Annotated in this window: 390 protein-coding genes, 1 tRNA gene, 3 rRNA genes, 1 other RNA gene and 5 pseudogenes (1 of these 400 running past the window's edge); 256 read left to right on the plus strand and 144 right to left on the minus strand. The window is 60.0% G+C overall.

Annotation, left to right across the window (positions count from 1 at the left end; all coding sequences use genetic code 11):
• The first annotated feature begins 171 nt into the window (after nt 1-171).
• Together SHEL_RS00440 and SHEL_RS14080 are read left to right on the plus strand one after the other, a co-directional pair.
• Nucleotides 172-687: a hypothetical protein gene (locus SHEL_RS00440; RefSeq protein ID WP_041422428.1), complete on the plus strand. Its 516-nt coding sequence runs from the start codon at nt 172-174 to the stop codon at nt 685-687.
• 630 nt (nt 688-1,317) lie between these two features.
• The gene (locus SHEL_RS14080; protein ID WP_012797273.1) at nt 1,318-2,754 is read left to right on the plus strand and encodes an N-acetylmuramoyl-L-alanine amidase family protein; all 1,437 of its coding nucleotides are present in this window, start codon (nt 1,318-1,320) and stop codon (nt 2,752-2,754) included.
• A gap of 230 nt (nt 2,755-2,984) precedes the next feature.
• Here SHEL_RS14080 and SHEL_RS00450 read toward each other — a convergent pair whose 3' ends face one another.
• The 3 genes from SHEL_RS00450 to SHEL_RS00460 form a co-directional block, all read right to left on the minus strand.
• On the minus strand, nt 2,985-3,890 hold the full coding sequence (locus SHEL_RS00450) for a CPBP family intramembrane glutamic endopeptidase (protein WP_012797274.1): 906 nt from the start codon (nt 3,888-3,890) through the stop codon (nt 2,985-2,987).
• Nucleotides 3,887-4,996 (minus strand): helix-turn-helix domain-containing protein, encoded by a 1,110-nt coding sequence (locus SHEL_RS00455; RefSeq protein WP_012797275.1) that lies wholly within the window; start codon nt 4,994-4,996, stop codon nt 3,887-3,889. The genes SHEL_RS00450 and SHEL_RS00455 overlap by 4 nt, the downstream gene beginning before the upstream one ends.
• A gap of 251 nt (nt 4,997-5,247) precedes the next feature.
• Nucleotides 5,248-5,700 carry a MerR family transcriptional regulator gene (locus SHEL_RS00460; protein WP_012797276.1) on the minus strand — a complete coding sequence of 151 codons (453 nt, stop codon included), beginning with the start codon at nt 5,698-5,700 and terminating at the stop codon, nt 5,248-5,250.
• Nucleotides 5,701-5,809: 109 nt separating this feature from the next.
• Here SHEL_RS00460 and SHEL_RS00465 point away from each other — a divergent pair, with 109 nt between their 5' ends.
• Together SHEL_RS00465 and SHEL_RS00470 are read left to right on the plus strand one after the other, a co-directional pair.
• Entirely contained in the window at nt 5,810-6,811 is a 1,002-nt protein-coding gene (locus SHEL_RS00465; protein WP_012797277.1) for an alpha/beta hydrolase, read from the plus strand.
• 72 nt (nt 6,812-6,883) lie between these two features.
• Nucleotides 6,884-7,405 (plus strand): flavodoxin family protein, encoded by a 522-nt coding sequence (locus SHEL_RS00470; RefSeq protein WP_012797278.1) that lies wholly within the window; start codon nt 6,884-6,886, stop codon nt 7,403-7,405.
• Between the two features lie 107 nt (nt 7,406-7,512).
• Here the strand turns inward: SHEL_RS00470 and SHEL_RS14085 are convergent, their stop codons facing one another.
• Nucleotides 7,513-8,055: a TetR/AcrR family transcriptional regulator gene (locus SHEL_RS14085; RefSeq protein ID WP_012797279.1), complete on the minus strand. Its 543-nt coding sequence runs from the start codon at nt 8,053-8,055 to the stop codon at nt 7,513-7,515.
• A gap of 151 nt (nt 8,056-8,206) precedes the next feature.
• On the opposite strand from SHEL_RS14085, the gene SHEL_RS00480 reads away from it, so the two are divergent.
• Nucleotides 8,207-9,172, plus strand: coding sequence for an SIR2 family NAD-dependent protein deacylase (locus tag SHEL_RS00480; protein WP_012797280.1), 966 nt, complete (start codon nt 8,207-8,209; stop codon nt 9,170-9,172).
• A 1-nt stretch (nt 9,173) separates the two neighbouring features.
• A complete protein-coding gene (locus tag SHEL_RS00485) occupies nt 9,174-10,016 on the plus strand; it encodes an SIR2 family NAD-dependent protein deacylase (RefSeq protein WP_012797281.1) in 843 nt (280 codons plus the stop codon).
• Nucleotides 10,017-10,095: 79 nt separating this feature from the next.
• Here the strand turns inward: SHEL_RS00485 and SHEL_RS00490 are convergent, their stop codons facing one another.
• Nucleotides 10,096-11,067, minus strand: a complete 972-nt coding sequence (locus SHEL_RS00490; RefSeq protein WP_012797282.1) for a zinc-binding dehydrogenase — start codon at nt 11,065-11,067, stop codon at nt 10,096-10,098.
• 380 nt (nt 11,068-11,447) lie between these two features.
• Here SHEL_RS00490 and SHEL_RS00495 point away from each other — a divergent pair, with 380 nt between their 5' ends.
• Entirely contained in the window at nt 11,448-12,827 is a 1,380-nt protein-coding gene (locus SHEL_RS00495; RefSeq protein ID WP_012797283.1) for a helix-turn-helix domain-containing protein, read from the plus strand.
• A 229-nt stretch (nt 12,828-13,056) separates the two neighbouring features.
• A complete protein-coding gene (locus tag SHEL_RS00500) occupies nt 13,057-14,862 on the plus strand; it encodes a hypothetical protein (RefSeq protein WP_012797284.1) in 1,806 nt (601 codons plus the stop codon).
• On the opposite strand, the gene SHEL_RS00505 is transcribed toward SHEL_RS00500, so the two are convergent.
• Nucleotides 14,859-15,644 (minus strand): PhzF family phenazine biosynthesis protein, encoded by a 786-nt coding sequence (locus tag SHEL_RS00505; protein WP_012797285.1) that lies wholly within the window; start codon nt 15,642-15,644, stop codon nt 14,859-14,861. The genes SHEL_RS00500 and SHEL_RS00505 overlap by 4 nt on opposite strands.
• A gap of 963 nt (nt 15,645-16,607) precedes the next feature.
• On the opposite strand from SHEL_RS00505, the gene SHEL_RS00510 reads away from it, so the two are divergent.
• Nucleotides 16,608-17,582 (plus strand): NAD(P)H-hydrate dehydratase, encoded by a 975-nt coding sequence (locus SHEL_RS00510; RefSeq protein WP_012797286.1) that lies wholly within the window; start codon nt 16,608-16,610, stop codon nt 17,580-17,582.
• A 120-nt stretch (nt 17,583-17,702) separates the two neighbouring features.
• Here SHEL_RS00510 and SHEL_RS00515 read toward each other — a convergent pair whose 3' ends face one another.
• Complete coding sequence (locus tag SHEL_RS00515; protein ID WP_012797287.1) at nt 17,703-18,029, minus strand: carboxymuconolactone decarboxylase family protein; 327 nt, start codon at nt 18,027-18,029, stop codon at nt 17,703-17,705.
• 244 nt (nt 18,030-18,273) lie between these two features.
• Between SHEL_RS00515 and htpG the strand changes: the two genes are divergently transcribed.
• The 19 genes from htpG (at nt 18,274) to SHEL_RS00610 (ending at nt 39,958) form a co-directional block, all read left to right on the plus strand.
• Nucleotides 18,274-20,199, plus strand: coding sequence for a molecular chaperone HtpG (gene htpG / locus SHEL_RS00520; RefSeq protein ID WP_012797288.1), 1,926 nt, complete (start codon nt 18,274-18,276; stop codon nt 20,197-20,199).
• A gap of 267 nt (nt 20,200-20,466) precedes the next feature.
• Nucleotides 20,467-20,691, plus strand: coding sequence for an acyl carrier protein (locus SHEL_RS00525; protein ID WP_012797289.1), 225 nt, complete (start codon nt 20,467-20,469; stop codon nt 20,689-20,691).
• A gap of 4 nt (nt 20,692-20,695) precedes the next feature.
• The gene (locus SHEL_RS00530; RefSeq protein ID WP_012797290.1) at nt 20,696-21,640 is read left to right on the plus strand and encodes a nitronate monooxygenase; all 945 of its coding nucleotides are present in this window, start codon (nt 20,696-20,698) and stop codon (nt 21,638-21,640) included.
• The gene (locus SHEL_RS00535; RefSeq protein WP_012797291.1) at nt 21,628-22,524 is read left to right on the plus strand and encodes an ACP S-malonyltransferase; all 897 of its coding nucleotides are present in this window, start codon (nt 21,628-21,630) and stop codon (nt 22,522-22,524) included. Before SHEL_RS00530 ends, SHEL_RS00535 begins: the two co-directional genes overlap by 13 nt.
• A gap of 44 nt (nt 22,525-22,568) precedes the next feature.
• Complete coding sequence (gene fabG / locus SHEL_RS00540; protein WP_012797292.1) at nt 22,569-23,285, plus strand: 3-oxoacyl-ACP reductase FabG; 717 nt, start codon at nt 22,569-22,571, stop codon at nt 23,283-23,285.
• 102 nt (nt 23,286-23,387) lie between these two features.
• Nucleotides 23,388-24,626 carry a beta-ketoacyl-ACP synthase II gene (gene fabF, locus SHEL_RS00545; RefSeq protein WP_012797293.1) on the plus strand — a complete coding sequence of 413 codons (1,239 nt, stop codon included), beginning with the start codon at nt 23,388-23,390 and terminating at the stop codon, nt 24,624-24,626.
• A gap of 3 nt (nt 24,627-24,629) precedes the next feature.
• Nucleotides 24,630-25,064 (plus strand): acetyl-CoA carboxylase biotin carboxyl carrier protein, encoded by a 435-nt coding sequence (gene accB, locus SHEL_RS00550; protein WP_012797294.1) that lies wholly within the window; start codon nt 24,630-24,632, stop codon nt 25,062-25,064.
• A 3-nt stretch (nt 25,065-25,067) separates the two neighbouring features.
• Nucleotides 25,068-25,484 carry a 3-hydroxyacyl-ACP dehydratase FabZ gene (gene fabZ / locus SHEL_RS00555; RefSeq protein ID WP_012797295.1) on the plus strand — a complete coding sequence of 139 codons (417 nt, stop codon included), beginning with the start codon at nt 25,068-25,070 and terminating at the stop codon, nt 25,482-25,484.
• 2 nt (nt 25,485-25,486) lie between these two features.
• Nucleotides 25,487-26,794: an acetyl-CoA carboxylase biotin carboxylase subunit gene (locus tag SHEL_RS00560; protein WP_012797296.1), complete on the plus strand. Its 1,308-nt coding sequence runs from the start codon at nt 25,487-25,489 to the stop codon at nt 26,792-26,794.
• A gap of 5 nt (nt 26,795-26,799) precedes the next feature.
• Nucleotides 26,800-27,651, plus strand: coding sequence for an acetyl-CoA carboxylase carboxyltransferase subunit beta (locus SHEL_RS15520; RefSeq protein ID WP_012797297.1), 852 nt, complete (start codon nt 26,800-26,802; stop codon nt 27,649-27,651).
• 2 nt (nt 27,652-27,653) lie between these two features.
• A complete protein-coding gene (accA, locus tag SHEL_RS15525; RefSeq protein ID WP_012797298.1) occupies nt 27,654-28,442 on the plus strand; it encodes an acetyl-CoA carboxylase carboxyl transferase subunit alpha in 789 nt (262 codons plus the stop codon).
• Nucleotides 28,442-30,094, plus strand: coding sequence for an AMP-binding protein (locus tag SHEL_RS00575; protein ID WP_012797299.1), 1,653 nt, complete (start codon nt 28,442-28,444; stop codon nt 30,092-30,094). The genes accA and SHEL_RS00575 overlap by 1 nt, the downstream gene beginning before the upstream one ends.
• Before the next feature lie 79 nt (nt 30,095-30,173).
• Nucleotides 30,174-31,748 carry a PAS domain-containing protein gene (locus SHEL_RS00580; protein WP_012797300.1) on the plus strand — a complete coding sequence of 525 codons (1,575 nt, stop codon included), beginning with the start codon at nt 30,174-30,176 and terminating at the stop codon, nt 31,746-31,748.
• A 409-nt stretch (nt 31,749-32,157) separates the two neighbouring features.
• A complete protein-coding gene (gene dnaK, locus SHEL_RS00585) occupies nt 32,158-34,068 on the plus strand; it encodes a molecular chaperone DnaK (RefSeq protein WP_012797301.1) in 1,911 nt (636 codons plus the stop codon).
• Nucleotides 34,069-34,070: 2 nt separating this feature from the next.
• Entirely contained in the window at nt 34,071-34,802 is a 732-nt protein-coding gene (locus SHEL_RS00590) for a nucleotide exchange factor GrpE (protein ID WP_012797302.1), read from the plus strand.
• A 54-nt stretch (nt 34,803-34,856) separates the two neighbouring features.
• Nucleotides 34,857-35,867, plus strand: a complete 1,011-nt coding sequence (locus SHEL_RS00595; protein ID WP_012797303.1) for a DnaJ C-terminal domain-containing protein — start codon at nt 34,857-34,859, stop codon at nt 35,865-35,867.
• 23 nt (nt 35,868-35,890) lie between these two features.
• On the plus strand, nt 35,891-36,271 hold the full coding sequence (locus tag SHEL_RS00600; RefSeq protein ID WP_012797304.1) for a heat shock protein transcriptional repressor HspR: 381 nt from the start codon (nt 35,891-35,893) through the stop codon (nt 36,269-36,271).
• Nucleotides 36,272-36,371: 100 nt separating this feature from the next.
• Nucleotides 36,372-39,047 carry an ATP-dependent chaperone ClpB gene (gene clpB / locus SHEL_RS00605; protein ID WP_012797305.1) on the plus strand — a complete coding sequence of 892 codons (2,676 nt, stop codon included), beginning with the start codon at nt 36,372-36,374 and terminating at the stop codon, nt 39,045-39,047.
• A 173-nt stretch (nt 39,048-39,220) separates the two neighbouring features.
• Nucleotides 39,221-39,958, plus strand: a complete 738-nt coding sequence (locus SHEL_RS00610) for a transposase (RefSeq protein WP_012797306.1) — start codon at nt 39,221-39,223, stop codon at nt 39,956-39,958.
• A gap of 129 nt (nt 39,959-40,087) precedes the next feature.
• Here SHEL_RS00610 and SHEL_RS00615 read toward each other — a convergent pair whose 3' ends face one another.
• Nucleotides 40,088-41,386 (minus strand): zinc-ribbon domain-containing protein, encoded by a 1,299-nt coding sequence (locus SHEL_RS00615; RefSeq protein ID WP_012797307.1) that lies wholly within the window; start codon nt 41,384-41,386, stop codon nt 40,088-40,090.
• Nucleotides 41,387-41,568: 182 nt separating this feature from the next.
• Here SHEL_RS00615 and SHEL_RS00620 point away from each other — a divergent pair, with 182 nt between their 5' ends.
• A complete protein-coding gene (locus SHEL_RS00620; RefSeq protein ID WP_012797308.1) occupies nt 41,569-42,876 on the plus strand; it encodes an MFS transporter in 1,308 nt (435 codons plus the stop codon).
• A gap of 118 nt (nt 42,877-42,994) precedes the next feature.
• Here SHEL_RS00620 and SHEL_RS00625 read toward each other — a convergent pair whose 3' ends face one another.
• Nucleotides 42,995-43,429: a universal stress protein gene (locus SHEL_RS00625; protein WP_012797309.1), complete on the minus strand. Its 435-nt coding sequence runs from the start codon at nt 43,427-43,429 to the stop codon at nt 42,995-42,997.
• A 259-nt stretch (nt 43,430-43,688) separates the two neighbouring features.
• Between SHEL_RS00625 and SHEL_RS00630 the strand changes: the two genes are divergently transcribed.
• The 4 genes from SHEL_RS00630 (at nt 43,689) to SHEL_RS00645 (ending at nt 47,422) form a co-directional block, all read left to right on the plus strand.
• Nucleotides 43,689-44,033, plus strand: coding sequence for a metal-sensing transcriptional repressor (locus SHEL_RS00630; RefSeq protein ID WP_012797310.1), 345 nt, complete (start codon nt 43,689-43,691; stop codon nt 44,031-44,033).
• A gap of 84 nt (nt 44,034-44,117) precedes the next feature.
• Nucleotides 44,118-46,835, plus strand: a complete 2,718-nt coding sequence (locus SHEL_RS00635) for a heavy metal translocating P-type ATPase (protein WP_012797311.1) — start codon at nt 44,118-44,120, stop codon at nt 46,833-46,835.
• A 14-nt stretch (nt 46,836-46,849) separates the two neighbouring features.
• The gene (locus SHEL_RS00640) at nt 46,850-47,056 is read left to right on the plus strand and encodes a heavy-metal-associated domain-containing protein (protein ID WP_012797312.1); all 207 of its coding nucleotides are present in this window, start codon (nt 46,850-46,852) and stop codon (nt 47,054-47,056) included.
• Nucleotides 47,057-47,146: 90 nt separating this feature from the next.
• Complete coding sequence (locus tag SHEL_RS00645) at nt 47,147-47,422, plus strand: TIGR03905 family TSCPD domain-containing protein (RefSeq protein ID WP_012797313.1); 276 nt, start codon at nt 47,147-47,149, stop codon at nt 47,420-47,422.
• Nucleotides 47,423-47,655: 233 nt separating this feature from the next.
• On the opposite strand, the gene SHEL_RS14090 is transcribed toward SHEL_RS00645, so the two are convergent.
• A complete protein-coding gene (locus SHEL_RS14090) occupies nt 47,656-49,167 on the minus strand; it encodes a CapA family protein (RefSeq protein ID WP_012797315.1) in 1,512 nt (503 codons plus the stop codon).
• Nucleotides 49,168-49,732: 565 nt separating this feature from the next.
• On the opposite strand from SHEL_RS14090, the gene SHEL_RS00655 reads away from it, so the two are divergent.
• On the plus strand, nt 49,733-50,488 hold the full coding sequence (locus SHEL_RS00655; protein ID WP_012797316.1) for a cyclase family protein: 756 nt from the start codon (nt 49,733-49,735) through the stop codon (nt 50,486-50,488).
• Nucleotides 50,489-50,580: 92 nt separating this feature from the next.
• Here SHEL_RS00655 and SHEL_RS00660 read toward each other — a convergent pair whose 3' ends face one another.
• Nucleotides 50,581-51,240, minus strand: a complete 660-nt coding sequence (locus SHEL_RS00660) for an HAD family hydrolase (protein WP_012797317.1) — start codon at nt 51,238-51,240, stop codon at nt 50,581-50,583.
• Entirely contained in the window at nt 51,241-52,818 is a 1,578-nt protein-coding gene (locus SHEL_RS00665; RefSeq protein WP_012797318.1) for a sodium:solute symporter family protein, read from the minus strand.
• Nucleotides 52,819-53,348: 530 nt separating this feature from the next.
• Here SHEL_RS00665 and SHEL_RS00670 point away from each other — a divergent pair.
• From SHEL_RS00670 to SHEL_RS00715, 12 genes and pseudogenes are all read left to right on the plus strand, one after another.
• On the plus strand, nt 53,349-53,930 hold the full coding sequence (locus SHEL_RS00670; RefSeq protein ID WP_012797320.1) for a YtxH domain-containing protein: 582 nt from the start codon (nt 53,349-53,351) through the stop codon (nt 53,928-53,930).
• A gap of 81 nt (nt 53,931-54,011) precedes the next feature.
• A complete protein-coding gene (locus tag SHEL_RS00675) occupies nt 54,012-55,157 on the plus strand; it encodes a PRC-barrel domain-containing protein (RefSeq protein WP_012797321.1) in 1,146 nt (381 codons plus the stop codon).
• Nucleotides 55,150-55,983, plus strand: a complete 834-nt coding sequence (locus SHEL_RS00680) for a TVP38/TMEM64 family protein (RefSeq protein WP_012797322.1) — start codon at nt 55,150-55,152, stop codon at nt 55,981-55,983. The genes SHEL_RS00675 and SHEL_RS00680 overlap by 8 nt, the downstream gene beginning before the upstream one ends.
• Before the next feature lie 36 nt (nt 55,984-56,019).
• Nucleotides 56,020-56,304: pseudogene (locus tag SHEL_RS15865) on the plus strand (endonuclease/exonuclease/phosphatase family protein); the annotation flags it as partial.
• 17 nt (nt 56,305-56,321) lie between these two features.
• A complete protein-coding gene (locus SHEL_RS15870; protein ID WP_302050491.1) occupies nt 56,322-56,813 on the plus strand; it encodes an exodeoxyribonuclease III in 492 nt (163 codons plus the stop codon).
• Between the two features lie 61 nt (nt 56,814-56,874).
• Nucleotides 56,875-57,009 (plus strand): hypothetical protein, encoded by a 135-nt coding sequence (locus SHEL_RS15725; protein WP_302050492.1) that lies wholly within the window; start codon nt 56,875-56,877, stop codon nt 57,007-57,009.
• Between the two features lie 2 nt (nt 57,010-57,011).
• Nucleotides 57,012-58,538, plus strand: a complete 1,527-nt coding sequence (locus SHEL_RS00690) for a TrkH family potassium uptake protein (protein ID WP_012797324.1) — start codon at nt 57,012-57,014, stop codon at nt 58,536-58,538.
• Nucleotides 58,528-59,382 (plus strand): hypothetical protein, encoded by an 855-nt coding sequence (locus SHEL_RS14095; protein ID WP_126513703.1) that lies wholly within the window; start codon nt 58,528-58,530, stop codon nt 59,380-59,382. The genes SHEL_RS00690 and SHEL_RS14095 overlap by 11 nt, the downstream gene beginning before the upstream one ends.
• Nucleotides 59,382-60,356 carry a ribosome small subunit-dependent GTPase A gene (gene rsgA / locus SHEL_RS00700; protein WP_012797326.1) on the plus strand — a complete coding sequence of 325 codons (975 nt, stop codon included), beginning with the start codon at nt 59,382-59,384 and terminating at the stop codon, nt 60,354-60,356. The genes SHEL_RS14095 and rsgA overlap by 1 nt, the downstream gene beginning before the upstream one ends.
• Nucleotides 60,357-60,478: 122 nt before the next feature.
• Complete coding sequence (locus SHEL_RS00705; RefSeq protein ID WP_012797327.1) at nt 60,479-61,123, plus strand: zinc ribbon domain-containing protein; 645 nt, start codon at nt 60,479-60,481, stop codon at nt 61,121-61,123.
• Nucleotides 61,120-61,806: a hypothetical protein gene (locus SHEL_RS00710; RefSeq protein ID WP_012797328.1), complete on the plus strand. Its 687-nt coding sequence runs from the start codon at nt 61,120-61,122 to the stop codon at nt 61,804-61,806. Before SHEL_RS00705 ends, SHEL_RS00710 begins: the two co-directional genes overlap by 4 nt.
• 8 nt (nt 61,807-61,814) lie before the next feature.
• The gene (locus SHEL_RS00715) at nt 61,815-64,037 is read left to right on the plus strand and encodes a VWA domain-containing protein (protein ID WP_169304477.1); all 2,223 of its coding nucleotides are present in this window, start codon (nt 61,815-61,817) and stop codon (nt 64,035-64,037) included.
• Between the two features lie 468 nt (nt 64,038-64,505).
• Here SHEL_RS00715 and SHEL_RS00720 read toward each other — a convergent pair whose 3' ends face one another.
• Nucleotides 64,506-65,108 (minus strand): HD domain-containing protein, encoded by a 603-nt coding sequence (locus SHEL_RS00720; protein WP_012797330.1) that lies wholly within the window; start codon nt 65,106-65,108, stop codon nt 64,506-64,508.
• Between the two features lie 164 nt (nt 65,109-65,272).
• Nucleotides 65,273-66,220 carry a hypothetical protein gene (locus SHEL_RS00725; protein WP_012797331.1) on the minus strand — a complete coding sequence of 316 codons (948 nt, stop codon included), beginning with the start codon at nt 66,218-66,220 and terminating at the stop codon, nt 65,273-65,275.
• A gap of 76 nt (nt 66,221-66,296) precedes the next feature.
• Between SHEL_RS00725 and SHEL_RS00730 the strand changes: the two genes are divergently transcribed.
• From SHEL_RS00730 to fusA, 4 genes are all read left to right on the plus strand, one after another.
• Nucleotides 66,297-66,902 carry a DUF6652 family protein gene (locus tag SHEL_RS00730; RefSeq protein WP_012797332.1) on the plus strand — a complete coding sequence of 202 codons (606 nt, stop codon included), beginning with the start codon at nt 66,297-66,299 and terminating at the stop codon, nt 66,900-66,902.
• A 63-nt stretch (nt 66,903-66,965) separates the two neighbouring features.
• Nucleotides 66,966-68,192 (plus strand): MFS transporter, encoded by a 1,227-nt coding sequence (locus SHEL_RS00735; RefSeq protein ID WP_012797333.1) that lies wholly within the window; start codon nt 66,966-66,968, stop codon nt 68,190-68,192.
• Between the two features lie 136 nt (nt 68,193-68,328).
• Complete coding sequence (locus SHEL_RS14665; RefSeq protein WP_012797334.1) at nt 68,329-69,126, plus strand: TM2 domain-containing protein; 798 nt, start codon at nt 68,329-68,331, stop codon at nt 69,124-69,126.
• Nucleotides 69,127-69,521: 395 nt separating this feature from the next.
• Nucleotides 69,522-71,585, plus strand: coding sequence for an elongation factor G (gene fusA / locus SHEL_RS00745; RefSeq protein ID WP_012797335.1), 2,064 nt, complete (start codon nt 69,522-69,524; stop codon nt 71,583-71,585).
• A gap of 216 nt (nt 71,586-71,801) precedes the next feature.
• Here the strand turns inward: fusA and SHEL_RS00750 are convergent, their stop codons facing one another.
• Nucleotides 71,802-72,554 (minus strand): class I SAM-dependent methyltransferase, encoded by a 753-nt coding sequence (locus tag SHEL_RS00750; protein WP_012797336.1) that lies wholly within the window; start codon nt 72,552-72,554, stop codon nt 71,802-71,804.
• Between the two features lie 112 nt (nt 72,555-72,666).
• Here SHEL_RS00750 and SHEL_RS00755 point away from each other — a divergent pair, with 112 nt between their 5' ends.
• The 7 genes from SHEL_RS00755 (at nt 72,667) to mobB (ending at nt 81,547) form a co-directional block, all read left to right on the plus strand.
• Nucleotides 72,667-74,025 (plus strand): amidohydrolase family protein, encoded by a 1,359-nt coding sequence (locus SHEL_RS00755; protein ID WP_012797337.1) that lies wholly within the window; start codon nt 72,667-72,669, stop codon nt 74,023-74,025.
• Between the two features lie 4 nt (nt 74,026-74,029).
• Nucleotides 74,030-74,224: a hypothetical protein gene (locus SHEL_RS00760; RefSeq protein WP_012797338.1), complete on the plus strand. Its 195-nt coding sequence runs from the start codon at nt 74,030-74,032 to the stop codon at nt 74,222-74,224.
• A gap of 466 nt (nt 74,225-74,690) precedes the next feature.
• Nucleotides 74,691-76,203: ribosomal RNA gene (locus tag SHEL_RS00765) — 16S ribosomal RNA — on the plus strand.
• 347 nt (nt 76,204-76,550) lie between these two features.
• Nucleotides 76,551-79,528, plus strand: a 23S ribosomal RNA gene (locus SHEL_RS00770).
• Nucleotides 79,529-79,635: 107 nt separating this feature from the next.
• A 5S ribosomal RNA gene (gene rrf, locus SHEL_RS00775) occupies nt 79,636-79,750 on the plus strand.
• Together the 16S, 23S and 5S rRNA genes form the textbook arrangement of a ribosomal RNA operon.
• 170 nt (nt 79,751-79,920) lie before the next feature.
• Nucleotides 79,921-80,238 (plus strand): YerC/YecD family TrpR-related protein, encoded by a 318-nt coding sequence (locus SHEL_RS00780; protein WP_012797339.1) that lies wholly within the window; start codon nt 79,921-79,923, stop codon nt 80,236-80,238.
• A 127-nt stretch (nt 80,239-80,365) separates the two neighbouring features.
• Complete coding sequence (mobB, locus tag SHEL_RS00785; protein WP_050749493.1) at nt 80,366-81,547, plus strand: molybdopterin-guanine dinucleotide biosynthesis protein B; 1,182 nt, start codon at nt 80,366-80,368, stop codon at nt 81,545-81,547.
• Nucleotides 81,548-81,597: 50 nt separating this feature from the next.
• Here mobB and SHEL_RS00790 read toward each other — a convergent pair whose 3' ends face one another.
• Complete coding sequence (locus SHEL_RS00790) at nt 81,598-81,963, minus strand: winged helix-turn-helix domain-containing protein (RefSeq protein WP_254303248.1); 366 nt, start codon at nt 81,961-81,963, stop codon at nt 81,598-81,600.
• Nucleotides 81,964-82,198: 235 nt separating this feature from the next.
• On the opposite strand from SHEL_RS00790, the gene modA reads away from it, so the two are divergent.
• From modA to SHEL_RS00825, 7 genes are all read left to right on the plus strand, one after another.
• Entirely contained in the window at nt 82,199-83,131 is a 933-nt protein-coding gene (modA, locus tag SHEL_RS00795; protein WP_012797342.1) for a molybdate ABC transporter substrate-binding protein, read from the plus strand.
• A 124-nt stretch (nt 83,132-83,255) separates the two neighbouring features.
• Complete coding sequence (gene modB / locus SHEL_RS00800; RefSeq protein WP_041422430.1) at nt 83,256-84,677, plus strand: molybdate ABC transporter permease subunit; 1,422 nt, start codon at nt 83,256-83,258, stop codon at nt 84,675-84,677.
• Nucleotides 84,661-85,776 (plus strand): sulfate/molybdate ABC transporter ATP-binding protein, encoded by a 1,116-nt coding sequence (locus SHEL_RS00805; protein ID WP_012797344.1) that lies wholly within the window; start codon nt 84,661-84,663, stop codon nt 85,774-85,776. Before modB ends, SHEL_RS00805 begins: the two co-directional genes overlap by 17 nt.
• A 97-nt stretch (nt 85,777-85,873) precedes the next feature.
• Nucleotides 85,874-86,875 (plus strand): GTP 3',8-cyclase MoaA, encoded by a 1,002-nt coding sequence (gene moaA / locus SHEL_RS00810; RefSeq protein ID WP_012797345.1) that lies wholly within the window; start codon nt 85,874-85,876, stop codon nt 86,873-86,875.
• A 1-nt stretch (nt 86,876) separates the two neighbouring features.
• Nucleotides 86,877-87,377 carry a cyclic pyranopterin monophosphate synthase MoaC gene (gene moaC, locus SHEL_RS00815; RefSeq protein ID WP_012797346.1) on the plus strand — a complete coding sequence of 167 codons (501 nt, stop codon included), beginning with the start codon at nt 86,877-86,879 and terminating at the stop codon, nt 87,375-87,377.
• Between the two features lie 274 nt (nt 87,378-87,651).
• Nucleotides 87,652-88,155, plus strand: a complete 504-nt coding sequence (locus SHEL_RS00820; RefSeq protein ID WP_012797347.1) for a helix-turn-helix domain-containing protein — start codon at nt 87,652-87,654, stop codon at nt 88,153-88,155.
• Nucleotides 88,152-89,009, plus strand: coding sequence for an IS3 family transposase (locus tag SHEL_RS00825; protein ID WP_012797348.1), 858 nt, complete (start codon nt 88,152-88,154; stop codon nt 89,007-89,009). The genes SHEL_RS00820 and SHEL_RS00825 overlap by 4 nt, the downstream gene beginning before the upstream one ends.
• A gap of 84 nt (nt 89,010-89,093) precedes the next feature.
• Here SHEL_RS00825 and SHEL_RS00830 read toward each other — a convergent pair whose 3' ends face one another.
• Genes SHEL_RS00830 through SHEL_RS00840 form a run of 3 tightly spaced genes read right to left on the minus strand, consistent with a single transcriptional unit; the run spans nt 89,094 to nt 91,773 of the window.
• On the minus strand, nt 89,094-89,600 hold the full coding sequence (locus SHEL_RS00830) for a MogA/MoaB family molybdenum cofactor biosynthesis protein (RefSeq protein ID WP_012797349.1): 507 nt from the start codon (nt 89,598-89,600) through the stop codon (nt 89,094-89,096).
• A complete protein-coding gene (locus tag SHEL_RS00835) occupies nt 89,600-90,865 on the minus strand; it encodes a molybdopterin molybdotransferase MoeA (RefSeq protein ID WP_012797350.1) in 1,266 nt (421 codons plus the stop codon). Before SHEL_RS00835 ends, SHEL_RS00830 begins: the two co-directional genes overlap by 1 nt.
• Nucleotides 90,866-90,897: 32 nt before the next feature.
• Nucleotides 90,898-91,773 carry a class I SAM-dependent methyltransferase gene (locus tag SHEL_RS00840; protein ID WP_012797351.1) on the minus strand — a complete coding sequence of 292 codons (876 nt, stop codon included), beginning with the start codon at nt 91,771-91,773 and terminating at the stop codon, nt 90,898-90,900.
• Between the two features lie 167 nt (nt 91,774-91,940).
• Here SHEL_RS00840 and SHEL_RS15800 point away from each other — a divergent pair, with 167 nt between their 5' ends.
• Nucleotides 91,941-92,021, plus strand: a complete 81-nt coding sequence (locus SHEL_RS15800) for a DUF6219 family protein (RefSeq protein WP_350454845.1) — start codon at nt 91,941-91,943, stop codon at nt 92,019-92,021.
• A gap of 305 nt (nt 92,022-92,326) precedes the next feature.
• Nucleotides 92,327-94,078: an arginine--tRNA ligase gene (gene argS / locus SHEL_RS00845; protein WP_012797352.1), complete on the plus strand. Its 1,752-nt coding sequence runs from the start codon at nt 92,327-92,329 to the stop codon at nt 94,076-94,078.
• A gap of 196 nt (nt 94,079-94,274) precedes the next feature.
• On the opposite strand, the gene ppk1 is transcribed toward argS, so the two are convergent.
• Nucleotides 94,275-97,574, minus strand: coding sequence for a polyphosphate kinase 1 (ppk1, locus tag SHEL_RS00850; RefSeq protein ID WP_012797353.1), 3,300 nt, complete (start codon nt 97,572-97,574; stop codon nt 94,275-94,277).
• Between the two features lie 291 nt (nt 97,575-97,865).
• On the opposite strand from ppk1, the gene SHEL_RS00855 reads away from it, so the two are divergent.
• From SHEL_RS00855 to SHEL_RS00880, 6 genes are all read left to right on the plus strand, one after another.
• The gene (locus SHEL_RS00855) at nt 97,866-99,515 is read left to right on the plus strand and encodes a polyphosphate--AMP phosphotransferase (protein WP_012797354.1); all 1,650 of its coding nucleotides are present in this window, start codon (nt 97,866-97,868) and stop codon (nt 99,513-99,515) included.
• A 412-nt stretch (nt 99,516-99,927) separates the two neighbouring features.
• A complete protein-coding gene (locus SHEL_RS00860) occupies nt 99,928-101,025 on the plus strand; it encodes a class B sortase (protein ID WP_169304478.1) in 1,098 nt (365 codons plus the stop codon).
• A gap of 24 nt (nt 101,026-101,049) precedes the next feature.
• Nucleotides 101,050-102,498, plus strand: coding sequence for an amidophosphoribosyltransferase (gene purF / locus SHEL_RS00865; protein ID WP_012797357.1), 1,449 nt, complete (start codon nt 101,050-101,052; stop codon nt 102,496-102,498).
• Between the two features lie 7 nt (nt 102,499-102,505).
• Nucleotides 102,506-103,561, plus strand: coding sequence for a phosphoribosylformylglycinamidine cyclo-ligase (gene purM / locus SHEL_RS00870; RefSeq protein ID WP_012797358.1), 1,056 nt, complete (start codon nt 102,506-102,508; stop codon nt 103,559-103,561).
• Between the two features lie 2 nt (nt 103,562-103,563).
• Entirely contained in the window at nt 103,564-104,169 is a 606-nt protein-coding gene (gene purN, locus SHEL_RS00875) for a phosphoribosylglycinamide formyltransferase (RefSeq protein ID WP_012797359.1), read from the plus strand.
• Nucleotides 104,170-104,280: 111 nt separating this feature from the next.
• Entirely contained in the window at nt 104,281-105,264 is a 984-nt protein-coding gene (locus SHEL_RS00880; RefSeq protein ID WP_012797360.1) for an XdhC family protein, read from the plus strand.
• 75 nt (nt 105,265-105,339) lie between these two features.
• Here the strand turns inward: SHEL_RS00880 and SHEL_RS00885 are convergent, their stop codons facing one another.
• The gene (locus SHEL_RS00885; protein ID WP_012797361.1) at nt 105,340-105,780 is read right to left on the minus strand and encodes a hypothetical protein; all 441 of its coding nucleotides are present in this window, start codon (nt 105,778-105,780) and stop codon (nt 105,340-105,342) included.
• A 429-nt stretch (nt 105,781-106,209) separates the two neighbouring features.
• On the opposite strand from SHEL_RS00885, the gene SHEL_RS00890 reads away from it, so the two are divergent.
• From SHEL_RS00890 to SHEL_RS00905, 4 genes are all read left to right on the plus strand, one after another.
• Nucleotides 106,210-106,548 carry an HIRAN domain-containing protein gene (locus SHEL_RS00890; protein WP_012797362.1) on the plus strand — a complete coding sequence of 113 codons (339 nt, stop codon included), beginning with the start codon at nt 106,210-106,212 and terminating at the stop codon, nt 106,546-106,548.
• Nucleotides 106,549-106,785: 237 nt separating this feature from the next.
• Nucleotides 106,786-107,496 (plus strand): ABC transporter ATP-binding protein, encoded by a 711-nt coding sequence (locus tag SHEL_RS00895; RefSeq protein ID WP_012797363.1) that lies wholly within the window; start codon nt 106,786-106,788, stop codon nt 107,494-107,496.
• A gap of 6 nt (nt 107,497-107,502) precedes the next feature.
• Entirely contained in the window at nt 107,503-109,938 is a 2,436-nt protein-coding gene (locus SHEL_RS00900; protein ID WP_012797364.1) for an ABC transporter permease, read from the plus strand.
• A 377-nt stretch (nt 109,939-110,315) separates the two neighbouring features.
• A complete protein-coding gene (locus SHEL_RS00905; RefSeq protein WP_012797365.1) occupies nt 110,316-110,849 on the plus strand; it encodes an MOSC domain-containing protein in 534 nt (177 codons plus the stop codon).
• Between the two features lie 72 nt (nt 110,850-110,921).
• Here SHEL_RS00905 and SHEL_RS00910 read toward each other — a convergent pair whose 3' ends face one another.
• The 4 genes from SHEL_RS00910 to SHEL_RS00925 form a co-directional block, all read right to left on the minus strand.
• Entirely contained in the window at nt 110,922-111,353 is a 432-nt protein-coding gene (locus SHEL_RS00910) for a C-GCAxxG-C-C family protein (RefSeq protein WP_012797366.1), read from the minus strand.
• A gap of 116 nt (nt 111,354-111,469) precedes the next feature.
• On the minus strand, nt 111,470-112,657 hold the full coding sequence (locus SHEL_RS00915) for a pyridoxal phosphate-dependent aminotransferase (protein ID WP_012797367.1): 1,188 nt from the start codon (nt 112,655-112,657) through the stop codon (nt 111,470-111,472).
• A gap of 277 nt (nt 112,658-112,934) precedes the next feature.
• Entirely contained in the window at nt 112,935-114,062 is a 1,128-nt protein-coding gene (locus tag SHEL_RS00920; protein ID WP_012797368.1) for a uroporphyrinogen decarboxylase family protein, read from the minus strand.
• 102 nt (nt 114,063-114,164) lie between these two features.
• The gene (locus SHEL_RS00925) at nt 114,165-115,541 is read right to left on the minus strand and encodes a Na+/H+ antiporter NhaC family protein (protein WP_012797369.1); all 1,377 of its coding nucleotides are present in this window, start codon (nt 115,539-115,541) and stop codon (nt 114,165-114,167) included.
• A 365-nt stretch (nt 115,542-115,906) separates the two neighbouring features.
• On the opposite strand from SHEL_RS00925, the gene SHEL_RS00930 reads away from it, so the two are divergent.
• Nucleotides 115,907-116,422 carry a ferritin gene (locus SHEL_RS00930; RefSeq protein WP_012797370.1) on the plus strand — a complete coding sequence of 172 codons (516 nt, stop codon included), beginning with the start codon at nt 115,907-115,909 and terminating at the stop codon, nt 116,420-116,422.
• A gap of 278 nt (nt 116,423-116,700) precedes the next feature.
• On the opposite strand, the gene SHEL_RS15530 is transcribed toward SHEL_RS00930, so the two are convergent.
• A complete protein-coding gene (locus SHEL_RS15530; protein ID WP_331852455.1) occupies nt 116,701-116,976 on the minus strand; it encodes a ZIP family metal transporter in 276 nt (91 codons plus the stop codon).
• A 182-nt stretch (nt 116,977-117,158) separates the two neighbouring features.
• On the opposite strand from SHEL_RS15530, the gene SHEL_RS15535 reads away from it, so the two are divergent.
• The 4 genes from SHEL_RS15535 to SHEL_RS00950 all read left to right on the plus strand — a co-directional run bounded on the left by SHEL_RS15535 (nt 117,159) and on the right by SHEL_RS00950 (nt 123,158).
• Entirely contained in the window at nt 117,159-117,482 is a 324-nt protein-coding gene (locus tag SHEL_RS15535) for a hypothetical protein (RefSeq protein ID WP_254303249.1), read from the plus strand.
• Between the two features lie 268 nt (nt 117,483-117,750).
• The gene (locus tag SHEL_RS00940) at nt 117,751-118,644 is read left to right on the plus strand and encodes a DUF2797 domain-containing protein (protein WP_012797372.1); all 894 of its coding nucleotides are present in this window, start codon (nt 117,751-117,753) and stop codon (nt 118,642-118,644) included.
• Nucleotides 118,645-118,748: 104 nt separating this feature from the next.
• Nucleotides 118,749-119,450, plus strand: coding sequence for an ABC transporter ATP-binding protein (locus SHEL_RS00945; RefSeq protein ID WP_012797373.1), 702 nt, complete (start codon nt 118,749-118,751; stop codon nt 119,448-119,450).
• A 9-nt stretch (nt 119,451-119,459) separates the two neighbouring features.
• Nucleotides 119,460-123,158: an FtsX-like permease family protein gene (locus SHEL_RS00950; protein WP_012797374.1), complete on the plus strand. Its 3,699-nt coding sequence runs from the start codon at nt 119,460-119,462 to the stop codon at nt 123,156-123,158.
• 489 nt (nt 123,159-123,647) lie between these two features.
• On the opposite strand, the gene SHEL_RS00955 is transcribed toward SHEL_RS00950, so the two are convergent.
• Nucleotides 123,648-125,363, minus strand: coding sequence for a polysaccharide deacetylase family protein (locus SHEL_RS00955; RefSeq protein ID WP_012797375.1), 1,716 nt, complete (start codon nt 125,361-125,363; stop codon nt 123,648-123,650).
• A 284-nt stretch (nt 125,364-125,647) separates the two neighbouring features.
• Here SHEL_RS00955 and SHEL_RS00960 point away from each other — a divergent pair, with 284 nt between their 5' ends.
• The 4 genes from SHEL_RS00960 to ilvN all read left to right on the plus strand — a co-directional run bounded on the left by SHEL_RS00960 (nt 125,648) and on the right by ilvN (nt 132,118).
• Nucleotides 125,648-127,360, plus strand: coding sequence for an LCP family protein (locus SHEL_RS00960; protein WP_012797376.1), 1,713 nt, complete (start codon nt 125,648-125,650; stop codon nt 127,358-127,360).
• Between the two features lie 259 nt (nt 127,361-127,619).
• Entirely contained in the window at nt 127,620-129,092 is a 1,473-nt protein-coding gene (locus SHEL_RS00965) for an LCP family protein (RefSeq protein ID WP_012797377.1), read from the plus strand.
• A 668-nt stretch (nt 129,093-129,760) separates the two neighbouring features.
• Nucleotides 129,761-131,629, plus strand: a complete 1,869-nt coding sequence (gene ilvB / locus SHEL_RS00970) for a biosynthetic-type acetolactate synthase large subunit (protein ID WP_012797378.1) — start codon at nt 129,761-129,763, stop codon at nt 131,627-131,629.
• A 3-nt stretch (nt 131,630-131,632) separates the two neighbouring features.
• On the plus strand, nt 131,633-132,118 hold the full coding sequence (ilvN, locus tag SHEL_RS00975; RefSeq protein ID WP_012797379.1) for an acetolactate synthase small subunit: 486 nt from the start codon (nt 131,633-131,635) through the stop codon (nt 132,116-132,118).
• Between the two features lie 32 nt (nt 132,119-132,150).
• On the opposite strand, the gene SHEL_RS00980 is transcribed toward ilvN, so the two are convergent.
• Nucleotides 132,151-133,098, minus strand: coding sequence for a helix-turn-helix transcriptional regulator (locus SHEL_RS00980; protein ID WP_012797380.1), 948 nt, complete (start codon nt 133,096-133,098; stop codon nt 132,151-132,153).
• A gap of 241 nt (nt 133,099-133,339) precedes the next feature.
• Here SHEL_RS00980 and SHEL_RS00985 point away from each other — a divergent pair, with 241 nt between their 5' ends.
• From SHEL_RS00985 to folP, 5 genes are all read left to right on the plus strand, one after another.
• A complete protein-coding gene (locus SHEL_RS00985) occupies nt 133,340-133,759 on the plus strand; it encodes a TOBE domain-containing protein (RefSeq protein ID WP_012797381.1) in 420 nt (139 codons plus the stop codon).
• Nucleotides 133,760-134,018: 259 nt separating this feature from the next.
• Complete coding sequence (locus tag SHEL_RS14105; protein WP_012797382.1) at nt 134,019-134,546, plus strand: hypothetical protein; 528 nt, start codon at nt 134,019-134,021, stop codon at nt 134,544-134,546.
• A 100-nt stretch (nt 134,547-134,646) separates the two neighbouring features.
• A complete protein-coding gene (gene hpt, locus SHEL_RS00995; protein ID WP_012797383.1) occupies nt 134,647-135,246 on the plus strand; it encodes a hypoxanthine phosphoribosyltransferase in 600 nt (199 codons plus the stop codon).
• Between the two features lie 3 nt (nt 135,247-135,249).
• Nucleotides 135,250-137,601: an ATP-dependent zinc metalloprotease FtsH gene (gene ftsH, locus SHEL_RS01000; RefSeq protein WP_012797384.1), complete on the plus strand. Its 2,352-nt coding sequence runs from the start codon at nt 135,250-135,252 to the stop codon at nt 137,599-137,601.
• Nucleotides 137,602-137,673: 72 nt separating this feature from the next.
• Nucleotides 137,674-138,987, plus strand: a complete 1,314-nt coding sequence (gene folP / locus SHEL_RS01005) for a dihydropteroate synthase (RefSeq protein ID WP_012797385.1) — start codon at nt 137,674-137,676, stop codon at nt 138,985-138,987.
• Between the two features lie 70 nt (nt 138,988-139,057).
• On the opposite strand, the gene SHEL_RS01010 is transcribed toward folP, so the two are convergent.
• On the minus strand, nt 139,058-139,378 hold the full coding sequence (locus tag SHEL_RS01010; protein WP_012797386.1) for a DUF167 domain-containing protein: 321 nt from the start codon (nt 139,376-139,378) through the stop codon (nt 139,058-139,060).
• An 84-nt stretch (nt 139,379-139,462) separates the two neighbouring features.
• On the opposite strand from SHEL_RS01010, the gene SHEL_RS01015 reads away from it, so the two are divergent.
• The 10 genes from SHEL_RS01015 to SHEL_RS01060 all read left to right on the plus strand — a co-directional run bounded on the left by SHEL_RS01015 (nt 139,463) and on the right by SHEL_RS01060 (nt 150,724).
• Nucleotides 139,463-140,032: a biotin--[acetyl-CoA-carboxylase] ligase gene (locus tag SHEL_RS01015; RefSeq protein ID WP_012797387.1), complete on the plus strand. Its 570-nt coding sequence runs from the start codon at nt 139,463-139,465 to the stop codon at nt 140,030-140,032.
• Between the two features lie 230 nt (nt 140,033-140,262).
• Nucleotides 140,263-141,753: an MATE family efflux transporter gene (locus tag SHEL_RS01020; protein ID WP_012797388.1), complete on the plus strand. Its 1,491-nt coding sequence runs from the start codon at nt 140,263-140,265 to the stop codon at nt 141,751-141,753.
• Nucleotides 141,754-141,982: 229 nt separating this feature from the next.
• The gene (gene nrfD, locus SHEL_RS01025; protein WP_012797389.1) at nt 141,983-142,924 is read left to right on the plus strand and encodes an NrfD/PsrC family molybdoenzyme membrane anchor subunit; all 942 of its coding nucleotides are present in this window, start codon (nt 141,983-141,985) and stop codon (nt 142,922-142,924) included.
• Nucleotides 142,924-143,415, plus strand: coding sequence for a GntR family transcriptional regulator (locus SHEL_RS01030; RefSeq protein WP_232001612.1), 492 nt, complete (start codon nt 142,924-142,926; stop codon nt 143,413-143,415). Before nrfD (SHEL_RS01025) ends, SHEL_RS01030 begins: the two co-directional genes overlap by 1 nt.
• Before the next feature lie 3 nt (nt 143,416-143,418).
• Nucleotides 143,419-144,411: a slipin family protein gene (locus SHEL_RS01035; protein WP_012797391.1), complete on the plus strand. Its 993-nt coding sequence runs from the start codon at nt 143,419-143,421 to the stop codon at nt 144,409-144,411.
• A 292-nt stretch (nt 144,412-144,703) separates the two neighbouring features.
• On the plus strand, nt 144,704-147,124 hold the full coding sequence (locus SHEL_RS01040; protein WP_012797392.1) for a molybdopterin-dependent oxidoreductase: 2,421 nt from the start codon (nt 144,704-144,706) through the stop codon (nt 147,122-147,124).
• Between the two features lie 13 nt (nt 147,125-147,137).
• The gene (locus SHEL_RS01045; RefSeq protein ID WP_012797393.1) at nt 147,138-147,755 is read left to right on the plus strand and encodes a 4Fe-4S dicluster domain-containing protein; all 618 of its coding nucleotides are present in this window, start codon (nt 147,138-147,140) and stop codon (nt 147,753-147,755) included.
• Nucleotides 147,756-147,765: 10 nt separating this feature from the next.
• Entirely contained in the window at nt 147,766-148,935 is a 1,170-nt protein-coding gene (nrfD, locus tag SHEL_RS01050) for an NrfD/PsrC family molybdoenzyme membrane anchor subunit (protein ID WP_012797394.1), read from the plus strand.
• Between the two features lie 243 nt (nt 148,936-149,178).
• Nucleotides 149,179-149,997 (plus strand): ABC transporter ATP-binding protein, encoded by an 819-nt coding sequence (locus SHEL_RS01055; protein ID WP_012797395.1) that lies wholly within the window; start codon nt 149,179-149,181, stop codon nt 149,995-149,997.
• Nucleotides 149,990-150,724: an ABC transporter permease gene (locus tag SHEL_RS01060; protein ID WP_012797396.1), complete on the plus strand. Its 735-nt coding sequence runs from the start codon at nt 149,990-149,992 to the stop codon at nt 150,722-150,724. The genes SHEL_RS01055 and SHEL_RS01060 overlap by 8 nt, the downstream gene beginning before the upstream one ends.
• Nucleotides 150,725-151,268: 544 nt before the next feature.
• Here the strand turns inward: SHEL_RS01060 and SHEL_RS01065 are convergent.
• The 6 genes from SHEL_RS01065 to SHEL_RS01090 all read right to left on the minus strand — a co-directional run bounded on the left by SHEL_RS01065 (nt 151,269) and on the right by SHEL_RS01090 (nt 157,303).
• Nucleotides 151,269-152,087: a zinc ribbon domain-containing protein gene (locus SHEL_RS01065; protein ID WP_012797397.1), complete on the minus strand. Its 819-nt coding sequence runs from the start codon at nt 152,085-152,087 to the stop codon at nt 151,269-151,271.
• A gap of 311 nt (nt 152,088-152,398) precedes the next feature.
• Entirely contained in the window at nt 152,399-153,211 is an 813-nt protein-coding gene (locus tag SHEL_RS01070) for a zinc ribbon domain-containing protein (RefSeq protein WP_012797398.1), read from the minus strand.
• Nucleotides 153,212-153,308: 97 nt separating this feature from the next.
• Nucleotides 153,309-153,917, minus strand: a complete 609-nt coding sequence (locus SHEL_RS01075) for a DUF3267 domain-containing protein (protein WP_012797399.1) — start codon at nt 153,915-153,917, stop codon at nt 153,309-153,311.
• 21 nt (nt 153,918-153,938) lie between these two features.
• Nucleotides 153,939-154,961, minus strand: a complete 1,023-nt coding sequence (locus tag SHEL_RS01080) for a sensor histidine kinase (protein WP_012797400.1) — start codon at nt 154,959-154,961, stop codon at nt 153,939-153,941.
• Between the two features lie 9 nt (nt 154,962-154,970).
• Complete coding sequence (locus SHEL_RS01085) at nt 154,971-155,666, minus strand: response regulator transcription factor (RefSeq protein ID WP_012797401.1); 696 nt, start codon at nt 155,664-155,666, stop codon at nt 154,971-154,973.
• A gap of 182 nt (nt 155,667-155,848) precedes the next feature.
• Nucleotides 155,849-157,303: a Sapep family Mn(2+)-dependent dipeptidase gene (locus SHEL_RS01090; protein WP_012797402.1), complete on the minus strand. Its 1,455-nt coding sequence runs from the start codon at nt 157,301-157,303 to the stop codon at nt 155,849-155,851.
• A 259-nt stretch (nt 157,304-157,562) separates the two neighbouring features.
• Here SHEL_RS01090 and SHEL_RS01095 point away from each other — a divergent pair.
• From SHEL_RS01095 to tsaD, 3 genes are all read left to right on the plus strand, one after another.
• Nucleotides 157,563-157,647, plus strand: a tRNA-Leu gene (locus SHEL_RS01095).
• Between the two features lie 73 nt (nt 157,648-157,720).
• A complete protein-coding gene (locus tag SHEL_RS01100) occupies nt 157,721-158,287 on the plus strand; it encodes a biotin transporter BioY (protein WP_012797403.1) in 567 nt (188 codons plus the stop codon).
• Between the two features lie 126 nt (nt 158,288-158,413).
• Nucleotides 158,414-160,759 carry a tRNA (adenosine(37)-N6)-threonylcarbamoyltransferase complex transferase subunit TsaD gene (gene tsaD / locus SHEL_RS01105; protein ID WP_012797404.1) on the plus strand — a complete coding sequence of 782 codons (2,346 nt, stop codon included), beginning with the start codon at nt 158,414-158,416 and terminating at the stop codon, nt 160,757-160,759.
• A gap of 375 nt (nt 160,760-161,134) precedes the next feature.
• On the opposite strand, the gene SHEL_RS01110 is transcribed toward tsaD, so the two are convergent.
• A complete protein-coding gene (locus SHEL_RS01110) occupies nt 161,135-161,467 on the minus strand; it encodes a winged helix-turn-helix transcriptional regulator (protein ID WP_012797405.1) in 333 nt (110 codons plus the stop codon).
• A 119-nt stretch (nt 161,468-161,586) separates the two neighbouring features.
• Here SHEL_RS01110 and SHEL_RS01115 point away from each other — a divergent pair, with 119 nt between their 5' ends.
• Together SHEL_RS01115 and SHEL_RS01120 are read left to right on the plus strand one after the other, a co-directional pair.
• A complete protein-coding gene (locus tag SHEL_RS01115; RefSeq protein WP_012797406.1) occupies nt 161,587-162,468 on the plus strand; it encodes a radical SAM protein in 882 nt (293 codons plus the stop codon).
• A 60-nt stretch (nt 162,469-162,528) separates the two neighbouring features.
• Nucleotides 162,529-163,035, plus strand: a complete 507-nt coding sequence (locus tag SHEL_RS01120; RefSeq protein WP_012797407.1) for a flavin reductase family protein — start codon at nt 162,529-162,531, stop codon at nt 163,033-163,035.
• Between the two features lie 125 nt (nt 163,036-163,160).
• On the opposite strand, the gene SHEL_RS15010 is transcribed toward SHEL_RS01120, so the two are convergent.
• Nucleotides 163,161-163,382, minus strand: coding sequence for a hypothetical protein (locus SHEL_RS15010; protein WP_012797408.1), 222 nt, complete (start codon nt 163,380-163,382; stop codon nt 163,161-163,163).
• A complete protein-coding gene (locus SHEL_RS01125) occupies nt 163,375-164,652 on the minus strand; it encodes a Y-family DNA polymerase (protein WP_012797409.1) in 1,278 nt (425 codons plus the stop codon). The genes SHEL_RS15010 and SHEL_RS01125 overlap by 8 nt, the downstream gene beginning before the upstream one ends.
• 115 nt (nt 164,653-164,767) lie before the next feature.
• Here SHEL_RS01125 and SHEL_RS01130 point away from each other — a divergent pair, with 115 nt between their 5' ends.
• The 9 genes from SHEL_RS01130 to arcC all read left to right on the plus strand — a co-directional run bounded on the left by SHEL_RS01130 (nt 164,768) and on the right by arcC (nt 174,663).
• Nucleotides 164,768-165,310, plus strand: a complete 543-nt coding sequence (locus SHEL_RS01130) for an LOG family protein (RefSeq protein WP_012797410.1) — start codon at nt 164,768-164,770, stop codon at nt 165,308-165,310.
• Between the two features lie 193 nt (nt 165,311-165,503).
• Nucleotides 165,504-165,599, plus strand: an RNA gene (gene ffs / locus SHEL_RS14670) — signal recognition particle sRNA small type.
• Between the two features lie 59 nt (nt 165,600-165,658).
• A complete protein-coding gene (locus SHEL_RS01135) occupies nt 165,659-166,312 on the plus strand; it encodes a VTT domain-containing protein (protein ID WP_012797411.1) in 654 nt (217 codons plus the stop codon).
• Nucleotides 166,313-166,805: 493 nt separating this feature from the next.
• The gene (gene dnaX / locus SHEL_RS01140; RefSeq protein WP_012797412.1) at nt 166,806-169,229 is read left to right on the plus strand and encodes a DNA polymerase III subunit gamma/tau; all 2,424 of its coding nucleotides are present in this window, start codon (nt 166,806-166,808) and stop codon (nt 169,227-169,229) included.
• 114 nt (nt 169,230-169,343) lie between these two features.
• The gene (locus SHEL_RS01145) at nt 169,344-169,652 is read left to right on the plus strand and encodes a YbaB/EbfC family nucleoid-associated protein (protein ID WP_012797413.1); all 309 of its coding nucleotides are present in this window, start codon (nt 169,344-169,346) and stop codon (nt 169,650-169,652) included.
• Nucleotides 169,653-169,658: 6 nt separating this feature from the next.
• On the plus strand, nt 169,659-170,255 hold the full coding sequence (gene recR / locus SHEL_RS01150) for a recombination mediator RecR (RefSeq protein ID WP_012797414.1): 597 nt from the start codon (nt 169,659-169,661) through the stop codon (nt 170,253-170,255).
• A 1,006-nt stretch (nt 170,256-171,261) separates the two neighbouring features.
• Nucleotides 171,262-172,515, plus strand: coding sequence for an arginine deiminase (locus tag SHEL_RS01155; RefSeq protein WP_012797415.1), 1,254 nt, complete (start codon nt 171,262-171,264; stop codon nt 172,513-172,515).
• A 119-nt stretch (nt 172,516-172,634) separates the two neighbouring features.
• On the plus strand, nt 172,635-173,630 hold the full coding sequence (gene argF, locus SHEL_RS01160; RefSeq protein WP_012797269.1) for an ornithine carbamoyltransferase: 996 nt from the start codon (nt 172,635-172,637) through the stop codon (nt 173,628-173,630).
• Nucleotides 173,631-173,709: 79 nt separating this feature from the next.
• A complete protein-coding gene (gene arcC, locus SHEL_RS01165; protein ID WP_012797416.1) occupies nt 173,710-174,663 on the plus strand; it encodes a carbamate kinase in 954 nt (317 codons plus the stop codon).
• 436 nt (nt 174,664-175,099) lie between these two features.
• Here arcC and SHEL_RS01170 read toward each other — a convergent pair whose 3' ends face one another.
• The 4 genes from SHEL_RS01170 to SHEL_RS01185 all read right to left on the minus strand — a co-directional run bounded on the left by SHEL_RS01170 (nt 175,100) and on the right by SHEL_RS01185 (nt 180,068).
• Nucleotides 175,100-175,756 (minus strand): TorD/DmsD family molecular chaperone, encoded by a 657-nt coding sequence (locus SHEL_RS01170; RefSeq protein ID WP_012797417.1) that lies wholly within the window; start codon nt 175,754-175,756, stop codon nt 175,100-175,102.
• 61 nt (nt 175,757-175,817) lie between these two features.
• Nucleotides 175,818-176,954 (minus strand): NrfD/PsrC family molybdoenzyme membrane anchor subunit, encoded by a 1,137-nt coding sequence (gene nrfD / locus SHEL_RS01175; RefSeq protein WP_012797418.1) that lies wholly within the window; start codon nt 176,952-176,954, stop codon nt 175,818-175,820.
• 9 nt (nt 176,955-176,963) lie between these two features.
• Nucleotides 176,964-177,590, minus strand: coding sequence for a 4Fe-4S dicluster domain-containing protein (locus tag SHEL_RS01180; RefSeq protein WP_012797419.1), 627 nt, complete (start codon nt 177,588-177,590; stop codon nt 176,964-176,966).
• A gap of 3 nt (nt 177,591-177,593) precedes the next feature.
• Nucleotides 177,594-180,068, minus strand: coding sequence for a molybdopterin-containing oxidoreductase family protein (locus SHEL_RS01185; protein ID WP_012797420.1), 2,475 nt, complete (start codon nt 180,066-180,068; stop codon nt 177,594-177,596).
• Between the two features lie 134 nt (nt 180,069-180,202).
• Here SHEL_RS01185 and pdxR point away from each other — a divergent pair, with 134 nt between their 5' ends.
• Complete coding sequence (pdxR, locus tag SHEL_RS01190) at nt 180,203-181,639, plus strand: MocR-like pyridoxine biosynthesis transcription factor PdxR (RefSeq protein ID WP_012797421.1); 1,437 nt, start codon at nt 180,203-180,205, stop codon at nt 181,637-181,639.
• 360 nt (nt 181,640-181,999) lie between these two features.
• Nucleotides 182,000-183,073, plus strand: a complete 1,074-nt coding sequence (locus tag SHEL_RS01195) for a PTS sugar transporter subunit IIC (protein ID WP_012797422.1) — start codon at nt 182,000-182,002, stop codon at nt 183,071-183,073.
• A gap of 225 nt (nt 183,074-183,298) precedes the next feature.
• Here the strand turns inward: SHEL_RS01195 and SHEL_RS01200 are convergent, their stop codons facing one another.
• A complete protein-coding gene (locus SHEL_RS01200) occupies nt 183,299-184,474 on the minus strand; it encodes a hypothetical protein (RefSeq protein WP_041422432.1) in 1,176 nt (391 codons plus the stop codon).
• Nucleotides 184,475-184,913: 439 nt separating this feature from the next.
• On the opposite strand from SHEL_RS01200, the gene SHEL_RS01210 reads away from it, so the two are divergent.
• Nucleotides 184,914-185,729 carry a cell wall-binding protein gene (locus tag SHEL_RS01210; RefSeq protein WP_012797425.1) on the plus strand — a complete coding sequence of 272 codons (816 nt, stop codon included), beginning with the start codon at nt 184,914-184,916 and terminating at the stop codon, nt 185,727-185,729.
• A gap of 158 nt (nt 185,730-185,887) precedes the next feature.
• Here the strand turns inward: SHEL_RS01210 and SHEL_RS01215 are convergent, their stop codons facing one another.
• Nucleotides 185,888-186,328, minus strand: a complete 441-nt coding sequence (locus SHEL_RS01215; protein WP_012797426.1) for a hypothetical protein — start codon at nt 186,326-186,328, stop codon at nt 185,888-185,890.
• A gap of 350 nt (nt 186,329-186,678) precedes the next feature.
• Between SHEL_RS01215 and SHEL_RS01220 the strand changes: the two genes are divergently transcribed.
• Nucleotides 186,679-187,419, plus strand: a complete 741-nt coding sequence (locus SHEL_RS01220) for a hypothetical protein (protein WP_041422433.1) — start codon at nt 186,679-186,681, stop codon at nt 187,417-187,419.
• Nucleotides 187,420-187,671: 252 nt separating this feature from the next.
• Here the strand turns inward: SHEL_RS01220 and SHEL_RS01225 are convergent, their stop codons facing one another.
• Nucleotides 187,672-188,097 (minus strand): DODA-type extradiol aromatic ring-opening family dioxygenase, encoded by a 426-nt coding sequence (locus SHEL_RS01225; protein WP_012797428.1) that lies wholly within the window; start codon nt 188,095-188,097, stop codon nt 187,672-187,674.
• Nucleotides 188,098-188,282: 185 nt separating this feature from the next.
• Between SHEL_RS01225 and SHEL_RS01230 the strand changes: the two genes are divergently transcribed.
• The 5 genes from SHEL_RS01230 to SHEL_RS01250 all read left to right on the plus strand — a co-directional run bounded on the left by SHEL_RS01230 (nt 188,283) and on the right by SHEL_RS01250 (nt 195,107).
• Nucleotides 188,283-189,212 carry a MarR family winged helix-turn-helix transcriptional regulator gene (locus SHEL_RS01230; protein WP_012797429.1) on the plus strand — a complete coding sequence of 310 codons (930 nt, stop codon included), beginning with the start codon at nt 188,283-188,285 and terminating at the stop codon, nt 189,210-189,212.
• Between the two features lie 146 nt (nt 189,213-189,358).
• The gene (locus SHEL_RS01235) at nt 189,359-190,942 is read left to right on the plus strand and encodes an FAD-dependent oxidoreductase (protein WP_012797430.1); all 1,584 of its coding nucleotides are present in this window, start codon (nt 189,359-189,361) and stop codon (nt 190,940-190,942) included.
• An 876-nt stretch (nt 190,943-191,818) separates the two neighbouring features.
• Complete coding sequence (locus tag SHEL_RS14110) at nt 191,819-192,952, plus strand: PspC-like choline-binding domain-containing protein (RefSeq protein ID WP_012797431.1); 1,134 nt, start codon at nt 191,819-191,821, stop codon at nt 192,950-192,952.
• A 242-nt stretch (nt 192,953-193,194) separates the two neighbouring features.
• Entirely contained in the window at nt 193,195-193,395 is a 201-nt protein-coding gene (locus tag SHEL_RS01245) for a hypothetical protein (protein WP_012797432.1), read from the plus strand.
• A gap of 452 nt (nt 193,396-193,847) precedes the next feature.
• Nucleotides 193,848-195,107 (plus strand): IS256 family transposase, encoded by a 1,260-nt coding sequence (locus SHEL_RS01250; protein WP_012797433.1) that lies wholly within the window; start codon nt 193,848-193,850, stop codon nt 195,105-195,107.
• A gap of 214 nt (nt 195,108-195,321) precedes the next feature.
• Here SHEL_RS01250 and pckA read toward each other — a convergent pair whose 3' ends face one another.
• Together pckA and SHEL_RS01260 are read right to left on the minus strand one after the other, a co-directional pair.
• Nucleotides 195,322-196,938, minus strand: coding sequence for a phosphoenolpyruvate carboxykinase (ATP) (pckA, locus tag SHEL_RS01255; protein ID WP_012797434.1), 1,617 nt, complete (start codon nt 196,936-196,938; stop codon nt 195,322-195,324).
• A gap of 180 nt (nt 196,939-197,118) precedes the next feature.
• Entirely contained in the window at nt 197,119-198,339 is a 1,221-nt protein-coding gene (locus tag SHEL_RS01260; protein ID WP_012797435.1) for a putative ABC transporter permease, read from the minus strand.
• 367 nt (nt 198,340-198,706) lie between these two features.
• Here SHEL_RS01260 and SHEL_RS01265 point away from each other — a divergent pair, with 367 nt between their 5' ends.
• A complete protein-coding gene (locus tag SHEL_RS01265; protein WP_012797436.1) occupies nt 198,707-200,125 on the plus strand; it encodes an alanine/glycine:cation symporter family protein in 1,419 nt (472 codons plus the stop codon).
• 508 nt (nt 200,126-200,633) lie between these two features.
• Here SHEL_RS01265 and SHEL_RS01270 read toward each other — a convergent pair.
• From SHEL_RS01270 to SHEL_RS01285, 3 genes are all read right to left on the minus strand, one after another.
• A complete protein-coding gene (locus SHEL_RS01270; RefSeq protein WP_012797437.1) occupies nt 200,634-201,800 on the minus strand; it encodes an AAA family ATPase in 1,167 nt (388 codons plus the stop codon).
• A gap of 61 nt (nt 201,801-201,861) precedes the next feature.
• The gene (locus SHEL_RS14115; protein WP_012797438.1) at nt 201,862-202,335 is read right to left on the minus strand and encodes a hypothetical protein; all 474 of its coding nucleotides are present in this window, start codon (nt 202,333-202,335) and stop codon (nt 201,862-201,864) included.
• A gap of 36 nt (nt 202,336-202,371) precedes the next feature.
• Nucleotides 202,372-202,833 carry a hypothetical protein gene (locus tag SHEL_RS01285; protein ID WP_012797439.1) on the minus strand — a complete coding sequence of 154 codons (462 nt, stop codon included), beginning with the start codon at nt 202,831-202,833 and terminating at the stop codon, nt 202,372-202,374.
• Between the two features lie 935 nt (nt 202,834-203,768).
• Between SHEL_RS01285 and SHEL_RS01290 the strand changes: the two genes are divergently transcribed.
• Nucleotides 203,769-203,942 carry an indolepyruvate ferredoxin oxidoreductase subunit alpha gene (locus SHEL_RS01290; RefSeq protein WP_012797441.1) on the plus strand — a complete coding sequence of 58 codons (174 nt, stop codon included), beginning with the start codon at nt 203,769-203,771 and terminating at the stop codon, nt 203,940-203,942.
• Nucleotides 203,943-204,315: 373 nt separating this feature from the next.
• On the opposite strand, the gene SHEL_RS01295 is transcribed toward SHEL_RS01290, so the two are convergent.
• Nucleotides 204,316-205,263, minus strand: coding sequence for a 3-hydroxyacyl-CoA dehydrogenase (locus SHEL_RS01295; RefSeq protein WP_012797442.1), 948 nt, complete (start codon nt 205,261-205,263; stop codon nt 204,316-204,318).
• Nucleotides 205,264-205,444: 181 nt separating this feature from the next.
• Nucleotides 205,445-206,962: a helix-turn-helix transcriptional regulator gene (locus SHEL_RS01300; RefSeq protein WP_012797443.1), complete on the minus strand. Its 1,518-nt coding sequence runs from the start codon at nt 206,960-206,962 to the stop codon at nt 205,445-205,447.
• 362 nt (nt 206,963-207,324) lie between these two features.
• Between SHEL_RS01300 and SHEL_RS01305 the strand changes: the two genes are divergently transcribed.
• The 5 genes from SHEL_RS01305 to SHEL_RS01325 all read left to right on the plus strand — a co-directional run bounded on the left by SHEL_RS01305 (nt 207,325) and on the right by SHEL_RS01325 (nt 211,805).
• Nucleotides 207,325-208,485 carry an acyl-CoA dehydrogenase family protein gene (locus SHEL_RS01305; RefSeq protein WP_012797444.1) on the plus strand — a complete coding sequence of 387 codons (1,161 nt, stop codon included), beginning with the start codon at nt 207,325-207,327 and terminating at the stop codon, nt 208,483-208,485.
• Nucleotides 208,486-208,521: 36 nt separating this feature from the next.
• Complete coding sequence (locus tag SHEL_RS01310) at nt 208,522-209,292, plus strand: electron transfer flavoprotein subunit beta/FixA family protein (RefSeq protein WP_012797445.1); 771 nt, start codon at nt 208,522-208,524, stop codon at nt 209,290-209,292.
• A complete protein-coding gene (locus SHEL_RS01315) occupies nt 209,289-210,197 on the plus strand; it encodes an electron transfer flavoprotein subunit alpha/FixB family protein (RefSeq protein WP_012797446.1) in 909 nt (302 codons plus the stop codon). Before SHEL_RS01310 ends, SHEL_RS01315 begins: the two co-directional genes overlap by 4 nt.
• 252 nt (nt 210,198-210,449) lie before the next feature.
• On the plus strand, nt 210,450-211,280 hold the full coding sequence (locus SHEL_RS01320) for an acetoacetate decarboxylase family protein (RefSeq protein ID WP_012797447.1): 831 nt from the start codon (nt 210,450-210,452) through the stop codon (nt 211,278-211,280).
• 15 nt (nt 211,281-211,295) lie between these two features.
• Nucleotides 211,296-211,805, plus strand: a complete 510-nt coding sequence (locus tag SHEL_RS01325; protein WP_012797448.1) for a hypothetical protein — start codon at nt 211,296-211,298, stop codon at nt 211,803-211,805.
• A 424-nt stretch (nt 211,806-212,229) separates the two neighbouring features.
• Here the strand turns inward: SHEL_RS01325 and SHEL_RS01330 are convergent, their stop codons facing one another.
• Both SHEL_RS01330 and SHEL_RS01335 read right to left on the minus strand, forming a co-directional pair.
• Nucleotides 212,230-212,964 carry a nucleotidyl transferase AbiEii/AbiGii toxin family protein gene (locus tag SHEL_RS01330; protein ID WP_232001614.1) on the minus strand — a complete coding sequence of 245 codons (735 nt, stop codon included), beginning with the start codon at nt 212,962-212,964 and terminating at the stop codon, nt 212,230-212,232.
• A 91-nt stretch (nt 212,965-213,055) separates the two neighbouring features.
• The gene (locus SHEL_RS01335) at nt 213,056-213,634 is read right to left on the minus strand and encodes a type IV toxin-antitoxin system AbiEi family antitoxin domain-containing protein (RefSeq protein ID WP_232001615.1); all 579 of its coding nucleotides are present in this window, start codon (nt 213,632-213,634) and stop codon (nt 213,056-213,058) included.
• 208 nt (nt 213,635-213,842) lie between these two features.
• Between SHEL_RS01335 and SHEL_RS01340 the strand changes: the two genes are divergently transcribed.
• Both SHEL_RS01340 and SHEL_RS01345 read left to right on the plus strand, forming a co-directional pair.
• Nucleotides 213,843-214,340: a nucleotidyltransferase domain-containing protein gene (locus SHEL_RS01340; protein ID WP_012797451.1), complete on the plus strand. Its 498-nt coding sequence runs from the start codon at nt 213,843-213,845 to the stop codon at nt 214,338-214,340.
• A gap of 348 nt (nt 214,341-214,688) precedes the next feature.
• Complete coding sequence (locus tag SHEL_RS01345; RefSeq protein WP_269471198.1) at nt 214,689-216,107, plus strand: AAA family ATPase; 1,419 nt, start codon at nt 214,689-214,691, stop codon at nt 216,105-216,107.
• A 552-nt stretch (nt 216,108-216,659) separates the two neighbouring features.
• On the opposite strand, the gene SHEL_RS01350 is transcribed toward SHEL_RS01345, so the two are convergent.
• Both SHEL_RS01350 and SHEL_RS15020 read right to left on the minus strand, forming a co-directional pair.
• Nucleotides 216,660-217,307 carry a helix-turn-helix domain-containing protein gene (locus SHEL_RS01350; protein WP_012797453.1) on the minus strand — a complete coding sequence of 216 codons (648 nt, stop codon included), beginning with the start codon at nt 217,305-217,307 and terminating at the stop codon, nt 216,660-216,662.
• Nucleotides 217,288-217,500 carry a DUF3990 domain-containing protein gene (locus SHEL_RS15020; protein WP_012797454.1) on the minus strand — a complete coding sequence of 71 codons (213 nt, stop codon included), beginning with the start codon at nt 217,498-217,500 and terminating at the stop codon, nt 217,288-217,290. Before SHEL_RS15020 ends, SHEL_RS01350 begins: the two co-directional genes overlap by 20 nt.
• A 197-nt stretch (nt 217,501-217,697) precedes the next feature.
• On the opposite strand from SHEL_RS15020, the gene SHEL_RS01360 reads away from it, so the two are divergent.
• From SHEL_RS01360 to SHEL_RS01380, 5 genes are all read left to right on the plus strand, one after another.
• On the plus strand, nt 217,698-218,792 hold the full coding sequence (locus tag SHEL_RS01360) for an AAA family ATPase (protein WP_012797455.1): 1,095 nt from the start codon (nt 217,698-217,700) through the stop codon (nt 218,790-218,792).
• Between the two features lie 161 nt (nt 218,793-218,953).
• Nucleotides 218,954-219,409 (plus strand): DUF6998 domain-containing protein, encoded by a 456-nt coding sequence (locus SHEL_RS01365; protein WP_012797456.1) that lies wholly within the window; start codon nt 218,954-218,956, stop codon nt 219,407-219,409.
• An 806-nt stretch (nt 219,410-220,215) separates the two neighbouring features.
• Entirely contained in the window at nt 220,216-221,265 is a 1,050-nt protein-coding gene (locus SHEL_RS01370) for a hypothetical protein (protein ID WP_012797457.1), read from the plus strand.
• 71 nt (nt 221,266-221,336) lie between these two features.
• Nucleotides 221,337-222,596: an IS256 family transposase gene (locus tag SHEL_RS01375; RefSeq protein WP_012797433.1), complete on the plus strand. Its 1,260-nt coding sequence runs from the start codon at nt 221,337-221,339 to the stop codon at nt 222,594-222,596.
• A gap of 138 nt (nt 222,597-222,734) precedes the next feature.
• Complete coding sequence (locus tag SHEL_RS01380; protein WP_012797458.1) at nt 222,735-224,273, plus strand: DUF6273 domain-containing protein; 1,539 nt, start codon at nt 222,735-222,737, stop codon at nt 224,271-224,273.
• Between the two features lie 562 nt (nt 224,274-224,835).
• Here SHEL_RS01380 and SHEL_RS01385 read toward each other — a convergent pair.
• Nucleotides 224,836-225,867 (minus strand): hypothetical protein, encoded by a 1,032-nt coding sequence (locus SHEL_RS01385; protein WP_126513712.1) that lies wholly within the window; start codon nt 225,865-225,867, stop codon nt 224,836-224,838.
• Nucleotides 225,868-225,944: 77 nt separating this feature from the next.
• Nucleotides 225,945-226,445 (minus strand): hypothetical protein, encoded by a 501-nt coding sequence (locus tag SHEL_RS14120; protein WP_012797460.1) that lies wholly within the window; start codon nt 226,443-226,445, stop codon nt 225,945-225,947.
• A gap of 207 nt (nt 226,446-226,652) precedes the next feature.
• Between SHEL_RS14120 and SHEL_RS01395 the strand changes: the two genes are divergently transcribed.
• Both SHEL_RS01395 and SHEL_RS01400 read left to right on the plus strand, forming a co-directional pair.
• A complete protein-coding gene (locus tag SHEL_RS01395; protein ID WP_012797461.1) occupies nt 226,653-227,852 on the plus strand; it encodes an SAP domain-containing protein in 1,200 nt (399 codons plus the stop codon).
• Nucleotides 227,853-228,311: 459 nt separating this feature from the next.
• Nucleotides 228,312-228,830 carry a hypothetical protein gene (locus tag SHEL_RS01400; RefSeq protein ID WP_012797462.1) on the plus strand — a complete coding sequence of 173 codons (519 nt, stop codon included), beginning with the start codon at nt 228,312-228,314 and terminating at the stop codon, nt 228,828-228,830.
• Nucleotides 228,831-228,897: 67 nt separating this feature from the next.
• Here the strand turns inward: SHEL_RS01400 and SHEL_RS15805 are convergent, their stop codons facing one another.
• Nucleotides 228,898-229,173, minus strand: a complete 276-nt coding sequence (locus SHEL_RS15805; protein WP_169304480.1) for an Imm70 family immunity protein — start codon at nt 229,171-229,173, stop codon at nt 228,898-228,900.
• Between the two features lie 302 nt (nt 229,174-229,475).
• Nucleotides 229,476-230,279 (minus strand): hypothetical protein, encoded by an 804-nt coding sequence (locus tag SHEL_RS01405; RefSeq protein WP_012797463.1) that lies wholly within the window; start codon nt 230,277-230,279, stop codon nt 229,476-229,478.
• A gap of 175 nt (nt 230,280-230,454) precedes the next feature.
• Between SHEL_RS01405 and SHEL_RS01410 the strand changes: the two genes are divergently transcribed.
• Nucleotides 230,455-232,266 (plus strand): GmrSD restriction endonuclease domain-containing protein, encoded by a 1,812-nt coding sequence (locus SHEL_RS01410; RefSeq protein ID WP_012797464.1) that lies wholly within the window; start codon nt 230,455-230,457, stop codon nt 232,264-232,266.
• 564 nt (nt 232,267-232,830) lie between these two features.
• Here SHEL_RS01410 and SHEL_RS01415 read toward each other — a convergent pair.
• The 15 genes from SHEL_RS01415 to SHEL_RS01485 all read right to left on the minus strand — a co-directional run bounded on the left by SHEL_RS01415 (nt 232,831) and on the right by SHEL_RS01485 (nt 256,583).
• Nucleotides 232,831-233,391, minus strand: coding sequence for an SLATT domain-containing protein (locus SHEL_RS01415; protein WP_012797466.1), 561 nt, complete (start codon nt 233,389-233,391; stop codon nt 232,831-232,833).
• Complete coding sequence (locus SHEL_RS01420; RefSeq protein WP_012797467.1) at nt 233,366-234,256, minus strand: SMODS domain-containing nucleotidyltransferase; 891 nt, start codon at nt 234,254-234,256, stop codon at nt 233,366-233,368. Before SHEL_RS01420 ends, SHEL_RS01415 begins: the two co-directional genes overlap by 26 nt.
• Before the next feature lie 9 nt (nt 234,257-234,265).
• A complete protein-coding gene (gene brxL / locus SHEL_RS01425) occupies nt 234,266-236,350 on the minus strand; it encodes a BREX system Lon protease-like protein BrxL (protein ID WP_012797468.1) in 2,085 nt (694 codons plus the stop codon).
• A gap of 14 nt (nt 236,351-236,364) precedes the next feature.
• Entirely contained in the window at nt 236,365-236,688 is a 324-nt protein-coding gene (locus tag SHEL_RS01430) for a DUF4160 domain-containing protein (RefSeq protein ID WP_012797469.1), read from the minus strand.
• Between the two features lie 4 nt (nt 236,689-236,692).
• Nucleotides 236,693-240,088, minus strand: a complete 3,396-nt coding sequence (gene pglX / locus SHEL_RS01435) for a BREX-1 system adenine-specific DNA-methyltransferase PglX (RefSeq protein WP_012797470.1) — start codon at nt 240,086-240,088, stop codon at nt 236,693-236,695.
• A gap of 5 nt (nt 240,089-240,093) precedes the next feature.
• On the minus strand, nt 240,094-243,516 hold the full coding sequence (gene pglX, locus SHEL_RS01440) for a BREX-1 system adenine-specific DNA-methyltransferase PglX (protein WP_012797471.1): 3,423 nt from the start codon (nt 243,514-243,516) through the stop codon (nt 240,094-240,096).
• Nucleotides 243,517-243,528: 12 nt separating this feature from the next.
• Nucleotides 243,529-246,099 (minus strand): BREX-1 system phosphatase PglZ type A, encoded by a 2,571-nt coding sequence (gene pglZ / locus SHEL_RS01445; protein ID WP_012797472.1) that lies wholly within the window; start codon nt 246,097-246,099, stop codon nt 243,529-243,531.
• Nucleotides 246,100-246,106: 7 nt separating this feature from the next.
• Complete coding sequence (brxC, locus tag SHEL_RS01450) at nt 246,107-249,649, minus strand: BREX system P-loop protein BrxC (protein WP_012797473.1); 3,543 nt, start codon at nt 249,647-249,649, stop codon at nt 246,107-246,109.
• Nucleotides 249,650-249,660: 11 nt separating this feature from the next.
• Complete coding sequence (locus SHEL_RS01455) at nt 249,661-250,263, minus strand: DUF1788 domain-containing protein (RefSeq protein ID WP_012797474.1); 603 nt, start codon at nt 250,261-250,263, stop codon at nt 249,661-249,663.
• A complete protein-coding gene (locus SHEL_RS01460; RefSeq protein WP_012797475.1) occupies nt 250,263-250,853 on the minus strand; it encodes a DUF1819 family protein in 591 nt (196 codons plus the stop codon). The genes SHEL_RS01455 and SHEL_RS01460 overlap by 1 nt, the downstream gene beginning before the upstream one ends.
• Before the next feature lies 1 nt (nt 250,854).
• Nucleotides 250,855-251,055, minus strand: coding sequence for a hypothetical protein (locus SHEL_RS01465; protein WP_012797476.1), 201 nt, complete (start codon nt 251,053-251,055; stop codon nt 250,855-250,857).
• Nucleotides 251,056-251,524: 469 nt separating this feature from the next.
• The gene (locus SHEL_RS01470; protein WP_050749497.1) at nt 251,525-252,871 is read right to left on the minus strand and encodes a hypothetical protein; all 1,347 of its coding nucleotides are present in this window, start codon (nt 252,869-252,871) and stop codon (nt 251,525-251,527) included.
• A 3-nt stretch (nt 252,872-252,874) separates the two neighbouring features.
• On the minus strand, nt 252,875-253,882 hold the full coding sequence (locus tag SHEL_RS01475; RefSeq protein WP_012797478.1) for a hypothetical protein: 1,008 nt from the start codon (nt 253,880-253,882) through the stop codon (nt 252,875-252,877).
• Between the two features lie 294 nt (nt 253,883-254,176).
• Nucleotides 254,177-254,443, minus strand: coding sequence for a hypothetical protein (locus SHEL_RS01480; protein WP_012797479.1), 267 nt, complete (start codon nt 254,441-254,443; stop codon nt 254,177-254,179).
• Between the two features lie 67 nt (nt 254,444-254,510).
• Nucleotides 254,511-256,583 carry a DUF262 domain-containing protein gene (locus SHEL_RS01485; protein ID WP_012797480.1) on the minus strand — a complete coding sequence of 691 codons (2,073 nt, stop codon included), beginning with the start codon at nt 256,581-256,583 and terminating at the stop codon, nt 254,511-254,513.
• A 551-nt stretch (nt 256,584-257,134) separates the two neighbouring features.
• Here SHEL_RS01485 and SHEL_RS01490 point away from each other — a divergent pair.
• The 9 genes from SHEL_RS01490 (at nt 257,135) to SHEL_RS01530 (ending at nt 265,618) form a co-directional block, all read left to right on the plus strand.
• On the plus strand, nt 257,135-257,722 hold the full coding sequence (locus SHEL_RS01490; RefSeq protein WP_041422645.1) for a class I SAM-dependent methyltransferase: 588 nt from the start codon (nt 257,135-257,137) through the stop codon (nt 257,720-257,722).
• On the plus strand, nt 257,689-258,882 hold the full coding sequence (locus SHEL_RS01495; RefSeq protein WP_012797482.1) for an HNH endonuclease domain-containing protein: 1,194 nt from the start codon (nt 257,689-257,691) through the stop codon (nt 258,880-258,882). Before SHEL_RS01490 ends, SHEL_RS01495 begins: the two co-directional genes overlap by 34 nt.
• A gap of 409 nt (nt 258,883-259,291) precedes the next feature.
• Nucleotides 259,292-259,732 carry a GntR family transcriptional regulator gene (locus tag SHEL_RS01500; RefSeq protein ID WP_012797483.1) on the plus strand — a complete coding sequence of 147 codons (441 nt, stop codon included), beginning with the start codon at nt 259,292-259,294 and terminating at the stop codon, nt 259,730-259,732.
• On the plus strand, nt 259,729-260,670 hold the full coding sequence (locus tag SHEL_RS01505) for a slipin family protein (RefSeq protein ID WP_012797484.1): 942 nt from the start codon (nt 259,729-259,731) through the stop codon (nt 260,668-260,670). The genes SHEL_RS01500 and SHEL_RS01505 overlap by 4 nt, the downstream gene beginning before the upstream one ends.
• 495 nt (nt 260,671-261,165) lie before the next feature.
• Complete coding sequence (locus SHEL_RS01510) at nt 261,166-262,629, plus strand: molybdopterin-dependent oxidoreductase (RefSeq protein ID WP_169304482.1); 1,464 nt, start codon at nt 261,166-261,168, stop codon at nt 262,627-262,629.
• A gap of 75 nt (nt 262,630-262,704) precedes the next feature.
• Nucleotides 262,705-263,523: a molybdopterin-dependent oxidoreductase gene (locus tag SHEL_RS01515; RefSeq protein WP_012797486.1), complete on the plus strand. Its 819-nt coding sequence runs from the start codon at nt 262,705-262,707 to the stop codon at nt 263,521-263,523.
• An 86-nt stretch (nt 263,524-263,609) separates the two neighbouring features.
• Nucleotides 263,610-264,266 (plus strand): 4Fe-4S dicluster domain-containing protein, encoded by a 657-nt coding sequence (locus tag SHEL_RS14680; protein ID WP_083762172.1) that lies wholly within the window; start codon nt 263,610-263,612, stop codon nt 264,264-264,266.
• Nucleotides 264,267-264,269: 3 nt separating this feature from the next.
• Nucleotides 264,270-265,232, plus strand: a complete 963-nt coding sequence (gene nrfD / locus SHEL_RS01525; RefSeq protein ID WP_012797488.1) for an NrfD/PsrC family molybdoenzyme membrane anchor subunit — start codon at nt 264,270-264,272, stop codon at nt 265,230-265,232.
• A gap of 107 nt (nt 265,233-265,339) precedes the next feature.
• Nucleotides 265,340-265,618, plus strand: a complete 279-nt coding sequence (locus tag SHEL_RS01530) for a molybdopterin-binding protein (protein WP_050749498.1) — start codon at nt 265,340-265,342, stop codon at nt 265,616-265,618.
• Nucleotides 265,619-266,031: 413 nt separating this feature from the next.
• Here the strand turns inward: SHEL_RS01530 and SHEL_RS01535 are convergent, their stop codons facing one another.
• A complete protein-coding gene (locus tag SHEL_RS01535) occupies nt 266,032-267,000 on the minus strand; it encodes a LysR family transcriptional regulator (RefSeq protein ID WP_012797489.1) in 969 nt (322 codons plus the stop codon).
• Between the two features lie 236 nt (nt 267,001-267,236).
• On the opposite strand from SHEL_RS01535, the gene SHEL_RS01540 reads away from it, so the two are divergent.
• The 4 genes from SHEL_RS01540 to SHEL_RS01555 all read left to right on the plus strand — a co-directional run bounded on the left by SHEL_RS01540 (nt 267,237) and on the right by SHEL_RS01555 (nt 271,871).
• Nucleotides 267,237-269,087 carry an FAD-dependent oxidoreductase gene (locus tag SHEL_RS01540; RefSeq protein ID WP_169304483.1) on the plus strand — a complete coding sequence of 617 codons (1,851 nt, stop codon included), beginning with the start codon at nt 267,237-267,239 and terminating at the stop codon, nt 269,085-269,087.
• A gap of 38 nt (nt 269,088-269,125) precedes the next feature.
• Entirely contained in the window at nt 269,126-269,686 is a 561-nt protein-coding gene (locus tag SHEL_RS01545) for a cytochrome c3 family protein (protein WP_012797491.1), read from the plus strand.
• A 428-nt stretch (nt 269,687-270,114) separates the two neighbouring features.
• Nucleotides 270,115-270,642: a TetR/AcrR family transcriptional regulator gene (locus SHEL_RS01550; protein ID WP_012797492.1), complete on the plus strand. Its 528-nt coding sequence runs from the start codon at nt 270,115-270,117 to the stop codon at nt 270,640-270,642.
• Between the two features lie 230 nt (nt 270,643-270,872).
• Nucleotides 270,873-271,871: an IS1595 family transposase gene (locus SHEL_RS01555; protein ID WP_012797493.1), complete on the plus strand. Its 999-nt coding sequence runs from the start codon at nt 270,873-270,875 to the stop codon at nt 271,869-271,871.
• Nucleotides 271,872-271,935: 64 nt separating this feature from the next.
• Here SHEL_RS01555 and SHEL_RS01560 read toward each other — a convergent pair whose 3' ends face one another.
• Nucleotides 271,936-273,999 carry an oxidoreductase gene (locus tag SHEL_RS01560; protein ID WP_012797494.1) on the minus strand — a complete coding sequence of 688 codons (2,064 nt, stop codon included), beginning with the start codon at nt 273,997-273,999 and terminating at the stop codon, nt 271,936-271,938.
• A gap of 42 nt (nt 274,000-274,041) precedes the next feature.
• Entirely contained in the window at nt 274,042-274,809 is a 768-nt protein-coding gene (locus SHEL_RS01565; protein ID WP_012797495.1) for an SDR family NAD(P)-dependent oxidoreductase, read from the minus strand.
• A gap of 547 nt (nt 274,810-275,356) precedes the next feature.
• On the opposite strand from SHEL_RS01565, the gene SHEL_RS01575 reads away from it, so the two are divergent.
• A complete protein-coding gene (locus tag SHEL_RS01575; RefSeq protein ID WP_012797497.1) occupies nt 275,357-275,542 on the plus strand; it encodes a hypothetical protein in 186 nt (61 codons plus the stop codon).
• Nucleotides 275,543-275,819: 277 nt separating this feature from the next.
• Here the strand turns inward: SHEL_RS01575 and SHEL_RS01580 are convergent, their stop codons facing one another.
• Nucleotides 275,820-276,581, minus strand: coding sequence for an SHOCT domain-containing protein (locus tag SHEL_RS01580; RefSeq protein ID WP_012797498.1), 762 nt, complete (start codon nt 276,579-276,581; stop codon nt 275,820-275,822).
• 787 nt (nt 276,582-277,368) lie between these two features.
• On the opposite strand from SHEL_RS01580, the gene SHEL_RS01585 reads away from it, so the two are divergent.
• From SHEL_RS01585 to SHEL_RS01595, 3 genes are all read left to right on the plus strand, one after another.
• On the plus strand, nt 277,369-278,019 hold the full coding sequence (locus SHEL_RS01585) for an IS3 family transposase (protein ID WP_269471199.1): 651 nt from the start codon (nt 277,369-277,371) through the stop codon (nt 278,017-278,019).
• 92 nt (nt 278,020-278,111) lie between these two features.
• The gene (locus tag SHEL_RS01590; RefSeq protein ID WP_041422445.1) at nt 278,112-278,627 is read left to right on the plus strand and encodes a helix-turn-helix domain-containing protein; all 516 of its coding nucleotides are present in this window, start codon (nt 278,112-278,114) and stop codon (nt 278,625-278,627) included.
• Nucleotides 278,624-279,484, plus strand: a complete 861-nt coding sequence (locus SHEL_RS01595) for an IS3 family transposase (protein ID WP_012797501.1) — start codon at nt 278,624-278,626, stop codon at nt 279,482-279,484. The genes SHEL_RS01590 and SHEL_RS01595 overlap by 4 nt, the downstream gene beginning before the upstream one ends.
• Nucleotides 279,485-279,537: 53 nt before the next feature.
• On the opposite strand, the gene SHEL_RS01600 is transcribed toward SHEL_RS01595, so the two are convergent.
• A complete protein-coding gene (locus tag SHEL_RS01600; protein WP_012797502.1) occupies nt 279,538-279,792 on the minus strand; it encodes a hypothetical protein in 255 nt (84 codons plus the stop codon).
• Nucleotides 279,793-280,045: 253 nt separating this feature from the next.
• On the opposite strand from SHEL_RS01600, the gene SHEL_RS15190 reads away from it, so the two are divergent.
• The gene (locus tag SHEL_RS15190) at nt 280,046-280,183 is read left to right on the plus strand and encodes a hypothetical protein (RefSeq protein ID WP_169304484.1); all 138 of its coding nucleotides are present in this window, start codon (nt 280,046-280,048) and stop codon (nt 280,181-280,183) included.
• Nucleotides 280,184-280,190: 7 nt separating this feature from the next.
• On the opposite strand, the gene SHEL_RS01605 is transcribed toward SHEL_RS15190, so the two are convergent.
• Nucleotides 280,191-283,859 (minus strand): tetratricopeptide repeat-containing protein kinase family protein, encoded by a 3,669-nt coding sequence (locus tag SHEL_RS01605; RefSeq protein ID WP_012797503.1) that lies wholly within the window; start codon nt 283,857-283,859, stop codon nt 280,191-280,193.
• 272 nt (nt 283,860-284,131) lie between these two features.
• Here SHEL_RS01605 and SHEL_RS01610 point away from each other — a divergent pair, with 272 nt between their 5' ends.
• Both SHEL_RS01610 and SHEL_RS01615 read left to right on the plus strand, forming a co-directional pair.
• Nucleotides 284,132-284,857: a PP2C family protein-serine/threonine phosphatase gene (locus SHEL_RS01610; protein WP_012797504.1), complete on the plus strand. Its 726-nt coding sequence runs from the start codon at nt 284,132-284,134 to the stop codon at nt 284,855-284,857.
• Nucleotides 284,858-284,971: 114 nt separating this feature from the next.
• Nucleotides 284,972-286,807 carry a plasmid recombination protein gene (locus tag SHEL_RS01615; RefSeq protein ID WP_012797505.1) on the plus strand — a complete coding sequence of 612 codons (1,836 nt, stop codon included), beginning with the start codon at nt 284,972-284,974 and terminating at the stop codon, nt 286,805-286,807.
• Nucleotides 286,808-287,175: 368 nt separating this feature from the next.
• Here SHEL_RS01615 and SHEL_RS01620 read toward each other — a convergent pair whose 3' ends face one another.
• The 3 genes from SHEL_RS01620 to SHEL_RS01630 all read right to left on the minus strand — a co-directional run bounded on the left by SHEL_RS01620 (nt 287,176) and on the right by SHEL_RS01630 (nt 289,417).
• Entirely contained in the window at nt 287,176-287,634 is a 459-nt protein-coding gene (locus SHEL_RS01620; protein WP_012797506.1) for a hypothetical protein, read from the minus strand.
• A gap of 30 nt (nt 287,635-287,664) precedes the next feature.
• Nucleotides 287,665-288,120: a hypothetical protein gene (locus SHEL_RS01625; protein WP_012797507.1), complete on the minus strand. Its 456-nt coding sequence runs from the start codon at nt 288,118-288,120 to the stop codon at nt 287,665-287,667.
• A 112-nt stretch (nt 288,121-288,232) separates the two neighbouring features.
• Nucleotides 288,233-289,417: an ATP-binding protein gene (locus SHEL_RS01630; protein WP_012797508.1), complete on the minus strand. Its 1,185-nt coding sequence runs from the start codon at nt 289,415-289,417 to the stop codon at nt 288,233-288,235.
• A gap of 319 nt (nt 289,418-289,736) precedes the next feature.
• On the opposite strand from SHEL_RS01630, the gene SHEL_RS01635 reads away from it, so the two are divergent.
• The 5 genes and pseudogenes from SHEL_RS01635 to SHEL_RS01655 all read left to right on the plus strand — a co-directional run bounded on the left by SHEL_RS01635 (nt 289,737) and on the right by SHEL_RS01655 (nt 293,547).
• The gene (locus tag SHEL_RS01635; protein WP_169304485.1) at nt 289,737-290,729 is read left to right on the plus strand and encodes a protein kinase domain-containing protein; all 993 of its coding nucleotides are present in this window, start codon (nt 289,737-289,739) and stop codon (nt 290,727-290,729) included.
• A 243-nt stretch (nt 290,730-290,972) separates the two neighbouring features.
• On the plus strand, nt 290,973-291,527 hold the full coding sequence (locus SHEL_RS01640; protein WP_041422446.1) for a hypothetical protein: 555 nt from the start codon (nt 290,973-290,975) through the stop codon (nt 291,525-291,527).
• 280 nt (nt 291,528-291,807) lie between these two features.
• The gene (locus tag SHEL_RS15025) at nt 291,808-292,026 is read left to right on the plus strand and encodes a hypothetical protein (protein WP_126513715.1); all 219 of its coding nucleotides are present in this window, start codon (nt 291,808-291,810) and stop codon (nt 292,024-292,026) included.
• A 108-nt stretch (nt 292,027-292,134) separates the two neighbouring features.
• A pseudogene (locus tag SHEL_RS01650) lies at nt 292,135-292,496 on the plus strand (hypothetical protein); the annotation flags it as partial.
• Between the two features lie 409 nt (nt 292,497-292,905).
• A complete protein-coding gene (locus SHEL_RS01655; RefSeq protein WP_012797511.1) occupies nt 292,906-293,547 on the plus strand; it encodes a leucine-rich repeat protein in 642 nt (213 codons plus the stop codon).
• Between the two features lie 801 nt (nt 293,548-294,348).
• Here the strand turns inward: SHEL_RS01655 and istB (SHEL_RS01665) are convergent.
• The 6 genes and pseudogenes from istB (SHEL_RS01665) to SHEL_RS01685 form a co-directional block, all read right to left on the minus strand.
• A complete protein-coding gene (gene istB / locus SHEL_RS01665; RefSeq protein WP_012797513.1) occupies nt 294,349-295,113 on the minus strand; it encodes an IS21-like element helper ATPase IstB in 765 nt (254 codons plus the stop codon).
• Entirely contained in the window at nt 295,097-296,572 is a 1,476-nt protein-coding gene (istA, locus tag SHEL_RS01670) for an IS21 family transposase (RefSeq protein WP_083762405.1), read from the minus strand. The genes istB (SHEL_RS01665) and istA (SHEL_RS01670) overlap by 17 nt, the downstream gene beginning before the upstream one ends.
• A gap of 168 nt (nt 296,573-296,740) precedes the next feature.
• Nucleotides 296,741-296,878: pseudogene (locus SHEL_RS14685) on the minus strand (transposase); the annotation flags it as partial.
• 102 nt (nt 296,879-296,980) lie between these two features.
• Complete coding sequence (gene istB / locus SHEL_RS01675) at nt 296,981-297,754, minus strand: IS21-like element helper ATPase IstB (RefSeq protein WP_012797515.1); 774 nt, start codon at nt 297,752-297,754, stop codon at nt 296,981-296,983.
• Nucleotide 297,755: 1 nt separating this feature from the next.
• Nucleotides 297,756-298,973: an IS21 family transposase gene (gene istA, locus SHEL_RS01680; RefSeq protein ID WP_012797516.1), complete on the minus strand. Its 1,218-nt coding sequence runs from the start codon at nt 298,971-298,973 to the stop codon at nt 297,756-297,758.
• A gap of 135 nt (nt 298,974-299,108) precedes the next feature.
• Entirely contained in the window at nt 299,109-299,894 is a 786-nt protein-coding gene (locus tag SHEL_RS01685; protein WP_012797517.1) for an IS110 family transposase, read from the minus strand.
• A gap of 663 nt (nt 299,895-300,557) precedes the next feature.
• Here SHEL_RS01685 and SHEL_RS14690 point away from each other — a divergent pair.
• On the plus strand, nt 300,558-300,905 hold the full coding sequence (locus SHEL_RS14690) for a transposase (RefSeq protein WP_126513717.1): 348 nt from the start codon (nt 300,558-300,560) through the stop codon (nt 300,903-300,905).
• Here the strand turns inward: SHEL_RS14690 and SHEL_RS01695 are convergent.
• Both SHEL_RS01695 and SHEL_RS01700 read right to left on the minus strand, forming a co-directional pair.
• Nucleotides 300,863-302,572, minus strand: a complete 1,710-nt coding sequence (locus tag SHEL_RS01695; RefSeq protein WP_012797519.1) for a hypothetical protein — start codon at nt 302,570-302,572, stop codon at nt 300,863-300,865. The genes SHEL_RS14690 and SHEL_RS01695 overlap by 43 nt on opposite strands.
• Before the next feature lie 424 nt (nt 302,573-302,996).
• Entirely contained in the window at nt 302,997-303,995 is a 999-nt protein-coding gene (locus SHEL_RS01700) for an IS1595 family transposase (RefSeq protein WP_012797493.1), read from the minus strand.
• A 146-nt stretch (nt 303,996-304,141) separates the two neighbouring features.
• On the opposite strand from SHEL_RS01700, the gene SHEL_RS01705 reads away from it, so the two are divergent.
• Entirely contained in the window at nt 304,142-304,519 is a 378-nt protein-coding gene (locus SHEL_RS01705; protein ID WP_012797520.1) for a hypothetical protein, read from the plus strand.
• 48 nt (nt 304,520-304,567) lie between these two features.
• Here the strand turns inward: SHEL_RS01705 and SHEL_RS15035 are convergent, their stop codons facing one another.
• From SHEL_RS15035 to SHEL_RS15195, 10 genes and pseudogenes are all read right to left on the minus strand, one after another.
• Nucleotides 304,568-304,741 (minus strand): hypothetical protein, encoded by a 174-nt coding sequence (locus SHEL_RS15035; RefSeq protein WP_197720370.1) that lies wholly within the window; start codon nt 304,739-304,741, stop codon nt 304,568-304,570.
• A gap of 93 nt (nt 304,742-304,834) precedes the next feature.
• Nucleotides 304,835-305,617 (minus strand): PP2C family protein-serine/threonine phosphatase, encoded by a 783-nt coding sequence (locus SHEL_RS01710; RefSeq protein ID WP_012797521.1) that lies wholly within the window; start codon nt 305,615-305,617, stop codon nt 304,835-304,837.
• Between the two features lie 6 nt (nt 305,618-305,623).
• The gene (locus tag SHEL_RS15810) at nt 305,624-306,178 is read right to left on the minus strand and encodes an FHA domain-containing protein (protein WP_083762177.1); all 555 of its coding nucleotides are present in this window, start codon (nt 306,176-306,178) and stop codon (nt 305,624-305,626) included.
• Nucleotides 306,175-306,813, minus strand: a complete 639-nt coding sequence (locus tag SHEL_RS14135; RefSeq protein WP_012797523.1) for a 4Fe-4S cluster-binding domain-containing protein — start codon at nt 306,811-306,813, stop codon at nt 306,175-306,177. Before SHEL_RS14135 ends, SHEL_RS15810 begins: the two co-directional genes overlap by 4 nt.
• The gene (locus SHEL_RS14140; protein WP_169304486.1) at nt 306,810-308,777 is read right to left on the minus strand and encodes an AAA family ATPase; all 1,968 of its coding nucleotides are present in this window, start codon (nt 308,775-308,777) and stop codon (nt 306,810-306,812) included. Before SHEL_RS14140 ends, SHEL_RS14135 begins: the two co-directional genes overlap by 4 nt.
• A 56-nt stretch (nt 308,778-308,833) precedes the next feature.
• On the minus strand, nt 308,834-310,249 hold the full coding sequence (locus tag SHEL_RS01730) for a hypothetical protein (protein ID WP_012797525.1): 1,416 nt from the start codon (nt 310,247-310,249) through the stop codon (nt 308,834-308,836).
• Nucleotides 310,250-310,405: 156 nt separating this feature from the next.
• Nucleotides 310,406-312,286, minus strand: a complete 1,881-nt coding sequence (locus SHEL_RS01735; protein WP_126513719.1) for an AAA family ATPase — start codon at nt 312,284-312,286, stop codon at nt 310,406-310,408.
• Between the two features lie 170 nt (nt 312,287-312,456).
• The gene (locus tag SHEL_RS15540; RefSeq protein WP_012797493.1) at nt 312,457-313,455 is read right to left on the minus strand and encodes an IS1595 family transposase; all 999 of its coding nucleotides are present in this window, start codon (nt 313,453-313,455) and stop codon (nt 312,457-312,459) included.
• Between the two features lie 1,334 nt (nt 313,456-314,789).
• Nucleotides 314,790-315,749 (minus strand): annotated as a pseudogene (locus SHEL_RS15815) (protein kinase domain-containing protein); the annotation flags it as partial.
• A complete protein-coding gene (locus SHEL_RS15195) occupies nt 315,685-316,497 on the minus strand; it encodes a hypothetical protein (protein ID WP_012797528.1) in 813 nt (270 codons plus the stop codon). The gene SHEL_RS15195 and the pseudogene SHEL_RS15815, both read right to left, overlap by 65 nt.
• A 633-nt stretch (nt 316,498-317,130) precedes the next feature.
• Between SHEL_RS15195 and SHEL_RS01755 the strand changes: the two genes are divergently transcribed.
• The 7 genes from SHEL_RS01755 (at nt 317,131) to SHEL_RS01785 (ending at nt 323,311) form a co-directional block, all read left to right on the plus strand.
• Nucleotides 317,131-318,147 carry a cupin domain-containing protein gene (locus SHEL_RS01755; protein ID WP_012797529.1) on the plus strand — a complete coding sequence of 339 codons (1,017 nt, stop codon included), beginning with the start codon at nt 317,131-317,133 and terminating at the stop codon, nt 318,145-318,147.
• An 18-nt stretch (nt 318,148-318,165) separates the two neighbouring features.
• Nucleotides 318,166-318,987, plus strand: coding sequence for a transporter substrate-binding domain-containing protein (locus SHEL_RS14145; RefSeq protein WP_012797530.1), 822 nt, complete (start codon nt 318,166-318,168; stop codon nt 318,985-318,987).
• A gap of 4 nt (nt 318,988-318,991) precedes the next feature.
• A complete protein-coding gene (locus SHEL_RS01765; RefSeq protein ID WP_012797531.1) occupies nt 318,992-319,684 on the plus strand; it encodes an amino acid ABC transporter permease in 693 nt (230 codons plus the stop codon).
• Between the two features lie 9 nt (nt 319,685-319,693).
• On the plus strand, nt 319,694-320,401 hold the full coding sequence (locus tag SHEL_RS01770; protein ID WP_012797532.1) for an amino acid ABC transporter permease: 708 nt from the start codon (nt 319,694-319,696) through the stop codon (nt 320,399-320,401).
• Nucleotides 320,398-321,135, plus strand: a complete 738-nt coding sequence (locus SHEL_RS01775; RefSeq protein ID WP_012797533.1) for an amino acid ABC transporter ATP-binding protein — start codon at nt 320,398-320,400, stop codon at nt 321,133-321,135. Before SHEL_RS01770 ends, SHEL_RS01775 begins: the two co-directional genes overlap by 4 nt.
• A gap of 350 nt (nt 321,136-321,485) precedes the next feature.
• Nucleotides 321,486-322,970 carry a PucR family transcriptional regulator gene (locus SHEL_RS01780; RefSeq protein ID WP_169304488.1) on the plus strand — a complete coding sequence of 495 codons (1,485 nt, stop codon included), beginning with the start codon at nt 321,486-321,488 and terminating at the stop codon, nt 322,968-322,970.
• A gap of 116 nt (nt 322,971-323,086) precedes the next feature.
• Complete coding sequence (locus SHEL_RS01785) at nt 323,087-323,311, plus strand: hypothetical protein (RefSeq protein ID WP_012797535.1); 225 nt, start codon at nt 323,087-323,089, stop codon at nt 323,309-323,311.
• A 68-nt stretch (nt 323,312-323,379) separates the two neighbouring features.
• Here SHEL_RS01785 and SHEL_RS01790 read toward each other — a convergent pair whose 3' ends face one another.
• On the minus strand, nt 323,380-324,138 hold the full coding sequence (locus SHEL_RS01790) for a hypothetical protein (protein ID WP_012797536.1): 759 nt from the start codon (nt 324,136-324,138) through the stop codon (nt 323,380-323,382).
• Between the two features lie 166 nt (nt 324,139-324,304).
• Between SHEL_RS01790 and SHEL_RS01795 the strand changes: the two genes are divergently transcribed.
• Nucleotides 324,305-324,955, plus strand: a complete 651-nt coding sequence (locus tag SHEL_RS01795; RefSeq protein ID WP_012797537.1) for a TetR/AcrR family transcriptional regulator — start codon at nt 324,305-324,307, stop codon at nt 324,953-324,955.
• Nucleotides 324,956-325,437: 482 nt separating this feature from the next.
• On the opposite strand, the gene SHEL_RS01800 is transcribed toward SHEL_RS01795, so the two are convergent.
• Nucleotides 325,438-326,769, minus strand: coding sequence for an ATP-binding protein (locus SHEL_RS01800; protein ID WP_012797538.1), 1,332 nt, complete (start codon nt 326,767-326,769; stop codon nt 325,438-325,440).
• Between the two features lie 270 nt (nt 326,770-327,039).
• On the opposite strand from SHEL_RS01800, the gene SHEL_RS01805 reads away from it, so the two are divergent.
• Nucleotides 327,040-327,342, plus strand: a complete 303-nt coding sequence (locus SHEL_RS01805) for a hypothetical protein (RefSeq protein ID WP_012797539.1) — start codon at nt 327,040-327,042, stop codon at nt 327,340-327,342.
• Between the two features lie 150 nt (nt 327,343-327,492).
• Here SHEL_RS01805 and SHEL_RS01810 read toward each other — a convergent pair whose 3' ends face one another.
• From SHEL_RS01810 to SHEL_RS14150, 7 genes are all read right to left on the minus strand, one after another.
• Nucleotides 327,493-327,969, minus strand: a complete 477-nt coding sequence (locus SHEL_RS01810; protein ID WP_012797540.1) for a hypothetical protein — start codon at nt 327,967-327,969, stop codon at nt 327,493-327,495.
• 82 nt (nt 327,970-328,051) lie between these two features.
• Nucleotides 328,052-329,728, minus strand: a complete 1,677-nt coding sequence (locus SHEL_RS01815; RefSeq protein WP_012797541.1) for an FAD-dependent oxidoreductase — start codon at nt 329,726-329,728, stop codon at nt 328,052-328,054.
• Nucleotides 329,729-329,880: 152 nt separating this feature from the next.
• Nucleotides 329,881-331,398: a helix-turn-helix transcriptional regulator gene (locus SHEL_RS01820; RefSeq protein ID WP_169304489.1), complete on the minus strand. Its 1,518-nt coding sequence runs from the start codon at nt 331,396-331,398 to the stop codon at nt 329,881-329,883.
• 116 nt (nt 331,399-331,514) lie between these two features.
• The gene (locus SHEL_RS15820; protein ID WP_420542164.1) at nt 331,515-331,781 is read right to left on the minus strand and encodes an ATP-binding protein; all 267 of its coding nucleotides are present in this window, start codon (nt 331,779-331,781) and stop codon (nt 331,515-331,517) included.
• On the minus strand, nt 331,667-331,984 hold the full coding sequence (locus tag SHEL_RS15545; protein WP_041422453.1) for a hypothetical protein: 318 nt from the start codon (nt 331,982-331,984) through the stop codon (nt 331,667-331,669). Before SHEL_RS15545 ends, SHEL_RS15820 begins: the two co-directional genes overlap by 115 nt.
• The gene (locus tag SHEL_RS01830; protein WP_012797543.1) at nt 331,981-332,694 is read right to left on the minus strand and encodes a lantibiotic protection ABC transporter ATP-binding protein; all 714 of its coding nucleotides are present in this window, start codon (nt 332,692-332,694) and stop codon (nt 331,981-331,983) included. The genes SHEL_RS15545 and SHEL_RS01830 overlap by 4 nt, the downstream gene beginning before the upstream one ends.
• A 674-nt stretch (nt 332,695-333,368) precedes the next feature.
• A complete protein-coding gene (locus SHEL_RS14150; protein ID WP_012797544.1) occupies nt 333,369-334,178 on the minus strand; it encodes a sigma-70 family RNA polymerase sigma factor in 810 nt (269 codons plus the stop codon).
• A gap of 240 nt (nt 334,179-334,418) precedes the next feature.
• On the opposite strand from SHEL_RS14150, the gene SHEL_RS01840 reads away from it, so the two are divergent.
• On the plus strand, nt 334,419-335,396 hold the full coding sequence (locus SHEL_RS01840; RefSeq protein ID WP_012797545.1) for a metallophosphoesterase: 978 nt from the start codon (nt 334,419-334,421) through the stop codon (nt 335,394-335,396).
• A gap of 48 nt (nt 335,397-335,444) precedes the next feature.
• The gene (locus SHEL_RS01845; protein ID WP_012797546.1) at nt 335,445-336,722 is read left to right on the plus strand and encodes a zinc ribbon domain-containing protein; all 1,278 of its coding nucleotides are present in this window, start codon (nt 335,445-335,447) and stop codon (nt 336,720-336,722) included.
• Between the two features lie 186 nt (nt 336,723-336,908).
• Here the strand turns inward: SHEL_RS01845 and SHEL_RS01850 are convergent, their stop codons facing one another.
• Nucleotides 336,909-337,208, minus strand: coding sequence for a hypothetical protein (locus SHEL_RS01850; protein WP_012797547.1), 300 nt, complete (start codon nt 337,206-337,208; stop codon nt 336,909-336,911).
• A gap of 572 nt (nt 337,209-337,780) precedes the next feature.
• On the opposite strand from SHEL_RS01850, the gene SHEL_RS01860 reads away from it, so the two are divergent.
• The 3 genes from SHEL_RS01860 (at nt 337,781) to SHEL_RS01870 (ending at nt 339,206) form a co-directional block, all read left to right on the plus strand.
• Nucleotides 337,781-338,179 carry a secondary thiamine-phosphate synthase enzyme YjbQ gene (locus tag SHEL_RS01860; RefSeq protein ID WP_012797548.1) on the plus strand — a complete coding sequence of 133 codons (399 nt, stop codon included), beginning with the start codon at nt 337,781-337,783 and terminating at the stop codon, nt 338,177-338,179.
• A gap of 462 nt (nt 338,180-338,641) precedes the next feature.
• The gene (locus SHEL_RS01865; RefSeq protein WP_012797549.1) at nt 338,642-338,908 is read left to right on the plus strand and encodes a type II toxin-antitoxin system Phd/YefM family antitoxin; all 267 of its coding nucleotides are present in this window, start codon (nt 338,642-338,644) and stop codon (nt 338,906-338,908) included.
• On the plus strand, nt 338,892-339,206 hold the full coding sequence (locus tag SHEL_RS01870; protein ID WP_012797550.1) for a type II toxin-antitoxin system RelE/ParE family toxin: 315 nt from the start codon (nt 338,892-338,894) through the stop codon (nt 339,204-339,206). The genes SHEL_RS01865 and SHEL_RS01870 overlap by 17 nt, the downstream gene beginning before the upstream one ends.
• Before the next feature lie 479 nt (nt 339,207-339,685).
• On the opposite strand, the gene SHEL_RS14155 is transcribed toward SHEL_RS01870, so the two are convergent.
• Entirely contained in the window at nt 339,686-340,267 is a 582-nt protein-coding gene (locus tag SHEL_RS14155) for a TetR/AcrR family transcriptional regulator (RefSeq protein ID WP_012797551.1), read from the minus strand.
• Nucleotides 340,268-340,416: 149 nt separating this feature from the next.
• Here SHEL_RS14155 and SHEL_RS15550 point away from each other — a divergent pair, with 149 nt between their 5' ends.
• From SHEL_RS15550 to SHEL_RS01925, 11 genes are all read left to right on the plus strand, one after another.
• Nucleotides 340,417-340,734 (plus strand): MBL fold metallo-hydrolase, encoded by a 318-nt coding sequence (locus SHEL_RS15550; RefSeq protein WP_012797552.1) that lies wholly within the window; start codon nt 340,417-340,419, stop codon nt 340,732-340,734.
• Between the two features lie 46 nt (nt 340,735-340,780).
• Nucleotides 340,781-341,269 (plus strand): ferritin-like domain-containing protein, encoded by a 489-nt coding sequence (locus tag SHEL_RS01885; RefSeq protein WP_012797553.1) that lies wholly within the window; start codon nt 340,781-340,783, stop codon nt 341,267-341,269.
• A gap of 223 nt (nt 341,270-341,492) precedes the next feature.
• Nucleotides 341,493-342,056: a hypothetical protein gene (locus SHEL_RS01890; protein WP_012797554.1), complete on the plus strand. Its 564-nt coding sequence runs from the start codon at nt 341,493-341,495 to the stop codon at nt 342,054-342,056.
• A gap of 6 nt (nt 342,057-342,062) precedes the next feature.
• Nucleotides 342,063-343,697 (plus strand): FAD-dependent oxidoreductase, encoded by a 1,635-nt coding sequence (locus tag SHEL_RS01895; RefSeq protein ID WP_012797555.1) that lies wholly within the window; start codon nt 342,063-342,065, stop codon nt 343,695-343,697.
• Nucleotides 343,687-344,379, plus strand: a complete 693-nt coding sequence (locus tag SHEL_RS01900; protein ID WP_012797556.1) for a succinate dehydrogenase/fumarate reductase iron-sulfur subunit — start codon at nt 343,687-343,689, stop codon at nt 344,377-344,379. Before SHEL_RS01895 ends, SHEL_RS01900 begins: the two co-directional genes overlap by 11 nt.
• Nucleotides 344,380-344,764: 385 nt before the next feature.
• Entirely contained in the window at nt 344,765-344,938 is a 174-nt protein-coding gene (locus SHEL_RS15205) for a hypothetical protein (RefSeq protein WP_012797557.1), read from the plus strand.
• A gap of 1,069 nt (nt 344,939-346,007) precedes the next feature.
• Nucleotides 346,008-349,004: a TOTE conflict system archaeo-eukaryotic primase domain-containing protein gene (locus tag SHEL_RS01905; protein ID WP_012797558.1), complete on the plus strand. Its 2,997-nt coding sequence runs from the start codon at nt 346,008-346,010 to the stop codon at nt 349,002-349,004.
• 422 nt (nt 349,005-349,426) lie between these two features.
• The gene (locus SHEL_RS01910; RefSeq protein ID WP_197720371.1) at nt 349,427-350,194 is read left to right on the plus strand and encodes a nucleotidyltransferase domain-containing protein; all 768 of its coding nucleotides are present in this window, start codon (nt 349,427-349,429) and stop codon (nt 350,192-350,194) included.
• Nucleotides 350,195-350,365: 171 nt separating this feature from the next.
• The gene (locus SHEL_RS01915; protein WP_012797560.1) at nt 350,366-351,316 is read left to right on the plus strand and encodes an NAD(P)H-dependent flavin oxidoreductase; all 951 of its coding nucleotides are present in this window, start codon (nt 350,366-350,368) and stop codon (nt 351,314-351,316) included.
• Nucleotides 351,317-352,415: 1,099 nt separating this feature from the next.
• A complete protein-coding gene (locus tag SHEL_RS01920; RefSeq protein ID WP_012797561.1) occupies nt 352,416-352,772 on the plus strand; it encodes a hypothetical protein in 357 nt (118 codons plus the stop codon).
• Between the two features lie 140 nt (nt 352,773-352,912).
• On the plus strand, nt 352,913-353,953 hold the full coding sequence (locus SHEL_RS01925) for a transglutaminase domain-containing protein (RefSeq protein ID WP_012797562.1): 1,041 nt from the start codon (nt 352,913-352,915) through the stop codon (nt 353,951-353,953).
• A 247-nt stretch (nt 353,954-354,200) separates the two neighbouring features.
• Here the strand turns inward: SHEL_RS01925 and SHEL_RS14160 are convergent, their stop codons facing one another.
• The gene (locus tag SHEL_RS14160) at nt 354,201-355,469 is read right to left on the minus strand and encodes a transporter substrate-binding domain-containing protein (RefSeq protein WP_050749504.1); all 1,269 of its coding nucleotides are present in this window, start codon (nt 355,467-355,469) and stop codon (nt 354,201-354,203) included.
• A 334-nt stretch (nt 355,470-355,803) separates the two neighbouring features.
• Here SHEL_RS14160 and SHEL_RS01935 point away from each other — a divergent pair, with 334 nt between their 5' ends.
• From SHEL_RS01935 to SHEL_RS01985, 11 genes are all read left to right on the plus strand, one after another.
• A complete protein-coding gene (locus SHEL_RS01935; RefSeq protein WP_012797564.1) occupies nt 355,804-359,229 on the plus strand; it encodes an FtsK/SpoIIIE domain-containing protein in 3,426 nt (1,141 codons plus the stop codon).
• 1 nt (nt 359,230) lies between these two features.
• Complete coding sequence (locus SHEL_RS01940) at nt 359,231-360,196, plus strand: hypothetical protein (protein WP_012797565.1); 966 nt, start codon at nt 359,231-359,233, stop codon at nt 360,194-360,196.
• A gap of 98 nt (nt 360,197-360,294) precedes the next feature.
• The gene (locus SHEL_RS01945) at nt 360,295-360,696 is read left to right on the plus strand and encodes a hypothetical protein (protein ID WP_012797566.1); all 402 of its coding nucleotides are present in this window, start codon (nt 360,295-360,297) and stop codon (nt 360,694-360,696) included.
• Nucleotides 360,697-360,725: 29 nt separating this feature from the next.
• Nucleotides 360,726-360,995, plus strand: a complete 270-nt coding sequence (locus tag SHEL_RS01950; protein WP_012797567.1) for a hypothetical protein — start codon at nt 360,726-360,728, stop codon at nt 360,993-360,995.
• A gap of 12 nt (nt 360,996-361,007) precedes the next feature.
• Nucleotides 361,008-361,277, plus strand: a complete 270-nt coding sequence (locus SHEL_RS01955; RefSeq protein ID WP_012797568.1) for a hypothetical protein — start codon at nt 361,008-361,010, stop codon at nt 361,275-361,277.
• A 12-nt stretch (nt 361,278-361,289) separates the two neighbouring features.
• Nucleotides 361,290-362,120 (plus strand): DUF456 domain-containing protein, encoded by an 831-nt coding sequence (locus SHEL_RS01960; RefSeq protein WP_012797569.1) that lies wholly within the window; start codon nt 361,290-361,292, stop codon nt 362,118-362,120.
• 77 nt (nt 362,121-362,197) lie between these two features.
• Complete coding sequence (locus tag SHEL_RS01965; protein ID WP_012797570.1) at nt 362,198-363,493, plus strand: serine/threonine protein kinase; 1,296 nt, start codon at nt 362,198-362,200, stop codon at nt 363,491-363,493.
• A 53-nt stretch (nt 363,494-363,546) separates the two neighbouring features.
• Nucleotides 363,547-364,353 (plus strand): vWA domain-containing protein, encoded by an 807-nt coding sequence (locus tag SHEL_RS01970; protein ID WP_012797571.1) that lies wholly within the window; start codon nt 363,547-363,549, stop codon nt 364,351-364,353.
• Between the two features lie 170 nt (nt 364,354-364,523).
• A complete protein-coding gene (locus SHEL_RS01975; protein WP_012797572.1) occupies nt 364,524-366,209 on the plus strand; it encodes a protein phosphatase 2C domain-containing protein in 1,686 nt (561 codons plus the stop codon).
• 93 nt (nt 366,210-366,302) lie between these two features.
• Entirely contained in the window at nt 366,303-366,965 is a 663-nt protein-coding gene (locus tag SHEL_RS01980; RefSeq protein WP_012797573.1) for a hypothetical protein, read from the plus strand.
• Nucleotides 366,966-367,329: 364 nt separating this feature from the next.
• A complete protein-coding gene (locus SHEL_RS01985; RefSeq protein ID WP_012797574.1) occupies nt 367,330-368,148 on the plus strand; it encodes a vWA domain-containing protein in 819 nt (272 codons plus the stop codon).
• A gap of 54 nt (nt 368,149-368,202) precedes the next feature.
• Here the strand turns inward: SHEL_RS01985 and SHEL_RS15055 are convergent, their stop codons facing one another.
• The gene (locus SHEL_RS15055; RefSeq protein WP_012797575.1) at nt 368,203-371,301 is read right to left on the minus strand and encodes an SEL1-like repeat protein; all 3,099 of its coding nucleotides are present in this window, start codon (nt 371,299-371,301) and stop codon (nt 368,203-368,205) included.
• Nucleotides 371,302-371,434: 133 nt separating this feature from the next.
• Nucleotides 371,435-372,445, minus strand: coding sequence for a tetratricopeptide repeat protein (locus tag SHEL_RS01995; protein WP_012797576.1), 1,011 nt, complete (start codon nt 372,443-372,445; stop codon nt 371,435-371,437).
• A 588-nt stretch (nt 372,446-373,033) separates the two neighbouring features.
• Here SHEL_RS01995 and SHEL_RS02000 point away from each other — a divergent pair.
• Nucleotides 373,034-373,576 (plus strand): hypothetical protein, encoded by a 543-nt coding sequence (locus tag SHEL_RS02000; RefSeq protein WP_012797577.1) that lies wholly within the window; start codon nt 373,034-373,036, stop codon nt 373,574-373,576.
• Here SHEL_RS02000 and SHEL_RS02005 read toward each other — a convergent pair.
• The gene (locus tag SHEL_RS02005; RefSeq protein WP_012797578.1) at nt 373,564-374,022 is read right to left on the minus strand and encodes an NAD-binding protein; all 459 of its coding nucleotides are present in this window, start codon (nt 374,020-374,022) and stop codon (nt 373,564-373,566) included. The two genes, SHEL_RS02000 and SHEL_RS02005, sit on opposite strands and share 13 nt — an antisense overlap.
• A gap of 182 nt (nt 374,023-374,204) precedes the next feature.
• Nucleotides 374,205-375,203, minus strand: coding sequence for an IS1595 family transposase (locus SHEL_RS02010; protein ID WP_012797493.1), 999 nt, complete (start codon nt 375,201-375,203; stop codon nt 374,205-374,207).
• 281 nt (nt 375,204-375,484) lie between these two features.
• Here SHEL_RS02010 and SHEL_RS02015 point away from each other — a divergent pair, with 281 nt between their 5' ends.
• Nucleotides 375,485-376,072 carry a TetR/AcrR family transcriptional regulator gene (locus tag SHEL_RS02015; protein WP_012797579.1) on the plus strand — a complete coding sequence of 196 codons (588 nt, stop codon included), beginning with the start codon at nt 375,485-375,487 and terminating at the stop codon, nt 376,070-376,072.
• Nucleotides 376,073-376,245: 173 nt separating this feature from the next.
• Here SHEL_RS02015 and SHEL_RS02020 read toward each other — a convergent pair whose 3' ends face one another.
• Genes SHEL_RS02020 through SHEL_RS02030 form a run of 3 tightly spaced genes read right to left on the minus strand, consistent with a single transcriptional unit; the run spans nt 376,246 to nt 379,580 of the window.
• Nucleotides 376,246-377,796, minus strand: a complete 1,551-nt coding sequence (locus SHEL_RS02020; protein WP_083762183.1) for an AMP-binding protein — start codon at nt 377,794-377,796, stop codon at nt 376,246-376,248.
• Nucleotides 377,796-378,635 (minus strand): 1,4-dihydroxy-2-naphthoyl-CoA synthase, encoded by an 840-nt coding sequence (menB, locus tag SHEL_RS02025; RefSeq protein ID WP_012797581.1) that lies wholly within the window; start codon nt 378,633-378,635, stop codon nt 377,796-377,798. The genes SHEL_RS02020 and menB overlap by 1 nt, the downstream gene beginning before the upstream one ends.
• A 27-nt stretch (nt 378,636-378,662) precedes the next feature.
• On the minus strand, nt 378,663-379,580 hold the full coding sequence (locus tag SHEL_RS02030; protein WP_012797582.1) for an alpha/beta hydrolase: 918 nt from the start codon (nt 379,578-379,580) through the stop codon (nt 378,663-378,665).
• A 362-nt stretch (nt 379,581-379,942) separates the two neighbouring features.
• On the opposite strand from SHEL_RS02030, the gene SHEL_RS02035 reads away from it, so the two are divergent.
• The 3 genes from SHEL_RS02035 to SHEL_RS02045 all read left to right on the plus strand — a co-directional run bounded on the left by SHEL_RS02035 (nt 379,943) and on the right by SHEL_RS02045 (nt 382,724).
• The gene (locus SHEL_RS02035; RefSeq protein WP_012797583.1) at nt 379,943-380,794 is read left to right on the plus strand and encodes an alpha/beta fold hydrolase; all 852 of its coding nucleotides are present in this window, start codon (nt 379,943-379,945) and stop codon (nt 380,792-380,794) included.
• A gap of 24 nt (nt 380,795-380,818) precedes the next feature.
• On the plus strand, nt 380,819-381,700 hold the full coding sequence (locus tag SHEL_RS02040; protein WP_012797584.1) for a radical SAM protein: 882 nt from the start codon (nt 380,819-380,821) through the stop codon (nt 381,698-381,700).
• A gap of 73 nt (nt 381,701-381,773) precedes the next feature.
• The gene (locus tag SHEL_RS02045) at nt 381,774-382,724 is read left to right on the plus strand and encodes an NAD(P)H-dependent flavin oxidoreductase (protein ID WP_012797585.1); all 951 of its coding nucleotides are present in this window, start codon (nt 381,774-381,776) and stop codon (nt 382,722-382,724) included.
• Nucleotides 382,725-382,936: 212 nt separating this feature from the next.
• Here SHEL_RS02045 and SHEL_RS02050 read toward each other — a convergent pair whose 3' ends face one another.
• Nucleotides 382,937-383,491: a TetR/AcrR family transcriptional regulator gene (locus tag SHEL_RS02050; protein ID WP_012797586.1), complete on the minus strand. Its 555-nt coding sequence runs from the start codon at nt 383,489-383,491 to the stop codon at nt 382,937-382,939.
• A gap of 279 nt (nt 383,492-383,770) precedes the next feature.
• Here SHEL_RS02050 and SHEL_RS02055 point away from each other — a divergent pair, with 279 nt between their 5' ends.
• The 7 genes from SHEL_RS02055 to SHEL_RS02085 all read left to right on the plus strand — a co-directional run bounded on the left by SHEL_RS02055 (nt 383,771) and on the right by SHEL_RS02085 (nt 394,230).
• Complete coding sequence (locus tag SHEL_RS02055) at nt 383,771-385,201, plus strand: FAD-dependent oxidoreductase (protein ID WP_169304491.1); 1,431 nt, start codon at nt 383,771-383,773, stop codon at nt 385,199-385,201.
• Nucleotides 385,202-385,507: 306 nt separating this feature from the next.
• Nucleotides 385,508-387,091, plus strand: coding sequence for a phytoene desaturase family protein (locus SHEL_RS02060; RefSeq protein ID WP_012797588.1), 1,584 nt, complete (start codon nt 385,508-385,510; stop codon nt 387,089-387,091).
• A 140-nt stretch (nt 387,092-387,231) separates the two neighbouring features.
• The gene (locus tag SHEL_RS02065; RefSeq protein WP_126513726.1) at nt 387,232-387,831 is read left to right on the plus strand and encodes an SPW repeat domain-containing protein; all 600 of its coding nucleotides are present in this window, start codon (nt 387,232-387,234) and stop codon (nt 387,829-387,831) included.
• Nucleotides 387,832-388,291: 460 nt separating this feature from the next.
• Nucleotides 388,292-389,500, plus strand: a complete 1,209-nt coding sequence (locus SHEL_RS02070; RefSeq protein ID WP_012797590.1) for an IS110 family RNA-guided transposase — start codon at nt 388,292-388,294, stop codon at nt 389,498-389,500.
• A 312-nt stretch (nt 389,501-389,812) separates the two neighbouring features.
• Nucleotides 389,813-391,546, plus strand: a complete 1,734-nt coding sequence (locus SHEL_RS02075; protein ID WP_012797591.1) for an SWIM zinc finger family protein — start codon at nt 389,813-389,815, stop codon at nt 391,544-391,546.
• A 130-nt stretch (nt 391,547-391,676) separates the two neighbouring features.
• Nucleotides 391,677-392,216: a hypothetical protein gene (locus SHEL_RS02080; protein WP_012797592.1), complete on the plus strand. Its 540-nt coding sequence runs from the start codon at nt 391,677-391,679 to the stop codon at nt 392,214-392,216.
• A 616-nt stretch (nt 392,217-392,832) separates the two neighbouring features.
• Complete coding sequence (locus SHEL_RS02085) at nt 392,833-394,230, plus strand: N-acetylmuramoyl-L-alanine amidase family protein (protein WP_012797593.1); 1,398 nt, start codon at nt 392,833-392,835, stop codon at nt 394,228-394,230.
• A 283-nt stretch (nt 394,231-394,513) separates the two neighbouring features.
• On the opposite strand, the gene SHEL_RS02090 is transcribed toward SHEL_RS02085, so the two are convergent.
• Both SHEL_RS02090 and SHEL_RS02095 read right to left on the minus strand, forming a co-directional pair.
• Complete coding sequence (locus SHEL_RS02090) at nt 394,514-395,062, minus strand: cytochrome c3 family protein (protein WP_012797594.1); 549 nt, start codon at nt 395,060-395,062, stop codon at nt 394,514-394,516.
• Nucleotides 395,063-395,065: 3 nt separating this feature from the next.
• Nucleotides 395,066-396,820: an FAD-dependent oxidoreductase gene (locus tag SHEL_RS02095; protein WP_012797595.1), complete on the minus strand. Its 1,755-nt coding sequence runs from the start codon at nt 396,818-396,820 to the stop codon at nt 395,066-395,068.
• 161 nt (nt 396,821-396,981) lie between these two features.
• Between SHEL_RS02095 and SHEL_RS14165 the strand changes: the two genes are divergently transcribed.
• From SHEL_RS14165 to SHEL_RS02150, 11 genes are all read left to right on the plus strand, one after another.
• Entirely contained in the window at nt 396,982-397,674 is a 693-nt protein-coding gene (locus tag SHEL_RS14165; RefSeq protein WP_012797596.1) for a TetR/AcrR family transcriptional regulator, read from the plus strand.
• A 240-nt stretch (nt 397,675-397,914) separates the two neighbouring features.
• Nucleotides 397,915-398,619: a ferric reductase-like transmembrane domain-containing protein gene (locus SHEL_RS02105; RefSeq protein ID WP_012797597.1), complete on the plus strand. Its 705-nt coding sequence runs from the start codon at nt 397,915-397,917 to the stop codon at nt 398,617-398,619.
• Nucleotides 398,620-399,418: 799 nt separating this feature from the next.
• Nucleotides 399,419-401,842, plus strand: coding sequence for a DMSO/selenate family reductase complex A subunit (locus SHEL_RS02110; RefSeq protein WP_012797598.1), 2,424 nt, complete (start codon nt 399,419-399,421; stop codon nt 401,840-401,842).
• Nucleotides 401,843-402,469, plus strand: a complete 627-nt coding sequence (locus SHEL_RS02115; RefSeq protein ID WP_012797599.1) for a 4Fe-4S dicluster domain-containing protein — start codon at nt 401,843-401,845, stop codon at nt 402,467-402,469.
• A 2-nt stretch (nt 402,470-402,471) separates the two neighbouring features.
• Complete coding sequence (dmsD, locus tag SHEL_RS02120; RefSeq protein WP_012797600.1) at nt 402,472-403,107, plus strand: Tat proofreading chaperone DmsD; 636 nt, start codon at nt 402,472-402,474, stop codon at nt 403,105-403,107.
• 109 nt (nt 403,108-403,216) lie between these two features.
• On the plus strand, nt 403,217-404,413 hold the full coding sequence (locus SHEL_RS02125) for a transglutaminase-like domain-containing protein (RefSeq protein ID WP_050749505.1): 1,197 nt from the start codon (nt 403,217-403,219) through the stop codon (nt 404,411-404,413).
• A gap of 162 nt (nt 404,414-404,575) precedes the next feature.
• Entirely contained in the window at nt 404,576-405,643 is a 1,068-nt protein-coding gene (locus SHEL_RS02130) for a YeeE/YedE family protein (RefSeq protein WP_012797602.1), read from the plus strand.
• A 57-nt stretch (nt 405,644-405,700) separates the two neighbouring features.
• Nucleotides 405,701-405,922: a sulfurtransferase TusA family protein gene (locus SHEL_RS02135; RefSeq protein WP_012797603.1), complete on the plus strand. Its 222-nt coding sequence runs from the start codon at nt 405,701-405,703 to the stop codon at nt 405,920-405,922.
• Nucleotides 405,923-405,958: 36 nt separating this feature from the next.
• Nucleotides 405,959-406,432 carry a rhodanese-like domain-containing protein gene (locus SHEL_RS02140; protein ID WP_169304492.1) on the plus strand — a complete coding sequence of 158 codons (474 nt, stop codon included), beginning with the start codon at nt 405,959-405,961 and terminating at the stop codon, nt 406,430-406,432.
• 82 nt (nt 406,433-406,514) lie between these two features.
• Nucleotides 406,515-407,705: a cytochrome c biogenesis protein CcdA gene (locus tag SHEL_RS02145; RefSeq protein WP_012797605.1), complete on the plus strand. Its 1,191-nt coding sequence runs from the start codon at nt 406,515-406,517 to the stop codon at nt 407,703-407,705.
• A gap of 157 nt (nt 407,706-407,862) precedes the next feature.
• Nucleotides 407,863-409,362 (plus strand): hypothetical protein, encoded by a 1,500-nt coding sequence (locus SHEL_RS02150; protein WP_012797606.1) that lies wholly within the window; start codon nt 407,863-407,865, stop codon nt 409,360-409,362.
• A 162-nt stretch (nt 409,363-409,524) separates the two neighbouring features.
• Here SHEL_RS02150 and SHEL_RS02155 read toward each other — a convergent pair whose 3' ends face one another.
• The 3 genes from SHEL_RS02155 to SHEL_RS02165 form a co-directional block, all read right to left on the minus strand.
• Entirely contained in the window at nt 409,525-410,337 is an 813-nt protein-coding gene (locus tag SHEL_RS02155) for a carbon-nitrogen hydrolase family protein (RefSeq protein ID WP_012797607.1), read from the minus strand.
• Between the two features lie 88 nt (nt 410,338-410,425).
• Nucleotides 410,426-410,959 carry a GNAT family N-acetyltransferase gene (locus SHEL_RS02160; RefSeq protein WP_012797608.1) on the minus strand — a complete coding sequence of 178 codons (534 nt, stop codon included), beginning with the start codon at nt 410,957-410,959 and terminating at the stop codon, nt 410,426-410,428.
• Nucleotides 410,960-411,359: 400 nt separating this feature from the next.
• Nucleotides 411,360-411,923, minus strand: a complete 564-nt coding sequence (locus SHEL_RS02165) for a TetR/AcrR family transcriptional regulator C-terminal domain-containing protein (RefSeq protein WP_012797609.1) — start codon at nt 411,921-411,923, stop codon at nt 411,360-411,362.
• Between the two features lie 127 nt (nt 411,924-412,050).
• Between SHEL_RS02165 and SHEL_RS02170 the strand changes: the two genes are divergently transcribed.
• From SHEL_RS02170 to SHEL_RS02185, 4 genes are all read left to right on the plus strand, one after another.
• Nucleotides 412,051-412,863 carry a hypothetical protein gene (locus SHEL_RS02170; RefSeq protein WP_041422461.1) on the plus strand — a complete coding sequence of 271 codons (813 nt, stop codon included), beginning with the start codon at nt 412,051-412,053 and terminating at the stop codon, nt 412,861-412,863.
• 78 nt (nt 412,864-412,941) lie between these two features.
• The gene (locus SHEL_RS02175) at nt 412,942-413,238 is read left to right on the plus strand and encodes an alpha/beta hydrolase (RefSeq protein WP_050749507.1); all 297 of its coding nucleotides are present in this window, start codon (nt 412,942-412,944) and stop codon (nt 413,236-413,238) included.
• 124 nt (nt 413,239-413,362) lie between these two features.
• On the plus strand, nt 413,363-415,231 hold the full coding sequence (locus SHEL_RS02180) for an aldehyde ferredoxin oxidoreductase family protein (RefSeq protein WP_012797611.1): 1,869 nt from the start codon (nt 413,363-413,365) through the stop codon (nt 415,229-415,231).
• A 4-nt stretch (nt 415,232-415,235) separates the two neighbouring features.
• On the plus strand, nt 415,236-415,535 hold the full coding sequence (locus SHEL_RS02185) for a MoaD/ThiS family protein (protein ID WP_012797612.1): 300 nt from the start codon (nt 415,236-415,238) through the stop codon (nt 415,533-415,535).
• Between the two features lie 11 nt (nt 415,536-415,546).
• Here the strand turns inward: SHEL_RS02185 and SHEL_RS02190 are convergent, their stop codons facing one another.
• Nucleotides 415,547-416,116, minus strand: a complete 570-nt coding sequence (locus SHEL_RS02190; RefSeq protein WP_012797613.1) for a TetR/AcrR family transcriptional regulator C-terminal domain-containing protein — start codon at nt 416,114-416,116, stop codon at nt 415,547-415,549.
• A 263-nt stretch (nt 416,117-416,379) separates the two neighbouring features.
• Here SHEL_RS02190 and SHEL_RS02195 point away from each other — a divergent pair, with 263 nt between their 5' ends.
• The 4 genes from SHEL_RS02195 to SHEL_RS02210 all read left to right on the plus strand — a co-directional run bounded on the left by SHEL_RS02195 (nt 416,380) and on the right by SHEL_RS02210 (nt 420,417).
• Nucleotides 416,380-418,341: a CocE/NonD family hydrolase gene (locus SHEL_RS02195; protein WP_012797614.1), complete on the plus strand. Its 1,962-nt coding sequence runs from the start codon at nt 416,380-416,382 to the stop codon at nt 418,339-418,341.
• A 107-nt stretch (nt 418,342-418,448) separates the two neighbouring features.
• Nucleotides 418,449-419,258 (plus strand): hypothetical protein, encoded by an 810-nt coding sequence (locus tag SHEL_RS02200; RefSeq protein ID WP_012797615.1) that lies wholly within the window; start codon nt 418,449-418,451, stop codon nt 419,256-419,258.
• Between the two features lie 423 nt (nt 419,259-419,681).
• A complete protein-coding gene (locus SHEL_RS02205) occupies nt 419,682-419,873 on the plus strand; it encodes a hypothetical protein (protein ID WP_012797616.1) in 192 nt (63 codons plus the stop codon).
• Between the two features lies 1 nt (nt 419,874).
• Nucleotides 419,875-420,417, plus strand: a complete 543-nt coding sequence (locus tag SHEL_RS02210; RefSeq protein WP_012797617.1) for an RNA 2'-phosphotransferase — start codon at nt 419,875-419,877, stop codon at nt 420,415-420,417.
• A gap of 8 nt (nt 420,418-420,425) precedes the next feature.
• On the opposite strand, the gene SHEL_RS15210 is transcribed toward SHEL_RS02210, so the two are convergent.
• The 7 genes from SHEL_RS15210 to asnS all read right to left on the minus strand — a co-directional run bounded on the left by SHEL_RS15210 (nt 420,426) and on the right by asnS (nt 427,824).
• A complete protein-coding gene (locus SHEL_RS15210) occupies nt 420,426-420,569 on the minus strand; it encodes a hypothetical protein (protein ID WP_012797618.1) in 144 nt (47 codons plus the stop codon).
• Nucleotides 420,570-421,289 (minus strand): DUF4230 domain-containing protein, encoded by a 720-nt coding sequence (locus tag SHEL_RS02215; RefSeq protein ID WP_012797619.1) that lies wholly within the window; start codon nt 421,287-421,289, stop codon nt 420,570-420,572.
• A 31-nt stretch (nt 421,290-421,320) separates the two neighbouring features.
• A complete protein-coding gene (locus SHEL_RS02220) occupies nt 421,321-422,139 on the minus strand; it encodes an SPOR domain-containing protein (protein WP_012797620.1) in 819 nt (272 codons plus the stop codon).
• 174 nt (nt 422,140-422,313) lie between these two features.
• Nucleotides 422,314-422,775, minus strand: a complete 462-nt coding sequence (locus SHEL_RS02225; protein WP_012797621.1) for a DUF3662 domain-containing protein — start codon at nt 422,773-422,775, stop codon at nt 422,314-422,316.
• Nucleotides 422,775-423,626: a BspA family leucine-rich repeat surface protein gene (locus SHEL_RS02230; protein WP_012797622.1), complete on the minus strand. Its 852-nt coding sequence runs from the start codon at nt 423,624-423,626 to the stop codon at nt 422,775-422,777. Before SHEL_RS02230 ends, SHEL_RS02225 begins: the two co-directional genes overlap by 1 nt.
• Before the next feature lie 186 nt (nt 423,627-423,812).
• Entirely contained in the window at nt 423,813-425,900 is a 2,088-nt protein-coding gene (locus SHEL_RS14170; protein WP_012797623.1) for an LTA synthase family protein, read from the minus strand.
• Nucleotides 425,901-426,420: 520 nt separating this feature from the next.
• On the minus strand, nt 426,421-427,824 hold the full coding sequence (gene asnS, locus SHEL_RS02240; protein WP_012797624.1) for an asparagine--tRNA ligase: 1,404 nt from the start codon (nt 427,822-427,824) through the stop codon (nt 426,421-426,423).
• Between the two features lie 249 nt (nt 427,825-428,073).
• On the opposite strand from asnS, the gene SHEL_RS02245 reads away from it, so the two are divergent.
• Nucleotides 428,074-429,366, plus strand: coding sequence for a trigger factor (locus SHEL_RS02245; protein ID WP_012797625.1), 1,293 nt, complete (start codon nt 428,074-428,076; stop codon nt 429,364-429,366).
• A 122-nt stretch (nt 429,367-429,488) separates the two neighbouring features.
• Here the strand turns inward: SHEL_RS02245 and SHEL_RS02250 are convergent, their stop codons facing one another.
• Nucleotides 429,489-430,892: a uracil-xanthine permease family protein gene (locus tag SHEL_RS02250; RefSeq protein ID WP_012797626.1), complete on the minus strand. Its 1,404-nt coding sequence runs from the start codon at nt 430,890-430,892 to the stop codon at nt 429,489-429,491.
• A gap of 107 nt (nt 430,893-430,999) precedes the next feature.
• Between SHEL_RS02250 and upp the strand changes: the two genes are divergently transcribed.
• A complete protein-coding gene (gene upp / locus SHEL_RS02255; RefSeq protein ID WP_012797627.1) occupies nt 431,000-431,629 on the plus strand; it encodes a uracil phosphoribosyltransferase in 630 nt (209 codons plus the stop codon).
• An 84-nt stretch (nt 431,630-431,713) separates the two neighbouring features.
• On the opposite strand, the gene yaaA is transcribed toward upp, so the two are convergent.
• Both yaaA and SHEL_RS02265 read right to left on the minus strand, forming a co-directional pair.
• Nucleotides 431,714-432,496 carry a peroxide stress protein YaaA gene (yaaA, locus tag SHEL_RS02260; protein ID WP_012797628.1) on the minus strand — a complete coding sequence of 261 codons (783 nt, stop codon included), beginning with the start codon at nt 432,494-432,496 and terminating at the stop codon, nt 431,714-431,716.
• An 8-nt stretch (nt 432,497-432,504) separates the two neighbouring features.
• Nucleotides 432,505-434,094: a hypothetical protein gene (locus tag SHEL_RS02265; RefSeq protein ID WP_041422463.1), complete on the minus strand. Its 1,590-nt coding sequence runs from the start codon at nt 434,092-434,094 to the stop codon at nt 432,505-432,507.
• A gap of 273 nt (nt 434,095-434,367) precedes the next feature.
• On the opposite strand from SHEL_RS02265, the gene SHEL_RS02270 reads away from it, so the two are divergent.
• The 6 genes from SHEL_RS02270 to pheT all read left to right on the plus strand — a co-directional run bounded on the left by SHEL_RS02270 (nt 434,368) and on the right by pheT (nt 441,444).
• A complete protein-coding gene (locus tag SHEL_RS02270; protein WP_012797630.1) occupies nt 434,368-434,649 on the plus strand; it encodes a YhdT family protein in 282 nt (93 codons plus the stop codon).
• Nucleotides 434,639-436,129 (plus strand): sodium/pantothenate symporter, encoded by a 1,491-nt coding sequence (gene panF, locus SHEL_RS02275; RefSeq protein WP_012797631.1) that lies wholly within the window; start codon nt 434,639-434,641, stop codon nt 436,127-436,129. The genes SHEL_RS02270 and panF overlap by 11 nt, the downstream gene beginning before the upstream one ends.
• A gap of 216 nt (nt 436,130-436,345) precedes the next feature.
• On the plus strand, nt 436,346-436,780 hold the full coding sequence (gene rpmE, locus SHEL_RS02280; RefSeq protein ID WP_012797632.1) for a 50S ribosomal protein L31: 435 nt from the start codon (nt 436,346-436,348) through the stop codon (nt 436,778-436,780).
• A gap of 319 nt (nt 436,781-437,099) precedes the next feature.
• Nucleotides 437,100-437,432 carry a hypothetical protein gene (locus tag SHEL_RS02285; RefSeq protein ID WP_012797633.1) on the plus strand — a complete coding sequence of 111 codons (333 nt, stop codon included), beginning with the start codon at nt 437,100-437,102 and terminating at the stop codon, nt 437,430-437,432.
• A 478-nt stretch (nt 437,433-437,910) separates the two neighbouring features.
• A complete protein-coding gene (gene pheS, locus SHEL_RS02290) occupies nt 437,911-438,993 on the plus strand; it encodes a phenylalanine--tRNA ligase subunit alpha (protein ID WP_012797634.1) in 1,083 nt (360 codons plus the stop codon).
• A gap of 15 nt (nt 438,994-439,008) precedes the next feature.
• Complete coding sequence (gene pheT, locus SHEL_RS02295) at nt 439,009-441,444, plus strand: phenylalanine--tRNA ligase subunit beta (RefSeq protein WP_012797635.1); 2,436 nt, start codon at nt 439,009-439,011, stop codon at nt 441,442-441,444.
• A gap of 877 nt (nt 441,445-442,321) precedes the next feature.
• On the opposite strand, the gene SHEL_RS02300 is transcribed toward pheT, so the two are convergent.
• Nucleotides 442,322-443,599, minus strand: coding sequence for a glutamate-cysteine ligase family protein (locus SHEL_RS02300; RefSeq protein WP_012797638.1), 1,278 nt, complete (start codon nt 443,597-443,599; stop codon nt 442,322-442,324).
• A 359-nt stretch (nt 443,600-443,958) separates the two neighbouring features.
• Between SHEL_RS02300 and SHEL_RS02305 the strand changes: the two genes are divergently transcribed.
• The 6 genes from SHEL_RS02305 (at nt 443,959) to SHEL_RS02330 (ending at nt 450,157) form a co-directional block, all read left to right on the plus strand.
• Nucleotides 443,959-444,957, plus strand: coding sequence for an IS1595 family transposase (locus tag SHEL_RS02305; RefSeq protein ID WP_012797493.1), 999 nt, complete (start codon nt 443,959-443,961; stop codon nt 444,955-444,957).
• Between the two features lie 120 nt (nt 444,958-445,077).
• Nucleotides 445,078-445,512, plus strand: coding sequence for an arginine repressor (locus tag SHEL_RS02310; RefSeq protein ID WP_012797639.1), 435 nt, complete (start codon nt 445,078-445,080; stop codon nt 445,510-445,512).
• 175 nt (nt 445,513-445,687) lie between these two features.
• Entirely contained in the window at nt 445,688-446,266 is a 579-nt protein-coding gene (locus SHEL_RS02315) for a hypothetical protein (protein ID WP_012797640.1), read from the plus strand.
• Nucleotides 446,267-446,652: 386 nt separating this feature from the next.
• Entirely contained in the window at nt 446,653-448,866 is a 2,214-nt protein-coding gene (gene nrdD / locus SHEL_RS02320; protein ID WP_012797641.1) for an anaerobic ribonucleoside-triphosphate reductase, read from the plus strand.
• Between the two features lie 45 nt (nt 448,867-448,911).
• Nucleotides 448,912-449,451, plus strand: a complete 540-nt coding sequence (nrdG, locus tag SHEL_RS02325; protein WP_012797642.1) for an anaerobic ribonucleoside-triphosphate reductase activating protein — start codon at nt 448,912-448,914, stop codon at nt 449,449-449,451.
• Between the two features lie 307 nt (nt 449,452-449,758).
• Nucleotides 449,759-450,157 (plus strand): MerR family transcriptional regulator, encoded by a 399-nt coding sequence (locus SHEL_RS02330; protein WP_232001623.1) that lies wholly within the window; start codon nt 449,759-449,761, stop codon nt 450,155-450,157.
• Nucleotides 450,158-450,213: 56 nt separating this feature from the next.
• On the opposite strand, the gene SHEL_RS02335 is transcribed toward SHEL_RS02330, so the two are convergent.
• Nucleotides 450,214-450,624: an RrF2 family transcriptional regulator gene (locus tag SHEL_RS02335; RefSeq protein ID WP_012797644.1), complete on the minus strand. Its 411-nt coding sequence runs from the start codon at nt 450,622-450,624 to the stop codon at nt 450,214-450,216.
• 208 nt (nt 450,625-450,832) lie between these two features.
• On the opposite strand from SHEL_RS02335, the gene cysK reads away from it, so the two are divergent.
• From cysK to mnmA, 3 genes are read left to right on the plus strand one after another with little or no spacing between them, the layout of a single operon-like run.
• Complete coding sequence (gene cysK, locus SHEL_RS02340) at nt 450,833-451,762, plus strand: cysteine synthase A (RefSeq protein WP_012797645.1); 930 nt, start codon at nt 450,833-450,835, stop codon at nt 451,760-451,762.
• 24 nt (nt 451,763-451,786) lie between these two features.
• A complete protein-coding gene (locus tag SHEL_RS02345) occupies nt 451,787-452,626 on the plus strand; it encodes a gamma-glutamyl-gamma-aminobutyrate hydrolase family protein (protein WP_012797646.1) in 840 nt (279 codons plus the stop codon).
• Nucleotides 452,627-452,666: 40 nt separating this feature from the next.
• Nucleotides 452,667-453,728 carry a tRNA 2-thiouridine(34) synthase MnmA gene (gene mnmA, locus SHEL_RS02350; protein WP_012797647.1) on the plus strand — a complete coding sequence of 354 codons (1,062 nt, stop codon included), beginning with the start codon at nt 452,667-452,669 and terminating at the stop codon, nt 453,726-453,728.
• 64 nt (nt 453,729-453,792) lie between these two features.
• On the opposite strand, the gene SHEL_RS15215 is transcribed toward mnmA, so the two are convergent.
• From SHEL_RS15215 to SHEL_RS02360, 3 genes and pseudogenes are all read right to left on the minus strand, one after another.
• A complete protein-coding gene (locus SHEL_RS15215) occupies nt 453,793-454,995 on the minus strand; it encodes an IS3 family transposase (protein ID WP_331852458.1) in 1,203 nt (400 codons plus the stop codon).
• Nucleotides 454,996-455,055: 60 nt separating this feature from the next.
• Nucleotides 455,056-455,157, minus strand: a pseudogene (locus tag SHEL_RS15775) (helix-turn-helix domain-containing protein); the annotation flags it as partial.
• A gap of 111 nt (nt 455,158-455,268) precedes the next feature.
• Complete coding sequence (locus SHEL_RS02360; protein WP_012797650.1) at nt 455,269-456,561, minus strand: O-acetylhomoserine aminocarboxypropyltransferase/cysteine synthase family protein; 1,293 nt, start codon at nt 456,559-456,561, stop codon at nt 455,269-455,271.
• A 435-nt stretch (nt 456,562-456,996) separates the two neighbouring features.
• Here SHEL_RS02360 and SHEL_RS02365 point away from each other — a divergent pair, with 435 nt between their 5' ends.
• Complete coding sequence (locus SHEL_RS02365) at nt 456,997-457,530, plus strand: adenine phosphoribosyltransferase (RefSeq protein WP_012797651.1); 534 nt, start codon at nt 456,997-456,999, stop codon at nt 457,528-457,530.
• Nucleotides 457,531-457,649: 119 nt separating this feature from the next.
• Here SHEL_RS02365 and SHEL_RS02370 read toward each other — a convergent pair whose 3' ends face one another.
• Nucleotides 457,650-458,081, minus strand: a complete 432-nt coding sequence (locus SHEL_RS02370) for a hypothetical protein (RefSeq protein ID WP_012797652.1) — start codon at nt 458,079-458,081, stop codon at nt 457,650-457,652.
• Nucleotides 458,082-458,156: 75 nt separating this feature from the next.
• Here SHEL_RS02370 and SHEL_RS02375 point away from each other — a divergent pair, with 75 nt between their 5' ends.
• From SHEL_RS02375 to SHEL_RS15420, 4 genes are all read left to right on the plus strand, one after another.
• Nucleotides 458,157-458,819: an SOS response-associated peptidase gene (locus SHEL_RS02375; protein ID WP_012797653.1), complete on the plus strand. Its 663-nt coding sequence runs from the start codon at nt 458,157-458,159 to the stop codon at nt 458,817-458,819.
• 33 nt (nt 458,820-458,852) lie between these two features.
• Complete coding sequence (gene larE, locus SHEL_RS02380; protein ID WP_012797654.1) at nt 458,853-459,671, plus strand: ATP-dependent sacrificial sulfur transferase LarE; 819 nt, start codon at nt 458,853-458,855, stop codon at nt 459,669-459,671.
• Nucleotides 459,672-459,865: 194 nt separating this feature from the next.
• Nucleotides 459,866-461,071, plus strand: a complete 1,206-nt coding sequence (locus SHEL_RS02385) for a DUF4013 domain-containing protein (protein ID WP_012797655.1) — start codon at nt 459,866-459,868, stop codon at nt 461,069-461,071.
• 3 nt (nt 461,072-461,074) lie between these two features.
• Nucleotides 461,075-461,373: the 5' end (the start) of a methyltransferase domain-containing protein gene (locus SHEL_RS15420; protein ID WP_012797656.1), read on the plus strand. 919 nt of this gene lie beyond the right edge of the window; the window shows 299 of its 1,218 coding nt (coding positions 1-299); the start codon lies at nt 461,075-461,077; the stop codon falls past the right edge of the window.

The raw sequence follows: 461,373 nt of genomic DNA on the forward strand, positions 1-461,373 counted from the left end.
CGCTTCGGCGTTTGTGACATTATAGGCAACCCGCATGCGAATGGTGCGTTCGGAAACTGTCCATATGAAAATGCGGCGGTCTGTACCTGTGACCGTGACGACCTGCGGCGTAGGATGCGTCTTGGTTTTTCGATCGGCGTGCCGTGCGGTGCGCCGCAGCCAGGAGGTTGTATGGCTATGCAGTTCAACAAGCGGACCGCGCTGCGTGTGGCGGCGCTGTTCGCGATTCTGTTTCTGATCGGGTTTACCATGCGGATTCCCGCCATTTGGCTGAGCGGGTTCTATGGCATGCACGGTGTGCTGAGCGCGCCGTTTTTCGGGGCGCTTGCCATGTGGCATTACCGTCACGGCGGCGCAGGGTGGCAGCTGGTGGCGGCCACGCTTCTGCTTGCGGCGCTGCTCGGGATGATGAGCCCGGTCATGGGCGTCGCCTTCGCCGCGATGGCCGCAATCGCTGGTGTCGTGCGCGCGGTCGTTGGCGGACGCGGGCACGGCGACCTGGTGTCTGCGGCTGTTTTCGGTGCGGTCAGCTACCCGTGCACCTTGGCCGCAGGCATTGCCCTAGGTTCCTATTTCCCCACGTCATCTTCTGTTTTGACCATTGTTGTCATGACCGTTTTGGGCGTTGCGCTCAGTGTGCTCGGCGCCCTCCTCGTCCCCTCCAAGAACGGGACAATGGGGACGTAGCACTTTGTCCCGCGTGGAGGTGGACAACGGGGACGGAGCCTTTTGTCTAACGAGACAACGGGGCGGACAACGGGGACGTAGCCCTTTGTCCCGCGTGGAGGTGGACAACGGGGGCGGAGCCTTTTGTCCAACGAGACAACAGGGCGGACAACGGGGACGTAGCCCTTTGTCCAATTGGACCTCCCCGTCATTCCGGCCTGCTCCTCCAGCCCGAAATGCGCTTCTGCGCCAAGAAAATCAACTAGTGCAGGACCGTTCTGTTCCGATCTTCTTTCGAAAACATACACCCGCGCAGAGCCCCAGGTCAGACGCGTGGCGATATGACACGCGCGACCCGTGTCTACGTGAAGTCGTGCATTACTTGTTTTTCTTGGCACAAATCGAGGTTTTCGAGCCGAGGAGCAGGGCGCGACGGACTCGTGTGCCCGCTCCGCTTTCTGTCCCGCGTGCGGATGTGTCCCCATTGACTCGAAAATGCGCCAATTGGAAACGTCCCTACTGACACACCCCGGGCTGACCTCATTGTTCTGCTCCGTTGTGGTAGCGGCAGGCACGGCGAATGGGCCATGTGGCCGGGCGTCCAGCTGGCATAATGAATGTGTCCACGGGCGTTCGACCAGGGAGGTTGCCATGACTGTTGCAGCAAAGCGGTTCGCGTATGTGGTTGGGGCATGTCTTGCGTGTCTGGTTGCGATTGCCGCAGCGCCGGCGCAGGCGCACGCGGTCGTTCACCCCTCGGCCGACGACATCGTCCTCGGCGGGGTCGTGTATTCCGCATCGCATCCGGAAACGGTGTCGTATGACGAAAGCTCCGGCGTGCTGACGCTGGAATACTACGACGGCGGAGGCATCCAGGTATTCGGGCAATCCGATGTTGAAAGCCAGCTGACGATCGATCTGGTCGGGTACAACCAGATTTCGTGCACGGGCGAGCCCGACATCGACCCGGGCATCCGTATGACGGGCGGCAAAGGGAGCATCGAGATCACGAGCAGCGACCGGGCATACCTCGAGCTCGTCGCGAATTACACCTATTCCGGAATCTACCCCAACCTCTGCGGCGTGATGGTGGATGAGAACCTCACCGTATCGGGAAACGCCGACGTATGGGTGTGGACTGCCAGTTCGTCGAGCGACCACGTCCGCGGGTCGGGCATCTGTTGCCAGGATGGCGGCGTAATCGTGAAAGACCACGCCAGGCTGAAGGTGTGGGTCACGTTGGATTGGTCGAACGGCTGCTACGGAATCGAGAGCCATTCAATAAGCACGCCCGCCCTTGTCGCGACAACGGACGACGAGGTGTCTTTCGAGTGCACGACCGGACACGGCGCCAACACGTTCGCTGTGTACCAGCCGGGCGCGTCCGTCCCGTTGGGGCTTTACGGCGTGCCGTACGTCGAGGTGGCTGCGGTGTATGTGGCAACCAATAACGGCATGGACGGTTTCAACTTCGGCCTGCCGAGCTATTCGTTTTCAGCCACCGGGCCGAACGCGTATGTCTACAAGCTGGAGACCGGGTGGCTGAAAGTGGGTTCGAAATGGCGCTACTACCTGGGTGATGGCGAATTCGTGACAAACGACTTCCGCAGCGACAAGAACAAGACCTACTACTTCGACGCCGACGGATTCATGGTCACGGGGTGGAAGAAGGTTGCCGGTGCGTGGTATTTCTTCAGCAGGAACGGCGGCGCCATGCAGTTCGGTTGGGTGAAAGACGGCGGCAAGTGGTACTACCTCAGTTCCGGCGGCACCATGGCCACGGGTTGGCAGAAACTTGGATCCACGTGGTACTACTTTGACGTGAACAGCGGCGCCATGAAGACCGGTTGGCAGAAGATCAGCGGGAAATGGTACTGGTTTGAAAGCTCCGGCGCCATGAAAACCGGCTGGTTGCGAAGCGGCGGCAAGTGGTACTACCTGCAGAGTTCCGGCGCTATGGCCACAGGCTGGCTGAAGGTGGGCTCTACCTGGTACTACTTCGACAGCTCGGGGGCCATGGCCACGGGCACCAGGACCATCAACGGCAAGACCTATCGGTTCAGCTCGAGCGGCGCGTGGATTGCCTAAACGGGGATGCGGGGTGGACAGTGGGGACGTAGCTCATTGTCCCGCGTGCATGTGTCAGTGAACATCGGGTGGACATCGGGGACGTGGACATCGGGGACGTGGCCCATTGTCCCGCCTTCTGCCCCGCGCGCGGATGTGTCCCCATTGACTCGAAAATGTGCCAAAAGGAAACGTCCCTACTGACACATTCGGGACAAAGGGGATTGCCCTTTGTCCCGCTCCTTGTCCCACTAGGGCTGAGGTTTGGCGGGGGAGAGCTGCAGCCAGCAGACGACGCCGAGCGCCATCATCGGGATGCCCGCGACCAGTCCCAACGGGGACGGTCCCAGCGGGCCGGGGCCGACGGTGCAGAACGCAACCCCGGTGGACGCAATCGCGTTGATGGCTCCGTGGGCCAGCGCGCAAGGCCACATGCTTCCGGTATTCAGGCGCAGGTAACCCAACGCACATCCGATGGCTGTGCAGGCAACGATCATAACCAGGATCCCTACCAGGGGAAACCCTGCGTAGTCCATACCATAGTTGTGCCCCATGGCAATGACCGGCGCATGCCACAGACCCCATATCACGCCCGAAACCAGCACGGCTCCGCGTTCGGACAGGCGCTCGCACAGCGTCGGGAGCAGCAAGCCGCGCCAGCCGATTTCCTCGCCCGCTGCAGGAATCGCGTTGATGAACGGGGCGATGGTCAGCGCCGCAAAAAGGGAACTCGTGAGAAGAACGGGGGCCGGCGGCATCTGGGCGGCCAGCTGGTCGGAGGATGCGCCCGCCGCCGCTGCGTCGGCGGCCAGAAACGACTCCATGGACGGATCGAACAGGCTGGGGTTCAGGACGAAGAACACGACGCACCCGAGCAGCGTGAACACGGCTGGGGCGAACCACGCTGCCAGATAGAGCCGTAGGTTGCCTTCGAGCCGCAGCTTAAGGCCCAGGTCGATGCGGCCTTCGCTTCCGCTGGCGGCGTTGGCGGCAAGCGCTCCCACCAGGGGAAAGAACATGCTCGCGGCGATGAGAACGACCATGACCAGGGAGGAAGACTCGCCGTGTTCGAAGGTGCCCAGGGCGATTCCCGCAGGAATCAGCAAGCCCCAGGTAAGGCCGAAGGTTACGGCAAGATAGACGGCAAGTCGCTTCATCGGGCAATCTCCTTCAGGTTCGTCACGATACGTTGGAAGCGCGGCATCTGGGCCAGGCTCGCGAAAGCTGGGTTGGCTGACACGCTTTCCACCAGGCTTTTCTTGATGATAACCTCATCCCGCGGCGCGCTTGTGCCTATGATGTTGACCCGCTCGACCCAGGCCTCGGTCCTATCGAAAAACGCGTCGCCGTGCAGCTCGATGGGGAATTCCAGCTTACGGCACGCCCGCTCGTAATCCTCGAGGCAATCCAGGGCGCGATTGACGTTGCCGCCCATGAGGTGCGCGGTGGCGAATGACAAATGGATGGCCGCCGTGTTCACGTACACGTTTTCAAGATCGAAGGCGTCGATCAGGGCAAGCGCTCGTGCGTGAGCCACGTCGAGCTTCTGGGGCCTGTCGGCGTAGAGCGTCGCGAGCTGGGCCAGGCGGTTCAAGGCCAGCACCAGTGATTGGAAGAGCGTGCCCTGGAGCGTTTCGTCGGCCTCGTCGGCGCGTCCCAAAGCCTGGTAGGCGCTGGCCAGAAGCAGGTCGGTACCCAAATCGATGTCGGTCGACTTTTCGAGCGCCTCGGAGGCTGCCTGCGGGTTTCCGGTCACCAACAGCACACTTGCATCGATGGCTTCCGCAAGCTTGATGTCGGCGGATGACTCGGAATTGCGCTTGACGCGGTGGCACAGCTCGACGATCTCGTCGGCAAACGCGGCGCGTGCGTTGCCTTCCACCAGGTTGATGTGGTTCAAATACAGCGCCGCGATTTGCGCCAGCAGGGGGTAGCAGGAATAATAGTCGCCCACGAGCTGCTGGCATTGCCGATGGGCCTGGTCAAAGGGCTCATTTGCGAAGGCCGCGCGCAATCGGGCGCATTCCCGCGCGATGCCTACCCGGGACATCTGGGGCTCGTAGCCGATAAGCTGGTCGATGGTGATGTCGAAGTAGGCGGCAATCTTCGGCAGCAGCTCGATGTCCGGGTAGCTCTGTCCGTTTTCCCACTTCGAGACGGATGCCTTGGTGACGCCGAGATGCATTGCTAGGCCGTCTTGGGTCAGGCGGGCCTCTTTCCGCAGGCGGTAGATGGTGGTTCCGATGGAAATCGCGGGTGTCATGCGGCTCCTCCTTCCGACATCTCAAGGGTATGCCGCAGGACCGCTGGCCGCAAGCGATAATGGGTTGATTCTGGTAAAGAAAGTCAACTATCGGTTGATTTGCGAAACTGTGCGCGGGTGGGGGACGACGGGGGGAGGGACGGCGGTGGACGACGGGGACGGAGGGTATTGTCCCTTCGTTGACGCGCGTCAACGAAGGGACAATACCCTCCGTCCCCGTCGTCCCCCGCCACCGCAGCTCGTCGCCTGGTCTACCGGACCGAGGCGCTGTTGCCGTTGTCGTAGAGTTCCTGGATGCCCTCGGGAAGGTTGTCAGGCAGCATGGCAAGTATGCGGTCCTCGCTGCCGTCGGCAATGGCCGTGTCGTAATACCAGCACTTGTATTTCAGCATGTCGCGCATGCGGCTGAGCTGGGCAATCTCCTCCTCAATGGCCGCAAGGCGCGTTTCGAACAGCTCTTTGCGCTGGGGGTACGTGTCGGGGCCTTGCGTGCACCAATCCATGAACCGCTTGATATCGCGAATCTCCAGCCCCGAGCCCTTCAAACACTCTATAACGTTCAGCGCGTCGATTTCGGTGTCGGTAAACTTTCGGATGCCTGACGTGCGTTCCAAGTAAGGGAAGAGGCCTTCTTTGTCGTAGTAACGCAGGGTGGATATGGGCAGACCGAACATCTCCGAGATTTGTCCGATGGTGTACGTCATGTTGCTCTCCTCAAAATACACACTTGACCTAAAGTCAGGTTTAGCCTCTATCGTCACATCATATCCGAAACCGAAAGCAATGCAAGCACTCTTTCAGGAGGTTCACATCATGATGAAAACCGAAGAACTCGAGCTCACTCAGGAGTGGGACAAGACGTTCCCGAAAAGCGACAAGGTCGACCACAGCAAGGCGACCTTCGTCAACCGCTACGGCATCACGCTGGCGGCGGACCTGTACGTACCCCAGGGCGCGCAGGGCCAGCTGCCCGCCATCGCCGTATGCGGACCCTTCGGCGCCGTAAAGGAGCAGTGCTCCGGTTTGCACGCCCAGGAGCTGGCCGAACGTGGCTTCGTGACCATGGCCTTCGACCCGTCTTTCACCGGTGAAAGCGGCGGCGCGCACCGCTACATGGCCTCGCCCGACATCAACACCGAGGACTTCATGGCTGCCGTGGACTTCCTGTCGCTGCATGAGCTGGTGGACGCGGACCGCATCGGCATCTTGGGCATCTGCGGCTGGGGCGGCATGGCCCTGAACGCAGCGGCGCTGGACACCCGCGTGAAGGCGACCGTGGCTTCCACCATGTACGACATGACCCGCGTCAACGCCAACGGATACTTCGATTCCGAAAACACCGAAGAGGCACGCTACGCCAAGCGTGCCGCCATGTGCGCCCAGCGCCTGGTGGATTACAAAGCCGGCGAATACGCCCTGGGCGGCGGCGTGGTGGACCCGCTTCCCGAGGATGCGCCCAAGTTCGTTGCCGACTACTACGACTACTACAAGACGCCCCGCGGCTATCATCCGCGCTCGCTGAATTCCAACGGCGGATGGAATGTAATCGGTTGCGAATCCTTCATGAACCAGCCCATCCTGCATTACAGCAACGAGATCCGCTCCGCTGTGCTCGTGATGCATGGCGACGCGGCCCATTCCTTCTATTTCGGCAAGGACGCTTTCGCGAACATGGTGGAGGGCAACGCCTACGCCGACAACAAGGAGCTGCTGGTCATTCCTGGCGCATCCCACACCGATCTGTATGACGGCGGCAAGAACCAGGCGATTCCCTTCGACAAACTGGAGGCGTTCTATCGCGAATACCTGCGATAATCCAATATGACGCTGCGCGGCCGACGTGTTGTACAAACGTCGGCCGCGCTTTCATGTAAGGGGGAAAGCAACGTGGAAATACTGGTTTTGAACGGAAGCCCGCGTCCGCGCGGCAATACGGCCCAGATGGTGGCGGCGTTTCGAGAAGGTGCTGAATCTGCAGGGCATGCGGTGCACGTCGTCGATGTGTGCCGAAAACAGATCAAAGGGTGCCTGGCCTGCGAATACTGCCATGGCAAGGGGCGCGGCGAGTGCGTCCAGAAGGACGATATGCAAGAAGTGTACGACCTGCTCAAGACCGCCAATATGCTGGTAATCGCTTCGCCCATCTACTACCACGGGCTGACCGGGCAGGTCAAATGCGTTATCGACCGTTTCTATTCGGCTCTGTATCCGAAGGCGCCCGCCAGCTTGCAGAAAGTCGCTATGTTCCTGAGCTCGGGGGATGCGAACCAATACGTAGGTGCCTGGTTCTCCTTCGACGGAGATTTCCTCGGCTACTTGGGGCTCGAAAACGCCGGGTTTTACGCCGCGCCGGGCAGCGTAGATGCGGGTACGCTTGAGGAGATCCGCCGCATGGGAGCGGAACTGTAACAACACGCCAGGCGGGACGACGGGGACGGAGGGTATTGTCCCTTCGTTGACGCGCGTCAACGAAGGGACAATACCCTCCGTCCCCGTCGTCCCGCCAAGGGCCTGATCTATGCGCGGTTTCTGAGGGCCGCCATGCCGCCGCTCGAATACAGGTTCAGCAGCGTTTGCGCACGGTCGAACTCGGGGCCGCGCTTCCAACCCAGCAGACGGTTCACGGCCAGGTTGCCGTAGGCGTTGTGCACGAACAGCAGGTAGGCGTCCTGTTCGGACAGTCCGGTCCTTTCCATAATGGAGGGCACGGTCTGCTGGGCACCCTGTTCGATCACCCGGGCGGCGATGCGCGAGAACACTTCGTCGTCGGCGTACAGCATCAGGTACTCGTCGTTGGCGGGGGCCCGCTGGCACAAGCTGGCCTGGGCGTTTCCCTCCAGCGGCGGGGCGGCCTCGAGCGCCTCGTCGATCAGCGCGTCCAGCAGGGCGAACTTATCCTCGTAGTGCAGATAGAAGGTGCCGCGGTTGATGTCGGCGCGCCGGCAGATGTCGGCCACGGTCATCTTGTTGAACCCGACTTCGCGGAACAGCTCGAAGAACGCCTCGCGGATCACCATGACGGTGTAGCGGGTGCGTCGGTCGAGGGTCGGTTCTTGCATGGTCGTGCCTTTCTATCCGAATCCGCCATCAATATCGTGCATCCGTACGTTCCTGAACACATCCGGGCATCTGTCGATTGTCTTCGTTCAAATCAACACAGATACTGTTTATGAACACATGTTGATTATATCGAAACGAACGGAGAAATCCATGACCCCTTACGAGCAATTGGTCGTCCAACTGACCAACCAGTCCTTCAGGTACCAGCATGTCTACCGCCAGGGCGGCACGCCCTACAGGCTGACCGAGAAGGAGCCGCTGCCTTACGAAGAGCAAATCAAGGCGTTCGCCCACATGGTCGAGCAGGCCGACTGCATCCTGGTGGGTGCGGCATCGGGACTTTCCGCGGCCGGCGGCGGCGACTTCTATTACGAAGACAACGAGTCGTACCGCGCCTATTTCGGCAAGTTCGCCGAGAAATACGGGTTCCAAGGCGCTTTCGCCGGCATGATGCACCCGTGGGAAACCGCCGAGGAGCGCTGGGGGTATCTGGCCACGTTTTTGAACACGACGCTCAGCGTGCCCGTGCGTCAGCCCTATGTGGACTTGGACGCCGTAATCCGCGACAAGGAATTCTTCATCCTGACCACGAACCAGGATACCCAGTTCATGAAGCTGTACCCCTGGGACAAGGTGGCAGAAATCCAGGGCGATCACCGGTTCTTCCAGTGCCAGCACTGCTGCACCGACGAGGTGTGGGATGCCACCGAACCCGTGGCGAAGATGATCGAGGGCATGGGCGAGGGCCTGGCGGTGCCCGCCGACCTGGTGCCGCGTTGCCCCCATTGCGGCGGCGAGGCGTTCCCTTGGGTGCGCGGCTACGGCAACTTCCTGCAGGGCGAGCTGTATGACGAGCAGTACCGGAAGGTGTCCGACTGGCTTAGCGAACATGCCCAGGAGAAGGTGCTGTTCATCGAGCTGGGTGTGGGCCGCATGACGCCCGCGTTCATCCAGGAGCCGTTCTGGGCGCTGGTTTCGCAGCTGCCGCAGGCGAGCTATGTGGGCATCAACAACGTGACGCAGTTTCTGCCGGAGGTCATCGAGGACCGTGGCATCGCCATCCGCGGCGACATCGCCGAGGTGCTGACGGACGTTCGCGCCGAGATGGGACGATAACATGCGGGTCGATGATTTGAGGCGCATCCGCCAGGCGCTTGACACCGCCGACCTGGTGCTTATCGGTGCCAGCAACGGGTTGGACATGGCCGAAGGACTGAACATCTTCGCGCCGGACGCGCATTTTGCCGAAGCTTACGGCGACCTGGCGCAGGCCTGCGGCGCCCGTTCCGTTTTGGAGGGCATGTACCGCAGCCGCGGCAATCTGGCGCAGGCTTGGGCGTGGCAGGCCCGATTCGCCTGCCGCGAGTGGCTGGACTACAATCCGGGCGCCGTTATGGAGCCGCTGCGCAAGCTGGTGGGCCAAACGGATCACTTCGTGCTGACCTGCAACACGGATGCCCGTTTCATGCGGGCCGGTTTCGACGAGGCCTTTGTCATGCAGACCGAAGGCACCGTGGCACGCATGGTGTGTTCCGCCAGTTGCTGCGACGAGCGCCATGCATCCGCCGAGGCTGTGCGTGCGCTGGATGCGTCCATTGCGGAAGGCGCTGTGGACCTGCGGCTCATTCCTGCGTGCCCGCACTGCGGCGCGCCTTTGACCCTGGCCGTCGACGAGATGCGTCTGCAGCATCCCGATTCCGAAATCGCAGGTCAGATGGATGTGCTTAGGGACCTTCTCGCGCGTCGTCGTGGCGGCAACATCGTGGTGCTGGAGCTGGGTGTGGGCCTGCGCAACGGCGTTATCAAGCAGCTGCTGGCCCGGACGGCGGCGGGCGAGCCGAACCTCACCTACGCCATTTTCAACTACAACCAGGTTGTCTTCCCCCAAGGACTGGAGGCGCGCTGCGTCGGCGTCGACGGCGACATGGCGCAGGCCTTCGAAACGATGGCGCGCCTGTAACTCGTAAGTGCGCCCGATAGCGAAATGGCCCGACCGGCAGGTGCCGTGTCGGGCCGTTGCGGTTGCGGGGCGTGAGCTTCTACTCGAAGTCGGAGTCCTGGGTGCGCATGACCAGGCGGCCGGGAACGCCAGCGCCGTCCAGCAGGTCAAGGCCTTCGGGAACCTTGTCCAGAGTGGTTTCGATGGCATTAATGGTGAGGTCACCGGTGGCCATAAGGGCGATGACGTTCTCGATGCTTTCCTTCGTGCCTCCCACGGAGCCGCGCAGCTCAGTCTGCATGTTGATCAGCGCGTTCGTGTTGACGGTGGTCTCCAGCTTGGTCATGCCGACAACGACGACGCGGCCGCCGGGCTTTACGGCCAGCAGAGCGTCGGAGGTGGTCGTTCCGGCGCCGGCGAAGTCGACTACCACGTCGAGCTGGTCGTCCTTGAAGTCGAGGATGCTGTCGGCCGTCTTGTAGGCGCCCAAAGACATGGCGTCGTCCTTGGCCTGCTGCTTGCGGGTGGCGCAGTAGACCTGGGCGCCCTGCAGCACGGCGATGCGGGTGGCGACGCGGCCAAGACCGCCGACGCCGATGATGCCGACCTTCGTGCCTTCACGTACTTCGGCACGGTCCACGACGGCATGATAGGAAGTCATGCCTGCATCGGTGGATGCCGCCGCCTGCACGATGTCCACCGAATCCGGGACTTTGATGAGCACGTCTTCGGGAGCTGCGGTGTAGTTGGCGTAGCCTCCGTCACGGGTGTAGCCCTGGGCGGTGCCGTCGATGCCGGAATACATGGGCCAGATGCAGACGCGGTCGCCGACCTTGAAGTTCTTCACATCGTCAGCGATCTCGATGATTTCGCCGGCAGTCTCATGGCCCAGGATGCGCGGCGTGCTGATAAGGTTCAACCAACCTGGATCATGCAGTGCGGAAGTGTCGCTGTGGCACAGGCCGCATGCAAGCACTTTGATCAGGCAGTAACCCGACTTCAGCTCGGGCATGGGCTTCTCGACGAAAACGAGGGGCTCGTCAGTGCCGGTGAATTGCCAACCTTTAAGCATGGTATCCTCCTCTGGACGTGATTAATTATTACCATGATTAAAGAATACGCTCGAATAAGTTCGCTTTGGTTAGCTATCTCTCTTCATGGGTAGGCATTGTTGGGTAAACGGCAAGCGCGCAGGGCAGGAAGCAAAGTTTGGGACACGTGGCCATGCCGTTTGCGGCATGAAGGGATTGGGTGCAAACGTCGAACGCGCGCTCTCGGCGAGAATCGGCGTTGCCGAACAGTTAACTTGCCTACTCGGCGTTTTCCCAGGTAGAATGGACGCAACCAATAGTTGCGGGAATTGCGCACTAGAATTGCTGGCGAAACGGAGGGGCTGCCGCTTAGACTTCATGGGGGTCGACCATTGAAACCCAAGCCGAGGAGGAGACGTTCATGAATTACGAGGTTGCCGAGCGCTTGGCAGAATTACGGCGCGCCAAAGGATTGAGCCAGGAGGAGCTTGCCCATGAACTCGGTTTGTCGCGGCAGGCCGTTTCGAAATGGGAGCGGGCCGAAAGTTCGCCCGACACCGACAACCTGATTGCTCTTGCGAAGCTCTACGGGATGACGCTTGACGAGCTGGTCCATGGCCCGGCCGAGGCAGTTGGCCATGCCGATTCAGGTGACGATGCGGATGCTCCCGATGGTGCTGATGAGTCCCTCGCGGAAGCGTCCGAAACGACGGCTTCGCCAAACGAATCCCTTCTTAACCAGGCCTCTGGCAGCGGTTCGGCAAACGGAGGTTCCGCCTATGCCCATGCGTCTTCGGCTGGCGATGCTACGGGTCCGCTTCCGTATTCGCCCACGCCGCCGGTGGGTTCGGCGACGTATGCGGAGACGGAGGCGCACGTGGCACGCAAGGTCGCAATCGCCGTCGTAGCCACGTTGGCGGTGCTCGGGTTGCTTGTGGCGCTTGTCACGATGTTGGCGAATCGATCCTCGAGTGTGGCGGATGTTCCGTCGGCCGAAGTGTCCGAGGCGCCCGCAGGCGAACCAACTCGTGTCGAAACTCCTGATCAAGAGACGGGCGGAGGATTCGTTGCGGCAAACGAGGTGACCAGTCTGTCCATCCGCTGGGTATCGGGCGGTGCGGACATCGTGGTCGTCAGAGATGAGGAGACGGGCGGCAACATCGAGTTCGACGAAGTTGTCGAGTCGGGAGACAATGCCGAGGCCATGACGTACACGCTTCAAAATGGAAGGCTGACGCTGTTGTACGGTCAGCCTGGCGCAGCCTACAACATGTGCAACACCAGCTGCGCACCCAAACAGCTGACCGTGAAGATACCCGAGAGCTGTGCATCCCAGCTCGGCGTCTTCGAGCTTGAAGCAGGAAGCGGACACTACGTAGTTGGGGAAGGCATCGTGTGCAGGGAACTAGACGTGGACGTAGCATCCGGCTCGGTAAGGATCGGCTCCATCGACGCGGATGACGTGGAGCTGGAAGCCGCAAGCGGCGACCTGTCGGTCGGCGGCATGTTCGGGCTTCTGGATGTGGACGTGGCCAGCGGAAGCGTCGCCGTTTCGTGCGTCAACGAAGTGCCTTCCCATGTAGACGCCGATATTGCCAGCGGACGGTTTGAACTGCTGCTTCCCGCGGACCGCGGGTTCACCGCGCGTGTCGAGGTGGGCTCGGGGAACGTGAGTTCGGAGTTTCCTGGCACCACGTCCAGCGGCGGGCGTCATGAGTCTGTGTATGCAGGTGGTGACGGCAGCGTCAAGGTGGATGCCGAAGTCGCCAGCGGAGAGTTGGTTTTCGGGACCAGCGATTAAATAGAACGTTTCACATCCGATAAACGAAGCGCGTCGGCGGCTGCGGCTGTCGGCGCGCTTTTCTTTCGGGACGCCGATCCTTGTTTGAGCCGCGTTTCCCCGTGTGACCCACGCTCATCACGGGATGCAAAATGGTGTCGATGCGGGCAGGTGCATGGTCAAGCCGCATATGCTGCGCGATAATGGAGCGTAGTCCAAGTTCGCGATGATTTCGAAAGGGTATGCAGCCATGTCCAAAGAGACGGAAGCCTTCGATGGCGCCGAAGAAACCCGTGCCGACCAGATGCCGTACCGGTTCGACGTCAGCCGATGGGCGCCCTATGTTGTGAAGGCCGCCATCGCGCTAGGCGTCATTTACCTGGTGGCCAAGGCCGTGCCGAAGGCGACGCCGCTGGCCGCCGGCCTGTGCTGGGCTGTCCTGAGCGCCGTGGTCGCCATCGGCATCGCGTATCCTTACGTCATTCGGAAGCTCATCAACCGTCACGAGTACGAGCCGGGCGGACGGCTGTCCCAGCTGAACGACGGCAGAATCGTTCGCCTGACCATCAGCTTTGTCGCCGCTGCGGTTTTGGTCGCTGGGCTTCTGTTCGAAATCACCAAGTGGGGTGCGGCCGAATGGGCGATCTCCGTGTTGGCTATTCCGGTGTTTCTCGGCTGTTACCTGCTGGTTTGGCGCATCCTGAAGAAAGAGATCCGCGAGCAGTTCCGTATAGCACGCGCCATCCAGGTGGCCCGCATTGCGACTGCCGCCTTACTGTGCATCCTCTATATCGCGGTACTCGCGCTTGCTCCGGCCGATACGTTCGCCAACGCCACCGAGGCGTTTCTGGCATCGGCCAACCCCTTCGAAGGCTCGCCATCCACGCTGCTCTGCGAAGGCGGCAAACTGGCCGCGCTCGTCAATGGGGTGTTCGCCTACATGATGTCGGCGGTCGCCCAGGCGTCGTTTAAGGCTTACATCGTGTGGAAGGTGCTGATTGCGGCATCCACGTTCTACAGCATCAGCGCGGTCATGGGGCTGTGCGCTCTCGAGGCCTCGGAAGTCCGGAGCGAATTCACTTCCATCGATCGGATTACCGACAAGAATGCGCCTCTGGTCAAGCGTTTCGTGGGCGTGGCGCTGCTGCTGCCGCTGTGCCTGACGGCTCTGTTCGTGGCGGCGGACGGCAAGGCCGCCCAAGTCGCGCAAACCCAGGAATACACTGCGGTTGACCAGTACATCCGCAACCAGGTGGGCCTGACCGTGTGCGTGATCGACGGCAAGACCTACGATTACGATGCCGTTCAGGACTTTCTCAAACGGCTGGACGCTGATTCGCTCAGCCTGAGCGAAGAGGCCGCCGCCGAGCTGACGCCGCTCATCAACGAGGCCTTCGACCAGCGCATCGACAACGTGGACGTCTATCTGGACTGGTACTACAGCCTGGAGGCGGATTACGAATGCCTTGGGCATCTCGTGGACAGCACTGTCGAGGACTTCATGGCCGACCAGCTGGAAGCTTCCCTGAGCGAAGGGGTGGACGACACGCTGCTCAACGAGCGGGTGGCGTATTGGGCCGAGCAGGCTGAAGCGCTTGAAGCAGCGGCTCATGAGGAGCTTGCCGCCTACGAGGTTGACGTGCCTGAATGGCTCATCCAGACAAAGCAGGACATCGACATGGAGGCGTTCAACACGTCCTTCAACAGAACCGAGCGCCTTGAGGACATGGGTGTGCGCCTTACGGCCGCTGGCGTTTCGGCGGTGGTCATAAACCACGTGGTTGCCAAGAAGCTTGTCAGCAAGTTGTCTAAAAAACTCGCTGCTAAGCTGGGCATTTCCTCAGCTGAGAGAATCGCGTCGCTAGGGTTTACCGCCGCGGGTCCTTTGGGCGTGGTTGTGAAGATCGGCGCCGACGTTGCGACGACCGTCGTTTTGGACAGCGTGTTCCTGACGCTTGATGAGAAGCTGCATCGCGACGAGTATAAGCAGGAGATTATTGCTGGCATCGAAGACCAACGTGCAGAGATGTTGGCCCTGGTGGGCGGCACGGCTTAAGGCAGCGGCGCCACGATTTCCGACACGGCGACCAAGGAGGCTTCGCCGCCGATTTCGACGCGGCCTTCGCCCAACGGCCGACAACGCAGATACCCGCCGCGTTCGGAGGCCTGATAGGCGAGGACTTCGGACTTGCCCAGCTCACGGCACCAGAAGTCTGCAATCTGACAATGGGCCGATCCGCAAACCGGGTCCTCGGGAATGGCAAGTTTCGAACAGAAGCTCCGCGAGACGCAATCCACGTCCGTGCCGCGGGCCGTGGCGTTCTGGATGCGCCCAGGAATCGTCATGAGCAGCGTCTGATCGGGGCGCATGGCGCGCACGGTCTCTTCGTCGTCGAACACGCAGATCAAGTCCAGACCCAACACGGCGCGGCTGGGACGTGCGCCGAATGCGGTGGTCATTTCGTGGGTCACGGGAATCTCGCGCAGCTCATATGTAGGTAGGTCCATCAAGAAGGCGTCGCCGTCGCGGCGGATGACGAGTTCGCCGCCCAAGGTGTCGAAACGCACCTCGTCAAGGCCGGGTTCGATCTGCTCCATGACGGTATAAGCTGAGGCCAAGGTGGCATGCCCGCACAGTTCCACCTCGCAGCCGGGCGTGAACCAGCGCAGGTGGTAGCGTCCGTTGCCGCCCACGATGAAGGCCGTTTCCGAGAGATTGTTCTCCCGGGCGAGCAGCATCATGGACTTTTCGGTGGGCCACGCATCCATCACGCACACGGCAGCGGGGTTGCCGGTAAAAGGCCGGGGCGCAAATGCGTCGACTACGTACTGCTTCATAGGTCCGCCGTTTCCTCGTCTCGGGTTGTCGCCCCGGTATTATACCGTTTAGATGTCGGTCGGCATATATCCGATGTCACATCGGCCTCCGCGCGTTGCATTTGGCGTGCGCGGCGGGGTTCAAGAGTGGCTTTCGAAGGCTTCGTGCAACGAGAATCTGAATTTCTGTGCACTTAGAGGGATAATCTGTAAACGCGACGCTCTCTTCGAGGCTTTCGGGGCTGACAGATGAAAAAATAAGAAACACATAATGCGAATCTGTGGCATAAAATTGTCCATCGCAGCGATAGATGCCTCCACATGCGGGCTCGTCGTGCAGATTATCCCCCTAAGTGCACAGCGACGGCGTTTTTCGTTGCACGACACTCCGTTCGCGACATTGAAGCCACCCCGCGTGCCTTCGCGATCTCCCGCTGCCCACTCCTTTCGTCGAAATGGGCCTTAGCCGCCAAAAAAACAAGTAATGCACGACTTGGGAAGCGAACGTGTCGGTCCCGAAATATGCAGGTGTCTCTGACCTGATGCTTTAGTAAAGCATTTCCGACGGCATTCCAGTGGTTAGTCTTGAGCGCACTCCAAGTCGTACACTACTTGTTTTTTCTGGCAGAAAACGGGGTTTTGGCCTGAAGGAGGCGACCGGGTGGGGATGCGGAGAGGCGCACCTCTGTCAAATTATTTCGACACAGAACCGAGCGAAGGCGCTCTAACGCAACTTTTCTGTCGTTAGAGCGTCGCGAAGGATTCTAACGACACTTTAAGCCCGAAAAGTGTCGTTAGAGCATCGAAGCGATGCCTAATGCAAGAAAAGTGTTGTTAGACGGTCGGGCGTGCGCTGCGGTCTTTCGGCTTGGGTTGTGCCGATGCGCGGAGCCTCGCGATGCGTACGAAGCGAGCAAGCATATATCATGGTGTGGTATAACGGGGAACGAACGTTACGTGGGTTTGAGTATGAAAGGAACGTTCATGGTATTGGAGAAGCAGTTCGGAGAGGCCGACGCCCGAGCGGCCCTTCCACATCTGAAATTCGACGATAACAAATTTACCCGCGGCATGTGCGAGCTCATCGTGGGCGGCCCCGAGTTCCCAGGTGCAGGCGTGCTGGCCTCGCTGGCTGCTAACAGCCTTGCGGCGGGCTACGTCACCACCTACACCTGGAAAGATGCGGCTCGGGCCATCCGCGCGAAGCAGCCCTCTATCGTGGTCCGCAAGCCGAAAGAATTCCTGACTCGCGACCATACGGCAGCGCCGGGCAAGCCGAAGGCAGTGGTCATCGGCTGCGGCCTGTCTCCTGATGATGAAGCCGCCGAGCTGGTGTTGGCGGCGCTGCAGGTTGAAGTGCCTTTGGTTATGGACGGGGGAGCGCTGGCGTTCATGAATCGGGCCGACGTCAAGGAAGCCCTGGTCACCCGTGCCAAGAACAAGTTCCCCACGGTGCTCACGCCGCATGCGGGCGAGGCGGCCCGTCTGCTGAAGGCCGAGGCCGAGCGCTGCGCCGAGCAGGAATCCCTTTTCGACACCTCCGACCCCTCGTGGCAGTGGGTCCACGAGCGTGGCGAACAGTACGCGGCCGCAGACCCGAAGGCCGATCCGGCGCAGGCCGCGGCGCTGATCGCCAACGCCTACGGCGCGGTCTGCGTGCTGAAGGGGCCGGACACCTACATCTCGGTTCCCGGCTTCGTGCAAGAATCCGACGAGCACACCGTTCTGGTGGTGACGGAAGGCACCCCGGCGTTGGCGAAGGCCGGCACGGGTGACGTGCTTGCTGGTACCATCGGGTCCTTTGTCGCATCGGGCATGGCACTCGAAGCCGCCTGTTCGCTGGGCGTGTTCCTGCATGCGCGGGCAGGCCGGCTGGCAGGGGAGGCCTTAGGCGAGCTCTGCGTGACGGCCGAGCGAGTGCTGCACTACATTCCGAAGGCGGTGTGCAGCCTGGCATAGCGCCAGGTCATACGCCTTCGACCCGGATATGCCTCAGATATGCCGCCGCATCTTCCCTTATATATAGGTAAGGTGCGGCGGCTTTTCCATGTCGCGTGGCGACGGCGCTTCCGAAAACGCCTAGTCGTCCCACACCTCTTTGGCCAGGCGGAACACAGCCCAGCCCTTCGGCCATCCCACATACATGGTGGCGTGGGTGATGATCGCGGCGATTTCCTCCTTGGTCACCCCGTGGGCCTTCGCGTTCTGCAGGTGGTAGGTCAGGGACGAATCGGTGATGCCCGACGCCATGAGTGAAACCACCGTGACGATGCACTTGGTTTTGACGTCGATGGCGTCTTCGTTCCACACTTCTCCGAACAGGACGTCGTCGTTAAGGTGCGCGAACATCGGCGCGAATTCGCCGAGCTGCTCGCGGCCTGCGGTTTGTACGATCTTTTCAGCCATGTTGTCCGCCTTTCTGCGATGTTCGAACTGCTGCAAACCTCAATCGGTCACAACCATTATCAACCTAAACCGCACTTTAAGGGCAAGGGTTGCACGAACTTCGCGGCGCGGGTTACAGCGCGTCAACATATTACGGTTTCTGACGTTGCTTCGGGTTGACACCGCACGCTGGAGAACTAGAATCACGATTGGCACTCGAACAACGCGAGTGCCAACTTATGTGCACATATGAAAGGTCGCCGCCATGCGTAAATTCAAAACAGAGAGCAAGAAGCTCCTCGACTTGATGATTAATTCCATCTACACCAACCGCGAAATCTTCCTGCGCGAGCTCATCTCCAACGCGTCGGACGCTGTGGACAAGCTGTACTTCCGCAGCCTGACCGACTCCGACGTGCAGCTGTCCGCCGACGAGCTGGCCATCGACGTGGCCTTCGACAAGGATGCCCGCACCATCACCGTGTCCGACTCGGGCATCGGCATGAACAAGGACGAGTTGGAGAAGAACCTGGGCACCATCGCCCATTCCGGCAGCTTGGATTTCAAGACCGAAAACGCCGAAGGCGAGCAGGCCAGCGCCGTGGACATCATCGGCCAGTTCGGCGTGGGCTTCTACTCCGCGTTCATGGTGGCCAAAAAGGTGGTCGTGGTTTCGAAGCGCTACGGTGAGGACGAGGCCTGCAGCTGGACTTCCGACGGCGTGGAGGGCTACACCATCGCCGACGCCGAGCGTGAGAACCACGGCACCGACGTGATCCTGTACCTGAAGGACGATGCAGACGAAGATTCCTATTCCGAGTTCCTGAGCGAATGGAAGCTTAGGGAGCTCATCAAGAAGTACAGCAACTACGTGCGCTACCCCATCCGCATGGAGGTGTCCAAGACCCGCACGCTGCCCAAGCCCGAAGACGCCGGCGACGACTACACGCCGCAGCACGAGCATTACACCGAAATCGAAACCATCAACTCCATGGTGCCTATCTGGAAGCGCAAGAAATCCGAGGTCACCGACGAGGAGTACAACGAGTTCTACAAGTCCGACTTCCACGATTTCGTCGACCCCTTGCGCACCATGTCGGTGCACGCCGAGGGCATGCTGACCTACGACGCGCTGCTGTTCATCCCTGGCCGCCAGCCCTACGATTTGTTCTCGCCCGACTACAAGAAGGGTCTGGCACTGTACAGCTCCAACGTGCTCATCATGGAGAAGTGCGAAGACCTGCTGCCCGATTACTTCGGCTTCGTCCGCGGCGTGGTGGCCAGCGAGGATCTGACCCTGAACATCTCCCGCGAAACGCTGCAGCACAACACCCAGCTGCGCGCCATCGCCAAAAAGGTGGAGAAGAAGATCAAGAGCGAACTGGCTGACATGCGCGATAAGGACCGCGACGCCTACGAGGGCTTCTTCAAGAATTTCGGTCGCAATTTGAAGTTCGGCATCTACTCCACCTACGGACAGGCCGCATCCACCCTGTCCGACCTGCTGCTGTTTTACTCCGCCAAGCAGGAGAAGCTGGTCACGCTGGACGAATACGTGGACGCCATGCTGGCCGACCAGGAGGCAATCTACTACGCGGCGGGCAACTCCGTGGAGCGTCTGGCCAAGCTGCCCGTGGTCCAGAGCGTGCTCGACCGCGGATTCGACGTGCTGCTGTGCGCCGAGGACGTGGACGAGCTGTGCCTGCAGTCCATGTTCCAATATAAGGAGAAGGAGTTCAAGAACGTGTCCGGCGGCAACCTGGGTCTGGAGACCGAGGATGAGAAGGCCGCTGCGGAAGCTGCCGCCAAGGACAACGAAGCCCTGTTCGCAGCCATGAAGGACGCCCTGGGCGAAAAGGTGACGAAGGTGTCCGTGTCCACGCGCCTGACCACTGCTGAGGCCGCGCCGGCCTGCATTACCGCCGAAGGCCCCGTGTCCCTGGAGATGGAGAAGCTCTTCGCCGGCATGCCGGTGCCCGAGGGTGGGGAAGCGCCCCGCGCGTCCCGCGTGCTGGAAGTGAACGCAGCCAACCCCGTGTTCGAGGTGCTCAAGGCCGCCCAGGAGGCGGAAGACGCCGACAAGGTGAAGCTTTACGCCGACGTGCTGTACAACCAGGCGTTGCTGGTAGAGGGCATGCCGCTGGAAGACCCGGTGGCCTTCGCCAACGAGATTGCCCAGCTCATGAAGTAGGCTTTCTCTCCATATTTCGACTCGTGGCATGCGGGGCGTCGGGAATGCATTCCGGCGCCCCGCTTTTCGCGTGCTCGGAAAACGTCGTGCGGGCATGTGCCCTGAAGGTCACATGCCCGCAAACAACGGCGCATTCGCAAGGGGCGTCTCCATAAAAAACCTTCGAAGTGGAACGCGACAGGAACCCTAATGGACCTGCTGAGGAACAGTGGAAGTGAATAATCGAACAACGTAAGCATTTCCAATCAGAAGAGCAAGGAGACCCCAATGTCTTACGTTGAAGCAATCGCCCAGGTCGTTTCGGAGCGCACGGGATACAAGGCCGAGGACATCACCGCCGACCACACGTTCGCAGAACTCGGCATCGACTCCCTCGACACAGTTGAGCTCATGATGGCGCTGGAAGATGTTCTCGGTTTCGAAATCGAGCTGGACCAGGCGGTTCGTACCGTAGGCGAGCTGGACGCCTTCCTGCAGGGCATGCAGGGGTAGGCGCATGATCGCCTCACCTATCTGCGAGTTGCTGGGCATCACCTACCCGGTCTTCCAAGGCGGAATGGCCTGGATCGCCGACGGAACCCTTGCCGCTGCCGTGTCGAACGGCGGCGGGCTGGGCATCATAGCCGCAGGCAGCTCATCGGGCGAACACGTGCGCGCGCAGATCCATATAGCCCGATCCATCACATCGCGCCCCATCGGCGTGAACATCATGCTCATGAGCCCGCATGCAGAAGAGGTCGCGAAGGTCGTGGCCGAGGAGCGCATCGACGTCGTGACCACCGGGGCGGGCAATCCCTCCAAGTTCATGGGTGCATGGCACGAGGCGGGCATCAAGGTGGTGCCTGTGGTCGCGTCGGTGGCCATGGCTAAACTCATGACGCGCCAGGGCGCAACGGCCCTTATTGCCGAAGGCGGCGAGAGCGGCGGGCATGTGGGCGAGCTCACGACCATGGTGCTGGTCCCCCAAGTGTGCGACGCCACCGACCTGCCGGTCATCGCGGCGGGCGGCATCGCCGACGGCCGCGGGGTGGCGGCGGCGTTCATGCTGGGCGCATGCGGCGTCCAGATGGGAACCCGCTTCCTGAGCGCCGAAGAATGCAGAATCCACCCGCGCTACAAGGAGCTCATCCTGAAGGCGACCGACCTGTGCACCATGGTGACGGGCAAGCGCCTGGGGCATCCGGTGCGCAGCCTGCGCACGCCTTTCGCGCGAAACTACGCTGCAACGGAATTCAGCGGCGCTGCGGATGAAGACCTGGAAGGGCTGGCGACGGGTAAATTCCGACTGGCGGTCCAAGAAGGCGACTTCGACGAGGGCTGCTTCTTGTCTGGCCAGGTAGCGGCCATGGTCAAGAAGGAACAGCCTGCGGCCGACATCGTGAAAGAAGTTATGGAAGAGGCCGAAGGCGTCCTGAAAGGGGCTTCGTCATGGCTGGCCTAGCGTTCGTGTTCTCCGGCCAGGGCGACCAGCGCCCGGGCATGGGCAAGGACCTTTACGACCAAGGTGGAGCGGCGGCGCGCGTTTTCGACACGTGCGAACGGCTGCGCCCCGGCACCATCGACCAGTGCTTTGGCGCGTCGTTGGACGAGCTGAGCCGGACGGAAAACGCGCAGCCATGCCTGTTCGCGATGGAGCTCGCCATGGCGGAAAGCCTTCGCGAGCAGGGCATAAGCCCTCAGGCGGTAGCAGGCTTCTCGCTCGGCGAGATGGTCGCGGCCACGTTTGCGGGCGTGTTCACGCCGGAGGACGGGTTCGGTCTCGTATGCACGCGCGGGCGGCTCATGCAGCAGGCTGCACAGCGCTTCGACACGTTCATGGCTGCTGTGGTTAAACTGGATGCATCCCAGGTCAGAAGTCTGTGCGAGCAGATGCCCGATGTGTATCCGGTCAATTTCAACTGCCCGGGGCAAACCACGGTGGCGGGGTCTTCTCTTCAGCAGGCCGCGTTCATCGAGTCGGTGCGCCAGGCGGGCGGCCGCGCGATTCCGCTTAACGTGTCGGGCGCGTTCCATTCGCCGTATATGGAAGAGGCCGCAGGCGCATTTGCGAAGGAGCTCAGGCTCAAGCAGGCCCATCCTGCGAACATCGCGATGTATTCGAACGTGACGGGCGGCCCGTACGGAACGATCGATCCGGTCGATCTGCTGTGGCGCCAGGTGGCAAGCCCGGTGCTGTGGGAAACCGAGGTGGGTCGCATGATTGACGACGGAATAGACACCTTCGTCGAGATAGGTCCTGGCCACACGCTGACCAACATGATCCGGCGGATTTCCTCGGAGGTCCGCGCGGTAAGCGCCGCCGAGTGCAACGTCGCGGAGCTCTAACGCCCCGACGCGGCGCATTCCAACAACAAAGAACGGAGACAGGCATGCTAACTGGGAAAACCGCCCTCGTTACCGGCGGGTCGCGAGGCATAGGGGCCGCAATCGCGCAGCGCCTGGCGTCGCTGGGCGCCAACGTGGCGGTGGTCTACGCAGGAAACCGCGAGGCCGCCGAAAAGGTTTGTGACCTATGCGGCACACATGCGCGGGCCTACCGATGCGACGTCTCGAACTGGGACGAAGCGAAGGCGACCGTGAAGGCCATCAAAGACGACTTCGGCACGGTCGACATCCTCGTGAACAACGCGGGCGTGACGCGCGACGGGCTGATCGCCACCATGCGTGAGGAAGATTACGACGCCGTGCTGGACGTGAACCTGAAAGGCGCGTTCAACATGATTCGCCATTGCACGGGCCTGTTTATCAGGAACCGCGGAGGCAGCATCGTCAACGTGAGCTCCGTGTCGGGCCTTATGGGCAACGCCGGCCAGAGCAATTACGCAGCCTCCAAGGCGGGGCTCGTCGGCCTGACGAAGTCCGTCGCCAAGGAGCTTGCGCCCAAGGGCATCCGCTGCAATGCGGTGGCCCCTGGGTTCATCCAGACCGACATGACCTCTGACCAGGAATCCAACGCGCTGCTCGACGCCATTCCCCTTGGTCGCATGGGGACGCCGGCCGACGTTGCGGACGCCGTGGCGTATCTGGTCTGCGCGCCGTACGTGACGGGCACGGTGCTGCGCGTCGACGGCGGAATTGCCATGTAGGTCTTTTCCAGATTACGGATGCATTTTCAACAAAGCGGCCGGCCGGAATGTCGTTTCGGCAGATGAGGCCGCCGATCACTATTCAGTCGCAAGGAGCGTGACATGAAAGAACCAAGAAGGGTCGTGGTAACGGGCTTGGGCGTCGTGAGCCCGCTCGGAAGCGACATGGATACGTTTTGGAAGAACGTGACGGACGGGGTGTGCGGCATCGGACCCATCACCCGTTTCGACACGTCGCAATACAAGGCCAAGGTGGCGGCCGAGGTGAAGGATTTCGACCCCGCGCAATACCTGAGCACGAACGAGCTGCTGCGCACCGACCTGTACGCGCAGTATGCCATCGGCGCCGCGGAGCAGGCCGTTAGCGAAAGCGGCATTGTGGGCACGCTGCCTCCCGACCGCTTGGGCGTGTACTTCGGGTCGGGCATCGGCGGTTTGGAAACCGTCTGCTCAGGAGTCGCCAAGCTCAACGAGCAGGGTCCCCGCCGAGTGTCCTCGCTGATCATCCCCATGATGATTGCGAACATGGCCGCAGGTCTCATCGCCATCCGCTACGACTGCCAGAATGGCGCCATGCCGGCGGTCACGGCGTGCGCGACCGGGTCGAACGCCATCGGCGAGGCCGTGCGCACCATCCGCCACGGCTACGCGGACGCCGTCATCGCGGGCGGCTCAGAGGCATCCATCGTTCCTTTGGGCGTCGCCGGGTTCGTGAACATGCGCGCCCTGTCCACGGCGGACGACCCGATGGCCGCATCCCTTCCCTTCGATGCGCGCCGTGCCGGATTCGTCATGGGCGAAGGCGCCGGTGCGCTGGTGCTGGAAGAGCTGGAGCATGCGCGCGCCCGTGGAGCGCACATCTACGGCGAGATCAGCGGATACGGCTCCACCTGCGACGCCTACCACATGACCGCTTCGCACCCCGAAGGCGACGGCGGCAGGCGGGCCATCGCGCAGGCGCTCGAAGAGTCCGGATACACGGGCGACGAGCGTCTGTACATCAACGCGCACGGGACGGGTACGCCCATCAACGACGCATGCGAAACGCTGGCCATCAAGGGCGCGCTCGGTCAGGAAAAGGGCCGCGAGGCGCTGGTCAGCTCCACAAAGTCGATGACCGGGCACATGCTGGGCGCAGCGGGCGCCGTTGAGGCGATCGTGTGCCTGAAGGTGCTGCAGACGGGCATTGTTCCGCCCACCATCAACCTGCTCGAGCCCGATCCGGAATGCGATTTGAACCACGTTGCGCAGACGGCTGTGCAGGCGGAAATCGACCTGTGCCTTTCGAACTCCCTCGGATTCGGCGGGCACAATGCAACCTTGGCGTTCAGGAAGGTGTAGACGATGCATGACGAGAAGATCCGCGCGTATGCGGAAATCATGGACGAAATGGGACTTACCGGGCTGGAAGTTGAAGAAGGCGGCGCGAAAATCCGCCTCGAACGCGGCGTCCCCCAAGCCGCGGCTCCCGTCGTCATAACCCAGCAGGGGCTTGCCGGCGACGGTGCGGCAGATGCGGAGTCCGCCACCCCGAAGGGCGAACTGTACTCGGTTCGCTCGCCTCTCGTGGGCGTGTTCTACGTGGCCCCGGCCGAAAACGCCGAACCGTTCGTCATGCCCGGCGATCGCGTGAAGAAGGGTCAGACGCTCTGCATCGTCGAGGCCATGAAGCTCATGAACGAAATCACCGCCGAAGAACCCGGCGTTGTCGAGAAGGTTTGCGTGACCAACGGCCAGATGGTCGAATACGGCGCCGAGCTGTTCCAGATAAGAAGGTAACCCATGGATAGGGAAGAAATTCAGCGCATCCTGCCGCATCGCCCGCCGATGCTGCTGCTAGACGACGTGTCGGAGCGCGATGGCGTGGCGTTGGGCCATTACCACGTGCGCGGCGACGAGTTCTTCTTGCAGGGGCATTTCCCCGGCAACCCCATGGTCCCGGGCGTCATCCTGTGCGAGATCATGGCGCAGTCCGCCTGCGCTTTGCTGGAAGACCGCATGTCCGAGGGCGCGCTGTTCGTGTATGCGGGCATCGACAAGGCGAAGTTCAAGAAGAGCGTCCTGCCGGGCGACACCGTGGAGGTGACCTGCAGCCTGAAGCGGGTCATCCACCCGTTCTTCATCGTGGATGCAGAGGCATCCGTCGACGGGAATCTGTGCGCGAGCGCCACGCTGACCCTGGCCTTGACGGAGGTCTAGCCATGTTCTCGAAAATCCTGGTTGCGAACAGGGGCGAAATCGCGGTGCGAATCATCCGCGCCTGCAAGGAGATGGGCATCGCCACCGTGGCGGTGTACTCGGAGGCCGACCGCAACGCGCTGCACGTGTCGCTTGCGGATCAGAGCTGGTGCATCGGCGGTCCCGAGGCGTCGAACAGCTATCTTGACGAGAAGCAGATTGTCAGCACGGCGCTTCTGGCGGGTGCCCAGGCCATTCATCCCGGCTACGGGTTCCTGTCCGAAAACGCGCATTTCGCCAGTCTCTGCCAGCAGAACGGCATCGTGTTCATCGGGCCGGACCCGCAGCGTATGGAGCAGGTGGGCGACAAGGCGACGCTCAAAGAGCTCATGGCGTCGCACGGATTGCAAGTCATTCCCGGCGCCGTGGAGCTGCACTCCCTTGAGGAGGCGCGGGCCGCGGCCGACCGGATCGGCTATCCCGTCATGCTGAAGGCTCGTCTCGGCGGAGGCGGACGCGGCATCAGGCTTGTCCAGACCCCGAAGGATCTGGAGGAGAACTGGCAGCAGGCCACGACGGAGGCCTTCAATTCCTTCGGCGACGGCGGGCTCTATCTTGAGAAGTACATCCATCCCGCGCGCCATGTCGAGCTGCAGATTCTGGCCGACGAGCAAGGCAACGTGGTGTGCCTAGGAGAACGCGACTGCTCGCTGCAGCGCCGCCACCAGAAGCTCGTCGAGGAATCCCCTTCGCCGGCGGTAAGCCCCGAGCAGCGGGAGCGCATCATGGCGCAGGCCGTCAAGGCCGTCAAGGCCATCGGATACGTGGGCGCGGGCACGCTTGAGTTCCTGCTGGACGAAGAGGGCACGTTCTGGTTTATGGAAATGAACGTGCGGCTTCAGGTGGAGCATTGCGTTACCGAGATGCTTACCGACATCGACCTCGTGAAATGGCAGATACGTATCGCAGCCGGCGTGCCGTTGCGCTTCGCCCAGGAAGACATCAGGCTTACCGGCTCGGCCATCGAATGCCGCATCAACGCGAAGAGCTGCGGCAAGTTGGAGATGATCCACGTGCCCGGCGGGCCCCACGTCAGGTTCGACACGGCGCTTGCAGAAGGTTCGGAAGTGACGCCGTACTACGACGCCCTGGTCGGCAAGCTGATCGTGTACGCGAAAACCCGCGAGAAGGCGCTGCGCAAGCTGCGCGCCGCGCTGTGCGAGCTTGTCATCCGCGGGTTCGATACCAATATAGAAGAGCAGCTCAACGTTATATCGGACGAGCGTTTCGTGACTGGCGAATACGACCTCACGTTCATGGGGAGCAGATGATGCCAATGGCCCTGATCAATTTCCTTAAGCCGAAAAACCAGCTGGAGCAGGGCGGACGAGCCGCCGCGACGCACCAGGGCGACGAGATGGAAGCGGAGGAGCTGTGCCCCAATTGTCACAGGTCCGTTCCCGTCAGCAAGCTTTGGGCGGATGATCTGGTCTGCTCGTGCGGCCATCATTTCCGCATGCGTGCGAGAAAGCGCATCGACCTCATTGTCGACGAGGGGAGCTTCTCGGAGCTGTATGCAGGCCTGCGGGGCGGAAACCCGCTGGATTTCCCCGGTTACGACGGCAAGGTCGAACTTGCGCGCCGCGCCAGCGACGAGGTCGAAGGCGTCGTGTGCGGAACGGCGCAGATCGGCGGTAGCCGCTGCTGCCTGTTCGTCATGGAGTCAGGCTTCATGATGGGCAGCATGGGCAGCGCCGTGGGCGAGAAGATCACCAGGCTTTTCGAATACGCCACCCAGCGACGCCTGCCTGTTGTGGGATTCACGGTTTCCGGCGGTGCTCGCATGCAGGAAGGCCTGCTTTCGCTTATGCAGATGGCCAAGACCAGCGCGGCGGTAAAGGCCCACAGCGATGCGGGGCTTCTCTACATCGCGGTTCTTACGGACCCTACGACGGGCGGCGTCACGGCCAGCTTCGCCATGGAGGCCGACATCATTCTTGCAGAGCCTGGCGCCACGGTGGGGTTTGCCGGCGCGCGCGTCATCGAGCAGACGACGCACAGGTCGCTGCCGAAGGGCTTCCAGACTGCTGAATTCGTGCTGGAGCACGGGTTTATCGACAAGATTGTTCCACGCAGCGACCAAAGGGATCTTCTGGCCGCGCTGCTCGAGATGCATCCGGGGAGGTAGACGTGAACGAAGCGTACGCACGGGTCAGGAAGGCCCGTAACAACTCGCGCCCCACGGGTGGCGAATACATCGACGGAATCTGCGACGGGTTCATCGAGCTGCACGGCGACAGGAGGTTCGGCGACGACCCGGCCGTCATCGGCGGCGTGGCGAACCTGGGCGAGATGCCGGTCACCGTTATTGCGATCGAGAAGGGCAAAACCGCCCGCGAGCGCAGCAAACGCAACTCCGGGGCGCCGAACCCCGAGGGCTACCGCAAGGCGTTGCGCCTGATGAAGCAGGCGGAAAAATTCGGCAGGCCGATAATCTGCCTGATAGACACGTCGGGCGCCTATTGCGGCATCGGTGCCGAAGAACGCGGGCAAGGCCAGGCCATCGCCGAGAACCTGATGGAGATGAGCACGCTTTGCGTCCCCGTCGTGTCGCTTGTCGTGGGCGAAGGCGGCAGCGGCGGCGCTTTGGCGCTTGCCGTGGCGGACCGCGTTTGGATGTTGGAGAACGCGGTGTATTCGGTCATCTCGCCCGAAGGGTGCGCAAGCATCCTGTGGAAGGATGCGAAGCGGGCCGACCTTGCAGCTGAAAGCCTGAAGCTCACGGCCGCAGACGCGCTGCGCCTGGGCGTAGTCGAGCAGGTCGTGTCGGAAGAGGACATGGGAAGCGAAGGGTTCTTCGACCGTATCCGCACGCTTCTCCAAGACGAGCTGCGTGAACTTTTGCAAGACCCCGACCTGGTGTCCAAGCGGTACCAGCGCTTCAGAAGCATCGGTTCGGATTTAGTCGAGGAGGCTTAATGAGCCTGTATCAGAAATACTGCCACGAGGAAGTGGACGAACAGGGGCGTCTTGTCCGTTTCGAGCTGGATTGCCCCGAGGGGTTCAACTTCGGGTATGACGTCGTCGACGTGATGGCCGAGGAGGACCCCGATAAGACGGCGATGGTGTGGTGCAACGCAGCAGGGGAGGAAAGGGTTTTCTCTTTTGCGGACGTCCGCGAGCACAGCAACCGCATCGCGAACGTGTTCCAAGCCGCGGGGCTTTCCCGCGGGATGAAGGTCATGCTTGTGCTCAAAAGGCATTACGACTACTGGTTTACCCTGGTGGCGCTGCATAAGCTGGGCATCACGGCGATTCCCGTGACCCACATGCTCACAACCGACGACTACGCGTACCGCCTGCGTGCGGCGTCGGTGGACGCGGTCGTGTGCACGTCGGAAGGTGACGTCCCCGAACACGTGCTCGAGGCGGCCAGGCAGACGGGCTCGACATGCGCGTTGTGGGTAGCGCGCGGCGATGTGCCCGGTTTCCGCTGTCTCGAAAACGATGCGGCGCACGCAAGCACGACCCTCGACAGGGTGCCCACGTCGCTGGACGACGTGATGCTGCTGTACTTCACGTCCGGCTCAACGGGGTATCCCAAGGGTGTCATGCACGACTTCTCCTATCCGTTGGCGCACATCTTCACCGCGCGCCATTGGCAGAAAGCCAGAGAAGGCGGGCTGCACTTCACCGTTGCGGAAACGGGGTGGGCAAAGGCCGCTTGGGGCAAGATCTACGGGCAATGGCTCGTGGGCAGTGCCGTGATGATCTACGACTTCGATAGCTTCGACCCCAAGCTTCTGTGCGGCATCATCAACACGTACGGCGTGACCTCGTTCTGCGCGCCGCCGACGGTGTACCGCTACCTGGCGCGCAAGGGCATTCCCGCCATGCCGAGCCTGCAGCAGGCGACAACCGCCGGTGAGACGCTTTCGTCCGAGGTGTTCGAGGCGTTCCGCAACAAGGTGGGCATTCCGCTTCGCGAAGGCTACGGCCAGACGGAAACCGTGCTTCTGGCGGGCAACTTCGACGAGGCCGACGCGGTAGCAGGGTCGCTGGGCACGTCCAACCCGCTGTTCGACGTCCAGCTTCGAGGCGAAGACGGGCGTCCCGTGGCCGTCGGCGAAGTTGGTGAAGTGGTAGTTGTGCCTCGGGAGGGGCAGCGCATGATAGGGCTGCTCACCGGTTTTCTGCATGATGACGAGCGCTATCGCAGCGTGTGGAAGGACGGCGTCTACCATACGGGCGATGCAGCATGGCAAGATGACACCGGACTGTTTTGGTTCTTCGGTCGTTTTGATGATATCATCAAAACCAGTGGCTACAGGGTTGGCCCCTACGAAGTCGAAAGCGTTCTGTCCAAGCACCCGGCCGTTGCGGAATGCAGCGTCATCGGGGTGGCAGACAAGTTCCGCGGGCAGTCCATCAAGGCGTTCGTCGTGCTGGGCGAATCGTACCGGCCGTCCTTCGAGCTTGAACTTGCGATCAGGGAAGCTGTGAACAGCCAGCTTGCCGAATACAAATGGATTCGCCACGTGGAGTTCGTGGACAAGCTGCCGAAGACCATCAGCGGGAAAATCCGAAAGAACGTATTGAGAGACAGGTCTGACACCGCACGTCATGGATAGAGACAATATAAAACCCGATGCTATCTTGGATCGATCGATCTGCGGCTTTCGCGTATACGCATTGGGTGAACCTGTCCACGTGACGTACGCCAGCAAGAACCTGTGCGACCTGCTCGGCGTTGCGGCCGCGGAGCTGGAAAGCTCCGATGCGGATGCCTATGCCGCGCACGTGCACGCCGATGACCAGGAGGTATACGCCGGGCTTGTGGCGAATGCGGGCAAAGGTCCCGGAACATACAGCGCGCAGTACCGTCTGGTGACCGCCGACGGGCGCATGCTTCATACGAACGACACGCTGACGGTGGAAATGACGGAAGAGGGGGAGCTCTCGGGCTATTCTGTTCTTGCCGACATCACCGAACTGACGGGCGAAATCGGCGGCCTGAAGTTTCTCAGCGACACGGTGCCGTGCGGGTTCATCAAATACACGTGCGACACCACCCCGCAAGTCACCTATATAAATCAGAAGATGCTCGAGATCCTGGGTTTCTCGGAGAAGGACAGGTTCTCGTCGGAATACCTGGAGATGTGCAAGCGGAACATCTTTTTGCTGGTGCCGGTTGAGGAGCGGCGGAGGTTCGGCCTGTATTTGAAGCTGGTTTACCGCCGCGAGGCGCCGATTGCCGGCGAGATGGCCATGCTGCGCAGCGACGGGACCCCCGCCTACCTGTTCGGATGGGTCACGAAAACCGTCAACGACCAGGGGGTCGAGGAGTTCCAAAGCGTCTGCATGGACGTTACGGAGCGCCATTTGGACAAAACGCGGCGGGACGCCGAACGCTACCTGACTGCGCTGTCGGAGGCATACGACCTCATATTCGAATATGATTTGGGAAGCTGCACGGTAAAGTACCTGTTCGGACGTGGATTCCCCGAACTGCAATGGGTGCAGGGCATCCCCATGAAGATGGACGACGTCACCGACCGCTGGATAGCCAGCACGGTGGACAGGCAGGACCGCGAGGCGATGCGGGCGTTCTTTTCGGATTTCTTCCAGAACAAACCCATGCCCTCGGGCCGGTCTTCCGTAATCCGTTTCGGGATGCAGTCCTCCGATGGGGAAGTGCGGCCATGCAGCGGACAGTTCGTCAAGATCGACCAGTTCGTGAGCCTGTTTTGCTGCAAGCGCGGTGCGGATGTCGCATCTGACGGCGCAAAGGGCAATCCTTCTGCAGAAGGTGCTTTGCCGGGCGATGCCGACGAGGTGCCGCGCGTCCAAATACGCACCTTCGGATTCTTCGACGTGTTCGTGGACGGCAAGCCCATCGCGTTCAGGAACGAGAAATCGAAGGAGCTGTTCGCGCTGCTGGTGGATCGCCGCGGCGGCTTCGTGTCGTCGAGCGAGGCGATATCCTTCTTGTGGGAGGACGAGCCCGTGAGCCCGGTGACGCTGTCCCGATACCGCAAGGTGGCGCTGCGTCTGAAGAACATCCTGGACGAATACGCCATTTCGGACGTGGTGGAGAACGTGAACGGTAAACGGCGCCTGGCCACCGAGAAGGTGAGCTGCGATTTGTACGATTACCTGTCCGGACGCGAGGAGTTCGCGCAGCTATTCAAGGGCAGCTACCTTTCTAATTACAGTTGGGGAGAAACCACGCTGGCGGGGTTGCTGGGAGACGTGTCCCATGCGACCGACCGCAACCCTTCTTAAACCCAGGCATCGCCCGGTGCCTAACGGCCTGCCGGTGAGCCCGATAATCTGCATCGCATAGATTGTGCCCCTGTGAATTCTTCGAGGTTTGAAACCTTTGGCGACCGATGGCCCTCGCCTGGGGACATCGTGGCATTCGCCCGCATAATGCCTGATAAACACCATGAAAAGCCCTGTTCTGCCTTTGGTGCGCCGCCTTGTAGAAGATGACGTAGAAAACCCCAAACGGCAACAGTTAAGTAACATGCAAAATAGTTTGTGAGAAAAGTTGACAATGCCCGACTTAGATTTTATATTGCTTGTCGTACAAGAAGTGCAACCGCTATATGGGTAATAACAGTCGGCGGGTGCGCCCGCCACGTTGCCGCCCCGGGGATGGGACGGCAACACGACCGAAAGGGCTGATTTTATGGGAAAGATTTTGGGTATCGACCTTGGCACCACGAACTCCGCCATGGCCATCATGGAAGGCAACGAGCCGACCATTCTGGTGAACGCCGAAGGCGACCGCACCACCCCGTCCGTCGAGGGCTTCCGTAAGGATGGCGAGCGCGTCGTCGGCAAGGCTGCGAAGAACCAGGCAGTCACCAATCCGCAGAACACCGTTTCTTCCATCAAGCGCTTCATCGGCCGCAGCTTCAACGAGACGTCCTCCGAGCGCGAGACCGTCGCCTACAAGGTGGGTCGCGGCAAGGACGGCCGTGCCGTTGTCGACATCGACGGCAAGGATTACACCCCCGAAGAGATTTCGGCCATGATCCTGCAGAAGCTGAAGGCTGACGCCGAGAAGCAGGTGGGCGCCCCCATCACCGAGGCCGTCATCACCGTTCCCGCGTACTTCAACGACGCGCAGCGCCAGGCCACCAAGGACGCCGGCAAGATCGCAGGCCTCGAGGTCAAGCGTATCATCAACGAGCCGACGGCCGCTGCTCTGGCCTACGGCATGGACAAGACCGAGAAGGATCAGAAGATCCTGGTCTTCGATCTGGGCGGCGGCACCTTCGACGTGTCCGTCCTGGAGCTCGGCGACGGCGTCTTCGAGGTTCTGTCCACCGCCGGTGACAACCACCTGGGCGGCGACGACTGGGACCAGCGCGTCATCAACTGGCTGGCCGACAAGTTCAAGGCTGACAACGGCGGCATCGATCTGACGGCCGACCCCATGGCCCTGCAGCGTCTGAAGGAAGCAGCCGAGAAGGCCAAGATGGAACTTTCCTCCACCACGCAGGCTTCCATCAACTTGCCCTTCATCACGGCAGACGCCACCGGCCCGAAGCACCTCGACTACACGCTGACCCGCTCCGAGTTCGAGCGCATCACCCGCGACCTGCTCGAGCGCTGCAAGCAGCCCGTCGAGCGCGCCCTGCGTGACGCTTCGCTGTCCACCGGCGAAATCGACGAGGTCATCCTGGTCGGCGGCTCCACCCGTATGCCGGCCGTCCAGACCCTGGTCCGCAACATCACCGGCAAGCAGCCGAACATGTCCGTGAACCCCGACGAGGTCGTGGCAATCGGTGCGGCTGTCCAGGGCGGCGTCCTTTCCGGCGACGTCGAGGGCATCCTGCTGCTGGACGTCACCCCGCTGTCGCTGGGCGTTGAGACCATGGGCGGCGTGATGACCAAGATGATCGAGCGCAACACCACCATCCCGACCCGCAAGACCGAGATCTACTCCACCGCGGCCGACAACCAGACCTCCGTGGAAATCCACGTCCTGCAGGGCGAGCGCCAGATGGCCAACGACAACAAGACCCTGGGCCGTTTCAATCTGGACGGCATCCCGGCAGCCCGCCGCGGCGTGCCTCAGATCGAGGTCACGTTCGACATCGACGCCAACGGCATCGTGAACGTTTCCGCTAAGGACCTGGGCACCGGCAAGCAGCAGCAGATCACCATCTCCGGCTCCACGGCCCTCAACGATGACGAAGTCGACCGCATGGTTCGCGACGCCGAGGCCCACGCCGAGGAAGACGCCCGCCGCAAGGAGGAGATCGACACCCGCAACAACTGCGACTCGCTGGTCAACGCCACCGAGCAGGCGCTGCGCGAGCTGGGCGACAAGGTTCCTGCCGATACGAAGTCCCAGGTCGAAGCCGCAATCCAGGAAGCCAAGGACGCTCTGGGCGGCCAGGACATCGAGGCCATCCGCACGGCAACCGAGAACCTGCAGCAGGCCAGCTACAAGCTGTCCGAGGTTGTGTACAGCACCCAGCAGGCCGGCGGTGCCGACCCGGCTGGCTACGGCGCAACCGCCAACCCGGCCGATGACGGCCCGATCGAGGCTGACTACGAGGTTGTTGACGACGACGAAAGGAAGTAACCATGGCTCAGGACGACGAGAAGAAGGTCGCCTCTGGAGCACATGAGATTCCGATCGATAGTGCTGACGCGGAGGAGACGGCGAACGCCTCCTCCGCCCCCGAAGAGGTAGAACCCGAAACCGCAGAAGAGGTCGAGGCCGAGGTCATCGAACCTGAGGCCGAGCCCGAAGCCGCACCGGAGGCTGCCGCTGAGGAAACCGCGTTCGCGGATGCCGTCGAAGCTGAAGCGCTCGAAGGCGAGGAGGTTCCCACCCTCGACGAGCTGGCTCAGGCGAAAGCTGATGCGGCCGCGATGCGCGACAGGTACCTGCGTCTGCAGGCCGACTGGGACAACTTCCGCAAGCGCACCGCCGAGCAGAACGCAGAAATGCGTCAGCGCGCGACGGAACGCCTGATGGAAGACGTGCTCCCGGTGCTCGACGACTTCGAGCGCGCCATCGCGCATGCTTCCCAGAACGGCGAGACGGGCCTGCTGGACGGCGTGAAGGCCATCAGTACCAAGCTGAACGAGGTGCTGGCCAAACACGGGTTGGAACCCATCGGCGAACCCGGCGAACCGTTCGACGCCATTGCGCATCAGGCGGTCGCCACGGTTCCGGACGATTCGGTTCCCGACGAGACGGTTGCCCAGGTGTACCAGAAGGGATACCGCATGGGCGGCAAGGTCATCCGATCGGCAATGGTGACCATCACAACGGGTGGTCCGCGCCGTGAGGCTGAAGACGATAAGTAACGGTAAGCGGGCTTGTCACAGGCCCGCTTTTCATAGATAGGAGGTGGCGTTGTCATGGCTGGCACACCGGATTACTACAAGACGCTCGGCGTTTCACGCAACGCCACGGATGAAGAGATTAAAAAAGCTTACCGTAAACTGGCCCGCAAGCATCACCCCGATGCGGGTGGCGACGAGGCCAAGTTCAAAGAGATCAACGAGGCCTATGAGGTGCTTTCCGACAAGAAGAAGCGCCAGGTCTACGACCAGTTCGGTTCGACCGGCGGACGCATGCCGGGCGGCTACAGCACGGGCGGGGCGAACCCGTTCGCAGGCATGGGGTCGTGGGCCGACATTCTGGAAAGCATCCGCCACGGCGAAGGCGCCTTCGGCACGAGCTGGGATATCGGCGATATCCTGAGCGGATTCGGCATGGGCGGTGCAGGCCAAGCGCAGGGCTTCGGCGGTTACGGCGCCGGAGGCTACGGCACCGGCGGCTACCAGCGTGCCCCGCGTCCCGTGAAGGGCCGCGACATGAACGTTACCCTGAACGTCACGTTCGAGGAGGCGTTCAACGGCTGCGTCAAGAAGGTCAGCGTGAAGGTGCCGGGAACGTCCACCACTGAAACGCTGGACGTGAAGGTGCCGGCCGGCGCGGTCGAAGGCGGCCGCGTGCGGTTCCGCGGCAAGGGAGCCGCAGGTCAAAACGGCGGGGAAGCAGGCGACCTGCTCATCACCACCCATGTGGGCGACCACCCGTTCTACACCCGCGACGGCGCCGACGTGCTGATGGACCTGCCGGTCACGTTCGCCGAAGCTGCCTTGGGCGCAAGCGTTGTGGTGCCTGCTCCCGACGGCACGAAGGTGCGCGTGAAGATTCCTGCAGGCACGCAGGACGGACGCCAGCTGAAACTTGCTGGCAAGGGCGCTGCCAACGTGAAGGGCGGCGGCCCTGGCGCTCTCAACATTACGATTCGCGTGAAGACCCCGACGAGTCTGACCGACGCCCAGCGTGAGGCGTTGGAGCAGCTCAAGACGGCAGACGACCAGGCCGGCGTCAACGTACGAACGCATCTGGGCGTATAGAAGGAAGATGGAAGGTGTGTGCGATGGAGGATAGGAACCGACCGCTCTACATGATCGGCGTTGCTGCGAAATTAGCGGGCGTGCACCCGCAGACCCTGCGTATTTACGAGCAGAAGGGCCTGGTCACGCCTCAGCGTTCCAGCGGCAACACCCGCATGTACTCGCAGGCCGATATCGATCGGCTGGAGCTCATCAACGAGCTGACTGCCGAGGGCATCAACCTGGCGGGCGTCATCCGCATTCTGGACCTGAAGGGCCGCCTGGAAGAGCGTGACGAGGAAATCGACTCGCTGCACAAGAAGGTTCGCCGCCTGGCCGACCGCGTGCATGAGCTGGAAACCCGTGCCGACGTAACCGCCCTGATGCTTCCCGAACCCACCGCCATCCGCCGCATCGACCGCTGATGTGCCACTAGGGACGTTTCCCAATGACACAAAAATGTGCCACTAGGGACACATTCCACGGGCACATCCACACCAACGACCCCTTGGAGGGAGAAACGAAATGAGACTGGACAAGCTTGCAATCACGGCTCAAGAGGCGTTCCAGAACGCCATGAGCATCGCGGGCGACGCCGATACCGCATCGGTGGACTCCATCCACCTGCTCAAGGCGTTGCTCGACTCCAACGAGAATAACCTTTCCGCCATCATCAAGCGCGTGGGCGCCGACCCCACGCAGCTCAAGGTGAACGTGAACAAGGCCATCGACAACGGCGCCAAGGTCACGGGCGGTGTCATGGGCATGCCCCTTCCCACCCAGAACCTGATGGCGGTTATCGACAACGCTGTCAAGATCGCCGAAAAGATGGGTGACAGCTACGCCACCAGCGAACACCTGCTGATAGCGCTGGCCGAAGACAAGGGCCAGGCCGGCAAGATTCTGAACATGGCCGGCGTCACCCGTAAGACCGTGGAAGAGGCCTATGACAACCTGCGCGGCGATTCCCGCGTGACCGACCAGACCACCAAGTTGGAGCTGGACGCGCTGAACACCTACGGCCAGAACCTGACCCAGATGGCCCGCGAAGGCAAACTGGACCCGGTTATCGGCCGCTCTGAGGAGATCCGCCGCACCATCCAGGTGCTTTCCCGCCGCACGAAGAACAACCCCGTGCTCATCGGTGAACCTGGCGTCGGCAAGACCGCCATCGTCGAGGGCTTGGCGCAGCGTATCGTCGCAGGCGACGTGCCCACCAGCTTGAAGGACCGCGACCTGATTGCCCTTGACCTGGGCCAGATGGTCGCCGGCGCGAAGTACCGCGGCGAGTTCGAGGACCGCTTGAAGGCCGTCCTGAACGAGGTCAAGCAGAGCGACGGCCGCATCATCCTGTTCATCGACGAGCTGCACACCATCGTGGGCGCCGGCTCCACTGGCGACAGCTCCATGGACGCGGGCAACATGCTCAAGCCTGCGCTGGCCCGCGGCGAGCTGCACGCCATCGGCGCAACCACGCTGGACGAGTATCGCAAATACATCGAGAAGGACGCCGCGCTCGAGCGCCGCTTCCAGACCGTCATCGTGGGCGAGCCGAGCGTCGAAGACACCATCGCCATCCTGCGCGGCCTGAAGGAGAAGTACGAGATCCACCACGGCGTGCGCATCACGGACAGCGCCATCGTGTCGGCGGCGGAGCTTTCGAACCGCTACATTTCGGACCGTTTCCTGCCCGACAAGGCCATCGACCTGATGGACGAGGCCGCCAGTCGCCTGCGCATCGAGATCGACTCCATGCCGCAGGAGATTGACCAGGCAGAACGCAAGTACACGCAGATGCAGATCGAAGAGCAGGCCCTCATGAAGGAGGACGACGAGCCCTCCAAGCAGCGTCTGGAAGAACTGCGCGGCCAAATGGCCACCGCCAAGGAATGGCTGGATGCCCGCAAGGCCGAGTGGCGTAACGAGAAGGACGTCATTGAGAGCGTCCAGCGCCTGAAGGCCGAAATCGACGCCGCCCATGTGGAGGAGGAGCAGGCCACCCGCGAAGGCGACCTGTCCCGCGCGTCCGAGATCCGCTATGCGCGCATTCCCGAACTGCAGCGCCAGCTGGCTGAAGCCGAAGAGGCCGTCAACGCCAAGCAGGGCGACGGCGCCATTCTGAAGGAAGAGGTTTCCGAAGAGGAGATCGCCGAGGTCGTGAGCTCCTGGACCGGTATCCCCGTCAGCAAGATGATGCAGGGCGAGTTGGCCAAGCTGGTCGACCTGGAGGCAAAGCTCCACGAGCGCGTCGTTGGTCAGGACGAGGCCGTTTCCGCAGTTGCCGGCGCCATCCGCCGCAACCGCGCGGGCCTTTCCGACCCCGACCGACCCATCGGCAGCTTCCTGTTCCTGGGTCCCACCGGCGTGGGCAAGACCGAGCTGGCCAAGGCGCTGGCCGAGTACCTATTCGACACCGAGCGCGCCATGGTGCGTATCGACATGTCCGAGTACATGGAGAAGTTCAGCGTGCAGCGTCTGATCGGTGCCCCTCCGGGATACGTGGGCTACGACGAGGGCGGCCAGCTGACCGAGGCCGTGCGCCGTCGCCCGTACACGGTGATCCTGCTGGACGAGATCGAGAAGGCGCATCCGGACGTGTTCAACATTCTGCTTCAGGTGCTTGACGACGGACGTCTGACCGACGGCCAAGGCCGCGTGGTCAACTTCAAGAACGCGATCATCATCATGACCAGCAACGTCGGGTCGCAGAGCATCCGCGATTACGGCACGCAGCGCCAGCAGCAACAGCAGAGCGGCAACATGATGGAAGACATGATGAGCGGCGATATCGAGAAGCTGGCTCAGAGCATGGCCGACCTGCAGACGAAGGTGAACGACGCGCTGCGCAACACCTTCCGCCCCGAGTTCTTGAACCGCATCGACGAGATCATCACGTTCAACGCGCTGACCTCGAAGGAGATCGAGCCCATTGTGGGTCTGCAGATCAAGGACGTGCAGAAGCGTCTGGCCGAGCGCCGCATCGACCTGGTGGTGTCTCCGGCCGCCGTGGAGCAGCTGGCCATCGACGGCTACGACCCCGTGTTCGGCGCGCGTCCGCTGAAGCGCCTGATCCAGCGTGAAGTGGTCGACCGCGTTGCCAATGAGATGGTCGCCGGCCACATCATGGAAGGCGCCACCGTCGTTATCGACAGCGACATATTGGAAGGCTACAGCTGCACCGTCGAAAACCCGGTCGCGTAGTGTGTCAGTAGGGACGTTTCCTTTTGACACAAAAATGTGTCAGTAGGGACAAATCCTGCTGGCATCGCCAAAAGCAATAGTGCTTAACATATCGAAGGGCGGTTCGCCAGGCTTAACGGCCGGCGGACCGTCCTTCCTGTTTTAATGATGGCTGCATGAGGAAGGGGATTGCCATGGCGCGAAGCGCGCGTCAGCAGAGCGAAAGCGGATATCACCACGTAATGATGCGGGGGATAGGCCGACAGCTGCTTTTCGAAAACAATGACGAACGAAATGCGTTTCTGGACATCGTTCGGCGGTATCGCGACGCAATGAACATTTCCGTAATCGCCTGGTGCCTGATGGACAACCACATTCACCTTCTCTTGAAGGATAACGAAGGGAACCTGAGCAAGGCGATGCAGCGGATCGCAGTAACGTTTGCCCAGTTCCACAACAAGAACGCCGACCATGTGGGCCATGTTTTCGAGAACCGCTTCAAGAGCAAGCCGATCGAATCCGACGCGCAGCTGCTCGCGTGCCTTCGCTACATTCACGACAACCCAGCTAAGGCAGGCATATGTGCGGCCGATGTCTACCCGTGGAGCAGCTTTCGTGAATATGTTTGCGGGGGTGAGCTGACGGACACCGACCTTGTGCTTGACATGCTCGGCGGGCGGGAGGCATTTCTTGATTTTAGCCATGCGGCCGCCAGTGCGTACGACGAACCGGGCAAGCCGATGCGCATGGCCGACGAGGATGCTCATACGGCAATGCGTACCGTTCTTGGCGAAGCCGGTATGTATGACCTGGAATATGGCTCGAAGGAGAAAAGAGATGCGGCGCTGCGTATGTTGAAAGGAGCCGGCCTGACGGTGCGGCAAATCGAGCGCCTGACCGGCATAGGGCGCTCAACGATACAACGAGCGTGAGGGCGTGCTCGAATGCGCTGTCGGTTGGGCTGAAGATGTGTCCCCGTTGGCACAAAAATGTGTCAGTAGGACACGTCCCTACTGACACAAAAATGGGACAGTAGGAAACGTCCCTACTGTCCCAAGCGGCTATTGCTCTTCGGTCCAGATGACGCTGTTTTCGTCGGGGCACTCCAGGAAGATCTCGTCGCCGGCGGCGTAGGTGCTGTCGGCGGAGGGCGCGACCATGATCAGGTGGTTGCCGTATGCGTAGGAGCCCAGGGCATAGTCGGGCGCGAACGCCACGACGCCTTCGTCAAGCAGCAGGTACGGTATCGACCCGTCCCTGATCAGGCTAAAGAAGTTGTCCAGGGCGATTTCAGGCTCATAGATGTCGGAGCCGTACAGGCTGACGAACGTGCGGCAGGCCTCCTGGGTCATGCTGTCGAGTTCGTCTTGGGAAATCCCCAAATACTCGGCGGCGGTCAGTTCCTCGCCCGTGCTCAAATCTACGATGCGGCCCGATCGGTAGGTCATGCCGTGTGCGGATCGAGCGCCTATTTCGTATACGTCCGTCACAAAGCTGACGACGCCCGCCCGCTCATCCAGATGACCGACGTAAATGTTGCTGTTCAGGTAATAAAGGCCGTCGTCGCCGTTTATATGCACGTCATCGGTCAGATACCGCTCTGCAGCCTCCTGCACCGCCACCCGGTTCTCTTCGTTCAGCTGGTCGATGTGCTTGCTGTAAGCGTCGCAGCTCAGCACGGGGTAGGTGAACGCCGTGTACCACGAGTCCTCGTAGTCGGTCTTGTCGGAAATGTCGACGTATTCGGTCACATACGAGCACGCGATTTTGCGGACCGTCTTGTCGCCGATGGTGTAGGTGATCGACGAATCGCCCGTCTCCAGGTCGGCCTCGTCGAACCCGTCGGGAAGCACCAGTTCCAGGTCGCCCGTGTTATCGGACACATCCACCTTGGTCAGATGCGCGAACCCGCTGAAATCGACGGTGCCTTCCAGCTCGTTGCCGGAGACGTCAATCCGTTTCGCGTTGACGAACACGTCCAGACCTGTCAGGTCGGTCGCGGGGGTGTCGTCGCTGTCGACGTCGCGGGACAGGTCGATCTTGGTGACGGCCCCCGCCTCTTTGGAGGTCAGCCTGCCGTTGTCGTTCTCGTCCTGCTTCTCGACGAACTTGATGACCGCCTTGTCGGGGAAGTTCTCCTCGTTGATGGCAATGCCCGCGAAGAAGTTCTGGTATGCGAACACGCCGACGCCGATGACGATGACCGCACCCAGCACTCCGGCGAGAATGGGCACGATGGGCGTCTTCTTCTTGGGCGCAGGCATGGCGGCCGGAGTGGCGGTAACGTTCAAGCGCTTGCCGCAGGAGCCGCAGAACTGCGACCCGTCAGGCAACGTGGCTCCGCAATGGGGACAATACATGGCAATCCTTCCAGACGTTTCGTTGACGATAGTATAGTCTTCGTCGCTGCATTGCGGTTGTACAACATTCAGCGTGTTCGCCGCCGCAAGCCGACATGCGCTTGCGCCTTGGGCGAAGGCGTATAATCGTTTCGGTTTGCAGTTCCCATCGAAGGCACCGCGTATTCACAAGGAGAATCGCCATGGACTCCAGTACCAACGCCAAGCTGTCGGGCCGCACCTGGTTCGTCATCGTCATGATCGCCGCCTGCGGGCAGATCGCCTGGGCCATCGAGAACAACTTCTTCAACCTGTTCATCCAGGATGCGTTCGGTGCAAGTCTGAACGACGTGGCGCTCATGGTGTCCGCCTCGGCACTTACGGCCACAATTACCACGCTGTTCGTCGGCGCCTGGTCCGACCGTCGGGGCAAACGCAAGCTGTTTATTTGTTTGGGGTACATCCTGTGGGGCGCAAGCGTGCTGGTGTTTGCGGAACTGCAGCGGATCAGCACCTCGCTGGCGGGCGATGTGGCCGCGGCGGCAAGCCTGGGCATCGCGCTCACCATCGTGTTCGACTGCGTCATGACTTTCTTCGGCAGCGGCGCCAACGATGCCTGCTTCAACGCATGGGTCACCGACATCACCAACGACGAGAACCGCGGCAAGGTGGAAGGCGTCAATTCCGCCATGCCGCTGCTGTCGATGCTCGTGGTGTTCGGCGGCGCGATGTTCCTCATGTATACCGACGACGCTGGTGTGGTCACCTACGATTACCACACGTTTTTCCTGATCATCGGCGCGGTGGTTATCGCCGTGGGCATTGCATCCTTCTTCCTGCTGGACGAATCGCACCCCGAACCGAACCGCGAAGGCGGATATATGACCAACCTGCTGTACGGCTTCCGCCCGTCGGTCATCGTCGGACATCGACGCCTGTATCTGGTGCTGCTTGGTTACCTGGTGTTCTCCACGGCGCTGCAGGTCTTCATGCCCTACTACGTTCTGTACCTGCGCCTGCCGAATGTGCTGTCCGACGCATACGTCCTGGTCATGGCGCCAGGCATCGTCATCGCGGCGGTGTTCACCATCCTGTACGGCCGCCGCGTGGACAAGGTCGGCTTCTCATCGGCGGTGCGCATTCCCTTAGCGCTGTTCGTGGCGGGCTGCATCCTGCTGACGGCGTCGCCCGCAATGCCAGTAGTGTTCGCGGGCTCGGTGCTTATGCTGTCGGGCTACCTGGGCGCGGTCGCCTGCTTCGCAGCGGAAATCCGAAACAACACGCCGCTCGACAACGTGGGCATGCTGCAGGGTGTGCGCATCTTCATGGTGGTGCTGGTTCCCATGCTGATCGGCCCATGGATCGGCTCGGCGGTCAGCGCGTCCGGCGGCATGGTGGGCTTCGGCGTGGCCGGCGACGGTTTCACGCCTTCGAGCATGATCTTCCTGGCAGGTGCGGCGGTTTCGCTCATCTGCATCCCCGTGCTTGTCGCCGTCAGGCGCACCGAGTAGAAAGCACCGGAGCAGCCCGGCACGCAGGCAACTTTCCTTACATATATAGAAAGGGCCGGACGCCTCGGCCCGACCCTTCGAAATGCGAATCCTACGCACTTGCGCCGCAGGTCAGCGGCTATTTCACAGTCATAACGGGAATGTCCACGTTGTGCAGGATGCCGTAGCTCACGCTACCCAGCATGCCGCGAAGCGCTCCCACGCCGCGGCGGCCCATGACAATCAGGTCAACGTTGTGATCCTCGGCATAGCAGATGATGCCCTCGGTGGGGGAATACGACGGCTCCACCGCGACGACCAGCCCGTCCGTGGAAATGTTGGCCTGCGCCAGCTCGGCGAGCATGGCCTCCTTGGCGGCGTTCACGCGCCTGTTCAGGTACACCTCGAAACCGTCGTAATCGCTCAGGCCGGATTCAGCGCCGGCGGCTTCGGCCACGCGCAGCACATGCACGGTCACGCCTTCGACGCCGTCAGCCAAGTCGATGGCGGCCTCCAGGGCGTTTACCGCATGTTCGGAGCCGTCGAAAGGAACGAGCAGATTCTTGTACTTCATAAGGTCGGTCTCCTCTCCGCCGTATAGAGGCAGGTTCGATACGCAGGCATCCGCGCAGCCTGCGGGTGCTTCTCTCCGTTGCATAAAGGCGGGTTGAATCGCCAATACGATTGTATGACTTTTTATGTTGCTTGGCGTGCTTTTTTCGGCATATTCGGGGCGTGTGGCAAAACGGGCTTGCAAATACCCCACGGGGGTATATACTGTTGCATCAGATGCCCCCAGGGGGTATCTGTCCAACCATTACGGAAGGTGTGCCATGGGTGCTGAGAACACAGAGGTTCAAGCCGCTGCCGAGCAGGCGGAACACGGTTGCTGCTGCGGACGCCACAAGGATACGGAACGCTCGCAGGAGTTCCAGGCTGATCTGCAGAAACGTCTGAACCGCGTCATCGGGCAGCTCAACGGCGTGAAGCGCATGATCGACGATAACCGCTACTGCGGCGACGTGCTGGTGCAACTGGCGGCGGCCGAGGCGGCCATCAAGCGCACGTCGGATATCGTCCTGCGCGACCACCTGGAAACGTGCGTGACCGAGCAGATCAAGGCCGGCAACACCGAAATCATCGACGAGGTCATGGACCTCATGCGGAAATTCAGGTAACCACTGGCGGCCGTTTATGGCTGCCGTTTCTTACGTTGCAGGCCGAACCCCCTGGTCGGCAGCGTTTTTCTGAAAGGACGGGATATGAAGCAGACATTCGATGTGACAGGCATGTCGTGCGCGGCGTGCTCGTCGCGGGTCGACAAATGCACGCGCGGCGTCGAAGGCGTCGCGGACGTGGCGGTGAACCTGCTCAAGAACAGCATGGAGGTCGAATACGACCCCGAGGCAACCCCTGAGCAGATTGCCCGGATCAATGAGGAAATTTCCGCCACCGTGGACAAGGCGGGTTACGGCGCCACGCCCCGCGCCGTGCAGGCCGCGGCAGGCGGTACGGCAAACGGCAAGTCCACAGCACAGCTCGCCCACGAGGCGGCAACCAAGAACGCCGTCGCCAACGAGAAGCACATGCGCATGCGTCTGATTCTGTCCATCGTGTTCTGTGTGCCCCTGTTCTACCTGGCCATGGGCCACATGATGGGTTGGCCGCTGCCGAGCGTCTTCCTCGGGCACGAGCACATGATGGTCACCGCCCTGGCCGAACTCGTGCTGGTGGCGCCGATTATCTTCATCGATTTCAAATTCTTCAGCAACGGCTTCAAAAGCCTGTTCCACGGCGCGCCGAACATGGACTCGCTCATTGCGCTCGGCGCCACGGCGTCCACCGCATATAGCATCGCGAACATGTTCATCATGGCCAACGCCATGGGGCAGGGCGACTTGGAATCGGCGCACGAGGCGTTCATGGGGTTGTACTTCGATTCTGCGGGTATGATCTTGACTCTGATCACGCTGGGCAAGTACTTCGAAGCCCGCGCCAAGGGCCGCACCACCGACGCCATCTCCAAGCTTATGGACCTGGCGCCCAAAACCGCCAACGTGTTGCGTGACGGCGTCGAAACCGAAGTGCCCGTCGAACAGGTGCGCGTCGGCGACGTGCTGGTGGTCCGCGCGGGTGAGGGTGTGCCGCTGGACGGCGTGGTGCTTGAAGGCAGCGCATCGGTGGACGAATCGGCCATCACGGGCGAAAGCGTGCCGGTGGACAAGCACGTCGGCGACCCTGTGACCGGTGCCACCATCAACAAGTCCGGTTACTTCACCATGGAAGTCCAGCGCGTCGGCGACGACACGGTGCTGGCGGGCATCATCGCGCTGGTCGACGAAGCCACCAGCTCCAAGGCGCCCATTCAGAACATGGCCGACAAGATCGCCGGCATCTTCGTGCCCGCGGTCATCGGGTTCGCCATCCTCGTCTTCGTGTTGTGGATGCTGCTGGCGGCCCCCTTCGAAACCGCGCTCACCCATGCCATCTGCGTGCTGGTCATCTCCTGCCCCTGCGCATTGGGCCTGGCCACGCCCACGGCCATCATGGTGGGTACGGGCCGCGGCGCTTCCAACGGCATTCTCATCAAGTCCGCCGACTCCCTCGAAACCGCCGGCCGCATCAAGACCGTCGTGTTCGACAAGACCGGAACCATCACCCAAGGCAAACCGGGCGTGGTGGACGTGGCCCCTGCAAATGGCGTGGCCGCTTCCGACCTGGTGGCTTTGGCCAGCGCCGTGGAGTCCAAGTCCGAACACCCCGTGGCCCAGGCCATTGTGGAATACGCCGAATCTCAAGGCATCCAGCCTGTTCAGGACACTGTTTCCGACTTCACCCAGGTGCCTGGCGAAGGCGTGCGCGCCCTTGTGGGCGGACGCACCTGCCTGGCCGGCAACGCCCGCATGATGGCTTCCAACCAGGTGGCGCTGGACAATGCCGAAGACGCCGCCGAACGTTATGCCGACGAGGGCGCGACACCTCTGTTTTTCGCGCTGGACGGCAAACTGCAGGGCATCATAGCCGCAGCCGACGCCATCAAACCCACCAGTGCTCGAGCTATTCGCGAACTGCACGCCATGGGCATCGACACAGTCATGCTCACGGGCGACAACGAGCGCACGGCTCACGCCATCCAGAAGCAGGCGGGCCTCGGCAAGGTCATCGCCGGCGTGCTGCCTCAGGATAAGGAGCGCGAGGTTGCGCGGCTGTCCCAGGAGGGCGGCGTGGGCATGGTGGGCGACGGCATCAACGACGCGCCGGCTTTGGCCCGCGCCGACGTGGGCATCGCCATCGGCGCCGGCACCGACATCGCCATCGAAAGCGCCGATCTGGTGCTTATGCGTTCCGACCTGATGGACGTGCCCGCGGCCATCCAGCTGTCTCGCCGTACGCTGCGCACCATCAAGCAGAACCTGTTCTGGGCGCTTATCTACAACGTCATCTGCATCCCCATTGCGGCGGGCCTGTTCTCGTGGGCGGGGTTGACCCTCGATCCGATGATCGGCGCGGCCGCCATGAGCTTCAGCTCGGTGTGCGTGGTTACCAACGCGCTGCGTTTGCGCACGTGGAAGCCGAAATTCGTCACGCCTGAGGAGCCTTCTGCCCAGGTGACTTCGGTCCAGGCGCCGAAGGCGTCGCCCGCGCTCGAATCGGCCGCGCCCGCGCCCGCGCCCCAGCCTGCGGCGGCCCCTGCACCTGCGGCGAAGCCCGAACTTCCCACCGAGCCCGAGGACCTTTCCGCACCTGACGGAACTGTCGCCGTGAAAACCCTCGCCGTGAAGGAGATGATGTGCGGCCACTGCGTGCGATGGGTCACGCAGGCGCTGCAGGATGTAGAAGGCGTGCTGCGTGCAGACGTCAGCCTGAGCAGGGAGAACGCCGTGGTGTACTTGAACCGCGACGTGCCTGATGACGTGCTGACCGCAGCCACCGACGAACAGGGTTATCCCGCGCAGGTCATAGAAACGCAAGCCAATTAAGGAAGGGAACAGCAATGCAGAAAACCATCAACGTCGAAGGCATGATGTGCGTCAAGTGCGAGGGTCGTGTGACCAAGGCCCTGAACGCGCTCGAAGGAGTCGAGGTCATCAAGGTCAGCCACGAGGAGAACGTCGCCGTGGTCGAGGCCGCCGACTCCGTGGCAGACCAGACCCTGGTCGACGCTGTCGTCAACGCGGGATATGCCGCGGCTATGGCGTAACAACGCGCCTGAAGAGCTGATTTGTTGAAGGGGGTGTGCTTCGCCACGCCCCTTTGCTATGCTGCGTCAAAACTTTTCGAAAGGGGATTCATGTACCAGTTCCAACCGCGCGGCGTTTGCGCGCGCCTGATCAATTTCGATGTCCGCGACGGCAACGTCCATGACGTGTCGTTTGTGGGTGGATGCAACGGCAACCTGAAAGCTAACAGCAAGATTATCGAAGGCATGCCTGCTGAGCAGGTTATTTCGATACTCGAAGGAAACGACTGCGCCGGTCGCGGCACCAGCTGCACCGACCAGCTGACCCAGGCCTTGCGCCTGGCCATTGAGGACCAGTCCCGCAACGCTGCTGCTGTTGCGAACTAGCTTGTACCGCCAACCAGGCTTCGGCGGTAGAAATCGCGAGTGCGGTTGTGTTTTACGAGTAATCGGCTAGTATTTCGGTTCAGCCAGCAGATAGGGGCGCAGCTGCTCGGGGACGAAGTCTATTTCTTCATCGGCGCGCTCTTCTGGCGACAGCTCCGGTATCTGCTCATGTAATACCGCCCGTCTTTCATACTCATGTCGCTCTATGCCGCAAAGCCCGGTGGCAATGTGCTTTAAGCGGCCTCGGCCTCGGTGGATTCATCGGCTGTGGCTTCGACGTCTTCTTCCGTCGAATCGACCAGGGTCAGCTGCTGGGTGTCTGCTTCGTTGGAGCTCAATCGGTCGGAGCCGCCCGCCGGCGAGACCTCTTCCCAGTCCACAGGGATGTTCTCGTCAGTCATGACTGCATTCGTGAAGTCGCGGATGTAGTTGTAGTCGTCGTATTCCTGCGAGTGGACGTTCTCGTTGGATTCCTCCTCACCCATGTTGGCCGCGAAGCGAACCCATGTGTCGCCGCCGTTGGACCACTCGATGGTGGGGTGCCACATGCAGTTCTGGACGGCGACAGTGCCGTCTTCCTGCGGGACGAAATCGCAGGTGAAAATACCGCTGATGATGGTGTTCGTGATGGTCCAGCCGCTGACGAAATCCGACAGTCCGTATACCACGGGGATGGTGTTGCCGCTGTCGCCTGTGACGTACTCGGCGGGCTGAATACTGTGGGCGTGCGTGCCGATGACCAGGTCGACATCCTCGTCCGCCAGGAACTTCGCGTATTCCAGCTGCTGGCTGTTGATTTCGGTGGAGTACTCGTCGCCCCAGTGCATCGACACGATGACCACGTCGGCCACCTCCTGGGCGCGCGCGATGTCGGCGTGCATCAGGTCCTTGTCGAAGACGCATTCGTAATAGTTGTTGGGCATGTCCTCGGGGTTGGTGTAATAGCTGTTGTCCGCGTAGCAGTACGCCAGAAACGCGAAGGTGATGCCGTTGCGCTCGATCATGTGGACGGTTTCGCGGTCCTCCTGCGTCAGGTAGCTGCCGCCGATCAGCAGCTCGGGGTAGTTCGCCCACACCTGGTGGCTGCGCTCGATGCCGTAGGCGCCGCAGTCGTACAGATGGTTCGTGCAGAAGTTGACCAGGTTGAAGCCCAGCGTATTAATGACGGCGGCTTCGTTGTCGGGGCTGTTGAAGCTGGGCCAGCCGGCGATGGCGAATTGGTCGGTGCCGGCCATGACGGTTTCCTGGTTGATGTAGCGCAGGTCGAAGGTGTCGATGTAGGGCGCAACCTCACGGTAGAAGGGCAGGAAGTCGTACAGACCGTCGCCGTAATCGCCGGCGTAGGCATCGGCGATGGCCAGCGAGTTGTCCGAGCCGATCTGGTCGCCCACGGCGCACAGCGTGACCTTGTCTTCGCTGGCGGCCTTGGTGTCGCGACCGAGCACTGTGTAGTTGATGCCGCTTTCGGTGGTGCCGTGCACGACGCCGTTCTCGTCGACGGTTTCAGTGGCGCCGTCCAGCTTGTTGCTGAACCGGTTGCTCTCGGGCTCTGCGGCCTCTTCCTCCGCTTCAGCAGGGGCGTCCGATACGTCGGAATTCAGGATGCCGTGGGATGACCCGAAGACCGACCCGCTGACGGGATAGATATCGTTATCAGAAACGCAGTCGTGCAGCGTGATACCCATGACGATGACGAACGCCACGGAAATGGCGGCTACGACGGTGCGCGAAATGACGTCTTTCATGTTTCCTCCGATAATCAAGTCATTGTGCACAGTATACGCTCATCAGGCAGGTTGCGCCGCCCGAACACGTGCTCTGCCCCCGATGCTCATCTTCGGATGGTCATTTGGGCTACATGCCGATTGGCGGTGTCGCCACTGCGTTTGCGGGGCAGGAAACCTGCCTTTTTGGCCCCGCGAAGCTAGCCGATGTGCACGAAACCGAGAAGTGTACGCCGACGATCAGAAAACCCCCCCAATTTTTGAAAAGACCAGCGAAAAGATAATATACATATTAATTAATAATGTGGCGTAACACGCTCGAGAAATTGTGAGAGCAGGCTCTCAAAGCCCCGATTGTCGTACACTTCTCGGTTTCGTGCACAGAGGGGTGCTCCCGCTAGGCCAATTGGCGGTATGTGCGGGTGCTTGCGAACGCGCGCGTCAGCGGCTGGCGTCCGCTCGGTTTCGCGCACGTGGGACGACTCTTGGCCGCAACGGCGGTGCGCACGTCATGCCGATCAAAGCGTACGGCACTTTTCGGATGGTATACTGGCTGCAACCGATCCCCTACGAGAAGGAGGCGTCTATGGCCGCAGGACTTTGGGATGACCTGGCACGTTTGAAGAAATGCACGTGGGTGGAGCTTTCGCATCCGCTCAACGAGAGCAGCCCGTACTGGGGCGGCATGCCCGACGGGGTGGTGGAGCTGAACAAAGTGGTGTTCGACTACGACGAGGAAATCCTGAGCTGCCGTATCCATGTGCAGAAATTCCCCGGCCAGTTCGGCACGCACATTGACTTCCCGTTGCACTTCGAGGAGGGCCTGGCGGCCTCCGAAGAATACGGGCTGGAGCACATGGCCTATCCGCTGGTGGTTCTGGACATCACGCCGCAGGTGGAGCGGAACTGCGAATACGCCGTAACCGTCGATGACATCAAGGCGTACGAGAAGGAATTCGGCAAGATTCCCGAAGGCGCGTTCGTGGCCCTGCGCACCGATTGGTCGAAGCGCTGGCCGGACAACAACGCCCTCAACAACTTCGATGCCGAAGGCGGCGAGCATTGCCCCGGTTGGTCGATGGAGGCCCTGAAGTTCCTGTACGAGGAGCGTCGCATCGCAGCCAACGGGCACGAGACCTTCGACACCGATGCCAGCCCGCTGGCCGTCGCCGCAGACGACCTGGCCTGCGAACGGTACGTGCTGGCCAACGGCCATGTGCAGGTGGAGGTCATGGCCAATCTTGATCTGGTGCCGCAGTGGGGCGCCATCATCTTCGTGGCCTGGCCGCGTATCGAGGGTGCATCCGGCATGCCCGTCCGCGCCTGGGCCGTGTTCGAATAAAACGCAGGCTTTTGGCCCCGCGCGAGGGTGAGGCGCCTTGATTTTCTTGGCGCAAAAGGCCGTTTTCGGGATGAGGGGCGTTCGTCCAGAGGCTAGAGCAGCTGTTCTAAGGATTCCACCCAGGCGTCGGCTGTGGCCACGATGGCTTCGCGGTCGCACTCGTTGGCAGGGTCCAAGGCCGCAAGCACGGGGAAGCCTGCCCGCTTGGCGGTTTGGCAGGCATGCAGGGTGTCTTCGAAAATGAGCGTGTGTTCGCGGCGCGTGCCCAGATGCGCCAGGGCCGCTTCGTACACCAAAGGCTCGGTCTTGCTGGCTCCGACCTCGCTGCAGATGAACAGGCCTTCGAACAGGTCGATTACGCCCAGACGCGTAAGGGCGGCCTCCACCAAGCGCCGCTCCGACGCGGTGGCTACCACCATGGGCGCGCCGGCGCTTTTCATGGTGGAGAACAGTTCGCGGGCGCCTGGCTTGAGGGGGATCTCGAAGCGGTACGAGTCCACGATGCCGTCGACGACGCCCTCCATAATCTGGTCGATGGTCTCGCTTAGGCCATAAGTTTGCTGCATATATTCGGCAGACTGCTCCAGCGTCATGCGGCGGAAGTGGTGCTTGATGTCGTCGTTGGGCACCTTGCCGCGTCTAATCAGGTATTCCTCACCCAAGTTGTTCCAATAGGGCATGGAATCGAGAAGGGTGCCATCCAAATCGAAGATGGCACCCTGAATGTCTATGTCAATGCCAGGGACGTGCATTTACAGCGGATCGACTTCCTTCGGATCGAGTTCGTGAAGCTTCTCAGCCGCAGCTTCCGCAGCCAGCTCGCGGTCGGTGGCCGACAAGGGGCTGGGCTTGACGATCGGGTCGATGACAGCCGGGATGGGCGCTGCAGGCGTGAACAAGCTTACCACAGGAACGACGATCAGGCTCAGGATCATGGCCAAGGCGCCGGCCACGATGGGGCTGCTCAGGAACGGAACGATCATGTTGGTGGTGGTGAGGCCCACGCCCAGGATGAAGCTGATCCGCACGGAGGCCTTGCTGATGCGCTTGCTGTACAGACCCCACAGGAAGGGACCGAGGAAGGAGCCGGCCAGCGCGCCCCAGCTGATGCCCATGAGCTGCGCGATGAACGTGATGGAGCTGTGGTACTGCACCAGGGCGATGCCGGCGGAGATGACCACGAACACCACGAGCAGGCCGCGGATCCACAGCACGCGCTGCTTCTCGTTCATGTCCTTGACCAGGTTGTCTTCCACCAGGTCAAGGGTGAGGGTGGACGAAGAGGTGAGCACCAGGGAGCTCAGCGTGGACATGGAGGCGGACAGGACCAGGACCACGACCAGGCCGACGAGCAGCTCAGGCAGGCTGGAAAGCATCGTGGGGATGATGGAGTCGAAGATCGGCGTGCCGTTCTCGGCGTAGGCGATCTGGTCTGCGTACAGCTCGCCGAAGCCGCCCAGGAAGTAGCTGCCACCGGCGACGACCAGCGCGAACAGGGTGGAGATGATGGCGCCCTGCTTGATGGCGGGGCCGGACTTGATGGCGTAGAACTTGGTGATCATCTGCGGCAGGCCCCAGGTGCCCAGGCTGGTCAGGATGATGACCGACAGCAGGCCAACCGGGTCGGGTCCGAAGAAGCTGACGAAGGCGCCTTGCAGGTCGCTTCCCTGTGCGGGGACCTGCGAAAGGGCAATCTGGGCCTCCATGAAGCCGCCGTTGCTGGCAAGCACGGCACCGATGACGGCGACGATGCCGACAAGCATGATGATGCCCTGCAGGAAGTCGTTGACCACGGTGGCCATGTAGCCGCCAAGTACCACGTAGATGCAGGTCACGACAGCCATGGCGATGACGCAGACCTCGTAGGGGATGCCGAAGGCCATGCCGAACAGGCGAGACAGGCCGTTGTAGACGCTGGCGGTGTAGGGGATCAGGAAGATGAAGATGATGGCGGCCGACGCGATGCGCAGGCTTTTGCTGGAGTAACGCTTGCCGAAGAACTCGGGCATCGTGGTTGCCTGGAGGCGCTGCGTCATCTCGCGGGTGCGGGGACCCAGGATCCACCAGGCCATGAGGCTGCCGATGAGCGCGTTGCCCAGGCCGATCCAGGTTGCGGCCAGGCCGTATTTCCAGCCGAACTGTCCGGCGTAGCCGACGAAGATGACGGCCGAGAAGTAAGAGGTGCCGTATCCGAACGCAGAGAGCCAGGGGCCGACGTTGCGGCCGCCCAGGACGAAGCCGGCGACGTTGGAGTCTTTTTGTCGGGTCGAGACGCCGACACCGATGACGATGCCGATGAAGATCAGGACCATCAGAACTTTTGCAATCATGGTAGTTTCCTTAATCGTTTGCGGTGCAGGGCAGAAGGATGCGCCGCTGCGACCGTCTTGTGCCACCCTGGCAGGCCAGGGCCACGAAATGGCAGAAGACGCACGCAGTCCAGCGCACGGCGGAGGCGCACACGGCAATCTGGTCAGGCATTACGTGCAGCAGCTGACAAGCAACCGTGTGCTAGAGGTATCGATAGGAATAATAGATGTAGGTGGAGGCGAAAGAAAAACCGCACAGCCCGCGGGCTGCGTTCAGAGACGTGATATGTCGGACGTTTCCTTTCATGTTGGAGGGATTATACTCCAAACTTTAGCGTGCGCAAGTGAAAACTTTAGTCTGATGGAGCGAATAACGCACGACGGGGGCAGCTCGGCGCATGCGGTGCTCTGCGAGCGTCGCGAAAGTGCGGAATCCTCGAAAACCATCTGGCAACAACCTGTCATGAACGCGCAGTAGCAACTATAATGGGACCATGTGAATCGGCGTGCCGCGGTGGCGTGACGCCGCGGGCGAAGAATAGGAGGCCATCATGGCAAATAGGCTTGGAACTCTGCTGGTCGGCGGTCTGGTTGGCGCGGGCATCGCGCTTCTGTATTCTCCGAAGAACGGTGCGGAAAACCGTGCGCTGGTGCTCGAGAAGGCTAACGCGCTGTGGGGCCAGGCTCAGACCTATGGCGGCCAGGCAGCCGAGCGCGGCCAGGAGTTCTACTCCCAGGCACGCAGCACGGGCGGTCAGACCTATGCCCAGGTTGCCGAGCGCAGCCAGGCCGTGTACACCGACATCAAGTCCAAGGGCGTTTCCGCATATCAGGCCGTGGCCGAAGGCGCCAAGAAGGCTGCCGACACGGCAGGTTCGTACGCGAAAGGCACGGCCCAGCGTGTGCAGGAAACCGCGAGCGGCGCTGTGAAGCCCGCATTTTCCGACGAGTCCGACGATCTGCGCGCCCGCATCGACGAGGCCCGCGAACGCATTGCCGCTCAGGTCGCCAAGAACGCCGAAGAAGCCAAGGCTGCTGCGACCGAGGTCGTCGCCGCTGAGGCCGAAGAGGTTGCAGCCGAGGCCGAAGAAGTCGCCGCCGAGGCTGCGCCCGAGACGGCTGCAGCCGAATAGGGCGAACCGTTCGGAACCGTTCGATATTCAGTGGAGGTCGGCTGTGCCGGCCTCCATTCGCAATGGAGGGATTAACCGCAGATGGCACGACAGAAGCTGATGACCAGCAACGATTTTGAGAAAATCCGCGTGCTGGGAGGGAAAAAGGGTACCAAGCGCATCGGCAAGGTGAAGACCTGCGTGTTCCATCCACGGGAGAAGCGCTGCATCGGATTCATCGTGAAGCGGCCCGACGCCGCCATGATGTTCCATCGTAAAGATATCTTCGTGCCGCTGGACGGCTATGATTTCGCCAACGGGCGCATCGTGATTCATCCCGATGCGGAAACCTCAGGCGAGGCTTACTGCAAGAAACATGGCATAGACTGGGACCGCTGCATCCTGTGGTCCGGCATGCCCATGATTTCCGAAAACGGCGAAGAGCTGGGCTACGTGGGCAACATGACCTTCGACGTAGAAACCGGCGAGTTGATTTCCGTGGTCGCGTCCAACGGAGCCACGGCGAAGTACCTGCTGGGCACGCTGGAGGTGCCGGCCAGTTACGTGAAGGGCTTCCGGACCGGCATCGGCGCGGAGCTTTCCATCGGCGGCAACGCGGGTGGGGAAGAGGAAGAAGTGTTCCACGGCGCCATCCTGGTGTCCGACGACGTGTGGGAACTGGAGCCGGAGGGCGGCTGGGCGGAATCCGCCGGCGAGGCCGTGGCGAAGGCGAAAGCCAAGGCCAAAGACGCGGCCGCCAGCGTCAAGCCGCATACGGATGCGGCCGTCGCAGCTGCAGGCGAGGCCATCAACAAAGGCGCTTATGCCACCGGCAAACAGATAGCCGCCAGCAAAGGCATGTTCTCTGCGTTCAAGGACGAGTTCCAGAAGGGCCGTGCCGGTGAGGCCAGCGAGCTGGAGGAAGAAGCAGACGAGCCCGGCATGTTCGCGGCCTTCAAGCAGGAATTCGACAAGGCCCGCGGCAACGAGCCGGAAGAACCCGAGGAAGACGAATACGAGGACGAAGACCTCGAATACGAAGAGGACGACATCGAAGAGGATGACCTCGACGAAGACGAGGACGAGGAATACGACGCGGACGATTCCGAGTACGAGTACGAAGTCGACGAGTACGAAGACGACGATGAGTACGAAGAGGAAGAGCCCGAGCCGAAACCCGCGAAGCCTTCCGCCAGGGGCATGTTCGCAGCCTTCAGGGACGAATACAACAAGGCGTTGAATGAATAAAGAGTCAGAGCACAACGCGGCGCACCGCATCCGCGAAACCATTCAGGCAAAATCGGCGGAAATCAAAGGGCGCGAGGCCGAAGTCGAGGAGAAACTCGACGTTCGCGTGGTCCATCAGCCCAAAAGCACGCGGCTGACCCAGGCTGACCTGGCAAAACTCGGTCTTATGGCCGTATTCTTCCTGCTTGTGCTGGTTCTGTTCGTGCTCATGTTGCCCTGGATCAAAGAGCTTACCGAAGTGAGCGGGCGCGAAGAGCTGGTTTCTCAGGTTCGCAGCGCCGGGCCTGTGGGCGTGCTCATGCTATTGGGTTTGCAATTGCTCCAGATTATCGTGGCGTTCATCCCCGGCGAGGCCGTGCAGATGGTGGCCGGCATGATGTACGGTCCTTTGGGCGGCACGCTCATCATCCTTACGGGCTGCCTGTTTTCCAGCGCGCTGTTGTTCGCCGTGGTGCATAAGCTGGGCGCACCCTTTGTGCGTGCCATGATTCCCGAAAAATGGATGGGCAAGCTGGAAGACTTCGAGAACTCCGGCAACAAGCTCGACATCATGGTGTTCGTGCTGTTCCTCATCCCCGGCATGCCCAAGGACGTGCTTACCTACCTGGTGCCGCTGACCAATATGAAGATGAGCCGGTTCGTGGGGCTGACCACCATCGCCCGCATCCCCGGCGTGGTCATGTCGACTTCGGCCGCCAACGGGCTGCTGGAGGGAAACTACATGCTTGTTGCCGCAATCTGCGGCGTCATTGCGGTCGTGGCTGTGATCGGCTTCTTCAACCGCGATAGGATCATGGCCGCATTCCAAAAGAAGCAGAAAAAGTAAGCTCGGCGGTTGCCGACGAATACCGATAGGAGCCCCATGCGTCTCATTTCCTGGAACGTCAACGGCCTTCGTGCCGCCGTCAAAAAAGGGTTTGAAGAGTCTTTTGCCACGCTGAACGCGGACGTGTTCGCGCTGCAAGAGACCAAACTGCAGGAGGGCCAGATCAGCCTTGACCTGCCCGGATACTTCCAAAACTGGAGCTATGCCGAAAAGAAGGGTTATTCCGGCACCGCCGTGTTCTCCAAAGAGGAGCCGCTGCAGGTGGTCCACCATGTGGGTGTGCCCGAGCTTGACCTGGAGGGAGCATCTGCGCCTGCGAGTTCGAGAAATACTGGTTCGTGGACGTGTACACGCCGAACGCGCAGGACGGCCTGGCCCGCATCGACCACCGCATGGCCTGGGACGCGGCGTTTCGCGAATTCTGCAAGAACCTGGAGGCGGGCCATGTGCCGGCCGGCCTGGGCTATGCCGAAACCGCGTCCAAGCCGGTCATCATGTGCGGCGACTTCAACGTGGCTCACAACGAAATCGACCTGAAGAACCCCGGCCCCAACCGCGGTAACGCAGGCTTTTCCGACGAGGAGCGCGAATCGTTCACCAAGCTGCTGGATGCCGGTTTCGCGGATACCTTCCGCATGCTGCACCCCGACCTGGCGGGTGTCTATTCGTGGTGGAGCTACCGGTTCAACGCGCGCAAGAACAACGCCGGGTGGCGCATCGACTACTTCCTGGTCAGCGACCAGCTGCGCGAATCCGTGGAGACTGCGAGCATTTACGGTGAAGTCATGGGCAGCGACCATTGCCCCGTCGGTCTTGAAATTGCCCTATAGGCTATAATTTACCAATTATGCAAGTTTTCATAGGAAGGCCAGGCAGGTGCAGCGCACAAGCGTGAAAGATCGTAAGCGTGCTCGCAACAGGGCGATTGTGTCCCTGCGGGCGGAGCTTATCGTGCTGTGCTCCATTGTCCTCCTAGGCATTTGGCTGGGCGTCTTGACCGCGTTGGTTAAGCTGGTGATCGGCTAACCATGTGGCAGAAGTTCACATTCCGAGACCTTCGCGTTATCGTGAAGTTCCTGGGCGTGCTGGTTACGTTTTCGGCAGGAGCCATGTGCGTTCCCCTGGTCGTGGCGCTGGCCATGCGCGAATGGAGTTCGGCGACGCATTACATCGTGGGCATCGGCGTGGCGCTGTGCATGGGTTCGCTCATGCGGCTTGCTTACGTAAAGAAAGCGAAGCTCACCACGCAGCAGGCGCTGGCCGTCACAGGTTTCGCCTGGCTGCTGTTGGCCGTAACTGGCAGCGTGCCGCTGGCGTTGTCTGGGCATTTCGGCAGCTACCTGGATGCGTTTTTCGAGAGCATGAGCTCGTGGACCACGACGGGCGCGTCGCTGGCGCAGGATGTGGACCACATGTCGTTTGCGGACAACACCTGGCGGTTCACCATGCAATGCATCGGCGGCCAAGGCGTGGTCGTTATCGCGCTGTCGTTGGGCTTGTTCGGGCGCGCGGTGGATTCGTCGCTGTACGAATCCGAGGGCCGCAGCGAGCACGTCATCCCCAACATCATGCAGACGACCCGGTTCATCGTGAAGCTTTCCGCCGTGGTGGGCGTGGCCGGATTGATCGTGTTCACAATCCTGTGCCTGGCCATCGGCATGGAGCCCGTGCGTGCGTTCTTCAACGGTCTGTGGCTTTCGGTAGCGTCGTTCAATACCGGCGGCATGACGTCGATGAGCCCGGGCATCAACTATTACCACTCGCTTGCCATCGAGCTGGTGGTCATCCTTCTGGCCATGTACGGTTCCATCAACTTCACGCTGCACGGTGAAATCTGGAAGGGCCACATCGTGCCGTTCTTCCAGGACATCGAGGTGAAAACCAGCGTCGTCTGGCTGACCGTCGCCACTGCCGCTTTTGTGGCAGCGTTGTGCGCGGCGGGCGCGTATGCCGATTACCCCACGCTGGTGCGGCGCGGCATCTTCACCATTCTGGCCGCATTCACGTCGTCGGGCTTCCAGACCATCAGCCCCAACCAGCTGACGACGGTCGTGTCGTCGGGCGCGCTCATCATCATCGTGTTCGTCATGATCATCGGCGGTTCCGCGGGCAGCACCTCGGGCGGTATCAAGATCCTGCGCGTCGGCGTGCTGGGTAAGGAAGTGGTCGCCTACATCAAAGACCTGCTGGCTCCGCCGTCAGCCCGCCAGGTGGTCACCTACTACCATGTGGGTCGCCGTCCGCTGGCATATAGCCTGGTCAGGGCTAACCTTGCCGTGTTCGTGCTCTATGTCGGGGCGTTTTTGATCACAACCATCGCAACCGTGGCGTACGGCTACGACGCCATGCCTTCCATTTTCGAATCGGTGTCGATGGTTTCCAACATCGGCATGACCGCGGGCATTATCGAACCCGACATGCCCGTCGTGCTGAAGTTCGTGTACATGTTCGACATGTGGGCAGGCCGTCTCGAGTGGGTTACCCTTATCGCCCTCGCCGTATCCGTGATCATGTCCTTCAAGCCTCGAAAGAAGGTGAAGGGCCGTGTCTACTAAAGTGTCAGCTGTAAAGCTGCTCGCCGCGTTCGCGCTGGTGGTTGCGGCCGTATGCGTTTGCGCGGCGTGGTTCGTCCCGGCGTTTGCCGACGAGGTCGAAAACGTTGCCCTGACTGACGAGAACGGATCCGACGGCATGGGCGCGTCTGGTTCGGTGGTTCAGACCGACAGCGAAGACGCCGAAGCCTCCCTGTCCGGGGACGCTTCGGACGAAACCGAGGACGAGGCGTCCGAAGCTACCGAGGAGACAGGCGTTTCCGCAGAAGGCGACGTGAAAGAAGAGGTCATCGAGGGCGATGCGGCCGAAAAGGCCGAGCAGGAGGCCGAAACGGAAGCCGCCACGCGTCTTGACGTGGAGGGCAACTCCATCAACGACGGCCAGCTGGCGGACACGTCGTTTCTGTACGACGCGAGCATTTCCGACCTGAACTCCGCCGACTCTTACTATGACAACCAGAAGGTGCAGGTCCAGGGCGAGGTCGTGGGCGACCCCATCCATCCGCTCGTCGTGGGCGAAGGGTACGTGTGGATCACTTTGCGCGACCCGGAGACCGGCGATTCGGTCGTGGTGTATATGAGTGAGGACAACCTGGCGCTTATCGACACGTACGGAGCCCACGGCAAGACGGGTACCACGCTGCTGGTGCTGGGCACGTACCACCTGGACTGCGCCGAGCACTCCGGCGAAAGCGACCTGCATGCCATATCCGTATCCGCAGTCGAGCCGGGCAGCGAGCATCCCGAGGAATACAAGCCCGGCATGTTCGTGTATCCGCTGTCCGTGGTGGGCCTGGGCGCTGCGCTGGCGCTGCTGTGCTGGTGGCTGAAGGAGCGGGCGAGCTGATGCGGGGCACGGTGGTGAAATTAGACCGGGGCTATCCGCTGGTCAGGTCCGAAGACGGAGTCGAGTGCCGCTGCGAGCACGCGACGTCGCTGGTCAAAGGCGCGCGGGTGCGTGCGACCACGGGTGATGTGGTCGAGTTCTCCATGCCTGCCGGGCATGATAAAGGCGTGATTGAAAAGGTGCTGCCGCGCCGCAACGCCTTCGTGCGAAAAGACCCGGCGGAGCGGTCCATTCCGCAGGTTCTGGCGGCTAACTTCGACACGGTCATGGTGGCCGAGCCGCTGCAAGGCATCAGCATTCGGCGTCTGGAACGCGAGCTGGTGCTGGCTTACAAAAGCGACGCCCAGGTCATCGTGCTTCTGACCAAAGCCGACCTGATCGAGGACGAGACCGAACTGGCCGAAGTCAGGGGCCTGGTAGAGCGCGTGGCCCAGGGGACCGACGTGCTGGTGATTTCCGCCAACGACCCTGCCAGCGTGGAGGCCGTGCGGGCGAAAGTGCCCGAAGGGACCGTTGCCATCCTGTTGGGCAAGAGCGGCGTGGGCAAATCGAGCCTGGTCAACCTGCTGGTGGGTTCCGAAGTGCAGGCCACGGGGTCCATTCGCGAGCGCGACGGACGCGGCCGGCACACGACGGTGTCCCGCGAGATGGTGGAGATTCCCGGGGGCGGCTGCGTGGTCGACATGCCCGGCATCCGCGGACTTGCGTTGTGGGACGCTGACGAGGGCATCGGCGCTGCGTTTTCCGATGTGGAGGAGCTGGCTGAATCCTGCAAATTCCGGGATTGCCGGCACGAGAACGAGCCAGGTTGCGCCGTGCGTGCGGCCATCAAGGCAGGAACGCTGGCGCCCGAGCGGCTGGAAAGCTACCGTCGCTTGAAAGATGAGACCGAACACCTGCGCAAACGTGACGAAGAGGCCCAGCGCATCCGCAGCCGTACGGGCCATCCGCGCCGACGCCGTCGCAACAACTGATTCGCCGCGCGTTTTCCACTGGTGACACGGCCTGTCGCGCCGTCAGCCAATAAGTTGTACAACAAAACCGAGAATTCTTCCGTATAGTGGACATGTGAGAACATCGAAGCGAGGGAGGCGTCGTGTATTGCGGAAAGTGCGGAGCTGAGATTCGGCCGGGCGCTGCGTTCTGCCCGGCGTGTGGTGCGGCTGTTCCCGCGCGTTCTGGGGCGGCGCCTGCGCCGGCGGCCGTCGCGAAACCTGTCACGCCCAAGAGAACGTCGAACCGCAAACCGCTGGGCGGAAGCATCGCCGCGGCGGGGTTCCTGGCAGCGGTCCTGTTGCTTGCAGCAGCGGTCGCATGGGTGTATTTCCTGGTCAAAAGCACGCCGGATGCCATCGGGTCTTTCGGTATGACCTACACGCGCCAGGGTACGGCCAAGGCCGCCATGGCCTTCATGGCTGCGGGTCTTGTGCCCATGCTCCTGTCCTGTTTCGGGTTCCTGCGGTGTGCCGGCGGTCTGGCCATTGGTGCGGCTGACGCCCATCCGTTCCGTTCCGCCCGCGTGTGGGCTGCATTGTGCCTGGTCATATCATTGGTGTTGCTGGTGGCCTGCATTCTGATGCGCGACGTGCACAGCACAGGCAGGTTGATGCTGGTGGCCGCCATTGCCACGTCGTTTCTGTATCCGTCGGGCGTAGGCACGGGGCTTTCGCTCTGCTCGCTTTTGTGCCTGATTCACGCCGCTTCGAAATCTGCCAACCTTGAAAGGGGGACGATCCGATGAGAAAGTCACCTGTCCTGATAGCCGCCGTTGTGCTGTTGACCCTGGTCATCGCTGCTGTGGGCGCCGCGTTTCTGCTGAGCGACAAAGCTGCCGACAAGGCCGAGACCATGGTTTCCATCGGTGCCGACGAGAAGACGGAAGCGACCGATGCCGAAGAGGGCGAAGCCGGCGAGGCCGAGGCCGCAACCGACGCGGACGACGATGCCGCTTCCTACTACGAGGCGAACTCCGACGTTCTGGATGTCGTGGCCGCGCAGGATTCCGCCGACACGATGACCGAAGACGAGGTTTTGGGTGAACTGGCGGGCCGCGGGTTTGAAGAATGCGTCGTGACCTCGGAATACACGATGGACGGGGAGTATGCCCCCGCCACCGAGGTCGCAGGTTATTCGGACGCGCACCCCACGTACAAGGCCGAATACACCACCCCGTCCGGCGAGCTGTGGGTGCTGTTCGTCTTCGACGGCGTGGTGATGGCGAACCCTACGTCGTACAACTTCGAATCGACCCGCGACGTGCAGACGGTCGTGTCCGAATCCGAGAGCGTGGTCGCCTACGACAGCCAAACCAACACGTTCTACCACGTGGTACCCCATGAATCCATGCTGCACGTGGTGCAGGTCGACCGCATCGACGCGGCGACTCTGGATGCCCTGACGGTGGAGGAGCTCGATCGGCGATGAGCGAACACATGACACACGAACTGCGCCGTACCTGCGCCTTTTGGATTCTGGCTTTTGCGCTTGCTGTCACGTGCGCGGCGCTGCAGGCCCAGGACGCCTTCGCCTACGACGAGAACGGCGATCCGGTCGTCGTGTCCATCGGCGACTCCTATTCTTCCGGCGAAGGCATCGAACCCTTCTACGACCAGGACCTTCCCATGAAGGAGAAGGTTGAAAGCCAAGACTGGCTCGCCCATAGGTCCGAGCTGTGCTGGTCGGGGCGGCTGGTTGTGAAAGACGTCGACGGCAACGAGTTCCTCATGAAGGACCATCGTGACACGAACTGGTATTTCGTGGCCTCGTCCGGCGCGGTCAACGCCAATTTCTACGGCCCGCAATCCAAGCCCTATGTATATGAGGAGACGGTGGGCGCCGGAAACTCATACCACGTCGAAGGGGAGGGGTCGATCATTCCCCAGGCGGACGTGTTCTACGGCATCGAATCCGGAACAACCGATTACGTCACCGTGACCATGGGCGGAAACGACGTGGGGTTCGTCGACATCGTCACGACCGCTGCGATGAACGACATCCCTGTTCTAGAGCGCGGGAACCTGCGGGACAAGCTGGGGAACGTGTGGGGCGAGTTCTACAAGGACCAGGGTGTTCGCGACTACCTCAAACTCCTGTACGGGAACATCGCTTACGAGGCGGGGCCGCAGGCGAAGATCATCGTCGCAGGATATCCTGAGCTGATCTCGCGGGAAGGCAGCGGCTTTCTGTTCAGCGCGGAGGATGCGAAGCTCATCGACGACTCCGTCCAGGCCTTCAACGACGAGATCCAGAACCTGGTGGAAGAATGCCAGCAGGAGGACATGAACATCTATTTCGTGTCTGTTCAAGACGAATTCGCAGGTCATGAGGCTTACACGTCCGACGAGTACATCAATCGGGTAAAGATCAACGCGCAGCCGCAGGACCTGAAGCCTGAGGGTCCGAGCGCTTACTCCGTCCATCCGAACGATAAAGGCGCCGCTGCGTATGCCCGGTGCGTGCAGCGCATGATCGACGACATTCAAGAGTGCGAAGACAACGGCGTCGATCCGCGTACTCTGATGGGCGACAGCAAAGTGGACCCCAACGACGCGTCGAGCAGGCATGTCGTGTTGGCCCTGGATACGTCCGGCAGCATGGACGGCGAGCCTTTGAACGAGACGAAGACGGCCACGCGGGAATTCGCCAGCACCATTTTCAAGAGCGACGCCGACGTGTGCCTGGTGAGCTACGACAGCTCCGCGCGCAACGTGATCGACTCGACCGACAACGAGTACGCCCTGAAAGCCGCCGTTCGCGACCTGTCTGCGGGCGGAGGCACCAACATCGAGGACGCTTTGCGCGTGTCCTATGAGCGGCTTGAGGGCAGCGGATCGGACAAGCGGATCATCGTGCTGATGAGCGACGGTGAGGCCAACGAGGGCCTGGTCGGCGACGACCTGATCGCCTACGCGAACGAGATCAAGGACGACGGCGTGACCATCTACACGCTGGGATTCTTCCAGAGCGTGTCCGACAAGGCCGAATGCCAGCGCGTCATGGAGGGCATCGCCTCGCCCGGGTGCCACTACGAGGTGGACGACGCCTCGCAGCTGCGCTACTTCTTCGGGGACATCGGCGACGACATCAACGGCACGCGGTTCATCTACGTGCGCATAGCCTGCCCCGTCGACGTGCGCGTCAGCACTCCGGACGGTGTGCTGGACTCCAGCGACGACAACCTGAGTACCCGCGCCGATTTTGGATCGTTGACCTTTGAGGAGACCCGCGACGGTGATGGCGAGGCTGACGACGAAGAGGCCGAGGATCGCGTCAAGATCCTTCGTCTGAAAGAGGGCGAGCCTTACAACGTCGAGATCACGGGCACGGGGTCGGGCACGATGAACTGCACCGTCGGCTTCGAAGATGAGAACGGCGACTATGCTGACCTGCGGGAATTCGAAGACGTTCCCGTGAACCGCAACATGCAGGCCGACATGACCGCCGAGGTTTCCGACATCACGACCCTGAAGGTGGACGAAGACGGCGACGGCTCCTACGACGTGACCTATGCCGCCGAGGCGAACTCCACCGCCGAAATCATGGACAACTCCCGTGTCGGCTACTACACGGCCCTTGCCCTGTGCATAGCCGCCCTGGCAGCCGTTATCTTGGGCATCCTGTACACCGCCCATCGCGTGCGAACCATTCGCCGCTAAAGCAAGTGGTCGCCCGCCCGACCCCAGGCGGCGCAGCCCGCGCTTTGCCGAAGGCAACAGCGGGCGGCGGGACGGCCCTGTCCCGAGCAAGGCAGCGAAGGGCTGCGCTTTCGCGAAGCGAACAGCAGCCCGGCGGGACGGCCTTCGTTCGGGACTCCGCCCTGGAGCCCCGTTCCGACCCCAGGCGGCGCAGCCCGCGCTTTGCCGAAGGCAACAGCGGGCGGCGGGACGGCCCTGTCCCGAGCAAGGCAGCGAAGGGCTGCGCTTTCGCGAAGCGAACAGCAGCCCGGCGGGACGGCTACCCCAACCTGTTTCAACGGCGGTGAAGGTGGGGTGATGGCAAAGACAGCGAAAACGGGGGAAGGGCCCCAGATGACCCCGCCGCGGAAGCGTAGCGTACTGGCGTACGTGAGCTTCCGCGGAAGGGGCCAGATGGGGCCCTTCCGTCGTTTGCAGCGTCGGCTTGGTCTATGCTTCCTGACCGAACGTGTCCCTGTCAGGAGCAAAGCTTTGCATCGCCTCGATGGTGCGACCGAAGAGAGTGTCGAGGTCCCATCCCAACATCTCGGACCCCTTAGTAATCACCTCGCGGTCGCAGCCGGCAGCGAAGCTCTTGGTCTTGAACTTCTTGCGCAGCGACTTCACGTTGAAGTCCATCACGCTGTGGGACGGGCGCATGCGGACGCAAGCGCCGATCAGGCCGGACAGCTCGTCGCAGGCGAACAGGATCTTCTCCATCTGATGCTCGGGCTTGGGCAGCGACTCGTTGAAATCGGAGTTGTGGGACTGGATGCCGCGGATGAGCTCCTCGGAGCCGCCAGCCTCACGCAGGATGTCGGCAGCGTACACGGTGTGCAGCTCGGGTTCATCGTCATGCTCTTCCCAATCCAGGTCGTGCAGCATGCCGACGATGCCCCAGAACTCTTCGTTCTCGGGGTCGAACTCGCGGGCGAAATACTTCATGATGCCCTCGAGGGTTTCGCCGTGCTCGATGTGGAACGGATCCTTGTTATGCTCGTTGAGCAGCTCGAATGCGCGCTCGCGGGAAATGCCTGCGTCCAGCGTTGCCATGTTTGTCCTCTCTCGTTGCGGAAACGTCCAGACGATTGTAAGGAATCGAACGCGGCCGTGCCACCCCGCGAAGGGGAAATCCTTCGATTCGGCTTGGTCGTTTGGGCCGGCTGTCGGTTCGCCACTGTTAAAAAGGGGCGCCGGACGACCGACCCCCCTTTGCGTTACTCGGCGGGCTTTCCGCTGAAGTCGAGCCCCTGCGTAATCTCTTGTGCTTGGCTGACGTTGAACCCGGGCGCCAGCATGCGTTCAATGTTGCTGACGGCAAGGTCTTGGGAGTTGTCGAAAATGTCCCAGAAGCTGTCGGTGCGAACCTCGTCTACGTAGGGGTTCGTCCATGGCAGGTGGTCGCGGTTGTCGAAGTCGCTGTCGAGCGATGCGCGGTCGCGGTGCGCCATGGCCGCGTAGAAGGACTGGTTGCGACGCAACAGCTTGGTCTCGATGGCACCGACAGCGTGGTGGCGGACCTTGTCGGGGGAGTAGAACCCCTTCTGGGTCAGGCGAAAGCGACGCACGGCCTGGGTGAACAGATTATTAGGAATGTCCAGGTCATAGGTTTGCTTGATTGCGAACGACAGCATGTCGTCGATGATTGAAAGAGTGTGGTCGGAAGCCTTGAGAACCTCTTCGTAGGGCTTGTAGGTGCGGATGGTCTTGCCGGTTTTCGTATAGAGCACCATTTCGTCCCAGTCGCGTTCGATTTCCGCGTGGACGTCGCTTCCGTCGGCTTCGGTCAGGCCTTCGACGCCGGCGTTGCAGATGGCGTATTGCTGGGCGTAGACCAGCGGGTGCATGTTGGAATCCAACGTGTAGTGGCACATGAACCCGGCCGCATAGGCGCGGGCGATGTCACGGTCGTTGACCGGGCACAGTCCGACAGCGGCGGCCATGGATGCCAGGAGCTTCGACGGCGAGTCATGATGCATGCGGCTGCCCAGCTTCACAAAGTCGCGGGCGGATTTGTTCGCAAGAACGACCAGATAGAACAAGGGGTCGGGACCCTGGTTGCCGAGCAGGAACGCGTCACGGGCATCCTGTCCGTCGCCGAAGAACCCGCGGGCCTTGTCGTAGACGTCCTGTCCGAAGAAATCGTGGGTCAACACTGCCGGCATACGTACCTCCATACCGTTAGACGTTGATGAACGCAGCTATGGTACCATTTCAGCGGTCGGTGGATTGGAGGAAAACATGCACCGCAACCAAGCTGTATATTGGATCTCGCCCGTTGCCACCGTGGTGCTCCTCAGCGTTGTGTTCGTTCTGCCGATCCTGCTCGACGGCCGCGTAAGCGCGGATGTGCTCGAAACCATGCTGTGGGGCGGGTTCGGGTTCGGCTTCGCAACGGCCGTTGTCTCGGCTGTCGAGGCCATCGTCATGCAGGTGCGGGCGGGTCAGAACATCTTCGAGGTCATGGCGCTGCAGCGCCGCATCATGCTGTTCATGAAGCTGGGCCTGATTCCGTTCTTCCTGAACGGCGGGTTGCTGATTGCCGCGATGGTGCTCATAGCCGTGATTCCCGGCGTCATTCTGATCAGCATGGTAGCCGTGCCGGTCATGGTCGCCCTGGGGTGGCTCGTCATGATGAGCGGCTCGGTGTGGGCCATCTGCTACGTCGCCAACCTGCGCAGGTTCTACATCATATCCGCAGGCAGAATGACGTTCCATATCGTCATGCAATGCTGTTTCGTGCTGGATGTCATCGACGCCATCGCTTTGTTCTCCCAGGGAAAGCCGTGGGTGAGCCAGATGGGCATACCGCTGTCACGAATTTATCCGAGGTATCCGATCCGATAGTCCTCTTGCGCCCCTGAACTGGGGTACAATGCGTCCTGTTCGTGTTTACGCAGGGGGGTGTCCATGGCTTCGCAGAAGATGACCAAAGCCGAGAAAAGTTGGATCATGTACGACGTCGGCAATTCCGCCTTCGTCTTGCTCTCGACCGCGCTCATCCCCGTGTATTTCGGATCCATCGCAACGGGCAGCGTCGTGGTGGCCTGGGGCTATGCCGAAACGGTCGCGTCGTTGATCATTGCGCTGGCCATGCCGTTTTTGGGCAGCCTGGCCGACATGCGCGGCATGAAGAAGAAGTTCATCGTGGGCACGGTGGGAACTGGTGCGGTGGCGTGCATCGCCTTGGGATTCCCGACGAACGCCATGGTGTTCTTGGTGATGTACGTCATTGCGGCGGTCATGCTGAACTCGTCGATGGTGTTTTACGATGCGCTGCTGGTGGACGCAACCACCGAGGACCGCTACGACGAAGTGTCCAGCCACGGGTACGCCTGGGGATACGTGGGCAGCTGCATCCCGTTCATCATTTGCCTGGCCATCGTGCTGGGGCATGAGTCCATCGGCCTGAGCATGGGCGTGGCCATGAAGCTCGCCTTCGCCATCACGGCTGTCTGGTGGGTGGCCTTCACCGTTCCGCTGCTGCGCAACGTGGAGCAGACCCACTACAAGAGCCGCCCTGAGCGCATGATGGCCGACACCCTGAAAAGCCTGGTCGAAACCCTGAAGAACATCTGGGCCGACCGCTCGCTGCGCTTTTTCGTCATCGCGTACTTCTTCTACATCGACGGCGTGCACACCATCATCCGCATGTCCACGAGCTACGGCACCGACCTGGGCATCAGTTCCACGCAGCTGGTGTTGGCCCTGCTGGTCACCCAGTTCGTGGCGTTTCCGGCCGCCATTATCTACGGCCGTTTGGGCAAAAGGTTCGGCACGAAGAAGATGCTTTTGGTGGGCATCGCCGGCTACATGTTCATCACTCTGTTCGCGGCGCTGTTCCTGAAAACCGCCACGGAATTCTGGATTCTGGCCATCATGGTGGGCCTGTTCCAAGGCGGCATCCAGGCGCTGTCCCGCTCGGGCTTCGGCAAGCTCATCCCCAAGGACCACGCCAACGAGTACTACGGGTTTTTCGACATCTTCGGCAAATACGCCTCGGTCATGGGAACGTTTCTGGTCAGCACCATCACCATGCTGACCGGCGCGTCTAGCCTGGGCGTGTTTTCGCTGGTCATCCTGTTTGCCGTTGGGTTCGTCTGCATGATGCAGGTGGACGGTACCAGGGAAGGATAAGGCCTCCCGTTTCAGCCGTCGGGGCGTTCGCAACGTAACGGACGCATGACATGGGTGACGAAATGGCAGCGTTTCGCGCATTTGGCCGTTTCGTCCATTAGGATGGAGCCATACGAAAACACGTGAGGAGGCAGCTGTGGACGACAATCAAAGATTGACGCCTGATGAAGAAATCAAGGCATTGCGTGCGCGTCTTGAGGCTGCCGAAAAGCGCATTGAGGAGCTTTCCGCCGCGCGGGCCATGGCCGCGCCGCAGCCGGAAGCTCCCGTGGAAGAGGCGGCTCCGCCCGATCCGTTTGCCGCGTACCGCAAGAACACGCCGGTGTCCACGGTTCAATACCAGGACCACACCATCGACGTGCAGGCCTATATAGACTCGATCAACTCGCAGGCTCCGGCAACGCTTTCCGGATATGCGCCCAAGCCGGCAACGCCCCCTGAACCTCCGCGGCCGGCCCCTGCATACAACGCAACTGTCTTTGGCGCTTCGGCTGCAACCCAGCCTGTGCAGCCGGCTCAGCCGCAGGCCCAGCCCGCGCCGCAGCCTCAGCCTGTGCAACCGACGCAGCAGACCCAGGCTTCGCAGCACGGGGCATACCGTCCGCAGCAGTCGGCCTATCCGCACAACGCGTACGGCACGTATCAGCCCCAGCCCAGGCCTCCGATCCAGCCGCTGGCCCACCAGAAGGACCACGTGGCCGCGGGGTTGCTGGGCATCTTCCTGGGCGCGTTCGGCATCCACAAGTTCTATCTGGGATATCACCGCGCGGGATTCATCATGCTGGGCATCACGCTTTTGGGAAGCCTCATCTCGTTCGGCCTGGCGGGCGCGGTCGTGTGGGTCATCGGCGTTGTCGAAGGCATCATGTACCTGGTCAAACCGCAAATCGATTTCGAACGGGAATACGTGTTCAACAACAGGGAATGGTTCTGACGAGCCTCCCGCCGAAGAAGAAAAGCCATCGGGGCCGGGCATCCGGCCCTTTCTCATGCGTGTCGAAGGCACCTTTCGCCGAGGGTGGTACAACCAACGGAACCGGACGTGCGGTCCTTTTCGTCGGGCTGCATGCACCCAGCTTCGCTCGCGGGCGTCCTTGGAAGCGCGCAACCTCTGGCAGGTGCGGTGTGTTCTCTCATAAACTACGCAGCCGCACCCACCGGCGGACGCGCGGTTTCGTCATATGAAGACCGATAGGAGCGGCGGCGGTTCACGACAATCGGGAATGAATCTGCGATATGTGACCCGAATGACGCCGAATTAAGGTAAACTTGTGAAGACACTATTTGCCAGTCGTAGGGGGTACACCCCAGAAAGGGACGGTGGTTTTCATGGCAGCTCCTGAGACCCTTCATGTCCGCAACGTTGTGTTGGTCGGACAGGACGGTGCGGGCAAGACGTCACTGGCAGAGGCAATGCTCTACATTTCCGGCCAGACTCCGCGCATGGGCACTACGCATGATGGAAAGTCCTACATGGACTACGATCCCGAGGAGATCAAGCGCAAGTTCACGATGAGCACTTCCATCGCGCCCATCCCGTATAACGATTACAAGATCAATCTGCTGGACACGTCAGGCCATCCCGACTTCATCGGCGACACCCTGGCAACCATGCAGGCCGCCGAAATGGCCATGTTCGTCATCGACGCCGTGGCAGGCCCGCAGGTCATGACCACGCGCCTGTGGCATGAGGCCGAGAACATGCGCCTTTCCCGCTCCGTGTTCATCAACCACATCGACCGCGAGAACGCGAACTTCGACGTCATCATGGCTCAGCTGCACGCTCGCTTCGGCAGCCGTCTGGGCGCGGTCACCATTCCTATCGGCGTCGACCGCGACTTCCGCGGCGTCATCGATGTCCTGCGCATGAAGGCGCACTACATCGACGGCAACAACGACCGCATCGAAGACATTCCCGCAGAGTACGCCGACGTGGCGCAGGCCGCCCGCGACAAGCTCTGCGACTTGGTCGCCGAGGCCGACGACGAACTGATGATGAAATATCTCGATGGTGAAGAGCAGCTGACCCAGGAAGAGCTGGAGGGCCTGTTCGACAAGGCAATCGCCCAGGAGCTCTTCATCCCCGTGTTCGTGGGCTCCACCATCGTGCTGCAGGGCATCAAGTCCCTTATGGACGACATCTGCACCTACTTCCCGCATCCCACGGCCCACGGCCCCATCGCCCTGGCCGACGGCGGCGAGATCCTCGTGACCAAGGAAGACCAGCAGCCCGCAGGCTTCGTCTTCAAGACCCTGGCCGACCCCTTCGTCGGGCGTCTGAGCTTCGTCAAGGTCATCTCCGGCACCTTCGCACCCGGTGTCGAAGTGGTCAATTCCCGCACGCGCAAGAAGGACCGCATCGGCCACGTGTACATCATGAAGGGTAAGGAGACTCAGGACGTCAAGAGCGCATTCGCAGGCGACATCATCGTGCTGCCGAAGCTTGACGACGCACGCACCGGCGACACGCTGTCCCATACCGGCGACATCGAAATCGCTCCGCTGCCCTTCCCCGAGCCGCTGTACCCCATCGCCATCGAAGCCAAGGACAAGAAGGAAGAGAGCAAACTCGGCACCTTCCTGTCCCGCCTGACCGACACCGACCCCACCGTCCGCGTCGAGCGTCTTGAGGAAACCCACCAGACGGTCATCACCACCATGGGCGAGGCCCAGGTCCAGACCATCCTCAACCGTCTGAAGGAACAGGCCAACATCGAAGTCGACGTGCTGCCCGTCCGCATCCCGTATCGCGAGACCATCACGAAGACCGCCGAGGCCCAGGGTCGCCACAAGAAGCAGACCGGCGGCTCCGGCCAGTTCGGCGACTGCTGGCTGCGTCTCGAGCCCAATCCGGGCAAAGGCTACGAGTTCCTCGACGCCATCAAGGGCGGCGCCATCCCCGGCGGCCTGGTCCCCGCTGTTGACAAGGGCGTTCAGGACGCCATGGCCGAAGGCTTCCTGGCCGGTTATCCGATGCAGGACATCAAGTGCACCGTGTACGATGGCTCTTATCACCCGGTCGACTCCAACGAAATGGCGTTCAAGACTGCAGCCCGCATCGGCTTCCGCGCCGCATGCGAGAAGGCCGCCCCGGTCATCCTCGAGCCCATGGTGAACATGAACGTCACCGTTCCCGAAGAGTTCGCGGGCTCCGTCATGGGCGACGTGGCAACCCGTCGCGGCCGCATCGTAGGCACCGACTCCAACGACGCAGGCGACACCATCATCATGGTTCGCGTTCCTTACGCCGAGGTCATCACCTACGCCAAGGACCTGCGAAGCCTGTCCCGCGGCACCGGCTCCTACACCATCGAGCATGATGGCTACGAGCAGGCTCCGTACGACGTCCAGCAGAAGCTGGTCGAAGAGTACCAGGCAAGCCGCAACAACTAAGTTCCGAACGGAACTCCAGAAGGGCCCCTTCGGGGGCCCTTTTGTGTCAGTAGGGACGTTTCCTTTTGACACAAAAATGTGTCACTGGGGACAGATTCAGGCGGCGGCACCCATCTGCTCCGATTTCGCAAGCACGCGCCCCATACGGGCCGCACTACGTCGACCGGGCTTTGCCGTGCGAAAAAACGGCCCCGCTCAGCAGGGCCAAAAACTCGTTTATTTCGTGCCGGTGTGGATGGCGACGATGCCTCCGGCGTAGTTCTTCCAGGTCACGTCCTTGAACCCGGCGTCGCGAAGCATCTGGGCGTATTCCTCCTGAGGAGGGAAGGCCCGAATGGAGTCGGCCAGATACACGAAGCTAGGGCGGTCCTTCGTGAACAGCCAGCCCCAGAACGGAATCATCACCTTCAAATATATATGGTACAGGCCGCGCCAAACCGGATTCGGAGGGGTGGAGAACTCGAGGCATGCAAAGGTGCCGCTCGGCTTAAGCACGCGGTGCACCTCGGAAAGCGCCTTCATTCGGTCCGGAATGTTCCGGATGCCGTAAGCCATGGTCACCGCGTCGTAAGAGCAGTCGTCGTAGGGCACGTCCTGCGCGTCCACAACCTCGAAATCGAAGGGGACGCCGTTGTTTTCGCCCATCTGGTAGCGTTTTTTGGCCACCGCGAGCATCTCGGGAACGAAATCCGTCAGCTGCACGTGCGCGGGCTTGCGGCGCTGGGCTGCCATGTACGACACGTCGCCCGTTCCGCCGGCCAAATCGAGCAGGTCCGATTCCGCCGCCAGGTTCGCAGCATCGACCGTCGCTCGCAGCCAGCCTTTGTACAGCCCGAAGCTCGACACGGCGTTGAACTTCTTGTACTGCTCGGCGATGGCGCCGAAAATGTGCTGAACTCGTTCCTCGGAAACCTCCGCCGGCGCATCCTCTCCGGTTGCGGTGTCCACTACATGGTGCTCTTCGCTCATAGCCGCTCTTATCTACGTACCTGAATATATAATCGTGGCGGATTTCGTGCCGTCTATGCGTTTTGACGCAACTCAGAAGTATAGCCGAATCTTCTTGCGCTAGAATGGCCGCATGATTATTACAGCAGAACACATCATCCCCGTCACTTCCGATCCCATCGAGGACGGTGCCATTCTGGTTAAGGACGGACGAATTGCCGAAATCGGCAGCGCCCAGCGCCTGAAGGCCCGTAATCCGGAGGAGGAAGTGAAGGACTTCGGCAGGGCGGCTCTCATGCCCGGCCTTGTCGACCTCCATACCCATATGGAGTACACCGTGCTTCGCGGCATCGTCCACGACGTCCCTTACGGCGAGTGGCTGGCCGAGGAGCATCGCAAAGCCGACATGCTCACTTGGGACGATCGGTATGATTCCGCCCTCCTCGGCGGAATGGAGATGATCTCCGGCGGCATCACCACCATTGCGGAGTTCACCGGCTCCGGCGCTTCTTGTGAGGCGTTGCAGGACCTGGGCCTTCGCTCCTTCGTATATCGCTCCGTCGGTGCGCAGGAGAAGGCGGCCGTCCAGCCGGCTATCGACGCTGCGCTGGCGGACATCCGCAAATGGCGTGAGAAGGTCGACCCCGACCGCACCGTCGTCGGTATCGCACCCAAGGCGCTGCATGCATGCCACCCCACCATCTACCGCAAGGTCAACGAGGTGGCAGAGGCCGAAGGCATTCCTGTCGCCATGCATATCGCCGGCAGTTATGAGGAGTACAACTACGTCATGAGGGGCACCATGCCCCTGTCGGTTCGCGGCATCACTCGTACGAACGACAACCTGACCGACCGCCCGATGTGGTTGCCCACCGGCGTGACGCCTGTGAACTACGCACTCAACTGGGATGCGTTCAACAGCGACGACGTGCTGGCCGTGCATTGCGTGCATGTGAACGAAGACGACATCGCCCGTCTGAAGGAATATGACGTGGCCGTTGCCATCAGCACCCGCTGCAACGCCCAGCTCGGCATGGGCTTGGCGCCGCTGCCCGAACTGCTCCGCGCCGGTTTGCGCGTCGGTTTGGGAACGGACTCGCCGGCCGCCATCGACTCGGCGGACATGTTCATGGAGATGCGCCTCGGCATGCTCATCCATCGTGCCGTCGACCGCAACAGCTTCCTGAGCGCATCCACCATGCTTGAGCTCGCCACCTTGGGCGGCGCCCGCGCACTGCGTATGGAAAACGAGATCGGCAGTCTGGAAGTCGGCAAGCGTGCGGACATCATTGCCGTGGACCTGGCAAGCTCGCGACAGACCCCGCTGGTCGATCCCGTAACGGCGGTCGTTACCAGCGCTTCGGCATCAGACGTCATTTTCACTATGGTGCAGGGCAAGGTGTTGTACGATCGCGGCAAGTACTCGGGCCATGTGGATCGAGACGAAGCCATGCGTAGCGCAATCCGTATTCGTAGAAGGTTGAGGGACTAACCTTATGGCAAAACAGAAGATGACGGCCAAGCAAAGGGCCGCCAAGATCGAAGCGGCCCAGCGCCGCGAAGAGGCCGCGCGCAAGAAGAAGGAAGCCGCTGAGCGCACCAAGAAGATATTCACTGTCGTCGTGTGCATTATCCTGGTTCTTGCTCTTGGCATTCCTACCATCGCCATTATGGCTATGGGCGGAGCGTAAGACTCTTACCTATATAGATAGAAGCGGCGTCGGGTTTCCGGCGCCGCTTCTTTATGCATACGTATCATAGCGAAAACCGTCCAAAACCGGAATTTGTTGGAAATGAGAATGGAATGTGAACGCGCAACAAACGCTCGACCTGGATTTGTGGAGACGGACGCCGCCCGAAGGGCCGGATCCGGCCGATTTCCGAGAAATCCCTTGACTCGGGCGGGGGAGGCGCGTAATATATTCACTCGCGCCGCGGGGCGGTACGACCGCCGCGGGCGACGCCGGGGCCGAAAGGCCCGGGGGCACCTTGAAAACCGGATACTGTGACGCAAGCGAATTCAAGCGAATCTTTGATCAATTTTGTACAGACTAACAACCTAGTCTTTCCTTTGGAACATGCAAACGAAGACAGGCCAGTCGAACGGAGAACCGGACAGAACGCAGGGCGGGGGCCGGAAGGCCCCGCCTCTACATTCAAACGGAGAGTTTGATCCTGGCTCAGGATGAACGCTGGCGGCGCGCCTAACACATGCAAGTCGAACGATTAAACCGCCCTCGGGCGGACATACAGTGGCGAACGGGTGAGTAACACGTGACCAACCCGCCCCCTCCTCCGGGACAACCTCGGGAAACCGTGGCTAATACCGGATACTCCGGCAGCAGCGCATGCTGCGGCCGGGAAAGCCCAGACGGGAGGGGATGGGGTCGCGGCCCATCAGGTAGACGGCGGGGCAACGGCCCGCCGTGCCGACGACGGGTAGCCGGGCTGAGAGGCTGATCGGCCACATTGGGACTGAGACACGGCCCAGACTCCTACGGGAGGCAGCAGTGGGGAATCTTGCGCAATGGGGGGAACCCTGACGCAGCGACGCCGCGTGCGGGACGAAGGCCTTCGGGTCGTAAACCGCTTTCAGCAGGGAAGAAACATGACGGTACCTGCAGAAGAAGCTCCGGCTAACTACGTGCCAGCAGCCGCGGTAATACGTAGGGAGCGAGCGTTATCCGGATTCATTGGGCGTAAAGCGCGCGCAGGCGGCCGGCCAAGCGGGCCTCGTCGAAGCCGTGGGCTCAACCCGCGGAAGCGACCCGAACTGGCCGGCTCGAGTGAGGTAGGGGAGGATGGAATTCCCGGTGTAGCGGTGGAATGCGCAGATATCGGGAGGAACACCGACGGCGAAGGCAGTCCTCTGGGCCTTCACTGACGCTGAGGCGCGAAAGCTGGGGGAGCGAACAGGATTAGATACCCTGGTAGTCCCAGCCGTAAACGATGGGCGCTAGGTGTGGGGGGCCGGACCCCCCGTGCCGCAGCCAACGCATTAAGCGCCCCGCCTGGGGAGTACGGCCGCAAGGCTAAAACTCAAAGGAATTGACGGGGGCCCGCACAAGCAGCGGAGCATGTGGCTTAATTCGAAGCAACGCGAAGAACCTTACCAGGGCTTGACATGCAGGTGAAGCGGCGGAAACGCCGTGGCCTGACCGGAGCCTGCACAGGTGGTGCATGGCTGTCGTCAGCTCGTGTCGTGAGATGTTGGGTTAAGTCCCGCAACGAGCGCAACCCCTGCCGCATGTTGCCAGCATCAAGTTGGGGACTCATGCGGGACCGCCGGCGCCAAGCCGGAGGAAGGCGGGGACGACGTCAAGTCATCATGCCCCTCATGCCCTGGGCTGCACACGTGCTACAATGGCCGGCACAGCGGGCTGCGACGCAGCGATGCGGAGCGAATCCCTCAAAGCCGGCCCCAGTTCGGATCGGAGGCTGCAACCCGCCTCCGTGAAGCCGGAGTTGCTAGTAATCGCGGATCAGCACGCCGCGGTGAATGCGTTCCCGGGCCTTGTACACACCGCCCGTCACACCACCCGAGTCGTCTGCACCCGAAGCCGCCGGCCGAACCCGTTAAGGGGCGGAGGCGTCGAAGGTGTGGAGGGTGAGGGGGGTGAAGTCGTAACAAGGTAGCCGTACGGGAACGTGCGGCTGGATCACCTCCTTTCTAGGGAGAGCCCAAGCTCGAACATAGAGAGCGATTCCGCGCGCCGGAGGGGATGCGTTTCTCCGTGCCCCCGGCCGGCACCCGCTTGGATGCGCCTTGCGCGCAGCGTCCGGTTTTCAGGGTCGCCCCCGAGAAGGCGGGCACCTTGAAAGTCGCATAGCGTTGATTTTTCCGAAAATCATGCGAAACATCATCAGTTCTTGACTGCAAAGTATAAGGACCTGCGGATGTTCGCATCTTTCAGAAGCGAATCTAGATCAATTTTCCGATCGAAACGAACAACTTGTTCTATCCGTAACACATTGAATCGTTACATGCGTGCGGGCCGGGGCCATGCGGCCCCGGCGCGAGAAGATACCAAGGGCGCACGGCGGATGCCTTGGCATCGGAAGGCGAAGAAGGACGCGGCAAGCTGCGATAAGCCGGGGGGAGGCGCAAACGGCCTGAGATCCCCGGATCTCCGAATGGGGGAACCCGCCCGGGGCCATGCCCGGGCACGGCCGCCTGAACACATAGGGCGGCCGGGCCAACCCGGGGAACCGAAACATCCAAGTACCCGGAGGAAGAGAAATCAACCGAGAATCCGCGAGTAGCGGCGAGCGAAAGCGGACGAGCCCAAACCCGGCAGAGCGTCAAAGTCTGAGGACGTTGCCTGCCGGGGGTTGCGGGGCGCGCCAAGGGAGGGCCTCAGCCCCCCCGCGCAGTCACAAAGGGGCGGCGGAGCGGAACGGCCTGGGAAGGCCGGCGGAACAGGGTGAGAGCCCCGTACGCGAACCGACGCCCCCTGCGCGAGCGCGTCCCCGAGTAGGGCCGGGCACGTGAAACCCGGTCCGAAGCAGGGGGGACCACCCTCCAAGGCTAAACACTCTCCGATGACCGATAGCGAACCAGTACCGTGAGGGAAAGGTGAAAAGCACCCCGAGAGGGGAGTGAAACAGCACCTGAAACCGTGCGCCTGCAAGCAGTCGGAGCACCCATGCGGTGTGACGGCGTGCCTTTTGTAGAATGAGCCTGCGAGTTGCGGCGTGCGGCGAGGCCAAGCGTTTGGCGAGCCGCAGCGAAAGCGAGTCTGAACAGGGCGACGATCCAGTCGCATGCCGCAGACGCGAAGCCGGGTGATCTATCCATGGGCAGGCTGAAGCGCGGGTAAGACCGCGTGGAGGGCCGAACCCACTTCGGTTGAAAACGGAGGGGATGACCTGTGGATAGGGGTGAAAGGCCAATCAAACCCGGAGATATCTCGTTCTCCCCGAAATAGCTTTAGGGCTAGCCTCGGCAAATGTGGATGGCGGAGGTAGGGCGCTGGACCGTCTAGGGGGCCTCACAGCCTACCGAAACGGACCAAACTGCGAATGCCGCCATCGTCAGGCCGGGAGTCAGGCCGTGCGGGCTAAGCCGCGCGGCCGAGAGGGAAACAGCCCAGACCGCCCGCTAAGGCCCCCAAATCCGTGCTGAGTGGCAAAGGATGTGCGTTTGCCTAGACAACCAGGATGTTGGCTTAGAAGCAGCCATGCATTCAAAGAGTGCGTAACAGCTCACTGGTCGAGTGGACATGCGCCGACAATACACGGGGCTAAGCACGGTGCCGAAGCGGCGGGACGGACCTTTACGGCCCGTCGGTAGGGGAGCTTTCCCGGCAGGGGCGAAGCTCGGGGGAAACCCCGGGTGGACCGCCGGGAAGTGAGAATGCAGGCATGAGTAACGAGAGCAGCGCGGGAAACGCTGCCGCCGAAAGCCCAAGGTTTCCTGGGCGAGGCTAATCCCCCCAGGGTCAGTCGGGGGCTAAGGCGAGGCCGGAAGGCGTAGCCGATGCGCAACAGGCTGACATTCCTGTACCGCCTTCGGGGCGATACCACCGACGGGGCGACGGAGAAGGGCAGCCGGGCGGGGTTCTGGACGTCCCCGTGAAAGCGCGTAGGGAGCGCGGCAGGCAAATCCGCCGCGCACGCATCCCGAGACGCGAGACGAAGCCGTTCTGGCGAAGCCGGTCATCCCATGCTCCCGAGAAAAACCCCTAGGGAGGCCCGAGGGCGCCCGTACCAAAACCGACACAGGCGGGCGGGTAGAGAATACCGAGGCGATCGGGAGAACCATGGTCAAGGAACTCGGCATAATCGCCCCGTAACTTCGGGAGAAGGGGCGCCCCTGGCGGTGGAGGGACTCGCTCCCCGAGCCGCCGGGGGCCGCAGCGAAGAGGCCCAAGCGACTGTTTACCAAAAACACAGGACTCTGCCAAGCCGCAAGGCGACGTATAGGGTCTGACGCCTGCCCGGTGCCGGAAGGTCACGCGGATGGGTTAGCCGCAAGGCGAAGCCCTGAAGCCAAGCCCCGGTAAACGGCGGCCGTAACTATAACGGTCCTAAGGTAGCGAAATTCCTTGTCGGGTAAGTTCCGACCTGCACGAATGGCGTAACGACTTGGGCGCTGTCTCGACCATGGACCCGGTGAAATTGTACTATTCGTGAAGATGCGAATTACCCGCGGAAGGACGGAAAGACCCCGTGAACCTTCACTGCAGCTTGGCATTGGCTGTTGGTTCGGCGCGTAGAGGATAGGCAGGAGACCGCGAAGCGGGGGCGCAAGCCCCCGTGGAGTCGCCCTTGGAATACTGCCCCCGCCGCTCCGGCAGCCTAACGCGCGGCCGTCATCCGGCGCGCGGACCGTGCCAGGTGGGTAGTTTGACTGGGGCGGTCGCCTCCTAAAAGGTAACGGAGGCGCGCGCAAGGTCCGCTCAGGACGGTCGGCAACCGTCTGCAGAGCGCAAGAGCACAAGCGGGCCTGACTGCGAGACGCACATGTCGAGCAGGGACGAAAGTCGGTTCTAGTGATCCGGCGGCCCCACGTGGGAGGGCCGTCGCTCAACGGATAAAAGGTACTCCGGGGATAACAGGCTGATCTTGCCCAAGAGTCCACATCGACGGCAAGGTTTGGCACCTCGATGTCGGCTCATCGCATCCTGGGGCTGTAGTCGGTCCCAAGGGTATGGCTGTTCGCCATTCAAAGCGGTACGCGAGCTGGGTTCAGAACGTCGTGAGACAGTTCGGTCCCTATCCTCCGCGGGCGCAGGAGAACTGAGGGGAGCCGCCCCTAGTACGAGAGGACCGGGGCGGACGCACCTCTGGTGTACCGGTTGTCGACCAACGGCACCGCCGGGTGGCCACGTGCGGACGGGATAACCGCTGAAGGCATCTAAGCGGGAAGCCTCCCCCGAGATGAGTTCTCCCTTCGGTAAGGGCCCTGGAAGACCACCAGGTCGATAGGCCGCAGCTGCAAGCACGGCGACGTGTTCAGGCGAGCGGCACTAATAGCCCGAGCTCTTCACGCGCGGACCCCGCGAGGGGGCCCGCACGGCATGGGATGCGAACAGGTTGGAAGGATTCGGAGCGACGCTATGCGGCCCTCAGGGCGCCTGTCTCGAAGAGCGCCCCTCGCGAGCGCGGCCACGGAGGCGGGGATCACCCGACCCCATTCCGAACTCGGCAGTTAAGCCCGCCATCGCCGAAAGTACTGCGGAGGAAGTCCGTGGGAGGATAGGACGCCGCGCTCGCGAGGGGCACTTTTGCCTTTAAAAGGAGATTTCCAACAAAGGAAATCTCCTTTTTGTTTTATGTTCATGCCGTTTGTTTGGCCTTGCCTCGTTCACAGCGTTTATGACGGAATATCACTAAAAGTGGGGTAGAATACGTCATGTACGACTTTTGAGAGGGGTATTGTTTCATGAGCAACCTCCGGACGCAGGAAGTCGAAATGCTGCTTGAGGTCCTGTCGGCAATGGACGACAAAGACCAACTGTATGCGTTAATCGAGGACCTGTTCACCATCCGCGAAATCAAAGAGACTTCGCAGAGGCTTTCAGTGGCGCAATTGCTCAGCCAAGGAAAACCCTACACTGCCATTGCGGAAATCACCGGCGCTTCCGCTACTACTATTGCACGCGTATCAAAGGCGCTCAACTACGGGAGCGGAGGATATCGGCTTGCCTTGGATGTTCTGAATGGAAAAGGTTCACAAGGAGACGAGCCTGACGCAGAATAGCAGCTTCCATTCGAATGGCCCTTCGGGGCCATTTCTTGTATATGGAGCCAATTGTGGTACTATCGGTTAACGCATTGCTTGATACGTCTAGGGAGGGCCAGGCTTCGGTCTGGCAATATGAGGCAATATGGGGAAGCTATTCATACCGTCGCCTGCCATTTCTTTTGTGGGCAGACATAATTCGGGTAAAACAACGCTTTTGGAGAAGGTCATTGCGGAGCTGGTGAACCGCGGTGTCAACGTGGGCTCTCTCAAGCATCACGGCCATTCCGATTTCGAAATAGACTATCCTGGCAAGGATTCGTACCGCCATCGGGCTGCGGGTTCGCGGGACGTGGTTGTCGTCTCGCCGAAGCGTATGGCCCGTATAACCGAACTGGATGAAGAGCCTGATTGCCTCGACATCCTGAAGACCATGCCAGGCCACGACATTGTTATCGTCGAGGGGTTCCGCCAAAGCGGCCTGGACGTGATCGAGGTCATGCGCGACGGGAACGAACGAGACCATGCGGCAGCAGACGAGTTCTGCGAGCTTGCCACCGTGCGCGGAGGGTCGCCTCATGCGGTGGTTTCCGACATGCCCAGGGTACATGCGGCTGCTGTCAAACACGGCATCCCTTGTTTCGGGCTGGAGGATATAAAGGAGATCGTAGATTTCCTCATGGTATGGTACGTGCGGCCCAAGCTGACCGTTGTGGTCCAGGCGGGCGGTGAGTCCCGTCGGATGGGACAGAGCAAGGCCTGCGTTCCGTTTTTGGGCGAGCCGCTGCTCAAGCGTATCGTCCAGCGCGTTTCTCCTGCGGCAGACGAACTCATCATCACCACGAACGAGCCCGAACGGCTGACGTTCCTCGACGAGGTGGACCTGCCGGTCCGTCCGCGTCTGGTAACCGACTTCTACGATACGCGTGGCGCTCTGCGCGGCGTATATACGGCGCTGCAGGCTGCACAGACGCCTCTGGTGGCCCTTGTCGCCTGCGACATGGTGTTCGCGTCGGCGCCATTGATTGTCGCGGAGGCCCAGGTGGCTCACGAGGAGCGTGTCGAAGCGGTCGTTCCTGTAACCAAATTCGGCTACGAGCCGTTCCATGCGGTGTATCGCCGTGACGAGTGCTTGAAGGCGGCTGCGGCTGCATTGGAGAAAGGCTCGGCATCGGCGACCAGCATGTTCGAATACGTACGCCTGCGCGGTTTCACGAGGGACGAGGTGCGTTCTGCAGTGCCTGCCGGCGGATGCTTCGTGAATGTGAACACGCCCGAAGAGCTGCATCGCGTCGAACAAGGCATCCTCGACGACGGCGACAAATAGAAACATGAAAAAGGCCCGCTCATGCGGGCCTTCGACATGCGGATGGCTTTCTAGTTCTTCTCGAAGATTTCCGCCAGGCGTTTTTCGGCGAACGCCTGGACGTCTGCGCTGAGGGCATCGTAGGCGTCCAACAGCTTAACGGCCTCGTCGGTCAACGTCGAGCCGCGGGCGCCGTCGCGGTTCAGCAGCATGAATCCGAGGCTCTCTTCAGTCTCCTTGATGATGCGCCACGCCTTGCTGTAAGCCATATGCATGTTCTTGGCGGCGCGGTTCAGCGATCCGGTGTTGCGCACGCCGCGGCAGAGAGCTGCAATGCCCGGCCCGTATGCGAAGTTGCCCTTTTCGGTCTGCAGGCTGATCCGAACGTCGGGCGTGATGGTGTTGAATGCGGTCATGACCCACCTCTGTCCTGTCATGCTTTATTACCCCTGCGCACATACTACCTTAAATCGCTATAGTCTTGGTTCGCTAGAAAGCAAAAACAGAAATATCAGCAATACAACGAAGTACGAAACGTGACAAAACGTGACGAAACATGATATACAAATGAGAATATAGATTATTGACAACATATATACACAAGAATAAAATCAAACTAACGTGCTAGGGTTTCTTACGCACGTTCTCTATTGTTGACCATAGGAGGGTATCATGAAGAAATGGAAGGTTGCGCTTGCCAGTACCATGGCGGTTGCGCTTATCGCTGCCTTCGGCCTGTTCGGCTGCTCCGGCGGCACCGAAGAAGCCGAGCAGAGTGCTGAGGAAACGACTGAGGCGACCGAGCCGGCCGCCGAAGAGACTGAAGGCGAAGCCGAAGAAGCCGTCGAGGCCGAGCCTGTCCAGCTGCAGATTTTTGCGGCAAACTCCCTGGAGAAGTGCCTTCCTGAAGTCCAGGCCCTCTACACCGAGCAGAATCCGAACGTCACCTTCGCCGACACCCAGTTCAAGTCTTCCGGCGACCTTGTGAGCCAGCTTTCCGGCGGAGCTACTGCTGACCTGTTCATCTCCGCTTCTTCCGGTAAGATGGACACGGCCGTCGAAGACGGCACCGTTGACGAGGCCACCCGCGTCGACATGTTCCTGAACGACCTGGTCGTGTGTGCCGCCGCCGACAGCGACATCACCATCGCGGGTCTTGAGGACCTGGGCACCGACGCCATCGCCAGCTTCGCCATCGGTGAGCCCAATGCTGTGCCCGCCGGCAAGTACGCCGTTCAGTCCCTCGAGACCGCCGGCCTGTGCACCATCAACACCGACGCCGACGGCGTCATGACCATCGACTGGGACGCCTCCGTTGCCGATAAGGTCAACGCCGGCGCCGACAAGGTGGGCACCGTCGCATCTTACGTGAGCGAAGGCCAGGTCGAACTCGGTTTCGTGTACACCTCGGACATCTACCGCTATGACGGCATCCAGGCCATCTACACCGTTCCTGCCGATGCCCATTCCGCCATCGTGTACCCCGGCGCCGTTTGCACCACGTCCACCAACGCCGAAGTGGCTCAAGATTTCTTGAACTTCTGCCTTACCGATCCCGCTGCCCAGGCGATCTTCGCCGAGTACGGCTTCGAGCTGGCCGCATAACCTCTATCGGTTTTGGTCGATACGGATACGTACTGAAAAAGGCGTCGGCTGCGATATGCGCGGCCGACGCCTTCTGTAATGGGATACAATGCCTGAAGGCACAGCAAGGCCACAGGGGGGACTCATGGATCGACGCATACGAATACTGATGATCGCATGCGCATGTGCGTTCGCATGCGTCTTTGGTGCCGGTGCGGCCTTTGCAGACGATGCGACGGCGGTCGACGGACAGGGCAACGCCTTGGAATCGTCCGATGCGGCTGCCGATGCCGACGGGACGGTCGCCGTCTCCGACGGGACGGTCGCCGTCTCCGAAGAGACCGATGCGGGCATTCTGGATACCTGCGATTTCGGGATGAGCAGCTTCAAGCGTCTGGCTCGCGGCACCAACCGCGGCGTCGACGACGTGTATTACGGGTACCGCTTCACCATGGCTGGACAGAATGCCTTCGCCGCAGTGGTCACAGATGCGTACATGATCGTGTACATTCCCGAAGATGTCCTTACTGAACTGGGCAAAGACATACATGATCCCGAGTTCCAAACGGATTTTCTCAGTACGTTGACGGCGCTGGACAAAGCCGCATCCAAGGGCGGTCAGCCCCTTGCCAAGATGTCGTCGACCACGTATTTCACGACGTCTGACACGGTTGTCGTGGGCGAATACACCTACCGCTTCGGCATCGAGATCGAAGAGGGTTACTATTACGCCACCTGCACGTTGGAAGGCTCCGAGGACGGATCCGGCGGCGCGCTGTTCTTCGATACGGGCATCCTGGGCGCGGCCGATTCCACCGTGGTTAAAGAGAAGGCCACGGGATTCGCGGCGCTGGTGCAGTTCTTCCAGAAGCTGGACTGGTCGCCGCTGTGGGTGTCGTTGCGCACCACCGGCGTGGCCATCGTCGTCATCTTCCTGCTGGGTCTTCTGGCCGCTTGGGGAACCGTCCGTATGGACGACCGTTTCAAGGGCGTTGTGGACACGGTGTTCACCATCCCCATGGTGCTGCCGCCGACGGTGTGCGGCTTTCTGTTGCTGCTGCTGTTCGGAACCTCTACCCCTGTTGGGCGCTGGTTTATCGCGCACGGTCTGGACCTGGTGTTCACCTGGCCTGCAGCCGTTATAGCTTGCATCGTGGTGGGCTTCCCCATGATGTATCGCACGGCCCGCGGTGCCTTCGAGAACCTGGATGCGGCCATGCTGGACGCCGCCCGCACCCTGGGTTGGAGCGAAACGAAGATCTTCTCGCGGCTCATGCTGCCCTTGGCCTGGCCCTCCATCGCGGCCGGCACCGTGCTCGCCTTCGCTCGCGCGATGGGCGAATTCGGGTGCACGCTGTTCTTCGCAGGCAATTACGCGGGCGTCACGCAAACCATACCCATCGCCATCTACTTCGACTGGATGGGCGGCAAAACCGATGTGGCCATCTTCTGGGTCATCGTTGTCATCCTGATTTCGTTTTTGGTGATCCTGTTCATCAATATCTACTCTTCGCGCACGCAGCGCTTCAAGCGCAAGGAGGTGACGGACGATGAGCCTGCACATTGATATCAAGAAGAAGCTTGCGCAGTTCACGTTGGAGGTGGCCTTCGACGCCGAAGCCGAGACCATCGGTTTTTTAGGTGCCAGCGGCTGCGGTAAATCCATGACGCTGCGCTGCATCGCAGGTGTCGAAACACCTGATGAGGGTGTCATCGTAGTGAACGGCAAAACGTATTACGACTCGTCTGCCCGCATCAACCTGTCAGCCCAGAAGCGCAAGACGGCGCTGCTGTTCCAGAACTTTCAGCTGTTCCCTAACCTGACGGTGGAGAAGAACATCGCCGCCGGCATCGACCGGTCCGTGTCCGCCGCCGACCGCAAGGCCATGATCGAACAACAGCTGGAGCGGTTCTCCTTGGAAGGCATGGGCAAGCGCTACCCGTTCAATCTGTCCGGCGGCCAGCAGCAGCGCGTGGCGTTGGCCCGCATGCTTGCAGCGCAGCCCGACATCCTTATGCTGGACGAGCCCTTCTCGGCGTTGGATTCGCACCTCAAAAGCGAGCTCGAGCAGAACCTGTTGGGCCTATTCGAAAGCTACGAGGGAACCATCCTCTACGTCAGCCACGACATCGACGAGGCGTTCCGTTTCTGCGATCGCATTGCCGTGGTTGAAGACGGCCACATCAACGAGCTCTCGCCAAAGCAGGATATCGTCGACCGCCCGCAGTCCTTGGCGACCATCAAACTGTCGGGGTGCAAGAACACGACGCAGGCCCAGAAGGTCGACGACCACATGGTGCATCTGCCCGTGTGGGGCATCGACGTTATGTGCGATAGCGTCGTGCCTGATGACGTCAAGTATTTCGGGGTGCGCGCCTTCATGTTGCAGCGGGTTGACGGACCCGGCCCGAACACGTACCGCGTGCGGGCCGACCGCGTGAGCGACTCCCGGTTCGAGCGCACGGTGATGGTCACGTTCTTGGACGGGTGCGGCGCGAACGTTTCGCTGGAGGAGGCGTCCCGCGAAGAGACAGGCCAGTTCTCCCGTACGCACATGCAGTGGAAAGTCGACAAGCTGGCTATGGACGGCAATTCCATTCCCGACCGCGGCGACGAGTTTTACATTCGGATACCGACTGAAAAAACGTATGTGACAACTCGTTAAGAGTGAGGTAGCATAGTACCCCAACAAGAATAATAGGACGCTGCAACGGAAACGCGAGATTTCCGTTGCGCGCCTTGAAATAGTCGGGAGGGTACACGTGAAGGATTCGCACGGGCGAGTCATAGACTACCTGCGGATATCGCTGACGGATCGCTGCAACCTGCGGTGCCGCTACTGCATGCCCGAAGAGGGCGTGTCCGCACTTTCCCACGAAGACATTCTGTCGCTGGAAGAAATCGAGCGCATCATCCGCGTGGCTGCGGGCATGGGCATTTCCCGCTTACGCTTGACCGGAGGCGAGCCGCTGGTGCGCAAAGGCATCGCAGGTCTGATCAAGGAGGCCATGCGCACGCCAGGCATCGAGAGCGTTGCGTTGACCACCAACGGCATCTTGCTGCCGAAGATGGCCGCCGAGCTGAAGGAGGCAGGGCTTTCCCGCGTGAACATCTCCTTGGACACGCTGGACGAAGAGCAGTTCCACTACATCACCCGCAGAGGGCATGTGGCCGACGTCATGGCGGGTATTGACGCTGCCCTGGAGGCCGGCTTCAATCCGGTGAAGATCAACGCCGTGGTGGTGCGCAGCCTCAACCAGGACCTGTACGAATTTGCCCGCATGTCGGTGGACCGTCCGCTGCACATGCGTTTCATCGAGTACATGCCGGTGGGCGAAAGCGCCGGCTACGACGGCACCGGCTGGGGGCCGCAGGACGTGGTGTCCTGTGACGAGGTGATGGAGACCATCAACGCGCGCTGCCGCGAAGAGGGCATTCCCGAGCTGAAGCCGGCGTCCAAGCACACGCCGACGGGCTGGGGTCCCGCCCGCTACTACGAGTTCGAAGGGGCCAAGGGAACCGTCGGGTTCATTTCTCCCTTGTCGCGCCACTTCTGCAGCGAGTGCAACCGCCTGCGCATGACGGCCGACGGCAAGATTCGCCCATGCCTGTTCAGCGACGAGGAGCTGGATGTTCGTGCAGCCGTTCGCGAAGGGACCGACGAGGATATCCGCAACGTGTTCCTGGCGGCTTTGGGCATGAAGCCCGACGAGCACCACGACAAGATCGGCACCGAACGCAAGATGAGCCAAATTGGAGGCTAACATGGCAGAGCAGCAGCTGACCCATATCGACGAGAACGGCGACGTGCGCATGGTGGACGTGTCCGACAAGGACATCACCAAGCGCGTGGCGGTCGCCGAAGGTTTTATCGCCATGCAGCCGGAGACCCTGGAGCTCATCACCAGCGGCCATGCCGCCAAGGGCGACGTGCTGGCCTGCGCCCGCGTGGCCGGCGTGATGGCCGCCAAGAAGACGAGCGACCTCATTCCCATGTGCCACCCGCTGCCCATCACCAAGGCCAAAGTGGATTGCACGCCCGTGCGCGAAGGGGAGCGCGAAGACGGCCTGGTCGGTATCCATGTGACCACCACCTGCGGCGTTACCGGCAAGACCGGCATCGAGATGGAGGCCCTGACCGCCGCCAGCATCGCATGCTTGACGGTGTACGACATGTGCAAGGCCGTGGACCGCGGCATGGAGATCATGGACGTGCGTCTGCTGAAGAAGGACGGCGGCAAGACCGGGTTGTGGGAGAGGAAGTAATCCGTCTCCTGCGGGCACGAGGGCGGTCGCCCTCGTGCTCAAACAGTCCTGAGCTCGCGCGAACAGCCCACCGGGCTGTTCGGCTCGTGCGGAACTGCGCGCGAAGGCGCCGCCCTCGTGCGCCGGCGTCTTTCCCGGCTGCAGCGTCATACAGAGGCGTCCGATATGCCGCAATGCGGCGTCCTATGAAAGAAAACGGGGCATCGACCTTGAACTGCACCCCGGAACTTGGACTCAAGAATAAAAGTTCGAGTTCCGGAGGTGCAGTATCTTTATGGGCAGACACGACGTAGAAGTTCGCAAGAAAGCGACCGAGCTGATCGATTCGGGGTATGGCAAGATTGCCCTTGCCAGGGAGCTTGCAATATCGGTCAGCATCGCCGAACATTGGATCCACGCATACAAGGCCATCGGCAAGGAGGTCTTTCTAGGCATGGGGTCCAAGCATAGAACCTACGATCAGGAAACGAAGCTGGCGGCGGTCCTCGACTTCCTCGAGGGAGGGCTGACGAAGCAGGAGGCCATGGCCAAGCACGCGATAGCAAGCCTGACCGCCTTCGAGCGCTGGGTAAAAGCGTACCGGGAGGGCGGCCCCGAGGCTCTCGCGCCCAAGCCCAAGGGGCGCCCGCGCAAGTCCGACGGCGAGGCGGGCCTGCCCCCGACCCGCGAGCGGGAGCTCGAGGCGGAGAACCGGAGGCTCAGGGCCGAGGTGGCGTACCTAAAAAAATTGAGAGCCCTGGAGGCGGCAAAGCGAGCGCCTGGGAGAAATGCCAGGTGATCAGGGAGCTTTCAGGGCAAGGGCATGCGCTCAAGGACCTCCTGGCCGCGTCGGGCGTCCCGGCGTCGACCTACCACTACAACAAGCTGAGGCCTGCGAAGCCGCCCACGAGGCCGGAGCTCTGGGGCAAGGCCGTCGAGATCTTCTCCCGCTCGCCCAACGGCTGCGGCCACCGTCAGATAGCGATGTGCCTGCGCGCCGAGGAGGGGGCCGTCATCGCCGACAAGACGGTGCTCAAGATGATGCGCGAGATCGGCATCAGGTGCGGCATACGCCGCGAGACCGACTACCATAAGTACAACTCCTACAGAGGCGTCGTGGGCAAGACCTTCGAGAACGTGCTGGGGCGCGACTTCTCGGCGGACGGTCCGTGGCAGAAGCTGGGGACGGACGTGACCGAGTTCAAGCAAGGCTGGGGGAAGGCGTACTTCGCGCCCGTCTACGACTTCGGGAGCAAGGAGATAGCCGCCTGGTCGATATCGCGGCATCCGGACCTGGCGCAGCAGGATGAGATGCTCGACATGCTTATCCCGAAGATGCCCGAGGGCGCGCATCCGATCATGCAATCGGACATGGGATGGCAGTACCAGCACGACAGATATTGCGGGAGGCTCGAGAAGGCGGGTATCGTGCAGAGCATGTCGAGGAAGGGCAACTGCATCGACAACGGCGCGACAGAGCAGGTGTTCGGTCACGTCAAGGACGAGTTCTTCCGAGGAAGAGAATTCCCCGACTTCGACACGTTCAAGAGGGAGCTGGAGGATTATATCGCCTACTGGAACACCCAGAGGAGACAGGTTAAGCTAAAGGGACTGACTCCGGAGGAGTTCCGGAACCAGTCCCTGGTGGCTTAGCCCATTATTTATCACGTCCAAGTTTTGGGACGCAGTTCACCTTGAACTGCGTCGATGCCCCGTTCGGTGCGTATGGCGAAGGGATCAGTGGCCGCCACCGGCCATCATGCTGACGGCGTGGGCCAAGGCGCCCTCGATGCCGGCCCAGTTCTCGCGGGCGGCTTTCTCGCTGCCGGGCAGGTTGATGACGAGCGTCCTGCCTCGCTGGGCGGCGATTGCGCGGGACAGCATGGCACGGTTCGTGAACTGCATGCTGTAGGCGCGCATGGCCTCGGCAATGCCGGGGACCTCGCGGTCGCATACGTCGCGGGTGGCCTCGGGGGTCACGTCGCGCAGCGACAATCCGCTTCCGCCGCAGGTCAGAACGATGTCGACTTCGTCCATGTCGGCCAGACGGGCAATTTCCGCAGCGATGACCGGGCGATCGTCGGTCACGACGACGCGCTCGATGCAGCTCCAGCCCTTGGCGGCGATGAGCTCCTCCAGAGCAGCGCCTGCGGTGTCTTCTTTCTTCGAGCGGGTGTCGGAGCAGGTGATGATGGCGAAAACCGGCTTGGGGTCTTCGTGATGGTGGTGATGGTGCTCGGTCATTACAGGACTACCTCCTCGGGAACGTCAAGCAGGATGCATTCGATAAGGTCGCCAGTGGCAATGGGTTCGAAGCCTTCGGGCATGATGGCGACGCAGTTGCTCTTTTGGATGACTCCGAACAATCCGGAACTCTGGTTGCTTGCGGGCGTCACCGTCAGCTGGCCGTCGTCGCCGCGGGTCAGCGTGGCGCGCAGGAAGATGCGCCGCGAGTCCTTCTTCTTGCGGCCTTGGGAAATGTGTGCCCACACATGCGGGTGCTCGAAGGCGCTGTAGCCCTGCATGGCGCGCAGGCCCTTGCGGATGATCAGCTGGAAACCCATGTAGGCGGCCGCGGGGTTGCCGGGCAGTCCGAAGACGGGCACGCCTTCGACAAGGCCGAAGGTCTGGGCTTTGCCGGGACGCATGTTCACCGTGGTCATGAGCAGCTCGCCCAGCTCTTCGACGACCGGCTTGATGAAATCATAGTCGCCGTTGGAAGCGCCGCCGGTGGTGATGACGAAGTCGTGGTCGGCAACTGCCTTGGTGACAGCGGCGGACAGGGCCTCCAGCGTGTCGGGCACGATGGGGTGCATGTCGGCGATGCCTCCGGCGTTGCGGACGCACGCGGCTATGGCGTAGCCGTTGGAATTGCGAATGTGGCCTGGGCCGGGGATGGCGGGCGGCTCCACCAGCTCGCTGCCGATGGGGATGATGGCCACGCGCGGCCGGCGGTAGACAGGCACTTCAAGCACGCCGCAGCTGGCCAGAAAGCCGACGCCCGCATCGCCGATGCGTTCTCCCGCAGACACGACCACTTCGCCTGCCTTGGCTTCCTCGCCGGTCTCGCGGATATTGGCGCGTTCCTTGGGGCAGCTGCTGAAACTGACGCGGCTGCCGGTTTTGCCGTCACCGGATACAATGCCTACGACCTCGTACTTCTCGACGGCGTCGGCATCGGCGGGCAGGGCGGCGCCGGTCATGATGCGCACGCATTGGCCGTGCCCGATAGCGCCTTCGAACACTCCGCCGGCAGGCACTTCGGCGATGACGTCCAGCTCAACGGGGTTTTCGTCGCTGGCTTCCAGCAGGTCTTCGCGATGCATGGCGAACCCGTCCATGGCGGCGTGGGCGAAGGGGCTCACGTTCATATCGCTGGCCAGGTCGACGGCGGCTACGCGGCCCATGGCGTCGAGCAGCGGGACGGTTTCGGTATCGAGCTTCGCCACGCGTGACAGGATGAGCTCCTGTGCCTGCTCGAGCGAGATCATATCGGTGGGTGCGGTCATTGGTTTCCTTTCCTGAACAGGAGATTGTATGTCTACATCGGTTTAAGATCGGTGTCCCAGGCTATGAAGGCCCAAGACAGCGTTCGGAGCATGTCGAGACACAGCAGTCCTTCGGGGACGCCCTTGGCGTCGGGCTCGCCGGCTGCGGGGTTGTCCACCAGGTGCTCGTCGATCAGGGTTCGCAGGCGCTCATGGGCGCGCTGGCGCTCGACCAGGGGCAGGTTGGGGTATGCGTGGTCGATCATGTCCACATAGCGCTCGAAGCATTCCTCAACCGTGTCGAAGGTGTCCTTGCGGGAGGAATGGATGTATTCCACCGTGGGCTCGTAGCCTTTCGTGCCCAGGATGCCGATGGCGTATAAGTAATCATAGGTGCTGGTAGAAGGCAGGCCGAGCATACGCATAAGGTTCGGGTCGACCCGCGGGGAGCACCCCGTCGTAAGCGTGATGCAACACCGGCGGCGAGCCACCCTGGTAATCTTGCCGAGGGCCTCTTCGAGGTTGAACACGGAGATGGATCGAGATGCTATGGCCACGTCAACGGCGTTTTCGTACACGCCGAACTGCGTCCAGTCGTCGTCCCAGGACATATGCATGGGCTCGATGCTGGTCACGTTGTGGAGCTGCATGTTCTCGCGGAGCTTGTCCAGCATGCCCTCGCTGAAGTCGGCCGCGATGACCGAATGTCCCCGGGCTGCTAGCTTACAGGCGATGGTGCCGGTTCCGCATCCGATGTCGAAAACCGTTTCACCAGGCAGAATGCGTGCCTTGGCGATAAACTCGTCCGCATAGGCGCTTTGTCGGTCGGTATTTTCGTACGTGGAGGAGCGCTTCGACCAGAAATCAGCGTCGCCGGGCTTGGTTCGCGCGAGCTGCATGGCCTCCCATTCGGCCTCGAAGTCAATCATGTACGCCCTCCTATGGTTCCTGTTTGACTATAATACCGCAGTTTGAATGTTTGCAAAGGCTTACGCTTAAGTTAACCGGCAGCGACTCGATAACCTAGGAATATAATGCTCCTACCTACATATATAGATAGGTCCTACCCCCTAAGGACCGCTCACGAGGAGGCGCTATGAAGAACCACAAGTATTGGGCCATTGCGGCCTGCATCTGCATGTTTATGGCCATGTACACCGGCTACAAGCACAAGTAACAGCAAGCGAGCGGGGCGGAAGGCCCCGTTTCTTATACGGGTTGTTCTTCTCGGGGCGAAGGATGCTCCGTTCGTTTCGGCGACGGATATGCGGCCGTTTCGCGTTCTATGCACGTTTCGAGCCGCGCCTCCGTGTCGAGTGCGGCGGGAAAGGTGCGCCGTTATGCAGTTCGGTGGCCTGCAAAATGATGCCTTCGCGCAGTTTTTCAGGTGCTATTGAAGCAAAAGACCTGCGTGGTACAATGAGCCGACTATGCGATACGATACGCCTGCTTCGAATCATCGAAGCGGAAGGGAGAGAAAATATGCAACCTCGTGAGGACTTGGGTCGGCTGATTAGCGCCGCCCTGGATTTGGCCATCGCCTCTGGTGCCTTGGCCCTGGAGACGACTCCGGAGGTGACGCTTGAACGTCCCCGTGACGAGGGTCATGGCGATTGGGCATGCACCGTCGCACTGCGTTGCGCCAAGCAGGCCAAAAAGAACCCCCGCGAAGTTGCCCAGACCATCGTGGACTACATGCCCGAGCCTGATTTCGTCGAAAAGGTGGAAATCGCCGGCCCCGGCTTCATCAACTTCTATCTGAAGCACGACGCCCTGCAGAACGTGGTCGTCAAGGTCCGCGAGCAGAAGGGCGACTACGGTAAAGGAACCATTCCCGAGGGCATGCGTCGCGTCCAGATCGAGTACATCTCTTCCAACCCCACCGGCCCCATGCATGTTGGTCACGGCCGCTGGGCCGCCTTGGGTTCTGCTATGGCCAATGTCATGCGCCACGCAGGCTACGACGTTTTCGAAGAGTTCTACATCAACGACCACGGTGTTCAGATGGACAAGTTCGGCGTCTCCATCGTGGCTCGCTACCTGCAGCAGCTCGGCCAGGCAGATGCCGCCGTGCCTGAAGGCGGCTACAACGGCTTGTATGTGAACGACATCGCCAAGGCCATCATCGATCGTGACGGCGATAAGTGGGTCAATGCCGACGAGCATGAGCGCATGGTCGAGTTCCGCGAGTTCGGCTACGCCTACATCATGGACAACATCCGCTCCACCTGCGAGCGCTTCGGCAACCATTTCGAGCGCTGGCAGTCCGAGCGCGAGCTGTATGCCCCGTCCGACGACTTCTGGTTCGACGGTCGTTCTCCTGTGGAAGCTATTTTGGACAAGCTGCGTGAGCAGGGCGACATCTACGACGAGGACGGTGCCGTGTGGTTCCGCTCTTCCGCTTACGGCGACGAGAAGGACCGCGTGCTGCAGAAGTCAGATGGCGCCTACACCTACTTCGCCTCTGACGTCGCGTACCACTATCTGAAGAAGATGCGCGGCTTCGACCACCTGATCGACATCTGGGGTGCCGACCACCATGGCTACATCGCCCGCGTTGCCGCCGTTCTGGCCGCCGAGGGATTCCCCGGTGCTTTGGAAGTCGTCCTTGGTCAGCTGGTCAATCTGTTCCGCGATGGCAAGCCCGTCCGCATGTCCAAGCGTACCGGCGAGATGATCACCTTCGAAGAGCTCATCGACGAAGTTGGCATCGACGCAACCCGCTATTGGATGCTGGACCGCTCTTCTGACCAGCCCATCGACTTCGACATCGAAGTGGCTAAGCGCGCCGACGACTCCAACCCGGTTTACTACGACCAGTATGCGCATGCTCGCATCTGCTCGCTGCTGCGCAACGCCTCCGGCCATGCCGGCGAGGACAACCTGGACATGGACGCTGTGGCTACCGAGTGCATTCCTGCCGACGTCGACCTGTCGGTGCTGAGCGCTCCCGAAGAGCTTGCCTTGATGCGCAAGATGAGCGAGTTCGGCGACATGATCGCTCTGGCTGCTCGCGACCGCGCGCCGTTCCGCCTGACCCATTACGCCTATGAGCTGGCCAGCCTGTTCCACTCCTTCTACGCCAACTGCCCGGTGCTGAAGGCGGAGGACGAGGGCCTGAAGCAGGCGCGTCTGGCTCTGGCCGACGCAACCCGCATCGTGATGGCCATCACGTTGAACCTGCTGGGCATCAGCGCTCCGCAGCGTATGTTCCGCGAGACCGAAGCCAAGTAAGTTCGGCTTCAATCCGACACGCGTACGAGGAGGTCCTTCGGGACCTCCTTTTTTGCGTTTGGAGATGCAGTTGCAGTGTCTGACCTGCGGTCGTTCGGCAGCGAATGCCGTGCGAAGCTGCTCTGCGGACCTGAGGCACGAAAAAGGCGGGCCACGCAATGTGGCCCGCCATGGGTACGATTGCCCTGTTCAGCCGTTACTTGTTGCGGCGGAACAGGCGACGGAAGAATCCGAAGATGCCGCCGCGCTTCTTGGGTTCGGCCACAACCAGGCCGGGTTGCGGCTGGGGATCCCACGCCGGGTCGGGCTGCGGTGCAGGGTTTTGGACGGCAGCCGGCGTGGCGTCGGCGGTATGGGCGGCGTCGGCCACCTGGGCGTTAGGCGCCTCGATAACCTCGGTCGGCTCGGCGGTCGGAATCTCGGGTTCAGGCTCGGACTCCGGTTCAGGTTCCGGCTCCGGTTCCGGTTCGGGTTCAGGCTCCGGCTCGGGTTCGGCAACGGGTTCCAGCTCGGGTTCGGCAACGGACTCCGGTTCAGGTTCCGGCTCCGGTTCCGGTTCGGGCTCAGGCTCCGGCTCGGGTTCGGCAACGGGTTCCAGCTCGGGTTCGGCAACGGGCTCCGGTTCCGGCTCCGGCTCGGGCTCAGGCTCCGGCTCGGGCTCAGGCTCCGGCTCGGGCTCAGGCTCCGGCTCGGGTTCGGCAACGGGTTCCAGCTCGGGTTCGGCAACGGGCTCCGATTCGGGCTGAGGTTCAGCCTCGGCCTCGGCAGCGGGGGCCTCGGTCACAGGTTCCAGCGCCTCGGCCGCGGCTTCTACCTCAGGTTCAGGCGCCGCATGCTTCGGGACATACGTCTCGGCAACGTCGCCTTCGTCCTCATCGTCAAGATCCTTTTCCGGCTCGTCATCGGATTCGTCGTTGTCCTCTTCGACCTCGGGCTCGTCTTCGGTTTCAGGCTCGTCTTCAACCTCGGGCTCGTCCTCGACCTCGTCTTCGGTCTCGGGCTCATCCTCATCCTCGTCCTCAGGTTCGTCTTCAACCTCAGGTTCGGCTTCGGGTTCGTCCTCGACCTCGGGCTCTTCTTCCAGTACGTCTTCTTCAACAGCCGACGCCACCGGCTCGGTCACGAACTCGGTATCCGGCGCCGGCTCAGGCCTAAAAGACTCGGCCTCGTTCTTCTCTTCGGCGGCCTTTACGACGACGTAATCGTCTTCGGCTTCCTCCTGCAACGCAGATACCTGCGTGGAAATCTGCACGGCATGGTCGAAGTCGGCACCTGCCATGGAGTGTTCGTTGGCGATATACGCCTCCTTGATGAGCGTGTCCTGAGCATCGATCGGGCGCTCCAGGTAGTTGCCCTCTTCGTCCTTGGGCACGAAGTGGCACAGCTCGGTGTATTCGCCATCGGGCAAGAGCTCGCGCAGCTTGGCGGTATCGGAAAGCATGGTGTCGAAGTAGCCGACGACACGGGCGCGCAGGTCTTCCTTCTCGACCGGCCAAGCAATCTCGACGCGCTTGTCGAGGTTGCGGGTCATGAGGTCGGCGCTGGACAGATAGATCTTGCGGGTGTCCGGATCGGAGCCGAACATATATATGCGAGAGTGCTCGAGCAGACGGCCGACGACGCTGACTACGCGGATGTTCTCGGTGTATCCCTCGACGCCGGGGACCAGGCAGGAGATGCCGCGGACCAACATGGTGATTTTCACGCCGGCTTGGCTGGCTTCGGCCAGCTTCTCGATCATATCCTTGTCGGTGACGGAGTTGGTCTTCAGCCAGATTTCGGCGGGCTGGCCGGCCTTGGCCTTCTCGATTTCCTCGTCCACGAACTTGCTGAGCTGCTGCTTGATCATGAGCGGTGCAACCAGGAGCTTCTTGTAATCCTTGGACACAGATTCCAGCTGCATGCTGCGGAAGAACTTCGCGGCGTCCTGGCCGATGACCGGATCGCAGGTGATCATGGACAGGTCGGTGTACAGCTTGGCGGTCTTCTCGTTGTAGTTGCCGGTGCCCAGCTGGGTGATGAACTGCAGACCCTCGTCGGTGCGGCGAGTGATGGCGCAGATCTTGCTATGCACCTTGAAGTCGTGGAAGCCGTAGATGATGTTGCATCCGGCCTGCTCGAAGCGCTGCGACCACTCGATGTTGTTGAACTCGTCGAAGCGGGCGCGCAGCTCGAACAGCGCCGTGACGTCCTTGCCGTTTTCGGCGGCGGTGATCAGGGCCTCGGCAAGGCGCGACTGGCTGGCCAGGCGGTACAGCGTGATCTTGATGGAGATGACGTCGGGGTCGTTGGCAGCTTCCTGCAGCAGGCGGACGAAGGGGTCCATGGCTTCGTACGGGTACGAAAGGATGACGTCCTTGTGGGTGACCTGCTTCATGATGCTGCGCTTGCGGGCCAGGCTGGCGGGCCACTGGGGCTCTGCGGGCTCGTTGGAGTACTGCTCTTCAAGCTCGCCGCCGACAATGCCGGGCAGCGCGAAGGCAAAGCCCATGTCAAGCGGCATGCCGGTGTTGTACACCTGGCTGCGCTTGAGGCCCAGGCGCTCGCGGAGGAAGCGTTCGGTGTCGCCGGACAGCTCGCGCTCGGATTCGAGGCGAACCGGAGCCAGGCGGGCGCGCTTCTTCAGGATGCGGCGCATGTGGCTGCGGAAGTCCTCGTCGCTCTCGTCGGATTCCTCGTAGGCGTCAAGGTCGGCGTTGCGGGTGACCATGACGACGTTGGCCATCTTTACGGGGTACATATCGAAGATGTCCGGAGCCACCATCTCCAGGGCGTGTTCGAGGAGGATGAACTTGAAGGTGCCGTCTTCGGAGCTGATGGGGACGAAGCGCGGGCAGTTGGCCGGCATGGGGATGAATCCCATGATAACGTTTTCGGCGGCCTGGGCGCGCAGCAGCTTGCGCTCGGACTTGGACATGTTCTTGGTCTTGCTGTATTCCGCCTGGTCATCAAGGCGCACGCAAATGTACATCTTGCCGTTTTCAAGATGGGGGAACGGATGCGTGGCGTTGACGATCTGCGGAGACACCAGCGGCATGACGTTCTTCTCCATGTAGCTGCGGACTTGTTCGTCCTCGTCGATGGAGAGCTCGTCGGGATACATCTGATGGATGCCTACCGCTTCCAGCTGATGGCGGACGGTCTGATAGTCCTTGGATGCCAGGGGAGTGAGCTCCTGGACGCGCTTATAGATTGCTTCCAGCTGTTCGGTAGGGGTCATGCCGGACTTGCTGTCGTAAATGACGTCGCCGGTAAGCTCGAGATCGAGAAGGCTGCCGACGCGAACCATGAAGAACTCCTGCAGGTTCGAGCGCCAGATGGCAAGGAATTTCAGACGCTCAAGCAGGGGCTGATTCTCGTCGATGGACTGATCCAAGACGCGCTTATTGAACATGAGCCACGAAAGCTCACGGTTTTGCATGTAAGGTTTTTTCTCAGGACGAGCGCTCTCTTTCGCCTCTTTTGCAAGCTTTTCATCTTTGGAAGATTTGACCACTATCTTCCCCTCCTCTGCCGTTCACTCGAGACATTGACATGACCAACGCGCGAAGCGTCCTGATACGGCAAATATGGACGCGGACGCGCTAATCATCATAAAAAACGGGAGACTTAGTGGAAGTTGCGCACCATTCGACCCATAACAGTGGTTCTACTTGCATAATCCGCAAATCGAACTTGCAAGCTGATACGTATTCGCCCGTTTGCTGGTTCCATTATACCGTTCATAAACTATCCATAAATACTGTTATTCGCTGATATTCAAAAAAGAACGGTCGGAAGGGGAAAGATGATTGAACAAGTTGATTTGACGCGCGCCCTGAGCAAGGAGGAATACAAAGCTCCCTATGACGATCTGATCGCTAAGCTCATCGTGCTGCAGCAGCGTGCGAAGCAGGAGAACATCGGTGTGGTCATCCTTATGGACGGATGGCAGGGGTCCGGCCGCGGCAGCCGCATCGGCGACCTGTTGTACAACCTGGACGCCCGCCTGACGAACGTGCATGTTCTTTCCGACCTCGACAAGCGCGAGGTGGAATACTTCGACTCCCTGGGAAGCGGCGTGACCGGCTACAAGCCCATCATGCAGGAATTCTGGGAGGATCTGGGCATGCGCGGCACCATGACCATCTACGAGCAGGGCTGGTACGCCGCAGCCCGTCGCCGTCTAGGTTCGGTGCCCGTGGATCAGCGTCCTGCAGCCGTGCTCGAGACCGTGGGTGAATTCGAACGCCAGCTGGCCGACAACGGTTACGTGGTCATCAAATTCTTCGTGCATGTGTCCGAAAAGTCCAAGAACAAGCGCATCAAGCAGCTGCTGAGCGATCCGAACACCGCATGGCGCGTCAAGGACGACAAGGGCATCGGCGAAGAGGACTACGACGAGGCCTACAAGGTTTTCGACCAGATTCTGAGCAAGTCCGACTACGACTACGCCCACTGGGTCCTGGTCAACGGCGAAGACAAGCGCGACGCCAACCTGACCATCGCCAAGACCTTGGTAGTCGAGCTGGAGAAGGCCCTGAACAAGGAAGTCGATCCCGCCGCCAAGGCCGCTGCCCAGAAGGCCGCCGACAACTCCGCCGGCAAGCTGGTCAACGACATCGACCCGCGCAAGCGCACCGAGGAGGAGGCCGCTATCGTGCTGGCCGCCGCCACCGAGATCGCCAACGAGCAGGCGACGCATGCGCCGCGCTATTCCCGTTTCGTCATGGAGAAGAAGCCGCCTCGCGTCGAGCTGATCGACAACACGCTGTCCCTGACCCGCGAAGAGTACAAAGAACAGCTGAAGGCCGAACAGAAGCGTCTGGGCGAACTGCAGCTGCAGGCATACCGCGCCCGCATCCCGCTGATGCTGGTGTACGAAGGCGACGACGCGGCCGGCAAGGGCGGCAGCATCAAGCGCGTCTGCCAGTCCATCGACGCCCGTTCCTACACCATCTTCCCCTCTGCGGCTCCCACCAAGCCCGAGCTGCTGCATCCGCACCTGTGGCGCTACTGGACCCGCCTTCCCAAGGCCGGCCATGTGGGCATCTACGACCGCAGCTGGTACGGCCGCGTGCTGGTCGAGCGCGTCGAAGGCTTCGCATCCCCTGAGGAATGGGCCCACGCTTACGACGAGATCAACGACTTCGAGCATGCCCTGGGCGAGTGGGGTGCAGTGCTGCTGAAGTTCTGGGTCGCCGTCGATCCCGATGAGCAGCTGGCCCGCTTCGAGGCTCGCGAGCAGAATCCGGACAAGCAGTGGAAGATCACCCCGGAGGACTGGCGCAACCGCGACAAGGCCCCGCAGTACAAGGCGGCCGTGAACGACATGTTCCGTCTGACCTCTTCCAACTACGCTCCTTGGAACGTCATCGAGTCCACGGACAAGCTGTACGCCCGCGTGAAGGTGCTCAAGACCATCAACGCGGCCTTGGACAAGCGTCTGAACAGCTAGTCTGCTGGAAGAGGCGGTCGGGCGGATATCAACAAACGAAAAACGCCCCTCATTCGTGTTTGAAGAAATCGTGAAGATGCGGTATTATCCTCGGGTAGGTTAAACCGTACACGGGGGTTCCCAGACAATGAAGGAGGGCTGTATGGACATTTTCGGGTTCGTTGTACCGACATCGGCCATATGGGTTTTCGCCCTTGTCATCGTCATACTGATTGTGGCATTTATCGTAAAAGGCTTCATCGAAGAGATGAAACGATAAACGTTTGAGGCGTCCTGCGGGGCGCCTCTTTCGTATGTGGGAGCCGCCGCATACGGGCCTTCCAGCGGGATATAGGTTTCCAGCATATGAATTCGCTCGGCGATTGGCCGCTTGGCCGCGCCGAGGAGGGCTCTTTACGTTATGATGGGGAACATGAATACATCACGAAACACCACACGTTCCACCCGCGGGGCTCACGCCAGGCATGCGGCCCCCGCGGCATCCGGACGCACGTCGCAACGCGGTCGCGCTGCAGAAGAGGTTTCCCAGTACAGCCGCGCTTCCTACGGGAGCAGCATGGCCCGGCAGCGCACGCGTCGCAAGACCACCCGCGTTCTGAACGTGGTCATCGCGCTTGCGAGCCTCGTGCTCATTGGCTCGCTGGGGGCCTTGGGCTACATCTTCCTGCAATACCATCAGGGTACAGCCTTGTATGACGACATTACCGACGGCGCCGTGGTGGACGATTCCGCGTTCGAGAATCCAGATGAATCCGGTCTGGAGAACCTGATCATCGACTGGGAGTTCCTGCGCAACGAGAACGCCGATGTGGTGGGCTGGGTCTACATGCCCGGAACCGAGATCAACTATCCCATCGCGCAGACTACGGACAACTCCACGTACCTGGTGCGCGACTTCACGGGCAGCCCTGGCAGTGTGGTCCAGAAGGGCACCATCTTCCTGGACAAGGACAACGCGTCGGACTTCTCGGACAAGAACAACGTCATCTACGGGCACAACATGCATGACGGATCCATGTTCTCGCATCTGCACGACATGCGCGAGGAAGACGTGTTCAACGAGACGCGCACGTTCTACATCCTGACGCCGACAATGAACTACAAGTGCTCCACGTTCGCGCTGGACATCATCCCGGAAACGGAGTTCGAGATGCTGCGCGTCGCCTTCGACGACGACACGGACTTCTACTCCTTCGTGAACGACTGCGTCAACGCTTCGTCGGTTCCCATTCCCGACGGGGTGGACGCCACCCAGGTTGAGAAGATGTTCTCGCTGGTGTCCTGCGCGGTTCACGGCGACGGCACCCGCGTCGTGCTGCGAGGCTTCGTGACCGAGCAGGCGGCTCCCGCCAATGCCGAAAGCGGCACTTCCGACGGTGCCGACGAGACTGTCAACGAGGTAGGCGAGGGCCTGGCTGAAGACGAAGCCGCGGTGGAAGGCGAAGCGACCGACGAGGCCGCTGCCGAAGGCGAGGCTGCCGAAACCGAAGCCGAAGCTGCTTCCGCATAGACCAGCCTTACAGAAAGGTACGTTGTGGCCACATCGATTCTCCCAGGTGAAGCTCCGGACCGGCCCCAGGAGGAATGCGCTGTATTCGGAGTGTTCTCACCTACCGACGACGTGGCGCGCCTGACCTGTTTCGGCCTGCAAGCGCTGCAGCACCGCGGCCAGGAGAGCGCCGGCATCGCCGTCGGCGACGGTGAGACGGTCACGGTGATGAAAGATCTCGGCCTGGTCACCCAGATTTTCGACGAAGGTTCCTTGGCGGCGCTGCAGGGCGACGTGGCCGTGGGACATTGCCGTTACGCCACCAGCGGCATTAGCGACGCATGGTTTTCGGCCCAGCCCCACATGTCCGCCATCGACGAGGTCATGGTGGCGCTGGCCCACAACGGCACGCTGGTCGACACCGAACCCATCCGCGAGCGTCTGGAGGCCCGGGGCGTGGAGTTCCGTGCCGGCACCGACTCCGAGGTGGCCTGTCAAGCCATCGGCTACTACACCCGCGAGACCCACCATCTGACCGAGGGCATCAAGCAGACCATGGAGCTTATCAAGGGCGCCTACGCCATGGTGCTTGCCAGCCCCACGGCCTTGTACGCGTTCCGCGACCCGAACGGCATCCGCCCGCTGTGCCTGGGCAAACTGCCCGGCGACCGCGGCTGGGTGGTTTCTTCCGAAACCTGCGGCTTGGACATCGTGGGCGCCGAATTCGTTCGGGACGTGAACCCCGGCGAGATCATCCGCATTAACAGCACGGGAATTTCCACCTTGCAGGCTCTTGAGCCCGGTCCGTCGCGAGGCTGCATCTTCGAGTACGTATACTTCGCCCGCCCCGACAGCGTGATTGACGGGCAAAGCGTCTACCAGGCACGACGCGCCATGGGCCGCATTCTGGCCGAAGAGGCCCCAGCTCAGGCCGACCTGGTGCTGGGCGTGCCCGACTCCGGCGTGCCCGGAGCGCTGGGTTTCGCCGAAGCGAGCGGCATCGAATACACCGACGGCATCGTCAAGAACCGCTATGTGGGGCGCACCTTCATCCAGCCGACCCAGGAAATGCGCCAGCTGGGCGTGCGCATCAAACTGAATCCGCTGCCTTCGGTTATTTCCGGCAAACGCCTGGTGGTGGTCGACGACAGCATCGTGCGCGGCACCACTTCCAAAAAGCTGGTGGAGATGCTGCGCGCCGCCGGAGCCGCCGAAGTGCACCTGCGCATCGTGTCGCCTCCCACCGCCTGGCCCTGCTTCTACGGCGTTGACACCCCCACCCAGGGTCAGCTCATTGCGGCGGTCAAATCCAACCAGGAGATGTGCGAATACATCGGGTGCGATTCGCTGGCGTTCATCAGCATTGACGGACTGCGGCGCGCCGTTGGCGGTGCAAATCATGAAACGTTCTGTGAAGCTTGCTTCACGGGCGATTATATTGTTCCCCTGCCAGAATCACTAACGGATATAGCGTTTATCAAGAAGGAGAAGTGATCCGGTTATGGCCCAAGTCACATACGCAGATGCCGGCGTCGACATCGTCGAAGGCGCGGCGGCCGTAGACGCAATCAAGGAGGCCGTGCACTCCACATACCGTCCCGAGGTCGTGGGCGACATCGGCGGTTTCGGCGGCATGTTCTCCGCTGCCGCTTTCAAGGGCATGCAGGATCCCATCATGGTTTCCGGCACCGACGGCGTAGGCACCAAGCTGAAGGTGGCCCAGCTGCTCGACAAGCATGACACCGTAGGCATCGACCTGGTTGCCATGTGCGTGAACGACATCCTGGCCTGCGGCGCCGAGCCCCTGTTCTTCCTGGATTACGTGGCTGCCGGCAAGATCGAGCGCGAGCACATCGCCAAGATCGTGGGAGGCATCGCCGAGGGCTGCCGCCAGTCGAACTGCGCTTTGATTGGCGGCGAGATGGCCGAGCATCCAGGCGTCATGGACCCCACCGATTACGACCTGTCCGGCTTCACGGTGGGCGTGGTGGACCGTCCGAAGATGATCGGTCCCGACAAGGTGCAGGAAGGCGACGTGGTCGTGGGCCTGGCCTCCACCGGCTTCCATTCCAACGGCTACTCGCTGGTTCGCAAGGTCCTGGTCGAGGGCAAGACCGCCGAAGAGCTGTCCGTGCCTCGCGACGATCTGAACGGCGCCACCCTGGGCGAGGCGCTGCTGGCGCCCACCCGCATCTACGTCAAGAGCGTGCTGGCCACGCTGCGCGAGATGCCCGAGGCCGTGCATGCGCTGGCTCACATTACCGGCGGCGGCATGACGGAGAACCTGAACCGCGCGCTGCCTGACAATATGGACGCGCTCGTTGACCGTACGACCTGGGATGTTCCTCCGGTGACGGCGCTGGCCGTGGCCGAGGCGGGTCTGACCAAGGCCGAGGCATACAAGACCTTCAACATGGGTATCGGCATGGCGCTCATCGTGGCTCCGTCCCAGGTGGACGTGGTGCGCGAGGCACTGGAGGAGATGGGCGAGAAGACCTACGTCATCGGCTCCATCATCCCCGGCACGGGCGTCGTCAAATACGCGGATGAGGACTAACCATGATTAAACTGGGTGTTTTGATTTCTGGAAGCGGCACCAACCTGCAAGCTATTATCGACGCCATTGCCGCCGGCAAGCTGGACGCGGAGGTGGCCGTGGTCATTTCCAGCCGTCCCGACGCGTACGGTCTGGTCAGGGCACAAGAGGCCGGCATTCAGACCATCGCGTTGAGCCGCGACGTATACACCAACACCGACACCGCCAACATGGCCATCGCCACCGAGCTGACCCGCGCGGGCTGCGACTACGTGGTCATGGCCGGCTACATGCGCATGGTGACCGAGCCCATCTTGGCCGCCTTCCCGGACCGCGTCATCAACCTGCATCCGGCGCTGCTACCCTCCTTCAAGGGCGCACATGCCATCCAGGATGCCTTCGACGCGGGCGTGAAGGTGACGGGCGTGACCGTGCACTTCGCAAACGCAGAATACGACAAGGGACCCATCATCGCGCAGCGTCCGGTGGTCGTCGACGAGGACGACACGCTGGATTCCCTCGAGGCGAAGATTCACGCTGTCGAACACGTGCTGTATCCTGAAACGCTGCAGCTGGTGGCCGAGGGCCGCGTCAAAGTTGGTATTGACCGCAAGGTGCATATTTCTTAATCTGTACAGGCCCGAGCCGGCCGGGGCGCACCGATGCGCCGGTGTATCGAACCTGATGAGCCAAGAGTCCACGCGGGCTTTTGGCTCTTTTTAGAAAGAGGCGAACTAATCATGGAACGTGCAACGCTGCTGGAAATCATCGACGATTTGGGACATGGCGTCACACCCGACCTGACGGTGGAGGATTTCCCGTGCTTCGCGGAGGATGCGGCGGGGGACAACCCGCACCTGTCTCCTGCGGTGCTCGACCGCATCGCCGCAGGTCTGGGTCGCGCCGACATCCCCACCTTCGAACGCGCGTTGCGCGCCATGGATGAGGGCGACCTGGCGTGGATCGGGTTCAAGGTGGTCATCGATGGCGACGCCGCCGTAGGCAACGTGGACAACGAGGTTACCAAGAAGTACGGCGACGTGGGCTCGGCTGACGGCCAGGACCTGGTGTTTTTCTGCAATGACGCCAAGGAGATCGTGGCCTCGCGTCCGTATTCGCCCCGCGACACCTTCCAAATGAAGGACGTCACCCGCGGACCCTCGATGCATAACGACCAATTCGCGGGTCTGACCTGGGCATCCGTGGCTCTGTTCGATCGGGTGGAAGTGTGGATCGTGGGAGCCTCCGACGCTGCCGTCGAGACGGCAGCGCTGGCGAAGCACGTGGGCTTCAGGGTGCACGTGATCGACGACAACGAGGCGTTTATTTCCGAAGACCGCTTCCCCGAGGTGGACCGCATCCTGCTGGATGATTTCCGCGAGCTGTTCGACATCAAACCTGCCGCAAACGCCTACGTGTGCGTGCTGACCCGCGGCCACATGCATGACCCGGAAGGCTGCCTGTGGGGCAACGCCAACAAAGCCCACTACATAGGCATGATGGGCTGCAAGGGCAAGAACAACCGCGTGCACGACCTGTGCATCGAAGGCGGCATGACCGAGGAGCAGTGGGAGGCCGTCAAGCGTCCCATCGGCCTGAAGTTCGGCGCGAAAACCCCTGCTGAGCTGGCCATCGCCATTGTGGCTGAGCTGATCGACGTGCGCTACAAGCAGAACTACAGCCAAGAGGCCCGCGACCGCCACGAGCAGAGCCTGGGTCGCTAGCCCGCCGCCAGCATCCGCGTTTTCCCGCAGGCCCGCCGCGTTCGGCGGGCCTGCGTGCGTGTCGGGCAGCAGCCGCTACTGGTACTGAGCGGCCAGCTCGGAGAATTCCAAGGCAGAGTCGGCCACCTTAAAGGTAATGTCCTGGCCTTCGACGTTGACGGTGACGTATGACGGGTCATCGTAGGTGGTTACAGCCACATTCATGCCTTCATATGGTACATCTATGGTGCCTGTGGCCTGCGTTTCGTCAGGCAACGTGGTGACTTCCCACTCGTCGATGGCGAGCTGGTCGATGGCCTGGTCCACCGTTTCGACGTCCACGCCCAGGCGGTTTGCGATCTCGGTATTGTTGGCGCGAAGGGCTGCGTCGGCCTTGCCGGCCACGTCTGCCTTGTCCAATGCGGCATTCAGCATGCTGTTGCGGATGTCGCTGTTCGGGGAGACAACCAGATAGGCGCCGAATCCGATGACGCCGATAAGAATCAGGGCAACAAGTGCCTTCAATAGGGTTCGCATGTGCGCTCCTTTCCTATGAGGCGGACTTCCATTGTAGGGGAGGGGCGCGTCTCCAAGACGATATGCACAAAATGCCGATGTATGCATCGTGTGCCGCTTTCGTTTTGAGCCCGCATCTGCAGTCGATTTGGATGTACGGCCGACGAAAGGCCTATGAGCAAAGCGCCCGAGGACGTTGTCGGGTTTCCATCAGCCCAGCCCAGGCCACGCGCCCCGCGCGCAGTTCCGCACGACGCGAAATGTCCAGTGGACATTTCGCCAAAGCAGGACTGTCTGAGCACGGGACGCGTGGCCTGGGCTGGGTGACGGGACGAGATGGCCAAAACAGCAACAAAGATATTTTAAAACTGTCCTTATTCTTGGACACGTAACGGAATCGTCCAGCCTAGAATACCAATCATCAGAGTTGTTCCGACAGAAAGGTCCGTTATGTACAAGCCGTCGCGCCATATAAATTCGTTCTACGTCGCCGGTTTCCAGTATTGGGACGGCGCCTTGGTCCTGGACAAACTCAAGCCGGGCAAGAAGCTCAAGCTTGTGGCCGAGTTCGACAACCCCTACGACAGCAACGCCGTGGCCTTGTACTACAAGAAGACCAAGGTTGGCTTCGTGCCCAGGGATATGAACTGGGAAGTCGCCTCCATGCTGCGTTTCGGGCACAACGACGTGTTCGAGGCCCGCATCCAGCAGGTCGATCCGCAGGCCGAGCCCAAACGCCAGGTCCGCGTTGCCATCCTCGTGACCGACGCGACCAAATCCAAGAAATAGCGGATTCGTCTGCTGTTGCTCCTTTCGCCGCCCCGAAGCCCCTTCGTCCTTTCTCCTTTCATGGTTTCCTTTCTCTTTGGGCTTCGGGGCATTTTTTGTGCCCTGAATACGTCTGCTCTGTAAATGACATGTGGCGAAGTCTCTATATAGTGCGCTCCTTCAACCAAAACCCGCTGCGATGTGTTAAAGTTAACCGAATATTACTTACCAATTCTTTTGGACGGGAAGATGGTATGCATGAACGGCAACGAGTATTTGGTTGTCAACAACCTTTGTAAGCATTACGGCGAAGGCGATGCTCGGATCACGGTTCTCCAGGGCTTCGAGACCACCATCAACCGCGGCGAGATCTGCGTGCTTCTGGGCCCTTCCGGCTCGGGCAAATCCACGTTTCTGAACCTGGTCGGCGGATTGGAGCCAGCCGATGAGGGGAACATCGTCGTGAACGGCGTGGACATCACGACCCTGAACGACCATGACCTGGTAGAATACCGCCGTCGAGAACTGGGCTTCGTGTTCCAGTTCTACAACCTGGTGCCCGACTTGACGGTGCAGGAGAACATCGAGGTCACGCAGGTCTTGAGCAGGAACCCGCTTCCCATGGAGCCCCTCCTGAAATCGCTGGGCCTGTGGGAGCACCGCCGCAAATTCCCCAACCAGATATCCGGCGGCCAGCAGCAACGCTGCGCCATCGGTCGCGCGTTGGTGAAGGCGCCCGGTCTGCTGCTGTGCGACGAGCCCACCGGCGCTCTGGACTACAACACCTCCAAGGAGATTCTGGAGCTGTTCGAACAGGTCAATCGCGAATATGGCTGCACCATCGTCATCGTGACCCACAACGACGCCATCAAGCACATGTCCCATCGCATCCTGCGCCTGCACGACGGGCGCCTCATCGAGGACCGCGTTAACGACGCCATCATGCCCGCCCGCGAACTCGCCTGGTAGGCAGCCATGGCAACACCTTTGAGAAAGCGGCTTCCGCGCGAATTCAAAAACAACCTGGGGCGTTACCTGGGCATGATTCTGCTGATGGTCATGGCCATCGCGCTGACCTCGGGGTTCTTGGTGTCCGCCACCAGCATTCAGGTCATCGACAGCCGCAGCCGCGACACGTACAACGTGGAGGACGGCAGGTTCACCACGAACTTCGAGGCGGACGACGAATCCATCGCCGCCGTCGAGGCGCTGGGCGCAACCGTGTACAAGCTGTTCTACGCCGACATGCCCCTGACGGTTCCCGGTGACGACACCGCCATCACCGTGCGCGTGTTCGAGAACCGAACCGAGGTGGACCTGCCCGCCTACATCGAAGGTCAGGCCCCGGCTGCCGACAACGAAATCGCCCTCAACAGGAACTTCTGCGACAACCTGGATTTGGAGCTGGGCGACACCGTCCAGGTGGCGGGGGAGGACTTCGTGCTGGTGGGGAAGGTGTCCCTGCCTGATCAGGTGACCACCTTCAGGCGCAACACGGACTTCATCTTCAACTCGCTGCAGTTCTGCGTGGCCCAGGTCACGTCGGAAACCTACGAGCGCATAGCGGCGTCGGGAAGCCAGTACAACTACGCTTTCGTGCTGGACGACCGCGACATGGCGCTGGCCGACCGCATCAGCTTCGAATCCGACCTGACCGAGGCGCTGTCCGACAACGGCGAGGTGTTGACCGACCTGGTCGATTGGGAAGGCAACCAGGGCATCGTATATGCCACAGACGACGTCGAGGGCGACATCCTTATGTGGGAAGTCCTGCTCATGCTGCTGATTGTCATCATGGCGTTCGTGTTCGTGGTGCTGACCAACGCCAACATCGAAGAGGAGAGCTCGGTCATCGGCACGCTGCTGGCCAGCGGTTACCGCAAGCGCGAGCTCATCTTCCATTACATGACGCTGCCGCTGATAGTCGGCATTGTCGGGTGCGTGGCGGGCACGGCGCTGGGCAGGCTGGTGTTCGTCGAACCCATGAAGAACCTGTATTACAACAGCTACTGCTTCCCGCCATTCGAGCAATATTGGAACACGAAGGTCTTCTTCATCACCTCGGTCGTGCCGTTCGTGCTGCTGGTGGGCATCACCCTGGGCGGCCTGCTGAGCAAGATGAACGCCACGCCGCTGCAGTTCCTCAGGCACGAGATAGGCCGACGTTCCAAATCCGGCGGCGTCAGGCTGCCCGACTGGATTCCCTTCCCGGTTCGCTTCCGCCTGCGCGTGTTCACGAGGAACTGGACGCACTTTCTGACGTTGTTCTTCGGCATCGCCTTCGGCAGCCTGTTGCTGCTGTTCGGGTTCTGCATGATGCCGTTGGTCCAACACAACGCGGACACCATGGCCGAAAGCGTGGTGGCCGAGCATGTGTACACGCTGAAGGCTCCGTTGGAAATCGACGGGACCGACATGCAGCGCGAATCTTTCGAGGCGGCGGAAACGCTGGCCACCACCGAGGACCTGTCCGAGCTGAACCCCGACAACATGCTGTCCATGCTGCTGCTGGCCCAGGAGGTGGACGAGGACGCCAATCCCGTGAACATCTATGAGAACAGCCAGGAGGCCATCGATCAGGCCGAAAAGTTCGCCGCAACGACGCTGGAGGTCGACCGTCGCATGGGCGGCCAGAAGGAGGAGACCACGGTCTACGGCGTCCAGCCCGAATCGCGGTACTGGGATTTCGTGAAGGTCTCGTCCGACGGCATCGACGTGGGCGCCGGCCTGGCGAAAAAGTGCGGGCTGGAAGAAGGCAGCACCTACGAGTTCTACGACAAGTACGAGGACAAAAGCTATTCGTTTACAGTGGAGCACATCGTGGGCAGCGCCAGCGACATGGCCACGTACATGCGGATTGACAGCTTCAACCAGGTGTTCGACCAGGAGCCCGACAACTTCAACGGCTACGCCTCCGACCTGCCGCTGAGCTTCGATGACCGTTACCTGGTGAACGACCTGACGCCCGAATCGATGCAGGGCGTCGCCGACCAGATGAGCGACTCCATGGGCAGCATCGCCAACATGATGATTTTCGTGGCCGTGCCCATCTACCTGGTTCTGATCTACCTGCTGACCAAGACGGTCATCGACCGCAACGCCCGCGCCATTTCGTACATGAAGGTGTTCGGCTACCACGACCGCGAGGTGTCGAAGCTGTACGTGCGTTCCATCACCGTGACGGTGCTTGTGTCGCTGGTGCTGTGCATACCGCTGCTGATCTGGGCGTTGTCGCTGCTGCTGGAGTTCGTGTTCATGTCCTACCCCGGGAACCTGGAGATGTACATCCAGCCGCTGGCGGTAGGCAAGGAGCTCGCCCTGGGCGTGGTGACCTATGCGGTGGTGGCGTTCCTGCATGTGCGGGCCATTCGCAAGGTGCCGCTGGCCCTGGCCATGAAGGCGGCGGAATAAGACCTGCCGCGGGACAACGGGGACGGAGGGTATTGTCCGTTCGTTGACGTTTTCGGGCTGGACAGCGGGGATGCTGAGGGCATTGTCCCGTCGGGCCGTACTGACGAAGCAAACGCCTAGGATGCCTTCGAATCCGCTGCAGCCCACTCGGACAAAACAAAGGCGCCCCTTGGGCCCGACGATTATACGGAAGAAGGACCTGCCGGCGCAGGCCGTGCCAGGTAACGTCTTGGTGTGCGTTCGTCACGGTTCGCATTAAATCATCCGCAAGAAAGATGATTCACGTATAGAAATAGAATAAACAGGGATATAATCGGGTATGCCAGTGTGGTGGCTGGCAAGAGAAGGAATGTCCGTACGGTTCAAAAGGGGGGCCTATGCCCGAAATCCTCGCAACGGGGCGCGTTCGCTCCGTCAATATCTCCACGCGCAAAGGCACGCGTAAAACGCCTGTCGAAGAGCCGCAAACCGTCGTCGTGCAGCACGGCATTGCCGAGGACGCCCACGCCGGCGATTGGCACCGCCAGGTGTCGTTTCTGGCCATGGAGTCCATCGAACGCGCGCGTGACCTGGGGCTCGAGGTGAAGGAAGGCGATTTCGGCGAAAACTTCACCACCGAAGGCATCGACGTGATGCGCCTGCCTATGGGCACGCAGCTGCGCATCGGCAGCGACGTGCTGGTGGAAATCAGCCAGATCGGCAAGGTCTGCCACACGCGCTGCGCCATCTACTACCTGGCGGGCGATTGCATTTTCCCGCGGGAAGGCATTTTCGGCGTGGTGCTGGAAGGCGGCCAGGTGCAGGTGGGCGACCCCATCGACGTGGTGAAGATGGGCGACGGCACCTGCGAGTTCTCGCCGGCGGAGGCCATCGCCGAGGTGGAGGAGGCTCGCGCCAACGGCACGCTGTAACGGCCCGAGAAAGCATGCAGCCCGGCGAAACCGTCGGGCTGCTCATGCGTACGGGGTCGATTTCGCCGCAGTCTAGGCGGTGGCGTCGATGTCGACCATCTGGGCCAGCGCCAGCCGCACACCGTCCTCGATGCAGCCGTCGCAGGTGCGAAGCTTGGGGCCGCCGGTTTCGCCGCGGATCACCCCGCACAGGGTGGAACCGTTCTTCTTTCGGAAATCCTCGACCAGCTGCTTGGCTCGGACGTAGGTCGACTTCTTCGTGATGGGACCGTCGGGTCCCTTGCTCATGCGGTAGCCCATCACCATGATGCCGCCCGAAATGGCGCCGCAGGTCTCCGTGAAACCGCCCATGCCGCCGCCGAATCCTTCGGCCAGCCGAAACGCGGCCTTTTCGTCCAGCCCCGCAAGGTCGCAGGTTGCGCATGCCACGCACTGCGCGCAGTTGAATCCGCGTTCATGCAGTTCAAGGGCGTGTGCTACCCGGCGTTCAACGTCGATGTCCATTAATCCCCCTTGCGTCTCGGAATGTACGTATCAATTGCAGTGCGTGAAAGCCGCTTCGCCACCTAAGGAAAACGCCCGCGGCTCTCGCAGGCGGGCGTTTCGGAAGGGCGGTTCGGCTAGGCGTCGTATTCGGCCTTGAGCTCGGCGAACGCGGGCAGCGAATTCACGATGGTGTCGTGGCTCACGCAGTAGCCCAGGCGCACCCAGCCCTTCGCGCCGAAGCTGTCCGACGGCACGATGAGCAGCTCGTGGGCCTTGGCGCGCTCAGCGAAGGCCGTAGCGTCGGGCTCCAGCGAGCGTACCCACAGGTAGAAGGCGCCTTGGGGCGCGACGCATTCGTACCCCAGCTCGGTCAGACCGCCGTACAGCGCGTCGCGGTTCTCCTTGTAAGCCGCCACGTCGGACGGTTCGTCCACGCAGCGCTCGATGACCGATTGGAAGATGGCGGGCGCGCACACGAAGCCCAACGCGCGGCCGGCACCTGCCACGGCGGCGTACACGCGCTGCCAGTCGTCGGCGGTTTGCGGCACCAGCACGTAGCCGATGCGCTCGCCGGGCAGGCTCAGCGACTTGGAGTAGGAATAGCACACCAGGGTGTTCTCGTAGAAGCCAGGCACCCAGGGCACATCCAGCCCGTCGTAGACGATTTCGCGGTAGGGCTCGTCGGCGATCAGATAGATGGCGTGCCCGTATTCGAGCTCCTTCTTGCGCAGGATGCTGCCCAAGGCGGCCAGGTCAGAGGCGGGATAAACCGAGCCCACCGGGTTGTTGGGGGTGTTGATGACCATGCCCTTGGTGGCCGGCGTGATGGCAGCTTCGATGGCAGCCAGGTCCAGCTGGAAATTGTCCTCGCGCGCGAGGACTTCCACACAGGTGCACTTGGCGTTTTCGATCCAGACGCGGTATTCGGGGAAGTACGGCGCCACCACGATGAACTCGTCCCCAGGGTTGCTGATGGCGTTGAAGCAGATGTTGAGCGAAGCCGCTGCGCCGCAGGTCATGTACAGGTTCGCGGCCGTGTATTCGGTTCTGAAGCGGCGGTTGAGCGAATCGGCGATGGCGGTGCGGACCGCCGGCGTGCCCTGGGCGGGCGTGTAGCCGTGCAGCTTGTCGGCGGGCACGGTGCTGACCAGGTCGATCAGCGCGTCGGCCACGGCCTTCGGCGCGGGGATGCTGGGGTTGCCCAGGCTGAAATCGAACACCTTGTCGGCTCCGATCTGCGCCTTGCGTTCCAACCCGTAGGCGAACAGCTCGCGGATGGCGCTGGGTGCGCTGCCGAGCTCATACATATGTTGGTTGATCATAGGAACCACCTTCCATTGTGTGTGCAACGGTCCAATGATACCGCTTTCTTACGATGGAGTGCGCCTGATAGTCGGCGGCGGTCGGTTCTGCCATGGATTCCGCATGGCGAAGGTGCCGTAGCGTGAAGATGCGGCACCTTGTCGACAGGGCCCGCAGCGATGGGGGCGGGCGCCCATGGCGGCCATAAAAATGCGGCGCCCAGGTTGCCGGTTCGGGCGCCGCTTGGAAGTGGGGCTGGGGTTGGGAAAGTGGTTTCAGCCCCGGAGTGGGTCGGTTCTATTGCACGGGCAACGACTCGTCCTCGTCGCCTTCGAGCAGCGACGGATCCACGGGCCAGCGGCCGAAGATCCGGGCGGCGTCCATAAGCGCGGTCATGTTCTCGCGGGGCGTGCCCACGGGCATCTGGCATCCGGACGTCAGCACGAAGCCGCGGGGCGAGTCGTAGGCCTTGCGGATGGATTCCCGCGCCGACCTGAGCACGTCGTACGGCGTACCGTAAAGCATGACCTCCACGGGAGGAACGTTTCCCTGGATGCACATGTGGGGCCCTAAGACCTCCTTCGCTTCGGCCATGTCCTCCACGTTGTCGGGGCCGAAGGTGCCGATGCCGCTGGTTATGATGTCGTCCCATAACGCGCGGCTTTTGCCGCAGATGTGCAGGCCGCACCCGCCGCCACGGCTCTTGATGAAGTCGACGTTCTTCTTCAGGTAGGGCAGCGAGAATTCGCGGTACTGTTCGGCGCGAATGATGGACGACGAGCTGACAGGGTCGGCGAACCCGATGCCCACACCGATGTCCAGCAGGCGCTCGATGTAGCGGTTGTTGTTCTCGACGATGACTTCCATCAGCTCTTTTACCTGGTCTGGGTGCTTGCGCAGGCCCTTGAGCAGAGTTTGCGTGCCCACGACCATGGCCGCGATGGTGAACGGCCCGGTCACGGTGCCGCCGACGGGCACCGTGGCGCCCAGCTTTTCCTTCACCATGGCCAATGCCTTCAAGATGATGGGAAGGCGTCCGTCCTTGTCGACGTCGACGAGCTTCGCCTTACCCACCTCGTCGAGGCTCTTGAGGGCCGGCGTCTTGAGCTGCGCCACGTTGTTGTCGAAGTAGGCGATTTCCGAACCCATGGCTTCGGCCATGCCGCGCAGCGTGGTGGAAAGCCCGGCGCCGTCGGAATGGAAGTGCTCCTGCAGGTACACCTCCAGGTCGCACATCTTTTCGGCGGAATGGTAGTAATCTGCGATGGACATGCCCATGAGGGGCGCCATGGTCTCGCCCGTGTCAAGCACGCAGGGGATGCGGTCGACCGGTTTTCCCTGGCTGTACAGGCGGTCGCGCTCCAGCGCCGTCAGCTCGTCGGGTTTCACCTCCAACCCGTGCAGGTATTTCTCTATATCTACCAACGTTCATCCTCCTTGGCGGTTGCTAATGCGTCTCGCGCGGAACCCGGTCGGATCCCGCGCGAGCAAGGTGTATGACGGCGTGTCGGTTTTTGGACGCCGGCGCTACGCCTTATCGGACATGGGCTTGTGGTTCTCCCAGTCCCATTCGCCCTTGCAGACGAAGTCGGAGTACTTCGGAACCACGATGGACAGGATCGCGAACACGGTCAGGAGCATAAGGTACCAGTTGCAACCCATGATGGCCAGCGGGCTGGCGGCGCCTTCGGAAAGGGCCATGACCGTCAGCATCTGAGCGCCGTAGGGGATGAAGCCCTGCATGACGCAGGATGCGATGTCGATGAGGGATGCAGTGCGGCGCGGGTCGATGCCGAACTTGGTGCTGATGTCACGGGACAGCGAGCCGGTGACGATGATGGCCACGGTGTTGTTGGCGGTTGCCATGTCGGTCAGGCCGGTCATGGTCGCGATGCCCACCTGAGCGGACTTCTTGCCCTTGCAGAAGACGGATACCTTCTCGACCAGCCACTGCAGGCCGCCGTAGCGCTTGGTGAGCTCGGCGATGCCGCCGCAGAACATGGACAGCAGGAACACTTCGATCATGCCCTGGAAGCCGGTCCAGATGTTGCCAGCGAAGTCGAGGGCGGTGATGTCGCCGTAGCCCATGCCGATGACGCCAGCGGCGAGGATGCCGATGAGCAGGACCAGGAACACGTTCATGCCCAGAAGCGCCAGCACCAGAACCAGAACGTAGGGCAGGACCTTGATTGCGGAGAACTCGCCGGCATCGACGGCGGTTGCGGTCTCAGGAGCGCCGAAGACGACCAGCAGCACGATGGTGATGATGGCGGCAGGCAAAGCGATCCAGAAGTTGGTCTTGAACTTGTCCTTCAGTTCGACTGCCTGGGTGCGGGTCGATGCGATGGTGGTGTCGGAAATCATCGACAGGTTGTCGCCGAACATGGCGCCGGTGAGGCATGCGGCCAGGATGAGCGGCATGCTCAGGCCGGCCTTGTCGGCCAGGCCCACGGCGATGGGGACCAAAGCGCCCACGGTGCCCATGGACGTGCCCGTGGCGACGGAGAGGAACGCGGCGATGACGAACACGCCGGCGGTGATGAAGCGGGCGGGGATGAACGTGACGCCCATGTTGACCGTGGACTCGATGCCGCCCATGGCGCCTGCCACCGCGGAGAACGCGCCCGCAAGCAGGAAGATCATCAGCATGCACATGACGTCTTCGTTACCTGCGCCCTTGGCGAACGTGGAGAAGTTGTCCATGATGCCCGCCTTGTAGAACATGGCGAATGCCGCAACCACGGCAATCAGCGCGGCGACCACCGACGGGAACTGGTAGAACGCCATTTCGACACCCTGGGCTTGCAGGATGATGCCCGCCCCAAGATAGATGACGATGAAAACCGCGAATGGAATGAGTGCGAGGCCGTTGCTTTTGACGGCTCCTGACTGTTCCTCTGGCATTTTGTCTCCCCTTTCAGAAAAAAGTAATCGCGATTAGTAAAAACATGCAAAAGATAATCCAGCCCGATTTGGGAAACAATCGTTTTGGCCGTTAAGTCTCCGAGCCATTGCAGATGGGGCATATTTCCAGGTCAGACAATATGACAACCCAGGGCAGTAAGACATGGCGGGGGCGTATGACCCGGGAGGGTGGCGGATGTGTCTCGGGACGCTGCACTGCGGGCCCGAGCCTGTGTGGCAGCATGGGCGTGAACGGCTTGTGGTCGAGGCGCAACAGAAGGCCAACATCGGACGCGCACGGCGGCACCTTCGCCACGTTGCCGTATAATGCGACGGTACACACATAACGATTGAAAGGAGTCCTCATGGACGCACAAGTCGCAAAGCTCATGAACGAGCAGATCAACGCTGAGCTGTACAGCGCCTACCTGTACATGTCCTTCGCCGATTACTACGAGGAGCAGGGTCTGGACGGCTACGCCAACTACTACATGATTCAGGCCGCCGAGGAGCGCGACCACGCTCTCATCTTCCGCAACTTCATGCATGACAACGGCGAGAAGATCACGCTGGAGGCCATCGCCAAGCCGGATAAGGTGTTCACCAATTTCCTGGAGCCGCTGGAGGCCGCCCTTGAGCACGAAAAGCTGGTCACGAGCCTGATTAATAAGATTTACGCCGCTGCCGATGCCGTGCACGACTACCGCTCCATGAAGTTTTTGGACTGGTTCATCGACGAGCAGACCGAAGAAGAGACCAACGCCGACGACATGATCACGAAGATGAAGCTCTTCGGCTCCGACGCCAAGGCCCTCTACGACCTGAACAAGGAATACGCCGCCCGCGCATATTCCGTCCCCAGCCCCTTGGCTGCTGAATAACGCCCGATAACATACGGTTTTAAAGCCCGTCGGCATTTGAGCCACCTCCCTTTTCTGGACAAGGGAAATTGGAGGCGGTTCATCCGGCGGGCTTTCTTGTGCTGAGTGGCAGAAGTCGTTCTTCGGTTTCGGAAAAAAACGAGGATTTTGGGCTGAGGAGCGGGGCGCGTTGGAATGGTGCCCCTGTTCGAAGGCCCGATGGGTCGCGCTGCACAGTATGGCATCAGGAATCGATGCGGAATTTGCCTGGCAGGCGGCTTAACTACAGTTTGTGCAGGTTAGCCCAGGGCCACGTCGAGAATCATCATGACCAGGAATCCGGCCAGCACGCCGATGGTTCCGAGAGTGCTGCGTTCTCCCATGTGAGCGTCGGGAATGAGCTCCTCGGTCACGACGAACATCATGGCGCCGGCTGCGAAAGCCAGCATCCACGGCATGAACGGCGTGATGGCGCCGATGGCAAGCACCACAAGGCAGCCGAACACGGGCTCGGCCAGGCCGGACAAAGCGCCCATAAGAAATGCCTTCCAGCGCGACATGCCCGCATCCACCATGGGCAGCGATACGGCGGCGCCCTCGGAATGTTCTGGATGCCGATGCCCAGCGCCAACGCCGTGGCCATGCCCATAAGTGCCGGGTCGCCGGCGTTCTGTCCCGCCATGCCGAACAGCAGGCCCACGCTCATGCCTTCGGGAATGTTATGCAAGGTCACAGCCGTGAACAGGAGTGTGGAACGGTGCCACTTGGCGGGCAGGCCCTCGGCGTGCCGCTTGCCGGGATTGAGGTGGGGAAGCAGTGCATGGATGACCATGAGGAACGCGGCGCCGATGGCGAATCCGCCGGCTGCGGGAATCCATCCGATGCCGCCTGCGGCCTCGGTCTGTTCGATCGATGGCATGAGCAGGCTCCAAACGCTGGCGGCGATCATGACGCCGGCAGCGAACCCCAGAAACAACGTGTTTGCCGCGCCGGCAGCCCGGTCGCGGATGAGGAACACGGCAGCGGCGCCGAGCGCCGTGCATGCGAATGTGAATCCGGTCGCAGCGGCGGCCAGGAGTAGTGAATACAGCATCGAAAACCTTCCGTTTGCGACACCGGGAAGCCTGACCACCTTACCACGACCGCGCAACTCCCCCAAAACAAGCGACGGGACCCGCGGCCTTTTGACCTGTTTCTTCACAACTCGCCGAACGGCACGTGTAAGGTTCCGCTTGATTTAAGGACGATGCATGATGACGCCGCGAAACCCGCCGAACAGCGGTATCATCCGTCAGGACACATGACGCGCGGGCGAAAGCGCCGCGCTTGATTTTTCGCTAGGAGACCCCATGCCTCGTTTGGCCCAGAATGCAACCGTGGTGCTGCGCGATGTCGGATACGACGCCGATGGCCCGTATCTGCTGGTCAGCAATGTAAAAGCCAAAAAGCTGAACCGTCTGCCCGTGCTGGGCCGCACGTTCTCTATGCGGCTCTTGCCGCAGCGCTACTGCACAGGCGCCTTCGATCTGGCCACGTTCAAGGCAACGGCCTGCGATTTGGCCGTAGACCTGCCGAACGACTACAAGGACACCATGTGCCCGGCGTGCCGCGACATCACCGGCTTCAACCCGGCGTTCTACAACGCGGACAACATCTCGCCGCAGCAGCGCGCCTACAACCTGACGCCGCACTTCGTGTACATGGCATACTTCTCGCCGCAGCATTTCAAGGTGGGCATCTCGTCGGAGACACGCGGCATCGAACGCCTGCTTGAGCAGGGCGCCCGCGTGGCCGGCATCCTCAAGCGCTTCCCGAACGCCGACGCCGCCCGCGAAATGGAAGCCTACCTGTGCTCGCAGGAGGGCATTTTGGAAACCATGCGCTCGGGCACCAAGCTGCAGCTTTTGAGCGAGCCTTTCAACGCGCAGGAGGCCATGCGCCTGGTCAAGCAGAAGTGTGCGGAATTCGACATCGACCCTGAGCTGGGCGTTATCGACCTGTCGCCGTACTATTTCGGGCAGGGGGCCAGCGTGCCGCAGCTCATCCAGATTCCCGACAGCGCGCCCCGCGACGTGTTCGGCGGCCGCTGCGTAGGCATGGTCGGAACCACCCTGGCCATGGAGCAGAACGGCAACGTGTTCGCCGTGCATGTGAAGGAATGGGAATCCTACGAGGTCGAAATCACCGCAGGCGAAGTGCTCGTCGAGTACGAATACGAGCCGCAGCAGATGGGCCTGTGGTAAACCGCCGCTTGCCAGCAGACGTTTAAGCAACGAAACCGCAAATGAGCGCGCCTGCGGGCAGTTCAGTTGGTATCATGCCTGAAACCGCGAAAAACGAGGTGGGTATGGCATTTGTTGAATTCCGCGACGTGCGCAAAATATATACGATGGGCGAGGTGGAAGTGGCCGCGCTCGACGGCATGACGTTCGAGATCGAACGAGGCGAACTCGTGGTCATCGTGGGGCCGTCCGGGTCGGGCAAGACCACGCTGCTGAACATGCTGGGCGGCATGGATTCCTGCACGTCCGGCGACATCCGCCTTGACGGACGCCTGGTCAGCGGCTTTTCCGACAAGGAACTGGTGCAGTACCGCCGCCACGACGTGGGCTTCGTCTTCCAATTCTACAATCTGGTGCAGAACCTGACGGCGCTTGAGAACGTGGAACTGGCAGCCCAGATCTGCAAGAACCCGCTTCCCGCCGAAGAGGTGCTGGAGTTGGTGGGGCTGGGGCATCGCATGGACAACTTCCCCGCGCAGCTTTCCGGCGGCGAGCAGCAGCGCGTGGCTATCGCCCGCGCCTTGGCGAAGAATCCGAAACTTCTGCTGTGCGACGAGCCCACGGGCGCTCTGGACTACAAAACGGGCAAGGCCATTCTCAAACTTCTACAGGAGACCTGCGAAAACACCGGCCGCACGGTGGTCCTGGTCACCCATAACTCGGCGTTTTGCGCCATTGCGAACCGGGTGATCCACGTGAAAGAGGGCCGCGCCGGTGCGGTGGAGATAAACGAGCACCCGGCGTCTGCCGAGGTCATCGACTGGTAAAGGGCGACCGTGGCCAACGCGTTCAACAAAGAATTCCTGCGCTCCATCTCGCATTCCGCGGGACGGTTCGTCGCCATCGCCGTGATTTCGGCGCTGGGCGTGGGGTTCTTCGCGGGCCTGCTCATGACCGCGCCCGACATGAAGCTTGCGGGCGACATCTATTATGACGGCACGAACATGACCGACTTGCGCGTGGTGAGCACGCTGGGGTTCGACGATGAGCAAATTGAAGCGATGTCCCAGGTCGAAGGCGTGAAGGAAGTGGTGGGGGAGCGCGAAGCCGACGTGCTGGCAACCATTAGGGGCACGCAGTACGTGGTGCGCATCCACGGGCTTGACGTGGACCAGGCCAAGGCGTCGGACACCTCCGACGGCGTGAATGCGGTGTCGGCGGATGAGACCTACATCAACCGGCCTATTCTTCTGGAGGGCGAATGGCCCGACGAGCCGGGCGAATGCGTGCTGGCCCGCGGCGCCGTGCTGGAGGACGTCCCCCAAATAGGCGACACGGTGACGGTCATCGACGGCACGACCGATGTGGACGACACGCTGACCAGGCGCGACTTCGTGGTGACAGGCTTTGTGCAGACGGGCTACTACGTGTGCACGTCGAACTTCGGCCTGACCTCGCTGGGCACGGGCACCGTGGACGACTACATGTACATCATGAACGAGGACTTCAATCCCGACATGCCGTACACGGGCGCGTTCGTGACGGTGGAAGGCGCGCGGGAGCTGAACTCCACGAGTGAGGAATACGACGGGCTGGTGGGCAAGGTGCGCACGCGGCTCGAGGACATGTCAGGCGACCTGGGCGACATGCGTTTGGCGGCTGTCAAGCGGGATGCCCAGGATGAGCTGGACGAAAGCCGAGCCGACTACGAATCCGAGAAAGCCGATGCCGAATCGGAGCTTGCCGACGCGAAATCCGAATTGGACGACGCGAAGGGCGAGCTGGATGAAACGAAAGGCGAGCTGGCGGATGCCGAGTCGGAGCTTGCCAATGCGCAATCCGAGCTGGCGGATGCGCAATCGGAGCTGGGTGCTGCGCGCAGGCAGCTTGACGATGCGTCGGCGGAGCTTTCGGATGCCCGTTCAGAAATAGCTTCCGGCCAGGCGGAACTGGACGATGCTGCGGCCCAGATCGCCGATGGGGAAGCCGAGCTGGCAGATGCCCAGGCCCAATATGACGCCGGCGTTGCGGAACTGGCCTCGCAGAGGGCCGATGCCGAGGCACAGCTTTCGGCGGCTCAGGCCCAGCTTGACGAGCAGCGTGCCCAGGTTGATGCTGCGGCCGCTCAGCTCGATGCGTTGTATGCGGCCGTCGAGCAAGCCGACCAGGGTCTGGCCCAGCTGCAGGGCGGTATCGACGGGCTGAACGCCCAGATCGCCGAGCTGCAGGCGCAGATAGTCGGCGACGAGGAACATGCCGAATCCGATGCGGCGCTGCAGGCTCAGATCGAGGTGCTGCAGGCCCAGGTGGCGGCTCTGCAACAGCAGCAGGCCGAGGTGCAGGGCCAGCGTGACCAGGCGGCTTCGGCCATCCAACAGATTGAATCGGGGCAGGCGGCGGTCGAAGACGCCCAAGCCGAGTTGGATTCCCAGCGCGCGGCGGCCGAGGAGCGGTTCGCCGCCGCCCAGGCCCAGCTTGACGACGCGAAAGCCCAGCTTGACGACGGATACGCCCAGCTCGATACGGCACGTTCGGCCTACAATGCCGGCGCGGCGGAGCTTGCCGACGGTCGGGCGGCCTATGCCAGCGGCTTGAAGGAATACCAAGACGGCGAGGCGGCATACGCCGATGGCCTGGCCGAATACAACAACGGCGTGGCTCAGTACCAGGACGGCAAGGCCGAATACGAAGAGGGCCTTTCGCAATATCAGGACGGTCTGTCCGAATATCAGGATGGCCTGGCGGAATACGAGGACGCCCGAGCCGAAGCCGACGAACAGTTCGCCGATGCCGAGGCCGAGCTGGCGGACGCTCAGGCGGAAATCGACGACATCGAGGCCCCGGACGTCTACGTGCTGGACCGCACGAAGATCGTGGGTGTGGAGAGCTTCAACTCCGACGCGGAGCGCATCGGGCAGATTGCCAGCGTGTTCCCGCTGATCTTCTTCCTGGTGGCGGCCCTGGTTTCGCTCACCACCATGACGCGCATGGTGGACGAAGAGCGCGTGCTCATCGGCACCTACAAGGCGCTGGGCTATTCGAGCCGCCGAATCACTTCGAAATACCTGCTCTACGCGCTGTTGGCCTGCCTGGTCGGCGGAATCGTCGGCATCGTCGCACTGTCGCAGTTCCTGCCGAAGTTCATCATGCAGGCGTACTCCATCGTGTACGAGCCGCCGGTGCGCCCGTCGCCCATCATGCCTGGCATCGCCGCCATGGCCATGGGGTTGGGTCTGCTCATCACCTTGGGAGCCACGGCCGCCGCAGCCGCATCCACCCTGCGCGAGACGCCGGCGCTGCTCATGCTCCCGCGCACGCCGAAGGCCGGCAAGCGCATCCTGCTCGAGCGCATCAAACCTGTGTGGAAGCGCATGTCGTTCCTCTGGAAGGTGACGGCCCGCAACATCTTCCGCTTCAAACAGCGATTCTTCATGGCGGTCATCGGCATCGCCGGATGCACGGCGCTGCTGCTCACGGGCCTGGGGCTGCACGATTCGATCAACGACATCATCGACAAGCAGTACGGCGAGCTGACCCACACCGACATGACCGTGCGGCTCTACGACGACGCCACCGATCAGGACATCGCCCAGGCCGAAAGCCTCATGGGCGACCCGGCCTACGTGACGGAGTTCGCCGCCTTCGACACCTCCAACCGTCATGCCGTGGCGAATGGCGAAGACGTCCGCTTCTCTCTGGTGGTGCCGCAGGACATGGATACCTTCGCTGACTATTACACGCTGCGCGAGCGCAAGGGCCACGAGCCTTTGACCTTGGATGACGACTCAATCATCCTGTCCGAGAAGCTTGCCACGTCCCTGAACGTCAAGGCGGGCGACGTGATTGAGCTGTACGAGGAAGACGACATCGGCAACATCGTGGGCAATCCCGTGGAGATCGAGGTGGGCGGCGTGTGCGAAAGCTACGTGGCCAATGCGGCGTACCTGTCGCCTGTGGCCTACAGCAAGGCGTACGGCAGCGAGCCCGAGTTTTTGACCTGGTTCGCCAAGGCGGCGACCGACGACTCGGAGGAGCGCTCCGCGATGGGTTCCGAGTTGCTGTCCATCCCCGGCGTGTCCACCGTAAGCTACAGCGAAGAGGTCATCGAGTTCTACCGCAAGAGTTTGAGCAGCGTAAACGCTGTGGTTGTGGTGCTGGTCATCGCCGCCGCCGTGCTGGCCTTCGTAGTGCTGTACAACTTGACTAACATCAACATCACCGAGCGCGTCCGCGAGATCGCGACCCTCAAGGTGCTGGGGTTCACGCCCCGTGAGGTGAGCGTGTACATCTTCCGAGAGACCATGCTCCTGTCGGTCATCGGAGCGCTGGTCGGCTTGGTGCTGGGCATCTGGATGGCGAACTTCGTGATTGTGACGGCCGAAGTGGACCAGGTCATGTTCTGCCGCGAGATCCATGTCTTGAGCTTCGTGCTGGCCTTCCTGCTGACCATGGTGTTCTCGACGATCGTTTCCCTCGTCATGAAGAAGAAGCTCGACCGCATTTCCATGGTGGAGAGCCTGAAGTCCATCGAATAATCCTGCGTGTGACAACCACCCGAGCCTTTGCTGTCACATCTGCGTGCAAGCGGCGCCGTGCCACGACGGCGACGGGCATCTGCGCGCTCAGACAGTCCTGGGCTCGCTCGAAGGCGCCACTGGCGCCTTCGGCTCGTGCGGAACTCGCGCTCAGACGCCCCTCGCCCCCGCGCGTGTGAAAACCACCCGAGTCTTTGCTGTCACATGCGTGTTCAGGCGACGCCGAAGCGGCGCCGACCCTGCTCGACAGGGCTTCCGTCGCCTTCGGCTCGTGCGGAGCTCGCTCGCAGGCGCCTTCGGGCTGCTCCTCGCGCCGAAATGCCCCTTTTCCGCCAAGAAAGCCAACTAGTGCACGACTTGGAGCCAGCTCAAAGGCCGCGTTCAAGAGGCCCCCGAAAAGCCGCCGACTCGCCTGGATGAGAGCCGGGCGCAAAGAAAGAGACGCTGACCTGGGTCGGCGTCTCTTGCGAAAGCTGTGTGGCTGCGCTCTTAGGTGAGGGGCGGGTACTCGAGCATCTCCTCGCAGGTGATGAACTGGTAGCCTTGCTCCTTCAGGTGGGGCAGGGCCTCCTCGAGCGCGGCGATGGTCTGTGAGCGGTCGCCGCCGCCGTCGTGCATCAGGATGATGTCGCCCGGGCCTGCGCTTTCAATCTGGCTTGCAATGTAACCGGAGCCGGGCAGGGACCAGTCGGCGGTGTCGATGGTCCAGGTGATCTGGGCCACAACCAGGTCGTCGACGTTCTGCCAGACGGGCAGCTCGAAGTTGCCGCCGGGAGCGCGCATGACGGGCAGCTGGTTTTCGCCCACCAAATCGTTGATGGCCTGCATGCCCTTCTGAATCTCGTCACGCTGCTCCTCTTCGGACATGAGGCCCAGGTCAACGCCATTGCCGCTGCCAGCAGCATGGTCCCAGGTGTGGGTGGCCAGCTCGTGGCCTTCGTTGTGGGCGCGCAGGGCCATGTCGCCTGCTTCTCCGGTCAGCTGCTCGCCGATGACGAAGAAGGTGGCCTTGGCGTCGTTTGCCTTCAGAATGTCCAGAACCTCGCCGGTCTGCTCCGTGTAAGGGCCGTCGTCGAAGGTCAGACAGATGACCTTGTCGGAGCCGACGTCGGGATAGTACCGCAGATAGACGCGGTTTTGCGGCTCTTTGGTCACCTCAAGCACGACGCTTTTGCCTGACACGTTGCCGGTCTTCACCACGGCGACGCCCTTCTTGCCCTGCTGGCTCACGATGTAGATGGGGCCGTCGCCCTCCTCGACGGAGTCGAAGGGGATGGCGTGGTTGTTGTCGACGGTGGATTCTTCCTCGACGTCGGTGCCGTCGTCCACGATGAGCTCGTCGCCGTTGTGCAGCTTCGTCTCGCCGTCGTCGACGGGGTCGCCGTTGATGGTCAGCGTGTACGGCGTGCCGCCGCCTTCCTCAAGAATCTCGCCCTCGACGTCGATCAGATTGCCCGGCGTCAGGTTCAATCCGCTGGCGGCCACGGCGGTATCGGCGATTTTCTCGCTCTTGAGCTGGACCGTCGTGTCGTTCACGGTGACGGTGATCGGGCGGTTGACCCACCAGAAGCCGATGAGGAACACGACCAGGGCGATAACGCCGATGCCGATGAAACCCTGCTTCAGGTTGCGCCGGGAGCGATATTCCGCCCGCAGGTTCTTCTGGGCCTTCTTGTAGCCGAAATTGTCGCGCTGGGCGTCCTTCGTTGCGACGTTGTGGGCGCCGGAGCGTCCGCTGCGGTTGCCGTTGGCTACGTGGCCGTCGCGGGAGGCGTGGCTGCCGTTGGCGGCGCGTCGGGTACGGGCCGGCTGGGCCGTTGCGCGTTTCGAGCCTCGGGCCGAAGGGCGCTGCGAGTTGCGGCCCGACGTGCGATCGGCCGCGGTGCCCCGGGTGTTGCGGGTGTTGCGGGCAGCGTGTTCCTCACGTTCGGAAACCATGCGCTGGGCGCCGGTGCGTCCGTCGTAGGTTATGCGGTTGCCGGTGCGGCCGGCGGTGCTGTGGCCTGCGCCCGAGCGTGCGGAATCGCTAGGGCCGGCAGCGCGCCGTGCGCCTTGGGAACGCGTCCGCGAGTCGGAACCCGCGCTGGAGCCGGAAGGCCGGGCCCGACGGGACGGGTCGACGCTGCGACGTTGCGAGGTGCGGAAGTCGGCATCCCAGTCGCGCTGGAATCCGTTTTCGCCGAAGTTGGAATTGTATTCGCTCACGATGATGCTTCCTGGTGCGTTTATGCTGAGTTTTCCTGTTCAAGACAGTTTAGCGCGTCTAGCTGGTTTTTGGTACCCGAAAGCCGCTCGGCTCGGCCATTGTTGAGAAACGTTGAATTTGAAGCGGCCGATTTCGGCCATCCACGTCCAGGACCAGGCGTCTAATGTGGGTATCCCGTTGCGTCGTGCCCGTGCGGTCCTGCCAAACATTCCCGCTGTGCTACCATCTAAGGTCGAATTGCCCACCACAAGGACAAACATCGATCATTTAGGGAAGCTACCGCATGGCAAATAAGCAACCGCAGCGACGTCGCACCACGTCCTCAACCACCCAGGGCTTCAAGCGTGTCTCTCAACAGCAGATGAACAACATCAGAAACTCCGCGGCGACTACGCAGGCGGTAGGTCGAAACGTTGCGGCGCAGCAAAACGCGCAGCAGCGGCCCATGCCCCAGGCTGCCCAGCCCACCATGGTGTTCGACCAGCCGGCGGTTGCGGGTTCGGTCAGCCCTGTGGCCTACAGCAAGACGGGCAGCAAGCGCAAGGAGCGCAACGCTTCCAAAAAGGCCGCGCAAGTCGCTCAGAGCAGCAACCCGTACGTCGCCAGCGCGTACAAGACCAAGAAGAAGGCCCCCTTGGCGCTGAAGATTCTCGGCGCTGCGGTGCTGGTGTTGGCCCTCATCGGCGGCGGCCTGGCGGCATTCGCCTACATGTACGCCAGCAACATCGACAAGAACCTGAGCGAAGGCATCGACCAGTCCACCCTGGACATCTTGGGCGAGAACCAGATCGCGCCCGGCGATCCGTTCTACATGCTCATCGTGGGTACGGACGGGTCTGAGGCCCGCAAGGAGACCTACGGCGATACCTTCCGCTCCGACTCCATGATTCTCGCGCGCATCGATCCTGTCCAGAAGAAGGTCACCCTCATTTCGCTCGAGCGTGACACATACGTGAACATCGAGGGGTACGGCCCCAACAAGCTCAACGCGTCCGCCGCGTACGGAGGCGCGCCGCTGGTCATCTCCACGGTTCAGGAACTGGCCGGCGTGCCCATCAGCCACTACGCGCAGGTCGACTTCGACGGTTTTGAATCGGCCATCGATGCCCTGGGCGGTGTGGAAGTGGACGTGCCCATCGACATCGACGACGACCGTGCCGGCGGCCAACTGAGTGCAGGCCTTCAAACGCTTAACGGCGAGCAGGCCCTGATCCTGTGCCGCTCGCGCCACGCGTACGACGCGTACGGTTCGGGCGACTACTACCGCATGGCCAACCAGCGCCTGGTGCTCGGCGCCATGGTTAAGAAAGTTCTGGCATCCGACGCCGTCACGCAGGCGGAAGTGGTCAACGCCATGTCTAAGTACATCACCACTGACCTTTCGGTCCAGGACGTTTTGGACCTTGCGGCCATGTTTAAGGGCATGGACACGTCCACTGACATCTATTCGGCCATGACACCCACCACCAGCGCGTACATCAACGGCACGTGGTACGAGTATCTTAACGTTGAGGAATGGCAGAAGATGATGGCCCGCGTGGATGCCGGCCTGCCGCCCTACGAGGACGACGCCCAGAATCTCAACGAGGGCGGTGTTATCGACCAGAACAAGGCCTACCTGGGCAAAGACCCGAACATGGCTGTGGATACCTCCGGGGCGCAGACCACCACCACGACGCCGACTCCGGAAACCGAGCAGACCTACGACAGCAGCTACTACAGCGGAACCGACAGCGGCTACTACTACGAGGATCCCAACACCTACTACGAGGACCCCAACACCTATTATGAGGATCCGAACGCCTATTACGAAGACCCCAGCTACTACGAGACGCCCGAAGAGCCCCCGGCTGAGGTTGATACCGGCGGCGGCGAGTACGTTGATCCGGGCCCGGTCGATTCGGGCGGCACGGGCGGTACCGGCGGCGGGGATGTGCCCGTGGAAGACGGCGGCGACACCGGTGGTGGAGAAGCACTGACCGAAGGCGGCCAATAGTCAGAACAAAGCGCCGGTCCGGCATGTTCCGGGCCGGCGCTTTCTCTTTATAAAACAATATGACCTGAGCTTCTTATGTCTGGTCCAACATCACGGGACATGTGGCGCAAAAGGGAACATTTTGTGTGCGCGGCTGTTCAGGAGCATAAAATGGCGTATCATCTACGCTCCAGGCGCACAGAAACGAGGTCTCGTGCGCGCGTCCGACGAAACGGAATCGAAGGCCTCGGCGTCAACGGCGCCGATAAGGAGACAGGTTATGGGAAATCGCCGACGTAGCGGTTCAGACTCATATAGCGCTTATTCGCGCCAATCCAACACGCCTTACAGCAGCTCGAATTACGGAACTTCCGCCCAGGGCGCGGCCGACCGCTATTCGCGCCGCACCCAACAGGCGGAATACGGCAAGCAGATGGAGAAGAAGCGCCGCGGCAAGCGCGTTCTCACCACCGTTTTGGTCAGCTTGCTGGTGGTCCTGTTCGCGGGGGCTGCCGCGTTCGGCGCGTACTATTTCATGATCAACAGCAACCTCCACCAGGAGGTTGACGAGGATTTGGCAGCTGCCCTGGACGAGGTGGAAACGCCTACCGACCCCTTCTACGTGCTGCTGCTGGGTGTGGACAGGTCCGAATCGCGCGACGGGTCCGCCGAGTTCGGCGACGTGTTCCGCTCGGACACCATCATTCTGGCCCGCATCGATCCGACGGAAAAGCAGGCCACGCTGATTTCCATCGTGCGCGACACCTATGTGGATATCGAGGGATACGGTCCCAACAAGATTAATGCGGCCCATGCGTTCGGTGGCCCGGCTTTGACCGTCAAGACTGTTTCCGAATTCGCTGGCGTTCCCATCAGCCATTACGTCGAAGTGGACTTCGACGGGTTCGAAGCGGCCGTGGACGCCGTTGGCGGTGTGGACGTGGACGTGCCCATCACCATCGATGACGATGATGCGGGCGGATACGTTGCGGCCGGCGAGCAGACCCTCAGTGGCGAAGAGGCCCTGATCCTGTGCCGTGCGCGCCATGCCTACGACGAATACGGCGACGGCGACATGTACCGCGCGGCCAACCAGCGCATGGTCATCGGCGCTTTGGCCGAGAAGGTGCTGGCGGCTGACACCGGCACCATGCTCAATCTGATTACCGACATGAGCGAATACGTGACCACCGACATGAGCGTGGCCGAGATTGCCAGCGTGGCCATGGCCATGCGGGGGATGGACACCGACTCCATCTACAGCTGCTCCAACCCGACTACCAGCGCCTACGAGAACGACGTGTGGTACGAGTACAGCAACAACCAGGCCTGGACCGTCATGATGCAGCGCGTCGACGCGGGCCTGTCTCCTACGGGTGACGACGCCACATCTTCCAACAACGGCGGCATCATCGACGGCACCGTGGACTCCGATTACATTGCCGAAACGGTGCTCGGCGACGACATGGCCCAGACCGTCGTCGCGGATGTGGTGGTGCTCAACGGTAACGGCGTGGACGGCTCGGCGGCCCGCGCGTCCAGCATCCTGATGAACAACGGCATGACTGTGGTTTCGACGGGGTCGGCCAATTCCTACGAGTACGGCCAGACCGTGGTGGTGTACAACGACCCCAGCTTCCGCGACGAGGCCGAAAAGGCCCAAGGCGCGCTGGGTGTGGGCTACGTCTTCGAAAACGACGGGACCTACGCTTTCACCGGCGACGTGCTGGTCGTGGTCGGCGCCGACTTCTAGCGACGTAGGGAACACGCATCTCCCCGCGGCCGTCCTTCTGGGCGGCCGCTTTTCGCATCTGGGGCGTGGAAGCCCCGGTTGCGCTTGACGACCCCGCTCGCCAGTTCCCGCCACCAGCCCAGGCGCATGCATCCCGCGCGCAGTTCCGCACGACGCGGAATGTCCGATGGACATTCCGCCAAAGCAGGACTGCCTGAGCACGGGATGCATGCGCCTGGGCCCAGCAGCCAGGACACGACAACGCGATATTTCGTCAACCTGCGGAAACGCACCCTTGCAACTGCGGCGGGGCGTTCTATAATGCGGGTACTCGACAAATGCGATGACAGGGCGAGTAGGGACGAACCCATCTTCAGAAAGCAGGCGGTGCTGCGAGCCTGCGTTGGACGGCCCCGAACATTCCCTTGAGCAGCGCAGCTGAACGACGCTCGGCCACCCGGCACACCACCGAAGCCCGAATGTCCTGTACGCTGGGCCGGAAGCCACCGTGACGGCTGCATGAGGAGCACTGTCTTCTGCATTTATTGGGTGTGGAACAGCCACATGAGGAAAGGCAGGGCAGTGCGGATGCAGCTTCGACGTCGCAGGCGAACCGGCGCATTCTCCACTTCCCCTTGCCGCATCCGCATGCGGATCGCCGTCGGTACGGATAGGGGAGTCAGTCTGCCATGATGAACTTGCAAGAAGACCTCGAGCGCAAGAGCCTGGCCATTGCCGGCAAGCCGTTCGGTCCGGGCAGCGCCACCGAGCACGAGGGGCAGCGCATGAACGGCGCCCAGGCCGTGGTCGCGTCGCTTGAGGCGGAAGGCGTGGAGACCATCTTCGGGTACCCTGGAGGCACGGTCATCGACATCTACGACGCGCTGTACGATTCCAAAATCAAACACGTGCTGGCCCGCCATGAGCAGGGTGCCTGCCACATGGCCGACGGATACGCGCGCTCCACGGGGCGTCCCGGCGTGTGCCTGGTGACCAGCGGTCCTGGCGCCACCAACGTGGTGACCGCCATCGCCACGGCGTTTCTGGATTCCATCCCGCTCATCGTCATCACCGGTCAGGTGAAGCGCCCCGTCATCGGCACCGACGCCTTCCAAGAGGCCGACACCGTTGGCATCACCATGCCCATCGTGAAGCACAGCTACCTTCTGACCAGCACCGACGACTTGACGAAAACGTTCCGCGAGGCCTTCTACATCGCATCGACGGGCCGTCCGGGCCCGGTGCTTATCGACGTGCCTTCCGATATCTCCACCGCCGAGATGGTGTTTCATTATCCCGACGATGTGAACCTGCCCAGCTACAAACCCACCTACAAAGGCAACGCTCGCCAGATCAAGCAGACGGTTTCCGCCCTTAAGGAAGCGAAGCGACCGCTGCTGTACGTGGGCGGCGGCGTGGCGCTGTCCTTCGCCGAGAAGGAACTGGCCGATCTGGCGCACATGCTGCGCATCCCCGTGGTCACCACGCTTATGGCCGTGGGCGTCATGGATCCCGATGACGAGCTCAACCTGGGTGCGGTGGGCATGCACGGCTCCCGTTACGCCAACAAGGCCATGAACGATTGCGACCTGCTGATTGCCGTGGGCGCACGCTTCTCGGAGCGGGTGACCGGACGTATCGACACCTTCAACCAGGGGGCCAAGGTCATTCATATCGATATCGATCCGGCCGAAATCGGCAAGGTACGCGCCGCGGAGATCCCCATCGTGGGCGACGCGCAGATCGTGCTTGCCACCCTTGCTGGACAGGCTGAAAAGCAGAACGTGGGCCCTGTTGGCGAAGCCTTCGCCCAACAGTGTTTCGAGTGGCGTGAACGCTGGCCGCTGTACGACCGCGAACTTGCCGCCAAGGAGGGCCAGGGCCGCATCGTGCCCGAGGCGTCGCTGCTCATGCTGTCCGGCAAGCTGGACCGCGACAACTCCATCGTCGTCACGGACGTGGGGCAGCATCAGATGTGGGCCTTCCAGTTCATCAAGCGTAACAACCCCGGCACCTTCCTCACGTCGGGCGGCCTGGGCACCATGGGCTACGGCCTGCCCGCGGCCATCGGCGCGCAGATCGTCAATCCCGACCAGCAGGTGGTGCTGGTGACCGGCGACGGATCATTCCAGATGTGCATTCAGGAGATGGCCACGGCCACCATCAACAACGCGCCGGTCAAGGTGGTTATTTTGGACAACCGCGCGCTGGGTATGGTGCACCAGTGGCAGAAGCTGTTCTACAACGGGCGCTATTCAGCCACGGTGCTGGACCCCGTTCCCGATTTCGTGAAGCTGGCCGAAGCCTACGGTTGGCAGGGCGAGCGCATCGTCGACCCCGATGAGCTGTCCGCGGCGTACGACCGCATGCTGGCCGCCGAGGGTCCGTACCTGCTTGACGTGGACATTCGCGCCGATATGAACGTGTATCCCATGGTGCCTGCCGGCGCTCCCATGAGCAAGCAGTTCGGCGCCATCGACATGGACGCGGGCGGCACGCGCATCAGGTATGACGACGTCAATCCGCCCATCGGCTCCGATGACGAGATGGAGGCTTAAGCCATGGACCACATTCTTTCCGTACTTGTCGAGAACAAGGCCGGCGTGCTGTCCCGTGTCGTGGGGCTCATCACGCGGCGTGGCTTCAACATCCAGTCGCTGACCGTGGCGCCCACCGAGGACCCCACGGTGTCACGCATGACCATCATTCTGAACTGCGACGAGGTGGCTTGCGAGCAGATCGTCAAGCAGCTGCACAAGCTGGTCAGCGTGTATAAGATCAGCAACCTGACCAACAAGGCGTCCATCGAGCGCGAGCTGGCGCTGTTCAAGGTGACGGTGCCCGCCGAGAAGCGTGGCGAAATCATCGAGATCGCGAACGTGTTCCGTGCGAAGATCGTCGACGTGAGCAGGTCGTCCATGACCATCGAGGCGACAGGCGACGAGGACAAGCTGTCGGCCATCGAGGATTTGCTGCGCGGTTACGGCATCAAGCAGCTGACCCGCACAGGTAAGGTGGTCATGCCCCGCGACCCTCGCGAAAGCTAACCTGGTCGGACGGTTCGCTTCGGGCGGACGGGCTAGCTCTCGTAGCGCACAGCGCCCAGACGACCGCAGCTCAGCCCGGGCATCGATTCCAGCGCATGGCGGAAGCTCTCCGACGCGGCGATCCGTTTCACCTGGCGCAACAGCCCGCGGTTTTCGGGGGACTTGCGCACCACGATGTCCAGATGTTCGGTTTGCATGGGGACGAACTGCAGGCCTTCGACCATCGCTGCCTCGCGGGCGGTGCCGATGGTGACGTCCGATTCACCACTGGCCACGCGTTTCGCCGCTTCGAGACCGTTGGTGGCCGGGCCGTTGTAGCCCGCGATGTTAGAGGGCCTGGCCTCGATTGCCATGAGCTTTTCGTCCAGCAGCACACGTCCGCCGGTGCCCAGTTCACGTTGGGCCAGACGCACGCCGTCCTTAAGCAGGCCGCCCCAGGTGGTGAGGCGTTTCGGGTTGCCTTCGGCCACTATGAACCCGCGCTGCCGGTCGGCCAGGCTGATCAGCACCACAGGCGTGCCAGGCGCGACACGCTGGGCGTACGGGATGTTGTAGCTGTTGGTTTTCGCGTCGTACAGGTCCACGACGGCCACATCGACCTGGCCGAGGTACATGCCCACCAGGGCGGCAAATCCGTTGATGTGGCGCCGGGCCGCGGGTAGGCCCGCTTCGGCCAGCGAGCTTGAAAGCGCGTCGCACACGGCATCGGTGCCGGCAAGCACGACGCTTGCGTTGTCGTGGGTAATGGCGGAAAGGTACGCGGGGCCGTGGTCGTCTTCGGATTCTGCCTGGGCGGCGGTCGCGCCGCCGGTGTGCTGCGCGGTCAGGTACTGCTCCACATCGTGCATGGTGAAGCGCAGCTTGCGTCCGATTCGGTACGACCCCAGCTCGCCGCTGGCTGCCATCTCGTACACTTTGTTCTTTCCCACGTGAAGGATCCCGGCGACGTCGGTGGCGTTCAGTTGCTGTTCGTGGAGCATTGTTCCCCTTAAAAAATGGTAAATTTTTGAGAATAATTGTATAATGAAAGCTCCGAATTGACAAACTTTCAGCATGCTTTGACGCACCGTGACGGACCGTAACGAAGCGGGATGCCAGTTGTGAAAACAAACCCTGGAAAACGTTATCCGATGGTAGGAAGGGCATACTGGGTTCTGTCAACAGGGCGGACCGATTGGTGGCCGCCGAACCAAGAACCGAACGACCGAAAGGAAATGCACCATGAAGATCTCCGCACGCAACCAGCTCAAGGGCACTGTCGTCTCTGTCAAGGAAGGCGCCGTCAACGGCGTCGTCGCCATCGAGGTGGGCGGCCAGACGCTGAAGGCCTCCATCACCATGGAATCCATCAAGGAACTCGGCCTGGCCGAGGGTGTCGAAGCCTTCGCCATCGTCAAGGCCACCAGCGTCATGTTCGCTACCGGCAAAGTGGAGGGCATTTCCGCCCGCAACCAGCTCGAGGGTACCGTTGTGAAGGTGACCGAGGGTGCCGTGAACGGCCACGTGGTGCTCGAGCTCGCTGACGGCAACCGTGTTTCCGGCTCCATCACCAACGAAGCCATCGAAGACCTGGGCCTGGCCGAAGGCGCCAAGGCCGTTGCCATCGTCAAGGCCACCGACGTCATCGTGGGTGTCGAGTAACCTCAATCGACATACCGATCGTCCGGGCGCGTCCTTCGGGGCGCGCCTTTTCGTTTCTGCCCGATGCGGCATTTGGATGTGGCGATAGAGGTTCGGGTAAATGGCACACGTGCTGGTTATGTGGTGAAATGCTCTCCCGAGATTAACAATTGGGTGGCGGACGCATGACCGTGGAGCCAGGGGCGCAGGCTACCCGTATAATTCCCTCATAAATCAAGAGATGACCGCACCGACACCCCCACGAAACGAGGTATCGCCCATGACGGATATGAATCAGAACATGGCGCAGCAGCCGCAACCGCAGCCGCAGATTGTGCCGCCGGCGCCGCCCGCCCCTCCGACGGAACAGCCTCAGCCGCAGGTCGGTTTCGACCCGCAGCCCCAGGTCCAGGCCGCGTTCGATCCCCAGCCTCAACCCCAGGTTGCGTTCGATCAGCAGCCCCAGCCAGGCTATATACCGCAGCCTCAGGCGGCCTATGCCCAGCCTCAACCACAGGTCCAGAGCCAGTCCGCTCTCGAGAATAAGCCGGGTCTGCCGCTTCTCTACCTGACCGGCGGCATGAAGGCCGGATGGTTCGCTGTCGGCTTCATCATGGGCCTGGTGGGCATCCTTCTCGCCTGGCTCACCAACGCGCACAACTTCCCCGAGGCCAAAGACGCTGCGGTCAAGTTCGCGCTGTTCGGATTCTTGGCGGCCCTCGCGCTTTCCCTCGTATTCTTCATGGCGTTCGCCGTTACGGCATGCACCGCGAGCATGGCGGGGTACGGATACGGGTATTACTACTGATAATCGTGTTTTTACAAGTAGCGAATGCCCAGCTCGCGCGGAGTCGTGCGCATAGGTGATACACTACGGCTTTGTAGCACGACACGAAGAGAGGCGCACCATGAGCGAATCCACCAAATCCCATTACGGCGACAACGACGTCGAACGCATCCTGTTCTCTGAGGATGACATCCAGACCTGCGTTAAAGAAATGGGTGCCCGCATCACGGAGGATTATGCTCAGGTAGCGTACGATAAGACCCCCGACGGATTGCCGTCGGTACTGGTCCTCAGCGTGCTGCGTGGTGCAGCCATCTTCATGACCGACCTGGTTCGCGCCATCGACCTGCCTCTGGAGACCGAATACATGGTCGTGTCCTCCTATGGCGCCGGAACCACCAGCTCGGGCGTCGTCCGCATCCTCAAGGACATCACGTCCAGCGTCGAAGGCCGCCATGTCATCATCGCCGAGGACGTGCTGGATTCGGGTCTCACCCTGAAGAGCCTGATTCGCATCATCGAGTCGCGCAACCCCGCGTCCGTCAAGGTGGCGGCCATGATTCGCAAGGAGAACCCCAAGCAGGCCGACATCGAGCTGGCCTACACCGGGTTCGAATGCCCCAACGAGTTCATCGTGGGCTACGGCCTGGACTATGCGGAAAACTACCGCAACCTGCCCTACATAGGCGTTTTGAAGCCTGAAGTCTATCAAGGAAAATAGCTAATGAGCGAAACCCCCAATACGAACGAGCAGAACAACCCGAATAATCAGCAGGACGGCACCGGTCAGAACCCGATGCCGCCCATGCCTACGGGCAAACCGCAGATGCCCGAACGTCCGGAGCGCCACAATCAAGCCGACGGTGCGCCGAAGCGTCCCGGTGACGACGACCGCAAGTCTGAACGTCCCACGTGGCTGTCGGAATTCTCCGACAAGGAGGAAGACTTCGCCAGCCGCCTGAACACCAGGCCGCCCCAGCGCGCCAGCATCATCACGATCATCATCATCTTCCTGGTGGCCTTTTTCATCGGCAGCCAGATGATGAACATGGTGCATGGCGAAGAGACGGACGACCTGACCACATCCGAATTCGTGCAGGCGGTCGAGCAGGGTCGCGTCGAGAACGTGGTCTACAACGCCGGCGAATACACCGTGACAGGCAAATACTACCCGGCCGCAACGGCGGGCTCCACCATCGCCGAGTCGTACAATTCCGCCATCGAGTCGGTGGATGTGAAGCTGGGCACCATCCTGGAACCCAGCAACCCCAGCTCGGTCGGCATCGAAACCACCAGCCTGGAGGAGAAGACTCTGGGCACGGAGCGCAACTACACTGCCACGTATGTGGGCCAAGACTCCCTGATGGAGCTCCTGTCGGCGCACCCCGAAGTGGAATACCAGGTCACGCTGCCGTCCAACGTGACGGAAATCCTGATCAGCGTGCTGCCCATGCTGCTGTTCGCCGGTCTGCTGATCTACTTCTTCAGCCAGATGAGCAAGGCCAACAACTCGCAGATGTCCTTCGGCAAGGCTAAGGCCAAAAAGACCACCGAAGAGCGCCCCGACGTGCGTTTCTCCGACGTGGCCGGCGAGGACGAGGCCGTCGAGGAGCTGCAGGAGATCAAAGACTTCCTGGTCAACCCCGGCAAATACCAGAAGTTGGGCGCGAAAATCCCTCGCGGCTGCCTTTTGGTGGGCCCTCCGGGTACCGGTAAAACGCTGCTGGCCCGCGCTGTGGCCGGCGAAGCGAACGTGCCTTTCTTCAGCATTTCCGGCTCTGAATTCGTCGAGATGTTCGTCGGTGTGGGTGCAAGCCGCGTCCGCAACCTGTTCGAGCAGGCGAAAGAGGCCGCTCCGTCCATCATCTTCATCGATGAGATCGACGCCGTGGGTCGCCAGCGCGGCACGGGTTTGGGCGGCGGTCACGACGAACGCGAGCAGACCCTGAACCAGCTGCTGGTGGAAATGGACGGTTTCGAGAAGAACGATGCCGTGGTGCTTATCGCCGCCACGAACCGCGTCGACGTTCTTGACCCGGCGCTGCTGCGCCCCGGTCGTTTCGACCGCCAGATCGTGGTGGACGGCCCCGACGTGAAGGGCCGCGTCAAGATTCTGGAAGTCCACGCCAAGAACAAGCCCATCGGCGAGGACGTGGATTTGGAGCGCATCGCGAAGCTGACCAGCGGCATGACCGGTGCCGACCTGATGAACCTGATGAACGAGGCGGCGCTGCTGACCGCCCGCCGCAACAAGGACAAGATCGGCATGGACGAGGTGAACGAGTCCATGGAGCGCCTGATGGCCGGCCCTGAGCGCAAGACCCGCGTACTCAACGAGAAGACCCGCCGCACCATCGCGTACCACGAATCCGGCCACGCCCTGGTGGGCCACATGCTGGAAAACGCCGACCCGGTGCATAAGATCACCATCGTGCCGCGCGGCATGGCCCTGGGTTACACCATGAGCATCCCCGACGAGGACAAGTTCCTGGTCAGCCGCTCTGCCATGCTTGATGAGCTTGCCGTGTTCATGGGCGGCCGTGTGGCCGAAGAAATCTTCTGCGGCGACATCACCACCGGCGCGTCCAACGACTTGGAGCGCGCAACCAAGACGGCCCGCAAGATGGTCGTGAGCTACGGCATGTCCGAGGCGCTGGGCCAGCAGACCTTCGGCCAGCCCAACCACGAAGTGTTCCTGGGCCGCGACTACGGCAACACCCAGGACTACTCGCCTGAGACCGCGCAGCGCATCGACGAGGAGGTGGCGCGCCTGATGAAGGAGGCCCACGACACCGCCTACGAGATTTTGAGCGCGCGCCAGGAGCAGATGCACACCATGGCGAAGGTGCTGCTCGAGCGCGAGACGGTGGACGGCGAAGAGTGCCAGGCGCTGCTGAACAACACCTGGGACGAGTTTCTGGCCAAGAAGCAGGCCGAAGCCGCTGCGAAGGCTGCTGACCAGGCAGAACAGCCCCAGGTCGAAGCCGAGCCGGTCGCCCAGGTCGCAACGCCCGCGGCGCCGGTTGCGCCTGCGGTCCCCGAGGCGCCCCAGCCTCCTGCTGCGCCCCAGCAGTAAGACGAAACCCTGCGCCCGCACCCGTTTGAGCGGATGCGGGCGTTCTGTATGCAGATGACGAAAGGACCCGATATGATGTGGCATTGCGGTAACTTCGAGTTCGACACACGCCAGCCCGTTGTCATGGGCATTCTGAACGTGACCCCCGATTCGTTCTCCGACGGCGGCGAGCACAACGGCTATGCGGAGGCCGTGGAGCATGCCCGCGCCATGGTGGAGGCCGGTGCTGCGATCATCGATGTGGGCGGCGAATCCACCCGGCCCGGATCGGCCGAGGTGACGCCGGAAGAGGAGCTCTCCCGCGTGATCGATGTGGTACGCGCCCTTGTTGACCTGGGGTATTGCGTAAGCATCGACACCCGCCATGCGGATGTGGCCCGCGCTTGCGTTCAGGCCGGTGCCGCCATCATCAACGACGTTTCGGGATTCCGCGACCCGGCCATGGTGGAAGTGGCCGCATCCTGCGATGCCGGCCTGGTGGTCATGCACATGCAGGGCGAGCCTGGCACCATGCAGGACAATCCGCACTACGACGACGTGGTTGCCGAGGTAAAGGCGTACCTGGCAGAACAGGCCGCCATGCTGGAGGCGGCGGGCGTGGCCCACGGCCGCATCTGCCTGGACCCGGGCCCCGGCTTCGGGAAAACCGTCAGCCAAACCGTCGAGCTCATGCGCAACTTCCACGAGCTGCGCCGCCTGGGCTATCCCACGATGGTAGCCGTGTCCCGCAAGAGCTACATCGGCGCCGTGTACGGCATCGAGAACCCCGCCGACCGCGACGTGGCGTCGGCCGCCGAGGCGCTTTTGGCCTGCGAGCTGGGCGCATCCGTCGTGCGCACCCACAACGTGGAGAAGACACTGGAGGGCTTGAAGGACTTGCGCCCCTACGCCGTTATCGGCATGGGGTCCAACGTGGCGCTGGTGGCGAACCCCGGAGAAGAGACCGAGGGCAAAATCGCCAACCTGCAGCAGGCAATTTCCGGCATCTGCACCATTCCCGACACGCAGATCATCGACATTTCCAGCTACTACGAAAGCGAGCCGGCCTACTACGAGGACCAGGACACCTTCGTGAACGCCGTCATGGTGGTTCGCACCGGCGTGCCGCCGCGGGAGCTGCTGAACTACCTGCACGCCATCGAGAACTCTCTGGGCCGCGTGCGCACCATCGAGAACGGCCCGCGTACGCTTGACCTGGACATCGAGGACTACCAGATGTACCTGTCCGATGTGGAGGAACTCATGCTGCCGCACCCGCACGTCTGCGAGCGCGACTTTGTGGTGAAGCCGTTGTTGGAGATTCTGCCCGGACATATTCTGGCCGACGGCACGCCGGTCACCTTCGACGACGTGTCCTACGGCGCGGCCCGCAAGATCGAGCGGTAGCGGACGGGCGCGCTTGCGGACGGGCGGAGCGGGGTCGGGTTCGCCTGGCGCGACGTCTGGAATGCGCGGTCTAGAGCCGCGGCAAACCGTCCATCCAGGCTTCGATGTCGGCAGACGGGGCTTCTACCTGGGCCATCTTGTGGCGCGAGGTTTCGCCGCGGACGATTGACACCTTGCTCTTGGACACGCCGATGGCTTTGGCCAGGGTTTCGCACACGGCCTTGTTGGCCTTGCCGCCTTCGGGGGCCACGGTCACGCGGACCTGCACCTCCAGGCGACCTGTGTCGTCGGCCTTCACGCCGGCGACCGCATTGCGTTGCGCCTTGGGCGTGGCATGAATGGGAATCTGTGTAACGTCGCTGCTCATGGGCCCAAGGGTATCAGAAATCATCGGGTCTGCCAATCGCGCGCGTGGTACTATGTCGGTCGGCCCTGCAATGCGGGCGAGAACGAATTCAACCGAAGGGAAAGCACCATGGCCTTCGACATCACCTATAAGCAAACCACCGGCTCCACCAACGACGACGTGTGGGACTTGGCCCAAGCGGGCGCGCCCCAGGGCACCTGCGTGGCGGCCTTCGAGCAAACGGCTGGCCGCGGCAAATGGGACCGCGTATGGGTGGGGCCTCGCGGCGGGCTGTACTTCTCATTCATCCTGCGGCCGACTACGCCCGTGTCGGAATGGCCTCAGATGAGCCCCGCAATTGCCGAGGCTATCGCGAAGGTGGTGCGCGAGCAGACCGGAGCCGGCGCCGACGAGGTGTGGGTGAAGCTGCCCAACGATGTGCTGTGCCACCAGGGCAAACTCTGCGGCATCCTGCTTGAAGCCAAAGATGGCGTCGTTGTGGTGGGCTGCGGCCTGAACGTGTTCCCTCCGGAAACGCCCGCGCAGACCGACGGCCGCAACGTTCCCGCATACGTGTCTGACCTGGGGAATTTCGTCGGAGTGACCGGGGTGGACCCAGCCAAAGCCGATGCGCACGACGCCTATCTGACGGCATTGGTGCCGAAACTCGCCGCATCCATCGAAGAGGCCGTTCTCTAACCGGCGCTTGGCCAGCCCATCGCGCAAAGCTGCAACGTTGCAGTTTTGTAGGCCGGCTCGTCGCCGCTTCGGCCAGACACCTATATCTTCACTTTATATATGTCTTGAACCTGTTGGGATTATGCAGTTCCTGCCCTATGCGGGCGTTTAGCCGAATGTGTGGGGCACCGTTCTGTAGAATATCAGTTTTGCGAAATGATATAGAACAGTGTGCATAATAGAGGTAGGGCATGGCAGAGATTGAAGAACGTAACCAGATGGAACCCGCCGCGCCGAAAGGTGCGCCCGCGGGTAGAGCCGACAACGACAAGGTGGAACGCCTGGGCACGGGCAATATCCCCAAACTGGTGAGGGAATTCGCCATTCCTGCCATCGTCGGCATGATCGTGAACGGCGCCTACCAGATCATCGACACCATCTTCCTCGGGCACGGCGCGGGCGACCTGGGCCTTTCCGCCATCACCGTGGCGGGTCCGGTCATGATGCTGTTCCTGGCTGCGGCTATGCTGTTCGGCTCCGGCGGCAACGCCCTGTGCGCGCTGCGCCTGGGCGAAGGCAAGCATGGCGAGGCCGAGCACATCCTGGGCAACACCTTCAGCCTGTCCATCCTGGTCAGCATCATTTTCGCCATTCTGGCGCACATTCCGTTCTTCATCGAGCCGCTGCTCACGCTGTCCAGCGCCACCGACACGGTGCGTCCTTACGCCCGCACGTTCATCCAGATCATCAGCCTGGGCGCCGTGTTCCAGGTGGTCGGCTTCGGCATCAACAACTTCATCCGTACCTGCGGCGCGCCCAACCGCGCGCTTGGCACGCTGATTATCGGCGCGGTTGCCTGCACCGTCTTCAACGCGATCTTCGTTATGGGCCTGGGCTGGGGCGTCGCCGGCAGCGCGTGGGCCACGGTGTGCGGCCAAGCCATCAGCTGCATCTCCGTCATCTGGTACTTTACGAAGACCCCGGGCGTGCCCCTGCGCCTTCGCAAGAAGTATTTCCCCATCGTGCCGAGCCTAGCCAAAGAGATCGTCACGCTGGGCCTGGCCTCCTTCGCGGTGCAGGTCGGCGGCGTCGTTGTGACTGTGGTGTTCAACTACGTCCTGGTCAAGTACGGTGCGATGGACCCCATCGGAGCGGACGGCGCGCTGGCATCCATCGGTGCCGTGCAGCGTATCGCTGGCTTCGTGATCATGCCTTTGGTGGGCATTTCGGTGGCCATCCAGCCCATCTTGGGATTCAACTACGGCGCAAGGCTGTTCCGTCGCGTGCGCACCACCTTCGCTGTAGGTGAGAAATGGGCCGCCATCATGGGAATCGCCATGTGGGTCGTGCTGATGGCCTTCGCGCCGCAGATCATGGCCATTTTCGGCGTGAGCGAGGAGCTGACCGACTTCGCGGCCTTCGCGTTGCGCGTCAATCTGATTACGCTGCCGGTCATCGGCTGCCAGATTGTTGGTGCCAACTACTTCCAGGCAACGGGCCAGCCTACGAAGAGCATCATCCTGTCGCTCACGCGCCAGATCATCTTCCTGCTGCCCGCGATGCTCATCCTGCCCGAGGTGCTGCCGAGCATCGTGCCGTTCATGGACGGTCTGGATGCTTGCTACGCCGCCGGACCTTTTGCGGATATCCTGGCATGCTTCACGACGGCGATTTTCGTTGCCATCGAACTGAAGAAGCTCAACGCCCGCATCGCCAAACAGGATGCCGAGGCTGCTGCCTAAATCGAATAATCGACAAGGGCGGGACGACGGGGACGGAGGGTATTGTCCCTTCGTTGACGCGCGTCAACGAAGGGACAATACCCTCCGTCCCCGTCGTCCCGCCCCCGCCCGTCGTCCCGCGCGTCCCCCGATGCCCTCGTCCGCTCCCTAGACGGTAAACTTGTCTTATGATAATTTGTCAACAGCATTTCGTTGTGTGTCGGCACTCGCATTCGTAGGGGAGAGCCTCATGCTCAGCATGTTGGTCGTCGGATATCTGTTCTTGGGTGGCGTCGGGGCCGGCGCCTGCGTGGTCGTTTCGGCCATGGCCCTGCTGGTCCCCCGTGCCGAGCTCGCGGCAATCCGACGTGCGAATACGCGCTCGGGGTACGTCACCATGGCCCGCGTCAAGCAGCCGTACCGGCGTCTGATCGCGCCTTGCTATGCCGCAGCTTTCGCCACGGTCTTCCTCGGGTGCCTGTTTCTGCTTCTTGACCTGGGGAATCCTGCCATGGCGCTGGCGCTGTTCCGCTATCCGACCGCTACGTTCATCTCGGCGGGTTCGTACGCGCTGGCCGCGTGTTTGGCGGTCACGCTGCTGTTGGGCATCGTCTGGGGCGCCTCGGGTGTGCACGTGCCGTACCGCCTGCTGCGTGCGGCGGAGTGGTTCGCTGCGGTCGTCGGCCTGTTCGTAACCGCATACACCGGCCTGCTCCTGTCGACTTTGGGCACGGTGCCGTTTTGGACCAGCGCATGGCTGCCTGTGCTGTTCGTACTGTCGTCGTTGTCGGGAGGATGCGCGTTGGTGCTGATCGTCGCGTGCGTCTTCAATACGACGGGCGCGTTCAGGCAGGTGCTCCGTCGGCTGGTGCGGTGCGACATCGTGGTCATCGTGCTGGAGGCTGCCGCTGCCGCCATGCTGCTGGCATCGGCGTTCAGCCACCCCTACGACGTGGCCGCGCAAGGCGCGCAAAGCCTGTTGACCGGGGCGTACGCGGGCATGTTCCTCGTCGGTTTCGGGGCGTGCGGGCTGGTTGCGCCATTGGTTTTGGAATTGAACGCCGCGAGGTGGGAGGGCCGGTTCATCATGCTCATTCCAGCCATCGCGGCTTTGGTATTGGTCGGTGCGTTCCTGATGCGTTACTGCATTGTGGCGGCGGGCATGCACCCTGAGGTTTGGACGGTGTTGTAATGGCGAAAGATACGGCGAGGATGTTCTCGTTCGAGGTTGATGAAAGCACCGATGTGCCCCTGTGGGCCCAGCTCAGGAACCGGCTGGCGTATCTCATCACGTCGGGGTATTACCGCCCTGGCGAGCAGCTGCCTACGGTGCGCGCGCTGGCGTCCGAAATCTCCATCAACTACAACACGGTGAACAAGGCCTACCTGGCTTTGAAGTCCGAAGGCTACATTGAATCCACCCGCGGCCGCGGCGCGTTCGTGCGCGACCTGGCTGTCGAAGTGGACGAGGAATTCTCCCATGAGGTGGACACCATTCTGGGGGACTGCGTGTCGGCGTGTCGCGATCTGGGGCTCACTCTGGACGACGTGTCGCGCGCCATGGATGCTAAAATCCAGCAGATCAAACTGGACGAGGGGCTGGTGGAACCCGACGCAAGCCGAACGACGGCGCGCGTGTTCACCATCGGCATGGCTTCGAGAAATGCAGGAACGGGAGCATAAGTCATGAAGATTCGCAATACCGCTTCGAAGGTGGCGCATTCCCAGGGCGAAGGCGCCCGGCAGGTCGCTTCGAGCCGCTACAGCAGGTTTGCCACGGTGGCGGACACGCATACGGAAGTTGTCGGCGAGCAGGCGTCCAACACGGGTCGCATCGCGTTCGGTTGCGCGGTGTTCGCCGCGTCATTCGCCGTGCTGCTGGCCGTGTGCTGGCTGGTTTTGGGCGAGCTCACGTTCATCCCCGTTGCCGTCGCGGCCGTTGCGGCTCTGATTGCGGCCTCCGTAGTGCGTGTGGCCCAGCAATGGGAGAAGGTCGTGGTCCTTCGCATGGGCAAGTACAACCGCGTGGCGGGTCCCGGTCCGTTCTTCGTGATTCCGTTCGTCGAAAGCGCCGCCATGCGCGTGGACGGCCGCGTGCGCGTGACCACCTTCGGCGCCGAGGAGACCCTGACGGCCGACCTGGTTCCGCTGTATGTGGATGCGGTCCTGTTCTGGATGGTGTTCGACGCGAAGGCCGCGTGCACCGAGGTGGGGGACTTCACCTGCGCGGTGGAGATGGCCGCCCAAACCGCACTGCGCGATGCCATCGGCCGCGGCGGTGCGGCGGAGGTCGCCTTGCGCCGCGAGCAGCTGGACCGCGAGCTTAAGGAGCGGCTGGCAAACAAGGTGGGCGACTGGGGCGTAACCATTCTCTCGGTGGAAGTGCGCGACATCGTGCTGCCGAAGGAGCTGCAAGAGGTCATGTCCTTGGAGGCCCAGGCCGAGCAGCGTAAGAAGGCCCGTATCATCCTGATGGAGGCCGAGCAGGACATTTCCGAAATGATGGAAGACGTGTCGCAGACCTATGCCGAAAACGATGCGGCCCTGCACCTTCGCTCGATGCATCTGCTGTATGAAAGCGTTCGTGAAACCGGCGGCACCGTGGTGGTCCCCTCCAGTTTCAGCGAGGGATTCAGCGACATCATGCCTGACTCGTTGAAAGGTACGATCGGGAAGTAAGGCTTTGAACTGGCCGTACGCATGTCAGCACTGTAGTTTCCTAGCATAAAACTATTTGCAAGATAGTATAATTCAATTCAAAATTGTCCTAAGACAATAGTTGATTGTCTTAGGACAATCAACTATACTGCCGCCAAGAGATTTAGCTAAATCGATTTCTATTGGAATCGATATCCAGACTCGAGCGGTCATCCGATGGTAGCGCAACCATCTTCCGAGGCCGGGGTTTTGAGGCGTCGGTACGGAGACTGGACAAGAGGGGGATATCCTGACAGCTCTATAAGGAGGAGATATGTCAGGAGAAAAGACCGTGAACCCGGGCATCACCCGCCGCGGTTTCATGAAGGGCGCTGCCGCATTGGGCGCACTGGGCGTTACCGCCGGCGGCATTGCAACGGCAACGAGCAGCCTGGCGCCGACCAACGCGCAGGCAGAATCCGAAGAGCACGTTGCCTACACGTATCACCAATCACACTGCGGAAACATGTGCGCACTTGCCTGCACCGTGCGTGACGGTCGTCTCGTGTGCATCGAGCCGAACAGTGCCATGGCCGAGCGCAGGTACAAGACGATGTGCCTGAAGGGCGTATCTGAAGTGCAGCACATCTACAGCGACAAGCGAATTCAGACTCCGCTCAAGCGCGTCGGCGAACGCGGAGCAGGCGAGTTCGAAGCCGTCAGCTGGGAAGAGGCCCTCGACGACATCGTCTCGCAGATCAAGGACATCCAGCAGAGCTTCGGCAAGGACTCTGTGCTGGTCACGACGTGTGCCGAATGCGATGTTCCGTTCCTGGCCACGATTCTCGAGGCCCGCACCTGCGCGAACAACAACGGCATCGACATCGGAACCGGCAACGGCCTTGACCCCGCCACCGGTATGGGTTGGGGCTTCGCCATGTCCGCACAGGAGCCTCGCGACTGGGTCAATTCCCGTCTGGTCCTCAACGTGGGCAACAACTTCTGCGAATCCAGCCTGGCCAACGCCCGTGTCATGTTCGACGCGAAGGACGCCGGCGCCCACGTGGTCACCGTTGACCCGCATTTCTCCACCACCGCCTGCAAGTCCGACGAGTGGATTCCCATCGAGGTCGGTACCGACGCGGCGCTGTTCCTGGGCATGACCACCCATATTCTTGACAACAACCTGGGCGACCAGGAGTTCATGGCCAAGCACACGTCGCTGCCCTTCCTGATCGACACGAAGACCGGCATGCTGGTCCGCTCCGAGGAAGGCATCGTCGACGAGGCCGCAAAGGCCGAGGCCGAAGCTGCGGGCACCGAGTACATGCCCTTCTATCCGTTCCTGGTCATCGACGAGGACGGCCAGAAGAAGCCCTACACCGAGGCTGCCAATCCGCAGCTCACGGTGGAAGGCACCTTCGACGGGCAGCAGCTAGTGTCCGTGTACAGCAAGCTGTGCGAGAGCCAGAAGGCCTATCCGACCAGCTGGGCTGCGGAAGTCACCGGCATTTCGCAGGAGCGCATCGAAGCGCTGGCCGAAGAATACGCCGCTGGCCCCTCCTCCCTGTGCGTGGGCTGGGGCGGTTCCGACAAGCTGAGCAACGCAGACATCACGGGCCACGCAGCTGCCGTCCTGGTTGCCGTCACGGGCAACATCGGCAAGCCCGGCGCAGGCGTCGGCGTGTATGTCGGCGCCCAGTACGCCGGCTATGCCGCCGGGTTCGGCGAGTGGGCCATCCCCGAGAAGTACGGCCTCATGCCCGGTCCCGCCGACCTGCAGATGCGTGAGCTTCGCCAGACCGACATAGTGCATGCCATCGTTGCGGTGGGCGACCTTTTGGCCCAGAAGGTGGGCAACATGAAGCTCACCGAGGAATGGACGAAGACCATCGACCTCATCGTGACGGCCGACGTGTACTTCACCGAGGGCGCCAAGTGGGCCGACTACGTTCTGCCGCTGACCAGCCGCTTCGAATACGACGCTGAGGTCGGCAATGTGAAGAACGGTTACAACCACATCTGCCTGCAGGAAAAGGTGCTCGATCCACTGTTCGAGGCCAAGACCGACCTGTGGTTCCAACGCGAACTCGCCAAGCGTCTGGGTTACGAAGACGCCCTGCCTGAAACGGCCGACGAGCGCGTCGCAGCCATCATGGCCGGCTGCACCGAGAACGTCACGCTGGAACAGCTGAAGGAGAACCAGGGCGTGTGGCCCATCACGGGTATCGAGAACCCGCGCCTGGTCGCCACCGACTACGCGTTCTACACCGAGTCCGGCAACATGGAGGTCTACTACCAGAATCTGGTCGACTTCAACCAGGCCCTTCCCCAATGGGAAGAGAACATCGAGGCCTACCCGGGCAACCCCGAGAGGGAGAAGTACCCGCTGCAGCTCACCAACACGCGCACGCGCTTCCGCATTCACAACCAGTTCAACGACTCCGCTTGGCTGGCTCAGTACTACACGCCGACGGTCCATGTGAACCCCGTCGACCTGGAGGCCCAGGGCATCAAGACCGGCGACACCGTGCGCCTGTTCAACGACCGCGGCGAGATCAAGGTGGCTGTGGCCGCCAATGAAGCAATCCGTCCGGGTTCCGCCCGCCTGTACGAAGCCACGACGGCCGACTACACCGTTGCCGGCAACATGCAGGATCTGACCAACGACACGCCGATCGAGCGCGGCGCCGCCCTGATGATGGGCCCGGTAGCCCCGTTCAGCGACACCATCGTCGGCATCGAGAAGGCATAGGGGAGGAACTCAAATGACGAAATATGCTATCGCGATCAACACCGGTCGCTGCGTCGGCTGCCACACGTGCTCCCTGGCCTGTAAGATGAGCAACAACATTCCTGACGGCATGCTGTGGAACCGCGTCCTGACCGAAGGCTGCGACGTTATCGACGGCGCCCAGGGCACCTATCCGAACCTGGAGCGCAACTATCTGCCGCTGGCGTGCCAGCATTGCGAAAACGCCGCATGCCTGAGGGCTTGTCCCACCGGCGCCACCTACAAGGACGAAGAAGGCCGTGTCGAGATCGATTACGACAAGTGCATCGGCTGTCGCATGTGCATGGCCGCCTGTCCGTACAATGCGCGAACCTTCAACTGGAAGGAGCCGAAGCGCATCACGGGTGCCGACTACGGCCACAAGGATGTCCCCGCGCGCAAGAAGGGCGTCATGGAGAAGTGCACGCTGTGCCCCGAGCGTACGGGTGAGGGGAAAGAGCCCATGTGCGTGGCGGTCTGCCCTGCCGGAGCGCGCGTCTTCGGCGACCTGGACGATCCCGACTCCGAGATTTCCAAGCTCAAGCGCGAGCGCAATGTCCGTATTCTTCTCGAGGACATGGGCACCAAGCCCCAAGTCTTCTATTTCGAATAGGAGGTGCACCATGCAAACCAAAGGTTTCTCCAAGGTATCCATGGGCATTTTCGCCGCGCTGACCATCATCGGCGTCGCGTGCTGGATTTACCAGCTCATTGGCGGTCTGGGTGTCACCGGCATGTCCAACATCAACTCGTGGGGCGCCTATATCTGCATGTTCATGCTGTTCGTGGGTCTTTCCGCAGGCGGTTTGATCGTCGCCAGCTCCGCCCACGTGTTCGGCATCGAGTCGTTCAAATCGGTGGCCAAACCCGCCGTCATCTGCTCCATCGTGTGCATTTGCATCGCCGGCATGCTGGTGCTCGTCGACATGGGCGGCATCCAGCGCATCTGGCGCATGTTCACGGGTCCGAATCCTAAATCGCCCCTGCTGTGGGACGTATGCATCATCACCACGTACCTCGTCATCAACGTCCTCGACCTGATCTGGATGCAGAAGGGCGACGAGGCGAAGGTGAGCAAGCTGTCCTATGTGGCGCTGCCCGTTGCCATCCTCGTGCACTCCGTCACGGCTTGGATCTTCGGTCTGCAGATCGCCCGCGCCTGGTACACCGCCATCATGGCGCCCATCTTCGTGGCTTCGGCTATGGACTCCGGCCTGGCTCTGCTCATCCTGTCGCTCATGCTGCTCGAGAAGGTGGGCCTCATGAAGCTCGACGGCGACCTGCTGGCCTCCTTCGGCAAGCTGCTTGCCACTTTCATCTGCGTGGACGCTTTCTTCATCGGCTGCGAGCTGCTGACCATGGGTTATCCCGGTGCCCACGAGGCCATCGCCCTGAAGGAGATGGCCACCGGCGCCACCGCTCCGTTCTTCTGGGCCGAGATCATCGGCGGCCTGCTGATTCCGTTCCTTCTGCTGGCCTCGCCTAAGCGCCGCAATAACCGCGGCCTGGTGGCCCTGGCCTGCGCGCTGGTGGTCCTCGGCGTGGCATGCAAGCGCGTGTGGCTGCTGTTCACGAGCTTCATCCATCCGAACGTGTACGGCGCTGGTGGCATCACGACCGGCACTGCCGCGGCGCAGTCCGACCCCACTGCCATGTGGGCTCTGACGGGCTCTTACGCTCCGACGGTCCCTGAGGTCCTTATCGTGATCGGCGTCATCTCGCTCGGCGTGCTCGGCTTCATGGTCCTGAGCAACATGCTTCTCGGCGGCAAGACCGCGGCCCAGGCTGCCTAACGTACTGCAAACCTGAACAGGGCGCCGACATGACGGCGCCATCCCCCTCCTTCGATGCGCCCGCACCAAAACCGTGCGGGCGCATTGCGTTGCCTTGGTTCCCGAATCGAAACGGCGAAAGTTCTGGCGAGCATCCCACGCGAACCGCTTGGCGCGCGCTGTTACGGTTTTTTCCTGCGAGCCATGCCAGGCAATCGACGCTGGCGTAAGATAACCGAGTTACCCTTTTGAAAGCGAGCGTTCGTGACCGAGCCAGTTGCAACCGAATCCCATGTCATGCCGAAGCTGGACATGCGCGGCGTGCGGCAGACGTATGCCGGCGTCCACGGCGATGTGATGGCGCTTGAGGACATGAACCTGTCCGTGGCGCCCGGCGAGGCCGTCGCCATCCTTGGGCCATCGGGCTGCGGCAAATCCACAAGCCTGTTGCTCGCCGCCGGCCTGCGGAAGCCTTCGGCCGGCTCGATCCTCGTGGATAATGAGCCCGTCGCGGGCCCACGGCTCAAGACGTCCCTCATCCTGCAGGATTTCGGCCTGATGCCCTGGAAGACCGTGGAGCAGAACGCTGGACTGGGCCTGCAGATCCGCAAGGTTCCCAAATCCGAGCGCAAGTATCGTGTGGCCCGCGCCCTTGAGCAGGTGGGGCTTCAGGATTTCGCGTCGTCGTACCCGGCGGAGCTTTCTGGCGGCATGCGCCAGCGTCTGGCCATGGCCCGCGCGCTTACCTGCGAGACGGACCTGCTGCTCATGGACGAGCCGCTGTCCGCCTTGGACGCCTTGCTGCGCGAGGAGATGCAGGACATGCTGAAGCGCACGTGGCAGGCGGCGGGATATGCCCAGGTCCTGGTCACACACTCCATCGAAGAGGCCGTGTATCTGGGGGAGCGGGTGTTCGTGATGACGCCGCGCCCCGGACGTTTGGCCTACACACTGGACAACCCCGAGATGCATGCCGACGATTGGCGCAGCGACCCGCTCTTCTTCGAGCGGTGCCGCGATCTGCGCGAGGTGCTGACCAGCAGTGTCGCGAAGGCCGCCGAAAGCGAGGCCGTCCATGCGTAGGCTTCTGGGTTACCTGCTCGCCATCATGTTCATCCTGGCAGGATGGCAGCTGACCGCCATGGCTCTGGGAAGCGCTGCGTTGCCCGAGGTTCTGCCCGCGCTGCAGAACGTGGTCATGTACTTCGACGAGATTGCGCCGGCCTTCGGCGTGAGCCTGTACCGCGTGGTGATCGCCATGGTCATCGGCACCGTTCTAGCCATCCCGTTGGGTCTGGTCTGCGGCCGGTCGCCCCGGGTCGACGCCGTGTTCGCGCCCGTTCTCTACTTCCTGTACCCGCTACCCAAAGTGGTGCTGTTGCCTGTGTTCATCGTGTTGCTGGGTCTGGCCGACGCGCCCAAGATCGCCCTTATCGCACTGACCATCTTCTTCCAGGTTCTGGTCACGGTGCGAGACGCCACCAAGAGCGTGCCCGAGGACAGCGTGCTGTCCGTGCGTTCGCTGGGTGCGAGCCGTCTGGATATCTATCGCCACGTCATCGTGCCTGCCACGCTGCCCGAGCTGTTCACGGCGCAGCGCATTTCCAGCGGCACTGCCGTGGCCATCCTGTTCTTCGCGGAGAGCTTCGCCGGCTCCACGGGTCTGGGTTACTTCATCGCCGACGCATGGGCCCTGCTCAACTACCCGAAGATGTTCGCAGGCATCATCGCCATGGCCGTGCTGGGCGTCATCTTGTACGAGATCTTCGACATCGCCGAACGCCGTCTGACCCGCTGGCGCCGCCTGTAAGCGTCGCTGCGTACGCTGGGAATCCGTCGTCGGCGCGACGGACCGAGATGCGGATCCTTTTCTGCAGGCGGCATCGCTTGCGGCGCGGCGCGCATCTTCTTGGACCGATGCCGATCACCGTCCAGCCGCAACGCCGATTCAATTGCGACTACAAATGCAAGCCTAAAAATCAATATCGACGACAGATGCGCTTCCCGAAAACCATTGCGACTACAGTTAGGAGGCCTATTTCGAGGTTCATCGGGCCCGATTTGGCCTGAAATAGGGGTGCAAAGCCGTTTTTGAGCCCGAAAGTGGTTCAGACCCCCGTTGCATTTGTAGTCGGAATGATTTCCGAGGTTGGCTTTTGTAGCCGATATGCCTTTTTGAGCCTGCATTTGTAGTCGATTTGATTTTGCTGCCCGTTGCAACCCGACAAAACCACGCTCATCGCGGGAGTCGCGCGGGGTTGCGCATCCGGATATGCACAGACGATGCGCCGTCTAATCCCGCCGGTATGAAAAAAGGCGGAGCCGAAGCCCCGCCTTGCAAACTTCGAAGGTCCCTACTTGACGTTGGTGGCAATCTCCCGGTAGTCCCATGCTTCCATATCATCTTCCAAGGCGTCGGCTGCGCTTTCGACCTCATCGATGGCGTCTTCCAAGGCATAGCCTTCGTCGGTGTAGATCCTCGCGTCTGTAATTGTGGCGTGGTTGTCTACGCGGACATCCATGTTGATGGAGTAGTCGTCGGTGTAGGAGGTGATGTATGCATATTCGCCCTCGGAGTCGACGTAGCACGCGTAGGTGCCGGCTTTAAGGCCGAGATCGCTGACGTAGCTGAGCACTTTGTCGCAGGTCAGCTCGTCGGTGCTGGCATACACCTTGATGGCGTATATGTTGGTCAGCTCTTCGCCGTCCTCAAGGTCTCTGGCTTCAGGGTAGGTGTAGAAGGCCCATTCGCCCTCGGCCTGTTCGGCTTCCTTCTTGTTGAAGTCGCCCATGGTGTCCTTAAGAAGCTCGCCGAATTCCTCGCTGCTCACGTAGACGCGCTGTCCGTCAACCTTGACGCTTTCCATCTTGTCGAGCGTCTGGGCGATTTCCTCGGGCTCCATGGTTACGAGCTTTCTCAGATTCGCGTTGCCGGATCCGCCGAAGGGACGGATGACCAGGAACAATATCAGGAGAAGGGCCACCGCTGCAACCGCGATGATGATCGGCAGGAACTTCTTGATGTCGAAAGAGCCGGTCGGCTGGGCGACCGCGCCGCCGTATCCGGGCATCGGGGCGGGGGCGGGATTGGGGGCGGCGTTCAGTTGGCTTCCGCAGTTGGCGCAGAATGCGGATCCATCAGGAAGCTGCGTGCCGCAGTGGGGGCAGAACATGCGCATCCTTTCTCTCGAAACACCAATATATATATGCGTCATGATACACGAGCGGAACGTGTCTGGTTGCATGGCGGCTCGATTCGGGCCGTACGGTACGTCCGTTAGCGAAGGTGAGGCAGCAGCCGGATTCGAGCCGCGAAGCGCCTGAAGCGCCTGCAGGGCCGCGAGGCGCCCGAAGCGATTGCCCAAGGGCGGACCGGTCAGGCCCTGGAGCGTCCCGAGGCGCCGGCCCGAACCGAACCGAGACCTCCGGAAAACGAAAAGGCGGAGCCGAAGCCCCGCCTTGCACGCAGCATATGTTCCATCCGTTACTTGACGTTGGTCTGGATTTCCTCGTAGTCGAATTCGTCCATTTCGTCTTCCAGATTGTCGGCGTAATTCTCGACCTCGTCCTGGGCGTCCTTCAGGTCGTAGCCGTCGTCGGTGTAGACGGTGGCGCTAGCGACAGTGGCGTGACTGTCGATGGAGACGTTCAGGTTGATGGAATAATCGTCGTTGTAGGCGGTCAGGTAGCCGTAGTCGCCGCCGTCTCCGACGTAGCAGGCGTAGGTGCCCACATCAAGCCCCATGTCCTTGGCGTAGTCGACGATCTTGTTGCAGTTCAGGTCGTCGGTGTCGGCGTACACCCGGAAGCACGAGACGCTTCCCAGGTCGTCGCCGTCTTCCAGGTCGCGGGCGTCGGGGTTCACGGCAAACGCCCATTCGCCGTCGGCCGCCGCGGCTTCTTTCTTGCTCAGGCCGTCATCGGCATCCTTGATCAGGTCGCCGAACTCCTCGGAGCTCACGTACAGCCTCTGGCCGTCAACCTTGACAGACTCCATCTTGTCGAGCTGCTTGGCGATCTTTTCGGGTTCCATGGTCATGATCTTGCCCACGTTTTCGCCGCTGAGCCCGCCGCCGAAGGGGCGGATGATCAGGAACAACGCCAGGAGCAGCACCGCTGCGGCCACACCGATGATAATCGGCAGGAACTTCTTAATATCGAAGGACCCGGCAGGCTGCGCGACGGGAGGGTAGCCAGGCGCAGGAGCAGGGTTGGGGGCGGCGTTCAGTCGGTTTCCGCAATTGCCGCAGAATGCGGAACCGTCGGGGAGTTGCGTACCGCAGTTGGGGCAAAACATCGAAGGTCCTTTCGTCGGGTGTTTTCTGATGTGTATAGAATACCGCGACCGCCGCGGGTTGGGTTGTGCAACTTTTCGGCATCGCCTCGGTGCAGCGCTAATCGGTCCACCAGTAGGAGTGAATGCCGGACAGGGCCACGGTGCCGCCCGTCGGAACCTGGCGTAGCGCGTTGGCGATGTTGAGCATGTCGCCGGCGGCCATGAGGAAGCTGGATGCGCCGAAGGTGAACAACGCCGCAGATCCGAGGGTGCCGTGGGGGATGAGCAGCCAGACCAAACAGGGGATAACTCCAAGGACGAGGCCAGGCAGGGCGCTCATGACGATGAACCGGCCCTTCGTGAACGGGTGCGTGGTGGTGACGAAGAGCATGCCCTGGCGCAGGGCGGTCCACAGTTCCACCTGGGCGCCGCGCGGCATGCACATGGCATGAAGGAACTCGTGGGGTACGGCCGCCACCAGGGACAACGCCGCGCCCAGCATGATGCCCAGTGCGAATTGCGGGGCCAGCGGGTCGGTGCCGTCCAACAGCAGGCCCGCCACCAGCACCGCAACCACGGGGATGCACATGTACAGGGTGTATTTGACGGCCTCGCGGGCGATGCCGTCAAGCGAGTCGGGCTCGTCGAACATGACCGCGCGTTCGGGCATGTCGGCCACGGGCAGATCGTCCGGGCCGGTGAACTTCCCTTTGTAAACCAAATGCATGATGGATGCTCGCAGGTCAGGCTAGTGGACCGAAGGCAGTGCGATCATGAAGCAGGCTCCGCCGCTGGCCACGTTGAACGCCTGCACGGTGCCGTCGTGGGCCTCCACGACGCTCTTGACGATGGCCAGCCCCAGACCCGTGCCGCCCGTGTTGCGGGCGCGGGAGTTGTCGCCGCGGTAGAAGCGGCTGAACAGCATGTTCGGGTCTGTGTCGCCGAATCCCGGGCCGTCGTCGATGACGCTCACGATGGTCTTGTCGTCGACGCCTTCCAGCCGGATGACGATGTGTCCGCCGTCGCCGATGAACCGGCAGGCGTTGGCCACCAGGTTGTAGATGGCCTGCTGCAGGCGGTCGGGGTTGCCCAGCACGTCGGGGGCTTCGCCCACCACCTCGATGGTGCCGTTACGGTCCTCCACCAGGGTTTCCAGCACGTCGGCTACGTCGGTGGCGATGGTGCGCAGGTTGACGCGCTGCAGCGCCTGCTGCTCGCTTCCGTCCTCGATGTGCTGCAGCGTGAGCAGGTCATTGGTCAGGCGGGTCAGGCGCTCGGCCTCGCTGACGATGGTATGGGTGAAGCGTTCCCGCAGGTCCTGCGGCATATCGGGGTCGGCCAGCGTTTCGGCGTTGCCGCGGATGGCCGTAAGCGGCGTGCGCAGCTCGTGGGCAACGTCGCTGATGAACTGGGTCTGGCGTTTCTGCTGCACACTCAGATCGGCCATCTGCTGGGAGGTCTTTTCGCTCAGGTCGTGGAAGTCGCGGGCCAGCATGTCGGCCTCGGCAATGGTTCCTTCGGGCTGGAAGGACACGTCGGTCACGCCGCTGAGCAGGGTCTGCGCCTTCAGGTGCAGGTTTTTCAGCGGTTCCACCAGGTAGTGGCCGATAACCAGGCTAATGGCGAAGGTCACGGTGCAGATGAGCAGGATGAACCAGGCCGTTTCAAAGGCGGAAAGGTCAATCACGCTGCTGACCATGGTCAGCAGGATGGTGCCCGTGGCCGTAAAGAGCGTCGCGAGGATGGCCAGATATGTTTGTAGGCGGTGCATGGTGCGGGGTTATGCCCTGAAGCGATACCCGTATCCGCGGACCGTCTCGATGATGCCCGGATCGAAGCCGGCGGCGGCCAGCTTGTCGCGCAGGCGCTTGATGTGGGTGTCGACGGTCTTGGTCTCGGTGATGTATTCCCAACCCCAGGCCTCGCGCAACAGGTCTTCGCGGGAAGCCACCTTGCCGGCTACCTTCATAAGGGCGCTCAGCAGCTCGAACTCGCGGGGGGTCAGGTCGATGGATCCGTTGGGGCCCTCGGCGATGTGGCGTGCCTCGTCCAAGGTGATGCCGCCGGCCGTGATGGATTCGCCCGCCATGGGCTCGGCGTCCATCTGGCCGCGACGCAACAGGGCGCGCACGCGGGCGATGAGCTCGCGGACGCCGAAGGGTTTGGCCAGGTAGTCATCGGCGCCGATTTCCAGGCCGACGACCTTGTCCAGCTCGGAGTCGCGGGCGGAAAGGAACAGCACCGGCGCGTTGGTGCGGGTGCGCAGGTTGCGGCACAGCTCGTAGCCGTTCATGCCGGGCATCATGATGTCCAGCACGTACAGGTCGTAATGCTTGTGGCGCGACATGGCCAGCGCGACGTCGCCGTTTTCTGCCGTGTCTACCTGATAGCCCGCTTTACGAAGGTTGTAGGAGACGAAATCGATGATGGACTGCTCGTCGTCGACAAGCAAGATGGTGCTGGGCTGGTCGCTCATGTGCGCCTCTTTCTTCTGTGCGGAGTGGAACCGCAGGTCTTGAGTACGACGTATGATACCACGGCGTTGTGGAGCGGATGCGTTGTGCATGTTTTGATGCCGTCTCGTAAAACTCGAGACGGAGCCGAAAGGAAAAAAGCCGCCTTGGTCGGCGGCTTCGTTGGTGCAAGGTGTGTGCAGCGCTATTCGGCGGCTTCGGCGGCGGAGGGGTGTTCGCCGGCGAACCGGTCGAGGTCCAGCTCCATCAAGCGCGAAATTGTCAGTATGTAGGTGCGCAGCGCCCGTTTGAGGGTTTCTTCGGAAACGCCCTCGTCAGCGGCGTGCATGCCGCCCACCCATGCGGGATAGCTGTCGTGCGGATCCTCGACGCCGAAGCTGACGGCGCGGGGGAATTCGCGGGCATAGGTGGCGCCGCCCGAGGTGAAGGGGTCGCCGTCCAGCCCGGTCGCGTCGTGGTAGGCCTCGGCGAACACCCGGATGATGTCGGAGTTCTTGTCCATCAGGAAGGGTTCCATCACGGATTTCCCGCTGAAGCTGCCGCCGAACTCTTCGGCCAACGCGGCGAAGGCGGCGCCCATCTCATCGGGGGTGATGGTGGTGGGGTAACGAAGGTCCAGCGTGACGTTGAAGCGGTCGTCGACGCGATGGATGGTACCTGCGACGCAGGTCAGCGGCCCGAAATCCTCGTCGGAGCAGGCGATGCCGACGCCCGAGCCGTCCGTATGGCCAATAACGGCGTCCAGCCCGCGCAGCCAGGTCGATTCGGCGGCGGTGGTCAGGTTGTGTTCGAGCAGGTAGGCAACCAGCATGCCGATGGCGCTCACGGTGCCTTCGGGCATAGCCGCATGTCCCGCCACACCTGTGGCGGTCAGGGTGACCAGACCGTCGCCGGCGGCTTCGAAGGCGATCCCTTCTGCAGGAGGCAGGGCGTCCGCATGGGCCTTCAAGGTGAGTTTCGCCAGGCCAGGCACGGCATTGGTGGCGGATCCGCCCGTGGTGAAGTCTACGATGGTGCCGTTTTCGAAGCCGGGAGACCGAAGGATTCCGCGGTAGCCGCCCTTTTCACCATAGCAGACGGGGAAGGTGTTGTCGGGCGTGAACAGGAAGGCAGGCGAACCGTATTTCTCCTGGTAGTAGGCCACATCGCGCATGCAGCCCGTCTCCTCGTTGGTGCCGAAGATCATGCGCAGGGTGTAGGGCAGCCGCGCGTCGCGCTCTTGGAAGAATTTCATGGCGTACAGGGCTATGACCAGCGGTCCCTTGTCGTCGATCACGCCGCGGCCCAGCAGGAAACCGTCCTTGCGGAGCATGGTCCAGGGGTCCAGCGTCCAGCCGATGCCTGGTGCCACCACGTCGGCGTGGCAGATCATGGCGAGCAGCGTGTCGGATGTGCCGGGCAGGTCCGCAAACCCGATTTCGCCGGCGTCGTCGACGGATTCGAAGCCCAGGCGTTCGGCCAGCGCCACGGCGGCCTTCAGCCCCTCGTGGGCGGCGGGTCCGCTGGGATGTTCGGGGGTGGCGGCGTCGAAATCGACGACGCTTGGCACCGCGATCATCTTCGCGATGTCGGAAACGATGTCTTCCCAGTTCGAAGCTATGAATTCATCTGCGGCCCGCAAAAGTTCCTCGTCGGCCATAGGTGCTCCTCTCATATATAGGTCGTGTTGCCGACCTATTGTACTCCGCTTTTGCACTGCGGCAACCGCCCGGCCGCGACGGTCAGCCCGAACCGATCCGCGAAGCCGACGGGGCTGGTCGCGCCCGCCCGCATCAGAAGCCCCGACGCCTTCGCCACGTTCGCCCGAGCCCGGGGCGGTTTGCTTGCATTTGCAAATTCGGTGCGCAGTGCGGTTCTGCTCGACGTGTGCTCGACATTGGGCTATAATGCCAGTCCATGCCCGAGTGGCGGAATGGCAGACGCGGTGGTCTCAAAAACCTCTGTCCACAAGACGTGCGAGTTCGAATCTCGCCTCGGGCACCATTCAAGTATTCAGGTCGGCGTCATGCCGGCCTTCGTTGTTTATCAGGCTGTTTTCATGAAAGGAGCCCTATATATGAAAACAAGAAGCCAATCGGTTGCGTTCTGCGGTCTTGCCATCGCGCTGATCGCTGTGAGCGCTTGGGTAACCATCCCGCTGGGTCCCGTGCCCTTCACTCTGCAGATTCTGATGCTGACCTTGGTGCTGCTGGTGCTGCCGCCCCGCGAGATGGTGGCGGCCATCGTGGGCTACGTGGCCCTGGGCGCCATCGGCCTGCCTGTGTTCTCGGGCATGCGCGGCGGCATCGGCGTGGTCATGGGCACCACCGGCGGCTACATCATCGGCTACGCGGTAGGTGCCTGCCTGGTGGCGCTGCTCTTCTATTTCTGGAAGGAGCCGGCGAACAAGAAGGCCCGCTTCGCCCGCGAGATTACGGCGTCGGCGCTGTTCCTGGTCGTGGTTTACATCCTGGGCTGGATTCAGCTGGCGGTTGTGGCCGACCTGTCGGCAGGTGCGGCGTTTGTCGCCGGCGTGGCCCCGTTCGTCATTCCCGACGCCATCAAGATCGGCGTGGCAACGGTTGTGGCCCATGCCATCAAGCAGTCGCTGCCGGCGCTTGGCGCCGCGAAGAAGGTTGCGTAAAGGTTTGATGCCCGCCTGCGCACCGCGCGCGGCTGCCGCTACAATACATCTGTTCAAAGGCGATGCCCTGTCGCTTCGGCGGCGGGGCTTTGTATAGCGGGCGAAACGCCTGATGAAAGGACCGACATGGGCGCATACATTCTGGCATTCGACACGGCCAACGAGGTCGTTGCGGTGGGCGTGGGCCGCCTGCCCGACGATGCTGTCGACATAACCGCCGCTCAAGCCGAATGCGTCGCATCGGCGTCGGTTTCGGCACGGCGGGCCAGCAACACCACGCTTATCGCTCGCATCGACGAGGCGCTGGCGTCTGCCGGCGTGACGAAAGACCAGGTCGCAGCCGTGGTTTGCGGTCGCGGCCCTGGCAGTTTCACGGGCGTGCGCATTTGCATGGCCACGGCCAAAGGCATGGCGTCCGCGTTGGAGGTGCCGCTGTTGGGCGTGTCCACCCTGGATGCCGTGGCGTGGCGCGCGTGGGCCGAAGGGGTCCGCGGCGCACTGCTGGTGGTTGCCGACGCCATGCGTAAAGAGGTGTATCCGGTGCTGTTTCGTCTGGATGACGAAGGTGCGCAACGCCTGACCGCCGACGCGGTGGTGAAGGTGCACGACGCCGAGCGCTGGATTGCCCAGGCGGTGCTGGAAACCTTCGGCGACCCCGCCACCGAGTTGAAGATTGCAGGCGACGGCCTGATGAAATACCGCGAAACCTTCGAGGGTCTGGGCCAGGTGCTGGACGAGGGCTTGTGGCCCGTGTCCGGCGAGGGTTTGCTGATGGCGCCTCGGATGGGCGGTAACCCGGCCACGCTGCTGCCGGTGTACACGCGCCTGTCCGACGCGGAGGAGAACGAACGCATTCGACTGGCTGACGCGGCTCGTGCGCCGAAAGACCTGGCCACGGGCGTGCAGGCCGAAGGTGCCGTCACATATCGGCCTCTGGACGCCGAGCATGTGGGCGATGTGGTCGACCTGGAACGACGCACCATGGGAACCGATGCGTGGAACGCGAATTTGGTGGCCGACGAACTGCCCCGCAAGGACCGCACCTGGTGGGCCGCCTTCGACGGAACGCGGCTGGTGGGCTATTGCGGCGGGTTGGTCGTCGCAGGCCAGGTTGAGATTCTCAAGATTTCCGTCGAGCCTGCGTACCGTCGTCGCGGCATTGCCCGGCATCTGCTGGGTCTGGTGGCCGCCGACGCACGCGACCTGGGCGCCTCGGAGTGCACGCTTGAGGTGCGCGTGTCCAACGAGGGCGCGCAGGCGTTCTACCGTGATCTGGGGCTGGAGCTTGTGGGCGTGCGCCCGGGCTATTATAGCGATCGGGAGGACGCCGCCATCATGACCGGTCCGCTTCCCGTGGAGGTCCACGACGTGGCGGGCATGACCCTGCGTGTGGACGAGGTTGCCAATGGGGAAGAATCCGACGTTGTGGCTGTTCAACCGCTGATTCTGGCCATCGAGAGCTCCTGTGACGAGACCGCCGCGGCCATTATCGACGGCGAAGGGTCCATGCTGTCCGACGTGGTGGCGTCCCAGATCGATTTCCATGCGCGCTTCGGCGGCGTGGTTCCGGAAATCGCCAGCCGCAAGCACATCGAGGCCATCTGCGGCGTGACCGACGAGTGTCTGGACGTGGCGGCCCGCGCGCTGGGCCGCAGCCGCCTGCGGTGGCGCGACTTGGATGCCGTCGCCGTAACCTACGCTCCGGGCCTGGTGGGAGCGCTGGTGGTAGGTGTCGCCTTCGCCAAGGGTGCCGCATGGGGCGCCGATCTGCCCATTATCGCCGTGAACCACTTGGAGGGACATCTGTATGCGAACCGCCTGGCCGAGCCGGACATCCAGCCTCCCATGGTGGTGTCGCTGGTCAGCGGCGGCCACACCATGCTGGTCCATGTGAAGGATTGGGGCGATTACGAAACGCTGGGCTCGACCATCGACGATGCGGTGGGCGAGGCCTTCGACAAGGTGTCCAAGGCGCTGGGGCTGGGTTATCCTGGCGGTCCGATTATCAGCAAATACGCAGCTCAGGGCGATGCGAAGGCCATCGCGTTCCCGCGTGCGCTCATGCACTCGGGCGATTTGCGGTTCAGCCTGTCTGGCCTGAAGACCGCCGTGACCACCTACATCAACAAGGAGCGCGAGGCGGGGCGCGAACTGAACATTCCCGACATCGCAGCCAGTTTCGAGGCGGCGGTGGTCGATGTGCAGGTGTCGAAGGCGCACACGGCCCTGAAGGACACCGGCGCGCGCACGTTCTGCCTGGGCGGCGGCGTTGCGGCCAATCCCGCGCTGCGCGGCGCCTACGAAGCCATGTGCAAGAAGCACGGGTATCGCCTGGTCATGCCGCCGCTTTCGGCCTGCGGAGACAATGCGGCCATGATCGCCGAAGTCGCCCGCGACCGCTTCGCCCAAGGCAAGTTCGCCGACTGGAGCCTGGATGTGACGGCCCACGCCCCCTTGGACGAGCCGTACTAGCGAGTGTGTCACCAGGGACGTTTCTCATTGGCTCATTTTTGTGTCAGCAGGGACAGATTGTGGGACAAAGGGGAGTCCCCCTTGTCCCATTTTGCATCAATAGGGATGCCTCTCCGTCCTTTTGGCCTGCTCCTTTAGCCGAAAACCAGCTTCTGCGCCAAGAAAAACAAGTAGTGTACGACTGTTCGGACCCGCTCCGCTTCTATAAACAATCACCCACGCAGAGCCCCAGGTCAGACGCGTGTCGATATGACACGCGCGGCCCGTATTGTTGCGAAGTCGTACACCACTTGTTTTCTTGGCGGAAAAGGCCGTTTTCGGGCTGAGGAGCGGGGTGCGAGGACCCTGCCCCCATGCCCTTACCGACTCATCGGGCTATTTCATATGCTCTTCGCCCCAGGTGCACAGCTGGTCGAGCACCTTCATGAGCGAATCGCCCAGCGGCGTGAGCGAATACTCAACCTTGGGCGGGACCTGCGGATACTCTCTGCGGGCAATAAGCCCGTCGGCTTCGAGCTCCTTCAGGTTGGCCGAAAGCGTCTTGTCGGTCACCTTCCCAAGGTAGCGGCGCATCTCGTTGAAACGCACCGGCTGGAACTCCATCAGGCAATACAGGATGACCATCTTGTGCTTGCCTTGTATGAGCGACATCGTATAGCTGTAGCCGGTTCCTTCGAACTTGGCGTCGTCGATCTTCGAATCGGACATTCCCATGACTTTCCTCCAAGATAGTACCTGTCTTTAAAAACAGTACTGGTCATATGTTCGCCGCATAATCATACTGCAACTCGAAAGGACGTGGAATCTTCGGGAAGGTGGAGTTTGTCATGCATTTCGCGAGCGGCGTGGTTCGCCCGCCCTTCGAGGCGGCTTGCGGGTTTCTGCAGATAACATCGGGATGTTCCCACAACAGGTGCAAGTTCTGCACCTTCTACAAGGACGCGCGGTTCGCTGTGTCGCCGTGGGAAGAAATCGAGGCCGACCTCGACGAGCTTGCCGCCTCGCCATGGCGCTACTACGACCGCATCTGGCTGCAGGGCGCCGATTCGTTCGTGCTTCCGTATGATCGGCTCATGCGTGTCGCGGAAACGATTTACGAGAAACTGCCCTGGGTGAAAAGCATCGGCGCATTCGCGCGTGTCACGAACTTCCGCAACAAAACCGAGGAACAGCTCCGCAATCTCGCGGCGGCGGGGTACTCCAGGCTCACCGTGGGTGTGGAAACGGGCGACGACCAGCTGCTCACGCGCATGAACAAGGGCTACGTTTCCGACGAGGTGCTCGAGCAGATGTCGAAGGTTGACGCGGCCGGGCTCACGTGGGTTGGGCAGTTCGTGAACGGGTTGGGCGGGCACGGCTACGGCAGCCGCAGCGCCGAGGAGACCGCGCGCGTTTACAACCAGCTGCACCCCATGATGATTTACACCGCGTCGCTCACGCTGTTCGAGGACACGCCGCTGTACGCCGACGTGCAGGCGGGGAGCTTCGTCGAAGCGAACGAGCGCGAGCGCCTGCGCGAACTGAAGGCGCTTATTTCGCGGCTGGAATGCGACACCGTGTTCAAGTGCGAGCACGTGTCGATGCCCGTGAAGATTGCGGGGCGCGTGCCGCGCGACCGTGACGCCATGCTGTCCGCACTGGACGAGGCGATTGAAGAGTCCTACGACGGCCGGTTCGAACGGTATCGGGCAAGCATCGCGAACCTATAGGGGACAACATGCGCCCTCTTTTCCGGATGGGCGGATGGTCAAACGATAGGAAGGAACAACATGGAAAGCATCTCTTTGGCCAAGGCCTCGCAGCTCACGTCGCCGAATCCGCTGACGCTTGTGTGCACGCAGCGGCCCGACGGCAAGACCAACGTGGCCACCGTTTCCTGGTGGACGTACCTGAGCTTCAACCCCAACATGGTGGCGTTCGCCATGGCGAAGACCTCCTACAGCGGAGAGAGGGTTCGCGAAGCGGGTGTGGTCGCGCTCGCCATGCCCGGCACCGAGCTGGCCGACGTCGTCATGGGCTGCGGCAGCAGGACCGGTCGCAAGACGGACAAGGTGGAAGAGTTCGGCATCGCCATGCAGGCGCTTCCCGAAGTGCCCGTCGAGGTGCCCCAGGGTTCCTATCTTGTCGTGAGCTGCAAGCTCAAGGAGTTCGTCGAGGTGGGAGACCACTATCTCTACATTTGCGATGTCGACGAGGTGCTCGGCGACGGGGATGTTAGCGCTGCATTCGCATGGGGCGGCTACTCGCGCATTGCCGGCGCGACGATTGCGGAATAAGGAATGCGAAGCGTCCGGGGGTTTCGTGCAAACGCCTGGATTCGACCGACGCCAATGATTGTGCGCCAGCTGGAATGTGTCCCCGCTGGCGCATTTTTGTGTCAAAAGGAAACGTCCCTACTGACTCAGGCGGGGGCGTCGTCGGGATCGGGCGGGGTGCCGGCGTCGACCCAGACCTCGTCGCCGTAGGTGGTGGCCACTTCGCGTTCTTTTTCACGCAGAGCCTCCTGGAACCCCTTCAAAGGGTTGAAGGGGATGAAAATTTTCGCCCGCTCAGCTGGAGTCATGCGATGCAATGGTCGGCCCGACCCGTCGTACAGGGGCATGTTGTCGTATTTGCTACTCACCGGATTTATGCCCTCCGATCTGGCGGTTCCGCTCGCGTTGCGTCGCCTTGGGAAGCAAGTCGGTGCCGCGCAGCAGGGCGTTCTTCCCGAACCTCTCCTTCACACCCAGGATGGTCTCTTGACGGTTGCGCTCCTCGGCCAGCTGTTCCTCGTTGGCGAACAAGCTCATCTGCCCCCGCTCCGAATCGGTGACGTTGTTGCAGTTCACGACCAGGCCGCGGATGCGACACGACCGGTCGGTCACGTTGTCGAACACGTCCAGGATCCGTGGCAGGATGATTTCCCGCGAGTTGCTGGGGTAGGGCAGCCGCGCCGTGCCGCCGGAAGTGTAGATGTTGCCGTCCTCGTCCTTCTCGTAGCGCATGTTGACGGTGACCGACGCCGCCTGCTGCGACTTCGCCACCATTTCCAGACACACCTGGTCGGTCATCTCCTTCACGATCATCCGCGCCTCGCTGTACGTGTATCCGCAGGCCAGAACCTGGGCGTTGGTGATCGAATGGGTCTGGTTGCGGTACGCCTTGATGTCGGCGATGGTCACGGGCTCGATGCCCCACGCGTGGTCGATCAGGATTTCCGCGTCGATGCCGAACTGCTTGAACAGCTTTTCGGGGTAGGGGTAAAGCGCCAGCTGCCCCATGGTTTCGATGCCGAGCTCCTTCAGCCGTCGCGCCGTGCCGTGGCCGATTCGCCAGAAATCCGTTATGGGTTTGTGGTCCCAGAGCATGGCTTTGAAGGACTCTTCGTCCAGCTCGCCGAAGAAATCCGGGCTGTGCTTCGCCGTGATATCCAGCGCCACCTTCGCCAAAAACAGGTTGGGCCCCATGCCACAGGTGGCGGGGATGCCCGTGGATTCCAGGATATCGCGGCGGATGCGTTCGCCCAGTTCACGCGTGGTGCAGCCATACAGCGGCAGATAGTTGGTCACGTCCATGAACGACTCGTCGATCGAGTAGACGTGGATGTCTTCCTTCGCGATGTACTTCAGGATGATGCCGTAGATTTCCGCGGAGTGCTTGATGTAGTGCTGCATGCGCGGTGGCGCCATGATGTAATCAATACTCTTCGGTATTTCGAACACGCGGCAGCGGTTGCGCACGCCCTTGGCCTTAAGCGATGGCGAAACGGCCAAGGTGATGGTTTTCTCCGTGCGCTCGGGGTCGGCCACCACCAGATCGGTTGTGAGCGGGTCCAGCCCGCGTTCGACGCATTCGACGGAGGCGTAGAACGACTTCAGGTCGATGCAAAGGTATTGCCGATTGTCGCTCATTTCGCCTCCTTTCCGTACATGCGTTCGCTATTGTAGCACAAGCGCGGCAGTTTTCGGGGCGCATCGGCGCTTCGGGTGTATGATTGTGCGATCACATGACGAAGGAAGGTGCCTTATGAACATTTGCGTTTTCTGCGGCTCGAATCCGGCCATCGGGGAGCCGTACGTGACGGCCGCCCGCGAGGTGGGGCAAGCCATCGGCCAGGGCGGGCATACGCTGGTGTTCGGCGGCTTCGAGATGGGGCTCATGGGCGAAGTGGCGCGCGCCGCCAAGGCCGCAGGAGCGCGTGTCATCGGCGTGGTGCCTAAGACCCTGGTAGGCGCGCCGCACCGCGTGATTTTCGACGCCGACGAGCTTATTCAGACGGTTGACCTGGCGCAACGCAAGCGCGTGATGGAAGATGCCGCCGACGGGTTCATCAGTCTGGCCGGAGCCTACGGCACGCTGGACGAGCTGTACGAGGTGCTGGCCATGCGCAAGGCCGCCCAGGGGTCGCCTGCACCCGTGGCCCTGGTGAACACCGACGGGTTCTACGACCCGCTGGCCGCTATGCACGCCGTCATGCTCGAGCGCGGGTTCATGTCCCAGGATGATTTCGACTACGCCAGGTTCGTTCCCGATGGCGCTGCCGCCGTGCGCGCTTTGGAGCGGGCCTAGCTCTGTGTCGCGCACTCCTTGGGGCGGGTTTGGCTTGCCGCCGCGCCCCGGGACGTGTCCCCACTGGCGCAAAAATGAGCCAATCGGAAGCGTCCCTAGTGACTCACTCCCGCGGCAATATGGCAGTTTGGTGCTGGTTGTTCGCAGAGGCTCTGGGTTCCGCTATACTAGCAACGCAATTCCGCAAGTGCCTTGAATGGGCTGGGGCGGCGCCAAGTTCTGAACCTGGTCAGGTCCGGGAGGAAGCAGCCATAAGGAACCGCTGACGAGCGCCCCTGCCTATTTAGGGCACTTCGTGTATCCGCTTGCGGCGGCCCGGCCGTCCGCGTACCGTTCGGAAAGGCTCCCGTGGACATCGTCAATTTCTTCGTCTCGCTGCTGAAGGATCCTCGCTCGGCCATCGCGGGCTGGATCGTCGCCTTGGGCCCTGTTTGGGTGTACACCCCGCTGTTCCTCATCGTGTTCGTCGAGACCGGCCTGGTCTTCTTCCCGTTTTTGCCGGGCGACTCGCTGCTGTTCGCGGCGGGCGTGTTCTCCGCTCCCGGCGGCGGCCTGCATCTGGGCGCGACCTTGGCCGTCTTCTACATCGCGGCCATCCTGGGCAACACCTCCAACTACTGGATCGCCCGGTTCTTCGGTTCGCGCATCATCGACTCCGGCAAGGTGAAATCCCTCACCCCCGAGCGCATGGCCAAGCTCGACGGCTTCTTCGAGAAATACGGCGGACTGACCATCGTCATCACCCGTTTCATGCCGTTCTTCCGCACCTTCGCGCCGTTCATCGCGGGCACGGGCCATATGAATTTCGCCAAGTTCACGCTCTTCAACGCCATCGGCGGCATCTCCTGGGTGAGCCTGTTCGTCCTGGTGGGATACTTCTTCGGCGGCATTCCCTTCGTGCAGGAGCACTTCGAGGTCATCGTTTTAGGCATCGTGGCCGTGTCGGTGGCTCCCGCCTTCATCGGCGCCGTCAAGGGGGCCTTGGCCGCCCGCAAGAAGTAGCGGAGCCGCGTAGCCGAAGCAAAACCCAGCGTGGCCCGCGATCGCAGGGGCGGCCGCGCAACGGTGCCGCGTAGCCATGGCAAGACCGATCAGCCGCATGCGCATGATGCGTGTGCGGCTGTTTTTGTTGGTCGAATCGCCGATTTCTGCACGAGAACTCGAGTTGTGCATTCCGTTTTGCGGGTGCTGCGCGTTTTCAGGTTTTGAAAACGGCGTTTGCCCAGGTCGCGAAAACCGCTGCGAGCCCCTTTTGCCCAACGGGAATGCACAACTTCGAATCCGGAGCAGAAAACGGCGATTTCGCCAACGCAGGTCGGGTTGCTTCAGGCCGCCCGCGATGTTTCGTGCGCACGGGGGGGGCGCTCCAAAGCGACGTCTTGCCCTTCTGGCGTCTCGAAAAAAGCAGGCCTAACGGTTTCGCATCGTTTTCAACCTCCGTGCCGCCCGTCTGCCGTAAGATAGGAGGGAGCACTTAGAGAGAAAGCGAGCGATCATGGCCGAGGCCCTATACAGGAAATACCGTCCGCAAACGTTTGACGACGTGGTCGGGCAGACCCACGTCGAGCGCACGCTGAAAAACGCCCTGCAGCAAGACCATGTGAGTCATGCGTATCTGTTCTGCGGTCCGCGCGGTACGGGCAAGACCACCATGGCGCGTCTGTTGGCGAAGGCCCTGCTGTGCGAGCACGGCCCCACACCGTCGCCAGACGGCACCTGCGAAGAATGCCAGCTCATCGCCGAGGGCGCCCATCCCGACGTGAACGAGTTGGACGCTGCGAGCCGCACGGGCGTCGACAACGTCCGCGAGGAGATCATCGGGCGTGTGCAGTTCGCGCCGACCCGCGGCCGCTACAAGATCTATATCATCGACGAGGTCCACATGCTCACGGTGCCGGCGTTCAACGCGCTGCTCAAGACGCTGGAGGAACCGCCTGCCCACGTGGTCTTCGTCATGTGCACCACCGACCCGCAGAAGATCCCCGAAACCATTCTGTCCCGCTGCCAGCGGTTCGACTTCCATCGGCTGTCCAACGAGGAAATCGTGTCGCGGCTGGGCGCCGTGTGCATGGCCGAAGACGTACCTTTCGAGGGCGAGGCGCTGGACCTGATCGCCCGGCGTGCCCAAGGCGGCATGCGCGACGCGTTGACCGCGCTGGAGCAGCTCATCGCGTTCGGCGCCGGCAACGTGACGATGGACGTGGCCAATGCAGCGCTGGGTTCGCTTGACGTGAACGACATGTCCGAAATCGCGGGCCACATTGGCCGCCGCGACGCCGCCGCGTGCTTCACCTGGATGGCCGAGTATGTCGAAACCGGTGCTGACCTGGCTCAATTCGCCCGCGATTTGGCGTCGTACGTGCGTGACATGTACGTGTTCTCGCTGACCGACGGCGCGGTGGGGCTCTCGTCGGCGTCGTCGTCCAACCAGCAGCAGCTGGCCGAGGACGCGAAGCTGTACGGCACCGACCGCCTTGCCTATATATTAGATGTGCTCGGCGACCTGAATACGTCGCTGCGCTCGTCCACCAACCCGCGTCTGTCCTTCGAGATAGCCTTGACCCGCATGGTGCGCCCGCAGTCCGACTTGACGCTGGAGGCCCTGGCCGCTCGCATCGAGGTATTGGAGAAGGCCCTGGCCTCGGGTCAGTTTGCCGCGCCCGCCGGCACTACGCCCGCTGCGGCGGCGCCTGTTCCGGCCAGTGTGCCGGCGAGCCAATCGGGATATGCCGGCCAGGCCGTTCCCGCCAAGCCCGCGCGTGACGAGGTGCCCGCCCCGTCTCGAGCGCAGGAGGCTGCCGCCCGCATGAGGGCCGCCCGCAGCCAGCAGGCAGCACCGCAGCCCAGGCCTCAGGCCCAGCCTGCACCGCAGGCGCAGCCCCGGCCGATGGCACAACCCCAGGCCCAGCCTGCGCCTCAAGCCCAGGCAACGCCTCAGCCGGCGGTTCAGCCCCAGGTCCAGGCTCGGCCTGCGTCTCAGGCGCAGCCCCGTCCGCAAGCGCCTGCAGCGGCTGCCGCGCCTGCCGACCTTGCCGCTAAACTGACGAACCCGGCCGCACTGCAGCGCGGATGGCAGGCCGCCGTGGCCGAAGTCAAACGCGAACGCTCCATCTACGGCGCGCTGCTCATGTCGGCCAACGTGGTCTCCGAGGTCGACGGCTCGGCCATGCGGATTGAGTTCTCCAGCGAAAACACCATGGCGTTCAACATGGTGCAGAAGCCGGATGTGACCGAAACCATCGCTTCGGCGTTGGGCCACGCCTTCGGCATGCAGGTGCCTTTCAAGATCGTGCAGAACGAGTCCATGGCGCCCGTTGCGCCGGCCAGCCCGTTCCCGTCGGCGCCCGCGCCGCAGCCCGCGCCGGCACCAGCTCCCGCTCCGACGCCTGCGCCCGCACCCGCACCCGCACCTGCGCCGCAGCCTGCTCCCGCAACCGACCCCGGCTCCGACGACGACGTCGTGCCCTACGACGATGCGGACGCCTCCTATTACGCCGGTGATTACGCGGACGAGGCCCCAGTCGATTTGGACATAACGGCCGCCGCTCCGGTAGATTCCGTCGCCGCAGGTCGCAAGCTTGGTTTCGACGTGGACAAGAGCCCGCAAAGCTCCTACAAGCCCATCGAAGGCTGGCCCATGCCCAATAAGACCGGCAAGGCCAAAGCCGCTAAATCCGCTCCTGCCAAGCCTGCGAGCAGCGCCATGCCCAAGCCGCAGCATGCCGTGGTCAAGCCGCCCGTTCCCAAACCGGTCCCTGCGCCGCAGCCCGCTCCGGCGCCGCAGCCGCAGCCCATCCCGTCGCCCGAGCCGGAGCCGCCGCGCATTCCCGTCGCCCAGGTCGACGAGCCCGCAGCCGACATCGCGGACATCTTCGGGGCGTTCGGCGTGTCCTTCGAGGACGTTCAGGAAACGAATTAGCAGCAAGCGTGGAATTAGAGGCGGCGGGCCAGGTCCGTTGCCTTCGATATGCGATAATCGCACCCGATTGCAATAAACACAGCTGGAAGCAGCGTGAGACAAGGAGATGCTCCCATGGATATGAAGCAGATGATGCGCCAGGCCCAGAAGATGCAGGCCGAGCTTGCCAAGGCCCAGGACGAGATCAAGGACATGACCGCCGAAGCCACCGCAGGTGGCGGCATGGTGACCGTCGTGGCCACCGGCAACAACGAGATCCAGTCCATTAAGATCGACCCCGCAGCCGTGGATCCCGAGGATGTCGAGATGCTGGAGGACATGGTTCTCGCGGCGGCCAACGAGGCCCTGCGCGCCGTGGCTGCCAAGGGTACCGCACGCCTGAACAGCGTCACCGGCGGCATGAACATCCCTGGCCTGATGTAGGTTTCCGTGGAATCGGCCCCCGCCATCCAACGTCTGCTCGACGAGCTGGAACGCATGCCCGGCGTCGGCCCGAAGAGCGCTCAACGTATCGCGTACTGGCTGCTCAATGCCGACCGCGAGACGGCCATGCGCCTTGCTGACGCCATTATCGAGGTGAAGGACACCGTTCATTTCTGCTCGCGGTGCTTCAACTACGCCGAAGGAGACACCTGCGAGATCTGCGCGTCCAAGAGCCGCGACGAGCGCACGTTGTGTGTGGTCTCCGAGCCGCGGGACATCTCGGCCATCGAGCGCACCTCGGCGTATCGAGGCCTGTACCACGTGCTGGGCGGCGCGCTGTCGCCCATGGAGGGCATCGGCCCCGACGACCTGAAGATCACCGAGCTGATGGCGCGCCTTGCCACCGAGGATATTGCCGAGGTGGTGCTGGCTACGAACCCTAACGTGGAAGGGGAGACCACGGCCACATACCTCGCGCGGATCATCAAACCGTTGGGCATCCAGGTGTCGCGTCTGGCCAGCGGCCTGCCCGTCGGCGGCGATTTGGAGTTCGCGGACGAAGTCACCTTGGGTCGCGCCATCGAGGCCCGACGGACGCTGTAACTGCGGTTTCGTAAAGGCATTCGGCGCCTCCGGTTTTCGCCGGGGGCGTCTGTTTTTCACCTCGAAAACGTACGTCTGTTGGCAAAAGGCGTGGTAAATGCCGAAATCTGCAAAAAGAAAAGTCTTTATCTTCAGGAATCGAAGTATTACAATATGCGCCATTACAGAGGCTAACAGCTTCGGTATAGATAGAGGGTCTCGCTTATAGGAGGGGAAGCGAGACCCTCCTCTTATATATAGAGCCGTTGCGAAGGCGTCCGGCCGCCGCGGCTCTCGGGGCTTTGGGACGTCGGCTGCTGTGTGCGAACGTCGGCGCATCCGCCCGTCCGCCGTGTCTGTTGCGCGGCCGAAGCGGCCGGTTTCCGGCCGTTGCCGATTTGCCGGACGAAACCTCGAACGAACCTGCGAATCGTGCCGTCACGCTATCCGGTCGATTGTCTTTTGCGGCTGAGCGGTTGTCTGGTGTGGACCCAACCAGGGACTGATGCCGTTTTGCCACGCTTTTCGCGCGTATGGGGACATATCTCGGGATGCCCTGTGGAGACATTCCGCAAACTTCCGAAAAGCCGCTGCTGCCGCATCGGCTGCGTTTTATGCATGCCGCTCGCAATCCATATGCATCCGCTGGCGCGCCGAACAGGTGTTTTGGATAAATACGCATCAAACAGTAATTTATGCATGCAGGTAGGCGGTTTTATGCGAAAACGGGCGTGAAAATATGCATTATGCATGCATATGTTGAGTGCCATAAGGGCAATAACCTGCGAAAACAGCCCGAATCGGTAAAAATTTTTTGAAATTCGCTATCCAAAAATATGCAATTTTTTCCGAAATCTCGGGCAATTTCAGAGGGGTTTTGGATAAAAGGGAATCAAAATTCAGAAACTCGAAAAACCGCAGGTCAACACGGTGTTCAACCCTACTTGACGAACGGAATCGGAGGGGATTAGACTATGCGCGTCGCCACACGAAAGCGGCAAAGAGAGAGGAAATGTAGGAGGACGCAATGACCGGTATTCACGTGACAAGTGAAATCGGCAACCTGAGGAAGGTTTGCGTGCATCGCCCCGGCGATGAGCTGCTCAACCTGCCTCCGGACTCCCTTGACCGTCTTCTGTTCAACGACGTCCCGTTCCTGGACGTCGCCCAGCAGGAGCATGATGCCTTCGTGGACATGCTTCGTTCGCAGGGTGTCGAAGTCCTGTATCTCGAGAACCTGGTGGCCGAAACCTTCGACGCATCGCCGAAGTTCCGCGCCCGGTTCCTTGATCAGTTCATCGCCGAAGCCTCCATCAAAGGCGATCAGATGGCCAAAGAGGTCCGTGCGTACCTGGATTCGTTCGAGGACAACCTGGCTCTGGTCAAAAAGACCATGGCGGGCATTACCCGCAGCGAGCTGGACCTGCCCCGCACGTACCCCTACACAACGCTGCAGGACATGGTAAACGAGCACTTCAACCGCGATTCCGTACTGGTCGTCGACCCCATGCCCAACCTGTGTTTCATCCGCGACCCCTTCGCGTGCATCGGCGAAAGCGTCACCGTCAACCGCATGCACTCGCCGATCCGCAACCGCGAATCGCTGTACATGGAGCACCTTTTCAGCTGTCATCCCGATTTCGTGAACACGCCGCAGCTGCTTAGCCGCACCGATCCGTACTCCATCGAGGGCGGCGACGTGCTGAACCTGACCCGCAAGTCGCTGGCCGTGGGCGTTTCGCAGCGCACCGAACCTGCCGCCATCGACCACATCGCCCGCAACGTGTTCTGGAATACAGAAGGTTCCGAAATCGAGCGGATCTTCGCTTTCGAAATTCCGCCCTACTCGGAATTCACCCACCTGGACACGGTGTTCACCCAGATCGACGTGGACAAATACACGGTGCATCCGGCCATCCTGGGGTCTATGCGCGTGTACGAGATGTCGAAGGGTTCCCGCCCGGGCGAGGTGCGCATCAAGCGCCACGTCGACGCTCTGGAGCGCATCCTGGAGTACGCCACCGGCGTGGACGGCATCAAGCTCATCCCCTGCGGTGGGCAGGACCGGCTGGCGTCGGTCCGCGAGCAGTGGAACGACGGCACCAACACGCTGTGCATCAAGCCCGGCACCATCTGCGTGTACCAGCGCAACAAGGTGACCAACGACCTGCTGTACAAGGAGGGGCTGGAGCTTCTGGTGGTTCCCTCCGCAGAGCTGTCCCGCGGACGCGGCGGCCCCCGATGCATGAGCGCGGCACTGCAGCGCGCAGACGTTTTGTAAGAGCCTGAACAGGCAATAATTGGAATCAAAGGAATCGGAGCAGGCACTGCCGGATCCTTCGATCATAAGGACGACGTAATTGTCAACGGCGCCGAGCGCCAAAGAGAAAGGAAACTGTCATGGGAGTCAATCTGAGCGGCCGCCATTTCCTGAAGCTGCTGGACTTCACCACCGAGGAGATCGAGTACCTGCTCGAGCTGTCCCGCAACTTCAAGGACCTCAAGCGCACCGGCACCCCGCACCGCTACCTGGAGGGCAAGAACATCGTCCTGCTGTTCCAGAAGACGTCCACCCGCACCCGCTGCTCCTTCGAGGTCGGCGCCATGGACCTGGGCATGGGCGTGACCTACCTCGACCCCGGCAGCTCCCAGATGGGCAAGAAGGAGTCCATCGAGGACACCGCCCGCGTGCTCGGCCGCTTCTACGACGGCATCGAGTTCCGCGGCTTCGCCCAGTCCGACGTCGAGGACCTGGCCGCCAACGCCGGCGTGCCGGTGTGGAACGGCCTGACCACCGAGTGGCACCCCACCCAGATGCTCGCCGACATCCTGACCGTCAAGGAGAACTTCAACGACGACATCAAGGGCAAGACGCTGGTGTTCATGGGCGACGCCAAGAACAACGTGGCCCGCTCGCTGATGGTCGTCTGCTCCAAGCTCGGCATGAACTTCGTGGCCTGCGGCCCCGAGGAGTGCATGCCCGCCGACGACGTCGTCGAGGCCTGCAGGCCCATCGCCGAGGCCAACGGCTGCACCGTCAAGCTGACCTCCGACGTGGCCGAGGGCGTGGCCGGCGCGCACGTCATCTACACCGACGTGTGGGTCTCCATGGGCGAGCCCGACGAGGTGTGGGAGGAGCGCATCAGGCTGCTCGAGCCCTACCGCGTCACCTCCGAGGTCATGGCCCAGGCCGACCCCGACGCCATCTTCCTGCACTGCCTGCCCAGCTTCCACGACACCAACACCACCATCGGCGCCCAGAAGGCCGAGCAGTTCGGCATCACCGAGATGGAGGTCACCGACGAGGTGTTCGAGGGCCCGCAGTCCAAGGTCTTCGACGAGGCCGAGAACCGCATGCACACCATCAAGGCCGTCATGTACGCAACCCTGAAGTAAACGCACTTCTGTTGAGGAATGCGCCTGGGTACGGGCCCTGCCTAGCGGGGCCCGGCTCACAAGAGAGAGGAAACCACCAATGCCTTACATGAAAGGTGAGGGCAAGAGCGTCGTCATTGCGTTGGGCGGCAATGCTCTGGGCAACACGCCCCAGGAGCAGCTCGAGCTCGTGAAGAACACCGCGAAGCACATCGTCGACATGGTTGCCGAGGGCATCAACGTCGTCGTGACCCACGGCAACGGCCCCCAGGTCGGTATGATCAACAACGCTTTCGGCTTCGCCTCGAAGAACGACGGTAAGACTCCCGAAATGCCGTTCCCCGAGGCCGGCGCCATGAGCCAGGGCTATATCGGTTATCAGCTGAGCCAGGCCATTCTGTCCGAGATGAAGCGCCGCGGCATCATGCGCTCCACCGCCAACGTGATCACGCAGACCGTCGTCTATCCCGACGACCCCGCGTTCGACAACCCGACCAAGCCGGTCGGCGCGTTCATGACCGAGGAAGAGGCCAAAGAGAAGGCCGAGGCCAACGGCTGGACCGTGAAGGAAGACGCCGGCCGCGGTTGGCGCCGCGTGGTGGCCAGCCCCACCCCGCGCCGCATCGTCGAGTTCGACGCCGTGAAGGACCTGATGGACGCCGGCTACATCGTCGTGTCCACCGGTGGCGGCGGCGTGCCGGTCATCGAGCGCAACGACTCCTACGAGGGCGTCGCGGCTGTGATCGACAAGGACCGTTCCGCATCCATGCTGGCCGCGTCCTTCAACGCCGACATGCTGGTCATCCTGACCGCCGTCGAGAAGGTGTGCGTGAACTTCGGCACGCCTGAGCAGGAGGCCATCGACTCGATGTCCATCGCCCAGGCCCGCGAGTACATCGCCCAGGGCCAGTTCGCCCCCGGCAGCATGCTGCCCAAGGTCGAGGCCTGCATCGACTACGTCGAGCGTTATCCTCGCGGCAAAGCCCTGATCACCAGCCTCGAGTGCGCGGCGGCCGGCCTGCGCGGCGAGACGGGCACGATCATCAAGGCATAGCCTGCTCCGCATATGCACTTCAAGCGGCGATCTGCTCCGGCGGGCCGCCGCTTTGTGTGGGGCACGGGACAACGGGGACGGAGCCTTTTGTCCCGTTTTCGGCGAGGCGGAGGCCAGGTGGGCGCAGCCTCACCGCATCCCGCCCCTCGGCCCGAAAACCTCCTTTTCCGCCAAGAAAATCAAGTAGTGCACGACTTCGTGTCGATATGGGCCGCGCGTGTCATATCGACATGCGTCTGACCTGGGGATTCGCGAGGGCGCGCATATCCGGTATCGAAGCTGGGCCGAAAGGTCGTGCACTACTTGTTTTTCTTGACACAGAACCGGGTTTCGGGCTGGAGGAGCAGGTTGAAAGAACGGGGAAGTGTCCCTGTTGACTCAAAAATGTGTCGGTAGGAAACGTCCCTACTGACACAGTGCCTACTGTTGCAATGGCTTATCGGCAATCGGCGGGGTGGGCGAGCGTGCCAAGGAGATGGAGCAACGATGCGGCGGCGAGTCTCATGAGTCCGCCGTCATTTGCACAGGCCAAGACATTGCGGGCGAAATCGGGCATCCACGACAAGACGTGGTCCTCGGCGAAACTGCGGAATGTCGGGTCGTCGCGATCGGCGAGCAGACCGAGGAACTCGAGTTCGGTCGACACATGGTCGGCCGGTTCGCTCCCGTTGACCTGTACGACGCCGGCGGATTTGTATGCGGCGCGCACCTGCGCGGCGATGTCGTCAACCATGATGAGCACGCGCCGGCCTTCCGCTTCACCTCGGAAGATGCTTTCGTACGGCTGCACCATCGGCTTCGGCATGCCGGCAAGCGCATTGGTGTGCTCGATGCGCATGTCATGGAGCGCCTCGTCGACTGACATCGGGCCGAAATGCTGACGGAAGGCATGAACCGCCTGCTCAAGCTCCTCGAACGAGCCGTTACGGGTTTCGAATCCATCGGCGTCGTCGAGATTGGCGGGGCCGGTCGCACAGATGCGCAGAGCCTCGGCAAGCTCGTTCAGGCCGTTCCCTTCGACAAGTTCGCGTGCAAGCGCCTGGTCAGGGTAGGAGAAAAGTTTGGAGACGATGAAGAATGCGTCCGGGCTCATCTGCGGATCCTCCTGTTTTAAAGCCGGGCAGGCGGCGTATACAGCCCGCCCGGCGTAATGGTTAATTCTTTTCCGCCAGCGCGGTTCCGACAATTGCGAGGAATGCCGCCATTGCGAAGAATCCCAGGCAGATTCCGAATTCAGACCAGGTAGGCGCATAGGAGACGCCCGTAGTGAACGTACGCAGGCCTTCTGCAACAGGAAGTGCGACGCCCGGTTCGAAGAAGCCGCCCAAGATGAAGTCGACACGCTTGGCGAACACGCCCAGCAGCACGAGAACGGCGGCGCAAGGGAAGGCCCACGACGCGCCTTTTGCGGCCGGCCCTGCGAGCACGGCCAATGCAGCAGCGTAAAGCACGACTTGGCCCCAGAAGAACGGCGCGAGCTCGCCTGAAATCATCGCGGAGGCCACGACGGCGTCGCCCGTATTGCTGGATGTGATGCCGAAGAGCACGTCGACGATTAGGAACGCAAGGTCAAGGCATACAAACAGGATGAGCAGCTTCGACAGCGGCGCAAGGGAGCCCGAGTAGCGCGAATTGCGTTTCGACGCGAGGGCTCCGATCAGCATCATGAGTGCCGTCGCCGAGGTCAAGGCCGTTGCGAAGAACCAGGGCACGAGCACGGCGCTATGCCATGCCTCGCGAGCGGATTCGACCTGGAACAACAGGGCGTCGATCACGAGCAGCAATACGGCCGCCACGAGCACAGCCAGTCCCATGCCTCGCGACAGGGCGCGTTGGGATGAGCGAAGCAGGCTTGCGAATGCAATCACGGTCACCACCAGGAAGAGCGTGAGGAAAATCATGTCCCATGCGAGCACAGAGCGAAGGTTCAGCCCCAGCAGCATCGCCATGATGTTGGCAGGGTTGCCCAGGTCCATGATGATGGCGAGTCCGGCGACCGCCACGAAAGCCACGGCCATGACGATGCCTGGCACCACGAAAGGTTCGCACGCCTTCACGTTGAAGACCGATCCGAGCGCGGCGATAAGCGCGCTTCCCGCACCCAGGCCCACGAAGAGGATGAACACCATGAGATAGGAGCCCCAAGGCGTGGCATCGTTGGTGCCGATGCCGCCCGTGACACCCGCAAGCTCGGCGATCCACAGCGCAAGACCCGCCGCCGACAGCACCGCAGCGATGCACAGGGGAATCGCAAGACCGCGGGTTTTCAATGTGTTGACGAAACTAGACATGTCGGCCTCCTATACCAGGTAGTACAGGGACGGATGCGTCCCCTCTTCGGGCAGCAGCTGGTAGTACTTGCGTGTGCGCAGGATCTTCGACACCTCGGAATCGGGGTCGTTCAGGTCGCCGAAGTAGCGCGCGCGGGCCGGGCAGTTGGCCACGCAGGCGGGCAGTCGGCCGTCGTCGACGCGCTGGTAGCAGAAGGTGCACTTCTCAACCACGCCGCGGCGATGCTTCTGCACGCCCTTGCCGCCCACGGCGTGCGACACCGCGAACTCGGGTTCTTCCCAGTTGAACGTCCGCACGCCCGTGTAGGGGCACGCGATCATGCAGTTTCGGCAGCCGATGCACTTGTCGTAGTCCTGCACCACCAGGCCGTCTTCACGCTTGTGCGTGGCGCCGGTCGGGCATGCCTTGGCGCACGCCGGGTCGTCGCAGTGCTGACACGATACGGTCAGGAAATCCATCGTCAGGTTAGGGAAGGTGCCGGCAGGCGTGTCCATGTGGTCGCCGCCTTGCGTCATCGCGCGGTTCCACCATGTGCCGTTGGGCAGGTTGTTCTCGAACTTGCACGCCATGCAGCAGGTCTCGCACCCGATGCAGCGCTTGGTGTCGATGATCATGCAAAGTCTCTTGGTCGTCATGGCTTACTCCTTTCCATCCCAGAGCCGCACGTCGGCAAGCGTGTCGTAGAAGGAATTGTTCACGCTGAACGGGTCGAAATGCCCGCCGGTGACCTCCTGGTAGCCGCCCTTCTTGTGCTGGTTGCGCTGCCATCCCTTAGGCGTGCTGATCACGCCCGGCCTGATCGCATCGGAGAGGATGCATTTGCATACATAGCTGCCACGGTCGTTGAAAACTTCCACGTAGTCGCCGTCGGCGATGCCCTTGGCGGCGGCATCCTCAGGATTCAGGTAGGTCGTCGGTTCGGGGTCGAGTTCGCGCAGCGCCGGCACGTTGAACCACTGGCCATGGATGCGGTAGCGGCCCTTCGGCGTTATGACCACGAACGGGTACTTCTTGAACAGTTCGTTTTCGGGCCATGCCTCGGCCGGTTCGTACCAGTGCGGAAGGTGCGAGCCTTCGATGTCGAGCTCCTGCCCGTAATCGTTGCGTGCCGTCGGGTTCTCAAGGTAGAACTCCACGCGTCCGGAACGCGTCGTGAACTTCTGCCCCTCGAACATTACATCGAGGCCGGGCACCTTGATGACGCCTTTCTCCTTCAGGTTGGCGAACGTGAGTCCGATTTCGTGGCCGAGCGGCGTGTCGAACAGTTCGTCCATCGCCTCCTCGTCGGTCATGGGCATGAACTGGTCGCCGAAGCCGAGCTTGTCGGCCAGCATACGGAGGATTTCGGAATCGGGCTTGGCCTCGAACAGGGGGTCGACCGCTTTGGCGGAGTGCTGCATGTAAGGATGCTGCGCGAAGAACAGCGCCACGATCTCTTCTTCCTCATAATAGTTCGGGGTGGGAAGCACGATGTCGGACCAGAGCACCGTGTCGTTGAACGTGACGTCCTGCGTCACGACGAGTTCCATCTTGGGCAGCACCTTCTCGCGCAGTTCGTTGTGGTTCACCGTATTGGACAATGCGTTGGAGTTGCTGAAATGGATGGCCTTGATGGGGAAGTCTTCGCCCATGAACTTGCCGGTCTCCACAACCTCGGGAAGGATGAGCGTCGGTATGCCGCTCGGAATCTTGGCGAGGTCCATGCGCAGCCATTGGTTGTTCACGCCGACGCCGACATGCACGGGGAATCCCACGGAGCATCCCGACTTGCCGACGTTGCCCGTGATGCCGGCAAGCGTGGCCAGCGCGTGGCCGAACATGCAGCCGTTCACGTAGCAGCCGTTGCCGAACCCGTGGATGTTGCTCACGAGGTCGCCGGCTTCGAGGTGTGCGAGCTCGACGACGGTGTCGGCGTCGATGTCGGTCAGGGCCTCGACCGCTTCGGGCGTGTATTCGTCCATCTGATTGCAGAGCATGTCCCACGCCGTGCGGAACTTCTCGCCTTCGTACGTGCGGTCGCCCGAAACAGCGGGCTTCTGCGCCTGGTCGGCCGGAACGAATTCGCCAGTTGCGGCGTCCCATACGATTTCGGGGTCGATGACGGTCGGCTGGCCCGTAGCGGGGTTGACGGGGCCTTCCGTGGGCGCCACGCCCATATCGCTCGCGCGCATGAATTTGCCCGTCGCCTGGTTTACGAGGAACGGTGCGCACGTTTTGGCGGCCAAGTAGTCCTCGTCGTACAGCTTCTCGTCGATGATGATGTGGATCATGCCGCATATGAGCGCCAGGTCGCTGCCGGGTCGAATCGGCACGAATATGTCGCTCTTCGAGGCGGTTTTGGTGTAGATGGGGTCGACGGTGACCACCTTTGCGCCGGCTTCGATGGCGTCAGCCAGGAAGTGCCACGCTTGGATGTTCGCTTCGGTTACGTTATAACCCCAGATGAAGATGGTTTTCGAGTTCTTCCAATCGCTTGGGTCGTTGCTCGACGGGCCGTTCCAGTCGTTCATACCGAACACCTGGCTCGTTCCGTGGTCGATCCCCATGTCGGTGTTGTAGTCGATATACGTGCCGCCGAGCAGATTGGTGAAACGCGTGATGGTCGGCCAGCAGTTGAGCAGGCTCACGTCGCCGCCCGAATGATGGAAGGCGAGCGCCTGCGGGCCGTACTCGTCGATGATTTCCTTCCACTTCGTGGCGATAAGATCGATGGCTTCTTCCCACGTGATACGCTCCCATTTCCCCTCGCCGCGTTCGCCGGCGCGTTTCATAGGATACTTGATGCGGTCTGGATCGTAGATGCGCTGCAAGCTGGATACGCCGCGCAGGCAGATGCGGTCGTAGCACTCCTCCGGGAAGTGCGCCATTTCCGACTGCACGACCAGCCCGTCGCGCACGGTTACCGAATGGCGGCAGTATGCATGGCAGTTAGGCCGGCACACGCATTCGACGACTTCTTCCACCGGGTCCGCATAAGCGGCCTGCGGGTCGAGCGCCAGAGCTCCGAGGGCAGGTTTGCCCAGGTAGGTGGCTCCGCTTGCGACGCTCGCCGCACCGGCTGCCTTCAGAAACGTTCGGCGTGTCAGGCCGGTTTCCCCCTTTGTAACACCCATAATTCCCCCTTCTCTAGGTTGGGTTTCATATGGGTGATTGTAGAAAGCATGTGTACATATTAGAATGCACAGACAGGGACTTTCTGATAGAGCCAGATTTGGGGGGCGATATGGCGAAGGGGCGTCCGTGCCTGATGATGGTGTCGATCGATAAGAGCGATGCGGCACCTCTGTACCAACAGATCTACCGCCAGATTGCGGTGGCCATCGAACAAGGCGTCATTACGGCGGGGCAAAAACTTCCATCGCTGAGGGGGCTTGCGCAGGAGCTGGGTGTCGGGCGTATAACCGTCGAGAAGGCGTATCTGCAGCTTGCGGTAGAGGGGTACGTAACCGCGTCGGAGCGCTCGGGATACGTGGTCAACAGGCTGGATACCGATTACCTGCAGCTGCCCCAGCCGGATAATTTTACGGCGGTGGCGGAAGTTGTCGCCTCTTGCTCGGGCCGGGGTTTCGCGGGGGAAGTTACCGCTGGGCGCGCCGCCCGATACGATTTCTCCTATTTCGACCTGCAGCCTGGTTCGTTTCCCAAACGCGATTGGGCCCGGGCGCTGACCGATGCGCTTTACTCGGTAAGCGACATGCGGATGACCGGCTATCCGATAGACGCACAACCCACGCAGCTGCAGGTGCAGATTGCCGCGCATCTTGCCAGGACCCGTGGCGTGCGATGCGCTCCCGAACAGGTTGTTGTGTTTCCTGGGACGGCGAATGCCCTGGAAGGCGTTTTGCAGCTTCTGCCCAATGCCCCGCGCGTGTTCGGTATGGAAGAACCCGGCTACGACCTGGCTCTTTCGGTGGCGCAACGGCAGGGGCTCGATGTTGTGCCGCTGGCGACCGACGGGGGAGCGCAGGCGTATTTGCAGGCGGTCGAAGAGCATGCGCCCGACGTTGTGTTCGCGACGCCTTCGCACCAGTTCCCCACGGGATTCCTTATGGACCTTTCTACCAGGATCGATCTGCTGCGGTTGTCGGAGGCGCTTGATTTCTACGTAATCGAGGACGATAGCTGCAACGAATACCGGTATGGCACGGGGCCTGTGCCGAGCTTGCAATCGCTTGATGCAGGCAACCGCGTGGTGTATATGGGGAACTTTTCGAAGACGTTCACGCCGGCGCTGCGCATCGCTTTCGCCGTGCTGCCGCCTGAGCTGCTTGCGCGGCTGTATCGCGACGGAGGGCTGCTCATTCCCTCGGTCAACACCCACATCCAGGATGCCTTGGCGATGTTCATGGCCGACGGTCATCTCGACCGTCATGTGCGGCGCATGGTGGCGAGCAATCGGGAAAGGCACGATATTCTGCTCGAGTGCTTGCGGCGGGATCTTGGGGATTTCGCGCGCATTTCAGGGGTTAATTCTGGCATGCATTTCTACGTCGAGCTCGACACGCGGATGCCGCAGCGCGAACTGATAGAGCGCGCTGCCAGGCGCGATGTGCGCGTCTACGGGACCGAGCGCTTCTGGTTCTCGCGGTCGGCGCCGTCGAATGCGCTGCTCATAGGGTTTTCCTCCATTCGGGCCGAAGACATTCCGACAGGAGTTGGCGAACTGAAGCGCGCGTGGCTATGAGCTGAGTGGACATCGGGGGAGGACAACGGGGACGGAGCCTTTTGTCCCGTTTTCGGCGAGGCGGAGGCCAGGTTGGGCGCGCAACCTCGTCGCATCCCGCTCCTCAGCCCGAAAGGACGGGAAGTGTCCCTGTTGACTCAAAAATGTGACAGAAGGAAACGTCCCTACTGACTCACTACTGACACACTCGAGATGGGACAAAGGGGACTGTCCCCATTGTCCCACGGGGACGTCCCTGCCGGCACACCCGCTGACCGACAGGTTTGCCGCGTGCCAAAAACCCGCGCGGGGTTTCGCCATAGGTGGGGCGGATGGTGCTAGAATGCGCTACCAACTAGCAAAACGGGAAGGAAGCCCACGATGGCAGAAGCCGCAGAAGCACAACCTCAACAGGGCAAAGTCGCGCAGTTCATGCAGCGCAAAAACATCGAGATCTCGTTCCAGCGTTACGCCATCGACGCATTGTCGGCCATGGCGCAGGGCCTGTTTGCCTCGCTGCTCATCGGAACCATCTTCAACACCATAGGGAACCTGTCCGGCGTCCAGGCGTTCAACGACGTGGGAGGCTTCGCCAGCGCGATGGCCGGCCCCGCCATGGCCTGCGCCATCGGATACGCCCTCAAGTGCCCGCCGCTGGTGCTGTTCTCGCTCATCACCGTGGGCTCGGCGGCCAATTCGGCAGGCGGCGCGGGCGGTCCGCTGGCGGTTCTAGTGGTTGCCATTATCGCAGCTGAGCTGGGCAAAGCCGTTTCGAAGGAGACCAAGGTGGACATCCTGGTGACGCCCGCCGTCACCATCGGCCTGGGCTGCGCGCTGGCCATGCTGGCCGGCCCTTGGATCGGAGCCATCGCGACGGCCATCGGCAACTTCATCATGTGGGCTACCGAGCTGCAGCCCTTCCTCATGGGCATCGTGGTGTCTGTGGTTGTGGGCATGGCGCTTACGCTGCCCATTTCGTCGGCGGCTATTTGCGCGGCACTGGGCCTGACCGGCCTGGCTGGCGGCGCGGCGCTTGCCGGTTGCTGCGCGCAGATGGTGGGCTTTGCGGTCATCAGCTTCCGCGACAACGGTTGGGGTGGCATCATTTCCCAGGGCATCGGCACGTCGATGCTGCAAATGGGCAATATCATGCGCAAGCCGGCCATCTGGATTGCACCTACAGTGGCGGCCGCGGTGGGCGGCCCTGTTGCCACGTGCCTGTTCCATATGACGCAGAACGGCCCGGCCATCGCGTCGGGCATGGGAACCTGCGGTTTGGTGGGCCCCATCGGCCTGTACGCCGGCTGGGTTGCCGACGGCGTTTCGATCGGCGCGTTCGAGTGGCTGGGCATGGCGCTTGTGTGCGTCGTCATTCCCGCGGTTGTGAGCTGGGGCGTTGCTCTGCTGCTCCGCCGTGCCGGCGTCATCGCCGACGGCGACATGAAGCTCGACTAGCTTGCGCCAGTGTGTCAGTAGGGACGTTTCCTACTGACACAAAACTGCGCCACTGGGGACACATCTTGCGGCGACTTCTCCATGTTAATACGCAATGGGGTAATGGGAATGGGACAAGGAGGACTGTCCCCGTTGCCCCTTTCGAGCGATGGTCTGCAATGGGACAAAGGGGACTGTCCCCTTTGTCCCAAAAATGAGTCAAAAGGAAGCGTCCCTACTGACACACTACAGGTCGGCGGCGGTAAAGGGGGTGACGGTCCCCAAGGTCCAGCCGTTGCCGATGATGAAGCGGCCGTCGGCGCAGTCGAACAGCGAGATAGGGTCGGCCTGCGCAACGTTGAGACCCTCCATGCCGCTGCGACGGAACGCTGCCGAGTACACGCAGCGCATGGTGCCGCTGTTGGCGTCGGTGTAGCCCGACATGATGACCGTCTGGATGACCGGCGAGCCGTTGAACAGGGTCGGAAGCGCATACGTGCCGATGTTGAACAGGCAGCGCACCCATTCCTGGTTGAGCTGCTCCTCGGTTTTGTCCACCAGCGTGGCCTTGCCGTTGGCCAAAAGCACTGCGGTCTTGTTCGGCAGCAGCTCGCGGTCGGGCAATCCGACGGTGGCGTACATGAGCCCGCCGCCGAAGTCGTAGCTCACCGAGAACGGCAGACCGCAATCCATCAGCTTCAGCTTCAGCTCGATGGCGTCTTCCACCGTTTCGATATCGCCTTGGCGAAGCCGCTGGTAGAATGCCTGGCGATCGGCCCATTCCTGCTGCAGGCGAGCGTCTTCGGCAGCCTTCACGCGTGCCTGGTCGGCCAGATAGGCGGACTGGCGATAACTCCACGCCTGCTGCTCGGCGGCCAGCCGTGGCTCCAGGTTCGCCGCGACGTACGCCTCGCGCTCGTCGCCCTTGAACAGCCCCGGATAGATGACCTTCGCCTCGTCGCGAATGAGCGGTACGAGCGTCTCGAAACTCGGCGCCGGCTCGGGGTAGGGCGGAATCACGTATTCGCCAGGCACGTCGTTGGCCTGCATCTGGTCGAAGGCTTGCGTGCTGAACACGGTTTCAGTGTCGGTGTGCACCATAAGCGCCGCAGCCGTTTTCTGGTTGTACGCGTTCGCGCGCTTCACCATGACGGTGCGGTACTCGGCGTCCAGCTTGGCGTTGATCCGCGGCCAGTCGACCTCGCGTTTCGCCATCTCGATGGACTGCCGGTCAAGCATTTCGAGCCGCCCGCGGTACACGTGCAGGTTCTTGTCCTCGTCCAGCGAGAAGCGGATGCCGTTCTTGCGTTTGCAGGCGACCTCGCCCAGCGGCGTGAAGCCGAACAGGCCCGTTTTGCGGGCGGTTTGCTCGAGTGTGTTTTGGACGCTGGTGTAGCTGCTTCCTATATAGACGGTTTTCACGAATGCCTCCTGCAGGCGGGTTTGGTGCTCCGCCCATTCTACCGCAAGAGCCACAGCGCTGTTTTCGGGGTGCGGAAGGAGTACAATGGGCGCAAATCGGAAAGGAGGCGGGCCATGGCCGGCGGTGCGAAAAAGATCACGGCAGATGCAAGGCTGAGGGGCACCTGGCGGGGCGGTACCAGCGTCTCGCGGCAGATTGCCAGGATATTTGCCGATCGTATCCGCAGTTCAGCGGCACGCAGCCGCTCGCCATACCGTCGGGTGGACGACGATGGCGACGACCAGGCCACGCCGCCCAGGCACCCAAGCCTCAAGTAAGCTTGCGCCCTGCGTTCGCTTCGCCGGCCATCTGCCTGCGTGCGTTCTTTGGCGAAATCGGGCCACTGCCGCCCCGAACGGCTACAATGGACAGACACCTGAAGCCGACGAAAGGGCACCCATGCGAAAAGCGCAGTTCATCACCATCGCGATTGCGGTCGCTTTGGCCTGCGCGTTGACCGTGTCCTGCTCGGGCGGCGAAACCCCGTCCCAGGCGACGGGCGAAGGCGCTTCGGCGGTCTCGTCAGGCGCGCAACCCTCGGCCGACCTGGATATGGCGTCCTCGCGGACCCAGAGCGACTACCGCGACATATCCACCTATACCATTCGCATCCAGGATGTTCCCTATACGGGTGAAGCGCAAAAACCCCAGGTAGAAGTGTATGTCGAAGGCCTGGCGGAGCTCGTCGAGGGTAAGGATTTCATGGTGGGTGAATACACCGACAACGTGGAGCCGGGCATGGCGACGGTGGTCATCGTGGCCATGTCGCCGTACTACGGTGAGGTCGCGGGCCACTTTAACATCACCACGTCGCCAGACAGGCCCTATCCGGGTGCCGCCGATGGCTGGGTGCAGGACGGCGACAGCTACCAATTCATGAACGCCGCAGGTCAGCCCCTGGTTAACCAGTGGTGCGACGTGGACGGCAAAGTGTATTTCCTTGGGCCGGACGGGCGCATGGCCACGGGTTGGCTGGACTGGATGGGCGGCCGCTACTATCTGGACGAGAGCGGCGTTGCGGTCACCGGTTGGGAGGAAATCGACGACGCGTGGTACTACTTCGACGATGCGGGCGCGATGGCGACCGACCGGTGGGTGGGCGACAGCTACCTGACCGAGTCGGGAGAGATGGCCACCGACACGTGGGTCGGCGATTCCTACGTCGACGAGGACGGCGTGTGGGACAGGACGAAAACCAAGGACGACGAGGACTGATTCCCGCCGCATACCAGTGTCGCCAATAAGTTGGCGCATGGACGCATCCTGGGTGGCCAAGCCCCGCTGCGCATCGGTTTGCGCGAGTTAGGACACAACCATACAAGCCCTGCGGTCAGGGCTTTCTCAAATTTATTCAATACGATGCGTTACGATCGCTAGATGATGGTGGCAGCTTCCAGATAGGCGGTCTTGGTCCACTTCAGCTTGGAGATGATGGGGTCGGGGTCCGCGATCTCGGGGCAGCGCGACACGGCGTCGACGGCCTCGTTGAAAGACTGCATACGGATGTTTTCCCTGTCGGGGCCGACGGTCCATTCCTTATTGTCGGCGCGCTCGGCGATAAACTGGTCGGTGTACTGCTTGAACTCGTCTTCGCTGGCGAAGATGCCGGCCTTGTCGCGGATTTCGTGCAGCGCGTTCATGCCGGACTGCGCGTAGTCCAGGTACGTCTGGTGGACGAGCGACTCTTCGCTGTGCTGGGTGTCGGGCGAAACTTCCCAGCGGATGTCGTTTTTGATGTCCCAGAGGGCCACCCACGCTTTTGCGATTGCGTATTTGACGTCGTTCAGGGATGTGCTGTCGGCAGTTGCCATCATCGGAGGCTCCTTCGTCGGGGGCGGGCGCAGCGGCTGCTGCTTTGGTTGCAGTACATGGGTCGAACTAGATACCAGTATACGGAAAAACCCCGTCCATATCAGGAAGGGTTATGTATCTGAATTCATATTAGGATATGTTGGCGGCAAACGGCGCTCCGCTGCGAAGGCGTCCAGCGCACGTAGCAGATTGCTGTGCCGTCATGGCGAGGTTGTCGACCATATGCCATGGGCGAGCTTTCCGGTGCCATTGGTTTCGTCGAGCAACATCTTCACGTTGCTTGAGTAAACCGTTTTCGAGCGCGCGCTTGAAGCGTACAATGGCGCTGCTAAAGACGGACGAGGAGGGTGCCATGGCTGGGGCTAAGGGTAAGGTTGTTAAAATCGCTGCGGCAGGTGCAATCAAATATGGGCCTAAAGCTGTTGGCGTCGTCAAGAAAGCAGCAAAGAATCCGCAGGTCAGGGCTTTGGCTGGCAAGGTCGCCAAAGAGGTTGCGGAAAATCCGAGGCTCCGCAAGCAGGCCATCCAAGGAGCGGGCAAGGTTGCTCGCGGCGCGGCGGTGGCTGCCAAGGGCGCGGGCGTGATCGCTGTCGGCAAGGCTGGCATCGCGGCGGCCCGTGCGAAGGACAAGGGAGCCAAGGTAGGCGACGCCGCCAAGCAGCGCATGGCCGATGCCAAGGAGAAGCGCCAGGAGAAGAAGGCCGAAGCCGCAAAGGCCGAGCAAGCTATGGCGGTGATCGGCGCCGCAATAAAGATGACTGCAGCCGAGTTCGACGAGGCGTACGCTTCGCTAGGTCCATCGGTGAACCCGCTGGAAACGCCCGGATGCTACGCGGTGTTCCTGCTGTCCAACCCCTTTAAGCCTGGCAAAGGCGGTTTTCGTTATGACGAAGTGTACGTGGGCGCCTCGGACAACATGGCCGAAGCTGTGCGCAGGCATTTCGAAGGCAAGGGCAACGTGGACCTGTATGCGGACCACAGGCACAAGCGGGACCTGCAATACCTGGCGTTTCTGCCGGGCTGCTCCGATAAACGAGGCGACCTGATGGGGCTTCTGGGGTCGGATGACTCTTACAACGCCTACGACTGGTAGTGGTCTCGCGCGTTTATTGACGCATTAGTATATATGTAAAACCAATATGGCGAAAACCGGCGGGTTTGCTCGTCGTGAGCCGTGGTGTGCAACGGGAATCCGAAAATCTGTGCACTTGAGGGGATAATCTGCCGAAAGCGGCCCCTCGAAGGCAGTTTTTCATGGGGTTGTCGCTGCTCCTCTCGACATAATCCCAGGTCGCGGAAATCGGACGATCCGTCCAAGGGCCGAAGAAGGGCCGAATCGCGCAGATTATCCCCTCAAGTGCGCACGAAATCGGATTCTCGTTGCACGGAGGAAGTACAGAGGGATGAACGTGGCGTGGTCCATGGGTGCGTTTCGCCATGCGCTGCCGTATACGGAGATGCTGGCATCGATGGCCGCGGCCTCAATGGCTTGCGCCAGCTGAACGTCGACGTTGCACTCAATGCGTTCGGGCGACCGGAACTGCCGCATGTTGCCTTCCAACCGCTCCATCTGGCAGATTGCGAACCCGTCGCGATATGCCGGCGCGTGCGGGCTGGATACGATGACCGTATCGGGTGCAGTCTCGGCAATGTGGACTGCCACCTGGTGATATGCGTCGATGGTGCCCTGGATGCCCGCCTCTTGGCCGCATCCGACGGAAGGGATGATCAGCGGCGGGTGGGGCACGGCGTACGCTGCAACGATGGGCATAACGGCCTCCTTCGTTCGGCACGATTGCATGCTTTCTGCTTATCACGATGCGGAGCTGTGCGCAGCCCCCGGAGCCCAGGGGGTGAGCCGAAGTGTCGTCCAAGCAGGTGGGAAAGGCCGAACATTACGTGATTCGGTGCACTGGTTCGGGGTAAACTACAGACTAGCGAAGGGAGGTGCGAGCGATGGCGAACGAGCAAAAACGTGGGCCGGCGATGCTGTTTTCAATGCAGATGTCCACCGTTATCTACGAGCATTTCAAGCGGTCATCGAGGTTTCTCCGCGTGCATTTCGGCCTTCGCTACAATGCGTTCACCATACTGTTGTGCCTTTTGGAAGCCCAGCGTCCTGCCGCGGTCGCCGAGCTTGCGGACTATTTGATGCTGAGCAAGAACACCGTGCTGTCGTTGCTTCTTGCCTTGGAAGACGATGGGCTTGTGGCGAAGACCGGACGTCCGAATGACAATCGTTTCATGGAATGCACGCTCACGGACGAAGGTGTCGGCTTGGTGCGAAAGGCGTCGCGCGACGTGTCGGACATGCTGGCGAACACGTTTCTGGCATCGCTTCCCATGGACGAGTTCGCTCGTTTCAGCGACATCGATTCCGCCACGCGTGTGCTGCGCGGTCACGACGTACCGGGCTTCGGCGCCACGGCTCCTGGCACGGCGTCGATCGACAGCCGTGAATACCTGTTCCCATCGGGCCATTTTGTGGAATGGCATGTGCTGGTGGATCGCTGGAAGGCGTGCTTGCGGCGCCATTCGCCTCTATCGTTCGACGAATTCCGCATTCTCGACCTGGTGTCCTCGCGGGAGGGCATGACACTGGGCGAGGTGGCCGAAGGGCTGCAGCTGCAAAAAAGCGGGCTGAGCATATATAAAAGCCGTCTTGAGGAATCGGGTTTGCTGCAGTGCCGCCCCGACCCGTTCGACGGCCGCAGGACCGTCGTGCGATGCACGGCAGAGAGCGCGCGAATGGTCGCCGAGCTGCGTACTCGGTTGGACGAGGTGACGCGCGCGGGACATGTAGGACTGTCGGAAACCGACGCCATTGTGCTTGACGCCTGGTATATGCGCATGTACAGCAATATGCGCACAACGGCGTCAGAATAGGCATATAACTGTAACTACTTTCAATCTAGATATTTGTAAATACGCAATATGAACTGCGATAACAGTTTCGATACGATGAAATAGCTATAACTAAAATTCCCTCGTATCATGCGCGGCAACGAGCCAATCCGATAAAGGAGGGAATTATGGGAACGTTTGAGATGAACCGTCGTAAATTCGTGGCCGGGTCTGCCGTTGCCGCGCTTGCCGCCATGGGGCTTGCGTCGTGCGCGCCTTCCGGCAATGCCGAGTCTGCACAGGACGAGGCGCCGTCGGCCCCCGCTGTGGAGCTGGACCCGAACGCCGAAGAGGTGGACGTGGTCGTCGTCGGTGCCGGCATTTCAGGTCTGGCTGCGTGCGTGCAGGCCGCTGAAAACGGCAACAGCGTCATCGTGCTGGAAAAGGGCGGTGCCGCCGGCGGCAATGGCGTGGGAACCGAAGGAATTTTCGCCGTGAACTCGAGCTTCCAGCAAGAGCAAGGCATTCAGATCAACCCCAGCGACATCGTTCACACCGAGCTGAGCGAATCTCAGTGGCGCAGCAGCGGGGCCCTGTGGCTCGACCTGGTGAGCAAGTCGGCCGACAACGTGGCCTGGCTGCAGGAAAAGGGCGTCGGCTTCAGCGGCGTGGTCGACAACTACCACGTGGGACTGTTCAACACCATGCATTGGTGGAAGGACAACGTGGGCGCCGTGGGCTATGTTCCGCCCATGCAGGCTGCAGCCGAAGGTTATGGCGTCGAATTCCGTTTCAATTCTCCGGCGAAGCAGCTCGTCATGGCCGATGGGGCTATTGCCGGCGTGGTGGTCGAAGGGCCCGAGGGCGAGTATCAGATCAAGGCCAAGGCGGTCATTCTGGCGTCGGGCGGCATTGGCGCGAATCCCGAGTACCTGAAGGAAACGGGGTGGACGCAGGAAAAGGTCGACGAGATGATGGTCGTCTGTTCGCCTAGCGTCGAAGGTGACGGCTACCGCATGGCACGCGAGGTCGGCGTGAAGAGCTTCCTGGCGAACGCGGCCATTCAGTCGTTCCAGGGCGTGCGCGCGTTCGGCAACGACGATACGGTGCCGTACAACAGCCCTCTGAACGGCGGAAACGGCTTGGTTGCGCTGGGTGGCGCCCTGTGGGTAGACCAGGATGCACACCGCTTCTGCGACGAGTCCATCGCTATGGTGTTCAACATGGCCGCGAATGCGACCGCATGCCTGGGCAACAAGGAGAATTACGCGATCTTCGATCAGGCCTACATCGACGCGCTGGGTCTGGACGACCATGACCAGGAGATTCTTGATGCGGCTGTAGCTGGGTCCGATCCCGAAAGCGTGTTCTCGGCTGGCAGCGTTGCCGAGCTGGCCGATCATTTCGGGCTCGATGCCGACGTGCTGCAGGCGACGGTGGATCGTTACAACGAGCTCGTTGCTGCGGGTGCTGACACCGACCTGGGTAAAGATGCCGCATTCCTGGCGCCTATTGCCAAAGCACCATTCTATATCGCCAAAATTGTGAACAACATCGTGGTGGTAGACGGCGGCATCACTACCAACATCCGCGCCGAGGCGCTCGACGAAGACATGAATCCCATTCCCGGTCTGTATGCGGTCGGTCTTGACGGGGCCATGCTGTGGCGCAACGTGTACACGCAGAACATGCCAGGCACGGCCGTGGGCAACAACGTGAATTCGGGCCGCAATGCGGCAAATGCGGCTCGCGATTACATCGCCGGTCTGTAGCGGCACTCGGAAAACGAAACGCCCATCCCCTCCAAGACGGCGGCGCCCCTGGGAAAACCTGGGGGCGCCGCCGTTTACGCCTGTGAAAAGCAGCATGGAAGCCAAGCTGACAATGCATTATCCGGTCTTTTGCGGGGCTTGCTCTGACAGCAACTTGTTTCCGACCGCTCCTGCGCATAGGGTGTGCTATAAGGAGCGCCTAATCGGATTATGCGGATTCCCCACACGAGAGGAGGCCCGAGTAGGAATCCCTTTCAGGTTCGAGGCTTTCCCAACAAGCTAGTTCTTTGGTGCGGTTTCGGCAATACAGGGTGTGACTTGGCAATATATATCGACAGTGTCCTGGACGCCCTTCTTCTGGTCGCATCTGATGGAAGGAGGTATTAACGGTAGGAGGGAAGTGGCATGTACAGCAACGATGAGCATGACGGTCACCTGAGAAATGGTCGAGAATGGCATCGTAGCTCGAGTATGTCTTTTATTAAACGTGGATGCTTCGAGCGTTGGCTCGAAGCCATGCGCGGCGGGTCCTTTTCTAGGCAAGTGTTTTGGGAGCTGCCTGTAACGTTGCAAATAGGTATCTCGGCAAGACATTGTCACTTGATGAGATGAGTACCGACAATGTTGGTTAGTCATATAGCAAAAAACGTCAATAAACATAAGGCGCAGCGCCGCGAAACCAGGACCGTCGCGGGGCGCCGCGGCAAGCAGGGTATTCGGCCTTGCGGCTTTGAGCCACATGTCCCAAACCCTCGCGCCCGAAGGCGGATGCAACCGAAAAACGCCTGTTTGATGCCATAATGAAGATAGGTATTGACGCAATGAGAACAACATAATCAACGTGTCGTCGATGGCTCGATTCGTAGGGAGGTTGCTATGAAACGACTGATTATGCTGCCCTTTACAGCAGCGATTGCACTTGCGTGCGCAACGGGTTTCGCCTATGCCGAAGAGGCCGTCGAACAGGAGGTGGCGGCCGACGACATTGTTGCGTCTGAGCAGGGCCTCGTCGAGCAAAACGCCGTCGAAGAGGCCGACGAGGCGGTCGTTGCCCAGGAGGCCGCCGCCGATGAAGCGGACGATGCCGTGCAGCCCCTTTCGAACACGTTTGACGGATGCAGCTTCTACGTGGAGGGAGGTCCCTTCTACTTTACGGGAAATCCGGAGACTCCCATCATCTCTGTCGAGGGCCCTGGTGGCGAGGAGCTCGTAAACGGGAAAGACTTCGAGGTTGAGTACTCGATGGACCTGGGTCCTGGCGACGTGTATTACAGGGTCATCGGCCTCGGCTCCTATGAGGGCGCCAGCTATGAAGGTTATTTCTACGTCATTCCCACCGGAACGTATCCTTGGGACGCGATAGAACTAGAGAATGGCAAATGGCTGAAGAATTCCAAGGGCTGGTGGTATCGGTATGATACCAGCGGGTGGGCCTGCGGCATATTCGCTTCCGAAAACGGGAAGATCTACTACTTCAACGATGCCGGGTATATGGTTACGGGGTGGCAGACCCTCAACTACTCAGGTAACGACTACATGATCCTCGAAGGCGGCGATATCTATTTCGCGAGCAACGGCGCCATGCAGTTCAGATGGTCGAAGATCGGCGGTAAATGGTTCTACTTCGATTGGCCGACGGGCGTCGTGCAATACGATTGGCTGCGGATTGACTCCAACTGGTATTACATCGATTACAACAAGGGCATGCTGACCGGATGGTCGAAGATCGGCGGCAAGTGGTATTACTTCAACAAGTCGGGTGTCATGAAGACCGGTTGGCTGAAATCCGGTAGCAATTGGTACTACCTGAAGAGCTCCGGCGCCATGGTCACCGGCTGGTACCAGGTCGGCTCGAAGTGGTATTACTTCAACAGCAGCGGCGTGATGCAGGCCAACAAATGGGTAGGCAACTACTATCTGACCAGTTCAGGTGCTATGGCCACCAATACATGGATCGGCAACTACTACGTGGGCGCCGACGGCAAATGGGTCAAGGGCAAGACGAAGTAGGGCGACGCGCATCGGATACGACAAGGCCTGCAGCATTCACGCTGCGGGCCTTTTTGCATCGGGAAGCGGTAGGTTGCGTTCGGCACATTCGGCATCTGCGGGTGAAAATGTGACCGATGGGGCACAAGCGTGACTATTGCATAAGCATAGATATTTTGATGCGTGAATAATCTTGAAAACCGCATGCCAGGGTGGTATTTTTTTGGTTGTCACGTTAATCCACGTCAAAAGGAGGTACGCCTATGGCAACTGTAGAAGAGCTCGTTAAGCAGTACGAAACCGATAAGGATCTGCAGAATGAAATTGCGAAGATCCTTGCTGACGGCAAGGTTTCCGCCATGGAGTTCATCTCGTTCTGCAAGAAGCATGATGTAGCCATCTCCTTGGACGAACTGCCGAAGTATCTCGAGCAGGCAAAGGCTCTGGGCTTCAACATCAAGTAGCATCCCGGCGCAGTTAGTTTTACGAGTGAGGGCGGTCCCGTCAGGGCCGCCCTTTTTATGTGGGACAAGGGGGACAGTCCCCTTTGTCCCATCGGTTTACTATCTGGCGTGAAGGCGGAACGTGCCTATTGCGTTGGCGAATTCCTCATTTTTTGCAGCAAAACGCATGTTGTGCATTGTAAAAAGCCGACTTTCGCAGTTTGTCTTGCCTGACGCTTAACGTTTGGCCAGGTCGCGACTTCCAAAAAGCGTTCTAAATGCGGCTTCCCAATGCACAACTTCAAATCTGGTGCAAAAAGTCACCGATTTGCCGACATTTATGCGGTATCTCGCATATGCAGGGGATCGCGTGCCGAAAGTTGGTGTCACGGGCCGCTTTGAGATAGGAGCGGCCATTGCCTAGAATCGGTTTTTGCAGAAACGAACGATTCGAGAGAAAGGCAACGGCCACCATGGACACTCTACAGGAAAAGGAAGCTTTGAAAAACCTCCCGTTCAGGGAGGACGGAACGATAGACCTCGTCGAGCTCGCGAGGGTCCAGCTGGAGGCGACGGTCAACCAGATCATGGACTGGCAGGCCGACGAGCTGTGCGGAGAGGGCAACCGCCGCAACGGCTATCGCGAGCGCAAGCTCGTCACCGTGCTCGGCGAGATCACGCTGCGCATACCGAAGCTGCGCGAGGGGACGTACTTCCCAAGCGAGCTGATAAGGCCCTACTCGCGCGTGGACCGCGCCATGATCGCGGTCGTGAAGGAGGTCTACGTGCGGGGGCTGTCGACCCGCAAGATCGAGAAGGCCGCAGACGCGCTGGAGTTCGCGTCCCTGAGCCCCTCGCGCGTCTCGCGCATGACCTCCGACCTCGACGAGGAGGTCGCCGCGCTCAACGCGGAGCGCTTCGACGGCGTCGAGTTCCCCTACCTGTGGCTGGACGCCACCTACCTCAGCTGCCGCGACGAGGGCCATGTGCAGTCCAAGGGCGTCGTCACGGCCATAGGCTGCGGCGACGACGGCTCGCGCCGCTTCGTCGGCTTCGGCGTGGTCGACACGGAGTCGGCCGTGTCGTGGAAGGCGTTCCTGCGCGGCCTGCGCAAGCGGGGCGTGACCGGCGTCAGGTGCGTCGTCTCGGACGACCACGAGGGGCTCGTGCAGGCGATCGCGGAGGTCTTCCAGGGCGCCGCGTGGCAGCGCTGCATCGTGCACCTCGAGCGCAACGTGGCCGGCTGGTTCTCGAAGAGGGAGGACAAGGCCGTCGCCACGGCGGCGATGAAGGCGGTGTTCGCCGAGCGCGACCCCCAGCTCGTCCGGGCGGCGTACCGCCAGGCGACCGAGCGCATAGCCGCGCTCAAGCCGCATGCGGGCGAGCTGCTGGAGGACGCGGAGCCCGACGCGCTGGCCTACCTCGACTTCCCCTACGAGCACCACGTGAGGCTGCGCACCAACAACGTGCAGGAGCGCGCCAACGAGGAGATAAAGCGCAGGACCAAGGTCGTCGGGGTCTTCCCGTCGGTCGAGTCCATGATGCGGCTCGTGGGGTCCGTGCTCATCGACGTCAACGAGGAGTGGCTCGAGATGAACTTCATCGACGCGGCGTCGCTCAAGGACGTCCGCCGGTCCGAGCCCGATCGCTCCCCGATCCCCGAAGACGTGGTCGAGCTCGCCAGGGTCCGAGTCATGACGGCAATAGAGGAAAAACTGGGAAGGGCTGCGTGATGCGGATGGTGTAGGATGTAACCGGTTCCGGGTGATGCTGCGTTTGCTCGGGCGGGCTAAAGCCCGCACCTCGCAAACGCAGTCGTGACACCAACAATCGGCGCACTACCTATGCAGGGCGCAAGGAGCAGCTCCTTGCGCCCTGCGGTTTGCAGGTGCGGTTTGATGGGCGCCAGCAGGTTGATTCCTGCGATAGCCTGCGCCTGACCAGCGGTTATTCAGGGTCGGGACCTGAGGAGGCAAGGGCGCGTCCGGCTGGGGTGCCTTCGTACTTCTTGAAGTTCTCGACGAAGAGCTTCGCCAGGTTGCGGGCCTTGGCGTCCCATTCGGCGGCTTCGGCATAGGTGTCGCGCGGGTCCAAGATTGCGCTGTCCACACCGGGCAGTTCTGTGGGAACCTCCAGCCCGAAGATGGGGATGACCTTCGACGGAGCGCTCAGCACGTCGCCGTTCAGGCACGCGTCGATGATGCCGCGGGTGTCTTTGATCGAGATGCGCTTGCCCGTGCCGTTCCAGCCGGTGTTAACCAAAAACGCCCGCGCGCCGGCCTTGTCCATCTTGCGTACCAGCTCATCGGCGTATTTCGTGGGATGCAGTTCCAAAAACGCCTGGCCGAAGCACGCCGAAAAGGTGGGCGTGGGCGTGTCGATGCCGCGCTCGGTGCCGGCCAGCTTCGCCGTGAATCCTGACAGGAAGTAGTATTTGGCCTGGTCATCCGTGAGGATCGACACGGGAGGCAGCACGCCGAAGGCGTCCGCGGACAAGAAGACCACCGTGTTCGCGTCGGGTCCGGCGGAAATCGGGCGCACCTTCTTGACGTTGTTTTCGATGTGGTCGATGGGGTAGGAAACGCGGGTGTTCTCGGTGACGGATTTGTCCGCGAAGTCGACGCGGCCGCTCGCGTCCACGGTGACGTTTTCCATCAGGGCGTTTCGCCTGATGGCGTTGTAAATATCGGGTTCGGACTCCTGGTCCAGGTCGATGACTTTGGCATAGCATCCGCCCTCGAAATTGAACACGCCGTTGTCGTCCCAGCCGTGCTCGTCGTCGCCGATGAGCAGGCGTTTCGGGTCGGTGGACAGCGTGGTTTTGCCCGTGCCGGAAAGCCCGAAGAAGATGGCGGTGTTTTCGCCGTTCAGATCGGTGTTGGCGGAGCAGTGCATGGCGGCGATGCCCCGCAGCGGCAGGTAATAGTTCATCATCGAGAACATGCCCTTTTTCATCTCGCCGCCATACCAGGTGTTCAGGATGACCTGCTCGCGGCTGGTGATGTTGAATGCCACGCACGTTTCGGAATGCAGGCCCAGCTCGCGGTAGTCGTCGACCTTCGCCTTGGATGCGGCGTACACCACGAAGTCCGGTTCGAATACGGCCTGTTCGGCGGGGGTGGGCTGGATGAACATGTTCTTCACGAAATGCGCCTGCCACGCCACCTCGACGATGAAGCGCACGGCCATGCGGGTGTCTTCGTCGGCGCCGCAGAAGGCGTCCATCACGAACAGGCGCTTGCCGGAGAGCTGTTCCAGCGCGCGGCGCTTGACGGCGTCCCACACGGCGGGGCTCATGGGATGGTTGTCATTTTCGAAATCGTCGGAGGTCCACCATACGGTGTTGCGGGAATTCTCGTCTGCGACCAGGTATTTGTCCTTCGGCGAGCGCCCCGTGTACACACCGGTCATGACGTTGACGGCGTCCATGCAGGTGAGCTGGCCTTTCTCGTAACCGGAAAGGTCGCTTCGCAGCTCTTCGTCACGAAGGAAATCGTAGGACGGGTTGTGGATGATTTCGGAGGCATTGGTTATGCCGTATCGGGTCAGATCGAGTTTAGTCATGGCAAATCGTCGTCTTTCTGAATTCTGGGGCGGGACGGTGGGGACGGAGCCTTTTGTCCCGCTACTGAGGGTGAAAGGAACAAAGGGGAGGCCGCTTTGTCCCAAGGAAGGCCTCCATGTGTCCCCAGTGGCACAAAAGTGTGTCAGTAGGAAACGTCCCTACTGACACACGGGGCTGGGCTATCTCGCGCGGGAGGCGTTGTCGGGGTTCATAATCATGGTCTGGAAACGGCTGGTCATGAAGTCGTTGTCGTAGTGCTCGTTGCAGAATTCGACAATGGCGGGGGTGTCTTCGTAATCCATGGTGCCGGCCTCGCGCTGGTACCAGCTGTCGAAGGATGCCAGTGTAAGCACGCAGTCGATCGTCATCAGCACCGTGCATACCATAGTCACGCTGTAGCGCCAGTTCCACGGGATCTTGTTCACGATCTTGAGCATGATGGGCAGGGCGAAGCGCACCCACGCCAGGCCGAGCGCGCCCCACATGCACATGAACATGAAGTTGGTACGGCCGTCGATATTGAGGAACGTGCCGGAATAATCCCAGGCCACAATGCCGAAGGACACCTGCATGAACCAACTGACGAAGAACTCGAAGGCACCGCCGATAATGCCGCTCACCACGAAGATGATGAAGGGGTTTCTGTTATAGAAGCGGTTGAGCGCCACGGTCATGAGCACGGCGCCGACACCGTAGATGGGGCTGAAGGGGCCGTACAGAAGGCCGGCGCGGTCCTGGTAAACCCCGAAATCCACTACCGTCATGTGGTAGATGACCTCGACGACCAGCCCCAAAAAGCAGCAGACCACAAACACCCAGAAGATGTTGAAGAAGTTCAGCGTGATGTAGCCGCGTCCGGTGGTGTCGCGGCCCAGCGTGCCGTCTTCGGCCTCGGCCTTGCGGTTGAGGGCCAGAAGCTTACGCTGCAGCCGACGTTCTTCCAGAAGGGCCGGGTCGCAGTAGGATTGGATGGCGATCAGGATGACCATGTTGATGCCCGGCGCAATCATCTGGGAGGACATGCCGGTCATCATGTAGTTGCATACCATGATGAGCGCTTCGATCGTGATCAGCACGTTGGCGATAAGGGCCGCCCGACGCCGGTTGCCGCGAATGAGCCGTACGCCTAAAACGACGAACAGGACGGCCGCCGCGACGGAAAGCACGGTCGAAACCAAGGTGATGACAAGCGCCGTGGTGGTCTGATATTCCAGCTCCGACAAATCGACTCGGCCGAAGAAGCCGACCAGTGTGAGTATCGCAAGCACGAACGAAAGCACCTGCAGGCCACCTGCGACGATGGACAGCGCGCCGTAGATGCGCACGAACAGCGAAAGCTTTTCAGGCTCCTCGTCGCGGACGTTTTCGATAATGTCCAGCGTTCCGTTCGGTTCTGCCATGTTGACGGATCCTTTCTTGCGACCTCGAAAATGGGACAAAGGTGACTGTCTCCTTTGTCCCAGCAATAGTTTAGGCGCATGATGGCGATGCGCAACAGAAAATATCAATATAGCAAAGGCGAGATAACAGGTAAGACACGACGGGCCTGGTGCGCCGTTGGAATCTCGGGCCGGTCGCTTCCATATGTCGATAAATCATGTGAATTCCCGCATATGAAATGTACGACTTGTGCAGTGTGTCGGCTATGCCGTGCCGATATTGATACACTTTCCCGAGCGATTCAGCGGCGTGCCTCCGACGCACCAGGCGAACGAGGTTTGGCGCTGGATCGCTTTACGTTGTTTGTACTGAGGAGTCACCTGTTCTATGTTTGAGTTGCTTTCCGCCATCGACGGGTTCGTGTGGGGCCCTGCGATGATCGCGCTCCTTTTGGGGTCGCACGTGTTCCTGACGTTCCGCCTCGGATTCATTCAGAGGCGTCTGCCCCAGGCAATCCGCCTGTCGTGGAAGAAGGACAAGGGAGCGGAAGGCGACATCTCGAACTTCGGCGCGCTTTCCACCGCGCTGGCGGCAACCATCGGCACAGGCTCCATTGTCGGCGTGGCTACGGCAATCATCGCTGGCGGGCCCGGCGCCGTGTTCTGGATGTGGATCGCGGGCATCTTCGGCATCGCCACGAAATACGCCGAGGTGTTCGTTTCGCTCAAATACCGCGTGAAGGACCATAACGAAGAGATGCTCGGCGGCGCCATGTACGCCTGGGAACGCGCTTTCAAGAAGGACGGCAAGACTCCCATCTGGGCGAAGGTCATGGCTGTGCTGTTTGCGGTGTTTGCGGCCGTCGCCGCCATCGGCACGGGCAGCGCCGTGCAGGCGAGCGCCATGACGGGCATCATCACGTCGAACGTGGACGTGCCCGCCTGGGTCATCGGCATCATCATCGTGGTGATGTCGGGTGCCGTCATCCTTGGCGGCGTGAAGAAGATCTCTACCGTGTGCGAGCGGCTGGTGCCCGTTATGGCCGTGGGCTATGCGGCGGGCTGCATCATCATCCTGTGCATGAATTGGCAGTACCTGCTGCCGGCGCTGTGGGAGATCCTCCGTTGCGCGTTCACTTCGAGGGCTGCGTTCGGCGGCGCCGTGGGCAGCGGCGTTGTGGTGGCGCTGCAGTTCGGATGCGCCCGCGGCCTGTTCAGCAACGAGAGCGGGCTGGGCTCGGCGCCGATCATCGCGGCGGCTGCGCAGACCCGCAACCCGGCGCAGCAGGCGCTGGTGGCCATGACCGGCGCGTTCTGGTCCACGGTGGTCATCTGCCTGTTAACGGGCATCGTGCTGGTTTCCACCATGCTGGCGTACCCTGAAATCCAGGAAATGATTCTGGCGAACCCGACTCTGTTCACGGGCGCGCAGCTGTCGTCCATCGCGTTCTCGAAGATACCGGTCATCGGCACGCCCATCCTGGTGCTGGGCATGGTTGCGTTCTCGTATTCCACCATCCTGGGTTGGAGCTATTACGGCAGCCGCTGCGCCACCTACCTGTTCGGCCATCGTGCCGTGCGGCCCTACCAGGTGATTTACGTGCTCATTTCGTTCCTCGGGGCCATCGGCGTGGGCGATGTGGTGTGGCTGGTCAGCGACATCGGCAACGCGTTTATGGCCATCCCGAACATCATCGTGACGCTGGCACTGTCGGGCCTGGTGGCGCGCGAGACGAAACATTACGTCTACGACGGCCACCTGGACGACGAGTGCCTGGATGACATCCCGAAGGTGTATACCAAGTAACCGTGGGGCTGTGGGCCAAAGCCAGTGTCCGGGCCCGTCGACGGGCAGCGCGGCGACCGTCGTCCTCAATTAGGAATTCTAGAGAAAAGGCCTAGTGGAGTAGACCAAAAGTGTCGACGGATTCTGCTTTGCGGGTGGTGCCGGCCCGCCCATCCGTTTTTGCGGTCTGCAACTTTTCCCGAAAACGGCCTTTTGCGCCAGGAAAATCAACTGGTGTACGACCTACTGGGGCCATCGGATTCCGCCTTTGAATGGAGTAGCTATCTGACCTGGGGATACTCTTTAAGGCATATTCTCGACGACCGAGATGCGGCAGTCAAGTAGCTCTCAGGTCGTACACTACTTGTTTTTTGGCGCAGAAACGGGTTTTGGCCGAAAGGAGCGGGCGGCCGGCATTCGCGCCGGGGTGGGGTGCGAGCTTTCATCACAAGAAAGTGCACCGGCGGGAAGTCTGCCGGTGCACTCTGAAATACATATGGGACAAGGAGAATGCCGTCGTTCCGAACGGCTAGCCGACGAAGCCGACGCGGAGCTTCTCGATGGAGCGGAACTCGTCGTCTGCCAGGGCGCGCTCCACGTCGCCTGCGCTCAGGCAACGGTCGAGCTTGCCTTGTGCCTTATTGGTCACGACGTGGTCGAGCAGCTTGCGCATCGTACGGGCGTTGGCGAATCCCTCCTGCTTCGACAGCGAGGGAATGTGCTGTTCGAGCACGTCTAGGGCATCCTTCTCCACGGCGAACCCACGGTCGTTGGCCATCTTCCCGAAGATGCTCAGCAGGTCGGCGCTGCCGTATCCGTCGAAGCGGACCTCGAAGCCGATGCGGCCCTTCAGGCCTGGGTTGTGCTTCAGGAAGTCCTCCATCTCGTCGGGGTAGCCGGCGAAGATGACGATCACCTCTTGGCGCAGCTCCTCCATCAGCTGGTTGATGGCGTCGATGGCCTCCTGCCCGTGGTCGGCGCTGCGCGAGGTCGGGTCGTTGCGGCTCAGCCGATAGGCCTCGTCGATGAACAGGATGCCGCCGCAGGCGCTTTCGAAGGTCTTCCGCACGAAATGCGACGTCTCGCCCACATAGGGGCTGATCAGGTCGGTGGCGGATGCGTTGACGAACACGCCCTTGCCTGAGGTCACGCCCTTGCGGTCGTAGAGTTCCAGCAGGGCGCGGGCAACCATGGTCTTGCCGCCGCCGGGCGGGCCGACGAACATCATGTGCAGCGAATCGACGGCGTCGCGCCCGTAGGCGCCGATGGCCTCGACGATCGACATGATCGTCTTGACCTGCTTGTCGAGCCCGATGAAGCCGTGTTCGAGCAGCCCCGACTCGGACTGCGGCTTGATGGCCGCCAGGCTGGTCTTGTCCGTCTTCGGGTTGACGGCGTTGATCCGCGTGGCGACCTGAAGGGCCTTCTTGTCGGAGAAGTTGATCTTCAAAGGTGCGCAGGAAACCTGGCATCCGTCGAACATCTTCCGGATGGCCTCCTCGGCCGATTCCTTCGCGGCGAACGGCAGGACGGCGGTTCCGTCTTGGATGCATGCGCGTCCGAACAGGACCTTCGCGCCCGATCCGACAAGCAGGTCGCAGGCGAGCACCACCGATGCCCAGTCGATGGTGTCCTGGGGGAATCGGACCTTGCCCGCGCAGTACTCGGGCAGATCCATGCTGAACAGGTCGTCCATTGCCGTTCACTTCCTTTCGAAAAGAGGGGCGGACGTCGTCGTCCGCCCCGGTTGCCGTGCCCTAAATGAGGGAGAGCAGATCCTCCAGAAACGGAAGGTCGTCAGGCGGGGTCTTGGCCGGCGCGCTCAGGGCGCGCAGCTCGCCGATGTGCGCCTCGATGAAGTCCTTGGCCTGCATGATGAAGGCGTCCATGGCCTCGTCGTCGGGGTAGCGGCAGGTCCAGGTCTTCATATAGGCTGTCTCGCCGTCGCGAAGGTCGACCTTCACGGGGGCGAAGGCGGGGTCGGCGATTGCCTTGGCGGCCACTTTGCAGGCGTAGTCGTCGACGCGGTCCTTCGCGACCTTGTCGATCAGCTCGACGCGCGCCCAGACGCGGGGGAATCGCTCGTCGTCGTCGCGGGCGTTGGCAATCTTGATGGTGAAGGTTTCGCCGGCGGCTTCGAACGTGCCGGAGTGGCCGGTCTTGTCCTTCGGGCGGATTTTCGCGGCAGTGCAGTTGATGTAGGGGATGTCGTTGTAGCTGTCGAGAAGCATGGCTGACTCCTTATTTCTTGGTTGTCGGATGAGCGGTTAGTCGGCAAGGCTTTCGCGAAGTGCGCGCAGCAGTCCGAGGGCCTGCATGGGGTCGCCGCTGCGCTTGATGGCTTCGCTGGGGGATTCGCCCTGCTCAATGGCGCGAAGCGGCGCGATATCCTGGTCGTAGCACATGGAAACGCAGGTCACCATGTGGTCGGGCGCCTCGTCGTCGATGCTGCGGTCGAGGTAAATGAGTACTTCGCCGTCGTCTGCAAGCTCGAGCGTGCCCACCTTGTGTAGCCAACCGGAGAGATGTCCGGTCAGCGCGACCATCGCAGCCTTGTTCTCGTCGTTGGCAAAGGTCTTCGTGTGGGCGAGCGCGCGCATGACTCCATCCTCGGGTATCGAGATTTCGACCTCTATGCCGTCGCGGTAGGCCAGCCATCCCTCGCCGTTGCGGATGTAGTACGAGTTGCTTTCTTCGAGCATTGCTTCCAGCTTTTCCTTATCAGTCATATTGGGCTCCTTTCGTCGTGCTTGACGGCCTGCCCGCCTGGGGCCGAGCCGAGTGTGATTACACGATAAAGAGCTGGTCATAAGCTGATTGCGCAATCCGATGCGACAATCACCCGAGCCTTTCTTGTCGCACTGCGGGCCGTGTGACGGGTGGTTTGGCGGAAATGGGGATAATGGGGACCGTCCCCTTTGTCCCACGTGCAACGAGAATCGGTTTTCGTGCGCACTTAGGGGGATAATCGGTAACAAATTGTGCGGATGAAGCCGTCTGGAAGCGCGCGCTTGCTCCGTTATGCGTCTGTTACGCCCCAAAAGATGGCTAACTGTGGCGTTACGCAGGGTATCCTTCGCGCGTTCGAGGCAATCGGGAGGTCTGGTTTTGCAGATTATCCCCCTAAGTGCGCAGAAAACAAGATTTTCGTTGCAGATGCCGCCTCGGAGAGCAGTGTCGTTGGCAAAAGCCAGTCCGCAGGGCCCGTGCGATACTGACTCCGTCCATCCGTGCGAAGCTGGTGGCGTTGAAGGATTTCGAGTACGAAGACCCCGGTCTGGGCTATCCGAGGTGGAAGCTCGATGCGGTGAACCGCCTGAAGAACCGCATGATCGATGACATCCTTCTTTAAGAAGGCACGCGATGCAACTTTGAGCATTTGTGCCATACGAGCCCGAGGCGCGTCACCCGCTCGCCAATGAAGTGCGGACTGCAAATTGTCGTTTGCGATGTGTTGTTATGCGCAGATAAGTCACAAAACCCAATCGAACGTCGTAAACGGCGCGGCCGCTTGCAAATGCAGGAAACCGCATGGGGAGTTTTCGGCGGAGAGAAAAGGTCGAATACGTACGACCTGCTAAAATAGGCAATCCGCCTGCTGGGCGTTCGGTATGGGGACGCCGAGCTGGCTGATGAAGGTAGAAAAAAGACCAAGGGGGTAAAAATGGCAGCGAAGATCAATACTGACGAATGCGTCGGCTGCGGAGTGTGCGCCGATTCGTGCCCGAACGAGGCAATTGAGGTCGTTGACGGCGTGGCCGTCGTGAACGAGGCCGAATGCGTCGACTGCGGCGTCTGCGTCGACGAGTGCGCCGTGGAGGCTATTACCGTCGAGTAGCAGCTAGAAAAAGCAGGCAGGCCAATAGCCCATAAAGGCCGGCCATGCGCGAAACCCCCTGGCATATACGGTTTTCACCGGTTGTGCCAGGGGGTTTGTTTAAGCTGGCGAACGTCGGCCCGCAAACCGGTATCTCACACGTGTGCACGAAACTGAGAAGCGTACGGAAAGGGGCGACATCAAACGCGGTTTTGAATATCGCGACCTGGGGAAACCCTGACGGATGGGGTTTCGACGGGTGAAAGGTCGGTTGGTTTCGACCCGTTTCTGTGGGTGTCCGTACACTTCTCGGTTTCGTGCGCATGGGGTGCGGCGTTCGGCCGTCTGGGCGCCCGGTGGCAGAGTCCGAGCGCCCGTGTTCACGCCGACGCAGCTACTCGGCGTCGTCGGTGTAATCGTAGAAGCCCTTGCCGGCAAGCAGGCCGGTCTCGCCTCGGTCGATCTTCTCCTTCAGCTTCTGGGCCAGGCGGTATTTCACGTGCTCGGGATTGTGTGCGTCGGGGTTCGACTGCAGCACGGCGTAAATGGTGGGCAGGCTTACCGTGTCCAGAATGCGGAACGGACCGCGGGGCGCGTCGAGTGCCAGGCACCACACCTTGTCGATGGTTTGCGGGTCGGCCACGTCATCGGCCCACAGGTTCTCAGCGGCGCCGAACCACGGCAAAAGCAGGCTGTTCAGCAGGTAGCCGAACTGTTCCCTATGCAGGCAGATCGGAATCATGCGGATGGACTCGGCGAAGGTCACCACGGCGTCGTAGGTCTCCTGGCTGGTGCCGGGGTGGTTCATGGCCTCGGCGGTGTTGCCGCGGTAGATGTCGTTGGCGAAATGCAGCGCCATGAACTTCTCGGGGCGGCCGGTGGCTTCGGCAAACAGGCTGGGCAGCAGGTACGAGCTGTTGGTCACGACCAGGGTCTTTTCGGGAAGCAGCGGTGCCAGCATATTATAGAAGTCGGTTTTCTGGTCCTTGCTCTCGATGACGGCTTCGATCACCAGGTCGGCGTCGGCCACGGCCTCGGCAAGATCGGTGGTCAATCTGATGCCGGCAAGCGCCGGAGCCACTTTCGCTTTCAGGGCGTCCAGCTCTTCGGGGGCGGCGCCTTCGTCGGAAAGGCCGCGGGCGCGCACGCTCGGGTCCGCTTTTGTGGCCTCCAGGACGTCCTCGTAGGTTTTGGCGTAGCGCTCGAGCCGGACCTTCGCACGCTCCAGCGAAGCGTCCGTGCGTCCCCAAACGGTGACGTTCAATCCGCAGTACGCAGACTGCAGGGCAATTTGGCTGCCCAGCACCCCGCCGCCGGCGACGGTTACGTTTTTGATGGCCATACCTGCTCCTTTCTTTTGTAGATGTGCCCTTCGGGTCACGGTGAGGCCACCTTACGAGCCGCAGGAGAAGGCGACAATCCGCGCAATGGTTTGATTTTCGAAACAGGGCATGCACGTAAGGTCGCATGGGGACGGGCGGGGTCAACAAAAGGAAAGAACAGGCGTTTGAACAGGGAATACGTCAGACCAGCGGCGGGGTGCCCTTCTGCTCCAAATTGACGATTCGTTTCAGCTCGTAGCGACGGGTGACGCCCATCTTCCGATAGATATGGTTGATGTGGGTCTTCACGGTGCCGGGCGAAATGAACAGCTTGTCGGCGACTTCCTGAATGCTGTTGCCCTGCATGATGTGCACCAGCACCTCTTCCTCACGGTTGGAAAGTCCGTACTCGCCGGCCACGTCGGCGCAGCGGCGGTTGACCGCCTCGTGGAATATGACCACGCTGACCTCCATGTCGCGGGGGTCGGGGTCGCGCATGCGGTCGGCCACGGTGGGGGAGACGTCACCATCGGACTTGGTGCGGTCGGAGAATTCGAACAAAAACCCGCCGTCCTCGGGCGTAAACGCGGTATACAGCACGAACAGGCAGGTCATAGCGGCAACAAGCGCCATGGCGAAGAAGCTCGAGCCTGCGGCGGCATCCATGACGGTTTTTCCCACGACGCGTCCTGCGGCCGAGCTGATCATGGTACAGCTGAAGGCGAAGCCGCCCAAGCGCACCACGGACGTCTCGAAACGGTTGGCGGTTTCGCACAGCGTGACCACCAACAGCAGCAGCTCGATGGAAAACGCCGTGGAAACCAGCACGCCGCCCAATGCCGTGCTGAATCCCAATGCCATAAGCCCGAAAACCATGACGGGTTGCGACAGGCGGTACAGAAAACGGATCGAAAGCCGTTTCGGGCGCAGGGCCAAAAGCATTGTGACCACCAGGCCCACGATGCCGAATCCGACGGCCCAGTAATACAGCTTGCCGAACCCTGCGTCCACAACGCCGAACACGAACCCGAACAAGGCCGACGTCATGATGGCGGCCTTCAGGATGCCGAACAGCTCGGAGGTGCGCCACGGGAAGCGGGGCGAATCCACGTTGAGCTGCAGCTTGCCGATCCGTTTGTCCATATCCTTAAACCGGCCGTTTTCGGAAATGACGTTCATGCCGTGCAGGAACCCCAGATAGGAAAGGACGGGAAGCAGGGCGGCGGCGAACACCTGCAGCACATCGGGCAGAACGAAGGCCGCATAGCACACGGCGGGGACAAGCAGCATGGCCGCCCCGAAGCAGAATCCGGCGCAGCGGGTTTGCGCGTAGCCGAACAGTTCGCACCAATACAGAAGGAACCATCCGTACTGCACGCCCACCAGCAGCGAACCGGCAAGGCTCAAGAACGCGGCGAACCCGGGAGCCGCGTATGAGAATCCGGCAAGAAAAACGCCCACCACGGCCAGCGTCAGAAACGTGATGTTGTTCGACGGTCGCAGCGGCACCAGCATGCGCGAGAAGAACACGGCCAGGACCATGAATCCGGCGTAGCTGGCGATAAGTGCCAGCCGGTTCGCGAAAAAGACCAGGTCGGTGGCGCTTGCATTGCCAACGACCTGGAAGTACACGAACCCCCAGGAAAGGTATGCGGCAAGTCCGCCGATGACGACGGCAAGGGACCGTTTCGGATAGATGCCTTGGGGATGATTCGTCATGGTTCCTCCTTGGCGTAGCGGGGTGGAATCGATGGCGGGTCTCGTTGGGGCGGGTCGGCTTGAAAGGGTTTGCGGCAGACGGCCGCATGTCGGCGGGCACGGGGCGGCTGGCGGATTGCGTCGCAACATCGGCGGGCCGGTCGGACTCGCCTTCGCCTGTGCCCGGCGTCATTGTACCCCATGTGCGCGACGGACGTTTTCGCCACTATGGTTGATGGGTCCCAAACACCTATAACCTTTGGTTAGATTTACGGTTTTTCGAATCAAACCCGTTCGGGATTGTCCGTTTCCCCCGCGGTCCGTATCGTTCGGGCCGCAAGTTTGGGCCGCAAAGGGCGCCCAATGGATGAAAGGAAGGGGACATGAGTCATTTCCTGACCGAGGACCAGAAGCTGATCGTCCAATCCGTCCGTGAGTGGTGCGCGTCGTCGCGCACGCAGGAGCTGGCGGCAGCGTGCCGTGCCAGCGGGCAATTCTCTCGCGAGCTGTGGGAGCACATGGCCGAGCAGGGCTATGTGGGTGCCACCATTCCGGAGGAGTACGGCGGGCTCGGCTACGACCAGACCACGTTCTTCCTGATTGCCGAGGAGCTGGGTAAGAACGCGTTCCCGCTGATGGGGGCCTTGACCGGCCACTGTTTGGGGCTGCTTCCCATCGAGTATTGGGGAACCGACGAGGTGAAGGCGAAGTATCTGCCGCGCATCGCCGCAGGCGAGATTCTGCTGTGCGGCTCGGTGACCGACCCGGCCGGTCTTACCAACTTCCCCGAGTGGGGCCTGCAGGAGGAGAAGGTGGACGGCGGCTGGAAGTTGAACGGCACCAAGGTGCTGGGCACGAACGTCCAGAACGCCGACGTGAAAGTGGTGTTCGGCCGCCCGGGCCCCAACCGCAAGCACATGTTCGACCACGTGTACCTGGTGGAAAAGGATTGGGATGGCGTGAATCCCGGCGAGCAGGAGCGCAAGCTGGTTCCCGACGCGTCCGACTGGGGCACGCTGAACCTGAATGACGTGTTCGTGCCCGACCTGAACCGCATCGACGACAACGGCACGGGCGACGACTGGTTCGGCCTGAGCTTCATGCAGCTGGCACTGTCGGGCCTGGCCATGGGGCTGGGATGCTTCAAGATGGCCATGGGCTTCACCATGCAGCGCTCGCGCTACGGCCGTCCGCTGATCAGCCTGCAGTCCGTCAGCCACAAGATTGCCGACATGGCCATCCGCAACGAGATCAACCGCTGCCTGGTGTACACGGGCACGCGCCTGTGGGACGAAGGCCGCGGCGACGAGTGCTTCCGCATTGGCGCCATGGCGAAGGCGTACGTGACCGAAGAGACCAACAAGACCGCCCACGATGCGGTTCTGCTGCACGGCGGCGTGGGCTACACCATTCCCGCCATCGTCGGTCTGCTGTACGCCAGCTCCATCCAGCTTGAGCTGGCCGAAATGCCAGGCGACGTGCATCGCGACATCATCATGGAGACCTACGGCGTCAAGCCTGGTTGGAAGAACGGCCAGGACTAACGCAGACGTCGGCGTCGGAAACGAAAGGAGGGCGGTATGCCGGCAATCGTGGCATGTTACAAGTGGGTGCCGGACGAAGAGGGGATCCGCATCGGCGACGACCGGTCGGTGGACATCTCGCGCGCCCGCTGGGAAATCGGCAGCTTCGACCGCAGCGCCATAGAGGCGGCCGTGCAGGCGACCGAGGCTTCGGGCTGGACGCCCGTGACGCTGACATACGGTGGCGAAGGTGTCGAGAAATCCCTGAAGGACGCCTTGTCCCGCGGCCCGGAGAAGGGCTACTGGGTGGCTTCCGACCAGCAGGATCAAGCCGACGGGCGCGCGACGTCCAAGGTGCTGGCTGCCGCCGCGCACACGCTGGATGACGTGCGGTTGGTGGTGTGCGCCGAGGGCGCAAGCGACACCTACGCCCGCCAGGTGGGGCCGCGTTTGGGCGTTTGCCTGGGGTGGCCGGCGGTCACGTCGGTCCTCAGCTTCGAGCTGGGTGAGGACAGCGCAACCGTGGTGCGCAAGCTGGAAGACACGCTGCAGACCGTGGAGGTGCAGCTGCCTTGCGTGCTGTGCGTGCTGCCCGAAGGTTTCGAACCGCGGGTTCCCGGGTTGAAGGCGATTATGGCTGCCAACCGGAAGCCCAAGGAGCGCATCGATGCGGCCGACCTGGGAGCAGACGAGGCCCCGCTTGCGGAGCGCGTGAGCCTGGAAGGCTTCGCAATGGCCAGAAAGAACCTGGTCATAGCCGAAGACGACCCGGCCGTTGCCGCCCGTGAGCTGGTGGCTGCCCTACATAAGGAGGGGGTGCTGTCATGAGTGTGGCATTCGTGTACGCCGATAAACCGTCGGCGGCCGCCGAGCTGATCGGCATCGGTAAGCGCGGCGGGTTTAAGACCTTCGCGCTGGCCTTTTCGGAAGAGCAGGCGCAGGCCCTGTCGGATTGCGGCGCCGATGGCATAGTTGCGGCCGAAGGGGCTGCCAGACCCGTCGAATGCAGTGCGCAGGGCGTGGCTGAGCTGCTGCGGCAGCGCGGGGCCGACGTGTTTTTGGTGGGTGCAAGCGCCCAAGGGCGTTCGCTCGCAGCGCTTGCGGCGGCTCACCTGGATTGCGCCATGTCCAGCGACGTGGCATCCGTGGAGCTGGACGGCACCTTTGCAACCGTCACCCGAGCCATGTACGGCGGTGCGGTGGTGGAGACCGCCCGGCTGCCCTATCCGGCGGTCGTCACCGTTTCGGCGGGGGCGGGCGTGCCGGTTGCGGGGTGCTCCCCGGTGGAGCATGTGCGGCTGGAAAGCGACGATCGCGTTCGGCTGCTGGACGAAACCCCTGTTGAGAAAAGCGGTGCCGACCTGCACGCCGCGAAGGTGATCGTTGCGGTGGGCATGGGCGTGCGCGAGCAGGCCGACATGGCCATGATCGAGGCGCTGGCCGAACGGCTGGGTGCGGGGATCGGCTGCACGCGCGGCATAGCCGAATCGCGGCGATGGCTTCCCGTGGAACAGTACGTGGGGCTGTCGGGCGAGGACGTGGCTCCCGATCTGTACCTTGCCATAGGCGTATCGGGCCAGGTCCAGCACGTGGCCGGCGTGCGCGGCGCCAAGATTATCGCCGCGGTGAACTCCGATGCGAACGCGCCCATATTCCGCGCGGCGGACTATGGCGTAGTCGGCGATTTGTACAGCGTGGTGCCTGCGCTGATCGATGCGGCTGCGGGCCTGTAGGCGAATAGATGTGAGCTATAGGGCACAATTTCCGAAACTTATATATGTGAGCTATAGGGCACATTGCGGCTTGCAGACCGAAGTTTCGGACGTACGACCCAACCTCGATGTGAGCTATAGGGCACATTTCAGGATGACAGATGTGAGCTATAGGGCACATTTTCGCCCAAAGCTCGAAAAAACAAAGCACATAGCGTCAGGCGAAAGGACGCCTTCGACGCTGGATCATGCGAAAGGAAAGGAGGCCGGATCATGGCCGAAATCAGCTTCAAGAAGACCCCCGAGGAAATTGCTTATTTCAAGAACAACCCCATCGTCATGGGTGACGAGGAGGGCCTGTATTTCGCCTACATTACCGACCCTGAGGCCCTGGCGAACGCCCTGCCCGCGGGCATGGAGATCGTGTCGCCGGTCGTGTTCGGGTACGTGACGCACATCAGGAAGCCGTCGTTCTGCATCGACTATCTTGAGGCCGCGATCATGACCATCGGCAGCTTCGACGGGCAGCCGGGCGTGTACCCGCTGGCGTTTCTGCTGGACAAGGGCGACACCGGCACCTTCTTGGGTCGCGACATCCTGTCCATCCCGAAGAAGACCGCCGACTCCATCGTGCTGAACCGCAGCGGCGACGAAATTACCGCCAAGGTGACCCGTTTGGGCGTCGACGTGCTGGACATCACGGCGCAGATCGGGGATTTCAACGACCCCATGTGCGCGCAGGTGTTTGCGGCCCGTGAGCCGGGGGCCGAGGTGCCGGGCTTGAACTACTTCTACAAATACGACGTTGACCTGGGTTCCGACGGCAAGGTGCACATCGGCGGCGTGCGCCTGCTGGCGTGTCCCATCACCATGACCTACCACTCGTGGGAAAACGCGTCCGTCAACGTGGGCCTGGGCGCCTCGGAAGACGACCCGTGGGCGGCGCTGCCGGTTTTGAAGCCGCTGGGCGGTGGCTGGACCAATTTCGACTGCCGTATGGACGGAGTGGCCAAGGTGGTCGCCATCGACGGCGATGCGGCTGAAGACGTTATCGCCAAGAACTTCGCTGCGCGTTACGACCGATTCGCCATGAACGCCAAGTAGGAAGGGGTGCACGGTATGAAATTCGGGAAGGCTTTGCTCATTTCGTTCATCGTTATCGTGATTCTGGTCGTGATCATCGTCGGCATAAACGCCGCGGGGCTTATGGTCACATGGCCGATTCTGTTCTGCGGGTATTACTTCTGCAATCCAGGCAACATGGACCTGAACAGGGTCCCCGGCCTGGCCATCTGGGGCGCCGTCGGCTTGGCCGCCGGCCTGTTCGAACCTTATCTGGGCGCGGCGTTCGGCGAGCTTGAGGCCTTGCTGGGCCTGCTGGTGGCCGCGATGGTCGTTATCGCGCTGGGCATGACGGGCGGTCTGCCATGGGCCGAAAGCCACTTCATGCTGCTGATGCTGACGGTGGCCACGGGCGGCACGCACCTGATGACGGTGCAGGACATGCCGCAGATTTGGGTCAGCTATGCGGTGGGCATTTTGATCATGGCGCTGATCGGACTTACCAAGAACGCCATTGTGGCCCGCGGGAAGAAGAAGGCCGCCGTTGCGGAAGGAGAGTCGCAGTAGCTTCCGACGCAGGCCGGGCTTCGTAACATAGTGCGCGTAACCGCCGGCAGGGCAGGCCGAACAAGGTCCGCCCTGCCGGCGATTTGGTGAACAGCCTCACGGCGCCCTTCGACGTGCAATACGCGCTGGTGTTCGCGATTCCATGGATGCCTCTTATAATCTGCGGTAACTAAGTCATTTGGATACTTACCGCAGATTATAGTGTTGCACTGCTTGAGGGCCGGAACGGAAGCCAACCAGGAACATGCAAGAGAGCCCCTTTCTGGAGACTCCGCGTCCAAACTGCGAGACGGTTTTCGCTCTGGCATAGCGCATTACGTTCATTTTCCGTTGCACGATTCCGATTGCATAGGCTGTCGCTTCCGGCTTGGGGTGGCCGTCATTGTGCGTCTGAAGGGCATCATCGCATGGATGGCGGCTGAATCTATTGGCTCGCATCTCCGGGGCGTTGTCCTGCGATTGCGTGGATCAGTTCGTTGGCCCACTCGATTGCGTCGTTCAGGTCTTGCAGCACGGGTAAGTCTGCGGCTGCCGAAGCATAGAGTTCGCCCCATCCGGTCCCGCAACGTATCTCGCAGGGCCATGGTTGCGCTTTTCTGTAAGCGAATAGTCTTTCGCACGTTTCTCTCGTTTTTCGCAGGTCAACGCTCCCGTGCTTGGAGATGAGCTGCAGGTCGACAAGGTCGTGCGCCCGTTTGCTATTGGGTTCGCTCAGACCATGAAGTTTCTGGGCAATCTGATGGTGCAAAGGCATAAGGGGTATCGGCCCGGGCTCGGGGAAGCCGAGAAGCGTGAACATTTCTGCCACGTCGGGAGACATTGACAGCTCTGGTTCACATGCGTCTCCGATCTCGTTGTGGCCGACCTCCAACGGCACGGTGCACCAAGCACGTCCGGCGTAGGAGAGCTTCACGTCGAAAGGCTGCATAACATATCGGTGGGGAACATCCGCAGGCGATGCGGGCGTGCGCGTAACGATTCGTCCAGTGAAGCCCTCCCAGCCTTCGTCAAGTCGCTCGGAGAGCTCGTCGATGAATCTGTCGAGGCTCTCGCTTCGCGCCGTATCGAGGTCGGTTGTGAAACGGGTGGCCGAATTCCCGAAGCGAAGCTTGAGGGCGGTGCCTCCTTTGACGACGCCGCTCGGCAGCAGCTGTCCCACTATGGCATTCGCAATGGTTGTGCGGTAACGGACGAAATCCCGTTCGGAAGACGTGATGCGGCGGATAGCCATGTCGAGATTTCTGGAGTTGTTAGGCCTTTTCATGACGTTCGATCGCCTCGATTGTAGCTTGATAGTTCTTTGGGGTTAGGTAGCCCTCGTTGCGGGCTCGCTCGGCTGCGGCTCGCAGGCGTTCAGGCATCACAGAGCCGATGCACGAACGAATTGCGGAACCGATTTCCTGCGATGGGATTCCCTCGTATGCGGTCACATCATGCACTTCGCCTCGAACAATCGTTTCGAGACCATCAACTTTTCTCCCTCGGACCCGATGCGGCGATGCGACGTAGATTCGCGACGGGTCCGTGGGCGCGAGGTTGAGCAGGGCGATGACGGATTCTCCGTATAGATAGGCGCCATTGCCGACACGGGCGACGGCAATGGCGTACGAATCGTTCTCGTGAGGCACATGGCGCACAAGCCTGTACAGTCCGTGCGAGACGTGGCTCAACTTGCCTCGGTGAGCGAGTTTGGCCAGTTCAACCGAAGGTATACCGGCTTGTTGCGCCTGCTGGGTCGAAATGAGGTAGTAGTTATCGACCGCGATTTCGTATATGTCGTCATAGTATGTCATGGCACAATAATACCAAAAATGGTATTGTTGTGCCATGTCCTTCAAAAATCGAGCAAAGTATGACGTTGGACCGCCGTTCACTACTCCGTCCGTCCGTTTTACTCCGCTGTCCGTGGGCGCACAGAGCGGCGTTCTACGACACGGTTTGTTGCTTTGCGCGTTGCCTTCCAACATCGGTGACCGCCATCGCATACAATGCAAGGCCTGAAAGCGACTGCCGCCACGCCGAAGGAGGAAGGTGCCCATGATTACGGAGAACGACGCCCGCGAGGTCATTCGGCTGGCTGCGGATGCCGGAATCGCCGTGTGGCTGGACGGAGGCTGGGGAATCGATGCGCTCATGGGGCGCCAGACCAGGCCGCATAACGACATCGATATCTTCGTTCAGAGAAAAGACGCGGACAGGCTTGTCGACCTGCTGGTGGCGAAGGGGTTCGCAGAAAGGCTGATGCCGTACACGCTTGCGGACCACACCACGTGGGAGGACAAAGGCGGCCGCACTGTCGACCTGCACGTGTTCGACTTCGCGGACGACGGCCGAATCGTGTTTCTGGGGGAGAGCTATCCGGGCGAGGTCTTTTCGGGGAAGGGGACCATCGGCGATATGCCGGTCGACTGCATAGAGCCGGCAAGCCAGCTCATGTTCCACTTGGGCTACGACCACGACGAGAACGACCTCCACGACGTTCTGCTCCTGTGCCAGAAGTACGGCTTCGACGTCCCCGACGAATACCTCGGGTAGGCTTTGGGGTTGGGCGTTTTCACGCTCATCGCCAAAGTCTTGGGCAGGTGCAAAGGATCAGAGAATAAAACTCAGGCTGAAGGGTCGGTCATTTTTAATTCAGCATGCCGCGAAGGGCGTTTTCGCCGTGCACATGGGAGCCCCGGAAACGAGACTGTGCCGCCTGGAATCATGCGCGGATCGCCGAATATCCGTCCGCGCGTTTGCCGCAAGCCGGTCTGTATAGTTAGCGCAATATCAGCATTGGAAACCAGAATCCGCTAAATAAAGCAGAAAATGACATTATAATAAGCGTAAACTAGTTTACATAAAGAGGTTACCGCGTTTTATAGGAGATGCAACATGGCCATGATCGGAAGGCGAGACGAGCAAAAACTCTTTCTTGAATGGATAGGCTCCGATGCTGCAGAACTCATTTGTGTATATGGAAGACGGCGCGTGGGAAAGACCTTCTTCGTGAACGAAGTTCTGAGCGATTATTACGCATTCGATGCGAGCGGTCTTTCCGAGGGGAATGAGAGGGCGCAGCTCAGAGGGTTTCACGAGGCGCTGCTCGACTACGGAGACACAAGCGTTGAAGCTCCGAAGGACTGGTGGGAGGCCTTTCGCAGGCTTAAAACCCTTCTCGACAAGGACACGTGCCCCCGTTCACCCGAGGGCAAGCGGGTCGTCTTTCTGGACGAGCTCCCCTGGTTTGATACGCCGCGATCTGATTTCCTTCTGGCTTTTTCCGATTTTTGGAATCGGTGGGCGCAACGACGACCCGACGTAAAGGTGATTATATGCGGTTCGGCAACGTCGTGGGTGCTCCGCGAAATCCTGCGCACCGAGGGCAGCCTGAACCGTCGTGTGACCCATTCGCTCTACCTTGCCCCGTTCACCCTGAAGGAGACAGAGGAGTTTCTGCGGGTGGAGAAACGCCTTGACTGGTCACGCCGAGACGTCATCGAGTGTTACATGGTGTTCGGTGGGTTGCCGTATTGCCTACGCATGATCCAGGCACGCCTGAGCCTTGCCCAAAACATCACCTCGTTGTGCCTTTCGCCGCAGGCACCTTTAAAGGACGAGGGGAGAAGGCTGCTCGATTCGACGCTGTCTGACAAGCCGTTGTATTACGACGTGCTTTCCGCGCTCGGCAAGAAAAAGATCGGCATGACTCGCAAGCAGCTTGTAGATGCGTTGGGCGTGAAGGATGGAGGCACTTTCACTACGGCGCTGAGCGGTCTCGAAGAGTGCGGATATATCCGCCGATACAAGAGCCCCTATCGAAAGGGGCGCAAGACGATGTATCAGCTCATCGATCCGTTCCTGCTGTTCAGCTTCAAGTTCATCGGCGAAGACCGCGCGGCGTCGGACTGGGTTTCCTATTACGACACCCCCAGCTACCATGCCTGGCGGGGCAACGCGTTCGAGATTGTGTGTCTGAGCCATCTGCCCCAGATCAACCATGCGCTATCTCTGTCCACTATGAAGACGGTCGAGTTCCCTTGGAGCAGCAACGCGGATCCGGGGGCGCAGGTGGACCTGGTCATCGAGCGAGCGGATCGGATTACATATCTTTGTGAGATGAAGTTCACCGATGCGCCGTTCGTCATCAGTTCGGCGTACGCAGAGGATTTTGTTCGCAAACGTGAGGTGTTCAAAGCGGAAAGCGGCACTTCGAACAGCGTGCAACTGGTCTTAGTCGCTGCGGCGGGATTGAAGCAGAATTCGCATTCCGACCTGCTGTCTCAAACGATAACGGGCGACGATCTGTTCGTCTTCTAGGCGTCCGCATGGAAAGGAGCCCAGAGGGGCCCCACCTTCCGGTCGGATGGGGTTCTCATCTGCGTTGACGTGCTTGGAGGCAAAAGAGAAGCCAGGCGAAATATAGGGAAGCGCAGGGAACGGCGAAGGACCGCGCCCAGAAGCGCGACAGGCTCGACGCGAGGGCGAACAGACGCTCGAAGAGCTGCGCGGGCGAATCCAGCGAAATCTGGTGCAAAAAACGGCGATTTGGCCAACTGGGCTCGATGTCATGTCGCCGGGGCAGCCGTCCTTTATTGGGCCGAGAAATGCCGTCTTCTCCTAGCGCGTGTGCACGAAACCGAGAAGTGTACGAGTCGGCTACGTTCGGCGTGGCCTTTGGAAAATCGCGACCTGGGGAAACGTCGAGCCACATGATGCCAAGCGGATGAAAACCGGTCGTTTCGGGCCTGTTTCGGCGGGCTTTGCCGTGCACTTCTCGGTTTCGTGCACATGGGAGCTCCGGAAACGAGACTGAGCCGCCTGGAATCATGCGTGGATCGTCGAATATGGGACCCGCGGGTCGGATCCGGTTTACGAGGCGATGCGCTCCAGCAAGTCCGAGGGGCTGCAGTGCAGCACGGTGGCGATGGCGACGGCTGTTTCCAGCGAGGCTTTGTTCACGTCCTTGCGGCGCTGCTCGTACTGCTGGATGGTCCGCACAGATATTCCGGACAGCTGCGCCAGCTGCTCTTGCGTGAGGCCGGAGAGTTTGCGCAGCCGCTTCAGGTTGGTGTCGGGCATCGCCTGGCGATACAGCTGCACCATGCGGTCCACGAACTGCTCGACGTTCATCTCGTGGTATGCGCCGTACAAGTCCTCGATGACCTCCATAGGCACGGCCGTTAGGATGGCGCGGAACGTGAGGCCCGTTTCCCACTGGAAATAGGCGAGCGCCCAGCCGATCCAGTACGCCTTGCTGCCGCGCTCGCGAGGGCGCATGGCAAGCGGGCGCTGCAGCCCGACCGTCTCCTCGAACACGCGCAGGGCGAGCTCGTTTCCGCTCATGCCCATGATCACGGCTGACTCGCCGCTTTCGAACCGGCGCGCAAGGCCCGACTCGATGAACAGCGCCATGAAGTCTTGAGGGAGATATCCTGCTTCGTTTACGGCGAAGTCCATGGCGTACCCGAGCGTGGCCTGGGCTTTCGGCCGCATGTTGTCATCGTAGGCGTGGATCATCGGGCCCCACCTTCTGGTCGAGGATGTGCAGGATGTACAAGTCGTCGGGCTCGCGGCGATTGCGCTCAAGGTTGAAATAGGCCGATCGGATAGCATAGAACCCGCGCCCGTAGTCGTTTCTCGCCCGGCCTCCGCCGAACACGGGCTTGTCCACAACGTGGTCCGACCCATGGAATAATACCAGCTTCGCCATGAACCCCTCCTTTCGTTCGCTTTGGCTATCGATTATACCAAAACTACGCCCACAGGAGTAGTAATGCTGAACAAAGGGAGTCTCCCTTCCGGTCGGATGCGGTTCTCATCTGCGTTGACGTGCTTGGCGGCAAAAGGTAAACTAAGTGAAAATTAGGGAATAAAAGGGAAATTTAGGGAAATAAAGGGAAAATGCCCATGGGAGCCAATCCATTCACTCCGACGTTCGGTAGCGTCCCGCCTGAGCTTGCGGGGCGTGCTCAGCTTATAAAGGACATCCTGGAGGGGTTGGAGAACGGCCCCGGAGACCCGAATCGTGCGAGCATATTCGTAGGCCCCAGGGGGTCCGGGAAGACGGCTTTGCTAGCCGCAATTGCAGAGCAAGCCGAGGAGATGGGCTGGATAAGCGTCAACGTGACAGCACGTGAAGGCATGCTTGATGAAATCATGGTTCAAACACGGGAAAAGGGCAGCCATCTTATCAGGCCCGAGGCATCGTCGCACGTGACCGGCGTGCAGATCCGCGGCGTCGGGTTCTCCCGAGAGCTGGTTGACAGGCGCTCGACATGGCGTTCGGAGATGACCGCGATTCTTCAAGAGCTTAACGATGCGGGAGCTGGCCTTCTGATTACGGTGGATGAGGCGGCGTCGAGCTCCGAAGAGCTGTATACGTTGGTCGATGTGTTCCAGCACTTCGTTCGGGAGCATCGGAACGTGGCTTTGCTTCTGGCGGGGCTTCCGCATAACGTATCGCTGCTGCTTGATGACGATGGCATTTCGTTCCTCCGGCGTGCGTTCAGGCATTCTATGGAGGCGATCGACGACAATGACGTAGCCGACGCAATAAAAGAGACCGTGGAAAACGCGGGAAGGTCGATTGACCCAAAGGCCCTTGCGCTGGCTGCGCGCGGTGCCGGCGGATTTGCCTTCCTTATCCAGCTTATTGGCTACCATATGTGGCGGCAGCATCCGAACGAGGAACGTGTGACGCTTGAGGACGTTGAGAACGCTCTGGCGCTGGCGAAACACGATATGGAGCGAATGGTTCTGGAGCCCACGGTTCGCAGCTTGACGCCTCGCGAGATGGATTATCTGCTTGCCATGACGCAAGACGGCTCGGTGAGCCAGGTGTCTTCGATCGCCGAGCGCATGGGGGTCGCGCCCAACAACGCTTCCAAAGTGCGCAAACGCTTGGTCGAGCGCGGCATCATCGGTCCGCGCGGGCGAGGCAGAGTGGCTTTTGAGGTGCCGATGCTGAAAGAGTACTTGCTCGAGCGGGCTGGCGAGCTCTGATGAAGGCGTAGGCAAAATGGCGGCAACACAGGAGGACCAGAAGGGATGGTCTTCTGGTCGGATTCGGTTTGCACCTGCGGTCCGGCTTAAGGACGCATTTGAAACGACGTCGGCGTACACTGTCGAGTCATGGCTAGCACTTTCAAGAAATGGGGTTACGCATGGGCGAAGTCGATGCGCTGAGCGAAATCATCAGGGAGCTTTACGCGATTGTCAAACGGCTTGAGGAAGAGTACCAAGACCAGGAAAGACATTTCACGCTTGACGGTCATTTGGTTGGCAGCATCGGCGAAGTGTATGCGGCAAAGCGCTATGGGCTAAAGCTGTTCCCCTCGTCACATGAGAGGCACGATGGCGAAACCCTGGATGGAACAAGGCGACTGGTGCAGGTCAAGGCGACGCAACGAAATTCGGTCGGAATCAGCTCGGAGCCGGAACACCTCATCGTGCTGCGTATAAACGAGAACGGTGAATTCGAAGAGGTGTTCAACGGGCCAGGCAACATCGTCTGGGCGCTGTTCGAAGGGAAGCCCCTCCCCAAGAATGGTCAGTATCAGGTCTCGGTCGGCAAGCTGGCTAAACTCAACGAGGCCGTAGCCGATGGCGATCGGATTTAGTCGGCATTTGGGTGGCAGCAGCTGCGCACAGCCATGCTCCAAAGATTCTTGATTCTGATCCGTCTTGGCATGGTCAGGGTTTTTAGCGTGGCAATTCTTCGTGTTCGGCTGCATCAGCCCAATGCGGAACGTTGTATCAGCGGAGCATGAAACGGTGTATCAAATAAATCGAAATCGTCAGCCGCACCCCGAGAAGCAGTAGAACAGGTCCGTCAGGTGCGACGGGTCGAAGCCATGCAGGTCGAGCGTCGCGAACGCGCAGGAGCTGAACGTGTAGCACATGGAGTGCACGTTGCCCATGCCGGTGAAGCGGCGAGGCTCGTGCAGCTGCGGAACAAGTAGATCAGCCCCTGCTGCGTTTCCTGCTGCTCCTAGCCCTGTTGTTGCGACGCGTCCTGCGCACCCTGCGTGGCCGCCTGCCCACCATTGGCCTCACCGTCAGCAAAATGGTTTGACGCGAGATGGACGTGGAAGCATGGCTTGGAAAAGTTGGGACGATAGAGTGGGAGTAAACTCGTAGTTCTACACAATACTACGCCTTGCTACTTTATGGACATGTTTCCGCAGGTAGTAGGCAAATTCCATGCAACGACGCGCGACGGCTCGCAACGACTCGTTCCGACCGAAGCGCGTCTTTTCCTTATTTTTCCTTACGGCTTCTTACGCGTTGTAGCGCGTTGTCGCTTTCCGTTCGGCCTTGCTTAAACCCTTTCTTGCGCACCGATTGCGCTGCTGCCCAATGGCTAAAGCCGTCTTTGCTAGAATACGACGCAAGGACTTAGCTGATAAGTTTGAAGGAGATTGCAATGATCATCTTCGGTTTTGGGTATGACAAAGACGGTTTCAACAAACATGGTTTTGACCGCGAGGGATATGGCCGTTCGGGCTTTAATGCCGATGGCTGGGATCGCGATGGCTACGACCGTGTTGGCTATGATCGTAAAGGCTACGATAGGGATGGCTACGACAAAAAAGGCTATGACAAGCATGGCTTCAATCGTGATGGTTACGACAAAAACGGTTATGGCAGAGATGGTTATAACAAAAGAGGTTATGACAAGAAGGGCTTTGGAAAGGATGGCTATAACGCTGCAGGTTACGATGAGCGCGGTTTCAATCGCCAAGGTTTTGACAGTGAAGGGTACGACAAAAAAGGTTTCAATAAGAAGGGTTTTGACAGGGACGGCTACGACAAAAATGGCTTAGACAGCCAAGGTTATGACCGCGATGGATACAACACCGATGGCTGGGATCGCGATGGCTATGATCGAGATGGCTACGATCGAGATGGCTATGATAGGAACGGCTTTGACCGCAATGGCTTTGACAAAGAAGGCTATGACGAAGCCGGCTTCGACGCGGAAGGCTACAGGAAATCAGGACTTGATCGCTTTGGCTACGATCGCGAGGGCTTCGACTATTACGGCTTTAACAAAGACGGCTTCGATAGAAACGGTTTTGATAGAAGCGGCTATGACAGCGAAGGTTTCGACAAAGCCGGGTTCAATAAAGATGGCTTTGACCGAGACGGATTTGACAAAGATGGCCTAGACAAAGAAGGCTATGACAAAGATGGTTTTGACAAGTGCGGTTTCGATAAAAACGGATTCAATAAAGATGGTTTTAATGCTAGGGGTTTTGGAGCTGATGGGCTGCATCGTAATGGTACGCAATATGACGAAAACGGCTTTAACTCCGCAGGACTCAATGAGTTAGGGCTAGATGAAGACGGTTTTAATTGCGATGGCCTGAAACCGTTGGAAATCGAAGATAAAGGACAGCTCATACACGAAACCGTCGATGAAGAGATTAATCCTAGATCGCGTGCCGAAAGTTGGTGTCACGGGCCGCTTTGAGATAGGAGCGGCCATTGCCTAGAATCGGTTTTTGCAGAAACGAACGATTCGAGAGAAAGGCAACGGCCACCATGGACACTCTACAGGAAAAGGAAGCTTTGAAAAACCTCCCGTTCAGGGAGGACGGAACGATAGACCTCGTCGAGCTCGCGAGGGTCCAGCTGGAGGCGACGGTCAACCAGATCATGGACTGGCAGGCCGACGAGCTGTGCGGAGAGGGCAACCGCCGCAACGGCTATCGCGAGCGCAAGCTCGTCACCGTGCTCGGCGAGATCACGCTGCGCATACCGAAGCTGCGCGAGGGGACGTACTTCCCAAGCGAGCTGATAAGGCCCTACTCGCGCGTGGACCGCGCCATGATCGCGGTCGTGAAGGAGGTCTACGTGCGGGGGCTGTCGACCCGCAAGATCGAGAAGGCCGCAGACGCGCTGGAGTTCGCGTCCCTGAGCCCCTCGCGCGTCTCGCGCATGACCTCCGACCTCGACGAGGAGGTCGCCGCGCTCAACGCGGAGCGCTTCGACGGCGTCGAGTTCCCCTACCTGTGGCTGGACGCCACCTACCTCAGCTGCCGCGACGAGGGCCATGTGCAGTCCAAGGGCGTCGTCACGGCCATAGGCTGCGGCGACGACGGCTCGCGCCGCTTCGTCGGCTTCGGCGTGGTCGACACGGAGTCGGCCGTGTCGTGGAAGGCGTTCCTGCGCGGCCTGCGCAAGCGGGGCGTGACCGGCGTCAGGTGCGTCGTCTCGGACGACCACGAGGGGCTCGTGCAGGCGATCGCGGAGGTCTTCCAGGGCGCCGCGTGGCAGCGCTGCATCGTGCACCTCGAGCGCAACGTGGCCGGCTGGTTCTCGAAGAGGGAGGACAAGGCCGTCGCCACGGCGGCGATGAAGGCGGTGTTCGCCGAGCGCGACCCCCAGCTCGTCCGGGCGGCGTACCGCCAGGCGACCGAGCGCATAGCCGCGCTCAAGCCGCATGCGGGCGAGCTGCTGGAGGACGCGGAGCCCGACGCGCTGGCCTACCTCGACTTCCCCTACGAGCACCACGTGAGGCTGCGCACCAACAACGTGCAGGAGCGCGCCAACGAGGAGATAAAGCGCAGGACCAAGGTCGTCGGGGTCTTCCCGTCGGTCGAGTCCATGATGCGGCTCGTGGGGTCCGTGCTCATCGACGTCAACGAGGAGTGGCTCGAGATGAACTTCATCGACGCGGCGTCGCTCAAGGACGTCCGCCGGTCCGAGCCCGATCGCTCCCCGATCCCCGAAGACGTGGTCGAGCTCGCCAGGGTCCGAGTCATGACGGCAATAGAGGAAAAACTGGGAAGGGCTGCGTGATGCGGATGGTGTAGGATGTAACCGGTTCCGGGTGATGCTGCGTTTGCTCGGGCGGGCTAAAGCCCGCACCTCGCAAACGCAGTCGTGACACCAACAATCGGCGCACTACCTAATCCTATCGTTCGTAGAGCATATTTAATGTGCGAAGACGGAGATTTTTTGAAAGCGAATGAGCTTGTTGAAAAGGCGCTTAACAGTAATCCTGAAGACGGTAATGCCTATCTTGCCGCATTGATGGTCGAAAAGCACGTTACTAGCGAGGATCAGCTTTCTTATGTTAGCGCGTTCGATTTTGAAGATATAACCGAAAGCGCAAACTATTCAAAAGCGGTTAGATTCGGATCTGAAAAGGTCAAAGCGAGACTTGGCGCATACGCTCAGAAAAATAAAGCTCTTGTAGATGATTGGGTTGTGCTCGAAAGAGATGAGTCAAGGGGTCGTATTCTCATCATGTCTCGTTATGCAATGAGCCGTGATTACAATATCTCTGACGAGCGCGAGAGAAGCCTTGAAATGGATGACGTTGCCTCTATTCCGGGTAATTACATTACTTGGGAAGATAGCGTTATTAGAAAATGGATGAATAGCACTTACTTGGATAGTGTTCCCTTGTTTATTAAGGCACGTATCATCGAGTCTGAAGTTTATACAGCAGGCACAGAGCGTTATTGGTATCATTATCCGAGTAATTGGCAGGTTCCTGCGTGCACGACCTGGGATAAAGTCTTTTCTCTTAGTGTAGATGAAGTTGAAAAGTATTTTTGGAATAAACGCGATAGAATAGCTCGCTACAAAGATAGTTATTATGCTGCAACATGGGGTTTAAGGTCTCCGGGGTTCCGCAGAGTAACTATGTTCCATGGTCTTGGGTGGGACAATATGACTGATAGCAATGCTGTCGTTTGCTACGGTAACGTTTCTGTTAGCGATGGTATGTGGGGCAGCGCATATGGCAGAACTGCAGGCAGTTATGGAGTTGATCGCTACGCTGATGGTATTGACTATCGTCCAGCTATGTGGATAGATGGTAATGTAACGCCATCGGAAGCAAAAGCTCATAATTGGTTCCCCGAATTTGAAATTTCATATATTGAAGATATACGAGCTGGCGCGACAAGGAATATTTCGTTCGGTGGTTATCTTTGGCGCGTGCTGGTGGCTACGGATGATGCGGCTCTTCTGATAACAGAAAATATCGTGCGTGATGCAAGTTATACTGGCAAAACAATAGACAGTATAGAAAGAAACCCCTCTATCAATTGGGAAAACTCTCCTGTTCGCAATTGGCTAAATGGTGAGTTTATTGACGAGATGGACGAGGAATCTGCGCAAAGAATTCTTTCCAAGAAGAACATTACTCACGACAACGCCTTTATTAAGAACGCAACAAGTTTCGATGATACGTATTTACTTCGTCATACGGAATATGCGCCGCAAATTACAATTGATAAGGTCTTTTGTTTAGACCCGTTTGAGGCTTCGAAGTATTTCAGCGATGACGATGATAGGATTTGCATGCAAACAGGCGATCCCACAGCATGGCATCTTCGTTCATTCAGCAGGGATGTCGACAGCTATGCCTTCAAAGTGAGCGCGCAAGGTCATGTTGACTGGCGCGGATACACTGCAGTGGCTAATTTTGGAATCAGGCCCGCAGTCTGGATTAAGCTTCCTTAAATCTCGTTTCACTCGCTGTTAAAGTGTTGTTAGAGTCAGGCGTTTACCGCTGGTTGAATATGCCCGACTCTAACAACGGTAGTTACATCGCTTTTTCGCCTGCAGCTTCACTGGGGTCTTCTTCCTGCTCGGCATAAAAGCGCCTATATCGCGACAAGGTAAGCTTCCCTAAGGTATGAACTATTTGGAAGGTTCGATATCCTGTCCGTCACTACACTCTTGAAAATCGCTAACTCAGTGTTGCTTTTCACCTGCTTGATTGGCGTTGCTAAGAATTCCGAGAACAGCATGTATTTGAACGTTACAGTTATAGGGCCATATGAGATTGACTCGCCATCTTCATGCGTGCTTATCCTCGAATTGTTATGCGACAGGAATATCACTGTAAGCGTCCAGTCGCCTTGACCATATGCGGCTTCCAGCTTCTTAGCCGAAGCGGAATTATCCGGTTTAATAAATTGATGTGACCGTCTATGTAAACGTCAGACAAGCTTCCGCCATGTGGTTCAAATGCAATGACATTTCGTGCTTCGACGTCGATACACTCAACGTCCCCAAATTTTTAAGTTGAAAGATTAGTTTCGTTTACGGACGATCCGATTCCTGCAATTCTGTATTGGTCTTCACGGTATTGAATCGATACAGCATAATCTACAGCACGCTGCTCGAATGTGCCACCTGTTGCCGTGTTTGCAGCTGCCACATTCGCAAGGTACCGGTCAATTGTTTCCTCCGTTGGCTTTGGCATCTTGGCCGGTTCCGTTACCGTCATTTGTTGATGGCGAACCATTAATGCTCTTATTAGGCGCGCTACGTACTTTCGCGTCGGATAAGCGAGCTTTCCGAGTACTTCGAAAATCTCCATCATCCTGTATGGCCCGTCGCCTAGCTCCCTATTAGGACGATTGTATTTAGATTTCGCCCAAGACCAATCAAGGGAATACACCGATTTAGCATTGTTTAGATATGGCTCATTTGCGTTTGCTTCATATTCTTCCCATAGTCTGTTCAACCCCCCGCCGCGTGGCGAGAACTCATAGATTACTTCACCAGGTAGTTTGTCGAATTTCTTTACTGTAGATAGCTCGAAATGCAAGATTACGCGATGCGGGTCAAAGGAGATTTCAAACAGCCTCTCCAGGTCGTCAGCTATGACTGTGTCTACGTCAAGCCGCGCAAGGGCTGTGCTTAGTGTTTCAATCGCTTCTTGCTCCGTGTCGTTGCCATAGAACCGGTTAGCGTAATCTGCATCGGAATCGTACATTTCTTCGATGTCGTTCTTCGTGAAGCTATCGTTTGAACTCTTGTAACCCATGCTCATTGCAACGGACTCAATTACGTTCCATGGGTATTGATCGAGTCCCACAACCGACGATATCCTTCCGTAGCTCAGGCTGCACGTGCCCCTTAGTCGCGATATAAGCGCCGCATTCTCTAATACCTCTACTGCTTCTGGGCGTGATAGGTAATACGAGTTCTCAAGCTTGTCTACACAGGTAAAGTATTTCTGAGCAAGGTTTCCAAGCTCTGGAATTCCTGCAAGTGTCAGCATCACGCTCTTTTTCAGTGTTGGCGTTGCTTCGCCGCCATCCATCCACAGTCGCCATGCCTCGGTTAGCTCATCATGCGCTTCTGTATCGGTAAGCCCTTGCGGCTGGCAAATACTCGTGACTATAGACGCGAGTTGTCGTTCTTCGCGTCCGCAGCCTTGAACAGCCACGGTTCGGCTTCTTTGAGCGCGTTCACGTCGCCGTCGTGCTCGGAAAGGAGCGCCTTAGCAGCTGTCACGTTACGAGCGCCCGCAAGCCGAAGCTCGCAAGCAACGCGTTCGTCTGCGCTCTGCTGCTTCAGCTCGGCGATCTCAGCGGTGAGCTTCTCAGCGGATTCCTTTGTCTCGGCAGCCTTCGCGATCTGAGCCTCGAGCTCTGCAATCTTCGCGTCGCGCTGCTTGATTGCCGCCTGGTAAGCGCCGTCGGCTGCGTGCTTGCCTTGCGCTGCGCCACCGTTGTCGTTCACGACAGGGTTGCCGTCACCGTCTGTCTTCGCGTGCTTGCCTACGCCCGCGTCCGCCTGCTGGGTTTGCCCCGCTTGCTGTTGCTGTTGCGCGTCCGCCTGCCCCGACGTTTGCTGCTGCGCCGCTGCCTGCGTCCCGCCATCGTACTCACGAGCCATTTCAAACCGCCTCTCCGTAATCGGGGGCGGCAAGCTTAGACCGCCCGTGTTACCTGATGCGGTAAATCTATTCGGCTGTCACAAGGTGTCTTCACATCGCTTTTATGCGTTCCAATATGCTCATACACACGGCGCAGAATGCTGATTTGATTTCCATGCTGCGCGTATAATTGAATTTGTTACGAGTTCTTTGGAAAAGGGGTAGCAATGGGACTGTTCTCAAAGCTGTTTTCAAAAAAACCTGCGTCACAGCCGCAGGTTGTAGTTTCGCAAAAGACGATCTCTCAAAACCCGAGCAAGCAGGCAAGCAAGCCCGCAAAGCTCCATCCTAAAGGAAAGCCCGATGCTGAAGGCCTCTATCCTGGCGATATTGCCATGCTGAATATTGCGGATTCGCTCATAGTCGGCTCTGAACGCTTTCCTGAAAGCTTGTCAGCATATGGCGTAACGAACCCGAAAAAGACGCTAGACAACTTGCAGTACAAGGGCTTCGTCGCGGTTGGCGATGCAAAGAGCGCCCTATCCAGCATGAAAGCTGGCGAGCTCAAGGAGATTGCAAAGATTCTAGGCGCGAAGCAGAGCGGCAAAAAAGCGGATATCATAGCGGCCATATCCGAAGCTGATGATGGCAGACTCGAAGGTCTCGTTTCGGCGCGTATGTGGCGTCTTACCGAGTCGGGAAGCGCTGCTGTATCTCGGAATGCGTACGTTGGCTTCATGATGGCTGACCACGGCTATGACACATCATTTGTTGACTTTTGGAAAATGAGCGAGATATGTTTAGCTCATCCGCAAATGCAGTACAGAGACATCTTCTACCATCAGCTCGATGATAAGAAGAACGCACTTTCCTTGGAAATTGTTACAACAACGGCTTCACTTGCGAAAGTTAAGAACATTTCACCAGATGCACTGCGGAAGAAAAACAATCTGTTCTATACCACAGCAGAGTTCTGCGAATGCTTGAGATCCATGGCTCTATTCGTCGAAGAAGAAGGTTCTTCGTACATAAATGCCTCAGACCTCTATTTCCAATACCTCTTCGAGAGAATTAACGTTCATGCCGGCTTGGGAATGGCCAACGACGCTAGGCTGATATACGGAAGGGACAAGATATCCAGAAATCAGCTGAGCACCTATCTCTCGGATTTCTATCGTGATTGCAGTGTTGGGGATTTCGCCGCGAAGGAAGTAATGCGCATTAAAGAAAAGGCCGGCATAAGCGACGATGACTTTAGAGAAGCCCTAATTAGGTCATTTAACCGTGCCGAACACGGCGGCTTTATGTCGCCTATCGAGGCCGCAGACTTCGTGATTCTCGAGCTTTCTGGCGAAAATCAAAAGGCTGAAGCTCTCTGCCGCAAAGTCGGGAAGAAGGCCCTTACGGCAATGGGTATGAAATGCTAGTTGCGGCGTTACCGCTCCTGAATTAGTTCTGTGCCGCCCGGTCGTGGTTGCTGGCACGCCACGGCGCTAATGTTGTCGAGGCTTGCCCTCCCTCGCGCCCCGCAGCAGGGCCCGAGGCGCTACCGTATTAGGGTCGCGCGTGCGGGGATGCCGCCAGCCTGCTCGCCGTGTGGACTTGGGGCGCGGGAATTGGGGGGCGGGCCGAAATGGTCTAGGTTAGAGATGGGGAAGGGCACTGTGAAAGAGAAATAGGGTAGGAGCGAGTGGTTGCGGCGGCGATGATTGTCATCGAATCCGCATCGGTTCCGTTTACGCGCCCGCAAACTTTCAATACGCATTCTCATAGATGGTCTTGCTGCCAAGAATGGTACAGTTGAGCTTACGAAAAATGATGAAGTACCTGTTGAATATTGACTTTGTATTTCGGCAAGACCATCGCTAGAGGAGGCGAAAGCCAAGGTGGCATATCAGCACGACTACTATAGAGGTTCGATCGTCCATCATTTCGGCGGATACAACCAGCAAGAGATTTGCGCCAACTGCGTGCGATGGAAAAAGAAAGGTGGATGCGCTGCGAGAACTAGGTTTGCATCGCCTATAGGCCACTGCGATCTATTTCAGTTTAAAAAGTACGCCAACTATCGCTTGGATGGTCATGGGGGTGTCGAGTACACGCCTGAGTATCAGGAGTATTTGGAAAAGAAGAAAGAGAAGTCCAAAAAGAAGGCACCCAAAGTCAAAAAGAGCAAGTTGCCAAAGCAGAAGCCCGAAAAGAAAAACAAAGGGCCGTTGGATGTTCTTAAGGCTGCGAATCTCGAGTACATCGATAAGCGTGATGTCGGGGGAGCCTTATGGGTTGTTGGCGGTAAAGAAATAGGAAGCGAGCTCAGTAAGTTATCTCGATACGGGTTGTCTTTTCATTACAAGAAAGGCGGCGGTAAAACAACCGGTGGCAGATCCGCATGGTGGAGTAAGTAAAATCATTGCGAAATGAAGCAGCATTGGGGAAGAGGCGTTCTGACTATCTTCCCCAATGCTGTTTAAGCTATGCGGGTGAGACGGATGTACCTACATAGGCGCAGTAGGTCAGGATGCTGACTAGTTCAAACAATAAGTCTTTGCCGTCTGACGTTAGGTACAAATTGCCGCAAGAAGTAACGATTGGGCTAATGTTTCCTGCCCAAGGGGTGGGGGTTTCGGGATTGTTGATGTCATAAATAGCATCGGATGGCAAAACCTGAGAAAGCCCATCCCTGATGAGGTTTATCTGTCGTGCCGTCTCCAGGGCATCTTTGACGGAACTGGGACTGGCGTTGGTCACTTCGCCAAGATAATGATCGTTGGTGTCGGAATGAGCTTCTTCGTTGTCGGTTAGATTGGCAGCAGGCTCAGGCGACGCAGTACTGAGGCATGCTCGAGGATAGGTTGGTTTAGGTCGTTTAACAATTTACCAAGCTTCAGATACCCTATACTCAACCCACAAAGCTTAGTTCCGTTGCTGGCCGACGATTAGGGCCAATAGTGCTATTTCTCTTTTGGATTGTCGATAAGTGCTCTCTTGCTGCCATGCTCGATCCATCCGTTGCAAGAGGCGTGCACAATTACCAATCGTGACATGCGGTCTTAGAACAGTTCGGGCTGCTCTTCGTGACATAGCTCACAATCAGGAATCGTGTCGGGGATGCCGGGGCGGTGCAGTAGCTGCATGCCATCGAATTCGCATTCGTGGTCATAATCGATATGGTTTACCACTGCACTTTTTCTCAGTGGCTTGCCGCAACACGCACATTTGTTGTTGTCTCGTTTAATGAGCCATTGCTTAACGTACTCGTTTTTCGGAATTCCTCTTGCAAACAACTGCCAGGCATGACTATCATCATGTTTCGTTCGTGCATAATCGGGCGAGTTGGTTGGCATTGCTATGGACGATTTGCTCGCGCAGAACTTCGGAACAACAAGTCTATGTACGTGAGGCCGATCTTCGTCCAAATGCAATACCAGACAGACGGTGTGATTGAAGAAGAGTTCGTCTTTGAGGGAAATTGCCCATTCAGCAGCCGCCTCTCTGAGCAGATCCATCCTGCCTTCAAGCGTGCTGTTGGGAATCAATTCCTCTGGAACAGTCTGGTCATCTGGGAATAACCAGAGTATCTCCCAACGCGTAGCGTTCCAGGCGTATTTCAATATGGTTTGATATGTGTCATTACGAACAGGCTCGTCTTCCCAGTTTGAAACGATGCTCCAGCCTGTTTCGGAATGAATTGCCGCAAGGTTGTACTCTGTGAACTCGTTTAGATAGGACACTCCATTGTTGTGTCGGAGCAGATATCCAATATGGTTCGTTAAGTGCGAACGGCTTTTTATGGGGCCACCACCGTCTATCTCACAAGATTGAAAAACGCTATCGCAAAAAGTGCTGTCATCCATGCTCAACGGCTGTCCTGAATCGTGTACTTGCAGACTTAAAGCAATGTCTATTCTATATTTAGCTTGGAAGCGTTTCCAATAGAACTCAATGCTAGAATGGGATTCGTTGCGTCTGTTGGATTCAGGTTCAGAGCAGATACACGTGAGATCCAAGAGCCAAGTAAGAGGAGCTAGAATGAAGGATCGCTATTCAGTAACCAATTACTCGGTTCAGAGCATCTTAGGGCTTATCGAGTCGGAGGATATTGCTATTCCTGAAATTCAGAGGCCGTTTGTCTGGAGCAGCACAAAAGTTCGCGATCTTGTGGATTCGCTTTATCATGGATACCCAACCGGCTACCTCATTACCTGGAAAAACCCAGACGTAAAGGTCAAGGGTGGCGGGACGTCTGAGGGAAAGACGGTTCTTATTGACGGCCAGCAGCGAGTTACTGCGTTGATGGCGGCGCTTGCGGGTCTAAAGGTTTTGAACGACGACTACGAATCCAAGCGTATAAAGATCGCGTTCAATCCTCTCTACGAAGGTGAGGACACGCCGTTTGCGGTGCTGACGCCGATTATCGAAAAGGATAGTAAGTGGGTTTCCGACATTGCTACATTCTTCTCAAAAGATTTCAGCACATTCAGGTTCATTAACGATTACTGTGGGAAGAATCCCGAGTGCGACCCCGATTTGCTCGATGCAAAACTCACAGATATCAGGGCTATTGCAACCAGGCAGCTTGGATGCATCGTTATTGATGCAGACTGCACCATTGATGAAGTTACCGACATTTTCATTCGCATCAACTCCAAGGGTGCCGTTTTGTCCCAAGCGGACTTTGCCATGTCTAAGATTGCAGCTGATGAGGCCCATGGCGGATCGATGCTCCGTAAGGCGATTGACTACTACTGTCATCTTGCTGTGAAGCCAGAATTCTGGTCGATCGTCTCCGATCGAGATCCTGAATACATGGCTAGCGAATACGCGCAGAAAGCCGAGTGGCTGAAGAGCGATCACGACAATATATACGACCCTGACTATAACGACGTTTTGCGTGTGGCATTCATGCATGAGTTCGGGCGAGGAAAGTTGCCGGACTTGGTTGCTCTCCTTTCAGGACGTGACTTTGAAGCACGAGATTATAAGGGAGAAATAGCTGACGAGTCTTTTGAACGCCTGAAAGCGGGCGTGCTCCGATTCATGGATCGTAATAATTTTCAGGACTTCGTGCTTTCGCTCCGTTCTGCGGGCTTCATTTCGCCTCAAATAATCTATTCAAAGGGTGCGGTCAATTTCGCCTACAACCTCTATCTAACGTTGCGAAGGAATAAGGACATCCCGTCGACGGACGTAAAGCGTTGGGTGCAGCGCTGGTATGTCATGTCGGTGCTTACGGGCCGTTATTCGGGGTCTTCGGAAACAGTGATGGATCGCGATATCCGCATGATTGCTGAACAGGGTTTCTTTACGGTATACGAGAACGTAGTCGCTGCAAGGCTATCTGATACGTTCTGGCAAGTAGAGCTTCCGCAGAAGCTTGAAACAACGAGTACTCGTACGGGTGCATGGCTTGTTTACGTGGCAAGTCAAGTAAAAGAAGCGGCGAACACATTGTTCTCCGGTGGAGTCAAGGTTTCAGACGTGGTGGCTACTATCGGCGACATCCATCATATATTTCCGCGGAATTATCTCAAGAAAGAGATCAATGCTCCGCAGAGCCTTTATAACCAGGTGGCGAATTACGCTTACCTTGAGAAGCGCATCAATATTAAGATTGCTGACCGCAAGCCTGGCGAATACTTCACTGAGGCAAAAAACGCTTGCTTATCAGGGTCTGAATACTTTGGGGACTTAACGGATAGCGACTCATTGATGACGAACCTTACAGATAACTGCATTCCGGAGGGAATCTTTGGCATGGGCGCAGAAGATTACGAGGCATTCCTTGCTGCGCGTAGGCGTCTGATGGCAAAGAAAATAGAAGCGTATTTCAAAGGACTGTAATTTCCTCGGAGAACCTGCGTTGTTAAGTCTTAAAAGAGAAGTGTCCACTGGGGTTGAAGGCCTATTCAATGCTCTTTGGCAAGCAATTAAGCTGATCAGAGTAACAGGGGTGCTGGCGGATTCAATAGATACAGGTGGTCTTCCGGCAATAGCAATTGCACCATCCCTATTGATTTGACGGCCTTTCTGATGGCTGCGTAAGTTAACGATTCTGACTACCCTTATCTTACCATGGGCGTCATTTCGGCGCGTTATTGATCGAACATGCAGTGAAATTAGCCTTATGGGCGAACTCGCCAAAGGTGTCGGCCTATGTTATTTAATTTGAGCGTGTTGGGCCGCAAGACATTCGAACTCATCACCATAGCTTACCTGACCGTGTTCTATATGGGCAGTGGCGATGTCCGCTACGACATCGTGGTGTGCTCATCATCGACGAGGGTGGGGTGCTCATCCTCCACTCTATCAACGCGATTGCGCCGTCGGCGAAAGACTTCGCTCCAGGGTTTGATAACCTGGGGCTTCATTATGTTCCTATCTAAGGCGCTTGATCTCAGACCCTTGCTAACCGAGTCTCAGAGCTTTCGGTAGCAGCTTGTCCAATTCGTCATCAGTGAAGAATTGCTCCTCATCGTTTTTCAATGCGACTCGTGTCGCTCTGTACGCTCGCGGCGTTGTTTTCGGAGTGCTGCTATAAACACCGCTGGTTTCCAGCAATAATGCATCTCTGGCCTGGCGTACGTCTTGGTCCGTAAGAATGTCGAAATCCGTAATCAATGAAATGTACTTCTCGCGGATCAACCAAATCTGGTTTGCTGCCTCTGTATGGGAGTTTGCTTTAGCCGTGAAATTCTTTTCCTTGTCAAACGCGCTGATGAGGGCAAGAACCGCTGAGGCAACAACGGCAATCCAAAGTTGTACCTTCCCGTCAGAAACGAGAAGACTCATTACCGAACAGGTTGACACTACGGACAACACAAGCTGAAGCCAGCTGATCGCTTTTTCGCCAATGGCGTAAAACGCGGCGTCTTTGTTGTGGCAGGTGTATGTGTAGGTCAACCGTCCATATTCGTCGCGTATCTGGTTTTTCAGAGCCTCCCTATAGTCTTGGGAATCGTGAGCCATAGATTTCCTTCCATGCGTCATTTGTCGCATGCATATAGCCATTATCCTGGTCTTTGATTGCTTCGATCGCCTTGTTTCGCGCGGCAGCCGCTTTGTTGCGGAAATACCCTGAGGTGGTAACGTATCGACCGCTTCCGAAGACCTTCCATGTCGATTGCGTCGCATCTAAATTAGCCACATATGCGAAGAAGTCTCTAGTTAGCCGGTCGTAGAATATGTATCCGTCATCACGGTGGCTGTAATGCTTCATGAAGTTGTAAGCGAACACGTCAATCGCAATGCCGCTGATTGATACGGAATTAGCTTCTCGCCACGCCCTTGCCATTTTGCATAGCCTCTTAAGGTTGCCATTGCATGCTTCGTCCATAGAGTTCAGCTCGTTGATTTCTGCAACGGGGTCGCATGCTCTCCATCTGCCGCCTCCGTTGGAGTCAGGAAAGAGATAGCTTCCGTCTTCACACTCGAAGGCAGGAAGGACCTCGAAATTGATCCCGTCCGAAAAATCCACGGCAACGATTTGCCCATCGCCCTTAAGACGCGTTGAGGGATAGGTGGTCGCTATCGACATCTTTGCAGCTTGGAGCAGCGCGCTTTGTCCGTTTGATGCGTATGCATCGTATTTGACATACATGTTGTAAGGAAATCGGAAGAGAATATCGACGTCGCTGCCGTCGATACGTGTTCCACGACCATAAGACCCCACATATCGACCATGAGCTTCGTCTGAACTAGAGTCCCAGAAATCTGCATTGAGGCGTTTCGTTATCGAGTGGTAACGGTATGAAATCACAGCTAGCGTATCGCATGAAATCGCTAGGTTTCCGCAGAATCTTTCGAATTGTTTAGCTATTGGATAGGTAGCCAATCGATCCTCCTAAAGCTTCATATACGTAATCTCAAACTGCTTGACCATGCGCATCTCTTGGACGCGGCTTTCAATTGCAAACGCATTACCGCTGTCGAATTTTTGCCAGATGTCGAGTCCGCGGTCGAGCAGAATGTCCCACTTGTCGTCGATTACGAAATGACGAGCATGAATGGTGTTTGTATCGTCGAAATCCCACTCTAACGTCAGACCGAACGGATGCAACGCATCTGCAATCTGGCACAGATAGTCATCTTGCTTCACTGGGTCGTACTGGTCCGGACATGTGAGCAGGTGCACGTGTATTTCCGGAACGCAGTAGTCGAAGTGGGTAATAATGACCTCGAGAACCTCCATCAGGTTTCGACACTGGTGGAACGTTCGAATGTAAGGGTCGATAATCTCGATGCTCCGTGCGCCTTCGAGATACGGGCCGAAAAGCTTCTCGTACGACACTCCTCGTTGGTTCTCGCGATACGACTTATGTCCGACGAATGGACCTTCGTCTGCCTTACTCACGATAGCGCTTTGCGACAATTGAAGATCAGGATTCTCGGGAACTGATGCGTCATCCATGGAAAGCAGAGGTTCCTCAGCGTCCCTTCTCTCCCAAGGCACTTTATCGCGCGAGTGGTACGTGTTCGGGAAGTTGATTTCCTCTAGCGTTGACACCTCGCGCCATTGCCCGCCTATCTCTCGGTACGAGAAATCGACCCTTGCGAATGTCTCGTCGATGCGGTAGAGCTGGTCTTTGACACGTTTTCGCATCTCCAAGGCGAACTCGATAATCTCGGCCTCTTCCTCGATCGTCGCATTCTTTCCTGGGAACAGGAGCTTCATGAGGCCCGAGTAGGTTTTCATGACTCCGTCGCGGTCGCGCGTCGAGAGAGTTTCGGACAGCTCGAATCGCTCCCAGAGCTGTCCCGAGTAATCGAGGCCACGCAGACTGCGCAGCGCTTCTGCAAGGTAATCCACGATGAAGCCGTAGTCGGTGCAGAACATCTCGCCGCGGATGATGTCGACCTCCCATCCCGGGATATAGGCGTGAATGCGGTCGATGAACGCTGGATCGTGGTAGACCTTCGGCAGGTCCTCGAACAGGTCAGTCTGGTTGATCATGTAAGCGACATCGTGACTCGTGTTGCCGACAAACGCCATCGAAGCCTCGGCGGTAACCTGCTCGATGCCGCGGCTGAAGCTCTTGTTAGCCATGTAGTTCTTCAAGATGTCCACGATGTCGGCCTTCGGGCGCTTGTTAACGCCTGCGAATTCGTCGAAAGCGACGCAGTCCCAATAGCCGACGAGGCCGATGCGTCCGGTTGAGTTGTTCACAAACAGCTTTGCCGGCGTCACTTCGCCGCCTGAGATAAGGATGCCGTGAGGGCTGAACTCACTGAACACATGGCTCTTGCCAGTGCCTTTAGGGCCCAACTCGATTAGATTGTAATTCCGTTCGCAATAGGTGACGAGGCGAGTCAATTGGAAGAGCTTTGAGCGCTTCCCGAGCTGCTCTGGGTCGAGCCCGATACTTCTGATGATTACATCCAGCCATTCATCGACGGTGAATCTTGTGCGCTTCTCTATGTACCCGTCGAGATCGAACCGCGCCATCTGGATCGGTTTAAGCTGCTGGAGCAGATAAGGCGACTCATCCTTCGCCTCGTTTGGGCTGTAGCCGATATCAGCGACGCACCAGACGCCGGATACCAGAAGGCGCCTGTTACGCTTCACGGTGTCCGAGTCGACGAGCACCCGCGATATGCCAAGGTTTTCGAACGTCGCCTCATAGGCGTCGCGCTTCTCGTTGAGCATAACGGATACTTTATCGATGACGCGCATGTAGCCCGATTGTTTGATGTCGCTGCGTATTGCCCCCGCCTCGGCTCGCTGCACGTAATGTTTCGCGAGGATATCGCGAACGCGCTCCACGCCCGCGGCAATCTGCTCCTCATCATCGGTAGCGCAATTTTGCCCGAGCAGGTATTCGAGCACGTAGCTCGGAACGGCGGCATTACCGCGCACCAGTTTTACGAGGTCCTTACGGACAACGTAACCGGTGAAGATTTCATTAAGCTTCCTATCGAGTTCGTTCATCGGATATCTCCTGTTTACGCATATAACACTATACCTTCTACGAGCTTATCCCACTTAGCCTCTAGATAGTCAGCGTTTGCCACAACCCATTCTGAAGCTTCTGAGAGCTTTCGTCTCGATATGTTGCCCTCAATGACCTTGCCAGAAGGTATTTCAAGAACAACTTCTTTCCCTTGATACCTCGCATGCAAATGCGGAAGATTGTGGCCCCGTTCTTTTGTGTGAATCACAAATGTAATACCATTCTTATAACCGACCCTCCCGCGCTGGTATACGTAATCAAAAATCGAAACCCATTCTTTGAACTCTAAATTATCAAACAGTATTTCTTCGTGCAATTGATTACCTCCAATCGCTCAGTCCCTGGACCTTGGCCAGGGCATGCGGGAACTTGTTGTAGTTGATCTTGACGCCGTCGTCGAGGTCGATGGCCACGCGCTCGTGAGCGAGCGGGTACACGACCTCCTTCTCCCACGCCTCCAGCTCGGAGATCTGCGCGCGCATCCTGTCGGCGGCCTTTAGGTCGGCCGCCCGCTCCGAGCGCCCGAGCACCTGCACGCGCAGCCGAAGCTTGTCCTCGTAGGCGCGCAGGTACTTCGTGAGAATCTCTCCCACGGTACCCTCGCTGTATCGGTGCATGTAGACGAGGCACGAGAAGCCCTTCTGCGGGCTCTGGAACAGCCAGTAGATCGGCCTCTTCTGGTAGGTCTTGACATGGTCGGAGTAGAAGTCGCGCACGAAGTAGGTGCGCAGATCGCATCCCAGCGCCCCTTCGATGAAGGCGACGTTCTCGTCGAGGGTCGACTCGCCGTAGGCCGCCGCGAGGAATCGGTAGAACTGCGTGACGACGTCGTCGTCGAACCACTCGGCGTCGAGCACGGGCAGGATGTTGTCCTCGTCCGGCACGAAGGAGGGGTCGGGCACCTTGGCCAGGAAGTCCCTCGCGGTGTCGCCCTGGTTCGCGAGCACGAACCCGGGGGCGTCGAGCGAGTACCTGCCGAAGATGCAGCCTACGCCGTAGCTGATAAGGGACTTCACGTCGCGCTGGAGGTCGGCCAGGCGCACGCTCACCTTGTCGTCGGACACCTCGATGGGAACCTCACCCTCCATGCCGTAGATGCGCGCGAATACTCGGTTGAGCTTCTCCTCATTTGCCTTTAGCTGGTCGAAGCGGCTCCGACACTCTGATTGCCACAAGGCGAATGCGTCTTCAACGCGGCTGGTCCGCGCAAGCGGGTGCCTCTCGAAGTCCCAGCTGGTCTCGAAGGAGTCCCAATCTTTACGAGCTACTGCGACATTAGTATCGACAGTTCTTCTTACTTCATCGCATCGAGAATCATCATTCCAGGGAATACTGCCCAACTCTCGAATCTTTAAATGCATTGTTGGTGCCAATAATTCCAGGTAACGTTTTGCAACACTCGAGTTCAGCAGCCCCAATAAGGCATTTCGGCTGTCATCATCAGGATAAATGCCCATACCAGTCATTTCAGAGAGATCGTTTGTTTTTAACCTGAATGATTGTTCGCCGCTTGTAACGTCAGACCATGTGATATACGGACGGAACTTTAAATCGTCACTATAATCTTGAGCATGGTTGCCATTTTTCTCAGCGCTTTCAAATGCGTATTTACCGTTTTCTCGCCAGTCCACGACGTATTCAGCATTACCGTACCACTTTCTAAAGGCTCCACCCTTGTTGCATGGATACCAGCGATAGCCTTCAATAAAAGTTGCATCCGAGGAAACCCCATTAAAGAGTATCTTTCCTCTTGCAACTTCCCACCAGAATCTTAAAAAGGCTCCGTTGTTGCCCGTTTTAATCCCAACCGAAGCGCGTCCCAATGAAGCGACATTTCCTAAATTCCGAAAAGCTCCCATCATCGTCTCGCTTACCAAATAGGCAATCGGACAGCCTGGTATTGTTTTAAAAAGGTCAGTGTCAGCTTTGTATAGCCAACCGCATTTTGGATTATGAATCGCATTCAAAAGGGCCGTGTCTTTTTCTGAGGTTCGATGGCTTAACTTGAAAAAAGAGCCTTTGACACCCGATAGGTGACCTTTCCCAAGAATCCATCCAGCATTTGCATCAAAAACATCGGGGTGCGCATTTGTTCCTCGTGTGTCTAAGAATGAATATAGAGTCGTTTGCTCAAGTATCTTTCTACGGAGCTTTTCGAACGACGAGATGTACATACAAGTGTCAGAAGTAATTATGCTTTCCACTCCATATTGCTTTGTGAAGTGTAAACAGCGTTCGATAAAACACGTACAGAGGTCGGCTTTGGCATCAGGATAATTCCCCTTACACCATCTGCTTAGATAAGTACTCATATTGCCGCTTCCAAGATAGGGCGGGTTAGCTACCACGCAGTGGTAGGAGCCGGAGAGCGCCTCAACGTTCTCCAACATGGCGCCGAGGCGTCCCGCGAGGTCCCTGGCGAACATGTCGGATTGCGCCTTCGGGGCGAGGCGCTCGATCTCGGCCGCTACCGCCCGGGCGTCCCCGGCCTCGGGGACGTAGAGGCTGCCGACCTCGCCCATGTGGGCCATCGCCTCGATGAGCCCGACCCGCTCCTTGAACGACTGGGAGAGATAGGGCATGTCGGCCTCGTCGAGGGCGACAGGGCGCAGGACGGTGACGTCGGCGTCCACGTCCCTCTCGAGGAAGCGCGGGTCGCGCTCCAGCGCCTTCATCTCGAGGGCGAACTTGGCTATCTCCGCAGCGCGGGCGTCGATCTCGAGCCCCTTGAGGTTGTTCTGGAGGATCATGGCGGGGATCTCCTCGGGAAGCCAGCCCTCCTCCTCGTACATGGAGTAGAGCAGGTCGAAGGCGTACACGAGGATGTGCCCCGACCCGCAGGCCGGGTCGAGCACGCGGACCTCCTCGGCGGACGAGACCTCGATGTGAGGCTCGTCGCCCTCGGGCGCGATGTAGTAGTCCATCCGCTCGGCCAGAGGGGAGCCGGGATGGTTGAGCATCCACAGGCGCCCCAGCGAGTTCTCGCACAGGTAGCGGACGATCCACTCGGGCGTGAACAGCTGGGTCGCCGGGCCTATCTCGGCGGGGCCCGCCTTCACGCTCCTTTTGAAGCCTGAATACACCTGATCATGCAACTCGGCGATGTAGAACTGGTAGAGCCATCCGAGCACCTCGACCGACGAGCAGGCGCCGGCGTCCATCTCCGCGACGATGCGGCCCAGGATCGACCCCTCGGACAGCAGCCCCCGGGGCATGAGGAGGCTGGATGCGGCGTCCTCCGAGAAGAGGTACGGCATGGGCTTCGCGTAGTGCGCGCACACGGCGCGCAGCAGCTCGGCGTACGCGGCCTCCGTGGCGTTCGCGCGCTGCGTCGAGCCGGACAGCAGGGAGACGACCCTCTCGCGCACGGCGGGGGCGAGCCCGTACTCGGGGTCGAAGGAGCCCTGCGCCGCGTCTGCGAGGACGGCGGGCATGGTCGAGCCGGCGCGCGGCGTCACGGCCGGCGTCGGCGTGTAGCCGCGGGCGTCCATGAAGCGCAGTGCGCACAGCCTGTTGAACCAGGTGTACGCCCCGGCCTCCACCACCGCGTCGCGCCCCTCGGCCTCGATCCTCGCCTCTAGCCGCACAACCCCGGTCCCGTCCGAGAGCCTCTCCGGGCTGTCGGCGGCGAGCACCGCCTCGAGGCGTCCCTCAACCTCTCGGCGCAGCTCGTCGCGCACGCCGGTCGCCAGTCTCTTTATCCTGCTCGAGTCCATGCTTCTTACTTCCAATCGCTCAGACCCTGGACCTTGGCCAGGGCATGCGGGAACTTGTTGTAGTTGATCTTGACGCCGTCGTCGAGGTCGATGGCCACGCGCTCGTGAGCGAGCGGGTACACGACCTCCTTCTCCCACGCCTCCAGCTCGGAGATCTGCGCGCGCATCCTGTCGGCGGCCTTTAGGTCGGCCGCGCGCTCCGAGCGTGAGAGCACCTGCACGCGCAGCCGAAGCTTGTCCTCGTAGGCGCGCAGGTACTTCGTGAGGACCTCGCCCACGGTGCCCTCGTTGTAACGGTGCATGTAGACGAGGCACGAGAAGCTCTTCTGCGGGCTCTGGAACAGCCAGTAGATCGGCCTCTTCTGGTAGGTCTTCACGTGGTCGGAGTAGAAGTCGCGCACGAAGTAGGTGCGCAGGTCGCACCCGAGCGCCCCCTCGATGAACGCGACGTTCTCGTCGAGGGTCGACTCGCCGTAGGCCGCCGCGAGGAAGCGGTAGAACTGCGTGACTATATCGTCGTCGAACCACTCGGCGTCGAGAACGGGGAGGATGTTGTCCGCGTCGGGCACCAGCGTCGGCTCGGGCACTTTAACCAAGTAGTCGGCGACCGTTGCGCCCTGGTCGGCCAGCACGAGGCCGGGGGCGTCGAGCGAGTAGCGGCCGAATATGCAGCCGACGCCGTAGCTGATGAGCGACCTCACGTCGCGCTGCAGGTCGGCGAGGCGCACGCTGACCTTGTCGTCGGGCACCTCGATTGGCACCTCGCCCTCCATGCCGTAGATGCGCGCGAAGATCCGGTTGAGCTCCTCCTCGTTGGACTTCAGTATTTCGAAGCGGTCTCGGCACTCTGATTGCCACAGCGTGTACGCATCGGCGACGCACTCGGTCCGCACGAGCGGGTGCGTCTCGAAGTCCCAGCTCGTCTCGAAGGAGTCCCAGTCGGATTTGGCTAAGGAAACGTTTTCACTGACAGCTGCTTCGACCAATCTGAGATCGAACTCCGAAAAAAGAGCTGGGGCTTTTGCAACAACACCTGAGTTGTAATGAAGCGTTGGATTGAGCATTTTCAGTATTTCTGACATAACCGAACTATTCATTAGACCCAAATAATACAGAATGTGACTGCGAGGAAACATTGATGACCCACTTGAATCAAAGATAGTCCCTGCGGGCGAATAACGGAATCCCGGCATTCCTGTACATAATTCAGTCCAAGTTAGCGATTCCGCAAAATACATTTCTTCGCTGCGGACTTCCTTGGTATAACTGCCCCCATTGTATTTGGACGTGATTAGCGCCTTCACCTCCGCGCCATCATCTTCCCAATTTACAAAGCATTCCCTATTCCCATACCATTTTCTAAAATCTCCTCCCTTATCATATGGGAACCATTTGCAACGTGATGCTTTAGCAACATCAGCATTTTCGGCAGTCAAGCATACTTTGTCTGCAGATACCTCATGCCACAATCTAAGGAAGTGACCATTATCAGTTGTTGTTAATCCCTTTCTCGGCCGACCGTCAACTGACAGCGGCGTTCCGTTCAAAAATGCGCTTTTCATACCGTTGCCTACCCAATAGGCAATTGGCATTCCAGGAATTATTTTATAGTCGCTGACATAAGCACGATATAGCCAAGTGGAAGATGCGTCGCATATTGCTTTGCGGCAGATTGATGACTTGTTCGCCTCGCCAAGAAAGTCAACCAAGCGAATATACGTACCTTCCCTTTCACTATCTTTAATATGCTGGAATATCGTTGCTGTCGTGGAAACAACCTCTCCGCCAATTGCGTCGAATGCTCGTGCACCTAAATGCGCCATAGATATGATGCATTCGTGATTGATGATTTTCTCACGCATCTTTTCGTAGGAGCTGAGGAACATCCAGCTTTGCATAGTTATGAGGGCGCTGTAGCCTCGACGCAGATTGAAGCGCTTTGCTCGCTCAATAAAGCATGTGCATAGGTCCGCCTTCTCGTCTGGATAGTTTTCCTTTACAAAGTCGCTTGCGGGTTTGTAAAGGGTGCTGGTCCCCATGTACGGCGGGTTGGCCACCACGCAATGGTAGGAGCCGGAGAGGGCCTCAACGTTCTCCAACATGGCGCCGAGGCGTCCCGCGAGGTCCCTGGCGAACATGTCGGATTGCGCCTTCGGGGCGAGGCGCTCGATCTCGGCCGCTACCGCCCGGGCGTCCCCGGCCTCGGGGACGTAGAGGCTGCCGACCTCGCCCATGTGGGCCATCGCCTCGATGAGCCCGACCCGCTCCTTGAACGACTGGGAGAGATAGGGCATGTCGGCCTCGTCGAGGGCGACAGGGCGCAGGACGGTGACGTCGGCGTCCACGTCCCTCTCGAGGAAGCGCGGGTCGCGCTCCAGCGCCTTCATCTCGAGGGCGAACTTGGCTATCTCCGCAGCGCGGGCGTCGATCTCGAGCCCCTTGAGGTTGTTCTGGAGGATCATGGCGGGGATCTCCTCGGGAAGCCAGCCCTCCTCCTCGTACATGGAGTAGAGCAGGTCGAAGGCGTACACGAGGATGTGCCCCGACCCGCAGGCCGGGTCGAGCACGCGGACCTCCTCGGCGGACGAGACCTCGATGTGAGGCTCGTCGCCCTCGGGCGCGATGTAGTAGTCCATCCGCTCGGCCAGAGGGGAGCCGGGATGGTTGAGCATCCAGAGGCGCCCCAGCGAGTTCTCGCACAGGTAGCGGACGATCCACTCGGGCGTGAACAGCTGGGTCGCCGGGCCTATCTCGGCGGGGCCCGCCTTCTTGTTCTTCTTGAAGCCGGCGAACACCTCGTCCTTGCGCTCGGCGATGTAGAACTGGTAGAGCCATCCGAGCACCTCGACCGACGAGCAGGCGCCGGCGTCCATCTCCGCGACGATGCGGCCCAGGATCGACCCCTCAGACAGCAGCCCCCGGGGCATGAGGAGGCTGGATGCGGCGTCCTCCGAGAAGAGGTACGGCATGGGCTTCGCGTAGTGCGCGCACACGGCGCGCAGCAGCTCGGCGTACGCGGCCTCCGTGGCGTTCGCGCGCTGCGTCGAGCCGGACAGCAGGGAGACGACCCTCTCGCGCACGGCGGGGGCGAGCCCGTACTCGGGGTCGAAGGAGCCCTGCGCCGCGTCTGCGAGGACGGCGGGCATGGTCGAGCCGGCGCGCGGCGTCACGGCCGGCGTCGGCGTGTAGCCGCGGGCGTCCATGAAGCGCAGTGCGCACAGCCTGTTGAACCAGGTGTACGCCCCGGCCTCCACCACCGCGTCGCGCCCCTCGGCCTCGATCCTCGCCTCTAGCCGCACAACCCCGGTCCCGTCCGAGAGCCTCTCCGGGCTGTCGGCGGCGAGCACCGCCTCGAGGCGTCCCTCAACCTCTCGGCGCAGCTCGTCGCGCACGCCGGTCGCCAGTCTCTTTATCCTGCTAGAGTCCATTTGCTCTACTTCCTAAAAATCCATGCCGAAAGCGCGGTTGACGGAGTATTCTTGCTCCCATGCGCTCTCATATGCGTTCGTATTGCCTATGCGCGCCGAAATCCTTACTACGACGCTTGCGCAATCGTCGACCTCGTCGATGAGCGGCATCGTCACGCGAGTCTTGCGCGTTTCGACGTCGTCGGACTCGCTGGCGAGTTCGATGGTCTTCTCCGTGGCGCTCACGAGAGCGCCGTCCTTCGAGTACACGCCCACCTTTACGGTCTGCGGCGAAACCGATTCGCTGCAAGGGTCGGACTGGTAGACAGTGACCGAGACCGAAGGGCCGGTGACAACTGGCCTCCCTATGACAAAGCCTTCGACTCCCGTTGGGCGTGAAGCCTTGGCGCCTTTTGCTGCCTCGACGGTGATGACTGGAACGACGTTCTCCTGCAGTGACGCCCCGCCGTGAACGAATCGCGACCCGCTGCCGGAGAGCCTGAGCCTGGTCACGCCCTTCGGGAACGCCACGTTGTAATCGCCTTCGAGCGACAGGTCCACCGCAGCGTACTCTACGAGCGATTCGCTCTTGGGGATGCTCTTGCCCACCACGAAACGTCTGGTATGGTCGCAGCTCACGTCGTCGGCCGACTTGAGCTGCGAGAGGCCGGGAACGTCCACGTAGGCGTATGTCTCCGGGTTTTGGGATTGGTAGATGAACCCATGGTCGCTCGTAATCACGACCTTTCCGCAACCCGATTGAATGAGCGCCTGGACCAGCTTCTCGATTTCTGCGCAAGCACGCTCAACAGCTTCGAAGACGTCGCCCTCTGTGTCGCGCGTGTCCCCGGTCTTGTCGATGACGTTGTGGTAGACGACAGCCACAGGGGCATCGGAAAGGTCGAGCTTTGTGCCCATGACGTCTTTGGCCTGCAGCGCCACGGCGCCGGGTATCCGGGCAGAAATTATCTTGCCCCGGTTCGCGGTCCCCCAAGTCGGAGCACCGGCCTTGCGCACATACGTTGTAGCCGGGTCGATCTCCATTGCCCCGTCGGGGAGGAGGGCAGCCATGCCGAGCTGGGTGTAGCTGGGTATGGCGCTGAGCGCGTATGCGCACTTGACTGCGGCTCTGCCGGCGATTCCCTTCAGCTTTGAGGCGGAGAGCCTCGACGCGAGGTCGCTTCCGGCCTCGTACCTCAGGGCGTCGGAAACGATGACGCCGACTCGTTTGCCCCGTTCAGCCCTGGGAAGGGCAAGCTCGACGTGCTCCCTGAAGAACCTTGATTGGGATGGCAGCTCGGACGGGGGCCAGGCTCCGTCGTCCATCAGGTGCATCTGCCAACGATCGGTCAGGTCCACGAGGAACAGGTCGTACGCGCCGCGGAGCTCGTCCATGGCCTTGGTCATGGACGACTTGAACCTGCCGGCGGGCACCCTGTCGAACGCGAGGTGCGCCTCGCGGTAGCGCCTATCGACGAGATGCCAGGCGGAGCAGTACTTCTCGAGTATCTGCGCGGTCCCCGTTCCGGAGCCGCATTCCTTCTTGTATCGGGCGCATTCCGACCTGAAGCCGGTTATTGCGATGAGGAGGCTGTAATAGGCGCCGTATCTGTAATGGTACAGGCTGTGCTTCCTTGCGTCGCGCACGCGCTCCATCGCTGCCGAGCTCGTGCTCGAGGCGGACACCTCCGCCGCGAAGCCCGAGAGGATCCATTCGTCGATTTCGGGTATCGCGTCGACCTCCGACAGCGTCTCAGCCGTCCTCATATCTTGCGGCACCAGCGCGGCGACGGCCTTGGAGTATTCCTGCACGACGCGGTCGAACTCGTCTCTCGTTCGCCCGTCGCGGGCGAGGTCGCCAAGGATCCTGGAGGCTTCCGCGTCATCGGCTCGCATATCGTCTTGGACGATCGGGCCGCACATGCCCTCCAAGAGTCTGAACGCCAGGTCGCCCGCGTTCGGTGCGTCCCCCTCTCCGACCCGGTAGCCGATATGTTCCCTCATGGCCGCCCAGAAAGTTCCAGACAGACCGGCGTCGACCAGCATGCGCATGGACTGCTCGTCGCCGCGCGCCCACTCGAGGACGGCCTTCTTGGCCATCGAGCGTGCCGCATCCCTTTCCTCCGCGTCGGCTGCCTTCATGGTTGCGGCGGCCATCGCGAAGAGAAAGCTTTGAGTGCCCGATTTCGGAAGGGACGTAGCCGCGAGCGCGGCCCTCCGCTCCTTGCTGTTGAAGAAGGCCGCATGGTCGGCCAACATGCCGGCGAGAGTGACGGGTATTCCGCATTCGTCCGCCCAGACGCCCTCCATCGAACAAGAAAAGGGCCTTGCCGCGATCTTGACGTCGAGCAGCAGGTCATCGGCGGGATTTGGCGCGCCGCCGTGGCGGTAGACCACGAACCTCTTGCCGGGCTGCTCCCTCAGGATTGTCCTCTTCGTTGCGAGTTCGTGTCCTGTCGCGTCGACGATATCGGCCCCTTCAATCTTGAGGCCTTCGATCGAGTCGGCGTATTCCGAGGACTCGTCCTCCCAGAAGACGAGCCTCGTGCTGTGCCCGAACGCCGCCTTCAACCTGTTTTCGATTTCGCTGTATTCGATGTCCATGTCTCTCCTAGATGGAAACGATGTCTCCGCCCGAAACGACTGCTACGATCGAGGCCCTGAGGGCAGCGAGGTATTTGTCAACATCGTCCTCGGTCGTGATGGCGGGTTTGCTGTACCCCTTTGCCGACAGGCTCGTGACCGGGATGGTCTTCGGAACGTGCACCGGCGGCACGTCGTCATCATCGGGAGGCGTGGGCACGTCGATTGGCGGCGTGACGGGAGGTGCCGGTTTTGGGGTCACGAGCTCGAGCAGACGAGCTGCCTTGTCCTTCTTGAAGTCCTCGGTGAACGATTTGATCTTGTACGGGATGCGGATAAGGCCCAGCTGCTCCTCTGCCTCTGAGAACAGGCCGTCGAACTCCTCGGCCGCCTCCTGCGGGAGCGCGGCGATATCGTATGTACCCTCGTATGAGGCCCTGTACTCGGCGAGCTTCCTTCTCTCAGCATCCCTCAGGCTCGCGCGCGCGGATTCGGCCTCTTTCTTCAGGGCCTCCATCTGCTTGGCTGCCTGGGGTATCCCGGAGTTCTTGAAGCATTCCGGATCCTCCACGATCGCGCTGATCGCTGCGACTCCCTCGTCGACGATACCAAGCTCGGTGAGGTGTGCCGCCTCCGACGCCATGAAGGACCTCAGCTCGAGCCACCGCTTGCTCATCGGCGACCCCCCGGCGAACGAGGCCATCTTTTTCAGATCGCTCGTCGCGTCGGCGTACTCCTGTGCTTTTGCTGGGAACTCGCCGAGAGCCCATCTCCAATCCGATGCGTTCTTAGCGCACTCCTCGACCTTCGCAAGCGCCGCTTCATAGGCGTCGCCGAATGGGTAAACGTGCGCTGCAGAGGCGGTTGACCCGAAGCCTTTGGCGAGGGATGCGGCTACCTCGGCTAGCTCCGAGGCGATCGTCTTCTGGTCCACGCCCTTGGGCTGCGTGCCGGCGAACAGCTTGAATGCGCGGCTGAGCGCGGCGATGTCCTCGGGCGATACCTCGTCGATGGTTGAGACCACCAGCTTATCGAGGTCCCGCTTCCTTTTGAGGGCGTCAGCCAGCGCCGACTTCTCGAGCGGGGACCCCGACTTCCGGACCTCGATCTTGTTCGCGGCGAAGAGCCGCGCTATCGCGGAGCGGACCGCGATTTCCGGCCAGCCGTACTCGTTCTTGATGAAGTAACCCGTCAGGCTGCCTGAGCCGTCGCCTGCGACGGTCGACGCGACCGCCCCCTTGGTGAGCCTGATTCGAGAGAGGACCGTCTCGCAGTACTCCGGGAGGCCGAAGGCCGCCTCGGAGGAGAAGCACTGCGTGTATACGTCGTTGTCGCTGAATTTCTGCCCGATCTGTTGCAGTCCCGTGTATGACCTGCGGACGAGCTCCTGTGTTGCGGACTGGACGGCGTCTGCCGCGGTGCCTGTCACCTGGCCGGTGATATCGACCCCTCCCGCATTGTACCGGGCGTCGGACAGGAGCTGGGCTAGCTCGTCCTTGAGCCTGGCGTAGAGCTTTCCGTTCGCCACCTGCTTGTCGTGTAGGATGGCTTCCCGAATTTCGCCGGCGCCGCTGTGGACGCCCGTGTACGTCTCGGTCTGCTTGAACGTCCTCACGCCTATCAGGAACTCCTTGCAGTTTCGGAGCTCGATCGTGAGCGTCTTGGGTGGCGTGGGCACTATGTCGCCGAACAGCCCGCCGTCATCGCGGTCGGTGACTATGTCGACCGTGAGGTCGTTCTTCTGCAGGCCCTGGGCCTCGCCGTCGATCTTGAGGTTGTACAGGTACGAATGCTCGAATGAACCGTTCCGATACGTGACCCTGGTCGCGCCGCACACGTCCTTGAAGAGCTCCGCAATCTGCTTTCTCGTCTCCACTTCTGGGACGATGGTGTTCGCGATCTCCTTCTCGACTTCCTTCTCGTCGTTGGTCAGGTACTCGTAGATGTTGCCGTTGCGCCTGACGTAGACCTGCTCTTCAAGGGTGTCGAGCGCGTCGCGTATCTTTCCGTTCAGCTCGCTCGTGCTCTCGCCGAAGGACCCGTACAGTAGCACGCGCAGGTTCCCAGGCGTCGCCCTGAAGTCCTGGCAGTACTTGACGAGTAGGAGCGCCTTGAGCAGGCGCACCGCCACCTCGTCGTCGAGCTGGTCCTCTGCCGTGGAGATTGCGGCGTACACCTCGCTCTTGAGGTCGTTGCGCAGGCCCTCGAACATCAGGTCGAAGGGTGCGAGCGTCCCCTGCTCGGTGCTGGCGCCGGCGTCGCATATGCGCTGCGCGACCATCTGGAAGACGCCGAGCATCGATCGGGCTCCGGTGGAGTTGTGCCTGCCCGTGAAGCAGTTGTGGTCCGACAGTCCGCGCAACGCGGTCATGAACACCTCGAACTGGTAGGGCACGAAGGGATAGGTGTCGCAGAACTCCTGTGCCCCCTGGTACTGCTTGTAGCGCTTGGCGCCGTCTGCGAAGTCGAACAGAACGTCGAAGTCGGCACGGTACTCCTCGTACATCTCTTCCAGGAAGGGCTCGTCCCCTGGATGCTTTGCCAGGAGCCTGTCGCGTATGACCTCCTTCGCGTCTGACGACGTGAGCACCATCCTCGTCTTGAAGCGGTCCTTGATCTTCGAGAAGTCGTTGGCGCTGATCTGCTTCATCTGGCCGACGACATCCTCGACGTTCTCCTGCGAGGTGACGATGACCCAGGAGTCCCCGTGGCAGAAGTTGTCGAGCTCCTCGGCGATGGTCTGGAGGTTCACCATTAGGCTCGTGTTCTGGGCTATGAACTGCCCGACCTCGTCGACGAAGAAGTTGAGCCTGAAGCCTTTCCCGTGCTCGGCGATGTAGGCCTGGACGCGTTGTGCGAACATGCGGATATCGGGCTTGTAGGTCTGCTGGTAGTAGCTGATGACGTTTGCGGTCGTGCCCTCTGGGTTTCCGCATACCTCGTCGAATGCCGACGTGATCTTCTTTCCGTAGAGCAGCGATGAGGAGCGAACCTGCTCCCAGGGCTTGCCGCAGAGCTCCTCGACCCTCGCCTTGAACGCTTCGAAGTGGCCTTCGCGGTCGAGGTCGTACTCGAGCTTGGCGATGTGCTGCTGGTCCCCGTCGAAGTACCCGCAGTGGTGGTTGAACGCCTTGATGAAGGCAGAGAGTATCGCGCCTGCTTCGGAACGGCCCGCGTTGGGCGCGAAGCTGTCGATGTTGAACAGCACGCTTTCCGATGGGTGCCTCAGCCTCGACTGCTCCATCGCCGCTGCAAGCGCTGGCGTGTCCGACAGCTTGGGGAGGATGTAGTCCATGGCGCCCCTGCCGTCCACCTGCCTGTCCTCCATGACGACGGCCATGATCTTGAGCAGGTGGGACTTGCCGCTCCCGAAGAAGCCCGAGATCCACGCACCGTTGCCCGCGGAGTCGGGGTCGTTGTACTCGTCGAAGAATCGCTGCAGGTGCGACTTCGCCTCGTTCGTGATGACGAACTCCTCCAGCTCGCTCTTCAGATGCCCGAGCTCGTTCGCCTTGACGACAGGGTCGATTGGGCGATAGATGTCCTTGAGGAAGGTGTCCTTCAGCAGCATTTCGTCACTCCTTACAGGTCGAATACTCGGGTCGCACGGTAGTAGCCTCCGGTCGTACCCTGGTCGAGGTTGAGTATGTTCAGCGAGGTGGAGCCGTCGCTGCGGCGCTCGAAGCGCCCGGGGAACACGAGGACTACGGGCTTCGTGGCGCTCATCTCTTGAAGCAATGTGTGGGTTCTCACGTACGGATAGGTCTCCCCGACGCCAGTAATGAACACGATGTCGGCGTCCGGGTTATCCTCGATGGCCGCATTGACCGCCGGGGCTATGACGTCGCGCACGCTGACGGTGTCCTGGAGCATCATGATGAGCTCCTCGCGCGAAGCATCGGGTTCCGCCTCGACAAGGGGCTCCCACATGCCCTGTTCGTCGAGGAATGCGAGCACGATGTCGTAGAGGTTCACGACGAGTGGGCGCACCGAACGGGCAGGCAGGTCGGATTCGCATATCGCCCGCACGAGGTCCCTCGCGTAGGGTTCCTGTTCTGGTTTGTAGTCCAGGACGTAGAGCGCGTTTCTCATCATGTAGCCGCCCCTGCCAAGGAGAGAATTCTCGGAAAGCTTCTCGACGATGAAGGAGCGTGCATCGTTGATGTGCTCGAATTCCGCAGACATTAGATCAGCCTCCCCGGGAACAGCCGCAGGTCGTCTTTCCTGGACGGATCGAGGGCGTTTTTGAACATTGGCGTTGGATATAGCGGTGTGATCCGAGCATCTTCGGAGAGCAGCTTGCATTCCGCGAGCATGAGGAATACTTGGTTCCGCATTTTCTTCCTACCCTCGTCCGACAGCGCTGTCAGCTCAGGGTGAATCTCTGCCTGCTCTTCGAAGAACGCATCGTATGCTTCCATGGTGAAGTCTGGAATTGTCCTGTTGTACCTGCCGGCGATCATCTGCTCCGACAGATCCCTCACGAATTGGTACGTCCTGCATACGGCCACCCAGAACATGGCGCATCTGTCGTCTCCGTATGATCCTTGCAGGAATTCGAGTTCGGCGTCCGTCAGCGTGCGGAGTCGCTTCACTATCTCGCCAGTGACCCGCTTTCGCGAGCTCACGGCATTTAGCTGGAAAAGGTTCTCGTCAATGATTCTCCTGCGGACCTCGCTCCAGTCCTTAGTCTCGTTGTATATCTCGACGGCCAGCATGCTCTCCTGCATGCGCACCTTCGAGCCACTCATTGACAGGCTGTAGTTCGACGACATTTTAATCACCGGACTCTTCGAAGAGCTCTTTGTTCGCAATCAGCTCGTCAAGGGCAAGGGATGTCAGCAGAGCTGACACGCTCACGCATTTTTCCTCGGCAACCTTCTCGATAGCGGATTTCATCTCCGGGGTCGCGGCGAAGATAATCCTGTCAGTCTTCTTGTTTCCGAGCACGTGTTTCCTCAGCTCGTTCTCATCCATAATCAATAACCTTTCTCCGCATCTAATGAATGCATAAAAGTTATTAAAATTTTACCACGATGGTCTCACATTCATGGCAAAGATCGCAGGTCTTTCAGCGCACGGATACGCGCCCAATGTGAATAGTTCTGGATGTCGGCAGGCCGCCGATTGGGCATGAACGACACTCCAATAGCGCTTGGGCCGAAAGCCTCTCACGTCTTGCCTATATTTGATGATTCGCAGAGGGCGCCGTGGTTGGGTGCAGCGCTAAGACGCTAGCTTGTGCTCCGAACGCAAGCTAGCTGGGTTCCCAAGTAAAAATGTTTTTACCGACATCGCGCTATACAAAGCCTTTCGACGATCTCCTATGGTGATTGGCTGGTTGGCTCTATCAATCCCGTGCGATCGCCCGACTTGTCTTTCTTGAGGCTTGCGAGAAGCCCTTCCGAAGGGTTCACATGGGCTTCTCGTTCAATTTCGCGGCTGGTCAAAGACGAGCATTGTCTTCTGCCAGCAGGGCTCGGCTTCGCTCCAAAATGCGGTTCCATTCTTCGGAAATGTCGTCGTTAATGGCGAGAAGGTTCCTGGTGTCGCGCTCGGCGGCCATCTGCAGTTCGCGTGCGCCCTGCATGCCGAAACGGGCCCAGGCGGTGATATTCAGCTCGCCGAAGAACTTCACCCAGTTGCCCCAAGAGGTAACTGTTGCGTGGCCTAGGTCAATCAGACACATTGACCCGACGCCCACGGTGAGCATGCGCTGCAGCTCCGGGCTGTCGCCTGAGGGCACGCACTCCGTCCATGGAATGCCGCCAACATAATGGCGTTTCAAAGCATAGATTGCCCGCACGAGAAGCTCGTTAATGGTGACTGGGAACGTAGTGGCCACACCGTGCCTCACGTCGTATCCCTGCTCATATACCTGGGTCATGACGGTTGCGAAGGACTGCCAGTCGCCTTTGTCATTCGTGAACTTGCCGAAATTGCAGAGATCGAAGAATTCCCAGAATGGAAGGGGGAGCCCCATTCCGCGTCCTTGGGATCCGCTGCTTCCGGTTATGTCTGACATGCAATGGCCAAACCAGTTTGCGATGCCGGAGAAAACCTTTGCAGGCAGGGTTTCTCCTTTGAGCTCTACCCCTTTGCCTGCGCCAGGCACGATAACGATTTGTCCTGATTTGCCGTCAAGGAAAGTCGAGGTATCGGTAAATTGGTTGCAGATTGAAGCAACAAGGCCGATTAGATCTGGGTAATGTGCTGCTGACTTCGCATGATGGTTTTTCGTAGTCATGTTTTTGACTGCATGGTCGACGCCCTTTGAAGTCGTCTGGTCATAGCATGCCTTGAACTGCCTTTCAAGAAAGCCCCTTGCCGAAGCGGGGCTGTTCTCGTTGCCGAGCCGCGGCTTCCAGGCCTGCTCCCCTGTCTTCTCGTCCTTTATCGTCTTTGCGAACCGTACGACCGCGGCGTCGAACATATTGTCTGAAGCCTTGTCCGCCAGCCCTTCTCCAGGAGACCCGACGAAGACAACATCGACCAATCCGCTGATGAGGCCGCATGCCGCAGAAAGTGCATAATCAAGCGCATCGCAATCGACCCCTTTGTTGAGGGCTTGGTTGTAGCGTTTGGCGATGTCCTTGATCTCGGTTTCCGAAAGAAAATCTTCGTAGCAAGCCGGCCTATTGTTCATTTGAGCCATAACGATGGCGTCGATCTTCTGCGCATCGAGAGCGTATCCTGACTCGAGTGCATCCAGACGCGCGTCGACGACGGTTGTTTCCATCTGGATTGCTCGGAGTCTTTCCAGATACGGATCGGTTTTGGGGTGGTTTGCCACGGGCTATCCTTCCATGCCAGACTCGAGCTCTGCCTTTTGGGTCAACAGGTTGGCTATCTGCTTCTCGATGCTTGCGATGTCTCGTTTGCTGGCATGCAGCTCCTCGAGCTGTTTGAGGCGCGCTTGTTCTAGCTCGATGGCTTTGATGAGATTCTCCGTGATCTCCTGCTTGGTCATGTCGTCTTTCTGCTGCTTCCTGATGGCTGCTTGCAGCTTCTTCTTGTCGTGGGCGGCGGTGATGTTTTCCTTGACGCTGATGCCGACGGCGGCGGCGCCGCCTCCCGCAACAGCGCCTGCTGCAACAATGGCTGCGGTTCCTGCGGCTACGCCGCCTCCACCTGCTGCAATTGCTCCACCGCCCAACGCCGCAAGGCCTGCATTGACGGCGGCAATACCGCCCAAACCCTGCAGACCGCCTATCGCGGCGCCAATGGCCGGGGCTGCGACGCCTGCCGTTACGGCGCAAACTGCAGCACCGGCGGCTATTGCTCCTACGCCCAAGGCGGCTTTGGCAATCGTTGCCTTCGTCGAGACGTCAAAACCTTGCATGGCCATGTAAAGCTCGCACATGGTCTTTTCGGCCTTGTCCTCTTTGATGCCCATCTCTTTTGCGACTTTCATCATCGCGCTGTCTTCGGCAGATAGCTGATAGCCCTTGATGTAGGTGAGGGCCGCCATCTCTTCGAACAATTGCTGGCGATACTTCTTAGGGCCAGCAGTAGCGAAGGACTGTATCGACGCATCTGGGTCGTTATTCACCTCGTGCTCCATGTAGGCGAGCGTCGATTCGTTGATTCCGAGCGCGCACGCTGTACCTTCGACCAGCGCTTTTTCATCTTCGGTGTAGTCGGTGTCGACGAGCGAGATGTAATAGAGGCCTTTGACGAAGCCCAGACGTTCTTCCTTGTTCTTGATTTTCTTGCGCAACTGAATGATCGCTTCAAGCGTTTCGTCGCTTGCGTCAGCGACTTTCATATCGATAGGGTTCTTTTTGGCGGCTTCGATACTCATTTTTCCTCCTTTGTGCTGGCTCAAGCTCATTATATTCTTCTGGGTGCTGATGACGGCGGTGTGTGCGTAAGAGGTCGCATCCGACTGCGACTGTCAAGGGCAATGTGCCCTATAGCTCACATTTCGGCCCTTTGGCTATCTTCCAAGGGGCCGTTTTTGTATGCGGGTGTTTTCTTGCTCGTCAAAAAAGATTCCCTCAATCCCTTAAATAGGATCAGCTAGGTCGCCGGTGCGAACCGATGTGTGTTTCAAGTCCGTTCAGGGTTGTGCCGGATCAAGGCGTTTGGAACGGCCCTACCACGCGCAAATGGCATCCAGTCGCGCATCGAGCGCGTCGAGCATGTCCTGCTCCGATTTGAAGTCGTCCCACAAGAGCAGGTAGTGCATAGTGCCGCCTGTGTACAGGTAGAGGCCCTCGGTGTCCACGACCAGCACCCTGTCCAGCCAGAGCATGTCTTGTCCGAAGGTCATGCCCTCATGCTCTATCTTGTCGACATGCATGTACTGCTCCAGCTGGTCTTCCAGGTTGCTCGTTGTGTAGATGTTGAGCTTCACCTCCACAGGAAGCCACAATCCTCTGTACAGGACCAGGTTATCGACGAACGTATTGGGTTCTGCCGCTAACTGACTACTCCTGTTCATTCTCCGATTCGGGTCGAATCTCAAAGTAGAGATCGTCTCCATTGAGGCCAATCCTTTCGAACACAGCCTCTAGAACACGCATTTTGGACGCTGTCGATGTTGCAAGGTAGACGTATAGATCTTGTCCGATGTTAGTCCATCCAGCTTTTGGCTCCCCCATTTCGGAGATAAAGGTGCCAGGGAACTCGTCTAGTCTTGCTATATGGTGCATGCCTGCGGGATCGAGTTCGCAAATCTGGCGAAGCACGCCCTCAGCAGCGTCTTTCCAGGTTGTGACGTAATGCCTTGAATCCATGAATGTATACGAAGCTATTCTCGTGCCAGTGAAATCAAAGTCATCATCGAGTGCGTGTTGTGATCCGGATACTTCTTTTGCAACGAAATTGGTGGTGGGGAATGGCCATAGATTTAAGAACTTTTCTGCCATCAGGTCATTGCGCAACTCAAGTTCAGTAAGCGTCCATTGCTTTTGTTGTGCAATCCATTTATTGAGAGGAAGTGGCGAGTCGATAAACCCGTCTTTCATTGTGAGCTTTTCGCTAAAGGGCCTGTTGCTATACTTGCCGTTGTAGGCGGTCAGGGTAAGGTTGGCTATGCGGTTTTTCCAGGTCTCGTGAATGCGGTCATGATCGGGGCCCAGATCTTTTTTCCAGACTTCGGTCAGTGTTTGCGGCATTACATGCTCCACCGACAACCCGTGTTCCTTAGCTAGCATCATTTCAGGAACATTAACTATCTCGTACGAATCTTCGTTTTCAAGACGGTTGAAATAGTAGACTTTATTCTTTGGTCGCATGTTGTAGAAGTCACGAGTGCGTACCTTTTCTTCAAACTCTTCGTCTGCGGGAAACCTGCCGGTGCTGCTTTTCTTCTCGAGGACGTATATGACGGCATCCACATAATCTGCATCGTCGTCAATCAATCGATCTGCATCGTTGTTCAATGTGGCGAATATTTTATTGAGGGCATTTGTTGGAACTTCGCATACGAGTCGTCTGAACAGATAGCTTTCGATGGCCGCAAGCACCCTGCGCATGTCATCTTCGCCGATGTTTCCGTCATTATGCCTTTCAAGTACAGCGAAGAGGAACGGGTTCACAACTGTCATCTCTAGCAGAGCAAGGCGTTTTAATATCGCATCCACAGAACTTATGCCAGTAGTAGCTTCCATTATTTGGGCATAGAAACGAGCGTGTTTTAACATGTCTTCAAGAAGAGGCTCGGTTTCTATTTCAAAGGTTGTTACGTAGGATTTAAAAGTACGGTATACGCCATTGATGTTCGGCCATTTGCTCTGTTTAAAGGTCAAATACTGACGAATAAACTCACTGACCTGATAGGAAGTCTGTTCTTCGATTCGATTCCAGTACTGCTCATACATCCTCTCTTGAAGTTTCTGTTCTAGGCCCATCAAAATGTAATTGCGTATCTTGTCGGCTTCGCTGAGATCGAGACCGGTTGAATTCAGGCTTTCAAAGATCAGCTGCGGATCGTCGCCTGATTTGAGGGTAATATCAATGACGACCAGCTTCTTTACTGCTTCGAATAGGTCTTTTGCGGAGACATTTGCATTCTGGATGGCTTCGTAGAAGTACAAGTAGTTCTGGGTTACATTCGATTCCTTAATCGGATCGGCTGCATGGTCAAATAGGCTGTTGAAGGCTTTCATGTCGTTTTTTACCGGTTTGAGTTTGATTTTGCGTTCTTCCGGTTGCCACTTGTCAATGAGGTAATCCTCTTTGATTTTGTCTCCAAGTTGAGTGGACTCGCAGGGAATCTTTTTCTCATAGATGAGATTCATAAGAGCAAGCAAAAGGAGCGAAACGGTAGTAAGTCTCTGTTGCCCATCAATGATGATGTAATCGTCGCCTTCGGTTGATGAGACGATGCTGCCGAAGAAATGTGAAGGGCGGTTCTCCTTAACAACGTCCAGCAAGTCGTTCAATAGCTGCTGGCAATTGTCCCTTTTCCAGTCGTAATTGCGCTGGTAGACAGGAATAACGAATCGTTTATCGGATCCTTCCATAAATTTTAAAAGCGGTTTTGAATAGCCTTCCATATCGTCTCCCGTCCGTTTCTGCTCTGTGTCTGGGCTTGTTTTAGGACATAAGCAGAGTTCTTCTTTTGAGCACAATCCAGTATAAATAACTCTGTAGCAAATACATTGCAAATCTCATAGCTGATTAAGTGTTAGCTACGAGATGTTGCTGCTTCGTGGGTGGACAGTTTGCTGAAATTGACACCAAGCCTTTTCCAACGGTGGTTGGGCTGCAATTGCTCTTCAGATTCCTAGAAGTGTTGCGGATGTTTCTTGCCGAACGTGCTGTCACATCTTTGCAGCATACAGACGACAGCTCTATGGGAAACGGGGACTTCTGCCGTTTGCTAATGTTCGCAGTTTAAGGAATGTGGCTCGATGAGTGCATATGCATGCGCCAAGAAACTCAATAGGGTTTGGTTCCTCCTGGTTTTTGCAAGGTATTCAGTTGCTCTTATGATTCGTTGTTTACCGACAGGCTTCTCGTAGGTGGTACCATCGTCTCCACTCCTATAGCGAAGAAATAATCGGAAAGAATCACGGGAATCGGAATGGGTATGGACAGCGCAAACATGGATAGTTCGACTATCAACTATTACGAGGAGAACGCCGGGTCGTTCGTGGCGGAGACCGTCGGCGCGTCGATGTCCGACGCCCTTGGCAGATTTGCGGCGCTGCTTCCCGAAGGGGGCAAGATCCTCGATTGGGGCTGCGGCTCGGGAAGGGATAGCAAGGCATTGGCCGACATGGGCTTCGATGTGGTTGCCACAGATGCGTCGGAGGCAATGTGTGAATCGGCGAGGGCTGTCGCGGGCGTCGAGGTGCGATGTGAGGACTTCATGGGCCTCATTGAACGCGAAGCATTCAATGGAATTTGGGCGTGCGCCAGCCTCATTCATTTGAAACGTAGCCAGCTGCCAGAGGCCTTTGCCCGAGCCAATGTGGCCCTCAAGCAAGGGGGCGTTCTGTACGCCAGCTTCAAGCTCGGCGACTTCGAGGGATACCGCAGTGGCCGATGGTTCACGGACCTCCAGTCTGGTGATTTGTCTGTACTGCTAACAGGGGACTGGGAGCTGTTAGATTGCTGGGAAAGCGCCGACGTGCGAGAGGGAAGGGGAGACGAGAAATGGCTGAACTTCTTGGCTCGCAAGGCATGCTGACCTGCACGGGCGACGCATTCAAGAGCACCCGCCTGGAGAGGATGCTCGCCCCGAGAGGCCTGACGAACAGCTACAAGCTGCTGTGGCTGAGGGGCGTGTTCGAAGAGGTCGTGGACGGGAACGCCGACATGTCTTTCGCTCGCATCGTAGCGCGCATGGTCGCCGCCTCGTGGTATCCGATCGTCTACTACAGGCTCAGCTTCGGACTCCAGGACAAGATGGGCGAGTGCGTCGACGCGGTAAGGGACGCCCACGGGCTGTCCGGCGACGCCAAATCCTCCGAAATAATAGCCGCCGTTGAAGGGAGCGAGAACCCCGAGGTCCGCCGCTGCATCAAGGAGCGCTGCAAATACGTCCCGCACCTGCTGATCCGTCTATTCTACGAGGATAGCATGCGGGACGAACAGGAGAGGGTCGGCAAAAGGCTCGGCGACATTGCGATACGCAACGCCATAGTCGCCGCCAACCGCAGCGATTCCGCCGGCGCCCCCTATGTGTTCAACGAGGCCTTCGACGGGCTGACGGTGGATCCGAAATGGGCGGCGTACTTTCGTGACAACCAGCAAATTGTGCGCGGATGGCTGGACATGAAGCTCGTGCGGTACCTTCAGGATCGAAACCCCAGCATGCCGGCGATTCCCCTGAAGATATACCCGCCGCAAACACGCAATCTGGGCGCGGCCACGCGGTACTGGAAAGAGGCGCTTGCCCTTGCCGGCCTGCGGGAGATATACACGGGCGTTCCCTTCACCGAGGATGCTTTGCAGGAGAGGGGCGGGCTCTCCATAGATCACTTCATCCCCTGGAGCTTCGTGCTGCACGACGAGCCGTGGAACCTGGTCCCGATGTTCAAGAACGCCAACAGCTCGAAGGGCGATCGGCTTCCCGACCTGGGTGACTTCCTCGTGCCGTTCGCCTCGCAGCAGTTCGACGCGCTGATGGCCGTGCGCAACACCGGGCGCCACCGCAAGGTGCTGGAGGCGTATCTGCAGATTGAGCCTAACTTTGAATCGTTCGAGAATACTGCATCGTGCCGCGAGGCTTTCATCGACGACATCGGGAAGGCGATACGCCCGCTGCACCAAATCGCCCGCAACCAGGGGTTCGACATCTGGCGCCCAACGGTGGAGTGCGTTTATGACGGCGTGCGAGAGGGATAATAGCCCTTCCATGAATTTCACTATCCTTACGAGATGCGTGGATAGTTTTTAAGGCTGTTCGAAGCTGGATAAACGTATCGTTATATTTGTTAGATTCAGGGGAATTGGGCCAAAGCGGGCGTTAGTATCGGCACTGTGATTTTTCCTGTTTAATAAGGGAGAAAAAGGCCAGGCAGAACGAATGGGGCTACGCTTCCAAAGCACGCTGATATCGAACCCTGAGAGAACATCGTTGCTACTGCTTGGTAATGGCGGATTTTGATCTGGGTTCGGGGATTGCGAACTTGGCTTGAAGCAAACGGGCTGGCTTGCTATCGTGTTCGGGCCTCTATGATATGTTAAAATAGTTCAATATATGAATAGTTATTAAGTGGCATTTATCGTGCTGTGTAAATATAAGGAATTCGCCATGCCTCCAGTTTGGCAAAAAGAGAATCAGCAGACGCAAGCGCCGTTGGCTGATAAAAGCTTGATTGCGATTGATGAGTCAAGCGGCGTACCGCTGTGGATTCAATTGCGAAACCGGTTGGTGTTTCTTATTGTGTCAGGTACGTTTTTGCCTGGCCAGCAGCTCCCCACCGTCCGAGAGTTGTGCGCAGAGCTGAACGTGAACTACAACACGGTCAGTAAGGTATACAAGGACATCGAAAAAGATGGTTATGTGATTACACGTCGCGGCAAAGGTACGTTTGTGGCTGAGCTTGACCTGCGAGATGCAAGTCAACAAGAAGGTATCGCGGCTGCTAATTTATTGGTGGATAAGTTTCTTGACGAAATGAAAGAATTAGGACTCACTGCTTCAGATGCTGCTTCACTCGTGGCCGAACGCGTAGGGGGAAGATTTGTATGATAGGGAAAAAAGAGCACCTAAAAAAGTCGGAAGGCCAGATTTCGGAAGTGCCAGGTATTGATGATAACGAATCGATTTACGATACTACGAGTAATAAACGGGCATCTCGCGCGGGTGTGTATGGATTTGCAGTCCTGGTATTCGCTATTTCTTTTCTAATTGTATTTGCCGTTCTGTTCCCCGTGCTTCAGGCTTATGCCGTATTAGCTGCCGCAGTAGTAGGCTTGCTGTGCTCGTTCACATTTCGTGTTGCACCACAATGGGAACGAGCCGTGTTATTGCGCATGGGGAAATTTCATAAGGTTGCAGGACCTGGTTTGTATGTCGTCATTCCGCTTGTCGATTCGATAGCGATGTTTGTCGACCAGCGAATGATAACGTCTTCATTTGTCGCGGAGCAAGCCCTGACTGCTGATCTGGTAAGCGTAGATATGGACGCCGTACTGTATTGGATGGTTTTCGATTCTCGCAAGGCATGTATGGAGGTAGCCAACTTTCCTCAAGCCGTAATGCGGAGTGCACAGGCGGCTATTCGTGATGCGGTGGGTCAGGTGACTCTCGCTGAGCTTTCCGTGCGCCGTTGTCAACTCGACCACGAGTTGGAAGAATTCATGGCGGATAAATGTGAAGAGTGGGGCATCAGCGTTCTTTCCGTGGCGATTCGCGATATCCGCATACCGAAGGACCTGCAGCAGTCGCTTGCACGGGAGGCACAGGCTGAGCGTGAGCGCGATGCTCGCGTGCTGTTGGCTGAAGTGGAGCGCGACATTTCTGAGATGTACGTGGAGGCTGCACGCGTATACAACCAAGAAGAAGGCGCCATGGAACTGCGTGCCATGAATCTGAGCTATGAAAGTGCCCGTGATGGCAAGGGAGTGCTCATTGCGCCGAGTAGTTTGGCTGACGGCTTTGTTGAAAAAAGCCGGCTGAAGGGCTAACGGATCCTGCATCTGCAAGGGCTGTCACGATAGTCGAGCTGCCTTCTGATTTCAAAAACATATACCGCTGAACTCTGGTTGCGTTCAGGCAGCCCGAGTCTAATACGCATTTTGAGCCAGGATCTCTAGGGGCGGGTCTATTAGCTGCGTATGCATCCATTCAGCCCCGTATTTCTCTTATTTAAATATTGAACTAGACAACTAGTACAATAGACATATATACTATATGTGTCTATTGTGCCGTCATGCAGGATTGATATCACGAGAGCCAAGGGAAATCACACGTGCAGGGCGGAACAGCAGGGCTCATCTCAATTGCGATAAAAGGCGAGTATTAGAGGAAGGGGAAAAATGCACAGGAAAGCTTTACTGACAGCGGCTATCGGCGTTCTGGTTCTTGCGCTGACAGCATGCGTTTCGACTTCTGATCAGGGGGATTCAGAGGAGGACTTGCAGTTTTATCCTACGGCACCCTCAATTAACGAAGGCGCGACAATGCCTGAAGTTTATGATTACAACCAAGAACTGGCAGACAGCTGGCAGCCTGAAGTAATTACGTTGGAAGATGGTACCCAGGTGCAACGTGTTCCGGATTCTGGGGAGGTGGGAATCTACCATGGAAGCCCCAGCGTCTATAATCTCATGTATCTGAATGCTGAAAACCGCGGTTGCGATTCATGCCACACCGATGGCCTGGCGGATCTTGTGGAGAATGATCTCTCGCTTACGCATTATAAAATCGATTTTGGCCTTGGGACCGTAAAGAACGTCAGCGACTGTCTCCGGTGTCATGAGCTTGCGCCAGAAACCGCGCCGGCGCACTCCTTTGGCAACCTGATGCATGGTATTCACCAGGGCGAGAAGTTTAATGGGGACTGTATGTCGTGCCATATGGCAACAGCTGATGGGACGGGAATGCAGCTCTGGGATGAGGAGAAATACTCCATCCTTCATGGCATCAACGCGATTGCCAATGTTGAAGGTAATTTCAGCTATGATCAGGATAAACTTGGCGGCGACTCTGCAGGTTGGACAACTCACTCAGAGACTGCTACTGTTCCCGAGCAGAATGAAGTCGGCCCCATGAGCGGTGGTGAACCCACTGACGAAATGTTTGACAACTGGGAGATTTCCGTCACAGGCATGGTCGATCATCCCTACACGATTACGATGAAAGAAGTCTTGGAGGAAGCCCCCGTCGAACACTTTACGTCGAAGCTTCAGTGCATCATTAATACTGTGGGCGGAGAAGAAATCGGCAACTTTGAAGTTACTGGAGTTCCCATTTCGTGGTTCTTGGAGAAAGCCGGAGTCCAGTCTGACGCAACGGGCGTTATTCCGCATGCCTCCGATTTGTACGAATGGGGTTATGGATACAATCTTGAAGACTTAGCTGAAGACGGCGGCTGGATTGTTTGGGAAATCAACGGGGAGAGGTTGAGCAACATTGAAGGCTTCCCTGTAAGAGTGTGGGTTCCCTTGAATGGAGCCAGCAACAGCGTTCGCTGGGTCACGGAACTTGAAGTGACTGACCAAGAGGTCTACCAGGACTTTGGCGCGTATATCAACGACTACATCGATGAAGAGGGCAACCATCATTACGGAGGAACCGTCGGAGACTTCGGATCTGGCGAATCGGATGCCGTATGGGGAAATAAGCCGAGCATGGCTATATGCAACATCCACGAAGGGCAAATCATTCCCGTAGGCGAGGAATTTGTTTTCGAGGGGTATGCGGATGCGCTCGATGAGCAAGTTATAGCCGTTGAGTTCTCGATGGATAACGGGGAAACATGGACGCGCTACGACACTTCTGATTCCGATAAGACAAAATGGGTGTATTGGTACTTCGGATTCACACCAGAAACAGAAGGCGCTTATGTGTTGTCGGTTCGTGCGATTTCCGATGTGACCGGTGAGCCAGTCTATGTTGACAAAGTAATGGTCAACGCCAAGTAGACGTTAAACGAAAACGAGTCATCCTGTGAGCGGTGAGCTGACCGTTTGCCGCTCACGAGTGAAAGGTGGTCCCACATGAGTACGATGAGAAAAACACTGGCGGTGAGTACGACATCGCTGCTTGTCATAAGTGGAGTAACGGGTGGAATTATTGCGGCCACTTCGGCAAGCGACGCCGATGCGGCACTACCTCAGACGACCAACGTCAACGAGGAATCCGAGTATTATAAAACCGACATCGTGACCATGGACGTGGTTGCAGGCGAGTTCTCTTATACGCAAACGAAGATTTCGAGCAATGAGGATGTCGCAGCCGTTACCAATAACTCCCAGTATCTATGTGCGTCTCAGGTTGAATCGCATAACAACGATGAGACTGTTGCCGAGGACTGGAGCATAGCAGTGGTCGGTAAAGTGGTTGATCCAATAGAAATGACCTTTGCCGAAATGAAGGCGTCTCCTGATGTGCAGAAAAGTGTCATGGGCTGTTCGTGCGCAGGCAATCCCGCCGATGGACGAGCTACTGCTAATGCCGAGGTAACGGGAATTTCTGTTGCGGCGATTCTTGATGCGGTTGGTGTAGAGGAAGGCGCGAACACGATTGTCTTCACTTCGGCAGATGGTTATCAGGTTGCATTGCCGTTGTCGTATGTGTTGCAGCGAAATTGCATTCTTGTATTCGATGTCAACGGGGCTCCCATTTCCGAAGTGGTCGGCGGAAGGAACCAGCTATGGCTCGGGTCGACAGCGGCCAGCTACTTTGCACGTGACGTTGAAATAATTACGCTAGAACAGCGACAAACACCTCCGCCGTCGCCTTCGAGTGATGAGGCGCGTGAGGCATATGAGAATCTGCCCAACATCGGCGTCCTTTTCGGAGGCGAGGTTCGATAGGCGGAAAACCGGTAGGAATTGGACTCCAGGGCCGCTGAAGGTCTCGGATCTGATTCCCTAGACCTGACCTGATGAAAGGAGGAGCGATGAACGATGAGACCACAATGGCTCGTAGAACCCTCGTTAAAGGCGTTATTGCAATTGGTTCTTGCCTCATTTTTGCCGGCGTGACACAGGCTATGCCTGCTCGTGCCGAAGAGGCTGCAAGCGGTCTTGTTGACGTTCAGTACGGTTTCATGGTAAACCGCAGAAAATGCGTGGGCTGCAAGAACTGCGTTGCAGCATGCCGAAAATACAACAAACTGTCGGATGATACGCCCGATAGACGCAGGATTACTGAGCGATTTGATTCGCATGGAAAGAAATACCGTGTTTCAACTTCATGTATGCATTGCGACGATCCGAACTGCATGCGGGTATGCCCTGCTGGTGCAATAAGCAAGGTAGATGCGGGTATTGTTCAGGTTGATAAGGACCTCTGCATAGGATGCAAGTATTGCTTCCAAGCGTGTCCTTACGAAGTTCCGAGGTACAACAGCGATTCGATGGATAAGTGCGATTGCTGCCTTGGCGCTGGGGTAAAGCCAGGCGATCAGCCTTATTGCGTATCTGCTTGCAAATTCGGCGCGCTTTCCTATGGTCCCATTGACGACCTTGTCGCTGAGGCTGAGTCTCTTAACCATGAGGTCGTTCGTGTAGGTGATGCTTGCGAACCGAACTGCTACATTACTGGGGAGGTGTAAGCTGTGTTGCAACTAGTTTGGACCTGGCAGCCTGCGCTGTATCTTTTCTTAGGGGGCATGGGATCTGGGGCTTTCATCATGGCTACCGGGTTGTTCCTTATGGACAAGACGAGGCACCGACTCATCGTAAGCACTTCCATGTGGGCTGCGGTCATAAGCCTTGGTGTGGGGCTTATGCTCCTGGTTCTAGAGCTCATCAACCCTCTGCGCGGAATACTTCTGTGGCAAAGCTTCAGTCACTTTACCTCGTGGATGACCTATGGTGCTTGGGGTGCGTTTTGTGCGCTTGTCGTTTGGACGGTGTCTGCGTTTATCGCGGTGCCTTCGGTCAATAATCGGCTAGTGGAGAAGTGGGGCTGGTATAAGAGGCATGGCACGAAGATCCGTGCGGTCCTTGGCGTTATTGGCGCTGCCCTTGCAGTTTTTGTGGCTGCCTACACGGGCATGCTGCTGAAAACGGCTGGTGGCGTCCCTCTATGGGATACCCCATTGCTTCCTTGTCTTTTTACAGTGTCGGCATTTGATACCGGTGTGGCTCTTGTTGAAGTGGTTGCTGTCGTACTTTCAAAGAAAGACCCATTGGCTCATCATGAGTCAATGATTATGAAGCGGATCGTGGTCGTGCTGGTAGTGCTTGAACTTGCGGTTCTCTGGGTATTCCTTTGGGTTATGCTTTCGGCGAATCCGACAACATCTGGAGGCCAGGCTGCCGCCTCGTCTGCCGGATTGCTTGTAAACGGCAGTCTCTCCGTCTTGTTCTGGAGCATAGTCGTTGTTTGCGGGTTGGTGATTCCGCTTACGATGGCTATATGCGGCCTTGCGATGGGAGAGCGTAACACAAGGCACGTTATGGCCTTCGGCGCTGTCGGAGCTTTGGTTGGCGGCTGCGGACTTAGGTTTCTTATCCTTGCGGCTGGCATCCATGCCGACGTGATAGGAGACACGATGTCGAATTTGCTTTTGTGATAACGGGGTTTGCACATCGGGCCTATCGTGATTGACCGGGATGACCAATCGCCTCTATTGAGGATTATGAGGCAAGAAGACTGTAATGACATCGCAAAGGAACGGATATGATTCCACGCGTATATGCCCAAAAGGGAAAACGAGTGAGATTAGAGGGAGTGGCGTACGACTTCGGGAAATGCATCAAGGCTGTCGAGTTTACGCTAGACGGAGGGCAAAACTGGACGCGCTACGACACTCCCGATATGACTGACTATCAGAATGTATGCTGGTCGTTTGAGTGGATACCGCCCAAACGCGGTTTTTACGTCATGCATATTCGCTCGGTGAATGACAAAGACGAATGCAGCCCTGCGACGGCTCATGTTGAAATCGAAGTTGAATAGCGCGGCTATTCGCGTATGCCTTTGAAATACGGATGCTTCGATGGGCATAGTGATGTTGTCTGCAGCGTTGGTGCTAATGCCACATATTGAGAAGTGTGTCCAACATTTGTTTCACAGGGAAAGAGAGCGTGCGGTAGCACTGCTCTCTTTTTTTGAGCAGCGCATTCTTGCAAGACGGTCGAACCATTAAGCGGCTACGAAATCCTTTTCGAGTGAAGAGGGTAGGGATTGCCATGTTGAAGAAGGTTGTTGTCTGGACGCTAATCGGCATGGGACTCATGGTGGTGGTCGTGTACGCGGCTGCGGCCATGCTGGCCTGGGCGTAACGCGTCCCCTTTCGGGCAAGGCGCCGTCGGCTTTCGGGTCGGCGGCGCCTTGTGGTTGTTGGGCCTATCGCATGTGTACGTGACGCATTACTTTACGGGGTTCGCGTAGTTTTGTCCGAGCACGTTTTCTCCGTAGGGGTCGCGGGCGTATTCGTCACGCATGAACTGTTCGAATAGCGCGAGTGCCGAGTTCTCGTTTTTGTCTGCACGAAACGCTATGCACGTGTGCTCGTAAATCGTTGGCTCAAACGTGCGCAAGATGCGGTCTTCACGCACTGCGATTGAGTGGATGTTCTCGCTTCCCATGGTAAGCAGGACCACGTCATTCGACGTGATTTTGTTGAGGAAAAAGTCTTCGCGCGATATGCAGTATCGGGGCACATAGCGGATGTTCATGTCGTACATCTCGCTGATTTGTTGATGGAAGCTTTCAAAACTGTTGTGACCGAGCCCCGTCCATGTGGGCATGTCCAGTCCCTCGAGGTCTTGCGGAGAAAGCTGTTCGGCAGTTGCTTGCGGTAGAGATTTATCAATCCAAACCACCACTTCTTCGTCGACGATGGGAAAGACGTCGATGTTGTCTATGGGTTCGGGTTCGGACAGGTACAAACCCAGATGTCCGCAATCAACTGTTCCATCTTCGATGTTGTTTACTACGTCGAACGACAGCGATTCCCGAATCTCGAACTGCACGTCAGGATGTAACGCGCAAAACTGCCGTATCCGCGTCAGAAGCACATGTGTAGCCTGATCGGCGTGCTGAAGGGTCTGTACGACAATATGGTTATTCTCCGAGAACTCGTTTTTGCTGCGACGCTCCAGAAAACTGTCGTAAGAATTAATGATGAGGGACGAGGTTTCTAGGAAATTGTATCCCGCCACGGTAAGCCGGATTTTTTGAGTGGTTCGGTCGACAAGGGAAACTCCGAGCTCCTTTTCCATCTGCATGATGTGATTGCTCAACGCAGATTGAGATAGATGCATGATGCGTGCGGCTTTGGTGAAGTTCATGGTGTGCGCAAGTGTTACAAACTCCCGCATTCTCTCTATGTCCATATGCCCTCCCCGGTATGCATTCCAATGTTGACCTGCAATTTGATTGTGAAGGCAGATTGCCGAAAAAACAATCGTGAATCCATATGGCCTGATTTCAATTTCAAATCAGGCCATTGTGTTTGGGGTCTCGCGGCGTAATAGCTCGCATTTTTCTCATCTGTTCGCAGCATTCTAATATGGATATGCTCCGGCTAGGAGGGTCAGGTTTACGTCCTGGAAAAAGGAGGATGATCTCATTGGAGGAGAAGCTAACACGCCGTGACTTTTTGAGCGGAAGCGCATTGATAGCGGGAGGTGCTTTGGTGGCGGCTGGGTTGCCGGCTCGAGCGCTTGCCGACGACACCTCGGTAGCGTCTAGCGAGTCCGCTGACGGCTATCAGGTTCCCGATCGTCCGGCACCTAACAGCCGCATGGTTCCGTCGCCCCAGAACACGGGCATTACCAAGCCGAATGCCGAGCCTATTCCACCCGAGCCTGCTCCGGCCGCGTGGGACGAAGAATACGATGTTGTCATCGTAGGCAGCGGTTGGGGTGGTCTGACGGCAGCGAATATGGCGGCTCAAGGCGGCTTGAAGACGGCACTCATTGAGAAAGGCGACGTAACGGGCGGCGCCTCGAGACATGCGGCTGAAAACGCTGTGATTTCGGGCGGCTCGAAGGCACAGGAAGAGGCTGGTTACCACTGGCCTGGCGACAAGTTTGATCCTAAGGCGGCCACTACGAAGTACGAGGAGTACTGCAGCTGGACCGTCGATTACAAGCTGCTCTACGATTCGGTTATCGCTGGCGCGGAGTGGATCGACTGGATGATGGAACAGCCAGGTATTGAGTGGGTGGCAGCTGGCCCCTGCATGGAAGACATTCGCGTGAACAGCAAGGAGCAGAACACGCTGTTGGGCAACCATTGGACGGCTGAAGCGCTGACCGACAACGCCATCGCAGACGGCGTGGAAATCAAGCTGCTCACTCAGTGCAAGGCCCTGATACAGGACGGCGACCGCGTGGTGGGCATCAAGGTTGCTGACACGCTAGGCAACGAGACGTACTTGAAAGGCGCCAAGGCTGTGCTGCTGACGGCGGGCGGCTTCGGTATGAATCTGGACCTGCTGGAAAAATACACCCCGACAGCCTACATGTACGCCACGCAAGGCGGCCCCATGCCCTCGCATACCGGCGAGTGCTTCCGCATGGGCCTAGGCGTCGGAGCCGATGTGTCCGGTTTCAATTCGTTCTCCATGTGGGAGGGCGGCCTTGACGAGTACTGGGGCAATGGCGACGGCAACTATTTCCATCACTTCTGGAACGGTGCGAAGCAGGTCATGCAGAACCCCTGGCTGAAGATTGACATTACCGGCAGGCGCATGGAATTCTTCGCCAAGAGCACGGGTGACGGCATTCCCCAAGAGAACTATCCGCACCTGGAGAATTGCGAAATCGGTGACCTGACCAGCGCAAACCACTGGAGTTCGTCAATCGGTCATCGCGCATACAACATCTTCGATTCGAAGTTCAAGGAGAGCTTGAAGGTGTTCGAGAACTCGGCCATGAACCCGAACCAGGACGCGCATCGTCAGCCGGTGAGCGAAGACAGGACCGTGGTGAACACGCTGGCTTCCAGTACCGAATGGGAGAAGGAGTTCGAGGAGGCCGTGGCGCGCGGCGCTATTTCCAAGGCGGACACGCTTGAAGAGCTGGCCGAGATGCTGGGCCTACGCCCCGAGCGCGTAACCGCGGCGGTCGATCACTGGAACAACGACATTTGCGCGAAAGGCGAGGACACCGATCTGCCAGCTCCCTACAAGGAGGACTGGCTCATCCCCGTCGACACTCCGCCGTATTATGGTGCAGCTATGGGCGGTCAAATCTCCAAGACGATGGCCGGCCTGCGCGTCAATGAGAAAATGCAGGTCATCAACGCTGAAGGCGACCCTATTCCTGGTCTGTATGCAGGTTGGTACACAGCAGGTGGCATCGGCGGCGTGAACAATTATGGCGGAATCTTCGGTAACCCCACCATTCATGCTGGCGTGGCGATTTCCGGCGTTGGTGGGTACATGGCCATGAATGCCATTCTTGCAAACGAGTAAATGCACGCACTGAAGTGCCAGATAGGAAGTTGATGCACATGAAGAAGATTGCTTTGAGCGCGTTGACAGTGGCGTGCGTTTTCAGCTTGATGCTGGGCGCCGCATGCACTCAACAGGCGCAAGACAGCACGTCGGCCGACCAAAGCGCCGAGACTACTGAAGGAGCAACTGACGAAGGGACTGACGAAGGAGCAGCCGCGACTGAAGCCGAAACAGCAGATGCGGAAAGCGCCGAGGCACCAGAGGAGATGGGCGGAGATTTACCCGAGATTGCTCCTGATCTGCCCGCATCCGATGGTATTACGCTGGTTGAATACCACGAAAGCATCGGCCAGGATATTAGCGGCGTGACCGAAGTGTCGTACGAAACATGCGGTGAATGCCATGGGTCTGCGGAGGAGATCGTGACGGCAACGGATGGCTTCCTCACGATGAAAGGCGCCATTCCGGTTGAGTCGGCGAATCCGCATGCGAACCACTACACAAGCAACCTGGCCTGCGACAACTGCCACAGGTTGGATGCCGGTTCCACGATGTACTGCTGGTCGTGCCACGACTGGGAGCTCTCCACGGACAACGGAACGTGGGGCGAACGATAGCTAAACGGACCTTAGATCCCCCTCCGCTAAAGGGGGAGAGTCCCGACTGGGACTCTCCCCCTTTTTTCGGATGAGCACGAAGCGGATGAGCGAGCAACAGTGGTTTGTTCACGCCCAGACGCTTGCGGCCCCATGGGTGCCTTCGCTCATGAAGCGCGGGTTGAAGCGGGGGTAGGGGCAAGGCGTTCCTGTGTCTTCGAATGCGCACTCTTTTTGTAAACGCTATGGCTCCCACTGCATTTTGTCTGGTTGCGTAGTGGTTTTCGCCAGGCAGTCGGACGAGTCTGTCATTGGGAGGGCAAAAGAACTGATGGTCTGGTACAATGCACGGGCAAGAGTCCTGTTCTAAATAAGCGAACGATTAAACAGAGTGCATCATGCAACTGGATCGGTACATCTAGTGGCTCTAGACCAAAAGCAGGTAGCTTATGAATACTGAAAAATTCATAGTTGATGCTTTCGAGGACCTTATGCGTGACCATCCTTTTGATTGCATCACTGTCGACATGATCCTCAATCTTTCTGGAGTGTCACGGTCGACGTTCTATCGTCACTTTTCAAGCAAATATGAACTGATGGGGGCTTTTTATCGGTCGGAAATCGACAAGCTGACCACCGATCGTGACATGAGCTGGCGTATCGCATTGCGCGAAACAACTGAGTTCGTCAAAAAGAACTATTCGTTCTTTAATAAAGCAGTGCGCATCGATGGTGAAGAGTCCTTTATGAGCTTCTTATACGGCTACTCATATGACTTTTATTCCCAGGGCTATCTTTTGGCGCATGAAACGACAATCATTCCTGCAGACATCCAAGTTGCCTTGGAGTTTCTCTGCAGCGGCCACATTTTTGCACTTCAGAAATGGATAGAGCGCGGCTGTGATATCCCAACGCGTGACATGGGCGACTACTTGTACGAACTCATTCCCGAACGTATTCGCGAGACGCTCATGTAACACTGTCATGCTCGAAAGCATGACAATATGGAAAAGCCGCAACCTGGTATTTCCCAAATTCCTACAGTCAACCAACGTAGGCATGCTAGGCACTCCCGAGCAGTCGGCCGCCGTGCTGTGCAAAAGGCTATAATGGCGGAGCCAAACAATGATCAGCCCAGGTGCCCATCCGGTCCATTGTTTGGCGACGATCCCGATCGGATGGGCGCCTGGGCGGATGGGATACCGCCATGTCCACCCGTACGAACCCGTTCGCGAAGCGGGTCAACGCCCTCGATGAGGGCGATTTCGCGCTCTTGCAAGAGGCCGTCGAGACGAGAAGGTGCCGCGAGTCCGTCGGCGTCGGAGATTACGACGAGGCTGCCGACGAGTGGAGGCCCCGGCCCCCGTGCCCGAGATGCGGTTCCGGCGAGACCGTCGGCCGAGGCCGCACGGGTGCCGGCCGCAGGTTCTGGGAATGCCGCGACTGCGGTCGCAAGTACACGTCGTTGGCCGGCACGATATTCGAATCCTCGAAGAAGCCCCTGTCCGCATGGGTCCTCTTCATCCGCCTCATGTGCTACAACGTGCAGCTCGACGCTGCGGCGGAGCTCTGCGGGATGTCGCACCAGACGGCCTGGGAGTGGCGCCACCGGGTCATGAGCACGATAGACGGCTACCAGGACCGCATCGTCCTGCGGGACAAGGTCTGGATAGACGAGATGTACGTCACGGACTCCGACCTGAAGGGAGGCCCGGGCTGGAGGCCGAAGAGGGGCCTGAGCAAGGACAAGGTCTGCATAGCGGTCGCGATCGACGTCCACAAGAACGTGGTCGCCGTGCGCTGCGGCCACGGCAAGCCCTCGGCCAGGCGCATCAAGGACGCGCTGCAGGCCAGCATCGCCGAGGGCTCCGAGATCTTCCACGACATGGAGAAGTCCCACAAGTCGCTGGTGAAGGCCGTGAAGGGCGTCGACCGGCCCTACAAGGCCGACACGAAGGACCCGGAGTACCTCGAGAAGATGGCGATGGTGAACAACCTGTGCTCCTGGATCAGGCGCTACCTGCACGGCTACGTCGGCATGGACGTCAAGAACCTGCAGTCATATCTGAACTGGTACGCGTACCTGTTCAGGGTCAAGCGGGCCGAGGAGAAATGGCCCAAAGTGGAAAGGGTGCTCCGCCATTTGTTCATGGCCGACGCCACTTTCCGCAGCTCGCGCAAGCGCGGTCACGCCTACGTTGGTTGACTGTAGGGTTCCCAAATTGCGGCCTTTGTTTTGCAACGTTAATCAGCGACTATGCATGGCATATTTATATGGACATGGCTGCCTGGTAGCCGTCCGCCATGGCGTGCTCGATCAACCAGTTGGGCGAACCCTTCACGGATCCGACCAGTATTGTCTTTTCGGCAATGCCGTTGACCTCGTCGAACAGCGACGTGTCAGCAACCATGGACGGAAGTACCATAACCGTATCGCATTCAAATTCCTTCTTTTCGCCGTCCTTTGTGGTGACGACTAGACCCTTCTTGGTAATTTCGTCGAACTGCACGCCAGAGTAAATAGGAACGTCGTTCTGGGAGAACCAGGACAGGAGACGAGGCAGATACGTATCGGTCATGCCGGCACCGACGTTGTCTTCGCCGGATTCGAAGACCATGACGTCCTTACCGCGCTTCTTCATGAATAGAGCGCCTTGCAGGCCGGCGATTTCGCCGCCGATAATGGCAACGCGTTTGCCTACACCTGGCAGTGCGATGTTCGAAAGCGTGCTCAGAGCCTTTGGCCCCAGCAGCTCCAGCGGTTTCTCGGCCAGCTTCGACAGGGCAGTGACCGTAGACACGTTGCGGCCGTCGATGCCTGGAATTTCAGGAATGCTGTACGTTCCGCCCGTGGCGACGATGACAGCATCGGGGCGCTCGTGTACGACAGCGGCACGATTGGCCTTTTTCTTCACGACCTTGACGCCGAGCTTGTCGATTTGCGTCTTCAGCCAATCGTAGATGAGCAGAACGTTGTCGCCCTCGGTTCCTTTGATCATGGCTGCCAATGGAATATGGCCGCCCAAGTTGCGCTTAGGCTCGTAAAGCACTACGTCATGCCCACGCTTGGCTGCGATAACCGCAGTCTCCATACCGCCGATACCACCACCGATGACCATGACCTTCTTCTTCTCTTCAGCCGGCTCGGGCTCGGGGTAATCGCCTAAGGCCAGACTCGGATTCACACGGCAGCGACGTGCCAGATTAAGTGGCGATTCGCAAGTGCCGCAGCGGGTGCAATGGACTATGTCCTCGGGGCGTCCTTCGTACAGCTTCAGCGGGAACAGCGGATCGGCGAACAGCGGGCGAGCGAACGCGACCATATCGACGCGGTCGGCTTCCAACAAGGCTTCGGCGCTGTTTTCATCCTGCTTGCCAACGCCGATGACAGGTACGTTCACCGCACGATGGATGGCTTCTGCGGCCCTGATGAACAGGCCTTCGTCGAAGCGGTCCATGTACTGCTTCATGTTCGGGTCGGGCTCGGGGTAGTTCCAGTAGTCGGGACGATGCTGAGACGGCACCGAGACCACATCGCCGCGGCGATTCAGGCTTTCGCCTGCCACGTTGATGTAATTCAGTCCGGCCTTTTCGAAGAGCTTCGCAATTTCGACGGCCTCGTCGCTGGTCAGGCGCAGGTCCTCGTCGCAGCCGTACTCTTCGCCGTTCATGCGGACGCCGATGATGAAGTCAGGGCCGGTGGCTTCGCGAACTTCCTGAATCATCTCGCATACCAGGCGGGCACGGTTTTCGATGGAACCGCCGTACTGGTCCGTGCGCTTGTTCCAGGTGCGGCTCATGAAGCTTTGCAGATAGTAGCTGTGCGCGGTGTGGATCTCAACGCCGTCGTACCCGACCTTCGTAGCGCGGATGGCTGCGTCGACGATAGCCTGTTTGAGCGCGTTGATTTCGTCAATGGTGACTTCACGCGGCGGAGCGCCGAAGGCCGGAGGCCAGGGCATCTCTTCTTGGGTCAGCGCGGATGCGCCGCGGGGGTCGGTCCAATCAACGGGGCCCATCGGGCAGAACTGCGCGATGATAGGCGATCCTGCAGCGTGAACCTTATCGACCATGGCCTTATAGCCCGCGATGTGCTCGTCGGACCACAGCCCCACCAGGTGGTAGAAGTCCTCTCGCCACTCCTGGACAGCCTGGCCTTCCATGATGATAAGGCCGACCTTGCCTTTTGCCAGGGTTTCATAGAACGTGACCAGGCGATTGGTGCAGAAACCGTTCATGTCTGCGAATCCGCTGGATGCAGGAGCCTTGACGATGCGGTTTTTGATTTCAAGATTGCCGATTTTAATGGGCGACAGCAGCTTTTCGTACCCCATAATACCCCCTTTGAATTGTGACTACATCTGAACGGGAATGCGCTAGTGGCGAATCAGCCAGCCACCGTCAACAGGCAGCGAGATGCCGTGAATGAACGACGACTCGTCGCTAGCCAGATACAGAGCGGCATTGGCGATTTCGCAGGGCTGGCCCCAACGGCCAGCGGGACCGTGGCGGAAGCTCTCGGCGGTTGCTTCGTCGCCGAGTAGGCCGGAAACCATGCGGGTCTCGATCAGGCCAGGGCAGATGGCGTTGGCACGGATACCCTTGCCTTCGTTGGAGTACAGATCGCTGAGCGCAGCCGTGAATCCCACCACAGCATGCTTTGCGGCGGTGTAGGCAACGCTGCCGCCGCCAGCACGTAGGCCCGCTCCAGATGCGATGTTGATGACGTTGCCGCCGTTTTCGTTCTTCAGCATGACAGGGACCATGTACTTGCAGCACAGGAAGATGCCCTTGACGTCGACATCCATAATCCAGTCCCATTCTTCTACGGAGAGCTCTTCAATGGGGGTGAAGTTATCGAAGGCGCCTGCGCTATTCACCAAGACGTCGATGGTGCCGAAAGCTTCGACGATCTTGTCGGTCATTGCCTGAACGGATTCAGGATCGATGATGTTGGCCTCAACAGCGATTGCCTTGCCGCCGGCGGCTTCGATGTTGGCTACTACCGCATCGGCGCCATCTTTGTTCGCGCGGTAGTTCACGGCAACGTTTGCGCCCTCTGCGCCGAAGGCTTCCGCAATTGCCTTTCCAATACCCGAAGAAGCACCGGTCACAACAACTGTTTTGTTTTCAAACTTACCCATAGCAGACCCTTTCTCATTGAGGATTATCCGCTCTCACCTGTGATGATGCGGTATTTATACTTCAATTATGGAAAGCGAAAAGGTGTTTGGAAGCTATAAACAAGCACCGATGTCCCATATGAAACTTTTTGGATCAAATGTGCCATATTGAATACTTGAAAAGGCATTTTATGATGGGACATGTGTCATTCAACCATTCTCTGGACGAAGGGTGGTCGAAGTAACGAATATCCTTGGTCAAATTGGGTTTTCCACAGGCGTCGCATGATGTCCAATGTTTCCGATGTGAGGGCGGACTGCTCGAGCATACCGAGTCGTGCCGCGAGGTCTTCGGCGACGATATGACCCAAGAGTTCACGCTGGCGCTTCGCATGGGCTCGCAGGTGGAACCTTTCGGAATCGTCCTGGCAGATGCTTGGACTTCTGCAGTTTTGCATCGTGTGCTTCGACGCGGGCAACTCAGGATACTCAACGCCATAGGTGTAATTAGCTGTGCATGGTAGAATCACCAGTTGTAGGAACATCATCCGAAAAAGGGGGCACATCAATGAAGCTCGAAGATTTCGATTTGACCGCAGAGCAGATGGAGAAGGCGAAGGCCTGCGAGACGCCCGAGGAACTTCTGGCCCTCGCGAAGCAAGAAGGCATCGAGCTCAGCGAAGAGCAGCTCGAGGGCATCTCCGGCGGCGCCGACTGGGGCTGCAGCGGTTTCCTCAGTTCCTACGCTTATTAGGCCCAGCCAGGGAATATTCCCAAACGTTCGGGCTTGCCTCGGTCAAGCCCGCCCATGCCGTCTGGCTACCATGGTCGACGCCGACCTGCAAGCCTGGCGGTAGTTTCGGTGCGCGCGGCTGAGATTGCCATTGTCAAGAATCAGGACTAGCTCCACCATGGCCATCACGTCGGTGGCCATGGTGATGGTTGCTATTGCCCTAAACGATTCCATCATGTTTGAAAACTACTGGCGCATGTAATTCGTGCATTGACTTAACATGCGACCCGAATCGTTCTTATAATCCAAGTATCCGTCGCTTACCTGCTTCAAATTCCTCTTCCGTCAAGATTCCAGCATCCTTAAGCTTTTTCAGCTCAAGCACTTCAGCGGCCAGTGTATTTCCTGCGGGAACATCTACTGGCTGAGCTGCTGCCTCGTTTTCGTTGCATATTATAGTGAGCTGAGAAAGCGCATCTTGAGCGAGCTTGAATTGCGCCAAGTAGTAAGGGCTGTCACGTCTTACTGTTTTGGATATATAAGTCGCATACGCCGCTCCAAATTGCGCTATGGTTAGCTTAACCACGAGGAGTGAGCAAGTGTTCTTCGTGCTTCTTGTCGTGCTTCCTACGATTGCGCCGGTCGCGCCGAACAGCAGCCCTCCCACTACAGCCCTTCCAACGCCACCGCTCATTTCGGTTGCGCCATCTTCAAGCAGCTCGTATTCTAGGACGCTCTCATAGGGAAAGATCTGTATGCCATCGGACGAGGGCAAAACAACCTGTCGGTCTTTTGTATTGAATTGAATCGCGCCGCAATCAATCATGATAGAGCGTTGTCTCTCTATCTCTCGTTCTTGTGCTGTCTTTGCATCCAATTCGGCCTTATATTCATACACAAGCAATTCGACGTCAGCATCGGCGATGGTGGTTCGCAGCAATCCGCAATGGTACCTGAATGTCGGATTACCTGGAAGCGCAGCAGTAATCCTGTCATTGACGTAACTAAGAAAATCGTCTGGATTGAATCCATTGTTCAGGGCAATAGTCTTTGTATCCACGTATCCCCTCGTTTCATCGTGTATGAATTATCTAATAACCATCTTACCGCGTGGCAAATCTGTTTGTCAGCGTCGTTGGAATCGCAATGTCAAAATGGCACTTGTATGGGATGCCAGCGTTGCATCACTGATATGAAACTGGGCAGTTCATTCGATAATTGAATGGAGCCTTGGATAAATCCTATGCGAACGAGCAAGCTGTTTTGGAGGCGCGGAAGGAAGACGTGCTAGGCGCCAGTAGGTTTGCGGATACCTTAATCATGGGGGTACGTCTATGGGAGCAAGTATGTCCACGTCCGATTTTGACTGAACTGCTGCTTTTTGCTAGACTGAACCGGTCACGGGACATTCCGTGATGTCGTTTCAATCGGAGGAATCCCACATGATCTGATGAACCTACCTTTCTCGACCGTCTGCAGCTAGGCCGTGGCATTGCCATGCCCTGATGCTGCATAGGTACGCGTCGGGAGAAAGGTTCGAGATGATCATCCTCTTCGAATTCAAAACCTAAGACAACTCAATATCGGGCCGCCTGGCCGCGTCGCCGGGCGGCAATTCGTGCGCCGTCTTGCTGCGGCGCACCTGCCGGCTGCTGCCTGCGCGCGGTCGGTACCGAAGGCCCCTTCGCGCACGAGGCCGCCGACTGCAGCTTGCGCGCGGCTGGTACTGAAGGCTCCGCGTACGGAGCTGGCACTACCCGTCGCCGCCTGCGCGCGGCCGGGCCTCTGCACCTTGACAACCGAATACGACCTGCCCGCCGGCGCGTCGGCGCCTTCCGCCGTGCACGCTGGTCGTCTCCGAGAAGGTGGTGCGGCGCATCATGCGCGAGGAGGGCCTCACGCCCGTCTGGGCCGGGGGGAAGCGGGCCCCGTGGAGCTCGTACGCCGGCGAGCCCACGCCGGCGCCGCCCAACCTGGCCGCGCGCAACTTCCGCTCGGCGCTGCCGAACTTCCTGTGGGTCACCGACATCACCGAGTTCCGCATCCCGGCCGGCAAGTGCTACCTGTCGGCCGTGCGCGACTGCTTCGACTCGTCGATCTTGGCCTGGCGCGTCGGGCCCCACCCCACGGCCGACCTGGCCAACGCCTCGCTGGCGGACGCCTGCGCGCTGCTCGCCCCCGGCGAGGCGCCCGTGGTCCACTCCGACCGCGGCGGCCACTACCGCTGGCCGGGCTGGATCGCGATCTGCGAGGAGTTCGGGCTGGTCAGGAGCATGTCGGCCAAGGGCTGCAGCCCCGACAACGCGGCCATGGAGGGCTTCTTCGGCCTGCTCAAGCGCGAGTTCTTCCACGGGCGCGACTGGCGCGGCTGGAGCCTGGTCGAGTTCATGGACGCGCTCGACTGGTGGATCGTGGGGTACAATGAGGAGAGGCAGTGCTCGACGCTGGGCCACATGACGCCCGCGGAGTTCCGCCGCACGCTGGGAAGGGCCGCATAGCGGTCCAGAAAAACGTCCGCACTCCCGGGTGAACCGCACCCCAAATCTTGGACAAAGAAAAGAAAGTTCAAGATTTGGAGGTGCGGTTTCTTATGGGAAGCAACTACTCGTTCAGCCACGGCAAAGACATGAGGAGGGTCGCATCGGAACTTATAGAGCGGCATGCCGGATGGGTCACGCTTTCGAGGGGGCTTGCAATTCCCGAGACGACGGCTAAGAATTGGATTCGGAGCTACAGGGCCGTCGGATCGGAGGCGTTCATCAACATGGGCGATGTCAAGAGGACCTACGATTACGAGACGATGCTTGCTGCCGTGCTCGACCACGTCGAGGGCGGGATGACCAGGCAGGAGGTCATGTGCAAGTACAAGATCGCCAGCAAGACCTCCATCGACACGTGGGTGCGCGACTACCGTCGGGGTGGGCCCGATGCGCTGAAGCCCGCGCCGAAGGGCAGGCCGCCCGGGCCGCAAGGCACGGCCAAGCCCAAGACGCGAGAGCAGGAGCTCGACGAGGAGAACCGCAGGCTCAGGGCGGAGGTCGCCTACCTAAAAAAATTGAGGGCCCTGGAAGCGGCAAAGCGAGCACGTGGGAGAAATGCCAGGTGATCAGGGAGCTTTCAGGGGAAGGGCACAAGCTGGCTGATCTCCTGGCCGCGTCCGGCGTGCCCGCATCGACCTACCACTACAACAAGGCCAAGGGGCCGAAGGCGCCGACCAGGCCGGAGCTGTGGGAGGACGTTGCAGAGATCTTCTCGCGCACGGCCAACGGCTGCGGCCACAGGCAGATCGCGATGTGCCTGCGCGCCAAGAAGGGCGTCTGCATAGCCGACAAGACCGCGCTCAAGATCATGCACGAGATGGGCGTCAGCTGCGGCATAAGGCGCGAGACAGACTACCACAAGTACAACTCCTACAAGGGCGTCGTCGGCGAGACGTTCGAGAACCTGCTCGACCGCGACTTCTCCGCCGACGGGCCGTGGCAGAAGCTGGGGACCGACGTCACCGAGTTCAAGCAGGTTTGGGGCAAGGGCTACCTCGCGCCGGCCTACGATTTCGGCAGCAAGGAGATCGTCGCCTGGTCGATATCGGAGCATCCCGACATGATGCAGCAGAAGGAGATGCTCGCGATGCTGCTGCCCAAGGTGCCGGCGGGATCCAGCCCCATCATGCAATCGGACATGGGCTGGCAATACCAGCACGAGTTCTACTGCAATGCACTCAGGGAAGCCGGGATAATCCAGAGCATGTCGCGCAAGGGAAACTGCATAGACAACGGGGCGACGGAACAGGTGTTCGGCCACATCAAGGACGAGTTCTTCAGGGGCCAGGAGTTCCCGGACTTCGAGACGTTTAAGGCCGAGCTGGAGGAGTACATCATCCACTGGAACACGAAGAGGAGACAGGTTAAACTCAAGGGACTGACCCCGGAAGAATTCCGGAATCAGTCCCTTCGTGTGGCGTAGGGCTCCTTATTTAACACGTCCAAGAAATGGGGCGCCGTTGGCATGTTCTTGGCCTAGTAGGGGTTGTTCCAGGGGCGGTTCTGACTGTCGGGGTCGTTCACAGAGCGGCTCCAGTCCTTTTTGTTGCCTGCAAGGTAGTCATCGGTGCTGCCGTAGCCGTTATGGCCATGGCCTTTGCCAAAGTCGCCGCGAACCGCGTCGTAACGATGAACGGACCCATCAGATTTGAAGTCCGTCGAGGCGCAGTAGTCGGCTCCGTTCGGATTGTCGATGTCGTACGATGCGTAGCGCCATTCTGTATTGCTCATTTCCCTCACCTTTCTGTTGGGGCCTGCCTGTCTAACGCTGCAGCAAGATTCAGTCTCAGGGTGTTGCCGGCATATCCCTTTCGCCGAATCCTTATGTACTACATTCTGACACCAAGATCATTTGGGGCTTTGCGCAAAAGGAAGGGGCTTCGTCCCACACCGACATCTAACCCGGCAGCCGAGGCTGCAGGTCCGAGCACTTGGACATGACGAGGGCGATAAGATCGCCCGCGCTCCTAACCCGCAGCCCATCATGATGGTCGGCTCTATCTTGCCGCTCATCGACTCTATGCGCGTTTCCGGCGTCGAGCTCGACGGCTCGACCAATGTCATCCTTGCAAACGTCGTGCAGGCACTCTTTGATCTGACATTCCTGCGAGGTCTTGCCTAGGGTAGGCCTAGATGCTTCGGATTAGGGCTTTGAGCCTGCTCACAGCCTGCAGGGACTTCTTCGTGTCGAGGTCTTTTTCACCCAGATTGGCTTTGCGGTAATCAAGCACCTTCATGTGCATCGTCAGCGCCTCTTCTAGGGCTTTCTTCCGATTCTCGTCGGGCTTTTCTCCAGCTCGCTTTTCGAGAATGATTGCAATGTGGTACCTGCAGCGGGATAGGTCCTTGGCCCATTGCGTCTTCCCAGCAAAGGCGAGGTCTCTCTCGACTGCGCGCAGGATCTCGAGGGCCTCCTCGTACGAGCCCATGTCTTCGTACGCTACGGCGACGTTGGTGAGTGACAGCAGCGTTGACCGGTCTTGGTCCCCGAAGAGCGACCTCCGTATTCTGTGCGATTCTCCGCACGAGGCCAGCGCGTCGTCCAGTCGTTGCGCGGCGTCGACCGCATCGGGCAGATTTTTGGCATACGACAAGCACACTGCTCCGTAATTATTCAGCAGGCGGGCATAGGCAGCGCTGTTCCGCCCGTCAGACTTTTTGAGAACCTCGTGCTTGGCCGATTCGAGGAGGGCGAACGAATCGGCGTACAGCCTCTCAGCTTTCCTGAGCTCGCCCGCCCGCGCAGCCTCCGATGCCAGCCGGTGCTTGGAAACCCCGACCGAGCTCTCAGCGTTGGCGGCGATGTTCTGCGCCCATTCTGTTCGAGAATCCTCTTTGAGCAGAGCTTGGGCTCTCTCCAGCACCTTTTGCTCGTCCTCGAGCGCTTCCATATGCAGGGCGACGTCGCCTGTCGAGATGTACATTTCGGAGAGTGCTGCGGATCTGTTCAGCCGCAGCTTCAGCTCCTTCTCGGGGTCGTCCCCGAACTCGTCCAGGGCGTAGTCGTACAGGTCCTTGGCTTCGTCGGACATTCTCGAGCCCCTCAGGTTGCCTGCGTACTCCATGATTGCCCCGAACATGGCTTCGCGCAGCTCGTCTCGGGCTCGTTTGCTGCAGCGGGGGTAGATTGCCCTCTCGGCCCTTCCAAGCCAGCGGAGCTTCTGATTGCGCTCTTGGACGGAAAGGTCCATCTTGATGATGTGGTTCTTTCCGTCGGAGATGAGCCTTGCGATTACGAAGTCGAGGGTGTCGACGAAGTCCGATTTGGGGCCAACAGACTCTCGGAGGGTCCTCGCAACGCACTCGTGCATGAAGTGGTAGCCCAGCGACGAGAGGACAAACGACATCTCGCCGACCTTTCTAACGACCCTTGGTCTGTCCCTTCCCTGTATCCAATCCGGCAGGAACAGATCAAGGTCCGAGTCGGTCCATTCTCCCAGGAAAGCTGCGGCCATGCACGCATCCTGTTCGTTCTCGTCGAGGAGCCTCAGGTAGCGCGGTGCTATTGTGTCATGGTCAATCCCGTCGAAAAGCTCGCGCATATCGTCGGGAAGTGAGTCGAGCTCTTTCGCGTAGCTTGTGGCGAGGTCGATGTAGATAGGCACACCTCTCGAGAAATCGCAGATTGCCGCGAGCGCAGCATCATCGAGTTCTCCGTTCGCAATGCTTTTTGCCATTGCGAACGAGTCATCTTGGTCAAGCTCAACGAAGCGAAGCGGATACTGGATTACATTTTCCCAGTTCACGCGATTTCTACCCACTACCACCCAGACTGTGTTCCTTGCGCAAGTCACCTCCTTGAACCATACGGACAGGTCGCCGATTCTCCGATCTAGGAGGTATTCTGCTTGATCGACGAGGATAACGATAGGCTTGTCTTCGAGCGCGCTCCACTGTTCGATGTCCCACCTCAGGAATCTGCCGACGCGCTCCTCGATGGAGTCCTTACTAAGCTTTGGAATCATCCCTGGCGCTGAGTCACCGAGCCCCTCGAACTGTCTCGCGGCCTCTATCGCAATCCTCACAGCCTCCCGTCTTTTCTGACTGTCGTCGAAGCCGAGCTGGAACCCGTCGAGCTCAGACATGAGATTCGCCACTGCACTGTAGAGGTCGTCCATTGCGGCCTTTGCGAGCGTGTAGCAAGGGCAGAATAAGCCCTGCTTTTTCAAAGCGGCTGCGAATACGTCGGTCTGGTTCGGTCTCGCGGCCTCCTCGTGGTAGAAGTTTGCACGAACGCAGACCGTTCCCGGGTCGTTTTCTTGGACGCTGTTTGCCACCTCGTTTAAAAAATACGACTTTCCTTGGCCGCCAAAGCCATAGATAGAGATCACGACGCCTTTTGTCAGGTTGTATCTGTCCAGCGCCGGTCTCAGCATTCCCTGATAGAATGCGCCAACTTCCCTGTTGGCTTTGTCGAGGTCTCCATCGCCTGGCCTAAGAGCAGCGAGCGTCGGCGGCGTTCCTCTCCGTTTGGGGACTGGCGCGCGCTCCTTGTCTATCGCGGCGTCGAGCCACCTTGCCGTATACGTCTGGTCTTCGGTGGCTTCGGGCTCTCGAGGGGGATCCCAGCCGTCTATCAAGCCCCACCTTTCAAACGCGTAGGCGTTACCACTGTTGGGACGAGAGGAGCCTCGTCTTACCAGGAAGGTCTCGGTTGGAAAGAATCGGCCGCCTTGACCATCCGTGTATGTTACCCTGCATAGCCCGGCGCCTTTTTGACTCCCACGGGCCTCGATGGCCTCCATCACCATGCCAAGCGCCCACCGCATGTCACCTCGCACACTCGGGTCGGCGTTGGTGCACCTTTCGACGACGCACGCCAGCACGTCGTCGCCCGGCTCCTGCATCTCACCCAGGCGGGGAAGAAGATCCAGTGGCTCCCGCTTGACACTTGCCATCCCGTCCAGCACGTCGGGGCTGTACCCTTTGCGGCCCTGGGCTCGAAGCCGGCTCAGGACGTCACCAATCTCCGCGCAGTGCGGCACGAGCCCCGTGCGCGCGCGGTAAATGAGCGAGCCGAACGTGTACATGTCACAAGACGGGTTGTTGCGATACTCCCAGTCGCCGCCGTCATCACAGGCGGGGATCAACGCCGATAACATCTCGGGCGCAGCGTAATAGGCCTGGCCGAGACGGAACCTAGCCGTGGCGGGCGGGAGGGATCTTGTGCCCGCCTTGGCCGCCTGGCCCAGATCGATCAGCTTGCATTCCAACGGGCTGTTGTCGTAGCGCAACAGGATATTCTCCGGCCACGCGTCCCGGTGTGACCATCCCCGGCGATGGACCTCGCCGAAGGCTAGGGCAAGTTCCCTTGCAAGCTCAAGCGTCCAACCGCAGTCGAGGGGTGTGCCGGCGGTGCCGCTCAGGTCGCCGTTCTCTAAGACGGTGGCCAGGCTCTTCAGGTCGAAGTGCTGCATGACTATGGCTGGCTTGTTGCCGAATCGCCCCATGGCAAGCGGCAGGGGCGTGTGGCCGTTGCACCCATTGAGTTCCTTCAGGCAGCCGAACTCGCGCCTCGCGGATGCGCCGTCGCCGCTTTCGAACACCTTCACGCCGGCCACCACGGCCTCGCCCGTGTCCAACGCGACGTAGTACACGCCGAACCCGCCGGCCTTGCCGGTCTGACAGGCGTAAACGATTGGCTCCACGGCCTTCTCCGAGTCCGCATCGTCAGGTACGAACAGCTCCTTAAAGTCATAAACGTCAGCCTGGGGTAACGGTCTGTTCGCCATCGGGGCGACCGGCCTTGCAGTCGGGCCTGCGCCGCCGGCGTTGACGGCTCTGCGAAAGTGCTTCATTTACGCGTCTCCCTCCAGCACGGTACCGCCCTTATTCTACGTGAACGGTGGCGCAGTAGCGCCGTCGAGCAAGGCATTCTCACATACGCGTCGTGCTTTCAGGGCGTGTTGGCCGGCCGCGGCTCCGTTTCGGGCATAGCTGTCGAAACCATTTTGCGCAAAAGCCTGGGCGACGCGGCCTCTACTATGTTTTACCTGAGCCCTGGCCGAGCTTCCGGTGAGGGTCATATGGGCTGGCGCGGCGTCGCGCAACGAGAAAGGAAAGGAATGGAATGGACTCCGAGAAAAGACTGAAGCTTACCTATGCGGTTGCAACAGAGCGAGGTCGCCGGCAGGAAAACGAGGACTGCGCGACGGTCGGCATCAGCCCGACTTCCGGGCGCACGGAAATGCTCGCCGTATCCGACGGCATCGGCGGCGGCTTAGCGGGCGCCGAACTGAGCCGGCATGCCCTGGCCGGAGCGAAACGGGCCTTCGAGTCGGGCCTGGCGATCGAGGACGTGGTGGCGGCGGCAGAGGAGTCGGTAGCGACGTGCAGAGCCTCCCTCGACGACTGGTCGGTTATGGCGGGGCCATGCGACCCGTTCAACCTTGCGAGAATCGACGGCGCCGGCGCGACGTTGGTTGCGATGGTGCTGTCCGACAGCGGCGCGAGCCTGGCATGGCTGGGCGACAGCGTCGCCTACATCCTCCGCGATGGACGCGTTTCCCTTCTCACGCCACCGCACCGGGCTGCTGGGACTGAGCGCCTCACCAGGGCGCTCGGCTTCGGGCAGCACCCTGAGCTGGCAAGCATAGAAGTCAGAGCGGGTGACACCCTGCTGCTTTGCACTGACGGCGTATGGTCCTCGCTCAGCTGCGAGGAGACCGCGATGGTGCTGGCCAACAACCCCCTCCAGGCTGCCGCGACCGAGCTCGTGGTGCGAGGCGCAGAGAGCAGCGGCGATAACGCCACCGTGATTTTGGCAAAAGTGGCCGAGATAGGGCGCCTGGACTGATGCGGCGCCCTTGGCGGCTCGGCCGCGGCCCGGGCCTCGCCGACGGATGATGAAGCAAGCATTTTCGTATAATGCTTTGAAAGATAAAACGCAATCGAGAGGGGAGACGGAAAGATGATCGCCAGGTATGTTAAAGGGGACGCGACGAGCGCGATGAAGCACTTTACCCGGACATACGCGAACGAATATGAACAGCAAAATGACGAACGGCTGCATAGGATAGAACATAGGTGGTCGCCCTACAACTACTCGACGTGCGACGCCGAGGAAGCCACGAGGCTCTTGATTGAGAGGGTTGACACAGGAAATGCCACCTCGAGGACGGTCGTCCTACTCGATGCCACTGTGTACGCGGGTGCCCCGTGGGACGGCGAGAAGGGCCTGGGCGAACTGGATGATCTATTCTCGCTCGCGGACGAATCGCTCCATGAAGAGTTCGTCGGGGACAACGCGCTGGGCACCTTCGTGCATTGGGACGAGAAGAACGTTGACGGTGACCCTTGCCCGCACGCTCATCTCTTGGTCCTCCCTTTTGATGCGACCGGCAGGTTCCGCGTCGACGAATTCGACGACGCGGAGGAAAGGATTGAGCGGCGCCTCAGGGAAAAACTGGCCAAAAGCGGGCTCAGAACCAGATTCTACATGAAAAGCGAGAGGGTCGTAGCCGAAGCGGGCGATCCGGCAGACTACAGCGTCTTCTCTGTTTTCAGGTCTTGCTGGGCGGCCCTCCTCGATGAGGGGTACAAGCTTGTCGAACCAGACGGCGAGTATATACCGGCCATGCAGGCCATCGACGCCTGCATGCTTCCGGGCACGTTCGACGCGATGAAACCAGCCGAACGGTCAAGACTGTTCGCGACCTCCCCAGCGCGGCTGCTGGAGGTCGTGCTCCTCTCCAACGGGATGGGAAGCGAATGCATAAGCCGGTTCGCTGAGGACCCGCGCGAGGTGGCTGAATGCATCGACGGCATCATCCGCCGGAACGTCGACGACTACGCTCCAGCTTTCAAGTACGCCCTGATGTTGCGAGCTTCAAAAATCGAGTGGGTCGAGCGCATCAGGGACGTCTTTATGTGCCCCATGTCCGAGATTATCGACAAATGCTACCTGCGCGGGGGCGATCAGTTTGCGGCCCGCCTCGATGCCTTGTGTCGATCCGAGGTCCGGGAGGCGAATTCTAGAGCCAAGTCGTATAAGAGGCAGGAGGTTGTCAGGTACCTTTTATCAGCGGCTTTGCTCGGGATTCAGGGCGTGGACTTCTATGACGACCTGTTCGGGTACCCCGCCGTCGCCGCGCTTGGCCAACGAGGTGATAGCGTAGGTCTCCCCGAGGTCACGCCAGGCGGCGTCGCAGGCAGGACAGGCCGCCAACCCGAAGCGATGGCAGTGCTTACCACCGCTTTCTTTTCGCCTGCGAAAGAGCAATTCGTGGTCGACGGCCTTTCAGCTTCGCTACACCGCACGGATCGAGAGGTTATCATCGGTGCAGACTACACCTCGGATCACTTCGTACCGCGCGTTGATGTGGGCCCAGGCTTCTTGACGAGCCGCCTCCACGCTGTCGTCTACAACGACGCGCCAGAAGAAGCCACGGCGGAGGAGGCGGGCGAGTGCTGGTTCGTCCGAGACACATCCAGTTACGGCACGGCGGTGGTTCATTCACTCGATGAGCTTGAGGCCCTGTTCTCGGATGACGGCATTTGCACAGCTACGAAGCTTCTAGGATCCGGCGCAACGGTCGACGCGAACTCAAAACAAGGCGCAAGGCTCACGAGCGGGGACTTCATCGTCTTGGGGGTCTACGCCCGAGGTAACGTGAAGTTGGGCGATGGGTCTGTCCTCAGGATCGTAGGTGAAGATGGCAGCCGCCGATGGGAGGAGCTCCGACGCGTCTGTGCCGCCGTAAGATTCGATTCTGTGATGGCAAGGGATGATAGCTTGCGGAGATGAGCGATTCCGGTCCCGAAAGGAGCAGGGAGACTAGCCTCGCTTAGCCACTTGCCCAGTTGTCCCCGCCGCGCGGCCAGTTATCTGGCGATGCCATCGGGATCGCAATGCGGACGACGGTAATGCCCCCCGCACCCCTGGTCGATTGCCCCACGGCCTTTTCGCGCGTTTCTGAAAAACAGCGCCTCACGAACTCGGGCCTCCATTTCTCAGCTCGAGTTCGGGGCGCAGTTTGTTTTCCGAGAGGCACACCACTCGCCCGTCCTTTCTACAACGACCAGGGGAGGACCGCTCGCAGAAACCCGAGACCCGGCATCGGGAGACGGCCCAACGCCTTTGCTCAGATACAAATGGAACGGGCGAGGTCTTCATCAAAAGAGGGTGGACAACAGTGCAACCTCGTCGTCCTCGGGATCGCTTGCGGCGGGCGCTGTGGCAAGCCCGATGATTTCATCCCAGTTTTTGCCAAGGAACTCGATTGCGGCTTTTGCTGCGCGGTCAAAGCTGTCGGTGCTAACATCCGAGAGCCGAACGTTGTAGACCAGCTCCCCGTCCTTGGGGTCCATCCACATGCCGAACCAAGCGGGATCCTTGCTGCAGCGCTCGGCACAACCGAGGACAAAGCTGCGCCGGGCCCCGGTCGCGACACATGCGGGGGGATGGACGATGAGCTGCGGCTGCTTCCCTATGGAAAACGAGACTGAAAATAGCCTGCCTCCCGCGCGGACGATTCCGTGCGCCTCGTCCTTGCCCGCAACTCGCATGGCGACAACGCTGGAGTCGAGACACGCATTGATGTCGCTACACGTCTTTGTCTCGTCAACGATCATGACTTCTTCCTTCCCGCCGATGGGTTTGTGCTACCTGTCCTCGCACTCGTCCGAATAGACCGAATAGGCGCTTTCGCCTGAGAGGACCCGCATATAGTCTCCTGCTGACTTCTTCAGCGAAACTTGTGCCCCAATTATGGCGTTCTGAGTCCAGCTCGAAGCCTGGTGTCCGTCGAAGGTGGCCTCAAACGTGAGCGAGCCGCCTTCCGACGGGAGAGCCAGCCAGCCAGCAACGACGTACAGCCTGTTCTTGAACATGGAAAGGGCGTTAGCCTCCGCCACCCTTTCGGCTGGGACGTACAGTCCCGACTCGAGCGAAATCGTCACCATGCCATTGATGGCGCGGACCGTCATAACCGCAGGAAAGCAGGAAACTTGCGACACGTTCGCCTCCCACACGCCCTTGTCTATGCAGCTGAAACTCGTCACTGGATCGGCCCGAAGCGTTTCCTCGACAACCCCTTGAAAGCATTTCTTCCCATTCATTCGACATCCTTTCCCACGCGTTCCCGCCCAAGACCAAAGGGGGCACGCATCGCCTAAGCTCGAGCGCGACACATCGTCACGAGTCCCGTATTGCGCGGCTCGCGCTGCGGCGTCACACGAACCCGATTCGGCGGCGCGTCGACGAAACATCGAGTTCGTGAGACACTTCGCTCACAGCGCTGACGAACGCCCCGTTGTCGATTTCGAAGCTGACGGAATCCTGTCTTGCAAGAGACAGAACACATTTGTCGACCAGATTGCGCATTGTTCGCGCTTGTGCGAAGCCATCCTTCTGGCTTAGCTTATCGACGGCGGAGAGAAAGACCGGTTCGTCGACCCTGTCGTTGAAACCGCGCTGTTCTGCCATGAGCGAGAAAATGGCCCTCTGCTCCACTGCGGAGTATCCTGTCAGCTCGTACTTGATGGGGAACCGGCTTTTGAGCCCGGGGTTTTGCGAGAGCAAATCCATGGTCTCGTCCCTGTACCCGGCCAGTACCACTATGGTGTCCGATCGTCGCTCTTCAGTGAGCTGGTTGATGGCGTGAAGGGCCTCGCGAGCGTGCGACCCGGAATGTGCGTCCGCAGACGAGAGCCTATACGCCTCGTCGATAAGGAGAACGCCACCGCGTGCAGAGTCGAAGACGGAACGCACCTTGGTGGGCGTCTCGCCGACGTACTCCGAAATGAGCTGTGAAGCGTCAGCCTGGGTGAACTTCCCGGTCGAGACGCCGGCCTGCCCGTAGGCTGCCGCCATCCGTCGAGCAATCTCGGTCTTGCCCGTCCCCGGCGGGCCAAGCAACACGGTCCCAAGGCTGGAGAGAGAGCCGCGGCCGAACCTGCTCACAGCCTTCACGACCGCCGTAATCCCTTCACGAACCTCAGCCAGCCCGACGAGGCCGTCGAAGGACGACCCAATGTCTCCCGTGGGGGCCGCCGGGGCGACATCTGCCGCCGACACAGACCGTCGCAGGCGGGAGGAGTCGCCGAGCCGCGTGAGGGCATCTACGACCTGCCGCCCTTGACCCGCGAGGACACCGAGAGGGACATTCCTAAGCTCTGCCTTGTAGCCGTTGTGTTCCAGAGCCTCCTTCAGGTCATCGGCACTCGGCGTATCTGGCTTTGAGCGAGGGTCCGGCTCCTTAACCACGATCCCGAGGACAAAGCCATTCTCTGCCTGCTTCGCTTGGCCGACCTCCACGGGGAGACCGAGCGAGAGTACGAGGCCAATGCACTTTGCGACGTCAGCCCAGTCGACGTCGGCTGGGAGGCGAACCGATCCCACATAGTACGTCGCCATCGAGCTACCTCCTCTTCTGTCGTACGCCAGGCCGGACCCGTCATCCGTGCGACAAGGCCCTGTCCTGCTCCAGCGACGTACACGATACAGGAAGACGTCTCCCGCCTCTTGCGCAAAGGAGTCGGCGAGCGTCGGCTATCATCGGGGGCGCAGCAGTTCAAGCAGAATTTCACGGAGGTAGCCCATGATACCGAGCGCGACTTTCAGGGCCGATTCCTATTGGCGCGGCCCCACTCGAATGGGACCGCTTCGCAGGGCAGATGCACCAGGAGGCGGTTTCGCAAATCTATACACGGCTTTCAGCCCGGACTACGGGACAGTGGCGATCAAGGTGTTCCACCACACTGAGAGGGACGTGGCAGGATTCGCACTCGACCGCAGGGTGGCCGACTTCGAGTATACCCGCCTGTGCCAGATGAACGGTGCCGGTGGCCATGCCCCGGCACCTCTCGCAATCGGAACGGTTGGTGAAGGCGACGCGGATAGGCGCGTGGCTATTGCCATGGAGTACATCGAGGGGGTCAACATCGAGCAGGCGGTCGAGGGAGGATGGCTAACGGGCGGCAGCCGCGGCCTCCCAAATACCGGCGTTGTTGCTGACGTATGTTCCAAGGCGTGCGCTGCGTTGCTTTCGTGTTCGCCCGTTTCGAACCGTGATTTCAGCCCGCGAAGCCTCATGGTAAGGAGGGATGCGCACGCGATAAGAGACGTTGTGGTGGTTGATTTCGGGCAATCTGTCGACAGCCGATCAAGCATGGTCACGCCAGGCATGGGCAATAAGCGGCTGGCTACGCCCTGCTTCGGCGCGCCAGAGGTATTCGGAGGACCGTTTTACCACCAAAGAAACTCAAGAGCCACGGACTCTTATTCGATAGGCTGTATCGCGTATTACATGCGCACCGGTCGACCGCCATTCCGAGCCCTCATGTGCGTCGATCCCACATCACCAGAGGGGGCGGCCAGCGTCGTTGCTGCAAAACGGGCCCCTATCGCCATCGAGTTCGTCGGCGGCTCCGAGGCCGACTCCATGCTTGCCGATGTGATTCGCAGCTGCACTGACTTCTGCCCCTCTAACAGGCCTTCTATCAGTTCCCTTGAGACGGTCTTTCGGGAGATTGCGGCTGCAGGTGGAGTCGGGAGCGAGGCTGTTGCTGGCATACATCCTGACAATAAGACAAAGGACGTCACCCTGCCAGACGCATGCCGAAGAGCTGTTGTGTCGGTTGCGGTTGGCCTTGTTTGTGGTGGCGTCACAGCTCTGCTCCCGCTGGCTTTCGAGTGGGTATCAGGAACGGTCTGCCTTCTTTTCTGAGTTTCGACAGCCAGGGCTGGTCGCGGGCAAAGCGAAGAGCCAAGAATAGTCGCAGGAGGCAGGTAAACGAGCCAAGAAGTGGGCATTTCCTCGACGCGCCACTCATTTCTGTAATGAGGTCGGGAGCGTAGCCAAGAGCGTATCAAGCAGCCACGAGACAGCCAATGGGCTCAAAGAGGCTTTGCGTTCCCGCAGAGGTAGCCAGACAAGATTGAAGCCCGTATGGTAAAGGAGCAGATCCCAATGGATAGGTCGATTGTCGGTGCCGGAATGTGGGCAATCCTGATTACAACACCTCTTTTAACGCAGTCCTTTGTCAACCTCAGTCCTGAGGTCATCTTCTCGAGCGTGTGCGGCTCTTGCATCTGTGCGTTCGTATACGCAGGCTTGGAAAGCCCATGCAACAGCTGCTATGGGATAGTTTCAAGTATCTTTTTCTCACCCTTGCAGCTAACGATGGATGACTTCGTTGCTTCATTGATCGTGTGGCCAACAGTTTTCATCGTGTATCTTGCAGCTTGTGTTTGTTGTTGTGCACGCAAGCCAGGCAATGCAAGGCGCTGGTTTGCGTCGGGCTCGGCGTTAATGGCCTTGCTCATACTAGTTAGTCGAATATTGGCCGTCGTTGGTGTTGGATCGACGCCGCATTACGCCGTGCTGTCTGCTTCAGCCGTTTTGTTTTCCGCGTCGTGCTGCTTCATTGATTTCAAGATCTCAAAAGACCGCGAGCTGCTGCCATATGCAATTGTTTCAGTGGTTGCGGCAGCGGCCATTGTGGCTATCCTCTTGATGGCTTAGAACATGCTTTCCCGTAGCGCGCAAACCCTCGAAGGCCATCCGCTGCTCGGCAGCAACAAGCGGTGTCAATTGTCCGACCTTAGTGCAAGGCTCAGAGCCTGCGCCTGAACACGAACTCGTCGACGCCGTCTGCGACGGCGCTCGCAGGCCTCTTCAGTCCAAGCCTCCAGGCGGTCGGGGCGAGCGACGCACACGAATGGGGCTCCACCGTTCACCGCACGGCGAACTCCAGAAACCTGTCCTCCTCGACGTACCTCTTGTGGGTCCGGGCCGCGATGGCATGCATGAGATCGAAGTCCTTTCAAGACGACGGGATGTACGGGCTGCTGAGTGCGTGGTCGACGAGATCGTCGCTGCGCTTTTCGGCGGTCAGGAGGAGGATGTGCTCCGGCCCCGTGACCTGGATGCAGAAGAAAGACATCCCCGCGTACGTATCGAGCGGCTCCTCATCCAGGCCCAGCCCATCCTTTGCGGTTTCGCAGGGGTAGTGGTGTTGTAGGAAAAGCCCATCTCGCGGCCGATGGTCCGTCTCCCGTGTCGGTTTACGCCATCTCATTGATTTCCTGTATTGTCTTACGGGGGCCAAGCGCAGGACAAATACTCGTCGCTGCTCATGGCGTGCTCGCAGCTGCGCCCCGGGCAGCGCCCCTTCTGCCACACCGACGGGGGATCCACTGCTTCTGGCCGGGCTGGAGGGCGATATGCGAGGAGCACGGCGTGGCCCGCTCGATGTCGAAGATGGGCTGCTCGCCGGACAACGCCGCCTGCGAGGGCTTCTTAGGCAACCTGAAGAACGAGTTCTTCTACGGGCGCGACTGGCGCGGGGTGACCTACGAGGAGTTCGCCGAGATGCTCGACGCGTGGATGCGCAGGTACAGCGCCGAGAGGATAAAGTACTTCAAGGAAGGCGGCAGGACGGTGTACGATACGATAGACAACAGACGGAGGAGACTGGGGCATGGTGCCTAAGAGGTGTGAAAAACGTCCGCGCTCCCAGCTCATGGCCTCTAGTGTCGCCTCGAGTGCAGTCTCCAAGATATACCGCATATCGCATCAGGTGGCCTTCGAACGGTGGCATCGGGTTTTGTGACCGTTGATGGATACCAGCGCCGCGGATGTTGTAGGATTCATTGACGGGACTTATCTCTTCTTTTAGCGGTAATCAAAAATGCCTAAAAGTCCTTTCCAGCTCGCGCGTCTGGGGTGGTTCTTACGCCAGCAAAAGTTGCTCACACAAGCGACTCGTGACGCTTCCTTTCGGTATGCAGCCTCGCTATAATATTAGCTAGTCTATAGGGAGAAGCGTTGAGCTTTCGTAGCTGAACTCCTAATCCTTGCAGATGTGGATTAGGAGTTCTTTTAGCGGAAGGTGCGATGAATGACGCTAGAAATTGCCTGCGAATTGTGTGGGTCAAATCAGCTAACTCGGAATGCGGATGGCACTTATCAATGTGACCGTTGCGGAACGAAATACACGCTCGAAGCTGCAAGGCAGTTAATGAAGGGCGGAGCCTTCAGGAATAACAGCGCTGATTTCGTTGTTGAGGGTGGAACACTAGTCAGGTATACGGGCGCGGACTTGAATGTCGTAGTTCCGGACGGCGTGATAACGATAGGGTCGCGCGCGTTTGAGAATACTTCCATACAATCGATCGTTCTTCCAGAAGGCTTAGTTGCAATAGAGGGCGGAAGCTACAACTCTTCATCTTTTATGAGGTGCAGGTTCCTTAAGTCGGTCCGATTTCCTAAGTCTCTCGAAAAGATTGGCAAATATGCGTTCTGCCGCTGCGACGCATTGGAGCAAATAGAATTCTGCGGCGAGCCAGCAATGGCGGAATCCTTTGTCGATTGCCCTCGGCTTCGTACGGTGCGTTATGCCAGTCGGGTATTTATTGTGCCAAAGTTTCGAGAGGATCTTTCCCTTGGTTTGGGTTTGAGCTTTGACAAGGACGCCCCAGTTAAGTCGAACTATCAATTTGACGCCATATACGTTAATGGAGAAAAAAATCACCGCCTATAATCTACCGTCAGATGAGAGCGAGCTTCTGGCTCTGCAAAAGACGCTCGCACCATCAGAGGTCGCCACACAGGCTGCGATTCAAGGAGCGCTGAATGCAATCGAAGCAAGACGCCGAGCTATGATTCGAGATGGTTGGATCAGTGCAGGGCGATGCTCATATTGTGGTGGTTTTTTAATATGAGCAGAGCATTGTCAAGAGGGCAAAATGGGCCAGACCAGCCTACTGCCGGCCTGGCCCTGTATCTTCACCCGTAGCCCGCCCGCCAGGATCGCGTGTCCTTCGGACGCTCGTTTTGCGGTTTAATATTCGCCCGTGGCGCGGCGTGCGCCGGTGCATCTCGTTGCTACGGCTGGCCCCTCGTCATCGGTCTTTGGGCGCGCGTGGCGCGTTCGCGCTGCGCGAAAAAAATACGTGGGTGGGGCCAACGGCTCCGAGCGCGGGCGGAACGGGGTCGGACGCCATTGTCTCAGGCGGGTCGCGCTACTCGGCCTCCACCATGCAGCCCACGGCCCAGATCCAGCACGCGAGCTCGCGCGCCGTCGCGCAGTTCGCGACGACCGGCTTCTTTCCCGCTGCGGACAGCGCGGCGCGCCTGTCCACGAGCCTGCGCACCCCCTTCGCCGCGTGCCTGGCAACCTCGGGAGGGACCTCGCAGCCGGCCGCAGGCCTCTTCGGGCTCCTCGTCGCGCTCGCGTAGTGCCAGGCCTGTGTTTTGTCAACCCCGAGTTTCGTCATTGGGCACGACCTGTTTTAGGTCGCGGTCACGAACTTTTTTCGGGTTTCGCCATGGAAAGGCCCTGCTAACCCTCCTTCACGTTTCCTAGCATGAGCGATTCCTCGACTCTCCTGCTCTTGCCGCCGAACTCCACGAGCCTGCCGTGGTGCACGATCCTGTCGACGGCGGCCGCCGCAAGCTTCTCGTCAGCCAAGACGGTTCCCCACTTGCTGAACTCGATGTTCGTGGTCAGGATCAGGCTCCTGGACTCGTAGCTGCTCGATATCACCTGGAACAGCAGCCTCGCCCCGTCCGAGTCAAGCGGAATGTAACCGAACTCGTCAAGTATCAAGAGGTCGGCCTTGGCCAGATCGGAGTACATCGTGTCGAGGCCGCCCGAGTCCCTGGCCCTCTGGAGCTGCAGGACGAGCTGCGCGCACGGCAGATAGCGCACCGTGAGCCCGCGCTCGACGCACCTCATGCCGAGCGCCACCGCCAGATGCGTCTTCCCCCGCCCGGTCTGGCCGTGGAAGACGTAGTCCTGCGCCTTTTCCACCCAGTCTAGCGACAGCATGTCCTCGACCGTGTGCCCGTCGGGCATCCTGACGTCGGCGAAGTCGAAGTCCGCGACCGACTTGACGGCCGGGAACGCGGCCTTGCGCAGCAGGCGCGCCTTGCGGTTGCGCCCGCGGACCGCTATCTCGTGGGCCAACATGCCGGCGACCGCGTCGAGCTGCCGCGGCGTCGCCGATTCCAGGAACCAGCCGACCGTGTCGTTGGAGATGCAAAGCTTCCTGGCGTCGGCCCTGATGGCGTCGCCGATGGCGTCCCTCTCACATCTGCTGATCATGGGAACCGCCCCCGATCGCGGCGAAAGCCGCGTCGTAGTCGGACATGTCGACGGGGTCGGCGTAGTCCACGACTCCGCGGCCGTTGCAGATGCCGGCGGCGAGCACGGTCACCGAGGCCCTATCGGGCGCACCGCCCAGCTCGACGATGCGGGCGGCGGCCTCGACGGCCGGCCCGTAGCCGCTCTCGGCGGTCACGTCCCGCAGCACCCGCAGGAACTCCTTGCGCGGCTCGGAGTCGAGGGAATCGGCCCATTCCCGCAGGTCGTCGGGCATCGACGCCCTGACGCGGCTGTTCGGCCAGCCGTTCGGCTTGCGGCACAGCAGCGGCAGCTGGCTCGCCGGTTCGACCGACTCGGTGGGGCGGTCGCCGTAGGCGCGCGCGTGCGTCGCTACGCGCGCGCCGTCGGAATCGTATATCTCGACGTCGAAGGCGCACCTGCCCACGATGAGCTCGCGCCCGCCGAACTCGGGCGCGCTCGAGTAGCGGTGGCGCCCGTCGAGCACGACGTTGCCGTACTTGTCGGCCTTCATCCTCTGCCAGCTCACCGCCTTGAACGGCGCGTCGGGCAGCGGCAGCAGCGCGAAGCGGTCCTCCATGAACAGCTGGGATTCCGGCTCGCCCTTGACGCAGTGCTCCTTGTCCGCGAGCTCCGTGCACTTGTCCAGCAGCCGCGCGTTGTAGGACCGGATGTTGTCGAAGTGCGGCAGCGGGACGAACAGCCGGCGGCGCAGCGCGCCCACCTTGTTCTCGACGCCGCCCTTCTCGTTTCCCGCGTCCGCGTTGCAGAACACGTACTCGAAGCCGAAGTGGGCGGCGAACGCGGCGAACAGCTTCGAGGTCCTGATGACGCCGCACATCTTGCGCCCGACGCCGGTGGCGTTGTCGAAGATGATGCGCCTGGGAACACCGCCGATGTAGGAGAACACGGCCATCAGGCCCTCGCACGCGCACTCGGCGTTCTCGCCGGGGAAAACCTGCGCCAGCCCCATGTTGGAGAACGGGAAGTCGCAGACCAGGTGGTGCAGACGGGTCCGCACGCCGACCACGTAGAAATCGGCCTGGCCGAAGTCGACCTGCATGTCGGCGGGAAGCCCGACCTGGTCGAGGAACCCGTCGCCTTCGCCTTTGTGCGCGTCCTTCCAATCCTTGACGTATCGCCTGACGGTGCTGTACGACATCGTCGCTCCCTCCTCCTCGACGAGCCGTTCCCAGACGCGCTGGGCGGTGTGGCGCTGCTTGTGCCAAACGCCACGGTCGGCCTCGAGCCACGAGTCGACGATCGACGAGTACTCGTCCATCACCGACGGCCCCTTCGCCCTCACGGGCATCTTCGGGGAGAGATCCTGCGGCTTGAGGTACTTGCGCACGGTCGGCTCCGAAACGCCCGTCGCCCTCGATATTCCCGCTATGGATTCACCCTCCCTTCGCATCCTTCGTATATCCTGAACTTTGGACATGCTGATCATTCCTCTCCGCCTCCTTTGGTCGATTACCGAAGCAACGACAAAGGTAGGCCAACGGTCTGGTTGGCATGTCTTTCCTTGTGGCGAAACCCGAAACTTTTTCTTGACCGCAACCGAAACGGCGCCGTGACCGAACCCGCAACTATGAGGCTAACTTAAACACCAGGCCGCCTCGACGAGCAGCCTCCGCAGGTGCCTGTTGCCGGACTTCGTTATCCCGCCCTGGCGCCTGGCGTCGGCGCTGGACGCCTCCGAGGGGACGAGACCCAGCCACGACGCGAAAGCCGACGCGCTGCGGAATGATAAAGTCAATATAGTTTTCGACGATCACGCTACCGCTTCGCCGACATCCGCGCGACCGAACAACCGTCGGTCGCGCTACCGTACTTTCGCCGTTTCCGATCAGTCCTCCCTCCTCTTGTCGGCGGGCAGGTCCTTGAGCCTGTACGACCTCCCCGTTATCTTTATCAGCGTGCAGTGGTGGCAGACCCTGTCCGCTATGGCGCTCGCGGCCACGTCGTCGCCGAACACGTTCGCCCAGCCGCCGATGCCGACGTTGGTGGTGATGATGGTCGAGCGCTGCTCGTAGCGCGTCGACACCAGCTGGAACATGAGGTCCGCGCCGTGCTCGTCGATGTCGAGGTAGCCCAGCTCGTCGATGATCAGCAGCTTGGAGTGCGCGTAGTACTTCAGCCTGTTCTTGAGTATCCCGCGCGAGGACGCGTCCTTCAGGTCCTCGACGAGCTTCGCGCAGTCGACGAAGCGCACCTCGCGGCCGGCCCTCACCGCCTCGATGCCGATGGCTATCGCGAGGTGGGTCTTGCCAACGCCCGGGCTGCCCACGAACAGGGCGTTCTCCGCCCGGTCGACGAACCTGAGCGTCGCGAGCTCCTCCACCTTGGCCCTGGGCACGCTCGGCTGGAACGACCAGTCGAAGTCCGAGAGCGTCTTGACGTAGGGAAAGCCCGACGAGCGCACCCGCTGGCGCATCACCCTCTCGCGCCTGGCGGCCACCTCGGACTCCGTCATCTCGGCCAGGGCCTGCGCGAAGTCGCGCTCCCCGTCGCCCACCATGCGCACGTAGTCGGGCATGGCCGCGCACATCCGGTCGAGCCTGAGCTCGGAGAGGTTGGACTGCGCCCGCAGGTAGGGGCTCGACTCGTCCAGCGCCGCCACGTCACTCGCCCCCCAGCCGGTCGAGGAGCTCGAGGTTCGCGCGGGCCGCCTCGCGTATGTCGGAATCGCCGAACCAGGCCTTGCCCGACATCGCCTCGACGTAGTGGTCCTCGGCGTAGACGATGGGGCCGGCGGCGGCCGAGGCGTCGTGCACCGCCACCTCCTCGCCGTCGAGCGTCACGCGCACCTGGCCGGACGGCATGGCGAGGACGCTGACCTTCTTGCCGATGCAGGCGCGCGGGACCGACCATTGGCGCCCCGCGGCGCGCACGAGCATGGTCGCCGGGACGGTCTGGACGCTCACGTCCCCGACCATCTCCTGCAGCAGGCGCAGGTTTCCGACGGGGCGCAGGTGCTCCTTCTCCCTCATGAACAGCACCGCCGGCGGCAGCCCCGTCGTGTCGTTGGGCTCGGCGTTGCTGCGCGCCTCGATGCGGGCGATGGCGTCGATCAGACCCCGCTCGCCCTCGAAGTCGCGGTCGTAGGCGAGCAGCCTGTTCACAAACCTGTTCGAGCTCTCGTCCTTGCCCTTGGTCTGGGGCGTCGACGCGCGGCAGAGCTTCAGCTCGAAGCTGGCCTCGCGCGCGAACCGCCACGCGCGCTCGGACTTGACGCGCCTGCCGCCCGCGAACGTGACGAGCGCGCCCATGTTGTCGGTTATGGCCTCGTCGGGTATCCCGCCGAAGCGCACGAACGTGGCCAGCAGGCATGCGAGCAGGTCGTCCTCCGTGCGCGTCCTCGAGTAGATGAAGCGGTGGGCCCGCGAGTAGGCCAGCACGGCGCTGAAGACGTTGAACTCGAAGACCTCGCCGTTGACGTCGACCATCCGCAGGCCCTCCTTCCAGTCGAACTGCAGCTGGCGCCCCGGCGGCGTCTCGAAGCGCGGGTGCGCGTCCGGCTCGGCCTCCGAGGCGCACTCGATGCCGTGCTTGCGGCAGTACTTGGTGAACGACCCGTACTTGGGCAGCCCCGCCTCGGGATGGCGGTCGAGCAGGAACTCGTGGATCGCCTTCTTGGTGACGCCCGGCAGGGCCGCCTTGCGCTCTATCACGTCCCTGAACTCGTCGAACGCGCTCGCCTTGTCGCGCCTGCGGTCCTCGACCTCCTCTCCCTGGTTCCAGTACTTCGCCACGGTCTGCCTGTGCAGCCCGTATTTCTCTCCTATCCGGGTGAAGTTGGGCTTGATGCCGAGCTGCCTGTACATGTTCAGCTCCCCCATGATGTTCCTTTCCAATCGCGCTCCCTCCGACGTTTGACAGTTCGGAGTCAAGCATATTGCCGGTAGCCCGATTGGCGAAAGAACGGTAGCGTCGCCGCCGAAACTCCAGTAGCGCGATCGACGCGGCGCGGTAGCCTAACTGTCGATTTTCATGGTAGCGGTATCACGGAACCTCGAGAAGCCGTCGACCTCGCACGCGAAGGCGAAGGCCGTCACGACCTCGACGCCCTTGAACAGCCTGAGCGCGTCGACCTCGGGCTTCCACCGCGGCCCGGACGCGTGTGCCGCGACCTTCGCCGCCAGCGCGCGCTTCTCGTCGATGGCCCGCCTGCAGCGGTCGACGTAGTAGTCGAGGGCCTCCTGCGCGGCCGGCTCCGCCAGCCTTATCGACTCGATCCAGGCCCAGTGCGCCTTCGTCCACGCCTTCTTCCGCTGCCCCCTCTCGTTGACCTCGTCGTAGACGTAGCCGTAGCGCAGGAGCATCTTCGAGAGGCGCTGCTTGCACGCGGCGACGTCCTCGCGCGCGTCCTCCAGGGCGCGGGAGATGTCGCGGCAGGCCTCGCACTCGGGGTCGGGGACGTGCACCTCCGTCACGGTGCCGAGGGCGAGCTGCCTCGCGAGGAAGGCGGCGTCGCGCCTGTCGGTCTTCTTGCGCCTGTCGGCCGCCGGCTTGTCCATCTTGGACACGGCGCCGATCACGCAGTCGACGCCGAGCGCCTCGAGCTCCCGCTGCAGGTGGAACCCGGTCACGCCGGACTCGTAGACCGCCTTGGGGGCCTCGAAGGAGGCGATCCATGCGGCCACCTCCGAGGGGGCGTACGCGAAAGAGCGCCGCGCGACCTCCCCTGTGAACGGGTTGAAGGCGCACGCCTTGATCGATCTGGCGTGCACGTCTAGTCCGATGGAGGTAACATGTGCCATGGTGGGCCCCTTCCATGTCTGTGGCAACCTGGCCGGTCGCCGGTTTCTACGACGAGACCATTATCGGCCCCGACCCACGAACGCCAAAGACGACATGCAGAAGGGGCTCACCTAATGCTCTGCTCATATCGTCTTGAGAAGAAGCTTTTCCGGGGAATGGTGTGTAAATCATGCGGTTTGCCTAAAGCCTATTAGCAGCGTAAACACATAGAGCACGAGGCTCTCATTGGAACACCATGTCGTGCGGTACAACGAGAACAGTCTTACAAATTATCATTGATCGTGTCGTAAATGTTGGTGCAAGAGGGTGAGCGACCCAAGGCCCGCTTGAGCAACGAACGGCCACTGCCTAGAATCTGAGATGACTGCAAATCGGATTCTAGCAAAAGGCAGCGGCTGCAATGGACAGCATAGCAGACGCGGTGCTCGAGGCAGCGGCGACGACACCTCGGTTCGAGGACGGGTTCGCGAACGTGCGGAAGCTGCCCCTGCAACTCGCTGAGGGCATCGCTAACGTGGCCATGGGTGCAAGGGCTGGCCAGCTTTGCGAGACGACGGCCAGCAGGCGCAACGGCTACCGCGAGCACAGGATCGCAATCTGCGTCGGCACGCTGGCGCATCGCGTCCCGAAGCTGCGCACGGGGGAACTTTTTCCCGGACGACGTGCTCGAGCGATACCAGTGGGTCGACCGCGCGGCCGTGGCGGAATTGTGCGTGACCGGCACAAGCACGCGCAAGGTGCATAAGGTGGAGCGGGTCACGAGCATCGAGTGGATCTCGAAGGATTGGGCGAGCGCGGTTTGTGAGCACCTGGACTCCGAGGCGGGGAAACTCGCGGGGTGTACCCTCGCCGGTCGACGCATGCCGTACCTGTGGGTGGGCACGACCTATGCGAGGGGCAGGTGCGAACAGAGCGTGGCCTCCAAAGTCGCTGTGACTGCCATCGGCTGCAACGAGGACGGCTGGTGTCACGTGCCTGGGGTCGTCGTAGGGGTCGAGAGCCACGGATAGTAGCTATTCTTCATGCGCAAGGTCAAGCCTCGCGTCGTCCGGGCAGCGGCTCTCAAGCACGCCGATTGTAGGGCGGCTATTGCGGTGTTTTTGCTATATAATTCCACGCACCGCTGCCACATCGTTCCACGATGAGCTGACGCATCCAAGCGCGCAGAGTTATCCTCGGAGCCGTCGGAGCCCGCCACGGGCCGCGAGAGCTCGCCTGCGCGCTTGCGCGCCGTCGCCTCGTCCTCGGAATACCAGCGCATCCGGTACTCGTAGACGCCCATGAGACCCGCCGCGACCTCGGCCATGTCCTGCGCCTTCTCGGCGCTCGTGTCTGTCACGATCGAGTCGTCGTACTGGACGGTGACGACGCCCTCGTCAGGCAGCGGCTCGCCGAAGCCGCGAGCGCACCACAGCAACGCGTGGCTGATTGTCGCGAGCGATCGCGTGAGGGCGTTCTCGTGCTTGCGGATGTTGCGCATGAGCGCCGAGTTGTCGCTTGAGACCTCGGTTGCTGTTTTCACATATCCGGACGAGTCGAAATCGTAGTACGTCAACCCGAAGCCGCAGAGATCGCCGAGCATCTGGAGGGCGATGCGGAAGGTCTCGGCCTGCGAGCTTGTGCGCAACGCCGGCGCGAACTCCTGCACCACGTCCTCGGTCGACATGACCTTGCGGAAGATCGTGCAATCGCCCTTGCCGAACGGGATGGGAGTGTTCTTGCCGTTGTTCTTGTCATGGTCGAACATCACGTCGCTGAGAAAGATTCTCATCTTGCCCGCGCTGACCTCGTTGACCAAGGCGTCGAAAGCCAGGTCGACGCTCTGCACCGCGTCTATGGCATCCGCAAAGACGCTTTGGCCATACGGTGACGCCTCCACGCGCGTGTTCGGGATTGCAGGCTTGATTATGGCGAAGGTGGGGAAGGGGCTTCCCGTATCATAGTCGGAGATGACGCCCTCGGGCTCCATCAGGTTGCCGTCCTCGTCGAAAGAGGCCGTGATGACGTGGTAGCTCTTGCCCTCGTCCAGGCGCATGCTCGTTCCGATGTCGTTTACGATGATTTCGCCCTCGCCGTTTTCCATGGTGAAGGGTTCGGAAGGTTCGGAATGCGAAGGTGCCGCATGCTCGCCGATGACGTGCATCTGTAGCTGGTCCACGGGCTTGCCCTTGTAGTAGGCCCTCGTGACGAAAGCGCACTCGGTCACGCCCTCCGCATCCCATGTGAGGGGAACCACCATGCGCGCGTCAAAATGCCGGATCTTGATTTTCCGCCTTCCGATGTCGAAGAAGAGCGCGAAAGCCCCGGTTCCCAGGCCGAATGCCCGCGCGATGTTAGCCTGCGCCTGTCCCATGAAGCCCGTGTTGGAGAAAAATCCGTCCAGCCAATCCGTGCAAGCCTGGTCCTCGCAAACCACCCGTGTCTGCTCGTTGAGAAGGAGAGATCCCCACTCCCTGCACACCCGCATCGCAGGCTTGATGGAACGTCGATGCACCTGATAGACCCGCCCGAAACTGTCTACGTCGTGATAGTTGTAGAAATCCCCGGTGGCGCTCATCCACTCATCCCATTCGAGAATGTGAGGCTCCATGTCCTCCAGGGGAAGCCGATACCCAAGCTCCTTCAGATACTCCCGCACATGCGAGGGCACCCACCCGTCATATTCGATACCGTTCATGTTCAAGCGTCTACCTCCGATATCCGAGTTTGTTTGATTACCGAAGTATCCAGCTAGGTCACAAGGACGGATTGAGCGCAGTATATAGAGTTAACGTGCGTCTTATGCGATAATCGATAATACAGCGGTAATTCCGCTGCGTTGTTCGTGAAGGGGAAAGTGAATATTCATGCCTAATTACCATGGCTATATCGACGACTTTGGCGGTATCCATATTTCCGGTGGATATGAAGGCGGTGATATCGAAACCAATCCCTATATCATTCTTTTGCATGAAGGGGCAAGTGATAGAGAAATTCAGCTTACGTACGAACGTGACCTCAAACAAGCCGAACAAGCAAATGAGACTACCATAAAAAGCAATAGCATTAATGGCGCCACTGACGAGCTCTCGCTGCTACAAGCTAAAAGAAAATCCCTACAGTCAACCAACGTAGGCGTGACCGCGCTTGCGCGAGCTGCGGAAAGTGGCGTCGGCCATGAACAAATGGCGGAGCACCCTTTCCACTTTGGGCCATTTCTCCTCGGCCCGCTTGACCCTGAACAGGTACGCGTACCAGTTCAGATATGACTGCAGGTTCTTGACGTCCATGCCGACGTAGCCGTGCAGGTAGCGCCTGATCCAGGAGCACAGGTTGTTCACCATCGCCATCTTCTCGAGGTACTCCGGGTCCTTCGTGTCGGCCTTGTAGGGCCGGTCGACGCCCTTCACGGCCTTCACCAGCGACTTGTGGGACTTCTCCATGTCGTGGAAGATCTCGGAGCCCTCGGCGATGCTGGCCTGCAGCGCGTCCTTGATGCGCCTGGCCGAGGGCTTGCCGTGGCCGCAGCGCACGGCGACCACGTTCTTGTGGACGTCGATCGCGACCGCTATGCAGACCTTGTCCTTGCTCAGGCCCCTCTTCGGCCTCCAGCCCGGGCCTCCCTTCAGGTCGGAGTCCGTGACGTACATCTCGTCTATCCAGACCTTGTCCCGCAGGACGATGCGGTCCTGGTAGCCGTCTATCGTGCTCATGACCCGGTGGCGCCACTCCCAGGCCGTCTGGTGCGACATCCCGCAGAGCTCCGCCGCAGCGTCGAGCTGCACGTTGTAGCACATGAGGCGGATGAAGAGGACCCATGCGGACAGGGGCTTCTTCGAGGATTCGAATATCGTGCCGGCCAACGACGTGTACTTGCGACCGCAGTCGCGGCATTCCCAGAACCTGCGGCCGGCACCCGTGCGGCCTCGGCCGACGGTCTCGCCGGAACCGCATCTCGGGCACGGGGGCCGGGGCCTCCACTCGTCGGCAGCCTCGTCGTAATCTCCGACGCCGACGGACTCGCGGCACCTTCTCGTCTCGACGGCCTCTTGCAAGAGCGCGAAATCGCCCTCATCGAGGGCGTTGACCCGCTTCGCGAACGGGTTCGTACGGGTGGACATGGCGGTATCCCATCCGCCCAGGCGCCCATCCGATCGGGATCGTCGCCAAACAATGGACCGGATGGGCACCTGGGCTGATCATTGTTTGGCTCCGCCATTATAGCCTTTTGCACAGCACGGCGGCCGACTGCTCGGGAGTGCCTAGCATGCCTACGTTGGTTGACTGTAGGAAAAGAAAAAACGCTTCAGCCATTACTTCCGCGCAAAACAAAATCAACCGAATAAAAGATGAATACCAGGAATACATGAAAGAGAAAGCTAAGTACGTTCCGCGTTCGGTTGAACAAAAATACGACTACAGCACGTTTCGTTTGTGGGGTGGCTTAATTGGCGCCGCTATTCTTTTGTGCTTGGGTTTTTGGGGATATGACTGGAGCGGCCCGTCTAACTTCTTTACGGGCATTGCCGGCATCATCTTCCTTCCCATTATGGGTGCTGTGCCAGGAATAATAATTGGGGCAATCGTGTGCGCGGTTTTGAAGGCAAGTGCGAAAGAAAAGTATGATGCTAAGCGCAATGCATAGGTACTCATTTAAGCTTTGAATGAGAAGCGTATCTTCGTGTGCGTCATTTTACCCGCGCAAGACATCATCCATAACTGCGTATCTGACCGCATCGATGCTGTGGTCGTTTCCATCCGGGATCTCGTCTACCCACGTCCCATCGGACTCGCGCAGGTATTCCTTCAACGTGAATTCCTCGTAGGTCTCAGGGGGCGGAGTTTTTATCTGGCAGACGGGGTCCATACTTTACTGCTGCTTAGTAGGCGGCGTTCCGTCGGGCGTTGCTAGAACCACCGGTGTGCACCGGTGGTTATCGGCGAATTATGGATGGCATATCTACATGCTGTGAGAATCAAGCTTCGATTGCGAGATGGTATTCGCGCCGACGTTTTCCGTGTCTATGTCGACAATTATCAGTGAGCAATTATCGCTGGATTCAAGTTGGTATAGCCTTTCTAGGATACAAGAGCAACCATCCCCTGGATGGCGTGAACTCATTGCCAGCTGCTTCAGGCGTTCGTTTCCCAAGGTGCCCCATACGCCATCTGAACAGAGCAAATACCGTAGTTTCCCAGCTCGAAGAACTTGGGTATAGAAGTGGGCGTTAGGGTTTTCGGTTGGCCCGATGGCCTGCGTAATCCCGGGGGAATTATCGTCGATACGGTCATCAATGGTCATTTGACCCATGGAATTGCCCCAGATGCAGTAGATTCGACAATCGCCAACATTGATAAAGCTGACTTCGTTGTCACGGAAAGTCAACATGGCAAAAGCAGCACCCATTCGGGGGGTGCCCCGCGCCTCTCCAGAGTGTGCAATCTTCCTCGACAGGCCCTTAAGCATCTCAGTTGCCTCGCCGTCGCTTGGGGGTATGTGGTGCGTCGAAAGGAATGTAGCGCAAAGTGCCGCTGCGTTTTTTCCTCCCTTATAACCGCCCATTCCGTCGATGACAGCAAAGGATACTGCCTCTTGGCTGGTTTTTCCGTTCCATTCGGCATGGGATTCGCTGCCCAAACAAATCGAGCCTGGGAGAATAATCGCATCTTGATTTTCTTCTCTGGCTGGGCCGACGTCTGTAAAGCCGGCGGCCTCGATGCGAATTTCTGTATGGTCGCTCATGATGGCTCACTCCGCCCGCAAAACAACGACCGCTCGATTGCCAAGATGTATCTCAAGAGGAAGCCTTCCAGTGAACATTTCATTTGGCATCAAGGGCTCTCCGTCGTCACCAATCCATGTGCCGTTGGTTGACCCAAGGTCGATTACCGTCACGCATGTTCCTTGGGGGTCGAACCGTAGAGTGCAATGCCTTCTCGATACACCGTCGCAATGACTCAATGAATTTGCTACCTTCTCGTTATGCGATTCTCGTCCTATCACGGTTTCCTCGGATGTTGGAAGAAGGATGCTTGAGCCGTCTGGCATTAACGCTAAGACCCTGTCGCCAATAAGGATGGTTTGACCGCACTGGTCGCATTCTTCGCCAGCGATACCTGTATAACCGCAATTTGGGCAAGTTGCGAAATTACGATTATCAGTTTTATCGTGCCCCGCTTCATTTGTGCGCTCTTGCTCCGACGGCGTATCCAGAGGTTTTGAAACTGGAATCGCCGTTAGCAAGACTGGGCAGTAATCTGTTCCTGCTTTATGCCGTTTGCCACACAACGGGCAGGTCATCATTTCTTCCAAGATACCTCACCAAACACTATTCCTCTACTTTGCAGCTCTTCTTCTAACGCCTCCATCCCATGGGGGAATGGCAGGCCCACCATGGTGACGTCGCCATCATTGATGTTAACTTGAATACTGTTCACGACGTTCGTCGTCGAAGCATTCGTAAGCAACTCGTATCCTCGATCTGAACAAATGGCGTATTGCTGGTTTTCCGAAGCAATTAATGGCCTTTGTGAAGGGAGGTCGGATATGTATGGACCACATATTGCCAAATCGATAGACGAAATGAGTGTTGCGTGATTCGCTAATAGATCTTCCCGTGGGATTCCGGAGAACATAACAACCCTCATGCCGGGCAGCTTTTCGGTAACTAACGACAGGACCTGCTCAAGGGAGCTCGCTTGCTCGGTTGGTTCTCCGCCCGTTACAACAATGCCGTCGAGATTTTCTTCGCGTATGGTTTTAATTATCAAATCGGAAAGCCACTGCTCATCTGCGGACGTCCCTCCTTGCTTATCCCAGGTGTCTTTCGAAATACAACCTGGGCATGCGATACTGCATCCCTGCACCCATAAACCGAGATATCGGCCAGGCCCTAAAGATGTAATGGGAAATGCTATACGGGATATCTGAATGCTCATAGCTCCTCTATTAAGACGTCGGGACGGCCAAGTCTGTCTTCGTTGAATGCGGTAATGATTAGAGAGGATCCAGCTGGATAATTAAACAGTATTCGCCCTAAAGGATTGGTTAACCGGGTTTCTAATTCTGTCGTTATGCCTCTGCCTCCATTCCGAAGAACACTGCGCGTAGTGACCGAAGCAACTAGCTCCTCGAAGGCCTCTTTAGAAATGTTCACTTCAATTCCGACACGAATGCGAATATTGGAAAGAATAGTCTCGATGAATCTAACCGCAAGATTGACAGCTTCGTCTCCATGTATTGGGTTAAAGATAACGATATTGTCCCCTAACCGGCCGAGCAGCTCTGGTCTATTCAGCGTTTCTGTAAAATGCGACTTTACTGCATCCATTATTGCCCGCTCGTAACGCGAGGTTTGTTCGGGGTCGGACATATCCAAGTCGAGGAGATTGCCCGCTGCGGCAACTCCTTGATTGGATGTAAATATTATCAATGTATCTGTGAAATCGACAGTTCTGCCGCCGCCATCGGTCAGTCGACCATCTGAGAGAATTTGCAGGAACAAATCGTACACTTGGCTTCCTGCCTTGTCCATCTCGTCAAAGAGGATGATCGAATGGGGTCTTTGCATAACGGCATTGGTCAGCTCTCCTCCTGCGCCGAAACCAACATAACTAGGAGGTGCGCCAATTAATCGAATCTTTGCGTGGTCATCCTGGAACTCAGACATGTCAAAACGTATCAGTGCACGCTCATCGGCAAAGACGAGTTCGGTAATCGCTTTTGCCATTTCTGTTTTTCCGACACCGGTTGGGCCAGCGAAGTAGAGTACACCGCGAGGTGCAGAAGATGCTTTCTTCTGATGTGCTCCGGTAAGCCCCAAAGCGGATCTTTTCAATATGTCAAGCACGCGGGATACGGCCTGATCTTGGCCGTACACACGTTGCCTGAGAGTTGCTTCGCCATTCATAAGCTGCTCGCGAAGCCGGTTGTTCTGCCATGGGTTCTCAGAAAGCCCTTGGCGGTACATACGCACTGCGTTCTCTATCTCGGATGATAAAGAACTGGATTCGCCAGCTAATTGGATTGACTCAAACATGCCTCGACTCGAAAGACCTTCTGTCGCATCCGCAAATCGCCTCGCTACGCTGTCCTTTTCACCCTCGTCGATACGGTCTTCTAGGAGCAATTGCGCCATACGGTATCGCATGTCGTAGCTGGGATTCGATATTGGGATTCGCCTGATGCCGTCTCCGTGGGTTAGCCACGTCGGAAGGTCATCGAGTTTGTCTACAAGCCAGATGATCGGATGTCGCTGGGATCTCGACCCGGAGTCTCCGGATAGCCTGAGTAGCTTATTATCTAAAAGGACGTGGGCGTTTGCAATTTGAAGGCACGTGAGCATGAGTTCATGAAGAATGTTGTTCGAGGCCTGATCAATGTCGGATGTCTGAGAAGCATAATCAACGAGCAGGCTCATCGGGATGGAGTCGCTCGTGGCAACGGCTCTTGCGACGAGTTCCAATCCTGGCCAACCCATACCTTGTGTGTTCTGCGGGAATCTTGACTCAAGTCTGTTCTTGGGAGGGCGCACAAGATTGCGAAGAACGTTCGACGGAACCGTTTCTTCCAGCTTTTTCGTAACCTGGTCATCCTTTAGATCTTCTGTCATACGAGCAATGGATAAGCCGTTGAGCGTGTCGAAAGTGAGTAAGCATTTGAAGCCGGAGGCTTGGAGAATTTGCCAAATGGCGTTGACTGTTGTGTCGGGGCGTAACTCCTCGGATATCTGGATCGGATGAATGTCGTGCACAGCTCCGTATAGCACCGTTACCGCCGAGATGGGCAGGGAAGCATAAAGTGTTCTAATCCAGAGAGGGGTGTTTTTGTTGTCTGCATCAAGCCATGACGCTTCTTCTTCGAATCCTGCATTCAAAGAAATGGAAGTTGGGCTATCGATCATGGTGGGGCTCTCGTTCAGTATCTGCTCGTCTGATCTGCGTTGACAGCTGCCGTTCATCACATCATCCTTTCACGAGTGTGCCCGGCCTTTTGTGCTCGTGTGTTGTTTTGACCAACCCGTCTTTTGGAGAGGAGCGAGGTCGGGCATTCGCCAGGCATCCTCTCTGACACAAGGTCCATTTCTATACCATGGTTTTCCAATTTGTCAGCTAGAGAATGCACCATTGGGCATGTGTCTTGCTCTGCTCGGGTGTCTTGGTCGGGGTTGCTTTCGGAATAGGAGACGACGCGCGTAAGAATCTGCGCTGATTTCGGATTGTTCTGAATGCGAATGCCATATCCTGGCACTGAGGAATGCAATGCGACACCGACCTTTCCGAAGTCGGTTGTCGAAAACTCTTCTCCAATGGTGAACCCCAATGCCTCCAGAGCTTCTCGCAACGCAGCTTGGACATATTTTTCGTCCTCTGCCTTACTGTATTCGGCGAGCGCTTCGGACACCGCAGACTTGAGTTCGTTGTAAGAACTTCTTGATGAAACGTTTTCGGACATCAATCTAGCCTGGTCAGCGAGTTCTGATTCTACGTGTTCAATTTGCAGAATCTCTTTTGCGGCTAATTCCGCCCAGCCCTCCGCTTCGAGGATCGAATGGAGCCAGTTTTTTAGTGAAAACAGCTCCCCTTCGGCAGCGGATTGGTCGGAAAGGTTGGCTATACATTCGAGTCTTTCTCTAGCGATCTGGCGGTTGCTGCTGTCGCGCACCTGCGATATGGCATCGGTAACTGGCGGCAGAAGTTCAGCGAGAACGGGGTCCTTGTCTTTGGATGCCTGCCTTATTGGAAAAACCTGGAAAGAGAAATGCTGTGTAGTCTGACCGTATGATTTCGCGGCGGAACTTGCCACGCTTTTGGCCTCTGCATTCTTTGCGTCTTGTGATGCTAAGAGTATTGCCTGCATGAGAACCGATTCATCGTTCAATGAGCCCATGGCATTCTTAGCAGCAGCAATGTAGTCGTTTTCGGTTAGCTCAGCTGCTAGGTATTTGCTGCTTCGAATTATTTCACTTAGCTCAGTCTTCAATCCGCAGATGCGGAGTCTCCTATTCTCATCATCGATACACGATTTGATTTCGGATTCCGTTTGGATCAGTAGTCGCTCATCTTCTGCCGAATAGATAGTTTGCCTTTCGATGGGCCTGGGTAGCTCGTGGGAAATGCCGAGCTGAATTGCGACTTCGAAAAGTTCCTTGATTCTCGACATAAGTTTTGTGCAGCGAATCAAACGCGCAGCATTTTCGCGTCGTTGCAGCTCGATTTGGTTTATAACCTTATAGTTGTATGCTTTTGGGCCACTCATATTGCCTCCACATGAGATGATGTTTCTCCCTTTTGATTCACTATCTAGGACTTGATGCTCTGGTTTCCGCATTTCATGCATACGCCCGCTCATCAATACCCGTGTGGTTTGCGGCATGCAATCTCTTTTTAGTAGCATATGGGCTCAAATCCGAGGATGCATTTTCATTGTTTTGATCTGCCAAACCTAATGCATGCCGCGTCTCCATCGAGTTTTATGCGTCTGCAATCGGAGAGCTTTGGGGTTGACGTGATCAACCTCGCAAAACGTTCGTCAGCATCTTCGCTGCTTGTATTTGTCGGCCTCGTTGGTTTTGTCGAAATATGGAACCCATACTATGGGCCGAACATTTTCTTTTCCCGTAAGTGCCGTGCCTGTTCTGTCTAGGGTTTCCCCGCTGATCTTCAAAGCAAGCATTCCAGTATAGGGATCTCCTTCATAACTCTCTATAGCTTCGCTTTGAAGCTTCGAAAGCATTTCATCGAATTCTTTCAGTTCAGGGTTTTCATTTGGTGAATGGGTCGAAGTGTTGTCCCCGGTCGACGAAGGTTGCAGTCCATATCTTTCTGGATTGGCTCGAAGCTCTTCCCAACTTCCAAGTATACGCGGAATACTGGGGTCTTCGATGGGTTGACGGTGCGCCCGCATAGCCTCTATCAGAAGTTGGAGTTCCCTTTTGCGTCTCTCATCATCCCGTTCCTGAAAGCTAGAACGGGATTTGCGCATATTCTCGATTCTATTGGCGATTTCCAAGTAGGGCCTTAGCTTTAAACCAATGTGATTTCGAATGTACTCTTGCTTGTATTGTCTGAATTCTAGGGTTTCCGCGTGCGGTACTAGCTCTGCAGACCAGCAAGCTTTCGAAGTGTGGAAAGAGGTTTCTGAAACTATCTTCCTGTCAGGTATGGAAACATTGACCCCGAACTCACGACCAGTGATAGTGAGGGCTTCTTGCTCGAATTCGTTGAAGTCATTTTTGAAAAAGGACTCGTTGAGCCAGCGAAAGAGGCTACATTCATCCCAGGCCTTTGCTTTTCCAGATTCGTCAAACGCCCTCTTTCCCACAATTGGGCCGAGGAGCAACGCTCTTCCGTGGTCTACCTTCAATACGTTCCATTTGAGTTGCCTTGAGTTGAAATGCCCAAAGTAAACCGATTTCTTTTCGCGAATTGCTTTTGAAATCTCAAAATACTGGCCATAGCCGTCTTCGGTGACGCCACTGAAAGTCGAACAGTAGGAAAAGAGCGCCTCTAGGTTGATTTCTAACTCGTTACGTTCTTCAAGCAGTTGCTCCTTCTTTTTCGCCAGTTCGTGAACGGTGGAGGAGATGACCCGCTTCTGTTCATGGAGGGTTGCTGCTTGCGCTTCTAGCTTTTTTCTAGTCTCGTATAGTTTGTGAAGCTCGTTCCATTCTCTGGAATCGGGCCCCTTTATTCGGCTCTTTGCCAGTTCGGCTTCGGATTGCAGTTTTGCTATCGTCTTTTCAAGTTTGCTGGCCTTAGACACCGCATCTTGCAGCTCCGCTGCCCTGTTTTTGCAGTAGCGGTCTTGTTCTTCCAAGCGTGTGCGGAGCGATGCAATTTCTGCTTCGAGAAGATTAGTCGCCTCTTTGAGTTTTTTAACATCGCTAGCTAAACGGTGGTATTCCGCTTGGCAGTTCTCCGATTGATTGCAGTACATGTTTAGGTTGTCGAGTGCGATGCGATAAGCGGCGCTTGCCGCATCGTATTCCTGCTGGGCCTTCGCAACAGCCTCTTTTGCTGCATGCAGATCTCTCTTGAACCCGATTGGCTTGATAGTTTTAGATTCCATGAGGGTTAAAGGCCTCAGCGATTCCTGTGCTGCATTCAATGCTGCTGTCTTAGTTTGGAGGGTTCCAAAAGCTGTATTTCGTTTTGCTTCGGCATCAGCCACACTGTACAAGCTTGTTGTCCACATCTCATCAGTTGCCAAACGTTGAGACCTTATGGAACGCAATGATGCTCTGATTGATTCAAGAGAGGATTCTTTGTCTTTGAGTAGTACTTTGGTTTCTGAGCGTCTTCTGCGGGCGGCTCGATCTTCGGAGTCTTTGAGCTGGACTAACTCCTTGGCTTTCGCATGTCGCGATTCACAAGTGGCGATTTGCTTGCTCAAATCAGTGGTTGCATTCATGCACAGGACATCTAGTGCATATTCGGCATCTTGTATCTCTCCATCAATTGTATTGATGCTGCTCTGGGTGTCGGAGATCTTGATGTCGACTTCGGACTCTTCGCGAATGCTCTGTTCTAATTCTCTTTCAATTTTTCGAATAGCAATTGTTGTTTGCTTTTACCCTACAGTCAACCAACGTAGGCGTGACCGCGCTTGCGCGAGCTGCGGAAAGTGGCGTCGGCCATGAACAAATGGCGGAGCACCCTTTCCACTTTGGGCCATTTCTCCTCGGCCCGCTTGACCCTGAACAGGTACGCGTACCAGTTCAGATATGACTGCAGGTTCTTGACGTCCATGCCGACGTAGCCGTGCAGGTAGCGCCTGATCCAGGAGCACAGGTTGTTCACCATCGCCATCTTCTCGAGGTACTCCGGGTCCTTCGTGTCGGCCTTGTAGGGCCGGTCGACGCCCTTCACGGCCTTCACCAGCGACTTGTGGGACTTCTCCATGTCGTGGAAGATCTCGGAGCCCTCGGCGATGCTGGCCTGCAGCGCGTCCTTGATGCGCCTGGCCGAGGGCTTGCCGTGGCCGCAGCGCACGGCGACCACGTTCTTGTGGACGTCGATCGCGACCGCTATGCAGACCTTGTCCTTGCTCAGGCCCCTCTTCGGCCTCCAGCCCGGGCCTCCCTTCAGGTCGGAGTCCGTGACGTACATCTCGTCTATCCAGACCTTGTCCCGCAGGACGATGCGGTCCTGGTAGCCGTCTATCGTGCTCATGACCCGGTGGCGCCACTCCCAGGCCGTCTGGTGCGACATCCCGCAGAGCTCCGCCGCAGCGTCGAGCTGCACGTTGTAGCACATGAGGCGGATGAAGAGGACCCATGCGGACAGGGGCTTCTTCGAGGATTCGAATATCGTGCCGGCCAACGACGTGTACTTGCGACCGCAGTCGCGGCATTCCCAGAACCTGCGGCCGGCACCCGTGCGGCCTCGGCCGACGGTCTCGCCGGAACCGCATCTCGGGCACGGGGGCCGGGGCCTCCACTCGTCGGCAGCCTCGTCGTAATCTCCGACGCCGACGGACTCGCGGCACCTTCTCGTCTCGACGGCCTCTTGCAAGAGCGCGAAATCGCCCTCATCGAGGGCGTTGACCCGCTTCGCGAACGGGTTCGTACGGGTGGACATGGCGGTATCCCATCCGCCCAGGCGCCCATCCGATCGGGATCGTCGCCAAACAATGGACCGGATGGGCACCTGGGCTGATCATTGTTTGGCTCCGCCATTATAGCCTTTTGCACAGCACGGCGGCCGACTGCTCGGGAGTGCCTAGCATGCCTACGTTGGTTGACTGTAGGAATTTGCTTTTTTGGTCCAGTAAGCCTGTTCTTGAGGACGGCTGCTTTTTTTGACGTTTCTGCCAACTCGGATGAATTCTTGTAACCTTTTAGCCCATTAAACAGTTTGTATGCTTTGCTGAAGTTATAAAGCCTTACGTTCTCCATTGCCTCTGTGAACGTTTTGTTTGTTCCTGCTAGCAGTTGCCTTGCATGATGGCACATGCTGTCGGCATCCATGAAAGAGGGGATATCCTTAAGCTTTTCGATAGCGGCTTCGTATCGTTTTGCGGCAATATCCGCTTTTGCTTGTTCATATATTTTTGCAGATTCCTCCGCGACGGCTTCGCGAACCAACATGAGATAGGCATTGAATACAATAGCGGATCCAATATCGTCTTTTTTGGCGTCCGTCAGCAGTTTGACGATTGGCGCTACGGTTTCCGTTTCCATATCGTAATTGGCGGAACAAAGCTCTTCCGAAAGCTTGTTGACGGATTCAATTGTTTCTGATTCTCCTGTTTGGCCATAGCACAATGCACATTCGACAAGGATGGGGTTGGCGGTCGCCTTGGCGGCTTCGCCGACCTCTTTATTGTCATTAGGCAAAAGAGATATTGCATCATCAATTTGCAGCCTCCATCTTGCAAGGTCGTAGTCCGCCTTTGCAAGCTCGTTGGAGCCGGTAACCTCGCACAAAGAACCGAAGACTCGTGTTTCCACAACTGCGTTTATCCATTCGATGGATGCGGCATCGCCGTTTTTGGCTTTGTTGATGGCATCGGCTATAGGCTCATTTTCAAGGTTAATTCCCCGAAAAACCGGGGTCGTGGATGGGTCGAGTAAGGCCTGCAACTGAACCAACTTGTATTCAGGGAGGTCGGCTCCAGGAATGATCCTAAGGATATCCTGAGCAGTCATAGCGTATTCGTCCGATTGCCCGATCGCCTCAATAAAGCGCATAAGTTTTTCGTCTGGTCGTCCGGCGAGCATGTCGGCGAATGCGCTCCAGTTATTGCGAATCATTCGAGCAAGGTCGGAAAAACTGACAGCAAGCTCTGGGCTAAACGAAGCTCTGTAGCCAATTCTAGATTTCGGGATTGTTGGGTGAGCCTGATGGAACCCGGGGTTCGATTCTGGGACCCTTGGGTTTTCTCCAGCCAGCCATCTTTCGATTTCTTCGGCGCCCCATCTTTCGTTTTTATCCCAGCATAGTAAGCCAGAAATCAGTGAACGAATACGTGCGTTTTTAACTAGGTCGGCTGAATAATATCCCGATAGACAACGAGCTCGCGCTTCATCATCGGAAACCGGATTGCCGTTTGTATCCGAGAACAAGCACCTTCCTGTCGAATACTCGTATAGTATAGCGCCCATGGAGAACCAGTCAGATTTCGCGCTCGATTGTTTTGATTGGACTTCAGGCGCGGCATAGTGCCAGGTTCCTTTAACTGTTGTTGTTAGGTGGGTAATGCCCTGATGTGCCTTGGCAAGGCCAAAATCAGCCAGAACTAGAATAATAGGATTTGCGCTTTTGACAAGTATGTTGGATGGCTTGAGGTCTCGATGGGCAATTCCGGATCCGAGCCCATGCAGGTATTTTAGGTCTTCTGCAAGCTCCTTGGTGACCATCTCGATTTGACCATCATTCAGTACCCCTCCTTGCGAGGCAACCCAAGACTCTAAAGAGCCAAGCTGGTAGTATTCTTGTATTTCCCAACAGCCTTCATCCGAATCGTGGTAATCGATGAGCTTTGCAACATACTGAGGGTTCGCGCTCTTGAGCAGTAGCATCGCCATAGGGTCTGGAGAAAGACCCGGTCGGTAAAACTTAAAGAAAACCTCTTCGCCAGAACGCCTGTCTCTAAGCAGAATTGCGTCGGACTCTGCTCCTGAGGGCAGGTCACGAACGTACTCATATCGTTCGGCAATGCTGCCTGGCAATGAAATCCTGCTCGTATGAGGTTTGTAGTCATTTGCGCAAGGGCTCTCAACCACCGTTTTAGAGGCGTTCGGGTTCGCACCCTCAAATATCGTTTCATTAGCCATAATGGCATTCTCCCAACATTGATCGTATTTGCTAATGGCTATTTGGAGTCTGTCCCTGAGCCAATGCCTTAAGCTGCTCGTAAGCACAATCGTCATTATGGATGAAGGCGACTTCCTCGATGCTATTCGGGGGGCGTGTAAGGATTGGATTGTGGACATAAATCAATCCAGCAAGCCTTTCACAGCTCTTCAAGGCGTCGAGGACCTTCTGGTTTCCAAAGCAAGAAAGAAATGAGGTGGTGGGCGTTACGTCCTCAACAAGAAACCAGACTTCCATAGTCTTAGATAAATCTGCTTCAACGACGTCAGGATCGAGTCCAGAAGCTATGTGCTGGCGAGCGGCTTCTGAATACAAGGATATTTTCGGAAGCTTTTTCTTTAAAGTATGCAATAAGCTTTGAGCGAGATTGTGCGTCCGATACTCTATGCCTTCGCTTTCGAGGAGCAACTCGAGATCCTTAATGCGTTCTTGCTTGACTAATTCGGCATGGTTAGAGAGGAACGCTCTGCATTCGTCTCCTTTTTCGTATCCCGAACGGGGATTTGAAGCGTTGATCTGGAAGTGGTCGATGCACAGAACAAACTTGTCATTGATAAGAATACAATCGGGAAAGTTGCAGATGCTCCTGTCTTCTTTTGCCAGGTAGAGGTTGTTTCCAGAAAACCTTTCTCCAAAATGGCAATGACCGAAAGTGAGAGGCGGTGCCTTCTTGTCCTTGATCGATGACAGGACCAACTCAAGTAGTGCGCCGAATAATCTGTACTCTTCTCCATTGGCGTTTGGATTCAGTTGCATGTCGCGGTTAAACGTGTCGGCGACTTTGTTGTTCGAAATGTAATCCATTAATGATCTAGCTTTCCCGTGGGCGCGCAGTAAAAAGAAGCCATTAAATCGATGACAAATTGGTTGTTTGCCGTGTATTATCCCATAGCAACATAACGTTTACCTTGTAAATGACGCGTGCGGTCGAGATCGTAGAAGTGTGTTAGGGCAGACTATATTAGCTGCCAAGAGACAGACTAAAACCGCCGAAATCGAGTCAACTTAAAGCAGCCATTGCGACCCCGTTGATGCTGCTCTGGTGTGCGCAAATACGCCAGCGAAAGAGAGGGGACCGCGAATGACGACGGACCTATTAGTCTTCAGGAGATTGTAGACAAGACCATAGAGGATGCGGCCCGCGAAGCGGTCGATCCCTTTGACATCGGGAGCATGAATCTGGTCGAGTTCTCGCGGTGAATGGGGCTTTCCCAGCCGAGGGCCAGGACGCCCAAGGCGAAGGGCTTCATCGCTGGGCCGTTTGGACAAATGACCCAATCTCGCAATCGTCGTTCCTGCCGTATTTCGAAAACACCAGCTCAAAAACCTGTTTCGTACAATCTGTAGGAAATTGCACCAGGGTTTTTCAAACGGTTCGCTCGTTGTTTGCGCCGTTTGGGGCGAGTAACCTCCAACCACAACGATTGGAGGTGTGCCATGCAAATTAGAAACCAAGGCACCGACTTTACCCAGCACGACAGGCCGGATTACTGCGAGCAGCCTTTCGTGTTCAACCACGACAACAGCTACCTGGCCAAGTTCGACGAGTACACGCTCGACCGGCCCGGATACGTGGCGTGGTTCAGCCACCCCGCAGGTCCGCTGCAGTCCGGCGAGATGAGCGATACCGTGTATTACAAGGGCGACACCGTGTCGTACCACGAGCACAACCACGGCATCGAGGTCTTCCTTATCGACGCTGGTCGCGTCATGGTGTACATGCGCGGGAAGAAGGCCGAGGCCGCAGCGGGCGACATCGTCTTCGTTCCGCCGTTCGTCTCCCACGGGTTCGACTATCTTGAGGACGAAACCGTCTGGCGCGAATGGTTCGCCCACATCCGCATGAACGAGGGAATGCTGAAGGAGCGTCGCCTGCGCACGTTCGGCAATGTGGACCTGGACGACCCCAGCGTGAAGCAGAAGCTCGCGCGGCACAAGGACCACACCAAGCTGACGTTCGTGACCGAGTTCGACCGCGTGGACAAAGACCAGATGCCGTTCATCAGGTCCTACGATTTCGCGTACGACACGTTCAGGTTCCCTGGTGTGGAAATGCTGCAGAAGATTGCCCGTCACGAGCTGGATGGCGAAAGCGAAATCTGGCAATACCGCATGGACAAGGGATTCTCCATGGAGTGGAGCAAGTGGAATCCCCACGGGGTGGTTCTTGCCCTGTTCTCCGGATCGATGGAGGTGACCGTTGCAGGCCAGGAGCCGTTCATCGTGAAGGCGCACGACATCGTGAACATCCCGTCGTATCTTTCCTGCCGCATCGAGGCATTGGAGAACAACACCGTGACGTTCGATTATGCATGCAAAGGCCTCCAGTTCAGAGCGCTTGAGCACGTGAGGGCTCTGCAGAACGAAGGCTCCGCACTTTTGGATGACAAGGAAGCGGTTTGCGAGCTTCTTGAAGACACGTACGACGTGTACAGCTATTGGAAGATGCACTAAGAAAGGAAGTTTGGGATTATGGTTAAGAAAGTGGCATCGGTGGTTTTTGCTGGAATGCTTGCGGTCGCGGCGCTTGCCGGTTGCTCCGGCGGCTCTGACCAGGCAGGTGACGCATCTTCTGAAGAGGTGCGCACCATGACCATCGCTGTGGGCAACGCATACAGCCCCTATGTGTACGTAGACGAGAACGGCGACGCTGCCGGATTCGACGTCGAGGTTCTGAAGGCTATCGACGAGGCTCTTCCGCAGTATGAGTTCACGTATGAAACCATGGACTTCAAGAACATCCTGCTGTCCGTGGAAACCGGCAAGGCCCAGCTCGGCTCCCATCAGTTCAGCTGGAATGAGGAACGTGCCCAGAAGTACCTGTACCCCGAAACCCCGTTCTGCTACGGCACCATGTACCTTGTCGCAGGCGCCGACAACGATGCGATCCAGTCCATCGATGACATGGGCGGCAAGATTGTGACCTTGGAGACGGGCGATGCGTCCGAGGCTCAGATTAACGAATGGAACGAGGCTCATCCCGACAACCCCATGACCATCAACTGGATCGACGCTCCCACGCCCGAAGAGATTTCGGCCATGATTTCCACCGGCCGCACCGACGCGTTCTGCGAGATGCGCTCCTACGTGGATGATGTGAATGCGGAGTACGGCAACACGCTCAAGCTCGTCCAGCCTATCCGTTCGGACGGCAACTACTTCATCGTCAACCAGGATGAAGCCCAGTTCTGTGAAGATGTGAACGCGGTGCTCGCCCAGTTCATGGAGGACGGCACCATCGCCAAGATCTCCAACGATACGCTTGGCTACGACGTGTCTGTACCTGCCGAGTAGCACCATGGAAGGTTTCTTTTCGATAGGCAGGCTCGTCGGAAACATCCCCGCTCTGCTTAAGAGCTTGCCTGTCACATTCGAAATCGTTGCAGTTGCGACCCTCTTCGGGGTCGCACTGGCGATTCTTCTGGCGCTGGCGCGCATCAAGAAGGTTCCCGTCTTGAGCCAGCTTGCCCTGGTCTTCATCTCGTTCATCCGGGGCACGCCGCTGCTGGTGCAGATGTTCATCGTCTATTACGGCATGCCCATTCTGCTGTGGAACGTGTTTCGGGTAGACGTGAACGGATGGCAGCGCCTGACCTTTGTCATGATTACGTACTCGCTCAACCAGGGCGGATTCATGGCGGAGATCTTCCGTAGTGCCATCGAGTCGGTTCCTGCAAGCCAGACCGAGGCCGCATATTCGGTGGGCCTGTCGGGCGCCCAGACGTTTTTGCGGATCGTGCTGCCGCAGGCGGTGCGGACGGCCATCCCCAGTTTCAGCGTGAACCTGGTCAGCCTGTTTCAGGACACGTCGCTGGCGTTTATGCTCGGCGTCGTCGACGTCATGGGCCGCGCGGAGCTCATTCAGAGCGCAACCCATCATGTGCTCGAGTGCTACGTAATCATCACGGTCATATTCATCGTGATCAGCATTGCGCTGCGCATGTTCTTCATCTATCTGGATAAACGGCTGCAGTACGGCAGAACCGTGTAAGGAGGAGCCATGTCATTGTCATTTGATAGGCTGGTCGCCTGCCTTGCTTCCGGCATTCAGTTCCTGCCCGCGACGCTTGCCTTGACGGCCATCGCCATCCTGACCGGGTTGCTGGTGGGCGGCGCCATGGCTCTGTTCAGGACCTACCGCGTGCCGGTGCTCAGCCAGATCAGCGCCGTTTTCGTCACCATGTACAGCGGCATTCCCGTCATGGTGGCCCTGGTCATTCTGAACCTGCTGTATTTGACGCAGTTCGACAACGTGGCGGCGGCGCTCGGGTGGAACATCACGGTCCGCGACGTCAGCCCGTTCTGGGTTGCGGCCGTCGCCGTCACGCTTACGGCCACCGTGTACGTGTCGGAGGCCGTGCGGGGCTCGGTGCTGTCGGTGGACACGACGCAGTACGAAGCGGCCTATTCGGTGGGTCTTACCAAGTGGCAGACGATTCGCCGCATTGTGATTCCCCAGTTCATACCCGTGTTCATTCCCATGCTGTGCACCAACATCATAGGCACCATGAAGTCGACGTCCATCGTCATGACCGTCGGCGTGATGGAGCTGCTCAACGGGTCGCTTCTGCCCAGCATGAAGAACTACTCGTTTTTGGAGGGCTACATTGCCGCGGCGCTTGTGTACTGGGCCATCTCCATTCTTATCGAGGCCATTTCGAGGTACGCCGAAAAGCGCACCGGAGAGTTTAGGGCGGTGGCTCAATGATCGAAGTCAACAACGTGCATAAATCGTTCAAGCACAACGAGATTTTAAAGGGGGTTTCCCTCCTCGTGGAGGAAGGCGAGGTGGTGGTCGTCATGGGGCCCAGCGGCTCTGGCAAGACGACCTTGCTGCGCTGCATCAACTTCCTCGAACGTGCGGATGCCGGGTCGCTCACCATTGGGGACCTTTCGGTCGACCTGCACAAGGCGAGCAAGAAGGAGATCCTTGCCGTCCGAAAGAAAACGGCGTTCGTGTTTCAGAACTACGCGCTGTTCAACAACAAGACCGCTTTAGGAAACGTTATGGAAGGCCTGATCACGGCCCGAAAAATGAACAAGGACGAAGCGCGCGCCATAGCCGAGCGCGAACTTGCCAAGGTCGGTCTGGCCGAAAAGGCGGACGCGTATCCCAGCCAGCTTTCGGGCGGCCAGCAGCAGCGCGTGGGCATCGCGCGGGCTGTGGCCTTAAGCCCTGAGGTCATCCTGTTTGACGAACCGACAAGCGCTCTGGATCCGGAGCTTGTGGACGAGGCGCTGGACATCATCAAGGGGATCGCCCAAGAGGGCGTGACCATGATCGTGGTGACCCACGAGATGTCATTTGCGCGAGAGGTCGCCGACAGGGTCGTGTTTATGGAAGGCGGCTACATTGTTGAGGAAGGCGCCCCGCAAGACATATTCGTCAACCCGAAAGAGGAGCGCACGAAGCAGTTCCTGAAAAGGATACTGTCCCGATAGCGTTGTCGGGCGATCGTCCGAAGGGTCGGGCGCGTCGGCATGCCTGCTGCGGGCAGTTGACGATACGCACCGGCTTGCGGCATGACGTGGCAATGTTGCGGCTGGGCGACCGCACGATCCCGATGCGTGATACCATGCCCTAGGTTGAAAGCTCCATTCTGCATTTTCTTTCGACCGATTCTGTCCTTTTTCGCCGGGCCGGCTTCGGTTGGTTCCGGAACTCTCTGCATCCAAAGCATTAGAGGACGTGGGCGTGCCTCGTTCGGCACGCCTGTTCAGGCTCGTACTCGAGGTGTGAAATGTACATTTCGCTTCATGCAATTGCAGACTGCTTGTCACAACGTTGGGCGGTGTCGGAGGTTGTTGAGGTCGAAGGCGGCGATCGCCTGACCAGGGTTTTGCCGTTGCCATCCGATGGACGTGCGCAAGGCGGCGCGGTGTGCGTCTGCCCTGGGGACCAAGAGGCGACGGCGTTTTCGGCGGTGTCAGGCATCGCGTACGTGTTTGTGAGAAAACGCCCTGTTCAGATGCCTAAAGGCTGCAGCTATGCGGTCGTCGGAGCCGATGCGTCTTGTTCGGACGTGCTGCAGGAAATAGCAGACCTCTTCTTCAGGCTGAACGCATGGGAAATCGACGTGTCGTCCATGCTTCTTGAGGGCCAGTCGTTGCAAGATGTGTTCGACAAGACCCAGAAGCTGCTTGGGAACCCCGTGTACTTCCATGACGCGTATTACAACATCTTGGCATTTTCCGAAGGGGACCAGGACGATTCGATAAAGAACGTGTACGAATTCCTGCGGCGTGGAAAGATGGGTGCGAGCGAAATCGACGAGCTTGCCAGTTCGGAAGGGTATAAGCTGACGTTCGACTCGCACGGGATCCAATACATGAAGAAGACCGGCGTGTTTCCCGACATCTACGATTACCTGTACATGAACGTGCGATACCACAACAGGATCGTCGGCCGTCTGATTGTCGACGGGGCAAGTCGCACCCTTACGTATGTGGACCGTGCCGTTGCCGGCAGGCTGGGGCAGTTTGTCGAGGCCTTCTACAAAGGGCAGTATCGCGGACGGGGGAGCAGCCCCGACGCCCTTATCGTGAATATCCTGGGGTTGCTTGAGGGGCGGAACGTCGATTCCGGAGCGGTCGAAAAACGCTTGCGAGACAGAGGATGGGATTTCAAGCGCCACATGATATGCCTGGTCATCGAGTTCGGAAGCAACGACCGGTTCCAGCAGCTGGGCGGAACAGTGGAGGGCATCCTCGAAGGCCTTTACGACAGAGCGTTCTCCCTACACTACGATGGCCGGTTGGTTGTGGTGGTGAACTGCGACGAGGGCTGCTTCGAGGGCGGTTCGTTTGACGGGCGACTGCTCAAGCAGGTCAAAGGGTTCAACTTCAACATGGGCATCTGCATGCCGTTCTTTCAGCTGTACAGCCTGCGAAGCTGCTACGAGCAGGCGCTTTTCGCGCTTGAGCGGGGCAAGGCGGCGGGATGCGGCGTCGCGTGTTTTAAGGACTACGTACTCGAGTACATGATGTCGGCGATAACGGATAAATGTTCCCTGCGGACGATCTGTCCGCCTGGCCTTGCGAAGCTTGCCGAGCACGACGCTTTCAGCAAAACCGATTACGTGGGCACGCTGAAAGTGTACCTTGAAAACGACTGCAGCCCCAGCCGCTCGTGCAAGGCGCTGTTCGTGCACCGAAGCACCTTCCAGTACCGCATCGACAAGATCAACGAGATTACAAAGGCCGAATACGAGGACCCCAAAACAAAGGTCGCGTACCTCATGGCCCTCAACATCATGGACCAAGACAGCATCGTGTGACACTTTCCCGAACCTTTGTTGTCACATTTTTAGCAGCGCATCGTGCATCTCGGATCCCATATGGTCTTGAAGATGCAGGGGCGCGTCTAACGTCTTTTCGCCAGAAGGAGAACACCATGGATATCGCTTCCATTTCCGTCATTGCTAACGTGGCGGCGCTCGTTGTCGTCATCGTGGTGGCCATTGCTTGGTTGATGGCCATTGCCATGTTCGTCGACCTTGCGAAATCGAAAGGCCACTTCACCGAGGGCGGGTCCTTCGCGCTGTGGTTCGTCGGCATCTTCGCCTCGCCGTTTGTCCTGGGGCTTTATGCGGTCGGCCTGCCGAACAAGCACGAATAATTAGTGTCCAAACCAAACAGGGCGAGAGAACATCTCTCGCCCTGCAACGTTTTCTGTGGAATCGGCTTCTACCAGAGAGGCTTCTTGCCGCTGGCGGTCAGATAGTCCTTCTTGGGCAGGCTCGCCAGCACGCGGAAGTAGTTGATGCAGCCGATGACGGCAATCACGCCCAGCACGTAGTACCACGGCTCCTGGAAGCACGGGGCCAGGTTGTACCACATGTTGGTGACGGGGCAGAACGTGTTGATGGTGCCGGCCAGGATGAAAATGCCCAGCCACATGGAGTGCCCGCGCCTGCTGCCGCGCTCCTCGGCCAGAAACGCCGGGAAGATGGCCACGATGAAGTTGGTGGACATGGTCAGGAAGAAGCAGCACGGGTCGCCCAGCGCCACGGTCAGCGTGTAGAACAGAACGATGCCGAACGCGTAGCCGATCAGGCCGCGGACCCAAGCCTCCTGCTTCGAGATGGAGCCCTTGCCGGTCTTGTAACGGCCGAACACCTCCTGACGCTCGCCGTCGTCCTTGATGACGTTGTACAGCGTGAACAGCTCGATGCCGATGAAGATGAGGCACCCCGCCCACATGACCTTGAAGGTCCAGAAGTCGATAATGAAGAACCACTTCTGGAAGAACATCACGAACGTGAAGTCGTGGCCGATGTACCAGGCGTGCTGCCAGAACCACCAGGCGCTGCGCTTTTCGGACAGCTGCAGGTAGACGCTGCTGCCGTACTGCAGGAATCCGACAAGCCACACGAGAATGCATGCGATGCTAATCGCCGTCGAGTTGGTCTGCGTGGCCGTGACGATTTGGTCGATGGTATACACGATCGCCCCTTTCTTGATTAAGCTCCGAAGCCGCAACGGATTGCGACACTTTTTATAATACATGTATGGAAACTTGTTTCAAGCGGTAACTGCGCAATCGTGTGATACTTTGGGAATGGCTCGGCATTGCGGAGCCGATGGGTTGCAACCACGAGGAGGACCGGTCATGGCGCGCCCGCGCAACATGGAACTTTACGGCACAGTCAAACGCGAGGCGTATCGGCAGCTGCTGTCGCGGGGCTACCAGGAGACCACCTACCAGTCCATCGCGTCCGGGTGCGGCATCACGCGTGTGGCGGTGCAGAACTATTTCCCCTCCAAGCTGGATTTGGCGCTGGCGTTTTTCGACGACCTGCTGAGCGCGCTGCACAGGGCCATTCTTGACGAGGGCATCCACCAGGAGAACGAATTCGACTTCATGTACTGCATCGGCCAGGGGTTTTTCGCGTTTTTGCTGAAGGACGAGGGGAGCCGCAGGCTGCTTTTGGACCTCACGTCCAGCCGGGAGCTTACGAGCCAGATCCTGCTGTTCGAATACCGGTGGGGCGAGGATTTCATAACCGAGCAGCGGACGGTTTCCCAGGAGAAGTTCCAAAACGACACCACTGTATCCATGGGCGGCTTTTACGAGCTGCTATACCGGTGCCTGAAGGACGACAAGCCGTTTGACCTGGCTGTTCATCTGGGGCGCGTGGTGCGCACAATCATGCACGACTACGGCTACGGGTACGAGGAGGCCAAAGCGTTTGTGGCCGCGCACGCCATGACCGAGGATGAAAAGTCGCGCGTCGTCCAGGTCGTTTCGGAGGAGCTGTAGCCCCGTGTGGCATTTGCCCAAACGCGGAGCCTTTACTGGCTGGTCCATCGTTCGAATGGCGGGGGCTGGGGCCTGGAGGGCGTTCGGCTGCCCGCGTGGCGCCACATTTCCCCCTCATGCAACGAGAGACGAGTTTCGTGTGCACTTAAGGGGATAATCTGCAAATTCTGAGGCCAGAACTCCTTTGGAGGGCTGATACTTGCAATAGATAAACCACAGATATGCATAAAATGTGGCGTAAAGCTCGATTCAATCGGACGAAAAAGCCTTTCAGCCACAGTCGGGTTGCAGATTATCCCCCTAAGTGCACAGAAATCCGAAATCTCGTTGCATGAGCAGAAAAATGGGACAATGGGGAGTCCCCATTGTCCCATGTTGTCGCATTCCTGATGGTGGCGTACTGTCGACTAAACTCGACAGCTTTGGAGTTGCCCCAATTGTCGGTATGGTACGAATGGCCTGATGCGGGGTCGGTTGGGGCGCTAACGGTGTTGCCTCAGGCGGGGGATGGAATACAAGGGCACATTGGCAAGCCAGCCCTGGTCCTTGTACCCGAGCAGCGACAGGCGGAGTGCCTTGTCGAGCCCGTTTGCTCGACAGAAGTTCGCAAGGCTTTCGCCTGAGACGTTTTTCGCCGCCTTCACCTCGATAGGCAGAACGCGCCCATTCCGTTCGACAAGGAAATCGATTTCTCCCTTGGCATTCTTTCCGTCGGCCGACCAGTAGTAGGGCGCGCGCCCGTCGTATGCCTGAAGATGCTGGCATACGAACTGCTCCGCATAGGCCCCCTTGTACTCCGTGAAGTGCCGGTCGCCTTCAAGAAGTACGTGCGCATCGAGCCTAGTTGCAGCCCCAAGCAAACCAACGTCAAGCATATAGAGCTTGAAATAGACGTTGTCGGCATACCCCTCAAGCGGAATGCCCGGCTTGGACACTCGCGGAACACGCGTGATCAGCCCCGCATCCACGAGCCAGGATACGGCGTCTCGGTAGTCGCGACCTCGGGCCCCCGACTTGATGGCTGCATAGGTGAACCTCTTCATGTCCGATTCGGTTGCGAGCTGCGAAGGCACCGACCGCCAGGTTTCGCGAATGCGTTCGGTCATGAGCGGCGATTCGACATGCTTCGAAAAATCGAGTTCGTAGCTGCGCAGGAGGTCTGACTGCACCCTGCGTGCCGCGGAGGGGTCGTTTGTTTCCATAAACGCAGCGACGGCTTCGGGCATGCCGCCGACGAACATATACGTTTTGAGAAGCTCGGTCAGCCGCTCGGAGACCATGTCGGCAAGCGTCGGATCGTCTTCTTCGAGAACCTCGGCAAGCTGGGGGTTCGCTGCAACCACGAATTCGTCGAAGGTCATGGGGAAAAGGTCCAGATAGCTCACTTTCCCTACCGGCCACGATGCAGGCTGCTCGCCGTCGCGCCTTCTGTTCAGGGCGACGCCCAAAAGCGAGCCCGCGGCGACGATGGGGATGCCGGGCGTCTGTTCGCAGAAGAGTTTGAGCGCCGTGATGGCGCGGGGGCATTCCTGTATCTCGTCGAGGAACACGAGCGTCTTCCCGTCGCGCGGGTTCGTGCCCGTGAGCGCTCCGATGAGCATGAGCAGTCGATTCGCATCAAGGCTGCCGTCGAAGACGCGCTGGGCTTCCTCGTTGTCCAGAAACACGACATGCGCCACGGAGTCGAAGTGCCTGGTGGCAAAATCGGTTACAAGCCAGGTTTTGCCGACTTGGCGCGCGCCGTTGACGATCAGGGGTTTGCGCGGTTTTGCGCGCAGCCACTCTTCAAGTTCTTTCTCGGCGTAACGTCTCATAGTGCACCTCCATTTGAATGCTCTGAGGCTTATTATGGCGAATCCCGATATCGGTTTCAACCACAAAATGGTCAATCCCGATATCGGTATCAGCCACGGAATGGCGAATCCCGATATCGGTATCAGCCACGGAATGGCGAATCCCGATATCGGTATCAGCCAATGTGACACTCTCCCGAACCTTTGCTGTCATAGGGGGTTTGCGCCAAAAACGAGATGTTGCATTATGCATTGAAACGCGCAATACTCACCATGTCGGAAGGAGCAAACATGAATGCAGAAGCGGTGATCAGCGTCAGTATGCCTGAGTCGCTGAAGCAAGGGGGCACACAGGTGCTCGACCGGTTGAACGTGTCGCCGACAGAGCTTGTGTGCAGCGTCTACAGGTATCTTCTGAACGAGCAGGCTTTGCCGCCGTGCCTCGACATCGCACAAGATGGCAAAACGACTCCGCACCAGCGCAGGCGGCTGCTCCTGCGTTCCGTGGCGGGAACGGTGGAGTTGCCTGGCGGGTACGTTCTTGACCAAGACAGGGAAGCGCGCATCCTGGAGAAATACGCCGATGTGCTGTGAGCGGCCCAAATGGCTCGCCTTGTCTGGCAAAAATGAAGGCAGGGGCGACCTTATATCGCCTTGCTCCTTGTGGAGCGGCTGCCTGCCAGGGAGAAGATCGGGTTTTCGGGACTGCGTCCAGGCGCGCTGCAGGGGTTGCGCGCCTGGACGCTAGTCTTCTGGATAGATGGCCCGGCAGGTTTCCAAAGTTGCGGCGTATTCGGCCTTGAACTCCTCGACCTCGGACTCAAGTGCTGCGAACTCGTCGTCGCCAAGCTGCGCTGCCCAGGCATCCGCCTCCGTTGCAAACTGGCCGGCAGCCAGGGCGGATTCGGCCTGGCGGGCTGCGTCGAAAGCAGCTCCTTCGCGAATGGCCAATTGGTTGGACAATGCAAGAACAAGGCCGCGGACCCGGACCTCATCATCGGCGTCCGCGTCAGCCTTGGCGGCCTCCAGCGAGCACTGCGCCTCTTCGACTCGGGTGCGGATGCGTGCGGCTTCGGCGGCCTGGCCGTCGCGATAGCGCACTTTTGCCAGGGCTTCCCGCGCGGCTCGGGCCTTCGCCAAGCGTGCGCCCTTCTTCTCCATGGAAGGCAACGCATCCATCAGTTCTTGCAGTCGGGCGAATGCTTCGTTTTCGTTTTGCATCTGGACCTTCTTCGCGCACATTCACAATCCGAGGCCCGCCGAGCGACGGACCTCGGAAACGAGAGGGGATAAGGGGTTCTGGCTACGCCTTGACGGACTCGTAGACGCCCGCCAGCTGTTCGCCCAGGCACTTGCCTTCAACCAGGCAGCGGCCGTGGCTGTTGCCCTGAATGTTGATGGGGTAGTCGTAAGCGTAGATGTCGCCGGCGCAGTTGCCGATGGCGTACAGGCCTGCAACGGGCTGGTCTTCGGCGGTAAGCACCTCGAAATCGTCGGAGATATGGATTCCGCCAGGCACGCACAGCAGGCCGGGGCCGAGCTTCACGGCGTAGAAGGGTCCTTCCTCGACGCCGAACAGGTAATGGCTCTCCTTGTAGAAATCGACATCCTCGCCGGCGGTGCAAAGCTCGTTGTAACGTTCGATGGTGGCCTTGGCAGTCTCGACGTCCACGTCAAGCTGGGCCAGCAGCTCGTCCAAGGTGTCTGCTTTCTTGTAATTGTCGGGGTTGTCCGTGATGCCGGCTTCGATGGCTTCCGCATGGGACGCGGTGGCATCGGCTGCGGTGCTGCCCACAGGACGGAAGCTGTCCCAGAACATGCCGCCGCCGAACTCCAGCGACGCCGTGTTGTCGGCCTCCCAGCCGCCGTCGAAGATGGACCAGCAGTGGTCGTATCCGCCGTTGATCATGGTGCCGACGCATTTGCCCTGCACCCAGGTGGCTTCGTTCATAAAGCGCTTTCCATCAGGGTTGATGAACAGGAAGGGGCCGGAGAACATACCCGCTGCCTGGGGGTGCATCATCGTGGGCCAAGGGGCATCCTGGAAGGCGCCGCCGACCCAAGCGGCCATGTTGTGCCCGTCGCCGGTGTTGCCTTGGTCGGAGCACAGGCGCGTCATGACCTTGTTGGCGACGGGGGCGAAGTAATCGATGTATTCGTCGTTGTACGAGATGTCGCCCGTTGCCAGAACGACGCCCTTAGAGGCGTTGTAGAGCACGTAGCCTTCGTCCGTCTCGCAGATGGCTCCGGTCACGGCGCCGGAATCGTCGGTTACCAGCTGCACGGCGGGGCTGTTGTAGACGATTTCGAAATTGCCGGTCTTTTCGGCTCGGTCGATGAACAGGTACTCGATATAGGTGGCGATGCTGGCCACGTCGGCTGCGGTCTGGCCGCCGTAAATCATGTGGTAGCAATCCACCTCGGGATGCACGACAGAATTGGATCCGACGGTGACCATGACGTCACATCCGTCGTCTTCTGCCAGGTCGATAAGCCAGTTCATGCAGCGTTCGGACTCGCGGAACCATTTGCCCACCAAGGATTCGCGGCAGCGGTTGCCGCACGTGGAAACCCAGCGCTGCATTTCCAGGGGCTTGTCGACGACGATTCCCAGCTCGGTAAGGTATTTGGAGCCCACGGCGCCCGTACCGCCAACGCCGTGGCCGTTGGGCACGTTGTCTTTCTCAACCAGAATGACCTTGGTCCCGTTTTCGGCCGCGCTTAGAGCACAGCAGGTTCCGGAATAGCCCGCGCCGATGACCAGGACTTCGGTGTCGACCGTGGACGCGATGTCCGTAATGGGTTCGGGTGCGACTTCCCAGGTGTGCTTTTCGCCTGCGGCAGAGCCGTCAGCTGCGTTTGTGTCCGCGGGGGCACTCGGCGAACACCCGATCATTCCCAGCGCGGCCACGCCCGCGGCGCTTATGCCTGCGCCCCTCAGCAGGTCGCGGCGGGAGATTCCCTGTGCATTTCGATCCATGTGATTCCCTCCTTTGAAACCATGTCCATTCGTGTTCGAATGCGGGGACCACACTAGTCAACGCGCTGGGTCGTTCGCACCACATAAAACATGTCGTTTTAGCGTTTGCGCAGGTCAATGGTATGGAGAATGCCCGTCGGAAGAAAAGCGGGCTAGTTCAGCAGGTCGATGAGCTCCTGTTTGGAATGAACGCTGAGCTTCCGGTAGATGTGCTTGGTGTGCCCACGTACCGTGTTTTCAGAAATGAACAGCTTGCGGGAAACGGCCGCCACCGTATTGCCCTTGAGAATCAGGTCCAGCACTTCGAGCTCTCTGGCGCTCAGCGGTTCGGCATGCTCGATTGCGGCGATACGGTCTTCGAGGCGCGGCTCGCGTTCCGGCGTTTGCGCGAAGGCGCGGGTGGTTCTGCTGGAAGCGGATGCTGTTTCGGGCTGCTCGTCAGGGGCTTGGGCACCTGCCGTTTCGGTCGGAAGTGAAGAAGGATCCTCCGATTCGGAAGGGAGGCGGTCTTCCGGAGCCTTTTCGACGGTACGGCGGGTGAACGCCTTGCGTCCCACCGAGACCAGCAGCAACACCATGGCCAGAAGATAGACGCATACGAACAGCAGCTCAACGGTCAGGGCTACGTCCAACAGGGCGCGGTCGGTCAGAAGCATGCCGATCACGTCACCTACCAGCAACGCCACCAGTGTGGGGCCTACGCAGGATGCGTAGACGACCGAAGGGTCGAGCTCGTAACGGCTGGCATATACGGCGCATGTGATGAGCAGCAGGAGGTTCACCATCTCGAACCCGAACATGGTCATGGCATACACGAATTCCAACCACTGCGTTCCCAAGAGGGTTGGCAGCAAGAAAGCGCCTGTAACCAGGGGAAACATATATTGGTACACGTTCAGCACGTCGAAGCCCCGCTCCGAAAGCAATTCGATGGCCGACACCAGCAGCGCCGCGCAAGACATGCCTGCCATGACGGCAATCGAAAAACCGTCGGCGGCACCTCCTCCCAAGTAGCCGATCACGCGCCACACGAGGCCGATGGCACACACGCAGAACACGGGCTTCCACGTGTCGGATATAAGATGTGCCGCCACGGGCACAGAGAGGGGCGTGCGCTCGTAGGGTTCGACCTCGGACAGGCTGAGGGAAAGGCTCAGCGAAGCCAGCGCAGGAAGGATGATGACCGCGCAAAGGACCGTCCATTCGATGGGAAGCCAGGACACAATCAGACATAGGACTATGGAAAGGGCCGCCGATGCGGGAATGCATACGTTTGCCCTGGCCGTTCCTTCGTTGGCGTAGAAATACTGCCACATGAGGAAGAACGACGCCTGCGCAAATCCCACGACAATCGCAGCCACAACCACCGACGCTAGGGAATACTCCCCGTAAAAAGCGAGGTAGAACATGAGCGAGCCTGCAGCAAGAAGCACACCTGCAAGCGTGGCGTCTCGCGGTTGGAATTCCCGGCGGCCGCCCGAGCTTAAAGCTGCGAGCGCAATAACGACGATGGTCGTCGTCTGTTGGCAGAGGGAAAACACCCGCAGACCGCCACCCGGGTTGCTGTGGGGCAGGGCGAAGCCTACGAACACGACGGCCCAAAAGAAGCAAAAGCCTAGATGGTACCACTTAATGCTGCCTATGACCCGTCGAGCTTGAGCTATGGACACGTGCCGCTCCCTCCGAATGACGATTGCGAGCGATGCCTCGCTGCGATTTGGAAAAGAATCTAGCACAGGTGTCGAATTAGGAGGCGTTATTCGCCTCAACTGGCAAAAGGCTGTCATTAACGTCTTGGGCGCAGGGGCAGGACAAGGGTTGCGCGGCCGCCCGATACGTGGCCTTCTGCATCTGTCGGATTGGTGAGCTCGAGTCTGCCATTGTGCGCCGCGGCCACCTCTTGTGCAATCGAAAGACCCAGCCCGAAATGGGTTCCGTCTATACCACGACGACTGTTGACGCGCGATGCGTCGTCTCGAAAGAGCCGCTCGGTTCCGCGTTCGAGCGCTTCTGGCGAAAAGCCAGCCCCATCATCGTCAACGGATATGCGAATCTCCTGCTCATGTGCGTCGCAATCGATCGAGAGCACCACGCGGCCACGATGAACGCCGCGAGCAGCGGCGCGGGCAGCGACAAGGCGATTGCCAGACGAAGGGGCGCCCCGTGTTTGGACTTCAGGGCTTCGGCGCGTACGGCGGAAACTAACGATCCGTGGCGGACATTCTGCCGTCCGGCGGCGGGTTGTGCTTGACTCATCGCGCATCTCCGTTCCTGCAAACCTCCATGAACAGGGCTTCGAGGTCCTGTTCCTTCTGCAGCGCGCCCTCGTAGGCGAGTCGGCCGTTCACGATGATGCCGACCGAATCGGCGGTCTGCTGCACCTCGTTAAGGATGTGGCTGGACAAAAGCACAGTGATGCCGTGCTTCGGGAATTCCCTGATGATGATGCGAAGCTCTTCGATACCGATTGGGTCGAGACCGTTGGTCGGTTCGTCCAAGATCAGAAGCTTAGGCTGCGTGAGCAGAGCAAGGGCGATTCCCAGGCGCTGCTTCATGCCCATGGAGAAGCGGTCTGCCCGCTTGGTTCCCGTGTCGGCAAGTCCCACGGTTGAAAGGACCTCGTCGATCCTTTCATCTGGCAACCCCAGCATCGTCGTGCGTACCCGCATGTTTTCGCGGGCTGTGAGGTTGGGGTAAAGCGGCGGCTGTTCGACGAGCGAGCCGATGCGGTAAAGGTCGTTTCGCTGCCAGGGGCGCTGCTCGAACAGAATCTGGCCTTCCGACGGTCGGAGCATACCCGTGATCATTTTAAGTGTGGTCGACTTGCCGGCGCCGTTGGGGCCGAGCAAGCCATAGACCTTCCCCTCCTCCACGTGCAGGCTTACGCCGTCCACGGCCGTCTGCTCGCGGGAGCCGCGGCCGAACCGTTTGACCAGGCCGCGCGTTTCCAAAATGCAAGAGTTCATCTTTCTCCCTTCGTTTGTCTTGGATCGTTCTTTTCCAATCAGTTTGAAGGGCATTCCTAAAGATTCGCTAAAGAGTGATTGACGAACGCATGACACGTTCCCGAACCTTTGCTGGCGCATTCGCGCGGGTGACACTTTTCCCGAACCTTTGCTGTCACAGGCGTCGCTGGACATTGGGAACGGAGCCTTTTGTCCCATTTCGCCCCCTTTGTCCCATTTCCGGCGAGGCGTAAGAGAGGCTGTCTAATAGCTAAAGAACACTTAGGCAAAGTAGAGTTTAGCTAATTGGGACGGGACATCGGGGACGTGGCGGGCTCAGACGGAGGCTGGACGGGCGCGCAACTTCGTCGCACCCCGCTCCTCGGCCCGAAAACCTCGTTTTCCGCCAAGAAAAACAAGTAGTGCACGACTTGGAGCGCGCTTAAAGGCCACCGTCGAAAGCCGCCGAAGAGCGTCGTTGCAAAACGCCTGTTCAGAGAGGTGCGTATATTTCGGATCTGATACTTCGCTTCCCCTGGTCGTGCACTACTTGTTTTTCTGGCGCAAAAGCGGGTTTTGAGCTGGAAGAGCACGTTTGGCCGGGTGGGGAAGCGGGTCTGCTGCACCGAACGGGACAAAGGGCTCCGTCCCCTTTGTCCAGCAATGTCCCGCCGGGGGCGAAACGGGACAAGGGGCTACGTCCCCAAAGTCCCGCGGAGGTTGCGCAGCTTGGCGAGGAACTTCGCCTCGATCTGGCGGGCGCGCTCGCGGGTGATGCCGCTCGGCAGGGTGCAGACCACGCCAGGCTCTGGAGCCGACTCGCCGAACGTGCGGCTGCTTCCATTTTCCAGCCCGAAGCGGAAGCGGATGTAGTCCCGCTCGCGCTCGCTCATGCTTGAAAGCGCGGTTTCGATTTCGCCTTCGCCGAAGGTTTCGGAAGGGTCCAGCGGGAAACAGCCCCAGCGCCCGCGACCCGTGGCGCGGGAGATGGCGGCGCGGATCCACCACGAGGCGTACACGGAGAACGCGGCGCCGCTGGCGGGATCGAAGCGCTCGGCCGCGCGGATAAGTCCCATGTTGCCCTCATGCACCAGGTCCATGAACGACACGCCCCTGAAGATGTAGCGCTTTGCGATGCGGGCGACCAGTCGCAGGCTTGCACCGACGAGCTGCTCTTTTGCGGCGTCGCCATCCGACTGGATGCGGGCCAGCCGGCGCGCCTCGGCGTCGTCGAGCACAACGCCGTCCTGGCTTGCCTGCCTCAGCTGGTCGGCCGCTTCGGCACCGGCCCTGATTTTCGCGACAAGGTCGGCCTCCTCTTGGGAATCGAGCAGAGGGAACCGATCGATTTCCAGCAGGTACGTCCGCGTGTCGTCGTCGACCCAATACTCGTTGGCCATGTCTTGAAGTGAGCCTGCTCCGGCGGTCGGGGCTTCGGCGGTGTGTTCGGGTCGGGTGTTTTCGGTGTTGAACTCGTTTGCGCTGTTCGCAGGGGTATCGGCCATCCAGATCACGTCCTCTCTTGGGTTTTTCGAACGACAGTCGGCAGGGCGCGGCTGCGGGTGCGCGCGGCTGGCCGGCAGGGCGCGGCTGCGGGTCCGCGCGTGCGGGCCGCCTTCGCGGGGCTTTCTCGTGCAGTATATGCCCGCGCGCGGGGCCGGATTGCGCAATTGCAGCGCAGGGCTCGGGCTAAGCTGGCAGGCGACAGGGCATTGGCGGCAGCTTGGCCTGCGGGAGGGGGCCGCATGAAAACATACGCGATGGGCGACATCCACGGGTGCGCTGCGGCGTTTTGCGAACGAATCGAACAGCTTTCCGAACTGGGGTTTTTCGATTCGAGGTGCGAAGACGTGCTCGTGCTGCTGGGCGACTACGTCGACCGCGGGCCGAACAGCCTGGGCGTGATTCGCGAGGCGATGCGGCTTGAGCGGGATTGTCCCGGGCGCGTTGTGGCGCTGCTGGGCAACCATGAGGACGACCTGCTGCGCTGGCTCGGGGTTGCGGCGCCGATGCCGAAGACCAGTGGCCTGATCAGGCGTTTCGTCAACCGATTCCGTGGCGACCTGGGGAACACGCCCATCGAGCGCCTGAGGATGTGGCGCGCGGCGGACTCCGGCGGTGCCACGTTGCGCTCGTTTCTGGGGCCGGCGGCCTATGCGGAGCTGGAGGACGCCCTTGAGCTGGACGACGCCTTTGCTGCCGACGCATTCGAACGCGCATGCGCGCGCATCCGCTGCGACCATGCGGACGAGGTGCGCTGGCTTTGCGGGCTGTGGCTCTTTCACGAGACCGAGCGCCAGGTTTTCGTGCATGCGGGAATCGACGAGTCGCTCGGGGTCTCATGGGGCACATCGGCCCGCGACACGATGCTGCGCTCGCGGGCAATCCGCTTCGGAACGTTCCCGAAAGACGTTATCGCAGGTCACACGCCTACGTCGAGCATCTGCGGCGACCTGGACTTCCACGGGGCCCTGTGGGACGGCGCGTCGCATTTCTACATGGACGGCGCGACGTTTCTGTCGGGCCGCATTCCCGTTCTGGTGTATGACTCCAGGGACGGAACCTACCGCGAGCTCGACGATGGAGGAGGGTTGCGGGAGGTGCGGCAGTGGCCAGACGTACGGCAGGACCCCTGTTCGGCGGTGGAGTCGGCGCTGTTTCGCGGGCGCGGCGATGCACCCGATTCGGGATCCGCCCGCCAATCGCGAGACGAGCTGCTATAGTTGCGTGCAGAAAAATTGTCATGTTGTACCAGAACGGGGGCGGTTTGAATGGCCGGTGCGAAGTGCCCGCATTGCGGCAACGAGGTTTCGGAGCGCGAGGGATTGTGCCCGCATTGCGGTTCGCGCATGGGGCGCGTTTCCGGCGCCGCGGCTCTTACGGCTGGATGGACGCGACCTCGCAAGAGGGACGCCGCCGTTCGTCCGGACACGTCGCCGGATGTGCTTGCAGAACTTGCCGGGGACGAAGACTGCCTGGTCCGCACGGATGTTGCCGAAAACTACGCCGCGCCGGCCGACGTTTTGCGGCAGCTTTCGCACGACGCGGACGAAGCCGTCCGCATGCGTGTGGCTCGAAACACAGCCGCTCCGGCCGATGTGCTCGAGGCGCTTTCGCATGACGAAGACGTGCGCGTCCGCGAGTCGGTTGCCGAGAACGGAGCCGCACCGGCTGACGCCCTGCGGCTCCTCGCCCAGGATGAGACCGAATTGGTTCGCATGTGCACCGCCGAAAACGGAAACGCCCCGGCCGACATTTTGCGGCAGCTTTCGCACGACGAGGACGAAACCGTCCGTTGCATCGCGGCCGGCAACACCAATGCGCCGGCCGACGTGCTCGAGGCGCTCGCGCATGATGCGGACAGGGGCGTTCGCTGTGCCGTTTCCCTTAACGCAAACACGCCGGTCAGCGCCCTGTGCCACCTTTCGCAGGATGCGGACCAAGACGTTCAGACCAACGCAGTGTACGCCATGCGGGTGCTCGCGATGAGCCCGGATGCGCCGGCCGACGCGCTGCGTGAGCTTGCCCGTGAGCATGACGAAGACGTCCGGACCTCCGTCGCGTACAACGTTGCAACGCCCACCGACGTTTTGCGCGAGCTTGCCCAAGACGAAAACGAAGACGTGCGCAGGGGCGTGGCGCAAAATCCGAGCGCGCCGGCGGATGCCATCGCGGCACTCGCCCAAGACGCCGCCGAGGCCGTGCGCGGCTACCTCGCCTTCAACCCCAACGCCCCGGCCGACGTTCTTAAGGAACTCGCCCGGACCGACGACGCAGACACCCGATCGGCCGTCGCGTGCAACCGCAACACGCCGCCCGACGTCCTTCGGGGTCTGTCGCGCGACGGGGACGAGCGCGTTCGCGAAGGGGTCGCTTGCAACGCCAACGCCCCGGCCGACGTTCTGGAAGCGCTTGCCCAGGACGAAAACGAAGGCGTGCTTGCAGGCGTCGCCGCGAATGCCAACACCCCGATCGCCGTTGTCGAAACGTTGGCCCGAGGCGGACACGGCGCCCTTGTCACCCACCTGGCCCACGCCCGCCTGGCGTGACGGACCCCGGGCCTTTATTGCCACACTTGCGGGCCGAATGCCAGTGGGCGAGTATTCCTGAATCAGCTGCTACATTTGCTCCAGTTATTACCGCATTACAGGAATAACTGGAGCAATTATTAAGTCGAACCCTGAGCGCTGTCGGCCTTGGGTGAGTGCGCTCGACGGTGGTTGAAACAACGTGGGCTAGTCGACTTCGATGCTGGCGAGAATGCCCTCGATGAGCGGCTCGTAGATGTCGTCCTGCTCGACGGGATGGGAGAAACGCACTTCCAAGTATCCTTCGCTCATCTCGATGGTCGCCTCGATGGACCGCAAGTCACCAATGTGGTCGCGGTGGACAATAGCGTCATATCCGTTGATGGATGTTGGCTCCCCATCTATATAGTTCGACCAGTCATCAAAGGATGCCACGTCGCTTCGATCGATGGACAGATAAGACCCTCCATCTTCGCTATTGAAATAGAAATGAGTGTTCTGCGTCAACTCCGTGCTCTGCCTGATTAGCTGTGAATCCTTCGTACTCTAGCTGTTCCCAGGCGCAAAGGTTGTTGATCGGCGACACGTGCTCGAGACAGAGGGGATCGTCGACGTCCGCCCGTCATCCGTTATCAAGACCGTCAGGTTGGAAAAGGCAAATGCACTGTCACAGTGCATAATCGTGCGGAAATTGCACTGTCGCAGTGCAATTTGAACCGTCCTGCGCAAGCAGACATTCGGACAAGGAGGTTCACGGCTACGGCAACGTGGTTCCCCTGTGGGCGTTCGGCTTGAACTACTGATTATCCTGCGTGACGTTGACCTGGGTCTATCTGGACGCGCCAACGCCCACTCTTGCGGATTCGGCCAGAGGGAGCAGCTCCTTCTGGCCGGATCCGATTGGGGTCATGCAAAGGCGGGCGCGGCGAGGCTCGACCCCAGGATACGCTTTCCGCTTGCATCCGATGCACGGCAGAGGCCGACGGCGCACCTGTCCGAGGTGGGGAGGCTATAATGCAAAGGGCGCGCCGTTTGCGAGGCGCGCTTTCGGCAAGACCGCATCATGAGAGGACGGCGCCATGAAGACCTTCCAGCTGCAAACGTCTGCGTTTTCGTTTCACGACATAACTGCCCAGGTGAAACAGGCCGTGCGCGAAAGCGGGGTTCGCGAGGGGCTGTGCACCGTGTACTGCCCGCACACGACCGCAGCCATCACCATCAACGAGAACGCCGATCCCGACGTGCAGCGCGACCTGAAGTTCGCCCTGATTGACGCGTTCGGCGACCGCGACCGTCCCGAGTTCCGCCACGCCGAGGGCAACAGCCATGCGCACCTGAAGTCCAGTCTGATAGGTGCGTCCGAGACCATCCCCATCAGCAACGGTTCGCTCACGTTGGGCACTTGGCAGGGCATCTACTTCTGCGAGTTCGACGGCCCGCGCAGCCGCCGGTTCTTCGTGCAGATCGTGGGGGAGTAGGGCCCTGGCGGGCGCCCGGCCACCCGCGCGGCGCGCCGTTCTCCGCCTCCGTGCAACGAGAATCGCGTTTCGTGCGCACTTAAGGGGATAATCTGCCGGATCGCGAGCCCCGGGCGCCCCAGGCGGTCCGTCCGTGCGATAAATAAACCACAGATATAAACAAAGTGTGGCGTAAAATCCTCTCCGCTCGGGCAAAGCGGCCTTCGGGGCGCCTCCGGATCGCAGATTATCCCCCTAAGTGCGCAGAAATCCGAATTCCCGTTGCACGGCGGGGCGCGAACGGCCCGGATGCGCTAGCTGGCGGGTCTCAAACCAATCTCTGCCCCCTGTTCACGGGTTTCTTCCTTCGTATCGGGGGGTGCTTCGGTGACGAGGCCAGTGGCTATGCATCGCAGGTGCGACAAATAGGCTACGCAGCAACTATGATATAATTCAGATAGAATTTGCCAGAAGGAGGCTAGAATGCAGATCATGCCGGTGTCGGAGCTACGCAATCATTACTCCGCAGTGGAAGAAGCAGTGTCCACGGGAGGCCCAGTTTTCCTGACCAAAAACGGATACGGTTCCATGGTCGTGATGAGCATGGAACAATACGAGAACCTGACGGGCAACGTGGAAGCTATGCTGGATGCTGCGGATCGTCAGGCATCTTCAACCACGTTGCGCTACAGCCATGATGACGTGTTCGGCGCTCTGAGGGGAGAGCTTGACCGTGGCGAAGCAATATAGACTGCAGTACCTCCCTCTTTTCTGGAGCGATCTTGAGCAGGCGTTATTCTATATTCGCGACGTGCTCAAGAACCCTGCTGCGGCGCAACGGCTGCTCGATCGGACCGAAGAGGCTATTCTTGAACACGCCAAGGCGCCCACCATGGCACAGCTTTATAAAACCACGCGGCCGCATCCGCAACCGTATTACTGGTTTGCGGTTGGCAACTACATGGTGTTCTATGTGGTGTTCGATGATGTTATGGAGGTTCGGCGGTTTGTCTACGGCGCCCGCGACCTAACCAAAATCCTGCCTTGATGCAGGGCATCTACTTCTGCGAGTTCGACGGCCCGCGCAGCCGCCGGTTCTTCGTGCAGATCGTGGGGGAGTAGGGCCCTGGCGGGCGCCCGGCCACCCGCACGGCGCGCCGTTCTCCGCCTCCGTGCAACGAGAATCGCGTTTCGTGCGCACTTAAGGGGATAATCTGCCGGATCGCGAGCCCCGGGCGCCCCAGGCGGTCCGTCCGTGCGATAAATAAACCACATATGCACTCAATATGTGGCGTAAAATCCTGTCCAATCGGGCGAAGCGGCCTTCGGGGCGCCTCCGGATTGCAGATTATCCCCCTAAGTGCGCAGAAATCCGAATTCCCGTTGCACGGCGGGGCGCGAACGGCCCGGATGCGCTAGCTGGCGGGGCGCGAACGGCCCGGATGCGCTAGCTGGCGGGGCACTAACGGGAAACAAGGGTCTGCCCATGTGCACAGGGATTGAAGAAAAGCCCTGGTCGGGTCCTCGCTACATGAGGAAGCGGACCGATGCGTTCACGGCGCTTTCGTGGAGCTCCTGGAATGTCTCGAGGCCTTCCGGAAGAGGACGGTCGGTGTCTGCGATCCATCGGGAGGCGAACCCCACCAGCGCCCAGGCGGCATAGGCACAGTGCAGTTGATGCTCGAAGCTGCCTCCGCGCTCGCCAAAATGCAGAGCCGCTTCGATAAATGCGGCTTCTATGCCATCTGCCAGGCATTTTGCGAGCGAGCCGTCGTCGGAAGGCAGCAGGGCGCGCAGCAGGTTCTCGTGGCGGGCGAGCGACATGACGATCGACTCGTAAAACGCGTCGTCGGCACCCGTGCTGGCTCGGCGCTCCGCCGAAGATAGGCTTTCGGTGCGCACGTCGTTCACGAGCTCGCCGACCATCGCGGCGTACAGGTCTGACACGCTGGCGTGGTGCAGATAGAACGCGTTGCGGCTTATTCCTGCGCGGCGGCAAACGGCGCTCGCCGTAATCGACGCAATCGGCGTTTCGCCCACCAGGTCCATGAAGGCTTTTCGGATGGCCTCTTCGGTGCGAACGTAGCGCAGGTCCTTCGTGTTCGTCATGGCGTGCTCGTTTCCGCAAAATACGTGACAGTTGTTCAACAAGGTAGTTTTAAGTGACAGTTCAGCCCTTGGTGACAATTGACCAAGATGCGTGACACATGTACCTTACATGTATTAGCAAGTGTTGTCAAAATAGAACGGGGACTCCCTTGTTTAAGATTCTGCCTGTTATTTACCGCGACCGCGGCTTCATGAGTCAGCCGTTCGCATTCGGCGGCGAGGACGGTCCCGAGGCATTCGACGCCAACATCCGCTACCGCTCAGGTTTGCAGAACTACCTTATCGACACGGGTGACGAAGTCGTCCTGGTGGACACCGGCATACCGGCAGGCACGCCGCTGAACGCAGGCAAGATCGCCGAACTGAGCGGGCTCGACCGCAAGGTCGTAGACAAGGCCATGGCCGAGTTGAAGAAGACGGGCGCCATCGTGTCGCCTGTGCGCTGCAAGTGGGAGCCGGCGAAATAATCCCACATCATTTAGGTTTTTAACTGTTCCGATCGAGGAGGTTTTCATGGCAGACAAGCAAGCAGAGATCCAGGCATTGCAGGCAATCGTGACAGGGCTTTCCAGCCAGAGCTTCAGCCACCGCATCCAGGGCCTGGTGTTCGGGTCCAAGGGTCTGGCGGCGCTGGCGGACAAGTACGCCGAGCACGCCGAAGAGGAAATGACCTGGGTCGAGAAGTTCGCCAACCGCATTCTGGACCTCGGCGGCGACATCAAGATCGAGGCCACGCCCGAGGTGAAGGTGTACGACGACATCGTCGAGTACCTGAAGAACGAGAAGAAGGTGTCCGAGGAAGGCATCGCCCAGGTCAGCGAGATGATGCCCGTGTTCGCGAGCGACTTCGTGGCGTACGAGGACGTGAAGGCCTACCTGATCGACGAGGACGCCGACCTGCAGGAAACCAACCAGGACCTGGAGCTCATCGAGCTGATTGGCGTGCAGAACTGGCTGGTGCAGAAGCTCAACGGCACCGCTGCTTCCACCACCGCCGAATAGCGGCCGAACAATCGAACGCGACAGCATAGCTGGGAAACCGGTCGGAGGGGGGCGCCCTTCCGACCGGTTTTTTACGAGGCGATGCGCTCGATGGGCCGCGCGGGGCTGCCGAGCAAGACGGCCGCTTCTGACCGCGGTATTTTCCTGCAAATGATTTGAAACGTCGTGAAGTCCACGCACGTATAATGGTTATACATCTCAGTCGGGGACGGAACGGAGCTTCATGAAACTCAAGAAGGCAAATGCGGCAATCGGATTGTTGTCGGCTCTATTCGCGCTCATCCATATCGGATACCATGCGTTCTGCTATCTGACCTTCTATTACAACCCCGTGCTCACGATGGTGTTCTCGCTTCCGTTCATCGTGCTGGTGTGCGTGCACGCGGTTTTGGGCATGCTCACGGTTTTCCTCAGCTCCGACGGCACGCGGCTCGATCTTTACCCTAAGCAGAACCGCACCACCGTCCTCAAGCGTGTTTCCGCCGCGCTCATATTCCCGCTGCTCATCATCCATGTCGACAGTTTCGCCCTCATGCAGCAAAGCGCCGAGGCGGGCAACGCCGCGTTCATCGTGCTGCTCATCCTGACCGAGGTCCTGTTCTTCGCGGTGGTGCTGACCCACGTTGCAACGTCGTTGACCGCCGGTTTCATCACGCTGGGGTTCGTGGATTCCATCAAGGTTCAAACGCGGATGGACCGGGCCGCATATGCGATCGGGGCTGTGGCGTTCGCCGTTTCCGCGTACGCCGTCGCGAGCGGCCATGTGGCGATGTTCCTGCTCGGGTAGGTGCGTATGGATAGGGTTGTTGTCATAGGAAGCGGCATTGCAGGGTGCGCGTGCGCCGTTCGTCTTGCCGAAGCAGGCGTGCATGTGACGCTCATTTCGCCGTTTCCCTCGGAACGTTCGCAGTCCGTCATGGCCGCCGGCGGGATCAACGCCGTGTTGGAAAACTGCGAGGCGGGCGACAGCGTTGCCGGCCACATCGACGACACCATGCGCGGCGGGCGCGGCATCGCGGGCCGGGCTGCGGTCGGGTCGCTGTGCGAGCATGCGTCCGACGTGGTCGAATACCTCGAGCGCATCGGAACGGTGTTCACGCTGGACAAGGATGGTTCGCTTGCGCGGCGCGCGTTCGGCGGCCAAACGCACAGGCGCACGTACTACTGCGGATCGTCGACGGGAAAGCAGATCGTGTCGGCGCTGGTGATGGAGGTCAGGCGCTTCGAGGCGCGCGGGCTTATCCAGCGCAGGCTCTGGAGCTGCTTCCATTCGGCCCTCATACAGGACGGCCGCTGCCACGGCGCCATCCTGTTCGACGAGGCGAGCGGCGGTTTGACAATGGAGCTTGCCGACGCGCTGGTCGTGGCGACGGGCGGGCAGAACGCGCTGTTCGGGAAGACGACCGGTTCCACCCAATGCGACGGGTATGCGGCAGGAAAACTCTTCATGCAGGGGGTCGACCTCAAGAACCTCGAATTCATCCAATACCACCCCACTACGCTCGAGACCCCGCAGAAGCGCATACTGGTTTCGGAGGCCGTGCGCGGCGAAGGCGGGCGGCTCTTCTATCTGGACGGCGACGAGCGCGTGTACTTTATGGAAGAGAAGTACGGCGAACGCGGCAACCTTATGCCGCGCGACGTTGTGAGCCAACAGATGGCTGCAGTCGGACGTCAGGTCTACCTCGATGCCACCGTGCTTGGCAAGCGCGTTATTGACGAGCGGTTGTCCGAGGTCAGAGACGTGTGCCGGAAGTATCGCGGCATCGACATCGCCAAAGAGCCCATTCCTGTGGCGCCGTCCGTTCACTTCTTCATGGGTGGCATCGCCGTCGACAACAGCCACGAGACGAACGTCGAGAACCTGTTCGCCATCGGCGAGTGCGCGTCGATGTACCATGGCGCCAACCGGCTGGGCGGCAACTCGCTGCTGTCCGCTATATACAGCGGCTGGGTGGCGGCAGATGCCATTGCGGGCTGCGATTCGGTCCGAACGGCGCCCGATTTCTCGACGTTGCTTTCCGAGGAGAGCCGAAAACTGGCGCGCATGTGCGATGCCTCGGGCACGGTTCCAGCCGCGCGCGTGCGCGACGTGCTCACGGAAACCATGGACCGGAAGATGGGCGTTGTACGCGACGGCACGGCGCTTGCAGACGGCGTGGCCGATATCGACCGGTGCCTTTCCGACGTGGACAAGATAAGCTACGACCCTCACGTCATGATGTACATGAATTACTGTTTACCAGGTCTTTTGGTGCTTGCGCGAGCGGCGCTTGCGTGCGCGGAACATCGTACGGAGAGCCGAGGGGCGCATGTGAGAAGCGACTATCCCGCCGCTCGGGACGATTTCGCGTTCGCGAGCATCGTTTCGTACAACGAAGGCGAGTTCAAGGTGTGGCTGGACAAGGACGGGCGCTATGAACGTTAGGGTATTGAGGCAGCTTGGGCCGGGCACCCCTCCATACTGGGAAAGCTTCGACATGGACGTTTCGGGCGACATGACCGTAGCGGCGCTGCTCGATCGCATCAACACCAGCAACGACGTGGTTGACGACCAGGGCAACCCGATCACGAACATCGGGTGGGAGTGCTCGTGTCTGCAGGGCGTGTGCGGCGGGTGCGCCATGGTGGTGAACGGCGAGCCCGTGCTGGCGTGCGAGGTTCACCTGCGCGATCTGAAGGGCAGCGGCATCGAGATCCGCCCGTTGCGGAAGTTCCCCGTGATACACGACCTGGTTGTGGACAGAACGTCGATCCACGAGAACCTTAAGCGCTCCAACGTGTACATCGAGTCGTACGACCCCGGCGACGCAACCAGGCGCGCAAAGGCGGCGCAGGACCGGCAGCACCAGTACGATATTGGGAAATGCCTGAAGTGCGGGCTGTGCCTGGAGGTTTGCCCGAACTACACGAGCGGCGAGCATTTCTTCGGCGCGCTGTTCGCGAACGACTGCTACATGGTGGCCTCGCGCAACAAGGCCAAGGCGGGCGAGATGCAGGCGCTTTACGACCGTCATTTCGGGCGGGACTGCTCCAAGTCCCTTTCCTGCATGGACGTGTGCCCAGCGGGCATCGCGACAATCGCATCGATGGCCCGTATGAACCGCTGATCGCATTCGGCAACGGTGGGAAAGCGCCTCCCCCAAAACAGGGGAGGAGGGTGAAATCCCTGGTACTCGGGGATGTGCGACGAATGCGCCCGAACTAAGGTGCGGTGCAACGGGGCCGGACAAGGCGGCCTCACAACCCATGAGGGAGGCACCCAATGAGCACCTTTTCGCGTAGGGATTTCTTCAAAACCGGCAGCATTTCGGCCGCGGGCATCGCGGGGGCTTCTATGGGACATCGGGGACGGAGCCCCTTGTCCGTTCGTTGACGCGCAGAAATGGGAAAGGAGCGGGTCCAGGTCTGGCGTTTCAGAATCAGCACGTTGCCTTTTTGCGGGCTGGCGCGGTAGAATCGACGCATCGTAATCGCAGGCAGAAGGGGTTTCCTATGAAACATTTCGCAAACGTGGCGCTGGGCGTTGTTGTGGGATGTGCTGTCGGGTGCGCGGTGGCGTCGCTGGTCATCCACCGCAACGTAATCGCGGCTGTGGTCAAGGGCGAGCCGATTCCCGAACCGCCGGCATGGCACAAGAACCATCCCTTCATGTCCAAGGATGCATAACGGACCGTTCCCGTCGGGGCGTCCGGTTGCCGTTGGTTTCGAATGCACTGAATAACCTGCCGGTACGGTCAAGATGTCTGACGGGATTTGCTTAATAGGGAACGCAAACGGAGACAGTTGCAGGTTCGAAGCCACCAGAGCTTTGACGGGTCTGCGAAGGGCGGACTCAACATCAGGACGGTGTGCGCGATGACTGGGCGGATAACGGCGCGTGCAGAAAACGTGCCTATATAAAACGGCCCTCGCTCGCTCGAGGCCCGTTCGTGCAACGAAAATCGGATCAGCGGAGCGGTTGAGGGGGATAATCCGCCGGAGACGCTCCCGATTGGACTTTAGGGAACCCATGATGACGACTGTTCAACCACACATATATATATGATGTGTGGCGAAACGTTGCCTGCCTAGCAACGGACGAAGGCACCGAGGGGGTGCTGTCACGCGGATTATCCCCCTCAAGTGCTCCAGCAACTGAAATCTCGTTGCACGAGCCGAGAAACCAAAGGGTTGTGGGGTCGTTTGTGCTGGCGAATCCTGCGAAATCTGCACGAGATTCTAAGTTGTGATTGCCTTGAGTGAACCAAGGCTTGCCGTCGGTGCGTTTGCCTAGGTGGGAATTTGGCGAAACGTCCGAATTCGGAGCATGCGCCCGAAACAGAATGCACAACTTCGAATCTGAAAAAAACGGCGATTTTGCCAACTGAGTCCGATCTAAGGCTCGAGCGAACATCATGTGAGCCGTGGCGAATTCGTTCCCCGCCAATCGGCCGTAAAGGCAACCGTGAATTTTTTACGGCCGTTGAAAAAGCAATTGTATATTAAATCGGCCGTCGACAAGCAACCGTAAAAGCAGCCGCAAATTTTTACGGACTCGTTTACGGCCGCTATTTGTAGTGGTTCCGCCAAATGCGGACTCTTTCAAACCCGCGGCACTGCGCCAGCAGCTAATCAACGCGAGACATCCACCCGCCCGTTGAATGACATTTTCCCAGACAGAGGCGTAGCGGGGTATTCCCTTGGTAGAATGTGGGCACCGCAATAAGAATCGCCATCGACAAAATCGGTTGGAGTCATGACCCACGGGATATCGAAATACGCGTTGATAAACGGTGCGGAAGCCTCACTCATCGAGGCTATTCCCCATGCCCTGACGAATGATGCGGTCTGCGTTTTCGAAGATGCAGCAGGCAAGCGTCGGTACGTCTCGAAGGCCGAGTGGGTTGCGGGGGCTGATGAGTTCATCCATTATGCGGCGGAAAAACGGCTGGTTACCTCAGAAAGTCCTACCAGGGACAAGATCGTCCTCTTCAAATCGCTGTTCAAGGGCCGCGAAGATGTGTACGCGCATGGCTTTGTCAAGCGAGAAGGCGGTATCGGCTATGCTCCGAACTGCGCCAATGAAAGAACGCGCCGATGCCCGCGATGGACGAAGGCCAACCCTGGCGTGAAGTGCACCGACTGCCCTGCGCGCCAGTTCATTCCCGTTAATGACCGGGCAATCGTTGACCATCTCAAAGGCGATCACGACGACCTGCGTGACGTGATGGGTCTTTATGTGCTGACGCCGGATTGCAAGACATGGGTGCTCGTGGCCGACTTCGACGAAGGCGGGTGGCAGCGCGAAACGGCGCTGTACTGCGAATCTTGTCGCCAGTTCGGTCTGTTTCCAGCAGTCGAACGCTCTCGTTCTGGAAACGGTGCGCACGTTTGGCTGTTCTTCGAAGAGCCCATCGACGCCGAGCTGGCCAGAAGCCTTGGAGGCGTAATCATCACGCACGCCATGGACGAAGCGCCAGGCATGACTTTCGAGTCGTACGACCGATTCTTCCCAACGCAATCCACCATTCCACAAGGCGGTTTCGGCAACCTGATTGCGTTGCCGTTGCAGGGTCGGGCGCAGCGACAGTCGAACTCCGTGTTCGTGGACGAGCGCTTCGACGCGTTTCAGGATCAGTGGCGGTTCTTGTCGTCCGTTTCGAAAGTGTCTGCCCAAAAGGTTCAGGAAATCGTCGGTTCCGCAGCTGACGGACCGTTAGGGCAGCTTGCTTTCGCAAGCGCTCCGTCTCGAAAGGCGAGTGTATCGGCGGGCCGCGAGGTCTCCGGTTTGTCGGAGCCCGCCACAAAGCCCGCACCTGGCACCTTCCCCAAAACCTTGGACGTGACCAGGGCGAACATGCTCTATGTGGCTAAAGAGGGTCTTTCCCAGAATGCGCTCAACAGAATCAGGCGTCTGGCTGCGTTTGGCAATCCCGAGTTCTATCGGGCGCAGGCCATGCATCAATCCGTTTATGGAAAGCGCCGAATCGTATGGTGCGGCGAAGAGGACGAGGCGTACATCATGCTGCCACGCGGATGCGAGCAAAGACTCATCAGATTGCTGAGCGAGCATGGGTGCGTATGCCATTTCGACGACAAGCGCACCGATGGCGTGCCGATTGGCGCGACGTTTTCCGGCGTTTTGCGCGACCGGCAGCAACAGGCGGTGGATGCGTTGCTGCGCCATGAGAGCGGCATCCTGATGGCCCCGACGGGTTTCGGGAAGACGGTGATCGGGGCATGCATCATCGGTAAGCTGAAGATGCGCACCCTGGTCATCGTCCCGAAAACGAACCTTATCGACCAGTGGAAAACACGGCTCGAACAGTTCTTGGTTATCGAGGACAATCGGCCTGCGCTGCTTACGAAATCAGGCCGCCCAAGCAGGAGGAAGCGACCCGTCATCGGTCAAATTGGTGGAGGGAAGAACGCGCCGAGCGGCATCGTGGACATTGCCACGTTCCAATCTCTTTCCTTTAAGGACGACTTGGGAATTCCGAGCGCAAAGCCCATCGTCGAGGATTACGGGCTCGTCATCTGCGACGAGTGCCATTATGGGGCCGCTCCCAACCTGGAATTGGTCATGAAGAACGTGACAGCCAAGTACGTCTATGGGCTGTCCGCCACCCCAAAAAGAGCTGACGGTCTGGAGCGCATCATCTATATGCATTGCGGTCCCATTCGGCATAAGGTCGACCCGAAGGAGCAGGCTGCCGAGCAGGGGTTCGTGCGCACCCTGCAGCCGCGATTCACCCGTGTGAGGCTGGCATCGCTGGAGCCTGGTTTTTCGTTCAACCAGGTCGTCGATGCGCTTTGCGAGCACGCCGCTCGAAACGACCTGATTGCGGAAGACGCGGCGGGTGCGGTGCGGGCTGGCCGAACGCCGCTTGTTATTACAAAACGTAAAGAACACGCGTCTGAACTCGCTAAACGTTTGGAAGAAGCCGGTGTTACGACCTATGTGCTTACGGGTGAGGGGACCGCACGGGAAAAGCGCGACCGAATCGAGCGGGTGCGTAATGCGACGGGCTCCGATTATGCGATTGTCGCGACTGGCAGCTATATCGGTGAAGGTTTCGACTTGCCCCAGCTCGACACGTTGATGCTAGCGTCGCCCTATTCCCATGAAGGGGTGATTACACAGTATTCAGGTCGTTTGCACCGTGAGAGCGAAGGCAAAACCGACGTGATTGTGTACGACTACGTCGACACCAGTGTGCCTATGCTTGAGCGCATGTACAAACGACGACTCAAGACCTATGCGAAGCTTGGATACACGATTAAGGATGCGACGGAGTTGCAAGGGCCTGGTGCCCGCATCGTGACGGCCGAGTCCTGGCGCATGGATTTTCTCGCGGACTTGTCCCAGGCGAGCAGGCGTGTCGTGATTTCGACGCCGTATGCGAATCCGAATCTAGTGGACTCCATGATGGCTGACTTTAAGGACGCGCTTGCCAGGGGCGTCGAAGTCGAGGTCGTGATGAGAAAGGCGAAGTCAGTTGCTTCTGTTGAGCTGCAGACGCGGATTTCGGAGGGACTTTCTTCCGCGGGGTGCACGGTCACCGTTGAGGATGCGCCAGTTACCGGCGTTGCCATTTTCGACGGCAAGGTGTCTTGGTATGGAACGCTGCCGTTGCTGGCCTTTCCCAAAAACGATGACTGCAGCTTGAGGGTCGACAGCGCCGAAGTCGCCGCCGACCTGGCAGGGGCCGTCGGAATCCAGTCGGAACATGCCGATATTGCGACGGGGTGAGCAAGAAACTGACGAGACGTCCGGTTGATACGGGTCGAGTCATAGGCAAAAACGGTTCTTGGGCGCTTGGGGGTCGCGTTCGTGCAACGAAAATCGAATCAGCGGAGCGGTTGAGGGGGATAATCCGCCGGAGACGCTCCCGATTGGACCTTAGGGAACCCATGATGACGACTGTTCAACCACACATACATATGATGTGTGGCGAAACGTTGCCTGCCTAGCAGCGAACGAAAGCTCCGAAGGGTGCTGTCACGCGGATTATCCCCCTCAAGTGCTCCAGCGCCGGAAATCTCGTTGCACCAGGGTGCCGAGCCGCCGATATTTGACGCGCAGCCCTCGCGAAAAGGGATCATTCTGCCTTCGGGTTTCTCGCGAAGAGGCGGAAGGGTACAATGGGCGTCCGGGAACGAACGGAGACGCATATGGACTCGATGACAACCACGATTCTCGACGAGCTTCAAACCGTCGAACGCGAACACGGCGTGCGGGTGCTTGCGGCCATCGAGTCGGGCAGCCGCGCATGGGGCTTCGACTCGCCGGACAGCGACTACGACGTGCGCTTCGTCTACGTGCATCCCGTCGAAAACTACCTGCGTTTGGACCAGGGCCGCGACACCATCGAGTGGAAGCTCGACGACGTGCTGGACATCAACGGCTGGGACCTGGCGAAATTCCTCCGCCTTGTGCACGCATCCAATCCATCGGCCTTCGAGTGGCTGGGTTCGCCCATCGTCTACCGCGAATCGCCCGAGTTCGCGGCGGTGCGTCAGGTGGCGCCGACGTGCTTCTCGCCGCTGGCCAGCGTGCACCACTACCTGGGCATGGCCAAAACCAACGCGGCGGCGCTTTCTGGGGACGCTGTCAAGTTGAAGAAGTATCTTTACGTCATGCGGGCGCTGCTTGCCGCGCGATGGGCCGTCCAAAAGGCCACGCCCGTGCCGATGCTGTTTGAGGATTTGGCGAATGCCCTGCTTGAGCCCGAGATGCGCGGCGTGGTCGCTGGCATGCTCGCCGAAAAACGTGTGGGTGACGAACGCGAGCTCCATGCGCGCATTCCCGAAGTGGATGCGTGGATCGTTTGCGCCCGCGCCGATCTGGAAGAGCGTTGCGCCCGGGTGACCGCCCTCCCGAAACCCAATTGGGATGCTCTTGACCAGGTGTTTGTCTCAATTGTGATGGGGGAGCGTTAGGGCTGGATTCTTGCGGACGGCCTGTGCAATCGCATCGGCCGATACAGTTTTCCCCGTTTGTTTCACTTTGGCTCAAAACCGTACAAAACGTAAAATTGTACGGTCAGTTTCGTGTGCCTTGTCTTTAGACTGGGTTTCAGCAGAAGACAGACGAGCGAAAGGAACCGAATCATGAGCAGGGTATGCGAGATTCTGGGAATCGAGAAACCGGTGGTCCATGCCCCGATGCTGTGGCTGACCAGCCCTGAACTGGTTGCCGCTGTAAGCAATGCGGGCGGTTTGGGTGTAATCGGCGTCGGCGCGGGATCTACCGAGCCCGAGGCTACGCGCGAAGCCACAAACGAGGCGTTCCGCACGGCCGTGCGCCGCGTGAAGGAGCTGACGGACAGGCCCTTCGGTGTGAACCTGATGACCGCGGCGTCCGACCCCAACGGCCACAATGCCGACACTATCGCCATCATGAAGGAGGAGGGCGTGGCTGTGGTCGTGCTCGTGGGCGACGTGTTCGCCGACGGTGAGATTGCCGCGCTCAAGGCCGACGGCTTCAAAGTGGTTGCACGCCAGCTCAACCCCACGGTTGCGGGTGCCAAGCGTCTTGAGGAGCTGGGCGCGGATGCCATAGTGGCCACGGGCTGCGACGAGGGCGGTGTCATGCCGGCCGGCGCGACGGGCACCATGGCGATGGTGGCCCTCATGTCCGAGGCCGTGGACATTCCCGTTCTGGCAGCGGGCGGCATCGTCAACGAGAAATTCGCCCGTGCCTCCGCCGTGCTGGGTGCCGAGGGCGCTTTCGCCGGCACGCGTTTCATCCTGTCCGAGGAGTGCCGCGCAGCGCAGGCCACCAAGCAGGACCTTCTGGACGCTTCGGCCGACGACATGGTGACGATCACCGTTTGGGGCGGCGGCGGACGCTGGCGCACCACTCCCACGGCCAAGGCCGTTGCGGCCGCGCAGGCCAACATGGCTGGCGATCTCAACCCTGACCAGGGAGATTACCGCAAGAGCGAGCTTTTGGGCCAGCTCGACGAGGGCATCAACTCCGCGAGCAGCGTCGTCTCCCTGGTGAAGAGCATCGACTCCTGCTCCGACATCGTGGCCGACCTCGCCCGTGGCTACGAATAGCCCCATCGACAACCGCTGCGGTCGGAGCTAGGACGTGCCCCACATCCTTTCTTCCGCGTTCTATTTACTCCGCTTCGCCTGTAGAGTTGTAAAAACCCAGGCCACATGGCCTGGGTTTTTTGATGGCGGTTGAGCGGGCGGTGCGGTCGACATATGCTGCGTTCATGAGATCGTCGGAGCCGGCGCGCGTGCCGGACGCGTGCCGGCGGTTGCGGAGGTGCACTTGGCGAGTGGATGTGGATCGGCGAAACGCGTCGGCAGGGGTTTTAGACCGTGTGCGAGCCTCTTCGTGCAACGAAAAACCGGTTTGGTGTGCACTTAAGGGGATAATCGGTAACACGAGTTTTGAAATCGGCCTCACTCCTCCTGAGTCTAGTCAAGATACGCCACAAATGAATATGAAATGTGGCGAAACGCGGAACATAGAACAGCTCAGAGCCTTTTTTGACGCGTTTGATTTACAGATTATCCCCCTAAGTGCACACGAAACGTAAATTTCGTTGCACGGCGCCTTGGAAACACGAGTTCGGCAGCGCCGATGTCGGCTCGGAACCGTGCAGGAGTCTCTTCGTGCAATGAAAATCGGATCTGCGGAGCGGTTGAGGGGGATAATCCGCCGAGCGCACTGCCAGTTGGTCGTCAGGCGACGTTTTCGAGCGTGCGTTCGGCAACAAACAGATGCGATGTGTGGCGTAACGTGCGAGATGTCTCAACTGAGGAGCCCTCCGAAGAGCATCGCCGCGCGGATTATCCCCCTCAACCGCTCCAGCAACTGAAAAATCGTTGCATGAGTCCCGAAGCGAGGTGTTTTGACCTCGGACTCGACTCGCAAACGTGGCAAGTCCGATGACGCGAAGTCGTTTCGAACCAGGCGGACGCACGAACGAGTCTCCGCCCTGCGTCAGTGGCGGATCTCCTCTGACGACCGTGCGATTGCCTCACCGGTTCACGGGTGATGCGGACCATGAACGAAGATGGATATGCGACCGCCCCCGTTCGCACAGACGTATGCGGCAACTCGGCTTGAATGATGTAGTATTGGTTCGACTGTGTTTGGCACGTCGGACGAAATGCAGCGCCTCGGGAGAAGGGGAATGCCATGATGAAGGAAAAGACCGTTGTCTTGTCGAAATGCGCGTCGTGCGGCCAGCTGTTCGGCATAACGATGGAGCGTATCGGCGGAATTTGGCATTGCGTCTGGGCGTTTAAGATTTCCGAATCGATGGCCCATTTCGAGGGGTACGGAGACGAACCCGTGTCCGGCAACATCTTCGTGAGCGACGAGTATCCGGGCTGTCCCTACTGCGGAAACATGGGGTGGGTGAGCTGCGGCGATTGCAAGAAACTCACCTGCTATGGGGCCGAAATCGGCAGCGATTTCACCTGCGCCTGGTGCGGACACTCCGGCGCAACCGAGGCCGCCGATTCCTTTGAGCTGCGCGGCGGCGGCATGTAACTGGTCCGGTGGACGCCCGTCCGCCCCGCGAACGCGGGGCGGGTGTCGAAGGGTCCGAAAGGTCGCAGCCATCTGCCGTTGTTGGTCGGCGCCTGGTCGACACGCTGTTGTGCTACGTGCGCCCTCTCAAGTGAGGTTTCATGCTTCCAGAGTACGTAAAGTTCTATCATGACAAACTGCCTGATTGGATGCGCCCCATCTACGAGCGCATCTATTGGTCCGTGCGGAATCAGGACGAAGCCGTCATCGTGGACGACCCGGAGCGCAAGCTTGACATCGACCAGCTGCTTTACCTCCAGGAATGCATCTACTACGACTGCCCGGCGTTTTATTATTGGCGCTACGCCAAGGCCACGATCTTCACCTTTGCCAAGGGCAACAAGCACCAGATCAAGCTGACGTATTGGTACACGCCGGAGAAGCGCGCGCATTTCGACAGGCGGCTGAGCGCGGTTGTGCAGCGGTTCCTGAATGACCATATCGCATCCGGTATGACGCAATACAAGCGTGAACTGGCCATTCACGATTATCTGGTGCAGACCGTGACCTATGACACCGAGGCCTTGGCGGTCAACAACGACCCGACCAACCCTCGACATCACGACGAAATCTACAGCGTGCTTGGGGCGCTGCTTAAGCGGAAGGCGGTGTGCGCGGGCATATCCAGCGGGTTCAAACTGCTGTGCGACGCGGCGCGAATCAAATGCTTTGTGGTGGTGGGAAGCTCGACGCATGAGTCGGACGCGGGGGAGCGTCACGCCTGGAACATGGTCAAGCTCGACGGCGAGACGTATCACGTGGATGCCACTTGGGACATACGCGACGCGGGGGACATCCGCATGTGCTACGACTACCTGAATCTGACAGACGGCCTGATCCGGTTCGATCACACCTGGTCAAGTACCATTTATCCTGCTTGCACGGCGCTCGAGTACAACTATTACCACCGCGGGCGCTACTTCGTGACCAAGCTGGACCGGGTGGGGAAATACGTGCGGAAGCACCTCGCGGCGGGCGAACGGTACCTGGCTTTCAAATTCGCCAATGACGCCATGGCACCCGACGACGCGATTGCCGCCGAAATCAAGAAGGGCATCCGTGCGGCTCGCGTCTCGTGCACCTACGATTACTATATCTCTCAGGAGACGCATAACATCTACCTGCGCATACGTGAGATCTAGGCGGGTGCCGCATGGTGCGCCGTGCCGCGTGGGGAAGGCGCCGCGCGCGCATCGGGCGGTCCGTTCGAGAGTCGATGGCGGCTCGGGCGTCGTGCCTCGTGGGGAAGGCGCCGCGCGCGCATCGTGCCGCCCAGCTCGCGAGCCGGCAAACGGTGCAGGCGTCGGCCGGTCGGGACAACAAGCGGCGGGCCGCCGCTATGCGAGGGCCCGCTTCGGTTTCGTTCGCTTTCCGCGTCGGACGGTTCCCTTAGTTGCGGAGGCACCAATCGGAGTAGGCGACGTCGCCTTCGTATTTGGCGCACAGCTCCTCGACGAATCCGTCTGCGTCCATTTCCCTCAGCGTGTCGGAAACGGTTTGCGCCATACCCTCCTGACCTGGGGCGAAAGCAATGGCATAGTGCTCGACGTACAGCGTCTCGTCCTGCTGCATGAATGCATCCGGATGGTCGGCCATCGCCTGCAGGGCAGTGCCGCTGTCGCAAACGACCGCATCGACAGCGCCTTGCTCGAGCTGGTCGAACGCCTCGGTGTACGAGCCTACCGTGCCGATACCGCCGCCATTGAAGGTGGCTGCAATGGCGGTGTAGGAGTCGTCGTACTCGAGCAAGTCGAATGCGAAAGAGTAATCCTGGGTGACGACGTTCTTGCCGGCCAGGTCGCTCAGCGAGTAGATGCCGGAATCTGCCCTCACGACAACCACCTGAAGGTTGTACATATACGGGTCGGACCACGCGTACTGGGTCTGGTAGTTATCGTAGGTGAAGCCGTTCCACACGCACGTGATTTCGCCGGATTCAAGCATGGCGTCCTTGGAGTCCCAGTCGATGGGTTGAACCTTCAGCGTCCAGCCGTTGCGGTTGCAGACCTCGGCGGCCAGGTCCAGGTCGAAACCGGTGTACGTCTGTCCGTTGTCGGCCAGGTACCCGTCTTCGCCGGGGTCGGCCTGGTATCCGAAGGGCGGGTAATCGCCGTCGAAGCCGACGATGAAGGCGTTCTCATCCGAAGCGCTCGGCGCGGCGCTCGAACTGCCCATTCCGAAACCGCCCACCGTGCCTTCTGCATCTCCGGTGTCGGATTCAGTTTTCGCCTCATCTTTCGTTTCGACGGACTCGGTTTTGGTCTTGCCGGCGTCGTCGACCTCGGACGCCTCGTCGCCCGAACCCAGGACGAACAGGGCCAACGCAACGACTGCAGCAACCAGAACCACGGCCGCCGCGGCGATTGCTATGGCGATGCCGCGTTTGAATTGCGTCGGCTGAGCGCCTGATGGGGCGGTGGTTTCGGGATTCGCCTTTCCCGCTGGAGCTGCGGTTGCGCCGTCGTAGGGACGTCCGCACTGCATGCAGAATCTGTTCATGGGATTGCGGGGCGTGCCGCAGTTCGGACAGACGGCCGGAGTTTCGGGAGAAGGCGTTTGCCCAGCTGGAGCTGCGTTTGCGGGGGTTCCGCACTTGGTGCAAAACGGCTGGTCCTCGGCGAGGGGCGCGCCGCAGCTTCGACAGAAGTGGCTGGTCATGATGCCTCCTGGTGGTCGCAATATTTTCGTGCGTGAACATTCTACATCCGTGGTCGCCGTAATGGTGTGCCGCGAGCCATTCGCCAGGCGAGCGCTTTTCGGGCTCGGCTCCGATTGCCGGACGGAACCAGTTGCGAGGCAGAAACCAGTCGCGGCGGCGTGCGGGCACCTCGGGAAGCGGGTCGGGCCCGCGAAGGCACCGGCGCGCGGCGGGGCGCACCGTCTCGGAATACGCGGAACGTGCGCCGCACACCCCTCATGCGAGAGCAACCAACGCGTGACAAATACGATACACTTGTTTCTAACCGCGCTTGAGCCGCAGGAAGGAAACGGAATGCCCTCGATCCACCAGAGAATAGACTCCATAAACGCGCAGCTTGCCGCCCAGAAGCAGCTCATCGGTCAGCTCGAGGCCGAGCGCAGCGCGCTTCCCGGTCAGCTTTCCAGTCTTATGGAAGGCGAGCGCGACCGCATGCTCCGCGAGCGTCGGAAATGGGAGGATCTGCGCGAGGACGTCAACGTGTGCTACCGCCGCGTGAAGGACGCCCTCCACGTGAACAACCTGGCAATACCCCGCAGCCACGGCTCGGGCGAGCGGCCAAACTTGGAGCGGCTGTACGAAATGACCCGCGACCCTGCGGCGGTGGCCCAGTCGCCGAGCCGCACCGATGAGGTGCTGCGCCTGTGCGGGCGCTACCTCGACTACATCGACGTCCACGTTCGGCAGATCGAGAACAGCGGCTCGTCCCGATGCGACCAGCACAACCGTGAGCTGGACGTGCGCCGCCAGCAGATCGACCGTCGGATTCGAGAGGCGCACGCGTCGGAAGACGCCATCCTCGGCGGCCCCGAGGGCACCGAGCTCGCTGCAGCTTTGCGGCGTGCGCAGGCGGAAAGCGCCGTGAGCGTCGCCCGCCTGAACAGGTGGCCCGAGGCCGGGGCCTGCGCGTCCGCCCTGTTCGGATACGAAGGCCCCAAAATCAATGCAGACAGGGAGAAGGCCGACCTGCTCAAGCGTACGTTCGGGAATATGGTCAGCGGAAACAAGCTGTGCCTGGCCCGCAACATACAACTGGAAAGGGGCTTCGGCGCCCGGGTGGAATACAACGTGAACGACGAAGACAGGGTGGTGGCCGGCATCGAGGCCATGCTGCTGAGCGCGCTGCTGGCGCGTCCCGCCCGCGGGCTGCGGGTGATCACGGCCGACGGCATCCATTACGGCCCGACGTTTTTGGGACGTTTGGAACCTTTGGCTCGCGTGAGGAAGAGCGGCTTTCTGCGGGTGCCGGCAAGTGACGACGAGATGCGCGCCATGCTAAAAAGCCAGCACGCCCACTATTCGGGCTTGCAGACCAAACTCGCAGGTCAAACCCTGGAACAATACAACGCCGCCCACCCGGACGAGGCGCTGCCGCCCACGGTGCTTCTGGTGGCGCAGGACCCGAACGCATTCGGGTTCTCGATGGCTGGCTCCGAGCTGGCGTTTCTGGCGGGTAACGCGCGCTCGCTGGGCATCACGGTGGTGGAGCTGGTGCGGTTGGATCCCCGCAGCCAGAACCAGCGCGCATTCCAGTCGACGCTCACGACGGGCGCCGACATCGTGGTGCGCCAGACCGACGACGGGCGGTTCTACGTCCTGCACAACGACAAGAAACGCCGCTTCATGTGGGGCCGCGTGCCTGATCTGCCTGCGGATTTCGTGAGCCGTGCCTGCCAGCTGGCGGCGCCGCAGACCTTCGGCTCGGTGTATTTCGACCGGCCGGAGCTGTCGTTCACGCTGCCCACGCGATCGGTGGGCAAGCGCCGTCCCATCACGGTGCCCATCGGCATCGACGATGACGACAAGCTGTTCAACTGCACGTTCGAGGGCGACAACTTCGCCGCGTACATCATGGGCGCCGCGGGCTCGGGCAAATCCTCGCTGCTGCACACCATCATCGGCAGCCTGATCATGAACTACCACCCCGACGAGGTGGAGCTGTGGCTGGTGGACTTCAACAAGACGGAGTTTTCGGAATACGCCAAGCTCAAGCCGCCCCACGTGCGCAACGTGCTGTTGGAAGAATCCGAACAGCTGATGTTCGACCTGATAGACGAGCTGATGGCCCGCATGGAGCGCCGCGAGAGCCTCTTCGAGGCGAACGGATGGAAGAACCTGTCCGACGTGCCGCCCAGCGTGTTCATGCCGGCGATCTTCGTGATCATCGACGAGTTCGCCCAGGTCTCGATGCAGCTTTTGGAAACCCGCAACAGCACCGCGCTTCCCGACTACACCCTGAAGCTGGAATCGCTTCTGCGGCTGGGGCGCAAGTTCGGCATCAAGTTCATCTTCTCGAGCCAGAGCTTCCTGAGCGGCGTGCGCGCCCTGACCGAAACGGCCCGCAACCAGATTCAGCTGCGCCTGGCCATGAAGAACGTCCGCGACGAGGTGGAAGGCACGCTGGGCGTAGACGGGTCCAACCGCACCGACGCGCTGATGGACGAGATCAACAGCCTGGGGCGGTTCCAGAGCATCTTCCGCCAGCAGGAGAAGGTGGACGGCCGCGACACCTGGCGCTACTACCACGTGCGCAACCTGTATTTGGAATACGACGCGCTGCGCAAGGCGGTCTTGGACGTGAACGCGGCCCTTCATGCGGAAAACGCCTCGAGCACCGACTTCGCACAGGCTCTGACCAGCGATAACGCCTACGCCGACAAGCATCCCGTGTTTCTGACCAGCGATGCGCCCGTGCCTTACGGCGTGATGAAGGAACGGTACCGGAAATTCGCCGGCAACGTGCGCGCTCATGCGGGCTACGAGACGGTGGACCTGAGCCGCACGGCGTTGCTGAACCTGGGCGTACCCGCCAGCTTCGTGCAGGTGAAGCCCGCGATTATGGATCTGTCGGGCCCCGAAGAGAACGTGCTGGTGGCGGGCGGAACCGACGACGAGCGGGCCTGCATGGCCATGTCGGCGCTGCGCAGCTGGTTCGAGGTGGACCCCAACCATGAGGGCATCGAGGTGTGGGGCAGCGGGAACGCTCGCGCCTACGCCGACCACATGGACTATTGGGGCAAGCTGACCCACGCATCGAGCCCCGGCGAGATAAAAGCCCGGGTGGAGAGCCTGAAGGACAAGGTGCTCGCAGACAAGAGGCCGCGTTTGGTGATCGTCTTCGGGCTGGATGCCATATTCGACGAGATGGGCGAAATGGAGGAGCTGGCCGAGCTCAGCTCTTTGGGCGGTTCCGCACCCAAAGCGAACGAGCCGGCCAAGTCGGACGGCGGCGGAACGGACCTGTGGAGCCTGATGCAGTCGCTGGACGAACAGATCGGGGACGGGCCTTTGGACGACGCGACCCGTGCATCGATTCAGAGCCAGATCGACGGCTACAACGCCGGCGTTCCTGCCAGGTCGGGCGCGCCCATCGCATCGGGCGACGTCAAGCGCGTGAAGTCCATCATCGGGAAGCTGCTCGAGGTGGGTCCCAAACGGGGGACGCACTTCGTCGTTTTGCAGCCCGATGCCTATTCGGTCAAAAAATGCGGCCTTGACCAGCAGCTCTTCATGCACAAGGTGGCATTCCCCATGAGCCGCGGTGACTCGTACGACCTGTTCGGCGGACCTGTGGCCAGCAACCTGGCGGCGGGCACCGCGGTCTATACCTGCGAGCGCAGGCAGGTGCGCATCGTCATGAGGCCGCACATCTACAAGGGCATGGTCGTCAACGGATGGCGTTTCGACGGCACGACCACAAGCCGCACGGGAGGTGCATAGCATGTCAGAAGGAAGCTCCGGCGCGGGTTCCAAGCGCGTCGCCATATCGCGCGAAGGCGCCGACGAGCTGCGCTACCTGGCGTTTCGGCTGGATTCGTCCTACACCGAGGCGAAGGCGGCCAACGCCGCGCTGCTGACGGCCGTCATGCCCTTGCTGCAGGTGGACATCGAGTTCATGAAGGAGATCCGCAACTGCGTGGCGGACAGCGTCGAGCAGCTGAACGCTTCGGCCGAAAGCATAACCGACCTGACGAAGGCCCTGTGCGGCCTGGCGGACAAGATCGAGGACTTCCTGCAGCGCATGGCGTCGCCGGCGGGAAGCTCTGCGTCGGGCTCCGAGGCTGCGAACGCGGCGGACGTCCATATGGAAGACGACCCCGTGGCGCACCTTCCGGAGTTGTTTTTCGATGTGGCTGTAAAGTCGGACGGCGATGACGACGAGCCGCCCGAGGTGCCGGCGTACACCGGTGCACCGGTTTTCGACCACCACGGCAACGACGAGGAGATGTACGACCTTGCCAACATCGGCAAGGATTACTGGCTGGAGGCGGTTCCCAAGTCGGGAAGGGAAGACACCGTGAGCGCCCGCTCCGTGGTTGGAGCGCGGTTCTTCGACGATGAGGGCATGACCGAGGACGCGTTCTGGATGAAGCCGGGCGGTGCAGGGTCTTCCGCCGCCGAAGCATACGCGCGCTACGGCGAGCTGGCCTCCCATGTGCCCGAAGTGGCGAAGCGGATGTCCAAGGGCGAAACCCTGGAGAGCCTTGCGAGCGACCCCGTTTTGGGTCAAACTGCGCAATCCTTTTTCGCGAAGGAGCGTAGGATCAGGGTGGTGGAGAAAAACGGCCGCTACTTCCTGTCGCCCGCCGAGGCCAACGCCGGGGATGCGGCCCAACGGCTTTGCATTGCCCAGGACATGGGGCTGAACATCCCCGTTTTGGTCACGCACTACATGCATCGCAAGTAATGCACGGCGGGAGAGGGTGTATGATGGACGACGGTTTTACGTTGGTTTCCGGCAGGTCGGTTTTCAAAACCGGCGGGTCTGATGTGTAGGGAAGTGCCATGCGGGTAGGGGTAACTCAAGAAGGCGTCGATGCGCTGCGCAAGCTGGCGAAACAGCTTCGCGCGTCGTTCAACGATGCCGCCGCAGCCAACCGCAAGCTCGTGGACGACGTGACGGCGGTGCAGCACATCGATGTCGAGTTCGTCCGTGAAATCGGCGATTGCGCCGTATCCTGCCAAGCCCAGTTGAAACAATCCCTGGAAAGCGTGACGGTTCTGTGCGACCGTCTGGACCTGCTGGCGAACAAGATCGAGGCGACGCTTCTGTCTTTGGGCGAAGGCGGCTCATCCGAGGGGCCGTCCGGCTCGTCGGACCCCGGCAGTACCGCAGGTGTCGGCTCCAAGAGCAGGCCTTTTAATTCTGGAGATTCTGACGGTCAGTCCAAAGGACGAAGCCGCTGATCCTGCGGCATAACGAGAAAGGAATCGCAATGGGCAATCCATCATGGGATCTGGAGAGCTTGGAGGACGTTTCCAAGGCGTTGGCCCAATACATCGCCGACGTGGAGAAAGCCGCGGCGGACATGGGCAAGGCCGCGCAGGAATGCATGGACAACCTGGGAGGCGACAAGTTCAGCATGCAGGCCCTCGAAGAGGTGAACATCTGCCAAAGCCGCCTGGTCATATCGGTGGATACCGCGAAGTCGCTGAAGCAGAAGGTCGATCAGAAGATCGGCGAAATCTCGGACACGACGCTTTAGGGGTGGGAAACGATGACCGTCGCTATAACTCAAGAGGGTGCCGACGAGCTGCGCGCCCTGGGCAAGGATCTGGAGAAGTCCAGCGAGGACGCCAACGCGGCCGCCACGAAGCTGGGCACCATCATCAGCGGGCTCGAGGATTTTCCCTTCAGGGACTACATCGAAGGCGAAGTGCAGTCGGTGCAGAAGGAGCTGAAGAACGCCGAGGGCTCGATCATGGAGCTGCAGGCGCGTCTGGATGCGCTGGCAGGAAAAATCGAAGGCATAATCGCGAAGTTGTAAGGGTTTCGGCATATGGGTAACGAACGTGGCGTGCGCGCAGGCATTCGGCAGAAGTGGGAAGACAAGGCCACGGCCGAGTGCGCCGAGATAAGCCGCAAGCTGAGCGACGATTCTTTCAGGGCCCGAAAGGGCCGTGCTCAAAAGGAAGAAGGGCCGGGCTGCTTCGCATCGGTGGTGGGCGCGGTCGTGGGTTTCTTCGCCCCTTCGATGATAGGGCTTCACCCTGGAATCTGCCTTGTGGGCCTGATCGTAGGCGCAATCGCCGGTGGCTTTTTGTACGATTCCGGCGTCGACAGCACCAACGACGGCATCGAGAAGAACGTGAAGCGGCTCGAGTCGGAAGCGGAGCAGAAGCGCATTGCGGCACGCGACCGATGCAGCAGGGAGGCCGATCGCGAGATTGCTGCCTACGACGCACGCGTTGCGAAGTGCATCGAGAAGGCGAAGGCGAACAGCAGCTACTTGGGCCGCATGGCGGATTTCCTGGTGCAGGAGTTCGACAAGCAGCTTCAGGCCAGACAGTGGATCGCCGGCAACGCCGACCGCGATGTGGTGGTGGACTTCGGGTTCGAGGTGACCCGAACCGAGCTGCGCATATTCGACGGCGAGAACTGGCACAGCAACGTGTACACCTTCCATAGGGAGCGCTACACCGCCCTGAACTCTTCCGAAGAGTGCGAGGCCATGGCGCAGGTGCTTTCGAAGGTGTTCGCCGCGAAGCTCAAACCGAAATACAAGTCGCAGCACGCGACGTTGAAGATAATCGACCAGCTTGACGGCATGGTCAAGCGCCGGTTCACGATGCCCAACAAGAACTTCGTGAGCGGGACCAACATCTTCTAGCACGAATCCGCAAGCGCGTCCGCCGGACGGATCCGATGGGACCGGCAGGGCCGCATGAGCATGAGGAAGGGAGCCGTATGCCGCAATTCAAACCCGGCGATGTCGTCCAAACCGTCACGGGGATGCCTGTGACGGTGAAGAAATACCTTGCCGCCGGAGGCCAGGGCGAAGTGTACATCGCAGATTTCAACGGTGAGGACAAGGCGCTTAAATGGTACAAGCGCAACGTGCTGCCCAATCCGGACAAGTTCTATACGAACCTGAAGAACAACGCCGCCAAAGGCGCGCCCGACCCTTCGTTTCTGTGGCCCATCACCGTCACCGAGCGCGAGTACGGATCCTTCGGCTACGTCATGGACCTGCGCGACCCCGAATACCATGAGCTGACGGAATTCCTGGTAGCCGACGTGAAGTTCGTCTCGTTCAAGGCCGCCGTGGAGGCCTGCATCCGCATAGCCAGCGCCTTCCGCATCCTGCACAACAACGGGATGTGCTACCAGGACATGAACGACGGAAACTTCTTCATCAATCCCAAAACGGGCAAGGTTCTGATCTGCGACAACGACAATGCGGCGCCGAACCTGTCCGATACCTTCATCCTGGGCACGCCCGGCTACATGGCTCCCGAAGTGGTGCTGGGCCAGGCTCAGCCGTCCACCAGCACCGACCGTTTCTCGCTGGCCGTCGTGCTGTACATGATCCTGTGCAACGAGCATCCGTTGGAGGGCCGCCGCTGGACCAAGGCGTGCCTGACCCCCGCCGATGAGCGCAAGCTGTACGGCTCCATGCCCCTGTTCGTGTACGACCCCGACAACGACGACAACCGCCCCGTGCCAGGCGTGCATAACAACGAGATCATGCGCTGGAAGTTCATGCCCTCCTACGTGCAGGACGCGTTCATCAAGGCGCTTTCTCAGGACGCGTTGAAGAATCCGGGCAAGCGCATGCGCGAGCTGGACTGGCTGAAGGTGCTGGTCCGGTTCCAGGGCGACATCGTGTCCTGCCCGTCCTGCGGCGGCGAGGTGTTCGTGACCGACGCGTCCGATACGCCCTGCGACACCTGCCAGCAGATGCTGCAGGTCACCCACACCCTCAAGCTGTTGGACTACAGCGTCACGGCCGCCAGGAAAACGCGGGTCTACCGCTGCCAGATCGACCCGTCGTGCAATGCGGATTCCGCACTTGACCAGGTGGTTCGCGTTGTTTCCCGCAAGGACAAGCCCGGCGTTCTGGGTTTGATGAACGCAACCGACAACGTGATCCTTGGCATCACGCCCAGCGGCAAGGTGAACCAAGTGAAACCCGGCGACGTGGTTCCCCTGAAGGCCGGCATCAGGCTGCAGGTCTACGATGCCGAAATAGGAATACAGTAACGTTGCAGAACCTCTGCTGAATGTATGCACCGACCTAAAGAAGGAGATCAGATATGCCCAACATCGGCGACACCCAATCGAAAGCCCGCAAGCTGCTGCCCATCATCTACGTGCTGGACACGTCGGGCTCCATGAACGTCGAGGGCCGCATTTCGGCCGTGAACGAAGCCATGCGCGAGACCATGGACGTGCTCAAGGACGTCGCGGCGAAGAACCCCACCGCCGAGCTGAAGATCGGCGTGCTGGCCTTCTCGTCGGGTGCAAGCTGGGTCACCAAAGACCCGTCCACCGGAGCTCCCGCCCTGCTTGACCTGGATGACTTCTATTGGAACGACATGACGGCCGGCGGCGTGACCGACCTGGGAGCCGCCATGACGGAACTGGACAACCAGCTCAACCGTTCGGCCATGCTGGTCAGCGACACCGGCTTCAAGGTGCCCGTCCTCATCTTCATGAGTGACGGCGGCCCCACCGATGACTGGGAGAGCGCCTACAACAAGGCCGTCGCCAACAACCGTTGGGTGAAATCCGCCACCAAGATCGCCATCGCCGTGGGCGACGGCGCAGACCGCGGCGTTCTGACCCGCGTCGCCGACGGCAACGACGAGGCCGTGATCGGCGTTACCGATCGCGAGACCCTGAAGCGCCTGATCAAGGTTGTTTCGGTTACGGCATCCATGATCAACGGCAAGAGCCGCACGGCCGATACCAACCAGAACGAGATCGTGAACGAGATCAACCGCACCATGGGCGAAGAGGGCAAGACCCAGCCGGAGTTCACGCCCGAACCCGAGCCCGAGCCCGAAACCGGCGGAGGGTTCGCCGAGGGCTGGGACGATGACGACGACACGTGGGAGTAACCGTCGCTGACGTCGTGGCGTCGCGGGGTGAAGGCCCCGGGCCGCGCCGTCATACTCTATAAGTGTGGCGAAAGGGCCGGTTCGCACGGCCCTTCGTGAACGATTCCGGAGAAGCGGAGCTTTGTCGACACGGCGCGGCTTGAACGGCCGCGTTTGAGAGGTTGTGGGCTATGGCGTTTGATCTTATATGCGTGCGGACACAGGGTGCGAGCCACATTGATGACGGGCTGCCCTGCGAAGACTTCGGCGCGGTGCGCAAGGGCGCGTTCTACCAGGTGTTCGCCTTGGGCGACGGGCATGGCGACAGCAACTGCCCTCGCAGCAGCCTGGGCTCGCAGTGGGTGTGCGAATCGGCCCTGGATGCGCTGTGCTCGTTTGCCGAGGACGTGCGTCAGGACGGCAGCGTGCCCGGGGCCGCGGCGGACGCGACGGATGAAGCCGTCGAGCAGGAGCCGGCGCCTGCGGAAGAAGCGCCCGAACCTAGACGGATGCGCTCCAAGAAGATGCTGCTTCAGGACGCCGTGAGTATAATCGGGGACGAGCAGGGCAATGCGGACCTGACCGGCCGTGAGGCGCTCTTGTTCGATCCGCAGCAGGCCAAAATGCTCATGCGCCAGGTGGCCGTAAGCATCGTGGGCGATTGGACAAGCCGCGTGAACAGCCATTATGCCGAAAACCCCCTGACCGATGAGGAATGGGCGGGTTGCAGCGACCGATACAAGCCCCGTTATCAGGCCGGCGAACGCATCGAGCATATCTACGGCACCACGCTCATCGCGGGCCTGGTGACCGACACCTACGCATTGCTGCTGCAGCAGGGCGACGGGCGGCTGTGCGTGTTCGACGCCCAAGGCGACGTGAGCCAGCCCATTCCCTGGGACGACCGCTGCTTCGCTAACGTGACCACGTCCATGTGCGACGAGGACGCCCTGGCCAGCATGCGATTCTGCATCTGGGACCTGCGCAGCCATCCCGTGGTGGCCGTGCTTGCCGGGTCGGACGGCGTCGAGGACGCGTACTTCTCGCCAGAGCAGATGCATTCCTTCTACCGCGAGCAGCTGGTGTACGCGGCCCGCAGCTCCGTGGCCGAGCTTCAAACCAAGCTGCAGGCCGAACTGCCCGCGTTTTCGGCCGGGGGCAGCCGCGACGACGTGACCATCTGCGGCATCATCGACGCGGAGGCGGTGCGCCCCTTCGTCGAGCGCTACGACATGGAGAACGCCCAGGTGCCCATTCAGCTGGAGCTTTCCCGCATCGAGGAGCGCCTGCCCAAGATGCAGGGCAAGATGGGTTACCTGCAAGGCAATGTGGCCAAAGCTGAAAAGGACTATCGGGCCGCCGTTGCCGTCCGCGACCCCCTTGCAGTGCGCGTTCAGGAGCTTCGATCCGACGTGTCCAACGTGAACAGCGGCGCGGCGGAGGGCTTCTTCTCGCTTCGCACGCTGAGCGCCCTGCGCGGTTCGTTGGGGCAGCAGCAGGCGAAACTGGAAGAGGACCTGAAAAACGCCGAGGCCGACGTGGTCCGAACGAAGGACGCGTACGAGCGTGCCTGCAAGGAGCTGGAAGACTACGTGGCTCTGCGCAACGGCCTGATCGCAGAGCGTGACGGCTACAAGGAGCAGCTCAAGGCTCTGGGTGCAAGCGACGATTCCTTCGACAACGTGTTCGACGGCGGGGCCCGTTCTGGCGAAACCCCCGAAACGGAGCCGAGCGTCGCGCCTGATCCCGAGCCCATGCCTGGATTCGGGCCCGACGTCGAGGCCCAGCCTTGGACGGACGTTTCGGTCGAACCCGAGTTCGACGACATCGGATCGCGGATCCATAGGCTTTCCCGCCGTTTCTTCAACCGCGGGTAGACGGGTGCGGCGGCGGATGCGGGCCGTCGCCGCGTTGGTTTGACATGGCAGGGCCCGCAAGGCGGGCAGGCAACTGATTGAAAGGCGGACGGTGTGACGCAGGCTGCATACAACGGAGCGGTTGAGAAGACCCTTCAGACCTTGGGGCTCGACGTGCTGTTGCGTCCCAAGGCGTTCTGTTCCGGCCTGATGGATTTCGCCGTCGGCTGCGACCACATGCGCGACATCCAGGTGCTGCAGACCAACGCGAGCGAATCCATGATGCGCATCCTGCACGACGCGTCGAGCGCCGATGTGGCCGAGATGCGCTTGGCCCGCGGCAAGGTTCGGATGAAGCTGGTCGAAGAGTGCCTGCTGGCCAACGCCGTCGCCGATCGGCTGTCCTTTGCGCTGGCAGACGGCGTGTGCCGGGTGGCGTTCGGAACGGGTTTGGACGGCAAGGCCCAGAGCAAGCCCAAGTCCAAGCCGAAGGCTGCCGACCGGAAGAAGCCGGATGATGCCCGAAATCCCGCTGCGGAATCGGGTGGAAAAGACGTTTCGGAGCAGAAGCGAACGCCGCAGGCTGCCGAGCCCCCGAAAACCCCGTCGGGGCAGGGCGGCACCCGTCTGCACGACATCTCGAAATACAAGCGGAGCAACAACGTGACCTGGAAGGGCGTACCCGTCAAATCCGTCGCCGACATGCCGCAACCCGCGGATGACCAGGCTTCAAGCCCTAACGCCCGCAAGTACAAACGCAGCGGCGCGGGCCGCTAAGGTTCCGACGTCGGCGGGGGGCTTGATGGGACTCGTTCCGAAAAACGCTCGGGCTTAGGCATCGCCTTTCGAAGCCAGCACAAGCCGCATGGCGCGAGCGATCCTATCGGCCAGAAGCGCGGTCGTCCTGCGGTTCCGATACGGCATTGGTGACGAACAGGCAGCTCTCGTTTTCCATCGATTTCAGACTTTCCTCGATTTGCCTTTGCAGGTGTCTTCCAAAGTGTAGCGCATGCGGGCGGTTTTGACCTGTTCCGACCGTCATCGGGCGATCCGCTTTTCCAAGTGTGGAATATAATGTCGGAAACCCCCGCGAAGCAACGTCGGCCCCGATTCGCCGGCGGTTTCGTGCAGGCGTTCTGATATGTGCACCAATCGGCTGGAGGACCCCATGCCCAACATCGAGTACACCATGGCGAAGGCCCGCAAGCTGCTGCCCATCATCTATGTGATAGATACGTCCGGCTCGATGAATTTCTACGGGCGCATATCAGCCGTCAACAGGGCCATGAACGAGACGTTGGACGTGCTTGGGGACGTGGCCGCGAAGAATCCCACCGCCGACGTCAAGGTTGCCGTGCTTGGGTTCTCTACGGGTGCGGAATGGATTACCACCGACCCGGTGACGGGCAAGCCGGCGCTTATGGACCTGGAGGATTTCTATTGGGACAAGCTGAAGGCCCGTGGGTCCACCGACCTGGGTGCGGCCCTCATCGAGCTGGGCGAGCAGCTCACGCGCGATGCGATGCTGGTCAGCGAGACCGGGTTCAAGGTTCCAGTCATCATCTTCATGAGCGATGGCGGGCCCACCGACGATTGGGAAAGCGCCTTCGAGAAGGTGTGCGCAAACAACCGCTGGGTGCGGGCCGCCACCAAGATAGCCCTGGCCGTGGGCGACAACGCCGATAGGGAAGTGCTTGCCCGCATCGCCGACGGCAACCCCGAGGCCGTGGTTCCCGTTTCCGACAGCGCCACGCTGCAAAAGCTCATCAAGGTGGTTTCCGTAACGGCGTCCATGATCAACGGCAGAAGCCGCACGAGCGACAGCAACCAGAACGATATCGTCAACGCGGTCCGCACCGAGATGGGCATGACCGTCCGGCCTGAACCCGAGCGAACGGATACGGCGGACATTTCCGGTAACGACGAGGTTTGGGACGACCTCGACGACAGCTGGGCATAAAGCCGTAGCCTGGTCGGACGTGCGCCGTTTCGCCGACGCGAATCGAAAGGTCTGCTAAACCAGCCGGTGCTTCTTCATCCAGAGTTGCGCGCCTGCCTGCCCGTAGCTTGCGGCTTTCCTATACCAGTTCTGGGCTTCCTTCTTGTCCTTCGCCACGCCTTGGCCCGATTCGTACATGCGGGCCAGGTTGTACATGGCGTTCGGCGACCCCTTCTTGGCGGCGATCTTCCACCAGCTGACCGCCTCTTTGAGGTTCTTCTCGACGCCTTCGCCGCGCTCGTACATGAGCGCCAGGTTGTTCATGGCGGCCACATGTCCCTTGCCGATGGCCTTGCGGTACCAACGCGCCGCTTGCTGCGGATTCCTCTCCACGCCTATGCCGCCTGCAAGCATGACGCCCAGGTTGTACATGGCGTTGGCGTTTCCAAGGTCTGCGGCCTTTCTATACCAGGTCAAAGCCTCGTGGGGGTTTCTTGCCACGCCTTCGCCGTTGGCATACATGACGCCCAGGTGGTACATGGCAAGCTCGTGCCCGTCTTCGGCCGCCCTGCGGAACCACTGCGCAGCCTCCAAAGGGTTCTTCCCGGTCCCTTGGCCGTTGGCAAGCATGCGCCCAAGGTTGTACATGGATTCCGTCTCGCCGAATTCGGCGGCCTTGCGGTACCACTGTGCCGCTTCCATCAGGTTTTTCGAAGCTTCCTTGCCGGTTGAGAGCATGCGTCCCATATTGCACATCGCCATGACGTTGCCCGCATCGGCCGCCTTGCGGAACCAGCGCATCGCTTCGGCGTGGTTCTTGGCCACGCCTTCGCCCTGCTCGTACATGAGGCCCAGGCTGTTCATGGCCGGTGCATGCCCCGCATCCGCCGCCTTGCGGTACCAGTTCGCTGCCTGCTTGGCGTTCTTCTTCACGCCTCCGCCGTTCGCGAGCCTGACGGCCAGGTTGTACATGGCGTTCGGGTTGCCCAGGTTCGCAGCGTCGCGGTACCATTTCACCGCCTGGGCCAGGTTCTTTGTCACGCCGTTGCCGTATTCGCATATGGTGCCCAGGCTGCACATGGCGGCTGCATGGCCCGCATCGGCCGCCTTGCGGTACCAGCCTATCGCCTTCTGCTGGTCTTTTTCGACGTCTATGCCGTTGGCGCACTTGACGCCCAGGTTGTACATGGCCTCGGCGTTGCCGGCGTCGGCTGCTTTGCAGTACCAGAGCAGGGCCGTCTGGCGGTCCGCCCCGGTCCCTTCTCCTTGGGAAAGCATGTCGGCCAGGATGCCCATCGCTTCGGCGTTGCCCTCTTTCGCGGCGGACTCGAACAGCCCGAATGCCGTCGACGCGTCATGTTTGCGGCACAGCTTTCCAAGGGCGCACGTCGCCTCGGTGCTGCCGAGCTTCGCGGCCTTCCGGTACCACTCGGCGGCTTCCTGCCGGTTGCGATCCACGCCGCTGCCTTCTTCGTACAGTGCGCCCAGTTTGCACATCGCTTCGGTGTTGCCCTGCGACGCCGCATCCCTGTAGAACTTGACCGCCGATTTCTTGTTCTTGCGAACCCCTTCACCCGACTCATACGCTTCGCCCATCTTGATCATGGCTTCCGTATTGCCCAACGCCGCCGCCCGGCGAAGGTGGAGTGCGGCTTCCTGCGGGTTTTTCGCCACGCCGGAACCGTTGAGGAGCATGATGCCCAGGTTGTATGCGCCCAGCGCATTGTCCAGGTCCGACGCCTTCCGGTACAGGCTGGCCGCTTCCTGCGGATCCTTGGCCACGCCGTCGCCGCGTTCATGCATGATGCCCAGATTGCACATCGCGCCTGTGACGCCCGCATCCGCCGCCTTGCGGTACCAGCTTGCGGCTTCCGTCGCGTCCTTTTTGACGCCGTCGCCATGGGCGTACATGACGCCTGTGTTGAACATGGCCTGGGGATGGCCTGCCTCGGCGGCCCTTTTGAACAGGTCGAAGGCCTCGGCGAGATCCTTTTTCGCGCCGTTGCCGTGCAGGCGTATGGACGCCAGCCGGAACATGGCATCCGCGTTGCCCGCGTCTGCGGCCTTGCGGTACCAACTGACCGCTTCCCGACGGTTTTCGGTCACGCCGTTGCCCCGCTCGTACAGAAGACCCAGCTCGTACATGGCATCCATGCGGCCCGCCTCGGCGGCCTTGCGGTACCACCGCGCCGCTTCCTTCGGATTCTTGACGGCGCCTTCCCCTTGCGCGCATGCATCGGCCACCGCCAGGGCGGCATCTGCATCGCCTTGCTCGGCTGCCGCCTTGAACAGGGGAATCGCCCGATTCAGATCGGCGGGAACGCCGTCTTCGCCGTCGCGGTAGATGATCGCCAGGTTGTATTGGGCCGCTGCGTTGCCAAGCTTCGCGGCGGATTCCATAAGTTCGGCTGCCCGGACCGGGTTGCGTCCGACCAAGTCGCCCGACAGATAGAAAAGAGCCAGGTTGGACAGGGCGTCCGCATTGCCGGACGATGCGGCGCTTTCGTACAGCGCGGCGCACCGACCCCTTTGGAACGCGAGGGATTCTTCCGTGTCCAAAAGGTACGCCGCACGGTATTGGCAATCGGGGTCGCCCAGGTCGGCGCCTTTAAGATAATGGGAGAGGGCCGTGCCGATGTTGCGCTCAACTCCTTCGCCGATTTCGGCGCGAAGGCCCGCTTCGAAGTGGTCCCGGGCAGAGGGTTGGGTTTCGGTCGCAGCTTCTGTCTCGGCGCCGGCAGCGGCTTCAGCTTGAGCTCCCGTTTCGGCCTGAGCCTGAGCTGCGGCCCCGGCTTCGGTCGTTTCGCCCGTTCCGCCGTCCGACGCCCCGGCGACCTGGAACACCACGCAGGGGTGGTCGCCCTTGGCCGTCTGCAGCACGCCGAGCGCGCAGGCCGCAAGCCCGTCCGTCGTCGGGAGCGCCGCGAGCATCTCGTATTCGGCCCGTGCCGTGCTCATAGCTAGAGCATACGGATCGGCTCCGACGCTCGACACGCGGACGCGGTACGCCTTCACGCGCAGCTCGACGCCGTCTGATTCAAACGAGGGCATTTCTTCCAGCGGAGCGTCTTCGCCGATACGGCCAGATGATACGGACACGCGGCGGCCCAAGAGGTCCGAAACCGGAGATTCCGGCGCGGCCTCCATTATGAACAGATGGGCTGCATCCCGCATCCTTCGTGCCTTTCCCTACGTGCCGTCATCGGCATGCTTCGGCGTTGCGCTTGTCGCGGCGGCCGTCGCCTTGCCCGCGGTCCTTCCGCGGACGTGCGGCGCGCCCCTTTTTTCAACGGTTGAGATTATACGGCTATAACAACCGATGCTTCTTCAGCCATGTTTCCGCCGACGCATCTCCAAGGTCAGCGGCCTTGCGGTACCAGCGCTGGGCTTCGTCGGGATCCGTTTCAGAAATCACGTAGGCCAGGCATCGCATGGCTTCCGGATTGCCCAGCTCGGCGGCCTTGCGGTACCAATGAGCGTAGTCCGATGCCGAATACAGCTCTTCGAGCGGATCGGACAGATCCATGCACTCGGTCAGCGGCATGAACGCATCCGGCCAGTCTTGCTCCGCGGCCTTGCGAAGCCAGAACATCGAGCCGTCGAACGCGTTAGTGTAGCCGTCCCCGTATTCCGCCTCGAAATCATCCGTCATGAACATGATGCCCAGCTTGTATGCCGCTTCTGCGCTTCCAAGCTCCGCAGCCGCGCGGTACCGGCGGGCCGCTTCCTCGAGGTTTTTCTCGACGCCGTTGCCTGCATGCAGCATATCGGCCACCGTCAGCAGCGCATCGGCATCGCCCTGGTCTGCGGCCGCCTTGAACAGGTGAAACGCCTTTGTCGGATTCGCCGGTATCCCGTCTTCACCGTCGCGGTTGATCAACGCCAGATTGTACTGGGCGGCGGAGTTTCCCTGCGCTGCGGCGGTTTCGAGAAGGCTGACGGCCTGCGCGGGATTCCTGTCTACCAAGTCGCCCGACAAATACAGAAGGGCCAGGTCGGCCTGCGCATCCGCAAAACCCGCGGCGGCCGCGCGCTCATACAGGGGAACGCATTCGCTACGGCGGTTTGCAAACGCCCCGTTCGTGTCGAGAAGGCATGCGGCCTGGTATTGACAATCGGAATCGCCCATTGAGGCGCCTTCGAGAAAGTAGGCCAGGGCCGCATCGAAGTCAGGAGCAACTTCGTTCGTCGCTGCGCGGAGTCCTGCTTCAAGACACTTTCGAGCTTCCGATACTTGACAGGATCCTGATTCGGGCTGCGAAGCGAAGTTCCGCATGTCGCCCGGTTCGTATTTCGACATCAGTTCGGTTTCGTTCATAATCGGCAAGTCCCTTCTCGCAGTTTTGGAGCATGACATAGTGTACCTTACCGTCCGCATAACGAGGCCGTTGCGCAACCTGGCAATTCATGGGGCCATACGGTATGGCGTGAGGCAGACGAGCATCGCGGTGTCCGTTGCGGTTCGCTCGGACCTGCGACGGTTTGCTCCTCGGGCCTGCAATCCCGGGCCCACACCCGCGCGAGTCCTGCATACAATCCCGGCCGCCTGCTCCTCAGGCCCAAAAGTTCAAGACCCCACCCGAATGAGCCCCTCGTGCAATCCCGACCGCCTACTCCTCAGACCCAAAATCCTGATTTTTTTGGCAGCGAAGGCCCTTTTTCGCGATAGTTGTGGGCACAACCGCGCGAACCGACAGGGACGAAGCCCGACCGTGCGAGCCAACGGAACCGAAGCCTGGCCGCGCAGCTTGCGTGAACGGGGGAGCCGCCGATTGTGGGGCTGTATGCGTGCATTGCGACTCGGGAATCGGGTGGCCCGTGCGGCGTGTGAACCGGATGACCAGACGTGTGCTACACTCGGTGACGAAGGTTCCGCATCCGTCGGCGCAGCCGAAAGGAGGCTGTCATGAAGCGAAACTCTTGGTCGAACGCGTATAACATCATGCTTCCCCTGTGGCTGCTCGTCTTCTGGCCCTCGTATCTGTGGCTGCTGCTCATCCCGCTGAATTACCTGATCGACCGAATGGTCCTGAAGTGGAGCCTTAAAGACATGCCCGAGGCGGGCGCATTCTGCCGTCGCCACACGTGGAAGATCTGCCTGGCGGGGTTTGCCAGCGACTTCGTCGGCATGCTCGTGCTGCTGGTGGCGTTTCTGGTTCCGACGCTGGTGGCCGACCCTTCGCAGAGCAACGCCCTGCTCGACGCCATCGAGTACGGCATCGGCTTCAACCCGTTCAGCAACATTGTGGCGTTTCTTGTCGTGGCTTTGGCCGTGGCGGTATCGGGCCTGTGCATCTACGCCTTGGACCGGTTCATCCTCGTGCGCGCGGGGCTCACTCCCGAACAGGCGAAACGTTCCGCATTGCGCCTGGCTCTGATAACCGCTCCGTATCTGTATTTCTTCCCGTCAGGCATCCTCTACGGACCGTCCTTCTTCTACGAGATGTAGCCTTCCCGCCGGGGGTGGACAACGGGGACATTGAATCCGGCCTGCACGCAAAGCTCTTTCACGAGGACTTGGTGAGGGCAGATCACTTCCACATTGTGGTTTTCCAAAACGCTTGCAATCGCCTGGTTATTGATGCGTGCGAACACGTTCGCGCATCCGCAGACGTCGCTTCCCACTTCGGCGGCAAGCATGTTGGCGGTGTCGTGGCTCGTGGCGCAAACCAGCAGGGACGCCGTCTGTACGCCGCTGTCCTTCAGCACGGCGAAGCTGGTTCCGTCGCCCGTGATGGTGTCCCCCTCGAAGTCGGGGGACAGACGATTGAACGCGCTGACGTCCATGTCGATGACCGACGTCTTGTATCCAAGCCGGCAAAGGGCTCCCGCCGCCGCAGCTCCGAAGGATCCGCATCCGACCACTACGGCGCGCTTTCCGCCAAGCAATGACATAGCGTCCTCCTCTCGCGTTGACGCTTTCGGCCTTTTTCAGTCTAGGGTTGTTCACGTTAAAACGGTCTAAAGATTCTTGAGCCAGCGGGACGGGGAGGGTTTGGACGGGGCGGGTTTGGAACAGGCGGCGGGTTTGGAACAGGGGACGGGTCTGGCGTTCCAATTTTCAGCGAACCCTACAGTCAACCAACGTAGGCGTGACCGCGCTTGCGCGAGCTGCGGAAAGTGGCGTCGGCCATGAACAAATGGCGGAGCACCCTTTCCACTTTGGGCCATTTCTCCTCGGCCCGCTTGACCCTGAACAGGTACGCGTACCAGTTCAGATATGACTGCAGGTTCTTGACGTCCATGCCGACGTAGCCGTGCAGGTAGCGCCTGATCCAGGAGCACAGGTTGTTCACCATCGCCATCTTCTCGAGGTACTCCGGGTCCTTCGTGTCGGCCTTGTAGGGCCGGTCGACGCCCTTCACGGCCTTCACCAGCGACTTGTGGGACTTCTCCATGTCGTGGAAGATCTCGGAGCCCTCGGCGATGCTGGCCTGCAGCGCGTCCTTGATGCGCCTGGCCGAGGGCTTGCCGTGGCCGCAGCGCACGGCGACCACGTTCTTGTGGACGTCGATCGCGACCGCTATGCAGACCTTGTCCTTGCTCAGGCCCCTCTTCGGCCTCCAGCCCGGGCCTCCCTTCAGGTCGGAGTCCGTGACGTACATCTCGTCTATCCAGACCTTGTCCCGCAGGACGATGCGGTCCTGGTAGCCGTCTATCGTGCTCATGACCCGGTGGCGCCACTCCCAGGCCGTCTGGTGCGACATCCCGCAGAGCTCCGCCGCAGCGTCGAGCTGCACGTTGTAGCACATGAGGCGGATGAAGAGGACCCATGCGGACAGGGGCTTCTTCGAGGATTCGAATATCGTGCCGGCCAACGACGTGTACTTGCGACCGCAGTCGCGGCATTCCCAGAACCTGCGGCCGGCACCCGTGCGGCCTCGGCCGACGGTCTCGCCGGAACCGCATCTCGGGCACGGGGGCCGGGGCCTCCACTCGTCGGCAGCCTCGTCGTAATCTCCGACGCCGACGGACTCGCGGCACCTTCTCGTCTCGACGGCCTCTTGCAAGAGCGCGAAATCGCCCTCATCGAGGGCGTTGACCCGCTTCGCGAACGGGTTCGTACGGGTGGACATGGCGGTATCCCATCCGCCCAGGCGCCCATCCGATCGGGATCGTCGCCAAACAATGGACCGGATGGGCACCTGGGCTGATCATTGTTTGGCTCCGCCATTATAGCCTTTTGCACAGCACGGCGGCCGACTGCTCGGGAGTGCCTAGCATGCCTACGTTGGTTGACTGTAGGATCAGCGAAAATTGGAACGCCAGACCCGTCCCCTGTTCCAAACCCGCGCCGCTGTCGCGCTGTCGCGCTGTCCCGCGCCTGCCGCAGTGCACTCCGTGGTAAGCTTTCCCTATGAGAAAACGACCTGACAAAACTGCGCAAACCAAAGCCGAGTTCCGCGAAGCGTTCCTGCAGCTGTACGCGACGACGCCCATCAACAAGATGACCGTGGGGCAGGTCTGCGAGCGCGCCGGCTACAACCGCGGTACCTTCTATCTGCACTATCAGGACCTGTACGATGTACTGGAGCAGATCGAGAACGACCTGCTCGACGGCATGACGGCCTGTGTCGAAGCCTGTATGAAGCGCCTGAGCCAGGACTCGAGCAAGCTCAGCTGCATCGCCGCTTGCGCCGACGTGGTGGCTTACTACGAGCGCAACAAGGACAGCATCGCCATCCTTCTCGGCGAAAATGGCGACCCGGCTTTCGTCCACCGTTTGAAGAACAACCTGAAGCCCCTGTGGCGCACTTACGTTGTGGGCGAGTCGGCGGAGCGCTCCGAAGCCGAACTGGACCTGGCGCTCGAGTTTGCCCTGACAGGGACGCTGTATATGATTTCTGAATGGCTGTCCGATTCGCGCGGCGTGTCCGCCTACCGGCTGGCGCACCTGGTCTACGACTTCTCCATTCGTGACGTGCGCCGACGCTCGGAGCTGTAGGTTTCGGCCGGGCGGGCAGGTCGGCCGGCTTTCTCGACCAGCGGTTTGTTGGCTGGCGGCCTGTCGGCTGACAGTCCTTCGGCCGCTGGGCTTTCGGCAAGCCAGCTTTCGACCAGCGGTTTGTCGACCGACATTTCGTCGCCCGTCGACCCTTCGACCAGCGATTTGATGCCCTACGACCTGTCGTCCGCCGGTTTTTCGGCCAGCGATCTTTCGACAAGCGTGCGTGCTGCTTTGCGATCCACTTTGCCGATTCCTGTTTGGGGAAGTTGCCTGACCACCACGATGGTATCAGGTCGGGATATGCGCGCTAGGTGTTCTCGCACGTGGACCTGTACGCGTTGCTGGATGAGCGACGGCTCCATCGGGCTTGCCACCACCGCCGCAGGGCGTCGGCCCCACACGGAGTCGGCCATGCCGAACACGTGGCATGCCGTGACGCCTTCCACCTGGCAGATGCAACGTTCCACCTCGGCGGGGTAGACGTTTTCGCCGCCGGAGATGAACAGGTCGTCGAGCCGTTCGGCCACGTAGAGCCTGCCGTCTTCGATGCGGGCGCGGTCACCCGTGAGGAAAAATCCCTGCTCAGATGCGGGAAGTTTCGCATTTAAGTAGGCGCTTACGATGGAAGGCCCGCGCAGGGCAAGTTGGCCTATGCCATGCTCGTCGGGGTTGAGGATCGCGGCCTCCACGTGGGGCATGAGGTCCAGGCCGCCGTCGAAGGTGTCGTCCACCAGATGGTGGGCGACTTGGCTGGATGTTTCTGTCATGCCGTAGCTGGCGAACACTCTCGCGTGCGCCCGCTTGGCGGCTTCGATGGTTGCGGGGTTGATGGCTGCGCCGCCCAGCAGCAGGCAGCGGTACTGCGCAAGGGCGCCTTCGCCTGCGCGGGCATCTTCGTCGATCAGGTCCCGCAGGGTCTTGTCCACCACCGACAGGTGGGTGGCGCCAAAGCGTTTCGCGTCGGCCAGCATGCGGGCCGCGTCGAAATGCTCGTACAGCACGACGGGGCAGTGGGAGAGAAATCCCCTGATGACAGCCTGCAAACCTCCGATGTGGCACAAGGGGAGGGCGGCCTGCCAGGAGCCTTGCGAGGTGCAGCCCAAAGGTGCGAGCGAAGCCTGGGCCGAGGCCATGATATTTTCCCAGGTGAGAACTGCGGCTTTGGGAATTCCCGTAGTGCCCGAGGTGAACATGATGACGGCAGATTGCGAGTGGGCGAGGTCTTCGACTAGGGCGTACGGGGCGGGCGCGAGGGCGTCAGGCGCACCGCCGTCGATTGGGCCAGGCTTTTCGGCTGCGTTGGACTGAGTGGCATCGTTGCTCGATGCGGGCTCGTCGTCGGCAGGAAGAGCGCCTCCGGTCCCTTCGCCATCTCCCGCAAGCCAGCGCGCATCCACCGTTGCCGCCACCGCCAGCTTCCCCTCCAGCTGAGCCAGTCGATGCTCCTTTTCCGCCGGGGTCAGCCGGTGGTTCAGCATCACCACGGGGCGTTCCATCTGGGCGCACGCCAGCAGCACCCAGATAACCTTCGGGCAATTCGGCAGGTCAACCGCCACAGCGATTCCGTCCTGCGTCAACAGCGGGCGCAAACGCCTGAAGGCGCGCGCGACCGCAGCCTGCGCACGCCTCTCTGTATAGGCAACTTCGCCGCCCGCCGCATCCACGAAGGTGAGCACGGTCCGCTCGGTCGATTCGTTTATTTCTCCACTCCCATCAGGCATTAGGGAAACCTGGGGAACTGGTCGAAGTCGGGGTCGCGCTTCTCCTTGAACGCGTCGCGGCCCTCTTTGGCCTCGTCGGTGGTGTAGAACAGAAGCGTCGCGTCGCCGGCGAGCTGTTGCAGCCCGGCCAGGCCGTCGGTGGCCGCATTGAACGATGCCTTCATGAAGCGAAGTGCTGTGGGACTGTGCCTGAGAATCTGCTTTGCCCAGCTCACGCACTCGTCTTCCAGCTCGTCGAAGGGGACCACCTTGTTGACCAGGCCCATGTCCAGCGCCTCTTGGGCGGTGTAGAGCCGGCACAGGTACCAGATTTCGCGGGCCTTCTTCTGGCCGACGATGTCCGCCAGGTATCCCGCGCCGTAGCCCGCGTCGAAACTGCCCACGCGGGGGCCGGTCTGGCCGAACTTCGCCGTTTCGGCGGCGATCGACAGGTCGCACAGGATGTGCAGCACGTGCCCGCCGCCCACGGCGTAGCCGTTGACCATGGCGATCACGGGTTTCGGGATGACCCTGATCAGGCGCTGCAGGTCCAGCACGTTCAGGCGGGGGATGCTGTCCTCGCCCACGTAGCCGCCGTTGCCGCGGATCTTCTGGTCGCCGCCGGAGCAGAAGGCCTCGTCCTCGTGGGCGCCTCCGTGGTTCGCGCCCGTGAGTAGGATGACGCCGACGCTTGAGTCGTCCCGTGCGTCGCTGAACGCGTCGATGAGCTCAACGACGGTGAGGGGCGTGAACGCATTTCTTCGTTCGGGCCGGTTGATGGTGATCTTCGCGATGCCTTCGGCCTTCTCGTACACGATTTCGCGGTACGTTTTGGCCGCTTCCCAACAAATGTCGGTCATGGGCTCTCCATTCTCGCAGGGGTTTGACTAGGCGTTTTCGATTCGGATTGCGATGTCTTCGACGGCTTGGGCGCCTTCGGGCATGTCGGGGTAGAGGGCGTAGGTGTGCCATAGGCCCTCGCCGATTTCAAGCTCGATCTGTCCGCCCGCCTCTTCCACCAGGCGCTTGAGCTCCAAGGCGTCCACGAGGAGCACCTCGGTGGATCCGACCTGCGCATATATCGGCGCCAGGCCTTCGAAGGGGCCGTACTGCAGGTTCGGCGGGCAGACCTTTTCGGCTGCGACATCGCCGCACCACACGCGGGGGATTTCGATCAGGCTCACCATGCCGATGATGGGATCGCCGGCGTCGCGTTCCGCCTTGCCAGGCAGCATGTTGCCGAAATCGATCCAGGGCGAAAGCGTGATGATGAGCGCGGGCTGGGGCAAACCTTCGGTCAGCGCTATTTGAGCTGCGGCGATGGTCATGTGCGCGCCCACCGAGTCGCCTGCCACGATGACGTTTTCGGGGGCGGTCTGTTGGAAGACCCAGCGGTAAGCGTCCATCATCGCGGTGTAGGTTTCGGTGTGCCCGTGGGTGGGCGCAAGGGGGTATTCGAGCATGTGCACGCGGCAGCCCAGGCGTTTGACCAGGCTGATTGCCAGCGTCCACTGCGTGTCCATAATGTTGATGAGGAAGGCGCCGCCGTGGTAGTACAGCACGCGCTTGTCGCTGGTGGCGCCGTCCTTCGGCTCGATGGTGATCATGCGGGCGCCGGGTGCGATCTGCTCGTCGGCCACCGCGACCGCGTCGGTGACGAAGTCAGGCACGCGGTAGCGGGTCTTCTGCACCTCGCCCATGGCCTTGACCAGGGCTGCGAAGGGTTCAGGTTCCGAGAACGGCTTCTTGTACTCGGTTTCGATCAGGTTATCGTAGATTGCCTGGGCTTGCGGGCTCAGTCCCATTCGGACTCCTTTCGTGTGGCTGTCGGATTACTACGACGATACCCGAGCAGCTTCGCTCGATTCAATGAACAACCCAGCGCCGATTGTTCATTTTGGTGAGGGGCGTGACGACGGGGACGGCGGGACGACGGGGACGGAGGGTATTGTCCAGTACGGTGTACGGGACAATACCCTCCGTCCCCGTCGTCCCGCCCCTCACCGCTCCCGACCACGCACCATGAGGTGCCGATTGGAACGATTCGTCTGGTTTGTTTCACTTCGCTCCAATACCGTACAAAACTGAGAAATGTACGGTGAAATTGCCAACTTCAGCTCGTAAGATGACCATAGCGCCAAACAAGCACGATAGGAAGGTGGCAGGCATGCCGTACATCACCACGCAAGATGGAACCAAGCTTTACTACGAAGACCGTCCCGCAAAAGACCAGGCCAACGCCTCTGCCGAGGACCTGCTCATCATCCATGGATTGGGTTCGTCCCACTATGACCTGGCGCAGTTCATCGACGATTTGAACGAAACCCATCGCGTCGTCTTCTACGACCAGCGCAACCATGCGGACTCCGACCGCGCTCAGCTTCACTTGAACGTCAAGACCCTCGGCCAAGACCTCAACGACGTCATCGAGCAGCTTGACCTGCGCGACATCAACGCTTTCGGTCACTCCATGGGTGCCGCTGCCATCTTCAGCTACGTCAACCAGTACGGCACGGAGCGCCTATCCAGCATCGGCATTGCAGACATGTCCCCCTATTTGAGCAATGCCGATTGGAAGGGTGGCATCAGGCAGGGCACCTGGACCGACAAGGATTTCATGGGCGACATGGACCGCCTGTTCGACGACGCGGCTTGGGGAGCCTGGCACATCGCCAAAACCCTTATGAATCCGAAACTCCAGGGCATGCCCGCCGACCAGGAAGCGGCTGCCATCGAAGGCATGCGCCCCAACGCCGACCCGCTGGGGTTCCCGGCGCTGTGGTTCTCGCTGTTCTACACCGACCAGCGCCCCGCCCTGGCCAAGATCGACGTGCCCGTGCTCTACCTCATGCCCGAGCTTCCGCTGTATTCCCACGTGAACGTGGACTTCATCGCGAGCCAGGTGAAGGCCGGCTTCACGCTGGAAGAGAACTTCCCCGGAACCACACACCTGATCCTGTCCGAAGCGCCCCACGAGACGGCTGCGGCTGTCGAGCGCTTCCTGGCGGCAACCAAGTAAGCATCGCGCCCGAAAGGACCGACCATGCATTTCACCGAGCCCGTATACCGCAACCCCTACTGGCCCACCTGGCCGCTGCTTGAGGTCACGCAGGGTTGCACCCACAACAAGTGCAAGTTCTGCACGATGTACAAGGGCGTGCGCTTCGACCTGCGCCCGCTCGAAGATATCGAAGCTGACCTGGCCGAACTGCGCTCCACGGTACCGCATGCCCGCACCATCCAGCTGCTGAGCGCCAATCCGCTGGCCCTGCCGTACAGCCGTTTCAAGCCCATTCTCGAGAAGATCAACGAGTATTTGCCGGACATCGAGTTCGTTTACACACAGGGACGCGTCACCGACCTGCGCAACAAGACCGTCGAGCAGTTGCGAGAGCTGCGTGACCTGGGCCTGCGCGAGATTTCCATGGGCACCGAGTCGGGTGACGACTGGACGCTGGACCGGGTGAACAAGGGCTACCACGCCGAGGACATCATCGAGCAGTGCGCCAAGCTGGACGAGGCGGGCATCCGCTACTGGCACTCGTTTCTCAACGGTGTGGCCGGCCGCTCGCACAGCCGCGAGCACGCCGTGAACTCCGCCAAGATCTTCAGCCAGACGAACCCCATGCTCGTGGGCACGGGCGGTCTCACGCTGTTCCCCGGTACGCCGCTTTTGGAAGAAGCGCAGGTAGGGGAGTTCGACCCCTTGTCCGAAAAGGAGATGTTCGAGGAGCTGCTGCTGTTCGTGGAGAATCTGACCTGCGACTGCTCGTTCATCACGCACCACACCATCGGAGGCGAGAACCTGAGCGGTCCGAACTTCCTGGCACGCAAGGACGACATCATCGCGTCGCTGCGTGACGAGATCGAACACGGCGATTTGGACACTATGGCCCGCATCCGCGCGATGAAACGTTCGCTGTAACGGATGCGAACTGGGCCTGACATTTTCAATCAGCTGAAATAAGAAAGAACCGACGAACGAAAGGAATCGAATCATGAACAGGGTATGCGAGATTTTGGGAATCGAGAAGCCGGTCATCCAGGCTCCGATGCTGTGGCTGACCAGCCCCGAGCTGGTGGCTGCCGTCAGCAATGCAGGCGGTTTGGGTGTCATCGGCGTGGGCGCGGGATCCACCGAGCCCGAGGTGTCGCGCGAGGCGACCAACGAGGCGTTCCGCACTGCCGTACGCCGTACGAAGGAGCTTACCACCAGGCCTTTCGGCGTGAACATGATGACGGCGGCGTCCGACCCCAACGGTCATAACGCCGACACCATCGCCATCATGAAGGAAGAGGGCGTGGCTGTGGTCGTGCTCGTGGGCGACGTGTTCGCCGACGGCGAGATCGCCGCGCTCAAGGCCGACGGTTTCAAGGTGGTCGCCCGCCAGCTCAACCCCACGGTTGCCGGCGCCAAGCGCCTGGCCGAGCTCGGCGCGGACATGATTGTGGCTACGGGCTGCGACGAGGGCGGCGTTATGCCGGCCGGTGCGACGGGCACCATGTCGATGGTGGCCCTCATGTCCGAGGCCGTGGACATTCCCGTGCTGGCCGCTGGCGGTATCGTCAACGAGAAGTTCGCCCGCGCGTCCGCCGTGCTGGGTGCCGAAGGTGCCTTCGCAGGCACGCGTTTCATCCTGTCGGAGGAGTGCCGCGCGGCGCAGGCTACCAAGGAGAATCTGCTTTCCGCCGAGGCCGACGACATGGTCACGATTACCGTTTGGGGTGGCGGCGGACGCTGGCGCACCACGCCCACGGCCAAAGCCGTTGCGGCCGCGCAGGCCAATATGGCGGGCGACCTCAATCCTGACCAGGGCGATTACCGCAAGAGCGAGCTTTTGGGCCAGCTCGACGAGGGCATCAACTCCGCCAGCAGCGTCGTGTCCCTGGTGAAGAGCATCGACTCCTGCGCCGACATCGTTGCCGACCTCGCCCGCGGCTACGAATAATTCCCCTAAACAATGGCTGCGGGTTGAGGCGGGATTGCGAAGCTTCCTTTCGTACCACGTCCTCTCCACCCCTCGCTTCACTCGCAGACTTTGTAGAAAGCCCAGGCCGCACGACCTGGGCTTTTCCAGTTGGACAACGGGGACGGAGCCTTTCGTCCACCCGCGTCAACGAACGGACGAAAGGCTCCGTCCCCGTTGTCCAGGGTGCGGCGTTACGAAAGCGAGAGGGAATCGTGCAGCAGGGATGGCACGCAGGTTTCCAGTTGTTCGGCGAAGGTGCTCGCCGGCTGGGCGTTGTTGGACCGGAGCCATTTGAAGGTGGACCACACCTCGAGGCGTATGTAGTGAGCTATCTGAAACTCCAGCAGGTCGTTCAGCTTCAGGCCGCGGAACTTCAGTAAGGTTTCCGTCAGCACCTGCTTGCGGTGGGATTCGATATAGGCCACACCGTAATCCGAGTTCCATTCCGCACATACCTTCAACGCGGATTTCTCCTGCTCAAGCAGCTGGTAGAAATGCTTCATGCCCTCGTTCCACGTGCGGGTGCGCCCCACCTGGTCCAGCGAGATGCTGCTGCAGAAAATGATGTACCAGTAGCAGAAGTCCTCCTGCGAATCGAAGTAACGGTAGAACGTGGAACGGGATATGCCGCTGAGCCGGCAGATTTCCTTAACGGAGAGGTTGCTGTTCGCGCCGTCGACAGAATGCAGAATGCGCAGCTTGCGCTGGAAGTCCTCTGGAATCTGCAGTAGATAGTTGTCGAGCATGCACAATCCCCGTTTCCTGGGTTCGTTCGTTCGCGTTGAGGCCATTGTTGTTTTCGCTGGGCATGAAAGTGCAACCACTATTGTAAGATATCGGATGCGGCATCGGTCAAATCCTGAACCGACATTTGGAATAAAGTATGCCGTTTGGTGGAACACTTGCTCGAAAGTGTCGCATTCCAACGTGCGGCAATCGGCCGATGAGGGTAGGCTATAACCAGCGTATTCTCATTGCATGAAACGGCAGAAAAACGGGGTACTTGCACAGTGAGCAGAGAAAGCTTGCATATCGAAATTACTTGGGATTACGAAGCCGACCTGATAGTAGTGGGTTCCGGTGCGGCGGGTCTTACGGCGAGCATCGAGGCCCGCAAGCAGGGGATGTCGGTCATCGTCGTTGAGTCGCAGCCGAGCTTCGGCGGCACCTCCATCATCTGTGGCGGTGGCATCGTCATACCCAATACGCCCATGCAGCGCCGCCAGGGCATCGTCGATTCTGTGGACGCCATGTACAACGACATGGTGTCGATGACCCGCACGGACAACAACCCTGAAAACCTGCGTGTGTACTGCGAACAGTCCGAGCGCCTATGGGATTGGCTTGAAGGCCAGGACGTCGAATTCATCGACGAGCCCCTTGTGGGGGTGGGCGCGCAGTCGGTGCCTCGCATCCATTACGTCAATGCGCGAAAGATGTGCGAAACGCTGTACGGTAACGCGTGCGAGGCCGGTGCGGTGTTCCATTTCGGAGTGAAAGGCTTGCAGCTGATCCAAGAGCCTGTCACGAAACGCGTGTTGGGCATGCGTGCGGAAGGCACCGATGGCCACAGCGTATGGTACCGCGCCCACAAGGCCGTAGTGGTGGCCACGGGCGGCTATTCGCGCAACACGCAGCTGCTCAACCAGCACATATTCGGCGAAGGTGCCGAAAACATCGCATGCGAGACAGCTCCTGGCGACGACGGGTCGGGGCTTGTCATGTGCATGGAGGCCGGGGCAGACACGAGGCATCTGGGCTACTGCTCCCTGTACACGCAGCAGCATCCCGACGGAGACGGGTCCGTGGGATGCGCCATGTACCATGTGGGCGCCATTCTGGTGAATCGTGCCGGACGGCGTTTCGTGAATGAAGCCCAGGGTTTCGAAGGCGTCTGGGAAGACGTCATGCATCAGCCGGACGGCATCTGCTTCAGCGTCTGGGACGGAAAGATCGCTCAGCAGCAACGCGGCAACAGCTTCCGCTACCACTCCCAACAGAAACTGGAGGAATCCGGGCTGCTGCTGAAGGCGGATAGCCTGGCCGAACTGGCTGAGGCCATGGGCGTCTCGTCGTTCCCGCTGGTGGCAAGCGTGTGCAAATACAACCAGGACCTTTCCGAATACGGGTATGACACCGTGTTCGGACGGCATCATCTCGTGGCTAAGGTGGGCACTCCCGTGGCCATCGACGAGCCGCCGTTTTACGCCTGGAAGACCCGCAGCAGCATCCTGACCACCCACGGCGGCATCCGTAAGGACACGAACTGCCAGGCCATTGACGTGCTTGGGCATCCGATTCCCGGCCTTTTCGTGGCGGGCGGCATCAGCGGCTTCTGCGAGATGGGCATCGTTCCCGGAACGCATCGGTCGGTGGTGGCGTCGGGTCCGAGCCTCGGCGGCGCTTTGGCGCTCGGCCGTTACGCCGCGGAGCGAATCGCGGCATTGGATTGCTGATTCGTTCAAGTTCAAGATTCTACTAAGGCGTCCGGGTTTTCTCGGGCGCCTTATTCGTTTTGGCCGAAACACCCCGACAGGCCACTTCCGATGCGACACTTTTTCAAATGTGTCTCGCAACTCGGCACATATTCCCAAATGCACCCGCTCCACGCGACGCACCGTGCACATCGGCTCTATAATCAGCCGTTTGACCTGCGTATTCTACAGACAGGCGGTCGGGGCGCACCAGTTCCCACAAACGGCATGCGCCCTTTCGACCGCCATCGTCACGCGGTTCATCGTTCCTGACAGAAGGAGGATCCTATGTCCAACAAGTATGATGTCATCGTCGCAGGCGGCGGCCACAACGGCCTGATTACCGCGGCCTATCTGGCCAAGGCGGGCAAGAAGGTTCTGGTGGTCGAAGGCCAGGAGCATGCAGGCGGCGGCCTGCGCACCGAAGAGGTGGCGGCCCCCGGCTTCAAGAGCAACCTGGCGGCTGTCAGCCATGGCTTCATTCAGCCGAACCCGCTCATCCGCAACGACGAACTGGGCCTGCTCTCGAAGTTCGGCCTGGAGTACATCTACCCCGAAAAGCAGACCGCCGTCATCTTCCCCGATGACCGTTCGCTGATCTTCTACCGCGACGTGGACAAGACCTGCGAGTCCATCGCCCAGTTCTCCGAGCACGACGCCGAGGCATACCACAAGTTCTACGCCATGGCGGAAAAGGCCCTCGAGATGATGGTCGCCGGCATGTACAACGGTCCCACGCCCACGTTCGGCGCGTTCTATGCGGGTCTTGAAGGGTCCGAAGAAGGCCGCGACCTGCTGCGCATCCAGCTGGGCAGCAGCGACGCCTTCGTCAACGAGTGGTTCGAAGACGACCACACCAAGGTCGCCTGCAACCGCTTCACCTCTGAGGGCATGTTCGATCCTCGCGAGCAGGGCTCCGGCATGAACCTGCTCATCTTCGTCCCGCTGACCCACAAGTACGGAACCGCCATCCCCAAGGGCGGCTCGATCGAGCTGACCAACTCCATCATCAGGTGCATCGAAGCCAACGGCGGCGAGATCCGCACCAACTCCTGGATCAAGGAGTTCAAGGTCGCCAACGGTACCTGCGAGGGCGTTGTGCTTGAGGACGGCGAAGTGCTGCTGGCAAGCGACGCCGTGGTCACCAACTTCAACATCAAACAGCTCGACGAGACCATGCTGGGCAAGGGCAATGTGAGCGATCGCTATCTGACCAGCGTGAAGAACCTGCGTCCCCAGAGCTATCAGAACATGCTGCAGAGCATCGCTCTGAACGAGGCACCGATGTACAAGGCCGGCGAAGACGCCTCCACGAGCTTCATGGTCGAGTTCGCCTCCGACACCATGGAAGGCTTCTACCGTGAGTTCGACGCCTACAAGTACGGCGAGCCGTGGTTCACGTCGCCGCTGTCCGTGACGAGCACGTTGTGGGATCCGAGCCTGGCTCCCGAGGGCAAGCACTCCCTGTACCTGTACAGCTACCAGCCCTACGAGCTGAAGGGCGGCGCGCAGCGCTGGGACGAAGGCATGAAGGAAGAAGTGGCGGGCAAGGTTCTGGAGTTCATCCAGTCCCGCGCCACCAACATGGGCCCCGAGAACATCGTGGGTCAGTACACCATGTGCCCGCGTGACTTCGAGCGCTGGAATCCGTCTTGGATCGGCGGCAACTTCTCCCACATCGGCTGCTACCTCAATCAGAACTACGGCAACCGCCCGTTCCCCGAGGTGCAGGACAACCGCCTGCCGCTGGACCACATGTACATCTGCGGCCCCAGCGCGTTCCCGGGCGGCGGCGTCATCGGCGGCGGCCGTGCGGTGGCACAGGTAGTCATGGAGGACCTGGGCATCGACTTCTTCGACGTTGTCGGTTAACCCGTAGGTTGACGGAATAGATTCCGTACCTGGTTGTATGGCATCCGGCCTTGCGTTGCGGGGCCGGGTGCCCGCTCATGCGGGCGGCGAAGGTTGCTGCGCGTCCGCATGAGCGCTGTTCGATAGAGGAGATGATCGTTGTGAAGAAGACGTTGGCCCTGTTGGTAGCCGTGCTGGGCGCATGGCTTGTGGTGTCGCCGTGGTTCGTGGGCTATGCCGACATGCCCACGAGGTTCGTGGATATGGCGCTTGGCGCGGTCCTTATCGTGCTGTTCGTGCTGCTGTCTTCGGCTTTGGGCAAAATCAAGCAAGGGGACAAGACCCCCAACGGGCATCTGACGGCCATGATGGTTGTCGGTGTGGTTCTGGTGGTCGAAGGCATCGTGGGCGCTGTTGCGCTGGGCCATTCGGTGGGATCCGTGGTGAACGAAATCGTGGTCGGCGTGCTGGTGGCCGCCTTCGCACGCTTCGCCATGCTGGTGCCGGATGTGAAGAAGGTCGGCATGAACGGTCTGGACGACCGCGAGATCATGCTTATCCAGAAGATCGGCGTGATGGAGGATTGCAATGCCATCCAGATGCGCTGCAAGGCCTTCGGCAGCATGCCGCTGGCGGTGAAAATTACTCCTGAGCAGCTGCTGAGCCTTCTTGGCATCATTCCTTTCGAACTGGTGAAAGCCCTGCCGAAGATGCTTCTTGAGGGCATCAAGGGATCCAAGGCCCAGGACCAGTCGAAATAATCGCGTGTGACGTGTGATGCGGGGGTTTCGAATCGAGCACGATTCCCTTGCAGAGTCACACTTTGAAGGCCAGGTCACACGACCTGGCCTTTCCCATATTGGAGCGTGCGTCTGCGGGGTTTTGGAACAGGGGACGGGTTTGGTGTTCCACGCTTGCGGGTGGACTTTGGGGACACTGATAATTGACTTGGCCGGGTTGGCGTGCGCCACCCGGCTGGGCGATAATGGCGCCGGGCCCGCCCCAGTGACCCCATTAGGGACCGTCCGCGCGAGCGTGACCTTGCTCCGATCAGTCCTGGAGGGCCCGGCGCCGGAGGCCATTCCCATGACCTCATAGGAGCTTGGCGTTGCCGCCTTCGCACCCGAAACAAGCGAAGTGTACCACACGCCCCGTCAGTGTCTTGTCTGGGACGGACCCTCCGCCGCCGCGAACCTGGAAAAGAAGGACGAGGGAGGGTGAATGGAGTGCACGGCAGGGGCGCCGGCGTTCGCCGGCGTCGACACCCACAAGGAGACGAACATGCTGGCCCTCAAGGACGGGCTCGGCCGCACGGTCGGAATCTGGGAGTTCCCGGCGAACCCCGCCGGCTACGACGCGCTCGCCGACGCGATCGGCGACACCTCCGTGCCGGTCGGCGTCGAGGGCGCCCGGTCCTACGGCGCGGGCCTCGCGCAGAGGCTCGCCGAGCTCGGCTACGAGGTCCGCGAGGTCGTCAGGCCGCGCCGCGAGCAGCGCCGCCGCGGCAAGACCGACGAGATCGACGCGCTGGCGGCGTGCGACAACCTGGCCGCCGGCAGGAGCATGCCCGCCAAGGAGATGGAGGGGGGCGCCGCGGCCCTGCGCTGGCTGATGGTCGCCCGCGAGCAGGAGGTCGCCCACATGACGAGGCTCGCCTGCTGCATGGACTCCATGCTGGTCACGGCGCCCTACGGCGTCCGCGAACGGTGGCGCGGCCTCGAAGGCGCCGCCCTGATGCGGGCCGTCGCCGCGGGCAGGCCCAAGGACGCGGCCGGCCGCACGATGAGGGAGGTCGCGAAAAGCTGGCTGGGGGCCGAGGCGCGCGCGGGCAGGCTCGAGGCGGAGATCCTGGAGCTGATGGCGCGCTCGTACCCCGCCCTGATCGGCGCGCCGTGCGTCGGCGCGATCAGCGGCGCCCGCATCGTCCTGGCCGCCGGGTCCAACCCGTCCCGCCTGGGCGGCGAGGCCGCCTTCTCGATGCTCTGCGGCACCTCGCCCGTGCCCGCGTCGTCGGGCAACACCGTCCGGCACCGCCTGAACCGGGGCGGCAACCGCCAGGCCAACCGGGCCGTCCACGAGATCGCCCGCGCGAGGATGTCCCACGACCCGCGCACGAAGGCCTACATCGCGCGGAAGATGTCGGAGGGCAAGACCAAGCGCGAGGCCGTCCGCTGCCTGTGCCGCTACATCGCCCGCGAAATCTACCGCCTGCTCACGGGCCCGCAGGAGCCCCCCTGCGACCAGTCCGCCCTCGCGGAGAGGCGCAAGGCCTGCGGCCTGACCCAGAGGCAGGCGGCGGAGGGCGCGGGAATCACGAGGGCGAAGGTCGGTGGGCTCGAGAGGCTCGCCGAGTTCGACACCGAATCGCTGCTGAGATACGACGCGTTCCTAAGGGAGGTGGAGGCGGAAAAGGGGCTTGACAGCATATAGGAGCATCGGAGCCTTTTGTCCGTTCGTTGGTGGACTTTGGGGACGGAGCCTTTCGTCCGTTCGTTGACGCTCGGTGGATAATGTCCACCGATGGGACAAAGGGCTACGTCCCCAATGTCCACAATGTCCACCCAATGTCCACCCCCGTTCCATCCTGCGGTCTGGCTTCGGATTGCAACCTGCGTTTCGCACTTTGGCGCCAAGGCGGGCGTGCCTTTCGATACGCAAATCTCTTCCAGATACGCGTTGCAGCATTTCAAGGCTGCTTCGACGCGATACTATGTCCCAAACAACGGAAGAGAAGGTGACCTCATGATTGAAAACTGGCGCGGTGCATTTACCGACCGCATTCTCGAGCGCGGGCGGAATTGCTGGCGCAACGGACAGGTAGCCATCAAAACGGCGAACGACACCACGTGCTCCGCCACCGTTGCGGGCACGCAGGTCTACAGAGTCAGTGTGCCGATGTCGGGCGCGCTTGCAAGGGCCACGTGCACATGCCCCCATTTCGCGAAGGGGAACATGTGCAAGCACATCGCAGCCGTCCTGTACGCGTTGGAAGCTGGCGATTCGAACGAGACGTGCGTCGAATCTCCTGTTCAAGACACTCAGGACATATCGTCCCGCGCCAATAGGGAGAACATTCTCGACATGATGTCGGAAGATGACCTGCGCGGCTTTGTCCGGGAGCTCATGGGTGAAGACGAGCGCCTGGAGCGTCGGGTTCTCTCTCGGATGGGCGTCGTTGACCTGAAGCAGGCGAAATCCGACCTCCGGAAGCTGACCACCGATCTCATGCGGACCTACGAGCACAGCGGCATGATTGACTGGAGATATTCGCTGGATTTCGAGAACGAGTATCTGGCAGGCGTTGACGACATCGTCGAGCCGTTCCGGACCACCCAAGACGTCGACGGGTTGATGGAGCTTGTCGTCGTCCGTTTAATGCAGCTCCAGCGCATACGCATCGACGATTCGGACGGGTTCTTCTCAACGGCTCTCTACCCTGTTCGAGACGATATGAAAAAAGCCTTCATCTGGGCAGACGTCAAGCAACGGCGCAAGATGCTCCAAACCCTGAATAGTTTTCTGCAGAAAAAACCTGGCACCAACCGCAACGACATGTACTGGTTTTTGGAGGACTGTGTCCAGGGTTTTCTGCTGGACGCGTTTCCAACCGATCCGGAACTTGCGCAGGACGTGATCGCCATGGCGGACAGCCGCATCGCCGAGCTGCCCGCGCAGTGCAATGACCGTGGCTATGACAGAAACGGAGCAGACCGTCGTCAATGGAAGATGGGGCGTTTGATGGCGCTGTCCAGCACGGATGCGTCCTTCGACGAGCTGACTGAAGCCGCTGATGAATTGCTTGGCGAAGCGAAGGCGGTACGTGTGCTTTCGGATGCGCTTTTGCGAGAGGGCAGGGTCGACGAGGCGTTGGGGATGTTGCGGGACAACGTCGACGCTTTCGACGAGCGGCGTAGGGGAGACGATCGGCCGCCCCGTGTGGTTGACCGACTCATCGAGCTGACTGAGCAGTACAAACCCGTAGCCGAGCGAGAGGTGTTGCTGACTTGGCTTTTACAGAATCCTCCGGGCAAATGCTCCGCGAAAGACTTAGAGACATGGTATGACGCGCTGCATGGGTTGACGGGCGAACAATCCTGGTCGCAGACGCGCGGGGCCTTGATGGCGACGATGCCGGCGGGTGCGAAGCAGACGTGCCTGGCGCACGAGGACTCTTTAGACGAGCTGTACGAGTGCATCATGGCAGATGGCGGCGGGGATTTGTGGAAATACGAAAGCTTGCTTTCCGATCGGTATCCGCAGGCTTACCTCGAGTTGTATTTGGATCAGGCACGCTTCGAACTGAATAATTCGCGCGATCGTCGGGAATATAACCGGGCGGCGCGTGCCCTGAAGAAAGTGGTGGCCTTCGAAGGTGGGTTCGAAATCGCCCAGGCCGAGGCTGAGGCGGTCGTCGCGGCAAACCCGCGCAAGACTGCTCTGGCCGATGAGCTGCGCAAAGTTGGGTTTGCGGTCTAGGGCCACGCCGTTTCCCGTTCCAAACCCGCCTCTTTGTTTCGCCCTGGCATCTCGTCTGCCGTTCAAGCCTGTGCTACACTCGACGGCGAAGGTGCCGCATCCATCGGCGTGCGACTGGCAGGAGGTCGTCATGGGTCGAAAGCCGTATTCGAACGTGTACAACATCATGCTTCCTGTGTGGCTGCTTGTGTTCTGGCCATCGTATCTGTGGCTGTTGCTCATCCCGCTGAATTACCTGATAGACCGCATCGTTTTGAAGTGGGGTCTAGGGAAGATGCCCGATGCGGGCGCGTTCTGCCGGCGCCATACGTGGAAGATCTGCCTGGCTGGATTCGCCAGCGATTTCGTCGGCATGCTCATGTTGCTGGCATTGTTCCTGATTCCGACGCTGGCGGCGGACGGCTCTGCGTTCGAGGCCGTGATTCACGACATCGGATACGGCATTGGGTTCAATCCTTTCACGAACATTGTGGCGTTTCTCGTTGTGGCTTTGGCCGTGGCGGTATCGGGGTTGTGCATTTACGCGCTGGACCGGTTCATCCTCGTCCGGGCGGGCCTCGATCCGGTCCAGGCCAAGCGCTGCGCATTGCGCCTGGCCCTGATAACTGCTCCGTACCTGTTCTTCTTCCCGTCGAGCATCATCTACAGCCCACCGTTCTACACGTTCTAGCGCGGCCTGGACGTTGGGTGGACTTTGGGGACACTGATAATTGACTTGGCCGGGTTGGCGTGCGCCGCCCGGCTGGGCGATAATGGCACCGGGCCCGCCCCAGTGACCCCATTGGGGACCGTCCGCGCGAGCGTGACCTCGCTCCGATCAGTCCTGGAGGGCCCGGCGCCGGAGGCCATTCCCATGACCTCATAGGAGCTTGGCGTTCCCGCCTTCGCACCCGAAACAAGCGAAGTGTACCACACGCCCCGTCAGTGTCAACGAACGGACAAAAGGCTCCGTCCCCATCGTCCCGCACGTCGCCGATGTCCCGCAGAACGTCAACGAACGGACAAAAGGCTCCGTCCCCATCGTCCCGCACGTCGCCGATGTCCCGCAGAACGTCAACGAACGGACAAAAGGCTCCGTCCCCAGTGTCCCGCACCCAGTGTCCCGCACGAGAGAGGGCCATTCGGCCCATTTGTCGCGTTCTGGTTGTTGCAAGGCCTCTGGAAATGTAAAACTATATATACATGCGATGACAGCGCCCGCTGCCCGGTTGCGCTGCTGAGCTGGTTGTTGGGCCGCAGGGGAGTCTGCCGCGGCAATGCCGTCGGCTTAACGAAGGAGGAACGTCATGTCACGCGCGTCGACCCGCAATTCCGTTCGCCGTTTCCGCTTGCTGCTGGCCTTCGCTATGGCCGTTGTTTTCGCGCTGGGCTTCGGCGTTGCGGGATGCTCGTCGGACGGATCGGATGAAGGCGCCGACGAAATCGCCGCGCCCGTCCAGGCGGACTATTACGGCCAATGGGTCGTATCCTCCATCGAATCCGACGGCGGCGGCAGCGGCATCACGAACCAAGAGGAGCTCGAATCCCAGAAGGAACTCGGAAACGATACGGTTTTCACCTTTAACGAAGACGGCTCGGCGACGTTGACCCTGTACGGCTCCGATTTCGAAGCCACCTGGGATTATGCGGACTCGGGCGAAAGCACCGTGGAGGTTTTGGGCGAAACCTTCGATATGGACGTTTCCGGCAACACCCTCACGCTCACCAAGGATGACACGGTATTCAACTGCAAGCGCTACGGCGCTGCTGCTCCGACGATCAGCGACGAGCGGACGTCGCTTGCCGACGTGAAAGGGTACGTCGGCGACCGCCAGAGCCCCGAGCTGCGTCCCGGCTGGAACGAAAGCGACGGCAAGCGCATCTACGTGAACGAAGACGGCTCGCTGCCCGACGGTTGGATGGACGTGGACGGCGCCAAGTACTGCTTCGTGCACGGCGCTCCGCGCACGGGCTTGTTCCTGGACGGCGACTACTACTACTTCACGAACGAAGAAGGCGCCATGCAGACCGGCTGGCAGGACATCGACATGGACCGCTACTACTTCGATCAGGAATCCGGTCAGGCGCTCATCGGCTGGCAGCAGCTCGACGGCGCGTGGTACGCCTTCGACGAGCAGGGCAGGATGCATACCCAGTGGTACCGCATCTCTGAGTCCGAAGAGTACTACATGGGTGACGACGGCAAGATGTGCACCGGCTGGGTGGACATCGAAGGGTCCTCATACTATTTCGATGCGAACGGCAAGCTGCAGAAGGACACTTGGATAGGCAACAACTACGTGAACGAATCCGGCCAGTGGGTCGAGGGCATCAAGCCGCTGCCCGACAGCGGCACGGTGTTCGTGGGCGGATCGGGCATCTCATCTGCCACCGTGGAGGGCAGTACGGATCGCAACGCTCTGGTCAAGTTCAAGGACGGCTCGGGCAACGAGGTTGCGGTGTTCTTCGTGGGCAAGGGCGAAACCGTGACCGTGAGCATGCCTGGTGGTTACTACTATATGTATGTCGCGTACGGCGGCGACCAGTGGTACGGCGAAGACAGCGAATACCCCTTCGGCGACGAAACCACCTTCTCGAAGGATGACGAAGGCGCCGACTTCTCCAACTACACTTGGCAATACACGCTGTATACGGTTTCTAACGGCAACCTGCACATGGACTCCATCGGAGCCGACGAATTCTAGCGGCGAAGCTGCGGATGGTGAAACGCGCCCTCCGCAGCCTGACGCATTCGCCGCGGGGCTTCGCATACGAGGCCGCCGTGGCCCGAGCGCGGTGGGGGACATTGGGGACGGAGCCCATTGTCCGTTCGTTGACGCTTTGCCTCAGCTGGAGCTAAAGGCTCATGCTAGCCGTCCACTGTCGATACAGCGGAACGCAAACACCCACGGCGTAACATTAACACACGAGGAAAGGCACCGGGCTGAGTCGGTGCCTTTCCTTCGGGGGGGGGTATGTCATGCCCTCTTACGAGACTGTTCCCCGCATGGTCTGCCCACCGTTGGGGTGGCATTCTCCACAGATGTCTACTTGTTCGGAATGTCCCTTGTGACACTCGTTGCAGTATTGAACTGTGCCATGTATGGAGTCGTGCGGGTTGTAATCCCCCAATGATTCGGTTGCCGTGGCCAGGTCCTCCCAAGTCCCATGACAAGCGAAGCACTTGTCGTTGTCTACAAAATACGTGCTGGTCAGTTCAGGCTCGGAGCCATCTTCGGTTTCGATACCCGAAAGCTGGTCGGGTAGGTCGGACCCATGGCACGAGGTGCAGTCGTAACCAAGCGCGGTGTGAAAGCTGGCAAGACCCGCGCCGCCGTCGCAGTTCTCGACATGCAGCTGATAGCTTGCGGTGTCAAACGTGGCCGAGTCCGTAGCATCGCCATCCGAGGATGTTGCGTTGGTGCCGCTAGGCGAGCAGCCAATGGCCAGCGCGACAAGCAGGGCGCCGATGGTACCGGCCACGAGGGTGAGCTTATTCTTGGAGGTCGTGTGCGATGCTCTCTGAATCCTCTTCATGTCCTACACCCCCATCGCAGCGTTTTGGCCGGACACGTAGCCGAAGGTTACGCAGCGTCCGATTGACGGTCCGAAAATGTGTCGCGGGTAGTTGCCGCTGAAGAAACCACCCGATGCGCCGCCTGCAGCATACAGCCCCTCGATGACTTCGTTGTCGTAATCCAACACGTGACAGGAATAGTCGACGACCAAACCTGAAACAGTGGCCAGAATCGAAGACTGGTGCTTGATGGCATAGTATTTCTCGCCTTCGATTTTTGCCGAGGTTTCTGTCAGGGGCTTGTTGAAGTCTTCGTCCTTCATGTTGTCTACGAAACCGTTGTACCGCTCCACGGTTTCAACAAGGTTCTCAGCGGGGACTTCCATGATTTCGGCGAGCTCTTCCAACGAGTCCGCCTCGAACGCCCAGCTCTTCTCTTTAAACGGCTCAAGGGCTTCGAGCACCGTGGGGGCAGCGACCTGCGCACTGGACGCAACGCGCCAGCAGCTTTCTCCGTAATGGCGTTGGGCCGTGATGGCGTTAGAGCGAGCCTGGAAAGGTAGCGATTCGCTGGCGAAACGACGGCCCTGCTCGTTGATCATGAGTCCTTGGGCAACGAGGCTCGTGATTCCGAGATTGCTGGAGTAGAACGACTCGGGGCTGCCGAAATCGAAGTTCATGATGGCTGCAGGCAGGGGGTCCATCTGGCCGCCAACCGCAAGGCCCATGAGCTGGCCATCGCCGGTGGTGCCGTAGTTCGGGCACCAACTTGCGCAGTTGGCGATGTCTTCGGGGCGGCACCATGCCTTGAGCAGTTGCGGGTTGGCATCGAAGCCGCCGGTTGCCAGGATGACGCCTTTGCTCGCGTTCACGCGGAAGTAACCCTCAGCATCCTTGGCAATCGCGCCTGTGACGCGACCGCCCTCTTCACGCTCAAGCTTGACAACCGGGGTATTGTAGCGAAGATCTGCGTTTTCGCGTTTGGATAACGTGTTGGCCAGGTCCTTCACGATGTAGATTCCAGCGCCGCCCGCATTATTCGTGGTCTGCTCGCTCCATTGGTCGGATGCGAACCCCACTTCTGTCTGAGGTACTTCGAAGTTGTGGGCGTTCGGATTATTCTCGATGAAGTGCGTGGTAATGCCGCCTTCGCCCTCGTCAAACTTCTCTTGAAGCCATGCGGCCGCTTCGGGACTGCGGTCTGCCCAAAGCTTGATGGGGTCGATCGGTACGCGGTAATATGCCGCGTGACGCATGCGGTCCATCATTTCGGCCTTGTCCAGTTCGTAGCCGGCCTCTTCCATTTGCGGTCCACCGGTAACGCCCATGCCTTCGAACATGCCGCGGCCAACGCTCATCTTCTCGAGGCACAAGACCTGCGTGGTTCCGTCGTCGGATGCCGACAGGGCAGCGCAAGATCCGGTGATGCCGCATCCGACAACCAGCACATCGGTCTCTTCGGTGCGAACGATTTCGGTCTCATCGATTTCACGAGCTTCGAAAGCCGTTGGCCCTTGGCGGTCGATATCCGTCGGAGCGTCGATAACCGGGATGTAACGAACTGGCTGCGGGAACGCATTCATGTACAGTTCGCTGTTTGCGGCAAAATCAGTTACGCCAGGTGTTTCAGCTGCCGTTGCGGACTCTTCGGCAATGGCCGCTTGAGGCTTGCCGACTACGCCGAATACGCCAGCGGCCGCTGCTGCACCAAGTACGCTTGCGCCCGTGGCTTTGACAAAGCCACGTCGGGACAGTGAACCCGTGCTTTTTTCTGCCATAATCCCCCTCCTTGTGTAATTAGGGAAGGCCTTTGCCCCATCGGTCTTCCTGTCTGACATGGACGTACAATGTACGTAATTGAATGGTATGAGATGGAAGACGCTTATGCAACATTTTTTAGCGTACAACGTACGTTGTTTCTCATGAAGGTTCTTTCGGTATGATTGAGGCTGGGCATGAGCATGGAGAACGGAGCGGTTTGATGGGTACGCCAGGGGTGGTGCCGTCCTTTTCGAAGGACGAGATAGTTGAGGTCGCCCTTGCTTTGATTGATGAAAAGGGTACAAAAGGCTTCACCATCCGCGCTCTTGCGGATCGTGTGGGCATAAGTCCTATGGGAATCTACACCTACTTCTCATCCAAAGAAGACATCGCCGCACATGTGTTGGGGCGTGTGCTGAGCGAGGTCGACAACGAACCTGTGCCGGGGGAGTTCTGGGAAGATACGCTGCATAGAGTGTGTGATTCCATCAGGGCTGCTGCGCTTGCGCACCCGAAAGCCCGGCTGATGCGACACGAGCTTGGTGTCGGCTGGCCTCAGGTGCACAACAGGCATGTGTATTGCCTGCATCTAGACCAGGGTATGCCAAGGGGTGTCTACGAGCACATGCACCATGTGCTGCGCGCGTTTCTCGATGGATATCTTGACCAGGAAGCCAGGGCCACCGTTCAAAGGACGGATTCCGACATTCCCGACGAAGAAGAATGGACGCGTGTGTCGATTGGCTCGTATGAGAGCGAAGCGTTCAATCAGGGCATTGATTTCATCATTGCAGGCACTCGGGCGATAGCGGCGCCAAGCGATTGCGAATGGTATACGCCTGAAGATCCTGCGAAATGGACCCTGATTTAGTCCTAACTTCGTAAGTGAATTGATGTGTGAAATGCTTGGCGAACTGAATCGCTCAGGTGACGCCCGGATTTGAGTTTCGATGCAAGCCTGGCAGCGAAAAAGTTTTCTACTTCGCTCAATGTCATATATATCTAGGTTGAAAATACTTGTCGAAACTGCCGGTTGCTGGTTTGAACGGGTTCGCCTCGGTCTGTATTCTGTGTCGGGGGATGTCCTTTCGCACAATCAAGGGGTCGATGCATGGAACTCGCAATCACGATTGTCGTCACGGCGGTTGCGGCCGTTCTGCTGGCGCCGTCGATTCGCAAGGCGCCCGCCGCATGGTACGCCGGGGCCGTCGCCGTGTGCGTGATCTGCGCGTATCTGATGCTGCATCCCATGCCCTATCAAGTGTTGCGCGCGTTCGCTTTTGCAGTGCAGAAGTGCTATGTGGCATTCGGCCTGTTCGCCGTGGTCATGTTCGTGGGCGCCGCTCCCAAAACCTCGGTGTTCTTCCACCGTGTCATGCCGGCTCGTGCCGAACTGTCCATCGTGGCCACACTCCTTTCGGGCGGACACATCGTGCTGTATACCATGAATTATCTGAGCACGGGTTCGGCTCTGTTCTCGACGCCGAAGATGCTCGTGCCGTTTGCTATGTCCGTCATCGCAGCGGTGGTGCTCGTCGTGCTGTTCGCCACATCTTTCAAGCGCGTGCGCGTCACCATGCCGTTCAACCGTTGGAAATTCATCCAGCGATTCGCATACCTTTTCTTCGCGCTGATCATCGTGCATGCACTGCTGTTCCTGGGGCCGTCGGCCCTGAACGGGTCCGTGCATGCAGCGACCAATCTGGCCGTGTACGTGCTTGTGGGTGCTGCGTATGCGGTCGCGCGCATCGCCCGCTATATGTCCGACAGGAAGAAGGCTTCCAAGCCGGAAACCCTCGAGGACCTTTGTCGTTAGGACGTCCGCACATTCTCTCAACCACCCATTCACCCTCCAGAAAAACCTCCGCGCTTCTTCCCATCCCATTGACCCGCGCGGAGGTTTTTCTATTCATGCGAGTTTTCTGGTCGTAGAGCAAATAGCGTGTCTGGACAGGGGTGTTGACGGAGCCCATCGTCCTGCGGGACATCGGGGACGGAGCCTATCGTCCCGCGGTTCGAACGCGTCAACGAACGGACAAAGGGCTCCGTCCCCGATGTCCCTGGAGCGTAGGGCGAACATTATTCAGAAGTCGTGCCGAAACGGTATTTTGGTATTTGCGTCAGATGCGTGAATCTGTACCGACAATATCGGTCTGTAGTCTAAATAAACATATATACAGCTATTATTATGCAATCGGAAATTTCGACGTCAGAGCAGGGTTTGTCACCGAATACCTGAAAAATGAGGGTATGGCGGGGCGGAATGGGAGAGATGTTGTAATCGCGGTTACAAAAAAGAGGCAATTATCCAAAGGAATCGTCTGTTGGTGCTTGACTTTGAGTCGCGACCGCATATTATTGAACAAACCAAAACCCGTTCTGCTAGGGTTTTGAAAATATGTCTGGTGCCTTTCAGGCTGTTCTGACTTCTCGGCTCAAGGTTCCAGAAACAAGCAAGGGCAATCCTTTCGCTTCTGCCAGCGAAGGATGTGTCTGTCAACGCGAATATCTGCAATCACAATTCAAGAGGTGTTTCTTTACGCATTGCACTGCAAGGGTGGGTTGTGTGTGCGTATTCGCATCGGTTCCATTTTGAAGGAAATGAGGGGGAGTCTATGTCCAAATCCACATTGGGGGAGGTCAGCCGCCGTTCGTTCGTAAAGACGGCTGCTGGTTTGGGCGCCTTTGCCGCACTCGGCGTTACCGGCTGCAGCGCTTCGTTCCATGAGGAAGAGCCTGCGACTGAGGAAGAAGTCGAAGTCGAGGCGGAAGAGCATGAAACTTGGGCGCATTGTTCGCCGAACTGCTATGGTCGCTGCGCGCTGCGCGTTGTGACCCAGAACGACGAAGTCGTGCGCGTTGAAACCGACAACACCGGTGATGATGTGTTCGGCGACCATCAGATCCGCGCTTGCCTGCGCGGTCGTTCCATGCGTCGCTGGATCAACCATCCCGATCGTCTGCAGTATCCCATGAAGCGCGTCGGCAAGCGTGGCAGCGGCGAGTACGAGCGCATCACCTGGGAAGAGGCTATCGATACCATTTGCGAGAAGTACCAGAGCATCCTTGACGAGTACGGCCCTGAAGCCGTGCTCATCGCGCCCGCCAGCGGCGTCAAGGCTCAGAACATCTCCGACTTCGTGGGTCGTTTCTGCAACTGCTTGGGCGGTTATGTCCACCAGTCCGGCGGTTACAGCATGGCTCAGGCCCGCGTCTCCGTTCCTTACCTGTACGGCGACCGCAAGAACAACGCCACCTACGACCTGAAGAACTCCAAGTTGTGTGTCATGTTCGGCGACAACCACGCCGATAACAAGCTGGGCGGCGCAGGCGACTGCTACCAGATCCAGCAGGCCCTGGAGGCCGGCGGCGCCAAGGTCATCGTCATCGACCCGCGCTACACCGCCACTTCGGCCCTGCGTGCCGACCAGTGGATTCCCATCCGTCCCGGCACCGACGCAGCTCTGGCTGACGCCATCGCTTACGTCCTGATCACCGAGGACATGGTGGACCAGGATTTCCTGGACACCTACTGCATCGGCTACGACGAGAGTACGCTTCCCGAAAGCGCTCCCGCAAAGTCCGACTACAAGAGCCACATTCTGGGCGAAGGCCCGGACGGCACCGCCAAGACCCCTGCTTGGGCCAGCGAAATCACCGGCATCCCCGAACAGGTCATCAGCGACCTGGCGCATGAGATCGGCACCACGCAGCCGTGCTGCATCATGCAGGGACTCGGTCCCCAGCGCCAGATGAGCGGCGAGCAGACCTGCCGTGCCATCTGCATGCTCGAGGTTCTGCTCGGCGGCATTGGCAAGCGCGGCATGGGCACCGGATTCATGTTCGGCAACGACAAGATCGACGGCGTAGAAGTTCCCATGGGCAAGGGCACTTTCAACATCACCATCCCTACTTTCATGTACATGGACGCCATCGACGACTACACCAAGATCACGCTGCTCGACTCCGGCCTGACCGGCGCCGGCCGCCTGCGTCAGCCCATCAAGATGATGTTCAGCCACGGCGGTAACAGCCTGACCAACCAGCACGGCAACATCAATCGCAGCCATGAGATCCTCGGCGACGAGTCCAAGTGCGAAATGATCGTCGTGTGGGAAACCATGCTGACCGACTCCGCCAAGTACGCCGACATCATCCTGCCTGACCTCATGCCTTCCGAGCAGCCCAGCTTCGCCGTCGGCGAATACTCCGGCAACATGGGCTACGCCATTCTGGGCACCGCCTGCACCGAGCCCAAGTTCGAGCGCAAGACCCTGTACCAGAGCCTGACGCTCATGGCTGAGAAGATGGGCGTTGCCGAGAAGTTCACCGAGGGTCTGGACGAGATGGGCTGGCTGGAGCAGATGTACGCCACCGCCCGCGAAGAGGATCCCGATCTGCCCGAGTGGGAAGACATGCTGGAGATGGGCGTCTATCGCCGCCTGCACAAGGACGGCGCCGACGGCGGCTCCATCGCCTACAAGAAGTTCATCGACAACCCGGGCAAGGAGAGCCTGAAGACTCCTTCCGGAAAGATCGAGATCTACTCCGAGCGTCTGGCCAAGATCGCCGATACGTGGCATCTGGGCGAAAACGACGTCATCATGCCGATTCCCGTGTACGTGCCTCCTGCAGAGTACGGCTACGACGACCCGCGTCGTGACGAGTACCCGCTGCAGATGGTCGGCTTCCATGAGCGCGGCCATGCGCATTCGTCGTTCACCCAGATCGACATCCTGCAGGCCACCAACATGAAGCGTTTCTGGATCAACACGGCCGACGCCGAAGAGCGCGGCATCGCCGATGACGACATGGTCGAGGTCTTCAACGAGTTCGGCCGCATGCAGGTTCAGGCCAAGGTGACCGACCGCATCATGCCGGGCGTCACGGCCATGGGCCAGGGCTATTGGTTCGAAGCGAACGAGGACGGCGTCGACGTGGGCGGTTGCATCAACACGCTCACCAACTCCCATCCGTCTCCGCTGGCCAAGGCCATTCCCGCCCATACCAACCTCGTTGAAGTCAAGAAGGTGATGTAAATGGCGCAGTTCGCATTTTTCTTCGACGGCACGCGTTGCAACGGTTGCAAAACCTGCGTGATGTCCTGCAAAGACCTGCACGACCTGCCTGCCGAGCGTTCTTTCGGACGCGTGTATGAATATGAGAAGACCAGCGGTTGGACCGTTGACGAAAACGGCTTCAACATCCCTGGCGAGATCTACGGCTACTTCGTATCCCTGTCCTGCAACCACTGCGACAGCCCCGCCTGCGTCGCGGCCTGCCCGACCGGTGCTTGCATGAAGGATGAAGAGTCCGGCGTCGTTTCCATCGACGAGGAGATCTGCATCGGCAGCGGCGAGTGCGTGACCGCATGCCCCTACTTCGCACCCAGCCTGAACGAAGAAACCAACAAGGGCGAGAAGTGCGACGGCTGCGCAGCCCGCGTGGCCGAGGGCATGGCCCCCATGTGCGTCGAGGCCTGCCCGCAGCGTGCGCTGACCTTCGGCGATGCCTCCGAGGTCCCCGAGGGCTTCGAGCGCGCCAACATCGCTCCGCTGCCCGGCATGGACGGCACCATGCCGAACCTGTACATCAAGGCGTCCAAGAGCGCTGCTAAGGCCGGCGATACCGCTGGTCATGTGGCCAACCTGCCCGAAACGATGTAGCCATGGCCCAGGAGCAGACATACCAGGGCATTGCAGCAGCGGCCCGCATGCTGGGCCTGCTGTTCTCGTGCGACCCGAAGCTCGACGACGAATCGCCGGAGCTGTTCGCGACCATTGCGAACATGGATGCGGACGAAACGGCCGCCGAATGGCCGGGCGTGGATGCAGGAAAGGCAAGCGCGCTGCTGCTTGACCTGCAGAAGAACGCTCCGGCCGACCACAGCGAGCTTGCATCCGCATACCGTCATCTGTTTGTGGGTCCTACCAAACTGGCGGCTCCGCCGTACGGTTCGGTATACACTGACCGCGATCAGGTTGTGTTCGGCGAGTCCACGATTGCCCTTCGCACATGGATGCGCAGGGCTGGTATCGGTGCAGACGGCTTGGACGGCGCTCCTGAGGACCATATCGGCACCATGCTCCTGCTGCTTTCGTGGCTGGTGGAGCATAAGCCAGAGCTGGTTGAGGAATACTTGACGGATCACCTGCTCACGTGGGCTCCGCATTACCTCGACGAGCTGGAAGAAGCTGCTGAAGGTGGGTTCTACGGCACCTTGGCGCGGCTTGCGAATGAAACGCTTACCGGGATCGAGGACGAGCTTGACCTCCAGGTCGAGCTCCCTCGGTTCTACCGATAAGGCCGGAAACGGCAAAAGAAAGGCTATGGGCGCCCGAATTTACAAATGGAGGGTAGATACAGCGGGCGCAAACGATAGCAAGTACCGTAACAAACGTTAAGGAGCAAGAATGAAGAAGAGTCTACTGATGCAGAAGGCAACGACCTTCGTCGTGGTCCTCTCGCTGGCAGCCATGGGCGCTCTGCTCGCTGCCTGCAGCAGCCAGACCGAAGAGCCTGCCGCTGAGGAGCCCGCAGCTGAAGAAGCTGCCACCGAAGAGGCTGCTACTGAGGAACCGGCCGCTGAGGCTACGACCGAGCAGGCCGCACCTGAGGCTACCGCCGAGGAAGAAGAGGCCCCTGCTGAGGCCGAGGTTGTCTCCGGCACCGTGACCACCACCGTTGACCTGACCGCCTATGACAAGGGCCAGGTCGTCCGCGTGTGGGTCCCCGTCGCCACCGACAATGACTACCAGGTCATCACCGACGACGAAGTTGACGGCGGCGCCAACGCCACCACGGCCGAGATCGTCGAGTCCGCTGACGGCAACAAGATGGCTTACATCGAATGGGATGAAAACGTTGAGCCTGCTGACCGCATCGCCACCGTTTCCTTCCATGCCGAGCGCACCGAAGCTCTGCGTCCTGAAATCGTCGAAGAGGGCGAAGTCCCCGAAGACATCGCTGCCAACTACCTGGGCAGCTCCTCCATGGTCAAGGTCGACGATCCTGAGGTCGTCGCTCTGGCCGAGGAAATCACCGCTGGCAAGGAGACCTACGTCGACAAGGCCCGCGCGGTCTACGACTGGGTTTATGAGAACATGAACCGTGACAACAACGTCACCGGCTGCGGCGACGGCGACGTCTGCCGTCTGGTCTCTGACGGCGTCCGTGCCGGCAAGTTCACCGACATCAACTCCGTGTTCGTGGCCCTGTGCCGCGCCTCCGGCGTGCCTGCCCGCGAAATGTTCGGCATCCGCATGAACGATGCTGACATCACCAAGAACCAGCACTGCTGGTGCGAGTTCTACGTTCCCGGCACCGGCTGGGTTCCGGCTGACCCTGCAGACGTCCTGAAGGCCGTTCTCACCGACGAGCTGGAGAAGGATTCCCAGGAAGCCCTGGACAAGAAGGAATACTACTGGGGTCAGTTCGACGCCAAGCGCGTTGAGTACAGCCACGGCCGCGACGTCGTGCTTGAGCCTGCTCAGGCCGGCGATCCGCTGAACGACTTCGGCTATCCTTACGCTGAGGTTGACGGTGAGGCTCTGGACTTCTACAGCCCCGACACCTTCGTGTACTCCGTCGCCTTCTCGGCTGACGAATAGCTCATGCTGAAGGGGCGGCGATCCTCCATCCCGCCCCTTCAAAAGATTGTTCTTTCGCCCCGCCCGTACCTTCCAAAAACTATGGGCGGTGGCGGTTTTTCGATTTTGGCGGTGCGCCGGGCGGATATCCGCCTGGCGTGACGCATGTTTAGAGGTGGGCATATGATGTATCTATCAGGCCTGATTGTAGGCGTGCTGTTCGGCATCTTCCTGAAGAAGAGCCGGTTCTGCCTTACGGGCCTCATCCGCGATACGTATATGGAGAAGAAACCGTATAACGCCGTTATCGTTTTCTCGATCATAGCCGTGCAGGGCCTGATCTACCACAGCCTGGCCCATGCTGGCCTCATACGCCTGCCGTCCTACCTGCCCCCGTTTTCGCTGGTGTCGATCGCAGTGGGCAGCCTGTTGTTCGGCATCGGAGCCGTTGTTTCCAGCGGATGCATCGCCTCCACGTTGGTCAAGTGCGGCGACGGCCGTATTGCGGGACTCATCTCGCTGGCGACGTTCATGGTGACGGGCTACGCCCTGTCCGCCGGTCCCTTGGTGGAACTGTCGAAGGCGATTCGTTCGGTTGCCATCGTCGATGACAACCTTGCGATTCGCACGACTGTGGCTCCCATCGTGATCTGCGGCGTGGCCAGCGTTGTGCTGATCGCTGTCATGGTGCGTTACCGCATGACCCACAAGCCGAAATTCAGGATCCCCGGCCGCTATACGGGCGTTCGCCACATCCTGTTCGAAAAGGTGTGGCCGGTCGAGGTTTCCGCGGTGCTCATCGGCATTCTGGCCGGCTTCGCGTTCCTGATCAGCGGGCATTACGGACGTCACTTCGGCTTCGCACTGGTGACGCCGTTGCTGTCCTGGGCTTACGAGCTTTTGCAGCCTCCCTTCGTGGTGGGCGGGTGCAACCCCTACGACACCGTGTTCGGTTGGGGCTCGATGTTCGTTCTGGGCATCGTTTTGGGGTCGCTGATCACCACGGCGGCAAGCGGCGAGCTCACGCCTGTCATGCCCGACAAGACCACGGCGTTGAAGATGGTCATCGGCGGCGTGCTGATGGGATTCGGCGGTGTGTGGGGACAGGGATGCCTGATTGCGAACGGCCTGGTCGGCACCGCTCAGTTCTCCCTCAAGTCCTGGTACGCCCTTGTGTTTCTGGTGGCGGGCATCTGGCTTGCAACCCGGTTGTATCTGATGCCGTCGCTGCAGAAAGCGAGCAAGAACTAACGCGTGCGGCAATGCGGCATGCGTCTTCTGTTGAGAAACGAGAGATAGAGGAATCTTATGGAACCGATAAAATATGATGTTTCCGGTCAGGATTGTCCGATGCCTTTGATGACGCTGAAGAAAGCGCTCGCCGAGGCCCAGGATGGCCAGGAGATCGAGGTCGTCTTCACGTGCCCCGAGGCCACGGTGGTCCTGCCTGAGTATTGCGAGAACAACGGCATCGAGATCGTTGGCTTCGACAAGGAAAAGAAGCACTGGAAATTCGTCGTGCGCAAGTAAACGGAAGGCTGTACGAGCATGCTGAAGGATAAGGGATTGAAGAAACAATTCATGTTGGCTGTGACCTGCGTGGCTATGGTTGCAAGCATGGGAGCGCTGCTGGTTTCCTGCGGCGGCGGAAACACCGAGGCCGCCATGGAGGAAGCCGCGAACGAATCGGCAGCGACCGAACCTGCAGAGGACACCACCTACCAGCATCTGTCCGGCGAAGAGGTCGTGGCTCTTATGGAGTCCGACGACAACGCCGTGCTGGTGGACGTGCGCGAGCCGCTGGCATATCAGTACGAGCACATCGTCGGCGCCATCAACGTGCCTCAAAGCAAGATGGCTGAACAGGCCGAGAGCGCCTTCCCGGACAAGGACCAGACCATCATCCTCTACTGCGATTACGGCGGAGTGAGCAAGATTGCGGCTGAAGACCTGGTCGACATGGGATACACCAACGTCATCGAGTTCGATGGCCTGGAGGATTGGCCGGGAGAGACCGAAAAGGACGAGAGCATCAAGTAACGCGCTTCCGTTCGCAATTCCGTCTTTGGAAACGTTACGTCCGGGTGGCGCGAACGTCACCTGATAACAGATAGGAAACTACATGGATATCGGTATGATCGGTGCGGCCTTTGCGGCAGGTTTGCTGTCGTTCTTCTCGCCGTGCGTGCTGCCGCTTTTGCCTGTCTACATCGGCCTGCTTACCACCGATGCGGGCAATCAGGAGCTCGGCATGGTGCGCCGCGCCGCGAACACGGTGGCGTTCGTGTTGGGCATCTCCACCACGTTCTTGATTCTTGGCCTGGGAGCCGGCAGCATCGGCAAGATGCTGTCCAACAGCTACGTAGCCATCGTGTGCGGCATCATCATCATCTTCTTCGGCCTGTATCTTGCCGGCCTGTTGAAGATTCCGTTCCTGACCCAGGAAAAGCGCATGGACACCAGCAAGCTGAACACCAGCACCGTGCTGGGCGCCTTCCTGCTGGGTCTGGGCTTCTCCTTCGGATGGACGCCCTGCATCGGCCCCATCCTGGGCACCGTTTTGGCCATGGCCGCCCAGCAGGGCACCGCTCTGGCAGGCGCCGGCCTCACCCTGGTGTATTCGCTGGGCATGTGCATCCCGTTTTTGGTGATCACCCTGGCGTCCAACCTGCTGCTTGCCAAGGTTCGCAAGCTGAACAAGTACATGCCCATCATCCAGCGCGTGGGCGGCATCCTGATTGCCGTCATGGGCCTGTGGATGGTCGTGACCGCAGGTCAGAACCTGATGGCCAGCAACGCCGCCAGCTCTGCGGCGTCGAACGCGACGACCACTCAGTCCGCCACCGCCGAATCGGATGCGAGCAGCGGTCCCGATGAGGAAGTGGACGCTTGGCGCCACATCGAGTTCGAGACCCTCGAAGGCGAGAAGGTCACCATTGCCGACTACGAAGGCAAACCTGTTTACATCGAGCTCTGGGGTTCGTGGTGCCCGCAGTGCATGTCCAACATGGATGCGTTCATCGCGCTGGCCGATAAGCACAATACCGCCGGTGACGTGCAGATTCTGTCTATGGCGTTCCCCAGCCTGTACGGCGAGATGGACAAGGCCGAGTTTATCGAGTGGTGCAACCAGCAAGGCTACGAGTTCCCCATCCTGATGGATGAGACTGGCGCTTTGGTCGACTATTTCGGCGTGGCCGGCTTCCCCACGTCGATTTTCGTGGACGCCGACGGCAATGTCCAAATGGTTCGTGCCGGCGTAGTCGCCGAGGACGAACTTGAGGGGCTGCTCTCCACGCTGGCCGGCATGTAACAACCGGCGCCCTGGTGCGCAGCTGCAAACAACCCTTCCTAAGACCCCCGCTTGTCGGGGGTCTTTTCGTGCCGCGGGGATGGTGGGGCAAAGCGCTTTCAGGGTGGTTTCAGGTTCCTTTTCTATAGTGTGCACCATCCTAAGGAAAGGAACCGATATGCAGAAAACCATAGCCAAATACAGCCCCATGTGGTGGGCTGCCTCCGTTGCAAGCCTGTGCCTGGTGTTCGCGCTTTCGTCCTGCGGCGCGACCGTGACCGAAGATGCGGCCGAGACCTCGACCGAGACGGAAACCGTCGAAGTTGCCGATGCCGCAGCAGAGGCCGAATCCTCCGAAGAAACCACGGCCGAGGTCGCGCCTGAGGCCGAGGCCGAAACCGTCGCGGCAGCCGATTTGCCCACCAAGGACAGCATCACGGTGAGCGAGACCTACTCCGACGACACCGACGGCGGACATGCGATTCTGGCCGATGGCACCACCGACGACTACGCCAACGTGGCGGTCGAGAAGACCGGCGAATCCGACGGCGATGAAGCCGACTTCTACGGCGAGAACGCCAGCGTGTTCGCCACCAACGGCGCCACCTTGACGCTGTCCGAAATCGTGGTCGAGTCGGACGGCACCCACGCAAACGGTGTGTTCTCCTACGGCGAAGGCACCACGGTCAACATCTCCGACTCGTACATCGAGACGTCAGGCAATTGCTCCGGCGGTTTGATGACCACGGGCGGCGGCACCATGAACGCTTCGAACCTCAACATTGCGACCAGCGGAAACTCCTCGGCGGCTATCCGCTCCGACCGTGGTGGCGGAATCGTGACCGTCGACGGCGGCAGCTACGTGACCAGCGGCACGGGTTCGCCGGTCATCTACTCTACGGCAGACATCACCGTGAACGACTCCTATCTGGAGTCCACGGCATCGCAAGGCATCGTTGTCGAGGGCCAGAATTCGGTCACGTTGAACGACGACACGGTGGTTGCGGACAACAACACTAAAAACGGCGACAAGTCCGACTACTACCAGGCGGTCATGATCTACCAGTCCATGTCCGGCGATGCGGACGAAGGCACGGCTTCCTTTGAGATGAACGGCGGCAGCCTGACCAACAAGAACGGTGATGTCTTCTTTGTCAACAACACGGTGTGCACCATCAATCTGAGCGGTGCCGAAATCGTGAACGAGGACGCGGACGGCGTGTTCCTGCGCGCCGAGGCCGCGGGTTGGGGTAGCGAAGGCAGCAACGGCGGTCAGGTCGACTTGAACGCATCAGGCCAGGTTATCGATGGGGATATGGTTGTCGACGAGGTTTCGAACCTGAATCTGTATCTGACCGACAGCTCTGCGTTCACGGGCGCCATCAACCCGGACGGGCAAGCGGGCGAAGTGTACGTCGAGCTTGCGGACGATTCCACCTGGACGCTGACCGGCGACAGCTACATCACGTCGCTGACCTGCGACGCAGGTGCGATTGACACCAACGGCTACACGTTGTACGTCAACGGCGAGGCTTACGACGGCAGCTCCGCATCCACGGGTACGGCCGTCGAGCACACCGCCTCCAGCGGCGGCATGGGCGAGGGTGGAATGGAAGAGCCTCCCGGCGGCGAAGGTGGCCCCGGCGAAGGTGGCGAGCCTCCCGCGAAGCCCGAATAACATATCGACCCCTGATTGTGCGGGCCGCATCGACCGGGATGCGGCCCGTTTTTTGTTTGGGTTGGGGAGGGGACGAGGTGGACATTGGGGACGGAGGGTATTGTCCCGTGCAGTGCACGGGACAATACCCTCCGTCCCCAATGTCCACCTCCCAGGTGTCGTCTAGTTCGCGTACAGCTCGGGGCGGCGGTGGTCAAGCACGGGCATGGCATCGCGGGCCGATTCGACGGCATCGGTGTCGATGGTGCAGATGACCAGGTCTTGAGGTGCGTTGCCTTTCGAGCTTCCGCGGGCCGACGCCACGATGCGTCCCAAGGGGTCTGCGACCAGGGTCTTTCCCGTGTATCGTTTTCCGGCGTGGCAGATGCCAGCTACGAACAGCTCGTTTTCGATGGCGCGGGCGCGCAGGAGAGTAGTCCAATGCTTGACTTTGCGTGGTCCGGCGTTCCAAGCGGAGGGGAACAGCACCAGCTTGCACCCGGCGACCGCCAGGGCGCGGGCGACCTCGGGGAATCGCAGGTCGTAGCAGATGGCGACGCCCAAAGGGCCGAAAGGCGTGTCGACGGGCTGAGGCAGCTGGTCGCCTGCGACAGAGCGGTCGGATTCGAGCACGCCATGGGCATCGTACAGGTGGCATTTGCGGTACGCGCCGCGCTGCACGCCTTCTGCATCCACCGTGACGGCTGTGTTGAAAGGCTGGCCGCCATCAGGGTTTTCTTCAAATATGACGTATACGATCCAAAGGTGGTGGCGCAAGGCAATGTCGGCCATGGCCCGGGCGAAAGGACCGTCCAACGGCTCGGAGATCTCCTTCACCCCTTCGGAGTCCAAGATGCCGGGCAGCATGAAATTCTCAGGAAAGACCAGCAACTGCGCTCCGGCAGCCGCTGCCTTTTCTGCGTACCGCTCGGCTTGCGCGATGGCGTCACCTTTCTTGGGGAATCCGGATTGCGCAAGTGCGATGGTTAGTTGCATGACACACCTCCGTTTGGAATCGTGTATGGATTATCGAGGATTCTATCAGGTGAAATGCTGCCTGAAAGAAACGAATCGCAGACGGTTGCTAGTTATTGCGCTCGATGTTGTAGGCGTAAATGTCGGCGCGGGTCGGTTCGGCGTACCCCCAGTCCTCATACTTGGTTTGAAGGTGTTCGAATCCGGCTTTCATCAGGGATTTCTGAGACGCCAGGTTCTCGGGGATGCAATGGGCGGTAATAAGACTGACTTGCGTTTCGGCCATGAGGAACTCGATCATGGCCTCGGCGCAGCTTGTGGCGATGCCGCACCCCCAGAAGTCCTGGGCCAGGCGGCATCCGACGGAGATTATTCTGCCGGACGGCTTGTAGTCGTAGAGCTCAGCAAGTCCGACCAGCGTTTCGGGATCGGATTTCCTGTAGATGCCAAGGATGCATTGGCGGTCTCGTTCCAGCTCTAGGTTTTGGAATTTGACCAGGGCTTCTTCGGGGGTGAGACCCGATTCCGGAAGGTAGGTGGGCTCGAGCCGATACACCTTCGAGTCGTTCATGATGCGCCGCAGTCCGACCAGGTCGGAATTCTTTGGCGTATGCAGTATCAGCGCGTCGCTCTCGAAATGCATCATGTCCTCCCTGCGTGCGGTTTCGCATATGTGAATTGTAGTCTTCATCGATCCGGTTTGCGATATGTTGGATTCACACCGTGGGTGGACAGGCGTTGCTGCAACGAAAACTCCGCGCATGGAGCATTTGAGGGGGATAATCCGCCGGCAAGACGCTTACAAGGCCCTTTCCGCCCTAGTAGGCAGGGTAGATAAACCACGAAATCATACTAGGTGTTGCATAACGTTGAGGTTAGTGGGGTCACGAGTGCTCGATTGGGCATCCGTTCGGCGGATTATCCCCCACAAGTGCTCCCGAAACCAGATTTTCGTTGCACGGCGGAGTGAATGCGGGGCGCGCACGCTTGAAAGGACGCGGGTGGGCCAGCGGATTCACGTGAGCCTGGCGAATCAAGTCGGACTACTGGATGCCTTCGCGGACTGCAGCGTCGTAGGCGTCGCGCATGAACTTCGGCATGCGCTCGTATTCCCAGTTGGCGATTTTCTCAGGCGTGGATTCCAGCTCGCCGCGGAGCCATTCGACGGTAATGCCGATGCTGCCGTATGACTGGAATTTGATATCGAAAAGACGCTGTTCAGAAAGGGTTTTTGCACCGGAGTGCCTCAGCACCACGCGACTGCTCATCTCGACGTCGAACGCTTGAATGTAGGATTCGATGGAGTTCTGGGACTTGTCCGCGAAGGCTTTGCGGTAGAACGACCGGCGGGTCCACATGTGCGCCAGGGCGGCTGCGGTTTGCTCGCGGTAGTCGGTCAGGGCGGTCTCTTCCATACCGGCGCGGAAGTCCTGCTCGAATATCCATGCGACCAGGTCGTATTTGTCCTTGAAGTGGTAATAGAAGGCCTGGCGTTGCGCTCCGCAACGTTCGCAGAGGTCCTTCACGCGCACCTTCTCGAGGGGCATCTCGGTAAGCATGTTCTCCAGTTCTGCCGCGAACAGTTTCTTCGTCCGGTCCTTGAACATGGCTTCTCCCATACATAAAAATGGAAATGTCTGAATACCTTACATTATAGCGATATGTATGGTTCGTTGTCACATGGAGCGTCCTATTATTCGCGCCAAGAAGGAACCAGCAACCGAAGGAGGAACCGTGAATCCGTTCGAACTCGATCTGAACACGCTCGAGATGATCAACGATGTACCCGGCGTCATCATGAGCCACATGACGCCCAGCGTGGAGAACATCCCCGTGTTCATCATGATGGCCGTCAACATCATCCTGGGCTTCATGCTCTACACCAACGTCGCCGAAATCCAGAAGCGCGACGGCAAGGACCCCTATCCGCTGTTCATCCACTGCGTGCTCATCGTGTGGGACACCCTGTGCACCATCATGATGTGGATCCTCATGTTCCGCTATCACTTCTTCTGGCTGTGGACGCTGTTCGGCATCCTCGAGCCCATCTGGGTCTGGGGCGAGGTCAAGTCCATCCAGGCGCACATCAAGACCGACCGCCACGAGGAGCTGGGCCGCTTCGTCCGGGGCGGCGACATCACCGAGAAGCAGGCGTGGGGCTACGTCGCCATCATGATCACCATCGCGGCCGCCTTCTGGCTGTCCGTCTCGTTCGTCCTCGGCGGCTTCTACAACGCCTCCCTGTGCGTGACCTGGCCGTGGACGAACTTCCTGTTCCCGTGGCTGTGCTGGGAGCACTGGCACTCCCGCGCCGCCCGCACCGGCACGAGCCTGGGCAACTCCATGAAGGTCCAGCTGACAATCTTCATCCAGATCACCATCTCCTGGCTGCCCGGCACCTGGTTCGTCCTCATGATGCCCTTCCTGCAGAACCCCGTGTTCTACCTGGTGGGCTTCGCATCCAGCGCCCTCGCCTTCGTGAACCTGATGAAGGTCCGCAAGCTCCCCAAGCCCGAGTCCGCCGCCGCGCAAGTTGTCGCTGAGTAGTAGTATCGGCACGAGAAGGGCGGCCCCATGCGCGGGGTCGCCCTTCTTATAAGCAGACGCGAGAGAAAGGCAGGCACAATGCACGTTACTGACGAAATGATCGATTCCGAGATCCTGCCGGCCGCCAAGTTCTTCGCCGGCCTGCCTCCCGCAACGTCGTTCGTGGGCGACCTGGAGCCCTTCCGCGACGAGCTGGTCCAGTACATGCAGAACCTGGCCGACGCCGGCATCGATTCCCAGTGGAAGGTCTACCCGGGCTGCATCCACATGTTCGACTCCGTGGCGCCCGACGCGACCGTCACCAAGCAGGCCATGGAGTTCCTCATGGATCGGTTCGACTACGCCCGTAAGCATTTCTTCGCCGAGCAGAAGTAGACAATCGCCCCTACCAGGTTCGGGCGAACCAAATAGCTTTCCAAGCCCAGCCCTGCAGCCGAAACCGCGATGAGGGGCTGCGTCGAAGTCCCTCATCGCATACAGAACAGATAGAGAGAACGCCATGCAAAACAAGTATTACAAAGGCACCATCCTGCGCATCAATTTGAGCGACAAGAGCGTAACCCACGAGCAATTCGACGGCGAGCAGCTGCGGAAGTTCGTGGGGGGCGCAGGCTTGGGTATCAAGATGCTCTACGATGAGGTTGCACCCAATGTCGGGCCTACCGACCCCGAGAACAAGATCTTTTTATGCGCTGGTCCCTTGAGCGGCACAAGGATTCCCGGATCGGGAAACTACACCGTCTGCACGCGCGGCGGAGTCACCGGGCTCATGACCTCTGCTCAGGCAAACGGATTCTTCGGAGCACGCATGCGCCAAGCGGGTTACGACGTCATTGCAATCGAGGGCGTCGCCGAAGAATGGTCCTACATCGCCATCATAGACGACAAGGTTGAAATACGGCCGGCAACAGAGCTACTTGGCAAGAGCACGTCCGAAGTCCAGGACATCCTGAAAGACGAAATGGGCAAGAAGGTTTCGATAGCGGGCATCGGCGCTGCGGGCGAGCATCTATTGCCAATCGCCAGCATTTCCGGCGACTATCACCATCGCGCCACGTCCAATGGCCCCGGGCTCGCAATGGGTGCCAAGAAGCTGAAGTGCGTGGCGGTTCTAGCGACGGACAACGCCATCGAGTATCCGGACGAAGCGCAGGTCAAGGCCTTTGTAAAGGACGAATTCCTAAAGCGTTCCATGGAGCCCGCACTTGCCCAAGCTGTGGACAAGTGCGGTACGACATCCTGGTTCGACCTGGTCGGGCCAGGGGGAGGCGTAGCCATCAAGAACTACACAACGAACGTTTCCGACACGCTCGAGAAACTTTCGGTACCCACCTACCTCGCATCGCTTGAAAGCCGCAAACGCAAGCCCTGCTGGAACTGTCCGATGCATCACGGCTACGACGTCGTCTTCAAAGAGGGCTCGCACGCCGGCGTGGCATTCGATGAGGTCGAATACGAGATGATGGCGGCGTTCTCCACGAACATCGGCAACGACGACATCAGCCTTGCCGCGTGGCTGGCATCCCTTATGGAGACCTATGGCGTGGACGGCAAGGAAATCGCGTGGAGCATCGCGCTGGTTTACGACTGCTTCGAGCATGGGGTCATCACGCTCGAAGACACGGGCGGCATGTCGTTCAAATGGGGCGAGACAGCCGATCTTCCCGAGCTGATTGACCAAATCTGCACGCGGAGGGGCTTTGGCGCAACGTTCTCGGACGGCGTGAAAGTTGGAGCGGAACGCATCGGAGGCGAAGCCGTTAACATGGCCGTCTGGGCCGGAAAGGGCAACGCGCCCCACGTCACCGATGACCGAGGCGTGGGCGTGTGGGGCTTCGAAGTAACGTATGCCTGCTCGGACAATGGTTCGTTCTACGGATCGGAGAGCTACGACCCCGAGGTAGGCAACAACGAGCCGACGGAGCCCTTCGACGTTGAGCGCATCCCTATTGCCGCGAAGAACGACAGCGTGAAATGGGTTTACATGGACATGGTCGGCCTGTGCATGTTCTTTGCGCAGAACCAATCTGTTCTGGTGGAGGCCATAAACTCCGTGACCGGCTGGGATATGACCGGCAAAGAGCTCTACGAGGCCGGCGACCGAGTGCGTGCGCTGTCCCGTTCGTACAACATGCTCTGCGGACGCACGAGGGAAGACGACCGTGTGTCTCCGCGCATGAAGGCGGCAAACGTGGATGGCCCGGCGAAGGGCCATTGCGTAGGCGACGACCTCGATGCGATGATTGAGCGCTACCTCGAGGCGAACGAATACGATGTTGAAACGGGAAAGCCGAAGCCGGAGCTTCTGGAGCGGCTTGGCTTGGGATACGTAGTTGCCAATCTTTGGCCAGAGCACGTCTCGGCGTAACGCCATGGCAGTCTTCAGGGTGCATTACCCGATTCGCGCGCTTCTCGGCATCGAGCATGCCCCTTCTCGGATCCCGGTCGATGTACAGCCGGGATCCGAGGTGACGCTCAACGACGCACTGCGCATGCTCAGCGAGCGCTACCCGGAGTTCCTCGAGTTCACGCGCCCTCCAGAACCGAAAAGCCCGCTGCGTACGGCCATGCTTGTAGTCGACGGCAAAGTGGTCAGCCGGAAAGACCACGACTCGACGCGCGTGGAAAGCGACTCCACAATCATGTTCTTCGTGCCCTACCAAGGCGGCTGATCGTCCGCGTTTCAGCCCAGCTCTCCGTAATAGCCGGTCGCTTCGTACGCCTCGCGCAGGAAGGCAGGCATGCGCTCCGTCTCCCATGCGGCAAGCTGGGCTGGGGTCGCATGTACTTCGCCGCGCATCCACTCGACCGTGTAGCCCATGCTTCCGTACGACTGCGACTTTATGTCGAACAGCTGCTGTTCGGTGATCTTCTTGGCGCCGGTATGACGTTTTACGGCCGTCTCGCCCATCTTCACGTCGAAATCTTGAATGTGGCGCTCGATGGAGTTCTGCGATTTGTCCGCAAACGCCTTTCGATAGAAGTCATGACGCTGCCACATGCGGTTCAGCGCGGCCTCGGTGCGCGCCTGCAGCCCGGCGTCGGGAGGCACCTCGCCCATGCCGGAGCGGAAATCGCGCTCGAAAATCCATGCAACCAGGTCGTACTTGTCCTTGAAGTGGTAGTAGAACGTCGGGCGCTGAGCACCCACGCGCTCGCACAGGTCCTTCACCTTCACCTTGCTCAACGGCATCTCGAGCAGCATCTGTTCCAGCGCCTCGGCGAATAGCTCTTTTGTGCGGTCCTTGAACATGTGGCTTCCTCCGCGCCTCACCTGGCGAAACAATCGTTGCAAGCTAGAATACTCTTACAAAAATGCAATATGTTAAATTATCTTACATATTAGCAAAACGATAAAACACAAACCACCCTTTGGGGCGTATTCTGCATGCCAGAGAGAAAAGGGATTGCTAAACAACAAAAGACCTGATGAAACGCGCGATTATCGGGCCTAGCCCCTTGCGGCTGCAAAGCGGAATCCCACTCTGGAAGAGTCTCAACCCGAAAGGACCCGTCATGAGCCTTGCACTTCCCACCAAAACCGACGCACCCCACGACTACGCCGTCTTCCATGGCGTGCGTATCCCCATGCGCGACGGCGCCAAGCTGTACGCCAACATCTTCTTCCCCACGAAGGACGGCGAGCCCCAGACCGACCAGAAGTATCCCGTCGTCCTGATCCGCACCGCCTACGCCTACGGCAACGGCGAGTTCGGCACGCAGCCCATCCACCTGCCCTATTACGCCAACGAGCTGGGCTACGTGGTTGTCCTGCAGTCCTGTCGCGGCACCTTCCATTCCGACGACGCCCTGGAGTACCTGGGCAACGACGGCGAGGACGGCGTCGACACCGTGAAGTGGATTTTGAAGCAGCCTTGGTGCAACGGCAAGATCGCCACCACCGGACACTCGTACCTGGGTGGCACCGAGTACCTGCTGCAGCTGCAGAAGGACGTCCCCGGCCTGGTCACGGGCGTGCTGCGCAGCCCCAACCTGTCGTTCGACCACGGCGTTCTGTACGACGGCGACTTCGTGGACGCCAGCTGCATGGTGCTGTGGTGCATCAGCCAATCTATGGACCTGGCGAACAACGGCCACGTGTCCAAGGAGGTCGCTGAGGCCATCATGGCCGACAACGAGGCCATGGGCAATCCGCTCAGCAACCCCGCCGAGCTCAACATCGCCGCATGGCAGGCCCAGTACAGCCCGCGCGACATGCCCATCGTGCGCAACCTGGACTTCTACCAGCGCTGGCTGGACGCGCGCGAGAACCCCGAGCTGCTGAGCCGGCTTGACCAGAGCACCTACGCGCACGATTTCGACCGCCCCATGCTGTTCATGACCGGCTGGTCCGACCTGCTGATGGACGTAAGCCTGAACGGCTACAAGAAGGCCGTCGCCGACGCGCCGTCCGCCGACATCGCCGCCGCACACCGCCTGATCGTGGGTCCGTGGGGCCACATGATGCCCACCGCCCGCCAGTTCCCGAACACCGAGACCGACGACCGCCTTTCCGCTATGGAATGGATCGACAGCCAGGTGAGCGGCACAAAGAGCGAGTTCTTCGACGCCAACCCGGTGGCCCTGTACGTCATGGGCGAGGACCGCTGGCGCTCTGAAAAGGAATGGCCGCTGTCCGACACGCAGGGCATGACGCTGCGCCTGCATGAGAACGGCGTGCTTTCGGCCGACGCTCCGCAGGGCGCCGAAGCCGCCGACACCTTCACCAGCGACCCCGCGAACCGCATCTTCGACACCGCCGGCCACGGCCTGTTCTGCCAGGGCGTCGCCGACCAGCGCGAAATCGAGCAGCGCGACGACGTGATCTCGTACACCACCGCGCCGCTGGCCGATGACGTCGAGGTCACGGGAGTGGTCAAGGCCAACATCTTCATGGCGACCACGGCCAACGATACCGACCTGATCGTGAAGCTGATCGACGTCGACCCCGAAGGCCCGGCCTGGCGCGTGACCTCCGGCGGACGCCGCGCCCGCTACCTGAAGGGCGGCCGCACGAACCCACAGCCCGTGGTGCCCGGCGAGGTCATGGCCTACGACGTAGAGATGCGCGCAACCTCGTACGTGTTCAAGAAGGGACATTCCATCCGCATCGACATCTGCCCGAGCGACGCGCTGAACAAAGAGGTGGGCCCCAACAACTTCGTGGACCTGAACACCGCCACTCCCGCCGATTTCGTGGTTGCGCAGAACACCGTCTTCCACGATGCCGAGCACGCCTCCAGCGTGGAGCTGTGCGTGGTGCCCGCAAGTCATGAGCGCAATTGGATCGAGTGGCCGTTCGGCACCGAGAAGACCGGCGTGGAGATGCTCAAGGGCTTCATGATGTTCCCCGGTTACGACACCGTGCCCACACCGCCCGTCATCCTGGACCCTGCCACCATTCCCGCAGTCGACGTGGCCGAGCCTTATTACGACACGAACGACGTGCACGCGGCCGTCGACACCATCCGCTTCTAGCCGAGCCTTGCCGCGGCTGCGGGCGCGAAAAAGCTCCCTGCAGCCGCGCTTAGACCGTAAGCCGCAAAGCCGGCCCGACGCAATCCGCTTCCAAACAAGGAGGAACCGTGAATCCGTTCGAACTCGATCTGAACACGCTCGAGATGATCAACGACGTGCCCGGCGTCATCATGAGCCACATGACGCCCAGCGTGGAGAACATCCCCGTGTTCATCATGATGGCCGTCAACATCATCCTGGGCTTCATGCTCTACACCAACGTCGCCGAAATCCAGAAGCGCGACGGCAAGGACCCCTATCCGCTGTTCATCCACTGCGTGCTCATCGTGTGGGACACCCTGTGCACCATCATGATGTGGATCCTCATGTTCCGCTACGACTTCTTCTGGCTGTGGACGCTGTTCGGCATCCTCGAGCCCATCTGGGTCTGGGGCGAGGTCAAGTCCATCCAGGCGCACATCAAGACCGACCGCCACGAGGAGCTGGGCCGCTTCGTCCGGGGCGGCGACATCACCGAGAAGCAGGCGTGGGGCTACGTCGCCATCATGATCACCATCGCGGCCGCCTTCTGGCTGTCCGTCTCGTTCGTCCTCGGCGGCTTCTACAACGCCTCCCTGTGCGTGACCTGGCCGTGGACGAACTTCCTGTTCCCGTGGCTGTGCTGGGAGCACTGGCACTCCCGCGCCGCCCGCACCGGCACGAGCCTGGGCAACTCCATGAAGGTCCAGCTGACAATCTTCATCCAGATCACCATCTCCTGGCTGCCCGGCACCTGGTTCGTCCTCATGATGCCCTTCCTGCAGAACCCCGTGTTCTACCTGGTGGGCTTCGCATCCAGCGCCCTCGCCTTCGTGAACCTGATGAAGGTCCGCAAGCTCCCGGCGCCCGAGCCCAAGGCCGAAGCCGCTGCCGAATAGCGGCACCGAAAAACCTGACCGAACATGCGGCGACCCCTTATGGGCCGCCGCTTCTTGTATTTGAACGGCATGATTGGGCGGAGCTGCAACGAGAATCTCGTTTTCTGTGCACTTAGGGCGATAATCTGTAAAAACGCGCGTTCCAGACCCGCCTAGAGACAAAAGATACGCCACAGAATAGCCAACAGTGGGGAATAACAGGTGCGAGATAAGGTCATGAAGGCCGCTTGGAAGCCTCCATTCGGCCAATCTGTTGCAGATTATCCCCTTAAGTGCACACGAAACTCAGTCCTCGTTGCACGCGGACGTGTCAGGCCTTCAAATTCATCCGATGGTCCTGTTGGTTGGGGCTTGACATTGGCTCTCGCGAATCCCCCATTCGCGGTATCATGGTTGCGACACATCCGAATGAAAGGGGTCTCCATGTTCCTGAGGGTCAACAACGTGTCCGTCGCCAGCACGATTCTGCTGAACACCGACGCCATTGCCTATATAGAACGTCGCGAGAACCTGGGGACCTGCGACTACCGCATCCATTTGCAGGACGGAAGCATCATCACGGTGTACGCGCCCGATGCGGAGCAGGTCTTTCAGGCTATAGGAGTGCGGTTGTAAGATGCCCGATCCGCGTTTGGACGCCATAAGCCGGCACTTGAGCTATCTGCTGCGGCACCATCCCGAAGCCGCCGGCCTCCATATGGACGAGCACGGCTGGGTGCGGGTGGACGAATTGGTCGCGGCCGTCGCCCAGAAGCACAGCTTCGACCAGACGACGCTTGAGAGGATCGTCGCCACCGACAAGAAGGGTCGGTATTCCTTCAACGAGGACCGTACGCTCATCCGGGCCAACCAGGGCCATTCCATTCCCGTGGATGTGGAGCTTGCATGCGTAACGCCTCCCGACCGGCTGTTCCATGGGACGGCGACGCGGTTCGCGGAATCCATCGAGCGCCAGGGCCTCCTGCCGCAGAACCGCCTGTATGTGCATCTGTCGCCCGACCCCGAAACCGCCATGGTCGTTGGCGCGCGCCACGGCAAGCCCATGGTGTACGTCGTCGACGCCAAGGCCATGTCCGCGGCGGGGCACAGGTTCTTCCTGTCCGTCAACGGGGTCTGGTTGGTGAAAACGGTTCCGCCCGAGTATTTGACGCGGATGTAGCCGGCGGGCTACAACAACGAGATGATCAGGCACAGCACGGCGAACACCGCCTGCGCAACGCCGATGACCATGACGGGTTTGTTGCCGCGGCCTGCGACTATGACGGCGATTGCGAACGCGAGCAGGATGCCCAGCAGCAGGTAGATGCTCATTTACGCCCCCTGTCCTTCGTCGGCCGGCGCAAAGGCGGCGTCTTCGCTCGGTGCGTCGAAGGTGACGACCACGGCGTAGCCCTCCACCAGCGTAGAGCTTTCGAACAGCTCGGTGATGGCCCGGACCGAATTCGCCTGCGCCTCGGCCATGAACTCATCGTTGCCCAGCACGCGTTCGGCCTGCTTCTGCTTCAGCTCGTCGGTCAGCTCCCCGAAGTCCTTCACGTTGCTGTCGTTCAGGACCGAATCCTCGTTCAGCTCCACCATGAACGAATCGCCGTCGATTTCGTTGGCGACCACCTGGATTTCGGGCAGGTAGATCGTGACGGTTTTGGTTTCGTCGTCCACGGCGAATTTGATCTGCGACACGTCGATACCCAGGCTGACCTGGCCCGAATACGTGAACACCTGACGGTCGGTGGTGAAGGGGACCTTGCGCCCGAGCACGGTCTTATAGTCTTCGTACACTTCGGCATCGGTGTAGAAATACCGCGTGGTGATCAGGTCGCTGGCCGACTCGATGCGTTCCTGCAGAGCGGCGGTCGACACGGCGAAGGCTTCGGGGGCGTCGTCGGAAAGCCCGATGTTGGCGAACATGGCTTCCAGCGCGCCGGATACGATGAGCACCGCTGCCAGGACGAAGCCCAGCAGGAACACCAAACCGGTGCCGACGATCGTCTTCCCGCCGCTTTTAGCAGGGGTTTCGTTATCCTGTGCCATGGTTGCCTCCTGTGCTGCGGAAACGGTGCGCCTACAGATGCTCGCCGGAGTACTTCACGTATGCGTCGGCATAGCCGTCGGCGTGGGCCTGGTCGCACACGGCGTTCGCCTCGGACTCCGTGGCGGTTGAGGCTGCGGCCACCACATACCAGGTTTCGGGATTGAGGTTGCTCCACTCGGAGGATACGTACAGCTTGGCGTCATAGCCTTCGGAGCGCAGCTGGTCGACGAACGCCTGCGCGTTGCCCTGGTCCTTCGAGGCCGACATCCATACGCCGTAGAAAGGTTCGCCCTCGGCGACTGCAGTGCTGCCTGCGGAGGATTCTTCCTGGGTCTCGACGGTTGCTTCTACGGCGTCGTCGCTGGTAGATGACGTGCTTGAGGCGTTCTCGGCAGGCACGCCCTCGGTTGCGGGGGCGTCCTCGCGGGTCTCTACGACGGTTGCGCCGTCAGACTTGGCTTCGGTTTCAGCCTCGGTTTCAGCCTCGGTTTCAGCCTTGGCGTCCTTGTCCTCATCGGCGGATTCTTCCTTTTCGGATTTCTTGTCCTTGGTGGCGTGGATGCTGGTGGTGGCCTTGTCGGCATCCGCGTCATCGGACGTGCTCATTACGGCGAACGCGACGCCGACGGCGATCAGCACGATGAGGACGCTGGCGATGGCGACTATGATCGGCGTTTTGCTTTTGGTCTGCGGCTGGGGTGTGGGTGCGGCTTGCACATAGGTCGGTTGCGCGCCGACCGACGTTTGCATCTGCATCGTCGTGTCCGCATTCTGAGTAACGGGCGCGCCGCATTTCGTGCAGAAGTCAAAACCGGGCTCCACCGTGGCGCCGCATTTCGTACAAAACATGATGGCTCCTTTTGTCGTGTGGAGCCATCGTACCACGTTGCCGCCGCGCTTCGCATCGCGTATGCGACCGAGTCCGAGAATCTGCCGTCCGCACGGTTTGCACGCGTCGCTGCCCGGGCTCGGGGCTGCCTGTGCGGTCTGCGCGCTTCATGGGAGGGGATGCCTCGGCTGCGTTCACATGGCTTGGCCGCCCGTGAGCAGCATCGTTTCGGCCGTGTTGGCGTCGCCCGCGAACGCATGTCCTGCGCGGGCGGGGGCAAAGCTGGGGTAGACACGGAATTCGCCCAGGTCAAGTGACAGGTCCTGGTACAGCACGACCGTTGCGAAACCGTCCAGCACAAGGTCGGCTTCGGCAAGCCGTCGGTTCAGCATGTCGCCGGCGCGCTGCTGGATGCCTTTGGGGTTGAGCCCGTAGAAGGCTTCCCAGTCGGCCTGCGAAATGGCCACGCGATACAGGTTCGGCGCCTGGCGTTTGCAATCGCCGCCCCAGCCCCGGGCCTGCGACTTGCCCGCACGAACCATGGCGCGCACGATGTCGACGGGCTGCGCGCCGCGCTTGTGCAGCAGACGGAATAACCAAGCGAACGGCCTGGTCAGCAGGTTGATCAGAACATGCATCACATTGATTGCGTCCATCAGTCCTCACTTCCTTCGGGTTCGGCGTAGGCACGTTCGGCAACGGCGGCGGGCCAACCGTCCAGGCGTATGCCGAACAGGCTGCCGGTGCCGTGGAACAGCCCCGTCGCGTTTGCCGTCTCGGGCATGCGCCATCCGCCCAAATCGGCGATCGCCATGCAGTGCCCCATGTCCGCCCACATGTGGGTCAGGTCCTCGGCTTTCGGCAGGTGCCAGTCCGTGGCCTCCACCACATTCAGCGTTGCGAAACGGAACATCTCGCGGGCGCTTCGCAACTCGGGGGCGTTCAGGCCCTGTGCACGCAGGTGGTCGATGTTGGCGTACATGAACATGCCGTCGGCGCATCGGCACGACGCCAGGTTCCAATTGTCGATCATCACGCGGACGGCTCGCGCGCGGGAGAACATCCCGGTTGCGGATCGGACGCTGCGGACGTCCCATCCGTATAGGTGCATGAGGTCCTCGTATTGGAAGAGCTCGAACATGCGGTCCATGCAAACGACTCCTGACACATCAAGTTCGCCCAGGTCAAGGGACCCTCGAATGGTGGTTTTGGAGAACATGCCCTCGCAGCCGGCGCCAGGCAGGAGCCGGATGCGGTCCAGCCCGACGATCGTGTCCAGCTTTCGCAAACCCGAGAAGAGGTACGCGCCGTGCGCCAGCACGATGTCGTCGTGGATTTCGACGGCGGTGTAGGGCCTGCCGTGCCACATGGGCAGGAAGCGGTTCGAGAAGCGGATGTCGCCATGATAGCTTCCATCGGACTGATCAGGTGCGCAGCCGATTTGCAGCACGGCGGCGTTTTTGCTCAGGACGGTTCTGTAGTGCACACGCGGCGTTGCGGTTTCCATGACGGCCCTTTCTATCGGATGATTCGTCGTGGTCATTGTCCGGCACCGGCTCCAAGCAGGTTGCGCAATGGTGTGTGTCAGTAGGGACGTTTCCTGCTGACACAATTTTGGGACAAAGGGGACAGGTCCCCCCATTCCGCTGACGCAAATGTGCCAAAAGGAAACGTCCCTACTGACACGCTCGATTTATTCGGCGGCAGTTTCGGATTCGCCTTCCGCGTACGACGCCTGCGCTGCCTCGATCAGGGCGGCGTTTTCCTCCTTGCCGGCGGCGTTCACTTCGTTCACGTCGGGATTCTTGCCAAAGACATGCGCGAAGTAATCCGTGGTCAAAACGGCGGCGCAGTAGTTGATCTTGTTGGCGACCATCGTGTTGATGCGGTCCACGTACCCGTTGTCGACCGTGACGCCGTCGTTCGGCTCGAAGGTGTCCGTAACAGCCCAATAGGTTCCCTTGTCGGTGCGCCAGTTGTAGCTCAGGTCGAAAACCAGCGGCGTGGCGTTTGAGAACACGTCGCGGCCGGGCAGCAGGCGGGAATCCCATTCGCAGCCGAACAGGTTCAGCAGCGTGGGCAGGACATCAATCGAGCTCACAGGGTCGTCCACCACGATGGGCTCCTGGTCCTCAAGGCATCCGCTCCAGATGATGAGGCGGTTATGGTCGCGGGAGAAGGTGTCTTCGACCTTGTATCCGTACAGCTCCGACAGATACTTCATGTTGCCCAGCGCCGCATCGTCGTCCAACCCGTAGGGGAAGTGGTCCGCGCTTATCACGATGACGGTGTCGTCGGCGATGCCCAGCTCTTCCAACCGCCCGATCAGGTATTCCATGGCGGCGTCAAGCTCGACATTGCAGGCCAGGTACGCCTTCACCTGGTCGCTGCAGTCCAGATCGGCCACGGCATCCCAGTTCTTCCTGACCATGTCGTTCTCTTCGGGGTCGTAGTCGCAGTGCCCGCTGACGGACATGTAATACACGTTGAACGGCGCTTCGGTTCCGTATATTTCGTCAAAGGTCCCCTGCACCATCTCCAGGTCGGATTGGGGCCACTGCTCAGTGACATAGTCCTCCATACCGTTGCCATAACCCATGTATCCGTTGTTATAACCCAGGTTGTTGTGGGTCAGGTGCCGGTCGTAGTAGGTGTAGTCGTTGTTGTGGAACGCCCATCCGTTGTATCCCTGGCGGTTGAGGGCCGATCCTATGGTGAAGTAGTTGTTGAACTCGGCCACGCCCTTGAGGGATTCGCCGCCTTCGAAGGGCAGCACGCCGAGGATGTTGCTGCATTCGCCGCCCGTGGTGCCGGCGCTTGAGGGCTGGTAGTAATCCGTAAACTGGATGCCTCTGGTCGCCATGCGGTACAGCGTGGGCGTGATGTCCTCGCGGATGGCTTCGGCCGAGAACGCTTCCGCCGAGATGAATATGAGGTTCTTACCCGCGAACAGGCCGGTCATTTCGTTCTGCGAGCTGGGCGTGAGGCCCTGCACGTATTCATCCAGCTTGACGCAGGTTTTATCCCCCTGGTCCAGGCTGTCGAAGTCGATGTCCATGACGTTGTCGTCGTAGTCCGACAAGACTGGCCCTTCGGCGTTTTCCTCCGACTCGAAGGCGATTTCCCCAGATGAGTTGACCAGCGCTTTGCCGATGGTTCGCGACAGGCCGAATTCCTGCACCGACGTGGCGAAGTTCCATTGGCTCCAATAGACGTTGCGATATGGCGACGGGATGGCGATCAGCAGCAGCGCCAGAAGGTAGGCCAGGATGCATTGGACCACGATGAGGATGCGCCCGCGGGCGGATTCCTGCGCCGGCTCGTATACGCCGAAGTGCCGAACGAGGAAATACAGGATGAGCGGCAGCAGGAACAACAGGACGTGGACCAGGCCCGACGGCGAGAACACCAGGCGAATCGCGTCGCCCATGAATCCACCGGCCACATGCCCTGCGCCTGAGGTGACGGTTTTTATGTCGAAGTAGATTTTGAACTGGCGATATACGAAATACTCGACGCCGTACAATACGCCGAGGCCGCACAAGATGACCTTCGTGACAACGGAATTCACCCTGACGCCGAAAGGCAGGGTGGTGAACAACGTCAAAAAACGGCCGAGCACGATGGCGAACAGCGCGATGTATATGACGGACGGGAAGAAGTCGCCTGCGGTGGACGCCTTGAAAACCATCTCCAGATAGAAGATGACCAGGGGCAGCATCCATCGGTCGAGCAGGTCGGTTTGGGAGTCGGCGTAAAACGAACCTAGCATGCCCAGCATGTGTCTGACCCCGGTGGGCTCGCTCAATGTCGACGACCCTGTGAGCTGCACCTGCACGGTGTCTTTGCGGGAAGGCGGCTCGCCGTGGCGCGGCGTTCTAGCGTGGCCGGCGCGGGGGTCCGATGGCGTCGCCGACGGACTTACGTCGGCGGTGTGTTCCCTCGCGCGATGGCTTCGGGCAGGAGTTTCTGTCTGTTCGTTGTTGTTCGTCATGGCTCCGAACCAAAGGGGGTGTGGTGGTACTGTGCCAAGCTGCGCTGCGAGGTTCGGGTTGAGCTGAGCTCTCGGGCGCGCCGTACGATTCGGCATTGTAGCGCATGGCGGGTGCGGTGCGGGTCCGGACGGCCGTCGTTCGTCAGGATTTCCGATTATCGATCTCGAAGGGGTTTCGAGAGGCGCATCTGTATTCGATTTGGTTTTGAGCCTGCCCGAAGGCGTGCTTGCCGCCAGTGAATTCGGGCGAAAACGAAAACGCGAGCCGCCTGAGCGACTCGCGCCAATCATTTCGATGTCGGTCGGATTAGAACTCCGCGTTACCGACGGTGCGGGGGTGGGGAAGGACGTCGCGGATGTTGCTCACGCCGGTCAGGTACATGACCATGCGCTCGAAACCGAGGCCGAAGCCGGCATGGCGGCAAGAGCCGTAACGGCGCAGGTCGCAGTAGAACTTGTACTGTTCGGGATCCATGTCCAGCTCGCGGATGCGGTTTTCGAGCACATCGAGGCGCTCTTCACGCTGGCTGCCGCCGACGATTTCGCCGATGCCGGGGACCAGGCAGTCCATGGCGGCGACGGTCTTGCCGTCATCGTTCAAGCGCATGTAGAAGGCCTTGATTTCCACGGGGTAGTCGGTCACGAACGTGGGCTTCTTGAAATGCTCTTCGGTCAGATAGCGCTCGTGCTCGGTCTGCAGGTCGATGCCCCAGGATACGGGGTAGTCGAACTTGTGGCCCTTGGCCGCGGCGTCCAGCAGGATGTCGACGGCCTCGGTGTAGGTGACGCGGATGAAGTCGGAGTTGGCCACGTGCTGCAGGCGCTCGATCAGGCCTTTGTCCACAAAGCTGTTGAACATATTCATCTCGTCCGGGCACTTCTCGAGCACCGTGTTGATGACGTGTTTGAGCATGTCCTCGGCCAGGTTCATGTCGTCGTCCAGGTCGGCGAAGGCGATCTCGGGCTCGACCATCCAGAACTCGGCGGCGTGGCGGGCGGTGTTGGAGTCCTCGGCACGGAACGTGGGGCCGAAGGTGTACACATCGCCGAAGGCCATGGCGAAGCTCTCAGCCTGGAGCTGGCCGGACACCGTCAGGTTGGTGGCCTTGCCGAAGAAGTCCTGGCTGTAGTCGACGTTGCCCTTGTCGTCCAGCGGCGGGTTGGCAGGGTCGATGGTGGTCACGCGGAACATCTCGCCGGCACCCTCGGCGTCCGACGCGGTGATGATGGGCGTATTCACGTAGACGAAGCCGCGCTCCTGGAAGAACTCGTGGAGGGCGTAGGCGGCAACGGAGCGCACGCGGAACACGGCGCGGAACAGGTTCGTGCGGGGGCGCAGGTGCTGGATGGTGCGCAGGAACTCGTTGGTGTGGCGCTTCTTCTGCAGCGGATAATCCTCGCGGGATTCACCTTCTACCTGAATGTTTGCAGCCTTCAGCTCGAAGGGCTGCTTGGCGTCGGGCGTCAGCACCACCGTGCCGGTGACGATGAGCGCGGCGGAAACACCCTGGGCGGCGATGACGTCGTACTCGGGCAGGCTTTCGCGGTCCATGACGACCTGCAGATCCTTGAAGCAGCTGCCGTCGTTGAGCGTGACGAATCCGAAGTTCTTCATATCGCGAATCGAGCGGACCCAGCCGGCGACGGTGACCTCTTGGTCTGCGTACGCCTCGGCGTTGCGGAACAGCTCGGCAATGACAATGCGATCCATGTGGTATGGCCTCCTCTGAAATTACGTGCGCGTCTATTCAATCGCAAAAAGGTTTGAAAAACAAGTTTCGTGGGAAGAAGCCACGGAAGGTTGGCAAAATAGCACAGGTCGAGGCCGTGTCAGGGGCGGCAAGCCTGTATTTTGGTTGGCTTTTCACCAATACTGTCAATTGATGTATATCGTGGGGACAACAGTGGCTTTAATCTGCGATAATGCAAAAGCTTATTAAATAGATGTAAAGGGGAACCGATGTCAGTTGAGATCCTGAACTCCGAAAAGATCATGAACGGTCAGAAAATGCGCGTGAAACTTCGTGTTTCCGCTGACGAGAAGGCCGAAATCGTACAGGAATCCTTGGAGGCGCTGGCCGAGATGGCCCGTCTGCCGAAGGACGAGAAGCTCCGTTCCGAGCTTGAGAAGCAGGTCGGTGCCGACCGTTTGGCCTCGGCTATCTCGCTGTCCGTGGCTCAGAACTGCGCCACGAAGCCCGTCAACGACTTGAAGCTGCACATCCTGTTCGATCCCGAACTGGTGGGAGAATCCATTCCCGGCGTTTTCGCCGAGGGCCCGGAGGAATTCAGCGTCGACATGGTGCTGTGCCCCGAGATGGAGCTTTCCTCCTACGAGCCCGTGCACATCAAGGTGAACTCCCTCGAAGTGACCGACGCCATGGTGGACGCCCAGGTCGCCCAGGTTCTCGAGATGGCCAGCACCTACGAGCCCACCGATGAGCCGGTGGCCGAGGGTCGCGTCATCCAGGTCGAAATGGAAACCCAGATCAACGGCAAACCGGCCACGGGCCTGTCCGGCAAGAACATGCCGCTGAACCTCGATCCCACCATGGTTCCCAAAGAGCTCATCGAGCGCGCCACCGGCATGGTCAAGGGTGAGGAGCGTGAGTTCGAATTCTCGATGCTCAATCCGCAGACCCCGGCGGCCCGTCCGGACTTGTTCCACGTCAAGCTGAAGGTGCTGGACATCCGCGAGAAGAAGACGCCCGAGCTTACCGATGAGCTGGTGGCGACGACCATCTCGCCGCTGGACGGCACGGTGGAGAAGTTCCGCGAGCATGTACGCGAGGACATGAAGGCCGAGCTTGACCGCCGCAACGAGCAGCAGACCGCCCAGCAGCTCGACTCCGAACTGGCAAAACGTCTGCAGGGCAGCATCTCTGACATGCTGCTGCAGCGCGCAGGCCAGGATGCCATGGCCAACATGCAGCAGTCCTTGGCGCAGCAGGGCATGAACATGCAGCAGTACATGCAGCAGATGGGTATGGAACAGCAGCAGTTCCAAATGATGATGATGGTTCAGGCCCGCGAATCGCTTCGCCAGGGCTTCGCGCTGGACGCGCTGGCCAGGCACCTGAAGCTGGAGCTTACCGACGAAGACATCGAGGCGGCCCTCCACCAGATGTCTCCCGGCAACGAGCAGGCCATGCGTGCGAACTTCGACAAGAACGACGCCTGGTTCTTGGTGAACGACATCGCCATGCGCATGAAAGCCCACAACTGGCTGGCCGAGAATTCCACCATCGATTAGCAGCAAAAACATCCGCGCACGTCAGAGGCCCTTCGGGGCCTCTTTTTGCGGGATGGGAAAAGGGGAAGGCCCCGCTGGATTCGATGTCCAACGGGGCCTTGCAGCGCGGTATGCGGGAAGGGCTACTCTTCGACGATGTTGTCGTAGCCTTCGGGGCCTTCCATCATGAGCTGGCGCTTCGGATGGTCGCGCGGCAGGGTGGGCTCGATGCCGTCGCCGTCGTGCTCGGGCAGGATGATGTTCAGGAGGATGCCCGCCAGCGAGCCGATAGCCAGGCCGGACAGGGACACGGTGATTTCGCCCACCGAGAAGACGATGGCGCCCGCGGCGCTGTAGGCGATGCCGATGGACAGAACCAGAATCAGGGCCGTGACCAGGACGTTACGGGTTTTCGTGAAGTCAACGTGGCTTTCGACCAGGTTGCGGATGCCGACCGAGGAGATCATGCCGTACAGGACCAGCGAAACGCCGCCGATAACGCTCGGAGGCATGGCGCCGATGACGGCTGCGAACTTCGGGCAGAAGGAGAATACGATGGCGAAGCAGGCTGCCAGGCGCACGACGCGGGGGTCGAACACGTGGGTCAGCGCCAGAACGCCGGTGTTTTCGCCGTACGTGGTGTTGGCCGGCGCGCCGAAGAGGGACGCCAGAATGGTGGCCAGGCCGTCGCCGAGCAGCGTGCGGTGCAGGCCGGGATCGGCGATGTAGTTGCGGTTCACGGTGGAGCTGATGGCGGAAATGTCGCCGATGTGCTCGATCATGGTCGCGAACGCGATGGGCATGATGGTGATGACGGCGGTCAGGGCCAGGCCGGAGTCGAAGCCCTCACCCAAGATGCCGAAAACGGTGTTGTCCCACAGGACGGGTAGGCCCACCCATTCGGCGCTCTGGACGCCGGAGAAGTCGACGATGCCGACGATGACGGCGAAGATATACGACACGATGACGCCCATGAGGATGGGGATGATACGGATCATGCCCTTGGCCCAAATGTTGCACACCACGATGGTAATGATGGCAACCAATGCGACCAGCCAATTGGTCGAGCAATTGGCGATTGCGGAGCTTGCCAGAATCAGGCCGATGGCGATGACGATGGGGCCTGTGACCACGGGCGGGAAGAAACGCATGACGCGCTTGGCGCCGAAAGCCTTAAAGGCCGCCGACAGGACCAGATACAGAAGGCCGGCGCTGGCTACGCCCAGGCAGGCATAGGGGAGCAGCTCGGGTTCGCCGTTGGGGGCGATGGCTGCATAGCCTGCGATGAACGCGAAGGAGGAACCGAGGAATGCCGGCACCTTCCGCTGGGAGAGCAGGTGGAAGAGCAGCGTGCCCAAGCCTGCGAACAGCAGCGTTGCGGAGACTGACAGGCCGGTGAGGACAGGCACCAGGATGGTGGCGCCGAACATCGCGAACATGTGCTGGAAGCCGAAAACCACCATTTTCGGCGTGCCGAGTTCGCGCGCGTCGTAAACGGCGTCGGGGGCGTCTTGGCCACCCATGGTCGGAACAGTGTTGATTGCCATACGCGGTCCTTTCAAAATAGGCCAGGCGACGAAAGTTATCGGGTTGTCGCGTCGCCACGGGGAATTATAATGTTCAAAGCTTATATGTTGTTCGGAAAGGTGTGAATATGAGCGAAGTTCACGTACTTGGCCACCCCCTGATTGCCCACAAGCTTACGCAAATGAGGGACAAGAATACCTCCTCGGCGGATTTCCGCAGGTTGCTGAAGGAAATCTCGCTGCTTATGTCATACGAGGTCACTCGTGATTTTGAGACGAAGACCGTCGCTATCGAAACCCCGGTTTGCCCTGGTGAATTTCCGCGTCTGAAGAACGACTTCTTCACCATCGTCCCCATCCTTCGTGCCGGCCTCGGCTTGGTCGACGGTCTGCTGGAGCTTCTGCCTGAAGCGCATGTGGGCCACATCGGTCTGGCTCGCGACGAGCGCACCCACGAGCCGGTGGAGTACTACTACAAGATGCCCCCGGGAGTCGAGAACTCCCTGATCATTCTCGTCGACCCCATGCTGGCTACCGGTGGAAGCGCCGTGGACGCCATCAACAACCTGAAGGCACGCGGCTGCAAGAACATCCGCATGGTCAACCTGGTGGCTGCGCCGGAAGGCATCAAGGTTATGCAGGAGCAGCACCCCGACGTGGACATCTACGTCGCTTCCATCGACGAGTACCTCAACGACGCTGCCTACATCGTGCCTGGTCTGGGAGATGCCGGCGACCGCATCTTCGGTACCATCTAAAAACGCGAACAGTCTGAAACGAAACGTCGCCTGGCCGAATCGGTCAGGCGACGTTTTTTGCTCGGCAATGGTGCGGCGGGTCTTCTACGCTTCGACGAACACAAGGGTGCCAGGGGTTGAGCGGTCCGGGTCGAAACGGTATCCGGCATCGAATCTCCGCAGGTCGTCAAGGGTGTCGACGACGTTTTCGGCACACCACCGTACAAAGCTTCCACGGGCCGCCTTGGCGTAGGTCGAGCGTTGCCGCAGCTTTCCGGCGTCGGTAATGTCGCCGAACAGGCAGGTGATTACCTGGGGGCCGTCGGGTCGGATGTGGGGCGTGACGGCCTTCGAGTATTCCACTGAGGCGATGTTGATGATGGCCCCGTTGCCCGCGCACTCTTCGGCAATCGCGTCATAAAGGGAGCTCCCCCAGAATGCGTACAGGTCTTTTGCGCCTTCGACCTGGAGTTTCGCTTGCATTTCAAGACGGTAGGGGATTACCGCGTCGAAGGGTCGCAACATGCCGTAGAATCCCGACAGGATACGTAGGTGGTCTTGGATATACTCGAGCGAATCGTCGTTCATCACGGTGGGGGCCATGTTCTGGTATTGGATGCCCTCGTAGGCCATGATCGCCGGCGTGAGCAGGCCGCATTCTCCCGTGTCCCAGCCCGTGCCGGGCTCACACGTGCGCAACCGTTCGAAGTTCTGCTGGGCTAAGGCGTCGCTGCAGTTCCAGAGTTTTTGCAGCTCGTCGAAGGTCAAGCGGTGCAGGGCTTCAGCCACAAGGCGCGTGCGATCGATGAACCGCGGCATGCCACGCCAGGCGAACATGTCGTCGACATTCATTTTCTTCGCAGGTGAGACGATAAATTTCAGATCCATGGCGGCTCCTATCTTCTATCGAGGGGTGTCCGGTCCCGGATGGTGCGCTTGGCCTGGGCGATGGCGTGACGTATGTCGTTGCGGCTCATGATGCGGCGTCCCACGTCGATGCCAAGGGTCTCTTCGACGGCATCGGTCACGTCGGTGCGGTAGTTGAACAGATACCAGTTTTCTGTCAGATGTGCGCCTTCTAGCTGGAGCAACGCGTCCGCTACCTGGGCGGCATTGTATTTCCAGCCCATGTCCAGACGAAGCATGCGCAGCGCGAAAAACGCGGTGTAGCAGATGAGGAAATGTGCACGCAGGTGATCCTGGGGATTGACGGGGGCGGGTGGAGAGATGAAGTCGGCATCGATGACCTGGAATGGCTCGTGCACGCGCCAAAGCTCGCGGTACAGGTTGAACAGGCCCCCGTTGGTGCGCCCCGTTTCGCTTGAGACGATGCAAAGGTAGCCGTCCAGATCGGTGTCGGAGCCTGTGCCGTCGGTTTGAGAAGAGCTCATGCGTTGGGCGCGGGTCTGCATGGCGAACTCGCGGCCCCAAAGCACCAGGTCCTTGATGGGCATGCGTCGGTGTTTTCCCTCGTCATCCATGTATTCGTGGCGCATCACACGGGATTTCATGCGGAAACTGCCGCTTTTCGAGGTTTCGTATCCGTCGTTGTCGGCCACCCATTGGCGAAGGCCCCTCGCGGCGGAGCCGAGGGGTTGGTACAGGATGAACCCGTTGCCGGATTCCCAGGTGAGGCGGGCTATCTCGTCGGCATCGTCCACGCGGCCCGCCACAAGCACAATCCGCTTCGCACCGATTTCACGTTTGGTCTCCTCAAGGACGGAAAGTACGCCGGCGGTGTCCAGCTGCGCATCCACGATGCGGTAGGTAATTGGCATGCCGTTGCCGTCAATGATGACACATAGTCGTTTGAGCTGGGACGATGTGGAATCTTCTGCTCGGGATGGCCGCCCGCCGCCCGCTTCGTCACCCAGAGCCGCGCTGAACACGTAGTTGCTGTAAATGAGCAGCGCCTGGTTGACAGATCCGCGTCCGCGCAGCCGGTCGAAAGCCTTGTTGATGCTTGCGACGAGCTGCATGTCGTTGCGGGCGAAGCAGGGCAGTGCGCGGTACGCGTCCGTGAAGTTTGCGGACACTTCACGGGGGAACGCGTCGATGGACTCCCAGGTCTCGTGCTTCGGGACGGCATGCAGCATTCGCGCGCAGGCCAGGACCTCGAACACGGTTCCCGGGTCGGCAAGCCCCTGAGACCCTGAAACGCCGTCGAAAAATGTGTGCGCCCCCAACGCTTCTATATATGATGCGGCGATGCCTGCGCCAAGATGCACTCCCTCGTTCTGGCCGGGTTCGATCTGCGCATTGCGCGAAAAGGAGAGGGAAACGGGTGCATCCTCGCTTCGGGCCTCCTCGTTCAGCTTTGCCACGTACTCCTGGAAATGCGCTATAGGGTCGTCGTACCGGTCGGCGAACGCATCCGCGTACCCGATGGTCTCGATGGTCTTGGTGCGCGTTTTGCCGCCTTCGCGATAGTTCTGGACCACTGAAAGGTACACGCGGCCGTTGCGCTTGATCTGCTTGAGGTGCATGGATTGCTCCTTCATGTGTCGTTTCGAGACAGTATACCGAGCCAGAACCTGCTTGTGAACCCCGCTGAACCCCGCAAACATAACTAGGCAAATATGCATCACGGTACGGAATTGACCTGCGAAAACGCCGATGCGCAAATATATCAGAGCTGCCTATACAAGCTGCTGCGCAGTCTTGATGTACTGCAAACGTACAATGGCCTCGCATCCCATCGGATGCCGTCTCGACTGTGCGCGGGACGTTCGGTGCAAGGAAGAGAAAGGGCAGTGGCAATGGCAGAGAACCAGACCCGCATGACCTATCGCGAGAAGCTGTTGCAGGCCAATCGCGAGGCGAAGGCAACGGTGGTCGCGCTGTGCGTGACGATCGTCGCTTGGATTGTGCTGGGCTTCGGCCTGGCGGGCACGGGCATCGAGATTGCCCATACGCCCATTTGGGTGATCGGCGGCACCATCGGCACGTGGATCGTGTCGCTGATCTGCTGCGTCGTATTGGCGAAGGTCGTCTTCAAGGATTTCGACCTGGACGATGAGGAGGCCGAAGATGAGCGCTAACATCGCAGGCATCCTGCCCGTCCTCCTGTTCTTGGCGTTTGCGATGGTGGTGGCCATCGTCGTCCGTCGCCGCGCTGCCAAGCAGGCGGAACAGGGATTCGTGAAGGAATACTTCATCGGCAACCGCGGTCTGGGCGCCTTCGTCCTGGCCATGACCACCATCGCGACGTACGGTTCCGTCAGCTCGTTCGTGGGCGGCCCGGGCCAGGCTTGGAACATCGGCTGGGGCTGGGTTTATATGGCTGCCGTCCAGGTCACGACGCTGTTCTTGCTGTATGGCATCATGGGCAAGAAGATGGCCCTGGTTTCCCGCAAGACGGGCGCCGTCACGGTCATCGACGTCATCCGCGAGCGTTACCAATCCGACGCGCTGGCCATCATTGCAGCCGTCATCATGGTGCTGTTCTTCGCAACCACGATGATCGCCCAGTTCGTAGGCGGAGCAAAGCTGTTCGAATACGTGACCGGCTACTCCTACAATATCGGCCTGATCATCTTCGGCGTGGCCTGCATCCTGTTCACCACCATCGGCGGCTTCCGCGGCGTGGCCGTTACCGACGCCTTGTGCGGCATCGCCATGCTCGTGGGTATCGCCGTGCTGGCGGGCGGCATCCTGAATGCAGGCGGCGGCTACGAGGCCGTCATGACCACCATCGCTACCAACCATCCCGAGATGATGGAACCCCTGTCTGGCGGTAACATGCCCTACGGCCTGTACTTCACCCAGTGGCTGCTGGTGGGCATCTTCACCTTCTGCCTGCCGCAGTCCGTTGTCCGTACCATGGGTTATAAGGATACGAAGAGCCTGCACAACGCCATGATCTGGGGCACCGTGATCCTCGGCGCTATGATGATCGGCGTTACCTCGCTGGGCGTGCTGAGCGCCGGCGTTCTGACAGACACCGTCGAAGCCTACGGCGGCAGCATCGACAACATCATCCCGCAGGCTATCGTGCAGACGCTTCCCTCGTGGCTGGCCGGAGTGGCCATCATCGGCCCTATCGCCGCTTCCATCTCCACGGTCAGCTCGCTGCTGATCGCCTCCAGCTCGGCCATCATCAAGGACATCTGGCTGCATCATTGCGAAGCGAAGGGCGCTCTTCCCGAGGACAAGCTGGTCCGCAACTCCAGCCAGGCCATCACCCTTTTGCTCGGTGCCATCGTGTTCATCCTGTCTATCGTCCCGCCCGAGGTCATCTGGAAAATCAACATGTTCGCTTTCGGCGGTCTGGAAACGGCGTTCTGCTGGGTTCTGGTGGGCGGTCTGTTCTGGAAGCGTGCGAACAAGTACGGCGCCATCCTTTCCATGGCGGGCGGTGTGCTGGTCTACTGCCTGGCCATGTACTTCGGATTCAAGATCGGCGGTTTGCATCAGATTACCATCGGCATCACCGTGTCGTTCATCCTGATGATCATCGGTTCGCTTGCCACCAAGGCCGACGATCCGAAGCGTTTGGAGATGTTCTTCCCCAGCAAGTAGCCAAGCCTGCTCGCTTAGAAATCTCGACTTACAGCGGCCGCGATTGTTCGTGGTCGCTTTCGCTTTGAGTGTGGCATTCCGACGGATCGCAATACCGCAGCTTGTGCAACATTCGTGAGGGAGCAGGGGGTTCTTCCAACAAAACGCGAGCTGTGCTATCATACGCAGGCTGTCTCGTCTTGGTCGGAAACCAAGACATGAAAAGGAGAAACCATCATGAAAGAGGGCATCCATCCCGAATATGTCGAGTGCCAGGTTCGCTGCACCTGCGGCAACACCTTCATCACTCGCTCCACCAAGCGCGAACTTCGCGTCGACATCTGCAACGAGTGCCATCCGTTCTTCACCGGCACCCAGAAGCTGATTGACACCGGCGGACGCGTCCAGCGCTTCGCTGACAAGTTTGGTGGCGCCGCTGCCGCCGTCGCCGAGCGCGAGGCCGCCAAGAAGGCTGCGAAGGCTGCTGCCGTCGCTGAGGCCGAGGCCAAGAAGAAGGCTGAGCGCGAAGCCAAGGCTGCTGCCAAGGCTGCCCGTGCCGCCGAATTCGCCAAGAAGGCTGAGGCTGAAGCCGCTAAGGCCGCTGCCGCCGCCGAGGCCGCCGCTGCTGAGGCTCCTGCCGAAGAGGCCGCTGAGGAAGCTGCTGCTGAATAAGCGCGCCATCCTTACTAAGGCAAGACGAAGCGCCTGCTCCTGCGAGCGGGCGCTTTTCTTTTTCTTTCTTTTTCGAAACGTTGAACATTTCCGCTTGACAGGCGGACGCTAAAAGCGTACAAATGTTCTTGTGAATAGATATGGTTGGTGTACCTAACTCGCACGAGGACAGCCTTTACTGACGAAAGGGCTGCCCCATGTCTCCTTAAACTCTTTCTTTCAATTCGCATATCGAAACGTAACGCTGCATCCGTTGCGGAGTCGGTATATCCGACGAATCTCCCTGCCATGTCCAATTGAAGTTGAAAGGATCTGCACCATGTCATGCGAAATCACCCATGCCTTGCCCCTGAACGACCGAATCTTTTTAGCCCGGTTTTCTGACGGGGAGGTGCTCAAATATAACGTATCATCCCTGTTTGCAATTTGGCCGTTGTTCGCCAAGGTGGTCGATGACGAGGCGTCTGTCCAGGTCAAGGCAGTGGATTGCGGATTTGGCGTGGGGTGGCATGTGGGTGGCTTCGATTTCGAAATCAAGTCAGACGCCGTGCGTACATATGGCGAGCCTATTCGCGTCGTCGCGAAGCCAAGGAAGTCCCACTTGGCATTTGATCAGCAAAAAACGCATGTGCCTCTGGCGACATGCGGATAGGCTCCTGCACGGCTTTGACGTGTGCTTTTTTCAAAAGGATATATTGACGGTCATAATTGGTCCATCGTTGCGGTATACTTCCCGTTTGTGCCGCTCAGGCGGCATGTGCGTTGACGAAGATTGCTTCCTCGCATCCGTTTTGCCAACAGAGAGGGTTCCTCGGCTGAAAGAACCTGGCAGAACGCGGGGCGGCGTTTCCCTTCCGAGCAGCACGGCTGAACGCGGGATGCCTCTCGGGGCATGGATGCCAAGTAGGTCGAGCCGGGCGCTCCCGTTACAGGGCAGTTGAGCGGGCGAATCCGTTCGGGGCACAGGGTATCCTGGCTTCTGGCGAATTCGTCAACCGAGGTGGTACCGCGAGAGCCTCTCTCGTCCTTGGACTTGACCGTTTTAGGTCGTCTAAGGCGGGAGAGGCTCTTTTTATATTGGTGAACGATGCGGCGCATAAGCGTCGCTACAACGAAGAAAGGTGCAGGTCATGGCATTGATCGATGAGCTATCGCAGCTCAGGGCCGAGACGCTTGCGGCCATTGAGAGCGCGGCTGACACCGCAGCGCTCGATCAGGTCCGTATCGGCGTTCTGGGCAAGAAGGGCACGCTTACGAGCTACCTTCGCAGCATGGGCCAGGTTGCCAAAGAAGAGCGCGCTGTCGTCGGCAAGACCGTCAACGAAGTGCGTCAGACCATCGAGGCTGCTCTGGATGAGCACAAGGCGATTCTTGAGCGCAGCGAGCTTCTGGCCAAAATGGATTCCGAGGCCGTGGACATCACGCTGCCCGGCCGCGTCCAGCAGATGGGTACGCGCCATCTGATCAACGGCATCATCGACGAGGTTTCTGAAATCTTCCTCGGCATGGGCTATTCCGTCGTTACCGGTCCTGAAGCCGAGACCGACTACTACAACTTCGAGGCCTTGAACGCCCCGGCAGACCATCCGTCCCGCGGCATGCAGGATACCTTCTATCTGGTCGATCGCTCTGGCGACGTCTCCCGTGTTCGCGGCGAGTCCGGCATCCTGCTGCGCTCCCAGACGTCGGGCGTGCAGGTGCATACCATGGAGGACCAGAAACCGCCTATCTACATCATCGCCCCTGGTAAGGTGTACCGTCGCGACGTTGCTGACCCGAGTCACCTTCCGCAGTTCCATCAAATCGAAGGCCTGGTCGTGGACAAGGGCATCACCTTCGGCGACTTGAAGGGTACGCTCGAGTACTTCACCAAGGCCGTCTTCGGCGAAGACCGCAAGACCCGCTTCCGCGCGCACTATTTCCCGTTCACCGAGCCTTCCGCCGAGGCTGACGTTAGCTGTGGCGTATGCGGCGGCACAGGGCACCTGCATAATGGCGAACGTTGCCGTATGTGCAAGGGCACGGGCTGGCTTGAGATCCTCGGCTGCGGCATGGTCGACCCGAACGTCTACGGATTCGTGGACATCGATCCCGAAGTGTATTCGGGCTTCGCATTCGGTATCGGCGTTGAGCGCATCGCCTGCCTCAAATACAACGTCCCCGACCTGCGTATGCTGCTCGACGGCGACATGCGTTTCCTGCGTCAGTTCTAGGAAGGGGTCTGAATAATGAAAATTTCCATGAAATGGCTTGCCGACTACGTGCAGGTGCCTGATGAAATCAAAGCGTTTTGCGACCAGCTGGATCTGACCGGCACGGGCGTTGAGGAGGTCGACCGCTTGGGCGACACCTTCGACCACATCGTGACCGCGCAGGTCGTGTCCAAGGAGCCGCATCCGGACTCCGACCACATGTTCGTCTGCCAGGTGGACGTGGGTCAGGCCGAGCCGATTCAGGTCGTGTGTGGCGCACAGAACTTCAACCAGGGCGACCACATTATCACGGCGCTCGTGGGTGCTGAACTGCCTGGTGGCATCAAGATCAAGAAATCCAAGCTCCGCGGCGTCACGTCCAACGGCATGAACTGCTCTGCCCGTGAACTCGGTTTGGGCAACGACCATTCCGGCATCATGATTCTGCCTGAGGATGCCCCCATCGGCATGCCCGCTGCCGACTATCTGGGAATCGGCGACACGGTTCTTGATCTGGAAATCACGCCGAACCGTCCTGACAGCCTGTCAGTGGTCGGTTTCGCCCGCGAAGTCGGTGCCATGTACGACATCGACATTACGCTGCCCAGCCGCGAGCTGACGGAGACCGACGAGCTTACGTCGGACGCCGTCGCCGTTCAGATCCCCGATCCGGAATTGTGTCCGCGCTACACGGCTCGTCTTATTCGCAACGTCAAGGTGGGCCCGTCTCCCGATTGGTTGGTCGAGCGACTGGCGGCCATTGGGCAGCGTTCCATCAACAACATCGTGGACGTGACCAACTACGTGCTCTTCGAGTTGGGCCAGCCGCTGCACACCTTCGACTTCGATACGTTGGACGTTGAGAACGGTAAGGCGACCATCATCGTGCGTGCTGCCGAAGAGGGCGAGAAAATCACCACACTGGATGGCGCCGAGCGTGAGCTCACCAGCGACATGACGGTCATTTCCACGCCGAAGCGCGCCGTTGCGTTGGCCGGCGTCATGGGCGGCATCGACTCCGAGGTGACCGAAGGCACGACGAACGTCCTTCTGGAAGCCGCAACCTTCAATCAGGCGCATACGAGTCGCACCAGCCGCAACCTCGGCCTGATCAGCGAGTCCTCCATCCGCTACGAGCGCCGCGTCGACGATCATGACATCGACTGGCGTAGCGATTACGCCGCAGCGCTTATCGCCGAAGTTTCAGGCGGCACGGTGTGCAAGGGCATCGTCGACGAATGGCCTGCCGGTGACACTCCCGCTCGCGAACTGCCGCTGCGTGTGAAGCGTTGCCAGCAGATGCTGGGCGACGACGTGCCTGTCGAATTCATGAAGAGCCGCCTGACGCGTCTGGGTTGCACGGTCGCCGACACTGAAGACCCCGACGTTCTGTCGGTAACCGTCCCGACCTACCGTCCCGACCTTGAGCGCGAGATTGACCTGTACGAAGAAGTCCTGCGTCTGTATGGCATGGACCGCATCCCTTCGACGCTGCCTGCTGGCCGCGGTCGCGTGGGTGTTCTTACCCCGCAGCAGCTCATCGATGCGAAGCTGCATCGCACGCTTTCCGCAAGCGGCATGAACGAGACCATGACCTATTCCTTCGCCCATGTGGACGATCTCGAAAACCTGCGCATGAAGGAAGACGGCCTGGGCGATCCTGTGGAGCTCATCAATCCGATGAATGCAGAGCAGGCCCATATGCGCCGCACCATTATCCCCGGCCTGCTTCGCAGCATCGCCTACAACCAGAGCCGTGGCGTCAACAATATCCAGCTGTACGAAATCGGCACGGTCTTCGCCGCTCACGAGGGTTCCAAGAAGCCCAAGGAGCGTCGCAAGCTGGCTGGCGTTCTGGCTGGGTCCATGGGCGTCAAGGGTTGGAACACCGACCCGGCACCCTTCGACTTCTTCGACGGCAAGGGCGTTCTGGAAAGTATCGCCCGTGAGCTCGCACTGCCAAAGGTGACGTTCCGCGCGTTGAGCGCCGAAGATGCTCCGCATCTGCAGCCCGGCCGCGCAGCCCGCATGCTTTCCGGCGGCGACGAGATTGGCTGGATTGGCGAAATCCATCCTCTGGCCGCCGACGCCTTCGACGCAAAGGCGCCTATCGTCGCCTTCGAACTGGATATGAATGCTCTTGAGCGCAATGCCCGTCCTGCCCGCGACTACGTCGATGTGCCCCAGTTCCCTGAGGTCGCCCGCGACGCAGCTTTCGTGGTGGACGAAACCGTCACTAACGAGAAACTGATGCAGTGCATGAAGTCTGCCGGCGGCAAGCTGCTCGAGGAAGTTCGCCTGTTCGATGTCTACCGTTCCGATAAACATCTTGGGGCAGGCAAGAAATCCATGGCCTACTCGCTGACTTACCGTGCGGCAGACCGCACGTTGACCAGCGAGGAAGTGGACAAGGCCCACAACAAGCTTATCGACAAGACCTGCCGCGCTACCGGCGCCGAGGTTCGCGGATAACAACCGCCATTCGGCAAAGCCCGAAAAGGAAGGTCCTCCGCGGTACAAAACTGCGGAGGGCCTTTTCGGTGTGGCCAGCATAATTCAGCCACAAGAACAGCATGCAAAGTAGTTGCTGCAGAGCATGTTCCCAGAGGCTATGTCTTGAACGGGGGCATGTTGGCCGTTCAGGGAATCGGGCAGAGGAACTCCGAAAGGCGAAGGGGCCGTCGGTGGGGATTGCGCGCTATGGGGACGATGAAGGACGGAATCAAGGGGAACGGTCCAGCCGAGGCGTTGTCGCTGCTGGCTGCACTGGCGTAGAACGCCTGCCATTCGGCATTCGCTTACGACGTTTGCGTGGGACCGCCCCAGGCCCGCAGGGGGCCCGGGGCTTGACGCCTGCCTCATCTACATTGTAGAATCAGCGGTGGGTTTTGGTCCTAGCGGTGCGTCTTTCCGCTAGGCCTTTTTCGTTTGCGCGTCAGGATCCGCGCCGACAGGAGCCGGAGCAGCCAGAGCACGCATCCGGCCGCCACGTTCGCGGCGGCCGCTACGAAGAAGTCCCTCACGGGTCATCACCTCCCTCCGGGAGCAACCGAAGGGCAGGACTCAAAACGTCCAAGGGCATCACCCCTTCCGAAGAAGGTCGGGCTAAGTCCCACATGGCGGACTATAGCCTATCTTTCCTGGCGAAAACCTTGGCGGAGCCTGAACTGAGCCTGAATTCCGCCTGAACCCATGAAAGCACCTGTTCAGACGCCGCATCGCCCGCCCTTACGGAAGGCTTCGCCCGGGCGCCCCATGACCATTCCACAATTTGCAGGCAATGCGGTAGCATCCGGCTGGATTAACGCCGGGGATGCGGTCGATTCGGCATTTTATCGACGAAGGGCTGTTACCACAGATCGGAAAGCTGGGTGAGGGTGATGCGTTTTTCCACGAGCTCAGCCAGCGGATCAAGGTAGCGTTTCTCGTCGCTACCGAGTGCGGCGTATGCCAGTTCGATGACCTTGTCGGCGATGTCCGACACCGGCATGCCGTACGCCTGCGCGTCGTAGCCGAGCCTCATGAGCTGCGTCTTGGCATCTTCGACAAGAGCCTCGTCAAGAACGTCGCAGAGCATGTCGTCCAAAGCGTTCAGGGATGATTCGGAGTAGAACAGGCCCTTGACCAATCCGGCGTATGCAACCACATAAGGTGTGGGCATCGAGTCTGCGGGACGGATTTCAAGATAGGTTTTCAGACGTGTGTCTGGCCATTGCATGGACAGCGCATGCTCCACGTCGGGGCGTTCCATGGGCACTTCGGCATAGATTTCGCCGAACGTGCGCGTGTCGTAACGGAAACCGCCTTCGCCATTGGGAGCAACGATCGCCGGCACGCCCAGGACGTATTCGGCGTATTTGCGGAAGCTGAAATCTTCGGCCAACGAACCAGGCACCGTATTGCAACGGACAGGATCAAGGTGGCGCCAGATTTCAGTGCGCATCATGTAATGGGGCGCCTTCTTCCCCTCAAATACCGGGGTATTGTCGCAGATGAGAGCGAAGATTGGGGCAAGTACGTTCGAAAGCCGGAGCTTGCGGACGGCATCCGCTTCGCTGGTGAAGTCAATGGAAATCTGCGTCGAGGCGCTGCCGCGCATCATGCGAGGGCCATACGGCGAAATGGTTGAGAGGTAGCGGTTCATGAAGTCGTAGCGGGCCTTGGGAATGAGCTCTTTATCAACCGCTTTCATACTGGTGTCGTATCCGTAAGTCAGCATGCGGCATCCGTGCGGTTCGATTATCTGGGCAACGTCGTTATCGAACTGTACAAAGGCCTGCTCGACCTCGTCGAGGCGAACGAAGGGGCCCGCAGACAGCTCGATTTGCGCAGCAGGCTCGATTGTGACGTTCATCTTGGGGCGTGCCAGGCCGAGAATATGAATGCCGTCCTTTGTGACCTGGGGGTATGTAGCGCTGAGAGCTTCAAGGACGTCGGCCACGCCATTGGGCTGGCTGTACGTCAAAGGCTGCCCGTCGGCATCGACGATGGTGTGCTCTACTTCGACGCCGAGCGTTTCGGCCTGTTTCTTGATTCCGCTTTCGAACAGGCTCACGAGCGCCTGGATGTTCTGCTCGCGTGCGGGCTGATCGGCATAGAGTGCTTGGGTGTTCGGGTGGCGTTCCACGTAGGCCTCCTTGGAAGCATACTTGATATTTCGTATTTCCAATCCAGTATACTAGAGTGCCCAAACCTTGTGAATGCACGGGGTGCACACTGAAACCATCGTGTTATGCATCAACATTCTGATTCATGACTAAGAATGTTATTTTATGCAAAAATCGGTTAGAATATGCAAACTAATAGTTAGTTTTTTCCTACAGTCAACCAACGTAGGCATGCTAGGCACTCCCGAGCAGTCGGCCGCCGTGCTGTGCAAAAGGCTATAATGGCGGAGCCAAACAATGATCAGCCCAGGTGCCCATCCGGTCCATTGTTTGGCGACGATCCCGATCGGATGGGCGCCTGGGCGGATGGGATACCGCCATGTCCACCCGTACGAACCCGTTCGCGAAGCGGGTCAACGCCCTCGATGAGGGCGATTTCGCGCTCTTGCAAGAGGCCGTCGAGACGAGAAGGTGCCGCGAGTCCGTCGGCGTCGGAGATTACGACGAGGCTGCCGACGAGTGGAGGCCCCGGCCCCCGTGCCCGAGATGCGGTTCCGGCGAGACCGTCGGCCGAGGCCGCACGGGTGCCGGCCGCAGGTTCTGGGAATGCCGCGACTGCGGTCGCAAGTACACGTCGTTGGCCGGCACGATATTCGAATCCTCGAAGAAGCCCCTGTCCGCATGGGTCCTCTTCATCCGCCTCATGTGCTACAACGTGCAGCTCGACGCTGCGGCGGAGCTCTGCGGGATGTCGCACCAGACGGCCTGGGAGTGGCGCCACCGGGTCATGAGCACGATAGACGGCTACCAGGACCGCATCGTCCTGCGGGACAAGGTCTGGATAGACGAGATGTACGTCACGGACTCCGACCTGAAGGGAGGCCCGGGCTGGAGGCCGAAGAGGGGCCTGAGCAAGGACAAGGTCTGCATAGCGGTCGCGATCGACGTCCACAAGAACGTGGTCGCCGTGCGCTGCGGCCACGGCAAGCCCTCGGCCAGGCGCATCAAGGACGCGCTGCAGGCCAGCATCGCCGAGGGCTCCGAGATCTTCCACGACATGGAGAAGTCCCACAAGTCGCTGGTGAAGGCCGTGAAGGGCGTCGACCGGCCCTACAAGGCCGACACGAAGGACCCGGAGTACCTCGAGAAGATGGCGATGGTGAACAACCTGTGCTCCTGGATCAGGCGCTACCTGCACGGCTACGTCGGCATGGACGTCAAGAACCTGCAGTCATATCTGAACTGGTACGCGTACCTGTTCAGGGTCAAGCGGGCCGAGGAGAAATGGCCCAAAGTGGAAAGGGTGCTCCGCCATTTGTTCATGGCCGACGCCACTTTCCGCAGCTCGCGCAAGCGCGGTCACGCCTACGTTGGTTGACTGTAGGGTAGTTTTTAGATAATACTACCAATTGTTTGCATTTTGCTGTATGTTTTATACTTGCATATAATACTCGGCTGATCGAGCATTCCGTTTTCGTGCATATTCAGAGGAGTGGACATGACAAAACGCGTGGTTCGTCATGATGTTATCCGCGAAATCATTCGGCGCGGCAACTATAAAACCCAACGTGACCTGGCAGAACAGCTTCGTCTTGAAGGCTACGATTGCACGCAGGCAACGGTTTCGCGCGACATCAAGGTCATGGGCGTTGCCAAGTCGCGAGACGGCTATTACGTGCTTCCGGAGGATATGCAGCTGAAACGCATGGTTGGCGAACTGGTCGAATCCGTCGAAGCCGTCGACAATTGGCTGGTTATAAAGACGCCGTCCGGCATTGCCTCCGGCGTGACGGTCGCGCTCGACGACGCCCAGCTTCAGGGCGTGGTCGGAACCATCGCCGGCGACAACACCATTTTCGTGATGACCCGCTCCACCCTCGACGCCGAGCACATCGCCGACATCATTCGCAAGCTCCAGAACAACAGGGATTAGCGACAGCCGCGTTCGTTCCGAAAGAAAACCGAAGCCGCCATACGAATGGCGGCTTCTTGCTTTTCAGGTTCGTTCGCGTTACGCCTCGTTAACCGAAACGTGTTTTTGAAGAGGTGGGGGACGGCCGCTGCTGCGTATCTGGTAACATTGGGCGCATCCAAACGAAAGGACCCGCATGTCTCTACCTGCCAATAAGCGGATTTTCGCCGCACTTGCCGCTGCATTCGTGTTGTGTGCGGCGTTGGTTTCTGGATGCGCTGCCAAGGCCCAGTCCGACCAGAAGACCGACGCCCAGATTAACCGCGCCTATGTTTCCAGCGTGAACAGCATCGCCGCCGAAGCCGCCGAAGACCTGTCCGGTTTCTCCGCAGCCATCGGCGCGGGTGACGTGGCCTCTATGAAGCTTTCGGCCGATGCCGCAGCCGCCGATCTGGCGAAGATCGAATCCCTTGAGGCGCCCGAGGCGTTTGCCGAGGTGCAGGCCGAATACGTGGAAGGTGCCCGTGACATGGGCGATGCCCTCAAGCAGTACGTCGACCTCTATACCAAGGTCCAGTCTGCCGGTGACGACATCGAAAGCGGCGCTTACGATTCCGAAATCGCAGAAATCCAGAAGCTGTACGACAGCGGCATAGAGCACCTATCAGAAGCGGACAACAAACTGGCGACTCTCGCCGGCGCTTCAGACGAGGCTGCCGATGCGAAGACCAACGCCGGTCCAGGCTCGATATTCACGAACGACAAGACCGAATAGGGAATGAATCATCCCCGAAAAACAAAGCCGCCTTCGGGCGGCTTTTTTGATGCACCGCATTCGGGACAACCGTTCGCCGACCGTTTTCGTGGGCGTTTTCCGCTCGCCGATAGCTTTCCTGGGCACTTCAAAAAGCGTCCACAAACGGCTTGTTCAAACAGATTCCATCTTCAGCCAAAGCTATTTGTGCCGACCTGCGAAAACACGATAGGTGGTTAGTTTTCAACAGTCGATACACAACATATTGTGGATAACTTCGCCAGACAAACCGCTTGAAAAAGGGTATCATGACTCAACGCCGACGACGACCGGCGCCAATCTGAACACAACCTTCGTCAAAGCAAAACAGCGATTATCACTCTACGCCTGGGAAGGGGTTTGCGACCATGAAGATCATCAAGCGCAACGGCTCTGAAGTAACCTTCGACATCTCCAAGATCATCAACGCGATCAAGGCTGCCAATGCCGAGGTTTCCGAGAAGGAGCGCCTCACGGAGCGTCAGGTCGTGTACGCCGCCCAGAACGTTGCCGACCAGTGCGAGGCAGCGGGCCATTCCGTCTCCGTTGAAGAAATCCAGGACATGGTCGAGGACGAGATCATGAAGCTCGACCGCTTCGAGGTCGCCCGCAAGTACATCATCTACCGCTACGTGCAGGGCATCAAGCGCCAGAAGAATACCACCGACGACAAGATCATGGCGCTTATCGAATGCAACAACGAAGAGGTCAAGCAGGAGAACTCCAACAAGAACCCCACCGTCAATTCGGTTCAGCGCGACTACATGGCCGGCGAGGTCTCCAAGGACCTGGCCATGCGCGTACTGCTGCCTAAGGACGTGGTCGAGGCCCATAACGCCGGCATCATCCATTTCCACGATGCGGACTATTTCGCCCAGCACATGCACAACTGCGACCTGGTTAACCTGGAAGACATGCTGCAGAACGGCACAGTCATCTCGGGAACGATGATCGAGCGCCCGCATAGCTTCTCCACGGCCTGCAACATCGCAACGCAGATCATCGCCCAGGTGGCAAGCTGCCAATACGGCGGTCAGTCCATCAGCCTGACGCATCTTGCGCCGTTTGTCGAGATCAGCCGCCAGCGCATTCGCAAGCAGGTCGTTTCGGAAATCCAGACCCTGGGCTTCGAGGCCGACGACGAACGGATTTCCGAAGTGGTCGAAGAGCGTCTGCGCGACGAGATCCGCCGAGGCGTCCAGACCATCCAATATCAGGTCGTGACCCTTATGACCACTAACGGCCAGGCACCCTTCGTCACCGTGTTCATGTATCTTAACGAGGCGCGCAACGAAGCCGAGAAGCGCGACCTTGCCATGATCATCGAGGAAACCCTGCGCCAGCGCCACCAGGGCGTCAAAAACGAGGCCGGCGTCTGGATTACCCCGGCGTTCCCGAAGCTCATCTACGTGCTGGAAGAGGACAACGTTCGGGAGGGCACCCCGTATTACTACTTGACCAAGCTGGCCGCCAAGTGCACCGCCAAGCGGATGGTTCCCGATTACATCTCCGAGAAGAAGATGTTCGAGTACAAGATCAACGGCAACGGCGATGGTGACTGCTACACCTGCATGGGCTGCCGCAGCTTCCTGACCCCCGATCGCTCGGGCAACGGCTACGACAACGTTTCCAAGGCCGGCAACTACGAACCAGGCAAGCCGAAGTATTACGGGCGTTTCAACCAGGGCGTCGTCACCATCAACCTGCCCGATGTGGCGCTTTCTTCCGAAGGCGACATGGACCGGTTCTGGGAGATTTTCGACGAGCGCCTTGAGCTGTGCCACCGCGCCTTGCTGGCGCGCCACGAGCGCCTGAAGGGCACGCTGTCCGATGCGGCGCCCATCCTGTGGCAGTACGGCGCGCTTGCCCGCCTGGAGAAGGGCGAAACCATCGACAAGCTGCTGTACGGCGGATACTCTACCATCAGCCTGGGTTACGCGGGTCTGTACGAGTGCGTCAAATACATGACCGGCCACAGCCACACCGATCCGGAGGCAACGCCGTTCGCGCTGGCCGTCATGCAGCGTATGAACGACAAGTGCGCCGAGTGGAAGATGGAGAGCAACATCGATTTCTCCCTGTACGGTACGCCGTTGGAGTCCACCACTTATAAGTTCGCGAAGGCCCTGCAGCGCCGCTTCGGTATCATCAAGGGCATCACGGACAAGGGCTACATCACCAACAGCTATCACGTGCATGTCACGGAGGAGATCGACGCGTTCACCAAGCTGAAGTTCGAAAGCGCCTTCCAACGCCTGTCTCCCGGCGGAGCCATCTCTTACGTCGAGGTTCCCGACATGCAGGACAACCTGCCGGCTGTGCTGGACGTCATGGAGTACATCTACGACAACATCATGTACGCGGAGCTGAACACCAAATCCGACTTCTGCCAGTGCTGCGGATACGACGGCGAAATCCAGATCATCGAGGAAGACGGCAAGCTGGAGTGGGAGTGCCCCAACTGCGGAAACCGCGACCAGGACACGCTGAACGTCGCCCGCCGCACATGCGGCTACATCGGCACCCAGTTCTGGAACCAGGGTCGCACCGAGGAGATCAGGGATCGCGTGCTGCACTTGTAATTCAGTCGGTTTTGGACTGAAATGTGCGATGTGGAAGAGCGTTGGATGAAGTATTCGGCCGTGAAATATTGCGACATCGCCAACGGCGAAGGTGTGCGTACATCGCTGTTCGTCTCGGGATGTCGCAGGCATTGTCCCTTCTGCTTCAACCCGGACACGTGGAGCTTCGATTACGGCGAGGAATTCTCCCAGCAGATTCAGGATGAAATCGTCGAGAGTCTGCGTCCGCGTTACATCCGCGGGCTGTCCCTTTTGGGCGGCGAGCCGATGGAGCCGGAAAACCAGGCGGGGCTCGTCGATTTCGTCGAGCGGGTCAAGCGTGAGTATCCTGAGAAACCTATCTGGTGCTACACGGGGATGACCTACGAGGAGCTGCTGGGACGCTGCCGAACGGAAGCGACGGATCGGCTGCTGAGCTGCATCGACATCCTTGTCGATGGGCCGTTCGTGCAGGACCTCAAGGACATCACGCTCCGGTTCCGCGGATCTTCGAACCAACGGATCATCGACGTTCCGGCGACGCGCGCAGCAGGCCAGGTGGTTCTGTGGCAGGGCGACCCGGATTTCGCGAAACATTCCATGTAAGACGAAGCGGTAACGCTGTCTAACCCCAGAGCTCATTCGTGGCGCTCTGGGGTTTCTTGTTATGTGCGGCCGATGTGGCGCCCGTGCAGCACAGGCGCATTCTCCAAGGTGTTCAGCACACATGGCAGGAGAAAACCTACCATGTAATATGAAATATAGAATAAGCTAGATAAAATAAAAGACAAAAGGATTTATCAGGCGAAATGGTAAGTTTACGTTGAGATTCGACGATAACCCCACTCTCAAAATGCTTTCAGAGTAGTATCTTCTAACATCATGGAGGAAGCAAAACGGAGCCAATGCTCCTGTGTTGCAACGAGCTCCAGGAACCGGTTTGAGAGTTATAGGAATGCGAGGTGTCACGGTGAAGATTGCTGAAGTCAGCAAAAAATACGGTCTTTCGGCGGACACGCTTCGATATTACGAACGTGCGGGGCTGTTAGGCCAGGTGACCAGAACGAAGAGCGGTATTCGCAATTACAGCGACGAGGATTGCGAACGCATCGAGTTCGTCATGACCATGCGAAACGCCGGAATTCCCGTCGAAATGCTTGCTGAATACGTCAGCTTGTTCGAACGTGGGGAAGAGGGCGCGATCCTGCGCAAGGCCGTTTTGCAGCAGCAACGCGAAATCGTTTCCAAACGAATCACGGAACTTAACGAAACACTCAAATGGATTGACGACGAAATCGAAAGCTGCGCATAGCGCAGCTCAACGAGTGCCGGGGCGCCGCATAGGTTGGTGCCCCGGTCCGTCAGCCATCAAATGACGTAATAATCGCCGGCATCGGAAGGTGTGGCCAGGTCTGCGACGGTTACGCTGTCCAGGTAACCGTTTATTGCATCGCCGAGGCCCCTCCACATGGCGGCCGTCTTCTCATTGGTGCTCTGGGATACCTCTACAGTCTGTGTCAGGCTGTCTTCGGTCAGGCGGAGCACGTCTCCAACCGTGTACAGATCGGGGTTGCGGGTCAGCTTGTAGCCGCCGCCTTTGCCACGCACGCCGATAAGAAAACCGTTTTTGACCAGGACTTTCAGAATGCTTTCCAAATACTTTTCGGAAATGCCCTGTCGGTCTGCGATTTCTTTCAGGGGCGTGTACCCCTCGGCTTGCCGTTCTGCAAGATCCACCATGACGCTTAAAGCGTACTGGCTGCGAGTCGAAAACAACATGGCCCCCTTCTCTGTCGTGGTTCAACCTACTATATTACAGGGTTTTTCGGACGGGTTTACCGTGGATTGAGTCTTTATTGCCCTTGACAAAGCGAAAGAAAGTGTTTAAATACCTATAAACCTACTAGATTGGTAGGCAATATTGAGCCTCGGGTTGAATGGTATGATGGCAACCTGATGGCGCATTGCCACACGAAACGGAGGAAACATGACCATCTACACATCCGTCGACCAGCTGATCGGACACACCCCTCTGCTCGAGCTTACGGGCATCGAGAAGGCGTACAGGCTGAACGCCCGCATCGTCGCCAAGCTGGAATGCATGAACCCTGCGGGTTCGGTGAAGGACCGCATCGCGAAGGCCATGATCGACCAGGCCGAGGCGGACGGTCGCCTGCAGCCGGGCGGCACCATTATCGAGCCCACTTCCGGCAATACCGGCGTCGGTCTGGCTTCGATGGCTGCTGCCCGCGGGTATCGCCTGATCATCACCATGCCCGAAACCATGTCCGTCGAACGTCGCCTGCTCATGAAGGCATACGGTGCCGAGCTTGTTCTGACCGACGGGTCCAAGGGCATGACCGGAGCCATCGCACGCGCGAACGAAATCAGCGCCGCCACGCCGAACAGCATCGTGGCCGGGCAGTTCGTCAACCCCGCCAACCCTGCCATCCATTTCGCGACCACCGGTCCGGAGATTTGGGAAGACACCGAAGGCAATGTGGACATCTTCGTCGCCGGCGTCGGAACGGGCGGCACGCTGACGGGCGTGGGCAAGTACCTGAAGTCGCAAAAGCCCGACGTGAAGGTTGTCGCCGTGGAACCTGCCAGCTCCCCGGTCCTTTCCACGGGCAAGGCAGGAGCCCACAAGATTCAGGGCATCGGAGCCGGATTCATCCCCGACGTGCTGGACACCAACGTGTATGATGAAGTAATCACCGTGGAAAACGAAGCGGCCTTCGAAGTGGGTCGGGCCATCGGTCGCACCGATGGCATGCTGGCGGGCATCTCTTCGGGAGCCGCCACATGGGCCGCCATCGAACTGGCCAAGCGCCCCGAGAATGAAGGCAAGACCATCGTGGTGATGCTGCCCGACAACGGCGAGCGCTACCTGTCCACGGCTTTGTTTGCGGAATAGGACGACAGTTAGCAGGTTGGTTTAATGGGCGAAGTTCATGATCGTCCGATTATAGGCATCGTTCCGACGCAGGATTTGGCTGCAGGACGCATCGAAATCCGCGACGAGTATCTGGATGCAATCGTCATGGCCGGCGGCACGCCTCTGGTGTTGCCGCTGACCGAGGACACCGGCGTATACGAAACGCTGTTTCCGCTGGTGGACGGGTTTGTTCTCAGCGGCGGGCACGACATCGACCCCGCTCGCTACGGCGGCGACGCCTCAAACGACAAGCTGGGCGAGCTCACCCCCATGCGCGATGCGGTGGAATACCTGGTGCTGAGCTACGCCTATAAATACGACGTGCCAACGCTGGGCATCTGCCGCGGCATGCAGATGATGAACGTGTTCTTCGGCGGTACGCTCTACATAGATCTTGCCGATCAGTTCGACGGGCCCCAAGGCATTACCCAGGACATGCTGAAGCACCAGCAGACCATCGATTACAGCGAACCGTCCCATTTTGTCGACATCGTCCAGTCATCCAAGTTGGGAAACCTGCTGCAAACCGGTCGTATCACAACAAACTCCATGCACCACCAGGGCGTTTGCGTTTTGGCGCCGCTGCTGAACCCCGTCGCGTTCGGTCCTGACGGGCTGGTGGAAGCCATCGAGGTGAAAGATCGTTCCTTCATGATGGGCGTGCAGTGGCATCCGGAGTTCTTCGCCGGCGCCAAAAAGATGGGCTGCATTTTCGCGTCGTTGGTGGACGAGGCGGGTCTGAGCGCCATCCGCCAGCAAAACGGTCGCAAGCCGCTGCCCATCGTACCGCCGGAGGCCCGCGCGGGCGCATGGCCTGAAGTCGGACGCAGGTCCGAAGGCTAGCCGCACCGCATTCGACACATCAAGAAACCGAGGTTGCAACATGGTACAACGAGTTCTGGTCGGCATGAGCGGCGGCGTGGATTCCAGCGTGACGGCATACCTGCTGCTGCGTCAGGGCTACGAGGTCGTCGGCGCCACCATGAATCTGTACGACCCTGGGCGCCTCGGCGTGCCCGATGTTCGCGACGGCGAATCAAACGATCTTGAAGATGCCCGCAGCGTGGCGAATCGGCTGGGCATAGCGCATCATGTTCTCGATTTCGGGTGCGAATTCGAGAACAACGTGGTCCGCCCCTTCGCCCAGGCCTACGCGGACGGCCTGACGCCCAACCCGTGCATCGCATGCAACCGTCATCTGAAGTTCGGCCTCATGCTGAAAGCCGCCCGCGAGTTGGGCTGCGACGGCATCGCGACAGGACATTACGCGCGCATTGCTCAGCGTCTGGACGGCCGATTTGTCCTGATGAAAGGGCTGGATGACGCGAAAGACCAGGCCTACGTCCTTTACCACATGACCCAAGACCAGCTTGCCCATACGGTTCTGCCTCTGGGCGAATACACCAAGCAGCAGGTGCGAGCCATCGCGGCTGAGCAGGGGTTCGCCAATGCCCGAAAGCACGAGAGCCAGGACATCTGCTTCGTGCCGGACGGCGACTATGTTGGTTTTCTCGAACGTTACGCGGGGCTTGTTCCCGAACCTGGCGATGTGCTGGATGAAAACGGTGCGGTGCTCGGGCAGCATAGGGGCGCCATCCGCTACACGCTGGGCCAGCGCAAGGGCATCGGCATCGCGTCGACACAGGCGCTGTACGTAACCGCTAAAGACATGGCGGCAAACACCATTACCATGGGGCCTGCCGACGCTTTGCTGGCGGACGGCTGCACGGTGGGGAATTGGAATTGGATTCTACCTGATGAGGGGCCGGTTCATGCCATGGTGAAAACCCATTACCGGCAAAAGCCCCACGGCGCCATGGTCGTGCCGCAGGAAGACGGCACGGTGAGGTTCGACTTCGACGAGCCGTCGCGGCTGGCGGCGCCGGGGCAATCTGCCGTCGCCTACATCGGCGATACTGTGCTCGGCGGCGGCATCGTCCTGTAGCGCGCAACGAACGGCCCGAAGCACTGAACTGCACCCCAGTTCTTGGACGGGCAAATAAAGCGGTTCATGCCGCACGTAGGGACTGATTCCGGAATTCCTCCGGGGTCAGTCCCTTCAGTTTAACCTGACGCCTCCTCGTGTTCCAGTGGACGATGTATGCATCTAGGTCGCGCCTGAACTCTTCGAAGCTTGGCCATGTCTGGTTCCGGAAGAATTCGTCTTTCAGATGGCCGAACACCTGCTCCGTCGCGCCGTTGTCGATGCAGTTGCCTTTCCTGGACATGCTCTGCACGACGCCCGCCTCTTTCAGCCTGTTGCACCATCCAGCCTGCTGGTATTGCCAGCCCATATCGGAATGCAAGATCGGCGCGGAACCCTCCGGCATCTTGGAAAGCAGCTGGTCGAGCAGCTCAATTTGCTGGGCCATGTTGGGGTGCAGCGACGTCGGCCAGGCGACGATTACCTTGCTGCCGAAGTCGTAGACCGGGGCGAAGCAGGCCTTGCCCCAGGGCTGCTTGAACTCTGTGACGTCGGTGCCCATCTTCTCCCACGGCCCGTCGGCTGCGAAGTCGCGGCCGATGACGTTCTCGAAGGTCTTGCCGACTGCGCCCCTGTACGAGTTGTACCTGTGGTGGTCGGTCCCGCGGCGGATCCCGCAGCTGATCCCCATCTCGCGCATCATCTTGAGCACGGTCTTGTCGGCTATGCGCACGCCCTGCTCGGCGCGCAGGCACATGGCGATCTGCCTGTGGCCGCAGCCGTTGGCGGTGCGCGAGAATATCTCGGCGGCGGCCTCCCAGAGCTCCGGCCTGGTCGGGGCCTTCGGGTGCGACAGCGCGTAGTAATAGCTCGACCTGGCAAGATCGGCGCATTCCAGCAGGTCGGCGAGGGGGTATCGCCCCGAAAGCTCGCTCACGGCCGCTGCCTTCTCGCTGTTCGAGAGCGCCTCTCCGCCTTCAGGGCCATCGATTTTTTTTAGGTAGGCGTTCTCCGCCTCGGGCTTCTGTACCCGGCGTTCAAGCTCCTGCTCGCGCGTTGGTTTCTTGGGCGGGGAGGCGGATCCCTTTGGCCTTCCCTTCGGCTTGGGCCTTAGCGCCTCGGGGCCGCCTTCCCGGTATGCCTTCATCCAGTTCTTCAGCGGGGTCATCGAGGCGATTCCGAACTTCGCCATGGCTTCCGCCTTGGGCATGCCCTCGTCAACGACCGCCCGTGCCGCCGCCACCTTGGTCTCAAACGAATACCTGTTGTACTTGTGCCCCATGACCATCAGCCCCTCGATGCCAACGGATCTGTAAGTGTCGATCCATTGTCTCACGGCAGCGTAAGGAACATGGATTAAATCAGCAATGGAGCGGACGCCGTAACCCTCGTCGTAGAGTTCAGCAGCTCTCGACCTTGTGACAGCGTCGTACAAAGTTCTACGGGTCATACAAAAGCCTCCCTTCTCTCATGTCCAAGAAAAGGGAGGCAGTTAAGGGGAGGGTGCTTCGGGCCGTTCTTCATTTGGTGGCGTTCGGCGCGCAGCAGTGTTGGACCGCGGCTATTGCGCTACGGCTGCAAACGCCTGATCGAGGTCGTACAGGATGTCGTCGATATGTTCGGTGCCGATGGACAGGCGGATGGTGTTGGGCAGAATTCCCTGGTCAATCAGCTCTTCGGGGGTCAGTTCCGAATGGGTGGTGGTTGCCGGGTGTATGACCAGGCTCTTCACGTCGGCTACGTTCGCCAGCAGCGAGAACAGCTGCAGATGGTCGATGAACGCATGGGCCTCCTGCACGCCGCCTTTGATGTTGAAGGTGAAGATGGAGCCTCCGCCGTTGGGGAAATACCGCTGGTACAGGTCGTGGTCCGGGTGGTCGGGCAGCGACGGATGGTTCACTTTCTCCACCTGCGGATGGGCGACCAGGTATTCCACAACCTTCTTGGTGTTTTCCGCATGTCGGTCGAGCCGCAGCGACAGGGTCTCGGTGCCTTGGAGCAGCAGAAACGCGTTGAACGGCGATATCGCGGCGCCCGTGTCGCGAAGCAGGATGGCCCGGACGTACGTGGCGAAGGCGGCCTTGCCGGCGGCGTCTGAGAACGAGATGCCGTGGTAGCTGTCATTCGCCTGCGTGAACTGGGGGAACTTGCCGCTTGCATTCCAGTCGAAGGTGCCTGCGTCCACAATGACGCCGCCCAGCGTGGTGCCGTGGCCTCCAATGAACTTGGTGGCCGAGTGCACGACGATGTCGGCGCCGTGCTCGATGGGGCGGATGAGGTACGGCGTGCCGAAGGTGTTGTCGATGGCCAGGGGAACGCCGTGCCTGTGGGCGATGTGCGCGATGGCGTCGATGTCGGGGATGTCGGAATTGGGGTTGCCCAAGGTCTCGATGAAGATGACCCGGGTGTTGTCCTGGATGGCGTCTTCGACGGCCTGAAGGTCCTGGGTGTCGACAAAGGTGGTTTCGACCCCGAAAGGACGCAGCGTATGCTGGAGCAGGTTGTAGGTTCCGCCGTAAATCGTCTTTTGGGCCACGACATGCCCGCCGGCCTGGGCCAACGCCAGAATGGTGTAGGTGATGGCGGCTGCACCCGAGGCCAGGGCGAGCCCTGCCACGCCGCCTTCAAGCGCGGCGATGCGATCTTCGAACACGCTCTGTGTGGTGTTGGTCAGTCGTCCGTAGATGTTTCCGGCATCGCGCAGGCCGAATCGGTCGGCTGCATGGGCGGAGTTGTGGAACACGTAGGACGTAGTCTGGTAGATAGGCACGGCACGGGCATCGGTTGCCGGATCGGCCTGCTCCTGACCCACGTGGAGCTGCAGGGTTTCGAACTTGTACTGATGATTGGACATGGTGATCACTCTTTCTGAACGCGGAATCAATGGGATGAAAAGGGGCCTCCCGGGCAAGGCATGCGTTCCAGAGTGGTTGTCGCAGTTAGAAACGGTGGAGCGACGGCATGCGGAATGCCCGGGAGCACATCATTCGCCCGGCCATCATGCAGCGCATCTGAGTGTTGAACCCGCGAGCCATCGCTTCCTCCTTTCCAAATTCGTTGTTTGCGATGGATGCATTTTAAAACCCTATTTACCCACCTGTCAAGTAGGTATTTTGAAAAACTTCAAGATGTGGAAGCCCGGACACATAATGCATACACATCGCAGGGTTGGGGGTTCCTTTCGTTCGGGTTGCCCGGATTCAAACATGTGCGCAGTCACGGTTCACGAACGTAGTAGAATGAGCGGGTGCGCAAAGGGAGCACGTACCATCCAAGTGAAAGGCCAGCCATGACTACTTTCGATTACGAAAGCCTCATCGTCAGCATTCCCGATTATCCCGAGCCGGGCGTCGTTTTTAAGGACATCACGCCGCTGCTCGCCGACCCCGAGGGCTTCAACGCCGTTATCGACGGCATTGCCGAACACTTCGCCGGCAAGGGCATCACCAAGGTCGTGGGCGCCGAGGCCCGCGGTTTCATGATCGGCGCGCCGGTGGCGGCCCGTATGGGCGCCGGCTTCGTTCCTGCTCGCAAGCCCGGCAAGCTGCCTCGCGAAACCGTGTCCGAAAGCTACGCGTTGGAATACGGCACCGACTCTCTGGAGATTCATGCCGACGCCCTGTCCCCCGAGGACAAGGTTCTGATGGTGGACGACCTTATCGCCACGGGCGGTACTGCGGCTGCCCAGGTCAAACTGATCGAGTGCGTCGGCGCCGAACTGGTGGGCATGGGCTTCCTCATGTCGCTGGATTTCCTCGAGCCTGAAAAGGTGGTCGGGGCTGTGACCGACGTGGAGATGTTCTCGCTGGTGCACGTCAAATAGGCTGCGCAACACATACATGTGATGCGGCGGAGGCAAAGGCTTCTGCCGCTTTTGTATTATGGAACGGTGCGCGGCCTGGCTGCGCGGATTCTTCCCGATTCGGGACGTGGGAAGGCGACTTATGCTTTATGCCTGGTGGCGGCCAGCATCCAGAAGAACGCCGCTGCCATAAGGACGAGCCCTGCGCCGTCGAACACGATGAACCGCAAGATGCTCGAAGCCAGCAGATCGTGGCCGGCGGGCAGGGTTGAAAGGATCCAGGATTCGCCGACCAGTCCGACCAACTGCTGGGCAAGCACGATCCAGCCCACCGTGCGGAATCGGTCGGGGTTGAAGATGACCAGGGGATACGTAACGTTCCACATGGCGAAGGCGATGCCGATGCCGCGGACGGCCACATCGCCCGGCACCCCCGACAGCTCATAGGCGCCCGTGTAGCCGCCGGGCCACAGCACGAACTGCACCACGCACATCATGTTGATGACGAACACCGTCAAAAAGGCAAGGCGCGCCGCCCACACCGCCGCGCCGGCTTTTCCGGAACGGGCCATCTCGTTGCCTCCTGTTCACCTTGGAATACCGAAAGTATGATAGCCTAAACCGCAGCGAATTCGAAAGGGGAGGCCATGTGCGGACGCTTCGCCGTGCTGACATACGATGAGGTCATGGACGTTGTCCGCAGCGTCGAGGCCCGATTGCCCCTCAATCCCATGGCCGAATGGCCGGCCACGCGTCCCGTGGCGGCGCCCATGTCGGTGGCCCCTGTTGTGACGCCCGTCGGCGGGCAGCTGCAGATACAGGATTTGACCTGGGGGTTCTCTGTAGATTGGCGCAATGGCCCCGTGTTCAACACGCGGCTCGATTCCGCCTTGTCGGGCAAGGGCATGTGGCGGGACGCCATGCGCGAGGGCAGGTGCATCGTGCCCGTGGCTGCGTTTTACGAACCTCACGCCACCGAAACGGTGTCGAGCCCTCGGACGGGCAAGCCCGTCAAGCGGCAGTACCTGTTCGGGACGGGCGACAGCACGCCGCTGCTGTTGGCAGGCGTGCAGCGCGACGGCCGCTTCTCCATCGTGACCACCGATCCCAACCAGGCGGTTTTGCCGGTGCATGACCGCATGCCGCTGGTCCTGAGCGTACCCGAAGTGGACGCATGGCTTGCAGGGGACGCCGCGCCGCTTGCGGATCGCTCCGCATTCGACCTGGTCGCACGCGCGGTTGACCCCAAGCTCGGAGCACCGCGCCAGCCGAAACCCGCCGCCGACAGCGGCCAGATGACCTTGTTCTAACCGACGCCTTACATATATAGAAGGAAGATGCCTATGGCTTCCAAAGAGCTCCAAGCGAAATACGAGATCCTGAAAACCGAGCTGCGCCGGATGGGTTCGGTGGCCGTGGCGTTTTCGGGGGGCGTCGATTCGACGCTGCTCACGAAGGTCGCCCACGACGTGTTGGGCGATGCAGCCGTCGCCGTGACGGCGCACCCCTGCGTCATGCCGGACCGTGAGCTTGACGAGGCCAAGGCCTTTTGCGCCGGCGAAGGCATCCGCCAGGTGGTCGTCGAAACCGATGTGTTCGCCATCGAAGGGTTCGCCCAGAATCCGCCCGACCGTTGCTACCTATGCAAGAAGGCTCTGTTCAATCAGATTATGGATGCGGCCGCCGCTGCCGGTGCGGTGCACGTGGTCGAGGGCTCCAACATGGACGACTTGGGGGACTACCGTCCCGGTATGCGGGCCTTGGAGGAAATGGGTGTCGAAAGCCCGTTGCGTACGGCGGAGCTCACCAAGGCAGAAATCCGCGAACTCTCTCGTGAGCTGGGGCTTCCTACGTGGAGCAAGCCGTCGTTCGCTTGTTTGGCCTCGCGATTCGTGTACGGGGAGGAAATCACCCGGGAGAAGCTTGATCGGGTGGGCGCCGCGGAACAGTTCGTCATGGACCAGGGGTTCGCCCAAGTTCGCGTCAGGATGCATGGCGACATGGCCCGCATCGAGGTGCCCGAACAGGACGTGGCGCGCATCGCCGCAGAGCCGCTACGCGCGCGCATCGCCGAACGTCTTCGCGGGCTCGGGTTCTCCTATGTGACGCTTGACTTGGCAGGATACCGTACCGGCAGCATGAACGAGACGCTGCGGCCGTAAGTCGTGCCGTATCCGCCAGGCGGACGTTTCCAAATAAGGGGCTTCGATGCGGAAACGCAGATTGCGTTGCGTAACGCAAGGCCAACGGTTCTGTGGCATCGGGTATATGTGCAGTATAGTGGCGGTATGCAGAAGTATTGCGACGCATCGGCGGGGCCGGACCTTCCCGATGCAGCGTGAGAAAGGTAACCACTATGAACGTCAGTTTCTTCTCCATGGCCTGGCAGGACGTGAAAAGCTCGCCGCGTTGGTTCGCCACAGCGCTGAAACTTGCCCTTGTGCAGATGATCCCCGTGTTCGGATCCATGGTGTCCGAAGGCTATATCTACGGTTGGGCGCGCGAGGCTGCCTGGAACATCCATAAGCCCATGCCCACAGCCGTCTTCCATAACGAAGACGGCACGCTGTACAAGCGCGGCGCCTTCATCTGGGTGTACGCCCTGGTATTGGGTCTCATCACCGTGGTTTTGTCCGAACTGGGCAGCGTAATCATGGGGTCGGGGGACAACGCGGCGCTTGCCGCCATCGGGCTTCTGATTTCCCTGGCCACCTTCGCCCTGGGTATTTTCCTACAGCTGTTCGTATGGACCGGCAGCATGCGCATCGCCCTGTACAACACCCTGGGCTCCGGCTTCCAGCTGAACCGCCTGTGGAACATGATCAAGCGTGAAAGCAGCGGCATCATCCGCATTCTTATCACGTACTTCCTGGTATCTTTGGCCGTCGGTTTCATCATGGGCATTCTGCTGATGCCGATTGTCATCGGCGTGATCGCAGCCGGAGTCGGCAGCGTAGACGTGCTGGCGACTGCGGACGAATTCGCCATCTTCGGCACCATCCTGGGTGCCGGCGCCATGGCAACCATCCTGCTGATCGTCTGGGCGTTCGTGCTTATGGTCGCCACGGTCATCCTCGAGCTGGTTTCGGTTCGCGCCATCGGTTATTGGACCAGCCAGTTCGACGTGGCCATGTGGGGTGCCGAGCGGGCGCCGATGCCGTTCGAGACCGGCGCTCCTTTGGGGCAGACGTATTCCGCGGCGTATCAGCAGTACCAGCAGCCGGTGCAGACCTACCAGCAGCCAACCGCCCAGCCGTCGTACCAGACGCCCATGGCGCAGCAGAATCCGCAGGCCCAGCCTGTGCAGCAGCAGTATCAGGCGCCGGTGGCGCAGCCTCAGGTTGTCGAACAGCCCGCGGCGGATCAGCCCTACCATCCTGCGCCCGCCGAACCGCCTGTGCAGCCGCTGGAGCCTGTGGCCCAGCAGGCCGTCCAGTCTCTGGATGGAGCCGCCGATCCGGTTCAGCCTGCAGCACCTGAAGCTCCTGCTCCCGCCGAGCCCGCTCAGCCTGCAGCGCCTGAGCAGCCCGCCGACGCGGCCGACGACGCAGATCAGAGGTAGACCATGCCTCTCGCACCAAACCAGAATCCCGCCCTTCCTGAAGGGGAGGGCGGGCGCACCATGCTCGAACGCATGAACGGCGGCCGGCACGCCCGACTGTCCGAGTGGAGCATGCCCCACATCTCGCTTCCCGCACAATCCCGCGTCGTTGACTTGGGATGCGGCGGCGGCGCCAACGTGGCGCGCCTGCTGGGCATGCAGCCCGAAGGCACCGTGGCCGGCTTGGACTATTCTCCCTTGAGCATCGAGATGTCCAAGGAGACGAACGCCGAAGCCATCGCGCAGGGGCGGTGCACCATCGT

This window comes from Slackia heliotrinireducens DSM 20476, assembly GCF_000023885.1.
Taxonomy (GTDB): Bacteria; Actinomycetota; Coriobacteriia; order Coriobacteriales; family Eggerthellaceae; genus Slackia; species Slackia heliotrinireducens.

Coding starts and splice junctions, on each gene's coding strand:
- SHEL_RS02220 (WP_012797620.1), bottom strand. CDS start 422,139: ATGTTTTGTACGAAATGCGGCGCCACGGTGGAGCCCGGTTTTGACTTC.
- SHEL_RS01230 (WP_012797429.1), top strand. CDS start 188,283: ATGGCGAACGAGCAAAAACGTGGGCCGGCGATGCTGTTTTCAATGCAG.
- SHEL_RS02150 (WP_012797606.1), top strand. CDS start 407,863: ATGCAGAAAACCATAGCCAAATACAGCCCCATGTGGTGGGCTGCCTCC.
- SHEL_RS14680 (WP_083762172.1), top strand. CDS start 263,610: ATGAACGATGAGACCACAATGGCTCGTAGAACCCTCGTTAAAGGCGTT.
- SHEL_RS01605 (WP_012797503.1), bottom strand. CDS start 283,859: ATGAAGCACTTTCGCAGAGCCGTCAACGCCGGCGGCGCAGGCCCGACT.
- SHEL_RS00905 (WP_012797365.1), top strand. CDS start 110,316: ATGCCCGAAATCCTCGCAACGGGGCGCGTTCGCTCCGTCAATATCTCC.
- SHEL_RS02190 (WP_012797613.1), bottom strand. CDS start 416,116: ATGTTCAAGGACCGCACAAAAGAGCTATTCGCCGAGGCGCTGGAACAG.
- SHEL_RS01565 (WP_012797495.1), bottom strand. CDS start 274,809: ATGGGTAAGTTTGAAAACAAAACAGTTGTTGTGACCGGTGCTTCTTCG.
- SHEL_RS15210 (WP_012797618.1), bottom strand. CDS start 420,569: ATGAGCATCTACCTGCTGCTGGGCATCCTGCTCGCGTTCGCAATCGCC.
- rpmE (WP_012797632.1), top strand. CDS start 436,346: ATGAAAGAGGGCATCCATCCCGAATATGTCGAGTGCCAGGTTCGCTGC.
- SHEL_RS01975 (WP_012797572.1), top strand. CDS start 364,524: ATGGCGTTTGATCTTATATGCGTGCGGACACAGGGTGCGAGCCACATT.
- upp (WP_012797627.1), top strand. CDS start 431,000: ATGAGCGAAGTTCACGTACTTGGCCACCCCCTGATTGCCCACAAGCTT.
- SHEL_RS01890 (WP_012797554.1), top strand. CDS start 341,493: ATGAAACTCAAGAAGGCAAATGCGGCAATCGGATTGTTGTCGGCTCTA.
- SHEL_RS02000 (WP_012797577.1), top strand. CDS start 373,034: ATGAAGCGAAACTCTTGGTCGAACGCGTATAACATCATGCTTCCCCTG.
- SHEL_RS01805 (WP_012797539.1), top strand. CDS start 327,040: ATGAATGCAGAAGCGGTGATCAGCGTCAGTATGCCTGAGTCGCTGAAG.
- SHEL_RS01460 (WP_012797475.1), bottom strand. CDS start 250,853: ATGTCGTCGAACTACAGCCTGTCAATGAGTGGCTCGAAGGTGCGCATG.
- SHEL_RS00505 (WP_012797285.1), bottom strand. CDS start 15,644: ATGAAGCAGTACGTAGTCGACGCATTTGCGCCCCGGCCTTTTACCGGC.
- SHEL_RS14115 (WP_012797438.1), bottom strand. CDS start 202,335: ATGCTTCTCGACAGCTACAACGACATCCCCTACATCAACTGCACTGCC.
- SHEL_RS02110 (WP_012797598.1), top strand. CDS start 399,419: ATGTCCAAATCCACATTGGGGGAGGTCAGCCGCCGTTCGTTCGTAAAG.
- SHEL_RS00910 (WP_012797366.1), bottom strand. CDS start 111,353: ATGGACATCGACGTTGAACGCCGGGTAGCACACGCCCTTGAACTGCAT.
- SHEL_RS01300 (WP_012797443.1), bottom strand. CDS start 206,962: ATGACGAATCATCCCCAAGGCATCTATCCGAAACGGTCCCTTGCCGTC.
- SHEL_RS01895 (WP_012797555.1), top strand. CDS start 342,063: ATGGATAGGGTTGTTGTCATAGGAAGCGGCATTGCAGGGTGCGCGTGC.
- SHEL_RS01505 (WP_012797484.1), top strand. CDS start 259,729: ATGATAGGGAAAAAAGAGCACCTAAAAAAGTCGGAAGGCCAGATTTCG.
- SHEL_RS01555 (WP_012797493.1), top strand. CDS start 270,873: ATGTCCACCCGTACGAACCCGTTCGCGAAGCGGGTCAACGCCCTCGAT.
- SHEL_RS02375 (WP_012797653.1), top strand. CDS start 458,157: ATGTGCGGACGCTTCGCCGTGCTGACATACGATGAGGTCATGGACGTT.
- SHEL_RS02040 (WP_012797584.1), top strand. CDS start 380,819: ATGCATTTCACCGAGCCCGTATACCGCAACCCCTACTGGCCCACCTGG.
- SHEL_RS02010 (WP_012797493.1), bottom strand. CDS start 375,203: ATGTCCACCCGTACGAACCCGTTCGCGAAGCGGGTCAACGCCCTCGAT.
- SHEL_RS01100 (WP_012797403.1), top strand. CDS start 157,721: ATGAAAACAAGAAGCCAATCGGTTGCGTTCTGCGGTCTTGCCATCGCG.
- SHEL_RS02160 (WP_012797608.1), bottom strand. CDS start 410,959: ATGCATTTCGAGAGCGACGCGCTGATACTGCATACGCCAAAGAATTCC.
- SHEL_RS02015 (WP_012797579.1), top strand. CDS start 375,485: ATGAGAAAACGACCTGACAAAACTGCGCAAACCAAAGCCGAGTTCCGC.
- SHEL_RS15215 (WP_331852458.1), bottom strand. CDS start 454,995: ATGGTCATGGGGCACAAGTACAACAGGTATTCGTTTGAGACCAAGGTG.
- SHEL_RS00860 (WP_169304478.1), top strand. CDS start 99,928: ATGAATACATCACGAAACACCACACGTTCCACCCGCGGGGCTCACGCC.
- SHEL_RS01360 (WP_012797455.1), top strand. CDS start 217,698: ATGGGAGCCAATCCATTCACTCCGACGTTCGGTAGCGTCCCGCCTGAG.
- SHEL_RS01090 (WP_012797402.1), bottom strand. CDS start 157,303: ATGGCCGACGAGGAACTTTTGCGGGCCGCAGATGAATTCATAGCTTCG.
- SHEL_RS01145 (WP_012797413.1), top strand. CDS start 169,344: ATGGATATGAAGCAGATGATGCGCCAGGCCCAGAAGATGCAGGCCGAG.
- SHEL_RS00840 (WP_012797351.1), bottom strand. CDS start 91,773: ATGATTGACTTCGAGGCCGAATGGGAGGCCATGCAGCTCGCGCGAACC.
- mobB (WP_050749493.1), top strand. CDS start 80,366: ATGGGGAAGCTATTCATACCGTCGCCTGCCATTTCTTTTGTGGGCAGA.
- pheT (WP_012797635.1), top strand. CDS start 439,009: ATGAAAATTTCCATGAAATGGCTTGCCGACTACGTGCAGGTGCCTGAT.
- SHEL_RS01455 (WP_012797474.1), bottom strand. CDS start 250,263: ATGTCTGCGGAATTCGAGCACATCAACGATGCACGCTCCTTCATCGTC.
- SHEL_RS01900 (WP_012797556.1), top strand. CDS start 343,687: ATGAACGTTAGGGTATTGAGGCAGCTTGGGCCGGGCACCCCTCCATAC.
- SHEL_RS01335 (WP_232001615.1), bottom strand. CDS start 213,634: ATGGCACAACAATACCATTTTTGGTATTATTGTGCCATGACATACTAT.
- SHEL_RS01705 (WP_012797520.1), top strand. CDS start 304,142: ATGCCTACGTTGGTTGACTGTAGGAAAAGAAAAAACGCTTCAGCCATT.
- SHEL_RS00485 (WP_012797281.1), top strand. CDS start 9,174: ATGCGGGTCGATGATTTGAGGCGCATCCGCCAGGCGCTTGACACCGCC.
- SHEL_RS01395 (WP_012797461.1), top strand. CDS start 226,653: ATGGGACTGTTCTCAAAGCTGTTTTCAAAAAAACCTGCGTCACAGCCG.
- SHEL_RS02020 (WP_083762183.1), bottom strand. CDS start 377,796: ATGCCTGATGGGAGTGGAGAAATAAACGAATCGACCGAGCGGACCGTG.
- SHEL_RS14110 (WP_012797431.1), top strand. CDS start 191,819: ATGAAACGACTGATTATGCTGCCCTTTACAGCAGCGATTGCACTTGCG.
- SHEL_RS02045 (WP_012797585.1), top strand. CDS start 381,774: ATGAACAGGGTATGCGAGATTTTGGGAATCGAGAAGCCGGTCATCCAG.
- SHEL_RS00460 (WP_012797276.1), bottom strand. CDS start 5,700: ATGACGTACACCATCGGACAAATCTCGGAGATGTTCGGTCTGCCCATA.
- SHEL_RS02225 (WP_012797621.1), bottom strand. CDS start 422,775: ATGGACGCAATCAATGTGATGCATGTTCTGATCAACCTGCTGACCAGG.
- SHEL_RS01785 (WP_012797535.1), top strand. CDS start 323,087: ATGGATATCGCTTCCATTTCCGTCATTGCTAACGTGGCGGCGCTCGTT.
- argS (WP_012797352.1), top strand. CDS start 92,327: ATGCAACCTCGTGAGGACTTGGGTCGGCTGATTAGCGCCGCCCTGGAT.
- SHEL_RS00450 (WP_012797274.1), bottom strand. CDS start 3,890: ATGAAGCGACTTGCCGTCTATCTTGCCGTAACCTTCGGCCTTACCTGG.
- SHEL_RS01155 (WP_012797415.1), top strand. CDS start 171,262: ATGACCGGTATTCACGTGACAAGTGAAATCGGCAACCTGAGGAAGGTT.
- SHEL_RS00830 (WP_012797349.1), bottom strand. CDS start 89,600: ATGACCGAGCACCATCACCACCATCACGAAGACCCCAAGCCGGTTTTC.
- SHEL_RS01290 (WP_012797441.1), top strand. CDS start 203,769: ATGGCAGCGAAGATCAATACTGACGAATGCGTCGGCTGCGGAGTGTGC.
- istA (WP_083762405.1), bottom strand. CDS start 296,572: ATGTCCAAAGTTCAGGATATACGAAGGATGCGAAGGGAGGGTGAATCC.
- SHEL_RS01310 (WP_012797445.1), top strand. CDS start 208,522: ATGCCGGCAATCGTGGCATGTTACAAGTGGGTGCCGGACGAAGAGGGG.
- SHEL_RS00885 (WP_012797361.1), bottom strand. CDS start 105,780: ATGCGAACCCTATTGAAGGCACTTGTTGCCCTGATTCTTATCGGCGTC.
- SHEL_RS00720 (WP_012797330.1), bottom strand. CDS start 65,108: ATGGCAACGCTGGACGCAGGCATTTCCCGCGAGCGCGCATTCGAGCTG.
- SHEL_RS02095 (WP_012797595.1), bottom strand. CDS start 396,820: ATGGCAGAAAAAAGCACGGGTTCACTGTCCCGACGTGGCTTTGTCAAA.
- ftsH (WP_012797384.1), top strand. CDS start 135,250: ATGAGCGAAACCCCCAATACGAACGAGCAGAACAACCCGAATAATCAG.
- SHEL_RS02310 (WP_012797639.1), top strand. CDS start 445,078: ATGACAAAACGCGTGGTTCGTCATGATGTTATCCGCGAAATCATTCGG.
- nrdD (WP_012797641.1), top strand. CDS start 446,653: ATGAAGATCATCAAGCGCAACGGCTCTGAAGTAACCTTCGACATCTCC.
- SHEL_RS01485 (WP_012797480.1), bottom strand. CDS start 256,583: ATGGAAGGCTATTCAAAACCGCTTTTAAAATTTATGGAAGGATCCGAT.
- SHEL_RS02215 (WP_012797619.1), bottom strand. CDS start 421,289: ATGGCACAGGATAACGAAACCCCTGCTAAAAGCGGCGGGAAGACGATC.
- SHEL_RS01920 (WP_012797561.1), top strand. CDS start 352,416: ATGATGAAGGAAAAGACCGTTGTCTTGTCGAAATGCGCGTCGTGCGGC.
- SHEL_RS01385 (WP_126513712.1), bottom strand. CDS start 225,867: ATGGATGGCGGCGAAGCAACGCCAACACTGAAAAAGAGCGTGATGCTG.
- pglZ (WP_012797472.1), bottom strand. CDS start 246,099: ATGGACATCGAATACAGCGAAATCGAAAACAGGTTGAAGGCGGCGTTC.
- SHEL_RS01380 (WP_012797458.1), top strand. CDS start 222,735: ATGTGCGAAGACGGAGATTTTTTGAAAGCGAATGAGCTTGTTGAAAAG.
- SHEL_RS01250 (WP_012797433.1), top strand. CDS start 193,848: ATGGACACTCTACAGGAAAAGGAAGCTTTGAAAAACCTCCCGTTCAGG.
- moaC (WP_012797346.1), top strand. CDS start 86,877: ATGGCAGAGCAGCAGCTGACCCATATCGACGAGAACGGCGACGTGCGC.
- SHEL_RS00735 (WP_012797333.1), top strand. CDS start 66,966: ATGGCTTCGCAGAAGATGACCAAAGCCGAGAAAAGTTGGATCATGTAC.
- SHEL_RS00455 (WP_012797275.1), bottom strand. CDS start 4,996: ATGACACCCGCGATTTCCATCGGAACCACCATCTACCGCCTGCGGAAA.
- SHEL_RS00530 (WP_012797290.1), top strand. CDS start 20,696: ATGATCGCCTCACCTATCTGCGAGTTGCTGGGCATCACCTACCCGGTC.
- SHEL_RS01295 (WP_012797442.1), bottom strand. CDS start 205,263: ATGGCCATCAAAAACGTAACCGTCGCCGGCGGCGGGGTGCTGGGCAGC.
- SHEL_RS00560 (WP_012797296.1), top strand. CDS start 25,487: ATGTTCTCGAAAATCCTGGTTGCGAACAGGGGCGAAATCGCGGTGCGA.
- SHEL_RS14170 (WP_012797623.1), bottom strand. CDS start 425,900: ATGCTGGGCATGCTAGGTTCGTTTTACGCCGACTCCCAAACCGACCTG.
- SHEL_RS02335 (WP_012797644.1), bottom strand. CDS start 450,624: ATGTTGTTTTCGACTCGCAGCCAGTACGCTTTAAGCGTCATGGTGGAT.
- SHEL_RS01860 (WP_012797548.1), top strand. CDS start 337,781: ATGAAGACCTTCCAGCTGCAAACGTCTGCGTTTTCGTTTCACGACATA.
- fabF (WP_012797293.1), top strand. CDS start 23,388: ATGAAAGAACCAAGAAGGGTCGTGGTAACGGGCTTGGGCGTCGTGAGC.
- istA (WP_012797516.1), bottom strand. CDS start 298,973: ATGGGGGAGCTGAACATGTACAGGCAGCTCGGCATCAAGCCCAACTTC.
- SHEL_RS01015 (WP_012797387.1), top strand. CDS start 139,463: ATGGCCTTCGACATCACCTATAAGCAAACCACCGGCTCCACCAACGAC.
- fabZ (WP_012797295.1), top strand. CDS start 25,068: ATGGATAGGGAAGAAATTCAGCGCATCCTGCCGCATCGCCCGCCGATG.
- SHEL_RS00760 (WP_012797338.1), top strand. CDS start 74,030: ATGGCAAAACAGAAGATGACGGCCAAGCAAAGGGCCGCCAAGATCGAA.
- SHEL_RS01115 (WP_012797406.1), top strand. CDS start 161,587: ATGCATTTCGCGAGCGGCGTGGTTCGCCCGCCCTTCGAGGCGGCTTGC.
- SHEL_RS00670 (WP_012797320.1), top strand. CDS start 53,349: ATGGCAAATAGGCTTGGAACTCTGCTGGTCGGCGGTCTGGTTGGCGCG.
- pheS (WP_012797634.1), top strand. CDS start 437,911: ATGGCATTGATCGATGAGCTATCGCAGCTCAGGGCCGAGACGCTTGCG.
- SHEL_RS14150 (WP_012797544.1), bottom strand. CDS start 334,178: ATGGCCGATACCCCTGCGAACAGCGCAAACGAGTTCAACACCGAAAAC.
- SHEL_RS02165 (WP_012797609.1), bottom strand. CDS start 411,923: ATGTTCAAGGACCGGACGAAGAAACTGTTCGCGGCAGAACTGGAGAAC.
- SHEL_RS00680 (WP_012797322.1), top strand. CDS start 55,150: ATGAATAAAGAGTCAGAGCACAACGCGGCGCACCGCATCCGCGAAACC.
- SHEL_RS01735 (WP_126513719.1), bottom strand. CDS start 312,286: ATGAATGCAACCACTGATTTGAGCAAGCAAATCGCCACTTGTGAATCG.
- SHEL_RS02125 (WP_050749505.1), top strand. CDS start 403,217: ATGAAGAAGAGTCTACTGATGCAGAAGGCAACGACCTTCGTCGTGGTC.
- hpt (WP_012797383.1), top strand. CDS start 134,647: ATGAGCGAATCCACCAAATCCCATTACGGCGACAACGACGTCGAACGC.
- SHEL_RS01795 (WP_012797537.1), top strand. CDS start 324,305: ATGGCGCGCCCGCGCAACATGGAACTTTACGGCACAGTCAAACGCGAG.
- SHEL_RS01010 (WP_012797386.1), bottom strand. CDS start 139,378: ATGATTTCTGATACCCTTGGGCCCATGAGCAGCGACGTTACACAGATT.
- SHEL_RS14135 (WP_012797523.1), bottom strand. CDS start 306,813: ATGAGCATTCAGATATCCCGTATAGCATTTCCCATTACATCTTTAGGG.
- SHEL_RS01710 (WP_012797521.1), bottom strand. CDS start 305,617: ATGAGCGACCATACAGAAATTCGCATCGAGGCCGCCGGCTTTACAGAC.
- SHEL_RS00730 (WP_012797332.1), top strand. CDS start 66,297: ATGCACCGCAACCAAGCTGTATATTGGATCTCGCCCGTTGCCACCGTG.
- SHEL_RS01625 (WP_012797507.1), bottom strand. CDS start 288,120: ATGAATGGGAAGAAATGCTTTCAAGGGGTTGTCGAGGAAACGCTTCGG.
- modB (WP_041422430.1), top strand. CDS start 83,256: ATGGATCGACGCATACGAATACTGATGATCGCATGCGCATGTGCGTTC.
- SHEL_RS01925 (WP_012797562.1), top strand. CDS start 352,913: ATGCTTCCAGAGTACGTAAAGTTCTATCATGACAAACTGCCTGATTGG.
- nrfD (WP_012797418.1), bottom strand. CDS start 176,954: ATGTCTAGTTTCGTCAACACATTGAAAACCCGCGGTCTTGCGATTCCC.
- SHEL_RS01405 (WP_012797463.1), bottom strand. CDS start 230,279: ATGGATGACAGCACTTTTTGCGATAGCGTTTTTCAATCTTGTGAGATA.
- SHEL_RS15520 (WP_012797297.1), top strand. CDS start 26,800: ATGGCCCTGATCAATTTCCTTAAGCCGAAAAACCAGCTGGAGCAGGGC.
- SHEL_RS02210 (WP_012797617.1), top strand. CDS start 419,875: ATGCCCGATCCGCGTTTGGACGCCATAAGCCGGCACTTGAGCTATCTG.
- SHEL_RS00480 (WP_012797280.1), top strand. CDS start 8,207: ATGACCCCTTACGAGCAATTGGTCGTCCAACTGACCAACCAGTCCTTC.
- SHEL_RS15035 (WP_197720370.1), bottom strand. CDS start 304,741: ATGGACCCCGTCTGCCAGATAAAAACTCCGCCCCCTGAGACCTACGAG.
- SHEL_RS00755 (WP_012797337.1), top strand. CDS start 72,667: ATGATTATTACAGCAGAACACATCATCCCCGTCACTTCCGATCCCATC.
- SHEL_RS00915 (WP_012797367.1), bottom strand. CDS start 112,657: ATGATCAACCAACATATGTATGAGCTCGGCAGCGCACCCAGCGCCATC.
- SHEL_RS01285 (WP_012797439.1), bottom strand. CDS start 202,833: ATGACTGATAAGGAAAAGCTGGAAGCAATGCTCGAAGAAAGCAACTCG.
- SHEL_RS00590 (WP_012797302.1), top strand. CDS start 34,071: ATGGCTCAGGACGACGAGAAGAAGGTCGCCTCTGGAGCACATGAGATT.
- SHEL_RS00665 (WP_012797318.1), bottom strand. CDS start 52,818: ATGATTGCAAAAGTTCTGATGGTCCTGATCTTCATCGGCATCGTCATC.
- SHEL_RS02195 (WP_012797614.1), top strand. CDS start 416,380: ATGAGCCTTGCACTTCCCACCAAAACCGACGCACCCCACGACTACGCC.
- SHEL_RS00500 (WP_012797284.1), top strand. CDS start 13,057: ATGTCCAAAGAGACGGAAGCCTTCGATGGCGCCGAAGAAACCCGTGCC.
- SHEL_RS15205 (WP_012797557.1), top strand. CDS start 344,765: ATGAAACATTTCGCAAACGTGGCGCTGGGCGTTGTTGTGGGATGTGCT.
- SHEL_RS01995 (WP_012797576.1), bottom strand. CDS start 372,445: ATGAACGAAACCGAACTGATGTCGAAATACGAACCGGGCGACATGCGG.
- SHEL_RS02130 (WP_012797602.1), top strand. CDS start 404,576: ATGATGTATCTATCAGGCCTGATTGTAGGCGTGCTGTTCGGCATCTTC.
- yaaA (WP_012797628.1), bottom strand. CDS start 432,496: ATGGATCTGAAATTTATCGTCTCACCTGCGAAGAAAATGAATGTCGAC.
- SHEL_RS01960 (WP_012797569.1), top strand. CDS start 361,290: ATGGGTAACGAACGTGGCGTGCGCGCAGGCATTCGGCAGAAGTGGGAA.
- SHEL_RS00965 (WP_012797377.1), top strand. CDS start 127,620: ATGGGAAATCGCCGACGTAGCGGTTCAGACTCATATAGCGCTTATTCG.
- SHEL_RS00625 (WP_012797309.1), bottom strand. CDS start 43,429: ATGAAGTACAAGAATCTGCTCGTTCCTTTCGACGGCTCCGAACATGCG.
- SHEL_RS02250 (WP_012797626.1), bottom strand. CDS start 430,892: ATGGCAATCAACACTGTTCCGACCATGGGTGGCCAAGACGCCCCCGAC.
- SHEL_RS01260 (WP_012797435.1), bottom strand. CDS start 198,339: ATGGCAGAACCGAACGGAACGCTGGACATTATCGAAAACGTCCGCGAC.
- SHEL_RS01940 (WP_012797565.1), top strand. CDS start 359,231: ATGTCAGAAGGAAGCTCCGGCGCGGGTTCCAAGCGCGTCGCCATATCG.
- SHEL_RS01560 (WP_012797494.1), bottom strand. CDS start 273,999: ATGGGGTACGAAAAGCTGCTGTCGCCCATTAAAATCGGCAATCTTGAA.
- SHEL_RS15540 (WP_012797493.1), bottom strand. CDS start 313,455: ATGTCCACCCGTACGAACCCGTTCGCGAAGCGGGTCAACGCCCTCGAT.
- SHEL_RS14155 (WP_012797551.1), bottom strand. CDS start 340,267: ATGACGAACACGAAGGACCTGCGCTACGTTCGCACCGAAGAGGCCATC.
- SHEL_RS00710 (WP_012797328.1), top strand. CDS start 61,120: ATGAGAAAGTCACCTGTCCTGATAGCCGCCGTTGTGCTGTTGACCCTG.
- SHEL_RS01770 (WP_012797532.1), top strand. CDS start 319,694: ATGTCATTGTCATTTGATAGGCTGGTCGCCTGCCTTGCTTCCGGCATT.
- SHEL_RS00575 (WP_012797299.1), top strand. CDS start 28,442: ATGAGCCTGTATCAGAAATACTGCCACGAGGAAGTGGACGAACAGGGG.
- SHEL_RS14105 (WP_012797382.1), top strand. CDS start 134,019: ATGACGGATATGAATCAGAACATGGCGCAGCAGCCGCAACCGCAGCCG.
- SHEL_RS14165 (WP_012797596.1), top strand. CDS start 396,982: ATGATTGAGGCTGGGCATGAGCATGGAGAACGGAGCGGTTTGATGGGT.
- SHEL_RS00985 (WP_012797381.1), top strand. CDS start 133,340: ATGAAGATCTCCGCACGCAACCAGCTCAAGGGCACTGTCGTCTCTGTC.
- SHEL_RS15055 (WP_012797575.1), bottom strand. CDS start 371,301: ATGCGGGATGCAGCCCATCTGTTCATAATGGAGGCCGCGCCGGAATCT.
- SHEL_RS02180 (WP_012797611.1), top strand. CDS start 413,363: ATGCAAAACAAGTATTACAAAGGCACCATCCTGCGCATCAATTTGAGC.
- SHEL_RS01985 (WP_012797574.1), top strand. CDS start 367,330: ATGTGCACCAATCGGCTGGAGGACCCCATGCCCAACATCGAGTACACC.
- clpB (WP_012797305.1), top strand. CDS start 36,372: ATGAGACTGGACAAGCTTGCAATCACGGCTCAAGAGGCGTTCCAGAAC.
- SHEL_RS01035 (WP_012797391.1), top strand. CDS start 143,419: ATGAAGATTCGCAATACCGCTTCGAAGGTGGCGCATTCCCAGGGCGAA.
- SHEL_RS14120 (WP_012797460.1), bottom strand. CDS start 226,445: ATGGCTCGTGAGTACGATGGCGGGACGCAGGCAGCGGCGCAGCAGCAA.
- SHEL_RS00440 (WP_041422428.1), top strand. CDS start 172: ATGGCTATGCAGTTCAACAAGCGGACCGCGCTGCGTGTGGCGGCGCTG.
- SHEL_RS01515 (WP_012797486.1), top strand. CDS start 262,705: ATGAGTACGATGAGAAAAACACTGGCGGTGAGTACGACATCGCTGCTT.
- SHEL_RS00960 (WP_012797376.1), top strand. CDS start 125,648: ATGGCAAATAAGCAACCGCAGCGACGTCGCACCACGTCCTCAACCACC.
- SHEL_RS00515 (WP_012797287.1), bottom strand. CDS start 18,029: ATGGCTGAAAAGATCGTACAAACCGCAGGCCGCGAGCAGCTCGGCGAA.
- pglX (WP_012797471.1), bottom strand. CDS start 243,516: ATGGACTCTAGCAGGATAAAGAGACTGGCGACCGGCGTGCGCGACGAG.
- SHEL_RS02005 (WP_012797578.1), bottom strand. CDS start 374,022: ATGTCATTGCTTGGCGGAAAGCGCGCCGTAGTGGTCGGATGCGGATCC.
- SHEL_RS01075 (WP_012797399.1), bottom strand. CDS start 153,917: ATGCATTTGGTTTACAAAGGGAAGTTCACCGGCCCGGACGATCTGCCC.
- SHEL_RS01965 (WP_012797570.1), top strand. CDS start 362,198: ATGCCGCAATTCAAACCCGGCGATGTCGTCCAAACCGTCACGGGGATG.
- SHEL_RS00495 (WP_012797283.1), top strand. CDS start 11,448: ATGAATTACGAGGTTGCCGAGCGCTTGGCAGAATTACGGCGCGCCAAA.
- SHEL_RS02050 (WP_012797586.1), bottom strand. CDS start 383,491: ATGCTCGACAACTATCTACTGCAGATTCCAGAGGACTTCCAGCGCAAG.
- menB (WP_012797581.1), bottom strand. CDS start 378,635: ATGACCGACATTTGTTGGGAAGCGGCCAAAACGTACCGCGAAATCGTG.
- SHEL_RS01195 (WP_012797422.1), top strand. CDS start 182,000: ATGGCAGAAGCCGCAGAAGCACAACCTCAACAGGGCAAAGTCGCGCAG.
- SHEL_RS02070 (WP_012797590.1), top strand. CDS start 388,292: ATGGAGTGCACGGCAGGGGCGCCGGCGTTCGCCGGCGTCGACACCCAC.
- SHEL_RS01695 (WP_012797519.1), bottom strand. CDS start 302,572: ATGAACGGTATCGAATATGACGGGTGGGTGCCCTCGCATGTGCGGGAG.
- SHEL_RS02075 (WP_012797591.1), top strand. CDS start 389,813: ATGATTGAAAACTGGCGCGGTGCATTTACCGACCGCATTCTCGAGCGC.
- fusA (WP_012797335.1), top strand. CDS start 69,522: ATGGCAGCTCCTGAGACCCTTCATGTCCGCAACGTTGTGTTGGTCGGA.
- nrfD (WP_012797389.1), top strand. CDS start 141,983: ATGCTCAGCATGTTGGTCGTCGGATATCTGTTCTTGGGTGGCGTCGGG.
- SHEL_RS00510 (WP_012797286.1), top strand. CDS start 16,608: ATGGTATTGGAGAAGCAGTTCGGAGAGGCCGACGCCCGAGCGGCCCTT.
- purM (WP_012797358.1), top strand. CDS start 102,506: ATGGCCCAAGTCACATACGCAGATGCCGGCGTCGACATCGTCGAAGGC.
- SHEL_RS15020 (WP_012797454.1), bottom strand. CDS start 217,500: ATGGCGAAGCTGGTATTATTCCATGGGTCGGACCACGTTGTGGACAAG.
- SHEL_RS01210 (WP_012797425.1), top strand. CDS start 184,914: ATGCGAAAAGCGCAGTTCATCACCATCGCGATTGCGGTCGCTTTGGCC.
- SHEL_RS02265 (WP_041422463.1), bottom strand. CDS start 434,094: ATGCACCTCAAGCAGATCAAGCGCAACGGCCGCGTGTACCTTTCAGTG.
- htpG (WP_012797288.1), top strand. CDS start 18,274: ATGCGTAAATTCAAAACAGAGAGCAAGAAGCTCCTCGACTTGATGATT.
- SHEL_RS00750 (WP_012797336.1), bottom strand. CDS start 72,554: ATGAGCGAAGAGCACCATGTAGTGGACACCGCAACCGGAGAGGATGCG.
- SHEL_RS00490 (WP_012797282.1), bottom strand. CDS start 11,067: ATGCTTAAAGGTTGGCAATTCACCGGCACTGACGAGCCCCTCGTTTTC.
- SHEL_RS00805 (WP_012797344.1), top strand. CDS start 84,661: ATGAGCCTGCACATTGATATCAAGAAGAAGCTTGCGCAGTTCACGTTG.
- SHEL_RS00660 (WP_012797317.1), bottom strand. CDS start 51,240: ATGCACGTCCCTGGCATTGACATAGACATTCAGGGTGCCATCTTCGAT.
- SHEL_RS01170 (WP_012797417.1), bottom strand. CDS start 175,756: ATGAGCCCGGACGCATTCTTCATCGTCTCCAAACTTTTCTCCTACCCT.
- SHEL_RS01865 (WP_012797549.1), top strand. CDS start 338,642: ATGCAGATCATGCCGGTGTCGGAGCTACGCAATCATTACTCCGCAGTG.
- SHEL_RS01610 (WP_012797504.1), top strand. CDS start 284,132: ATGGACTCCGAGAAAAGACTGAAGCTTACCTATGCGGTTGCAACAGAG.
- dnaX (WP_012797412.1), top strand. CDS start 166,806: ATGGCCGAGGCCCTATACAGGAAATACCGTCCGCAAACGTTTGACGAC.
- pckA (WP_012797434.1), bottom strand. CDS start 196,938: ATGACTAAACTCGATCTGACCCGATACGGCATAACCAATGCCTCCGAA.
- SHEL_RS01640 (WP_041422446.1), top strand. CDS start 290,973: ATGGATAGGTCGATTGTCGGTGCCGGAATGTGGGCAATCCTGATTACA.
- SHEL_RS01545 (WP_012797491.1), top strand. CDS start 269,126: ATGAAGAAGATTGCTTTGAGCGCGTTGACAGTGGCGTGCGTTTTCAGC.
- SHEL_RS02135 (WP_012797603.1), top strand. CDS start 405,701: ATGGAACCGATAAAATATGATGTTTCCGGTCAGGATTGTCCGATGCCT.
- argF (WP_012797269.1), top strand. CDS start 172,635: ATGGGAGTCAATCTGAGCGGCCGCCATTTCCTGAAGCTGCTGGACTTC.
- SHEL_RS01060 (WP_012797396.1), top strand. CDS start 149,990: ATGCGTAGGCTTCTGGGTTACCTGCTCGCCATCATGTTCATCCTGGCA.
- SHEL_RS02270 (WP_012797630.1), top strand. CDS start 434,368: ATGGCAGAGAACCAGACCCGCATGACCTATCGCGAGAAGCTGTTGCAG.
- SHEL_RS01575 (WP_012797497.1), top strand. CDS start 275,357: ATGAAGCTCGAAGATTTCGATTTGACCGCAGAGCAGATGGAGAAGGCG.
- SHEL_RS02115 (WP_012797599.1), top strand. CDS start 401,843: ATGGCGCAGTTCGCATTTTTCTTCGACGGCACGCGTTGCAACGGTTGC.
- SHEL_RS01730 (WP_012797525.1), bottom strand. CDS start 310,249: ATGCCGCAAACCACACGGGTATTGATGAGCGGGCGTATGCATGAAATG.
- SHEL_RS01500 (WP_012797483.1), top strand. CDS start 259,292: ATGCCTCCAGTTTGGCAAAAAGAGAATCAGCAGACGCAAGCGCCGTTG.
- SHEL_RS00595 (WP_012797303.1), top strand. CDS start 34,857: ATGGCTGGCACACCGGATTACTACAAGACGCTCGGCGTTTCACGCAAC.
- SHEL_RS02155 (WP_012797607.1), bottom strand. CDS start 410,337: ATGCAACTAACCATCGCACTTGCGCAATCCGGATTCCCCAAGAAAGGT.
- SHEL_RS01840 (WP_012797545.1), top strand. CDS start 334,419: ATGAAAACATACGCGATGGGCGACATCCACGGGTGCGCTGCGGCGTTT.
- SHEL_RS00620 (WP_012797308.1), top strand. CDS start 41,569: ATGGACTCCAGTACCAACGCCAAGCTGTCGGGCCGCACCTGGTTCGTC.
- SHEL_RS02035 (WP_012797583.1), top strand. CDS start 379,943: ATGCCGTACATCACCACGCAAGATGGAACCAAGCTTTACTACGAAGAC.
- dnaK (WP_012797301.1), top strand. CDS start 32,158: ATGGGAAAGATTTTGGGTATCGACCTTGGCACCACGAACTCCGCCATG.
- SHEL_RS01815 (WP_012797541.1), bottom strand. CDS start 329,728: ATGGATCGAAATGCACAGGGAATCTCCCGCCGCGACCTGCTGAGGGGC.
- SHEL_RS02315 (WP_012797640.1), top strand. CDS start 445,688: ATGTCTCTACCTGCCAATAAGCGGATTTTCGCCGCACTTGCCGCTGCA.
- rsgA (WP_012797326.1), top strand. CDS start 59,382: ATGCGGGGCACGGTGGTGAAATTAGACCGGGGCTATCCGCTGGTCAGG.
- SHEL_RS14160 (WP_050749504.1), bottom strand. CDS start 355,469: ATGACCAGCCACTTCTGTCGAAGCTGCGGCGCGCCCCTCGCCGAGGAC.
- SHEL_RS02175 (WP_050749507.1), top strand. CDS start 412,942: ATGCACGTTACTGACGAAATGATCGATTCCGAGATCCTGCCGGCCGCC.
- SHEL_RS01810 (WP_012797540.1), bottom strand. CDS start 327,969: ATGCAAAACGAAAACGAAGCATTCGCCCGACTGCAAGAACTGATGGAT.
- SHEL_RS14145 (WP_012797530.1), top strand. CDS start 318,166: ATGGTTAAGAAAGTGGCATCGGTGGTTTTTGCTGGAATGCTTGCGGTC.
- SHEL_RS15530 (WP_331852455.1), bottom strand. CDS start 116,976: ATGGTGGATGCGGGCATGTCGCGCTGGAAGGCATTTCTTATGGGCGCT.
- SHEL_RS02080 (WP_012797592.1), top strand. CDS start 391,677: ATGGGTCGAAAGCCGTATTCGAACGTGTACAACATCATGCTTCCTGTG.
- SHEL_RS01800 (WP_012797538.1), bottom strand. CDS start 326,769: ATGAGACGTTACGCCGAGAAAGAACTTGAAGAGTGGCTGCGCGCAAAA.
- SHEL_RS01685 (WP_012797517.1), bottom strand. CDS start 299,894: ATGGCACATGTTACCTCCATCGGACTAGACGTGCACGCCAGATCGATC.
- SHEL_RS15810 (WP_083762177.1), bottom strand. CDS start 306,178: ATGATGACCTGCCCGTTGTGTGGCAAACGGCATAAAGCAGGAACAGAT.
- SHEL_RS00640 (WP_012797312.1), top strand. CDS start 46,850: ATGCAGAAAACCATCAACGTCGAAGGCATGATGTGCGTCAAGTGCGAG.
- SHEL_RS01225 (WP_012797428.1), bottom strand. CDS start 188,097: ATGCCCATCGTTGCAGCGTACGCCGTGCCCCACCCGCCGCTGATCATC.
- SHEL_RS01265 (WP_012797436.1), top strand. CDS start 198,707: ATGTTTGAGTTGCTTTCCGCCATCGACGGGTTCGTGTGGGGCCCTGCG.
- SHEL_RS01415 (WP_012797466.1), bottom strand. CDS start 233,391: ATGGCTCACGATTCCCAAGACTATAGGGAGGCTCTGAAAAACCAGATA.
- SHEL_RS00945 (WP_012797373.1), top strand. CDS start 118,749: ATGGCATTTGTTGAATTCCGCGACGTGCGCAAAATATATACGATGGGC.
- SHEL_RS01080 (WP_012797400.1), bottom strand. CDS start 154,961: ATGCACCGCCTACAAACATATCTGGCCATCCTCGCGACGCTCTTTACG.
- SHEL_RS02370 (WP_012797652.1), bottom strand. CDS start 458,081: ATGGCCCGTTCCGGAAAAGCCGGCGCGGCGGTGTGGGCGGCGCGCCTT.
- SHEL_RS15545 (WP_041422453.1), bottom strand. CDS start 331,984: ATGAGTCAAGCACAACCCGCCGCCGGACGGCAGAATGTCCGCCACGGA.
- SHEL_RS01910 (WP_197720371.1), top strand. CDS start 349,427: ATGGACTCGATGACAACCACGATTCTCGACGAGCTTCAAACCGTCGAA.
- SHEL_RS01620 (WP_012797506.1), bottom strand. CDS start 287,634: ATGATCGTTGACGAGACAAAGACGTGTAGCGACATCAATGCGTGTCTC.
- SHEL_RS00535 (WP_012797291.1), top strand. CDS start 21,628: ATGGCTGGCCTAGCGTTCGTGTTCTCCGGCCAGGGCGACCAGCGCCCG.
- SHEL_RS01630 (WP_012797508.1), bottom strand. CDS start 289,417: ATGGCGACGTACTATGTGGGATCGGTTCGCCTCCCAGCCGACGTCGAC.
- SHEL_RS02360 (WP_012797650.1), bottom strand. CDS start 456,561: ATGTCCAATCATCAGTACAAGTTCGAAACCCTGCAGCTCCACGTGGGT.
- pdxR (WP_012797421.1), top strand. CDS start 180,203: ATGATGGTGTCGATCGATAAGAGCGATGCGGCACCTCTGTACCAACAG.
- SHEL_RS00820 (WP_012797347.1), top strand. CDS start 87,652: ATGGGCAGACACGACGTAGAAGTTCGCAAGAAAGCGACCGAGCTGATC.
- SHEL_RS00600 (WP_012797304.1), top strand. CDS start 35,891: ATGGAGGATAGGAACCGACCGCTCTACATGATCGGCGTTGCTGCGAAA.
- SHEL_RS00715 (WP_169304477.1), top strand. CDS start 61,815: ATGACACACGAACTGCGCCGTACCTGCGCCTTTTGGATTCTGGCTTTT.
- modA (WP_012797342.1), top strand. CDS start 82,199: ATGAAGAAATGGAAGGTTGCGCTTGCCAGTACCATGGCGGTTGCGCTT.
- SHEL_RS00900 (WP_012797364.1), top strand. CDS start 107,503: ATGGCAACACCTTTGAGAAAGCGGCTTCCGCGCGAATTCAAAAACAAC.
- SHEL_RS00780 (WP_012797339.1), top strand. CDS start 79,921: ATGAGCAACCTCCGGACGCAGGAAGTCGAAATGCTGCTTGAGGTCCTG.
- SHEL_RS15190 (WP_169304484.1), top strand. CDS start 280,046: ATGATGGTCGGCTCTATCTTGCCGCTCATCGACTCTATGCGCGTTTCC.
- SHEL_RS01830 (WP_012797543.1), bottom strand. CDS start 332,694: ATGAACTCTTGCATTTTGGAAACGCGCGGCCTGGTCAAACGGTTCGGC.
- accB (WP_012797294.1), top strand. CDS start 24,630: ATGCATGACGAGAAGATCCGCGCGTATGCGGAAATCATGGACGAAATG.
- SHEL_RS02185 (WP_012797612.1), top strand. CDS start 415,236: ATGGCAGTCTTCAGGGTGCATTACCCGATTCGCGCGCTTCTCGGCATC.
- SHEL_RS00525 (WP_012797289.1), top strand. CDS start 20,467: ATGTCTTACGTTGAAGCAATCGCCCAGGTCGTTTCGGAGCGCACGGGA.
- SHEL_RS01345 (WP_269471198.1), top strand. CDS start 214,689: ATGATCGGAAGGCGAGACGAGCAAAAACTCTTTCTTGAATGGATAGGC.
- SHEL_RS02230 (WP_012797622.1), bottom strand. CDS start 423,626: ATGGAAACCGCAACGCCGCGTGTGCACTACAGAACCGTCCTGAGCAAA.
- ilvB (WP_012797378.1), top strand. CDS start 129,761: ATGATGAACTTGCAAGAAGACCTCGAGCGCAAGAGCCTGGCCATTGCC.
- SHEL_RS01495 (WP_012797482.1), top strand. CDS start 257,689: ATGGCTGAACTTCTTGGCTCGCAAGGCATGCTGACCTGCACGGGCGAC.
- nrdG (WP_012797642.1), top strand. CDS start 448,912: ATGAAGTATTCGGCCGTGAAATATTGCGACATCGCCAACGGCGAAGGT.
- fabG (WP_012797292.1), top strand. CDS start 22,569: ATGCTAACTGGGAAAACCGCCCTCGTTACCGGCGGGTCGCGAGGCATA.
- nrfD (WP_012797394.1), top strand. CDS start 147,766: ATGCAAACCAAAGGTTTCTCCAAGGTATCCATGGGCATTTTCGCCGCG.
- SHEL_RS00635 (WP_012797311.1), top strand. CDS start 44,118: ATGAAGCAGACATTCGATGTGACAGGCATGTCGTGCGCGGCGTGCTCG.
- SHEL_RS02285 (WP_012797633.1), top strand. CDS start 437,100: ATGTCATGCGAAATCACCCATGCCTTGCCCCTGAACGACCGAATCTTT.
- SHEL_RS01490 (WP_041422645.1), top strand. CDS start 257,135: ATGGATAGTTCGACTATCAACTATTACGAGGAGAACGCCGGGTCGTTC.
- SHEL_RS01220 (WP_041422433.1), top strand. CDS start 186,679: ATGGCTGGGGCTAAGGGTAAGGTTGTTAAAATCGCTGCGGCAGGTGCA.
- SHEL_RS01125 (WP_012797409.1), bottom strand. CDS start 164,652: ATGAGCGACAATCGGCAATACCTTTGCATCGACCTGAAGTCGTTCTAC.
- SHEL_RS00465 (WP_012797277.1), top strand. CDS start 5,810: ATGATGAAAACCGAAGAACTCGAGCTCACTCAGGAGTGGGACAAGACG.
- SHEL_RS14140 (WP_169304486.1), bottom strand. CDS start 308,777: ATGATCGATAGCCCAACTTCCATTTCTTTGAATGCAGGATTCGAAGAA.
- SHEL_RS01475 (WP_012797478.1), bottom strand. CDS start 253,882: ATGAGTATCGAAGCCGCCAAAAAGAACCCTATCGATATGAAAGTCGCT.
- brxL (WP_012797468.1), bottom strand. CDS start 236,350: ATGAACGAACTCGATAGGAAGCTTAATGAAATCTTCACCGGTTACGTT.
- SHEL_RS01030 (WP_232001612.1), top strand. CDS start 142,924: ATGGCGAAAGATACGGCGAGGATGTTCTCGTTCGAGGTTGATGAAAGC.
- SHEL_RS01410 (WP_012797464.1), top strand. CDS start 230,455: ATGAAGGATCGCTATTCAGTAACCAATTACTCGGTTCAGAGCATCTTA.
- SHEL_RS01535 (WP_012797489.1), bottom strand. CDS start 267,000: ATGGACATAGAGAGAATGCGGGAGTTTGTAACACTTGCGCACACCATG.
- SHEL_RS01120 (WP_012797407.1), top strand. CDS start 162,529: ATGGAAAGCATCTCTTTGGCCAAGGCCTCGCAGCTCACGTCGCCGAAT.
- SHEL_RS02060 (WP_012797588.1), top strand. CDS start 385,508: ATGTCCAACAAGTATGATGTCATCGTCGCAGGCGGCGGCCACAACGGC.
- SHEL_RS01365 (WP_012797456.1), top strand. CDS start 218,954: ATGGGCGAAGTCGATGCGCTGAGCGAAATCATCAGGGAGCTTTACGCG.
- SHEL_RS01215 (WP_012797426.1), bottom strand. CDS start 186,328: ATGATGGCAACTGCCGACAGCACATCCCTGAACGACGTCAAATACGCA.
- SHEL_RS01765 (WP_012797531.1), top strand. CDS start 318,992: ATGGAAGGTTTCTTTTCGATAGGCAGGCTCGTCGGAAACATCCCCGCT.
- SHEL_RS01320 (WP_012797447.1), top strand. CDS start 210,450: ATGGCCGAAATCAGCTTCAAGAAGACCCCCGAGGAAATTGCTTATTTC.
- SHEL_RS00615 (WP_012797307.1), bottom strand. CDS start 41,386: ATGTATTGTCCCCATTGCGGAGCCACGTTGCCTGACGGGTCGCAGTTC.
- SHEL_RS01185 (WP_012797420.1), bottom strand. CDS start 180,068: ATGGGTGTTACAAAGGGGGAAACCGGCCTGACACGCCGAACGTTTCTG.
- SHEL_RS01180 (WP_012797419.1), bottom strand. CDS start 177,590: ATGACGACCAAGAGACTTTGCATGATCATCGACACCAAGCGCTGCATC.
- SHEL_RS01755 (WP_012797529.1), top strand. CDS start 317,131: ATGCAAATTAGAAACCAAGGCACCGACTTTACCCAGCACGACAGGCCG.
- cysK (WP_012797645.1), top strand. CDS start 450,833: ATGACCATCTACACATCCGTCGACCAGCTGATCGGACACACCCCTCTG.
- pglX (WP_012797470.1), bottom strand. CDS start 240,088: ATGGACTCGAGCAGGATAAAGAGACTGGCGACCGGCGTGCGCGACGAG.
- SHEL_RS02345 (WP_012797646.1), top strand. CDS start 451,787: ATGGGCGAAGTTCATGATCGTCCGATTATAGGCATCGTTCCGACGCAG.
- SHEL_RS01885 (WP_012797553.1), top strand. CDS start 340,781: ATGGCAGACAAGCAAGCAGAGATCCAGGCATTGCAGGCAATCGTGACA.
- SHEL_RS15195 (WP_012797528.1), bottom strand. CDS start 316,497: ATGGATTACATTTCGAACAACAAAGTCGCCGACACGTTTAACCGCGAC.
- SHEL_RS01955 (WP_012797568.1), top strand. CDS start 361,008: ATGACCGTCGCTATAACTCAAGAGGGTGCCGACGAGCTGCGCGCCCTG.
- SHEL_RS01020 (WP_012797388.1), top strand. CDS start 140,263: ATGGCAGAGATTGAAGAACGTAACCAGATGGAACCCGCCGCGCCGAAA.
- SHEL_RS01600 (WP_012797502.1), bottom strand. CDS start 279,792: ATGAGCAATACAGAATGGCGCTACGCATCGTACGACATCGACAATCCG.
- SHEL_RS01915 (WP_012797560.1), top strand. CDS start 350,366: ATGAGCAGGGTATGCGAGATTCTGGGAATCGAGAAACCGGTGGTCCAT.
- SHEL_RS01370 (WP_012797457.1), top strand. CDS start 220,216: ATGATCATCTTCGGTTTTGGGTATGACAAAGACGGTTTCAACAAACAT.
- SHEL_RS01130 (WP_012797410.1), top strand. CDS start 164,768: ATGAACATTTGCGTTTTCTGCGGCTCGAATCCGGCCATCGGGGAGCCG.
- SHEL_RS02085 (WP_012797593.1), top strand. CDS start 392,833: ATGTCACGCGCGTCGACCCGCAATTCCGTTCGCCGTTTCCGCTTGCTG.
- SHEL_RS14080 (WP_012797273.1), top strand. CDS start 1,318: ATGACTGTTGCAGCAAAGCGGTTCGCGTATGTGGTTGGGGCATGTCTT.
- SHEL_RS01315 (WP_012797446.1), top strand. CDS start 209,289: ATGAGTGTGGCATTCGTGTACGCCGATAAACCGTCGGCGGCCGCCGAG.
- SHEL_RS01245 (WP_012797432.1), top strand. CDS start 193,195: ATGGCAACTGTAGAAGAGCTCGTTAAGCAGTACGAAACCGATAAGGAT.
- SHEL_RS01615 (WP_012797505.1), top strand. CDS start 284,972: ATGATCGCCAGGTATGTTAAAGGGGACGCGACGAGCGCGATGAAGCAC.
- SHEL_RS00610 (WP_012797306.1), top strand. CDS start 39,221: ATGGCGCGAAGCGCGCGTCAGCAGAGCGAAAGCGGATATCACCACGTA.
- SHEL_RS01070 (WP_012797398.1), bottom strand. CDS start 153,211: ATGTTTTGCCCCAACTGCGGTACGCAACTCCCCGACGGTTCCGCATTC.
- SHEL_RS14090 (WP_012797315.1), bottom strand. CDS start 49,167: ATGAAAGACGTCATTTCGCGCACCGTCGTAGCCGCCATTTCCGTGGCG.
- SHEL_RS00855 (WP_012797354.1), top strand. CDS start 97,866: ATGATTGAACAAGTTGATTTGACGCGCGCCCTGAGCAAGGAGGAATAC.
- SHEL_RS01235 (WP_012797430.1), top strand. CDS start 189,359: ATGGGAACGTTTGAGATGAACCGTCGTAAATTCGTGGCCGGGTCTGCC.
- arcC (WP_012797416.1), top strand. CDS start 173,710: ATGCCTTACATGAAAGGTGAGGGCAAGAGCGTCGTCATTGCGTTGGGC.
- SHEL_RS00790 (WP_254303248.1), bottom strand. CDS start 81,963: ATGACAGGACAGAGGTGGGTCATGACCGCATTCAACACCATCACGCCC.
- SHEL_RS01970 (WP_012797571.1), top strand. CDS start 363,547: ATGCCCAACATCGGCGACACCCAATCGAAAGCCCGCAAGCTGCTGCCC.
- SHEL_RS01465 (WP_012797476.1), bottom strand. CDS start 251,055: ATGGATGAGAACGAGCTGAGGAAACACGTGCTCGGAAACAAGAAGACT.
- tsaD (WP_012797404.1), top strand. CDS start 158,414: ATGGGCGCATACATTCTGGCATTCGACACGGCCAACGAGGTCGTTGCG.
- SHEL_RS00645 (WP_012797313.1), top strand. CDS start 47,147: ATGTACCAGTTCCAACCGCGCGGCGTTTGCGCGCGCCTGATCAATTTC.
- SHEL_RS00980 (WP_012797380.1), bottom strand. CDS start 133,098: ATGCTCCACGAACAGCAACTGAACGCCACCGACGTCGCCGGGATCCTT.
- SHEL_RS01045 (WP_012797393.1), top strand. CDS start 147,138: ATGACGAAATATGCTATCGCGATCAACACCGGTCGCTGCGTCGGCTGC.
- brxC (WP_012797473.1), bottom strand. CDS start 249,649: ATGCTGCTGAAGGACACCTTCCTCAAGGACATCTATCGCCCAATCGAC.
- SHEL_RS14085 (WP_012797279.1), bottom strand. CDS start 8,055: ATGCAAGAACCGACCCTCGACCGACGCACCCGCTACACCGTCATGGTG.
- SHEL_RS01655 (WP_012797511.1), top strand. CDS start 292,906: ATGACGCTAGAAATTGCCTGCGAATTGTGTGGGTCAAATCAGCTAACT.
- SHEL_RS01270 (WP_012797437.1), bottom strand. CDS start 201,800: ATGGACGACCTGTTCAGCATGGATCTGCCCGAGTACTGCGCGGGCAAG.
- SHEL_RS02385 (WP_012797655.1), top strand. CDS start 459,866: ATGAACGTCAGTTTCTTCTCCATGGCCTGGCAGGACGTGAAAAGCTCG.
- SHEL_RS01905 (WP_012797558.1), top strand. CDS start 346,008: ATGACCCACGGGATATCGAAATACGCGTTGATAAACGGTGCGGAAGCC.
- SHEL_RS01040 (WP_012797392.1), top strand. CDS start 144,704: ATGTCAGGAGAAAAGACCGTGAACCCGGGCATCACCCGCCGCGGTTTC.
- SHEL_RS01950 (WP_012797567.1), top strand. CDS start 360,726: ATGGGCAATCCATCATGGGATCTGGAGAGCTTGGAGGACGTTTCCAAG.
- SHEL_RS01530 (WP_050749498.1), top strand. CDS start 265,340: ATGATTCCACGCGTATATGCCCAAAAGGGAAAACGAGTGAGATTAGAG.
- SHEL_RS01935 (WP_012797564.1), top strand. CDS start 355,804: ATGCCCTCGATCCACCAGAGAATAGACTCCATAAACGCGCAGCTTGCC.
- SHEL_RS01325 (WP_012797448.1), top strand. CDS start 211,296: ATGAAATTCGGGAAGGCTTTGCTCATTTCGTTCATCGTTATCGTGATT.
- SHEL_RS01700 (WP_012797493.1), bottom strand. CDS start 303,995: ATGTCCACCCGTACGAACCCGTTCGCGAAGCGGGTCAACGCCCTCGAT.
- SHEL_RS00930 (WP_012797370.1), top strand. CDS start 115,907: ATGGACGCACAAGTCGCAAAGCTCATGAACGAGCAGATCAACGCTGAG.
- purN (WP_012797359.1), top strand. CDS start 103,564: ATGATTAAACTGGGTGTTTTGATTTCTGGAAGCGGCACCAACCTGCAA.
- SHEL_RS02145 (WP_012797605.1), top strand. CDS start 406,515: ATGGATATCGGTATGATCGGTGCGGCCTTTGCGGCAGGTTTGCTGTCG.
- SHEL_RS15025 (WP_126513715.1), top strand. CDS start 291,808: ATGCATGAGATCGAAGTCCTTTCAAGACGACGGGATGTACGGGCTGCT.
- SHEL_RS01350 (WP_012797453.1), bottom strand. CDS start 217,307: ATGATCCACGCCTACGATGACAACATGCGGCCGAAAGCCCAGGCCACG.
- SHEL_RS02205 (WP_012797616.1), top strand. CDS start 419,682: ATGTTCCTGAGGGTCAACAACGTGTCCGTCGCCAGCACGATTCTGCTG.
- SHEL_RS02305 (WP_012797493.1), top strand. CDS start 443,959: ATGTCCACCCGTACGAACCCGTTCGCGAAGCGGGTCAACGCCCTCGAT.
- SHEL_RS01550 (WP_012797492.1), top strand. CDS start 270,115: ATGAATACTGAAAAATTCATAGTTGATGCTTTCGAGGACCTTATGCGT.
- SHEL_RS00925 (WP_012797369.1), bottom strand. CDS start 115,541: ATGCCAGAGGAACAGTCAGGAGCCGTCAAAAGCAACGGCCTCGCACTC.
- SHEL_RS00895 (WP_012797363.1), top strand. CDS start 106,786: ATGAACGGCAACGAGTATTTGGTTGTCAACAACCTTTGTAAGCATTAC.
- ilvN (WP_012797379.1), top strand. CDS start 131,633: ATGGACCACATTCTTTCCGTACTTGTCGAGAACAAGGCCGGCGTGCTG.
- SHEL_RS00690 (WP_012797324.1), top strand. CDS start 57,012: ATGTGGCAGAAGTTCACATTCCGAGACCTTCGCGTTATCGTGAAGTTC.
- asnS (WP_012797624.1), bottom strand. CDS start 427,824: ATGGATCGCATTGTCATTGCCGAGCTGTTCCGCAACGCCGAGGCGTAC.
- SHEL_RS01590 (WP_041422445.1), top strand. CDS start 278,112: ATGGGAAGCAACTACTCGTTCAGCCACGGCAAAGACATGAGGAGGGTC.
- SHEL_RS01845 (WP_012797546.1), top strand. CDS start 335,445: ATGGCCGGTGCGAAGTGCCCGCATTGCGGCAACGAGGTTTCGGAGCGC.
- SHEL_RS01085 (WP_012797401.1), bottom strand. CDS start 155,666: ATGAGCGACCAGCCCAGCACCATCTTGCTTGTCGACGACGAGCAGTCC.
- SHEL_RS00725 (WP_012797331.1), bottom strand. CDS start 66,220: ATGCCGGCAGTGTTGACCCACGATTTCTTCGGACAGGACGTCTACGAC.
- SHEL_RS00655 (WP_012797316.1), top strand. CDS start 49,733: ATGGCCGCAGGACTTTGGGATGACCTGGCACGTTTGAAGAAATGCACG.
- SHEL_RS02030 (WP_012797582.1), bottom strand. CDS start 379,580: ATGGGACTGAGCCCGCAAGCCCAGGCAATCTACGATAACCTGATCGAA.
- SHEL_RS00675 (WP_012797321.1), top strand. CDS start 54,012: ATGGCACGACAGAAGCTGATGACCAGCAACGATTTTGAGAAAATCCGC.
- SHEL_RS02105 (WP_012797597.1), top strand. CDS start 397,915: ATGGAACTCGCAATCACGATTGTCGTCACGGCGGTTGCGGCCGTTCTG.
- SHEL_RS00880 (WP_012797360.1), top strand. CDS start 104,281: ATGGAACGTGCAACGCTGCTGGAAATCATCGACGATTTGGGACATGGC.
- larE (WP_012797654.1), top strand. CDS start 458,853: ATGGCTTCCAAAGAGCTCCAAGCGAAATACGAGATCCTGAAAACCGAG.
- SHEL_RS01340 (WP_012797451.1), top strand. CDS start 213,843: ATGATTACGGAGAACGACGCCCGCGAGGTCATTCGGCTGGCTGCGGAT.
- SHEL_RS01305 (WP_012797444.1), top strand. CDS start 207,325: ATGAGTCATTTCCTGACCGAGGACCAGAAGCTGATCGTCCAATCCGTC.
- dmsD (WP_012797600.1), top strand. CDS start 402,472: ATGGCCCAGGAGCAGACATACCAGGGCATTGCAGCAGCGGCCCGCATG.
- SHEL_RS02365 (WP_012797651.1), top strand. CDS start 456,997: ATGACTACTTTCGATTACGAAAGCCTCATCGTCAGCATTCCCGATTAT.
- SHEL_RS02090 (WP_012797594.1), bottom strand. CDS start 395,062: ATGAAGAGGATTCAGAGAGCATCGCACACGACCTCCAAGAATAAGCTC.
- SHEL_RS01510 (WP_169304482.1), top strand. CDS start 261,166: ATGCCTGAAGTTTATGATTACAACCAAGAACTGGCAGACAGCTGGCAG.
- SHEL_RS15800 (WP_350454845.1), top strand. CDS start 91,941: ATGAAGAACCACAAGTATTGGGCCATTGCGGCCTGCATCTGCATGTTT.
- SHEL_RS01065 (WP_012797397.1), bottom strand. CDS start 152,087: ATGTTCTGCCCCCACTGCGGCACGCAGCTTCCTGATGGATCCGCATTC.
- panF (WP_012797631.1), top strand. CDS start 434,639: ATGAGCGCTAACATCGCAGGCATCCTGCCCGTCCTCCTGTTCTTGGCG.
- SHEL_RS01775 (WP_012797533.1), top strand. CDS start 320,398: ATGATCGAAGTCAACAACGTGCATAAATCGTTCAAGCACAACGAGATT.
- SHEL_RS00940 (WP_012797372.1), top strand. CDS start 117,751: ATGCCTCGTTTGGCCCAGAATGCAACCGTGGTGCTGCGCGATGTCGGA.
- SHEL_RS01945 (WP_012797566.1), top strand. CDS start 360,295: ATGCGGGTAGGGGTAACTCAAGAAGGCGTCGATGCGCTGCGCAAGCTG.
- SHEL_RS02245 (WP_012797625.1), top strand. CDS start 428,074: ATGTCAGTTGAGATCCTGAACTCCGAAAAGATCATGAACGGTCAGAAA.
- mnmA (WP_012797647.1), top strand. CDS start 452,667: ATGGTACAACGAGTTCTGGTCGGCATGAGCGGCGGCGTGGATTCCAGC.
- folP (WP_012797385.1), top strand. CDS start 137,674: ATGATGTGGCATTGCGGTAACTTCGAGTTCGACACACGCCAGCCCGTT.
- SHEL_RS00835 (WP_012797350.1), bottom strand. CDS start 90,865: ATGACCGCACCCACCGATATGATCTCGCTCGAGCAGGCACAGGAGCTC.
- SHEL_RS01110 (WP_012797405.1), bottom strand. CDS start 161,467: ATGTCCGATTCGAAGATCGACGACGCCAAGTTCGAAGGAACCGGCTAC.
- SHEL_RS00890 (WP_012797362.1), top strand. CDS start 106,210: ATGTACAAGCCGTCGCGCCATATAAATTCGTTCTACGTCGCCGGTTTC.
- SHEL_RS00630 (WP_012797310.1), top strand. CDS start 43,689: ATGGGTGCTGAGAACACAGAGGTTCAAGCCGCTGCCGAGCAGGCGGAA.
- istB (WP_012797513.1), bottom strand. CDS start 295,113: ATGATCAGCAGATGTGAGAGGGACGCCATCGGCGACGCCATCAGGGCC.
- SHEL_RS01375 (WP_012797433.1), top strand. CDS start 221,337: ATGGACACTCTACAGGAAAAGGAAGCTTTGAAAAACCTCCCGTTCAGG.